Annotated in this window: 382 protein-coding genes, 1 tRNA gene, 2 pseudogenes and 1 riboswitch (2 of these 386 running past the window's edge); of the genes and pseudogenes, 130 read left to right on the forward strand and 255 right to left on the reverse strand. The window is 47.1% G+C overall.

Annotated elements, in window-relative coordinates:
• The 15 genes from FSB84_RS27035 to FSB84_RS27100 all read right to left on the reverse strand — a co-directional run.
• Positions 1 to 1,860 carry the 5' portion of an alpha/beta hydrolase family protein gene (locus tag FSB84_RS27035; RefSeq protein WP_130544099.1) on the reverse strand. Its footprint begins 942 nt before the window's first position, so only the first 1,860 of its 2,802 coding nucleotides appear in the window; the start codon lies at positions 1,858 to 1,860; the stop codon falls past the left edge of the window.
• A gap of 24 nt (positions 1,861 to 1,884) precedes the next feature.
• Positions 1,885 to 4,605, reverse strand: a complete 2,721-nt coding sequence (locus FSB84_RS27040; protein ID WP_130544100.1) for an alpha/beta hydrolase family protein — start codon at positions 4,603 to 4,605, stop codon at positions 1,885 to 1,887.
• Positions 4,606 to 4,755: 150 nt separating this feature from the next.
• Positions 4,756 to 6,174: a RagB/SusD family nutrient uptake outer membrane protein gene (locus tag FSB84_RS27045; RefSeq protein WP_130544101.1), complete on the reverse strand. Its 1,419-nt coding sequence runs from the start codon at positions 6,172 to 6,174 to the stop codon at positions 4,756 to 4,758.
• Between the two features lie 40 nt (positions 6,175 to 6,214).
• Complete coding sequence (locus FSB84_RS27050; protein ID WP_158644147.1) at positions 6,215 to 9,481, reverse strand: SusC/RagA family TonB-linked outer membrane protein; 3,267 nt, start codon at positions 9,479 to 9,481, stop codon at positions 6,215 to 6,217.
• A complete protein-coding gene (locus tag FSB84_RS30750) occupies positions 9,475 to 9,711 on the reverse strand; it encodes a hypothetical protein (protein WP_158644148.1) in 237 nt (78 codons plus the stop codon). Before FSB84_RS30750 ends, FSB84_RS27050 begins: the two co-directional genes overlap by 7 nt.
• Positions 9,712 to 9,926: 215 nt before the next feature.
• Entirely contained in the window at positions 9,927 to 11,159 is a 1,233-nt protein-coding gene (locus FSB84_RS27055; protein ID WP_130544103.1) for a FecR family protein, read from the reverse strand.
• Between the two features lie 69 nt (positions 11,160 to 11,228).
• Complete coding sequence (locus tag FSB84_RS27060; protein WP_130544104.1) at positions 11,229 to 11,828, reverse strand: RNA polymerase sigma factor; 600 nt, start codon at positions 11,826 to 11,828, stop codon at positions 11,229 to 11,231.
• A 246-nt stretch (positions 11,829 to 12,074) separates the two neighbouring features.
• Positions 12,075 to 13,784: a sodium:solute symporter family transporter gene (locus FSB84_RS27065; RefSeq protein ID WP_130544105.1), complete on the reverse strand. Its 1,710-nt coding sequence runs from the start codon at positions 13,782 to 13,784 to the stop codon at positions 12,075 to 12,077.
• Between the two features lie 34 nt (positions 13,785 to 13,818).
• On the reverse strand, positions 13,819 to 15,315 hold the full coding sequence (gene araA / locus FSB84_RS27070; RefSeq protein ID WP_130544106.1) for an L-arabinose isomerase: 1,497 nt from the start codon (positions 15,313 to 15,315) through the stop codon (positions 13,819 to 13,821).
• Entirely contained in the window at positions 15,312 to 16,409 is a 1,098-nt protein-coding gene (locus FSB84_RS27075) for an aldose epimerase family protein (protein WP_130544260.1), read from the reverse strand. Before FSB84_RS27075 ends, araA begins: the two co-directional genes overlap by 4 nt.
• 21 nt (positions 16,410 to 16,430) lie before the next feature.
• The gene (locus FSB84_RS27080; protein WP_130544107.1) at positions 16,431 to 18,734 is read right to left on the reverse strand and encodes a ribulokinase; all 2,304 of its coding nucleotides are present in this window, start codon (positions 18,732 to 18,734) and stop codon (positions 16,431 to 16,433) included.
• A 35-nt stretch (positions 18,735 to 18,769) separates the two neighbouring features.
• Positions 18,770 to 19,477: an NUDIX hydrolase gene (locus FSB84_RS27085; RefSeq protein WP_130544108.1), complete on the reverse strand. Its 708-nt coding sequence runs from the start codon at positions 19,475 to 19,477 to the stop codon at positions 18,770 to 18,772.
• A 189-nt stretch (positions 19,478 to 19,666) separates the two neighbouring features.
• Positions 19,667 to 21,067, reverse strand: coding sequence for a glycoside hydrolase family 43 protein (locus FSB84_RS27090; protein WP_130544109.1), 1,401 nt, complete (start codon positions 21,065 to 21,067; stop codon positions 19,667 to 19,669).
• A 58-nt stretch (positions 21,068 to 21,125) separates the two neighbouring features.
• Complete coding sequence (locus FSB84_RS27095) at positions 21,126 to 22,871, reverse strand: glycoside hydrolase family 43 protein (RefSeq protein WP_130544110.1); 1,746 nt, start codon at positions 22,869 to 22,871, stop codon at positions 21,126 to 21,128.
• Positions 22,872 to 22,939: 68 nt separating this feature from the next.
• Positions 22,940 to 23,806, reverse strand: a complete 867-nt coding sequence (locus FSB84_RS27100) for a sialate O-acetylesterase (protein WP_130544111.1) — start codon at positions 23,804 to 23,806, stop codon at positions 22,940 to 22,942.
• Positions 23,807 to 24,159: 353 nt separating this feature from the next.
• On the opposite strand from FSB84_RS27100, the gene FSB84_RS27105 reads away from it, so the two are divergent.
• From FSB84_RS27105 to FSB84_RS27115, 3 genes are all read left to right on the forward strand, one after another.
• Positions 24,160 to 25,782 (forward strand): glycoside hydrolase family 43 protein, encoded by a 1,623-nt coding sequence (locus FSB84_RS27105; protein WP_225979898.1) that lies wholly within the window; start codon positions 24,160 to 24,162, stop codon positions 25,780 to 25,782.
• Positions 25,783 to 25,905: 123 nt separating this feature from the next.
• Positions 25,906 to 26,919, forward strand: coding sequence for an aldo/keto reductase (locus FSB84_RS27110; protein ID WP_130544112.1), 1,014 nt, complete (start codon positions 25,906 to 25,908; stop codon positions 26,917 to 26,919).
• A gap of 32 nt (positions 26,920 to 26,951) precedes the next feature.
• Positions 26,952 to 27,968 carry a zinc-binding alcohol dehydrogenase family protein gene (locus FSB84_RS27115; RefSeq protein ID WP_130544113.1) on the forward strand — a complete coding sequence of 339 codons (1,017 nt, stop codon included), beginning with the start codon at positions 26,952 to 26,954 and terminating at the stop codon, positions 27,966 to 27,968.
• Between the two features lie 54 nt (positions 27,969 to 28,022).
• On the opposite strand, the gene FSB84_RS27120 is transcribed toward FSB84_RS27115, so the two are convergent.
• From FSB84_RS27120 to xyl3A, 12 genes are all read right to left on the reverse strand, one after another.
• Entirely contained in the window at positions 28,023 to 30,491 is a 2,469-nt protein-coding gene (locus FSB84_RS27120) for a glycoside hydrolase family 95 protein (RefSeq protein WP_130544114.1), read from the reverse strand.
• A 27-nt stretch (positions 30,492 to 30,518) separates the two neighbouring features.
• Positions 30,519 to 32,435, reverse strand: a complete 1,917-nt coding sequence (locus FSB84_RS27125; RefSeq protein ID WP_130544115.1) for an alpha/beta hydrolase-fold protein — start codon at positions 32,433 to 32,435, stop codon at positions 30,519 to 30,521.
• 25 nt (positions 32,436 to 32,460) lie between these two features.
• Positions 32,461 to 33,501 carry a DUF5627 domain-containing protein gene (locus FSB84_RS27130; protein ID WP_130544116.1) on the reverse strand — a complete coding sequence of 347 codons (1,041 nt, stop codon included), beginning with the start codon at positions 33,499 to 33,501 and terminating at the stop codon, positions 32,461 to 32,463.
• Positions 33,502 to 33,532: 31 nt separating this feature from the next.
• The gene (locus FSB84_RS27135) at positions 33,533 to 35,287 is read right to left on the reverse strand and encodes a RagB/SusD family nutrient uptake outer membrane protein (RefSeq protein WP_130544117.1); all 1,755 of its coding nucleotides are present in this window, start codon (positions 35,285 to 35,287) and stop codon (positions 33,533 to 33,535) included.
• A gap of 23 nt (positions 35,288 to 35,310) precedes the next feature.
• Positions 35,311 to 38,127 carry a SusC/RagA family TonB-linked outer membrane protein gene (locus FSB84_RS27140; protein ID WP_130544118.1) on the reverse strand — a complete coding sequence of 939 codons (2,817 nt, stop codon included), beginning with the start codon at positions 38,125 to 38,127 and terminating at the stop codon, positions 35,311 to 35,313.
• A gap of 33 nt (positions 38,128 to 38,160) precedes the next feature.
• Positions 38,161 to 39,978: a RagB/SusD family nutrient uptake outer membrane protein gene (locus tag FSB84_RS27145; protein ID WP_130544119.1), complete on the reverse strand. Its 1,818-nt coding sequence runs from the start codon at positions 39,976 to 39,978 to the stop codon at positions 38,161 to 38,163.
• Between the two features lie 11 nt (positions 39,979 to 39,989).
• On the reverse strand, positions 39,990 to 43,172 hold the full coding sequence (locus FSB84_RS27150) for a SusC/RagA family TonB-linked outer membrane protein (RefSeq protein ID WP_225979899.1): 3,183 nt from the start codon (positions 43,170 to 43,172) through the stop codon (positions 39,990 to 39,992).
• 319 nt (positions 43,173 to 43,491) lie between these two features.
• A complete protein-coding gene (locus tag FSB84_RS27155; protein WP_130544120.1) occupies positions 43,492 to 44,856 on the reverse strand; it encodes a family 43 glycosylhydrolase in 1,365 nt (454 codons plus the stop codon).
• Entirely contained in the window at positions 44,853 to 47,444 is a 2,592-nt protein-coding gene (locus FSB84_RS27160) for a glycoside hydrolase family 31 protein (RefSeq protein WP_130544121.1), read from the reverse strand. Before FSB84_RS27160 ends, FSB84_RS27155 begins: the two co-directional genes overlap by 4 nt.
• 32 nt (positions 47,445 to 47,476) lie before the next feature.
• Positions 47,477 to 49,408, reverse strand: a complete 1,932-nt coding sequence (locus FSB84_RS27165; protein ID WP_207234344.1) for a glycoside hydrolase family 97 protein — start codon at positions 49,406 to 49,408, stop codon at positions 47,477 to 47,479.
• A 27-nt stretch (positions 49,409 to 49,435) separates the two neighbouring features.
• Positions 49,436 to 51,856: a glycoside hydrolase family 31 protein gene (locus FSB84_RS27170; protein ID WP_130544122.1), complete on the reverse strand. Its 2,421-nt coding sequence runs from the start codon at positions 51,854 to 51,856 to the stop codon at positions 49,436 to 49,438.
• Between the two features lie 36 nt (positions 51,857 to 51,892).
• On the reverse strand, positions 51,893 to 54,649 hold the full coding sequence (gene xyl3A / locus FSB84_RS27175) for a xylan 1,4-beta-xylosidase (RefSeq protein WP_225979900.1): 2,757 nt from the start codon (positions 54,647 to 54,649) through the stop codon (positions 51,893 to 51,895).
• 176 nt (positions 54,650 to 54,825) lie between these two features.
• Here xyl3A and FSB84_RS27180 point away from each other — a divergent pair, with 176 nt between their 5' ends.
• On the forward strand, positions 54,826 to 58,917 hold the full coding sequence (locus FSB84_RS27180; RefSeq protein WP_130544123.1) for a hybrid sensor histidine kinase/response regulator transcription factor: 4,092 nt from the start codon (positions 54,826 to 54,828) through the stop codon (positions 58,915 to 58,917).
• A gap of 101 nt (positions 58,918 to 59,018) precedes the next feature.
• Complete coding sequence (locus FSB84_RS27185; protein WP_130544124.1) at positions 59,019 to 60,131, forward strand: alpha/beta hydrolase-fold protein; 1,113 nt, start codon at positions 59,019 to 59,021, stop codon at positions 60,129 to 60,131.
• Between the two features lie 19 nt (positions 60,132 to 60,150).
• Here the strand turns inward: FSB84_RS27185 and FSB84_RS27190 are convergent, their stop codons facing one another.
• From FSB84_RS27190 to FSB84_RS27215, 6 genes are read right to left on the reverse strand one after another with little or no spacing between them, the layout of a single operon-like run.
• A complete protein-coding gene (locus tag FSB84_RS27190; protein ID WP_130544125.1) occupies positions 60,151 to 61,146 on the reverse strand; it encodes an SMP-30/gluconolactonase/LRE family protein in 996 nt (331 codons plus the stop codon).
• Positions 61,147 to 61,201: 55 nt separating this feature from the next.
• Positions 61,202 to 62,476: a mandelate racemase/muconate lactonizing enzyme family protein gene (locus FSB84_RS27195; RefSeq protein ID WP_130544126.1), complete on the reverse strand. Its 1,275-nt coding sequence runs from the start codon at positions 62,474 to 62,476 to the stop codon at positions 61,202 to 61,204.
• 47 nt (positions 62,477 to 62,523) lie between these two features.
• Entirely contained in the window at positions 62,524 to 63,474 is a 951-nt protein-coding gene (locus tag FSB84_RS27200; RefSeq protein WP_130544127.1) for an RraA family protein, read from the reverse strand.
• A gap of 15 nt (positions 63,475 to 63,489) precedes the next feature.
• Positions 63,490 to 64,602, reverse strand: a complete 1,113-nt coding sequence (locus FSB84_RS27205) for a bile acid:sodium symporter family protein (protein WP_130544128.1) — start codon at positions 64,600 to 64,602, stop codon at positions 63,490 to 63,492.
• Positions 64,603 to 64,622: 20 nt separating this feature from the next.
• Positions 64,623 to 66,146 carry a gluconokinase gene (locus tag FSB84_RS27210; RefSeq protein ID WP_130544129.1) on the reverse strand — a complete coding sequence of 508 codons (1,524 nt, stop codon included), beginning with the start codon at positions 66,144 to 66,146 and terminating at the stop codon, positions 64,623 to 64,625.
• Between the two features lie 10 nt (positions 66,147 to 66,156).
• Positions 66,157 to 67,038, reverse strand: coding sequence for a helix-turn-helix domain-containing protein (locus FSB84_RS27215; protein WP_130544130.1), 882 nt, complete (start codon positions 67,036 to 67,038; stop codon positions 66,157 to 66,159).
• 180 nt (positions 67,039 to 67,218) lie between these two features.
• Between FSB84_RS27215 and FSB84_RS27220 the strand changes: the two genes are divergently transcribed.
• Genes FSB84_RS27220 through FSB84_RS27245 form a run of 6 tightly spaced genes read left to right on the forward strand, consistent with a single transcriptional unit; the run spans position 67,219 to position 77,684 of the window.
• The gene (locus FSB84_RS27220) at positions 67,219 to 70,458 is read left to right on the forward strand and encodes a SusC/RagA family TonB-linked outer membrane protein (RefSeq protein ID WP_130544131.1); all 3,240 of its coding nucleotides are present in this window, start codon (positions 67,219 to 67,221) and stop codon (positions 70,456 to 70,458) included.
• A gap of 4 nt (positions 70,459 to 70,462) precedes the next feature.
• Positions 70,463 to 72,070: a SusD/RagB family nutrient-binding outer membrane lipoprotein gene (locus tag FSB84_RS27225; RefSeq protein ID WP_130544132.1), complete on the forward strand. Its 1,608-nt coding sequence runs from the start codon at positions 70,463 to 70,465 to the stop codon at positions 72,068 to 72,070.
• 47 nt (positions 72,071 to 72,117) lie between these two features.
• The gene (locus FSB84_RS27230) at positions 72,118 to 73,713 is read left to right on the forward strand and encodes an aldehyde dehydrogenase (NADP(+)) (RefSeq protein ID WP_130544133.1); all 1,596 of its coding nucleotides are present in this window, start codon (positions 72,118 to 72,120) and stop codon (positions 73,711 to 73,713) included.
• A 24-nt stretch (positions 73,714 to 73,737) separates the two neighbouring features.
• Positions 73,738 to 75,453, forward strand: a complete 1,716-nt coding sequence (locus FSB84_RS27235) for an IlvD/Edd family dehydratase (RefSeq protein ID WP_130544134.1) — start codon at positions 73,738 to 73,740, stop codon at positions 75,451 to 75,453.
• 44 nt (positions 75,454 to 75,497) lie between these two features.
• Complete coding sequence (locus FSB84_RS27240) at positions 75,498 to 76,331, forward strand: fumarylacetoacetate hydrolase family protein (protein WP_130544135.1); 834 nt, start codon at positions 75,498 to 75,500, stop codon at positions 76,329 to 76,331.
• 42 nt (positions 76,332 to 76,373) lie between these two features.
• Positions 76,374 to 77,684: a gluconate:H+ symporter gene (locus FSB84_RS27245; RefSeq protein ID WP_130544136.1), complete on the forward strand. Its 1,311-nt coding sequence runs from the start codon at positions 76,374 to 76,376 to the stop codon at positions 77,682 to 77,684.
• 142 nt (positions 77,685 to 77,826) lie between these two features.
• Here the strand turns inward: FSB84_RS27245 and FSB84_RS27250 are convergent, their stop codons facing one another.
• Positions 77,827 to 80,217: a glycoside hydrolase family 127 protein gene (locus FSB84_RS27250; RefSeq protein WP_130544137.1), complete on the reverse strand. Its 2,391-nt coding sequence runs from the start codon at positions 80,215 to 80,217 to the stop codon at positions 77,827 to 77,829.
• Positions 80,218 to 80,525: 308 nt separating this feature from the next.
• Between FSB84_RS27250 and FSB84_RS27255 the strand changes: the two genes are divergently transcribed.
• The gene (locus tag FSB84_RS27255; RefSeq protein ID WP_225979901.1) at positions 80,526 to 82,406 is read left to right on the forward strand and encodes a glycoside hydrolase family 97 protein; all 1,881 of its coding nucleotides are present in this window, start codon (positions 80,526 to 80,528) and stop codon (positions 82,404 to 82,406) included.
• Here the strand turns inward: FSB84_RS27255 and FSB84_RS27260 are convergent.
• From FSB84_RS27260 to FSB84_RS27340, 17 genes are all read right to left on the reverse strand, one after another.
• Positions 82,390 to 82,833 carry a helix-turn-helix domain-containing protein gene (locus FSB84_RS27260; RefSeq protein ID WP_130544139.1) on the reverse strand — a complete coding sequence of 148 codons (444 nt, stop codon included), beginning with the start codon at positions 82,831 to 82,833 and terminating at the stop codon, positions 82,390 to 82,392. The genes FSB84_RS27255 and FSB84_RS27260 overlap by 17 nt on opposite strands.
• A gap of 167 nt (positions 82,834 to 83,000) precedes the next feature.
• Positions 83,001 to 84,371 carry a MutS-related protein gene (locus FSB84_RS27265; protein WP_225979902.1) on the reverse strand — a complete coding sequence of 457 codons (1,371 nt, stop codon included), beginning with the start codon at positions 84,369 to 84,371 and terminating at the stop codon, positions 83,001 to 83,003.
• Complete coding sequence (locus FSB84_RS27270) at positions 84,313 to 85,653, reverse strand: MutS-related protein (RefSeq protein ID WP_130544141.1); 1,341 nt, start codon at positions 85,651 to 85,653, stop codon at positions 84,313 to 84,315. Before FSB84_RS27270 ends, FSB84_RS27265 begins: the two co-directional genes overlap by 59 nt.
• A 22-nt stretch (positions 85,654 to 85,675) precedes the next feature.
• The gene (locus tag FSB84_RS27275; RefSeq protein ID WP_158644150.1) at positions 85,676 to 87,982 is read right to left on the reverse strand and encodes a Gldg family protein; all 2,307 of its coding nucleotides are present in this window, start codon (positions 87,980 to 87,982) and stop codon (positions 85,676 to 85,678) included.
• Between the two features lie 80 nt (positions 87,983 to 88,062).
• Positions 88,063 to 90,441: a Gldg family protein gene (locus FSB84_RS27280; protein ID WP_130544143.1), complete on the reverse strand. Its 2,379-nt coding sequence runs from the start codon at positions 90,439 to 90,441 to the stop codon at positions 88,063 to 88,065.
• Positions 90,442 to 90,567: 126 nt separating this feature from the next.
• Positions 90,568 to 91,488 (reverse strand): ABC transporter ATP-binding protein, encoded by a 921-nt coding sequence (locus FSB84_RS27285; protein WP_130544144.1) that lies wholly within the window; start codon positions 91,486 to 91,488, stop codon positions 90,568 to 90,570.
• 114 nt (positions 91,489 to 91,602) lie between these two features.
• Complete coding sequence (locus FSB84_RS27290; protein WP_158644151.1) at positions 91,603 to 92,313, reverse strand: RNA polymerase sigma factor; 711 nt, start codon at positions 92,311 to 92,313, stop codon at positions 91,603 to 91,605.
• Between the two features lie 41 nt (positions 92,314 to 92,354).
• Positions 92,355 to 93,293, reverse strand: coding sequence for a hypothetical protein (locus FSB84_RS27295; protein ID WP_130544146.1), 939 nt, complete (start codon positions 93,291 to 93,293; stop codon positions 92,355 to 92,357).
• Between the two features lie 52 nt (positions 93,294 to 93,345).
• Complete coding sequence (locus FSB84_RS27300) at positions 93,346 to 94,830, reverse strand: RagB/SusD family nutrient uptake outer membrane protein (RefSeq protein ID WP_147122396.1); 1,485 nt, start codon at positions 94,828 to 94,830, stop codon at positions 93,346 to 93,348.
• Between the two features lie 14 nt (positions 94,831 to 94,844).
• Complete coding sequence (locus FSB84_RS27305) at positions 94,845 to 97,061, reverse strand: SusC/RagA family TonB-linked outer membrane protein (RefSeq protein ID WP_147122398.1); 2,217 nt, start codon at positions 97,059 to 97,061, stop codon at positions 94,845 to 94,847.
• Positions 97,058 to 97,789, reverse strand: coding sequence for a TonB-dependent receptor plug domain-containing protein (locus FSB84_RS27310; protein ID WP_158644152.1), 732 nt, complete (start codon positions 97,787 to 97,789; stop codon positions 97,058 to 97,060). Before FSB84_RS27310 ends, FSB84_RS27305 begins: the two co-directional genes overlap by 4 nt.
• Positions 97,790 to 97,824: 35 nt before the next feature.
• A complete protein-coding gene (locus FSB84_RS27315) occupies positions 97,825 to 98,460 on the reverse strand; it encodes an STN and carboxypeptidase regulatory-like domain-containing protein (RefSeq protein ID WP_147122402.1) in 636 nt (211 codons plus the stop codon).
• 92 nt (positions 98,461 to 98,552) lie between these two features.
• Positions 98,553 to 99,752, reverse strand: a complete 1,200-nt coding sequence (locus FSB84_RS27320) for a FecR family protein (RefSeq protein ID WP_130544149.1) — start codon at positions 99,750 to 99,752, stop codon at positions 98,553 to 98,555.
• 52 nt (positions 99,753 to 99,804) lie between these two features.
• A complete protein-coding gene (locus tag FSB84_RS27325; RefSeq protein WP_158644153.1) occupies positions 99,805 to 100,401 on the reverse strand; it encodes an RNA polymerase sigma factor in 597 nt (198 codons plus the stop codon).
• 472 nt (positions 100,402 to 100,873) lie between these two features.
• Positions 100,874 to 100,958: transfer RNA gene (locus tag FSB84_RS27330), tRNA-Ser, on the reverse strand.
• Positions 100,959 to 101,167: 209 nt separating this feature from the next.
• Positions 101,168 to 101,959 (reverse strand): helix-turn-helix transcriptional regulator, encoded by a 792-nt coding sequence (locus FSB84_RS27335; RefSeq protein ID WP_130544151.1) that lies wholly within the window; start codon positions 101,957 to 101,959, stop codon positions 101,168 to 101,170.
• Positions 101,960 to 101,984: 25 nt separating this feature from the next.
• A complete protein-coding gene (locus FSB84_RS27340; protein ID WP_130544152.1) occupies positions 101,985 to 102,959 on the reverse strand; it encodes an SDR family oxidoreductase in 975 nt (324 codons plus the stop codon).
• A gap of 208 nt (positions 102,960 to 103,167) precedes the next feature.
• On the opposite strand from FSB84_RS27340, the gene FSB84_RS27345 reads away from it, so the two are divergent.
• The 6 genes from FSB84_RS27345 (at position 103,168) to FSB84_RS27370 (ending at position 112,686) form a co-directional block, all read left to right on the forward strand.
• A complete protein-coding gene (locus FSB84_RS27345) occupies positions 103,168 to 103,713 on the forward strand; it encodes an RNA polymerase sigma factor (protein WP_130544153.1) in 546 nt (181 codons plus the stop codon).
• A 104-nt stretch (positions 103,714 to 103,817) separates the two neighbouring features.
• Positions 103,818 to 104,774 (forward strand): FecR family protein, encoded by a 957-nt coding sequence (locus FSB84_RS27350; RefSeq protein ID WP_130544154.1) that lies wholly within the window; start codon positions 103,818 to 103,820, stop codon positions 104,772 to 104,774.
• A 126-nt stretch (positions 104,775 to 104,900) separates the two neighbouring features.
• Positions 104,901 to 108,200, forward strand: a complete 3,300-nt coding sequence (locus tag FSB84_RS27355; protein ID WP_207234346.1) for a TonB-dependent receptor — start codon at positions 104,901 to 104,903, stop codon at positions 108,198 to 108,200.
• Positions 108,201 to 108,214: 14 nt separating this feature from the next.
• Positions 108,215 to 109,054 (forward strand): hypothetical protein, encoded by an 840-nt coding sequence (locus FSB84_RS27360; RefSeq protein ID WP_130544156.1) that lies wholly within the window; start codon positions 108,215 to 108,217, stop codon positions 109,052 to 109,054.
• 269 nt (positions 109,055 to 109,323) lie between these two features.
• The gene (locus tag FSB84_RS27365; RefSeq protein ID WP_130544157.1) at positions 109,324 to 110,481 is read left to right on the forward strand and encodes a zinc-dependent alcohol dehydrogenase; all 1,158 of its coding nucleotides are present in this window, start codon (positions 109,324 to 109,326) and stop codon (positions 110,479 to 110,481) included.
• 12 nt (positions 110,482 to 110,493) lie between these two features.
• The gene (locus tag FSB84_RS27370) at positions 110,494 to 112,686 is read left to right on the forward strand and encodes a catalase (RefSeq protein WP_130544158.1); all 2,193 of its coding nucleotides are present in this window, start codon (positions 110,494 to 110,496) and stop codon (positions 112,684 to 112,686) included.
• A gap of 60 nt (positions 112,687 to 112,746) precedes the next feature.
• Here FSB84_RS27370 and FSB84_RS27375 read toward each other — a convergent pair whose 3' ends face one another.
• From FSB84_RS27375 to FSB84_RS27390, 4 genes are all read right to left on the reverse strand, one after another.
• The gene (locus FSB84_RS27375) at positions 112,747 to 113,538 is read right to left on the reverse strand and encodes a TerC family protein (protein ID WP_130544159.1); all 792 of its coding nucleotides are present in this window, start codon (positions 113,536 to 113,538) and stop codon (positions 112,747 to 112,749) included.
• Between the two features lie 4 nt (positions 113,539 to 113,542).
• Entirely contained in the window at positions 113,543 to 114,211 is a 669-nt protein-coding gene (locus tag FSB84_RS27380; protein WP_127132520.1) for a DedA family protein, read from the reverse strand.
• 38 nt (positions 114,212 to 114,249) lie between these two features.
• Entirely contained in the window at positions 114,250 to 114,558 is a 309-nt protein-coding gene (locus FSB84_RS27385) for a TFIIB-type zinc ribbon-containing protein (RefSeq protein WP_130544160.1), read from the reverse strand.
• 97 nt (positions 114,559 to 114,655) lie between these two features.
• Positions 114,656 to 114,982: a hypothetical protein gene (locus FSB84_RS27390; protein ID WP_130544161.1), complete on the reverse strand. Its 327-nt coding sequence runs from the start codon at positions 114,980 to 114,982 to the stop codon at positions 114,656 to 114,658.
• 185 nt (positions 114,983 to 115,167) lie between these two features.
• Here FSB84_RS27390 and FSB84_RS27395 point away from each other — a divergent pair, with 185 nt between their 5' ends.
• On the forward strand, positions 115,168 to 115,683 hold the full coding sequence (locus tag FSB84_RS27395) for an O-acetyl-ADP-ribose deacetylase (protein WP_130544162.1): 516 nt from the start codon (positions 115,168 to 115,170) through the stop codon (positions 115,681 to 115,683).
• Between the two features lie 69 nt (positions 115,684 to 115,752).
• On the opposite strand, the gene FSB84_RS27400 is transcribed toward FSB84_RS27395, so the two are convergent.
• The 6 genes from FSB84_RS27400 to FSB84_RS27425 all read right to left on the reverse strand — a co-directional run bounded on the left by FSB84_RS27400 (position 115,753) and on the right by FSB84_RS27425 (position 124,440).
• Entirely contained in the window at positions 115,753 to 116,985 is a 1,233-nt protein-coding gene (locus FSB84_RS27400) for a hypothetical protein (RefSeq protein ID WP_130544163.1), read from the reverse strand.
• Positions 116,986 to 116,995: 10 nt separating this feature from the next.
• Positions 116,996 to 118,321 (reverse strand): OmpA family protein, encoded by a 1,326-nt coding sequence (locus tag FSB84_RS27405; RefSeq protein WP_130544164.1) that lies wholly within the window; start codon positions 118,319 to 118,321, stop codon positions 116,996 to 116,998.
• Between the two features lie 62 nt (positions 118,322 to 118,383).
• A complete protein-coding gene (locus FSB84_RS27410) occupies positions 118,384 to 118,980 on the reverse strand; it encodes a hypothetical protein (protein WP_130544165.1) in 597 nt (198 codons plus the stop codon).
• A gap of 116 nt (positions 118,981 to 119,096) precedes the next feature.
• The gene (locus FSB84_RS27415) at positions 119,097 to 119,732 is read right to left on the reverse strand and encodes a response regulator transcription factor (RefSeq protein ID WP_130544166.1); all 636 of its coding nucleotides are present in this window, start codon (positions 119,730 to 119,732) and stop codon (positions 119,097 to 119,099) included.
• A gap of 42 nt (positions 119,733 to 119,774) precedes the next feature.
• Complete coding sequence (locus FSB84_RS27420; protein ID WP_130544167.1) at positions 119,775 to 121,985, reverse strand: ATP-binding protein; 2,211 nt, start codon at positions 121,983 to 121,985, stop codon at positions 119,775 to 119,777.
• Positions 121,986 to 122,061: 76 nt separating this feature from the next.
• A complete protein-coding gene (locus FSB84_RS27425; RefSeq protein ID WP_130544168.1) occupies positions 122,062 to 124,440 on the reverse strand; it encodes an ABC transporter permease in 2,379 nt (792 codons plus the stop codon).
• Between the two features lie 255 nt (positions 124,441 to 124,695).
• Here FSB84_RS27425 and FSB84_RS27430 point away from each other — a divergent pair, with 255 nt between their 5' ends.
• A complete protein-coding gene (locus tag FSB84_RS27430; RefSeq protein ID WP_130544169.1) occupies positions 124,696 to 125,433 on the forward strand; it encodes a hypothetical protein in 738 nt (245 codons plus the stop codon).
• A 52-nt stretch (positions 125,434 to 125,485) separates the two neighbouring features.
• Here the strand turns inward: FSB84_RS27430 and FSB84_RS30755 are convergent, their stop codons facing one another.
• From FSB84_RS30755 to FSB84_RS31540, 19 genes and pseudogenes are all read right to left on the reverse strand, one after another.
• Positions 125,486 to 125,650, reverse strand: a complete 165-nt coding sequence (locus FSB84_RS30755) for a hypothetical protein (RefSeq protein ID WP_158644154.1) — start codon at positions 125,648 to 125,650, stop codon at positions 125,486 to 125,488.
• Positions 125,651 to 125,694: 44 nt separating this feature from the next.
• Positions 125,695 to 126,273 carry a DUF6934 family protein gene (locus tag FSB84_RS27435; protein WP_130544170.1) on the reverse strand — a complete coding sequence of 193 codons (579 nt, stop codon included), beginning with the start codon at positions 126,271 to 126,273 and terminating at the stop codon, positions 125,695 to 125,697.
• Positions 126,274 to 126,327: 54 nt separating this feature from the next.
• A complete protein-coding gene (locus FSB84_RS27440; RefSeq protein WP_130544171.1) occupies positions 126,328 to 126,702 on the reverse strand; it encodes a DUF1634 domain-containing protein in 375 nt (124 codons plus the stop codon).
• Between the two features lies 1 nt (position 126,703).
• Positions 126,704 to 127,540 (reverse strand): sulfite exporter TauE/SafE family protein, encoded by an 837-nt coding sequence (locus tag FSB84_RS27445; RefSeq protein ID WP_130544172.1) that lies wholly within the window; start codon positions 127,538 to 127,540, stop codon positions 126,704 to 126,706.
• Positions 127,541 to 127,589: 49 nt separating this feature from the next.
• Positions 127,590 to 128,432 carry a hypothetical protein gene (locus FSB84_RS27450; protein ID WP_130544173.1) on the reverse strand — a complete coding sequence of 281 codons (843 nt, stop codon included), beginning with the start codon at positions 128,430 to 128,432 and terminating at the stop codon, positions 127,590 to 127,592.
• 96 nt (positions 128,433 to 128,528) lie between these two features.
• Positions 128,529 to 130,013, reverse strand: coding sequence for a sodium:solute symporter (locus FSB84_RS31825; RefSeq protein ID WP_455430519.1), 1,485 nt, complete (start codon positions 130,011 to 130,013; stop codon positions 128,529 to 128,531).
• A 6-nt stretch (positions 130,014 to 130,019) separates the two neighbouring features.
• A pseudogene (locus tag FSB84_RS31830) lies at positions 130,020 to 131,123 on the reverse strand (hypothetical protein); the annotation flags it as partial.
• 18 nt (positions 131,124 to 131,141) lie between these two features.
• Positions 131,142 to 132,626: a PKD domain-containing protein gene (locus FSB84_RS27460; protein WP_130544175.1), complete on the reverse strand. Its 1,485-nt coding sequence runs from the start codon at positions 132,624 to 132,626 to the stop codon at positions 131,142 to 131,144.
• A 35-nt stretch (positions 132,627 to 132,661) separates the two neighbouring features.
• The gene (locus FSB84_RS27465; RefSeq protein WP_130544176.1) at positions 132,662 to 133,600 is read right to left on the reverse strand and encodes a dihydrodipicolinate synthase family protein; all 939 of its coding nucleotides are present in this window, start codon (positions 133,598 to 133,600) and stop codon (positions 132,662 to 132,664) included.
• 10 nt (positions 133,601 to 133,610) lie between these two features.
• Positions 133,611 to 134,780, reverse strand: a complete 1,170-nt coding sequence (locus tag FSB84_RS27470; RefSeq protein ID WP_130544177.1) for a sialidase family protein — start codon at positions 134,778 to 134,780, stop codon at positions 133,611 to 133,613.
• Between the two features lie 2 nt (positions 134,781 to 134,782).
• Entirely contained in the window at positions 134,783 to 135,967 is a 1,185-nt protein-coding gene (locus tag FSB84_RS27475) for a sialidase family protein (RefSeq protein WP_158644155.1), read from the reverse strand.
• 22 nt (positions 135,968 to 135,989) lie between these two features.
• Complete coding sequence (locus tag FSB84_RS27480; protein ID WP_130544179.1) at positions 135,990 to 137,426, reverse strand: RagB/SusD family nutrient uptake outer membrane protein; 1,437 nt, start codon at positions 137,424 to 137,426, stop codon at positions 135,990 to 135,992.
• A gap of 30 nt (positions 137,427 to 137,456) precedes the next feature.
• Positions 137,457 to 140,696 carry a SusC/RagA family TonB-linked outer membrane protein gene (locus FSB84_RS27485; RefSeq protein WP_130544180.1) on the reverse strand — a complete coding sequence of 1,080 codons (3,240 nt, stop codon included), beginning with the start codon at positions 140,694 to 140,696 and terminating at the stop codon, positions 137,457 to 137,459.
• A gap of 106 nt (positions 140,697 to 140,802) precedes the next feature.
• A complete protein-coding gene (locus FSB84_RS27490) occupies positions 140,803 to 141,228 on the reverse strand; it encodes a hypothetical protein (protein ID WP_130544181.1) in 426 nt (141 codons plus the stop codon).
• Positions 141,225 to 141,920: a FadR/GntR family transcriptional regulator gene (locus tag FSB84_RS27495; RefSeq protein WP_130544182.1), complete on the reverse strand. Its 696-nt coding sequence runs from the start codon at positions 141,918 to 141,920 to the stop codon at positions 141,225 to 141,227. Before FSB84_RS27495 ends, FSB84_RS27490 begins: the two co-directional genes overlap by 4 nt.
• Before the next feature lie 48 nt (positions 141,921 to 141,968).
• Positions 141,969 to 142,121 (reverse strand): hypothetical protein, encoded by a 153-nt coding sequence (locus tag FSB84_RS30760; RefSeq protein WP_158644156.1) that lies wholly within the window; start codon positions 142,119 to 142,121, stop codon positions 141,969 to 141,971.
• Between the two features lie 31 nt (positions 142,122 to 142,152).
• Positions 142,153 to 142,860, reverse strand: coding sequence for a hypothetical protein (locus FSB84_RS27500; protein ID WP_130544183.1), 708 nt, complete (start codon positions 142,858 to 142,860; stop codon positions 142,153 to 142,155).
• Between the two features lie 79 nt (positions 142,861 to 142,939).
• A complete protein-coding gene (locus FSB84_RS27505; protein ID WP_225979903.1) occupies positions 142,940 to 143,545 on the reverse strand; it encodes a DUF4199 domain-containing protein in 606 nt (201 codons plus the stop codon).
• 54 nt (positions 143,546 to 143,599) lie between these two features.
• Positions 143,600 to 144,070, reverse strand: a complete 471-nt coding sequence (locus tag FSB84_RS31540) for a response regulator transcription factor (protein WP_130544184.1) — start codon at positions 144,068 to 144,070, stop codon at positions 143,600 to 143,602.
• 246 nt (positions 144,071 to 144,316) lie between these two features.
• Between FSB84_RS31540 and FSB84_RS27515 the strand changes: the two genes are divergently transcribed.
• Positions 144,317 to 146,152, forward strand: coding sequence for an ATP-binding response regulator (locus FSB84_RS27515; RefSeq protein WP_130544185.1), 1,836 nt, complete (start codon positions 144,317 to 144,319; stop codon positions 146,150 to 146,152).
• Here FSB84_RS27515 and FSB84_RS27520 read toward each other — a convergent pair.
• On the reverse strand, positions 146,139 to 147,272 hold the full coding sequence (locus FSB84_RS27520; protein ID WP_130544186.1) for a terpene synthase family protein: 1,134 nt from the start codon (positions 147,270 to 147,272) through the stop codon (positions 146,139 to 146,141). The two genes, FSB84_RS27515 and FSB84_RS27520, sit on opposite strands and share 14 nt — an antisense overlap.
• Before the next feature lie 388 nt (positions 147,273 to 147,660).
• Between FSB84_RS27520 and FSB84_RS27525 the strand changes: the two genes are divergently transcribed.
• Positions 147,661 to 149,193 carry a S10 family peptidase gene (locus tag FSB84_RS27525; RefSeq protein WP_130544187.1) on the forward strand — a complete coding sequence of 511 codons (1,533 nt, stop codon included), beginning with the start codon at positions 147,661 to 147,663 and terminating at the stop codon, positions 149,191 to 149,193.
• 79 nt (positions 149,194 to 149,272) lie between these two features.
• Here the strand turns inward: FSB84_RS27525 and FSB84_RS27530 are convergent, their stop codons facing one another.
• The gene (locus FSB84_RS27530; RefSeq protein ID WP_130544188.1) at positions 149,273 to 150,109 is read right to left on the reverse strand and encodes a hypothetical protein; all 837 of its coding nucleotides are present in this window, start codon (positions 150,107 to 150,109) and stop codon (positions 149,273 to 149,275) included.
• A 133-nt stretch (positions 150,110 to 150,242) separates the two neighbouring features.
• On the opposite strand from FSB84_RS27530, the gene FSB84_RS27535 reads away from it, so the two are divergent.
• The gene (locus FSB84_RS27535; RefSeq protein ID WP_130544189.1) at positions 150,243 to 150,932 is read left to right on the forward strand and encodes a hypothetical protein; all 690 of its coding nucleotides are present in this window, start codon (positions 150,243 to 150,245) and stop codon (positions 150,930 to 150,932) included.
• Between the two features lie 74 nt (positions 150,933 to 151,006).
• Here FSB84_RS27535 and FSB84_RS27540 read toward each other — a convergent pair whose 3' ends face one another.
• Positions 151,007 to 151,708, reverse strand: coding sequence for a response regulator transcription factor (locus FSB84_RS27540; RefSeq protein ID WP_130544190.1), 702 nt, complete (start codon positions 151,706 to 151,708; stop codon positions 151,007 to 151,009).
• A gap of 409 nt (positions 151,709 to 152,117) precedes the next feature.
• Here FSB84_RS27540 and FSB84_RS27545 point away from each other — a divergent pair, with 409 nt between their 5' ends.
• From FSB84_RS27545 to FSB84_RS27560, 4 genes are all read left to right on the forward strand, one after another.
• Positions 152,118 to 152,882: an SDR family NAD(P)-dependent oxidoreductase gene (locus FSB84_RS27545; RefSeq protein WP_130544191.1), complete on the forward strand. Its 765-nt coding sequence runs from the start codon at positions 152,118 to 152,120 to the stop codon at positions 152,880 to 152,882.
• Positions 152,883 to 152,963: 81 nt separating this feature from the next.
• A complete protein-coding gene (locus FSB84_RS27550; RefSeq protein WP_130544192.1) occupies positions 152,964 to 153,812 on the forward strand; it encodes a DNA alkylation repair protein in 849 nt (282 codons plus the stop codon).
• A 108-nt stretch (positions 153,813 to 153,920) separates the two neighbouring features.
• Positions 153,921 to 154,805 (forward strand): helix-turn-helix domain-containing protein, encoded by an 885-nt coding sequence (locus FSB84_RS27555; protein ID WP_158644157.1) that lies wholly within the window; start codon positions 153,921 to 153,923, stop codon positions 154,803 to 154,805.
• 54 nt (positions 154,806 to 154,859) lie between these two features.
• A complete protein-coding gene (locus FSB84_RS27560; protein WP_130544194.1) occupies positions 154,860 to 155,549 on the forward strand; it encodes an SIP domain-containing protein in 690 nt (229 codons plus the stop codon).
• Between the two features lie 27 nt (positions 155,550 to 155,576).
• Here FSB84_RS27560 and FSB84_RS27565 read toward each other — a convergent pair whose 3' ends face one another.
• Positions 155,577 to 157,601: a T9SS type B sorting domain-containing protein gene (locus FSB84_RS27565; RefSeq protein WP_225979904.1), complete on the reverse strand. Its 2,025-nt coding sequence runs from the start codon at positions 157,599 to 157,601 to the stop codon at positions 155,577 to 155,579.
• 71 nt (positions 157,602 to 157,672) lie between these two features.
• Positions 157,673 to 158,470: a nucleotidyltransferase domain-containing protein gene (locus tag FSB84_RS27570; protein WP_130544196.1), complete on the reverse strand. Its 798-nt coding sequence runs from the start codon at positions 158,468 to 158,470 to the stop codon at positions 157,673 to 157,675.
• 144 nt (positions 158,471 to 158,614) lie between these two features.
• Between FSB84_RS27570 and FSB84_RS27575 the strand changes: the two genes are divergently transcribed.
• Both FSB84_RS27575 and FSB84_RS27580 read left to right on the forward strand, forming a co-directional pair.
• Positions 158,615 to 159,226: a CGNR zinc finger domain-containing protein gene (locus FSB84_RS27575; protein ID WP_130544197.1), complete on the forward strand. Its 612-nt coding sequence runs from the start codon at positions 158,615 to 158,617 to the stop codon at positions 159,224 to 159,226.
• 10 nt (positions 159,227 to 159,236) lie between these two features.
• A complete protein-coding gene (locus FSB84_RS27580; RefSeq protein ID WP_207234348.1) occupies positions 159,237 to 159,671 on the forward strand; it encodes a RidA family protein in 435 nt (144 codons plus the stop codon).
• 17 nt (positions 159,672 to 159,688) lie between these two features.
• Here the strand turns inward: FSB84_RS27580 and FSB84_RS27585 are convergent, their stop codons facing one another.
• Genes FSB84_RS27585 through FSB84_RS27595 form a run of 4 tightly spaced genes read right to left on the reverse strand, consistent with a single transcriptional unit; the run spans position 159,689 to position 161,942 of the window.
• Entirely contained in the window at positions 159,689 to 160,327 is a 639-nt protein-coding gene (locus FSB84_RS27585; RefSeq protein WP_130544198.1) for a hypothetical protein, read from the reverse strand.
• 42 nt (positions 160,328 to 160,369) lie between these two features.
• Positions 160,370 to 160,987 carry an alpha/beta hydrolase gene (locus FSB84_RS27590; protein ID WP_130544199.1) on the reverse strand — a complete coding sequence of 206 codons (618 nt, stop codon included), beginning with the start codon at positions 160,985 to 160,987 and terminating at the stop codon, positions 160,370 to 160,372.
• A 2-nt stretch (positions 160,988 to 160,989) separates the two neighbouring features.
• Positions 160,990 to 161,229: a VOC family protein gene (locus FSB84_RS31310; RefSeq protein WP_225979905.1), complete on the reverse strand. Its 240-nt coding sequence runs from the start codon at positions 161,227 to 161,229 to the stop codon at positions 160,990 to 160,992.
• Positions 161,229 to 161,942 carry a VOC family protein gene (locus tag FSB84_RS27595; RefSeq protein ID WP_225979906.1) on the reverse strand — a complete coding sequence of 238 codons (714 nt, stop codon included), beginning with the start codon at positions 161,940 to 161,942 and terminating at the stop codon, positions 161,229 to 161,231. The genes FSB84_RS31310 and FSB84_RS27595 overlap by 1 nt, the downstream gene beginning before the upstream one ends.
• A gap of 85 nt (positions 161,943 to 162,027) precedes the next feature.
• On the opposite strand from FSB84_RS27595, the gene FSB84_RS27600 reads away from it, so the two are divergent.
• Positions 162,028 to 162,510: a patatin-like phospholipase family protein gene (locus FSB84_RS27600; RefSeq protein WP_158644158.1), complete on the forward strand. Its 483-nt coding sequence runs from the start codon at positions 162,028 to 162,030 to the stop codon at positions 162,508 to 162,510.
• Positions 162,492 to 163,829 carry a hypothetical protein gene (locus FSB84_RS27605; RefSeq protein ID WP_147122406.1) on the forward strand — a complete coding sequence of 446 codons (1,338 nt, stop codon included), beginning with the start codon at positions 162,492 to 162,494 and terminating at the stop codon, positions 163,827 to 163,829. Before FSB84_RS27600 ends, FSB84_RS27605 begins: the two co-directional genes overlap by 19 nt.
• Here FSB84_RS27605 and FSB84_RS27610 read toward each other — a convergent pair.
• From FSB84_RS27610 to FSB84_RS27640, 7 genes are all read right to left on the reverse strand, one after another.
• The gene (locus FSB84_RS27610; RefSeq protein ID WP_130544202.1) at positions 163,819 to 166,122 is read right to left on the reverse strand and encodes an aminotransferase class III-fold pyridoxal phosphate-dependent enzyme; all 2,304 of its coding nucleotides are present in this window, start codon (positions 166,120 to 166,122) and stop codon (positions 163,819 to 163,821) included. The two genes, FSB84_RS27605 and FSB84_RS27610, sit on opposite strands and share 11 nt — an antisense overlap.
• 3 nt (positions 166,123 to 166,125) lie before the next feature.
• A complete protein-coding gene (locus tag FSB84_RS27615; protein WP_130544203.1) occupies positions 166,126 to 168,078 on the reverse strand; it encodes an MGH1-like glycoside hydrolase domain-containing protein in 1,953 nt (650 codons plus the stop codon).
• Positions 168,078 to 171,197: a glycoside hydrolase family 2 TIM barrel-domain containing protein gene (locus FSB84_RS27620; protein ID WP_130544204.1), complete on the reverse strand. Its 3,120-nt coding sequence runs from the start codon at positions 171,195 to 171,197 to the stop codon at positions 168,078 to 168,080. The genes FSB84_RS27615 and FSB84_RS27620 overlap by 1 nt, the downstream gene beginning before the upstream one ends.
• 84 nt (positions 171,198 to 171,281) lie before the next feature.
• Positions 171,282 to 172,817, reverse strand: a complete 1,536-nt coding sequence (locus tag FSB84_RS27625; RefSeq protein ID WP_130544205.1) for a RagB/SusD family nutrient uptake outer membrane protein — start codon at positions 172,815 to 172,817, stop codon at positions 171,282 to 171,284.
• 24 nt (positions 172,818 to 172,841) lie between these two features.
• Positions 172,842 to 175,928, reverse strand: coding sequence for a SusC/RagA family TonB-linked outer membrane protein (locus FSB84_RS27630; RefSeq protein ID WP_130544206.1), 3,087 nt, complete (start codon positions 175,926 to 175,928; stop codon positions 172,842 to 172,844).
• A gap of 173 nt (positions 175,929 to 176,101) precedes the next feature.
• Positions 176,102 to 177,838: a tetratricopeptide repeat protein gene (locus tag FSB84_RS27635; RefSeq protein WP_130544207.1), complete on the reverse strand. Its 1,737-nt coding sequence runs from the start codon at positions 177,836 to 177,838 to the stop codon at positions 176,102 to 176,104.
• Positions 177,839 to 178,109: 271 nt separating this feature from the next.
• The gene (locus tag FSB84_RS27640) at positions 178,110 to 178,385 is read right to left on the reverse strand and encodes a hypothetical protein (RefSeq protein WP_130544208.1); all 276 of its coding nucleotides are present in this window, start codon (positions 178,383 to 178,385) and stop codon (positions 178,110 to 178,112) included.
• A 374-nt stretch (positions 178,386 to 178,759) separates the two neighbouring features.
• Here FSB84_RS27640 and FSB84_RS27645 point away from each other — a divergent pair, with 374 nt between their 5' ends.
• The 3 genes from FSB84_RS27645 to FSB84_RS27655 all read left to right on the forward strand — a co-directional run bounded on the left by FSB84_RS27645 (position 178,760) and on the right by FSB84_RS27655 (position 181,540).
• On the forward strand, positions 178,760 to 179,248 hold the full coding sequence (locus tag FSB84_RS27645) for an asparaginase domain-containing protein (protein ID WP_127132568.1): 489 nt from the start codon (positions 178,760 to 178,762) through the stop codon (positions 179,246 to 179,248).
• A 326-nt stretch (positions 179,249 to 179,574) separates the two neighbouring features.
• Positions 179,575 to 181,134 (forward strand): FMN-binding glutamate synthase family protein, encoded by a 1,560-nt coding sequence (locus tag FSB84_RS27650; protein WP_130544209.1) that lies wholly within the window; start codon positions 179,575 to 179,577, stop codon positions 181,132 to 181,134.
• A gap of 13 nt (positions 181,135 to 181,147) precedes the next feature.
• Positions 181,148 to 181,540: a GreA/GreB family elongation factor gene (locus FSB84_RS27655; protein ID WP_130544210.1), complete on the forward strand. Its 393-nt coding sequence runs from the start codon at positions 181,148 to 181,150 to the stop codon at positions 181,538 to 181,540.
• A 51-nt stretch (positions 181,541 to 181,591) separates the two neighbouring features.
• Here the strand turns inward: FSB84_RS27655 and FSB84_RS27660 are convergent, their stop codons facing one another.
• From FSB84_RS27660 to FSB84_RS27670, 3 genes are all read right to left on the reverse strand, one after another.
• The gene (locus FSB84_RS27660) at positions 181,592 to 184,336 is read right to left on the reverse strand and encodes a CHAT domain-containing protein (RefSeq protein WP_130544211.1); all 2,745 of its coding nucleotides are present in this window, start codon (positions 184,334 to 184,336) and stop codon (positions 181,592 to 181,594) included.
• A 36-nt stretch (positions 184,337 to 184,372) separates the two neighbouring features.
• A complete protein-coding gene (locus FSB84_RS27665) occupies positions 184,373 to 186,370 on the reverse strand; it encodes a PKD domain-containing protein (protein ID WP_158644159.1) in 1,998 nt (665 codons plus the stop codon).
• Between the two features lie 118 nt (positions 186,371 to 186,488).
• Positions 186,489 to 187,436 carry a hypothetical protein gene (locus FSB84_RS27670; RefSeq protein WP_130544213.1) on the reverse strand — a complete coding sequence of 316 codons (948 nt, stop codon included), beginning with the start codon at positions 187,434 to 187,436 and terminating at the stop codon, positions 186,489 to 186,491.
• Between the two features lie 117 nt (positions 187,437 to 187,553).
• Here FSB84_RS27670 and FSB84_RS27675 point away from each other — a divergent pair, with 117 nt between their 5' ends.
• The 7 genes from FSB84_RS27675 (at position 187,554) to FSB84_RS27705 (ending at position 192,870) form a co-directional block, all read left to right on the forward strand.
• A complete protein-coding gene (locus FSB84_RS27675; protein ID WP_130544214.1) occupies positions 187,554 to 188,114 on the forward strand; it encodes an RNA polymerase sigma factor in 561 nt (186 codons plus the stop codon).
• A 1-nt stretch (position 188,115) separates the two neighbouring features.
• Positions 188,116 to 188,874, forward strand: coding sequence for a hypothetical protein (locus FSB84_RS27680; protein WP_130544215.1), 759 nt, complete (start codon positions 188,116 to 188,118; stop codon positions 188,872 to 188,874).
• A gap of 181 nt (positions 188,875 to 189,055) precedes the next feature.
• Positions 189,056 to 189,493, forward strand: coding sequence for a CBS domain-containing protein (locus FSB84_RS27685; RefSeq protein WP_130544216.1), 438 nt, complete (start codon positions 189,056 to 189,058; stop codon positions 189,491 to 189,493).
• Positions 189,494 to 189,590: 97 nt separating this feature from the next.
• The gene (locus FSB84_RS27690) at positions 189,591 to 189,830 is read left to right on the forward strand and encodes a hypothetical protein (RefSeq protein WP_130544217.1); all 240 of its coding nucleotides are present in this window, start codon (positions 189,591 to 189,593) and stop codon (positions 189,828 to 189,830) included.
• 147 nt (positions 189,831 to 189,977) lie between these two features.
• Positions 189,978 to 190,460 (forward strand): hypothetical protein, encoded by a 483-nt coding sequence (locus FSB84_RS27695; protein WP_147122408.1) that lies wholly within the window; start codon positions 189,978 to 189,980, stop codon positions 190,458 to 190,460.
• Between the two features lie 11 nt (positions 190,461 to 190,471).
• The gene (locus FSB84_RS27700) at positions 190,472 to 191,002 is read left to right on the forward strand and encodes a glycosyl hydrolase family 28-related protein (RefSeq protein ID WP_147122410.1); all 531 of its coding nucleotides are present in this window, start codon (positions 190,472 to 190,474) and stop codon (positions 191,000 to 191,002) included.
• Positions 191,003 to 191,088: 86 nt separating this feature from the next.
• Positions 191,089 to 192,870: a glycosyl hydrolase family 28-related protein gene (locus tag FSB84_RS27705; RefSeq protein WP_225980126.1), complete on the forward strand. Its 1,782-nt coding sequence runs from the start codon at positions 191,089 to 191,091 to the stop codon at positions 192,868 to 192,870.
• Positions 192,871 to 192,922: 52 nt separating this feature from the next.
• Here the strand turns inward: FSB84_RS27705 and FSB84_RS27710 are convergent, their stop codons facing one another.
• Together FSB84_RS27710 and FSB84_RS27715 are read right to left on the reverse strand one after the other, a co-directional pair.
• A complete protein-coding gene (locus FSB84_RS27710) occupies positions 192,923 to 194,029 on the reverse strand; it encodes a TlpA family protein disulfide reductase (protein WP_130544219.1) in 1,107 nt (368 codons plus the stop codon).
• A gap of 163 nt (positions 194,030 to 194,192) precedes the next feature.
• Entirely contained in the window at positions 194,193 to 196,325 is a 2,133-nt protein-coding gene (locus tag FSB84_RS27715; RefSeq protein ID WP_130544220.1) for an endonuclease MutS2, read from the reverse strand.
• 293 nt (positions 196,326 to 196,618) lie between these two features.
• Here FSB84_RS27715 and msrA point away from each other — a divergent pair, with 293 nt between their 5' ends.
• A complete protein-coding gene (gene msrA, locus FSB84_RS27720; RefSeq protein ID WP_130544221.1) occupies positions 196,619 to 197,284 on the forward strand; it encodes a peptide-methionine (S)-S-oxide reductase MsrA in 666 nt (221 codons plus the stop codon).
• 3 nt (positions 197,285 to 197,287) lie between these two features.
• Here msrA and FSB84_RS27725 read toward each other — a convergent pair whose 3' ends face one another.
• The gene (locus FSB84_RS27725) at positions 197,288 to 197,722 is read right to left on the reverse strand and encodes an FKBP-type peptidyl-prolyl cis-trans isomerase (protein ID WP_130544222.1); all 435 of its coding nucleotides are present in this window, start codon (positions 197,720 to 197,722) and stop codon (positions 197,288 to 197,290) included.
• A 33-nt stretch (positions 197,723 to 197,755) separates the two neighbouring features.
• On the reverse strand, positions 197,756 to 199,381 hold the full coding sequence (locus FSB84_RS27730) for an ABC transporter substrate-binding protein (protein WP_130544223.1): 1,626 nt from the start codon (positions 199,379 to 199,381) through the stop codon (positions 197,756 to 197,758).
• Positions 199,382 to 199,436: 55 nt separating this feature from the next.
• Between FSB84_RS27730 and FSB84_RS27735 the strand changes: the two genes are divergently transcribed.
• Together FSB84_RS27735 and FSB84_RS27740 are read left to right on the forward strand one after the other, a co-directional pair.
• Complete coding sequence (locus FSB84_RS27735; RefSeq protein ID WP_147122414.1) at positions 199,437 to 201,116, forward strand: M1 family metallopeptidase; 1,680 nt, start codon at positions 199,437 to 199,439, stop codon at positions 201,114 to 201,116.
• A gap of 78 nt (positions 201,117 to 201,194) precedes the next feature.
• Positions 201,195 to 202,364: a DmpA family aminopeptidase gene (locus tag FSB84_RS27740; RefSeq protein ID WP_130544225.1), complete on the forward strand. Its 1,170-nt coding sequence runs from the start codon at positions 201,195 to 201,197 to the stop codon at positions 202,362 to 202,364.
• Positions 202,365 to 202,379: 15 nt separating this feature from the next.
• On the opposite strand, the gene FSB84_RS27745 is transcribed toward FSB84_RS27740, so the two are convergent.
• The 5 genes and pseudogenes from FSB84_RS27745 to FSB84_RS27760 form a co-directional block, all read right to left on the reverse strand.
• Positions 202,380 to 203,495 (reverse strand): hypothetical protein, encoded by a 1,116-nt coding sequence (locus FSB84_RS27745; protein WP_130544226.1) that lies wholly within the window; start codon positions 203,493 to 203,495, stop codon positions 202,380 to 202,382.
• Positions 203,496 to 203,720: 225 nt separating this feature from the next.
• A complete protein-coding gene (locus FSB84_RS27750) occupies positions 203,721 to 204,161 on the reverse strand; it encodes a hypothetical protein (protein ID WP_130544227.1) in 441 nt (146 codons plus the stop codon).
• 3 nt (positions 204,162 to 204,164) lie between these two features.
• Positions 204,165 to 204,371: pseudogene (locus FSB84_RS31770) on the reverse strand (endonuclease toxin domain-containing protein); the annotation flags it as partial.
• Positions 204,372 to 204,424: 53 nt separating this feature from the next.
• Complete coding sequence (locus FSB84_RS27755; protein WP_130544228.1) at positions 204,425 to 204,865, reverse strand: discoidin domain-containing protein; 441 nt, start codon at positions 204,863 to 204,865, stop codon at positions 204,425 to 204,427.
• A gap of 326 nt (positions 204,866 to 205,191) precedes the next feature.
• Positions 205,192 to 205,863 (reverse strand): C40 family peptidase, encoded by a 672-nt coding sequence (locus tag FSB84_RS27760; RefSeq protein WP_130544229.1) that lies wholly within the window; start codon positions 205,861 to 205,863, stop codon positions 205,192 to 205,194.
• A gap of 193 nt (positions 205,864 to 206,056) precedes the next feature.
• Here FSB84_RS27760 and dnaE point away from each other — a divergent pair, with 193 nt between their 5' ends.
• The 4 genes from dnaE to mqnE all read left to right on the forward strand — a co-directional run bounded on the left by dnaE (position 206,057) and on the right by mqnE (position 212,916).
• Positions 206,057 to 209,722 (forward strand): DNA polymerase III subunit alpha, encoded by a 3,666-nt coding sequence (dnaE, locus tag FSB84_RS27765; RefSeq protein WP_130544230.1) that lies wholly within the window; start codon positions 206,057 to 206,059, stop codon positions 209,720 to 209,722.
• A 182-nt stretch (positions 209,723 to 209,904) separates the two neighbouring features.
• The gene (gene trxA, locus FSB84_RS27770) at positions 209,905 to 210,222 is read left to right on the forward strand and encodes a thioredoxin (RefSeq protein ID WP_130544231.1); all 318 of its coding nucleotides are present in this window, start codon (positions 209,905 to 209,907) and stop codon (positions 210,220 to 210,222) included.
• A 115-nt stretch (positions 210,223 to 210,337) separates the two neighbouring features.
• Positions 210,338 to 211,633: a NupC/NupG family nucleoside CNT transporter gene (locus FSB84_RS27775; RefSeq protein WP_130544232.1), complete on the forward strand. Its 1,296-nt coding sequence runs from the start codon at positions 210,338 to 210,340 to the stop codon at positions 211,631 to 211,633.
• A gap of 113 nt (positions 211,634 to 211,746) precedes the next feature.
• Positions 211,747 to 212,916: an aminofutalosine synthase MqnE gene (mqnE, locus tag FSB84_RS27780; RefSeq protein WP_130544233.1), complete on the forward strand. Its 1,170-nt coding sequence runs from the start codon at positions 211,747 to 211,749 to the stop codon at positions 212,914 to 212,916.
• Positions 212,917 to 213,188: 272 nt separating this feature from the next.
• Here the strand turns inward: mqnE and FSB84_RS27785 are convergent, their stop codons facing one another.
• From FSB84_RS27785 to FSB84_RS27805, 5 genes are all read right to left on the reverse strand, one after another.
• Positions 213,189 to 213,755, reverse strand: a complete 567-nt coding sequence (locus FSB84_RS27785; RefSeq protein ID WP_130544234.1) for a dihydrofolate reductase family protein — start codon at positions 213,753 to 213,755, stop codon at positions 213,189 to 213,191.
• Between the two features lie 401 nt (positions 213,756 to 214,156).
• Positions 214,157 to 215,029 (reverse strand): hypothetical protein, encoded by an 873-nt coding sequence (locus FSB84_RS27790; RefSeq protein WP_130544235.1) that lies wholly within the window; start codon positions 215,027 to 215,029, stop codon positions 214,157 to 214,159.
• Positions 215,030 to 215,143: 114 nt separating this feature from the next.
• Complete coding sequence (locus tag FSB84_RS27795; protein ID WP_130544236.1) at positions 215,144 to 216,571, reverse strand: L-serine ammonia-lyase; 1,428 nt, start codon at positions 216,569 to 216,571, stop codon at positions 215,144 to 215,146.
• Between the two features lie 45 nt (positions 216,572 to 216,616).
• Positions 216,617 to 217,108 (reverse strand): FKBP-type peptidyl-prolyl cis-trans isomerase, encoded by a 492-nt coding sequence (locus tag FSB84_RS27800; RefSeq protein WP_130544237.1) that lies wholly within the window; start codon positions 217,106 to 217,108, stop codon positions 216,617 to 216,619.
• Positions 217,109 to 217,154: 46 nt separating this feature from the next.
• Positions 217,155 to 217,508: a hypothetical protein gene (locus tag FSB84_RS27805; RefSeq protein ID WP_130544238.1), complete on the reverse strand. Its 354-nt coding sequence runs from the start codon at positions 217,506 to 217,508 to the stop codon at positions 217,155 to 217,157.
• 85 nt (positions 217,509 to 217,593) lie between these two features.
• Here FSB84_RS27805 and FSB84_RS27810 point away from each other — a divergent pair, with 85 nt between their 5' ends.
• Positions 217,594 to 218,505, forward strand: coding sequence for a hypothetical protein (locus tag FSB84_RS27810; RefSeq protein WP_130544239.1), 912 nt, complete (start codon positions 217,594 to 217,596; stop codon positions 218,503 to 218,505).
• Here the strand turns inward: FSB84_RS27810 and FSB84_RS27815 are convergent.
• Positions 218,483 to 219,922 carry an APC family permease gene (locus tag FSB84_RS27815; RefSeq protein ID WP_130544240.1) on the reverse strand — a complete coding sequence of 480 codons (1,440 nt, stop codon included), beginning with the start codon at positions 219,920 to 219,922 and terminating at the stop codon, positions 218,483 to 218,485. The genes FSB84_RS27810 and FSB84_RS27815 overlap by 23 nt on opposite strands.
• Before the next feature lie 12 nt (positions 219,923 to 219,934).
• Complete coding sequence (locus tag FSB84_RS27820; protein ID WP_130544241.1) at positions 219,935 to 221,020, reverse strand: aromatic ring-hydroxylating oxygenase subunit alpha; 1,086 nt, start codon at positions 221,018 to 221,020, stop codon at positions 219,935 to 219,937.
• A 54-nt stretch (positions 221,021 to 221,074) separates the two neighbouring features.
• Between FSB84_RS27820 and FSB84_RS27825 the strand changes: the two genes are divergently transcribed.
• Positions 221,075 to 221,674: a 3-keto-disaccharide hydrolase gene (locus FSB84_RS27825; protein WP_225979907.1), complete on the forward strand. Its 600-nt coding sequence runs from the start codon at positions 221,075 to 221,077 to the stop codon at positions 221,672 to 221,674.
• 5 nt (positions 221,675 to 221,679) lie between these two features.
• Here FSB84_RS27825 and FSB84_RS27830 read toward each other — a convergent pair whose 3' ends face one another.
• The 12 genes from FSB84_RS27830 to FSB84_RS27885 all read right to left on the reverse strand — a co-directional run bounded on the left by FSB84_RS27830 (position 221,680) and on the right by FSB84_RS27885 (position 238,468).
• Positions 221,680 to 222,327, reverse strand: a complete 648-nt coding sequence (locus FSB84_RS27830) for a hypothetical protein (protein WP_130544242.1) — start codon at positions 222,325 to 222,327, stop codon at positions 221,680 to 221,682.
• Between the two features lie 298 nt (positions 222,328 to 222,625).
• Complete coding sequence (locus FSB84_RS27835; protein WP_130544243.1) at positions 222,626 to 223,954, reverse strand: MutS-related protein; 1,329 nt, start codon at positions 223,952 to 223,954, stop codon at positions 222,626 to 222,628.
• 11 nt (positions 223,955 to 223,965) lie between these two features.
• The gene (locus FSB84_RS27840; RefSeq protein WP_130544244.1) at positions 223,966 to 225,297 is read right to left on the reverse strand and encodes a MutS-related protein; all 1,332 of its coding nucleotides are present in this window, start codon (positions 225,295 to 225,297) and stop codon (positions 223,966 to 223,968) included.
• 2 nt (positions 225,298 to 225,299) lie between these two features.
• Complete coding sequence (locus FSB84_RS27845; RefSeq protein ID WP_130544245.1) at positions 225,300 to 227,627, reverse strand: ABC transporter permease subunit; 2,328 nt, start codon at positions 227,625 to 227,627, stop codon at positions 225,300 to 225,302.
• A 95-nt stretch (positions 227,628 to 227,722) separates the two neighbouring features.
• On the reverse strand, positions 227,723 to 228,649 hold the full coding sequence (locus FSB84_RS27850; protein WP_130544246.1) for an ABC transporter ATP-binding protein: 927 nt from the start codon (positions 228,647 to 228,649) through the stop codon (positions 227,723 to 227,725).
• A gap of 54 nt (positions 228,650 to 228,703) precedes the next feature.
• Positions 228,704 to 229,453, reverse strand: a complete 750-nt coding sequence (locus FSB84_RS27855; protein WP_130544247.1) for a DUF4397 domain-containing protein — start codon at positions 229,451 to 229,453, stop codon at positions 228,704 to 228,706.
• Positions 229,454 to 229,489: 36 nt separating this feature from the next.
• Positions 229,490 to 230,977, reverse strand: a complete 1,488-nt coding sequence (locus FSB84_RS27860) for a RagB/SusD family nutrient uptake outer membrane protein (protein ID WP_130544248.1) — start codon at positions 230,975 to 230,977, stop codon at positions 229,490 to 229,492.
• An 11-nt stretch (positions 230,978 to 230,988) separates the two neighbouring features.
• Positions 230,989 to 234,219 (reverse strand): SusC/RagA family TonB-linked outer membrane protein, encoded by a 3,231-nt coding sequence (locus tag FSB84_RS27865; protein WP_158644162.1) that lies wholly within the window; start codon positions 234,217 to 234,219, stop codon positions 230,989 to 230,991.
• A 281-nt stretch (positions 234,220 to 234,500) separates the two neighbouring features.
• On the reverse strand, positions 234,501 to 235,676 hold the full coding sequence (locus FSB84_RS27870) for a FecR family protein (RefSeq protein ID WP_130544250.1): 1,176 nt from the start codon (positions 235,674 to 235,676) through the stop codon (positions 234,501 to 234,503).
• 77 nt (positions 235,677 to 235,753) lie between these two features.
• Positions 235,754 to 236,335 carry an RNA polymerase sigma factor gene (locus FSB84_RS27875; protein WP_130544251.1) on the reverse strand — a complete coding sequence of 194 codons (582 nt, stop codon included), beginning with the start codon at positions 236,333 to 236,335 and terminating at the stop codon, positions 235,754 to 235,756.
• Between the two features lie 167 nt (positions 236,336 to 236,502).
• The gene (groL, locus tag FSB84_RS27880; protein WP_130544252.1) at positions 236,503 to 238,137 is read right to left on the reverse strand and encodes a chaperonin GroEL; all 1,635 of its coding nucleotides are present in this window, start codon (positions 238,135 to 238,137) and stop codon (positions 236,503 to 236,505) included.
• Positions 238,138 to 238,186: 49 nt separating this feature from the next.
• Positions 238,187 to 238,468, reverse strand: coding sequence for a co-chaperone GroES (locus tag FSB84_RS27885; RefSeq protein ID WP_127132239.1), 282 nt, complete (start codon positions 238,466 to 238,468; stop codon positions 238,187 to 238,189).
• A gap of 279 nt (positions 238,469 to 238,747) precedes the next feature.
• Here FSB84_RS27885 and nusB point away from each other — a divergent pair, with 279 nt between their 5' ends.
• The 9 genes from nusB to FSB84_RS27930 all read left to right on the forward strand — a co-directional run bounded on the left by nusB (position 238,748) and on the right by FSB84_RS27930 (position 248,001).
• Entirely contained in the window at positions 238,748 to 239,710 is a 963-nt protein-coding gene (nusB, locus tag FSB84_RS27890; RefSeq protein ID WP_130544253.1) for a transcription antitermination factor NusB, read from the forward strand.
• A 42-nt stretch (positions 239,711 to 239,752) separates the two neighbouring features.
• Positions 239,753 to 240,178: a DUF1573 domain-containing protein gene (locus FSB84_RS27895; RefSeq protein WP_158644163.1), complete on the forward strand. Its 426-nt coding sequence runs from the start codon at positions 239,753 to 239,755 to the stop codon at positions 240,176 to 240,178.
• Positions 240,179 to 240,217: 39 nt separating this feature from the next.
• Positions 240,218 to 240,550: a preprotein translocase subunit YajC gene (yajC, locus tag FSB84_RS27900; protein ID WP_130544255.1), complete on the forward strand. Its 333-nt coding sequence runs from the start codon at positions 240,218 to 240,220 to the stop codon at positions 240,548 to 240,550.
• 110 nt (positions 240,551 to 240,660) lie between these two features.
• Positions 240,661 to 242,007: a hypothetical protein gene (locus FSB84_RS27905; protein ID WP_130544256.1), complete on the forward strand. Its 1,347-nt coding sequence runs from the start codon at positions 240,661 to 240,663 to the stop codon at positions 242,005 to 242,007.
• 4 nt (positions 242,008 to 242,011) lie between these two features.
• Complete coding sequence (gene coaE, locus FSB84_RS27910) at positions 242,012 to 242,650, forward strand: dephospho-CoA kinase (RefSeq protein ID WP_225979908.1); 639 nt, start codon at positions 242,012 to 242,014, stop codon at positions 242,648 to 242,650.
• Positions 242,651 to 242,718: 68 nt separating this feature from the next.
• Positions 242,719 to 244,359 carry a M14 family metallopeptidase gene (locus FSB84_RS27915; RefSeq protein ID WP_130544257.1) on the forward strand — a complete coding sequence of 547 codons (1,641 nt, stop codon included), beginning with the start codon at positions 242,719 to 242,721 and terminating at the stop codon, positions 244,357 to 244,359.
• A gap of 23 nt (positions 244,360 to 244,382) precedes the next feature.
• Positions 244,383 to 246,128: a M14 family metallopeptidase gene (locus FSB84_RS27920; protein WP_130544258.1), complete on the forward strand. Its 1,746-nt coding sequence runs from the start codon at positions 244,383 to 244,385 to the stop codon at positions 246,126 to 246,128.
• Positions 246,129 to 246,137: 9 nt separating this feature from the next.
• Positions 246,138 to 246,728 carry a hypothetical protein gene (locus tag FSB84_RS27925; protein ID WP_130544259.1) on the forward strand — a complete coding sequence of 197 codons (591 nt, stop codon included), beginning with the start codon at positions 246,138 to 246,140 and terminating at the stop codon, positions 246,726 to 246,728.
• A 58-nt stretch (positions 246,729 to 246,786) separates the two neighbouring features.
• Positions 246,787 to 248,001: an IS256 family transposase gene (locus FSB84_RS27930; protein WP_130544592.1), complete on the forward strand. Its 1,215-nt coding sequence runs from the start codon at positions 246,787 to 246,789 to the stop codon at positions 247,999 to 248,001.
• Positions 248,002 to 248,103: 102 nt separating this feature from the next.
• Here the strand turns inward: FSB84_RS27930 and FSB84_RS27935 are convergent, their stop codons facing one another.
• Together FSB84_RS27935 and FSB84_RS27940 are read right to left on the reverse strand one after the other, a co-directional pair.
• Entirely contained in the window at positions 248,104 to 249,294 is a 1,191-nt protein-coding gene (locus FSB84_RS27935; RefSeq protein ID WP_130543756.1) for a pyridoxal phosphate-dependent aminotransferase, read from the reverse strand.
• A gap of 73 nt (positions 249,295 to 249,367) precedes the next feature.
• Positions 249,368 to 250,702, reverse strand: a complete 1,335-nt coding sequence (locus tag FSB84_RS27940) for a serine hydrolase (protein ID WP_207234334.1) — start codon at positions 250,700 to 250,702, stop codon at positions 249,368 to 249,370.
• A 189-nt stretch (positions 250,703 to 250,891) separates the two neighbouring features.
• On the opposite strand from FSB84_RS27940, the gene secDF reads away from it, so the two are divergent.
• A complete protein-coding gene (gene secDF, locus FSB84_RS27945; RefSeq protein WP_130543757.1) occupies positions 250,892 to 253,957 on the forward strand; it encodes a protein translocase subunit SecDF in 3,066 nt (1,021 codons plus the stop codon).
• A 957-nt stretch (positions 253,958 to 254,914) separates the two neighbouring features.
• Here the strand turns inward: secDF and FSB84_RS27950 are convergent.
• Positions 254,915 to 255,100, reverse strand: a complete 186-nt coding sequence (locus FSB84_RS27950) for a hypothetical protein (RefSeq protein ID WP_130543758.1) — start codon at positions 255,098 to 255,100, stop codon at positions 254,915 to 254,917.
• 174 nt (positions 255,101 to 255,274) lie between these two features.
• Here FSB84_RS27950 and FSB84_RS27955 point away from each other — a divergent pair, with 174 nt between their 5' ends.
• Positions 255,275 to 255,880, forward strand: coding sequence for a DUF1003 domain-containing protein (locus tag FSB84_RS27955; RefSeq protein WP_130543759.1), 606 nt, complete (start codon positions 255,275 to 255,277; stop codon positions 255,878 to 255,880).
• 18 nt (positions 255,881 to 255,898) lie between these two features.
• Here the strand turns inward: FSB84_RS27955 and FSB84_RS27960 are convergent, their stop codons facing one another.
• Positions 255,899 to 256,078 carry a hypothetical protein gene (locus FSB84_RS27960; RefSeq protein WP_130543760.1) on the reverse strand — a complete coding sequence of 60 codons (180 nt, stop codon included), beginning with the start codon at positions 256,076 to 256,078 and terminating at the stop codon, positions 255,899 to 255,901.
• Positions 256,079 to 256,307: 229 nt separating this feature from the next.
• On the opposite strand from FSB84_RS27960, the gene FSB84_RS27965 reads away from it, so the two are divergent.
• The 3 genes from FSB84_RS27965 (at position 256,308) to FSB84_RS27975 (ending at position 259,100) form a co-directional block, all read left to right on the forward strand.
• A complete protein-coding gene (locus FSB84_RS27965; protein WP_130543761.1) occupies positions 256,308 to 257,612 on the forward strand; it encodes a sensor histidine kinase in 1,305 nt (434 codons plus the stop codon).
• An 11-nt stretch (positions 257,613 to 257,623) separates the two neighbouring features.
• On the forward strand, positions 257,624 to 258,322 hold the full coding sequence (locus FSB84_RS27970) for a response regulator transcription factor (RefSeq protein ID WP_130543762.1): 699 nt from the start codon (positions 257,624 to 257,626) through the stop codon (positions 258,320 to 258,322).
• 67 nt (positions 258,323 to 258,389) lie between these two features.
• Entirely contained in the window at positions 258,390 to 259,100 is a 711-nt protein-coding gene (locus FSB84_RS27975) for a DNA alkylation repair protein (protein ID WP_130543763.1), read from the forward strand.
• 6 nt (positions 259,101 to 259,106) lie between these two features.
• On the opposite strand, the gene FSB84_RS27980 is transcribed toward FSB84_RS27975, so the two are convergent.
• Positions 259,107 to 259,451 carry a HesB/IscA family protein gene (locus tag FSB84_RS27980; RefSeq protein ID WP_130543764.1) on the reverse strand — a complete coding sequence of 115 codons (345 nt, stop codon included), beginning with the start codon at positions 259,449 to 259,451 and terminating at the stop codon, positions 259,107 to 259,109.
• A gap of 62 nt (positions 259,452 to 259,513) precedes the next feature.
• Between FSB84_RS27980 and FSB84_RS27985 the strand changes: the two genes are divergently transcribed.
• The 5 genes from FSB84_RS27985 (at position 259,514) to FSB84_RS28005 (ending at position 264,453) form a co-directional block, all read left to right on the forward strand.
• Complete coding sequence (locus FSB84_RS27985) at positions 259,514 to 260,059, forward strand: DUF7935 family protein (RefSeq protein WP_130543765.1); 546 nt, start codon at positions 259,514 to 259,516, stop codon at positions 260,057 to 260,059.
• Between the two features lie 22 nt (positions 260,060 to 260,081).
• Positions 260,082 to 261,638: an acyl-CoA mutase large subunit family protein gene (locus tag FSB84_RS27990; RefSeq protein ID WP_130543766.1), complete on the forward strand. Its 1,557-nt coding sequence runs from the start codon at positions 260,082 to 260,084 to the stop codon at positions 261,636 to 261,638.
• Positions 261,639 to 261,739: 101 nt separating this feature from the next.
• A complete protein-coding gene (locus tag FSB84_RS27995) occupies positions 261,740 to 262,294 on the forward strand; it encodes a GNAT family N-acetyltransferase (RefSeq protein ID WP_130543767.1) in 555 nt (184 codons plus the stop codon).
• A 44-nt stretch (positions 262,295 to 262,338) separates the two neighbouring features.
• On the forward strand, positions 262,339 to 263,655 hold the full coding sequence (locus tag FSB84_RS28000) for an amidohydrolase (RefSeq protein WP_130543768.1): 1,317 nt from the start codon (positions 262,339 to 262,341) through the stop codon (positions 263,653 to 263,655).
• 57 nt (positions 263,656 to 263,712) lie between these two features.
• Positions 263,713 to 264,453 (forward strand): glycine-rich domain-containing protein, encoded by a 741-nt coding sequence (locus tag FSB84_RS28005; RefSeq protein WP_192909891.1) that lies wholly within the window; start codon positions 263,713 to 263,715, stop codon positions 264,451 to 264,453.
• A gap of 76 nt (positions 264,454 to 264,529) precedes the next feature.
• Here FSB84_RS28005 and FSB84_RS28010 read toward each other — a convergent pair whose 3' ends face one another.
• The 3 genes from FSB84_RS28010 to FSB84_RS28020 all read right to left on the reverse strand — a co-directional run bounded on the left by FSB84_RS28010 (position 264,530) and on the right by FSB84_RS28020 (position 268,400).
• Positions 264,530 to 266,209: a glutamine--tRNA ligase/YqeY domain fusion protein gene (locus FSB84_RS28010; protein ID WP_130543769.1), complete on the reverse strand. Its 1,680-nt coding sequence runs from the start codon at positions 266,207 to 266,209 to the stop codon at positions 264,530 to 264,532.
• Between the two features lie 245 nt (positions 266,210 to 266,454).
• Positions 266,455 to 267,120 carry a YggS family pyridoxal phosphate-dependent enzyme gene (locus tag FSB84_RS28015; RefSeq protein ID WP_130543770.1) on the reverse strand — a complete coding sequence of 222 codons (666 nt, stop codon included), beginning with the start codon at positions 267,118 to 267,120 and terminating at the stop codon, positions 266,455 to 266,457.
• A 125-nt stretch (positions 267,121 to 267,245) separates the two neighbouring features.
• A complete protein-coding gene (locus FSB84_RS28020) occupies positions 267,246 to 268,400 on the reverse strand; it encodes an acyl-CoA dehydrogenase (protein WP_130543771.1) in 1,155 nt (384 codons plus the stop codon).
• Between the two features lie 277 nt (positions 268,401 to 268,677).
• Here FSB84_RS28020 and FSB84_RS28025 point away from each other — a divergent pair, with 277 nt between their 5' ends.
• Positions 268,678 to 269,625, forward strand: coding sequence for an arginase (locus tag FSB84_RS28025; RefSeq protein WP_130543772.1), 948 nt, complete (start codon positions 268,678 to 268,680; stop codon positions 269,623 to 269,625).
• 1 nt (position 269,626) lies between these two features.
• Here the strand turns inward: FSB84_RS28025 and FSB84_RS28030 are convergent, their stop codons facing one another.
• From FSB84_RS28030 to hisG, 22 genes are all read right to left on the reverse strand, one after another.
• Positions 269,627 to 270,325: a hypothetical protein gene (locus FSB84_RS28030; protein WP_130543773.1), complete on the reverse strand. Its 699-nt coding sequence runs from the start codon at positions 270,323 to 270,325 to the stop codon at positions 269,627 to 269,629.
• A 412-nt stretch (positions 270,326 to 270,737) separates the two neighbouring features.
• Positions 270,738 to 271,640: an SDR family oxidoreductase gene (locus tag FSB84_RS28035; protein WP_130543774.1), complete on the reverse strand. Its 903-nt coding sequence runs from the start codon at positions 271,638 to 271,640 to the stop codon at positions 270,738 to 270,740.
• A 5-nt stretch (positions 271,641 to 271,645) separates the two neighbouring features.
• Positions 271,646 to 272,734 (reverse strand): TlpA disulfide reductase family protein, encoded by a 1,089-nt coding sequence (locus tag FSB84_RS28040; RefSeq protein WP_225979909.1) that lies wholly within the window; start codon positions 272,732 to 272,734, stop codon positions 271,646 to 271,648.
• A 4-nt stretch (positions 272,735 to 272,738) separates the two neighbouring features.
• Positions 272,739 to 273,335 (reverse strand): bifunctional phosphoribosyl-AMP cyclohydrolase/phosphoribosyl-ATP diphosphatase HisIE, encoded by a 597-nt coding sequence (hisIE, locus tag FSB84_RS28045; protein WP_130543775.1) that lies wholly within the window; start codon positions 273,333 to 273,335, stop codon positions 272,739 to 272,741.
• Positions 273,336 to 273,527: 192 nt separating this feature from the next.
• Positions 273,528 to 274,289, reverse strand: coding sequence for an imidazole glycerol phosphate synthase subunit HisF (gene hisF / locus FSB84_RS28050; RefSeq protein WP_130543776.1), 762 nt, complete (start codon positions 274,287 to 274,289; stop codon positions 273,528 to 273,530).
• Between the two features lie 52 nt (positions 274,290 to 274,341).
• On the reverse strand, positions 274,342 to 275,067 hold the full coding sequence (hisA, locus tag FSB84_RS28055) for a 1-(5-phosphoribosyl)-5-[(5-phosphoribosylamino)methylideneamino]imidazole-4-carboxamide isomerase (protein ID WP_130543777.1): 726 nt from the start codon (positions 275,065 to 275,067) through the stop codon (positions 274,342 to 274,344).
• Between the two features lie 8 nt (positions 275,068 to 275,075).
• A complete protein-coding gene (gene hisH, locus FSB84_RS28060) occupies positions 275,076 to 275,675 on the reverse strand; it encodes an imidazole glycerol phosphate synthase subunit HisH (RefSeq protein ID WP_130543778.1) in 600 nt (199 codons plus the stop codon).
• A 34-nt stretch (positions 275,676 to 275,709) separates the two neighbouring features.
• On the reverse strand, positions 275,710 to 276,477 hold the full coding sequence (gene trpA / locus FSB84_RS28065) for a tryptophan synthase subunit alpha (protein WP_130543779.1): 768 nt from the start codon (positions 276,475 to 276,477) through the stop codon (positions 275,710 to 275,712).
• Positions 276,478 to 276,510: 33 nt separating this feature from the next.
• Positions 276,511 to 277,704, reverse strand: a complete 1,194-nt coding sequence (gene trpB, locus FSB84_RS28070; RefSeq protein WP_130543780.1) for a tryptophan synthase subunit beta — start codon at positions 277,702 to 277,704, stop codon at positions 276,511 to 276,513.
• A gap of 28 nt (positions 277,705 to 277,732) precedes the next feature.
• Positions 277,733 to 278,362, reverse strand: coding sequence for a phosphoribosylanthranilate isomerase (locus tag FSB84_RS28075; RefSeq protein WP_130543781.1), 630 nt, complete (start codon positions 278,360 to 278,362; stop codon positions 277,733 to 277,735).
• Positions 278,363 to 278,411: 49 nt separating this feature from the next.
• The gene (gene trpC, locus FSB84_RS28080) at positions 278,412 to 279,203 is read right to left on the reverse strand and encodes an indole-3-glycerol phosphate synthase TrpC (protein ID WP_130543782.1); all 792 of its coding nucleotides are present in this window, start codon (positions 279,201 to 279,203) and stop codon (positions 278,412 to 278,414) included.
• Between the two features lie 9 nt (positions 279,204 to 279,212).
• Positions 279,213 to 280,205: an anthranilate phosphoribosyltransferase gene (trpD, locus tag FSB84_RS28085; protein WP_130543783.1), complete on the reverse strand. Its 993-nt coding sequence runs from the start codon at positions 280,203 to 280,205 to the stop codon at positions 279,213 to 279,215.
• Positions 280,206 to 280,246: 41 nt separating this feature from the next.
• Positions 280,247 to 280,819: an anthranilate synthase component II gene (locus FSB84_RS28090; RefSeq protein WP_130543784.1), complete on the reverse strand. Its 573-nt coding sequence runs from the start codon at positions 280,817 to 280,819 to the stop codon at positions 280,247 to 280,249.
• A 21-nt stretch (positions 280,820 to 280,840) separates the two neighbouring features.
• A complete protein-coding gene (locus tag FSB84_RS28095; protein ID WP_130543785.1) occupies positions 280,841 to 282,259 on the reverse strand; it encodes an anthranilate synthase component I family protein in 1,419 nt (472 codons plus the stop codon).
• Between the two features lie 229 nt (positions 282,260 to 282,488).
• Positions 282,489 to 283,085: a DUF4145 domain-containing protein gene (locus tag FSB84_RS28100; RefSeq protein WP_130543786.1), complete on the reverse strand. Its 597-nt coding sequence runs from the start codon at positions 283,083 to 283,085 to the stop codon at positions 282,489 to 282,491.
• A 27-nt stretch (positions 283,086 to 283,112) separates the two neighbouring features.
• Positions 283,113 to 284,252, reverse strand: coding sequence for a bifunctional histidinol-phosphatase/imidazoleglycerol-phosphate dehydratase HisB (hisB, locus tag FSB84_RS28105; protein ID WP_130543787.1), 1,140 nt, complete (start codon positions 284,250 to 284,252; stop codon positions 283,113 to 283,115).
• Between the two features lie 17 nt (positions 284,253 to 284,269).
• On the reverse strand, positions 284,270 to 284,734 hold the full coding sequence (locus tag FSB84_RS28110; RefSeq protein WP_130543788.1) for a c-type cytochrome: 465 nt from the start codon (positions 284,732 to 284,734) through the stop codon (positions 284,270 to 284,272).
• 10 nt (positions 284,735 to 284,744) lie between these two features.
• On the reverse strand, positions 284,745 to 286,022 hold the full coding sequence (locus tag FSB84_RS28115) for a PQQ-dependent sugar dehydrogenase (RefSeq protein WP_130543789.1): 1,278 nt from the start codon (positions 286,020 to 286,022) through the stop codon (positions 284,745 to 284,747).
• Between the two features lie 61 nt (positions 286,023 to 286,083).
• Positions 286,084 to 287,136: a histidinol-phosphate transaminase gene (gene hisC, locus FSB84_RS28120; protein WP_130543790.1), complete on the reverse strand. Its 1,053-nt coding sequence runs from the start codon at positions 287,134 to 287,136 to the stop codon at positions 286,084 to 286,086.
• Positions 287,137 to 287,160: 24 nt separating this feature from the next.
• A complete protein-coding gene (gene hisD / locus FSB84_RS28125) occupies positions 287,161 to 288,303 on the reverse strand; it encodes a histidinol dehydrogenase (protein WP_225979910.1) in 1,143 nt (380 codons plus the stop codon).
• Positions 288,201 to 288,434, reverse strand: a complete 234-nt coding sequence (locus FSB84_RS31315) for a hypothetical protein (protein ID WP_225979911.1) — start codon at positions 288,432 to 288,434, stop codon at positions 288,201 to 288,203. Before FSB84_RS31315 ends, hisD begins: the two co-directional genes overlap by 103 nt.
• A 12-nt stretch (positions 288,435 to 288,446) precedes the next feature.
• The gene (gene hisG, locus FSB84_RS28130; RefSeq protein WP_130543792.1) at positions 288,447 to 289,310 is read right to left on the reverse strand and encodes an ATP phosphoribosyltransferase; all 864 of its coding nucleotides are present in this window, start codon (positions 289,308 to 289,310) and stop codon (positions 288,447 to 288,449) included.
• Between the two features lie 274 nt (positions 289,311 to 289,584).
• Here hisG and FSB84_RS28135 point away from each other — a divergent pair, with 274 nt between their 5' ends.
• Positions 289,585 to 290,373, forward strand: coding sequence for a glycoside hydrolase family 16 protein (locus FSB84_RS28135; protein WP_225979912.1), 789 nt, complete (start codon positions 289,585 to 289,587; stop codon positions 290,371 to 290,373).
• A 186-nt stretch (positions 290,374 to 290,559) separates the two neighbouring features.
• Here FSB84_RS28135 and FSB84_RS28140 read toward each other — a convergent pair whose 3' ends face one another.
• On the reverse strand, positions 290,560 to 292,470 hold the full coding sequence (locus FSB84_RS28140; RefSeq protein ID WP_130543794.1) for a beta-N-acetylhexosaminidase: 1,911 nt from the start codon (positions 292,468 to 292,470) through the stop codon (positions 290,560 to 290,562).
• A gap of 150 nt (positions 292,471 to 292,620) precedes the next feature.
• On the opposite strand from FSB84_RS28140, the gene FSB84_RS28145 reads away from it, so the two are divergent.
• From FSB84_RS28145 to FSB84_RS31775, 8 genes are all read left to right on the forward strand, one after another.
• The gene (locus FSB84_RS28145) at positions 292,621 to 293,451 is read left to right on the forward strand and encodes a universal stress protein (protein ID WP_130543795.1); all 831 of its coding nucleotides are present in this window, start codon (positions 292,621 to 292,623) and stop codon (positions 293,449 to 293,451) included.
• Between the two features lie 67 nt (positions 293,452 to 293,518).
• Positions 293,519 to 293,914, forward strand: coding sequence for a hypothetical protein (locus FSB84_RS28150; RefSeq protein WP_130543796.1), 396 nt, complete (start codon positions 293,519 to 293,521; stop codon positions 293,912 to 293,914).
• 59 nt (positions 293,915 to 293,973) lie between these two features.
• Positions 293,974 to 294,879 (forward strand): LysR substrate-binding domain-containing protein, encoded by a 906-nt coding sequence (locus tag FSB84_RS28155; protein ID WP_130543797.1) that lies wholly within the window; start codon positions 293,974 to 293,976, stop codon positions 294,877 to 294,879.
• A gap of 77 nt (positions 294,880 to 294,956) precedes the next feature.
• A complete protein-coding gene (locus FSB84_RS28160) occupies positions 294,957 to 296,126 on the forward strand; it encodes a threonine synthase (RefSeq protein ID WP_130543798.1) in 1,170 nt (389 codons plus the stop codon).
• 37 nt (positions 296,127 to 296,163) lie between these two features.
• On the forward strand, positions 296,164 to 296,559 hold the full coding sequence (locus tag FSB84_RS28165; RefSeq protein WP_130543799.1) for a hypothetical protein: 396 nt from the start codon (positions 296,164 to 296,166) through the stop codon (positions 296,557 to 296,559).
• A 10-nt stretch (positions 296,560 to 296,569) separates the two neighbouring features.
• Positions 296,570 to 297,163, forward strand: a complete 594-nt coding sequence (locus tag FSB84_RS28170) for a methyltransferase domain-containing protein (RefSeq protein ID WP_207234336.1) — start codon at positions 296,570 to 296,572, stop codon at positions 297,161 to 297,163.
• Positions 297,164 to 297,222: 59 nt separating this feature from the next.
• On the forward strand, positions 297,223 to 297,588 hold the full coding sequence (locus FSB84_RS28175; protein ID WP_130543800.1) for a nucleotidyltransferase family protein: 366 nt from the start codon (positions 297,223 to 297,225) through the stop codon (positions 297,586 to 297,588).
• Positions 297,573 to 297,653 carry a ribonuclease HepT family protein gene (locus FSB84_RS31775; protein WP_394367104.1) on the forward strand — a complete coding sequence of 27 codons (81 nt, stop codon included), beginning with the start codon at positions 297,573 to 297,575 and terminating at the stop codon, positions 297,651 to 297,653. Before FSB84_RS28175 ends, FSB84_RS31775 begins: the two co-directional genes overlap by 16 nt.
• A 4-nt stretch (positions 297,654 to 297,657) precedes the next feature.
• On the opposite strand, the gene FSB84_RS28185 is transcribed toward FSB84_RS31775, so the two are convergent.
• The 5 genes from FSB84_RS28185 to FSB84_RS28205 all read right to left on the reverse strand — a co-directional run bounded on the left by FSB84_RS28185 (position 297,658) and on the right by FSB84_RS28205 (position 302,754).
• Entirely contained in the window at positions 297,658 to 298,704 is a 1,047-nt protein-coding gene (locus FSB84_RS28185; protein ID WP_130543801.1) for an agmatine deiminase family protein, read from the reverse strand.
• A gap of 30 nt (positions 298,705 to 298,734) precedes the next feature.
• Positions 298,735 to 299,610 (reverse strand): carbon-nitrogen hydrolase, encoded by an 876-nt coding sequence (locus tag FSB84_RS28190; protein ID WP_130543802.1) that lies wholly within the window; start codon positions 299,608 to 299,610, stop codon positions 298,735 to 298,737.
• 75 nt (positions 299,611 to 299,685) lie between these two features.
• A complete protein-coding gene (locus FSB84_RS28195; protein WP_130543803.1) occupies positions 299,686 to 300,756 on the reverse strand; it encodes a fatty acid desaturase family protein in 1,071 nt (356 codons plus the stop codon).
• A 79-nt stretch (positions 300,757 to 300,835) separates the two neighbouring features.
• Entirely contained in the window at positions 300,836 to 301,573 is a 738-nt protein-coding gene (gene bshB1, locus FSB84_RS28200) for a bacillithiol biosynthesis deacetylase BshB1 (protein WP_130543804.1), read from the reverse strand.
• A 41-nt stretch (positions 301,574 to 301,614) separates the two neighbouring features.
• Positions 301,615 to 302,754: a serine hydrolase domain-containing protein gene (locus FSB84_RS28205; RefSeq protein WP_130543805.1), complete on the reverse strand. Its 1,140-nt coding sequence runs from the start codon at positions 302,752 to 302,754 to the stop codon at positions 301,615 to 301,617.
• Positions 302,755 to 303,035: 281 nt separating this feature from the next.
• Here FSB84_RS28205 and lpdA point away from each other — a divergent pair, with 281 nt between their 5' ends.
• The 6 genes from lpdA to FSB84_RS28235 all read left to right on the forward strand — a co-directional run bounded on the left by lpdA (position 303,036) and on the right by FSB84_RS28235 (position 312,685).
• The gene (gene lpdA / locus FSB84_RS28210; protein ID WP_130543806.1) at positions 303,036 to 304,439 is read left to right on the forward strand and encodes a dihydrolipoyl dehydrogenase; all 1,404 of its coding nucleotides are present in this window, start codon (positions 303,036 to 303,038) and stop codon (positions 304,437 to 304,439) included.
• 216 nt (positions 304,440 to 304,655) lie between these two features.
• Positions 304,656 to 305,135: a hypothetical protein gene (locus FSB84_RS28215; RefSeq protein WP_130543807.1), complete on the forward strand. Its 480-nt coding sequence runs from the start codon at positions 304,656 to 304,658 to the stop codon at positions 305,133 to 305,135.
• A gap of 44 nt (positions 305,136 to 305,179) precedes the next feature.
• A complete protein-coding gene (locus tag FSB84_RS28220) occupies positions 305,180 to 305,617 on the forward strand; it encodes a hypothetical protein (protein ID WP_130543808.1) in 438 nt (145 codons plus the stop codon).
• Positions 305,618 to 305,832: 215 nt separating this feature from the next.
• Positions 305,833 to 305,939: riboswitch (SAM riboswitch) on the forward strand.
• A gap of 309 nt (positions 305,940 to 306,248) precedes the next feature.
• Entirely contained in the window at positions 306,249 to 309,335 is a 3,087-nt protein-coding gene (locus FSB84_RS28225; protein WP_130543809.1) for a SusC/RagA family TonB-linked outer membrane protein, read from the forward strand.
• A gap of 22 nt (positions 309,336 to 309,357) precedes the next feature.
• Positions 309,358 to 310,860 (forward strand): RagB/SusD family nutrient uptake outer membrane protein, encoded by a 1,503-nt coding sequence (locus FSB84_RS28230; protein WP_130543810.1) that lies wholly within the window; start codon positions 309,358 to 309,360, stop codon positions 310,858 to 310,860.
• 394 nt (positions 310,861 to 311,254) lie between these two features.
• A complete protein-coding gene (locus FSB84_RS28235; RefSeq protein WP_158644164.1) occupies positions 311,255 to 312,685 on the forward strand; it encodes a T9SS type A sorting domain-containing protein in 1,431 nt (476 codons plus the stop codon).
• An 80-nt stretch (positions 312,686 to 312,765) separates the two neighbouring features.
• On the opposite strand, the gene FSB84_RS28240 is transcribed toward FSB84_RS28235, so the two are convergent.
• Positions 312,766 to 313,506, reverse strand: coding sequence for a DUF4197 domain-containing protein (locus FSB84_RS28240; RefSeq protein WP_130543812.1), 741 nt, complete (start codon positions 313,504 to 313,506; stop codon positions 312,766 to 312,768).
• A 77-nt stretch (positions 313,507 to 313,583) separates the two neighbouring features.
• Here FSB84_RS28240 and FSB84_RS28245 point away from each other — a divergent pair, with 77 nt between their 5' ends.
• Positions 313,584 to 314,738 carry an NAD(P)/FAD-dependent oxidoreductase gene (locus FSB84_RS28245; protein WP_130543813.1) on the forward strand — a complete coding sequence of 385 codons (1,155 nt, stop codon included), beginning with the start codon at positions 313,584 to 313,586 and terminating at the stop codon, positions 314,736 to 314,738.
• A 716-nt stretch (positions 314,739 to 315,454) separates the two neighbouring features.
• Here the strand turns inward: FSB84_RS28245 and FSB84_RS28250 are convergent.
• The gene (locus tag FSB84_RS28250; RefSeq protein ID WP_130543814.1) at positions 315,455 to 316,684 is read right to left on the reverse strand and encodes a M43 family zinc metalloprotease; all 1,230 of its coding nucleotides are present in this window, start codon (positions 316,682 to 316,684) and stop codon (positions 315,455 to 315,457) included.
• A gap of 321 nt (positions 316,685 to 317,005) precedes the next feature.
• Here FSB84_RS28250 and FSB84_RS28255 point away from each other — a divergent pair, with 321 nt between their 5' ends.
• Both FSB84_RS28255 and FSB84_RS28260 read left to right on the forward strand, forming a co-directional pair.
• Positions 317,006 to 317,824 (forward strand): glutaminyl-peptide cyclotransferase, encoded by an 819-nt coding sequence (locus FSB84_RS28255; RefSeq protein ID WP_130543815.1) that lies wholly within the window; start codon positions 317,006 to 317,008, stop codon positions 317,822 to 317,824.
• A gap of 6 nt (positions 317,825 to 317,830) precedes the next feature.
• Positions 317,831 to 318,679: a glutaminyl-peptide cyclotransferase gene (locus FSB84_RS28260; protein WP_130543816.1), complete on the forward strand. Its 849-nt coding sequence runs from the start codon at positions 317,831 to 317,833 to the stop codon at positions 318,677 to 318,679.
• Between the two features lie 3 nt (positions 318,680 to 318,682).
• Here FSB84_RS28260 and FSB84_RS28265 read toward each other — a convergent pair whose 3' ends face one another.
• The 4 genes from FSB84_RS28265 to FSB84_RS28280 are packed head-to-tail and all read right to left on the reverse strand — an operon-like array spanning position 318,683 to position 325,007.
• Entirely contained in the window at positions 318,683 to 319,603 is a 921-nt protein-coding gene (locus tag FSB84_RS28265) for a class I SAM-dependent methyltransferase (RefSeq protein ID WP_225979913.1), read from the reverse strand.
• A 23-nt stretch (positions 319,604 to 319,626) separates the two neighbouring features.
• Positions 319,627 to 320,259 (reverse strand): hypothetical protein, encoded by a 633-nt coding sequence (locus FSB84_RS28270; protein WP_130543817.1) that lies wholly within the window; start codon positions 320,257 to 320,259, stop codon positions 319,627 to 319,629.
• A gap of 51 nt (positions 320,260 to 320,310) precedes the next feature.
• Positions 320,311 to 321,975, reverse strand: coding sequence for a TonB-dependent receptor (locus FSB84_RS28275; protein ID WP_130543818.1), 1,665 nt, complete (start codon positions 321,973 to 321,975; stop codon positions 320,311 to 320,313).
• Positions 321,976 to 321,980: 5 nt separating this feature from the next.
• The gene (locus tag FSB84_RS28280; RefSeq protein ID WP_130543819.1) at positions 321,981 to 325,007 is read right to left on the reverse strand and encodes a tetratricopeptide repeat protein; all 3,027 of its coding nucleotides are present in this window, start codon (positions 325,005 to 325,007) and stop codon (positions 321,981 to 321,983) included.
• A 192-nt stretch (positions 325,008 to 325,199) separates the two neighbouring features.
• Here FSB84_RS28280 and FSB84_RS28285 point away from each other — a divergent pair, with 192 nt between their 5' ends.
• Together FSB84_RS28285 and FSB84_RS28290 are read left to right on the forward strand one after the other, a co-directional pair.
• Complete coding sequence (locus tag FSB84_RS28285) at positions 325,200 to 325,607, forward strand: DoxX family protein (RefSeq protein WP_130543820.1); 408 nt, start codon at positions 325,200 to 325,202, stop codon at positions 325,605 to 325,607.
• Between the two features lie 9 nt (positions 325,608 to 325,616).
• Positions 325,617 to 326,036, forward strand: coding sequence for an acyl-CoA thioesterase (locus FSB84_RS28290; RefSeq protein WP_130543821.1), 420 nt, complete (start codon positions 325,617 to 325,619; stop codon positions 326,034 to 326,036).
• 231 nt (positions 326,037 to 326,267) lie between these two features.
• Here FSB84_RS28290 and dacB read toward each other — a convergent pair whose 3' ends face one another.
• The gene (gene dacB / locus FSB84_RS28295; protein WP_130543822.1) at positions 326,268 to 327,680 is read right to left on the reverse strand and encodes a D-alanyl-D-alanine carboxypeptidase/D-alanyl-D-alanine endopeptidase; all 1,413 of its coding nucleotides are present in this window, start codon (positions 327,678 to 327,680) and stop codon (positions 326,268 to 326,270) included.
• A 66-nt stretch (positions 327,681 to 327,746) separates the two neighbouring features.
• Between dacB and FSB84_RS28300 the strand changes: the two genes are divergently transcribed.
• Positions 327,747 to 329,000: a CinA family nicotinamide mononucleotide deamidase-related protein gene (locus FSB84_RS28300; protein WP_130543823.1), complete on the forward strand. Its 1,254-nt coding sequence runs from the start codon at positions 327,747 to 327,749 to the stop codon at positions 328,998 to 329,000.
• Positions 329,001 to 329,090: 90 nt separating this feature from the next.
• On the forward strand, positions 329,091 to 330,452 hold the full coding sequence (locus FSB84_RS28305; RefSeq protein ID WP_130543824.1) for a dihydrolipoamide acetyltransferase family protein: 1,362 nt from the start codon (positions 329,091 to 329,093) through the stop codon (positions 330,450 to 330,452).
• 149 nt (positions 330,453 to 330,601) lie between these two features.
• Here FSB84_RS28305 and FSB84_RS28310 read toward each other — a convergent pair whose 3' ends face one another.
• The 3 genes from FSB84_RS28310 to FSB84_RS28320 form a co-directional block, all read right to left on the reverse strand.
• Positions 330,602 to 330,781: a hypothetical protein gene (locus tag FSB84_RS28310; protein ID WP_130543825.1), complete on the reverse strand. Its 180-nt coding sequence runs from the start codon at positions 330,779 to 330,781 to the stop codon at positions 330,602 to 330,604.
• A gap of 30 nt (positions 330,782 to 330,811) precedes the next feature.
• Positions 330,812 to 331,261: a DUF6934 family protein gene (locus FSB84_RS28315; RefSeq protein ID WP_130543826.1), complete on the reverse strand. Its 450-nt coding sequence runs from the start codon at positions 331,259 to 331,261 to the stop codon at positions 330,812 to 330,814.
• A gap of 277 nt (positions 331,262 to 331,538) precedes the next feature.
• On the reverse strand, positions 331,539 to 332,039 hold the full coding sequence (locus tag FSB84_RS28320; RefSeq protein ID WP_130543827.1) for a SixA phosphatase family protein: 501 nt from the start codon (positions 332,037 to 332,039) through the stop codon (positions 331,539 to 331,541).
• Positions 332,040 to 332,201: 162 nt separating this feature from the next.
• Between FSB84_RS28320 and FSB84_RS28325 the strand changes: the two genes are divergently transcribed.
• The gene (locus FSB84_RS28325) at positions 332,202 to 332,918 is read left to right on the forward strand and encodes a hypothetical protein (protein WP_130543828.1); all 717 of its coding nucleotides are present in this window, start codon (positions 332,202 to 332,204) and stop codon (positions 332,916 to 332,918) included.
• 72 nt (positions 332,919 to 332,990) lie between these two features.
• Here the strand turns inward: FSB84_RS28325 and FSB84_RS28330 are convergent, their stop codons facing one another.
• From FSB84_RS28330 to FSB84_RS28360, 7 genes are all read right to left on the reverse strand, one after another.
• On the reverse strand, positions 332,991 to 335,957 hold the full coding sequence (locus tag FSB84_RS28330) for an alpha/beta hydrolase family protein (RefSeq protein ID WP_130543829.1): 2,967 nt from the start codon (positions 335,955 to 335,957) through the stop codon (positions 332,991 to 332,993).
• A 114-nt stretch (positions 335,958 to 336,071) separates the two neighbouring features.
• A complete protein-coding gene (locus FSB84_RS28335; RefSeq protein ID WP_130543830.1) occupies positions 336,072 to 336,713 on the reverse strand; it encodes a porin family protein in 642 nt (213 codons plus the stop codon).
• 33 nt (positions 336,714 to 336,746) lie between these two features.
• Positions 336,747 to 337,445, reverse strand: a complete 699-nt coding sequence (locus FSB84_RS28340; protein WP_130543831.1) for a porin family protein — start codon at positions 337,443 to 337,445, stop codon at positions 336,747 to 336,749.
• A gap of 69 nt (positions 337,446 to 337,514) precedes the next feature.
• Positions 337,515 to 338,414 (reverse strand): DMT family transporter, encoded by a 900-nt coding sequence (locus FSB84_RS28345; RefSeq protein WP_130543832.1) that lies wholly within the window; start codon positions 338,412 to 338,414, stop codon positions 337,515 to 337,517.
• 69 nt (positions 338,415 to 338,483) lie between these two features.
• A complete protein-coding gene (locus FSB84_RS28350) occupies positions 338,484 to 339,281 on the reverse strand; it encodes a polyprenol monophosphomannose synthase (RefSeq protein ID WP_130543833.1) in 798 nt (265 codons plus the stop codon).
• Between the two features lie 75 nt (positions 339,282 to 339,356).
• Positions 339,357 to 340,124: a 3'-5' exonuclease gene (locus tag FSB84_RS28355; protein WP_130543834.1), complete on the reverse strand. Its 768-nt coding sequence runs from the start codon at positions 340,122 to 340,124 to the stop codon at positions 339,357 to 339,359.
• Positions 340,125 to 340,139: 15 nt separating this feature from the next.
• Positions 340,140 to 341,504, reverse strand: a complete 1,365-nt coding sequence (locus tag FSB84_RS28360) for a UDP-N-acetylmuramate--L-alanine ligase (RefSeq protein WP_130543835.1) — start codon at positions 341,502 to 341,504, stop codon at positions 340,140 to 340,142.
• Positions 341,505 to 341,755: 251 nt separating this feature from the next.
• On the opposite strand from FSB84_RS28360, the gene FSB84_RS31545 reads away from it, so the two are divergent.
• The gene (locus FSB84_RS31545) at positions 341,756 to 341,884 is read left to right on the forward strand and encodes a hypothetical protein (protein ID WP_262713775.1); all 129 of its coding nucleotides are present in this window, start codon (positions 341,756 to 341,758) and stop codon (positions 341,882 to 341,884) included.
• 205 nt (positions 341,885 to 342,089) lie between these two features.
• Here FSB84_RS31545 and FSB84_RS28365 read toward each other — a convergent pair whose 3' ends face one another.
• On the reverse strand, positions 342,090 to 342,293 hold the full coding sequence (locus FSB84_RS28365) for a hypothetical protein (RefSeq protein WP_130543836.1): 204 nt from the start codon (positions 342,291 to 342,293) through the stop codon (positions 342,090 to 342,092).
• Positions 342,294 to 342,491: 198 nt separating this feature from the next.
• Here FSB84_RS28365 and FSB84_RS28370 point away from each other — a divergent pair, with 198 nt between their 5' ends.
• Both FSB84_RS28370 and FSB84_RS28375 read left to right on the forward strand, forming a co-directional pair.
• Positions 342,492 to 343,064: an RNA polymerase sigma factor gene (locus FSB84_RS28370; protein WP_130543837.1), complete on the forward strand. Its 573-nt coding sequence runs from the start codon at positions 342,492 to 342,494 to the stop codon at positions 343,062 to 343,064.
• Complete coding sequence (locus FSB84_RS28375; protein ID WP_130543838.1) at positions 343,064 to 344,161, forward strand: S1C family serine protease; 1,098 nt, start codon at positions 343,064 to 343,066, stop codon at positions 344,159 to 344,161. The genes FSB84_RS28370 and FSB84_RS28375 overlap by 1 nt, the downstream gene beginning before the upstream one ends.
• Before the next feature lie 105 nt (positions 344,162 to 344,266).
• Here the strand turns inward: FSB84_RS28375 and FSB84_RS28380 are convergent, their stop codons facing one another.
• Positions 344,267 to 345,139 (reverse strand): nucleotidyltransferase family protein, encoded by an 873-nt coding sequence (locus tag FSB84_RS28380; RefSeq protein WP_130543839.1) that lies wholly within the window; start codon positions 345,137 to 345,139, stop codon positions 344,267 to 344,269.
• Between the two features lie 61 nt (positions 345,140 to 345,200).
• Here FSB84_RS28380 and FSB84_RS28385 point away from each other — a divergent pair, with 61 nt between their 5' ends.
• Both FSB84_RS28385 and FSB84_RS28390 read left to right on the forward strand, forming a co-directional pair.
• Entirely contained in the window at positions 345,201 to 346,118 is a 918-nt protein-coding gene (locus tag FSB84_RS28385) for a 1-aminocyclopropane-1-carboxylate deaminase/D-cysteine desulfhydrase (protein WP_158644165.1), read from the forward strand.
• 81 nt (positions 346,119 to 346,199) lie between these two features.
• Complete coding sequence (locus FSB84_RS28390; protein ID WP_130543841.1) at positions 346,200 to 347,156, forward strand: superantigen-like protein SSL4; 957 nt, start codon at positions 346,200 to 346,202, stop codon at positions 347,154 to 347,156.
• 31 nt (positions 347,157 to 347,187) lie between these two features.
• On the opposite strand, the gene lipB is transcribed toward FSB84_RS28390, so the two are convergent.
• The 4 genes from lipB to FSB84_RS28410 form a co-directional block, all read right to left on the reverse strand.
• The gene (lipB, locus tag FSB84_RS28395) at positions 347,188 to 347,898 is read right to left on the reverse strand and encodes a lipoyl(octanoyl) transferase LipB (protein WP_130543842.1); all 711 of its coding nucleotides are present in this window, start codon (positions 347,896 to 347,898) and stop codon (positions 347,188 to 347,190) included.
• Between the two features lie 66 nt (positions 347,899 to 347,964).
• On the reverse strand, positions 347,965 to 348,507 hold the full coding sequence (locus FSB84_RS28400; protein ID WP_130543843.1) for a hypothetical protein: 543 nt from the start codon (positions 348,505 to 348,507) through the stop codon (positions 347,965 to 347,967).
• A gap of 73 nt (positions 348,508 to 348,580) precedes the next feature.
• The gene (locus FSB84_RS28405) at positions 348,581 to 350,290 is read right to left on the reverse strand and encodes a glycosyl hydrolase family 28-related protein (RefSeq protein WP_130543844.1); all 1,710 of its coding nucleotides are present in this window, start codon (positions 350,288 to 350,290) and stop codon (positions 348,581 to 348,583) included.
• Positions 350,291 to 350,299: 9 nt separating this feature from the next.
• A complete protein-coding gene (locus tag FSB84_RS28410) occupies positions 350,300 to 354,121 on the reverse strand; it encodes an MBG domain-containing protein (RefSeq protein ID WP_130543845.1) in 3,822 nt (1,273 codons plus the stop codon).
• A 188-nt stretch (positions 354,122 to 354,309) separates the two neighbouring features.
• On the opposite strand from FSB84_RS28410, the gene FSB84_RS28415 reads away from it, so the two are divergent.
• Positions 354,310 to 355,380, forward strand: a complete 1,071-nt coding sequence (locus FSB84_RS28415; protein ID WP_130543846.1) for an RluA family pseudouridine synthase — start codon at positions 354,310 to 354,312, stop codon at positions 355,378 to 355,380.
• On the opposite strand, the gene FSB84_RS28420 is transcribed toward FSB84_RS28415, so the two are convergent.
• From FSB84_RS28420 to FSB84_RS28440, 5 genes are all read right to left on the reverse strand, one after another.
• Positions 355,377 to 356,336: a hypothetical protein gene (locus FSB84_RS28420; protein WP_130543847.1), complete on the reverse strand. Its 960-nt coding sequence runs from the start codon at positions 356,334 to 356,336 to the stop codon at positions 355,377 to 355,379. The genes FSB84_RS28415 and FSB84_RS28420 overlap by 4 nt on opposite strands.
• A gap of 12 nt (positions 356,337 to 356,348) precedes the next feature.
• A complete protein-coding gene (def, locus tag FSB84_RS28425) occupies positions 356,349 to 356,930 on the reverse strand; it encodes a peptide deformylase (RefSeq protein WP_130543848.1) in 582 nt (193 codons plus the stop codon).
• A 214-nt stretch (positions 356,931 to 357,144) separates the two neighbouring features.
• Positions 357,145 to 357,558, reverse strand: coding sequence for a Holliday junction resolvase RuvX (gene ruvX, locus FSB84_RS28430; RefSeq protein WP_130543849.1), 414 nt, complete (start codon positions 357,556 to 357,558; stop codon positions 357,145 to 357,147).
• Between the two features lies 1 nt (position 357,559).
• Complete coding sequence (locus tag FSB84_RS28435; RefSeq protein ID WP_130543850.1) at positions 357,560 to 358,456, reverse strand: 4-hydroxybenzoate octaprenyltransferase; 897 nt, start codon at positions 358,454 to 358,456, stop codon at positions 357,560 to 357,562.
• Between the two features lie 4 nt (positions 358,457 to 358,460).
• On the reverse strand, positions 358,461 to 358,997 hold the full coding sequence (locus FSB84_RS28440) for an RNA methyltransferase (protein WP_130543851.1): 537 nt from the start codon (positions 358,995 to 358,997) through the stop codon (positions 358,461 to 358,463).
• A gap of 95 nt (positions 358,998 to 359,092) precedes the next feature.
• On the opposite strand from FSB84_RS28440, the gene mutS reads away from it, so the two are divergent.
• The gene (gene mutS, locus FSB84_RS28445; protein ID WP_130543852.1) at positions 359,093 to 361,705 is read left to right on the forward strand and encodes a DNA mismatch repair protein MutS; all 2,613 of its coding nucleotides are present in this window, start codon (positions 359,093 to 359,095) and stop codon (positions 361,703 to 361,705) included.
• Between the two features lie 419 nt (positions 361,706 to 362,124).
• Positions 362,125 to 363,681 carry a PA14 domain-containing protein gene (locus FSB84_RS28450; RefSeq protein WP_130543853.1) on the forward strand — a complete coding sequence of 519 codons (1,557 nt, stop codon included), beginning with the start codon at positions 362,125 to 362,127 and terminating at the stop codon, positions 363,679 to 363,681.
• A gap of 242 nt (positions 363,682 to 363,923) precedes the next feature.
• On the opposite strand, the gene FSB84_RS28455 is transcribed toward FSB84_RS28450, so the two are convergent.
• The 4 genes from FSB84_RS28455 to glmM form a co-directional block, all read right to left on the reverse strand.
• Entirely contained in the window at positions 363,924 to 365,441 is a 1,518-nt protein-coding gene (locus FSB84_RS28455) for a gluconokinase (protein ID WP_130543854.1), read from the reverse strand.
• 19 nt (positions 365,442 to 365,460) lie between these two features.
• Positions 365,461 to 366,855, reverse strand: coding sequence for an alpha-amylase family glycosyl hydrolase (locus FSB84_RS28460; RefSeq protein ID WP_130543855.1), 1,395 nt, complete (start codon positions 366,853 to 366,855; stop codon positions 365,461 to 365,463).
• A 24-nt stretch (positions 366,856 to 366,879) separates the two neighbouring features.
• Entirely contained in the window at positions 366,880 to 368,010 is a 1,131-nt protein-coding gene (locus FSB84_RS28465; protein ID WP_130543856.1) for a cysteine desulfurase family protein, read from the reverse strand.
• A gap of 156 nt (positions 368,011 to 368,166) precedes the next feature.
• Positions 368,167 to 369,549: a phosphoglucosamine mutase gene (gene glmM, locus FSB84_RS28470; protein ID WP_130543857.1), complete on the reverse strand. Its 1,383-nt coding sequence runs from the start codon at positions 369,547 to 369,549 to the stop codon at positions 368,167 to 368,169.
• Positions 369,550 to 369,673: 124 nt separating this feature from the next.
• Here glmM and FSB84_RS28475 point away from each other — a divergent pair, with 124 nt between their 5' ends.
• Positions 369,674 to 370,429, forward strand: a complete 756-nt coding sequence (locus tag FSB84_RS28475; protein ID WP_130543858.1) for a class I SAM-dependent methyltransferase — start codon at positions 369,674 to 369,676, stop codon at positions 370,427 to 370,429.
• On the opposite strand, the gene FSB84_RS28480 is transcribed toward FSB84_RS28475, so the two are convergent.
• Positions 370,430 to 372,508 carry a hypothetical protein gene (locus FSB84_RS28480; RefSeq protein WP_130543859.1) on the reverse strand — a complete coding sequence of 693 codons (2,079 nt, stop codon included), beginning with the start codon at positions 372,506 to 372,508 and terminating at the stop codon, positions 370,430 to 370,432.
• Positions 372,509 to 372,564: 56 nt separating this feature from the next.
• Entirely contained in the window at positions 372,565 to 374,571 is a 2,007-nt protein-coding gene (locus tag FSB84_RS28485; RefSeq protein ID WP_130543860.1) for an LTA synthase family protein, read from the reverse strand.
• A gap of 45 nt (positions 374,572 to 374,616) precedes the next feature.
• Between FSB84_RS28485 and FSB84_RS28490 the strand changes: the two genes are divergently transcribed.
• The gene (locus FSB84_RS28490) at positions 374,617 to 375,228 is read left to right on the forward strand and encodes a phosphatase PAP2 family protein (protein WP_130543861.1); all 612 of its coding nucleotides are present in this window, start codon (positions 374,617 to 374,619) and stop codon (positions 375,226 to 375,228) included.
• A gap of 8 nt (positions 375,229 to 375,236) precedes the next feature.
• Positions 375,237 to 376,544, forward strand: a complete 1,308-nt coding sequence (locus tag FSB84_RS28495; RefSeq protein WP_130543862.1) for a hemolysin family protein — start codon at positions 375,237 to 375,239, stop codon at positions 376,542 to 376,544.
• Here the strand turns inward: FSB84_RS28495 and FSB84_RS28500 are convergent.
• A complete protein-coding gene (locus FSB84_RS28500) occupies positions 376,541 to 377,068 on the reverse strand; it encodes a DUF6702 family protein (RefSeq protein WP_130543863.1) in 528 nt (175 codons plus the stop codon). The genes FSB84_RS28495 and FSB84_RS28500 overlap by 4 nt on opposite strands.
• 60 nt (positions 377,069 to 377,128) lie before the next feature.
• Here FSB84_RS28500 and FSB84_RS28505 point away from each other — a divergent pair, with 60 nt between their 5' ends.
• Together FSB84_RS28505 and FSB84_RS28510 are read left to right on the forward strand one after the other, a co-directional pair.
• Positions 377,129 to 377,773, forward strand: a complete 645-nt coding sequence (locus tag FSB84_RS28505) for a HupE/UreJ family protein (protein ID WP_130543864.1) — start codon at positions 377,129 to 377,131, stop codon at positions 377,771 to 377,773.
• Positions 377,718 to 380,111: a M1 family metallopeptidase gene (locus FSB84_RS28510; RefSeq protein WP_225979914.1), complete on the forward strand. Its 2,394-nt coding sequence runs from the start codon at positions 377,718 to 377,720 to the stop codon at positions 380,109 to 380,111. The genes FSB84_RS28505 and FSB84_RS28510 overlap by 56 nt, the downstream gene beginning before the upstream one ends.
• A gap of 258 nt (positions 380,112 to 380,369) precedes the next feature.
• On the opposite strand, the gene FSB84_RS28515 is transcribed toward FSB84_RS28510, so the two are convergent.
• The 3 genes from FSB84_RS28515 to FSB84_RS28525 are packed head-to-tail and all read right to left on the reverse strand — an operon-like array spanning position 380,370 to position 381,966.
• The gene (locus FSB84_RS28515) at positions 380,370 to 380,555 is read right to left on the reverse strand and encodes a ribbon-helix-helix domain-containing protein (protein WP_130543865.1); all 186 of its coding nucleotides are present in this window, start codon (positions 380,553 to 380,555) and stop codon (positions 380,370 to 380,372) included.
• The gene (locus FSB84_RS28520; RefSeq protein ID WP_130543866.1) at positions 380,552 to 381,091 is read right to left on the reverse strand and encodes a hypothetical protein; all 540 of its coding nucleotides are present in this window, start codon (positions 381,089 to 381,091) and stop codon (positions 380,552 to 380,554) included. Before FSB84_RS28520 ends, FSB84_RS28515 begins: the two co-directional genes overlap by 4 nt.
• Before the next feature lie 11 nt (positions 381,092 to 381,102).
• Positions 381,103 to 381,966 (reverse strand): SPFH domain-containing protein, encoded by an 864-nt coding sequence (locus tag FSB84_RS28525; RefSeq protein WP_130543867.1) that lies wholly within the window; start codon positions 381,964 to 381,966, stop codon positions 381,103 to 381,105.
• 97 nt (positions 381,967 to 382,063) lie between these two features.
• On the opposite strand from FSB84_RS28525, the gene FSB84_RS28530 reads away from it, so the two are divergent.
• Positions 382,064 to 382,900, forward strand: coding sequence for an alpha/beta hydrolase (locus tag FSB84_RS28530; RefSeq protein ID WP_130543868.1), 837 nt, complete (start codon positions 382,064 to 382,066; stop codon positions 382,898 to 382,900).
• Between the two features lie 232 nt (positions 382,901 to 383,132).
• Here FSB84_RS28530 and FSB84_RS28535 read toward each other — a convergent pair whose 3' ends face one another.
• Positions 383,133 to 383,516, reverse strand: coding sequence for a hypothetical protein (locus tag FSB84_RS28535; protein WP_147122417.1), 384 nt, complete (start codon positions 383,514 to 383,516; stop codon positions 383,133 to 383,135).
• Positions 383,513 to 383,845 carry a hypothetical protein gene (locus FSB84_RS28540; protein WP_158644166.1) on the reverse strand — a complete coding sequence of 111 codons (333 nt, stop codon included), beginning with the start codon at positions 383,843 to 383,845 and terminating at the stop codon, positions 383,513 to 383,515. Before FSB84_RS28540 ends, FSB84_RS28535 begins: the two co-directional genes overlap by 4 nt.
• A gap of 136 nt (positions 383,846 to 383,981) precedes the next feature.
• Here FSB84_RS28540 and FSB84_RS28545 point away from each other — a divergent pair, with 136 nt between their 5' ends.
• A complete protein-coding gene (locus FSB84_RS28545) occupies positions 383,982 to 384,665 on the forward strand; it encodes a peptidylprolyl isomerase (protein ID WP_130543870.1) in 684 nt (227 codons plus the stop codon).
• A gap of 9 nt (positions 384,666 to 384,674) precedes the next feature.
• Positions 384,675 to 384,929 carry a hypothetical protein gene (locus FSB84_RS28550; RefSeq protein WP_130543871.1) on the forward strand — a complete coding sequence of 85 codons (255 nt, stop codon included), beginning with the start codon at positions 384,675 to 384,677 and terminating at the stop codon, positions 384,927 to 384,929.
• A gap of 73 nt (positions 384,930 to 385,002) precedes the next feature.
• Here the strand turns inward: FSB84_RS28550 and aroQ are convergent, their stop codons facing one another.
• The 23 genes from aroQ to FSB84_RS28660 form a co-directional block, all read right to left on the reverse strand.
• On the reverse strand, positions 385,003 to 385,425 hold the full coding sequence (aroQ, locus tag FSB84_RS28555) for a type II 3-dehydroquinate dehydratase (RefSeq protein ID WP_130543872.1): 423 nt from the start codon (positions 385,423 to 385,425) through the stop codon (positions 385,003 to 385,005).
• Between the two features lie 33 nt (positions 385,426 to 385,458).
• Entirely contained in the window at positions 385,459 to 386,283 is an 825-nt protein-coding gene (locus FSB84_RS28560) for a hypothetical protein (RefSeq protein ID WP_130543873.1), read from the reverse strand.
• 116 nt (positions 386,284 to 386,399) lie between these two features.
• Positions 386,400 to 387,506, reverse strand: coding sequence for a glutamine-hydrolyzing carbamoyl-phosphate synthase small subunit (carA, locus tag FSB84_RS28565; protein ID WP_130543874.1), 1,107 nt, complete (start codon positions 387,504 to 387,506; stop codon positions 386,400 to 386,402).
• A 147-nt stretch (positions 387,507 to 387,653) separates the two neighbouring features.
• Positions 387,654 to 388,136: a 50S ribosomal protein L17 gene (gene rplQ / locus FSB84_RS28570; RefSeq protein ID WP_130543875.1), complete on the reverse strand. Its 483-nt coding sequence runs from the start codon at positions 388,134 to 388,136 to the stop codon at positions 387,654 to 387,656.
• A 64-nt stretch (positions 388,137 to 388,200) separates the two neighbouring features.
• Positions 388,201 to 389,202 (reverse strand): DNA-directed RNA polymerase subunit alpha, encoded by a 1,002-nt coding sequence (locus FSB84_RS28575; protein ID WP_130543876.1) that lies wholly within the window; start codon positions 389,200 to 389,202, stop codon positions 388,201 to 388,203.
• Positions 389,203 to 389,225: 23 nt separating this feature from the next.
• On the reverse strand, positions 389,226 to 389,831 hold the full coding sequence (gene rpsD, locus FSB84_RS28580) for a 30S ribosomal protein S4 (protein WP_130543877.1): 606 nt from the start codon (positions 389,829 to 389,831) through the stop codon (positions 389,226 to 389,228).
• 137 nt (positions 389,832 to 389,968) lie between these two features.
• A complete protein-coding gene (gene rpsK / locus FSB84_RS28585) occupies positions 389,969 to 390,382 on the reverse strand; it encodes a 30S ribosomal protein S11 (protein WP_130543878.1) in 414 nt (137 codons plus the stop codon).
• A 169-nt stretch (positions 390,383 to 390,551) separates the two neighbouring features.
• Positions 390,552 to 390,932, reverse strand: coding sequence for a 30S ribosomal protein S13 (gene rpsM, locus FSB84_RS28590; RefSeq protein WP_130543879.1), 381 nt, complete (start codon positions 390,930 to 390,932; stop codon positions 390,552 to 390,554).
• Between the two features lie 42 nt (positions 390,933 to 390,974).
• A complete protein-coding gene (gene ykgO, locus FSB84_RS28595; RefSeq protein WP_010519235.1) occupies positions 390,975 to 391,091 on the reverse strand; it encodes a type B 50S ribosomal protein L36 in 117 nt (38 codons plus the stop codon).
• 37 nt (positions 391,092 to 391,128) lie between these two features.
• Positions 391,129 to 391,347 carry a translation initiation factor IF-1 gene (gene infA / locus FSB84_RS28600; protein WP_127131982.1) on the reverse strand — a complete coding sequence of 73 codons (219 nt, stop codon included), beginning with the start codon at positions 391,345 to 391,347 and terminating at the stop codon, positions 391,129 to 391,131.
• A gap of 129 nt (positions 391,348 to 391,476) precedes the next feature.
• Positions 391,477 to 391,875 carry a hypothetical protein gene (locus FSB84_RS28605; RefSeq protein ID WP_130543880.1) on the reverse strand — a complete coding sequence of 133 codons (399 nt, stop codon included), beginning with the start codon at positions 391,873 to 391,875 and terminating at the stop codon, positions 391,477 to 391,479.
• An 89-nt stretch (positions 391,876 to 391,964) separates the two neighbouring features.
• A complete protein-coding gene (locus FSB84_RS28610; RefSeq protein ID WP_130543881.1) occupies positions 391,965 to 392,954 on the reverse strand; it encodes an aldo/keto reductase in 990 nt (329 codons plus the stop codon).
• A gap of 59 nt (positions 392,955 to 393,013) precedes the next feature.
• Positions 393,014 to 394,132, reverse strand: coding sequence for an ABC transporter permease (locus tag FSB84_RS28615; RefSeq protein WP_130543882.1), 1,119 nt, complete (start codon positions 394,130 to 394,132; stop codon positions 393,014 to 393,016).
• 16 nt (positions 394,133 to 394,148) lie between these two features.
• Positions 394,149 to 395,255 (reverse strand): ABC transporter permease, encoded by a 1,107-nt coding sequence (locus FSB84_RS28620; protein ID WP_130543883.1) that lies wholly within the window; start codon positions 395,253 to 395,255, stop codon positions 394,149 to 394,151.
• Between the two features lie 17 nt (positions 395,256 to 395,272).
• Positions 395,273 to 396,019, reverse strand: coding sequence for an ABC transporter ATP-binding protein (locus FSB84_RS28625; RefSeq protein ID WP_130543884.1), 747 nt, complete (start codon positions 396,017 to 396,019; stop codon positions 395,273 to 395,275).
• A 4-nt stretch (positions 396,020 to 396,023) separates the two neighbouring features.
• Entirely contained in the window at positions 396,024 to 396,941 is a 918-nt protein-coding gene (locus tag FSB84_RS28630) for an ABC transporter ATP-binding protein (protein ID WP_130543885.1), read from the reverse strand.
• A gap of 10 nt (positions 396,942 to 396,951) precedes the next feature.
• Positions 396,952 to 397,890 (reverse strand): HlyD family secretion protein, encoded by a 939-nt coding sequence (locus tag FSB84_RS28635; RefSeq protein WP_130543886.1) that lies wholly within the window; start codon positions 397,888 to 397,890, stop codon positions 396,952 to 396,954.
• A gap of 13 nt (positions 397,891 to 397,903) precedes the next feature.
• Positions 397,904 to 399,202: a TolC family protein gene (locus FSB84_RS28640; RefSeq protein WP_130543887.1), complete on the reverse strand. Its 1,299-nt coding sequence runs from the start codon at positions 399,200 to 399,202 to the stop codon at positions 397,904 to 397,906.
• Between the two features lie 6 nt (positions 399,203 to 399,208).
• Positions 399,209 to 399,829: a TetR/AcrR family transcriptional regulator gene (locus FSB84_RS28645; RefSeq protein ID WP_130543888.1), complete on the reverse strand. Its 621-nt coding sequence runs from the start codon at positions 399,827 to 399,829 to the stop codon at positions 399,209 to 399,211.
• 160 nt (positions 399,830 to 399,989) lie between these two features.
• The gene (locus FSB84_RS28650) at positions 399,990 to 400,409 is read right to left on the reverse strand and encodes a hypothetical protein (protein WP_130543889.1); all 420 of its coding nucleotides are present in this window, start codon (positions 400,407 to 400,409) and stop codon (positions 399,990 to 399,992) included.
• A 35-nt stretch (positions 400,410 to 400,444) separates the two neighbouring features.
• The gene (locus FSB84_RS28655; protein ID WP_225979915.1) at positions 400,445 to 401,593 is read right to left on the reverse strand and encodes a metal-dependent hydrolase family protein; all 1,149 of its coding nucleotides are present in this window, start codon (positions 401,591 to 401,593) and stop codon (positions 400,445 to 400,447) included.
• On the reverse strand, positions 401,590 to 401,769 hold the full coding sequence (locus tag FSB84_RS31320) for a hypothetical protein (protein ID WP_225979916.1): 180 nt from the start codon (positions 401,767 to 401,769) through the stop codon (positions 401,590 to 401,592). The genes FSB84_RS28655 and FSB84_RS31320 overlap by 4 nt, the downstream gene beginning before the upstream one ends.
• 196 nt (positions 401,770 to 401,965) lie before the next feature.
• Positions 401,966 to 403,123 (reverse strand): homogentisate 1,2-dioxygenase, encoded by a 1,158-nt coding sequence (locus FSB84_RS28660; RefSeq protein ID WP_130543891.1) that lies wholly within the window; start codon positions 403,121 to 403,123, stop codon positions 401,966 to 401,968.
• 267 nt (positions 403,124 to 403,390) lie between these two features.
• On the opposite strand from FSB84_RS28660, the gene FSB84_RS28665 reads away from it, so the two are divergent.
• Entirely contained in the window at positions 403,391 to 403,885 is a 495-nt protein-coding gene (locus FSB84_RS28665; RefSeq protein ID WP_130543892.1) for a metallophosphoesterase family protein, read from the forward strand.
• 171 nt (positions 403,886 to 404,056) lie between these two features.
• A complete protein-coding gene (locus tag FSB84_RS28670; protein ID WP_130543893.1) occupies positions 404,057 to 406,660 on the forward strand; it encodes a T9SS type B sorting domain-containing protein in 2,604 nt (867 codons plus the stop codon).
• A 17-nt stretch (positions 406,661 to 406,677) separates the two neighbouring features.
• Here the strand turns inward: FSB84_RS28670 and FSB84_RS28675 are convergent, their stop codons facing one another.
• From FSB84_RS28675 to FSB84_RS28690, 4 genes are read right to left on the reverse strand one after another with little or no spacing between them, the layout of a single operon-like run.
• Positions 406,678 to 407,460 (reverse strand): class I SAM-dependent methyltransferase, encoded by a 783-nt coding sequence (locus FSB84_RS28675; RefSeq protein WP_130543894.1) that lies wholly within the window; start codon positions 407,458 to 407,460, stop codon positions 406,678 to 406,680.
• A gap of 31 nt (positions 407,461 to 407,491) precedes the next feature.
• Complete coding sequence (locus FSB84_RS28680) at positions 407,492 to 408,199, reverse strand: LytR/AlgR family response regulator transcription factor (protein ID WP_130543895.1); 708 nt, start codon at positions 408,197 to 408,199, stop codon at positions 407,492 to 407,494.
• The gene (locus FSB84_RS28685; protein WP_147122421.1) at positions 408,196 to 408,780 is read right to left on the reverse strand and encodes a sensor histidine kinase; all 585 of its coding nucleotides are present in this window, start codon (positions 408,778 to 408,780) and stop codon (positions 408,196 to 408,198) included. Before FSB84_RS28685 ends, FSB84_RS28680 begins: the two co-directional genes overlap by 4 nt.
• A 44-nt stretch (positions 408,781 to 408,824) precedes the next feature.
• The gene (locus FSB84_RS28690; protein WP_147122423.1) at positions 408,825 to 409,205 is read right to left on the reverse strand and encodes a hypothetical protein; all 381 of its coding nucleotides are present in this window, start codon (positions 409,203 to 409,205) and stop codon (positions 408,825 to 408,827) included.
• Between the two features lie 224 nt (positions 409,206 to 409,429).
• Here FSB84_RS28690 and FSB84_RS28695 point away from each other — a divergent pair, with 224 nt between their 5' ends.
• Positions 409,430 to 409,852, forward strand: a complete 423-nt coding sequence (locus tag FSB84_RS28695) for a nuclear transport factor 2 family protein (RefSeq protein ID WP_130543897.1) — start codon at positions 409,430 to 409,432, stop codon at positions 409,850 to 409,852.
• Positions 409,853 to 409,890: 38 nt separating this feature from the next.
• Here the strand turns inward: FSB84_RS28695 and FSB84_RS28700 are convergent, their stop codons facing one another.
• Both FSB84_RS28700 and FSB84_RS28705 read right to left on the reverse strand, forming a co-directional pair.
• Positions 409,891 to 410,400 (reverse strand): hypothetical protein, encoded by a 510-nt coding sequence (locus FSB84_RS28700; RefSeq protein WP_192909892.1) that lies wholly within the window; start codon positions 410,398 to 410,400, stop codon positions 409,891 to 409,893.
• A 60-nt stretch (positions 410,401 to 410,460) separates the two neighbouring features.
• Positions 410,461 to 411,567, reverse strand: a complete 1,107-nt coding sequence (locus tag FSB84_RS28705) for a TolB family protein (RefSeq protein WP_130543899.1) — start codon at positions 411,565 to 411,567, stop codon at positions 410,461 to 410,463.
• A gap of 154 nt (positions 411,568 to 411,721) precedes the next feature.
• Here FSB84_RS28705 and FSB84_RS28710 point away from each other — a divergent pair, with 154 nt between their 5' ends.
• The 5 genes from FSB84_RS28710 (at position 411,722) to FSB84_RS28730 (ending at position 418,451) form a co-directional block, all read left to right on the forward strand.
• On the forward strand, positions 411,722 to 412,720 hold the full coding sequence (locus tag FSB84_RS28710; RefSeq protein ID WP_158644167.1) for a tetratricopeptide repeat protein: 999 nt from the start codon (positions 411,722 to 411,724) through the stop codon (positions 412,718 to 412,720).
• A 10-nt stretch (positions 412,721 to 412,730) separates the two neighbouring features.
• Complete coding sequence (gene rpe / locus FSB84_RS28715) at positions 412,731 to 413,381, forward strand: ribulose-phosphate 3-epimerase (RefSeq protein ID WP_130543901.1); 651 nt, start codon at positions 412,731 to 412,733, stop codon at positions 413,379 to 413,381.
• 44 nt (positions 413,382 to 413,425) lie between these two features.
• Positions 413,426 to 415,909: a TonB-dependent receptor gene (locus FSB84_RS28720; protein WP_225979917.1), complete on the forward strand. Its 2,484-nt coding sequence runs from the start codon at positions 413,426 to 413,428 to the stop codon at positions 415,907 to 415,909.
• A gap of 1,193 nt (positions 415,910 to 417,102) precedes the next feature.
• Complete coding sequence (locus FSB84_RS28725) at positions 417,103 to 417,393, forward strand: hypothetical protein (RefSeq protein ID WP_130543902.1); 291 nt, start codon at positions 417,103 to 417,105, stop codon at positions 417,391 to 417,393.
• A gap of 332 nt (positions 417,394 to 417,725) precedes the next feature.
• Positions 417,726 to 418,451, forward strand: coding sequence for a pyridoxine 5'-phosphate synthase (locus tag FSB84_RS28730; RefSeq protein ID WP_130543903.1), 726 nt, complete (start codon positions 417,726 to 417,728; stop codon positions 418,449 to 418,451).
• Between the two features lie 81 nt (positions 418,452 to 418,532).
• On the opposite strand, the gene FSB84_RS28735 is transcribed toward FSB84_RS28730, so the two are convergent.
• From FSB84_RS28735 to FSB84_RS28745, 3 genes are all read right to left on the reverse strand, one after another.
• Positions 418,533 to 419,870 (reverse strand): OmpA family protein, encoded by a 1,338-nt coding sequence (locus FSB84_RS28735; RefSeq protein ID WP_130543904.1) that lies wholly within the window; start codon positions 419,868 to 419,870, stop codon positions 418,533 to 418,535.
• A gap of 131 nt (positions 419,871 to 420,001) precedes the next feature.
• The gene (locus tag FSB84_RS28740; protein WP_130543905.1) at positions 420,002 to 420,424 is read right to left on the reverse strand and encodes a septal ring lytic transglycosylase RlpA family protein; all 423 of its coding nucleotides are present in this window, start codon (positions 420,422 to 420,424) and stop codon (positions 420,002 to 420,004) included.
• 12 nt (positions 420,425 to 420,436) lie between these two features.
• Positions 420,437 to 422,125 carry a L,D-transpeptidase family protein gene (locus tag FSB84_RS28745; RefSeq protein ID WP_130543906.1) on the reverse strand — a complete coding sequence of 563 codons (1,689 nt, stop codon included), beginning with the start codon at positions 422,123 to 422,125 and terminating at the stop codon, positions 420,437 to 420,439.
• A 74-nt stretch (positions 422,126 to 422,199) separates the two neighbouring features.
• Here FSB84_RS28745 and FSB84_RS28750 point away from each other — a divergent pair, with 74 nt between their 5' ends.
• Complete coding sequence (locus FSB84_RS28750) at positions 422,200 to 422,925, forward strand: M15 family metallopeptidase (RefSeq protein WP_130543907.1); 726 nt, start codon at positions 422,200 to 422,202, stop codon at positions 422,923 to 422,925.
• Between the two features lie 2 nt (positions 422,926 to 422,927).
• On the opposite strand, the gene FSB84_RS28755 is transcribed toward FSB84_RS28750, so the two are convergent.
• The 14 genes from FSB84_RS28755 to FSB84_RS28820 form a co-directional block, all read right to left on the reverse strand.
• Positions 422,928 to 423,227 (reverse strand): DUF952 domain-containing protein, encoded by a 300-nt coding sequence (locus FSB84_RS28755; RefSeq protein ID WP_130543908.1) that lies wholly within the window; start codon positions 423,225 to 423,227, stop codon positions 422,928 to 422,930.
• Between the two features lie 4 nt (positions 423,228 to 423,231).
• On the reverse strand, positions 423,232 to 424,230 hold the full coding sequence (locus FSB84_RS28760) for a chorismate synthase (protein WP_130543909.1): 999 nt from the start codon (positions 424,228 to 424,230) through the stop codon (positions 423,232 to 423,234).
• A gap of 15 nt (positions 424,231 to 424,245) precedes the next feature.
• Positions 424,246 to 425,520 (reverse strand): 3-phosphoshikimate 1-carboxyvinyltransferase, encoded by a 1,275-nt coding sequence (aroA, locus tag FSB84_RS28765; protein WP_130543910.1) that lies wholly within the window; start codon positions 425,518 to 425,520, stop codon positions 424,246 to 424,248.
• Entirely contained in the window at positions 425,517 to 426,542 is a 1,026-nt protein-coding gene (gene aroB / locus FSB84_RS28770) for a 3-dehydroquinate synthase (protein WP_130543911.1), read from the reverse strand. Before aroB ends, aroA begins: the two co-directional genes overlap by 4 nt.
• Position 426,543: 1 nt before the next feature.
• Positions 426,544 to 426,972 carry a transposase gene (locus FSB84_RS28775; protein ID WP_130543912.1) on the reverse strand — a complete coding sequence of 143 codons (429 nt, stop codon included), beginning with the start codon at positions 426,970 to 426,972 and terminating at the stop codon, positions 426,544 to 426,546.
• Positions 426,973 to 428,061 carry a chorismate mutase gene (locus tag FSB84_RS28780; protein WP_225979918.1) on the reverse strand — a complete coding sequence of 363 codons (1,089 nt, stop codon included), beginning with the start codon at positions 428,059 to 428,061 and terminating at the stop codon, positions 426,973 to 426,975.
• Between the two features lie 91 nt (positions 428,062 to 428,152).
• Positions 428,153 to 429,838, reverse strand: coding sequence for a DEAD/DEAH box helicase (locus FSB84_RS28785; protein ID WP_130543913.1), 1,686 nt, complete (start codon positions 429,836 to 429,838; stop codon positions 428,153 to 428,155).
• A 79-nt stretch (positions 429,839 to 429,917) separates the two neighbouring features.
• Positions 429,918 to 430,124 (reverse strand): hypothetical protein, encoded by a 207-nt coding sequence (locus FSB84_RS28790; RefSeq protein WP_130543914.1) that lies wholly within the window; start codon positions 430,122 to 430,124, stop codon positions 429,918 to 429,920.
• On the reverse strand, positions 430,121 to 430,969 hold the full coding sequence (locus FSB84_RS28795) for a prephenate dehydrogenase (RefSeq protein ID WP_130543915.1): 849 nt from the start codon (positions 430,967 to 430,969) through the stop codon (positions 430,121 to 430,123). Before FSB84_RS28795 ends, FSB84_RS28790 begins: the two co-directional genes overlap by 4 nt.
• A gap of 1 nt (position 430,970) precedes the next feature.
• Positions 430,971 to 432,170 (reverse strand): pyridoxal phosphate-dependent aminotransferase, encoded by a 1,200-nt coding sequence (locus FSB84_RS28800; RefSeq protein WP_165434954.1) that lies wholly within the window; start codon positions 432,168 to 432,170, stop codon positions 430,971 to 430,973.
• A complete protein-coding gene (locus tag FSB84_RS28805) occupies positions 432,167 to 433,000 on the reverse strand; it encodes a prephenate dehydratase (protein WP_130543916.1) in 834 nt (277 codons plus the stop codon). The genes FSB84_RS28800 and FSB84_RS28805 overlap by 4 nt, the downstream gene beginning before the upstream one ends.
• A gap of 269 nt (positions 433,001 to 433,269) precedes the next feature.
• Positions 433,270 to 433,833 carry a hypothetical protein gene (locus tag FSB84_RS28810; RefSeq protein ID WP_130543917.1) on the reverse strand — a complete coding sequence of 188 codons (564 nt, stop codon included), beginning with the start codon at positions 433,831 to 433,833 and terminating at the stop codon, positions 433,270 to 433,272.
• Between the two features lie 71 nt (positions 433,834 to 433,904).
• Positions 433,905 to 434,723, reverse strand: coding sequence for an N-acetylmuramic acid 6-phosphate etherase (gene murQ / locus FSB84_RS28815; RefSeq protein ID WP_130543918.1), 819 nt, complete (start codon positions 434,721 to 434,723; stop codon positions 433,905 to 433,907).
• Between the two features lie 43 nt (positions 434,724 to 434,766).
• Positions 434,767 to 435,621: an N-acetylglucosamine kinase gene (locus FSB84_RS28820; protein WP_130543919.1), complete on the reverse strand. Its 855-nt coding sequence runs from the start codon at positions 435,619 to 435,621 to the stop codon at positions 434,767 to 434,769.
• Between the two features lie 141 nt (positions 435,622 to 435,762).
• Here FSB84_RS28820 and FSB84_RS28825 point away from each other — a divergent pair, with 141 nt between their 5' ends.
• The 3 genes from FSB84_RS28825 to FSB84_RS28835 are packed head-to-tail and all read left to right on the forward strand — an operon-like array spanning position 435,763 to position 438,845.
• Positions 435,763 to 437,349 carry a S41 family peptidase gene (locus FSB84_RS28825; RefSeq protein ID WP_130543920.1) on the forward strand — a complete coding sequence of 529 codons (1,587 nt, stop codon included), beginning with the start codon at positions 435,763 to 435,765 and terminating at the stop codon, positions 437,347 to 437,349.
• A 5-nt stretch (positions 437,350 to 437,354) separates the two neighbouring features.
• Positions 437,355 to 438,002, forward strand: coding sequence for a YdcF family protein (locus FSB84_RS28830; protein ID WP_130543921.1), 648 nt, complete (start codon positions 437,355 to 437,357; stop codon positions 438,000 to 438,002).
• 18 nt (positions 438,003 to 438,020) lie between these two features.
• A complete protein-coding gene (locus tag FSB84_RS28835; RefSeq protein ID WP_130543922.1) occupies positions 438,021 to 438,845 on the forward strand; it encodes a hypothetical protein in 825 nt (274 codons plus the stop codon).
• 87 nt (positions 438,846 to 438,932) lie between these two features.
• Here FSB84_RS28835 and FSB84_RS28840 read toward each other — a convergent pair whose 3' ends face one another.
• Positions 438,933 to 439,289 (reverse strand): DUF6249 domain-containing protein, encoded by a 357-nt coding sequence (locus FSB84_RS28840; RefSeq protein WP_130543923.1) that lies wholly within the window; start codon positions 439,287 to 439,289, stop codon positions 438,933 to 438,935.
• A gap of 214 nt (positions 439,290 to 439,503) precedes the next feature.
• Between FSB84_RS28840 and FSB84_RS28845 the strand changes: the two genes are divergently transcribed.
• Entirely contained in the window at positions 439,504 to 440,088 is a 585-nt protein-coding gene (locus FSB84_RS28845; protein WP_130543924.1) for an RNA polymerase sigma factor, read from the forward strand.
• A 31-nt stretch (positions 440,089 to 440,119) separates the two neighbouring features.
• Positions 440,120 to 440,638: an anti-sigma factor gene (locus tag FSB84_RS28850; RefSeq protein WP_130543925.1), complete on the forward strand. Its 519-nt coding sequence runs from the start codon at positions 440,120 to 440,122 to the stop codon at positions 440,636 to 440,638.
• A 78-nt stretch (positions 440,639 to 440,716) separates the two neighbouring features.
• Here the strand turns inward: FSB84_RS28850 and FSB84_RS28855 are convergent, their stop codons facing one another.
• Both FSB84_RS28855 and FSB84_RS28860 read right to left on the reverse strand, forming a co-directional pair.
• Entirely contained in the window at positions 440,717 to 443,002 is a 2,286-nt protein-coding gene (locus FSB84_RS28855) for a Tex family protein (protein WP_130543926.1), read from the reverse strand.
• Between the two features lie 89 nt (positions 443,003 to 443,091).
• The gene (locus tag FSB84_RS28860) at positions 443,092 to 443,745 is read right to left on the reverse strand and encodes an alpha/beta fold hydrolase (protein ID WP_130543927.1); all 654 of its coding nucleotides are present in this window, start codon (positions 443,743 to 443,745) and stop codon (positions 443,092 to 443,094) included.
• Positions 443,746 to 443,829: 84 nt separating this feature from the next.
• Here FSB84_RS28860 and FSB84_RS28865 point away from each other — a divergent pair, with 84 nt between their 5' ends.
• From FSB84_RS28865 to FSB84_RS28890, 6 genes are all read left to right on the forward strand, one after another.
• Positions 443,830 to 445,191 (forward strand): pyridoxal-phosphate dependent enzyme, encoded by a 1,362-nt coding sequence (locus FSB84_RS28865; protein WP_130543928.1) that lies wholly within the window; start codon positions 443,830 to 443,832, stop codon positions 445,189 to 445,191.
• Between the two features lie 915 nt (positions 445,192 to 446,106).
• On the forward strand, positions 446,107 to 449,682 hold the full coding sequence (locus FSB84_RS28870; protein ID WP_130543929.1) for a T9SS type A sorting domain-containing protein: 3,576 nt from the start codon (positions 446,107 to 446,109) through the stop codon (positions 449,680 to 449,682).
• Between the two features lie 1,117 nt (positions 449,683 to 450,799).
• Positions 450,800 to 451,603, forward strand: a complete 804-nt coding sequence (locus FSB84_RS28875; protein WP_130543930.1) for a helical backbone metal receptor — start codon at positions 450,800 to 450,802, stop codon at positions 451,601 to 451,603.
• A 9-nt stretch (positions 451,604 to 451,612) separates the two neighbouring features.
• On the forward strand, positions 451,613 to 452,716 hold the full coding sequence (locus tag FSB84_RS28880; RefSeq protein WP_130543931.1) for a hypothetical protein: 1,104 nt from the start codon (positions 451,613 to 451,615) through the stop codon (positions 452,714 to 452,716).
• Positions 452,717 to 452,951: 235 nt separating this feature from the next.
• Complete coding sequence (fbaA, locus tag FSB84_RS28885; RefSeq protein WP_130543932.1) at positions 452,952 to 454,019, forward strand: class II fructose-bisphosphate aldolase; 1,068 nt, start codon at positions 452,952 to 452,954, stop codon at positions 454,017 to 454,019.
• Between the two features lie 145 nt (positions 454,020 to 454,164).
• Positions 454,165 to 455,223, forward strand: a complete 1,059-nt coding sequence (locus FSB84_RS28890) for a class I fructose-bisphosphate aldolase (protein ID WP_130543933.1) — start codon at positions 454,165 to 454,167, stop codon at positions 455,221 to 455,223.
• 141 nt (positions 455,224 to 455,364) lie between these two features.
• On the opposite strand, the gene FSB84_RS28895 is transcribed toward FSB84_RS28890, so the two are convergent.
• The 3 genes from FSB84_RS28895 to pafA all read right to left on the reverse strand — a co-directional run bounded on the left by FSB84_RS28895 (position 455,365) and on the right by pafA (position 461,107).
• The gene (locus FSB84_RS28895; protein ID WP_207234337.1) at positions 455,365 to 456,162 is read right to left on the reverse strand and encodes a M57 family metalloprotease; all 798 of its coding nucleotides are present in this window, start codon (positions 456,160 to 456,162) and stop codon (positions 455,365 to 455,367) included.
• Between the two features lie 344 nt (positions 456,163 to 456,506).
• Entirely contained in the window at positions 456,507 to 459,344 is a 2,838-nt protein-coding gene (locus FSB84_RS28900) for a M16 family metallopeptidase (RefSeq protein WP_130543935.1), read from the reverse strand.
• A 119-nt stretch (positions 459,345 to 459,463) separates the two neighbouring features.
• Entirely contained in the window at positions 459,464 to 461,107 is a 1,644-nt protein-coding gene (gene pafA, locus FSB84_RS28905) for an alkaline phosphatase PafA (protein ID WP_130543936.1), read from the reverse strand.
• A gap of 132 nt (positions 461,108 to 461,239) precedes the next feature.
• Here pafA and FSB84_RS28910 point away from each other — a divergent pair, with 132 nt between their 5' ends.
• On the forward strand, positions 461,240 to 461,373 hold the 5' end (the start) of the coding sequence (locus tag FSB84_RS28910) for an aminotransferase class I/II-fold pyridoxal phosphate-dependent enzyme (RefSeq protein ID WP_130543937.1). 1,129 nt of this gene lie beyond the right edge of the window; 134 of the gene's 1,263 nt are visible here — the first part of the coding sequence; its start codon is at positions 461,240 to 461,242; the stop codon falls past the right edge of the window.

Here is a 461,373-nt window from a genome sequence, read left to right on the forward strand (position 1 = left end):
CACCATATTGTATCCTGCAGGTGCGCTGAACCGGCTCACCTGCTGAAAGGATTTGAAATCCGAAGTACAGAAAAGATTAGCCGGTTCACCGGAGCTCATGCGTCTCACCAGGAAGCGCTGCGCTTTCTTTGCTTTCACGGGCCTGCAGGAAGTGGCGTCCACGCCGCTGTTCTCAGGAACGATGGGCGCAGTAGGCATGAAATACCAGGCATGATCGTCCATTATTTTCTTTTCCGGATTGCCCTGCACATTGGGCCTGATAGCCCAGAACCCGTTCTGCTTGGTCCTCCTGTTGAAAGCATAGGCCAGCCAATGCCCGCCCAGGGTCATCAGTTCATTGTCTTCTGTTTTCAGCAGGCGGAAGCGGATATCATTCGCTTTACCATATCCGTTAGTTATGTTCACCGGGCTGTATTTGCCAAGGGGATCCAGTTGCCAGATATCGTCACAGCTATACACGAGTAAAGCCTCGTCGTTCTTCATCCAGGAAGCGATCCCGTACGCTGCCTTGTCTCTCAGCTTATCCGCTTCTCCCCTTCCCGACAATACCAATGGCTCCTCCACCTGTGCAGAGATCAGCCTTGTCTGGCCTGTGCTCAGCTCATAACTGCAATAGCTTCTCTGGTGATAATCGTACCATATTATGAAACGTCCGCCCGGTGAAAAGCTAAGCTCGAAAGCCGGATAGCGCAAAGCGCATAGCTCTTTCCGGTAGCCATTGGTCATATCGAGCAGTACACTCCTTTTTATCTGCTTATTCCAATAGAACTCTCCCTGATTGATCACCGAAGACAGAATGATGTAACGCCCTTTATTGACCTCACCAAATTCGATCCGGTATTGTTCATCTTCCAGTTGCAATACCTTTTTTGTAGCAGGAAATACAACTGCAGTAAAATTATTAACGGGTTCATGCTGGGCAGGCAGCAGCACACTGTCTTTGTACGACCAGATATTTACTGCTTTTGAAATGATATCTCCTGCTGCCGGTGAATTTGCATTTTTGTATTGTAATGAAAAGAAGATGCCGCTGTCATCTTCAGTGAACCCCGGCATCATTGATCCACCTATCCGCATATTGGCCGGGAAGCCATCACTATTGGAAGCGCAGGCTATCTGTGGCGCCGAACCCGCAACAGTGGCGTATTTCAGCACTTGTTCTTCCTGCGGACCGGAGAGATAACAAAACGTATCTCCCTTACCGGAAAAAGCAAGCATGCTTACACTTCCGGGCTCGGCCATTCTCCGCTCTGCGCCATCCAGCAGGTTGATCAGCAACAAGCCCTCCGCATCCTTCACTACCAGGTAAGATGCCTGGCTGTTCACCCAGTATTGTTCAACCCCGGTATAACGTTGTTCCTTACGCGTTTTCAGGTTCATCAACTTCATTACATTTTCCTGCTTGCCGGACCTGCACAACAGGAAACTGTTCTTTTCATTTTCAGCAAGGGACCATGACCTCACATCTTGCAGGTATTCAACCGTGTTGGTTGCGAGGCGTACCATTGCCAGGCTATCGCCGCCGGCAGAGTCCATGAAAAACCGGCTGTCTCCGGTAAAATGGGGATTATTGCCCAGGAACTCCCATTGGCGGCCGGTTTTGAGATCAGAGAGCACTGTCCAATCTCTCCGATCCCGGGACCTTGTGCAGGACCAGGCGCAGTATTGTCCGTTATTACTGATCACGCCCGCCTGGCCGCTCATATCCTTGTAAGAGTGCCATCGGTCTACAGCTTCCAGATCGATGGGCTTTTTTTGTGCGAAGAGGTACTGGCTGCCTGCCAGCGCCAATAGGGTTAGCAGGTATTTGATCCGGTCGTATAGGCTATCCCGTGAGCGGATCATCCTGGTTGGTTTCATGGTGTATTATTTTTATTGAGTTTGTCAGGGTTGTTTAGAAAGATCCGCTTCCAATGCAAGTCCGGATACCCATCCTTTCTCTTTTGCCGGAATGCCTCTCGTCATCCAGACGGGTGGCGGAGCACCTTTCAGGTAATGGTCAAAGAACTGTTGCATGCGGATGGTATAATCCAGCTTGTTCATGGAGTCTTCCACGGAATGACCTTCCTCATCATATTCCAGCATCCATACGGGTTTCCCGATCCTTCTCATGCCCAGGTACATTTCGATGGCATGAGAAAAATTAACAGCCCCATCGTCTTTGTTGTGCATGATCAGCAAGGGCGTTGTCATTTTACCGATATGGAAAACGGGAGAATTGGCAACAAAAACTTCCGGCTTCTCCCAGGGAAATACCGCCAGGTTACGTTGATCGATATCCGAAGCCCGCTGGTTGTTCATGCCACCAGGGCGGAGGCTGCCGTATTCCGAGATCACGTTGGAATAACCTGATCCCTCGCAGGCAGCTTTGAAATAATGACAGCCGGTTGCTATGATATTGGTCTCATAGCCACCATGACTATGGCCCTGAACGCCCATCCTGGCCGTATCCACAAAAGGGATCTTTGCCAGTTGACGCACCGCCCCATCGATGGAGACCAGCACACTCTCCGATGTTTTGCCGGTGGTGAAATAAAAATCCGGTTCAAATACGAGATAGCCCCTGCTCAGGTACCAGGGTATATTCAATGGAGCCCGCGATACTTCAGGGAACCTGTAAGCATTCTTTACTTCGCTATGCCGTTCATAGTAAGTGAAAATGACCGGGTATTTTTGGGTGGAATCGAAGTGCACCGGTGTATGCAGCACACCATCGCAAATGGAACCGTCCGGAAGCGGGTAAGATACCAGCCGGGTATTGGAACCATCATAGCGGCCTGTTGCGCCTCCGTTGCTGACCTGGCTGATGGGCGTGAAATTCCTGAAATCGCGGGTGGCAAAAATATTGGGTTCTTCGCTGCTGCTCATCCTTCTGACCATATAGAGCTCCGCCTGCTTTGCGCGAACAGGCTTGAATTTGTCGGGCTCGGCGATATGCCCGCTATTGTTGGCTATTCTTGGTTGAAAATACCAGGCATGATCATCCATCACCAGCTTTTCCTGGCTGCCGGCCTTGCCGGGCCTCACTGCCCAGAAGCCGTTCTGTTTGGTGATCTCGCTGAAAGCGTAGAGCAACACACGATTATTGCCAAACCTTTGTACAGCATGGCTTTCATCGAAGTATTCGGCATCCAGCACCCGGAAACGGACCTGGTTGTTGTTTCCATAACCACCGGTCAGGTTCAGGGGGGCTTGCTTACCGGAAAGACCGATCTGCCAGAGATCATAACGGGCCTGTATCAACGCATTTTCATTATCCAGCCAGGATACAGGGCCAAGGCCATAATGCCAATGGATACTCTTTGCCGGGCTGCCTCTCCAGAGGTAACCGGAAAACGCATCTTTCACTCCAGCTGTGATCGCCCGGCGAACGCCTGTTTCGATATGATAACAGTTATATTGTTGACTCACGGCATCGAACCAAACCAGTTTGTCTTCCGATGGAGAGAAGGAGAATTCATTGTATGCCCAGAGTGCGGGATCATTCCCTTCATACAATACTGTTTCCTTTCCGCTTTCCAACCATAGCAGCGATACTTTCTGGGTCTCACCGTTCCAATAGAGCTCGCCTTGCGAAACAGGCCGGTTACACACCAATACCAGCTTATTCCCCTTACCGCTGAAATTCAGGATACGGTTCTCATCTTCCAGCTGTATGATCTTTCCGCTGGCAATATGCAATGAGGCCGCATACATCCTGGTGAATTCTTCATCCTTTCTGTGCAGTTGACTGGGCTGCACTTCGGTGTCGCGATAACTCCAGACATTCACCTTGTCGGTGATCACATCTTTACCGGGCTGCAGTACCGGCCTTTCCTTTCCGAGATAGAAAAAAAGCGAACTGCCATCAGGCGTAAAACTGATTTGCCCTTCCCTTACATGAAATTCTTTTTTCACACCGGGAGCGCCTTCTTCAGCAAACCGGCGCAGGGATGATTGCCCCCATTGCGCATAGAACAGTCGGCAACCAGTGTCAGCCCTCGTGATCAGCGCAAGCTGCCGGCCAGTTCTATCGAAAGACAAATCGGCAACGGTTCCCTCTACGGGCAACCGGTATTCTCGCTGGCTGCCTGGTTCAACCCAGAGTATCTCATTCTTACGTATAAGCACAACCGTTTTTCCCTGCGGATCAAAAAGGCAACGGCTCACTTCATCATAGCTCTTTTCTTTCCCGGTGAACAGATCTCTCAGTATCAATTTACCGGCATCCAAACGGGTGTATGCCATCCACTGTCCGTTGCCGTTCTCCGGCAGCAATCCGTTGCCTGCACCGGCAATGGAATCTGTTTTCCTGGTTTTGAGATCTATGACCACCAGCTTGCGCTGGTCTGCAAAGACGAATTTGCCGCTGTTGGCTGAAAAGCAGTCCGGTTGGATAGTGCCGGGGAATTTCACAGACCATGAACGGTCTGTAGCCTGCAACTGAACCGAATCGGGGGATCGTTTGGAGCCAGTTGTATAGGCGATGTATTTTCCATCGGCGCTCAGGGCAGTCTCCCGCAGGAACACCCACTGTTCGGGAATATCTTTATCCACCGGTTTTTGTTGTGCGGCGGCAGTCATCACCAGGCATAGCATGCCCGGCAGGAATAAGGAACCTTGCATAAATTGGCTTTATCGTGAAGAAAAATTATTGAAGCGGCCCATTGACTGGCAGGGCATGCCAGTGGCAGCACCGGTTCCTGCCGGCTGTTACCAGGCATTCACCGGCCTCACCCGGACCAGTTGAGCAAAGAGGGGTTTTAATGAACGATATTACGGGGATGGATAACCGGTATTCTGTTTCAATTGACCGTTTGCACTCAGATCGGCATAAGGAATGGCAAATACCGCCTTGTTGACATTCCAGCTCGTGCCTTTCACCGGAGCGGCCTGGTTCATCACTTCATCGATAAGGCCGAGGCGTTTCAGATCGAACCAACGATGTCCCCATTCGCTGAAAAGCTCGGTCCTTCTTTCTTTGAGCAGGGCCGCTGCAAAGGCAGTGGGATCGGTCAGATCGAGATCATCCAGTCCGGCGCGCCCGCGAACGGCATTGAGGCTTTCCAGCGCATGGGTGAAATCGCCACGGGCAGCCAGTGCTTCGGCTTGTATGAGATATTGTTCCGACAGGCGCAGCATCACCAGGTATTCCTTCGATGGAGCATTCACAGCATACTGTTTGTATTTGTAAGGGAAGCGGTCAGCTACGGTGTCGATCCCTTCTCCTACCCAGTAGGTACGGCGAAGATCTCCGGACTCGAAACTGTTCAGCAGTGCATCACTCAACCATACCCTGCCGGCGATATGACTGGTAGCGCCATCCCAGTAATAGCCCAGAAAAGTGATGGCATCCTTTACATGGGGTTGATTGGACCTGGGATCGGTGGGTTGCAACTGCAGGATGGCTTCCCTGCTTTCTTTCAGGAATACCGAATCCAGCTCAGCATGCAGTTTGTATTGCTGCGTGCGGGCAATCACTTCAGCGGATTCTTTTTCCGCGTCTGCATATTTTTTCTGGTAGAGATACACGCGGGCCAGCAGGGCGGCTGCAGCCGATTTGTTGGGCCTGGATCTTTCATTGGTTTTTGTTTTGGCATCCCAGGAAAGGTATTGGTCATCCAGGTCGGCTTTTGCTTCCAGGAGATCTTTGGTCACCTGGTCATACACTTTTGCCACCGGCGTCCTGGGTAATTGTGCATTCTCGAAATACCTGCTATGTGTGATCAGGGGCACATCGCCATACAAATTCACCAGGTAGAAATAACACCAGGCGCGCAGGAATTTACATTCGGCTGTCAATTCTTTTTTGACGTTGGCAGTCAGCATCACACTGGTGGCCTCCTGTAATTTCTCGATGGTATTGCTGGTGATGTAAATGGTTTTGTAGAGATCAGTCCAGAACTGATCTCCCAGCGCATTGTTCAGAAAGAAATCATCTTTCACCGGGTACTTGAATTCATCGGCGCTCAATCCGCAATTCCTGGAAATAGAGCCGTCCCCCTGCATAAAACCAGCATTGGCCAACTGAACATAGATCCCGGCCATCACGGAAGCGGCAGATTCGTTGCTGCCGAAAGCATCGCTGGCCACAATCTGGTTTGGAGGGTTCTCCACTTCCAAAAACTTTTTGCAGGAAGTGATGCCGGCAAGAGCAATAATGGCCAGCATCGGTATATATCTGTATCTTTTCATTTCTTTTCGTTTAGTTGTTCCTGTTATACAATCTATTTTTCTAAAGAGATAACTGGATGCCTCCTGTATAGATCCTGAGTGGCGGCAGGTTATTATAGCTCAGGGTTTCGGGATCCGAGCCTTTGTATTGAGTAATGGTAAAAGCATTATGCACCTGTATATAGAGGCGGCATCTTTTGAGCCAGACCTTATTGGTCCAGTTGTCCGGCAGTTCCCATGACAATGAGATATTCTTACAACGGATATAGGAGGCATCTGTATAAGCGCCATCGCTGTTGAAGAAAATAGAGTTATCATAGTTCAGGCTCCCGTTCTGGCTGTATCGCGGACGTTTGGCGATATCACCGGGCTTGTGCCAACGGTCTTCCGCCAGGTAGGTCCATTGATTGAATATTCCGCCGGGACTATAAGCAGGATCGCCCATCGAAGCATCAGGTCCTTTTTGTTTGGTGTACTGGAAGAAAACAGAGGCGGTGAATCTTTTATAGGTGAAGGTATTTTCCAATCCTCCGAAGAAACGTGGCGCCAGATCGATGGCAACGGCCCTTGGATCCACAGCCCCATCAGCATAAACAGGTTTGCCTTCGGCATCGGCAAACAGGAACCTGCCCTGTGCAGGATCCACACCGAGGTAATGACTCAGGTAAACGATGGAAAGCGATTTGCCCACCATTTGCTGGAACCTGCTGTCGGTACCGGTATATTCCAACAAGCGGTTCTGCTGGAATGAAATATTGAAGGTGGATCTCCAGTTGAAATCTTTGGAGTGTACATTATCCGTTGAGAGCATGATCTCCAGTCCTTTGTTCTGGATGGTGGCAGGGATATTGCCAGACACTGTTGTAGCGCCCACCATGCCGGGCAGTGTAAGGCTCTGCAATTGGTTGGATGATTTGTTGATATAATGACTGAAATTTACAAGCAGACGGTCTTTGAAGAAACCCGCTTCCAGTCCGAACTCCAGCTTGGTGGTCTTCTCCCATTCATAATTGGGATTGAAGAGACTCACTTGTGCCAGACCGATAGCCCCCTGGTATATCGACCCTCCGCCATTCCAGCTATCGATGATCTGATAGCGGTCGAGGTAACCATAATCTCCTATCTGATCATTTCCGGTAATACCGTAGCTGGCGCGCAGCTTGCCATAGCTAAGCACCGGCAGTGCATCCCTGATGGCTCTCTCTTCCGAAAAGATCCAGCCGGCGCCCGCTGCCCAGAAATTGGAGAATTTGCGATCATCCCCGAAACGGCTGCTGCCATCCCTTCTGAGAGAGATATTCAAAAGATACTTACCAGCCAGTTCATAGTTGATCTTGCTGAAAGCGGCAGTGTACCTGTATTCGGAACTGCTGCCATACACCGAGGATACGCCCCCGGAAAGGTTTCTTATCATCAGGTCACTGGTGATATTGTGAATACCTGTATGCTGGGCGCTTTGCTTTAGAACCTGGAACGAAGACCCGAGCAGGAACAGCAATTTGCCATTCCCTATTTGTTTGGTATAGCTCAGTTGTGGCTCTACGATCCAGGAATCACCGATACCATTGCCATAGGAAGCATCCGCGGAATGAGGGCCATCGGCAGGGTCCCAAATATATGAGTACACAAATACGGAAGGCGTACTGGTTTGCTTGTTATATCCCATGGTTGTCTTCACTACCAGGCCCGGCAGTATCGTATAGTTGAGATCGAGGCTGGCCACCAGGTTATTGGACCTGGCAGGGTTCTCCCTTCCACCGATCATCTGTGCGTATTGATGCGGAGAACGGGTAGTGGTCCTGCCCGTGATGGGGTTCGGTGCAAAATTCAAAGTGCCATCCGGGTTCAGGAAAGGAGGGAAATTTGGCGGTGTGCGCATAGCTATCATCGTTAGATCCAGGTTTGGCAGGTTCTGATCGATGAAATTGTAACTGCCAGACAAAGAAGTCCTGAATTTCTTATTCAGGCTCACCCCGCTCAAAGCAAAACGGATCGTAGCATTCTGCTGGTAATGATTGCCGGGGAAGGAAGTAGTTTGCCTGTTGTAAGTGGCGCCCAGTAAGTATTGCACTTGTTCATTGCCTCCTGAAATGGAGAGACTGGCATTGGTGGTACTGGCATTGTTGCCGATGGCAATTTTCTTCAGGTCCATCTGGTAAGCAGTATCCCAAAACACCAGGTCCGGTGCATTGTCGATAGTAGGTTTGATATTTGCAGCAGGTGCAGCCATCGAATCCTGGTAGAAAGCTTCCCTGCGCATCGCAAGATATTGGCTGTTATTCATCAGCCTGATCTTCTTCAATGGGATGGATTGAACACCGTGATACACGTTCAGATCCACCCTCATATCGCCCGCCTTCGCTTTTTTAGTGGTGATCAGCACCACTCCATTGGCTCCCCTGGACCCATAAATGGCCGTTGCGTCTGCATCTTTCAAAACAGAGATACTTTCAATGTCAGCAGGATTAATAAAATTAAGCGCAGAAGCTCCCTGCTGTGCGCCATAACCAACAGTGTTCACCACGTTCTGCGAATAAGGAACGCCATCTACGATGAACAGTGGGTTTGAACCGGCTGTGAGGCTATTGAGGCCGCGGATATTCACTTTCACTTCGGAGCCCGGCACTCCGGTCACCTGGTTGATGGTCATACCGGGAACGCGGCCCTGCAGCGCCAGCAATGGATCCGTAACCGGGCTTTTGGCAATGTCTTTGGCAGTTACGGTGGTCACATTGCCCACATTGTAACGCTGGGTATTGGTGCCATAGGCTATCACCACCATTTCATCGAGTTTGGAACTGAACTTTGGAAGGGTAATGGTAAAACTATTGGAACGAAGCGGAATGGTCTGCCCGATAACCGGTACGCTGGTTTTGGTTTTTCCCTCCTCCTCATCCAGCTGCAGGTCTGTGGCCACAACGATGATGCTGGAAGCTGAAACAAGTTTGAGCTCAACACTGCCGCGGCCCACAAAGGAGATATGGATCAGTTGCCCGATCTCCGCCTGAACTGTGAACATCCCTTCAGCATCGGTAATGGTGGCGCTCTTACCGCCTTTGATCAGGATGGTAGCGCCCGTCAATGGCTTGCCTTCTTCATCCAGTATACGGCCTCGAACAGGAATGAAATTATCCGTCGCAACCTTGCTGATGCGCTCCGGCGCCGGCTTTTCAGGAGGCGATGATACTGTCCTTTCCTTTAGATTGATGAAGATACTCCGGCCATCGATCCGGTAATCCAGTGGTTGTGATGCAAAGACCCTTTCGAGGAATTGGTCCAATGGAAAATTACTGACGGAAACGGAAACAGGATTTGATAACCTCAGCACATCTTCCGTGTACAAAAAACATAGCCCGACTGTTTTTTCACAGCGTTGAACACCTCTTTCAGCGGCACATCTTTGCCGGAAAAGCTGATATTCTGGGAGAAACTTTTGGCGCTGACATTTACCATTGCAGCCAGCAGCAGCACGGTTGTTAGTTTCATCACTAACAGAGTTTTGGTGATGCGGCGGTAGCCCCCACGGGCGGCGCCACCGCAAAAAGCAGTTTTTTGCATAATTTCGCATTGTTTTGGTGATACAAGAAAAGTCTGCCAGACTTCATTTTATTGCCCGGACATCGGCCGGCAGTGTTACAACCACAGCCGGTCATTTTTTTGTCAGAGCAGGTATTGATTACAGTTAGGTGCAGGCATGCCACTGCCATTACCGTTCCGGTGTATTCATTTTACAATAAGTATTTTTTGAAACTTCCGGCGCCCGCGTCCGGTGATTATTCCACGATCAGCGTTTTTCCCTCCAGCCGCACATGCAGGCCATTCCCTTTAAAAAACTCGATCATGGTAGACAGGTTTACGTTTCTGTACATCTCTCCCTTGAAAACCATATCAGGGACTTTACCTTGATACTTCACTTCTATATCGTACCATCTTTCCAGTTGATGCATGATGGTATGTATATCGGCATTCTCGAAATCGAACATCCCGTTCTTCCAGGCTACTACCCTGTTGAGATCCACGCCTGACAATACTGAAATACTTTTAGAAGAAGTCTGTTTATTGCCAGTATTGGCCATTACAGCCTGTTGACCGGGTTTCAGGATCTCATTGTCACTACCGGCTCCGGTTACGCGAATACTGCCGGTCAGCAGGGTGGTACGGATCGCAGGTTCATTCGAATAGGCATTGACGTTGAAAAATGTGCCGAGTACTTCCACGGTAGACTTTCCATCGATATCCACCACAAAGGATTGCCCCGGACGTTTGGCCACTTCAAAATACACTTCACCTGTGATCCTTACATTCCTTTCATTCCCTGCAAAGGCAACAGGATAGGAAATGGACGAAGCGGCGTTGAGCCAAACCTTTGTTCCATCGGGCAACACAAACTGGTATTGCCCTCTTCTTGGAGTAGACATGGTATTCAGTAGCGCCATATTATTACTGGCGCCCCCGGGTTGGTAAACGATCTGTCCATCGGTCAGTTTTACAATGGAAACATTGCCCTGTTGTGCAAGTTGTCCATCGACGGCGCTGTCCACCGGAATGATGCTGCCATCCGCCAGAGTCAATATTGCTTTATCGCTTCCCGGCAGAATATCTGTTTTGCCAGGGATGTTTACCAGCGGTTGCCGGGTATCAGTCTGATTGCGTTGTATCGCAAACCAGGTAACGCCCACCGCCACCAGCAGTAGGATGGCCGCTGCATAGCGAAGGAATCTGTTGCGCCGCAAAGGAACAATACGCCCCGGCGTATCACTTGTTACCGCTGTTTGCTCCAACTGGCCTGTCATCTGTTCTTCAATGCCCGCGTACAACTGATCCCAGTTCACTTGTTGCAGCGTTGCTTCGGGTTGTTCAATCAGGGCTTGCAAGTGGCTGTGGAGCGGTGCATCATCCTCCCGTTGGGCCAACCAAACAGTCAATTCCTGCAACTCCGGTACCGTGGCGGTCCTGTCTGTATAGCGTTCCAATAAATAAGTGATCCGTTCGTTGGATAAAGTCATAGTGGAAAGTATCTATAATAGTATGATAGCACGATAACAAGATTGTACCAGGGTTGGGATTAATTTTTTTTACTTTTTTACCGCAATAAAAAACTGGATGGCTGTCAACCACAGGCCGATGCCTGTTTTAGCGAGTTTTTTCAGTGTTTTGATGGCTTCTGCCAGGTGATTGCGCACGGTATTGGGAGAGAGATCGAGCTGCCGGGCCACTTCTTCCCTGCTCAGTCCTTTTTCTTTGATCAGTTGAAATACCCTTGCCTGTTGTGGCGCTAACTGATCGATGGCCTTTTGGAGTTGTTGATATCTGGTTTCCAGAGCCCGCAACTCTTCTCCGCTCAGCTCATCGGAATAGGGCATATCTATTACGCCTCCACGCCGCAGGCGTTCTGCTGCGTCTTTCTGATATTGCTGGCTCAACAGCCGGTAAAATAAAGTATGGAGATAACCTAGCGGGTTGTCGGCTTCGCGCAGATACGATCTTTTCTGCCAGACGCGGATAAAAGTTTCCTGCACCATTTCTTCGGCAAAAAAATGGGAGCCGCTCATTTTATAGGCGGCGCTGTAAAACTTCTTTTTGAATCGCTCGAATAGTACCCGGAAGGCCTGCGCATCGCCATCGGCTATGCGGGAGAATAAATCTTTATCGATATGCCAATCAGAGTCAACCAAATATTGTCAACATTTGAAACGTAAAATAGAAAAAAATTGATAAAAGGAACAGGAAAAATCAGGATGATAAAAAGTCTCCAAAAAAGAATAGGCTCCCACAGCCTGATTTAAGATCATACTTTATTTGTAAGAGAAAACGGGCCGCCTCACATTTTTGAGACGGCCCGTTTGTATAACTGAATCAGGAATTGGCAACAATCGGGAAGGTACTTCAATAAGACAAAACCCACTATTTCCCAAATAGCATTACCAGAACCGGACATATAAAAGCGTCAGCAAGATAATTGTGATCACGATCATCAACGCAGTGCGGTTGTTGATCCTGAACATGCTGCGATCAAGCATGAATGCTTTGGGATTAATTGCTGGACCGGCAAAGCTCATACAGATCATCAGTAACATGGTAAAGAAGAACGACCATCCCATATTGATGAGAAAAGGAATTCTCCAGACAGTCTTGATGATATCGCCGGACTTTTCCTGTGTTTCAAAAGCTGTATACAGCCAGGTTTCATGTCCTAATACTGCCGGAGCATAGTTATTGAAAAATACAGACAGCAGGAAGCCAGTGATCACGCCGGCAATTGCAGCAGCGCCTGTGGTCCGCTTCCAGAACATACCCAGCAGGAACATAGCAAATACACCAGGGCTAATAAATCCCGTGTATTTCTGTATGAAAGTGAAACCACCTTCACCTCCAATCCCCAAAAGATCTTTCCAGGTGAATAACAAAGCAACTACCATCGCCACCAGTACCGTTACTCTTCCGATCCAAACCTGTTGTTTCTCTGTTGAATCACGTGAGAAGTATTTTTTGTGGATATCGAGGGTATAGATCGTGGAGATACTATTGAGTTTTCCTGCAAGCGATGCAACGATGGCCGCAGTTAATGCGGCAACCGACAATCCTTTCAGACCTGCAGGCAAAAAACTCAGTATGGCTGCATACGCACCATCCTTGCTTCCGCCTTCCAGCTGCGGCAATTGTCCATTCTTATACAGAACGTAGGCAGCGATACCTGGCAGCATTACAATCACAGGCATTAGCAATTTCAGGAAACCTGCAAACAGGATGCCGGTACGCGCAGTCTGTAGATCAGCTCCCAGTGCGCGTTGCGTAATATATTGATTACATCCCCAGTAATTGAGGTTCACGATCCACTGCCCTGCGAAGTACATGGTAATGCCTGGCAACACCAGATATTTGTCCACTTCAACTTGTGGTGCATCCTGCGCAGGTTTGGAAAAGATCATATGGAAATGGTCAGGCGCATCCTGCATCAATATCTTAAAACCACTCCATGCACCAGCCCCTGCTCCGGATCTTTCAGAAACAATGCTAAGTGCAAGATATGTGGTGGCCAATCCACCTACTATCAAAACGGCCACCTGGATCACATCTGTATAACCGATCACTTTCATACCTCCCAGGGTAATGAGCAGAGCAAAAACAGCCAGGCCGATCATGATCAGATGCAAAGCACCGCCTCCCATCAAGCCATCGATGGCAACAGCTCCCAGGTACAGGATAGATGTGAGATTCACAAATACATACAGGAAAAGCCAGAATACCGCCATGATCACAGCTACCGTTTCATTATAACGTCTGGTCAGGAATTGAGGCATGGTGTATATCTTATTCTTCAGATATACCGGAATGAACCAAACGGCAATAATGATCAATGCAATAGCTGCGATCCACTCATAAGCAGCCACTGCAATCCCTGCAAAAAAACCTTCACCGCTCATTCCGATGAATTGCTCCGCAGAAATATTCGAAGCAATCAGTGATGCTCCGATGGCCCACCAGGTCAACGAGCCTTCAGCCAGGAAGAAATCCTTTGTATCGGCAACCGGTTTTTTCTTTTTCCGGTAAATCCAGTATCCATATCCGGCAACTATCAAAAAATAGACAAGGAATACACAATAATCAATTGGCTGCAATCTTGAATTCATGTTAGTATAAGCTTAATAGTTTTGGAAAATGGCATCAGGATAGTTTATTGTAAGCGCAGTCATTCCATCGTAACTCATTCCTGAACCACCTGAGGTTAGTTCCTTTATCGATCAGAATCAACTCCATTCCAGCAATCAGGGAAAGATCTTCCAGATGCTGAACCGTAAGGTTCTGACTGAAACATGTATGGTGTGCCCCTCCGGCGAGTATCCAGGCAGTGCAAGCAGTGTTGATATCCGGATAAGGCTCCCATAACACTCTTGCCACGGGTAACTTCGGAAGATCATTTTCAGGAGCCACGGCCCTTACTTCATTCACAAGCAAACGGAACCGGTTTCCCATATCAATGACAGACGCATTCAATGCATCTCCGCCTCCTGCATTGAACACCAGCCGAACAGGGTCTGCTTTTCCTCCAATACCCAATGGATGTATTTCACAGGCTGGCTGCCCGGCTGCAATGGAAGGACAGATCTCAAGCATATGCGCACCCAGCACCAGTGGCCGGCCCGGCGTCTTCGCAAAGTGATAGGTATAGTCTTCCATGAAAGAATTACCTCCCTTCAATCCTGTAGCCATCGTTTTCATTAAGCGAACAAGTGCTGCTGTTTTCCAATCCCCTTCGGCCCCAAAACCATAGCCATCTTTCATCAGTCTTTGTACTGCCAGTCCCGGCAATTGCTTCAGGCCATGCAGATCTTCGAAGGTGGTGGTGAATCCTTTGAAGTTTCCCTCTTCCAGGAATCTTCGTAATCCAATCTCGATCTTTGCTGCTTCCTGCAGAGAATTATTATTTTTCAGTGTAGCTGCCAGCTTGTATTCGTCTGCATACTGCTGACACAATAGATCGGTTTCAATTTGGTCAACAGCATTCACGTATTGCACAAGATCACCTACCCCATGCGTATTCACCGAATAACCGAATTTCATTTCCGCTTCCACTTTATCGCCTTCGGTTACGGCCACATAACGCATATTATCACCGAACCGGACAAACTTCGCACCCTGCCAGTCGTGCCAGCCAGCTGCAGCCCTCAGCCAGGTATCGAGCTGAGTCAGCACAATCTCATCCTGCCAAAACCCGGTCACAACTTTTCTTTCCAGCCGCATCCGGCTCATGATAAAACCAAACTCCCTGTCGCCATGCGCCGACTGATTCAGGTTCATGAAGTCCATATCGATGTCATTCCACGGGATCTCCCGGTTGAACTGGGTATGCAAATGCAGCAACGGCTTTTGCAGCATTTTCAATCCCTGGATCCACATTTTGGCAGGAGAGAAAGTATGCATCCAGGTGATCAGCCCAATGCAATTCTTTGTGGAATTGGCATCGATACAGAGTTGAGAGATCTCTTCCGGCGTTTTGACAACAGGTTTATAAATTATCGTTACTGGTATTTTTTCATTGGAACCAAGAAAGCCGGCGATTTGCTGTGCATGCTCCGCAACCTGCTTCAGTGTTGCTTCCCCATATAAATGCTGGCTGCCGGTTACGAACCAGCATTCCAGTTGCTGAAATGGTTTACTCATTGTATGTTGATGAATTTGTAGATGGTAGTTTGTGTATACACCTGTCCGGGACGAAGAATGGTACCGGGAAAAGAAGGTTGATTGGGACTATCAGGAAAATGTTGTGCTTCCAGGCATAGCGCAGCATGTTGGATGTATGGTTTTCCATTTTTTGTATGGCTCAGTGTTCCATCCAGGAAATTACCCGAGTAGAATTGCAAGCCGGGCTCTGTGGTCCAAACTTCCATTCCTCTTCCACTTGCAGCATGCGATAGAATGGCCACTTTCCGAAGGGAGGCATCATGCTTGTTCAACACCCAGTTGTGATCATAACCGCCGGCCACCTGAGCAATATCCCGGCCAACCGGTTTGGCATTGCGGAAATCCAAAGCCGCGGTAACACCATCAACTCTTCCTATGGGGATCAACAGGGAATCAACAGGAGTATATTTTTCTGCATCGATCTGAAGATTGTGATTCAGGATGGTTGGTTCACTTCCTGCAGACAAATTGAAATAGGCATGTTGCGTGAGATTCACTGGTGTAGGCTTGTCAGTAGTGGCTTTGTAATCTATCCTCCATGAATTGTCGCTGCCAAGTGTATACATTACTTCAATATCCAGGTTACCCGGATATCCTCCCTCTCCGTCCTTGCTTTTATAGGTCAGTTTAAGGCTGCTGTCGCCCGGCAGCTTCGTGATCTGCCAGTATACCTTATCATAGCCTTTATTGCCTCCATGCAAAGAGTTGCCATGATCATTGGCATCCAACTGATACGGATGATCATCCAATGTGAAACCTGCTTTATCTATCCTGTTGCCGTAGCGGCCAATCAGTGCTCCAAAATAAGGGTTGCCTTTTTGCAGGTATCCTGCCAGGCTATCAAACCCGGCCACCACATCTCCCTGTTCACCATTCTTATCAGGAACGAGTAAACGCGTAACAGCACCACCATAGTTGATCACGCTCAATTCCATTCCCTGCTGATTAATGAGGGTATATTCCGTTACAGCTTGCGATTCAAAATTGCCAAACGGTTTCGTCATGATCAGTCTGTCTTTTTTGGGAGCCTGTGTGCAGGCTGTAAGTAATAAGAAAACAGGTAAATACTTCATAGGCTTCATCGTTGAGTGTGTTTATTGCCCGTAATAGGAACCGGGGCCGTGTTTACGTTCAAAATGTTTTTGGATCAATGCATCTTTCATACGGAGGGCCTTGGGATCGATCTGCAAAGTGAGCAGGGCCATTTTCGCCATTTGTTCCAGCACCACGCTATTATACACAGCTTTGGCTGCATCCCTTCCCCAGGTGAATGGGGCATGATTGCCTACCAGCATCATTTCAACGTTCCGGTGATCGAGGTCTCTTTCCAACAGGCATTCCATGATCTGAAAGCCGGTAGCGTATTCATAATCGCCTTTGATCAGTTCATCGCGCATTGGAGCTGCGCAAGGAATACTGGTAGTGCAGTGATCTGCGTGTGTGGTACCAAACAAGGGTATATCTTTCAGGGATTGCGCCCATGCCGTTGCATAAGTAGAATGGGTATGACAAATGCCGGCCACCTGTGACCAGTGTTTATATAATACAGCATGGGTAAGGGTATCAGAGGAAGGCCTGAGTGAACCTTCTATAACCCGGCCTTCAAAATCCACGATCACCATTTTTGCAGGAGTGAGTTGCTCATAGGGAACGCCACTGGGCTTGATGGCAAATACGCCACCAGCCTGATCTGCAGCGCTCACATTTCCAAAAGTTGCCACAACCAGTCCTGCAGCAGGTAATTGCATATTGGCCTGCCAGGCTTGCTCCCGGATAAACTCGTAACGGCTACGGCTATTCGTAATTTTTCTTCTGGTGGTGTGCTCTCCCAACCACTGATAGCGTTGGTATCTTCTGGAATAGTATTGCGTTAATGAAGTGCGGGGATGATACGTATGCTTAAATCCCTGCCCCATGGCCTTCATCGCATCTTCAACTGCAGGATAGATCCCGGCGGCAACTGCTGCAAACATGGCGGCGCCGGCGGCACAGGTTTGCCCGGACCGATGTATTCGTATAGGCATGCCAGTTACATCTGACATCAATTGCATTACATAGGGAGATTTATGTGCCACACCACCCAGACCGATCAGCCCTTTGATAGGTACTCCTTCAGAAACAAATCTTTCCACTATCGCTCTCGCGCCAAAACAGGTTGCTTCCACCAGGGCTTTGAAGATCCTTGCAGCATCGCTGCCCAGATCGATATTACTGATAGTGGCTTTCAATTCCTGGTTGGCATCCGGCGTACGTCTTCCATTCAGCCAGTCCACTGCAATCTCATCCTCTTCCTCTAGTGGCAAAGCTGCGGCAGCTTCGGATAGTTCGGGAATGGAGCGGTTTACCAGTTTACTGAACCACGCATAGATATCTCCGAAAGCAGATTGGCCGGCTTCGAGTCCTATCATCCCGGGAATTACCGAATCAGGTACCTGACCGCAGATACCTTTCACAACGATATCCTTCATTTCATCCCGGGGTATCGCCAGCATATCGCAGGTAGAAGTGCCCATCACCTTACTGAGGTAATAAGGTTCTATTTGTCCGCCAACAGCTCCCATATGCGCATCGAAAGCTCCTACTCCAATGATAACATCAGTGCTGAGCCCTAATTTTTCAGCCCACTCTGCACACAATGTACCGGCAGGAACATTGGAAGCATAAGTTTCGGTAAACAGTCTATCTGCACATCCATCCAGTAAGGGATCGATCTGCGCAAAAAAACTGTTGGGAGGAAGGCCACCAAATGACTCCGCCCACAAGGCTTTATGTCCTGCCGCACAAATGCTCCGTTTTAAATTATGTACATCCTTTCCACCAGTCAACAGAAAAGGCATCCAGTCGCAATGCTCCACACATGAATATGCTTCTGTACGAATGCGTTCATCATTTCTAAGCAGGTATAACCATTTAGCCCAGAACCATTCTGAAGAATAGATCCCTCCGCAGTAGCGCAGATATTTTTCAGCCTCTGGTTGCTGGTTGATATCAGCCGCTTCACGAATAGCGGTATGATCCTTCCATAATACGAACATGGCATTGGGATTGTCTTCAAATCCGGGAAGTAAGGCCAGAGGTACTCCTTCCCGGTTCACCAATACAGGTGTAGAACCTGTTGTATCGATCGAGATTGCTTTCACCTGTTCCGCAGCACCCTCCCCTGCCTGCTTCAGGCAGTCCTGTACAACATACCCGATCCCTTCCATATAATCGAGAGGATGTTGCCTGTACTGCTGTTTGGAAGCATTACAGTAGAGCTGCTTATTCCAACGCGGGTAAGTGAATACTGAAGACGCCAGTTCTGACCCGTCGCCGGCATTAACCAGTACTGCCCGAACAGAGTCTGTTCCGTAATCCACCCCTATGACATAATTATTGCTATCTTTTTTAAGTGTCATATTAACATTTATAATTTGAGGCAAAAAAAATTTCCCTATTGGAAAATCTCTTTGGTTGGTAAGAAACTGATGAAAGACCTCAGACTGGACGAATATTTACGTTTATCCAGTTTAAAATAAAAAGCGCCTTTCTTTGATGATCCTTTTTCTTTTTCTTTTTGTCTTATGATGAGGCCAGAGCTCTGCAATTTCCGAATGAAATTTCGCTTATCCAGTTCTTTACCATAAACAGATTCGTAGAGGTCCAATAATTGCCGGATGGTGAAACGGCCTGGTAACAACTCGAACAATATAGGATGAAGCGCAGCCTTGTATTGCAATCTTTCCCGCGCCGTTCCCACCATCTGATCATGATCGAAAATAAGAAGTGGTAACTCTGACAGCGGGAACCATTCAGCATGAAAATCTTCACTCAGTTGTTTTTTATATTGTCCTATATCCACCAGCGCATAGTATACAACAGAGATCGTTCTTTCCATGGGATCCCGTGCCGGGTCGCCAAATGCAAAGAGCTGTTCCATAAACACACCTTTGAGACCGGTAAGTTGTTCCAGGATGCGGCTTGCTGCATTATCGAGGCTTTCCTTTGGCTGCACGAAACCGCCCATTAAACTCCATTTGCTTTTCTGAGGCTCAAATCCCCTTTTGATCAGCAGCAGTTTCAGTGCTTCTCCATCAAACCCAAAGATCACACAATCAACTGCTACAAGCATTTTATCAGCGCGATAATGTTTTACAGCCATTTCTGAACGGGTCTCCGGATACATATCTTCAGTGAATCTAGGATGATATTTTCAGGTATACAAATTTTAAATGTCTTTTTTACACTTATTTTCTCCAGTCTAAACAATGGATTAATATGTGATTCACCGGACGGGAAAGAAAGACATCGGTTGGAGATCTTCCGACCGGCATCAGAGCGGATGTAATTGTTATTTTTCAAATTTCCAGTGATCGAAGTTGAAGAGTTCACGGCCCGCCGTGATGTTTTGACCCTTAAATGAAAAGTAGAGATCATGGATGCCGGTAACAGGTGTGAGCACCGGCTCCGTGAAGGTTTTCCATTTGTTCCACCCTCCTGTTCGGGGAATATGGAGAGTGGCCAGTTTCACCCCACCTACACTGTCTGCAAACACTTCCAGTATTCCGCCGCCCAGCCCTGTGGCCAGACTTGCTGAAAATTTTTTGGGAGAGATCTTCCCGAAATCAACCGCACGCACTTTTATCCATCCTTTTGAGCGGATATCAGTAACAAATACACCGGTACGCGGATCCTGATCCGTTGTACAGTTCTCTGCCCAGGCGATTGTTTCCGCTTCAACACGGCGATAAGGATCGATGGAACCAACTGGTTCTGGTCCCGTGGCAGAAATGGAAATGGCGGGAATTGTACCGTCCTCATTGTATTTGAAAGACTCTACAGAAGTGGAGCGTCCATAACTTCCGCCTCCTTTAAGCAATCCGGTATGATAGAACAGATAGGACTTCCCTTTGAAGTCGATGATACCGCCATGATTGGTGAAGCTATTGGTTGGCTGTTTGGACATGATCTTTCCCTGATAGGTCCAGGGGCCTTCAGGGCCACTGCTCATTGAATAGGAAAGACATTCTGTTCCATTTTCCATTCCTGCAAACATCTGATAATAATGACCATTCCGTTTGTAGAACCAGGGGCCTTCCACAAACATATCTTTATTGGGCTCTGTGTGGCTGCCCTCGCTTGCTTGTTCTTTGGGCGACCTTCTCACTCCACCAAATGTGGCCACGGTCAAGGGTACTTCATTTATCTTCCCTGCATAAGAGATCATATCGGGATTGAGCTTCACGTAATAAAGCTGTCCATTTCCCCAATACAGGTATGCCTGACCGTTATCATCAATGAAAACTGTCGGATCTATATTGGACCAGCTGCCTGTTGTGATCAAAGGCTTCCCGATAGCATCCCTGAATGGTCCCCTGGGATTATCACTTACCGCAACTCCTACAGACATATTGTTCTTGTCTGTTTGCATACAAACATACCAGTAAAATTTTCCGTTCCGCTGTATGCATTGGGCTGCCCAGGCCCTATCTACTGCCCAGGAAAAACTCTCAAGCGATATGGGAGCTCCATGATCGGTCCAGTTGACCATATCTCCAGAAGAGAATACCCTCCATTTGGTCATATAGTAAAAACCATAACCCGGAATATCGTCTCCCGTATATACATAAACGCTGTCTTTGTATATCATGGGCGCTGGATCAGGAGTATAGTGAGTTTGGATAACGGGATTTTGGGCATGCGATGCAACACCTGTAACCAGGGCCGTTATCAGGAAGATCAATGATCTCATAATTACAATTATTTTCAGTTATCGATGACAGGCTTTTCTTCAGGCAACATCAGACAGATCAAGGTATTACAATATCATTGGCTGAAGTGGCATACAGGCCGATGAGGGCTCCTGTAAAACCTCCTGCCACATCAGTGGACAAAATATCGCCCGAAACTGTTCCTCCAATATTTTTGAATGGCTGACCTTCAGCAGCAAAACTGAAAGTATAGTCATCCCCCTCTGCTGCCACTCTTAAGCGGATGCCGTTGCCCGGGGCGATCTTTTCACTTCCCAGGATCGTGGACTTTCCATTACCTGTTCTTTCCAGTACCACATAAAGATCATTCCCTTTCCGGGTGATGCCGAATACATAATTGAAAGTCTCCTTTTGATAGCAAACGATCCCTGCAAGATCCTTTTCAGTTTGTGGATCGTACCTGATCTTCACAGTAGCTTCAAAGCTGGCATGCTGTTGCCTGCAAAACAATGTGGAAGTAGGCTCTGTAGCCTTGATGGTCACCGGCAGCGGAGTTATCTTCACTCCTTCCTTCGACGTACTGATAAAATTTTCACGGGCTCCCCTCACTCCGATCCATCTGTAATTGAGTGGAGAAATTGAAAGATCATCCGTGTAGGTAAAGTTGCCATTGGGCAGGAATCCATTTTGGCCTGCCTGATTGGTAACGCCTGCAGGCATTTTTGTTCTGGGCCTAAGGGGCACCAGGCCATTATCGAAAACCGGGAATTCACCACTCCAGTCAACAGGCAGAATAAAGGTTTCCCTTCCGGTATTCACCCTGTTCTTTTCATTTGGTCTAACGGCAAGGAATACACCATAATATTTTCCATCAGGTCCTTCCACCAGGTCTGCATGGCCGGCCCAATCCACTTTATTAGTCCTGTCTCTCGGAAAATAGCGCTGGGTGAGGATCGGATTTCCCGGAGCAGGCTTGAACGGTCCTTTAGGATCATCGCTCACAAAGATCACTTCGCTATGCCAGCCGCCTGTTCCGCCTTCAGCACACATGAGATAATATTTCCCATTCTTTTTATAAAGATGCGGTCCTTCGATCCAGATAGGTTTCTGCGAAATATCCACGCCACCATCCACGATGATCCTGTCTGTTCCTTCTATCACTGCATCTTTTTCGAGGTCATACTCCCACAGCTTGATCACCCTGTGTCCATTGTAGAGTTCCTTACCTCTCGGCGGTGCATCATTATGTACAACATAGGCCTTTCCATTATCATCAAAGAACAATGCAGGATCTATTCCATCGAATTTAAGTTTTATGGGATCACTCCATCCTTTTGCAGGGTCCTGAGTTTTCACCACCATATTTCCGATACCTCCTGCAATCTGGGTAGTGATCATATAGAATGTGTTGTTGTGCGGATTGTATTTGATATCCGGCGCATAGATACCTGCCGAGATCCCGGCTTTCTCCACTTTCAACTGAGAGGGCCTGTCCAGCACATGACCGATCTGTTTCCAGTTCACCAGGTCTTTCGAATGAAAGATAGGAACGCCAGGCACCATGGAAAAGGAAGAGTTGATCAGGTAATAATCATTTCCCTTTCGTGTAATGCTGGGATCCGGGTAACATCCCTGCAGGATCGGACTGTAGAATTCTCCCTCATTCAAAGGATTGTTGCGATAGATCCGGTCATTACCCTGGTAAGTGAATTGTGTGAACACGGGTTGATTGCCTTTACCTGCTGCCTTCTGTGAGAACGCTGGAATACCTGACAGAACGGTCATCAATATCCCAGACATTGTCACCCATGTTCCGGATTTGAGCTTATCGAAGATCTTCTTCATTATTGAATTGCTTATTTATACTTTGTTTATTAGAGGTTGAGGTCTTTATGTTTGGCTCCGCCCAATTGTCAATGAGGATTTTTGTATCCGAGCAAAGCCAGCATCTTGTCTGCATAACGGGCTCCCAGGATCCTGTATCCCTCTGCATTGAAGTGTAAATTATCGGGAGCATCCGGACATCCGTCCGACGGTATGATCGAAGCCGTTGGAATCAGTTGGGGAAGTGTGGCAATGGTTTTGTTCATGCCTGCACACACACCGCCCTGGTCTGCATGAACCAGCTCTCCGGCCAGCAGTGGCAGGCTACCGGGTGGCAGTCCCAGGTCTGTGAGAAGATTGTCGTATACCTTTTTTACTTTCGAAGGCCATAATGTATCGTTTGTATTGGATTCCCCCTGATGCAGCAGGATGCCTTTGATAACACCATCACGCTGCGCCAGTCTGGCCATTTCCACCAAACGTGCATAGGGATTACCGCCATACTCGTTCGCCATATTCTTTAACCAATCCGGGGCAGTAGCTATATAGGAAAGACAGATATCCTTATCGAACAATTCTATCTTACAGCCACCGACAGATACATTGATCACACCAACGCGGATATCAGCAGGCAGGCTGGCCACCAGTTTCCTTCCGAAATAATCAGCCGGGGTGAGGCCGGTATGGCAACGGCATAAAGGGGGCCTGGCAGTATACCATTTTCCCATGGACCTGCCCAGATCAGGACAATCCACTGCCTCCATTACCTGGAAGCGCTCATCCACAGTTGTATCCTGCGGCCCGAACCTGGCATATCCTTCCATGTTCGATTGTCCCAGACATAAATAAATATGGAACTTTTTGTCCTGAGCGTGAGAAACCGTATTAAGCAGAGCAGTAAGAACGAAGAAGCAACACAATGATCTTATCTGGCAAACAAGCAATTCTTTTTTCATAAAGCGTTCATATGGCATTCGGATCAAAAATAAAAAGGTCGTATTCCCTTTGTTGGGAGAAATGGAGAAAACACTAGCACAAATGTTCATCAATGGGATGCACTGTACCTTAACAAACAAATCCCTTGCTCCGGAATGTCAAAAGAAGTGATCCTGTATCAACGGTAGACTGTTCAACCAGTCAGGGCAGAGCGCCGGACATTCAACATTTGTACTATGATTTTTGACATCAAAACCATTATCTCCTTTGCTCTTCAGCTACATTTGTTCAGGAGCAAGTTCTGCTCTATCCCACCAAATCCCGATCTTATGCGCAAGGCAAGCGAGGGCATTTACCCAAAATCATAAGGAGAATGAAAAAGTTCCGTAGAGCATTGGTTACTTTCCTGTCATTATCGCCTTTTGTTCAAACACAGGCCCAGGATGCGATCATTGATCATTTGCCTGCAACCGGTCCGGCGTCAGTAGTCCAAAAGCATATGGAGCAGGCAAAGAATCCCATCATATTTGCAGATGTTCCGGATATGTGCATCATCCGCGTAGATGATACCTACTACATGAGCAGTACCACCATGCATATGAGCCCGGGCGTTCCGGTGATGAGGTCCAAAGACCTGGTGAACTGGACCACAGTTTCCTATGCTTATGATATCCTCGATGATACAGAATCCCTCAACCTTGATAATGGGAATAACAGTTATGGTCGGGGATCCTGGGCCAGCAGTCTTCGTTATCATAATGGCATTTTTTATGTAAGCACTTTTTCAGGCACAACCGGTAAAACCTATATCTACACTACCAGGGATATTGAGAAAGGGCCCTGGAAGAAGATCAGCTTCGCACCTTCACTTCACGACCACTCTCTATATTTTGCTGAAGATGGCAGGACCTTTATGGTGTATGGGAATGGCAGGATCATGATTGCAGAACTGGCCGATGACCTGTCTGGCATCAAAAAGGGAACTACCCCAAGAGTGCTGATCGGGAATGCCAGTGCTCCTGCCGGCAACAATATAGGACTGCAGGCGGAAGGCTCACAATTATTCCGGGTCAATGGTAAATTCTATCTGTTCAATATCTGCTGGCCAAGAGGCGGTATGCGTACGGTAACAATACATCGCGCAGATTCACTGGAAGGTCCCTGGGAAGGGCGGGTGGCGCTGCAGGACCAGGGAGTGGCGCAGGGTGGCCTGATCAGTACACCCGAAGGTAACTGGTATGCCTACCTGTTCAGGGATTATGGAGCAGTAGGACGCATCCCGTATTGGGTGCCTGTTACCTGGGAAAACGACTGGCCGGTGCTGGGCAGAGGTGGCAAAGTCCCTGAACAACTGAACCTGCCCGCCAGCAAAGGGTTGAATCCCGGCATTGTAGAGTCTGATGATTTCAAGCGCAAGAAAGGTGAGCCACTCCTGCCCCTCGCATGGCAATGGAATCATAACCCGGATAATAAGAACTGGTCGCTTACCATTCGCCCCGGATTTCTCCGACTCACTACGGGCAGAACAGACTCTTCCATATCACAGGCACGCAACACACTCACACAGCGCACTTTCGGTCCACAATCTTCAGGAGCTACAGCCATTGATGTATCGAAAATGAAGGATGGCGATTGTGCTGGACTGCTGTTGCTTCAAAAGAAATATGGCTGGGTAGGTGTTAAGATGGAGAATGGTGAAAAGAATATTGTGATGGTAAGTGCAGAATCCGGTTCGCCGGTTGAAATGCAAAGGTTGCCACTGAAGGGGAAAATGATACATCTCAGGGCTGACTGCAATTTCACGAACCTGACAGATAAAGCAAATTTCTATTATAGTTTGGATGGGAAAAGCTGGGTGAAGATCGGAGGCACACTAAAGATGTCGTACAGCATGCCTCATTTCATGGGTTATAGGTTTGGACTGTTCAATTATGCTACACTGTCAGCCGGTGGCTATGCAGACTTTGATTATTTCCGCATCGGCAATTCTTTATAATGTAAGAGACCACTTAGAAATGGTAGTTTCATATAGCAATGAGCCCGATTGTTTCCACATCGGGCATTTTTTCCTATATAACTGTTCCGGATATACGCATTTTCAATTTCAAAGTCAAAAATCATGTTACAACTCCCTCCGGTGATAGCAGGAACCAGTTCACTTGGTAATCTTTATGTAGTGCTGCCTCCTGAAAAGAAGAAAATGATCGTGGCAGCATATCTGGAGGCAGTTGACAGGCCTGCCGTCTTCGATTGTGCAGGGAAATACGGCGCCGGCCTGGCACTGGAAACCCTCGGTCAATGTCTGAAAGAGCTGGGTGTTCCTCCGGAAGATGTAATGATCAGTAATAAGCTCGGATGGATCAGAACGCCGCTTTTATCCGCAGAACCAGGTTTTGAACGCGATGTATGGAAAGACCTCAGGCATGATGCCAGGCAACAGATCGGTTATGATGAAATAATGGAATGTTATGAACAGGGCAATGAATTGCTGGGAGATTATAACGCCAGGATGGTTTCAATACATGATCCGGATGAATACCTTTTTGCTGCAAGAAGTGAACAGGATGCAAATGCGCGGTATAGAAACATCCTGGATGGATACCGCGCCCTTGCAGACCTGAAGGAAAAGGGAATGGTGGATTCCATTGGCATAGGTTCAAAAGACTGGAAAACGATACAAAGGATCAGCAGGGATATCACACTGGACTGGGTAATGTTTGCCAATAGCATAACAATTTACAGTCACCCACAAGAATTACTGAACTTTGTGAATGAGCTTTCGGACAAAGGCATTGCAGTGATCAATTCTGCCGTGTTCCATGGAGGCTTCCTAACGGGCAGCGATTACTTCAATTATCAGCGGGTATCCAGAAATAATGAAGCATATCAGGAACTGTTCCTTTGGAGAGACCGTTTTCATGTCATCTGTAAAGAGTTTGGGATCAGTCCTGCTACTGCTGCCATCAGGTTTGCACTCGAAATACCCGGCGTGTGCAGTATCGCACTTAGCAGCAGCTCGCCAGTGCGCACCAGTGAAAACCTGTTGATGGCTGACGCAGTTATCCCCGGGGAATTTTGGGAAGAAATGAAGGCGCGGGGGCTTCTGCCTGCCAGGGATAGCAGCCAGGCATGATCGTTAACCAGCAATCAACACAATAATAGAAAATGAAAATACTCAGTTGTCAGGAACCCGGCAAACTTGAATATGGAACAGCGCCTGACCCAATTCCAGAGGAAGGCAATGTGATCATCAAAGTGAGTAATATCGGCGTTTGCGGAACTGACCTGCACGCTTATGAAGGCACTCAGCCTTATTTCACCTATCCAAGGATCCTCGGCCATGAAATAGCCGGCGAGCTGGTACACACCAATGGCAGTAAGGGTTTCAACGCCGGTGACGCAGTTACCCTGGTGCCATATTTTTCCTGCGGACATTGCATTGCCTGCCGCAGCGGAGCCTTCAACTGCTGTGTATCCATCAAAGTATTTGGTGTACATGTGGATGGTGGGATGCAGGAATACATCTCTGTTCCTGCACACAGTCTGGTAAACGGAGAAGGCTTGTCTTTGCAGGAGCTTGCTCTTGTAGAGCCGCTGGCCATTGGCGCACATGCTGTACAAAAGGCTGGAATCTTTCCCGGGGATACAGCCGTAGTTTGTGGTGCAGGCGCTATTGGCCTCGGTATCATGGAAATGGCCAGGTTGAGTGGAGCCAGGATTATTGCCATCGATGTAAATGAACAAAGGCTTGAGTTCTGCCGAAACAAATTAGCTGTGCCATATACCATTCATACGGGCAGAACCGATGCAGTGGACGCAGTACGTGACATCACAAATGGCGATATGTCTAGCGTGGTATTTGATGCAACCGGTAATCTGCGCGCGATCGAGAACGGCCTGCAATACCTCGCGCACAGCGGGAAATATATTCTTGTAGGACTACAGAAGCAGGCGTTCAGCTTCTCACATCCCGAGTTCCACAAAAGAGAAACAACATTGATGAGTAGCCGAAATGCACTGCGAAAGGATTTTGAAGAAGTTATTACGGCCATTCGCAATAAGAAGATCGATCCTGCATCCTTTATTACGCATACTGTATCATTCGGCGAAGCAGCAGACAGCTTTGGCAGCTGGCTGAAACCTGAAAGCGGGGTGATCAAACCGATGATCCGGTTTGACTGAACGGCGATAGCTTCCGGCCATTTGATTCTATAAAACATTCTCTTCTGAACGGGATCAATTGGCCACGAAACTGTATATGCCACCTTTTTTTGTGGGGAGATCATATTCCATTGTTTCCCTGATCCGGGGAGCAGTGATGGTTGCTTTAGGTGAAACAACCGGCGCAGCTGTTTCCATGATCCGGAAGAAAGGATTATCATTGATGTCTTTCGCCGGAGCGAATGAGAAATTGCCGGCAGGCCTTAGTGTATTGGGAATACGCAGCCGCAGATTACCTCCAAGCGTTGAACGAATGACCAGTTTTTCGATCTTTCCATCTTTCCATTTCAATTGCACAATTTCAAAACCTCCCCAGGCCCGCAATCCCGAGATTGTTCCCGAGGGCCACGCATCCGGTAAGGCCGGCAAGAGATCAACTGCACCATCTGCACACTGCATCAGCATCTCGGATATCCCCGATGTACAACCGAAATTCCCATCTATCTGAAATGGAGGGTGGGCATCGAACAGGTTATTGTAGGTTCCTCCTCCGTCACGATTCACACCTACCGGCGTAAGCTGGCTCCTGATCAGCTGGTAAGCATGATTGCCATCACGCATGCGTGCCCACCAGTTCACTTTCCAGCCCATGCTCCAACCGGTTGAAACATCTGAACGCTGGAGCAGGGTATTCCTGGCGGCGCTGTACAAGGCAGGAGTTCTGAATACAGAGATCTGATTGGAGGGGAAGAGACCATACAGGTGGGAAATATGCCTGTGATGATCATTGGGATCATCGATGTCATCGAGCCACTCCTGCAATTGCCCATGCTGCCCCACCTGCATGGGCGGCAGGCGATCCCTCATCTTTTTGATAGTATCACAGAGAAGTTGATCTTTTTCAAGAATCGCTGCTGCACGGATCACAGTATTGAATACATCGAAGACGATCTGATTATCCATCGTAACACCTGCATCCAGTGAAGAGCCCTGATGCGCTGCAGGTGCATTTTCCGGCGACATACCAGGATTGACAACCAACCAGTGATGCTGAGGATGCTCCACCAGGAAATCCACATAGAATAAAGCGGCATCGCGTAACACAGGGTAAACCGAGGAAAGGAATTTCTTATCGCCGCTATACAGGTAATGTTCCCAGAGATGCTGTATCAACCATCCTCCACCGCCAGTCCATGCACCCCAGAACGCGCCATCAACGGCTCCGGTAGCGCGCCAGATATCAGTATTGTGATGGGCCATCCATCCTCTTGCACCATACATTACTCGCGCTGTTTCGCGTCCTGTAACAGCCAGCTCCCTGATCATACGGAGGAAGGGCTCATGCAATTCCGAAAGATTGGTGCGCTCAGCCGGCCAGTAATTCATCTCAGCATTTATATTGATGGTATACTTGCTGTCCCATGGCGGACGCATCAACTGATTCCAGATCCCCTGCAGGTTGGCAGGCTGGCCGCCAGGCTGCGAAGAAGAGATCAGCAGGTAACGGCCGAACTGATAATAGAGCGCCACAAGATGAGGATCGTTCCCGCTGTTGAAAAGTTTCAATCTTTGATCGGTGGGCAATTTCACTGCATCCGAATAGCCAAGATCCAGTTTCACCCTGTTGAAATAACGTCGATAAGCAGCTATATGCGCCGTCCTGATGGCGTCATAAGATAAAACAGAAGCCTTCTTCAAAGCTGCTGCTGCCTTCTCATTTTCATTCCCACTCAGATCCTGGTAATTGATAAAATTGGATGCGATCGAAATATAGATGGTAGCGGAATTGGCTCCCTGTACTATCAATGCAGAATCATTCGCCAATTGCTTACCTCCCTCCTGTTTCACACGAACAAGTCCTTTGAATTTTATCTTACCTGTTATTCCTTCATGATCGATGGTAGTGCCTGCGATCTCAAGCTCTTTGCCAACCGATACGCGCCGTGTTGCCCTGGGTTGGGGCGTAGTAAAGAAGGCTTTGAAAGACAGGCTGCCAGGTTGAGAGGCAGTCAGTCTCACTACAATAACGGGATGCGCCAATGATGCCAGCACTTCCCTTGTATACAAAACCTCCCCAACTTTGTAGGAAGTTTTGGCTACGGCATTTTCAAGATCCAGGTCCCGATAATAATCTGCGTACGAATCATGCCCTTCAAACACCAGCTGCAAGCTACCTGCAGGCTCAAACATCTGACCATGGGAGCCCCTGCTTATGATAACCTGGTTAGCAAGTTTTTCCGCTTCTTTTTGTTTGCCTTCAAAGATCAGTCTTCTGATCTCCGGCAATGCTGCAAATGCTGCCGGATTATCATTCCTGTAGGGGCTGCCACTCCACACCGTGTGCTCATTCAGTTGGATGGTCTCCCGGGGTATGTTGCCATACACCATGGCTCCCTGCCGGCCATTGCCTACTGGTAATGCATTTTCCCAGGTTTGACCTGCTGGTTGATTGTACCACAATTTCAATCCGGGCTCCTGGGAATACCCTTTTTCATGGAGCAATACCAGGGCAAAACAAAAAAAGCATAGTATGGATCTTGACATCGGGTCCGGAACTTAGGTAAAAGAATTTCATTTAAAAAGTAACGGCGTAAAGGAGAAAAGATTATTCCTCCATACCGGCCATGTATGACCGCCTGGATATTCATTATAAGAATATTTCAGTGAAAGGTCGTCGAATTTCGAAAGCATGTTTTTGCAGTTATTGTAGGCAATATCTTCCTTACCGCCCATCGCGATCCAAAGCAATTTAAGATTGCTTTGGATGCCAGGAAGATTATTCTTGATATAACTGTATTGTGCATCCGAAATACTTTGCTGGGCAGGTAACCAGCCGGAACTGAATACACCCAGGTATCCAAACAGATCTGTGTTCTTTATTCCAGCGTACAGGGTTTGGATCCCTCCCATCGAAAGGCCTGCCAGTGCTCTGTTTGCGGGACCTTTGGCTAAGCGGAAATTATTTTCCACGAAAGGTATCACCGCCAGTTTCAGTTCATTTTCAAAAGCGCGCAGTACCTGCTCTGTAAAGCCGCCACCCATTCCCATATTGCCGTCCATCATTACCACCAGCATTGGCTTTGCCTTCCCTGCTGCGATAAGATTATCCATGATCAGGTCGGTCCTCCCCTGGCTGGCCCAGCCCCGTTCATCCTCTCCGCCACCATGCAAAAGGTATAAGGCGGGGTAAGCATCTGCACTCTTATCATAACCAGGTGGCGTATAGATATAGAAACGGCGCCAGGAATTGGTGACTGCAGAAAAATATCTTTTCATCCGGATATCGCCATGTGGTACATCCCGGACTGCATAATAACTGCCATCACGGAAAGGGATCTCTATTCCACTTGCCATACGGCCCATTCCATAAAATGTTTCACTGGCGGGATCAGCCAATGCTACTCCATCGATGAGTAAGGAATAATAATGAAACCCTTCCCCCATGGAATCGGTAACAACATTCCAGAATCCCTCCGCATCTTTCACCATATCATATTTACGGCCCAGATCTACCTGTACCTGCCGGGCATCGGGGGCTTTAACGCGGAAGACTACCCGATTATCCGGGAATACCTGTGGATAGTTTGCGGAGCGTACGTTGGTAGTGGCCGGAGTGCCGAGTATCGTGTAACCCGGAAAGGAGCTGGCGTCTACCGGTTTGAAAAGGAATTGACTGAACATGAAGAGCCCATTCTTCCAGACCTTGAAATCATGCACACCCGGCTCGATATAATAGATATGGGGCACTTCTTTTTCAAAGAGATAGTCGTGGGTCCTTTTACTGAATGAGATAAGATTGTCTTTATCGCCACAAGAGATCCAGAGTAGTTTGAGCTTTGCCTTAGCTGCTTCCGGATCGGGCAGCAATTGTTGAGGGCTTTTGGTATTGGGAGCGGAGGAAAAACCTCCCACCCAGGCAAATTTGTCAAGGTTTCCAAGGCCAAAGTTCAATGACTGACCGCCTCCCATTGAAAGCCCTGCAATAGCGCGGTGCTCTCTGTCTTGCAGAACCGGGAATTTCTTTTCTATGAACGGCATGAGATCATTCAACAGGTCTTGTTCGAACGTAGCAAAAGCCTGCACTTTATCCTGAGCCATGATATTTCCTGTAGCCCGGTCATCTTTCATGGCCCGGCCATTGGGCATTACTACGATCATTGGCGCCAGTTTACCTTCTGCATAAAGGTTGTCCAAAATGATCTGTGGTTTACCATTGTAAAACCACTCCTTTTCATCGCCACCAATTCCATGCAGGAGATACAGTACAGAATACTTATTCCTGGAAGAAAATCCCGGCGGTGTATATACGAGCGCCTTGCGAACAGTACCTACAGTTTTGGAGCTATAACTGACCGTATCGATCTTTCCATGCGGGATCCCGCTTTTTTCAATATCAAAACCTGCGGGAGCTTCTTTCACAGAAGGCTGAGCAAAAGAATGGAATCGAAACAGAAGGCATACGAATAGGAAGGGTATCCTGTTTTTCATAATAGCAATTATTTCAGTAGGTTCATCAATTAACAATGAAAGGATTGAAGGTCTCCATCTTAACGCCCCTGTCGCGCAATACGATTGTATCTTTAAATGCATGAGTGGTAGTGCCGAAATCCGCCTGGTACTGCAGATACAGCACATCTCTTTTTTCATTTCCCCACATATCGCCTTTCTTTACGAGTTCCCCGGTTCCGGTAATGGTATAGGAAGCAGCGGCAGGATTAGCAATGCTGCATTTTCCCTGGTTGTCGAAGTGCAGGATGAGCTGAAAAGGAACATTCACATTTCCGCGGTTCTTCGCATTCAGGGATACTGACACATCGTTGAGAGAAGTGGTGACCATATTGCAAAGCTCATCTTTTTCTACAAACGGGGCATGGTAGGCCACCGTTGTATCCAGTGCAGTGTTACCTCCTGCTCCTTTTACATTATCGATCCCCCTTCGCAAATAAGTTCCATGGTAGGGATTAATATACTTTACAGCAAAAAGCACATAATCTTTTGGCACTGTAACCCAATCTCCGGGATTCCTCCTGTCGGGATTCGGAAGATTGGTCTTACCACTGAGCACAGAATCTGCATTCGCTACTCCTGTGATGCGCATCGGAATAACGAAAGTATTTTTGATGGAGCGCGGGTCCTGGAAAAAAGCATCTTTCAATTGCACTTCAAGACCGCCCATAAATTTACCTGAGGGGATCAGAATTGTCTGGTCTTTGGTTGAAGGCAATGAGTAATAGCTCTCCGGCATCATCACCACATCCTCGCCGGCAACAGATTCGAACTTCAGATCCTGCGCCAGCGAAGGATCTGCAACAACAGTCAAAGTAATATTCTTCTTATTTTCATAGACGCCCCCCATGGTTGCCATGATCAGGCATTTATGCTGGTTATCCAGTGTATTGTCGTAGATATCCTCTCCCAACACCAGCGTTTTGACAGGTGATTGATAAGGGAAATAAACAGTGGAATATTTATAGTCGGGAAATACAGAATCCTTATTGGAGCATGAATAACAGACCACCAGAAGTATGCAAGACAGCAATATCATTTTTTTCATTTGTCTATTTTTTATGGTTAAACAGCCAGCTTTACCATCCCTTATTTTGTAACAGGTTTAGTTTTAGAACATCATTGTAAGGCAAAGGACCGTAATACATATAGTCAGCATATTGCCTGTTCTCGATATTGCTGATCGTGTATACATTATTGTTAATACTTACTCCTTTGGCCGGTTCCGTAAGGTTCTTTTGCCATCTGCGCAGATCCCAGAACCTGAAGCCTTCGAAACACAGTTCAATCCTTCTTTCGTTATGGATCAGTGTTCTCATATCATCTTTGCTGGTTATGGAAGCAAGATAAGTGTCAGGCTGGGCTATTCCTGCCCTGTTACGGATTGCGGCAATCACCTCCCTGGCGGAATAGCTATGTGCACCTTTACCATCAGGGCCCCAGGCTTCATTGGCAGCTTCTGCATATGCGAGGAACAATTCCGTATACCGGATATAAGGCACGTAATGCCTTTGTGTGTTGGTACTGGCCGGATTGAGATTCACATCTTCTCGAAGCAGCTTGCGCATGTAATAGCCTGTACGGGTGGAAGTGGAAATAGCATTTAGACCATCATCGGAAGTGCCGATCCTGGTATAGATGGTGGCTCCGCCAGGACCCATCTTGCTTCCATTCACTACTATGTACAGCGCGAGGCGTGGATCTCTGTTTGTATAGGGATTGCCGGCATCATAGCCGCTGGATGGATCCGTAACAGGATAACCGTTGATCATGGGAAATGCATCCACCAGGTTCTGTGTTGGATTCACCCGTCCATTCCCGTAGAGGGTTGGAGGATAATTATCCCTTTCCAGATTATTGCCATCTCCCACATTACCTCTCCAAAGCACTTCCCGTGGATTATTGCCTGCCGACAAGCCATTGATCTCACCGGAATTCCGGCTCGCATACCAATACACCCCATTATATGCAATGCCAGACAAGCCGCCGATGAGGTCAAGTACTGCTGCTGCATCATCAGCAGCTTTTACCCAAGTGATGGTTGTTCCCTGAGCGTAGGCAGGACTGGCAGCCAGTAAAGATATTTTTGCACGTATCCCTCTCACAATACGCGTTGTCATGCGCTGTGCATTATAGGCGCCAAATACACGGTTATAATCCGATACTGTTGTTTTGCCCGTATACTTTGATGGTATTTCGTTGGCAGATCCAATATTCACGAAATCAAGAGGCAGAAAACTTTCCGCCATTTCCAGGTCTTTGTAAATCTGCTGAACACATTCTTCAAAGGTATTTCGAGGTACCCTGAATTCAGATTTACTATCCAGTGGTTCCGTGAGAATGGGTACTCCCAGTAACTTATTATCTGTTCCCCAGCCGCCGTGTGCCTGTAATAAATAGTACATGAATAATGCCCTCAGGCCATATGCCTCTCCTTTTACCCTGTCGTTGAACATCTCTTTCGTGTACTCGCCGGTCAGTGCCCAATTCACTTTGTCAGCTTCCGCCAGTATCAAATTCAAATACTGGATGGCAGCAAAAGATCCGGTCCACTGATCCATCGGGTTGTTTATCGATGACCAGTTACCGGTGGCCATCAAACGAAAATTATTGTTGGGGTTGTTAGATACGGCATCATCGGTAGCCACATCGTTGAGAGAATAACTACCAAGCGGTAGCCGTACATATCCATTCAGCAAAAGCCCTTCTGCAAATGCCGCATCATTATAGATATCACTGAGCCCACGATTGTTTTCATCGGCAGGGTTCAATATCTTTTTGCAGCCACAAAAGGCCATGCCCAAAGCAAATATGAAAATATAACTAGCTTTCATAAAATTAAATGTTTCGAGATTACCTAAAATTCACCTTTCACGCCAAAATTGTAGGACCGTGTTTGTGGTATGGAACCAATATTCAGTTCCATGATATCCCTGTTTTTGGCAATGGTAAGCAGATCAAATCCACTAACGTAGATGTTCACCCCTTTTACGAAGGATCCCTTCAGGATCTTTTTTGGCAAAGACCAGGTAAGCTGCACTTTTGAAATATTGAACCGGTCAGTACTGTAGGTCCAGTAATCAGAATTGCGAAAATTGTTTCCGCTGCCAAGTGTGGACAAAGCCGGATAGCTGGCATTGTTCTTTGTTTCTTCCGTCCAGCTGTTCCGCACTACTCCTGAATATTTAGCAGCGCCTGTTACCCAGAAATAATCACCGTTCCTGATAGCGGTTCCGCCAAATGATCCGGTTCCCAGTACAAAAAGAGTGAAGTCTTTCCACTGCGCAGTAATATTCAAACCTCCGGTAAAGGGACTGCCCCAGCGTCCTAACATCACTTCATCCCTTTCGTCAATCACTTTATCTCCATTTTGATCTACATACCTGATATCACCCGGTTTTACAGTACCGAACCTTTGGGTTGCATGCTGATCAATTTCACCCTGGTCTCCAAAAAGGCCCTGGCTTTGCAGTCCGAAAATCGCATCTACCGGTTTACCAGCACGATTGCGGTATGCATCGGTGAATAATTCATCGCGCTTCAGGGCTTTTGTAGTAACATAAGTGCCTGCTGCACCAATGGTGAGTTTGACTGCACCTACCCTTTCATGAAAATTCAAACTGAAATCGAATCCCTGGTAACGGTTTGCCCCAAAGTTGGCATAAGGCACGAAGGATGTTTCAGGATAACCGGTAAAAAAGAAATCGGGATACAGGCTATAGTTCTGCACAGGCATTCCATCTTTTTTGATATGGAACAAACTGGCCATGAAACCGATCTTTCCTTTGTACAATGCACCCTCGATGGTAAGATTGAATTCCTTTCTTTTGGCATAAGTAAGACCCAGATTCTGACCGCGGGAAATGGTGGTGGTGCGGTTGACGAAGGTTCCATCTGCCCAGGAGTAATAAGCAGTGGGAGAATAAACAGCATCATAGAGGTAGTAATTATTGATGCCAAAGTCCAGGTCTGTATTCACAATACCGGCAGAAGCGGTCAGTTTCAGGCGATCCACTACAGAGGACCCTTTCAGAAAACCTTCTTCACTCAGCACCCATCCCAGGCTGGCGGTAGGCGAAAAAGCAACACGTTTGCCAGCTGGCAGCCTGGTGCTGTTCACAGCCGTTCCGCTGAATTCTGCATAATATCTCTGATCGAAATTATACCCCAGGTGCAGGCCCGCATTTGCGTTTGTGCGGTACTGGTAGTCGCCCGTCTGCCTCCTGCGCATGCCATCAGCCAAAAACATTACGGATACATTATGCTTTTCCTGGAATGTATTTTTATAATCGATATGAAAATTGAAATCTATCAGTTGATCACTCCAGGTATTGCTGAGATTCTGTGTACCTGGCTTGGCATCCTTGTTATACATGGTAAGATCCGTGATGGAATCTTTTCCGTTGATCTTATTCCAGGAAGGAACATAAATTGCATAAGTATTATTCACAGATTCATTATACCTGTTTGAATAATCCACACTCACTTCTCCGTGAAAAGACAAACCGCTCAATAAATTCCTGAGATCCACATCAATACCGCTTGTATACTGAAACTGTCTGCTGGTGAAAATATTATAGCCTGCACCATACACATCAGAGATAGGATTGGTGAGAAACTGCTGGGTCCCACCCAGCAAATACTTTCCGTCAATCAAATTCCGGCGGCCACCCGCCAGCGCCTGCGACCCCTTCGATCCTGCTGCTATATAACTGATAGGGATAAGCGGCGCAAAGCGATGTGGCTGTAAACTATCGGCCCTTTGCCAGTAGTTACCCAATGCATTCCTGCTGGTAAAAAAAACGGTAGATACATTTACGTATGTGCTGATGTAATCATTCAATTTAAGATCGATATTACCACGAAGGTTCAACCGGGTAACATGCTCATTTTTCCCTTCACCAAAATTCAGCAGTGAATTCTGGTTATGAAAGCCAGCCAGCGCGTAGAACCTGGCACGTTCAGTACCGCTTGAAAATTCTGCATTGGCAGTATGAACGTTAAAAAATTTGCGCAAATAATCTGAAGAGAAATAATCAATATCAGGATATTGGTACGGGTTTGAGTGTGCGGCATATTTAGCGATAGTGGTGTCTGCATATAAAGCAGGCAATCCGTCGTTTTTCAAAGCCTTGTTGTAATAAGTCATATAATCTGCAGCTCCCAGATAATCAGGATATGATTTCGGCTTGCTCACCTGGGTATTGAGGCGCACATTGATAACCGGAGCTCCTGCCTTACCCCGCTTGGTGGTGATCAACATTACTCCGTTAGCTGCACGGCTACCATACAACACAACAGCATTTGCACCTTTCAGAAAAGTGATCTGTTCAATTTCGTTTGTAGTTATATCGCCAATGGACCGGGGCACTCCATCAATGAGAACGAGGGCTGTGCCTATATTCCACAGATTGGTCCCTCCGGCAAATGCTTCTACGCCTTCAAGAGGATAGGTTCCAAAATGTTTATCGAGATATTGCGGAGGATTCAATATGGAAATGGCGCCAGGAATATCTTTCCTGTTTACAGTCCTGTATGCGATGCGCACCAGTGAATCACTGCCAGGGGTTTGCAGATCTGTTGAGCTGGCAGCAGCCTGTCCCAGGGCTTCCGAACTATTCCCCGCACACAATCCACAGGACAGTATCACGCCAACTAATATATTTTTTTTCATTTAATTCCTTTTAATCTTTATGAACTAACGCAATTAATAGCCGGGGTTCTGGGGAAAGGAGAGATACAGGTTCACATCGTTTATCTTCAATGGCAACCAGTAATTCTTATCCTCGAACTTGCGGGTCACCAACACTGTTTCCCTAATATTTATCGGTTTCCCGTTAACATCACGATCAAAGTCAATGGCAGTTTTTTCCCTGTACTTCAATTGTTCAGCAAGCAGCCACCTGCGCAGGTCGTTGTAACGGAACTCTTCTTCAAATCCAAGTTCCATCGCGCGTTCACGAATGATCTCACTCATGAATTTATCTTTGTCCGCTACAAATCTTGCATCAACCCTTCCTGCACCGCAACGGTCCCTTACTTTGTTGAGGGCCGCTTCAGGAGTGATATAATTCGGTCCTGCATTTGATGCTGAACCATATCCCTGCAATACAGCTTCAGCATACATCAGGTATACATCGGCGAGACGCATATAAGCGAGCTGCATATGGTTATTGGGGAAGTTGTCGATATTGTTGGCTGTCATCGGAGTGAGTTTCCGGAGCAGATACCCTGTGCGTCCTATTGCGGAGTTATCGCGACTGAATCCATTAATGGACAGATTGGCGTAACGGAATTTTTCTTTATCGGCGGGTGCAGACCCTTTGATGATCTGGTCCCTGTCTATAACGATATCGTGGTAAAAGCGCGGATCACGGTTCTCCCAGGGATTGGCAGGATCATAACCTGACAGGGGATCATCTATCGGAAGGCCATTGGCCATGCCATAATTCTGCACAAATCTTGCATTGGGGGAAGCATAGCCTCCGCCGATATTTCCTTCGGCGAATATGGAACTCGGTCCCCACGGACAACCGGTGAACCAGGAGCTGTAAACGGGATTCTGGAAGATAGCCTCAGGATATCCGGGGATGAAACTTCCACCATTGGTATAGAAAAGGTTACTGTATTGACTAAAGTCCGCCAGTTTCACCCAGGTTTCACCATTGTCAACCAACTTCAGCAACTCAGCAAATGCATCTGCCGCTTTCTTGCAATAGTTAACATCAAAACCAGCATTTCCGGTAGTTGAACGATTCATCAGTGGGCTTCCCGCATACAGATAATTCTTGCCGAGATAACCCAGTGCAGCAATTTTGGTAAGACGAAGCTGATTCTTACCCAGCGTTGCCTTACCTGCTTCAGTGTTATCCCAGTTAACCGGTAACAGATCTGCTGCTGTTCTGAAGTCTGCTGCCACGCGGTCTGCCATGGCCTGGTAAGTCAGACGCGGCAGTTCCAGTTTTGCACTGGGCGATAACACCGTATCGATGAATGGAAGTCCACCCCAATAGGTCATCAATTCAAAATGATACCAGCCTCTGAAAAACAATAATTGTCCTTTGATCAGGTCCTTCTCTTCCTGCGTACCGGCAAGTTTGTCCATATTGGCCAATCCTAAATTGGCCTTATGGATCCCATACCAGGAATTCGGCCACAAGCCTTTGCCATGTCCGGTTGTGGGGTCAGAAACATATCGGGGAGCATCCAGCCATGAGATCCATTCACCGGTGGTCCAGGACCAGGAATCACCATTGTCCAGTTGCTCATTCAACCAGGTAACGCCGGTCTTGTGAATGATCTCATCGCCCAGGATCCAGTCACAGGCCCAGGTCTTGCTTGTATATTCAGGGACCAGGGAATAGAGCTCTTCAGTGAAACCCTGGAAATTTGTAAAATTCATGAATGCATCGGTTGGAGATACATCTGCTGCAGGGGCCCTGTCAAGATAACGAGTACAACCAGCCAGCCCCGTTAGTGCCAATAAGATAAAACTGGCAATGATAATATTTGGATACCTTTTCATATAACAGGCTTTTAAAAGGTTATGTTGCAACCCAGGTTGATGCGTCTGATGGTTGGATAAGCAGTAGCTGCCCCCATACTCACTTCGCGATCATCTGGCATTTTTGTCCATAAGAGGAGATTATCCCCGTTGATATAAACACGGAATGCATTGACTCCGATATTCTTCAGCTGTGCTAACTTGAATGTATAAGCGATTTCTGCATTTTTCAATCGCAGGTAAGAACCATCATACAGGTAAGTGGTGCCGTAGTATGGCATTACACTGGCATACCTGGGCATAGGAACATCCGCATTGGGATTGTCCTTCGTCCAGTAAGCGCCTTGTTTATATACATTGTCGTAATGGTACTGCCCGGAGAAACTCACTAATTGCAGGAAACGATTGATATTGTTCACTCCGTAGAACTGAACAAAAGCGCTGAACCCTTTCCACTCAATACCCAAAGTAGCATTGTAAGTGTTCTGCGGTCTTTCAGGATATCCGGTGGGTACAACATCTTTATTATCGATCACTCCATCACCGTTATAATCGATCATATTAAGATTACCTGGCAGTTTCTGATTGTCGTAGGTATTCAGGCGTGTACTTCCATACACTTCGTTCCAGTTGTTGTAATAGCCGCTGCTAACATATGAATATGCCTGATTGATTGGCTTTCCTGCTCTTTTCTGGTAATCATCCAGCAGTTGAGCATCTTCCCCTTCAATGATCTTGTCTTTTGCATGGGTCATCGCGAAATTTGCCCATACCCTCAGATCCCTGGATAAGGATTTATTCAGACGAAGTTCGATCTCATACCCTTTATTCCTCACTTTTCCCAAATTGGCAGTGGCCGGCTGAACACCGAAATAGGAAGGCACTGAACGGGAAGATCCGGCCAACAGGATGTCCGTACGATAATCATTGAACACCTCAACTGTTCCAGACACGAGGCCATTCCATAATGTATAATCCAACCCGAAATTGGCCTTGGTCACTTTCTCCCAATGGATATCAGGATTACCAACACTGGCCTGCGCTTCAGACCACCAGGTATAAGGACTGTTCTGACCTGCAGAGGAGCCCAATGGCGTACTGCCGCCATAGGTCCAGTTTGTCATATACAGCCAACGTCCATTCACGTTATCATTTCCAACCTGGCCGTAGGACGCGCGCAGTTTCAGTGAATTCAGGAATACCAGGCCCTGCATGAATTTCTCATTACTGATCATCCAGCCTACCGCAGCAGAGGGAAAGAAAGCAAACCGGTAATCCGGTCCAAATTTTTCAGAACCGTTGTAGGCACCATTGAATTCCGCAAAATATCTTTGATCATAATTATAAGTGACCCTGCTCACCCAGTCTTCCCTGAAATGTTCAAACTCACTACCGGTTGCATATTTATCACGACTGAACAATCCCATGGCAGTAACGTCGTGCATACCAAATTTCCTTGCATAGTCTACCTGCAGCTGGTAAAACAGTTTGCGGTAGGAAGATCCGTTCAACACTGCATCCGGATTGGGATTCCAACGCGGCGGGATCCAATCGAACTGATTTGTTCCCAGGTACCGGCTGTACTTTTTTTCACCGGTCACAGGGTCGATATATTCTTCCTGAATATTCCCATTATCATAAATACCTCCCTGTGATACAAACGAATTGTCGAATGAAAGTGTTCCCTTTGCGGCCAGTCCTTTCAGGATCGAACCAAGATCTTGTCTGAGCGTAAAATCAGTAGTGATACGGGTTGTGGTAGTTTTCCGTATTCCATTATTCCCCATTACTGCGAGAGAGTTTATGGTAGATACCGTTTCCAGCGGAAAGTATCCCCATCCGCCGTCTGAATAACGTGGATAATAAAGATTGGGAGCATTATTATAGATACTTTGCCAGATCCGGTATTCCCAACTGTCCTGCCCATACGCATCTTGCTTAACACCATAAGAGCCGGAGAGATTGGCCGAGAGTAAAGTGGTTTTGGTAAGATTGAAATCCAGGTTGGTGCGTGCATTCACACGATCAAACCCATAACCCGGCTTATAGGTTTTTCCATTATCGATCTTTTTGATGATATCACCTTCATGCAGCAGGTCGATAGATGAGAAGTATTTTACATTCGGAGAACCACCTGCAATATTCAGGCTGCCATTGTAAGACATCACATGATTTTTGATCAATTGGTCCTGCCAATCGATATTCGGATACCGTTCAGCTTCCGCCTGGTTTGCCGGATTCCTGTATTTTTCAAGCTCGGCATATGGCACATAGCTAAACCAGGAGGATGGAGAGATGCCCAATTCCCTTTCAATGGCCTGATCACGGATCTTGATGGCATCATAAGCGTCGTGTTTGCTTGCCAGTTTAGAAGGGATCTTCATTGTCATATTGCCGGTAAATCGAATTTCAGCCTTGCCTTCCCTTCCTCGTTTTGTAGTGATCAGGATAACGCCATTGGCGCCTTTCACACCAAACACCGCTGTGGCAGAAGCATCTTTCAGAACAGAAATCGTTTCTACAGAACCGATGTCCACACTGTTCATCGGACGTTCGATCCCATCTACCAATACCAGCGGATCACTATTATTCCAGGTACTCTGTCCCCTGATATAGATCTTCGGATCTTCCGCACCCGGTGTTCCCTGCGTTGCTACAGTGATCACACCTGGCAGGTTTCCCGTCAGCGCAGCGCCCAGGCTCGAAACACCTCCGGCCCTTTGCAGTGTTTCACCTTTTACCTGTGATATGGCTCCCACCAGGCTCTGCTTTTTTTGTTTACCATAGCCCACCACAATAGTACTGTCCATCGCTGATGAAATAGGAACCATACTAACCAGGATATACCGCTTGCCATCAACAACGATCTCCTGGCGTGAATAACTTACAAGCGTGAACACCAGCACCGATTTTTCATTTGCAACGGTGATAGAGAAGCTGCCATCACCCTTTGATACTGTACTATTATTGGTCCCTTTTTCATAAATAGTTACCTCTCCTACCGGAGCACCTTTCTCATCTGTTACTTTCCCTGTTATGATCAGCTGGAAGCGATCATTTACAGCTTCATTATCAGGTCCTGCATTATTAAACCTGTTTTTCGGACCACCCGCCATTGAGGCCAGCGATATCAGGCAGAAAATCAGCATGCCCAACAGACTGTTGAGTGTAAAGCAAGACCTGCGCAACAAAAGGTCTCGTCGAAAATTTTTCATATCGTAGTTTAAAAAATTAAATAGGGTTCCTGCTGGCCGGGGAGAATTGTCCTGGCCGCCAGGGAATGTCTTGAGGCTTCGCAATAAATGTGAAGTGGTGATTTAAAAACGACGTGAAGTGATAATCAGGTAATTTTTTTCATATGGCAGTAGTTAATTGGTTTAATGAAGTTTTGGCTTTGATATCGTTAGCAGCTGATACCATGGAAATCGAGAAACTGGTATCGTCGACCCTTATAAAATTAATCCGGGAATAAAGGAAAGGAGCGCTTATTTGTGTTTACTTATGATACAAATGTTCAATCAAGGCGGATTCAGGCTATTCAAATCCAATCCAGTCCACTGCTACCTGTCTGTTATCCTTTGCTGTCACAAATAAATGTTGAATTCCCGGCTTCCATTGAAACAAAGGCAGCTTTACAAGTTGCCAATCCTTATCAGCACCAAGCGGTAACGCTGCCAGCACGGGACCTGCTGCGTCCTGTATACGTATTTGCAGTGCCCCGCCTTCCGGAGCCAGGGCCCGGACCCGGACCCACCTCAATGGCTGTTTCCCAAAATCAACGCTATTATATTGTACCCAGGCATCTTCCCCTTCGAACACGGATTTCCATCCAAGGAACCTGTTAGCTGTATCAATAAAATCGATGGACACACCGCTATTACTGATCCTGGAGTAACGATCGATCTGGATCTTTGAATGGGCCCCGGTAATCCCAATACCTCTAAAACCAGGATTCACTTTTTGTATGGTGCCGTCAGGATTGAAAAAGAGGCTGTCGGCCCTTACCGATCTTGCCTTGTCGAATGCCGGAGAATAATCGTTATGATGGTAGAACAGATACCATTGCTCTTTGAAGCAGATGATCGAATGGTGATTGGTCCAGCAGCCGGTGGCTGACTCGTCCATTATAACGCCTGTTTTTCTGAATGGCCCCAGCGGATTATCCCCTATCGCATATTCCAATCTTTCGGTCTTATTTTCCACATGCGGATAGGTCATATAATAGATCCCCTTCCTTTCAAAAAGGTAGGGCCCTTCTTTCAACCCTTTGTCCGGCAAATGCTGCAATATCACTGGCGTGGAACTGAGCTCTACCATATTATCCTTCAGCCTGGCACCATAAATGTTTCCCTGCGACCAATAGAGATAGGCTTGTCCGTCCTTATCGATAAATACATTCGGATCAATGCCCCGTACATTTTTGACAGGTTCGGATAATGGTAAATAAGGCCCCTCCGGTTTATCAGCAATGGCCACACCAATTGTGAATCCACGGCCATTACTGGTATCCCGCGGAATGGAAGGAAAATAAAAGTAGTATTTCCCATTCCTGAAAATGCAATCAGGCGCCCACATACTGTAACTGTCCGGCTTCACCCAGGGCACTTTATTTTGTTCAACGATCACTCCATGATCTGTCCAGTCTGTAAGGTTTTCCGAAGAGAACACATGATAATCCTCCATACAAAACCAGCCAATCCTTCCACGGCCTTCATTCGCCATAATATCATGCGAAGGGAACAGGTAAACCCTGTTGCCAAATACCCGGGCGGAAGGATCCGCGCTAAACTGATCACGGATCAATGGATTCTGTGCTTTCGATCGGATCCCGGCAATGATAAGTAGTACACAAAACGATACCGGTACAAAATATTTCCACATAGCTGCTGTTGATTTCATTTGAGATAAGTTGTTATCATCTTTCCATTGTACACAACACTTTTTTTCATTTCCGGCTTTTCTGCTGCACAAACAATATTGAAAACTCTTTTTTTCAGATAACCCGGGAAAGTACCTTGCAACGCGCCAATAGTAAGCAGTTGCTTTTTATCATCCCACCCGATTGGAATGACCGTATATTTCCCTTTTTCATAATTATAGCCATCGCCCTCATCTTCATACAAATTGAACACGCCATCTGCGCCTTTGTAAATGCGCAGCTCCAAAGTATCACCCGCCTTTTCAGAAGTATATTGCATAACTTCTGACATGGGAATAATGGAGCCGGCTTTCACAAATACCGGGATGATATGTTGCGGGGCATCTGCCAATACTGTTTGCCCTCCGCTATAGTGCTTGCCGGTATGGAAGTTGTACCATCCGTTCGACTCAGGCAGGTATACATTCCATTGAGTAATGCCAGGTTCTGTTACAGGTGCTATCAGCATGGACCTGCCAAACATATATTGAAAAGGCTGCCGGATGGCAAGTGTATCATCATTGAAGTCCATCAGCATAGGGCGCATAATGGTAGAGCCATTTTTTGTTACCTGCCATGCTTCAGAATAAATATAGGGGATCAAGCGATATCGAAGGTTCATGATGCTTCGCATATTCTCTTCAACGATTTCTCCATACTTCCATGGCTCTGTTTCCGTTTGATAACCGTGGATACGGAATACAGGATTGAATGCCCCATACTGGAACCAACGGGTAAGGATATCATGATATTTTGTATCGGTATACTGGCCTGGGCCCGGGCGGAAGAAGCCTCCGATATCTGTTGTCCAGTAAGGCATTCCGGTTATTGAAAAATTCAGGCCGGCCACGATCTGTCTCTTAAAGGTGTCCCAGTCCCACCCAATATCACCAGACCAATTGATGGTCCCATATCGTTGCTGTCCCGGAAATGCTGACCTGGTAAGGATCGTAACCCGTTTATCAGGATTGGCTAAACGCTGTCCTTCATAAACAGATTTGCTGACGAAAAGAGGATATGTGAGCCGGTAAAAATTGCCCAACCCAAAATAAGTTTGCTTGCCGGCCAAAGCATCGTTCTCAGGTTCTGTGGCATCCATCCACCAGCTATCCACACCAAGGCTGAAGAGGTTCCTGTTCAACACCTGCCAGTGTGTTTGCTGTGTTTCCGGTTTATAAATATCTATCCAGGGACTGTTGGGGATATAGAGGTCTTTTTGAATGTACTCTTTTGCTATTTCAGATCTTTTGTCGATGTTCTCCCAAACAGAAATGGAGAACCGCGCATTGAGGTCATGCAATTGCTGAATAAACTTTCCGGGATCAGGATAGCTTGTCTCATCAAATTTAGGCACACCCCAACCATACTTTCCCCAGTACTGCCAATCCTGTACGATCACATCCAGGGGTAATTTTCTTTTTCTGAATTCTTTTACTGTTCTTACCAAATGCTCTCCGGAAGTATATCTTTCCCTGCATTGCCAGAATCCGTAGGCCCATAAAGGAAGCATCGGTACATTTCCGGACAGGTTCCTGTAATCCGCAATTATTTCATCGGTACTGTTTCCATGGAACACCACATAGTCCAGCATTTTGGCTTCAGGTGAACGGAAAGTTGTTTCGTTTGCTACCGCTCGCCATGAAAGAACAGGAGTATTGGACAATTTGCAAACCACCTGTACGGTATGTTCTCCTGCCTTCAGCATTACTTTCTTACTCACAGATGGAGGAAGCCATAGATTCGACTGATCGATCAGAGGTTTTCCATCGATCAGTAATAAATGACGATTGTCCATATTTCCCAGATCCAGCATAACAACATACTCCCCGTCTTTATCAACTTTGAATTTCCCTTCATGTACAGATTGTTGCTGATCTATGCGCTGCGTTCCAGAAGTGGTGGTTACTTCAGCATCCGGTTTTGCGCCCGCAGCAGTCATTTTTTTAGCAAGCGGGACCAACCGGTCTGCAGGATTAAAATAAGTGAGACCATATTGATGCCAGAGGATGCCATACCCTTTACTTGAAACCAGGAAGGGAATAGCGATCTGGGAGTTCACCTGGGTCAGCTTCCGGGAGATATTGTGCAGATCATAATGACCATCCTGGAACTGCCCCAGGCCAAACAGGTATTCATCCTCCGGGGATATGAAACTTTGTTCTGCCAGAAAACAAGGTTGCTCCATAATTTGGGAGGGATCCATTTTCCTGCTTCCGGGTTTTTCACTCAGGAATGTATTTCCGGAAGCGTCGTTAAAGTGGATATTACCTGATTGCTTATTGATGATTACTGTTACAAAACTGGTTGTCATTTTCAACTCTGCATCAGTCTCTGAACACTTCATTGCAGGGACCGGCTGTTTGTTTACAAACACAAGTTCATTTGCTTCTTTAAGCGTATCTTTTTGCCATTGCACCCTGATGGCTTTATCGGATAATGGGATTATATTCATTATTCCTTCTGAAAGCTGAATGGAAAGACGATCTTTCTGCTTTGTATACTTTTTCACTACCTGCGTATAGGTAACAGCCGGCAGCGAAACGATCAGCAAAAGAAATAGTATTCTCATAAATATTTATTGAAAAGCAATTTCATGTTCTCTCACTTCAACGGATATACGCAGGCAGCAAATCCGCCTCTGCGCAGCAGTTTCAGATCAATGGAAGAGGCGCTATCCACCACCTGGTAGCTGGTGGAAAGCTCTTTATCGTGGCTTCCATCAGCAATCAATGTGAGTTTGTACTGTACGCCAGGTGTCAAGAAATCAAAGCTTATCTTATTTTTCTTTTCTCTTGATTCTGCATTGATACCACCAATAAACCAGGCATCCGCTTTACGGCGTGCGATAACAACATCCTTTCCCGGAAATCCACTCAGCAAATTTGTGTCATCCCAGGCTGCCGGTAATTGTTTGAGGAATGATCTTGCTGCATCCGGCAATGAATAATACCCTTCCGGCCTGTCTGCCAAATGCTGCAGTCCTGATTCAAACAATACTCCCAGCGCCAATTCATGACCACAGGAAGTGATATGCGGGAATTGCGAATTGGTGAACGTAACTGGTGTATAATCCATGGCGCCTACAACATTCCGTGTAAAGGGCAGTATACAATTATGCTCAGGAGCTGCCGTGGTAAAATCAGGACCATTGTTATACCATTCTGCACCCCGAACGGCCTCATATGTCATCAGGTTGGGGTAAGTACGCGCCCATCCACGCGGCACGATACAGCCATGGAAGTAGACCATCAAATTGAACTGCGCCGCATCTTCCAGGATATCCAGGTAATATTTTATCATATCCTGTTTTTCACTTTCGAAGAAGTCAACTTTAATACCCGCAAATCCCAACTTCTTCAATTTGGTAAACTCCGCCACACGGTTTTCATGCGTCAGCATTCTGTCTTTCGGCGTTGAAGAGACCCAGGTATGGTCGCCTCCCGAGTTGTACCAGATGAGCGGCTTCACACCTTTGGATAGAATATATTTTGCAGCATCTTCAACATTGCCGCCATTACGCATTACATCCCATTCCCAATCGAGTAATGTATATGGCCAGTTCATCCTGGCCGCCAGGTCTGCAAAAGCACAAACTGTTTTATAATCCCGGGTACCGTGATTGTCTGACCAATAATTCCATGATACCAGGCCGGGTTTGATCCAGTCCGTGTTCTTTATGACAGACGGAGCAGATACATCATCAACCAGGGTTGACGCAACTACATCCTGTAAGCTCCCCATGATCCCTACCCGCCACGGTGATCTCCAGGGAAGTGTGATGGAAGGAGTTCTTGATCCCTGCCCTCTCCCATCTCCGGCATCAGGGAACGAAAGCTTATATTTCGAACTATCGATGGAGTTGCTGAGCTTTGTACCGCAGTAGTTGCGGTCCAGATCCGCTTCATGCAAAAGGAACCAGCATGAGCTGTCGCTTGTCATGAAAAGCGCAGGGTAGCACCATTCCTGCTTCTTAACCTTGTCTCCGCTCATGGCAGCATAGTATCCCTCATTCGCCGGATTCCATTTTTCCATCCAGCGCAAAGTTTTCATTGGGATAGTATAAGCCGTTAGTTCTTCCTTTATCTGAAAGGTTCCGATCTTTTCCGGGAATTCATATCTGAAGGCAAATCCGTCGTTATAGGCACGGATGATCAAATTGATCCTTGCCTTTCCCTGGTTTGCGAAAAACAGGATTACTTCGTTGGCAGTATTGTTGCAAGCCGATCTTTTACCATGCACTGCGTTGTATTGCTCATTGATGAGAACTGGCTTTCCGGCCTTGACAAACTGCATCTCTTTTGAAAATTCCTGATCACTTCGCACCAAACCCAGATCTATCCGTGGAACCGCTTCAGTAATTTTTCCCTGATCATAATAGGATACAGTAAGATACCATCCGCTATTCCCGGTAGCCTGTCCGTTGTAAACACCAACCACTACTTTTCCATTGGGAGACTGCAGCTTTACCTGTTGAGCAAAAACTGACTGTATATTTAGTACGATAACCAGAAAAGCTAAGGAGATCCTCTCCACAATATTATGTTTAGAATAATTCACCACTTATAATTTTACTGATAATTTCTTACCTGAATATTCTATTCTTTTCCCTGCTTTTGTGGTCAGCTCATTTTCACTCATTGGGGATCGATCCATCAGCACCAACCTGAATATTCTTATCTCAGGCATTCCGGGAAAAGAACCATTCCTGTCGCCGATAGTGAAGGTCTTTTTCCTGTCATCCCAATTGAGATCAATGGTAGAATGGATCCCTTTCTCATAATTGTAATTGTCGTTCTCATCTTCATACAGCGCAAATTTTCCGTCGGTTCCCGGATAAATCCGAATTTCAAGATCATCCCATTTCTTTTCTTCCGCGTATTGAACGGAAGGCCCAATTGGCAGGATGCTACCTGACCTAACATACACCGGTATGATATCGATGGGTGTTTCCTTAATTACTTTCTTTCCGCCTGAAAATCTTTCATTGGTCCAGAGATCATACCAGTAGCAGCCTGCAGGCAAATAGGTTTCTTTCGTCTTGATTGTATTGAAATCTTCCACCATCAGGCTATCCTTTCCAATAACAGTTTTTTTCACATACATTGGCCGTGTAACCGGGCTTATCAGTAATGATTTTCCGAACATAAACTGATCATTGATATCGAGTGCATTCTTATCCCTGGCAAAATCCATTACCAGGGCGCGCATCATGCTTGAGTTGTTAGCCGTTACATCCCATGAGGAGGAATAGATGTATGGCAATAAACTATAACGCAGTTTGATGAATTTGTGGATGGCATCAAACGCTTTGTCTCCTTTATTACCAAACTGATAGATTTCGCGGGGAGCATCAGCTCCGTGAGATCGCATCATTGGGCAGAAAGTACCAAACTCCAACCATCGCACATACAACTCCCTGTATTCAGGATCTTTCAGTTTACCCGGATACGCGTTCAGGAAGAATCCGCCGATATCACTGTTCCAGTAAGGGATGCCGCAAAGCGAAAAATTCAGTCCTGCCGATATCTGGTTTCTCAATGTATTCCAGGAAGCGAACACATCTCCCGACCAGGTATTGGCCCCATACCGTTGCTGACCTGCAAATGCAGAACGGGTAAGGATAAATACGCGCTTACCGGAAGACAGGGCCCGCTGATGCTGGTATACTCCTCCTACGGTCATCAATGGAAATGCGTTGCGGACTTTCCGGAAAGATCCCAGAAAGGTCTTGTTGTTAAGATCAGAGGGTTTGGCTTGTAAATGATCAGGCTCAGATGAATCCATCCACCAACCATCGATGCCAATGGAAAAGAGCCCGGCATTGAGGTATTTCCAATAGATATCGCGTGCTGCCGGATGATATGGATCATAAACTTTCACACCGGATGGATAATCCTGATTGGGCGGCCATTTTTCAGAACCGGATTCAGGCCATGTTCTGAAATCCATCAGAGCCCCAATTTTTTCCAGTTCATTGTATTGCTTCGTGTGAGGGCCAAAAGAGTTCCAGATGGAAATGATCATATGTGCATTCTGGTTATGAACATCATTCACCATCTTTTTAGGATCGTAAAATTCAGGGTTAAGGAATTCCATGGCATTCCAGAGATAATTATTACCCCAGTATTGCCAGTCCTGAATAATGCCATCCAGGGGAACGCCGAGTTCACGATACTTCTTTACCACGCCCACCAATTCATCCTGACTTTTATACCTCTCTTTGCTTTGCCAGAAACCGAATGTCCATAAAGGAAACATGGGTGCTTGTCCTGTAAGTTCACGCATACAGGAGATCACCCCATCAGCATTGCCTCCGTACATAAAATAATATTCGATACCATCTCCCACTTCTGATCTGAAAAAAGTGCTGTCCGGATTATCAGCAAATTGTGTAGGCGAATAATTGTCCCAGAACAACCCGTATCCTTTTACCGATTGGAAAAATGGAATATAATCATCAGTATTGCCCTGAACCATATGCAACCTGAGATTTCGTTGGATCATCTTACCACGCTGCTGCTGCCCTAAACCATAGATCGCTTCATCACTGTCGAGGACGAAGGACTGCTGAACGTTGAAAGTACCATTACCTGCATCATCAAACGGAGTAAATACGGCCCCTTCATCTTTCTCCTTCAGCAGCGGAGCTCCTTCTCTGGTATAGTAGGAAATCGCCCCGGAGCTCAGGTTTAACTGTACACGAATTTTCGCGTTTCTGATATTCAGGAATTGCCCTTCCTTTTTTACTGTCATTACAGTTTTTTGAGGCGTCCCGGTTACTGACAGACTTTCTTTATCAAATTTTTTTCCAGCCGGTAACTTAATTACTCTTACTACTGAGTGGCTGTAAAACTGAATTTCGATGGTCTGATCCGCAACGGATGTTCTGATACCATAGTCAGTTGATTGCCAGCTTTGGGCCTTTGAGACAATGAAGGAGAACAGGATCGCTATCAATGCAAAGGCTGGTCTTAATTTCATTTTAGATTGTTTTATCATTTTATACTTCTGCCTTTATTACCGGATCCGGACTCCTGCCTTCTTCAGATCCTTATCAGCCGAACTGGTGCCATACAACAATTCATAATCTCCGGGCATTACAGCCATTTTTCCCTTTACCTCGTCAAAGAATTCAAATGCTGAGGAAGGAATTGTGATCATGGCGGTTACAGTTTTCCCTGCGGCAACCGGCACTCTCTTAAATCCCCGCAATGTTTTCAGCGGGCCATCACTATCTCCTACTTTCCGTACATACACCTGAATAATTTCTGTACCGTTCCGCTTACCTGTATTACTAACAGGGATGAACATCCCAATACTTTCTTCCCTGCCGACCTCTGCCTTACTGATGGTTGCATTTCCCACCAGGAACCTGGTATAACTCAATCCAAATCCAAACTGGAAAAGAGGATCAGACATAAAACGATAGGTTCTGCCTTTCATGGAATAATCTTCAAAATCCGCCAATTGTGTACTGTCTTTATAGAAGGTGACCGGCAATTTTCCTGAAGGATTGTAATCACCGAACAATACGTCTGCAACTGCCTGTCCGCCCGATTCCCCACCATACCAGGCCTGCAGGATAGCATCGCAGCTTTGAGTTTCATGCACCAACCCGATGGCGGAACCGGAACAATTAATAAAGATCACTTGCTTACCCGCGGCCTTCAATGCTTTCAGGCAATTTCGTTGAACTTCGGGTAATTGAATATCAGTTCGATCACCACCTTTGAATCCCGGGTAAGAAACCGGCATTTCCTCCCCTTCCAGTAAAGTGGAAAGACCGCCAACAAACACTACGGTTTCTATGCCTTTGAGCTTACTGATCAGGCCGTCAAAATCGATATCCACTTCCCTGCCAAAATCAAACTCCAGATCAGCCTGCCAGTTGTTCAACTGTGCGTACTGTATTTCTATTTTATATTTTTTATCTTTTTCAACTTTGAAAGGGAACCTCGACAATAATGTTCGCCAATTGTTGGTGGATGTGATCAGCGTTCCGTTCACATAGATCTTCATGGATCCGGTAGCTCCGCATTTAAAAATTATTTCTTCGGTGGCTGGCGCTACGAATTCTGTTTCATACAAAGCGGAAAAATTCTCAAGCTGAACTCCGGAAGCAAATTCATGCTGACCTGCTGTAGTGAGTTTCAACGGATGCGTAATCTGTTCGGTTATGACAGACCCACCCTCCATATTTCGGTTATTCCAGTACGTTGCTTTGAAACCTTTTTTATCAGTCAATGAACAATGCGTAAAAAAACTTTGTGTCACTTTATTTTCAACCAGGTCACAGGCTTTATCATACAACACACTGTTTCCAGGCATTTTGGAGCGGATGCCGTCAAGGATATTGATCGTTCTGACAGGCTTGCCATTGTAATTACCCCAAAGCATCGGATCATTGTCTGCATTGGGTCCGATGACAGCGATCTTTTTTGCAGATCTTTGCAATGGAAGTGCCTCATTTTTATTTTGCAGCAGGGTCATGGATTCGCGGGCCATCTGCAACGCTATCTCCCTATGCTGCGGGTTATTCACTACAGACATGGGTATCCCTGCCCAGGGTACCAGATCGTCCTGATCCATATCACCGAGCTCAAAGCGTCCGGTCAAAACACGCAGAAGGCTCTTATCGATCTCTTCTTCGTTTATCAATCCCCGTGAAACAGCATCAGGAAGATTCTTATAAGCATAGCCCTCCCACACACATTCCACATCCGTTCCGGCCAAAACGCCTTTTGCAGCAGCATGGGTAGCATCAGAAGACACTTTATGGCTGGTATAAAAATCGGTGATGGCACCACAATCAGATACCACAATATGCTTAAAGCCCCAGTCCTGTCGAAGAATAGTTTGCAAAAGCCGATTGTTGCCGCAACAAGGCTCATCATCCAACCGCTGATATGCACACATCACCTGTCGCACATCAGCATCCATCACCAATGATTTAAATGCCGGCAGGTATGTTTCATGCAAGTCCCGGGGTTTCACCTGAAATAGGTTCAGGGTATGCCTGCTCCACTCGGGGCCCGAGTGCACGGCAAAATGTTTGGCGCAGGCAAGTAATTTCCTGTATCTGGCATCAGCAGGCCCCTGTAACCCTTTTACTACCGCAATGCCCATCCGGGAAGTCAGGTAAGGATCTTCTCCATAGGTTTCCTGGCCACGGCCCCAGCGGGGATCCCGGAAAATATTGATATTGGGAGTCCAGACTGAAAGACTGAGGAATCGCCGGTTCTCCTTTCCATTTCTGATGGCTTCATGATATTTTGCACGTACTTCATCTGAGGTAGCGTTAAATACCTCGTACGCCAGCGAATCATTGAAAGATGCTGCCATGCCAATAGGTTCAGGAAAAACAGTAACATTATCATTGTTCGCCAGTCCATGCAATGCTTCGCTCCACCAGTTGAATTTCTTTATGCCCAGCCGGGGTATAGCGGGTGACTGATCAAATAGCAGGGATACTTTCTCTTCGAGCGTCAATCCCGATATCAGATCCTTTGCTCTTTCCTCTGACCGCAGATGGGAGTTCTGCCAGGGATGCTGCTGCGCAAAACTCAGGCCTGGAGAAAAAATCACCGCCACCACCGCCAAACCGGCGACAGTTAATTTAATGATCACATTATTGTAATTAAGTTGTTTTCGATTTATTTTTAGCGGATGCAGCACACGATCACGGGCTACTGATGAAGCGTATCGGGAAGGACCAGGTAGCAGTTCCTTTCTGGTTTGTTCCTTACCTGTAATCAAGAGGTTATCATTCCACATGGAAGCAGCGTTTTAAGCAATCAAAAATTTATAGAGAAATAATAAATGTCATTCGTACATTTATTAAATGAAATTAAAAATAAAAAAGCGATAATTGAGGAAATTGACCATTTGTTCAGGATTGTAGCAATTTTGTTCATTACGCTACAATCCAGCCACACCAAAACGATTGCAACATGCGAAAAATTATCTATATATTTTTTTGCTCTGTTTTTGCCTTTTGCTCCAACTCCCTGGCACAAACCGGGCATATAAGATTCACCTCTCTCTCTACCAGGGACGGGCTCCTGTCCAACTCAGTGAACGCTATATTGAAAGACAGGTATGGGATCATGTGGTTCGGTACCGATGACGGGTTGAATAAATTTGATGGAACTAATTTCACTGTGTACAGATATTTGCCTGGCGATTCCACCAGTTTACGCACCAACGAAGTTTTGGCATTGCATGAAGACAGCTCAGGCAATCTCTGGATTGGCACCAGTGGCGGTGGGCTCAGCCTGTACGACCGGAAAAGAGACCATTTCCTGCATTACCCGGTACAATCCGGCACCAACACACTCACAGGCAGTGATGTGATCAGGAGTATTTGCAGCGATTACCAGGGTAAGATATGGATTGCACAGTTTGAAGGGCTATACGTAATGGACCCGAAATCCCAGTTGATATCTAAGCATACATTACACGACGCATACGGCAAACCTATAATAACGACTCTTACCTCTGTGTATGCAGACAGCAAACAACGGTTGTGGATCGCTTCAGACAATGGCCTTTTACTGTATGATATCAAAACAAACTCCCTGAAAGTATATGAAAACAAAAAAACAGATCCGGCCAGTTTAACGGATAATAGAACAAGAGCAGTAACAGAGGACAAATGGGGCAATATCTGGGTAGGTACAGCAGCAGGATTATGCAAGCTGAAATCAGATGGCTCCGGATTTATCCGTACCATCCTGAACAATTCCGAGATCACCAGCATCGCAGCAGATGGTCAGGGTCTTTTGTGGGTAGGCTGTTCCAATGGATTATACGTTTACAATATTGAAAGTGCTACTTATTCCATTTTCACCCAGGATTATCGAAATCATCAGAGCTTATGCAGTAAAGGCGTACGTTGCGTATACATCGATCAACAAGGCATTTACTGGCTGGGAACCTATCAGGGAGGTATTTGCAAGTACGATAAAAACCTGAACCTCTTCAACCTTTCACTGAACAGCAGTTTCCAGGAAAACAGGGACCATGTAGCTGTTATCACCGCACTTGCCGAAAACAAGAATGGGAATGTTTTGCTGGGCACCGACGGCAATGGCCTCTATGAGCTCAACCGGAAAAAAGATCAGGTGCAACCGGTAAATCTTTCACTTAAAAATGTTCAGGGGAATTCCCTTTCCATTCTCGCATTGCTGCGCAGCGCAAACGATAAACTTTATATTGGCACTTATTCCAGGGGATTGATCATCCTGGACCAGAGAACAGGAGAATGCACACAGCTGGTGAAAGGAGATGGAGTGAATACGCTTACCAATAACGATATCTTTTGTTTGTTTGAAGACAGTAAAGGGAATATCTGGATCGGCACAAATGGAGGCGGGATCATTGTTGTACAAGGCACCCGCGTGATTGCCCGCTACTCTCCCCTGCCTCAAAACGGCGTAAGCCTCATGCCGATCAATGGCTATATACGCGCAATCGAAGAAGATGCCGAAGGCAATATATGGATCGGTACGCATGGTGGCGGGATTGCTATATTTGAGACAGCTTCAGGCAAATGGGAAATATATACACAAGAGAACAGCCTTTTGCCAAGTAATAAAATACAGAGCATTCACCGCGACAAAAATGGAAAAATGTGGATCGGCACTTTCAGCGGACTGGCTGCTTTTATTCCGGACAAGCACCAGTTCAAACTTTACTCAGAAAAGGACGGCCTTCAAAACGCCATGATCTATCAGATAGTGGAAGATGGTACCGGTAAACTCTGGGTATCTACCAATACCGGCATAAGCAGGCTAGACACAGCTTCTGAAACCTTCTGGAACTTCACGCATATGAATGGACTGCAGAACTCGAACTTCGTACGTGCGGCAGGGTTACGGCTCTCAGATGGTGAGTTGTTTTTTGGTGGGCTGGAGGGTTTCAATCATTTCTATCCGGATCAGTTGAAGGTGAACCGGAATGTACCCCAGGTTATTCTCACCGATCTCAGAATATCCAATAAATCTGTTCCGGCAGGCAACGATGCTCCCATCAAAGAACATATTTCCACAGCCAGCGAAATACGGTTGAATTACAAACAAAATTTTGCCCTCAGTTTTGTTGCCCTGAATTATACTATCCCCAGGCAGAACCGGTATGCCTATAAACTGGATGGCTTCGAAAAAGACTGGAACTATATCGGTTCCGGAAACATGGCCTCCTATACCAACCTGGATCCGGGAGAGTATACATTCCGGGTGAAAGCTGCTAATAACGACGGGATCTGGAGCACGAACGACACTATCATAAAAGTGTTTGTCAAGCCCCCTTTCTGGCGAACCACCTATGCTTACATCTTTTACATTTTAGCCATTGGAGGAACACTTTTGTACAGCCGCCATAAAGGTATTTCCAAATTAAGGAAGAAGTTTGCACAGGAGCAGGAACAGCAGGAAATTGAGAGGGTCAGACAATTGGAACAGATGAAACTCAAATTCCTCACCAACCTTAGTCATGATTTCCGCACCCCCATTTCCCTGATCATGGGACCAGTAGACCAATTGATAGACGGAGAAGACCGGCCTGAAAAACAGGAGAAACTAAATATGGTAAGGCGGAATGCAAGAAGACTGCTCAATCTCGTCAACCAATTGCTCGACTTCAGAAAACTGGAAGAACAGGAATTGAAACTCCAGTTATCAAAGGGTGAGTTCATTTCATTTTTGAAGGAGGTGACAGACTCATTCAGGGATATGTCTGAAAGGAAAAATATCCAGTTCACCCTCAAAACCTGTATAGACCGGTTGGACGCGTATTTCGACAGGGATAAAATGGAAAGGATATTTTTCAATTTATTGTCCAATGCATTCAAATTCACTTTAGCCGGTGGACATATCACCGTTGATCTGCAAAGGACCGAAAGCGCTGATGATCCCGAATACACCTGGGTATCGATCAATGTAACTGATACTGGTATTGGTATCCCGGAAGACAAGAAAGAGTTGATCTTCGATCGTTTTTTCCAGAATGAGAGCAGTGCTTCAGTTCTTAACCAGGGATCTGGCATCGGGCTGTCCATCACTAAAGAGTTCATTGAATTACACAATGGTAAGATCCACGTTGAAAGTGAACCAGGAAAGGGATGTTCCTTTACCATTCAAATACCGCTTAAACGCGCTTATGAAACAGTAACCGCGGTAACCACAACTCAACCTGAACTGCCCGCAGAGGACGAACCTGTGAATGGTCCTGCATTGGTTCGGGAAGACAATATCAACTCCAATGAGTTGTCGTTATTGCTGGTTGAAGACAATGATGATTTCAGATACTATCTTAAAGACAATCTCCGCAATCATTATAAAATACTGGAAGCAACCAATGGCAGGGAAGGCTGGCAAAAAACGCTATCCAATCATCCGCAGCTGATCCTGACTGATATCAGCATGCCTGAAATGGATGGAATCGAATTGGTCAATAAACTAAAATCTGATAAAAGGACCTGCCATATCCCTGTAATACTGCTCACTGCCATGACAGGCCAGGAACAGCAGTTAAAAGGACTTGAAACAGGGGCTAATGATTATATCACCAAGCCATTCAACCTGGAAGTGTTAAATGCCAAGATCAGGAATCTGTTGCATTTAAAGAATACTATGAAAACTACTTATTCAAAGCAGATAAGCGTTGCCACGCCAGAACTGGAAATGGAATCGCCGGATGCAAAACTATTGACAGAGATCGTTAATTATATCGAGAACAACCTCACCAATCCGCAATTATCCGTTGAGAACTTAAGCAAACAGATCGGCATGAGCAGGGGCACTCTTTATGCCAGGCTGCTTGAGCTGACCGGAGAGACGCCGGTTGAGTACATCCGTTCGTTCCGTCTCAACAAGGCAGTCTCCCTGATGGAAAAACGAAATATGACGATCTCTGAAACCGCCTATGAGGTTGGGTTTACAACACCCAATTATTTTACAAGGTCTTTCAAAGAAAAATTCAACATGCTTCCTTCTGAATATATTGCGAAGATGAAAAAAGTAAATGCAGACAGTAAGAAATAGCTTCCCAACTAAAATAAAACCTGGATGGACACTTGTGATTATTAATAATTAGTTTTAAATTTATTAATAAATGTCCAAATGACATTTATTAATACGCCATTATGAAATCACTGATAATTGCCTTCGCTGCTGCACTGGTAAGCATTACGGGCTTTGCACAAACCAACCCAACTCAGATAATAGAAGATTTCAAGCCTTCTGTTTTAAATCAGCCCGGACAGGAATATCCACAGGTCAATTCACAAGGCTATGCCCGTTTCAAAATAATTGCTCCTCATGCAGATAGTGTAAGCGTTAGCCTGGGGCTTGGCGGCAGAGGCGGAACGCGCCTCAAACAAATGCCCGACTCTTCCTGGATGGGTACTACAGAAGGCCCCATGGATGAAGGCTTTCATTATTATGACATAAAGATCGATGGCGGAAAATTCAATGATCCGGGCGCTTTGAACTATTACGGTTCTGTTCGTTGGGAAAGCGGGATAGAAATCCCTGCTCATGACCAGGATTTCTATTCACTGAAAAATGTGCCGCACGGAAATGTGGTACAGGTTCTCTTCCCTTCTCCCAGCACCAATACGTCGCGCAGGGCCTTTGTATATACACCGCCGGGATACGATGGCAAATCAAAAAAGAATTATCCCGTATTGTACCTCCAGCATGGATGGGGCGAGGATGAAACTGCCTGGAGTAACCAGGGGCGCGCAAACCTGATTATGGACAATATGATCGCTGAAGGAAAAATCGAAGCATTCATAATTGTAATGACGTATGGCATGACCAACGATGTCAAATTTGGAGGGATCAGAAGTTTTAAAATAGAGCCATTTCAAACAGTACTTATTGATGAGTTGATCCCCTATATCGACGCAAACTTTCGCACTATTGCCAAATCTTCACATCGTGCAATGGCCGGCCTTTCCATGGGAGGCATGGAAACGCACACTATCACACTCAATAAACCGGATGTATTTTCTTACTACGCATTACTGAGCGGCGGCATCTACACACCTGCTGAAATTAAAGACAAATCAAAAGTGAAACTGATATTCCTGAGTTGTGGAAGCAAAGAACGCCCGGATGGTGTTAAGAATGCAGCCCTTGCCCTTAAGGAAGCAGGCTTTAATGCAGTATCCTATGTTTCTGAAAATACAGCACATGAGTTCCTGACCTGGCGACGCAGCCTGCGTGAACTGGCGCCACTGTTATTTAAATGATAGCGCAGGCACTCTGTTATCATCTCATTTTCACTCTCAGCAAATATTTTGTTGCAGTGAGATAAACTGTTTTACCATCCGGAGTCAAGGCACAGTTGGCGACGATCGATCCATTTATTTTTATTTTGCCGATCAGTGTTCCTGTTTTGGTGAATATCCAGATGCCACCCGGCCCTGTTGCAAATACATTTCCCTGGCTATCTATCTTCAAACCATCACATCCGCCGGATTCCTTTTCATTGCTTGCATCATAAAAGATGCGTTCGTTGATTAGTGAGCCATCTTGAGCAATGGTATAAGCATACCATCTTTTATTCCGATTGCCTGAATTGGATACCAGTAGCGTATTGCCGTCTGGAAAAACGGCAATACCATTGGGGGCTTCTATCGAATCAATGAGAAGCGTGACCCTCCCTGTTCTATCCAACTTATATACACCCTGATAAGTTATTTCCCTTCCCGGATCCTTTGGGCCTTTTTCCAGACCATACCACGGATCAGTAAAATACAAATCACCATTTGCTGCAAAACACAGATCATTCGGGCTGTTGAATCTTTTTCCATTGTACTGGTCGGCTACCGTACTGAACTTCCCTTGCGGGTCATTGAGTGGTGCATCCATCATAACAATCCTTCTGTCGCCATGCTGACAAATCATCAATTTTCCATCATTGGAAATGATCAATCCATTAGGTCCCATAAATCCGCCGCGTTTTACAGAATCAGTATAGCCCGCCTGTGGCAGGTAAAGTTCCTTACCAACTGCTGCTGTCCATTTGTAGATGGTATTGCCTGGCACATCGGAAAATAAAAGCATCTGGTCTTTCTCCACCCACACCGGGCCTTCAGTAAACTGAAATCCTTCTGCTAAGACTTCAACCTTTGCCTCTTTATTGATCAGCTTGTATAATTCAGGAGAGATAAAGTCGATAGTGCCAGAAACTGCTTTATTTTCCTGTGCATAGACTGAGTAAAACAGGAAAATCAACAAATGGAGAATCGTTATTTTTTTCATACCCCATGTTTGAAAATTATCAAAATCGGGATGAGCTTAATCGCTCAATAGTGCGCTACTCAAAAAACGGTACGCCGGGATGTGCATATTTCTTTAAGCCTTCCAGGTTCAAGTCAACGCCAATGCCTGGTTTATCTGATACTGCAAGAAATCCTTTTTCGATAAAAGGTTTATCATACGTAACAATATCTTTCCATTTTTGCTCTGTATCGAACTGACTTTGCCATTCGAGGATATGGAAATTAGGTACGGCAGCACAAACATGCGCCGCTGCCATGGCTCCAAGGAAAGAGCCAACCATATGCGGCGAAAATGGTACATAATAGGCATTCGCCAGGCTTGCTATTCTTTGCCCCTCGCCAAGTCCTCCACATTTTTGAAGATCGGGCATGATGATATCTACGGCTCCTTCTGACAATAAGCGGGTGAAACCATAGGTGAGATAAAAATTCTCTCCCCCACAAATGGGAGTGCTGGTTTCTTGTGTGATTGTTTTATAAACATCCACGTTATCGGCGGGAACAGGTTCTTCCAACCACATCAGGTTTAGCGGCTCCATCACTTTCGCCACCTTTCTTCCTGTTGGCGCATCATAGCGTCCGTGCATATCACAACAGATATCGATATGCGGACCTACTTCTTTTCGAACAGCGGCGATTGAATTGTACATCCTTTCTATTTCAGCAAGACTTGCAGTCCAGTTCCACCTGTCATATTTGTTGGGGTCGTTAACTTCGTCAAGATCAAATTTTATGGCAGTATAGCCTTTGTCAACTGCGGTCCGTGCAACTTTCGCAAACTCCTCCGGTTTGGGATTACGAACGGAATACAACTGCGTGTCGCAGTAAACTCTTATGTTATCACGAAATTTCCCGCCCAATAACTGATAAACGGGCAGGCCTAATGCCTTTCCGCACAAATCCCAAAGTGCAGCATCAAAAGCACTCAATACTGCTATGTACATGCCGGATTGTCCCCCTCCAAAAAAGGCGCCTTTCCGGAATTGTTCAAAGATCAGGTTGGGATTCAAAGGGCTCCTTCCAATTAGTTGCCTTCCCAGCCTTTGCACCAAATGATAAGTACCACCCACAGCATCCACTCCTTCACCATATCCCACAATATCCTGATTGGTAGAGATCTTAATAAACAGCCCGCCACCGGAATAACCACATTTCACATCGGTGATCTTCAGATCAGAAGGAGCTGATGATCCGGGTGTTTTATCAATTGCTTCTGTAAGTCCATTTCCGAAAGAGGACAATGCTGCAAAGGGCGTGATAGCCGCTGTTGCCGCAGCCTTTGCTATAAATGATCTTCTTGATTTTGACATTGTAATAATTTATAGGTATTAAGAGTTTAATGAAGCCTCAAACATTTCTACCATGTCCTTTCCTTTAGAAATTCCTGGATCTGTTCTTTTCCAACGGGTAATTCATTAATATGATCATTGAGCCATTTTGAAAAATCCTTTTCAATTTCATCCGACCAGCGTGTATCAATTTGCCCTGCGGTGTATTTCCCTTCTTTCAATCGCTGATGACCAAACAGATCTCTCAATCGTACAATTTCAGAAGTGGTAACAACACGCTCAGCTAATTGCGGCGGAATAAATACCACTACGCCAAGTTTCCCCAACACCACATCACCCGGCATTACAGTAACTGTACGGATACGGGTAGGCTTATTGATACCAACAATCATAGTAGTCAGATCCCTGTTTGGCCCTGTTCCCGGATTATGGTAGGATGGATCATAACTGGAATAAAAAGAAGTGAACCCGCCAATCTCTTTCAATCCTTCCACATCTCTCAATGCGCCGTCATATACAATTCCATTTCCCGTTTTTGCATAGATAGCATTGCCCACATTATCACCAATGGTTGGTCCGTTTCTCTTTGCACCAAATTGATCAGCTACATATACATCGCCTTTTTGCAATATTTCCACACCCCAGACATTTTGTGCTCTTCTTCCTTCTTTCTTACCCAACGAATCAATTGCTTTCCAAACATCCGGGCGGCCAGGCATAAACGTTACTGTTACTGCCCGTCCTACCAATACACTATCAGGATTGATCAGTTGCCAGCCCTCTGCGATCTGGTACCGGTAGCCGGCATTGCTCATGGTGGCCCATGCCTCTTCCACACTGACCGATCTCATTCTTCGAATAATATCGTCCGGAACTTTTGGCCGCCCGTCAGGAAATCTTTCACCCTTCCACTCCTGAGTAAGGGTGATCAATTCGTCTTTGCTTATCTGTACCTGCTGACTGAATGATTGCAGGCTGGTGCTGACAGCTATCGAAAAGAGAAATAAATATTTGATCATAGTAATAAGTTTTTATCAGGACAATTCTTTTTCAGTTGTTCCATCCTGAGGAGAGCGGTTGTGCCACCAGCTTGCCAGGGATGAGCCGGTTACGTTCATCATCGTTCCAAATATTACAGATGCTAATCCTACAGTTGCTAATTTACCCATGCCCCTCGCAAGTGCAGAAGCAAGACCGGCATTTTGCATACCTACTTCCAGCGCAATGGTGCGACAATCTTTTTCGGGGAATTTGAAGAAACGGGCAGACCAGTAACCTAAAAAATACCCTGAGATATTATGAATGAATGTAGCAACAATCAGTAGTCCCCCGATCTTCAGCAGATTATCCCGCCCCGCAGCAGTAATAACCAGTAGCACCAGGGCGATCCCTACCATTGATATGACTGGCATTATCTTATCAATCCATTTCACTTTTCCCCGCACCAAATAATGAAATGCAAGCCCTGCTGCAATAGGTATGATCACGATTTTTGTAATTTCCCATACCATCGCCCATAGATCGATCTCAACATATCTTCCACCGAGCAATTTCATTAGCAACGGAGTTAAGAATGGCGCCAGCAAGGTTGATATGGTGGTAACGGAAACAGACAATGCAAGATTTGCCCTGGCCAGATAGCACATTACGTTGGAAGCAAGTCCGCTTGGACAACAACCTATCAAAATAATGCCTGCTGCTATTTCATTCGGAAAACTAAACAAATGAGCCACTGCAAATCCGACCAATGGCATGATGATGTAATGACATGCGGTACCTATAAATACGCCCTTAGGCATGCGCATGACCTGTGCAAAATCTTTCAGGCTTAATTCGGTCCCCATTCCAAACATGATCACCTGTAAAAGAACCGGAATGAAGAAAGAAGCATTCCTTCCACCCACAGAGATAAAATGTTGCGGATAGTACATGGCAATGGTAGCCACGGCAAAGATCACAATGCTATACCAATAGCCTCTGAAGAGCCGGCTCCCGCGGAATGCCAGGGCGATACTTACAAAAAACAAAGCCAGCAAAACTCCTGCCCAATTATGATAATGATGTAATGTAGTATACACAAAGGCCAGCAGGAAAAGCAAAGCAGCGGTATAACAAAAATTATAAACCGATTTATTCAAGACTGCCATAGATAAGGTTAATTTGAGGTTTATTGCAGGCTTACGACATTCTCAAAATCAGGCTTCAACCTTGTGCTTAGCGTTTCAAAAATTTCAAAATGCTTCATATAAACGCCGTGAATATTCTTTTTGGGGAAATATTGCTCTGTCAGCACAATGCTTCTTGCTGCTTCATCCAGATCTTTAAAGATCCCCATCTCTGTAGCACTTAGTAAATATGCGCCTGCACCCACACTATAATTATGCTGGCTGATACTTACCGGTTTATTGAAAACATCAGCAATGATCTGCGCACAGAGGGGAATGGAGGCGAAGCTTCCATTGATGGATAAGCTTTTGATAGTGCTATGCTCTTCGAGTATCTTACCGATGCTGTATATTTCAAACAAGATCCCTTCAATAACAGCCCTTACAAAATGATTACGCTCATGTTTGATATTGATCCCAAAAAAAACGCCTCTGGCATTGGCATCCCAGATAGGCGCTCTTTCTCCCAGGAGATAAGGAAGGAAAAGTAATCCGTCAGCGCCAGCTTCCACCTTCGCTGCAACCGAAATAAGATCTTCGATAGTATGTTCCAGGTCAAATGGATTTTTAAAATCGCCGAATTGTTTGGCAAACCATTCGAAAATGATCCCACCACTATTGGTAGGACCGCCGGATACATAACAATTTTCAGTGAGCAGGTAATTGAAAAAACGTTGCTGTTTATCATTCAATACTTTTTGTCCGATAACCCTTACCGCACCACTGTCTTCAATGGTAATGGTAGCCTTTTGTCCACCCCAGACACCGGCCCCGAGGGTGGCAAGGCATCCATCACTGGAACCTACAATGAGTTGGGTGGCTGCAGTGAGTCCCAGGGAATTCTGATAAGCTTTTTTCAATTTTCCACAAGAAGTAAAAATTGGTACCGGATCAGCAAGCATCCCCTTATTGATCCCTGCATAGGCCAATGCTTCTTCCTCCCATTCAATAGTATGGATATTCAATAATCCTGTTGCCGAAGCGAGGCTGTAATCAATCAGGTATTCACCCGTCAGCTGCTGGATGATATAGGTTTTCAGTTGGATAAACTTACTCGTGTTGCTGAATCTTTCCTTATCATTATTCTTAAGCCAGGCGATTTTGAATAATGGAGACATAGGATGCATAGGAGTTCCGGTGGCAGTATAAATACTGTTGCAGGCGGGAGAATTTTTCAATTGCTGCACTTCTTTCTGGGCCCGGTTATCTGCCCAGGTTATCGCATTGCCCAAAGGGATCCCACTTTTGTCGATGGCCAGCACACTATGCATAGACGCACTGAAACATATACTGAGCACCTGAGTCCTGGAGGGATGTATATATTCATTCAGAAGGTTTTTCAAAACATACAGCAATGTGATAAAGATCTGCTCCGGATCCTGCTCACTGAAATCGGGCTGGGAATGAAAAGTTGGGTAGGATCCTTTCATGGAAGCAATTGTTTTTCCTGAAAGATCAAATGCAACTACTCTTACAGCATTTGTTCCGATCTCGATGGTGATGATGCATTTTTTTGTGGAAGGCATGGCAAACAGTTTAAATATTGTTTTTCCGGAACTGGCTGGGTGTAAGTCCGGTAAGTTTTTTAAATGTGGTGGCAAAATGCTGTGAAGAATAAAACCCGGTATCGAGGGCTATATCAGTAACCTGCACTGAAGGCTTCTTCAATAACCGTATAGCTTCCGAGATCCTGATATTGATCAGGTAATTCATGGGGGAAAATCCTGTGAATTTTTTCACTTTATCACTGAAGGCCGTTGTGCCCAAACCCACCAGGGCAGCCATTTCTTCTACCGTCCAGTGATGGGATAGATCTTTCCTCAGCGTTTCTTCCAGTTTTAAAAAAGTTTGGGGGAAATCCCGTTGCAGATTTTGTTGCTGTGAAAACTTTCTCGTTAGCAGGATCAATAGTTCATCCAGTAGCTGATTGACCCTGGTAACATAACCGATCTCCTGGTTGAATAATTCATTTCGCAGGGAAGAAAAGATTGAACCTGCGTCGGGTATCCTGGTAAGCACAGGCGTGGAATCCAGGAATAATATCTTCTTAACAGAAACCAGTTCCTGCGACGAGATCTGGCTCCATCCGTCAGGGGATTGCTTGTTTGTTTTTTCCGGCAGGGGTAACTGGAGATGCAACCAGTACAATGATCCTATATCCAGGTAGCCTTTTTCTGCGCACAGATGCTGGCCGGGTAATATAACTCCAAGATCGTTAGGATAAAGCGTATATGATTTGTTGTTGATAACCCAATCAAACTTGCCTTCAAGTATATAATAGATGCGCAGGTAACTTGAACAGGCATCAGTAAACGAATTCAGATTAATTGAATTATTTTTCTTTTGCGCAAATTCAAGAATATGCACAAAAGGCTCCAGCTCAGGGGAATGATCATTTCGTAATAGAAATTGACTCATCAGCAATCGTTGGCTATTAAATATACACTCATCGGGTAATAAATATCAGCCAAATCAGCAAGCATTTTGTACAAAATCCAACATCGGAGAATTTTGGAAGTTTTTGAGGCGCTTATGTAACAATATTGTAATGCCAAAGCCTCGTTTTAGGCTCCTTTATTTACGAAACAACTTGCTTTTATGAAGAAAAAAACCTTACCGGCATTCCCGCCAGGCGCTCCCCGCTTAATATATCTTTTTTTACTCTTGTTTTTGATCACAGCAGGTGCCAATGCACAGACTGTGACGGGAAAAGTATTGGATAATGAAAACAAGCCTGTTGACGGAGCTACCATTACAGTAAAAGGCACATCGAAAGTTACGTCAACAAATGCATCAGGAAGCTTTACCATTAATGCCGGAACCAATGATATTCTCGTGGTAACCTATGTGGGATTTGCCACGCTGGAAGTGCCGGTAAGCGGCAGAAACAACATTGCTGTGAGTTTGTTCAAGGGTGATGGCTCGGATCTTAACGAAGTAATAGTAACCGCTCTTGGTGTCAGAAAAGCATCTAAAAAACTTGGTTACTCAACCACAAGTGTCAGCCCCGATGAATTGGTTAAGAACAGGACTGCCAACCTCGGTGAATCTCTGGAAGGAAGAGTGGCGGGCCTCAATATTACTCCACCGGCTGCAGGTGCAGGAGCCAGTAACCAAATACGCATTCGTGGACAAGTAGGTTTTGCCGGAGCAGATAACTCACCCCTCCTGGTTATTAACGGACTTCCAATTGATCAGGGAGCCAGATTTGCAGAAGGCCGCGATCAGCCACGTGACCGCGGAGATAATCTTGCAAATATCAATCCGGATGATATCGAAAGCATGACCGTATTGAAAGGCGCTGCTGCAGCAGCGATCTACGGTTCAAGAGCAGCCCGCGGAGCGATCATTATCACTACCAAGTCCGGTCAGAAAAATCAGGGGATCGGAGTTGACTTTACTTCCAGTTATACTACTTCCCAGGCGTTGAATTTCATGGATGAGATCGTTCAAACTGAATATGGACAAGGACAGGGAGGCAACAAGTTTACTACTGCTGCGCAGATCCAGGGCAATGGTCAGTTTGGTTGGGGCGCGAAATTGGATGGTGAGCCTGCCATCAATTATGATGGAGTTACAAGACCTTATTCAGCCTATCCTCACCAGCTTTTTGACTTCCTGCAAACGGGAACAAATCTGACCAATACACTGGGCTTATCGGGTGGCGGGCCCAATGGAAGTTTCAGGGCATCCATCTCAACTACAAATTCAAAAGGTATTGTACCCTCCAACGAATATAAGAGGAGGATCTTCAACGTGGGCATCAATCAAACCATAGCTGAAAAACTCAAGCTGCTGTTGAACATCAACTACGCAGATGAAGATTATATAAATCCACCACAAATAGGCACACAGGGCGATGGCGCTGTAAATTTCTTTAACAGGATGCCTATTTCTACTCCGATCGAAGCTTACAGAGAACACGCAAAGGATCCTGCTACAGGAGCCGAGTGGAAAACCAGCGGCTTCCAGGGCACAGTTAATAACCCCTACTTTGCCTTGCAAAACGGCCAGACATATAAAGAAGACAGGAACCGTCTGCTCGGAACAGCTACATTACGTTATGATATTAAAGACTGGCTCTATATACAAGGCAGGTTCAACTATGATCGTGGTGATAATTTCGCCGAGTGGAATACACTGAATGGCACAGGAGCCAATACTATTATTGCTACCAGCACACCCACTATTACATACAGGGGTAGTTACAATTTAAATCATACTACTACAACTGATATTAATGCTGATTTCCTGCTTGGTACCAGCAATCAGTTCGGAAAATTCTCTGTTGAAGCCAGCTTCGGTGGAAATACGTTGAGATCGGAATGGAAGAATATAGTGCAGACTTCCACCAATTTTACTGTTCCTGATCTTTACTCATACAGAAATGGCACAGTAAAGGGAGTAAACGATGGCTTTAACTATAGCCAGCAACGTGTCAACTCACTTTATGGCACAGCCGAAATCGGATATAACAATCTTTTATACATCAGTGGAACAGGAAGGAATGATTGGTTTTCTATTTTGGACCCCAGTAAAAACAGCAAATTTTATTCATCCGTATCCGGAAGTTTTGTGTTCTCTGAACTATTGAAGAATCAGCAATGGCTTTCATACGGAAAACTCAGAGCTTCCTGGGCGCAGGTAGGTAGTGTTGCCTTAGTAAACCCTTATGACGGCGCACTGATCTATGCGCTTGGTGCAAATTTATTCAATGGCCAGACTACGGCAAGCATTAATGGAACTGCCGCCCCTAATCCATATTTGCAGCCATTTACAGTAACAGAAAAAGAAATAGGTCTTGAAACGAGATTGTTTAAAAACAAGTTATTACTGGACATTGCTGTATTTGATAAAGTAACCACCGATCAAATAATAGATGTCAACCTTTCCGGTGCATCCGGATATCTTACTTCAAAACAAAATGCAGCCTCATTAAAGAACAGTGGACTGGAAACCCTGGTTGAATTAAAAGCTGTACAAAAAAAGGATTTCAGCTGGACTACCTCCTGGAATAATGCCTGGCTCAAAACAAAAGTTTTGGATGCAGGCAATCCCAGCGGAACCATCCTGCTACTTTATTTTAATGGCACAGGTAATGAGTTTCTCGGCGAGATCAGGTATACAGAAGGCTTAGCCATGAATCAGCTGTATACAAAAACATATAAGAGAAACGACAAAGGCGAGATCCTCGTAAGTGGCGCTGGTGCTACAATTGGTCGCCCACTGGCATCAACTACAAATCCACCGGGCATTACTCCTGGTTTTCAACCGGTAGGAAGTTCCATCCCTAAATTCACCGGCGGATGGAATAACAATTTCACCTATAAGAACCTGAGTGTTGGAATACATATTGACTATAAATTTGGAGGCACCGTATTATCTTCTACACTGCTGAACATGACAAGACAGGGACTCAGCAAAATGTCATTACAGGGTCGCGAAAATGGTTATGTTTTCCCCGGTATTGATGAAGTCACCGGCACTGCCAATACCAATGTGATTACTGTTGCGAATAACGGCTTGCAGAATTTCTGGACAGACTACAGAAACAACCAGATAGGTGATCCTTTTACATTCAAATCTGATTTCATAAAGCTTAGAAACATTTCTTTGGCATACAATTTTTCAAACCTTATCAAGAAGGTAGATGTACTAAAATTCGTCAAGGGTTTATCATTGTCAGCCTCCTGCCGGAATGTGGCAATTCTCTACAAAGACTTGCCTGGTCTCGACCCCGAAGCCATTCAGTCTTCCGGAGACATCAGAGCGGGTTATGAAAATTCTTCATTACCCACTACACGTAATTACAATCTAACCTTAAATGTCAAATTCTAACGATATGCTGAAAATAATAAATCGACTGGTCCTTCTCAGCTGCTTCGCTTCTCTTGCAGCATGCGACAAGGATTTCGAAAAAATAAACAAGAACCCTTATGGGGTAATATCTATTGATCCTGCCCTCCTGTTTGCAGGAGCTCAACGAAATCATATCGGAACCTGGAATGCAGAACATATCATTGTCCAGCAATTTATTGTTCCTTACAATACAGGGGCGAATGCCGGTTTTAGTTTCTATGTGGATATTGACGGGAATAGCTTAACCAAATGGGATCAATCATATGCCAACGCAGGCAATGCCACCCTGACTAATGGAAACGCGCCGCCAGTCAAAAACCTTACCCAGGCATTGAATCTGCTGGGCCCCAATACTCCCCGTATCAATCTACAGAGCATAATCCGGATCTGGAAAGCACAGCTCTTCATGGGCCTGGTGGATAACTATGGAGATGTTCCTTACTCAGAAGCAGGTAAAGCAGTCTCAGACGGCAAGTTCTTTCCCAAATATGATGATGATGCAGCCATCTATGATGATCTGTATAAAGAACTCAAAGAATCGATAGCTGCATTAAATCCCAGTGGAGAATTTGTTTCTGCTGATCTTTTTTATGGCGCCAATGCGCAGCCATCTACCAAAACTTCCAATGCAGCAGATCATGTGGCAAAATGGAAAAAATTAGGTAACTCTTTATTGTTACGATTGGGAATGCGTTATTCCAAACTCAATCCAACAAAAGCTGCGGACATTGTAGCGGAAGCTTTTGCCGGCGGCGTAATGACTTCGAACGCAGACAATGCCTTCGTCAAAAATGATGGAACTGTGTTTGCCCAGCAGGATAATCTTGCATTGCGTAATTTCTCTCAGTTTCACTATGCGGCAGAGCCTTTTGTTAATCAATTAAAATCAACCTCCGATCCGCGTGCCAGGTTCATGATAGCGCAATATGCCGATCCGGGCGCTATTGCCAGTAATCTTACGCCCGATATTACATTAGCCAATCAATATGGTGTTCCCATTGGTGTTACCAGCGACCAGATCTTAGCGCCCGGCAGTCCTTACCGCGGCGCCCGGGGATCGGGTCTCAATTATTCCCAGTTCAACGTAAATATTATTGCTGCACCCGGTGTCCCTGAATTTTGGGTCACTTATGCACAAACATCTTTATTGCTGGCAGAAGCAGCCAAGAGAGGATGGATTGCAGGTGGTGATGCGCAGGCCAAAATATATTACGATAATGCGATCACTGCAGATATGGAGGCATATTCATTATACACAGGCACCACGCCAATTTCAGCCGGAGAAATAGCCGCCTACCTGACACATCCAAATGTGATTTACACACCTGCAAATGCGCTTAACCTCATCAACACCCAATACTGGATCGTCAATATCAGGAACGGAACTGAAGCCTTTGCCAACTTTAGAAGGACCGGCTTACCGGCTTTAACTCCCAATCCTGTTCCTGGTGCGCTTGGCAGTGTCGGATTTGCAAGAAGGCTTTCGTATCCTGATTTGGAAGCTTCCGCAAACACCGCCAATTATAATGAAGCGGCTGCAGCTATCGGTGGCGATAAATTAAGCTCAAGAGTATTTTGGGATACTCCTTGATGAATAACCGAAACAGGAAAGCATTGTAAATAAAAGAAAGAACACTCATGATAGCAGGTCAGCAAATTATCGGGTTTGATTATTCAGCAGAGGGAAGCGAAACCTTTTATTCATACAATCCTGCGGAACAGCATAACACAAATTACCTTTTTCACAAGGCCACCACGGGAGAAATAAACCTGGCGGTCCAAAAGGCTGCTGCGGCATTTCAGGTATATAGAAAAAACAGTGGTGCCGAAAAAGCTCATTTCTTAAATGTTCTGGCAGAAGACCTGTTGTATACAGGAGATGAGCTCATAAAGGTTTGCAACGAAGAAACCGGCCTGCCTCCCGTCAGAATTGAAGGAGAAAGGATGCGAACGGTTAACCAGATAAAAATGTTCGCAACATTATTATCAGAGGGGTCCTGGGTGGATGCAAGAATTGATACAGGGAATCCGGAAAGAACACCGTTGCCAAAACCAGATTTACGATTCATGCATATTCCTATCGGACCGGTAGTGGTTTTTGGAGCAAGCAACTTCCCTTTGGCTTTTTCAGTTGCCGGAGGAGATACCATTTCTGCATTTGCAGCAGGTTGCTCTGTAGTGGTGAAAGCGCATCCTGCCCATCCTGCCACTTCAGCTATCATCGGAAAACTGGTACAAACTGCTGCGAAAAAAACCAATATGCCTGATGGTCTTTTTTCTTTGCTCTTCGATGATGGTATTGATGTGGGCATTCAACTGGTAAAACATCCACTAGTAAAAGCGGTCGGGTTCACCGGCTCATACAAAGCCGGTAAAGCGCTGTTTGATATTGCCGTCAGCAGGCCTGAACCAATTCCCGTATATGCAGAGATGGGGAGCACAAATCCTGTTTTTATTTTACCTGACGCAGCAAAAGAACGTGGACAGGAAATAGCTGCTGCCTATGCAGCATCAGTAACAATGGGCATCGGGCAATTTTGTACCAACCCCGGATTGATGATCTTTCAAAACCAGGACAATAATTTCCTGCAGCTCCTCAAAACTGCATTTGAAAAAACGACCGGCGGCGTAATGCTCACGCCAAACATATTAGACTCCTATAACTCAGGTGTGCACCAACACCTCACAACTGAAGGTGTTGAACAACTGGCTATTTCCGGAACGTCTGCCGTTGATGTTGCAAACCTGGCCGTACCAGTATTACTGAAGACGAGTGGTAAGGTATTAGATAATAATCCTGCATTAAGCGAAGAGATCTTTGGCCCGACCGGAATGGTAGTGTCGGCCAGCTCGAAAAAAGAAATGCTCGCCATAGCTGAGAACCTTTCAGGTCATCTGACTGCTACTGTTCATGGTACAGAAGACGAGTTGATCGGGTACAGGCAATTGCTGGAGGTATTAGAGCAGAAGGCAGGACGGGTAGTTATCAATGGCTTTCCTACCGGTGTGGAAGTGGGCAATGCGATGGTGCATGGCGGACCATTTCCTTCCACTACAGACAGCAGAACAACATCTGTTGGTACAGCCGCCATTTACCGTTTTACAAGACCTGTCTGCTACCAGAATATGCCACAGCAGTTATTGCCGCCAGCATTACGAGATAAAAATGTCTTGAATATCTACCGCTTGATAAATGGAGATTGGTCAACTAAAGACATTGCCCGGATGACTTAAATGAATCCATAAAAAATAATTACGATGAGCAGAAAACTAAGAAGCCTCGATTGGTTTGGCAAAGATGATAAGATGGGATTCGTACACCGCTCATGGTTGCGTAACCAGGGATATCCGGATGACTATTTTCGTGGCCGCCCGGTAATTGGTATTTGTAATACATGGAGTGAACTGACCCCCTGCAATGGTCATCTCAGGGATTTCGCGGAAATAGTGAAGCGCGGTGTAATTGAAGCAGGCGGATTCCCGCTTGAATTTCCTGTTACTTCATTAGGTGAAACGATCATGAAACCCACCACCATGCTATTTCGCAATCTGGCGAGCATGGATACCGAAGAAAGCATCCGGGCCAATCCATTGGATGGCGTGGTATTGCTTACAGGTTGTGATAAAACAACCCCCAGTACAGTAATGGGAGCCTGTAGTGTTGATTTACCAACAATAGTGGTTCCCGGAGGCCCAATGCTGAATGGAAGGTTCAAAGGAGAATGCCTGGGATCGGGATCCTTTAACTGGATGGTGAAAGAAAAAAAACTGAATGAAAATTATACAGCAGAAGATATTTTGGAGGCAGAAACAGGAACCGCCAGGAGTCAGGGTCATTGCATGAGTATGGGAACTGCTTCCACCATGGCTTGTATGGTAGAAGCACTGGGGCTGACACTGCCAGGCGCTGCTACCATTCCAGCAGTGGATGCAAGAAAAAAAGTAATGGCACAGCTAAGTGGAAGAAGAATAGTAGAAATGGTGAAAGAGGATCTGAAGCTTTCGACTATCCTTACCCGTAAGGCATTTGAAAATTCAATCGTCATAAATGCGGCAATAGGCGGGTCAACCAATTTCCTTATTCATCTGCAGGCAATCGCAGGAAGAATTGGAGTAGAGTTGAAGCTGGAAGATTTTGACCATATTGGCAGTAAGATCCCATTGCTGGTCAATCTCAAACCATCCGGTGAATTTTTGATGGAAGATTTCTATTATGCCGGAGGGCTGCCTGTTGTAATAAATGAAATGAAAGAATATCTTCACAATGAGACCATAACCGTAAATGGAAAAACCATCGGTGAAAATTACAGCAAAACAGTTTGTTATAACCGGAATGTTATTGCTTCTGTTGATCACCCCCTGCAACACAATGCGGGGATTGCTGTATTGAAAGGAAATCTATGTGTGGATGGAGCTATCATCAAACCATCCGCCGCATCCAGGGAATTGATCAAACACCGTGGTCGTGCCGTGGTATTTGAATCCATGGAAGATTATCATGCCCGTATTGATGACCCCGATCTGGATATCGACGAAAATTGTGTCATTGTCTTAAAAACTGTCGGCCCGGTTGGTTATCCGGGTATGCCGGAAGTAGGCAATGTTGACTTGCCTGAAAAAATATTACGTAAAGGTATCAGGGATATGATCCGGATCTCCGACGGCAGAATGAGTGGCACTGCTGCCGGAACCGTGGTGCTGCACGTGTCGCCGGAGTCTGCTATCGGCGGAACATTGGCCTTCGTAAAGGATGGGGATATGATTGAACTCGATGTTGAGCAAAGAAAATTGCACCTTGACGTCAGCGATGAGGAATTACAGAAAAGAAAGGCAGCCTGGATACCGCCGGCGCCTATGGCAGCCCGGGGTTATGTAAAAATATATATTGATCATGTGCAGCAAGCCCACCTGGGCGCCGACCTGGATATCTTAAAAGGAGGATCTGGTGATACCGTGACAAGGGATTTGCATTAATGCCAGCCCGGATTCACCAGCGGCAATCATTTAAAAAACTAAAAATGAAACTATACAAAACGAAAAACGGGGTCATCATCGAGAATGACGAAAGCCTTTTCGAAGTTCAGGTTCAGGACTGGGATAATTTCATTAACGATGACAATCTTTTTAAAACAATTAATTCGCTGTTGAGCTCCGGCCATGGTACTAAAAAAGATTCCCTGGCCGGATCATTTATTGTGGCGCCTGTTGGCAAACAGGAACTGTGGGCTTGCGGCGTTACTTACCTGCGTAGCAAAGTGGGTCGGCAGGAAGAATCAAAATTGTCTGGCGGCGCAGATTTTTACGCGAAAGTGTATGAAGCCGAAAGGCCTGAAATTTTTTTCAAGGCTACAGCCAACCGCATTGTCGGGCCCGGTGAAAAAGTGAAAATCAGAAAAGATTCCAGCTGGGATGTGCCGGAGCCGGAACTGACACTGGTAGTTACCTCATCCGGAAAGATTATTGGCTACACAATTGGAAATGACATGAGCAGCAGAAGTATTGAAGGAGAAAACCCACTCTACCTGCCACAGGCAAAAACATATGATGCATGCGCAGCCATCGGCCCTTGCATTTATATTACCGAGGAACCACTGAACAGCGATACTATGATCAGGCTTGAAATCAACAGGAACAACACCAATGAATTCAGCGATAAGATTTCCATCAGCCAGATGAAACGCACACTGCAGGAGCTGGTGGGATATGTATTTCGTGAATGTTCATTTCCTTATGGTTGCTTAATTATGACCGGCACCGGCATTGTGCCAGGCAATGATTTCACATTAAGGTCCGGTGATGAGATCAAAATAACAATCGATAATATTGGGACGCTTGTAAATACAGTGAGCTGATGGTAAATTAGTCAACTATTATCCTGGAGCTAAAAGCACTATATGGAACTACTTGTTATCTTTTGTGCCATTTGCCTTCAAATCTTTCTAACTTATAAAAAAGTCAGTCCCTTCCTCTCCCTGCTTTTTGTGGCCATACTATCCGGTCTCTTTTTAGGTATGACGCCAATGATGATCATTGAATCGATGGAGAAAGGCGTTGGTAATACATTAGGCGGATTGGCCTTAATTATTTGTCTTGGTGCAATTTTGGGAAAGACACTGGAGATCAGCGGCGCCGCAGAACGAATATCAATAACACTTATCAGGGGTTTCGGTCAAAAGAACATTCAGTGGGCAGTTTTGCTCACTGGTTTTTTAATTGGACTTCCATTGTACTATAATGCAGGTTTTGTAATTCTGGTGCCATTGGTTTTTTCTATTGCGAAGAAAGCAAAACTGCCATTATTGTATGTTGCCATTCCGATGGCTGCATCCTTATCCACAACACATTGTTTTTTACCTCCCCACCCCAGTCCGGTATTCCTGGTTAGATCTTTTCACGCTGATATTGGAAAAACATTGATATACGGACTGATCATAACCATTCCTGTCGTCATTATTGCGGGCCCATTGCTGGGACGTTTCATGCAAAGGATAAAAGTGAATATCCAATCATTTTTTTTATCGGAGGAAAAGGGTTTGAACAGAAAATTACCGGCAACGTTTCCCAGCTTTTTGATTGGACTATTGCCTGTAATACTGATCACCACTGCTGTAATATCAGGGAGCTTTATGCCTGAAAATGCTCTGCGGACAATCCTTTTGTTTATTGGAGATCCCACAATAGCGCTTTTATTGACCTCATCTCTGGCAATCTGGTATTTTGGATTAAGGGCCGGTAAAACAATGGAAACAACCATGAAGTGGTTGAGCGATGCCATTTCCGGGATCTCAGTCATTTTACTGATCATTACTGCCGGAGGGATCTTTAAACAGGTACTGCAGGATAGTGGTACTGATCAATACATATCCTCTTTCAGTGAAAGATGGGATATGCCGCCGTTGATTTTCGGATGGGCCATTACTGCATTATTGAGAGTAGCAATAGGTTCTGCAACAGTTGCTGGTATTACGGCGGCGGGCGTGGTTACGCCGCTGGTAGCTGCCGGAGGAGTATCGCCAGAGCTCATGGTGCTGGCAGTGGGCTCTGGAAGCGTGTTTGGTTCACATATCAATGACTCAGGCTTTTGGATGTTCAAGGAATTTTTCCAGCTCTCACTCAAGCAAACTTTTTTATCGTGGACTGTGATGGAGACAACCATCTCGGTCATTGGATTGCTGGGAGTCCTGTTGCTGGATAAGATAGTTTAAGGAACCAATCGATCAATTGGCTGTGCTGGCTTTCAGGGATATGGTCCGCTTATTGGTTACATCCTCCGCTTTGAAGTCTACCCGCGGCTATCGGTGTCGGGCACCGTAAACTACCTCAGCTGTCAGAAACGAATAAAGAATCTTACCGTTTCAATAACCTTATATAATATATCCTGCCAGCAGTTGTACCCGGCAATGATTGAAATTTCACCCGTACATACTCCTTGTCTTTCACCATTCCGGCAGGGATAGGATACTCAATATCGAAGAATGCTGATTGATTCCATCTGTTTGTATTGTTTTCGATCACCAATCGCTGATCGTCGATCAATATCTCAAAGTTCCTGTTACCCCATTCACTACCCCAGTAACGGACCCTCAAAATCAACTCCTCTTCATTTTTTGTGCTCATCTGATAGCTGAAATATCCTCCATTGGAGGCCTCACGCCAGAAAGCATCCATCGTATTATCCGAACGGGAACCTTCCTGCAGGAGCTTATGATCGATTTCCGGTTGCTGTTCACCGGGAGCTATAAAGTCTATTGTACGTTTTTCCAGGACCATCCGCTCTTTTTCGAAAACTGCCAGTGAATCGAGATATCCCTTGTATTGTCCATTGCTCAACGCCATCCAGTAGATCATATACCGCGCATCGTGTATCCCATAAAAAGGTTCCAGTTCTATTTTTACAGGATTGATCGTTTTCAGATCCGGAAAAGTAAAATGCAGGGGCCGCCCTTTTACCGGTTGCAATTTGTGTATCACCTGATCAAATGTATCTGATACAAGGATCGGTGCTTTATCTACCGGTAATTTTTCACCTCCGGCAATATGCGCCCAACGTCCGTCATTGGCTATAAGGCCGTTCAGGTTTTCTGTTCCTGTTTTAGCTCCCAGTAATATGGGGCCATGCATTATGGCTATATAAGCGGGAACATTTGGCAGATGCTCAATGGAATTTTGCATGGGCAGGAAGACCTGAACAATATCGCCTTTTTTCCAGGTCCTGTCAATGGCTACATAAGAAGCAGGATGCTGATCATATTTTACATTTTTCCCGTTTACGAGTATTTTCAAGGAACCTTGCTTCATCCATCCCGGATAGCGGACCATCAATGTAAACCGGGACAAGCCCGAAGTGATCAATAGTTTGGTATGTTCTTCCTCCGGAAAATTCGTTTCCTGCCTGATCACGATCTTCTTTTCCTGCCAGTCAAGTTCCGAGGCTGCAAAAAGATTTACAAAAAGGGAATCCTGCCTGTGTGTATAAATAAGCCTGTTGTATTGTCCATGATTTTCCATGCCTGTGCCTACACAACACCACATCGCCTGATTGGGAGCGGAATACACCCTGTAATGCCTGGGACGAAGCGGTGTAAAATAAACATAGCCGCCGTGAGTGGGATGTTGTGTGGAGAGAATATGATTATACAATGTCCGTTCGTAATAATCCATATAGGTAGCCGAGGGCACTACGCGAAACAGGTCTTCGGTCAGTTTGAGCATATTGTTTGAATTGCAGGATTCCGGCCCTTCCACGTCGGTAACCATATCCATACAGGCTGCTTTTGCAGGAAAGAACTCCCGTCTGCTATTCCCACCGAATGCAACGCTTCGGTTATTGGTGACCGTTTCCCAAAAGAAACTGCCTGCTTTTTTGAAAGTACTGTCCTGGCATAATTCACTTATTCGTTGAAATCCAACTGCCTTTGGTACCTGGGTGTTGGCGTGTTTGTTATCCAGGTTGTCTATCCCTTTCGCCATTGGATCAAGCAGCATTCTATGCGAAAATCGTTTGGCTGCCACCAGGTATTTTTCCTTACCAGTCATTTGAAAGGCATCAGCCATCACTTCGTTCATTCCTCCATGTTCTGTATCCAGCATCGATTGCATTTGGGCTTCCGTCAATCCTGCAACGATATCGATGCCCCAATCGCAAAAGGAGAGGAATAATGCTTTGGCTTCCTGGTTGCCAGTGTATAGCCATACATCTCTAAGCCCGGCATAGAGCTTATGCAAATTGTACCATGGTACCCAGGCCGCCCTGTACGCCTTGAAGTTGCCCTGCCTGAACGCAGACCAGATGGTATCGCTATTGGGTACGCCACCCAAATAACCATTACCCCATGCCGGATAACGCCTGGCATTTTCCTGCTGGCATGCTTTCAGTTCCGCAATCATATAATCCATCCGCCTCTTACATTCTGTATTTTGCGTAGCAGCATAATGCATGGCAAGAGCCGATAAATAATGCCCTCCCACATGCCCATCCAATCCTTCCCAGTTAGGATAACCGGAAGCCCTGGCCGGCAAGCCCGCTTCTTTCCTGAATGGCGCCAGCAGCCTGTCTGCATCATATGCCAACAATACACGGATATTGAGGTCCCTGGCTCGTTTAAAAGCCCCCCCGAGCAACCGGACATCTTTTAACGGAAAACTATTATGATACAAGCTATCCTGTGCATGGGTTGCAGATCCCACCAGCATGGGCAAGACCAAAAAAAATATCTTCAAACTATTTCTGATATTCATCCTCTTCTATTAAATGGAGTTGGAGAAACCTGATCAAAAGCAATATAGGTTCACAAAGAATACTATGCTTACAAATGTCAAATTTTGAGACGACAGGAACAATCCAAATTCTATGAAACTCTATTAAGACTGTCATCCAATCCTGTACAAAATTTTCCTTTTGAGAATAATTGAGACATTTCAGCTATTGCAAAAAGTTCCAGTCAGCCAAATGAATGATGGAACAACTTATTTTTGATCCCATGCAACACAATTACTTGTATAGAACCCTGGTCTCTATCCGGCTTCGGTTAACCAGCATTGTAATTTTGCTGGCAACAATTGCATCCAATGCACAATCCTCCGGCATTTCCAGCCCCGATAATAAAATATCAGTCGTAGTTCAAACCTCCGATGGTAAAATAACCTGGCAGGTTTCTCATAACAACAGGTTAGTGATCCGTCCTTCACTGCTTGGTCTGGCTACCACTGAAGGACCTGCGGGTCCATGGCGGTTCGACAGCAGCTCAGCAGTGACGGCGGTTAGCGAAAACTATGAGTTGTTTACCGGTAAGAAAAGTCAGATATCATATAAGGCAAATAGAAGGACATTCTATTACAGCGATGCCTCAGGCAAACCACTTCACATCATTTATCAGGTATCCAATGACGGTATTGGATTCCGTTATTTTGTGCCTGCCCACGATACAGTACGGGTTTTCGATGAGCAGACAACTTTCAATTTCGATACTGCAACACGTGCATTCCTGCAGCCCATGCAGGCAGCCAAGACCGGCTTTGAAAGCACCAACCCCGCATATGAAGAAAATTACCGTCAAAATATTCCTGTAACCAGCGCATCACCAACGGGATGGGCCTACCCTGCTCTCTTCAAACAAAAGGAAGATATATGGATCTTGATTTCCGAAGCCGGGTTGGATGGGAAGTATTGCGCCACACGCCTTAAGAACGAGCAGCAGTCCCCTGCTTTCAAAATAGCATTCCCGGATCCCAGAGAAATCATGGAAATTGATGGATTACTGCCACGCTCTGCCGGATCCCTCTTCTCTCCCTGGCGCGTGATCACTATTGGCAGTCTTAAGAACATCATGGAGTCAACACTCGGAACAGATCTGTCGCCTGCATCTGTGCTTAGTGATCACCGGTTTGTTGAACCAGGAAAAGCATCCTGGAGCTGGATAATGTCAAAGGATGACTCGATCGTTTACTCCGAGCAAAAAAGATATATTGATTTTGCTGCCAACATGAAATGGAAATACTGCCTGATCGATGCCAACTGGGACAAGAATATCGGTTATGACCGTATCAGGGAACTTGCTGCTTACGCTGGTACAAAAAAAGTGGGACTGCTATTATGGTACAATTCTGCGGGTAGCTGGAATACAGTGAAGATGACACCCAAAGACAAATTATTGACTCCGCAAAGCAGGCGTGAAGAATTTACGCTTTTGAAGGGCATGGGAATTAAAGGTATAAAAGTTGATTTCTTCGGAGGTGATGGTCGTTCCGTGATCCAATACTACATAGATATTCTGAATGATGCTGCAGAAGCAGGACTGCTGGTGAATTTTCACGGCGCCACCCTGCCACGCGGATGGAGCCGGACCTACCCGCACTTGTTGACAACAGAGGCGGTCAAGGGGTTTGAAATGATCACCTTTAACCAACGCGACGCAGACAATGAGGCCAATCATGCCACCATGCTACCATATACCAGGAACGTTTTCGATCCAATGGACTTTACGCCTACCAATCTGTACAAGATCCAATCTCATGTTCAACGGAAAACCACTGGGGCATTCGAACTGGCAACGTCAATCATCTATTTGTCCGGTATTCAGCATATCGCAGAGTCGCCCGACGGTATGAGCCAGGTACCATTATTTGTAAAACAATGTATGCAGCAGCTACCTGACCGCTGGGATGAGGTCCGGTTCATGGAAGGCTATCCGGGTAAATACATCGTTATTGCACGGAGGGCCGGAAAGAAATGGTATATCGCCGGCATCAATGGAGAAAATGTTCCGCGAAAGGTGCAGATCGATCTCTCTGCTTTTAAATCGGGAAAAGCAACTTGCATCAAAGATGGCAGAACAAAATTGGATTTCACCGCCGAAACACTAAGCCCGGCTTCTCCTGCAACAGTGGAAATGCAAGCCGCGGGAGGTTTTGTTATTGCTCTGGAGTAGTCTCCAACGCCGGGGCGTATGATTGATTGGCCATTACTTCCATCCGCTGGTAAGTGGCAGGCGTTACTTTATATTGTTTCAGGAACATCTTTCCAAAACTGCTTTGAGAAGTAAATCCCAACATGCGCGCCACCTGAAAAGCCCTGTATCGTCCTTCGGCCAATAATTCGGCTGCTCTTTTCATCTTAGCCTCGTTGATCCATTCGCTGGGAGTGAGATCGGTTACGCTTTTCAATTTTCTGTAAAGCGTTGCACGGCTCATATGCATAAGCGCAGCCAATTGTTTGACGTCGATCTTCTTATAGTGGAACATAGAAGACCTGCATTCGTTCAGTTTCAGCAGCAGTTCCCGCTGTTCAGAACTGGCCATTATCCCCTGCCGCAATTTGCTGCGGGAGGGAGAAATGATCATTACATGAATACCCATGTGAAAAATCGTTTTGAGAGCCCCGCAGGGATTGTTCTTTACTAAAAGGTCCGGGCTCAAAACTAGTGGCTTCCCCACAGCAGGTATGCTTCATTTGTAGGAATTACTGTCAAAAATGTTATGTAAGGCTGGAAAATAAATGTAATTATGGGGTGACCAGCAGGTTCTTAATTCTCTTCATCCAGCAATTCCAGTATCCCTTCATTGTTAATGATGAGCATCCCTTGCCGGTCTTCCGTAATACCTTGCGCAAGTTTGTAGGGATAGCGGGGAATACTGCCTTCCATGATGGTAGGCATGAACACAAACTGGATGTTTTTCTTACCCTGTAATGCATCTCCTACTTCAATGATATGAGTGGATACGATGAAGAGGCAATTGCTGTAATCAGCAAAACCTTCTGTTACTGCCAGGGTGCCATCATAGGCATCCTTCACGTTGGTTCCTTTGAAGAGCTCATCAAACATAAGCAGCAGCCGCCTGCCACTGGCTGCAGCCACTGCTGCCTGTTTCACGCGCACTACTTCTGCATAAAAATGGCTATATCCTAAACCGATATTGTCGGCAACATTGATGCTGGAATACAAACCTTCCCTTACTGAGAACTCCATCGCACTGGCAGCTACCGGGAAACCCATATGAGCGAGGTAGAAGTTGATACCGATGGCCTTCATCAGAGTGGATTTACCGGCCATATTCGCGCCAGTTAAGAATAATACGTTGGAAGTGCCGTTCATGGTCAGGTCATTGCCGATGGCTTTGTCTACACAGGGATGGAACAGGTTCTTCGCTTCAAGTTTGTTCATCTCCGGCGTGAGTGCCGTGGCATAATGGAAGTTCCTGATGGCGGCTGTTTTGCCTACAGCAATGTTCACATCCAGCTCACTGATGAACTCCAGCACTTCTGCCAGTTTTTCTTTCAGGCGGCTTTTGAGCAGGTATTCATATCCGGCGAGGGTGTTCACTGAGAGTGCCTGGTAGATATCCACCATTCGTAACTGTTCCAGCTCCGGAATGACCAGAATGTTTTTGATAAAACGGAAGCGGTTCTGATACGGTCCTGGTTTGTCAGTCAGTGGTTCTACGAACTGGTAGCATTTGTTCAGGATCACGATGGTGGCCTGTAATCCCTGCATCATCTTTTTATACCGTTCATCGCGGGTGATACTCGCTAATATTTTTTTTATCAGCGTGGCTGCAAATACGAGTGCTTTGTTTTTGCTGGTCCCGGTATCCATGAACTCGCGCATCAGCGTCAGCTGCGAGGTATCAAACGGGAACACCAGTTGTGCCTGCTGGAAGAACTGGAATACGCTGCTGCGCTGATTAATGGCCACAGCATCCTGCAGGGGATTGCGGAACATATGATCGAGCAGCTGCTCGCCGCCACGGGTTTTGACCTGGCAGAATAATCCATATACAGAGCCCTGGCGAAACTTGCCAAGGATATTGAGTTCTTCTATCGTTTGTTTGTCGTTGTTAAACATGGTGCAGGGAAATTTGAGCGTTGGCGGAAGTGTTGCTTTCTTTTTTTCCATTTTCCAGAATATCGAGAATGCCTTCATTACGGATGATGATCATGCCATGGCGGTCATCAGTAATACCCTGTTCGAGGTGGTAGGTGTACCCGGGTACATGGCCATTCATTCGGGTGGGCAGGAACTGGAAATCTACATTGATGCTGTCTTTTAACTGTTCACCTGCTTCTACAATGTGGGAAGAAACGATGAACAGGCTGTTCTTCTTTCGGGTAAATCCTTTGATCACAGCCACGGTGGCTTCATGCGCATCTTTTACGTTTGTTCCGCGAAAGAGTTCATCGAAGAGAATAAAAAAGGAACCGCCTCCGCTGAGCTCCTGTGCCATTTTCTTCACGCGTAATACTTCCACATAAAAATGGCTGGCACCGATGCCGAGGTTATCCGGAAGGTTCACTGTGGTGTAGATCCCATCCAATACAGAGAACTCCATACTTGCCGCCGCCACGGGAAAACCCATGTGCGCGATGTAGAGTGCCGTGCTCAGTGATCGAAGGAAGGTGGATTTGCCAGCCATGTTAGCGCCGGTAAGGAACAGCACATTCTTGCCACCATTCATCTGCAGATCATTGGCCACCGGCTTTTTTAACGAGGGATGATAGACGCCTTTTACGTTCAACACGGCCTGTCCTTTTTCCAACGCCTTCGGAAAAATGAATTTCCGCTCAAGGGCTGTCATCGCAACAGACATATAAACATCGAGATGATAGATTGCTGTGAAGAGTTTCAGTATTTTCTCTCTTTCGGCTATGCGAAAGAGAGAGTCAAAAGCTGTGATGGCGCTATAGGACAGCCGGCTATTGTCTGATACTTTCAGCACAGGTTCAAATGCAGGATTGGAGATCAATTGAGCAATCGCTTCCCGTTCATTGGCATAACCAACAATGTTGATGATCTCGTGCCTGTCAATAAAGCTGGAAGTAGTATTGAAGATATCGATCACTGCGTGCACACCATTCTGTATTTCTTTTTCGCCCAGGGCTACCCGGTTGCCTTTAGCCTTCATCTCTTCTTCTGAATGACTCAGGTATTTTTCAGCTGTATCAAACAGCGCTCCTTCATAGGGGAACCGGACCTTTACCCGCGCAAAGTTTTCTATAATGCTGCTCCGCCGGTTAATAGCCTGCTTATCGGAAAGCGGGTTGCGGAACAGATCACTCAGCAGGGCTGCACCGCCTCTGGTGTTTGCATTATTGTAAAGATCGATGATGCCCTCTCCACTTTTTTTAGAAAAAATCCCCAGATCCCCGATGGTCTGTTCATCTGTTCTCAATAAGTTCATAACATGTATGTTTACCAGATTTCTATTTTCTTTTTCTTCTGATCAATAAGATGGTTCCTCCTAACAGGAGTGCGCCAGGTAGAATCCATATGAACAAAATCTTTTGTACATAGGCTCCCCTTTCGGATACAGTCAGCAAAATATCTACAGGAAGTATCCTTGTTAATGCTACAGGAAAATGATTATAGGTAAGCCAGCTATGGGCACCTTCGATAAAGTCAAGATTCGGCGCAATTCTTAGGTTGCTGATAAAATCTGCGCCTCCAAAAACAATGATCCGCTGTTCTTTTTTCCCAATACTTCTGGTTAGTTGTAACGATGTGGCAAAAGTTTCCCGCTGCATATCACCTGCCAGTGCATTGAAATCTGGCAAGGTAGAATCAATGATCAGTTCACCCGCTTTCAGCCAGGTCTTTTTGGGCACGGTGTACAACAAAAGATTAGCCGAAAAACTGCTACCCCCTATGGAATCAACACCTGTAGTGAAGGGCATTCCAACAGCATACAATCCTTCTGTTCTCCATGAAAGCGAATCAACAGCCGGGGCAGCAAGGGCAATCACTTTCTCGGGTGTTTCGTCATAGGAAGGTTGCACAATCTGTCCATTCAACAGTTGTACGCCCAGATGCTGCAGCAGTGGATTGAGCACATATTGCTTACCGGGTTTTCCGAGGATCATCATGTTACCGCCAGTGTCTATATACCTTTTTATTTTCGTCTGTACTCCGGTACTTACATCCATGATCGGATCAGCCAGTACAAGGGTGGCCATATCACCCGGAACATCCTGGGTGTTCAGGTTCAGGGTATCTATATCAAAACCCATATTCGCTAAAGATGACCTGATACTCTTATCTGTATGATCATAATATCCCCGGTCGCCTCTCTTGCGGATATCACGTTCCAAATTCCCTGTAAGGAAATAAATGGTTGAGATCTTATCCGGCTCCAGCAGCCGTTTCAATACCGATGCCATATTATCCCGGTCAGGCCAGCCCTCGGTATCATTCATGGTACGGGCAACTTCTGTTCGACCTTTATATTTCAATAACATCACCATCCGGTTGCCTTCCTTTTTCAGGTCCACTATCTTTCGGATTTCCTCCGGAGTTTTGAATTGACTGATATCCCACTCATGCCGTTCTGCCACTTTAAGCGCGATCTGACTTATGGTCTTGCCGGGATAAATATCAAACCAGGCACTGTCTGAAGTTTGCGGATCTATATCATAGAAGTATTCGTATTTGAATTTGATATCAGGCTTGAATCGGAGGTACTGATCCCAAAAATGTGTCAGGTAACTGGGGTTACGCTTCTCCGGCATGCCAAGAGCGAAGGTGGATGTTCTGCTCAGGATATTTACATACAGTGTTACTTCTAAACTGCTGTCTCCGATTGTCCTGAGCATCTGTTGTAATTCCGGGGGGATCGTATTGCCTTTGTTAGCTGTTGAATCCCAGTATTTCGTCAGCACAGGTCTTGCAGTTAAATAGCCGGTCAGCAATGCCACAACCACAACAAGTACGTAACGGCCGGTCTTGATATACCATGACCTTGATTCCCTCCCCGACTGCAGCCTGATGATGGTAAAGCTCACGAAGATGAATGTAATCAGGAGAAAGTAAAAGATATCCCTGGTAACCACTAAGCCAAAGATCATTTTCTGTGTTCTGTTCTGTAGAGAAAGGAACCAGGTGATATCCCTGATGAAATCGTATTGCTGCCAGAGCATCCCCACTCTGTCCAGCACAAATATGATCATAAAAGTGCTGATGGCTGAGATCACCGGATGAATAGAAATTGCTGACATGAACATCCCGATAGCTGAATAGGCACAGCACAATAAATAAAATCCAATCAGGCCTGAAATGAACAAACCATAATCTTCCTTCCGGATATCCATCACTCCCATTATCATCACAATGCCAACGATGGTCACCAACATCAGCAGATATAACATGATCCCCAGGTATTTTCCAAACACTATCTGTCGAAGGCCTGCAGGGGATGAATACAACAATTTGATAGTACCTGCATTCTTTTCACGGCTGATCAACCCCATGGTGAGCAAGGGAATAAAGAGATACAGGTAGGATACGGCGGTTTGATACACCCTACCGAACAGCATGCCGGTAACAGATCGCGGCAACCAAGTCCAATTCGGGTTGCTGTTTTTTACCATGATCTCCTGCACATTGGCCATATCATGCAGCTGATTGAAATAATCCAATGCGATCAGCACCCAAAACGCGAGCAACACAATCCAGGCTATGGGGGAGTAAAACAGGTAACGCATTTCATTTTTAGCTATTCTGATGATTAATCGCATCTGCGTTATATTTTTTTTGAAACAGTTAGATTTTAGTCGGAACATTTTGTGCAGGCTTTCCCGGCCTGGTGTCAAAACGTTTATCTTCTTTTCCTTCTTACCAGGATGACGATGCCCAAAAGCATCAGCAGTGATGGCATGATCCATAAATAGATCAGCCTTTCCAGTTTTACCCAGGATGGAGTCATTTTTAGCCAGTTGTCTTCAGCGAATGGGAATAAGGTGTAGGCTGGATAACGGTTGTAATTCAGCCAGCTGAATATGGCGCGAACGCGATCCTGTCTACCGTTTTGCCCAAGGCGCAAACCGCTCACAAAATCTGCATCGCCGGCAATAACAATGCGTTGCTCTTTTCCATTCCTTTTTCTGGTTAGTTGCAAGGCAGTGTTGTAAGCATTTTCTTTCTGGTCGCCTTCCTGTTCATTAAATACAGGCGGTACCGAATCCTGCACCAGCTTTCCCATCTTTAGCCAGGTTCTTTCCGGTATTGTAGGAAATAATGGGGTTGCTGTAAAGTCACTGTCTTTATTGTATGAAAGCCCGGTTGCACCAAACAACAAAGCGGCCTGTGTATCACTGGAAGGAATCTGGTGGCCGGTGAATTTCATCAACCTCCGGAATGCTGCAAGGTTGTACTCTTCTCCAAGATCATATACGGCGGGAGATTCATAATAAGGTACAGCATCGGGGGTTTGATGAAAAGAGGGACGAACCAGTTGACCCGGCATCAGGTTTACGCCTAATTTCTGTAACAGCGGGTTCAGCACATATTGTTTACCCGGCTCACCCAGTATGAACATATTCCCCCCTTCATCGATGTAGCTGTGCAGTTTGTTCACCACTTCCTCACTTAATTCCCGTTTGGGATCGGCCAGCACCAATATATTCATATCCGCTGGTACGTTCTCTGTAGCCAGGTTCAGGGTATCGATATCAAAACCCAAAGGACGCAAGCTGTTCAGCCAGCTATATTCGCGCTCGCCTGTTTTGACAATACTACGTTCCAGCTCACCGGTAATAAATCCTATATGCGGCATTTTTTCACCGGCCAGCCGTTTAAAAGCTGCGTTAAATGCAGGTTCGCTGGTTAACTGCACATTGGTAAATACGGAGCTTCCGGTAGAGCTGGGAAAGAAGTTGATAAAAACAGTGCTGTCTTTCCAGGAAATTTTGGAGCCTCTTACATAACCGAAAATTCCGGGGTCGATTATTTTCCGGACCTCTTCCGGTCCGATAAACAACGATGAGTCAATTTTCATGGCCCTTGAAACAAGCCCTGCAATTTGTTTCAGGGATTTTCCCGGAAAGGCCTTGTACTGCGAACTATCACCCGGAGGCACTGCATAATAATAAACGTGTTTGAATTGAATATCTGATTTAAACCTGCGGTACGGCTCCCACATGCCTAAATAAGTGTTGATGTTTGCAGGCAGACCAATAAAAGCAAAACGATCATTTGGTTCGGGTGTCAGCAGGTTTGTATAGAGCGTTACTTCCATGGGCGCCCCATCAAATAATTTCAGATTCTGTTGTGTTTTGGGATGCAGGGTATTGGTTTTTCCTGCAGATACATCCAGGTACCCTATGGCGTTTTGCCGTGATGAAATGTAACCGGCAGTAAGACTCAGCACAAAAACAGTAAGAAATCTCCCTGTTTTAAAATACCAGGGGGATTGCTTCACTTTGTCTTTCAATACAAACAAGGCAAAGGAAACAAACATCAAAATAATTACTAGAAAATAGATAATGTCTTTGGTAGTGATAAGGCCCTTCAGCATTCTGCCTGTTCGACTTTTCAAACTAAGAAACGAAGTAAGGTCCCTTACAAAATCATACTGCTGCCATAGGGTGTCGATACTACCCAGAATAATAAGGAAGGAGAAACTGATCACTGCCGCCACTATCGGATACCGGGTCAGACTGGAGGCGAAAAAACCAATGGCGGCATAAGCAGAAAGCAGCAGGAACACACCTAAACTTGCCGATAGCAACAACGGGTATTCAATAGACTTGATATCGAAGGCGGCCGTAATCATAAATGCCCCCAGCACCAGGATAAATAACAGGTTGAAAACAGTTACTCCCAGGAATTTGCCTGCCACCAGTTCTCGCATGCGCAATGGAGACGAGTACAACAATCTATGCGTACCTGCATTGAATTCCCGGCTGATAGTGTTCATCGTAAGCAATGGGATGAAGAGATAGAGGTATTGCAGCACATTTGCCAACATACCTCCGCCAGGATTTGTTATGAGCCCTTCTGTTAAAGCCCCCGGATTGAAGAAGGGAAGATATGGATACTCCAGCGCCGCATGGTACATCCGCGGACCAATGCGGGCCAAACGCATCGTATAGAATAACGCACACATCCACCAGAATACAATCAGTGTAAACCAGGCTACCGGTGTATAGAAGAGATTCCTTAATTCATTCTTTGCTATTGTAAGTATCCGTTTCATTCTTTGATCGGTTATTGGTTTCGATGCAACTCATTATTGAGAACAGAGCAAAAACCTGCCTTGTCAACTTTTGCAATAAAGCCGTTGACAGGTATTTATGAAAATGAATTGTTTGATGGGGGAATATTATCCTCCGGTATTCGACAATTGTTTGAATACTTCGTCGAGCACTCCTTTTTCTAGATTGATCTCTTTGAGGCCCCATCCACCGGCCACACTGGCAGCCACCAGCCTGGCGGTAATTTCATCTTCATTGCCTTCAAAAAAGACCCTGGCCTGCTTGTCTGAAAGGAAATTCACTTCCGTTACGCCGTTGACCTTGAGAATGTCCGCAGTTGCCGGAGGGTTGACCATTCGTATGATTACAGCATTTGATTGGGCATAGCTGTTGAATGCGTCCATAGAATCGGAAAAAACAATTCTGCCACCTTCAATCATGATCACTTCCCTGCAAAGCAGGTTTACTTCTGATAATACATGTGATGAAAAAAGAACGGTATGTTCTTCTGCGATTTCCCTGATGAGTTTTCTGGCCTCGATCATTTGGTTGGGGTCGAGTCCATTGGTGGGCTCATCCATCACTACCAGTTTGGGTTTATGAAGAATGGCCTGTGCAATGCCAACCCTTTGCCGGTATCCTCCTGAAAGGTTATTGATCAACCGGGAACTGAAATGAGCAATGCCACAACGCTCTTTCACTTCTGCAACCGCAGCTTTTATTTTTGTTTTATCCATTAATCTCAGCTCTGCGCAATACACCAGGTATTCATCGATGGTGAGATCGGTGTACAGCGGAGGGGTCTGCGGCAAAAAACCAATCTGCTTCTTTGCTTCCATCGGATGTTTTCTGACATCGATATCATTGATGAAAACATTTCCCTCAGTCTGGTTCAATGTTCCGCAAATGATGTTCATAGTAGTACTCTTGCCAGCGCCATTGGATCCCAGCAATCCGATAATCCCCGCTTCCGCAATTTCAATATTGATATCCCGGATGGCCCAGTTGCTGCTATACTTGTGAGACAGGTTTTCGGTTTTAAGTATCATGCTTTTTGTTGTAAATATTGAACAATACAATCCTGATCTGCGGGATGTTACCCATCAGTCATAAATAAGATCAAGACTTCTGTTGAAAAATATGCAGGGTCAGCTGCCAGTTGTTTACGCTATATCAGTAATCATAAAAAGCGCTGGTTTGTTAGTGTTATGCTGAGCGTATTTATTTTCGCCAGATGGCATCTTGTAAATTTCCTCTGTATTGTATATATCCTCCCAACCGCTTTTGGTATTACCTGTACCAAAACAAAAAATGTTAAACCCTGCAAAAAATAAAAAGACCCCAACGGCACTCAACTGTTCTTTGAAGAAACGTTGAGCCCTGGTGAGATGTACTTTAACGGTATTGTGAGAGATATTCAATGTGCTGGCAATTTCATCTCTGCTCATTCCTGCTTCACGGCTCAGCCAGAACACTTTTTTCTGCATTTGCGGAAGGCGGGTGAAAATATCTTTCAGCTGGTGCTGTTGTTCTTTTCTGAGCAAGCAGTTCTCTGCAGTGAATCCATCGGGGTCACTGAAACTGTTGAATTCATTCAGCAGCTTTCTTTTTCTGCTTTCTTTTTTCAGGTGTTTGTAGGCAGCATGTATGGCTACCCGGTAGAGCCACCCACCGGGGTTTTCATCAGTGATTGTTTGCCGCTTTGCCCACAATTTCAGGAAGGTGTCCTGCAATATATCAGCAGCGCTATGCCTGCATTTGATGATTGCAACTATATCTGCGAAGAGATATGGTGCGTATGTTTCAATCAGTTGATTGAACAATCGCTCATCGCCCTGGTCTTTTGAGTGTTGCGGGAAATACGGGCATATCATTTTCAATCTTTTTATTGTACGGTTAGGTTTTGCGCGGGGCATTAGTCTGAAATACTGAAACCAATTCCCTGTAAGATTTTCTTTGTCAACCTGAACTTTTTTATCATCGGCGGGTATGCAGCATACTCTGTTTCGAAATCGGCCGAGGGGTTCTTGTTATAATAGAACACAGCCTCCAGATATGCCAGAAAATCCATTTCCGGCGTAGGTGTAAGGCCTTCCAACAATACCAATTGGGGTACAAAACGCAGAGGCAGAAAGCTGAAGTCTTCCAGTGTTCCGTTACCATCCGGAGATAATGTTGACAGTTCCACGTTAAAAACAACAGGAGCAGCAGTAGTACTTTGACTAATCTTATTGAATTCGGCTGTCAATCCATTTGCATAGGCTGGCCTAAACTTCATGTAAGCAATGATCGCCAGCGCAGCTCCTATATATCTTCTTTGAGCGGAATCAGACAATTCTGCGGGATTTACATAATTTATCATTAGTGTATTAAACCCCAGAAAAGGTTTGTTGGCTCTACCGGTTAAGCCTGCGTATAATCTTTGCGTCGAGCTTTTTACCACAAACAGGCTTTGCAGGGTAAATACATTTTCCAGCTGTGGCAACAACTTATCCTTCAGGAAGGGCAGCATAGACAGCATCACTGTTTTATCGGGAAGCAATACCCTCGAAACGCTTACCTGCGTACCTAAAGGAGAATATCCTATCGCCAGCCTGTGGTATTTATAAAGTGGTACTCCGGCGGTATCGCCCACCTTTTCACGCGCAATGGTATCATTATAATAAACTGGAATGCCAGTAGCCTGGTAAAACTGGTATATGGCATGATCTACCGGGTCTGAAGGATTGTCTTTTATTGTAAGCTGATATTCCTCTTTATTGCCTGGTTGCAGCGCTGCTTCTTTTTTGCAGGCAATCAAGGTGAGCAACAACAGAAACATCAGGAAACCATTGGCATTTTTTATTGCAGTCATATAGTCATTTTTGGATTTGAAAGATGTATACCTGGTTATCCAAACTATTGTATCAGGGGCCGGTTGGGGCGGGCCTCATTGGTAATGACTCCCTGGCCAAATTCAATTTCTGCGGTTGGTATAGAGAGTACATAAGCTGATGGCTCTTCTGTATAGGGCTTAAGCTCATAATAACCCAGCACATAACTCCCCCCATCCCATCTGTGCCAATAGAGGGGTGACGGATGATTTTACCAAAAGGATGCTTGCTGTTCACGCCATATCGTCTCAGATCAAACCAACGATGAAATTCAAAACAAAGCTCTCTGCGGCGTTCGTTTCTTACAAAATCAATCAATGGTGCTCCGCTTAGATCGATAGCAGTAAGATCTTGTGGCTTAAACCGGTATTTGCGTAATTCCTGCATGGTGGCAATAGCTTCTTCATTCCGGTTCAGCATCGCGAGGGCTTCTGCTTTATTCAGGTATAATTCCGGCAGGCGGAATGAGCCCAGATCTGCAAGATCAGTTTGAGTCTGTTCACCCGTTTTTCTTGCCAGGAAATCGCCGTTACCCGCTTTCTTAAAATAGACTGACCATCTCAGGTCTTTTTGAGAAAATATTCCCAGCAAATCTTCGGAAACCTTGTAAGTTTCTATGTCATAAACAAAAGAAAAAAGTTCTTTCATTTTATCGGTAATATTATCTCTGGCCTCGCCTATAGTAAAAATCAGCTCCGGAGATACGCGTGTCAGAAATGGCTTGCCGGATACCCAGGCATTCATATCGCTGAGCCTGTATTGTTTTGCAATAACCTTATCTGCATAGGTCACCACTTTTTCATATTTTTCCTGGTGTAGGTATACCCTGCTTAATAAAGTTTGGGCCAGTGCCTGGTTGCCTCTTACTACTGATGTTTCATTAAACCCGTTAAGCTCTTTTTCGGCATCGAGCAGGTCAGTTTCAATCTGGTCATAAACCTGTTGAACACTGGCTCTTTGAAAGGGGGTGTATTGTATCTCAGAGCTAATTTTCAATGGGACGCCATAATCTGAAGCAGCGGTGGCAGCACGATAAGGTTTTCCATAAATATTCACCAATAAGAAATAGTAGTAAGCTCTTAATACATGGGCTTCTCCTGATAGTTGCCGTAGTTTTTCTTCCGGAGCATTTTTTTCTCTCAAAAGAGGGATATTAAACAATACGGTGTTGAGGGCTGCAATCTTTTTATAAGCCATGACATACGTATCCGCATAATAACTATATAATTTCCCTTCACTTGTCACTTCCGGAACTTGTTGCCAAAAGTGAATGCCAAATGGTTCAAATAGCCGGCTGGTGCTATAGGGTGACGGATTGTGTACTGCGTCATCATCCATGAAAGCCAGGTTACCCCAAAACTGACCCCTGGCAGCATATCCTTCCCCCAATAGTACTTCTTTCAGGTCGTCAACAGATTGTAAAAATGTTTGGTTTTGCGAATAGGTCGCCAGAAATTTTTTGCAGGACGAGCCTGTTAAAATAAGCGCAGCAATAACCAATGTAGTAACTGTTCTCATTTCTATATTATTTATTAAAAGCTCACATTGATTGAAAATGTATACACAGGCCGGATACTCAGATTGATATTGGGACTTGAGCCTGATTGAGTGGGATCCTGCCCACGTAAATCCTTACTGGCCCAGGTGAATAGATTGGAACCGGATAAACTAAGTCTGGCTGCTTTAAGATGCATATGCCGGCACAATTCTGGCGCGCAGGTATAGTTCAGTATAACCGATTGCAATTTGATGTAATCGCCACTTACAACCCGGATGTCTGAATTATCATACATCTGGTAATAATCGGTCGCAAATGAAGTAAATGACTTTGTAGCTGTTGACCACCAGTTTACCGGGAGGCCGCGCGGGTAAAGGCCAGGAATGGTTGTTTTTAATTCATCACCGGGATAGCGCCAGCGATCGACAAACTCTTTGCGTAAGTTTTGCTGGGAACTGGGTGCATAGGCACCATAATTACCTGAAGCTATCTGCAGCAATCGTATTTTATTGCCTATGCTGTAAGTGACATTGAAGTTCAGCGACCAGCTTCCGTAAGCAATATAATTCGCAATACCTCCCTGCAGCACGGGTTCTCGTTTGCCTGATTCTACCAGTACCGCACCCAATAATTCCTGATTGCTCATTTTATTATAGCGATTGATCAGTTCTTCAGCATTTTCAGGCTCGGCGCCATAAAACACAGGTTGCCCTTTTTGATTCAACCCTTTAAAACGGTAGGAGTAAAAGGTGTTGACTGCTTTGCCATCCAGTATAACCTGACCTGCGAGATAGTTCGCATAGGTATCCCTGGTAGCAGCATCTGCCAATGATCCTTTTCCTTCAATCTTTATTGCCTTGTTCAGTAATGTGTTGAAAACCTGACCAAGCTGAGGATCGATACGCCAGATGAATTTTTGATTGCTGCTTCCCAATGTTTGATTGATGGGGGTAAAGTTGAAAAGCAGTTCAATTCCTTTGTTCTCTATATTCCCTCCATTTACCACATAAGAATTCCGGCCATTTACTTCTGAAATGGTTCTGGTCAAAAATGCGTTGCTTGTTCTTTTGTAGAATACAGTAACTGAACCATTGATCTTAGCATTAAAAAGAGTAAAGTCCAACGCGGCATTATAAGCATCTGTTTTTTCCCATTTAAGATTGGGATTTGGATAGTTTACAATGAGGGAAGTAAAATCCTGAAAATATGTTTCAAGGGGTCCTTTTTGAATGATGGTATAGGGTGTTTGTCCCGGCAACATCGAGCCCTGCGTGCCATAAGAAACACGTAATGATGCCTGATTCACCCATCTTATATGTTTCAACAGATCTCTGTCTATATTCCATCTGCCCGAAAGCCCCCAGGTTGGAAGAAATCTTTCGTTGCTGCGGGTGCCAAACGCGTTTGAAAAGTCACTGCGGGTATTGGCGCTCAGCACATACCGGTCATCATAAATGTAACTGGCCGTAAGATACATGGAAGCCAGGTTATTCAGCCCTTCCGTAATAACAGGCGCCCATTCGCTACTGGTCAATAATTGGGCATAGGCAGGAAACCTGTCCCCAACGTTATCGACACTGACGAAAGTATATCCTCTTTCAGGATAGTAGCCAGGCGCTGATTGAACTATACCACTATTTTTTGTAGAAGACAATTCGCTACCAAATGTTGCCGTGATAAGGTGTTTTTTATCCTTGTCAACAAAACGGCTGTAGTTTGCCTGTCCGCGTATAGTGTAAGCGCTTTGCCGGTTATGCTGCGTTTGCAATATGCCTCCGAAAGGATATCGATTTTTTGTTGGATCATTTGGATCCTCGCCTCTCAACAGATCCATATGATTGGTTTGCTCTTCATACCAGGAACGTTGTTCCGTGTTAGTTGCCGAGTAAGAAAGAATAGCCTCCAGTTGCAGCCCCTGCATCAATTCATAATTGAAATTGGCTGTAGCAGTATAACCGCTGCCATTAATGGTTTGGCCACTACGGTTCATTTCGTTTACGATATTGAAGCTGGGCCTTGGGGCAATCTGTCCGTTCTTGCTGTTGGCAAAATAATACAGGCTGTCGTTTTGATTGTATAACGGAATGGCCCGGCTGGTGGCATAGGCGTAGTTCATAACGCCTACTTCGGTAGGCGTATACTGCCGGTCAATCTTATTGGCCATAATACTGAACTGAGCCTTCAGCTTTCTGTAATTGAGATCGAAATTTACCTGGCCGGTATACCGTTTGTTATATTCACCTTTGATCACCCCCGCTCGTTGGTATACCCGACGGATGCATAATACCGGCTGAGTTGATTTCCACCGGAAAGGCCCAGAGAATGATTGGAAGACACTACATCCTGTGTTACTGCACCCAGCCAATCGGTGTTCATTTGTTCAGCCCTTCTGATGCGTTCAATATAAGTGTCATAGTCAATCCTGCCGCCAAAATAATCTATCACTGCTTTTTCGTAGCCCTCAGGAGTGCCTACGAAGGGAATCTGTTTTTCAAACATTTCCCTGGACACATCTATCCTTTCCTCTGAGTTCATCATGTACACATCATTATCTGTATACCGCGGACGGCGGGTGTAACTGATACTGCTGTTGTAATTGACGGAAGGTGGGCCCGGTGTTCCTCTTTTGGTGGTGACCACAATCACTCCGTTGGCGGCCCTTACTCCGTATAATGCGGTGGCGGCTGCATCTTTCAACACATCAATGCTTTCAATATCATTTGGATTTATACCTGATATAGCGTTGCCAACAAGGTTTACAAAATCGAGATCATTGATCTGGCTGGCAGAAATAGGTACCGGATCAACCCGTACTATGCCATCAACCACCCATAATGGTTCCCTTGTACCCAGTATAGTGGAGGTACCGCGGATGCGTAATTTCGGAGCGGCACCTGCCTGTCCGGAATTCTGCAACATGATCATGCCTGGCACACGCCCCTCCAGCATCTTATCAACTGTAGTAAGACCGGGTTGCATGATGGAATCCATTTTTAATCTTGTAACAGATCCCGTCAGGTATTTTGTTCAATCTTTTGATAACCGGTAGAAATGGTTACTTCACTCATTGAAGCCTGAACGAGCTCCATCGTCAGATCTATATTATTCCGGCCTTTTATTGAAACAACTTCCTTTTTGTAGCTGATATGCGTAAAAACAAGTACATCCTTCGGATCAACTTCAATGAGATATTTACCATTCTGGTCAGTTTGCACTGCAGTATTCTTCTTTTCTGCACGTACCGTTACACCAGGAACAGGCGTACGGTTCCGATCAGTAATCACTCCGGTAATAATGGGATTTTTGTCTGGATCTTTATTCCCGGAATTGCTGTTGTTCTTTGGGTCCTTCTTCTTAATGATGATGGTTCCTTCATAAATGGTAAATGTCAGATCAGTTCCCTTTAAGCACAATTCAAGCGCTTCTGACAACGGCATATCCTTTACATCAATGGAAACCTTTTTAGTGCCTGCCAGCATTTTTTCCGTGATCATGATATTCAGGCTGGTTTGTGCCTGTATCATCTTGAAGATTCCATCGAGGGGTTGATCCTTCACGGAGAGTGAAACCCTGGGCTCATTTTCCTGCGCCTGGCTTCGCATTGGTACATAGCATAGAAATAGCAGTAAGATTGGCATTAGTTTTCTCATACTAATAAGTCTTTAAAAGCATTACTTGAAATGGGATGATGTGCAGCATGTAAGCAATGCATGCTGCAGATAGGATTGGTTATTTGATCTGATTATCCAGCGGATCTGATAATCAGTTTTCTGCCCTCCATGGCAAAATCAATATTATTGATCTGTAAAGCGCCCAGTACCGATTGCAGGCTACTGCTCCGCTTTAAGATGATAAGGAGTTTTTCATCAGGAATGGCACCTTCATATACCACATCAAGGTTATACCACCTCGCAAATTCACGGAGAATAATGGGCAGTTCTACTTTATCGAAATAAAAATAGCCGTTCTTCCAGGCGATCGTTTCTTCTGTATTAACTGATCTCTTTATAACAAGATCTTCGTTCAGCTTCATCTGGGATTGCTGGTTCACCAAGAGCAGTACAGCTCCTTTTTTGTTGCTCACTTTCACTGATCCTTCCAGCAATGTTGTTTTCACCAGTGGTTCATTGTCATAAGCATTCACATTAAAGCTGGTACCAAGTACATCGATCAGCATTTCACCCACTTTTACGCGAAACGGTTTCTTTGGATCCTTTGCCACTTCAAAAAAAGCTTCGCCTGTTACCGACACCACGCGTTCCTCTCCTGTAAAAGCCACCGGATATTTTACAGAAGAAGAAGCATTCAGCCAAACCCTGGAGCCATCAGGCAGCGTCAATTTGTATTGACTGCCAGTTGATGTGGCTATTTCATTCAACAGGTTGCTTTTCACGGCTAAACCTGGTTCATATTTTACCTGACCATCTCCCAGCTTTACAATTTTGGATTCACCATCTTTTGCAATCACTCCGATGCCGGCACTGTCAAGTTGAACAACAGAACCATCAGAGAGTGTGAGTCTTGCCTTATCATAGACAGGCTCTGGTTCATTATTAGATACCATAGCCGGCTTTACCACTGCCCGGTTGATATTGTAAACATATGTTCCCACACTAATCAATAGTATTGCGGCTGCAGCGTATCTGATCCATTTTCTTCTGAAGATCGCTATGCGCCCATCACGTGTATCAGGCCCTACAGTCACATTGATTGGAATATTGGCATTGAGTAATGCCTGGTCTACTTTATGCCTGTTATCCAATAGCGTTCTTAATTCCTGCTGCCATAGATCAGCACGCTGAAATTCTTCATATATGCTGTTATTCTCTGAAGAAGCATTGCGCCATTCATTCAGTTGCTTTCTCTCAGTCGCATCCAGCTGATTGGTCATCGACCTGAAAAGCAGTTGACTTATAGAATAGATATCGTCGGAATCAGACATATCTTAATTACGGGAGTATGAAGAAATTGTTACCGGATATTTCCCAACTTTTTTAATTGAAGTAGTGCGGGGAGATTACCGCCAAAAGCAGGGCAAACTCCAAACCAGAAAGTTTTTTGCGCAGCATGTCAAGCGCCTGAGACTTTTTGGTACGAACTGTAGCATCTTTCAGGTTCAAACGTTCTCCGATTTGTTCATTGTTTAGTCCTTCCACATAGGCAAGCCTGAAAACATCCCTTAAATATTCAGGGAGTTTGTCGATCTCCTCAAGGATTAACCCATACACGCGTGCCCTGATCAGTTCCTGTTGATAACTGTCAGTGGTCTCCTGTTCTTCCAGCTTTTTGAGCTGTTCATAATGCTTATCCTCGGTTTTCCGAAGGCGTAAATGATCTATGGATAAATTTCTGGTTGTTATTTGTATAGAGGAGCGCAGATGTCGTAATGATTCAAAGTGTTTGGTCTGATTCCACAACCGGATAAATACTTCGGCAGTTATATCCGGGGCTAGTTCTTCTCCCACATATTTTTTGGCCAGGATAAATACAATAGGGTAAAACTGCTGATAAACGTTGCAATATGCTTCGCTTTCTCCAGCATTCAGACGCCTTATGAGTTCTTCCTCGTTATTGAATGGACCGCCATCCACCGGAATAGTAATTAAAGGTTAGCACCGATATACGTATCAGCATCAAATACAGTCAAATGTAGTTAAGGCGAATATACACAAGTTGATTGTAAAAGATGTAGGACTATTATATTCTACCTTTTTCCCGTACAGCTAAATAAATAGGCTTAAAGATCTTAGCCTCTGTATAAAGGACCTTGTGCATCTGAACTCCATTTACTGTTATCGATTAACCTGTGGATACAGTGATCAGGACGCAGGCCATTTACAGTAATACGAACATAGATCGGAGTTAGTTTCTCTTTGTTCTTTCTGGATTTCAGGCATAGAAAAGAATACTGATACGGTGTGCCATAAATTCAGAGAGAGAAACCCAATGGCACCGAATTGCCACCTTTTTACTTGTTATCAGATGTTCCTGGGAGAAGTGAAGAAAGGGCTCACAAAACCAGCGTTTTATGAGCCCTTTAATACGATTTGATAAGTTATCCAGCGGAGAGAGAGGGATTCGAACCCCCGGACCTGTGACAGTCAACGGTTTTCAAGACCGCCGCATTCGACCGCTCTGCCATCTCTCCGGCGCAAATGTAGGGGCATTGTTGAAAATGACAAAATCTCTTGCAAACATTTTGAAAAAAAATTCATCATTAATAGCAGAGGCTGAGGCATTAAGCTCAATTATGAAGGCATAAAAAACAGTCTGGATGCGGCTTCCAGGGGATCATTCCCACCCCGTTTGGAAATAATTCTTCCAGGGAACTCTTTTCAACAACCACATATCATTCGCCTAACGCTCCTTCACCAGCGCCTGCGGAGACTTCCCGAATTGCTTTTTGAAGGCAAAAGAAAAATGCGACAAATTCTCAAACCCCACATCCAGGTAAACATCGCTGGGGCTCCGGTTGGCATGTCTGATCTGGAAATGGGCCTCTTCCAGTCGCCTTCTCGTTAACCAGGCGCCGGGCGTTTTATGAAAAAGATGCCGGAACTCACGCTTGAAAGCAGACAAACTCCTGCCACTCAAAAATGCAAACCGTTCCAGCGGAATATTGAACCTGAAATTACGATTCATGAATGCCTGCATGTCCACTTTTTCAGGGTCACTGAAATTGAAAAACACATCTGCAAGCCGGGGATCCTCCTCCAAAAGAATTTGCAGAAGCTCCGCCCTTTTCAGCTGTGCAACACCGTTATCAACCATTTGATCGCCCTCATAATATGGCTGCAACGACTGGAGAAAATCTTCAATCCTCCCACTGCTTCGAACAGTCAAAAGCGAATCTTCCTGATCAGAAACACCAGAGGCATAGGGATTCCTCTCCAGAAAAGAACGAAGGAACGTCTCATCAAATGCGATCACGATCCTGTTGAATACTTCCTTTTTCCTGATCTTCGTATACCGGATCAGGTGATTTTTCCGGGCAATGAAGGTATCACCTGCTTCATACCGGTATTGCCTGCCTCCATCATATCCAACTATTGTCCCTTCAAGGATATGCATGAAAAAATGCTCAGATATCAATTGCTCGGGGGAAATATCCATGCCCAGGTAACAGGAATGCACAACCGGATGTTCCATTTCGCATTAATTGATTATTCGAATGCTATGCGGACAGTGAATCCACTGTAGCCAGTAATGTTTCCTTAGCTGATCGCGGATGCCAGCCCAGCACTGATCTTGCCTTTTCATTCGACAGGTGCAGGTACAGGGCTCCATCGATCTGCTGAAGGGAATCCGCAATAGATCCGGCCTTCTCAGGACGTTCGTTCCTGATCAGTTGGGCTGCATCATAGAAACTGAAGGACTCTCCGGAGCTAGCCAGGAAACGTTCGCCTTTCGCAGCAGGATGCGTCATGGCGCGAAGATGAATATCGGCCGTGTCCCGCACATCCACCACACTGAATGTGAACGGAGGCGTATCCCGGATCGTTCCGTTCAGTATTCCTTTCAGCACATACTCTACAGAGGCAGAATAATTACCCGCCAGAACCGGTCCAAAGATCGCAACTGGATTGATCACCGTCAACTCCAGGCCTTCGCCCTCCCGGGAAATGAAGTCCCATGCTGCTTTTTCTGCAATGGTCTTCGATTTAATATAAGCGCGTAAACCAGGCGTGTTTGGATCAGTCCAGTCATTTTCAGTATATACATGGTCCTTCGGATCGATGCTATAACCGATAGCAGCAAATGAAGAAGTAAGTACCAGCCTCTTTACGCCGGCATCTCGTGAAGCTTTCAATACCCGGAGCGCTCCATCCCTGGCAGGAATAATGATCTCGTTCTCATCTTCGGGATCGACGGCTAAAAAAGGAGAAGCAACATGCAAAACATAGGTACAACCCTGTACTGCATTTTCCCAGTTGGTATCCGCCGTAAGATCAGCCTCTATGAAATGCAAGCCACTGATATCAGTGATGCCGCCTGCAGCAAGAGAATCAATCACGTTCTGTTTTTTCGAAAGTGAACGGACTGTCGTTTTCACTGTATATCCCTGTTCCAGTAAACCAATGATACACTGAACACCCAAATAACCAGACCCACCGGTCACCAGCACTGTAGTATTAATATTCGTCTGCATTGTATTTTTTTACAAAAGTAGCCCCGCCCCACTATTGGCTGGTTTGTTTAAAAGTCCAGATTTATTTGCGCGAAAGTCCAGATTTCTCATATTACTGGGGTGTGGTCAAAGACTAACCGATAGTAGAATATTTTGCCAATGGGCAGGCTCATACAGCATAACATTAACTTAACACCCGAAAGCTACTTTTGCCACACAAGTAAAATGTATGCTTTCCAGTACTTCTGCGGACAAAGAATATTTCACCAGGCTGTATAAGCAGCACCACCGCAGCTTGTATGCATATGCCTACAAGAAATCAAAGGACCAGTTCATTGCCGAAGAGATCACACAAACAACTTTCATCAAATTCTGGAACCATTACCAGAAAACCTGCATTCAACCCGAAACTCCGGAAAGATTATTATTCTTTATAACGAAAGCATTGCTGGTAGATCATTTCAGAAAAAGATCAACCGCCATCTCCATCGAAGAAGCACTTTCTGAAGTGGAAAGCCTTCCAGACAACAATTCTAACCATTCCGAACAGTTATTGCGTTTCGAAGAACTGGTAAGATCGGCAGCGGCATCACTTCCTGAAAGGCAAAAGCAGATCTTCGAAATGAAGTATTTCCGGCAATCGAAACACGAAGAGATCGCTGCCGAACTGAAGATCTCCCGCCAAACCGTTAAGAACCTTTTGGGAAAGGCTGTGAAAAAAGTCCGGAAGATCGCTGCACAACAATTCCTCCACTCTTTCACCAGTCTTCTGTAATTCCAGTTTTCCATTTTATTGTTACCAAATTGTAAACTCATTTCCTGCCGTGGTACCATCGCAGGTCTGCTACGGTGTTATTATAAAGAGTGCATTCCATTCCAATGAATCATATTCATAAACTTATCGACCGTTTCCTTGCAGGCACAGCAACTCCTGAAGAAAAAGAGGAAATGCAACAATACTTCCTCCGGCATGGTCTGCAGGAAGAATTACCCGAGACTGGAATTGAATTCCATCCCGGAAAAGAACAGTCGAAAAAAATGTACAGAAATCTTATTCAGCAATTACAACCAGGCAGTGCCGACAAAATTTACCGGATGCACAATAGGTGGTTGCTCCGGATAGCAGCTGTGCTAATACCTGTAATTCTTATTGGCGCAGGTATTTACCTGTTGCTGAAACCAGTTTCTATCATCAACACCTCACATACCATTGCAGAAATAAGGAACAACAGCGAATCCATTCGTTACCTGAAACTGAAAGATGGCAGTGAGATCTGGCTTAACAAACACGCGATATTGAAACTGGATACCTCAAACTTCATTCAAAACAGGAAACTGGTCCTGGAAGGTGAAGCATATTTTGATGTATCGCATGATCCGGCGCATCCTTTTGAAGTGAGTACCGGACAACTCAACACTGTGGTTCTGGGTACTTCCTTTTCCATCAACAGCAACAGTTCCTGCACCAATGTTACTTTGCTCACGGGAAAGGTTTCGCTTCAGTCAAACGGTATGCCTTCACAAATATTGAGTCCCGGGCAATCCGGGGAATATGACCTGAAAACCGGTACACTCCGGACTACACCTGTTTCTGCATATGCCATCGCATGGAAGACAAAGGAGATAAACTGTAAAAACGAAAAACTGGAATCCATTATTCACTACCTGCAGGATCATTACAGGACCAATATAAGGATCAGCAAACGCATCGCCGGAAAAGAATTCTCGGGAACACTTTCCCTGCAGGGAAATATATCATCTGTACTGAACAGGCTGTTATTCGTTCATCAATTGAAGCACAGAAAAAACCAGGATGGCAGCATAGTCATTTATTAAAGCAACTACCTGACGATATTGAAACTGCCTCACAGAGTGCGGTACAGGAAAACTATTTACATCACTTAGCATAAACTAAAATCAACCTAACCAATGCGCATCAAAAGAACGCAGCAACTAATCAGCTTGGGATTTCGATTCCTGATTATCTGTTGCCTGAGCCTCGCCCCTACCCTTCGCGGACTGGCACAGACAGCCGATAAAGGCAATCTGGGAACCATCGTCCGGGAACTGGAAAAGAAATGGACCGATTACAAATTCCTCTACGATTTTGAAGCTTTGCAAACAAGATCGGTAATATCCAAACCTGATATCAGCAAATTGTCTGTAGAGCAGGCGCTGAACATTCTGCGCAAAGACGGATTCCTTACCTACCGCATCGAATCGAAATCGATTTCCATCGCTGTACTCCCTTTCATCCCTTTGAAAAAAGAACCGGGACGTGTAACCGGCAAAGTGATCGACGAAGAAAATGGACAAGCTGTATCAGCAGTCAGTATTCGTTTCGGCAACAAAGGCACTACCAGTCTTGCTGACGGTACCTTTTCCATTTCCTTACCCAAAGGCAAATACGAAGCTGAGGTTTCTTCCGTCGGTTATGGGAAAAAGATCATTTCCGGAGTGGAAGTGAAAGAAGGTCAACTTACCAATCTCAGTATAACCCTGAAAAGGAATAAAGGACAACTCGCTGCCGTAGTAGTGAAATCATCCGCCAGGAAAGAAGGTGTGAATGCGCACTATGCCAGGCAAAAGAATGCAGCTACGGTAACAGACGGTATCAGTTCCGAACAGATCGCCCGTACGCCTGATAACGATATGGGACAGGTGCTGAAAAGGGTTTCCGGATTGACTACTGTAGACAATAAGAATGTTATCGTTCGCGGCATGTCTGACAGGTACAACCAGGCAATGCTCGATGGTGTGGTGATCCCCAGTACATCCATGAACAGAAGGAATTTTTCATTTGACATCATACCTGTTGAAATGGTGAGCAATGTTGTAGTGAACAAAACCGCCACACCGGATATGAGCTCGGAATTTTCGGGTGGGCAGGTATCCATCAATACCCTGGATATCCCTTCACAGAATTTCACCACCATCACCATCGGCACCGGCGGCAACAGCCAAACCACCGGGAAGGATTTTTACCAGCTGGGAGAACGCAAGAGCAGCGAGTATTTCGGCTTCTTCGATAAATCCTCCCAAAAACCAGAAGGATTGATACCCTGGTACTGGAACAATGATGCCGTCAGGCTCGATGCACCTCCGGGCGTAAGCAATGATCCTGTACTCGATGATTGGTCCCTCAACTTCGAAAGCCCCAACCTGAAATACAACGATCTGGACGCGATTGCGCAATCGGGAAAACTGAGCGCAGATCCACTGAAACTACAAAAATATAAAGGCTCACCCAATCAGAATTATCGTATTGCAATGGGCCGCGTGTACAAGCTGAAAAATAATTTGCAATTCGGCTTCTCCACCAGCACCAACCTGAGGAACGAACAAAACATTATCCACTTCAATAATGTACGTGGACAGAGTTTTGAAAGGGATTATATAGACAGCCCGAAATACGGACAAAACGGCGCCGGAACTTCTTACCGTTTCAACAGCAGCAGCGGATTGGTAGGCAATCTCGGTCTGCAGGGTGAGAAATTCAAAATTGCCCTGAAGAATATGTATGCCCGTACTTACAGCAATAATTACAATGAAGCGGTGCGACTGGATTACCGGGATGAAACGCATAAGATGCGCAAAGAAGTGTATCAGCTGCCCGAGGCCATGTCTCTTCAGCAACACCAGCTTATTGGTGAATACCAGCTTCCCGGAGGGATCAAATTTGAAGGCCAATTTGCTTACAATAAGATCAGTCAGCAGATCCTGGACGAAAGAAAATTCCAGTACAGGCTCACTGCTCAACTGGGCGACAAATATTATTTCCAAAATCCCAACCTGCTGCAGCACTCAGGATGGTCTAACAACACAGTGGCGCTGGACTCCAGAATGTGGACGCAGATCGAAGAACAGGATTTCAACTGGGCTGCTAATTTTTCCAGATCATTCGGAAAAGGAAACAAGATGAAGACCATCCTGAAAATGGGTTACCAGGGCTGGAGAAAACAACGCGCTCTGGAAGTGTTCCGTATGTTACCCATGACCAGGTCTGCCAAAGGAGGAGAGCTGCTGCCCCAAATCGAGATGCCTTATGAAGTACTGCTCGATCCCGCCAATGTGGGCGCAGGTACGGGACAAGCGTACTACTATGCAGAGAATATCGGTGGAAATATATTCGACGGCGATATGAACAATCACTCCATGTATCTCATGGCCGACCAAAAGCTCTTTGGCAAACTCAGACTGGTATACGGAGCAAGACTTGAATATTACGATATCAGTAACAGACAGACTGAATTATTGCGAAAAAAATTTGGCAACGAAATCCCTGATTACCTCAAATTCCAGGAAGAAGCAAAAGAGCAGGACTGGCAATTGTTGCCCTCGATCAATGCCACATACAGTTTCACCAATACATTGAACCTGCGGGCCAGCTATTCAAAAACCGCTATCCGTCCGGATTTCAGGGAAACTTCCTTTTTCGGCTTTTATGATTATGAACTGGATGCGAATGTATCCGGACAGGATGTTGTGTCTACGATGGTAGACAATATCGATCTCCGGCTGGAATGGTATCCCAGTCCTGGTGAGATCATTTCCTTAACCGGGTATTACAAGTATCTCGACAAACCAATTGAGCTGGTGAACCACCCTTCTTTCCAGGATGGCAGCTATTATGTTTTCGCCAATATGGCTTCCGCCAAAAACTACGGACTGGAAATGGAAGTGCGCAAGAACCTTTCTTTCGTAGCCGACAGATCCTGGTTATCTGACCTGTTCGTATATGCGAATGGTACACTGCTGAAATCGACTGTCAACTATGAAGGTCCCTGGGAATTCAGAACCGTTGATGGCAAGATCGAAAGGTTCAAGGACCGGATACCAGGAATGGACCGCCCGCTGTTGGGGCAATCACCCTGGTTATTGAATCTTGGTCTTGGTTACTGGGGAGAACTTTTCGGCGCAACCGTAAGCTACAATCATCGTGGTTACCGTTCCAACCTGATCATGAAAGATCCTTCTGCCATTGAATACGAGCTGGCGCCCAAACTACTGGACTTCCAGTTATATGGCCGTTTCCTGAAGAAAAAAATGGAAGTGAAAGTAAATGTTGCCAACCTGCTGAATGAGTGGACCCGCTATTACGTGAATGCACAGGGCTATCTGCCTGCCAATGATGGCAGCGGCGTATTGAAATATGATCGAGTAAAAGGTAACAACGGATACAGTAAATCTGATGGCGACATCATCATGTACCGCAGGCAGGAAGGTCAGCGATTCAGCATCACCGCCACTTACAAATTCTAGTAAAAAATAAAATCATGTACAAAATAAAACAGCTCAGTTACTGGATTCTGCTGCTTACTGTAATGTTGGGATCCTGCCAGAAAGCAGAACAGGTGGAAACTTTCAAAGACTTTGTTGAAGTAAGTTTCGATGCTACCAAAGTAGCGTTAGCTAATAATGGACAGGGAATCTTCATTGCTGCGAAATACAACGGGTATCCGATTGAATGGGACGTGTTCCTTAAGAAGATCAAAGTAGTGGAAGGTGAGGGAAAATTTGAATTCTACGATATCCGCACCGGAAAAACAGTACTGGAAAAAACGATCGATGTCAAAGCAGGTTCCGAAGAAACCCATACTTTGTTCCAACCCACACTTGAATCACCCGTAACCTTCATCGATTCCAAATCACAGGAAAAGGAAGAAGCTGCTCCGGAAGGTCATATAAAACTGAAAATAGCTAATTATGTACAGTATCTTATTCCATTCAGCAAAGTGGATGTAAAAATGTATATCACTTATTTTGATGAAGACTGGAATGAAGTGAGAGAAGAAATTGGTATGATATACGATATTGCCAACGACGTGAATGGTGGCGAATACCAGCTACTGCCCGATGGCGTTCCGGAAGGTTTGACCGACTACTCGTACTTATTTGAATTCTTCGATCATGAAACAGGCCAACCACTCCTTAATTATGGTGGTACTACGTATTCAACTTATGCCTTTGCGCCGGCTGGCATCGATCCGCTTCCCGTGAAGAAAGTATTTACAGTTTACCTCGCTCCCATGAAAGCATGGGGCGAAACGCCCTTCTTCCTCAAAAAAGATGAAGATTTCTGGGAAGTATCATGCAATGTACTTTTCGCAAACTAGATCCACCCTATATTTCAAACTGTACAGGGAGCGTCTCATCCATTGAGGCGCTCCTTTTTATTTGAATTATTTTCCGGTCAGAACCTGGTAAGCTTCAGGAATTTGAACGCCTGATACCAGTTTCAAGCAACTGCCTGCTTTTGTAGATTTCCTTGCTCACCGATTCCCTGTACAGTATCCTTCCTCCATTATCCGCCCCCATAGCTAATTTGAGGCCAACCATTTTTTTAAATGGACGGTTTTTGCTGCTGTTCCCCAAATTGATCTTCATGAAAGCTGCAGTATTCCACAAACCTGGCGATATCAGCGTTGATACCGTTCAGGACCCAATCATTGAACATCCTACTGACATCATACTCAAAGTTACTTCCACCGCAATTTGCGGCTCTGACCTGCATATCTATGACGGCTTCTTTCCACAAACGAAAGACCTGGTAATGGGTCACGAATTCATGGGGATCGTACAGGAAACCGGAAAGGGTGTTAAGAACTTCAAACGCGGCGACCGCATTGTTGTGCCCTTTCCCATCGCCTGCGGCCATTGCTTCTTTTGTTCCCATCACCTGCCAACTGCCTGCGAAAACTCCAATCCCGACCATTACGGGCCGCAGGGCGATATGATGAAAGGAAAAGGCGGAGGCCTTTTCGGTTATACGGCCCTGTATGGTGGCTACTCTGGCGGACAGGCAGAATATGTACGTGTTCCTTATGCAGATTTTAGTCCACGTAAAGTACCCGACCACCTCTCCGATGAACAGGTGCTTTTCCTTACAGACATATTTCCTACCGGTTGGGCAGCAATCGACTGGGCGCGGCTCAAAGGCGGCGAAACCGTTGCCATCTTCGGCTCCGGCCCGGTTGGGCTGATGGCACAGAAAGCAGCCTGGCTTCAGGGTGCAGGAAAAGTGATTGCCATTGATCCGCTGGAATACAGACTGGAAAGGGCCAGAACTTTGAATAAGGTGGAGACGATCAATCCAAATGAAGTGGATCCCATCGATGCCATCCGCAGCATGACTGAAGGCCGTGGTGCAGATGTTTGCGTAGACGCCGTAGGCACCGAAGCAGATCGTTCCTTTTTCGAAAAAGCAAAAGCTGTACTGAATTTCGAAAAAGGCACCGTTAAAGTAATGGAACAATGTTTTGAAGCCGTCCGCCGAGGAGGCATTGTAACAGTAGTTGGCGTTTATGGTAGTCCGTATGACAATTTCCCCGTTCACCGAATCTTCGATAAAGGCATTACCATCCAACTTGGACAAGCGCCTGTACAGAATTACATCGATCAGCTCCTTCAATTGGTGACCGAAGAAAAAGTAGTACTGGAAGATATTGTCAGTCATCAGCTCCCTCTTACTGAAGCATCCTACGCTTATGATATTTTCAAGAAAAAAGAAGACAACTGCGTAAAAGTGATTCTCAAACCATAATATTTTTCTGCCATGGCAAAAAAGAAAGTCAACCCTTCATCAAAGGAGAACAGCAATCCAAAAACAGTAAATCTTCAGCCGCACACAGAAGACAGTACCGGTCAAATGATGACCACCAACCAGGGGGTGAAGATCAACGATGATCAGAACTCGCTCAAAGCTGGTGACCGCGGTCCTACACTCATGGAAGATTTCATCTTCCGTGAAAAGATGACACACTTCGACCATGAGCGCATTCCTGAACGCATCGTGCATGCACGTGGATCGGGCGCACATGGCATTTTTGAATTGTATGAATCCATGAGGCGATACACGAAAGCAGACTTCCTGCAAACGACCGGACAGCAAACTCCCGTGTTTGTACGTTTTTCCACTGTTGCCGGCTCTCGAGGCTCCACCGACCTGGCCCGGGATGTGCGTGGCTTTGCTGTGAAATTCTATACACAACAGGGTAACTTCGATCTTGTAGGAAACAATATGCCCGTATTCTTTATCCAGGACGCACATAAATTTCCCGATGTAGTACATGCCGTAAAACCTGAACCTCACAACGAAATGCCGCAGGCAGCTTCAGCGCATGATACTTTCTGGGATTTCATTGCTCTTATGCCGGAGTCCACACATATGATCATGTGGCTGATGAGCGACCGCGCTATTCCACGCAGTTACCGGATGATGGAAGGATTTGGTGTACATACTTTCCGGTTCGTGAACGATCAGAATGAATCCCATTTTGTGAAGTTCCACTGGAAACCTTTACTGGGTGTACATTCCGTGGCCTGGGACGAAGCGCAGAAGATTTCCGGCAAAGATCCGGATTTCCATCGCCGCGATCTCTGGGAGTCTATCGAAAAAGGAATATATCCCGAATATGAACTGGGGGTGCAGATCATTCCGGAGAAAGATGAACACAATTTCGATTTCGATCTGCTCGATCCCACGAAGTTGATACCTGAAGAATTAGTACCCGTTCAACGCATCGGTAAGCTTACATTGAACAGGAACCCCGATAACTTTTTTGCAGAAACAGAACAGGTGGCATTCCATATCGGGCATGTAGTGCCTGGCATCGATTTCACCAATGATCCGCTTTTGCAGGGCAGGCTTTTCTCGTATACAGATACGCAACTGATCCGGCTGGGAGGTCCCAATTTCCATGAGATCCCCATCAACAGGCCCATCGTCCCCATTCACAATAACCAGCGTGATGGCTTCATGCGGCAGCAGATCAATAAAGGACGTGTTAGCTATAATCCCAACTCACTGGGAGGCGGTTGCCCATTCCAGGCGAAAATGACGGAAGGAGGATTCACTTCTTTTTCAGAAAAAATAGACGCTCACAAAGTACGTCAGCGCAGTTCAAGCTTCTTTGATCATTTCAGCCAGGCGAAGCTATTCTACAATAGCCAGTCCAATCCTGAGAAGGCCCATATGATTGATGCTTTTTCATTTGAATTGGGCAAAGTGGAAACGGTTGCCATTCGACAAAGGATGCTGCGCATTCTTGCAAAAGTGGACAAAGGCCTGGCCGCCAAAGTGGCCTGGAACCTGGGTTTACATGTTCCTTCCGATAAAGATATTGCGGAGCCGCTCAACCAGAGTATTCCTGCTGATGGTAAGCCGGAGGATTTTCAACCCGTTATCAAAGAACCTTCACTGAAAGCATCAGCCGCACTGAGCATGGCCAATACCTTAAAGGATTCCATCAAAGGCAGGAAGATCGCTATCCTGGTGGCAGATGGCGTAGATAATGCATCCGTGGAAAGTATGCTATCCGCGTTGAGTAATGAAGGAGCCGTTGGAGAATTGATAGCACCAAGGTTTGGTTTGGTGGAGAGTTCCGGTGATGCCCAACTGGTGGCCGATAAAAGCCTGCTGACTACCGCTTCTGTTTTTTACGACGCAGTATTTGTGCCGGGAGGCGCCAACAGTGTTGCTTTCCTGGAAGCAGACGCAGATGCAGTGCATTTCCTGGATGAGGCATACCGTCATTGTAAAGTGATTGCCGCAGACCCGGATGCAATGCAGGTGTTAAGAGCAACACGATTTGGTAGAAAATTCCCGGAAGTTGTAACGGCTGATACGCCTGTTGAAGCAGGTATCATCGTGAATAGCAACCGGCCACAACTTGAACAAGAATTCATAACTGCCGTGTCCCAACACCGTGTATGGGAACGTGAAGACGAAAGAAAAGTGCCAGCCTAGAAATAAAAAAGTCCCTGCGAAATACAGGGACTTTTTTATTATGGAACTTATCAGGCAGGCCTAATTGATCATTGGTCTGTCTGAATCGTTCAGTTTCACTTTGGGTTCTCTGCCACGCAGTTTGATGTTCAGCATTTCCACCGCCAGTGAGAAGAAGAGGCAGGAGTAGATGATGCTCTTGCTCACTTCCTGATGGAATCCGCTTGCCACCAGTACAACGCCGATCACAACCAGGAAGCTGAGTGCCAGCATCTGGAGGGTGGGTTGTTTGTTGATGATGCGGGTAACAGGTCCTGCAAACAGCATCATAACGCCAATGGACACCATCACGGCAATGATCATGATGATCACATTCTCTACCAGTCCAACCGCAGTGAGAATGGAGTCGAAAGAGAACACTGCATCCACCAGGATGATCTGGCCGAGTACGGACGCAACAGAAGTTCCGATTTTTGCGGATCCGGTTTTCTGTTCTTCTTTCTTCACCAGTTTGTGGTGAATTTCCAGGGTGCTTTTGACGATGAGGAAGATACCGCCTGCAATGAGGATGAGATCCTTCCAGCTAAGGCCGATGGGGCCATCCGTGAGGTTCTTTACATGCGGCAGGGTGAATACCGGGTCTTTGAGCCCGATGATCCAGTTGATGCAGAGCAGCAAAAGTACACGGAACACCATGGCGAGCAGAAGGCCAGTGTTGCGGGCTTTTCGCTGTTGCGCTGCCGGTAGTTTACCTGCAACGATGGAAATGAAAATGATATTATCGATCCCCAGGACTATTTCCAGGAAACAGAGTGTGAGTAAGCTGATCCATACCGCCGGATCTCCAAAATCCGGCATAATAAATTCGGTCATTTTTTTAAGAGTTTAATTGATCGGCCGGGAGGGGTTCTTTTTTCTTTCGGCTGGCGATCATTTTGATCAGCACCGGGGCGGTGGTTACAACCACGATACCGATGATGATTTTGTCGAGGTTATTTTTTACCCAGTCATAGTTACCGAGCAGGAAACCTGCAGTTACAATACTTCCGGCCCATGCAACGGCGCCGAGGATATTGTACAGCGTGAACTTCTTGCGGTCCATGTTCACCATTCCGGCCACTATGGGGGCAAAGGTACGGACCACGGGCAGGAAGCGTGCAATCATTATCGCCCCCCCGCCTTTCTTTTCGTAAAAGTCCTTTGCCTGTATAAGATACTTCTTTTTGAACAGCCAACTGTCTTTTCGTTTCATCAATACTTCACCCGACTTTTTGCCGAACCAGTAGCCAACATAGTTTCCGATGATGGCTGATGCCGAGATCAGGGTTACCCAATAAAGCAGGCTCAGTGCGGGAGCCACATCGGGACTTACTGATTGGGCAATGATCATTCCGGCGATGAACAGCAGGGAATCTCCGGGGAGAAAGAACCCGGCAAATAGTCCGGTTTCAGCAAAAACAATAAACACTACAATATAAAGGCCACCATGGGCCATGATCCACTTAGCGTCTGTGAGATTGTGAAACAAATCCAGCAATGCCTGCATTTTCTATCTTTTTAATTATCCAATGGGTTTAAGAATGCCTAATCAAAATCGAAGAGATCTCCGAGGAAACCTTTCTTTTTGTAGGGTTTTTGATAAGGATTGTGTTTATGATGGTCTTTGTAATGATCGTTATCGTATTTCTTATAAGGCTGTTGATACTGCTGGTGTTGTTGCTGCTGCTGTTCCTGCCCCTGTTCGGAGGACCTGTACTTCTGTTCAGCGTATTCCAGCATTTTGTCGAGCTCCCCTTTATCGAGCCAGATGCCACGGCAGGAAGGGCAATAATCGATCTCGATATTGTTCCTTTCGGTCATGAGCAGGGTCTCATTGCAATTCGGACATTTCATACTGTTAATTTTTCGATTGGGATGAAAATGGAAAACGAGAATTTCGGGCCTCCAACAGGAGGTCGGTAAACGGAAAACATCCGTATGAAATGAGGGATCAAAAAAGAGTATACCTGAAGAGGAAAACGTAATAAGCAGGTCTTTTCACAGTATCGAAACCTGCCGATGGAGAACTTGAAATATGTAAAGTTTCAACAGACTTTTCCGCAACCTCGGAACCTGGCTGCAGCTTTTTTACACATTTTACCTTGGTCTGTTTTCTTATTGAAAGGTGAAGATCGGAATTGGGACCACTGGCATCCTTGAACTCGGCCAGCCTTTCCATACCGGTGGTGCTGGGGAGCAGCCAGCCTGCTTTCACATGCTGCTGCTGTTGTACCCTGGGGGTAACGAAACTGCTGAACAGTACCAAAAGCAGCCCCATTGAGAGTATCAGGGTGCGGATGGAAGCCTGTCGGCAATTAAAATATGATAAAAATTCACTAATTGGTATCATAATCCCGGCCCGCGAATTTATAGAAAAAAAGTCTTTGAAACTGTTAAAGCGGGGATTGGGGCTGAGCTGGCAGGGGGAAAGTTGTATAGATTGCGTTACAATTTGATTGTCCAATGCTTGAACTGAACCAAGGAGATATCACGAAAATACATGCAGACGCCATAGTGAATGCAGCCAATTCTTCGTTGCTGGGCGGTGGTGGTGTGGATGGCGCCATTCATCGCGCCGGCGGTCCTGCTATTCTGGAAGCCTGTATCCGTATCAGGAACAAACAAGGCAATTGTAAAACTGGCGGGGCGGTGATTACAACTGGCGGAAATTTACCTGCTAAATTTGTGATCCATACCGTTGGGCCCGTCTGGAATGGCGGAAAAAATAATGAAGAAGTGTTATTGGCTTCGGCTTACCTGAACAGTTTGAAGCTGGCAATGGAAAATGGAATAAAGAGCATTGCATTTCCGAATATCAGTACGGGTATCTATCATTTCCCGAAAGCCAAGGCTGCGGAGATTGCGGTGAAAACCGTAAAAGATTTTTTGAAAGAGAATAATGGAATTGAGAAAGTGATCTTTGTTTGTTTTGACAGGGAAAATTATGAGTTGTATGAAGTGTTGATAGGGAATGGTTAAGAGCATTTATCATAGCTTACAAAAAGGATTGACTTTACGTCAATCCTTCTGAACATACTAATTCTTTTCTCATCCGCATTTCATCGGCTTTTTCTGCAGATACAACTTGCTTTTCTCAGCATACGCCTTTCCCGGCTCATTTACGTATCGTGCATCCAGCGCTTTCATCTGCACTTCCAGTTGCGTCAGCTCACTCAGCTGGTTGGTCAGGCAATTCAATTTCTCTTCCCTTTTGGAACTATTGGAATGCATCGCCCTGCAAATACTCAGTTTGGTAGACAGGATCCCTTCCTGAACCGTGGTCAGGGGATCCATCATTGCCTGAAGGCTTCGCTGTACATTCACATCCTGGTAAGTATTTCCGGTCTTCGCCTGCCTCAGCGCTTCTTCCCGTTTTCTGGCCAGTTCCTGCTTGAAACCGATCAGTGCAGATTGCTCATTGGAACAGTTACCGCTGACACCCGCAGCATCCCTTTCCAGCTTTTGCTTTTGTTTCTGAACCGCTTCTGTCTGCTTTTGGATAAATTCATTTTCCATTAATTTGAATTCAGTGGTATGCAGGCAGGTATTGGTGACCTGAATATCGGTTACCCGGCAGGTATAGGAGGAAGTCCTGAATTCTGTAATAATGTACAGTCCCTCATCTGTCTGCAAATAGCCCACTCCAAAATTCCCGAGGAATTTCCTGGGGTGTAATTTCTCAGGAAAGCGGTCCCCGTACAGGTACCAGGTCATATTGGGGGCGTTACTGAAGCGATAGGCCATTGCCGTTAGACTGCCATTGCAATAGGGCGCTGTCACATTCTTCCTTTGCAGATCGGCTTCGCCGGTAAAATGGCTACCCGTCATTTGATACTGATGTGTTTCGGTATTGCCGGTGGAAACCCATTTTTCGATGATATTATTTTTCCCTTTCCTGGTGGAATAATGATACATATTCCCTTTCAGGCCCATCACCCAAAAGGAAAAATCTGCCAGTTCTGGAAAGAGAAAATTTACCAAACCATCGGAATGCGGCGGCAAATAACCGATCACGCCGGTATTGGCATTGATGAACATTGCCTGCTCCACAATTTTCCCGGGAATATTTATTTTAAGATCGAATTCTGTCGGGAAACAGAGTGGTTGCTCATGTGGCACAATATTGCGCGGCTCTGATCTGCCGGTCAATACAGGAGCCTGTTTAATGGCATTTCGCCAGGGGATCACGCCAATGCTATCCCTGCTGCTTCTCCTACCCTGCGCCAGCCCCTGTTCTGCAATAAGCAAACTGATCAGTACAACCAGGAGAATATTTCTCATTACTGAAGGATTAAAGTTTTAGAAATTCAACTCTGCGGTTCTTTGCTTTTCCATCGGCAGTGGTATTGCTGGCAACCGGCTGTGATTCTCCTTTTCCATCCGTCTGGATCCGGGAGCCGGTCACTGCAAAATTTTCCGTGATATAGTTCTTCACGGCTGCAGCCCTTTTCTGCGACAAAGCCAGGTTAGCGGCATCCGCTCCATCATTATCCGTGTGGCCTGTGATCTTTATTTTCAAAGACGGGTTCTTCTGCATGGCTTCGCCGAACTGGTTGATAACGGAAAAAGATGCAGCCCTGATCTTATCGCCGTTCACATCAAACAGGATATCATTGGTCACCGCTTTTCCTTCTTCCATCAATTGTTTGATCAACAGGCTGCGGGCATCAGTTTCGGCAGAAGCGATACGAACATTGCTGATATACATACCGGTTTCAGAAGCGGGGATCACGGCATTATTGTTCAGAAAAAAATATCGCATATTATCGGTTAGTGCGCGGGGCAGATCGATGATCTTATTATCATCCAGGTAAAGCCTGATGCGTGATTTGTTTACTGCGATAGCCACATGCAGCACTTTGTTCACATAAGATGTAAGCGGGAAATTGCTTTTGTTGCCGATCACATCATTCTTCAAACCATACTCGAGTGTTTTACCATCTTCCTCTGTATAGCGGTGCAGGTTGATGAAAAAACGATCTTTATAAAACATGTCCTCCCGCAAAATATCGCGCACCTGTGTAAGTCCGAATTGAATGAACGGCGTGCTGCGCTCTCCTTCAGACCTGAGGAAAAGATCGAATTCGATGGTACTGTTTTCAGGAAGCGGCTTATTCAATACCGGGGTAATAATGCAATTATGAACAACATCAAGCCAGCGTCCTTCCAGTCCGTCAATAGTAACGATCTTCCCGCTACCATTGGTATTCCACTGTGCAGGGAAGTCGCCCATTGCATCTTTCTCAAAATTGTCCGCAAACAAAACGGTTCCTCCGGGTACGAAGTCCGTTGCACTGTTCACATTCTTTGCGGTTCCGCTGTTATTGGTGGTGCCTGTACTTCCCTTCCTTTCAGCCGTTGCCTCGATGTTTCTGCCAGTCCCCTGCTCTTCCTCAGTGGTAGATTTCTTGTTGTTTTTGTCCTTTTTTTTGAACAGGTTTCCGATCGCCCTTCCGGTTTTTGAAAAGGCAGAGTCGATCCCTTTGTCCACTGATTCATCCACCTTGTATCCGGTTTTATCTTTAGCCCTTTGCTCAGCCCTTTTGGGGAGGTTCACCTGTGCATGTATGGTAGATACAGCTGCCAAAAGAATGGAAAGGATAAGAAAACGTTTCATGATTATAGATTTTTGAAAAGGCTGTCATGTTGGGCAGGACAGCCTCTCCGGTTGAGAACTTTCTATTTGCAGATCCAGTTGCTGTTTACTTCAGCAGATGATTTGGTGAGCCTGTTATTGCTGTAATTACTGTCATCATTATTATCGTTGCCATCGATATAGATATCAGGATCGAAACCGATCACGAGTACATATTTGGGAGGGAATTCACCTTCAGCGGGAGATGATCTGTTCCAGGTTCTGGTATACGACACTTTGACTACAGCGCCGGGAGCCAGGTTCTGGAACGACTGTGAAGCCACCAGCTGGAGTCTGCCGCCATTATCTTCATACAACAAAGCCGACTGCTGGTTGGCGCCGGAGGTCCAGGCCAGTCCACCAGTATTCTTTACCACACCTTCAACAATTACAGAGCCATTGAAGCGGTCTTTGCATTTGACAATGGTAAAATTGATGCTGCTGGCAGTGAGATCGATCTTCTTGATCATGATCTTCTTCATCTGTGCATCGGTCAGCTGGATATGCGCGGGGATCTTATTACTGACAATCGATTTGCGCATGTTGGCAGGAATGGAAATCTGTGCGATGGCAGCGGCTGAAAACACGATCAGCATCAACAGCAGGCTGCTTCTTTTGTGAATAGAGGAATACTTTTTCATAATTGTATTTTCCGGGTTATAAAAGGATAATTCTACAACCCAAACCTACAATCACAACAAAAGGCAATCAACTACATATCCATGTAGCCGCAATACGGAAGACTGTAATAATGGAATTACACAAGCTTATCCCTGATAGCGCGGGAAACCGCTTCAGTAGCGGAATGGACGTGAAGTTTATCGTAGATCTTCTTGATATGGAAGCGAACAGTGTCTATACTGATGCGCAGTTCCGTGGCGATCATTTTGTAACTGAATCCCTTCACCAATAACTGGAGAATGGCAGTTTCCTTTTCTGAAAGATTGCTTTTTTCCTGTTCTGTATTGACGGCTTTGGGCACCATCTGCAATACTTTCCTGGCAACGGACCCCGTCATGGGTGCGCCTCCGGCCATCACCGTCCGGATAGCGCCGGGAATTTCGCTGGTTGCATTTTGTTTGAGGAGATAACCGGAAGCGCCGGCGCAGATCGCTTTGAAGATATTATCATTATCATCAAAAACAGTCAGCATGATCACAGGCAATTGCTGGTTGAACTGCCTGATCCTTTGAACGGCCATCACCCCATTTATTACCGGCATATCAATGTCCATCAGCACTACATCTGGCTGCAACTCCTTTACATCAGTTTCCACTGTTTCAGCATTCGGCATTACAGCCAGCAGCAAAAAATCATCTTCTGCCATTATCAACGCTTCAATGCTGGTCCGCAGCGCCTCATTGTCATCGTATACCAGTACTTTAATTGCCATATTTTAAAAGTAAACAGCTTATGTTTTATGTCAACTACATGATCATGTAATGGGGATCTGCAGATCTATTTTTGTACCAGCACCCGGAGCTGAATCAATCGTCAGCACCCCATTCAAAGCCTGGGCACGGGCTTTCATATTATGCAGGCCATTGCTGCTGCGTGTAATGCCAGTGTTGAAGCCTGTTCCATTATCGCGGACCATCAGACTGATCTGCTGATCATTTCTTTCGATGACCACCTCCACTTCCGTTGCCTCCGCATATTTCGCAATATTATTGATCGCTTCTTTATAGATCAGGAAGAAGTCGCGGCGCTGCTGCATGTCCAGACTGATATCCAGCAACATTTCATCCACACTGATTGCAGTTTGGATATTCCTGCATTCCAGTGTCTGGGCTGCATATTCCCTCATCCGGACGACCATATTTTCCATTTTATCGTTTTCCGGTTTCACGGCCCACACGATATCGCTGATGCCCTGCTGGGCTGCGGCGGACTGTTCTGTGATCTTTTGAATGAAGGCAGAAGCTTTCGTATTGTCTTTCTGCAGGTTCTTACCGGAAACTTCGGAAAGGATCCTGATGCTGGTAAGCGTGGACCCGATCTCATCGTGCAGGTCTTTGGCGATATTGTTACGCACTGCCAATAATGCTTCCTGTTCCTGTATCTTCCGTTTCAACTGGTAACGGTTAAAAAGAAAATATCCAATGATGGAAAGCAGCACAAGCCCCGACAGCAGCAGGTTGCGCACCGTGCGTGAACTTTTCAATTGCTTTTCCTGCAACAATTTTTCTTTGGCGGCCAGCTCCAGTTGCTGCTGGTTGTAATTGGCCAGCAATAATTGTTTTTCCAGTTGTTCATCCTGCCGGCTGATCTCTAATTCCTGTACTTCCTTTTCTTTAGACAGCAGATCGATCTCATTTTGTTTTTTCTCAGCCTCCAGCAGGTTGCCTGCCAACAATGCATTTTGTTTTTCTATTTGCAGCGTTTTGATCTCCTGTGCTGCATTGAGGCGAGCGATAAGGTTGTCCTTTTTTTCACTTTCGTATTTCGCTTCCAGGCCGGCAATGGCAGATGCGGTATTTGATTTTATGATGCTATCCCGGTAAAGGATATGGCTATTGAAATTATTATAGGCTTCTTCAAAGTTACCGTGCTGTTTATACAGGAGCGCGCGTTGCAGGTAGAGATCACGCAGATTGAATTTATCGTTCAGGGAGCCTGCCAGTTGCTGTGCCTTGTTGAAATAAGCTATAGCCTGTGTGGAATCTTTTTTTGAGAAAGCCATGCCTGCAGCTATGTATCGGCGTGCAAGCATATGAGGGTCTTTCTTGCTTTTTTCCAGCAAAGCGATTGTTTTCAGCTCATATTCCACCGCCTTGTTGCTGTCTTTCTGCTCACTGGCAATGAGAGAGCTGGTGATATAGGAATGGAGAATGCGGGATTCATCCCCTGATTGTTCAGCATATTTCACACAAAGTTGCTGGTACCTGATCGCTTCCTGGTTGTTCACACCAAGATAGAACTGGCTGAGATTGCAACAACCGAGCGACAAGCGGGCTATATCACCGGCCTTTTCGCGGAGGGCAAGCGATCGTTTTGCGTATTCAATGGTTTTGTTGCGTTGCTTCAGTTCATAATAAACTGTGGCGAGATTATTATAGGCAGCTGCTTTTTCGCCATCGTAGCCTTCTCCCAGCGATTCATAGATATCGATGGACCTGATCAGACAATTGGCCTTCTTATCCAATTCTCCTTTTATCCCGTATGTATAACCGAAATCATTGTATGCAAGCGCTGCATAGCGGGAAGGATGGTTACTGAAATAATGAATGCATTTCTCAAAAAAAGGAATGGCTTCATCGTATTTGTTTCCATACATATTCACCTGCGCCATTTGCATGGCTGTGATTGCAATGATCAGGGAATCTTTCAATTGCAATCCGATGGCGTGTGAACCGGAAGCCTGTTGCGCTGCAGCATCCAGCTCTCCCTTGTCCATAAGAATATCCGTTCTCTCGATGATCGAAAAAGCGATTCCTTTTTTATAGTTTTTTTGTCTGCTGTAATTTTCAGCGATAGTGCAATAATGGAGAGCCGAATCGTACCCGGAAGATGAGAAGAATTCCTCTGCTTTGGCAATTAGATCGAAAACGCGAACAGAATCCCTAACATGCAATTGCGCCCTGGAAGCAGTTCCAGTCAACAAGATGGCAGGTATCAGCCAATACAGATGCTGCCTGAATTTCATGAGGCGAGGGTGTTTACGGGCAAAAAGTACAACTAAAATCCGTGATTAGCCAATCCCCGCTTCAAAATAAAAAGTACTATTCCGATTTCAGGCTTCTGGCCGGATTGGCTATTGCAGCCCTGAGCGACTGAAAGCTAACTGTAACCAAAGTGATCAATAATGTACCCAGTCCTGCCAATAAGAATATCCACCAGGATACAGGAGCCTGATAATGATAATTCTGCAACCATGTTTTGGTAAAGAAATAAGCCGATGGCATGGCAATGAGCAGTGCAATAAATACCAGCACAATGAATTCCTTCGACAATAATTGCCAGAGACTGTATACAGATGCGCCCAGCACTTTTCTTACACCTATTTCCTTAGTTCTTTGTTCAGCCATGAAGGATGCCATTCCAAAAATACCAAGGCAGGAGATAAAGATGGCCAGTATCGCAAAACAGGTAGCCAATTGACCAATCCGTTTTTCATCCGCAAACTTATTCCCGAATTCCTCATCTGCGAATTTGTATTCAAAAAGTTCCTGCGGTGCATATTTTTTACTTGCCGCCTGAATGGAAGCGATCGATTCCGCAGTAGTTTTGGCAGGATTCAATCTTATATTGATAATACCTCCCACTTCGGATTGCAGGTTGAAAATGGTTGGTTTCACAGGTTCATAGGGTGATTCCATCACCATATTCCTGATCACACCAATGATATGATATGTATTACCATACTGTTGAATGGTTTTTCCCACTGGTTTTTGAAAACCCATATAGGCAGCTGCGGCTTCATTAATGATAATGGCGGCAGAGTCTGTTGCAAACTGGTTGCTGAAATCCCTTCCATCTGCAAATTCAAATCCAACTGTTCTCCCATACTCCGCTGTTGCGCTCACTGTATTGAACCTGGCGCTGACACTTGCGTCCATCCCTTCCCAGGTATAGCCATTATTGAAATGATTATTCTCGGTTACGGGCGTGTTGGATTCCGCCATTTCCAGGATCGTTCCCTGCTGCAGCAGTTCATTTCGCATTACAGAAAAGTTATTGTGGTAATCCATTGTCTTCATCAGGATGGTGATCAGCCCCTGCTTGCTATATCCGGTGGGGCGGGACCTCGCAAACTGGATCTGCCTGAAAACGATCACTGTTCCAATAATTAGAATAATGGAAACAGTAAACTGGACCACTACCAAAACCCTTCTTGATGTTGTGGCGGAACGGCCTGCTTTGAAACTTCCTTTCAAAACCTTTATCGGCCTGAACGAAGAAAGATAGATCGCAGGATAGATACCAGCCAGCAAGCCGGTAAGCAAGGTAAAAGCAATACCTGCCAGCCAGAAATAAAGATTGCCGGATGGAAGAATGATCTGTTTTCCTGAAATATCATTGAAGAATGGCAGCGCAACGATAACTATTATCTGGGCAACTACAAAAGCAAGTACTGCCATTAGCACAGACTCGCTGAAGAACTGCCTGATCAGTTGTGAACGCATCGAACCAATTGTTTTTCTGATCCCCACTTCCTTTGCACGCTTCTCGCTCCTGGCTGTGCTCAGGTTCATGAAATTGATACAAGCCAGCAACAACACAAATCCTCCGATAATGGCAAACATCCAGACATATTGTATACTCCCTCCGGCACTGATGCCATTCTCGAACTTTGAATACAGATGCCACCGGCTCATGGGATGGAGCAGCATTTCCGGTCTTTCAATTTTTGCCGTTTGCGCATCGATATGGGACAGCTTAACATTCCTGATCTTGTCAGACACCTGTTGCATGTCTGCATGCGCAGCCAACTGTACAAATACCTGGAATGATTTATTGTACCAGTTGTTCTCATTGCCATTCACCCAGGTGGTAAGGTCGCGGAATGGTGCAATGAACGCAACATCCCTGAAAGAGGAATTTGCAGGAAAATCTTCGTAAACACCCACCACCTGCTGGTTCCGGTTAGCATCGATCGATATTGTTTTTCCAATGGGATCTTCATTTCCATACAGTGCTTTGGCAACAGAATTCGACAGCAGCACAGTTGAATATTCTTCAAATCCTTTGAAACTACCTGCAAGCATTCGCAAACTGAGTATGGCAGGCGCATCTTTCTCCATATAATTTCCCTGTGTATTGATCTTTTTCTCACCTGCAGTCACCATGCTGTTCATGGTCCAGGAAGACAATACCACATGAGTGAAATCCTCTTTGTATTTTGTCCGCAGCTCTGCCGCCAATGGTATCACATTGCCCTTATCCGTACTGACCTGGCCGTTCAGGGTTTCAGTTTGCATCACCTGGGCAATGCTGTTATAGTTGCTGAAGGATTTGTTGAAACTCAATTCATTCCAGATCCATAATCCGATCAACATCGAAATGGCCATTCCTACCGACAATCCGGCAATATTGATGAAGGAGTTTGTCTTGTTGACAATAATGTTTCTCCAGGCAGTTTTGAAAAAGTTCCGGTACATAGGTTGAAGTTTAGCATTCCACTTTTCTCAAAGAGGAAAACGGAAAAAGAAACACCAGTAACGTGCCAGAGATATAAGTGGCTATCATTTAAACTTTTGCGGATAAAGCTGCAAAAATGGACTGTCCGCTTGTGATACAGGAAGAGTTCAGTTTTGCATTTCCATAATCCCATTAATTATCCACAGAAAGAATCAGCATTTCAATAAAACGTAATTTAGTTTTTATTCGTACCATTAAATCTGCACACCTAATTTATGGGATTCTTCAAGAAAATCTTCGGCAAATCAGCACCTGAAACAGCTCCGATCGAAAAAGACAAAGTGCCGGTTTATCCCATGATCAAAGATGCACGCTGGCAGGGAATTTCATTGGCTGTGCATTTACCCTTCGTAAAATTGGGAGATAACCTTGACCTGGCTATTGTTTTTCCCCAGGATGCAGGCGACAGATTCGAATACATCACTCCCCATGACCTGCAAATTGAAGCCATAAAAAACAACTTTGAAAAATGGCAATCGAATATCGATGAGTATCCTTATGAGATTGAAATTTCAGAACAACTCAACAGGCGGGTAATTTTTGCATCAGGCTCAGACCACTCTTCAGAAAAGATCCTTTCTTCTGCATTCCTTGCCGAAGCCTGCCGCGTACTGAATACAGATAAACTGATCATCTCTGCACCACGCAGAAGATGTCTGATGATCACCAGCTATTATGAAAACTTTCAAATGCTGGAAACATTTTTCCATTTACATTTTATCGCTTACCGGGAAGATGATTATGGAAACGAAGTGATTACGGAAATGGTGTTTGTTTCAGATAATAACAAGGTACAGTATGCGGTACCGTTAGGTTTCCGGATCAACATGTATGAGAAAGATGGGCAAAGAAAACTGGTATACTCCACAATGGATGATCTGTTTGACGAGAATGGTCAGATCAATTTTCAAAATATCATCGAAAGAAATAAGATACCTGTTAGCTATCCATAAAAAAAGACCCGCCATCAGGCGGGCCCTTAGTCAAAATATTATGGAAAAGTTATCAGGCTTCTTTCAATAGCTTCATAAACAATGCAGCCTGCTCCTTGGTTTTAATTACCTGGTGGAGTGATGAATGCGCTACAACGGCTTTGGGCTCAGATTTCTTACCCTCCTGCTTTGCTTTTTTTGTCAGCGCGGCTACCTTACGAGCTATTGTTTGTTTCATACCAAAAATTATGTGGGTTGATTCAAATGTACGGCTTTTTTCAATTATTGTGTATTTCCGCCTCTTTGTTTCAGGTTAAAGATGAAGTAATTGTACATATGGTCCTGGCTCACCTGTTCCCCCTTCCTGATCCGGAAAGGATAAGGCATAATATCCTCAAAATCAAAGGGATTATCATATTGGGTCTTACCAAAACGAGTGATCCGGACATAATATTTCACGCCAAACATCCTGAAATACTTGTCCAGAAAGTTAAAGTTCCTTTGCAGCGCCCGGAAATAGAAATAGGCCCTGGCATTGTCTGAGCCATCGATGCCCAGGTAATGATCGGGATTGTTCTTAAGGTATGCGTAAGCTGAAAATAGAATAGTGGAAAAAACTTTCGAATAATCGGAGTGGGTAAGTTCAGCTTTGTCGTTGATCTTACCTCTTGCATTCAGCGGGCCGAAACTGATATTGTAAACGTTCGGCAGCAGCACATGACATTGGTTGCTGATCTTCACGCTGAGTGAAATATCCCTTCCATTATCCAGTTTGGAATTGAAATAACTGTATCGCAGGTCCTCAGAGATATTCTCTATTTCGTACAGCTCATCAAAATCAATCTTCGGTGAAACAGCCATTGGTTTTGTCCTTTTCAGTAAAAATAAAAATAATCGGCGGACCTGTCTAATTACTTATAGCAGGCTTGCAATGATCACCCCTAACACAAACAACGTAATCCCTGTATATAGTACATCTTTTTCTTTGATGAATCCGATAATGGAAAAAACGATCCGCGCAATGGGGGTTGCTATCAATACCAGAACACCCACCTGGATAATAGCCCTGCCACTTCCCTTGCCGGCATATTCGAAGATCATGGCCAGGTTGGTGAATTGTTTTGGCTCGCCGCTGAAGCTCCGGAAAGCCGGCTGTTCATGACCGTGACGAGCCAGGTAGATGCCGCCGCCCACCAATACGATGGCTGCACTGAGCAGCACACCATAACGTAACAGGTTGCCCATGGCAGTTTCTATGTTCCTGTCTGAATAATTATCCAATGCTTTCATATTACAGACGGTTGGTGATGCCATTGCAGATCATCTGGAAGGCCAGAAAAAGAACTACGATAGCAAAGAATATTTTCAACCATTTCGTTTTTGCTTTCACCAGGAGTTTCGATCCTGCAAATGCGCCTGCCAGCACACCGAGTAATACGGGCATGCTCAGGCCGGGATCGATATAACCCCTGCGAAGATAGATGCCGGCGCTGGCCGCTGCCGTTACGCCGATCATGAAATTACTGGTAGTGGTACTTACTTTGAAAGGTATCTTCATGATCCTGTCCATGGCAATTACCTTCAACGCTCCGGAACCAATTCCCAGCAATCCCGAGATCACACCTGCTATATTCATCATAAAAAACCCTCCGGCCACATTGCGGACAGTGTAAGGTTGCGGCCCTCCTGCAGTTGGGAAAGTATTATTGAGCCTTAGGGCTGCAGCATATTTTCCGGAAGGCGCTGTATCTATTTGTTCATGGTGTTTCGAAAAAGATGTAATGGCGGAGAAGATAAGGATACCGCCAAAAACGATCGCGATCCAATGAGTAGGTACATAGGTAGCGAGAAATGCACCGATAATGGCGCCAATAGTAGTAGCTACTTCCAGGAACATGCCGAGCCTGATATTGGTGATGCCTTCCTTCACGTAAGCCGCTGCCGCGCCGGAAGAAGTGGCGATCACGCTGACCAATGATGTACCAATTGCATAATGAATATCCACTTTGAAAACAAGTGTGAGCAGGGGAATCAATACCACACCACCTCCCAGGCCGGTAAGCGATCCTACCAGTCCGGCTGCCATAGAGCAGGCAAATAGAATAATGGAAAAAAGAATTATCGTCACGGGTAACCGGGAAAGGTTCAAATATAGGAAATATCTGACCTGTGATCCCTCACTTCATTTGCACATGAATATGATCATCATGGCGGATGGCGCGGCATCCATGGAAACGGATCTTTTTGCTGGTGATTCCGAGCCTTGTTTTCAGATGAGGCTCTATAAGGATCCTGTCGATGGTTTTACTTGCAGCGAATTTATTTACCAGCAATGCAGTGCGTGTACTGTCGAATATGAAATTTTTATGATTGCCCTGCGGGATGATCTCGTCAAGGATATTGTATTGCCAGTGCCCATCTGTGCCGCAGATCAATGGAAAATCAGATTCACCCGGACGTGGCTTCTCACTGATGCCATAACCGAGAAAGGAAGGCGCATCCACTACCGGCTTTTTTGTTTTTACATCCAGATAGTGAAAGGCAATGTCCAGTTTTTTTCCATCACCATGACTGCGATGCGGCCATAAGGGAAAATGATTGATGAGCGGAAATGCTCCATCCAGATATTGGATCACCACGCCTGGTGATTCTTTCTGCATACGTTCCGCGGTTTCAATCACAGCAGCACGAACCTCCGGTCTTACATAATGGCGATTGAAAATACAACCGGGCAAACGCAAGGGTTTCACATGCGGCTCCGAGAATACCGGCATCGGCACCCTGTTGAATGCCCTCGCAGCAAAAGGCAATAAGGCAATATTTACAAAAAAATATAAAACGAGAAAAGCAGAGGTTTTCCAGAATCCCCGCCAAAACACGGACTCAGTCCGGTTATTGATAAACTTATGTGAAAGGAAAGAGAGCAATAAGATCAAGCCTCCCACCTGCGTGAAAAAAGTAAGCAGGGCCAGCAAAATGATCAGCAATAATATTTTCAGAGCAACAAGAAAGATTCGCATATGGATCAGGGATTGCTCCAAAATAATCAGAATTTTCTCAATCCGGAATATTGAGGTCAATCCCTGGTCCTAATTATTTCTTAAAGCGGCAATTCTCTATACAGCACGCAGCGGCTGCTTCTTATCCGGCGCGATCAGGCTAACGATATATGCAGTGGTCACGCAAAGCAATACAGCTGCTGCAGGATACAGGAAGAAATTGATCGCACCTGAATCCTGGATGAAATACAAAGCTATTGCACTCACAACAAAACCTGCCATCACTCCCCTGCTGTTGATCTTCGGGAAGAAAATACCAGCCAGGAACATCCCTGCCAGACAGCCGCCAAACAGTCCGATGATCTTCAGGTACTGGTCCCAGATACTGGTATTGTTCAGGAACACCATATAGATGGCGATCAGGCAACCCAATGCCCCCAATACTACTGTTGTGTATCGTGCAAAAATGAATTGTTGTTTATCGGTGCTCGATGGTTTGAAATGTTTGTAGAAATCGGTAGTAACAACAGTGGCGATCGAGTTCATGCTGCTGCTGATGGTGCTCATGGTGGCTGCAAACAATCCGGCGATCACCAGTCCTGCAAGGCCCGTAGGCAGTTCCTGCGAAATATACCAGGGGAACACATCGTCCACCCGTCCGTTTGGATTCAGGGATGCAGGGTTATGCCTGAAATACACCCAGAGCGCAGTACCTACCATGAAGAAGATCAGAGAAGCGGGGATCACCAGCACAGCATTGGTGTAGATAGATTTTCTTGCTTCCTTTTCCGATGATGTAGTGAGATATCGTTGCACCACCACCTGGTCTGAAGAATAGGTGACCAGTTGCGTGAGGAAACCGCCTACAAGCACCACCCAAAGTACAGGTTGTGTAATATCGGATTCCAGGATCGCCATGCGGAATTTGTTTTCGGAAGCAGCTTCACTGAAGAGTTGACCGAATCCGCCATCGAGTGAATTGGCAATGAAGACCAGACAGCAGAATGCTCCGCCAAGCAGAACGCCCACCTGCATCACTTCGGTCCAAACCACAGCCTCGATGCCGCCAGCCACACTGTAAGCGGTAGTGATGAGGCTCACGCCAATGATACAGGCGAAAATATTGATGCCGGTCACTGCGCTCAATACCAGTGCTGGCAGGTAGATCACGATACCGAGCCTGCTGATCTGGAAGATCACGAAAGTGAGGCTACCGGTGATCTTCACTGCCGGACTGAAACGAACCTGCAGGTACTCGTATACACTGGTTAGTTTGAGTTTTCTGAAATAAGGTAAATAGAAATATACAACGATGGGCGCCACTGCAACGATCATCAGATTGTTCAGAAGATAAACCCAATCAGTAGCGTATGCTTTTGCCGGGATGGCGATAAAGGTCAGCGCACTCAGTTTGGAACCGAAGATGCTGAGACCGGCAGCCCACCAGGGGATCTTGCCGCCGCCGAGAAAGAAATCGCTTGTATTGCTTTCCATTTTTCTCGATACAAAAACACTAATTCCGATTACCAGCATAAAGTAGATGGCCACCACTCCCCAATCGATCCAACTGAATTTTCCTGGTGGATGAACAGGTGTTCCCATCAATACTTTGGGAGTGCGCACTGCGGGCCTCACTTCTCCGGAAGGCAGTACCAGGCTGCCATTCCAGACCACCGCCGGAGTGGTCACGGGCGCCCAGGTACTGCTGTTCGGATCCGCCGCTGCGGTTGATCTCTTTTCTGTTAATACGGTATCAGCCTGTGCCCAGGTATTAGTGATGGTATTATAACTCCAAACAATATCCGAAAAGCCGGGGTGATTGTCTTTCAACTCTGCATTCTTATCTGCCAGCTTGCCGTGATCACCACCTGCAATGAGCAGGTGGGATTGTCCGAATGCAAATGCAGGGCTGGGTGCAGCCACTGCAGGCTCGGGCAGATCGGCCAGTTGTTGCCAGCCTTTTTCAGGATTGTATTTCCAGGCATCTTTCAGGTATTTGCGTTTTAACTGCTGATCAGCATTGTCCTTGTACAAATGTGCGCCGCTGAATACATAGAGCTCATTGTTGAGTGTGCCGGTTACTGCCAGTATACGGGATGGACCGGGAAATGATTTTTCGGTTATCCATTTCTGTTGATCCTTCGGTGCACTGAGATCAAGGCTCAGGCATACGTTTGAAGCTTCGGTAGATTGAGGGGTTTCAGTTCCTCCGATCACATAAGCTTTATTACCGATGAGCACACCGCTGCCATTGGCCAGTGGATGCGGCAGTGATGGAAGTTTCTCAGTTTCTATTTTTCCATTATTATATCTGACCAGGAAGGATTTCGCATGATGGCCTGCGGCGTCGCTGCCACCGATGCAGACCATTGCATCTTTCCAGGTGAGCGATACGCCATAGCCGAGCGGCATGGGCAGTTTGCCGGCCTCTTTCCATTGTCCTCCGGGCTTGTCCAGCGCAAACACTTTATCGTACCAGACTTTTGTAGAACCGGTCCAGGGAGCGCCGCCGTCGGGAAAATTGGCGCCTCCGGCTACCAGCAGTACATTATTGCTCACTCCGGCAAATGCGCCGGCAAAACCAAAACTATCGGGTAAGGATGGGAGCAGTTTCCAATCCATATATGATGCGCCCTGTTCCTGCGCTTTAGTAGTTTTCATCAGCATTCCTAACATCAATACAATTACAAGAAACTGTTTCATCCGCGTGAGGGTATTACCGGTCCGGGTTTATAAATTGAACAATGCCGATACTTCAGCATCCGTGAAAGCTCTTTTGTAAATGATCAGGTCATCGATCATTCCAGTATAAAAATTGCTCATGCTCGTCAATCCTTCCTGGGCGCCGATCTTGAACAACTGACCTGCACCGGTAACTGTTTTCACTGCACTGGTGGTCATTTCTTTTACTTTCACTCCATCAATATACACTTTTGTAAGCAGCCCATCGCGTACACAAACGATATGGTGCCATACATCGTCGTTCACTTTTCCTTCAGTGGCCATACTGATAATGGCAGAACCTGGATTCTCTGTATTGAAGCGGAGGAACTGGGTGGTGGCATTGTCATTCATCCGCAACCAGCTCTGATTGTCGCCGGAGCCATTCTTTCCACTCTCCTGCCAGATCATCATCCTGGCTGTGCCTCCTGATTTCATCCAAACACTGATGGAAAAATTATTGGCGCCGAGATCGAAATTGGAGCTGGGGGTACTCAACCATGCAGATCCGTTGAAGTAACCGGCATTGCCTGTAACGCCTTTCCTGTCTGCATTTGCGAAGCCTACTGCACCAGTTTGAGTAATAGCTGCATTGCCGGGGCCCACTTCTGCGTAACTGTTATTGAATGGAAAGAAGCCGATCAGGTCCGTTCCGGGAACTACCAGGATGTACGCTTCCTTTTCCGCGGTGGAGTTTTTGCTGGTATTATTGGCCACCAGTTTCACCTTGTACCTGCCGGGTGTATTGTATTTTATTTTCGGATGTTGATCGGTTGAGCTTGCAGGTGTTCCTCCATCGAAGGTCCAGGTCCAGCCGGTAACGGTGCCAAGACTTTCATCTTCGAATTGTATTTCGCCGCCTGCCCAGGTAGCAGTGTTCACTGCTCCAAACTCAGCAGTAACAGCTGTGATATCGATGATGGTGATCATCTTCTCCACTGTTTTCTCGCCACTGTATTCAGGATTGGTAGTTGCCAGCTTTACTGTGTAGATGCCAGGTACATCAAATTTGATACCCGGGCTCTGTTCTGAGGATGTGATGGGTGTTCCTGTTTCCGGCGTGAAGGTCCAGCTCCAGGTGGAAGGAATGCCGGTGGTCTTATCTGTGAAAGTAATGGTCTCACCCTGCAGCGCAGTTGTTTTGCTGGCAGTGAAATCCACTACCAGCTGATTATACCCTACTTTGATGAATCCAGTTTTTTTGGTAGTGGCGGAGTTGGCTGTATTGCTGATCTCGAGTGTTACCTCGTATGTACCGGGCTGCATGTATTTTACAGCAGGGCCGCTGAGGTCGGAGGTAGCTGGATCACCGCCCTGGAATGTCCATTTCCATCTGGAAGCAGGACCTGCAGAGAGATCGGAGAAATTGACTGTTTCCCCGGCCAGCACTTCCTGCTTGTCTGAAGTGAAATCAGGCGTGATACTCATATCCTTGTCCTTTTTACAGGAACCGAGAACAGCGGTGATGGCAATCAGTACCAAAATTCTTTTCATACAGGTAATCGTTTTGGTTTATTTGGCGGCAGTGATCAATGCACTGCCGGTTGCGGGTTGTTGATTGTACATTTTTCGAGTGTATCGAAGAATCGAATTTCATTCAGCATTTCCTGCAGGTGCGCGTACTCTTTTTCAGTGAGGCTCACCAGTGGCAGCCTGCATGAACCCAGATCATAACCGAGCATTTTTGTGATGGCGCGCTGCGCGGGAATGGGTGAATACTTCACAAAACGGCGGATCATTTCAACCGACTGCAATTGCAGGTCCCTGGCCTCTTCCAGCTTTTTCTCCTTAAACGCTTCCATCATGCGGAGATAAAGCGGCGCGGCAAAAGTGTAGGTACTTCCGATGGCTCCCTTTGCTCCCACCATCAGGGCGCCGAGCAACATTTCATCGTATCCATACAGCACATCGAATTTTCCATTTTTATAGTTCAGACAGGCCTGGAATTCATGTTGTGTATGGGCAGTGTACTTGATGCCTGCAAGATTCGGAATGGCATCTTCTCCCAAACGGAGGAATTCCACCATGTCCATAGCCACGCCCGTGAGCACAGGCAGGTGATAATAATAGAATGGAAGCGATGGCGCTGCAGAAGCGATGGCGGCCATGCTGTTGACGAGTTGCTGCACATTGGCAGGTTTGAAGTAAAATGCAGCTACTGATGAAATAGCATCCGCACCTGCCTGAGCCGCATGTGCAGCCAGTTTCCGGCATTCGGAGATGGATGTATGTCCTACATGCACCCAAACTTTGATCCGTTTGTCGGCCGCTGCAATGTAGGCTTCCGCCACCTGCATTCTTTCTTCCACTGTGAGGTTTGGCCCTTCTCCGTTGGTGCCGCACACAAATACGCCACTGATACCTTCACGCACCAGCTTATCCACCAGCTCAGGAATGACCTGGAGATTCAGTGATCCGTCTTCTCTGAATGTGCCGAATGTGGCTGCAATTAATCCCTCTGTTTTCATCGAGTGTATTTTATTTTTTTAACCTGTCTTTTCCGTTGGTGAGCCAATCGATATTGAAGCTCTGTAACACCAGGGTGTATTTAAAATCCTTTCCTGGTGAATTATTGGTTTCGTATAAACAGTAAATGGTTCCGTCTGCTCCTACAGCCAGGTCCGAGTATCCGGATGCACCGGGATTGAGCACGCGTTTGACGGGAAATGTTTTTCCTTCATCGTAGCTGAGTTTGGCAGTGAGGTTGCGGCGCGGTGTTTTTTCGATATGTTCACTATCGGGGTTCACAAACACGATCCTGTTTTTCCCTTTTCCATCTTTTTCCTCCGATACGCGTACAATGCTTGCCATGCAGGGGATTTCGAAGAGATCCTGGTTGTATACCGGCCTGCTCCAGTTGCTGCTGCCATCTTCACTGCAGGAAATGGATTTGCGATGGGGGTTTCCGGGATTCCGCATCATCAGCATCACTCGTCCATCATTGAGTTGAACGGCCATGGATTCGTTGGGATTCTTCACGTCTCCGGAACTGTCGGCCACCATAGCGCCGCGTTGCCATGTAATTCCATTATCATCGCTGAACACAGTTACCACAGCGCTGGGATGATGCACACGTTTGGGTGTGGTAGCGGATTTCGCCAGCCATACGGGCGCAAGCAATCTTCCATTTTTCAACTGGATACCATGACCAGGTCCCGGCGCCACCACATTCCAGTTGTAGGAGGGTTTGTAACCATCGAATACTTCGGTGATGTCTGTGGGTTCAGTCCAGGTAAGACCATCATCGGTTGACCTGGTATAGTAAGCGCGCGCATAATCGCGCGCAAACAGTAAGTGTACAGTTCCATCCTCTCCAACAATGGGCGTTGGATTATTGGTGGGCTGTCCTTTCTTTCTTGGCGCGATCACCTGGATGGGTTGCCAGGTCTTTCCATTATCGGTACTACGGCGCAGCAGCAGGTCCATATCGGCCCAGTCGCTGCTGGTTCCGATACGTGCCTCAGTGAAGGCCATGAGGGTTCCTTTCTTACTCATCACCAGGGCCGGAATGCGCATGGATGCATATTCACCGCCAGGTTCAAATACAGGTACGGGTTTGTTGTTTTCGGTTGCACCTATCTGTGATCCATGCCTGCAACCGGCTAAAACAACTATCAGTAAAAAAGGAATAACGAACTTTTTCAACATGCTTATTGTTTTACGAATTCATCAAATGCTACCTGCCGGAAGGCAATGCCCTGGTAGGGCGTACTGGTTCCTCCTTCATACAAGATACCGATATGCGAATCGCTGAGCATCACCAGGTCTGAATAAGCGCTGGGGCCTGCATGCACGCGATAATATTTAGTCCAGGTGGCGCCATTGTCTGCGCTCCATTTGATAGTCATGTTCACACGGGTGGTGCTGGCAGGGTTGGAAAAGAAAACGCTGAATGCATTGTTCACTTTTCCTGAAGTGAGACTTCCCTGGCAAACGGGCTCCACAAGCGCATAATCTGTTTTCATATCTGTAAAGGTTTCGCCGCCATCACTTGAAACGGCTATCCAGCGGGCTGTTCCACCGGAGGCGCGCATATTGAGCTGAAGTCTTCCGTCAGAAAGTTCTGTAACGGTGCTTTCATTTGCTTTGTCTTTTGGGCTGATGCCGCCGATCCTCCAGGTAGCTCCTTTATCATCGGAGAGGAGAACATGGGAATAACCTCGTCCACCGTTGGCCTTTTTCTCTATGAAATCGCAGGGTATCACCATCCTTCCGGCATAGGCTCCGGACTGGATCTGGATACCATGACAAGGTCCTGTTGCATACCAGCCCCATTCAGGGCGTTTAACCGTGCTGGTTATTTCCTGGGCATTAGTCCAGGTAGCTCCGTTATCATCTGACTGTGTAAGATAAACCCTCCGTGTATCTATTGAAGTGCCATCTCCGATCTCTCCGATATGATCATCGCCGTGGTTCCAGGTCATCAGCATCACAATACGTCCTGTTGCCTGATCCACTACGGGAGCGGGATTGCCGCAGGTGTTGCCACCATCGTCCCATACCTTGATGAGCGGCCCCCAGGTCTTTCCCCCATCGGTTGAGCGTTTCAGCACCAGGTCGATATCACCTTCATCAGCACACGAATTCTTCCTCGCTTCTGCAAATGCCAGTACAGTACCATCTTTGGCTTTAATGATGGCCGGAATACGGTAGCAGCGGTAACCATCGGAACGCTCTTTGAAAATATAAAGAGAGTCGGTGGGCAACGAGTTACCGGGTTTGGGAGCCGTTACATCCGGGCCAAGATTATTCTCTTTAGCGGTGCAACTGAATATGCTTATCATAATGGCAACAATGCCTTGTAATCGTAAGATGGAAGAGAATGCTTTTTTCATTCTTTCTGTTTTTGATGGAGGATCAGTTATTGTAACCCTCGGTTTGTTCGAGAAGCGGGTTGAGGTCGATCTGCGTTTTGCGGATCGGAAAGAAAAGTGGAATGGTTTTTCCAACAAGCTTGGGAACTTCCGTGTAGGCATCGATGGTGCCTGCATAATGGAAACGAACAATATCATGCCAGCGTTTCAACTCGAAGAACAGTTCACGGAAACGTTCATTGAAGATCTCTTTTTCCACAGCATCTTTTCCTCTCCCTCCCGGGTACACTCCTGTACCTGCGCGGTTCCTGATCTTCTCAAGTTCGGTAATGGCTTCTTCCGGACGATTCAGTGCGGCCAGGATCTCTGCTTTGGTGAGCAGGAGATCACCGAGACGGTACATGATGATATCGTTATCGTAATAGCGATCATCTGTATGCAATGTGCCGCGGAATTTGTTGTCGAATACCCCGATGGTGGCGCCGCCGTTATCTACAGCGCGGATCACAGACCATGCTTTTCTTTTATCGTTGGCAGCATAGGCTGCTTCAATTTTAGGACTGGGAGAATATACGCTTCTGGCGCCGTTCTTCGCGAAAGCCAGCAGGTCCTTGTTGGCTGCGCTGCTCACAAAGATATCGCGGGGTTTGAGGCGACTTCCATATTGATCTGAGCGCTCATCGCGCTGGAAATGCAGGGCCCAGCTTATTTCTGAATTCTTCTTTTTATCAGTTGCGAATATGTCCTGGAAATTCGTTTGCAGTGAGAGGCCGGCCATCGCTGCATCTACAGCGCCGAGGGCGGCATTGAGATCTGCCTCTCCCCCGTTATGCACTTTTGCCTTCCAGAGCAGAACATCCGCCTTGATGGCTTGCGCCACATTCTTTGAGATGCGATTCTTGTTAGGAAAGCTGGCATCGGGGAATAAAGCGATGGCTTTTTCGAGATCGTCGAGGATCTGGCTCAGTACTGCTGCTTCCGCATCGCGAGCAGGGAATGGAACATTATCAGATTCCGTGGGCAGTAATACGATGGGCACTTTACCCCAGTTCTTCGTCAGCAAAAAATAAATATATGCACGAAGCGTGTAGGCTTCCGCGATAGTTCTGTCTTTTTTAGCCTGGTCTCCGAAAGGTATACCAGGTCCATATTTCAACACCAGGTTGGTATGATGCACCAGGTTATAATGATTGGTCCAGAGTGGTGCGTTCAGGTTGGTGAGGTTTTGTTCGTAAGCCTCGGTGGCAGAACCTTCCAGGCCGGGTATGAAAGCATCGCCACGGTCTTCAAAAAAATATGTACTGTTCATGAGGCCACGGAAATCTGAGTAGATGCCCGTGAGATAACCGGTCACATCACCTTCGGCCTTCCAGTAGATGGCATTGGTGATCTCGGAAACTGGTGTCACTTCCAGTTGTTTGGTACAACCCGTGATGAGCGATGAAGTGATGATGGCGGCAATCAGCAATTTTATTTTCATAATGAACCGATGATAAGTTTTGACAATCGATTAAAGTCCCAGTTTGGCTCCGAAGCTGAACTGCCTCGGTCTCGGATAAGAGCCCTGATCGGCGCCGATGTAGATCTCTGGCATCAGGCCGGTATAGGTAGTGAGATAACCGATATTGTAAACACCGGCAAAGATGTCGATGCTGTTGATGTAGGCTTTGCGCAGTGCAGGCAGCCTGAGTGAATAATTGAAACTTACTTCGCGGAAAGCGAGGAAATCGCCCTTTGAAAAATACAATGAGTTGTTGGTGGAGTAACCGGAGCTGGTGCCGAGACTATTCCCACCACGGAGGTGGTTCCTGTAATTGTAGTCGGCATCACTTTGTACGGTATAGCGGGGGATATCGGCGATATCTCCCTGTTTCTGCCAGACCTTACTGCCAAGCACATCCGATAATGCCATATTGTTGTTGCGGGCACTGGCCATCAACCTGCCGCGGAAAGAGTTGTCGATCACATGTCCGATGGCAAAGTCCATTACAAAACGCATGGAAAGCTTCTTGTACGTGAGCGTATTCACCATACCGCCTGTTTTATCCGGACGGATATATCCCATGAACACCATATCGTTATTATCGATCCTTCCGTTCCCATCAACATCCTGCCAGACAGCATCACCACCAACTTTCAGCCTGCCTGCAGCTTCCACATCGTAAGGCGCATTCTTGGCGTCTTCGTCCGTAGCATATACACCAATGAGGTGATATGCCCAGCGGCCGCCGAAACGCTCTCCTTCCGCCAGTCCGCCCACACGCACATACTGGCCGGAAACGGGATCGTAAATGGTGTTGCCACCGATCCTGTTCTTGTCTTCCGCAGTAGCAGGGAGTTTCAGCACAGTAGAACGGATGAAGGAATAATTCGCATTGAGCGTCCAGCTGAAATTACGTGTACGGATCGGCGTTGCTTCGATCTCGATATCGATACCACGGTTGCGGATGGACCCGTAATTGCTCTTGATGGTAGCAAAACCGGTAGATCCATCCAGCGGTTTATCGAAGATCCGGTCACTGGTAACTTTATTGTAAAAATCGATATTGATACCAAGGCGATTATTGAATAATCCGATCTCCACGCCAGCATCAAAAGAAGTAGTGGTTTCCCAAACCAGCGTATTGTTGGCAAGAATGGTATTGAGGATCCCTACTTCACCTCCGTAAGTATAACCAGCCGCGTAGCCGCCCTGGGAATCCAGTGGATCGATCTCATTATTGCCAGTTTGTCCCCAGCTGCTGCGCAGTTTGAATTTCTGAACAAAGGGTTCGATGGCCGCCCAGAATTTCTCATTGTGCATATTCCATCCTGCAGACACACCGGGATAGAGGCCCCATTTGTTTTCCTGGGAGAATTTGCTGCTGCCATCGCGACGCAGGCTTGCGGCAATCATGTAACGTTTATTGTAATCATAGGTAGCCCTGCCGAAATAACTCATCATGATGTCCGTTCTTTCACGGGAGGTGATGCGTTGTGTTTCCGGTGCAGTAGCATTCAAGGTTTTGATATAATCAGTGGGCGCACCTCTACCGCTGCCGCTCATACGATATTCGTAGCGATTGATGTAACTGGCGCCGAATACGGCATTCAGGTTATGCTTGCCAATTGATTTATCGTAGTTCAGCAATCCATCCAGCTGGCTCTGCCGGTCGTAGTTATGAGCGGCTGTTACTTCCCTGTTAGGATTCACTTCATTGAAGGCTTCGAATCTTCCTTCAATACCTTCTGTAGTGAACCAATAGAAAGATGGCATGAAAGAAAGTCCTGGTATGATATTCACGGTAGCTCCGAGATTGTAGGTGGCGCGGTTCACCTGGTTCTTGTTGTATTGATCGCGATAATACACTTCGTGATTCCTGTTGCGGAAAGAGGCCACGCCCTCACCGGGAGCGGGTTTGCCATCTTCATACGTCAGGCGGTAAGTGAAAGGCATGGTAACAGAACGGCTGAGTACATTCTGGTAATTGCCGATGCCGTTGGACAAACGGAGCTGGTAATTGAAATTGGCATTCAAGGTAACCGCTTCGCTGAGCTTGTAAGTACCGTTAAAGAGCGCGCTGTAATTCTTGTACCAGGTGCCGAGCACGATCCCTTTCTGATCGAGATGACCGAGACCAAGATAGTAAGTGGCTTTGTCCGTACCCCCTCCGATATTGAAATCGAACTCGCGCCTGTAAGTATTCTGGAATGTGACGTCCTGGTAATTGGTTTCTTTGAAGAGAAGCTTTTTCCCGGTAACAGGATCATCCATTGTTTCCCATCCCTGGTTATCGATAAGGTCTGAAACATAGTCTGCGCCATAGTTCTGGATGTATGTATCAAGGAACTCAAGCGTGCCTTTCGAATTGCGCGCATTGCCGGTAGACATACCATAACGGCCACCGGTAAGGAAGAATTCCGGATTCGTTTTGTTGAACTGCTGGATATTCCGGCGGGTTACATACACGTAATCGCGTGCACTGGTGAAATCATATTCCTTACCCTGGGTTTCGATACCGTTGGTGTATTTGAAATTGATGACAGGTTTACCCCGACGGCCTGATTTTGTTTTGATGATGATCACGCCATTGGCGGCTCTTGCGCCATAGATAGCAGTGCTGGCCGCATCTTTGAGAACCTGCACTGATTCAATGTCATCAGGATTTATATCGCTGATATTCCTCATTTGTCCAACTATTCCATCCACAATGAAAAGTGGCGCATCGCTTTCGGGAGAAGTGGAGCTACCGCCGCGGATGAAGATCTGGGGATTGGAGCCGGGCTGGCCGTCTGAAATCTGCAAAGAGAGACCAGCCACTTTGCCCTGTAATTGAAGTAAAGGGTTTTGTCCGGGAGCATTCTCGAATTCCTCCTTGCCCACTTTGGTAACGGAAGTGGTTACAGTAGCGCGGTTCTGGCGGCCATAGCCGATGATCACCACTTCATCCATACTGTTTTGTGAAGGCTCCATGGAGATTTGCACAATGGCATTGCCATTGAGCGTATGCTCCATTTTTTTGTAACCGGCGGAGCTGAGGAGCAGCGTGGCTTTGAGATCGGGAACTGAAATGGTGAACTGACCATTGGCATCGGTGCTGGTCATTTTATTGGAACCTTTCACGGTGATGGTTACACCGGGAAGCGGTTCAACATCTTTGGAGGAGATGACTGTGCCTTTTACAACAGGTTGCTGGTTTTGGGCTAAAAGCACCTGTGATGTGCACAGGCTGCAAAGCAGCAGTACAAAGGAAAGGGAAAGCAGTTTCATATATGGCAACTTTCGTTTATTAGTAGTTATGTACTACATATTACTAAACCAAAGTAAGGGAAATTTTTATGTAGGACAAATTAAATTTTGATGAAGTGGAAGGATTTTAGCGGGCAGATTCAATAATTGTGAATTGCCTGCGGAGGGAATCTGTGAGCGGGATTCCATGGTTTGCCCAATCCTCTCTCATGATCAATAGTTTATTGATTTCAGGATGCAGGCTATCATAGATCAAAGGAAACCGGAAATCCCTGTAATTGAAAATCATAAAATTCCGTTCTCCAAAAGACTCAAGGTCTTCTACCAGGATTTGTCCTGTAAAATTATTCTGATTGACTGAATAAGAATAAAAAAGACGAATCTGTCGGCCTCCTATCAGATTTTCTGAAGCGGAAGTGATGTTTGCAGCAGTAAGCTTCTTATGTTTTGCGAGTGATTTTTTTTCTTTCCAGGCATTGAAAGCAAGGACTGCCAGCAGGAGCAGCAGCGCAGTAAGGACAACCCCAAATCTCTGTTGCGCTTTTTTCCTCATTCCAGTTCTTTCAGCCTGTCGAAATGTGGTTTGAGGTGTTCATACATCCCCTTCTTGAAATCATCCTTTGTTCCTTTTTTCAGGATCTGAACCAGATCAAGGTGATTCACTTTTCCGGCAATCTTTTTCTTCTCTAACGTAACTACATAACCGAATATAGGAAGCAGCATACTCTGGAACCGTTTTAAGGTATTGTTGCCGGTCATTTCATAGAGCTTGCCGTGGAATTCGATCTCGGATTTGATACGGAACTGTTTGCCGGAATCGTATTTCTCGGCCTTCGCGATGGCTTCCAGCTCTGCTACATCCTTATCTGTTTTACGCAGGAAAAGCAGATCAGCGAGTCCCATTTCCAGCACAAGGCGAAGCTCAAAAATATCCTGCAATGTGTCTTTATCGATGATAAGTGGATCCAGTACTTTCTCGAAGGCGCCAAGTATATCGGGTTTGGTGAGCACCATTCCCCGCTTCTTTTTGGATTCGATCATTCCCAGCATACGCAGGCGGCTCAGCGCCTCACGAAGCACATTACGGCTCACGCCCAGCGCTTCAGCCAGTTCAGCTTCCGTAGGCAATGCATCACCGGGAAGAAAAGGCTTGTTCTTCAGGTACTCACGTAATTTCACTTCCACCACATCAGCCATGGTTGCAGGAACGATCTTTTCTAATCCATTATATACATTGGATGCCATTCAAGTAGGAGTTTGGTGGCGAATTTAGTCTTTTTGTCCCACATAACATTATTGAGCCCGGATGATGGCCAGCATCTGCGCTATCCAGTTCTGGTCAGGCTTCAACTTTATGTCCTGCGAAGAACTGCCGCCGGAAACAGGTTGTGCATTTGCTCCAGACAGGATCAGTTCACCAGGGATAAAGGCCGGGAGTTTTCTCATGTTCGGCTTGTTACTGTGATCAAAAAGCCAATCAATTCATTTTGAGAAAATCCAGCATTTGCCTGCTGCTTTCATCGATGGTCAACAAGACAGCCTCGTGTTGGACCCTGGCAGCAGCCTGTGCATTATCCAGTTCTGATTTTGTTTTTTTCGACAGTTGATCTTTTGTAACGATCGTGGAAAAGGGCACCATACCCGTTCTTACGTCCAGGAGAATAAGCTGGGTAGTGGCAAAGGCCTTGAGGTCCGGATTGGAGAAGGGCTTGTACCTTGAATAGATATCGCTGGCGATGCTGTACACCACCACCAGGTCAGATTGAAGGCGTACGGCGGCTTCGCGTAGCTGCGTGAAGGAAGGGGATTTCGATACAACGATCTCGGGGATAACAGACACTTTTTGTACGCGCGGGCTCTGGCGGAGCTTGGCTGTAAAACTGTCGAGGTAGCTTTGTTGCGTTTTCAGATAATCCTCATCGTTCCAGAAATAGCGGCGGCTGGCGCTGGTGTTATTGTCCAACCGGACGATCGCCACCCGCAACTGCTGCGGCAGTTTGTAATTGCCGTCGAGCAGGCGCTGGATATTCTCTTCGGATATAGAAGCGCTTTTATCGTTGAACAGTGATTGAGTGATCAGCGTATCAGCGGCACCGTAAGTATCTTCCATCCCGGAAGCATTGTAGCGGGCGGTTCCGCAGGAAAAAATAAAAAAAAGGACGGGAACTGTAATGATGAATTTCATGGTGGAAAAGTTTAGCCCGCAATATATACAGTGCGTTATATAATTGCGGGCTAAGAAATTCTCAATTAACATTCCTTTGTTACGATCGGGCTACAGCCGGTTTCGCTTTCCGTTTCAGTATCAGGGCGCTGATCAACGCCACCACCAGTCCAACAGGCACAATTTCACTGTAAGTGAGCAGTATCACAAAGAGGGGGTTCTTGTACCATTCTGAATACCGGGCCATACTCCTGGCCTGCTCCTGCAATTGTGCCGCCGTAGCTCCGCTGTCGGCTGCCCTTTTCATGGCGCATTTTGTATAGACCTCCATGAAATCAGGCACAAACAAATAATATTCTATCAGCCATACGGCAACATAAATGGTGGACGCCACCAGGGTTATGTACAATCCTATTTTGAATGCTTTCCCGAAACTGATCACCCCTCCATTGTATTTATCGCGATAGCTTTTCACGCCCACGAAAATAAAAGCGAAGGCGATCAGCATAGTGGCGTAGCCCACCAGGTCATTGCCTTTGAACTCCGGATTGGAGTACATCATAGTGGTTGCCACTATCATCATGGCAGTAACGATAGCACCGGCTATCAATCCGAAACTGAGCACAATTTTCTTCATGCGGAAGTCGATTTTTGATTGTTGGAAATGTGAAACGAAATTGGAGGATTCCATTTTTCCATCGTTCATACTTTCGGGTGATTTTCAGTACAGACGCGGAATTACTACCAAATAGCGAAGCCTTCAGGATATCATCTGTAAACGTTTTGCCTTTTCAACGGCCTGTGTTCTCCTTTTCACATCCAGTTTTTCAAACAGACGGGAATTATGTGTTTTGATGGTATTGAGAGAAACAAATAACCGGTCTGCGATCTCCTGGTTGCTGAGCCCTTCAGCCATGCCCTGTAATACTTCCAGCTCCCGCTTGCTCAATCCGAGGGCATTGATCGCGGACTGGTTCAGGGGGGAAGCGGCAATCAGCGGCGACGCCGCAGAAATAATTTCAGGCCCTTTTTTCCTGGGTGATGAAAGCTTTCCGGCCAGCCAGATGCCGAGTAATGTGAACAGGATGGCAATGGCGCCGATATAGATTTCCAGTGAATTATTGAGTATAAGCAGTTTTAATTCAAGCCATTTCAACAGGAAGAGCAGTACGGCCAGTGAAGCGCCATACAAGAAGGTGAGTTTGTTTTGTTTCAAAAGACGAAGTAACATCCTGGATTGAATTGGCCTCTTCGGGCAGGATAAAATTAAAGATTTTTCCTGCTGTAGCCGCAGGATAGTATTGTATCAGGAAATACCTATATTTGGTTGCTCAGAAAGTAAAGAATACCGTTATGCCTGGCAAACCAAAATCCACCAGGTATAAATCTAAAGCAAAGGCTCCTCTGATTAAATAGCAACTGAAGAATGCCTTCTAATGGCATAGGTTTACTATTTATTAACCATTAACTTAACGGTATGCTTACATCTCTCATTAACCCTGTCATTTCCTTTTTCCATAAGGTAAGAATGGCTTTCGACGGTCGCTGGAGATGGTGGCTGCGTGTCTGCTCCAGTGGAGGCTCCCATATTATCGACGAACAGCAGAAAGAAAGATATACAAAGATCAACCAGTTTGGGATACTGATGACTGTCATACTCGGCGCTTTCATTCCCGTATTCCACTATTTCGCACTTCCCAAACCAGATTTCCGCATCACCATTGGTATCGCTGTTTATGCAGCGTTGAATTTTGTTGCCTGGAGGCTCAATAGAAAATGGCAGAAGCCCCTCCATGCAGCCTGGTTGTTGTACCTCACCACCTGTGTGGCCGTAGGTTATTTCGGATTGATGATGGGGCATTATATCAATTTGCAGTTCATGGTCTTCTTTATGCTCGCCATCGCCTTTCAGATCTTCCCGAATGGAAAATCACGCTATGGAGCTATCGCCATTGCTGTTCTGGTACTGGCGGTTCTGCAATGGGGCTATTTGAATTTCCCCCCATTCGTTTACCTGGACCCGATAGCAGATGCAACTTATATCAAAGTCATCCACCTCCTGGCAATGTACAGCGTACTGGCTGTTGTGCTGCTCACTTCCTGGACCTATGTGGTTAGTAAAGACAAGAGCCATAAACTGCAGAAGTCCAACCGGCATATCAAGACTTATATGGCGCATGTAACGCATGAAGTTCGTTCACCCATCAATGCCATCGGGCTGCTCACCAAAAGGATGCACCGGGAGATCATGAACAACCCGAAGTATGCAGAGCTGGAAGCGTATGCACAGATGCTGAACATGGCCAGCCTCAACGCACAACAGGTGATCTCCAATGTACTTACACTTTCAGAGATCGAGGCCGGCAAGCCAGAGCCCATTATCATTGAAACGTTCAACGTAAAACAATTCTTTACCAAACTGATCAGCGTTAGCAGTGTGCTTGGACAGAAAAAACAGATCCGCATCAACCTGCTCTTCGATCAGGTTCCTTCGCTGATCTCTTCTGATCCGCATAAGATCAGTCATATCGTGAATAACCTGCTCTCCAACGCCATCAAATTCGGCAACAGGAAAAGCACCGTCACCATTACCGTCAATTGTGATGAATACAGTGGCAAATGGACCATCGATGTGAAGAACCAGGGCAAGCCTATCCCCCCCGATAAAATGAGTTCGCTGTACGATCCATTTGTGCGTGGCCTGAATGGCACACTGGTGCCTGAAAGCAGCGGGCTGGGGCTCTTCATCACGCGCAATAAAGTGAATGCACTGGGCGGTGAGATCATTGCAGATTGCAAAGACGGTTTCACAATTTTTACTGTAACACTTCCGATGCAGTTGGGTAAACTGCGTGAAGTAGATAATAAGGAAGAGGAAGAAATGATCCAGACCAATTTCAAAGGCGCGCGCGTACTGGTAGCTGAAGATGATGCCCTCAATGCAAGGGCGCTCTCCATCAGTCTTGAAGCATTGGGTTGCCGCGTGGAAATTGCTGAAAATGGAAAAGAATTGCTTGACAAGGCCCAATCCATGCCGGACCTCATCATCATGGATTATCATATGCCGCTGATGAACGGCGAAACTGCTATCCGCTTACTCAAAGGCAATGAGCACCTGCGTTCCATTCCGGTAGTGGTTACAACCGGTGATGTGTTCACAGATTCGCTCGACAAGCTCATGGCCGCCGGCGCTGAAGATTATATTCTCAAACCAATAGAAAGCCTGCCGCTGGCCAAAGTCCTGAGCAGGTACCTCGGCGCGGCCAGGATCTTTTCTATCAATCCACCACAGGAAAATATCAACTTAGGCTAACAGGCTTACCAACTTCGTGCAAGCGGGTTTCAGTCCAGATAGACTGTTCCCGCTTGTATCTTTTTGTATATACCTGCCACATCCAGGAGGCCTGCACAATCTTTTCCAAAGTTCCCATATGGGTGGTAATCGTGTCTGTTTCTTCAGATGCAGGCAGGCTTTGAATCCTGCTGTGTATACGGTCTGTAAGTGCAAGGAAGTCAGTTAATACATTCTTCACAATGGAAGCCGCATAATGAATGATCTCCGTAAAGCTCATTTCGGGATTGTTCATAGCCACAGCCATTACCAGGTTGGGATCGGCATTGCGATCTATCACTTCCTTCTCGAAAGAAAAAAGATCATTGGTGAGGCAACCGAACAAGGCAACTGCCCTGTGGATCCTGCGCAGGTGCGCATCCAGCTTCACTTCCGCCAGCCAGTTCCAGTTGAGGAATTTATTATCGCTGTATTCAGCCAGGGAAATGATATGCGGCATACCACTGGTATGCTTGCGCATGCTGATATATTCCTCTACCGTTGGCATATAACCGAGAGCTGCAGCCGAATTATCTCGGTGTGTTACTTCAATATGATACAGATAGAGCTTGAGGAATTCCATGAACCAGGGCAGCGGGGAAATATCCCTTATTTCAGACAGCATTTCCACATTGGCCAGCTCAACACCCTGCGCTTCCGGTATTGTTTGTAATTCCTCGTCCAGCGATGTAATCCGGGCAATCAGTTCGCGGGCTTCCCGCTGCTGTTCTTTAGAGAGATACTTATAGATCTCGCGCCCCATAGTGTCGTTGAGATAATAATCAGTAGCGAGATTCTTCACCAGGGCAGTAGCTCGCTGAAAATCGGCATCGGGAAAAAGGAAGAGGGCGCTTGTAACATAGTGCCTGGCATTGGGCAACCAGATACTGAATCGTTCGCCGAATTCTTTCACCACATCCACCAGCTCCTCCGTTTGTGGATGAGGGTTATACTGCCGGCAGTAATCTGATAAATTGAAATCATCCGGATTGAAGAGTTCACGGAGTGAGAATGCATCGGACTTAACCATCTCGGCATAGTCTCGCTGCACTCTGATCAGGGCAATACGGGTTGCTACCTGAACGGAATGTTCATGTTTCATAAAACAAGGTTTAATGATTAATAGTATGTATCAGTCAATACAATCATTGCATCGCAATGCGAAGCAATATGCATACATAGGAAACATAGCTATTGATGGATCAGGAACTGTTCTACAGGGAATGGATTGCAAAAGTTGCAGAGGGAGAGAGTAGGCTATCCTGACAAATTTCATCATAAAACGGGAAAAATGAACAGTAGCCGCTGAGTTTATATTTTTTTCTACAGAGTTGTCTTTTACCATAAACGAAGTGTCTGGCATGGCATGATCAAATCGCTTTCAGCAACCGTAAATACCTGAATCGAACCGCTGAACGGTGCCCCTTTGCGAGTTTTACCTTTATTCATTAGATTGCTGGATTCCAGAACCAACCAAACGGAGAATACATATGAAAAGATCTGCTCTGTTCCTGATTTCCATTTTTGCCATTGCGCAGGGGTATGCACAAAACAAACCCATACCCAAAGAAGTACCAGCAGCGAAAGAGGAAAAACAAGCCGCCTCTGCGCGCATACTCAATCCCGATCAATTTGTTGTTACGGAAAACGCTGTTACAGTAAAGGGCACACGAATCCCCTATCGCACCACTGCTGGGACCATTCCCGTTTGGGACGATGATGGCAAAGTGATCGCAGGCGTTTTCTACACTTATTATGAACGAAGCGATGTAAAGGATAAAACTGCAAGACCGCTGGTGATCTCATTCAATGGCGGCCCCGGCTCCGCTTCAGTATGGATGCATATTGCGTATACTGGTCCCCGTTTGCTCAATATCGATGATGAAGGATACCCTGTTCAGCCTTATGGCTACAAGGAGAACCCCTACTCCATCCTGGACGTTGCAGATATCGTATACGTAGATCCCGTGAATACAGGATTTTCGAGAATAGTGGACAAGAATACACCAGTCAGTAAGTTCTTCGGCACCCGCGCAGACATCAAGTACCTCGGCGAATGGATCAATACATTTGTAAATCGCAGCAACCGCTGGGCCAGTCCAAAATACCTGATCGGTGAAAGCTATGGAACTACAAGGGTATCCGGACTTGCCCTGGAACTGCAGAATACACACTGGATGTACCTCAATGGTGTGATCCTGGTATCTCCCACTGAACTCGATATCGAGCGTTCAGGCCCCGTCAGCGGCGCCAACAGGCTGCCCTACTTCGCCGCCACCGCCTGGTATCATAAAAAACTGGAACCATCCCTTCAGCAGAAAGACCTTACAGACATGCTTCCGGAAGTGGAAGAATTCACTGTGAACGAACTGCTCCCCGCACTCTCCAAAGGTGGATTTTTGGAAGAAGCGAAAAAGAAAGAACTGGCTAAAAAGATCGCCCGCTATTCCGGCATCTCCGAAAACGTGATCTACCGCAATAACCTGGTACTGCCTGTGAACCAGTTCTGGAAAGAGCTGCTGCGCGATAAAGGCTACACTGTAGGCCGGCTGGACAGTCGCTATCTCGGCGTAGACCGTAGCGATGGCAATGAATCACCTGACTTCAATGCAGAGCTCACCAGCTGGCTCCACTCCTTCACTCCTCCCATCAATATGTACCTGAGAGATGAACTGAGATACAAGACAGATCTCAAATACAATATGTTCGGACCGGTTCATCCCTGGGACAGAACGCAGGACCGTACCGGCGAAAACCTCCGCCAGGCAATGGCACAGAACCCCTGGCTCAAAGTGATGATCCAGAGCGGTTATTACGATGGCGCCTGTGATTATTTCAACGCCAAATACAGCATGTGGAATATCGATCCCAGCGGTAAACTGAAAGACAGGCTCAGCTTTGTTGGCTATCGCAGCGGACATATGATGTACCTCCGCAAGGCAGACCTGGAAACTTCGAATGAGGATATACGTAAGTTCATCAGGGCCTCGCTTCCAAAACCCGGTGAGCCGGCAAAATATTAACAGACTGCAAACTCAAAGAGAAAGGGTGTCTCCGCATTTTGCCGGGACACCCTTTCTCTTTATGATCAGGTACCGAAGTCTAGTAATATGTGTACAGGTAATCAGGATCAGTGAATACTGGGAAACCGAGAACAGTCATCAGGCTGCTCTCCGGGTAACAGTTTGTATTGTAAGTGTATTTCAGTCCTGATGTGATGTCTGCACCAAGACCTGTATGGTCCTGCCAGCGCTGGTCCGTATAGTTATTGTTGCCCCAGTAGCGGAAGATGCCATAGGCATCATCCAGGTAGAACATGTAAGGAGCAAGGTCTTTGAAAGGGTTCTTACGATCATCCCTTTTATAGGTATAGGTTGATTCTTTTTTGAAAGCGCTGCCATCGTACCAGTATTCTTCACCTCCTGTGATATTGTTGCCGGCATCGGTTTGCAGGTCCCAGTAGAAGTAAATTTCCGTTGGAGTATTGTAGCGTTCCAGTTTTACCAGTTTATCGTTATTGTACCGGAGTCTGATGCCAAAGCCGTCGTCGTTCTTCAGGTGCATGGAATCAACGCGCCCTGCCGCATCGTAACGGAACACAACTGTATCATATACATCTCCTGTTTCATTGAAAAGCAGTTCGCCTTCAACGATCTTTCCTCCGGAGTAGATCATATTGATGGTCCTGTATTCAGTGAGCGGTTCGTTGATCTTGATGGAATTGATGGAGCCATCGGTATTCCAGGTGGCTTCCACGTAAGAATCTGATTCGGCGGTGAACTGTATTCTTTTGATCTTCTGTACAATATCGTTGCAATTGCCATTGACGCCGCCGGAACCGGGATTGCCGGTACCATCGGTGGTATCGATACTTTTTTCTTTTGAACAGGAAGATAAGGCAACCAGGGCGGATAAGACCAATACGGAGAGGGATCGCATAATGATGGGGTTTATAATCGGGCTGTAAAATAGAGAAAAAATAGAAAAGGAGACTCTCTATTGTTAAGCAAGATGTAAAAAGGACTAACGCCTTCCGGGCTGCTCCGGCCCTTCTTACCTTTAAAATAAAAATATGAAAGCCCTGATCTTACTCGCCTTCATGCTTCCTGTGATTGGTTATGCCCAAAGCAGGAGCCTTGCACAGTTCGTGACCTGGCAGCCGAAGCCAGGCTTGGAAAAGCAGTTCGAAGAAGGATACAAGCGGCACCTGGACTGGCATGCAAAGGCCGGTGATACCTGGAACTGGTACGGATGGTTCTTCGTTTCCGGACCACGGGCAGGGCAGTTCATGGATGCCACCATCGATCATGCCTGGGGAGATTTCGATAATCCGGTGGATCCTGCCGGAGACCATGCAGACAATGAGCAGAACACCGTTCCCTATGCCAATTTCATTGGAGCCGCCAAACTCAATGCAGTAACATCCCTCAGCCGTCCCGGCCAATACGGCCTGCGGTCGAAATACATGAAGATGATCACCCTGCAGGTGCTGAATGAATACTCAGCCACCTGGCGCATCCGTAACCTGCGCAACAGGGTGGAAGATAAAAAAGGGATCAATTTTTTCGTCACCTATAAAACGATCGACGGCGGAAGGATGGACCATTGGTATATACTGATCGGGGCAGATAACTGGGCAGACTTTGAAGCCTGTGCGGATGCAGGTGATAAACTCCTGGATTCCGGCGTATTCAAATCCATTACTTCGGAAACCCTTCTCTACCGCCACGACCTCAGCCGTTTCCCTGCAGAGAAACAATGATCCGATTCATGTGCAAATAAAAAAAGCCTGTAAAGCGTAAGCTCTACAGGCTTTATGCTGATGAAAGACAATCCCTACAGAAAGGCGGAAGCCATATGGTGATTCGCATCTTCTTCGGGTGAATGAAGACGGATGATCTTACGCGAAATAGCGTATTTCAACAATCCCACAGTGCTGCGAACACCCAGTTTCTCCTTCATATCCTGGCGGATCTTTTCGATACTCCGCACACTCAGGAAAAGATGGTCTGCAATTTCTTTATTGCTCTTTTCTTCCCAGAGCAGTTGCAGCACTTCCCGCTCACGATCGTTCAAGGGAATTTCCGCGACCCCGCTCTTTTTGAAATTGTTCTGCTTGTTCCAGTACATCGCTTCGGTGAACAGCCGGCTGCGGAAGATCCGCTGCTCGGAAAGGGCAACAATGGCCTGGATCAGTTCTTCAGGCTCATCCGTTTTACTGAGGATGCCTGCAACGCCTGCATCCAGGAGGCCACTCAGCAGCTCCATATCGGTACACATACTCAGTACCAGGATCCTGATCTCGGGATACTCGGACTGGATGATCTTCACGGCATCGTTGCCGAAAAGTTTTGGCATGAACAAGTCCATGATGAGGATATCAACATGCTCCTGTTTCAGCTTTTCCAATAAATCCGGGATGTCTGGTGATTGTACTACTACCTGAACGTTTTCCTGGGAGGATAAAAAATTGTTGAGCGTTTTCCGGAATAAGGTGTGATCATCAACAATAGCAACATTTGTTAACTTGGATAGCATAAGGTTATAGTTATAAGGTTTTACAGCCGCAATAATTCTTCGGTTACACAAGGCAGTTTTAAAACCTGTCAGTAACGAGAAATAAATTTAAGGAAAAATTCAGCATGAAATTCAGGGGAAAAAGCCCTTCCAATGGGGTTTTTACACTGTTCGTTGTAAATAAACGCTTTAGTGCATGCGAGATTTTTTATTAAGTTAAAATCCTATTAATCTATCCTAAGTGTTCCTGCTTATTTACGCCAGCTCTTTCATCTGAAGCGGCCGGCCAAAAATAATTTCGTACCTTTGTGGTCCTTCCACAAACAGCTAACAGTACCTACTCTCAATTTTCTACCTTATCCGCAGCTCCGGAGCCGGTCAGCGAAACAAACGACAGGAAATGTATTGATAACATCTAAATTTCAGGACTATGAAAAGACTGGAAAACAAGGTTGCCGTCATTACCGGCGGAGCCGGCAGCATCGGAAAGATCACAGCTCAGTTATTTTTGAACGAAGGGGCCAAAGTGTTTCTCGTAGACATCAGTGAGGACGCACTGAAAAAAACAGCCGATGAGCTTGGCGGAGGAAAAAACCTCGCCTATGCCGCAGCAGACGTGACCAAATCAGCCGATGTGGAAAGATATGCCGCAGAAGCGGAAAAGAAATTCGGAAAGATCGATGTATTCTTCAACAACGCAGGTATTGAAGGCGTAGTAAAACCCATTACCGATTACCCTGAAGACGTATTTGATAAAGTGATAGCCGTGAATGTGAAAGGCGCCTGGCTGGGTATCAAGTATGTACTTCCCCGTATGAAAGATGGTGGCAGCATCATCAACACTTCTTCTGTGGCCGGTATCAACGGCAGCCCGGACGTAAGCGCGTATATCACCAGCAAACACGCTGTGGTAGGCATCATGAGGGCGATTGCAGTGGAAGCCGCTCCCCGTCGGATCCGCGTGAACTCCGTTCACCCTTCACCTGTAGACAACAGGATGATGCGTTCCCTCGAAGAAGGCTTTGCACCAGGCCATGGAGAGGAAGCCAAAAAGAACCTCGAAAAAACAATCCCGCTCGGCCGTTACGCCCAGCCTAAGGAAATTGCAGAACTGGTACTCTTCCTGGCAAGCGATGAAAGCAAATTCATCACCGGCACCACGCAGGTGATAGATGGCGGGCTCAGCGTATTGTAATATTTGTAAATGTTCATTTTCATCGTAGCCCCTGGCTTTTGCCGGGGGCTTTTCGTATCTTTTGGTTACCAAAACAACTACATGGCGAAAACTGTAAAAGTGAAAAAGGCAACAACTGTAAAAAAAACTGTTGCAAAGAAAACGCCGGCAAAAAGCCTCACTAAAAAAACAAAACCGAAAGCCACGGCCGAAAAATCCTCCACCAGCAATAATGAATTCACCGCAAAAGCTTTCGTGAGCGAACTCAACAAACTACAATCGGACGAAGAACTGCGTAAGATCCAACGCTATTTCAAATCCGGCGAAGGAGAATATGGCGAAGGCGACCAGTTCATGGGCGTGAAAATGGGCAACCTGTTCAGTCTCGCCAAAACCTTTATCGATATGCCACCGGACCAGCTGGAAATCCTCATGGAAAGCCCCATCCATGAGCACAGGGCCGGCGCCATGAGCATCATGGACAAACAGGGCCGCTCCAACAAGACCAGCCCACGGCGACGTAAGGAACTGTACCAGCTCTATCTCCGGCGCCACGACCGTATCAACAACTGGGACCTGGTAGATCTTGCCGCTCAATATGTAGTAGGTCGTTACCTCGATGATCAACCGAAAAATGTCCTCTATAAACTCGCCGTCTCGAAAAATATCTGGGAACGAAGAACAGCCATTGTGGCCAGCGTTTACTTTCTCCGGAAAAAACAAACAGACGATACATTCAGGATCGCGGAGATGATGGTGAACGATAAGGAAGATCTTATCCAAAAGGCCGCCGGTGGCTGGATCCGCGAAGCAGGCAAGCAGGACCCAAAAAGACTGATCGCTTTTCTCGACAAACACGCCGCTACCCTCCCCCGCACTTTCCTGCGTTACGCCATTGAAAAACTGCCCGCCAAACAAAAAGAATACTACATGAAGCTGGGCAAGAAATAAGAGCGGCGCGGGAATTACTGTTTGCGAAGACCTTGTTCCGCAATTCGTAACGCAAATCCAAACAGACTGCTGAATTTTGCAGAACTTGCACCCGCGTCAATGAATGTTATGGGAAGAAGAAAGAAGAAACAGGAAAATATTCCCCTGCATACTGCCGAGCTCGCTGATTCTGCCGGTTTCCGACTGGAGTATTTCGACCTGAGCTCCGAGTTCGATTCCTCCGCCGCACTGGAAGCGCACCGGGATGATCACTATGTGTTCTATGTGCAGACCCAGGGGCATACCGAAGTGATACTCGACTTTGAAACCCTCCGCCTGGAAGGCATTGTAGCGGGTTATATCAGGCCCGGGCAGATCCATCATTATATTGGAAGGTACAGTGCCGGTTATTTCCTGGCTGCCGATCCTTCCGTGCTCGACCAGCATTCCCGCACTGTTCTCGAATACGAACCAGCCTGTCGTCAGATTGTGAGCCTCCGTGAAAATGATCCCATCCTCCAGTGCATGCACCTCTTGCTCGCCACCTGCCGGGAACCTGTGGTCCACCCGGTTCAATTGAATGCACAACTGGCCCTGGTAAAGGCTTTCACCAGCCTGATGGCTGCAACACTAACGCAGCAGTATAGCCGAAACAGTAAACCACAGAGCCGGGCAGACAATATCCTGGTGGAATTCAGAAAACTGGTGAAGCAACATTTCCTCATGGCCAAAAGCGCCGGCCAATACGCGCTGATGCTGAACATCTCCACCTCCTACCTCAATGAAGTTGTGAAACAACAGACCGGCTTCACCGCCAGTTACTGGATCCAGCAGGAAATATTGCTGGAAGCCAAGCGCCTGCTGGTACATACAGACCTCAGCGCAAAAGAGATCGCCTACAGAACAGGTTACGATGATCCCACTTATTTCAGCAGGCTCTTCAAAAAAGTATCCGGCTGCTCTCCGCTGGACTTCCGTGCAAGGCACCACGAATTGTCCAATCAAAACCCATGATCGTCTATTCCCCGGGGCCGCCATTGTTTGTTGCTTTGCATAAACAATAAACAAGTGGAACAGGCAACAGGAATAAAATACAAACTCAGCGGACTGCTGGAATCCGCTCTGGCAAAGCGCGGAACGGTACTGTACGTACTGCGCCATTATGCAGGCATGTACGAAGTGAGAGTACATCTTCCCGAAACGAAGATGGAAAGCTGGAACAAACCCCAACATATCAAATGCAAGGTGGCTGCGGGCCGTTACCGGGATTATACGCCGGCAGTCTGGGACCCCATCACCAAAAGCTGCTCGCTCTTCATAGATACTTCGCATGAAGGCCCGGGCAGCGAGTGGGCAAGATCATTGAGGTCTGGTGATCCGCTGGTCTATCTCGGCATCGATTCCTATGGCAAAGCGCCGCTGGATACAGCAGAACAGGTCTACTTCGGAGATCCCAGCGCCATCGGTCATTTCTTTGCGCTGATGCAACTCACCAATGGCCTGGGAAAGATATCCGGGAGTATCATCGTGCAACACGAGCAACACCGGGAAGCATTCGAAGCCTCCTTCCCCAGCCTGAGCATCGATACCGTTTGCAGCACGGAAGCACTTGCGGCCAGCTCACCGCTGATCTCTGATGCGCCCGACAGGCAATTCTACCTGGCAGGAAATTCCATGATGGTGCATTCACTCCGTAAACTGCTGAAGCAGCAGGGCGTTGCCGCACATAAGATACATGCACAGGGATTCTGGAAATAATAGAAAAATGAAAACCGGAAAAAATGCTTACCGGATCAGCACGGTGGTGCCTTTTTTGAAAACCTGCTGGCCGCTGTCCTTATCGATATATTTCAGCGTCCACACGTAAGCCCCGGACGGCTGCGGTGTTCCGCGGAGCGTTCCGTCCCATTTCTTTGTCCAGTCCGTGGTACGGAAGATCAGCTGGCCGTAACGGTTATATACGCTGAATTCAAGATTGCCGGCCTTCCAGGCATTGAGCGGGTAGAGATAATCGTTATTGAAATCATTGTTCGGTGTGAAAGCATTGGGTACAGCGATATAACAGGTATAAACAACCTGTAATTTTTTCGCAAGCGTATCTTTGCAGCCTAAATCATTCGTCACTATCAGTTGCACAATATGGAATTTCGACCTGCCGATGGTGACCTTTGGATAGCGCTGCGGCAGCGGGCTGGGCGAGCTGCTGCGAAAACCATTATCGAAATCCCATTCCCAGCTCTGTATCTTCCCGATACTGGCATCCTTGAATTCGGCGGCATCTTCCGGACAAAGCACGTCCGGCATATTGAAGCGGGCGTCCAGCTCATTATCCAGGTTAATGATGGTATCTTTCGCTGCCGTGCAGAATCCGTTAGACACCATTAGATTGATCTTCTTCCGGCCGAAGGTCTTGAAAATATACCTTGGATTTTGTTGATCGCTGATATCCCTGTCATCGAAATTCCATCGCCATGCTTTCACATCATTTCTGGATGTATAGGAAAAATCCACCGTATCTGCTTTGCAGCCCCAGCGGATGGCGTAATTGAAATCTGCATTCACTGTGTCCCTGAGGATGAAGTCTACGCGGGAACCTGCCGGAGTGGCCTGCCGGCATTCATCTTCGAGAGTGTTGCCATCAGTGCCCTGTACTAACTCCAACGTATAGGTGCCTCCTGTCTGAATGGGTCCTGCAAATTCCACTTTGATGGTGGAACTGACGCCATTCACGCAATTGCCGGATGCCTTAACCACATTCACCGCTGTAGGGCCTGTAACACGGAAATCACTGCCATTGGCAGCAATGGAGCCGCACCACATCGGCTTCTGGAATACCAGTTCCACAAACCCGGGAGCACAGGCGGAAGGCCGGATACTGTCCATCGGCGTGTAAGGAACGGGCAATACATTGAATGGGATATTGGCGCCCACGGGCACAGCCTTATTACATTCATCCAGGAGCGTATTATTGTCAGTTCCTGTTTTCACGTTCACGGTATAGGTACCGGGAGGCAGTGCACCGCTCATATTGAGCATCACGGTATCCATATCGAAATTGTTATTGCAGCGTGAGCTAACGGCAGAGAGTATCCGTAATCCCGGAGGCAAGGGAGAAATGGTGAAATCGGATCCGTCGCCGGCAAGGCTGCTGCACAATAATTTTTTGTCGAGCCTGATGGTAACAGTGATGCCACCACAGCCAGCCCATGCTTTATCAGGTTTTGGAGGATTGGGATCTGTGATAACAGCAGTACCATCTTTGAACTCGAGATCATAGCCACTTTGTGAATCGGTAAAATGGCTTACCATCAAAAGATATTGTCTGCCTGCCACCAGGCTGGGCATGGCAGTGAAAGTGGGTTTTCCATCATTGCCCCGGGAGCCGCAAACCATGAAAGGTGCGCCGCCATTGCGGGTACCGGTATTTCCGCTGGTGCCTGACCAGTTACCGGCCACTACCAGGCTTTTGTCTGTGAATACATCGCCGGGGTCACGGCCGGTAATATCGAACAGTTGCCAATCGTAATCATCGCTGGCATTATTGGGCCGGATCTCGAATCCCAGCGTGCCGCTCACATAACACGTGAATTTATACCAGAAAGGATTTTTATCGGAATAGCCGAGACCATCATTTTCGCAATTGGGAACGGGGATCGGGCGGGTTTCGCAGATGGGGACAGTTGATTGTTTAAACACCATGCTGCCGCAGACAGGAAATGCGGTGGAAGGAAGTTGCCCCCTGGTGGTACAGTTCTGTGCCTGCAGGTGGATGGTTGTTAGCAAAGTCAATACCAGCGCCAGTATTCTCATATGCATAGTTGCTTGACTTCCCGGGAAGTAAAATCGTTGCAGAAGCTGCCAACTTAAATTACAGGGAATAATCAGTTATTGACCTTTTGAGGCAGTTCGGCAATTTCATCATAGTATTCAAGTACTTTTTTTTCCGTTCCGGTCTGCAATTGAATATCGCTGTCGAACAGATTGCTCCGGAGATCGCGGTACATTTCAATACATGTATGGATGGCTTTGAGGATCGACGCCCTGTCGTGCGTTGCCAGCGTTCCTTTGAGCTGTTGCAGGATGGATCCCGGCAGATGCTTTTCCAGTTTGCGCACACCACGTGGCAATTGTCCCTGGCTGACGAGGAGCAGTGGCCCCAGCACCATATTGCGGATAGCCGACAGGAAATCGATGGCTTCGAAGTATTCTCCACGGCCCAGTTTGGTAAGTCCATAATGGATCCAAACCCAAAACCTGTCTTCGATCCACTGATAACCCGGGCCTGGCCATTCGGCAGTGGTAACCCGAAGGCTTTGATCCAATTGTCCAAATACATCCGATAAGATCACGGGATCTTCCACCCGGAAAGCAAATTCTTCCAGTGTGAGGAATTTTATATCAACATGTAATAAAGGATCATCATACAAACAGATCAGCAGCCGGGGCTCGCCTACGTGCTCACCGGTGAAGGCAGACAGCAGTGCACCGAACTTCTGCGCCCAGGCCATCATTCGTTGTTTATCGCCACCCACTTTGTGTTTGGTTACCAGAACCAGGTCCAGGTCAGAAAATTCATCCAGCTCATTGCTCAGCCAGGAACCGGCAGCCGCCAGGCCGATAGCGCCGGGATCTTCTGCTACAATGGCCGCAGCACGTTCCGCAAACAGGCGTTGTATCATAACGGATGCATTTGGTCTGTATCTAAGGTACCCAATTATCACGGGAAGTGGCTCAAAAAATAAACGGACGAGTTATCACCGGTATTTTAGTTTTTACTGGTAAAATACTATTTTTACTACATAATATCACTTTACCGGTAACATATGGAAAACATCGATGTAACCAATATGTCTGTTTGCGGCGGGATCCTCTGCCTGGATTTCATCAATACTGTAAGTGAATGGCTCCCGGAAACAGGAAAAGAATATATCACTCATCATGAGGCATTGATCAAATGGACAAAAAGAATGGACTTCCTGAGCCCGAAAGCATTCAGGGCTTATGAGATCGCAGCACGCAGACTGGAGCCACAACAACAGGTATCTGCATTGAAATATTTCCGGCAGGTGCGCCAGTGTATGTATGAGGTGATGAATGAAGTGGCGAAGAAGAAAAAAGTGGCTGGCCCTTTTGACCAGCTCGGTGATCATATCCGTTCAAGCAACCGTCACCTCATATACAAAAAAGATGCTGCAGGAACCGTCAGCGCCTCCTTCGATGAACAGTACCCTGCAATGATCCCCGTATGGCATGCACTGCAATCTGCAGCTTCCCTCCTGCTGGACGCTGCCCAATGGAACAGGGTAAGGAGCTGCCCTTCCTGTGGCTGGCTGTTCCTGGACAGCAGCAAAGGCGGAAAAAGGAAATGGTGCGATATGACGCTTTGTGGCAGCCGGGACAAAGCATCTCGCTATTATTACAATCACAAGCAATAAACCTTCCTGTATGCTAAAACCTATCCTGGTAACATTTATCGTTTCAACCTTTCTATCCTGTAAAACTTCTTCCATCATGCAAACCAAAACCATCGACCCTACCGGCTACGGCTATTCGCAGGCGTATGAAGTAAGCAACGCCAGAAAACTATTATTCGTCAGCGGACAGGTGCCGGAGGACGAGAAAGGGAATGTGCCGCCTGATTTTCCCTCGCAATGTGCGCTGGCATGGAAAAATATTGAAGACAAACTGAAGAAGGCCGGTATGACACTGGAGAATATCGTGAAAGTGAATGTATATCTCTCAGATCGAAAATATCGTGGCAAATGCAGTGATGGCAGGCCGGCTATCCTGCAAAAGACGCAACCGGCCATGACCATCATCATTACCGGGATCTATGACGAGATATGGCTGTTGGAAATTGAAGTGGTGGCTGCTGCCTGAAATTTTGCAGCCCCTTCTTATCTGAAAGCGAAATATAGAAAGATCAAAGTTCTCACCAAACCAATATTGAACACGATCCATCCCTGGTTCACCGTCCAGTTATCATACAAGGGCATTTTGGAGCCATCTTTCATTGTACGTTTGGCGGTGATCATCAGCGCTCCAATCAGCATGCCAACGATGGCGAAAATAATCGCCAGCAGATAGGTAATTACCAATGTGGTTGTACTGATCCTTTCCTTGCCATTGATTTCTTCTTCGTTGAAAACAGCAAGAACAGCCAGGCCATCCGTTCTCACATTCCTTTGCTGCAGTAATCTTTTTGCCAGTGTCTGGTCCAGATGGTTCCAGTCTTCCGACTTTTGCAAAACTTCCAGCAACTCTTCATTGGAGAATTGAAAAAGATAATAATCCGCCGGAAGTTCATCCACCTGTTTCTCCATTTCCTTCTTTACCAGTGATTCCACTTTTCCAAAATCCTCCTGCATTACTTTCACGATGTACTTCGGCTCTGAATCTTCGCCCAGATAAATATTATCAAGCGGGGTTCTCAATCGCTCCGCATCAAAAAGAATATTGTTCGCGTCCAGCAATGCTGCAAATTCTTCGGCCTCTTCTTTCGTGTAAAACCTGGAATAGGTAAGGAATGTAGACATGGGATCGGTTTTGTACAAGCTTAATTTACATTTTCCCTTCGATTATGCGAACATCAGTTTTTTCACCTGCTGTATTTCATCTTCACTGATGGTATGCCCCATCCCTTTGTAGATCTTGTCGGTTACGGCAGCATTCATGGAACGCAGAATGGCTGCGGAAGCAAGCACCCGGCTGGCAGGTACATGGGGATCGGGATCGCTGCTACCAATGAAAATGGGTGTTTGATTGAAATCGCCACCGTAATTGCTTGTATCGATATCGGCTCCGATCAGCCCTCCCGTAAAAGCGATCACACCTCCGTAACGATTGGCGCGGCGTGCGGTATACTCCAGGGTAAGACAGGCGCCCTGCGAGAAACCGAGAAAATAAAGATTCTCTTTTTTAATGCCGGCGCTCACCACATCGTTCACCACTTCATCCAGCACCTGGATGGCGGAACTGAGCCAGGGCTCATTCTCCTCCACTGGAACAAGGAACGAATAAGGATACCAGGTATGATTGGTAGCCTGCGGCGCCAGTTGCGCAAATTCTTTAACAGGAAGATATTCTGCCATCGACAGGATACCGGCTGCATCCGCCCCCCTGCCATGGATCATGATGATGGCGGAATCCGCTTCAGACAAAGGTTTGCCGGCGGCCACCACTTGTTTTATATGCATAATTATTTGTATTGATCGATATGAAGGGAAACAGGAGGCAATTCATTTTCCAATTTGCTGCGACGTGCCTCATATTGCGGTGGTAGTTTCAGCAACTCTCCGAGATGTGCGAAGTCTTCGTCCACATCGAAGCCGGGGCCTGAAGTGGCCACTTCAAAGAGAACGCCGCCTGGCTCACGGAAATAGATACTCGTAAAATAATTGCGGTCAAGGATCGGCGTTGGATTGAGAGACCGGTCCATTAATTTTTCTGAACAGCTGTTTGAGATTCTCTGTCGGGCGTTGCAAATGCGATATGATGCACAGTACCACTGCCGCCAAGACCCCGCAGGCTGTCGGGCGTACAGAGTATGTCTACATAATTACCGGGAGCATTGGTGGCGGCGAATCGAAAACGATTGCCTCTTTCACCGATCAGCTGATGGTCCATTTGCTCAGTGAGCAATCCCGCCGTCCGCTCATATCCTTCCTCCCAGATCTCCACACTGTAAAAGCCCTTGATGGCATGTTCCGGTGGGATCTGTCCATATGAGAAACCTGGCCTCTTATCTGCATCGTTGAACACTAACTCAAGTCCCAGGCCATCACTGTCTTCAAAATAGATCACAGTCTCCATATTGAACCGGTCCTCGGCAGGCTTGTACCTAACATTGAATTTCTTCAGCCTCTCTTCCCAGTAACCAATAGACGAAACGGGCAGGGAGAAGGTGGTTGTATTGAGCATTCCCTTGCCATGACGGCCTCTCACCAATCCAGTATAGGGAAAGAAAGTGAGGATGCTGCCGGGGTTGCCGGCTTCGTCGCCATAATAGAAATGATACACATCAGGGGCATCGAAATTGATCGTTTTCTTTACCAGTCGCAGGCCAAGTATACCTGTATAGAAGTCCACATTTTTCTGGGAGTCCGCAGCGATAGCTGTGACGTGATGAATGCCTGTGATCAGTTGTGACATATCTGTGAATTTGAAGTATTCAAATATCCTTGTTTTTAAGCAAATAATTTCTGTAACTTTTCGGACTGAATCCAAACCATTTTCTATGAATCCCTCCACGAGTCAGCCCCTGGAGCTGAGGGTCATCGACGGATGCACAACCGTTGAACCTGAAACACCGCTTCAATCCATTGCGCTCACCTTTTCAGGTGGCGGGTTCCGCGCAGCCAGCTTTTCACTGGGTGTACTCTCCTATCTTCACCGGATACCATTTCAAAACAAATCTTTACTTCAAAAGGTTCGCTTCATCACCAGCACCTCGGGTGGCTCCATCACCAATGCCGGATATGTAAGCAGCCTGTACACCAATCCCAGGCACAGTTTTCCATCTTTCTACCAGGAGCTTCGTGAAAAAATGGAAGGTGAACAACTGCTGCAGGAGGCTTCGGAATATTGCGGGACAAGAAAAGCTGGACTGAATCCGGTGAATATCTGGACGAAAAAGGCAACAAGACCGTCATCAAAAAGAAACGAAATCTCATCAATGCCTTCGCAAAAGCATACGATAAAATGCTTTTCGATCATGTAACACTGGGTGAGATAGCCGATGCCAACCACGAAAAAGTAAAACCACACCTGGAAAAAGTCTGTTTCAATACCACGGAGTTCAATAACGGGATCAATTTCTATTTCCAGATCAATGCGCACCGCCACCATGTTCTGCGTAACGGTAACGGATACCTGAAATTCTCCAATAATCATACAGCAGCCCGCCTCAAGCTCAGCGATGTGGTGGCTGCTTCCAGCTGCTTTCCCAGCGGCTTCGAGCCCATCCTGTATCCCAATGATTTTGTGCACGAAAGGAATACCAGCGTAAATGAGATGCTGGAAGGTCTGGAATACGAACATAATAACCCACTGGACATAAACAAAGTGAAAAACAAAACCTTTGCGCTGATGGATGGCGGCATCTGCGACAATATGGGATTGCGGGCCGTTCAGATGGAAGACAGCCGGCGCCTCAATGGAAAAGCAGGAAACAAAAAAACAGAACAACATCCATTCGACCTGATACTCTCCTGCGATGTGAGCAGTTATTTCAATGATCCTTACCAGGAACACAACAACGGTACCGGGAAAGCATTGAGATTCCTCACCATCCAGCGACTGATCAATATCTGCAAGTATTCCAATATCCTGCTGCTGGCCTGCATTGCATCCATCCTGCTGAACATTGCACCCATCGCAGGTTACCTGCTGTTGATCCCTTCTTTTACATTATCATTTCTCTACTGGACAGGTTACACCAAACTCAAAAAAGCAAAAAAGAAAAATAAAGGATCGATGGCAGTGGCTTTCCGCTACCTGGATTATTTTCTGCGGCTGCCCCTGAACAAACTGGTGCCGATGGTGAACGAAAGATTGAAAAGCTCACTGATGCTGGTGAGCGACCTCTTCCTGAAACAGATCAGGAGAGGTCAATATGAACATCTTCTATCCAAGCCGATCATGAAGAACCGTGCATTGGTTTGCCTGATCTATGAATTCAGCAGTGCCCATGAAGTAAGAAGACTGAAGAACCTGGAAGATGTAGACTCCGTTTGGTGGGATAGCATGAAGCCTGACCTGATGCCTTCAAAGGCTGTTCAACAATTGGTGGATGAAGCCAGAACGATGGGCACCACTCTCTGGTTTGATGAGGAACAAAAAGAGAAGAAAGATAAAGTGATCGCAGCTGGTCAGCTCACAGCCTGCTACAATCTGATCAAACATATCTGTCGCCTGGAAAGCCTGCATGAACGCTACAAACAAGATGCAGACCTGCAGGAACTGAAACAGGGGCTGCTGACCGACTGGAAACGTTTTCAGCAAAACCCCTGCTTTATGATCGATAACCTTACTGCATAGCAGACAATACAGCATCGAGTTGCTGCACCATCTGCAGGGCATTGTCACGGGTGAATACCAGTGGTGGTTTTATTTTCAGCACATTGTGTAAAGGGCCATCTGTACTCAGCAGGAAACCTCTTGCTTTCATGGCCTGGACTATCTGGTGGATCTCGGGAACAGCAGGTTCTTTGGTTGCCCTGTTCTTCACCAGCTCTGCCCCCACGAACAATCCATGTCCACGCACATCCCCGATGATCGCGTGTTTGGCCATCAGGTCTTTCAGTAACTGCAACAGGTAATCGCCGGTATCCCTGGCATGGCGCTGCATCTCTTCATCCTGTATCACATCCAGTACTGCAGCGCCGGTGACCATGCTTACCGGATTGCCGCCGAAAGTATTGAAGTATTCCATTCCATTATTGAAGGCATTGGCGATCTCTTCCGTAACCACAACAGCCGCCAGCGGATGTCCATTACCGATAGGTTTTCCTAATACCACAATATCAGGCTCCACTTCCTGTAACTGGAAGCCCCAGAATTTCTCACCTACCCTTCCGAATCCCACCTGTACTTCGTCTGCAATACAAACGCCACCTGCCGCTTTCACATGTGCGTATACAGATTGCAGGTAGTTGTCCGGCAAAGGGATCTGTCCGCCTACTCCCAGCAGGGTTTCGCAGATGAATGCTGCCGGCGCTTTCTGTTGCTGCTTCAATTCAGCAATGATGCGTTGTACATCGGCTGCATATTTTTCACCGGCCATTGCATCTCCGTACTGATATTGTCCGCGGTAGAGATCAGGTGAGATGGCTTTATGCACCCAGGGCTGCTGCCCGAATCCGCCTTTGCCATCGAATTTATAGGGACTGATCTGGATAGCCACGGTGGAAGTACCATGGTAGGCATGATCCAGCACAATCACATCCTCCTGCTTTGTGAAATGACGGCTCATGCGAATGGCCAGGTCATTGGCTTCACTGCCTGAGTTGGTAAAATAACAGACCTTCAGCCTGGGAGGCAATGTAGCTGTGAGTGCAGCGGCAAACTCTTCCAGACCATCATGCAGGTAACGCGTATTGGTGTTGAGCCTCGCGATCTGCTGCTGCATACGACGCACAACTACAGGATGGCAGTGGCCTACATGGCTCACATTGTTTACACAATCGATATATGTACCGCCCTTGTCGTCGTACAGATATTGCAATGCACCGCGCGTGATCTTCAGCGGTTGATCATAACTGATACTAAGATTGCGACCTATATATTTTTTCCGTTCTGCAAGGAGTTCTGCATATTCATCTTTGGTAATAATGGAAGCAAATCCACAGGCTTTCCTGAAGGCATCCTGCGCTTTTACCGGATTGCATTGGATCAGGTATTCCAGTAATTCCCAGGCGGATTTTTCCGTAACGAAATGATGTTCATTGGTGCTGCCATTAGCTGTATTCATGGCAGATTCAGCAACGCTGATGCATAACCGAGCTGCGATAAGCCAGTACAACAGATCTGTTTCCTGTTCCGTAAGCGGATAAGCGCTGTGGTAACCGCCCACTACCAGGGATGCTGCATACAAAGGATCTTTCGCATCGAACATAGCATAGGTGCAGGCCACCGCCAGGTTGTTGATCAGCGCTGTATACACCATATCGCCAAAATCGATCAGGCCGGAAATCTTTCCATTGGTCACCAGGAGATTGTAATCATTGGCATCATTATGTACATAGGCATGTCGCAGAGAACTCAGTACAGGCTGCACTTCTGTATCGAATTGCAGGAGGAAATAACCTGCAATCCGCCTTTGATGCGGATCAGTGATGTATTTCAATTTCCTGTTGGCATCGGGCGCTGTACTGATATCCCAGGTATAACGCCTGTGCATAGCCGGATGGGAAAAGGTGCTGAGATGACGGTCCATGGTTCCCAGGAAATTCCCGAGATCAGCGTAGAGGCTGCCCGGACGAACGGTTGAGGCTGCCCAGAAATTACCTTCCAGGAAATTGAGCAGGCGAAGATAGTATCGTTTTCCATCTATCAGTACCGGCACCATTTTCAACTGGTCATCAATTGCGGGATAATGCTGCTGTAATCTCGATCCCACAGAGGTAAATGCAAGATGCTCCGTGATCTTCACCTGTGCCCGCAGGAATGCTGCACCATGCTGATCAGTTCCCACTTTGAATACGTACCGTTTTCCATCACTGGCGGTGATGAGATAATTCCATTCATCATATCCACTCAGATCAGTTGCCTTCCCGGCAATCCCGAAATACTGTTTAACGAGCAGGTTCACTGCTTCTGTAGAAAATCTCATGTGTTATCTGGACTTTAGTAAGAGTAAAAGATGTGCGGCCGACCAGCTGAAATTCTTTGCATTGAGCCCTTTCCCGGTCAGCGGGTGATAGTTCTCGCAAATGGGGGCGTCCGACAGGATCCCTTCTCCGTTCTTCAATAATTTATTCACCAGTTGACTGGCAAGATCATGATAGCCGTACCGTTTCAATCCATCGATCCCGTAATTGAACTGATCCAGCCATACAGGCCCACGCCAGTATCCCTTCATCGGATCGAAAGCGGGATGGCTGGCGCTCAGCGTAGGCAATGGAACAAGTGTATTGAAGATCGTTCCGTTTTGCATTTTCTTTTGCACGGCAGCAGCCTGTTGTTTGTTGCTGATGCCCGCCCAAAGCGGGATCCAGCCTTCCGGTCCATCAACGGAAATATAACCGGGACGGTCCATTCTTTTATCGTAGTAGAAGCCACTTGCAGCATCATAGAAGGCTTTATTGATAACAGGTTTCAGGGCAGCCGCTTCGCGCTTCCATTGCTTTGCCGCAGTTTTATTACCGAGTTCGGTGGCAATGTCTGCGAGGTATAATTTTTCACGATAGAGATAAGCATTGAGGTCAACACTTTCCTGATCGAGGCTCCAGGCTGTTGGGTTGTTTTTCAACATCACGGCGCTGTCGAAACGGACGGCATTGTCCATCCCGCTTTCCCAGGCTGCCGCAATGCGCGTACCATCGGTAGAACCGTATTCGCAAAGTCCATTTTTATTGTGATCGCGATTGGCATACCACCAGCGATGATAATGAACCAGTTTATCATACATCTCCTGAAGAAAGGCTTTGTCGGGAGCTTGTTTGTATACTTCGTATACGCCCCAGGCGGCGAGCGGAGGCTTGGTGTCCCGGAGATTGTTTTCCGATTTGTCGCTGTAAATGCAATCGGGCACCATACCGTTATCGTCCTGATAATCGAACATACAACGGATATTATCCCTTGCTATCTGCGGATCTATCAAAGCCAGTCCCACAGCCTGTTTCCAGCTATCCCAGCTCCACACGCCGTAGAAGCCCTGGTAATTGACGGAAGGGAAAACACCGTCGTGCAACAGGTCTTTAGAAGCACTTCTCCAGTTAGTGATCAGGGTAACGATGGCTTTTACAGCCAGTCTTTTTTCCTGTTCGTTAAGGCCGGGACTACTGGTAAAATAGTTGTTGAGATAAGTATTCCAGCGTTGTCTATTTTTCTCGAAAGCTGTTTCAAAGCCAGTAGCTGCAGACTCCGGCACGTGATTTTCGGATGGATAAAAAGCTTCTACCCTGTTCCAGGAAATGGTGGCGCCCTTCCCGATAGTTATCGGTTGGGCGATAGCGGTATAGCTGCTGTCCCGACGGATAATATTGCATTGCAATTTTTCCGGCAAATGCAGGCGAAATATTTGTTGCGCCTTTGTAAACCTGACCTGCACAGTATTTCCTTCGCCTCCCAGTTCAATCCCTTTACCAAATGCCAATCCTTCATACACCGGTGTGATGCTGCGTTGTTGATCCGCCAGATTGGTGATACTTGTATTGATCATCGCTTCACGATTGGAAACGAAGATGAGCTGCATCCTGATTTTCAGATTTTCACTTTCCAGTATTTGCTCCAGCATGCCGGGATAATAATGCAGAATGGCTTTTGCTGAAGAGAGGTCCAATTGCTTCGCTCCTTCCAGCAATAACAGCTTTGCAAAACCATTACCCAGCCATTTGCCATCCATATCCATCAGCAGCGGGCCTGTGAAGCCACCGTGATCAGCTTTATCAGCGGGCAATGCATAGGCATGCCAGGCGCCGAGATCACTGAATACGGAAGGCTCGATAGCCCGTGGTTTCAGCACGGTATTACGCAGATCAAGCACATCCGGGAACTGGTCCCGTTGTGCCTGAGCCTGCGTGCTGATCGTTGTTATCAGTAAAAAACTTATTACGCTTCTGTACATTATTTTGCTTTTTCATTCAATTTATCAGAGGGCCGGATGGGACGTAACGTGAACGTATAATTGTAGTCCATGTACGGTAACATGTAAGCTGCATGTGTTCTGGCGCCCCAGCTGTTATCGCCTCCAACACCCATTTGTTTGTAATCGATATTCCACCAGATCAGCGGATCGTTGCTCATGCTGCCACCATGATTGTTCTCTTTTGCATGTCTGTCGAATTCCAGTTTTTTCATATCGAAATGCAATACACCGGTACTGATGGTGGGTGCTCCAATGGCCATCAGTCCGATCCCGCTTTTGTTCTGCATCCCCATCCAGCGTACATCAGTTCTGTAGCCACTTTCCTGTGCGCGGGGATAAGGATGAAAAAGCGAATCTGCCGGCATACTGTACAGATCGATGGCCGCAGCGGTCTTGCGATCATCATAGTTATCAAAAGGCCCGCGGCCAAACCAGGTCACTTTATTGAAATCGGGCTGCAACAAAACACGCATACCAAATCTCGGCATTTCCGGGAAATTGTTATTGCCTGCTTTCATCAGCACATTCACCTGAACGTTTCCGTTGGCGTTTACCAGGTATTGCACTTTATAATTTGCCTCAATAGCAGGCAAATAATGTACAGTAGTGATGCTGCTTTCGTATTCATTCACCTTTACTGCATTGAAAGAATCCAGTCTCGCTCCCTTCAGGGGATCCTGCCATACCGCGCAGCGGATCTGCATGCTGTTACCGATATCTGTATCAGTTGGAGCACGCCAGAAATGCGGTACCAATGCATCTTTCAAGATATTTGTACCAGCAATCCGGTACTGTTTCAGCCAGCCTGTCCGTTGATCAAAACCAACATTGAATATTCCATTACCCATTTGTAACAGACCATTGGCCTCTTGCTGAACCAGTGGTTCTGTATAATTTTTTTCCTGTTTTGCAGCAACAAATCCGGGCAGCCCGAATTGTTCCCAGGCGGCAATATGTCCGGCTGGAAGCATTGCAGAAGCTGTATTTGTTCTGGCTTCCACGGTCAGGAAATACTCAGTGTTGGGTTGACGTGTATAGTTTGGTATTGCCAGTTCCATATCTCCTGAGGTATGCGGTTGGATACTTTGCACAGGAGCAGAACCGGAAGCCACCACCTGTCCCTCAGCCTTGACAGACCAAAACAGCGTATAGGCATCCAGGTTGGTAAAGTCTGTACGATTGATTAGCCGGATGGTATTGGCGCTTAAACCAACTGTGCTGAAACTGATGGGTTGGTATACTTTTTTCAATTCATATGCCTGGGGATGCGGCTTACGCGCTGCATCGAACAAACCATCGGCACAGAAACTTGTATCGCTGGTGGCGCCTACATTTCCCATATCGCGGCCATAAGCCCAGAAGCTGCGACCAGCCGCATCCTTCTTTTCAAAAGTCTGATCGGAGAAATCCCAGATGAATCCTCCCTGCAGTTGCTGGTTACTGTAGATCAGGTCCCAGTAGGCTTTCAGGTTGCCACCGCCATTTCCCATCATATGCGCATACTCACAGAGGATGAAGGGCCGGCTTCTCCACTCCTTCACATATTCCTGCAACACATGGATGCCGCGGTACATGGGAGTGATGATATCGGTGTAGGGATTATCGCGGGCCTCATCGTATTCAACAGGACGGGTATCGTCGTTCGCTTTCAGGAACTGGTAGGTAGCGATGAAATTATCTCCGAAACGGCTTTCATTGCCGAGGCTCCAGGTTATTATGCTGGTGAAATTTTTATCGCGCTCGAACATACGGCGGGTCCTGTCGAGATATGCGGCCTTCCATTCCGGTTTATCGGAGAGCGTTTTCAATTCGTGGAAGTCCATGCCATCGCATTCGATATTGGCTTCATCCACCAGGTAGATGCCGTATTGATCACAGAGCTGGTACCATTCTTCCCGGTTAGGATAATGGCTGTTGCGGACGGCATTGATGTTGAAAGCCTTCATCACTTTGATATCCCGCACCATGCTTTCTTTGCTGATCACTTTGGCAGTGAACATATCGTGCTCATGCCGGTTCACTCCTTTGACCTTTACGGGAACGCCATTGATGAGGAAGAGTCCATGCTTCACTTCGGCTGTGCGGAATCCGATGCGATGTGCAAAGCTCTCGATCAGTTTTCCATTTTTATCGAAACTGTTCACCACCATCGTATAGAGTGATGGTGTTTCGGCGGTCCATCTTTTTACATTTTTCAATTCTGACCTGAACCGGTAGTTGCGGCCTGTATCGGAAGATTGCTTTTGCTGGAAAACCAGGTCGCCCTTTTCATCCAGGATCTTCACCTGCAAGGCAATTTGTTTTTGTGTAACTGGTTTACGGTTGAGGGTAAGGGTACAATCAAAAATACCATTCGTATAACCTGCATCCAGACCGGCTTTGGCGAAAAAATCATAGACAGCCAGCCTGGGTCTGGCGATCAGTTCCACGGAACGCTCGATGCCACTGAGCTTCCACATGTCCTGCCCTTCCAGGTAAGTACCGTCGCTGAAGCGGAAGACCTGCACAGACACTGTGTTGGAGCCTGATCTCAAATAAGGTGTAATATCAAATTCAGCAGGGGTTTTGCTGTCTTTGCTGAAGCCAACATAGTGATCATTGATCCAGCAATAGAAAAATGAATTGACGGCGCCGAATCGAAGGAACACATCGCGTCCCTTCCAACCGGCGGGAAGCTGGAAACTGCGTTTGTAGGAGCCAACAGGATTGAAGTCTTCCGGTACAAAAGGCGGATTCACTTTGATGGGATACTCTACATCTGTGAAAATGTAACTGTCCTTTCCCTGGGTTTGCCAGTTGGCAGGTACAGGGATCTCAGACCATTTGCTTACATCAAAATTTTTTTTGTAGAAATCAGTGGGCCTGTCGGATGGTTTGTTGACGATATTGAATTTCCATATTCCATCCAGCGAAAGGATACTGGTGGAGGATTGCTGCTGAATTGCAGCGGGCTCATTGCTGTAGGGAATGAACCAGGCGTGTGGAGTAACTGTGTTGAGAGAAGGAACGGTGGGATTTTCCCAGTCATTGTTCGTTGATTGCGCAATCGCCATCCATGGCATTGCAGCCAGCACGAGAGATAATACCTTTTTTTGCATGATCGTCTTAATCAGTTTTCACATGTAATGCGGGAAAAGAAGCGCGCGACCTGTTTGCCGGGCCACGCGCTTTCAGAAGACTGCCTAGTAACCAAAGTTCTGATCCAGTAAAGGATTGGCGTTTCGCTCCGATTGAGGGATTGCGAAACGCACATGCTTTTTGTCATCAAAATTATTGGCGAAAGGCTTGTTATGATTGCTGAGTGTTGTTTTCACGGATTCTTTGGCAATATTGCCACGGCCCCAGCGAACGAGGTCGAACCAGCGGATGCCCCATTCCATGCTGAGTTCTACGGGACGCTCATGGTGACGGATCTGCGTACGCAGCTGGTCTTTGTTGAAGGTGCCGGTTTCAAGCTCTTTGGCATGACTACGGGTGCGCACTTCATTGATCAGTCCGATGGCATCATCTGTTTTGTTGTTCTCGTTCATCGCTTCGGCCAGCATCAACAGTACATCTGCATAGCGGATCACGTTGATGTTGATACCAGTGTAGTTCCCTCCCCTGTCTGTGGGATAAGTGTACTTGGTGAAATAGTAAGGCATGCGCAGATCATCCTTCACTACGGAATAGGGAACCAGGTTAGCAGGAACACTGAGATCGTACATGGAAGAATTGGGATCATCGAAGAAGATGCTGCCATATACGCGGTCACTGTAGCCGCCGCCAGGTTTCTGATCTTTTTTAAATTCTTCGAAGAGCCAGTCGGAAGGCGTCATTTCATCCCAGCCATCGAGGGCGGCAGGACGGAGCTCGAAATTGAAAGGGTGACGTTCATCAGTAACCGTACGATCGCCGCTGAATTGAATTTCGAAAATAGATTCAGGGCCATTCTCGGATTTGCCATTGAAATTATCAACATAATTGGGCAGCAGGCTGAACTTATTGTACAGTTCGTTGAGCTTGGTTTCGGCATCGGCCCATTTTTCCTGGAAGAGATAAGCCTTGCCCAGCAGGGCTTTGGCAGCGTAACGGGTAGCTCGGCCCTGCATGTCGTTATCGTTATAATCCAGTGGCAGTACAGCTTCTGCGTCTTTCAGATCTTTTTCGATCTGAGCCCAGATCTCTGCTGGTTTCACCTGCGGAACACGCAGTTTGGTGATATCCTTTTCAAAAGTGAGTACAAGGGGAATGTTCTCGAATCCGTTCACGAGCGTGAAATAATTCAGTGCACGCAGGAATTTTGCTTCACCGATCACCTGTGCTTTTTCTTCATCGGTCATGTCTCCGATGCGCGGCACATTTTCGATCACCTGGTTTGCGCGGCCGATACCTGCATAGCAGGTTGCCCAGATATTCCAGGTAGAGCTTTCTTCTGGTCCGTTGATGAATGCTGCGAGCTCTTTTCCGTAGGGTTCATTTTTATTGTTGTCCACTTCATCGCTCTTGTAAGTGAGACCAACATATACCTGTTCGAAGAATGTCCACATGGAACCATCATGTCCCTGCAGGGCAGCATAGGCAGCAGTGATACCCCATCTGGCATGATCGCGTGTTGACCAGAAAGTATTTTCGTTGAGGCTTTGTTTATCCTGAAGGTCCAGGTATTTATCGGAGCAGGCATTGAGGCTCATTGCGCTGATACCGATGCCCAGCAATACCATTTTATATTTTTTCATTTTTCTCTTTTTTGAAGGTTAGCATTAGAATCCGAGGTTGATACCTGCCACAAAGGAGCGGCTGAGAGGATAATAACCCCTGTCTACCCCGCGGCTGAAAATGCCTGTGCTGGTAAGATCCGGATCAAAACCTGTGTAATTGGTGATGGTGAACAGGTTGTAGGCGCCTACATAGATGCGGAGCTTGCTGAGGTATGCTCGTTTCAGCAGGTCTGACGGCACCGTATAACCGATCTGGATATTGCGAAGGCGAACGAAAGACGCATCTTCCAGGAAGTAATTGCTCACGCGCTGGTTGAGGTTCACATCGGAGTTGGAGACGCGGAACACATCGGTATTGGGATTATCCGGCGTCCAGGCATTGCTGAGGTCGGCAGAACGGAAAAAGCGATAGAGGAACATCTTTGCTCCATTGTACATCTTCAGTCCTTTTTTGCCGTTGAAGAACATGCTCAGATCCCAATTCTTATAGGAAGCATTGAAGTTGATGCCAAAGTCGAGATCAGGAAGTGAACTTCCCATCAGCACTTTGTCTCCATCATCCAGGGTTCCATCATCATTCACATCCACAAATTTCAGGTCGCCGGGTTTGGCATTGGGCTGTAGCAGTTCACCATCCTTGTTTTTGTAAGCTGCGATCTCTTCCTGTTTCTGAAAGATGCCGGCTGTCTGGTAGAGATAGAAACTTCCGAGAGGAATTCCTTTTTTGGTGATGGTAGTGGTGCGGTTGGTGTAATCAACAGAGCCATCCTGGATCACGCCTTCATCGTACCCGAGACGGATGATCTTGTTCTGGCTGTGCGAAACGTTACCGGTAACATCGAAAGAAAATCCTGAAGCATTGGATTGACGGTAGGTGAGCGACAGTTCCCAACCTTTATTCTCCATGGTGGCGATATTGGTGAGCGGGAACTGTGTAATACCGGATGAAGACGGGATGGGTGTTTCAGCCAGCATGTCTTCCGTGCGGGATTTGAAATAATCGAAACTACCGCTCAGCCTGTTCTTCAGCAGGCTGAAGTTCAGACCGGCATTGAAAGTTCCGGTTTGTTCCCACTTGATATTGTTATTGGCGAAGGCATTGGAGATAGCGCCGATGTATACCTGCTGACTGGCCTTGGGCCCGAAAGGATAATTCAGCACATTGCTGCTGCCCAGCAGGTAGATCCTGGCCAGGTACTGGAAGTTGGAGATATTCTGATTGCCCACGATACCATAGCTCACGCGTGGTTTCAGCTCATCGATCCAGGAAACCCTGAACCAGTTTTCCTTGTGCATATTCCATCCGGCAGAGGCAGACCAGAAAGTTCCGTAACGATGTTCTGGTGCAAAGCGTGATGATCCGTCGCGGCGGATGCTTCCCTGCAAAAGATATTTATCGTTGTAGCTGTAGTTGAGCCTGCCGAAGAAGGATTGCAGCGTGTTGCTGAAATTCCATCCATTAGCGCGGATATAATCGCCGGAACCCTCGATGATGAGGCCACTCAGCGCTTCTATCAGCGGGCTGCTCAGGTGATTGCCCGCACCGCTTGTGCCGGTGCTCACTTTTTTCTCACGAGAGAATCCATACATGGCTTTGAGGGTGTGATCGCCAAAGCTCTTCTCATAGTTGAGTAAATGCGTGAATACGGAATATTCTATACGTCCCCTGGATTCGGAACGGCTCGGGAACTGGTTGAATGCCTGAGCCCCGAAATCATATGCCTGTGTTTGCGAATACTCATACTGGTTAGTAAAGTTCTTTCCTACATTGAGGGTGTAAGACAATCCTTTCCACAATTTGAGATCTGCGCTCACGTTGATCTGGAGATAATCATCATTGCTCCGGTTGTCTGACAGCATGCGCTCACCAACAGGGTTGCCGGAACCAAGCTCTGCTTCAGGTTTCGCATAACCATTAGGGGAAGCGGGATCGTAGATGCGGATATGCGGCAGGGCTTCGTAGAGATACATGATCTCAGAATAGCCGGCATTGCCATCGGTATTGGCGTCTCCGAAATTCTTGTTGTTGAATTTGGTATAGCTGAGGATCGGCGAGATCTTCAGGCGGTTGTTGAGCAATTTGATATCGCTGTTGAGGCGGACGTTATCGCGTTTTGCGCCGGAATTGATCACGGTGCCATTATGCTCCCAGTGGCCATAGCTCAGGCGGTAGCTGATCTTGTCGGAACTTCCGGAAAGGTCCACATCATATTTCTGTTCAGTACCTGTTTTAAAGAATGCATCCTGCCAGTTGGTATTGCCGTATTTGTTATCATCCATTACATACACGGGAGGCGTTCCATTATCGTTGGCATATGCCTGCCTCACCACTTTGTTCATGGATACTTTATCCAGCAGATCGATATTGTTATTGAGTTTGTGCTGCGCGAAGAAGCCGCTGAAGTTCACTCTGGGCTCGCCGCCTTTTCCTTTTTTGGTGGTGATGATGATCACACCACCGGCAGCGCGTGCACCGTAAATAGTGGATGCGGAAGCATCTTTCAGGATATTGACACTTTCAATATCATTAGGATTTAGGTCGTATGAATCATCCTGGGGGATACCATCCACCACGTAGAGTGGTTTATCGTTATTGATACTGTTCATGCCGCGGATAACGATAGAGGGATTACCGGCAGGGTTACCCGAACCGGAGGAGACGATCACACCGGCGGCCTGTCCCTGCAACATCGTACCCAGGTTGGCAGTAGGTTGTTTTTCCAGGTTTTTGGCGTTCACAGTGGAAATAGCTGCGGTAAGGTCGCCTTTTTTCTGGGTGCCATATCCTACCACAACCACTTCGTTGAGGTTACTGGCGGAAGCTTCGAGACTTACTTTGATCTCTTTTTCTTCGGTGATCTTTATTTCCGTGGATGCATATCCAACGGCGGTGATCACCAGGGTGGCATTTTCAGGAACGCTGAGCTGGAATTTTCCGAGCGCATCTGTCTTCGTTCCGCGGGTGTCTCCTTTCACGGAAACGGAAGCCGCTTCTACGGGATTACCATTTTTGTCGGTCACCACACCTTTGATGGTCCAGTCGCGGGGCATAGCGGAAGCGAATAGCCAGCCTGCCAGCAGAAGGCATATTAGCGTCAATTTCTGTAGCAATCGTTTTAGCATTTGCATGTTGCTTTTTTTGAAGTTTAATTGTCTCAAAAGAGAGTCCTTAGGGGATTTGAATTGGTGCAATGAAAATACCCCGGACTGTTCTGAAACCCTTCAAAACAGCATCTACACAAGCCTTCAGAGTACCTCTATTTGACCTCTACAAGGCAGAACAGCATTTGATAATCAGCTACTTAAAATTGCTTAAGGAATTCATTGAGGTTATCGCCATGTTCCAGGCTGAACTGTTTGCGCAGGCGGTAACGGGCCATTTCGGCGGACTTTACGGAAATATTATTGAGTGAAGCGATGTCTTTGATGGAAAGATTCAGCCGGATCTGTGCGCAAAGTCTTCTTTCATTTTCGGTTAGCTCGGGATATTTCTTCAGGAGGTTAAAGAAAAAGTCTTTGTGGATTTCGTCTACCGATAAATTGAAATCCTGCGCGTCTTTGTTGATGTCGAGATCGTGCTGGAATTTCTGGATCATCTTATTGAAGCGGGTCAGGCTTTCCTTCTTCCCCTCCCCTTCCAGTTTCAGATCGGACAGATCTTCGATGAAGCTACGCACCATTTCATTCCTTTGTGAAATGAACAGGGCGTAATTCTTCAGTTCTGCATCCTTGTACTTAAGCTTATCCTGGAGCGCGGCTTTTTCCAGGAGGGTATTATCGAGGTCTTTACGGATCAGCGCCTGTTTGATCTCTTCCAGCTCTTTTTCCTTTTTCTGTTTTTGCCTGAGCTTCGAGTAGAAAAGGAGACCGATGATAATGATCAGCACAATGCAAAGGGCCAGTACATTCCGCTGAAAGGAACGCAATTGTTTTTCGGCAGCCAGTTCCCTGATCTCTGTTTCTTTTTCCTGTGTTTCCTTTTTGGTTTTGAGTGCTGCGATAGCATCGCTTTTACTCCTGGTCAGGATCTGGTTGCGCACGCTGGTGTATTCCTGCAGGTCCGTGAAAGCCTGGCGGTAATTGCCCAGGGCCTGGTATAATTGCGAGGAAATGCTGAGGTTATCGAGGATCTTTTCTTTTTTGGTATTGGAAGTGGCGCTCTCGATCATGGTTCTGGACCTTTTCAACATGGCTTCGGCTTCCGGATAATTTTTCAGCATCAGCAGGGAGTAGGCCAGCTGGTTGAGCGTTTCGGCCTGGCTGAGCGGTGTATGGTTCCGGGAGGAATCGATCTCCAGTGCTTTCTGGAAAAAACTTACGGCTTCTTTGTAGCGCCCCCTGGCATTTTCACAGATACCTATATTATTATAAGCAGCGCTGATGGTGCCGGGAATATTTTCTGCGCGGGCCATTTGAAGGCTCTGATCGAAATATTTCCGGGCAGAATCGTATTCGTTCTTCAATTGAAAAACGAGGCCGATGGCGTTGAGCGATGTTGCTTCCTTGCTTCTATTGCCCAGTTTCTGATGGAGGGCCAGGGCATCCCTGTGATATTGGAGCGCGAAGTTGCCGTTCTCGGTATCGTAGAAGATCCAGCCGAGATTGGTATACGCGTTGGCGATATCGGGATCGCTTTTGAGATTTTTGCTGATGTCGAGGGCTGCGAAGCCGTATTCAAGTGCCTGTTCATAGCTATCGTTGTACAGATAACCTTCGGAGAGGTTAAGCAGGGACGCGATCTGTGCAGGCTGATTATTTGTTTTGAGAGATAGCAGGTAAGCTTCATTGGAGTAGACCAGTGCTTCATTGGTGGAATCGCGGTTGAGCCAGAATGCGAGCTGATTGAGGTTTCTGATCTTCTGAGAGTCCGGCAGTCCGGAGATTTTCAAAATTTCCCGCAGGCTGTCAACGCGCCGGGCCTGGGGATAAGCAATGGACAGGAGCGCCATGCATCCGGTGATGAGTGCGATGGCACAGCGGGCATAGCGCCGCAATTGCAGGGACCGGAGATCCGATATGGCAGTCAGACTATTCAGCATTCAGTTGAGGGGTAAGTTGCACACAATGAATTATGCATGTCTACCGGCTGCAATATTAATGAATTCCCGGAACTGAATGAGGATGTGGCAGTCACTCGCCGGGAGGCGAGCGACTGCCACATCCTGTAAAAACAAAACAGGGGCCGGTAACCGACCCCTGTATCTTTTTTGTAAGGCTACTAATCGTTCGCGTTTGCCGGCGCTTCCGGTCGCCGGAGGATTTGGTCAATGGTTAAGATTGGTGCGAATAGTTCTTTGTACTAACGGTGATCTATATGCTCTTTTGCTTTTTTTGCTGCAGGTATTGCTTGTACGCAAGTTCAAAGATCTTGCGTTCATCCAGTTCGAAGAACTTGCCCAGCAGGAACAGGTCCTTCAGAGTAAACCTTTCAATACGGTTCATGAGCATGGTGAAGCGGATGTTCTGTTTGCCTAAATCCGCTGCCACTACACTTTTTGGGATGATACGGAACATTTCATTGAATAAAGTTATCTGTCCGCTTTCCACCATCAGTTTAACTGCTTTGTACCTTGGATCTCTTTCCATAGTCTGTTGAGAAATGTAAAGAAAGCCATTAGTATGAAAAAGCAACTGCATTATGACCTTTAGTACTTTATTTCGGTACCGATCGAACCAGTGAATGTTCATTTTTATACTTTTTTTGGAATAAAAAAGTGGAAATTCTGTTTCTGCCCCTCATTTCGCATTTGAGAACCCGGCGCTGACTGCTTTCGATTTATCCGCCCCCTTTCCTGAATTTTCTTCGGCAACAACCCCAGTTTATTACAGTTTTTCAAACGAAGGGGCCTTTTGATTATACAGGGGGGCCTAACTCCATGGCTATCAGCAGGGAGTTGTCAAAATCGACTGGACTTTATTATTTCAGTACTTTAATTTTGCCCACCACAAACACCTTGCTCATGTCTATCAGAATCTTCATTACCGGCGGAACCTTCGACAAGGAATACAATGAATTGAACGGAGAATTGTTTTTCAAGGAAACCCATCTTCCTGAAATGCTTCAGCGTGCACGCAGCACGCTGGATACCACGGTACGCACCCTTATGATGATAGACAGTTTACTGATGACGGATGAAGACCGTGAACTCATCGCCCACCAGGTGCGCAACTCTCCCGAAGAGAAGATCGTGATCACGCACGGCACGGATACCATGACCGTTACAGCCAAAGTGCTGGCGGAAAAAGTGAAGGACAAGACCATCGTGATCACCGGCGCCATGATCCCTTATAAATTCGGTTCATCCGACGGGTTCTTCAATCTCGGCGGCGCTATGGCATTTGCCCAAACCTTGCCGCATGGAGTTTATATCTGCATGAACGGAAGATATTTCAACTGGGACAATGTGCGCAAGAACAAACGCACTGGCGTATTCGAAGAATTGCAGTGATCCTTTCCATACAGAAGGTTAAAATCTCCTTAGTAAACAGCCATTCTCTTGGAAGAATGGCTTTAAGGGCTATATTTGTACTACTTGAACAATCCATTCACCATATCATGCAGGCATTCTGTGGCAGTGCGCGTATCACGAAGTACGCAGGCGCATCACTATTGCATCCATGCAAGTGTGAAGAGTCCACGATTTGCACAGAAACTGTATTATTTCTCCTCTTTTAAAGACTTTAATACTTAACCCCCGGCCTGATCTGTTGCAGACCAGCGGACCCGGGGAGCTTTCCTGTACAACATATTTACTTCAGTCAAAATGGTATTGCTATGCCGCGAAATCAATCAAGGATTTCGGCGAGCAGCGGTATTATTGCGCTATTGGCAATTGCGAATGTGGTCCTGCTGCAGGAGGTTTACCTCAGCGGTGAATCCTGGCTCGTATTGCTGGTAGCCCTTCCTTTATTGTTGCTTGCCATTTATAATCGAATTCAGAAGAAGCACGCCGTGCTTCGCAACTACCCGGTGATCGGGTATTTCCGTTACCTCTCGGAAAAAGTGAGGCCGGAACTCAGACAATATTTTTTTGAATCGGACCTGGACGGAAGGCCTTTCAACCGCCGTCAGCGTTCCATTGTGTACCAGCGCGCCAAAAATGAAAAACAGACGGTAGCCTTTGGTATGCAGGCGGATCCCGGTCAACCCGGATTCGAATGGCTGGCGCATTCGCTCTATCCCGTTACTGTACAGGACAAGGATCTCCGCGTTTGGATCGGTAATCACCAGTGTTCGCAACCTTATCATGCCAGTATCCTCAATATCGGCGCCATGAGCTATGGCGCATTGAGCAAAACTGCCGTGGAATCACTGAATGAAGGCGCACGCATCGGCGGCTTCGCTCATAACACCGGCGAAGGCGGCATCAGTAATTATCATCTGATGGGCGGCGACCTGATCTGGCAGATCGGTACAGGTTATTTCGGATGCCGCGACCTGGAGGGTAATTTCTCGGATGATCTTTTCCGTGAGAATGCACAGAAACCGCAGGTAAAGATGATCGAATTAAAACTCAGCCAGGGCGCCAAGCCGGGCCATGGTGGACTGCTGCCCGCATCCAAGAATACGGAGGAGATCGCTGCTATCAGGAACGTGCAACCGAATACCACGGTAGCGTCCCCTCCTGCACACAGCGCATTCAGCAACCCGCAGGAATTGCTTTGGTTCATCGCCCGTCTGCGAAAATTATCGGATGGTAAACCTGTCGGTTTCAAGCTCTGTATCGGCAATACGAAAGAATTCAGGGAGATCTGCCGCGCCATGATCACTACCGGCATCCTGCCTGACTTCATCACTATCGATGGAGCCGAAGGCGGTACCGGCGCAGCACCGCTGGAATTCACAGACCATCTCGGCATGCCGCTGCACGATGCACTGGCATTTGCCAGCCGCACACTGGAAGAATTCGACCTGAAAGATGGGATCCGTCTGCTGGCATCCGGAAGATTGATCACCGGTTTCGATATACTCAAAACATTATCGCTGGGAGCGGATGCCGTGTACAGCGCCAGGGGCATGATGTTCGCACTGGGCTGTGTTCAGGCCCTTCAATGCGACAGCGGCAAATGCCCGGCAGGCGTTGCCACGCAGGACCCGAAACTGTACAAAGGCATCGATATAACGGATAAGAAACAACGCGTTGCCAATTTCCATGGCAACACCATCAAGGCAGTGGTTGAACTGATGGAGGCCTGCGGTTTCAAAACCATCAGCGAAATAACGGCAGACAAGTTCTTCCGAAAAACCGATGCGCTTACCACTCGCAGTTTTGCCGATATCTACAAGCTGCACGAGTCAGCTATTGCCAACAGCAAACATTCATTATTAAACTAAAAATATTACAGCAATGAAAGAATTGATCTTACTGAAAGAAGACGTGCAGTTGCTGAGTTCCTATATCAAGGGAAGCGGGCACCTCAATCTCTTCGATCAAAAAAACGCAGACAAACTGAAAGAGGAACTGAACAAGGGAACAGTATTGAATAAAGAAGAATTCCCTACAGATGTAATTCGCTTAAACTCCACCGTTACCATACAGGACAACCGCACCGGCAAAGTGATAGAACTGATGCTGGTGCTGCCCGAGAAAGCTGCCATCAATGACGGGAAGGTTTCCATTCTCGCTCCTATCGGCACAGCACTACTCGGTTATCGCAAGGGACAGCTTGTAACCTGGAAAATGCCTGCGGGTGAAAAACTGTACAAAGTGATGGATGTGGTGAACGAAGGTTTCGCATGATAGGTGTTTTGTTCATTGTCCGGCCGGTATTGTTTGCAATGCCGGCCTTTTTTATTTGTAGATCTTTTTGAAGAACACCCAGAAGAATATGAACAATGTAAGCAAACATATACCCGCCAGCACCCAGGCAAAAGCCGGCATTTTCGACGGCAGTACAACAGGCTGCAGGTGCCCGCTGTACGTGAATCCTGCCCAATAGTAAGGCAGTTGCAGTATCTGATTGCTGCGATGATTGTGCAGGTATTCCTCTTTTGCTTTGTGCAATGCAGTAGCGGCATTCTCACCATTACCAAGTTGTGTGTAGAACAGCTGCATGATCTCGGCTGAGGCATTGTCGTTCACATTCCACATACCGGCTACCACGCCCCCTGCGCCGGCAGCGGCAAAAGCACGGCTCAGGCTGTTCATCCCCTCTCCTTCCACCAGGTTACCATCACCAGTTCTGCAGGCGCCCAGCCATACCAGTGAAGGTGCGAAATGTTTATACTGAAGGTCGAAAAGATAGAAAGGCTGATCATACAATTGCAAATAGGGAAATGCATTACCGGTTGCAGCAACTGCATGTGCGCCGATATGCAGTACGGCCGCACTGTCCACCTCCTGCTGAAATGCGCTCCAGGTGGCACTTTCATTGGAGTAATATTTTCCTGGGATCTGGTCCTGCAACCATTGCAATTCCTTTTCAACAGACAACACCGGTAATGACAGATTATTGCTTTTACCCACAAACCAGCCGGCAAAATGACCGGCCGGATATTTTGTTTGTTGCTGATCGTACCAGGTTTGAAGACTCCAGGCCTGCGACAATATGGTTTGCCTGAAAAAGAATGGCCAGTTGCCGGCTGATTTACCGGTACAGGATCCTGTTATCATCGCATCGAATGGCAGGTAGCTGAAAATTCCATCGGGAAGCAAGATGCATCGGTCAATAGCTTTCATTTCCAGTTTTCCGAAAATGGTCTGATATAACTGAAAGCTCTCTTTGCAATATTGATCAGGCTGATTGATCATTTCATTGGGGCCGTTGCCAAACCATTTCGAAACGAAATTCAGTACCGGTTTACGGAGACTGTCTGATCCTGCAACCGGCAGTACATCTTTCACGCCTTCATTATCGAAACGGATCAGGTAACTGGTTTGCCGGCCATTGAAAAAACTGATCATCGTCAATCCATCGGGAAGATATTTGTATAATTGCTGCAATGCAGGAACGGTGAGCATTTCAGGAGACGGCGCATTTGTTCTGCCGGTACGTTTGCCCAGCAGTGCCAGTTCATATTCGGCAGTTTGCAACAGCGATTTGATATTGGCCTTATTGTCCTTCCCGGCATCCATCAGCTCGTGCTGATAATAGATCACGGCTTCCTGCAATCTTTTCTGTTGCAGTAAAAGAGAATCGTTTGGCCTGATATTGCTGCGCATTTGCCATCTCATCATTCTTTCATCCTGCAATACCTGTGCTTTGCTCAGTTCGGTGATCAGTAACAACCGGTCTTTATACAGTGAAGAAGAGCTTGTTCCCAAATGCAGTTCCCAGGCAATGGCCATTGCCGCTTCGGAGCGTTCGCGCAATATCTGCATATCCCTGATGCGTGAACTGGTGTAGGAAAATGCTTCGCGTAATTTCCTGGCTGCGCGGAAGACGGCGAAATAATGTTCCAGTGCAATGTCTTTGTATTTCATAACAGCCATCACAGCGGCTTTGCCGGCCAGTGCGTCAGTGAATGTATTCTCGGAGTAGAGCAATGAATCGGGAGGAAGCTGATCGGCGCCGGCGGGCTTCCAGGAAGGCAATAATAATTGAAGCGCCTGCTGATAGCTGTCCAGCGCGGGTTGTGGCTGATTGTAGTGCAGGAGGATATCGCCTGACAACACAGCGAGTTTCGCTTTTTCGCGTTGTTTGGTATCAGGGAAATAGCGGTTCTGCAATTCCATCGCTTCTTTGCAGCGCAGCAGGGCCTGGTCCGGTTGTTTTGTAGCCAGCAGTAATCTTGCATTGAGTTGCAGTGCTGCGGCATACCAGCCGGGCGCCTGTGAGTTGGATTTGTATACTTTACTCCAGTCTTTCAGGTGTTGAATAGCGCGCTCACTGTAGTGCAGGGCGCTGTCAGTTTTGTTTTCCTGCAACATGATATCCGCATAGGTATTCAGGAGCAATCCATAGAGCGCCGTTTGTTCATAGGCGTTATCCAGGCCCAGTCTGCAATACACAGCGGCGTCAGGCAGTTCATTTTTCCATCTTGCACAAGTGGCGAGATTGGCGTATACCCCGGCCATTTCAGCTTCGTTCCCCTCCTTCTTCAGTATCTGTAATGTTTTCAGGTGGATGAAGGTAGCAGCATCATAATCTGCCAGTCTTGTATAATTATTACCAAGCGGCTTGAGCACATATTCCACATATTCATCTGTATCGGCAATGGGATAGGCATCATAGAACTCCATGGCTTTTTCATAAGCCTGGATGCTGGCCAGCATATTACCGGTTTGAAGGAGATTGTAGCCTTGAAGGATGAGCAGGTTGAACCAGGCCTGCCGTTCAGGTAAATTGCGATAACTGCGCCAGGCTTCTTTCTGAGTATTCATCAGAAAGCTGATCCGTGCTGCGGGAGCGGCTTCTGCATAGTCGATTCGCGCATACAACCAGGAGGTGAGATCATCTTTTTGCCGGCTGAGATTTAATTCTGCCTGCACATTTTCAGGTAGCGATGTACTGTCTGCCGTTGCAGCGGCCCTTCCATGAACGGAGAGGCACAGGAGCAGTAATATGAAAGGCAATACGCTCTGGCAGCGGAGCATCAGCGGTGTTTGCCTAAAGATAGGGAGAAAAGCCCATCAGAGCCGCCAGGTGGCAAAAAAGTAAACCCGTTGCTGAGAAGGGTTTATATAATGAAGGAAACGTACGCCCAGCGCAGGTCCCACACGCACCATCCCCAGTTGCAGGTCTGCAAACAACGCTCCTCGCCATTCGGAAAAAGATTCAGTTTTGCTGTTTTTTTCCCCGGACACCAGGAAACTGCTTTGTCCGTTCGGCGGCAATAAAGACGCTTCTTCATAATCGGAGGTCTTGCGGCTCAGTTCTCCCGACACCAGTAATCCGGCGCCGGTTCCGATCCAGGATTTCCAGTTGTACCGGACCTGTATGGGCACAGCTTCGATGCCAAACACCTGTACCCTTTTGTAGAGATCCTTGTAGTCCACTTTATGACCCACCCCATTGTACATCGTGTCCCTGCCAAGGCTTCTCGAAATAAAAGTCTGTTGCTTTCGCGAAGGTTGCAGGTACAGTTCCCATTGCAGGTAAGGCTTCCAGGGAGAATATTCGGAAAGGGTAAAACCAATTGTGTAATTCTCTTTGGGGATGTCTGAAATATTATCACCCAGCGCCATATTGTATCCGACCATGATCCCTGGCGACAATCCCTTCCGGAACCTGCCGACGGAGCGATTGGTAATGATGGGCTCGTTCTTATCAAACACAATGGAAGCGCGGCTTACGAAGGGCAGCTTCTTCATCCCCTTGTTGAAATTGAGCACATATTTTATATATCCCATAGTGGAATCAGGATCGTTTACACCATCCTGTTGTGTTCCGGGCAGGTAAATATTTTTGAAGATGAACTGGATACTGTCCTTCGTCACTAGTGTATCGATGCAGCTTTGGTTGGGATAGGCAGTGGCGCACCAGACACAGGCGGGTTTCATGTCCACCACCTGGAGGGTGGCTGCATTGAGCATACCTGGCAATGTAACAGTAACGGCTATTCGTTTTGCCGGGCCTTTTCCTGTGTTCTGGAAACGGACCTTATACGTGTTATCGCGGTTGCGGGTGGTGAAGCGGTAATTCAGTCTTCTTTTCTTCAATTGCAGTTTATTGGGATCATGCGAGGCCACGATCTGCAATTCCAGGTTGAAGCGTTCGGGTTCCATCGAAGGATCATCGGGAATGAAGAGCCCTGCGATGGTGACCACCGCGTTGGTGTCTTTGATCATCTCCGGGAGTGTGTTGATGGTCACGAACATGAACTTCTCTTCTCCCGGTTTTACATCCTGGATGCGCCAGATCTTGTTCTGGCGGAATTCTGCAGACTCCTGTTTCAGCCAGGCGATCAGTTCCTTTTTCCCTGCAAGCGGATCATACGCATCTCCACTGACGCTGAAAAGTCCTGCCCCGTCTGCATCTCCTGCCATAAAGGTAGAGGGGTCCTGAGGCGCCATGGCGATGAGGGAATCGAAACCGATGGTGGATTCATTGTGATAGGTGCGTGTATCGGCAATATCGAATCCGCTTTGAGTGAATTGTTTTTCGTTGTAGAGCAGCATCACGGAGCCGCTGACGGAACTTACTGGTGCGCCTGGTTTGTTGCGGTACCCAAGCAGCAGCACCATATCCTCTCCGGGCTTCGGTTGTTGATTGGCGCGGATCTCGAGGGAACCATTGCCGGAAAAAAAGGATGGCAGGTTGTTCATGGCCAGCATCGATTTCTTTTTTTCCACTTTTACACGACGGAGTCTTGTGGGCGGCTTCTTGCCATCATCATAATTATTGGTGGCAAAGAGGCGAATGGCATAATCGCCGGTGTCCTTATAATGATGTACAGGATTTTTCTCGAAGGAGTAAGTACCATCTCCGAATTCCCAGAAATAAGTGTAAAAAGCTGCGGGTGCGCCTGCGATCTGGCGGAGCGGACGAAGCACAGCATTCAGTTTTACCTGGTTGCTGTCTATGGCCGGTTCAATTTCCGGGGGGATTGTATCGCTCACCTGCGCAGCCAGTCCTTTCACTATACAGAGCAATACGATCAATACTATTAAGGGTTTGTATGGGATCATATAGTGAATGATTGTAAATGTAATGAAAGAATTGGTATTGCTGTTACAAAGTATCCCGGGCCTGCAGAAGCGGGCCCGGGGAATTTGCGATCGGTGTGTGATTTCAGAGTAAGTTTTCTTAGTTGACAGTGGCCAGGAAGGCGTCCACTTCAGATTGTGTTGCACGATGAATGCTTGCATTGATGTGCTGGTTGGCGCTGATGGTGATCAGTTGTGTTCCGAACTGGAGGTAACCGTCGCTGTCTTTTCCGATGATCACCAGGTCTGCCTGAAGGCCCACCGGCAGGCTGTTCCAATAGCTTTCAAACTTGTTGAGAGAAGTGCTGAAGGGTAAGGTGATCACGGTTTGAATATCCCTGAACACGAGCATCACCTGGAGGTCGTTCACCTGGTTGTTATCCGCAAACACAGGAGAAACGGTAATGGTTGTTTTGGGTCCGGGATCGCTGTAGAAACGGTCGCAGTTCACCCATGTGAAAGCTGGCAGGTTGAAAGAGTAACTGTTGGGACCGTTGCCGAAAGGTGCATAGGGTGCGGGTAACCAGGTGTTGGGATTCTGGAGCGGTTGCTGGTCGCCGCCGTTTTGATCGCGCTTTCTTTCACCCAGAACAAACAGGCCCATATCCTGATCATTCATCACTTTTGGTACTTCAACTTTGATGGCGCTGTCAGGCATGATTCCCAGATCTTTCCCGTCTTTTTGCGCTTTCACCAGCAACTCGCCACCAGACTCCAGTATTGAGCCGTTGGATTCGGTCATAACACCCGAAAACATGACGTCCTTCTTGCTCAATACTTCTTTCAATGTAATGGTAACAGTTCCGCTGACCGGTTGTCCATCGCCGCCCTGTAAGGCTTTGGGAGGAAATACTATTTTAGTTCCCTTTTCACCTACAATGGTAAAGCCCGCTGTGGCGTCACCAGTAAAGGTTTGGGTAGGGATGGCATTTTTTGCGAGGATCTCTTCAGCCCTTACGAAAGCAGGTTTATCATTGTTCTTCTTGCAGGCTGAAAGGGCAATAAGCGCTGCAGCTACGATTGCTGCTGGTTTCAAGGAAGTTTTCATACAATTGATGTTTGATTCACAGGTATATCACCAGGCAGATCTTTTTGTTACCCCCTTTCCCGCAGATTTTTTTATTTTTATTCCTTCATACCATTAATTCATTCGTTTTCATAGCAAATGACCCATCCAGACCAGCGCTATGTGGAAGCGTTACTCCATAATGATACACTTATTGTAAAGGAGATCTACCAGAAATTCTCTGGCAATATCCGCCGCTATATCGTTGCCAACAGCGGCTCGGAAGACGATGCAGCCGATATCATGCAGGAAGCCATGATCGATATCTATAAACAGGCCAGCACACAGGGGCTCACACTCACCTGCCCATTCGAACCCTACCTATTGCTGATCTGCAAACGCAAATGGCTCAATCAACTGAAAAAATCCGGCCGTAACCCGGTAACAAAAGAGCTGGACGATGTATCTATGGGTGAAGATGTTTTTGCATTGGCGGAGCAAATGAAATTGCAGGACAGCCGGATGCAGGTATTCCTGGATTGTTTCAAAACCCTGGGTGACAGCTGCCGGGAGATCCTGCGCAGATGCCTCGGTGGCGGCGACCAGGAGACCATCGCAGCAGAACTCAAAATAAGTTATGGCTATCTGCGCAAGAAAAAAACAGAATGCATGAGCACCCTCACCAAAAACATCCAATCACAATTATCCAAATGGCATTGACATGAAGAGTAAGTACACCATAGAAGATATAGCCCGTTATGCCGAAGGGCTGATGGAGGCCGATGAGCTGCCGGACTTTGAAGCAGCGCTGGCCGGTGATGCTGAACTGCAGCAGCAGTACCAGCTATACCTTGAAGCTGAAAGCAAGCTGCATAAACATTTCGCTTCACAGGAAGGAGAAGAAAAGCTGAAGCTAACGTTGCAGAATATGCGACAAGAATTCTTCTCAGCAGAAGCTCCGGTGAAATCCATCTCTCCCGTACGGAACAAGGTAGTGAAAATGATGTGGCGGAAAGTAGCGGTGGTGGCAGCAGCAGCTGTGCTGGTGGCAGTGTTCCTTTGGCAGCCCTGGAACAGGGACCTGTACACGAAGTTTGCAGATACGGAAATGGTCAGCTCTGTGGAAAGAGGAACACATACAGACAGTCTCCTGGCAAAAGCCACAACGGCTTTCAATGCAAAAGAGTTCTCTTCCGCAGCAGTCTATTTGTTTGAAATTGTTCAGACAGATTCTACCAACAGTTTTGCACAATTCTATTATGGAGTAAGCTTATTGCAATCTGGTAAAACAGAGATCGCACGCGAAACACTCACAAAACTCGCAGCGGGAAGTTCCGCATTCAAATACGAAGCCATGTTCTACATGGCTCTCAGTTACCTCAAAGAAAAGGACGAAACGAATTGCAAAAAATGGTTGCAGCAGATCCCGGCCGAATCGGGCAATTATGGAAAGGCAAAGGAACTGTTGCAGGCCCTGTGAGAAAGATAATGATGAAAAACGGGGTGGCGGCAAAACTGCCGCCTCTTCGTTTTTTTAGTCTTGTAACTACCTGAATCACAAATGGTTCCCGGGGCCGCAAATTGCGGCCTTTTCATTTGTCCATTAGTCTCCTTTTTTGTAATTTACGAGTAACGATTCTTCACCAAAACATCAATGCTGTATGAACAAAAAAGTAACCGACATCTTACTCAGGAAGGGCAGTAACATCACAACCGTTAACCCCGGTACTTCTGTGTTGGAAGCATTGCAGATCATGGCAGACCAGAACATCGGTTCTGTGCTGGTAATGGATAATGGACAATACCTTGGCATCATGACAGAACGTGACTATTCCCGTAAGATCATTCTGAAAGGAAAGTCATCTACCGATACCACTGTGAAAGATATTATGTCATCCGATTTTCCCAGGGTGACCGCTGCTGATTCCATCGATTATTGCATGCAGTTGATGTCCGACAAAAATATCCGGTACCTTCCTGTGTTCGAGCTTGAACAGGTAATCGGTATTATTTCCATCAATGATGTGGTGAAAGAAACCATCCTTTCACATGAGGAGACGATCACACAATTGAAAGATTACCTGCACAGCAGCCGATAAAGATATTATCATCTGCCGCACCCGGGCAGGGAGCCCTCTTGCTACAAGAGGGCTTTTTTATCTCCTTAAACCTTATTCCTAACATAAACTGTTCTCAATGGAACACTACCTGAACAAAAGTGGCAATTCGCCGATCACCCGATTCCTTATCGAAGATGAAAAGGTGACGGTTTGGTACAACGACGACACTTCCTATTCCTATTCTTACCCGCGCGCCGGACAACCCATTGTAGACAAGATCAAAGAACTGGCTGTACTGGGCGAAGGTTTGGCAACCTTTATATCGCAGCAGGCCAAATTCCTGTACGATCATAAAATAGATAAACCGGGTACATGACCCGGTTATTAATTGGCTTCATGTACCAGTTTAGTTAATGAAAGTATAACAATATTGTACAACCGATTTTACGATAAGTACAATTACTTATCAAAACTAAAAAATACCCGAAAAAATAAAACAGATTCCTCTCTCCTCATTTTTTTGATGGCAGATCCTATTAGTTTTAAAATAAAAAATGTCAACAACTTATTATGGAACTTTAGACAATCCCACCCAGGAATATCAGTACAGCCTGGTCAGGTTTTCCCTACAGACAGACAGGGTACATTGGTGGAAATTGACGCTCTTCCTGCGGGCGCATCAGTAGACAATATTTTTTATTTCAACTCTCCAACTGCAGGAAAATTTCTGCAGAGAGTGATCGATGGGGTAATCCGGGCAACTCAATGCGGCGTTTATCCGGGTTCTGATCAAACTTCAAAATTACAGACAGCATTCAATAATGCAGGCATCAAGTTGATTGTGTTGGATAATCCGGAAGGGTCAGCTATTACTATCAACGGTACACTAACAATTCCATCAGGAAAAGTACTTGCTTTTAAGAATGGGAACAAATTGGAAGGCACCGGCACTATCAAAGGAAAATCTCCGCGGATGAATGTGCCAATATTCTATCTCCTACACTAAATCTGAATGAAGTGGAAAGCGAACTTGGTTACCTTCCAGCAGCCTGGTTTGGCGTAGCAGGTGATGGCATTACCGAGAATACCGCGGCATTCAACAAGATCAAGGCTAATGTCAAACATAATCTCGTTCAATTTAGTTTCCCAAAAGGTTCGGACATACTCTTTAATGGTTCGATCGATTTTTTATATGCAAAGACTTTCCGGGTCATGCCGGGAGTTAGATTTACCGGAGACGGCAATCTGATACAGGTAATCTTTGATGCAGGATATACACAGGAAATTTTTGGCCCCGTAATGGATGTATTGTATCCAAGATCTGTAACCGGCATGGTTTCAGTAAAATGGTATGGCTGTAAGGGCGATGGAGTAACAAACGACAACAGTGCAATGGTAAGGGCAATCGGAGTAGCTAATTCCCGATTCATGGATATTTTCGTTCCTGCCGGCAGTTACCTCTTAACAGGGTCTGATATTAATGTATATGGGGCCTACTCCAAAAATTTATTTTTGAAAGCGGTGCAAAATTTACTGGCACGGTTCTGATAAAGCAAGTAATTATTCAGGCGGACTATAATGCTCAAATCGCTGATACGTCTGTATATTTTTCCGATCCAAAACCTTATGCCGGTCTGTTCTCTGTTAGATGGTATGGAGCATTGGGAAATGACTCCAACAACGATACAGAGGCTGTAAACAAAGCAAATCTTGTTCTGGCAGAAAGAGGAAAGCTTTATTTTCCCAGAGGTATATACAGGCTCGATGGAGCATTGATCAACAATGAAGTAGTGGGAGATGGAAGAACAACCACGCTGAAAGCCTGGGACTCCAACACGCAGGTGGTTTTTAAAGTAGGACGACATATAGTAAGTACAGACACGGGCCTTAGAAGCATCGAAAATTTTGTTGTAGATGGAAGCAACGTTGCAATAGGCCTGCAGTTTAATAATGGCGGAGTCAATGATATGTACGCAGGCAGGTGGAGATTCAGAGATATTGTATTTTCACAATGTATACGGTCAATAGACAAGCCTACAGGCAATAGTATGAACATTTTCGATGGCTGTGCTTTCATAGGTTCTGCTTCCACAGATTATCACTACTATGCCCAGGACCTACCGGCCATGCATGCAGGCCTTGACAAATTCTTCAACTGCCGCTTTTTTGGTTCAAGGAAAGCCGCTGCATACATTAATGATACTGAGGGAGGCGGCACCCGATTCCAGGATTGTGTATTTGAATACAATTATGGATTTACCATTTTCATTAAGAAAGGAGGAGTCAAGCACCATGTATTACCTGTGGTGATAGATAATTGCTGGATGGAAGGTAATGCCTCAGGAAGTGTCAACGGCTTTCCTGTAGATATTAACGGAGAAATTTTCACCACCCCCTTCGATTATTATTTTGAAGAATGTAATGCAGTGAAATTACAGAACACTACAATGTGCCGGATTAAACTGGTAAAGAGCGCCGTGTTTGCAGATACTGTTTCATATGGTTATCAACCTGGCAAAGTTGTTGAAAAAGATGCAGACAGTCTCTTTGTTGAAAAAACAAAATTTGGCTGGAACATGACAGATAGCGGAGCTTATCTTGAAGACAAGATCGCTTATGCCTCAGAAACGGGAGGGGCAAGGTTTCGAAGTACATTCCCTGCCGGATTCACTGGAAAAAATATACCGGGAGTACTATTTGCACATAAGCTGGACACTCTAAGCGGCTTCACTCATGGAGGAGCTTTCGACATGAGTCTGCAACAGGATGGCGAGTTGACAAATTCCTGTATAGAGATATCAAATGTTACAGCCAGTGGATACATCACTCCAACTGCCTATACACCAACAGTAGGGAAATATATTGTTGCAGCCATTGGCATGAAACTTATTTCCGGCCCACAAGCATATATGATAGATAATAATTCCAGCATACTACTGGCTCAAACCAGCACAATCGGGCAATGGGAGTATTTTTATACAATTCTCAAACTACAGGGAGCAGGGACCAGAACACTGTATGTTGACGCCGCGAGAAATGCTGGCAGCACATTTCGTATTTCATGTCTGATGTATGTGGAGTTCAACACACACCAGGCAGCAGTCGAGTTTGTGAAGAAAAACATTTTTCCAGGACCTCTTACTTTCCAAAACAGTATACGAACAGTCACTGCCAATTATAGTCCTGTCCCGGATGACGAAACAATACTGGTTAACACCAATTCAGGCAATGTAACTATTAGCTATAATACCACGATGAACACCAAGATTCGAAATATAGTAAATATCGGTACATCTGGTAATCAGGTAACAGTCCTGCCTTCATCCGGTACTATCAATGGCAGCCCCAGTGCTGTTATTGCAGATGGCTTATCACTTAGATTGCAAAGCAATCTCACCGATATCTATTCCTTTTGATTATTTTTAAAAATGGCGCCTTTGTTCAGAAGGCGCCATTTCATATAATGTACTACTTCAATAACCCTTCCAGCGTTGTGATCAAACCTTTCTGCCAGATCGGAGGTCCGAAAGGCTCTGAAGCTTTCGATCCATTGGCTATGAATGCAATCACTTTCCCTTCCTGATCTATCAATGTATAAGCAGGAATGCTGTTCAACCTGAACACTCTGTGCATAGCATCATCCACCTCATCCGCGCCATGCTGCCAGTTGATGCCATGGTTATCGATGGCCTTGCGCCAGCCCTGCTCCTGCTCATTTTGAGTAATTCCAAGAATGCTGAAACCTTTGTCTTTGAATTTCGCATATACTTCCCTGAGAAAAGGGAATTCGCCAACACATGGACCACACCAGGTTCCCCAGTAATCGATCAGTGTCAGTTTGTTCTTTTTTGCAATTTCCCTGATGGAAACAGTATCGCCATCCAGCATCCTTATCCTGAACTCGGGGATCAAAGCCCCTTCACGCAAAGGCTCGGAAAGTTTTTTATTATAGATGGCATTGGAAAGCAGCTGACCATAATAACCCTCACGTGCAACCGGAGACAGTTTCTCAAATGCGATCTTCTTTTCCTCACTGGTCATGCTGGCGCTCTGCAACAGGATCAGCGGGAGATAAAGATTATCAGGATGTGCGGTGGCATATTTGGTAATGCCGGTGCTGATGGCAGCCCCTTTTTGATTCATGATTTTGTTTGAAAGATAGGTTTGAAAATCCGTCATCTGCACAGTGCCCCTGGAGCCGCTCACTTTTACTTTGGGCCATTCCTCCATGGCGCCACGAACACTGATCTTTTCCTTGTTGCAGATCAGGAGCGAAGCTGAGCTATTTTTTCCTTCGATAGTGAGAATGAATAATTTCCCTTCGTAGACGATCGCCTTGCTGAAGCTTGCTTTTTCACCACTGGCGGTTGTTACGGCAATTGTATCCCTGTATTTTGATCCCGGTTTTTCCAGGTCTGCATCTTTTTTGGCAATCAGGTATAATCTTGTTCCATCCGGAAGACCTTTCAGGTTGATGGAAACAGTAAACCCATCCGCCTGCGGAGAAAGCGGGGTATTTGCGGATGCCGCATTCACCAGGAAAGGAATGCAAAAGGCCAAATGAAATGCTTTCATGACTTTTGATTGATTGGGAATAAAAAATAGTTACAACAATAATTTGCTGTAATGATCAAAAGAAGCACTGAAAGAAAAAAAAGATTTTCGATTCACCCTGTCAAAAAAATGCCCTCCGGAATCCGGAGGGCATCGATATACTGAACTAATTTTTAATTCTTTATCACTTTTTTGTTTTCAATTCTTCACTCCCTTCTTTTTCTGCAACAACTACCAGATCACTCAGGTCGACCGTGATTGGCATCAACCCTAATTGCACTACGGCTTTCTTTCCGCGGATCTCCTTCACTTCACCCACCTGGTGGTTCTTCTTCATCAGTACTTTGTTACCAACTACAATTTCGCCTCCCACCTGATCGTATTTGGAACCGATCTTCTTTTTCACTTTTTCATTGGCGTGTTGCTGGTTCTGTTTGAAGAGCAGGATCTGTAATTGTTTGATCAGTTCTTTCCTGTCTTCAGTTACTTCCGTCTTGCGCCAGTCCAGTACGATCTGTTTGAGCTTGCGCTCCATGTCTTTCAGATAAGCGATCCTGTCTTCCGTGATCTTGTTCTGATGCTTCAGCAATTCCACCTGCTGATGGTGTCGTTCCTTATTCATCAGGGCTTCCATTTCCTTGCGCATGCGTTCATTTTCTCTCAGCGCCTTATTGAGCTCTTTCTCTTTCTTTTCCACTTCGCGGAGGTCCTGTTCCGTTCTGTTGAGCAGTTTATCCAGCCTGAAATGATCTTCATCCACCAGTTTGCGCGCCCGCGCGATCAGTTCAGGTGAAAGCCCGATCCTTTCCGCGATAGAGAAAGTATAGGAACTACCGGGTTTACCGATAATGAGTTTATACAAAGGCAGAAGGTTCACTTCATCAAAGGCCATTGCGCCGTTGACGATGCCGGGTGTTTTATTGCCCATCACCTTCAGGTTGAGATAATGCGTGGTAACGATGCCCAGTGCATGTTTCTTCACCAGTTCCTCCATGATCACTTCCGCGAAAGAGCCGCCGAGATTGGGATCCGAGCCGCTTCCCAGCTCATCGATGAAGAACAGGGTTCTCCCATTCGCATTCTCGATCATATGCTTCATATGCTTGAGATGCGAGCTGTAAGTACTCAATTCGAATTCCAGGCTCTGCGTATCCCCGATATGGATCATCATCTGTTTGAAGATGCCGAACTCGGAAGTTGGATGAACCGGCACCAGCAGGCCTGCCTGTATCATGATCTGCAGCAGCCCTGCAGTTTTCATGGTAACAGTCTTACCACCGGCGTTTGGACCGGAGATCACCAGGATCCTGTCTTTTTCGTTAAGATAGATATTGGTGGGGATAGTAGGTTTCTGCGCGCGGATATTGTACAGGTAGAGCAAAGGGTGGTAAGCGTCTACCAGTTTGATCACGCTCTTGTCTGACAGCAGCGGGAAATTCCCGTTCACATCTACTGCCAGCCTGGCTTTGGCGCGAATGAAATCGTATTCGCCAAGGATATCGTGATAGGTACGTAACAGTGCCGCATATACGGAAACGCGGGCGGTGAGCTCGCGGAGGATGCGGTATACTTCACGACTTTCTTCATTTTCGAGTGCGAAAATATCGTTGTTGAGCTCGATGGTTTCTTCGGGCTCGATGAAAGCTGTTTTTCGGGTATCGCTTTCACCATGAAGGATACCTTTCACTTGTCTTTTCTGTTCTGCAAATACAGCCACTACCCTTCTTCCGTTGAGGAAAGCTTCTTCGATATCGGCTACATATCCCTGTTTGCCGAGATTCTTGACGATACGATCGAACATGCGGCGCAGCTCATTGCGGCGCCTGTAGAGGCTGAGACGGATATTGGCAAGCTCTTCGGAGGCATCGTCCTTCACCACACCGGATTCGTCCAGCACTTCATCGATCATGGTGAGGATGGTCTTCTCGAAATAGGTTTCGGCAATCACTTTACTGAGGGCCGGGTATGCCAGGCGGCGATCATTATCGAACCAGCGAAAAATGGATTGCATGCTGTCTGCCAGCTTGCGTACCTGCATAAACTGGTCGCCCGTGAGCACAGCGCCGGGAATGCCCAGCAACTTGAGATCGCGGTTCAGGTTCAGTACATGATCGTTGGGAAAATATTGTCCGTGTTGAACAATCAGTTTGTATTCATGACTCTGCCGGAGTTCCAGCTCTATAAATTCTTTTCGGGTATGTATGCGGAGTTCCTCTGCTTTCTCTTTGGCATACACACTCTTGCAATGTTCTACCAGCAAAGCCTTCACTTTATCGAACTCCAGCTGCACCAGGGCGGACCCGGGGAAAAACTTCATAATGCTAATATAATTCTTTTACGGTCTGCAAAGGTAACACAAGTTTGGGGATCAGCGCTTGCGGACTGCCGCTATCCGGTTTGTCCGTAAACCGCTGCAATTGAACCATTCATTTGCTGAATTTGTTTTTACTCCGTATTATTGAGGTTTCACAAACGTTGACATCCACCCTTTAAAAGCAATGCATGCATTTTTGTTAACCTAATGGTAATTGGCATTCCATAGCCTTGATCCATGGGTAACTTGCACTTAATTTTGATTCTGGCATGAACGTTCTATTAAACCGAAGTGGTATGAAACTGATGTTTACACAGGCTCTCGTGTCTATTACGCTCTGGTCCTGTGCGTTAAAAGAAAATCCACAAAAGAATATGAGTAACGACCTGACAGGTAATTCCCTGACCAGTAGCACCACTACAACCAGGGATACCGACACGGCCACCCTGGGCACGGGTTGTTTCTGGTGTACAGAAGCTGTTTTTCAACAGCTCAAAGGTGTGCTGAAAGTGACTTCCGGTTATAGCGGAGGCAATGAAGTGAACCCAACCTATAAAGATGTTTCTACCGGAACTACCGGTCATGCAGAAGTGATCCAGGTCGTGTACGATCCTGCTGAGATCACATTCGATGAGCTCCTGGAAGTTTTCTGGCAAACCCATGATCCCACTACCCTGAACCGCCAGGGTAACGATGTTGGCCCGCAGTACCGTAGTGCGATCTTCTATCACAATGCAGAACAGAAAGCAAAAGCGGAGAAATACAAAAAAGAATTAGGAGAAAGCGGTGCATTCGAAAAACCGATCGTAACCGAGATCTCGCCCTACACCGCTTTCTATAAAGCGGAAGATTATCACCAGGATTATTACAATAACAATGGCTCACAGCCTTATTGCTACTATGTGATCCGTCCGAAACTGGAAAAATTCCAAAAAGTTTTCAAGAACAAGATCAGACACTGATCCTTATTTGATCCCCAGTAATTCCACCTCGAAGATCAGGGTACTGTTGGGCCCGATCTGTGCGCTCACTTGCCTGTCGCCATATCCAAGATGTGGCGGAATGAAGAAGCGCCATTTGCTGCCCAGCGGCATCAGGGCCACGCCTTCCGTCCAGCCCTTGATCACCGCGCTGAGCGGGAAAGATGCGGGCTGACCGCGTTTCACTGAACTATCAAAAACAGTTCCGTCGATCAGTGTGCCATGATAATGGCAGGTAACAGTATTGGCGGCAGTGGGTTTGGCGCCGTCCCCTTCTGTGATCACTTCATATTGCAATCCGCTAGCCAGCTCCACCACACCGGGTTTTGTTTTGTTGGCGGCCAGGAAATCCTGTCCGGCTTTCAGGTTTGCCTCAGATTTTTCTTTCTTCATCTGGAATAATTTATCTGCAATGCCCATAGCTAAAAATTTGCTGCGAAATTACGGATTTGCTCATTGCTGGATATAAGTACGCCTTAACTCCAAAAGATTGAGCCCATTGGCGATAAAATCCTTCACATGTAACTGCTCCAGGTGGATCACTTCATCGTACCAAAGCGGCACCACAGGTGCATCTTCCACTATCAGCCTGTCCATCTGCTGGTACAATCCGTATCTGATGGAATCGTTCTCTGTGATCAGCGCTTTTTCATATAAGCGATCGAAAGCAGGATTTTTGTATTGTGTGTAATTCGGAGGTGCGGGATTCTTCCCGTAAAAAACACTGAGGTAGTTTTCAGCTTCGGGATAATCCGCTATCCAGCTTCCACGAAAGAACAGGGCTTCCGATTTGGCTGTCTGCTCCAGCAGCAGGGCTTTCTGTACTACTTCCACCTGTATTTTGATGCCCAGCTCTTCCAGTTGCCGCGCAATGAAACTTCCCAGGTCTGCATAGATGGGAACGGTGAGCAGCTTGATCACCGGCAATCCTCTTCCATCCGGAAAACCTGCATCAGACAAGAGTTTGCGCGCTTTCACCGGATCATAGCTGTACCCTTTTACAATATTTGGATCGAAACTGGGAAATCCTGCAGGAATGAATCCGCTCTCGGCCGGCGTACCGATGGAATTGCGCAGGTACATCATCATCTTCCTTCTGTCGAACCCGTAGTTGATAGCTTGTCTGATGGCTTTGAAACGAAGCGGGCTCTGCTTCACGATGGCCTTGCTGCTGTCTACCAGGATGCCGAGATATTCTGTATTGAGATAAGGATGTTTGCTCAGGCGGATCTTTCCTTCCCAGTCTTTTCGCAATATGCCTTTCTTGGTAAGCACTTCATCTTTGAAACTGGGATCGATATCATTGATGAAATCCAGTTTTCCCTGGCGGAAGAGCAGGAATTCCGTGGCGCGGCTATCGTAAAAGGATATCTTGATACCATCCAATCGGGGTAAAGGTTTTCCGGCGCTGTCCTTTTCAAAATACCGGGTATTACGGCGAAGTATAAGCGCTTGCCCTTCTTCCCAGGCTTTGAACACGAATGGACCTGTACCGCAGGGATGGTTCCTGAAATCCTGTCCATATTTTTCCACCGCTTCGCGGGGCACAACGGAACAATATTTCATGCTGAGCAGTCCGAGTACAGGTGTAAAAGGACGGATCAGCGTCAATTGAAAAGTGGAATCATCAAGGGCTTTGAAGCTATTGTTGGGATCGATGCGGTCATTGAAGATCCAGGCGCCACTGCTGGCTGTAGCGGGATCGATGATGCGGTGAAAACTGTATACCACATCATGAGCCGTCATCTTTCTTCCCTTTCCTCCCGGGAATACTTCGTTATCGTGGAAAAAAACATCCTGTCGGAGATGGAAAATGTATTGTTTTCGATCTTCTGAAACATCCCATCTGTATGCGAGTGAAGGAACTATCCGCAGGGCATCATCGGTTTCCACCAAAGTATTGTACAATTGGTGAATGGGCCAGATAACGGACTGGTTCTTGGCAAAAGCCGGGTCCAGCGTAGCGATGCCGGTAGCCTCGTTATAATGGAATACCTGGTCATCACTGCTGTGTTTGCCGGAGCAGGAGCTCAGCAACAAGACAATAGAACAGGAAAAGAAGAAAACGGGAATTCGCATATCTGGACCTAATTTAATGAAACAACCTATATTAGAGCTTTAAAATTTTTACCTGATGGTTCCTCAACCTCGCTTACGCAGTCTTTCTGCAGCCTTAAGCCTTATCTGTGCCGGATTGCTGGCCACTTCAACCAGTTGTACCGCGCAACCGTTGAGCTCAAAGAAAGTATTCACACACCAGGACACGCTCCGCGGCAGCATCACGCCCGAACGCGCCTGGTGGAATGTGCTGAAATACGCCATCACGGTAGAACCTGATTACAATACAAAGACTATCAAGGGGACCAATACGATCAGCTTTGCCGTGCTCCAAAGCAGCAGCAAAATGCAGATCGATCTGCAGCAACCGATGGAGCTGCTCTCCGCAAAATGGAACAATACCGATATTCCTTTCAAGCGTGATGGAAATGTTTTTTACCTGAGCTTTCCCAATGCGCTTCCTGCCGGCACAACTCAGCAGATAACAATTGAGTTCGGAGGCAAACCGCGTGAAGCAGTGCGTCCGCCCTGGGATGGCGGCTGGATCTGGCGTAAAGACGCCAAAGGCAATCCCTGGATGAGTGTGGCCTGTCAGGGTCTCGGCGCCAGTGTTTGGTATCCCTGCAAAGATCACCAGAGTGATGAGCCCGATCAGGGCGCTGCTTTGTCCATTATTGTACCGGATGATCTGGTGGCTGTCGGCAATGGAAAGCTGGCTTCCAAAGGAGCTACCGGTAACGGTAAAACGAAATATGACTGGGTGGTCACCAATCCCATCAATAGCTACAATATCGTTCCTTATATCGGTAAGTATACTTATTTCGGAGAAGTGTATGACGGAGAGAAAGGCAAGCTGCAATGCGATTATTGGGTGATCGATGCCAATCTCGAAAAAGCCAAAGAGCAGTTCAAACAGGTTCCTAAAATGATGAAATGCTTCGAGCACTGGTTTGGCCCTTATCCTTTTTATGAAGACAGCTATAAATTAGTGGAGTCGCCACATTTGGGTATGGAGCATCAGAGTGCCGTGGCATATGGGAACAAATACCAGAACGGTTATCTCGGCAATGATCTTTCCGGTTCCGGATGGGGCAGCAAATGGGATTTTATTATCATTCATGAAAGCGGTCACGAATGGTTTGCGAATAATATCACCACCAATGATATTGCAGACATGTGGGTACATGAAGGCTTCACCAATTATTCGGAATCACTTTTCACAGAATGCGAATACGGCAAACAGGCCGGCAGCGAATATGTGATCGGACTGAGAAAGAACATCTCGAATGATATTCCCGTGGAAGGCCCGTACGGCGTGAACCAGGAAGGCAGCGGCGATATGTATTACAAGGGCGCGAACATGATCCACACTATCCGCCAGATCATCGATAACGATGAATTGTTCAGGGATATTCTTCGCGGTCTGAATAAGGAATTCTATCACAAGACCGTTACTGCCAGGCAGGTGGAGGAATACATCAATAAGAGATCAGGAAAGGATTTCAGTAAAGTGTATGAGCAGTATCTGCGAACTACAAAAATCCCTGTGCTGGAATACAAAAGCAAAAAAGGAATTATCGAATATAAATGGACCAATGTGGTGGATGGTTTCAACATGCCTGTGAAAGTTGATCTCGGCGGAAGAACGCAGTTCATTCAACCCACTACAAAATGGGAATCATTGAAACTGGCCGACTGGCATACAGGAGAAGCCTTCAAAGTGGACAGCAATTTCTATGTGACTGCTAAAAAGTGAAATAGTGGAACAGTACCTGTAGAAGCCGTGCAGAAGGCCGGCGACCATGGAATCAGAAACCTATAACGAAACATATCCATGAGAAAGATCTATTCCGCCGCCGGCCTCTGCTGCCTGCTCCTCAACAGCATTGCTGCCATTGCACAACCATCATCTCCGCTCAAAAGGGCCAGGGATTACGGCCTGATCAATGGCATACTCCCCACCGGCCAATGGAATGCCATCACCGATGTCAACGGTGTAAAGATTGGACATACCACTGTATTGAAAGGCGACAGTATTCGTACAGGCGTTACCGTTATCATGCCGCATACCGGCAATATTTTCCAGGAGAAAGTGCCTGCTGCTGTATTCGTGGGCAATGGCTTTGGCAAAAGCATAGGTACCACGCAGATCGTGGAGCTGGGCAATATCGAAACGCCAATTGCACTCACCAATACATTGAATGCTCCCATTGTTGCCAATGCCATCATCGATTATACACTTCAACAAAAAGGAAATGAAGAAGTGAGATCCGTAAATGCGGTGGTGGGAGAAACCAATGATGGTTATCTGAATGATATCCGAGGCAGACATGTAACGGCAACCGATGTTCGAAAAGCCATCGACAGCGCTGCTTCTGGTCCGGTTGCAGAAGGATGTATCGGAGCTGGCACCGGTACTATCTGCATGGGTTTCAAAGGCGGTATCGGCACATCTTCACGCAAGCTCGGACCTCAGCAGGGAGCTTATACTGTTGGCGTATTGGTACAAACGAATTTTGGCGGCATACTCACCATTAATGGCGCACCCATCGGCCGGGAACTCAATAACTATTACATGCAGAAAACGAAGCGTCATGAAGCAGATGGTTCCTGTATGATCATCATTGCCACTGATGCGCCGCTGAGTGCGCGTAACCTGGAAAGACTGGCCAGACGTTCTTTTCTGGCTTTTGGCAAAGTAGGATCCTTCTCCTCGAATGGCAGTGGCGATTATTCCATCGCATTTTCAACGCATCCGCAATTGCGAATTCCCTTTTCAAAAAAAGATAAATCAGTAAGAGAAATCCCTGACCTGGAGAATGATGATATGTCGCCGCTTTTCCTGGCTGTAGTGGAAGCCACGGAAGAAGCGATTTACAATTCACTGTTTATGGCCACTGACACAAAAGGATATCATGGCAATACTGTAAAAGCCATGCCAGTTGAGAAAGTGGTGGAATTGTTGAAGAAGTATGGAGCTTTAAACCAGGATAAGCTGCCATAAGCCAACGGAGCGTGCTTATTTATTCGTTGGCTGTTTAAGCCGCTCTATTTCCTGTTGAAGGTATTCCAGCTTATTATTGAGCTTCTCAATCATTTGCATTTGTTTCTCCTGAACTTTATTTTGTTCAATTGTGTACAACATCAGTTCTTCTATCTTCTTCAATAATACAGCCTGATTATCGCCCAAGTCAAGCCCATTTGTTTGTACTTCTACCGCGGAAGGAACATCAGGTAAATGTTGATGCTTTTTGATATAAGCTTCTACCTCCTGTAATGTTGGAAGATGATAGGAAGGGTGAAACACATGATCTGCCCAGGAGCTTTGATCTACTCTTACTTTTCGGGTGCGGATACTTCCTTCAACATACAATTTATAGGTATTGTCGCTGATATTGGTAGTACCAATGCCTACGTTGCCATTGGCATCGATGCGCACACGCTCAATACTGTTGGTCCCAAACTTGATCGGACCATTCTCGTAATTCCAGAAACTAAACTGGTTAGGCGCACTATGTGTACTGCTCGACAGCCATATGCTGGCCCCATGTGTACCCAGGGTTGCACCTGTATTATTAAATAAATGAATGCGGGTAGAAGCTACATTCCCTGCATTTTGATTCCTGACAGTCAAAACCGGATTAGTGCTATTCGCATTTTCAAGTACTGCCAGCTTTCCATCCGGGCTCGTCATACCAATGCCAACTCTTCCATTATTTCTTATACTAAAAAGTGTACTGTTATTATCATGATATCCCATTGCAAAGAAAGCGCCCCTGTTAGCAATATTGAACCTGTTGGCGCCTCCTGAAGTAAAGGCAATAAAACCAGGATACCCATCAGGTGTGCTTACCATCAAACTGCCAGCCTCGGCGGAGCCTGTGTTTAAGGTCCAATGCTGGCCTCCGCCCGCAAAAATATGAGTTCGTGCCGTGCCATCTGCATCAAGTATCTTGAAAGCAGGTGTTGTAACAGCAGTTCCCGGAGCCGGAACATTGATTTGAAGCGGAACGCCAGGGCTTGCTGTACCTATACCGATGTTCCCCGTAGCAGGCCAGGGATAAGTATTCTGTGCACAAAGTTGAGTAGAGGCAAGACTTCCGAAGAAAAAAGAAACCAGCATCAGGCGTTTCATTCAAATAGATTAAGGGGTTTATCAATAAGGGAAAACAAAAAGCATATACCTGGGCTGGTACATGCTAAGCTAACTTATCTGGTTCAATTTATTGTTAACCAGGCTTTTAAATTTTGGAAAATAAGAAGTTCTCTGTAGATGAACTACCTTACTCTTCCACAGACTGCAAAGCCCCTCACATAATAACTATCGTCCAGATCATTGATGATCTAGTCCTACTGCTAATTATTCGCACCTACTTATAGCAAGTTGTATAGCTTCGCTAATTTCTTTATCATCGGCTTGCTTACTAACAGATACGGGATCATTTGAGCTGTGAACATAGCCTTTATCAGGAGCAACAGCATGCTTTGTTGGTATGAATGTAATAATGTTATCTTTTAATTGAATGGCACAATGTTTAATGGTTGGCTTTTCCAAATCACTAGCTGATTTTATTCCTAATCCATCAGTTATCAGTTTTCTTAATACCGAAAAATCAGGATTGGGAAGCCCTTCTCTGGAATTTTCCAAAACTTTTCGAATCGCACTCACCCATTTGGAAGAATCCGCATTTGATTCCAACCGAATAAATGGCGCCGATGCCATCAAAAAACCGGCTTTAGCTTTAGAGTTAGAATAAAGATAAATTGCTTTCTTGCTAACAAAAATGGCTGCTGATTGCATATTCTATTTAAAAAATCTAAGTGAAAAATCTATGCTATTGCTCTTTGCATATTTGTATGCTTTGGCGATTTCGATCCATTGATTCAATGACGTCTTCACAGGATTAATCGCTACCTGTAATACACTTTTAGATATTTCATTCTGAGTAATTGTAACACTACTTAATGAACCGTACTCAAAATTCGCCAGCTTATTCACATATCCTTTGAGTGTACTTAGGACGAGGGCCTGGTATTACCTGCCAATGAATTATAAATCTCAAGTTAAGACATCTCGATGCTCGCCCAATTGTTGACACGTGTAGCAATGAGAATCCTTACATACCGGCCATTTCCGTTCACAGCAAAGGAATCAGTACTGGCGTTATTATTGGTCCGGGAGAATATATCCGTCCAGTTGGTGGCGTCAGTAGAAACCTGCGCTTTGTAATCCTTACCTCTTCCATCTGTTTGCCAGATAATTTTGATTTTGCAGATATTGTAGGATTGGCCAAGGTCAACATAAATATAATTATTGTCTCCTGGTGCGAACCAACCGGAGGAAACGTTTCCATCCACAGCATCTGCTCCAACATGATACTGTTGCTCCGCAGAAACTGTCACAGGTTTTCCCAGGGCAATATTGTTGATACCGCAGGTTTGAGCTTTCACAAAAAATGGCAGGAGTACAATAAAGACTACAACATATAAGGTTTTACAAGACATACTAGCTGAAATTCGGTTAGGGGAAATGGGTATACTGGTTATAATGATAGACTGATCCGGAGAGTCAAAACAATTCCGACGAATCTTCTATTACTGAAGACAATCAATTGCAGCACTATTCTATATTGAATGAATAATCCAGCGTTTGCTGGTAGCGAAGACTAAAGTCAGCGGAAAATGCTATGGAATTTAGATACGAAAACGGAATAAGGTAAAACATAACTTAGGGGTATTAACATGAACCGGGCTAAGTTAGACTATAACTCAATCTGTCTAATTACTCAAATCGATACTTTTTCAGAAATACATGATTCTATGTAGTAGAACTACTTCACCCTCCCGCATCCCGCAAACGTTCTCGCATAATAACTATCACCAAGATCATTGATGATCACGCCTGATGACGTGCTCGCATGAACGAACTTATTATTACGCAGATAAACGCCCACATGCGAGATCGCTTTTTTCTTTCCTGAAGTGCGGAAGAAAACCAGGTCCCCTTCCTGCAGATCGCCTTTATTGATGCGCCTGCTGTTTTCGTATTGAGATGCTGAAGTGCGGGGAACGCCCACATTATAAAGAGAAGAAATGAATGTTTGGGAAAAAGCTGAGCAATCGATACCTGTGCGGTCGTTGCCTCCGTAACGGTATTTGGTGCCGTACCAGCTCTCGATGAAGTCGAACAATTTGCCGTCAGTGATACTTTCAACCGGAACATCCAGCAAAATAGCGTATTTGAAAGCCATCGGCGCCACTCCTTCCATATTGGAGGCCGGAGCTATCAGGGTAGGCATATAACCACTCCCGCTGCTGCCTTTGAAATCATTGCTGTTGATGGAAATATTCTCTATGAACTTAGGCGGATGGGCCGTTTTGGCATTCGCCGCCGTTGATCCGCCTGCCGGGGAACTGGTAGTGGATCGCTTGAAAGTGTTGCAACTGGTGGCTCCCAGCGCGATCGTCGCCGCCAATAATGCATTCTTCACAATGTAGGACATCGTTCAAACCGGGTTAGTAATCCGGCAAATATAACAAATACATTGCCAAATGCAATCCCCTCCTGCCCGGCAGCTGCCTCCGCTTTTTCGCACATACCCTGTGGATTAAAATTGTGCTCTTTTTTGCTCCCATTCAGGAACTTTGTAACGTTATTTGCTGTTTGATTGTTGTTACAGATAGAACCAGAAGATTATGTCGAAATTCTCACACCTGCACGTCCATACCCAGTTCTCATTGCTCGATGGAGCCGCCTCCATCCAAAGCCTTTACAAAAAAGCCATCAAGGATGGGCAGCCCGCTATTGCCATTACGGACCACGGTAATATGTTCGGGGCTTTTGAATTTGTATCGGAAGCTTACAAGCACAAGAACGACGATGGCTCGCTCAAAGTAAAACCCGTGGTGGGCTGCGAGTTCTATGTGGTGGAAGACCGTACACGTAAAACCTTCTCCAAGGAACAAAAAGACGAACGCTACCACCAGGTACTGCTCGCAAAAAATGCAAAAGGATACCAGAACCTCATCAAGCTCACTTCCCTCGGTTATATCGAAGGTATGTACAGCAAGTATCCGCGCATCGATAAAAAACTGATCGAACAATACCACGAAGGACTTATCGCCACCACCTGCTGTATCGGCGCCTATGTACCCCAGACCATCCTGCACGATGGCGAAGAAAAAGCAGAAACGGAATTCAAATGGTGGCTGGATCTCTTCGGCGAAGATTATTTCATCGAACTGCAGCGCCATAATCTCAAAGAGCAGATCCAGATCAATGAAGTGCTGCTTAAATTCTCGCTGAAATACAATGTGCCTGTAATTGCCACCAACGACAGTCATTATACAGACCAGGACGATTACAACGCCCACGATATCCTCCTTTGTATCAACACCGGCGAAAAGAAAGCCACACCGGGCTTTGACGATTTTGTGAACGATGATGCCATAGTGAAGGAACGCCGTTTCAAATTCCCGAACGACCAGTTCTATTTCAAGACGCAGGATGAAATGAAGAAACTCTTCGCAGACATCCCACAGGCCATCGACAATACCAATATGATCGTGGACCGCGTGGAAGTACTGAACCTGAAGAAAGATATTCTTCTCCCGGCGTTCCCGCTACCCAAAGAATTCCAGCTCACAGACGACAGTAACCTGAACCAGTGGGAATTCCTGAAGCATATCACCTACGAAGGAGCAAAGATGCGCTACGTGGAGATCACCGATGATATCCGCGAAAGGCTCGACTTTGAGCTCTTCACCATCAAAACGATGGGATTCGCCGGTTACTTTTTGATCGTGAGTGATTTCATCAAAGCCGGAAGGGACCTCGGCGTATTCATCGGACCGGGCCGTGGATCGGCCGCCGGTAGCGCTGTGGCCTATTGTATCGGTATCACCAATATCGACCCCATCAAATACAACCTGCTGTTCGAGAGGTTCCTCAACCCGGATCGTAAGAGCATGCCGGATATCGATACGGACTTCGACGATGAAGGCCGCCAAAAAGTAATTGATTACGTTGTTGATAAATATGGCAAGAACCAGGTAGCGCAGATCATCACCTATGGTACCATGGCCGCCAAGATGAGTATCAAGGACGTGGCCCGCGCACTCGACCTGCCGCTTCCCGAAGCCAATGCTCTCGCAAAACTGGTTCCCGATAAACCAGGTATCGAACTGGGCCGCGTGCTGAAAGCGCCCATAACAGCAAAGGAAGGTGAGAAATCGCTGGAAGAAAAAGATCAGCTCGGACCTGATGATCTAGAAAATGTGAAACGCATCCGTGAAATATACCGGGGTACTAACCTCAATGCACAGGTGCTGCACGAAGCTGAACGTCTCGAAGGCTCCGTACGCAATACAGGTATCCATGCAGCGGGTATCATCATCGCCCCCAAAGACCTTACTGAACTGATCCCCGTGTGTACCGCCAAGGACTCCAGTCTCTGGGTTACACAGATCGAAGGCAGCATCATCGAAGATGCAGGCGTTATCAAGATGGACTTCCTGGGTCTGAAGACCCTCACCATCATCAAGAATGCCCTGCGCATGATCAAGGAGAACCACGGGATCGATATCGTGATCGACGATATCCCGCTTGATGATCAGAAAACCTACGAGATCTACCAGCGCGCTGATACCATCGGCACATTCCAGTTCGAGAGCCCCGGTATGCAGAAATACCTGCGCGACCTCAAACCTGACCAGTTCGCGGATCTGATTGCGATGAACGCCCTTTATCGCCCCGGTCCGCTCGCGTACATCCCATTGTTTATCGACCGTAAGCATGGCCGTGAGCCCATCACCTACGATCTTCCCGAAATGGAAGAATACCTCGCCGAGTCCTACGGGATCACGGTTTACCAGGAACAGGTGATGTTGCTGGCGCAAAGTCTCGCCGGCTTCTCCAAAGGTGATGCGGACGTACTGCGTAAGGCGATGGGTAAAAAGCAGAAATCGGTACTGGATAAAATGAAGACCCAGTTCATCAATGGCGCCACAGCCAAGGGCCATCCGGCCGATAAACTGGAGAAGATCTGGACAGACTGGGAAGCCTTCGCCCAATACGCGTTCAACAAATCGCACTCTACCTGTTACGCCTTCGTGGCCTACCAGACAGCCTATCTCAAAGCGCACTATCCTTCCGAATACATGGCCGCCGTTTTGAACAACGCCGGTAATATCGAAAAGATCACCTTCTTCATGGAGGAATGTAAGCGCATGGGACTGAAAGTACTCGGTCCGGACATCAATGAATCCAAAAAAGGTTTTGCCGTTAACAAGGCCGGCGATATCCGTTTCGGCCTGGGTGGGCTGAAAGGCGTGGGTGAAGCTGCGGTAGACAGCATCATTGCCGAGCGCACAGAAAAAGGTCCTTACTCTTCCATCTTCGATATGGCCAAACGCGTGAACCAGCGCACGGTGAACAAGAAAACACTTGAAAGTCTCGTATACGCTGGCGCTTTCGATTGCTTCCCCGAACTGCACCGCGCTCAATATTTCACCATCCCGCCAAACGATACCAGCTCCGGTCTGGAGAAGATCATCAAATACGGGAATATCTTACAGGCAGAGAGCCAGAATGCTTCCAACAGTCTTTTCGGCAATCTCTCCACCAATATCGAGATCGCACCACCGAAGATCGCGCCCTGCGAGCCCTGGACGCTCACAGACCTGCTCAATAAAGAAAAGGAAGTAACGGGCATCTTCATGAGCGGTCACCCGCTGGACCATTTCAAATTCGAACTGCATCATTACGGCATCAAACCACTGGTTGAATACAACGAGATCCAGAACACCGAATTGCTGATGGCTCAGTACGCCGGTAAAACACTCCGCATCGCCGGTTTAGTGACGGATGCACAGCATCGCGTGACGAAGACGGGTAAAAACTTTGCGAAAGTGGTGATCGAAGATTATACCGGTAATGCAGAGCTCCTTTTCTGGAGTAACGATTACCCGCGTTTCAGTTCATTTTTCCAGAACGGACTGAACCTTCTGGTTACAGGAACCTTTTCACAAAAACGCAGCTTCAATCCCGATCCCAACAAGCCACCTGAATACGAGTTCAAGGCATCCGAGATCACTTTGCTGGAAACTGTCAAAGGCAAATACACCAAGCAACTGATCCTCGATATCCAGGCCAGGCACCTGACGCCGGAACTGATCGATTTCCTTGAAGATAATGTTAAAAAAAATCCGGGCGGGGCAGGCCTTCGCTTCAATATCATCGAGCCAAAAGCGCAGTTGAAGATCAGCATGTACAGTCTGGAAGCGAAGTTCCAGATGAATGACGAAATGACGGCCTGGCTCAGGGAAAAGCCTGAGGTAGAGGTGGCTGTAGTGACTAGCTAGCAGATGTGGATATGTGGAAATGTCACCGTTTCAGTAAAATGAAAATGGTTATATATTTGCTCTCTTTACCCCATGGAACAAAGACTGGAAGCGATGGTAAAGGTGAGATGAACAAAACGGTTCCCTCGCCTGTTTTAATCAGATACAGTCTTCATTCAAATAATATTTATAAAAACATTTTTATGGCTTTAGAATTTACTGATGCGAACTTCCAGGAAAAGGTACTTTCTTCCGATAAACTGTCTGTAGTGGATTGCTGGGCTGAGTGGTGCGGACCCTGTCGTGCAATTGGACCCGTTATCGACGATTTATCCAAAGAATATGAAGGACGTGTGAATGTAGGTAAAGTGAATGTTGACCATAATCCTGAGATCAGCATCAACTACGGAATCACTTCTATCCCTGCGATCCTCTTCTTCAAAGGTGGAAAGATCGTAGACAAGCTGGTAGGTGCACAACCTAAAGCAAACTTCGTTAAGAAGATCGAACAGCACATGTAGTATTCGCGATATAAAAGCAGTTTACTGCTGACATTGAAGACCGGTTATTATAACCGGTCTTTTTTATTATTAATAATGCTTATATTGAAAGGTCTTTTCATCCAAACTGACCTACATGAGTCCTGTACTGGAAAATATTCTCCGCGGCATGCTTGGCATGTTCTTCCTCATTTTCGTATGCTTCCTTCTCAGTAACAATCGCAGGGCTATCAACTGGAAACTGGTATTGATAGGTGTTGTAGCACAGGTCTGTTTTGCACTGGGCATCCAGAAAGTGCATTTCATTAAGATCATCTTCCAGTGGCTCTCAGAGAAATTTGTTGAAGTGATCAATATCGGTCACAAGGGAATTGAATTCCTCTTCGGAAACCTCGCCAATGCAGAAGGTTCCTGGGCCTATATTTTCGCGGTGCAGGTATTGCCCAATATCATTTTCTTCTCCGCGCTCTCCGCCATGTTCTACTATCTCGGCATCCTTCAGAAAGTAGTATATGTATTTGCGTGGATGCTGAAGAAACTGGGTATTTCCGGTCCGGAAAGCGTGAGCACAGCCGCCAATATTTTTCTCGGTCAAACCGAAGCGCCGCTGATGATCCGTCCCTTCCTCGACAAACTCACACGCTCTGAAATACTTTGTATCATGGTGGGCGGTATGGCCAATACTGCCGGCAGTGTTCTGGCAGCTTATGTAGGCTTCCTTGGCGGCAATGATCCCGATCAGCAGAAATTTTTCGCATTGCATATGCTCGGACAAAGCATCATGAGCGCTCCGGCCGCCATCGTGGTATCCAAGATCTTGTTCCCTCAAACGGAGCCGTATATGCGAGAACTGAAAGTGCCGCGCGAAAAACTCGGCGACAATTTCCTGGACGCCATCTCCCTCGGCACTACAGACGGTATGAAACTGGCCGTGAATGTAGGTGCCATGCTCATCGTATTTACCGCGCTGATGTATTTCGCCAACTGGATACTGGGCAGTATCGGCTCCTGGACCAATCTCAACAGCACCATCGCGGCCGCTACCAATGGCCGTTATGAATCGCTTTCACTGCAAATGCTGCTCGGTTATATCTTCTCCCCCGTTGCCTGGCTCATTGGCGTTGACTCGCGGGAAATGATCCCCGTAGGACAACTACTGGGGGAAAAGACCATCCTCAACGAATTTGTGGCTTATATTTCATTCGGACAGATGAAAACCGCCGGCGTCATCTCTGATCCAAAGTCGATACTGATCACTACTTATGCCCTCTGCGGCTTCGCGAATTTTGCCAGTATCGGTATCCAGATCGGAGGTATCAGCCAGCTGGCGCCCAACCAGCGCAGGAACCTCACGGAGCTGGGAGTGAAAGCCCTGATCGGCGGCACCATCGCCTGCCTGATGTGCGGCTGTATCGCCGGCGCACTGATGTAAGCGACCGAACAATAAGTTTAACCGGCTTTTCATTCCTGTAAACATTATTGCCTGCGAACTGTTATGGGACTATTGTACCTTTGCGGCATTGAATCAAAGGCAGTTTTACAACCATGAATACTTCTATCGAGAAACTAATAGCCGCCGAAACGGACGCCACCCTTCGCAGTATCGCAGAAAAGGTTGTTCGTAAGGAACGCATCACCCCGGAAGACGGCCTCTACCTTTTTGAACATGCAAGCCTCCCCTACGTTGGCGCCCTCGCCAATTTCGTAAGAGAAAGACTGCACGGAAACACTACTTATTTCAATCGCAACTTCCATATCGAACCCACCAACGTATGTGTGTTCGCCTGCAAATTCTGCTCGTACTCACGCCTCTACGCCCACCGCGAAGAAGGATGGGAACTCAGCACCGAACAAATGCTGGACATCGTAAAGAAATACGATGGTAAACCTGTTACCGAAGTTCATATCGTTGGCGGTGTTCACCCGAAAATGAACCTCGAATTCTTTGCTGACCTCATCCGCAAGATACGCGCTCATCGTCCCGATCTCCATATCAAAGGATTCACTGCCGTGGAACTGGACTATATGTTCCGCAAAGCAAAGAAGACCATCGATGAAGGCATGGCCTATCTTCATGAAGCAGGACTTCAATCGCTGCCCGGCGGTGGCGCCGAGATCTTCGATCAGGAAATCCGCGAACAGATCTGTGCCGATAAGATCGATGGCGAAGGATGGCTCGCCATTCACAAAGCTGCACACAAACTGGGCATGCACAGCAACGCTACCATGCTCTACGGTCATATCGAAACCTATGCGCATCGCATCGATCATATGGAACGCCTCCGCAAACTGCAGGACGAAACCGGCGGCTTCAACACTTTCATCCCGCTGAAATTCCGCAATGGCGACAATGAAATGAGCCATGTGAATGAACTCAGCATCATTGAAGACATGCGTCTTTACGCCATCGCACGTTTGTATATGGACAATTTCCCGCATCTCAAAGCCTACTGGCCGATGCTGGGCCGCAACAATGCGCAGCTTTCACTCAGCTTTGGTGTGAATGATATCGATGGCACCATTGATGACTCCACGAAGATCTATTCCATGGCCGGCTCTGAAGAACAAACTCCTGCCATGAGTACTGCACAACTGGTAACACTGATCAAGCAGGTGAAACGAAAACCAGTGGAGCGCGATACATTGTATAACGAGATCCGTGATTATTCTGAAATAGATATAAAGGAAATTGAAACGAATCCGTTGCTGAATTGATTGCAGCGTTTAAAGTTTTGAAGCATCAGGTTTTTCGCCTGGTGCTTTTTTATTTGTTGGTGGCAAAGGGGTATGCGCAACGCGGCTGATGAAACAAACCGGTGCGGGAGGATTTTTGATGAACTTTTTGTTGGCAGGATTGAGCTGTGGGATATGGGCCGGGCTTTATCGCTTATGTTTCAAAGGCCGCTTATGCGCATACCCGCTTTGCCATGGGCTGCGTGGAGGTGTAGCAGTGATGAGTGCTGCTTTTATTTTTTTTCAATTGGTTTCTAGGCAGGCAGGTATTTGTGTAGCACTTTTCCATTTTTATAGGAAGTGGCGCTTTCCAGTTTCAGAATTTTTTGTTCCCTGAAAATGGGCATGCCTTCTCCGATAGCAACAGGGTTTATGAAGATATAGTATTCATCAATGAGGTTGAGGCTGATGAGAGCGCTTACAAAAGTTGCGCCGCCATAGACCATGATATTTTTTCCGGATTTTTGTTTCAGTGTATTTACAACAGTAGCCAGATCGCCGTTCTCCACTGTCACGTTGCGGCCTTTGATCTCTTTCTGTGTACGGCTGAAAATGATCTTGTGATGGTTCACCATCAGCTGCGCCAATGTATTCATGGGGCTTTGCGGCTGGTTGTCTACCACATCTTCCCAATAGTCTAAGAATTCCCTGCTCATCTTTCTTCCCATCAGAATAGTGTCGCAGCTTTCAGCCAGTTCAATTACACGCTTGAACCCTTCTTCATCCCTTTCGCCGGATAACCACATCCAGTCTGTTTTACCATCCGGTCTGGCTACATAACCATCGAGGGTCATATTCACCTGCATTAATAACTTACGCATAGTATCGGTTTTAATTTTATGATGTTTCAATTCCATTCCAAATATCCGACGGCTTCACAAATCAAAGCGGGTATGAACACGACAGAATAGAGGTGAATTGTGCAAGAACCTGATCAGTGGAAGATTTTTATCACAACAAAGTGCTGAAGCCTAAAAGAAGCAATAGATGGATGGATGGTTGATGTATGATGGATGAAAGCGTGTCCTGATGAACTATAACTACTGAACCTCCACACTGCCCGTCTGAGATGAGGGTATATGAAATAACGGCCTATGAAATGTAAGCGAAGAAGCCCGGCCCCACTACCACAGTCCCATCCAATCGATCCAAACCCCAATATATATTCTCCCGCGCCGGTTCATTTCATCAGCCGGATTTCATATACCCCATCGAAGCCCTCCTACTCCGCATCCAACACCCATGTCTGCCGGTATTTCAACCAATCATCCACCATTTCATTCCTGATCGGTGTTGTGAAATAACTCAATCCACTAAGCGTCTTATGCATTGTTGCCGCTTTATGCACAACCCGGAATCCGCAGCTGTTGAAGAATGCCTCTGCATCATTGTAAGTTTGGAATTTATTATCATTCACATTATGCTCGGCAAGGAATTCTTTCCATTTATTGTCTTCATGCGTTTGCTTGCCGTTGCCAGGCTCATGGTCAGGATTCTTCAGGTATACGTCACCGGTAATCCAATGGCCGCCGCGACGCTTGAGGATATTGCGGATGGTGGTACAGAGTGCTCGTTTTTCTTCATCATCCAGGTATACGAGCAACCCTTCGTTCACGATGGTGATGGGACCAGGCGGAAAGTATTGTAATGCATTTTCAAACTGCACTTCATCCATGGCGTTGAGCGGATGCACATAGAGCTTGCCTTTGCGGTGGACATGATGGATGCGGATGAGATCGGTGATAAGACTTTTCTTGTTGCTGGCCGACTCCGGCAGGTCTGTATCGAGATACACTACCGGTTTGTACTGCGCCATTGCAAGACCGCGGCAACTGAAGCCTGATGAGAGTTCCAGCACATTGGTGGGATGGAGTATATCCAGGCTTTGGTCGATGGTCTTGTAGCGGTTCTCGAAATGGAGAACGCGTACGAGGAATGTTTCGGAATGCTGTTGCTGCAAAAGCCGGTCGAATGCTTCCGGATCGAGTATCAGTGCAGCGGTTTCCCGGGCAAAGGGAATGTCTGTCAATGCCTTCATCAGCAGCAGTACGCGTGCTGATGGACTAATGGTGTTGAAGTTACGTTCTGTAGTCATACCAGTTGTTTTTTAAGAATGAACAACAGGGACCAGGGCGTCTGGAACGCAACGAAGAATTGGTTGATGTCTGAGAAGGTCAATGGCCAGGAGGCAAACAAACGGCAAGTTCCGTTAGCATTCACTCAGGCTGATCGGTATATGAACAGCCAGTCCGCCTTCAGCGGTCTCCTTGTATTTGAAACTCATATCCCTTGCTGTATCCCACATGGTTCTGATCACACCGTCGAGAGACACGCGTGCGAAGTCCGGCGTGCTCTGCAAAGCCAGTTGAGAAGCAGTGATAGCTTTGATAGCGCCCATGGTATTGCGCTCGATGCAGGGGATCTGTACCAGTCCGGCAATAGGATCGCAGGTGAGGCCAAGGTGGTGCTCCATAGCGATCTCTGCCGCCATCATGGCCTGTCGCTGGCTTCCGCCCTGCGCTTCCGTTAAGCCGGCAGCAGCCATGGCGGAGGACACACCGATCTCGGCCTGACAGCCACCCATAGCCGCAGAAATGGTAGCCCCTTTCTTGAAGATGCTGCCGATCTCCGCTGCAGTGAGCATGAACTGTAAGATCCTGTCTTCCTTATATCCGTCGCAGAAGGTCACGAAATATTGTAACACGGCCGGGATCACGCCGGCAGCGCCATTGGTGGGGGCTGTTACTACCCTGCCGAAAGAAGCGTTCTCTTCATTCACGGCAAGTGCAAAGCAGCTCACCCAGTCAAGTATGTACTGGAATTGTTGTCCACCATCACGGATGGCCTGTAACCAGGAATCGTAATCGTGGTAAGTTCTTCCGTTGAGCAGTTTCTTATTGAGGTCTGCCGCACGGCGCTTTACATTCAGTCCGCCGGGAAGCGTACCCTGTGTATGACAACCGCGGTAGATGCAATCTTTCATCACCTGCCAGATATTGAGCATGCCTGCTTTCGTTTCCGATTCACTGCGCCAGCTATTCTCGTTTTCCATCACTACTTCGTGAATGGCAAGACCGGTCTTGCGGCACCAATGCAGCAGGTCATCGGCAGTATCCACCGGGAAAGGAAGCTGAACGGCTGCAGCGCCACCGGCTTCTTCTCCTTCCTGTACAACAAATCCGCCGCCAACAGAATAATAAGTTTCCGCGATCTGTTCTCCATTTTCAAAAGTGGCGAGACAGGTCATTGCATTGGGATGGAAAGGCAGGCTTTCCGTCATGAGCAATTCTATATCTTCGGCGGGATCGAAATCAATTTCATGGCGTCCGTTCAGCACCAGCTTTTTCATGGCTGCAATGTCTTTGATCTTGGGTTGGATCTGGTGAACATCGAAGGTTACCGGGTCATCTCCGCAGAGACCCAGTTGAACGGCGATATCGGTACCGTGGCCCTTGCCTGTTTTGGCGAGGGAACCATACAGCAATACGCGAACGGATACTACATTGAAAATGGACTGACGGGATTCAAGTGCGCTGAGAAATCGTTGAGCGGCACGCCAGGGGCCCAGTGTATGCGAGCTTGAAGGCCCTACACCGATCTTGAACATATCAAATACTGAGATAGCTTCGTGTGGCAAGTGATCATCTATTTACTACAAAGATAGCTGAAAAGCGATTCATTCCTAACTCACTTCCAGGAGTGTTACTTCGTAGATAATCACGGGAGTATGCGGGGCAACAAGTACGATGTTCGTGTTCTTGTCTTTCTTCCCTTCCGCGCCGTAGCCAAGTGTGGGAGGTACATAAAAACGGATCCTTCCACCGGGTTTGATCAGCGGCAATGCGATCCTCCAGCTTTCCAGCATTAATTTAAGATTAAGAACTACATCATTGCTGCTTTCAAATTCAACGCCGTTCACCAGCTTTCCGGAGAACCGGACACGGATGCTGGAACAGATCTGGGGAGTCATGCCCATGCCTTCAGAAAGGATTTGATAAAAGAGCCCGCTTGCATGTTCGGTGGCAACGATATTGGCCCCACCCAGATAATCCTTCACTGCCTGTTTCTCCGATGCCGGCGCCGTGATATTCCGGGGAGCACAATCATTTTCCTTCTTGAAACATTGGGAAAACACCAGCAGTATGGCGCAACAAAGCAGTGCAGTTTTTCGCATCGGTTATATTTGGCTGTTGATGAACATATAGACAGTGATTCAAATATTAGTGCTGCACCGGGCCATTGACGGAATCCTTCTCTTTATTTTCTCTTTCTTCCCTTGCCTTCAGCTCTCTGTATTGCTGCTCCTTCATGTCCCATTGGTGGCGCTTGTAAAAGATGGCTACAAAGATGGCGATGATCACTACGCAGATGATCAGCAGGGTGGGACTTAAACTGGCGTTTGCTTCCATATCGGCCCGTACATACCAGTAGCGGCCGGTGAAAACGATGATGATGATAGGTAACGAAAAAAGCAGTCCGATTGGTATTCCAACCATCAACTGATATTGCCATTTTTTTTCCCTCAACCGGTTGGCCTCCCAGTATTCAATGAATTGGAGCTCTCTTTCTGTCATATCGCAAAATTACGGCCTGCCTTGCTTCTTTGTTTGCATACCAACAATTTATGTTTAACTTGTGCCAAATAAAATCCATCATATCTTGAAATTTGCCGTTCTACTAGCGAAATACTTCTACACTAAAAAACACCTGGCCCTGCCCGGCATCGGTGTACTCCACCTGGACGCCGCAGTAACCGTTCCTGATTTCAGCGACAAAAATTTCAGGGAAGTATTGAAGTACATACAGTTCACACAGAAGAATATTGCAAAAGCAGATGATGAACTGATCGACTTTATCCGCACACAAACAGGAAAGATCAGGCCACTCGCGGAATCCGACCTGGAATCCTACCTGGCAGACGGCAAACTGTTACTGAACATCGGCAAACCTTTCACTATTGAAGGCATCGGGTCTCTGCAGAAAATGAAATCCGGCGACCTGATCTTCACTCCCGGTGAGCCCACCATCGAGAAACTGGATTTCCATACAGAAGATAAAACACCCGATAAATCCGTCAGGCATATTCCTGGCTATGATGAGAGCCAGTCCAGGCACACAGTCCATAATAACCAGCGCCGCGTACTGCTGGTAGGCACGCTCGTTGTGATCGGACTGATCGTGATCCTCTGGGGTGGTTACAGCCTGTACAACAAAGCCGATAACCAGCCTGCACAGGTATCATCCGAGGTGAATACGCCTATCACCAATCCTGACTCCACCACCATCCGGCAACCCGACAGCAATATAACTGAACAGCCTGCTGTAGCGGCAACTCCTCCCGGAACCTATAAATTCATTTTCGAGAAAACAGACAGGAAAGCAAGAGCCCTCAGAAGGTTTGCTTTTGTGCACGATCTCAGCCCGCGCATACAGATGGAGACAAGCGATTCCCTCAACTTCACCATCTTCGTGCGCCTCTCTGCCATGTCAACCGATACCGGCAGGCTGAAAGATTCACTGAATGCCTGGTACTACGGCACCAAGCCTGTTAAAGTGATGATCGAGCCTTAGTTTTCGATTTCCTGAAATACAGGTATAGCGGTGCTCCCAGCGCAGTGATCACCAGCCCCAGCAATGAATTGATAACGGGTGTTTGACCCGCATTGTATTTGTTTATATCGTTCATGATGGTGCTGATCACATAGAAAGCGGCAAAGCCGATGAACAGCAATGGCACCAACGGGTATCCCCAAACCCTGTAGGGACGAGGATGATCGGGCATCTTCCTTCTCAATACAAATACGCCGATCGCTCCGAAAGTATATGCCACCCAGGCTACGAACACGAACATATCCGCCAGCATATCGAAACTGCCGCTCACTACTAACACCGATGCCCATACGCAGTGCAGCCATAATGCATTGCCCGGCGTTCCATACTTCGTATGTTCCTTACCGGTAAAAGCGAAAAAGAGACGGTCCTTTCCCATTGCATAGGTTACCCTCGCTTCTGTCATCGTATTTCCATTGATAGCCCCGAATGTGCAGATCACGATCATGGCCGCCACAATGGCGCCACTGGTTTCACCGAGTGCAATGGCGATAGCATCAGCCGCCACCAGTGAAGAGGCGGACATCCGGTCTACCGGCAACACATAGAGATAGGCCTGATTCACCAGGAGATAAATGATAACGCAGGACAACAAACCCATCAGCAAACTCCGGGGAATATTGCGTTGTGGATCTTTGATCTCCCCTCCTACAAATGTTACATTCACCCAGCCATCATAGGCCATGAAAGCACCTGTGAGCGCAGCTACCAGTCCTCCTGCCAGTTGCCATCCCTCTTTCGGATTGGCGGAAGGCTGAACAAAATGTTGTACGCTTCCATTACCGCTCAGGAAGATGCCGAACACCAGCAGGATGATCACACCTACTTTGATCATTGTACTCACCACCTGCACGATGCCGCCCGCTTTCACGCTACGGTAATTGAGCCAGGTAAGCCCCACTATCAATGCAATGGCCAGAGATTTCACGCCGGCATTTTCCAAAGGATATAAATTGCCAAGCAAGGGGATATGCCAGACCACGGCTTTCTCTGTGGCTTCAGCAAATTGCGGTAACTGTAAAAAGAAATCGGCATATTGCGCACACACGAATGAGATAGCCGAAACAGCAGCCGTATTGATCACGGCAAAACCTGCCCAGCCATACATGAAGGCAAAGAAATCGCCGAACATTTTCTGGAAATAGATATAGAGCCCGCCGGTTTGCGGGAACATCGCTCCCACTTCCGCATAGATGAGCCCACCTATCAGCGAGAGCAGTCCTGCCACTACCCAGACCAGTGCCAGCCAAACCGGCGAAGCCGTCTGTGCGGCCATGGTAGCCGGTTTCATGAATACGCCCGAACCGATGATACTGCCCACCACAATACTGGTGGCTGACCAGAACCCAAGCATCCGGCGCGCTGAAGGAATAGCCATAGCTGTATCGGTTTAAGGGTTGAGCAGACTGGAAATAATGCGATGGAAATGATGCGTACCCTGCTCCCTGGTAACGGAATATCTTCCATGCCCGTAGAATCTGCTGCGAACACCCAGCTGCACCGCTTCCACCACTGCCTCATCTTCCATCTCCACTGTATTGAGGTCCGATCCAGCTCCTGTATTGAACTTATCTTCTTTCCAAACATAGGTAAGGAAAGACACTTTGCACCGGTCTATCGCCAATGGTTGAACGATATTGATACTTAGCCCCCAGGGATAGAAATTGAACATCATATTCGGGAAAACGAAAAAATAATAAGCAGCCACTTTCTTCCCGAAATCCGGTGAAGAAGAAGGCAGATCGAAAACATCATCATCATCCTTTGCAATCCCCAACTGGAGATTGGAATATTTGAAAAGTTCTGTTGTATAATTCCCGTAATCGATCACAGCATTCAGTCCTGCATGAACAAATGGAATATGGAACCCTTCCAGGTAGTTCTCGCAATAAAGTGCCCAGTGCGCATTTACGATGTAATCCTTACTCAGGTCTGGCCTGGGCTTAAGTTCATCCACAGGCAGCCATCCCACCCTGTCTGTCATATCTTTCAGGTAAGGCGATGGATCTGCATTGTTTTGCAGCGAAGCAAACAACCAGGGCCCCCACTGATGCACCGGCAATTGTGTGAGATCATCTGAAGGAGCAGGAAAACCCATTACTTCTTTGAACTCGGGCATGGATTTGAATTTGCCATCGAGCGAAAACAACCTTCCATGATAACGGCAACGCAGGTTCGCAGCTTTGCAGGGTTCGTGAACTACAATAGTGCCCCTGTGCGTGCAAACATTACTGAGGCAATGCAGTTTTCCGGTATTGTCTTTAGTGAGTACAAGCGGCTCATTCAGGTAGCCATCCAGGTAAGTAAAAGGATAACAATCCCCGGGAGCCTTTACAGCATGTTGATCTCCGATTAACTGCCAGGATGGAGTAAAGATCTTTTCTTTGGCCAGTTCATACATCGCCGGATCTGTATAGAAATCGGTGTGTAATGTTCTGGCCACGGAAATATCCGGATCAACATAAAATCGGTTCATAAGGGGAAGGTTGTAAATGAAATATACTACCTTAATACGATAAAACCATTGGCTTTGAAACAAGTTATTTTAGCATGCTGCTGTATGCTCACGCTGGCAGCTTCCGCACAGAAAAATATCCGCCTCTTCAATGGCAAAGACCTCAGTGGCTGGACCATCCACGGAACTGAAAAATGGTATGTGGAGAAAGGCGGGCTGGTCTGCGAAAGCGGTCCGGACAAACAGTATGGTTACCTGAGTACAGACAGCAATTACAATAATTTCGAATTCACCTGCAAATTCAAACAGGAAGCCAATGGCAATAGCGGCGTGTTCTTCCGCTCAGGCATCGAAGGCGTGAAGATCAGTGGCTGGCAGGTGGAAGTAGCGCCTCCCGATAAACATACCGGCGGCATTTACGAATCCTATGGCCGCGGCTGGTTGATCCAACCGAAAAAAGAAGATGAGCAATGGCTGAAAGCCGGCGAATGGAATACACTGAAGATCGTGGCGAACGGCAACAAGGTCACCACCTGGCTGAATGGCCATCAGATGGTGCAGATTGATGATGAGAAGATCGGCACGGGCCGCGGATTCATTGCGCTTCAGATCCACGATGGCGGCGGCATCAAAGTGAGATGGAAAGAACTGAAAATAAAAAAACTGCCTGACTGAGCCTTCTACGGATTCAATTCATTGTATTTCGCTGTAAACTTTATAAAATCTTCCGCTGATCTCATTTTCAACTCTTCATCATTCATGAATTTCAGCAGCGATGCCTGCTGAGCAGGGAATTGTGCTGCCAGTTTCTCGCGATCATTTTTGATCAGTTTGGTGATGGCGCCATTGCTGAACAGGAAGAACTCGTCCTCATCTTCGAAAAAACGTTTGGTTGAACTTGGCAGGATATCTTTACTCTCCACAATGATCTTGGCCAGAACATAGAGCAGAACTGCCTTTCCCGTGGTCAATACCTGGTAGAAAGTTTCAGCATTGTATGTGCCGGAAGGCGGATATCCTTTGCGGAAGATCATCGAGTCCCTTGAGTTTTTGGGATAGAGCACAAAGGAAGTGATGCTGGCAGTTTGCGGAGAGAAGGTTTGTCCCTTGAATTCCATCTGCAGGTAATTGCGCGGACAATCGAAACGTAGCTTGAACTGGGTCACCACTCTACCGTTCTTATAATAAACAGTACCATTCACCCAATCTTTGAGGAGGTAAGGGGAACCGGCCACGCCATCGTATTCGCTGCCTGGTTTATTGGGCTCTTTGGTTTGAGAAAAGCAGGAGCCTGATACAAACAGCAGGCACCAGAGGATTTGTTTCATAGCAAGGGTTTCTTAGAGGATCATAAGTTACATATTTCTTTGGGAAAAGGGTAAATAAAAAACGCATCGTTGGAAACGATGCGTAGTAATCAACTGATCAGTTGCATTTATTTGGCCAGTTTGTTGGTGGTTAATTCTTTAATGCTGACCACAATGGGTGTTTCTACTTCCTCCTGATGAAGAGTGATCTGTTGGGCGGCGGCATCGCAGGTGTAAGTATCGTTCTCCGCTTCAGCGTCTTCATCTTCGTTGCATTTCTGCTTACCATGATTGTATGTTACAGATCAGTCAACTTTGACTAAAGCTCCGGTGATTCCCTGATCAATTCCAGGATCCCTTCATTCCTGATGATCATCATACCCTGCCGATCCTCCGTTATGCCTTCTTCCAGTTTATAAGTATACCTGGGCCTGGCGCCTTCCATGATGGTAGGCATAAAGGCAAACTGAATATTCTTCGCTTCTTTCAGCGCCTCTCCCACTTCAATGATATGTGTGGATACGATGAACAAGCAATCCTGGTATTCTGCAAAAGCTTCAGTAACAGCCAGTGTACCATCGTAAGCATCCTTCACATTCGTTCCCTTGAACAATTCATCGAACATAAGCAGGAGCCGTTTACCGCTGGCAGCCGCTTCTGCGGCCTGTTTCACACGCACCACTTCCGCATAGAAATGGCTGTAGCCAAGTCCGATATTGTCCGCCACATTGATACTCGAATACATGCCCTCGCGTACGGAGAATTCAAACTTGCCGGCAGCAACGGGAAAGCCCATATGCGCCAGGTACATGCCGATGCCGATGGATTTCATGAGTGTTGATTTACCAGCCATATTGGCCCCTGTAAGAAAGACAACATTGCTGGATTCTGCCATGAAGATATTATTGCCAATAGCTCGATCGATACAGGGATGGCCAAGATTCGCGGCCTGTAGCAGGTTCTTTTCCGGCGCAAGTGCTTTGGCGTAGGTAAAGCCCCTGGCGCGAGCCACATCACTAACGGCAATGTACAGGTCAAGTTCATGAATGAAATTCAGCACTTCTTCCATTTCACGCACAAATCTTGTTTTCAGAAGATGGTCATAAAAGGAAAGTGTTTTTACAGGAAGCGCTTTATAGATATCTGTTGTACGCAGCATTTCCAGCCGCCTGTCTGAGAGGAGATCCAACAGCTCCTTCACTCTTTCCGCATAAGGCCCCATCATTGGTTGCAGCAATTCCAGGAAAGTATGACACCGGTTGAGGGTTACGATAGTGGCCTGCAACCCCTGCACTTTTTTCTTGTACCGCTCATCGCGGGTTAGACTGCTCAGCAACTTCAGCGTAACGGTATTGAGTAATACAGACACCGGGTTTTTTCCGGCGCCTGTATCGAGGTATTCCCTCATCAGATTCAGTTGCTGTACATCGAAGGGGAAACTCAGCCTCGCCTGCTGGAAGAAGAGGAAGAGACTGCTTCGGCTGTTGATCTCCGTTACCTGCTGAAGCGGATTTCGGAACATCTCGTCGAGCAGCCGCTCACCTCCCCGCGTTTTTACATGATTGAACAGGTGGTAAACAGAGCCCTGGCGGAACTTGCCGAGCAGGTTGAGCTCATCCACCGTTTGTTTGTCTGTATTGAAACTCATAATTTTTATATTTAATCAGCGTATGACCCGATAGTTCTGCGGACTGCGCGTTTGCGGCCATGCTGCAATATCTCCAGTATACCTTCATTACGGATAATGATCATGCCATGACGATCAGCCGTGATCCCATTCTCCAGTGTATAGGTGTATTCAGGCATATGTCCGTTCATGCGTGTAGGCAGGTACTGGAAACCGATAGAAGGCACCTGCTGCAGCCGTTCTCCCGCTTCCACAATATGGGAAGAGATGATGAACAAACTGTTCTTCTTTGCAGCAAAGGCAATGGAGATCTCCACGGTAGCTTCATGCGCATCTTTCACATTGGTGCCGCGGAACATTTCATCGAAGATGATGAAGAGCGATTTCCCTGCATTCAGTTCTGTTGCCACTTTCTTTACCCGCAATACTTCAGCATAGAAATGGCTTGCACCGATACCTAGATTATCCGGCAGGTTGATAGTGGTATAAATGCCATCAAATACAGAGAACTCCATCAGCTTTGCAGCAACAGGAAAGCCCATATGCGCCACATACACCGCAGTGCTCACAGCTCGCAGGAAAGTGGATTTACCGGCCATATTGGCGCCGGTAAGGAAGAGCAGGTTCCGCTCCGGATGCATAGCGAAATCATTGCTGACAGGGTTGGACAATTCGGGATGGTAAACGCCCTCAATGCGTAAATGGCATTTCCCTTTTTCCATCGCTTTGGGAAAAACGAATTTCCTTTCTTTCGCTACTTTGGCTACAGACATATACACATCCAGAAAATAGATATGCCCCAGCAGTTTTTCCACCTTGCTGCGCTCCCTGTGACGGAAGAGCAGATCATAAGCAGTAACAGCGGCATAGGCAATCTTCCCCTTTCCCTGTTCTCTCATTACGGGCTCGAAAGCAGTATCCTGCAGCAATAAGATGATTGACTCACGTTCCGGCGTAAGCGCAGATATCCCGGTTACCTCTTTTCGATCCACGAATTCCCTGATACGCTGTATCAGTTCGATCACCGCCATTACGCCATTGGCAATCTCCTTTTCACTCAGCACAGCATGCTGAGTTCCCTGCTTTTTCTGTTCATCCGCGGCTGTCAGGTATTTCTCTGCCATATCGAACAAAGCAGCTTCGAAGGGAAATGACAGGCCCATGCCAGCAAAATGTTCGATGATACTACTTCTCCTGTTGATCTCTCCCTGGTCCGCCAGCGGCTTTGTGAACATCTCTTTCAGCACCGTTTCCGCACCGCGGGTATGCGTGCTGTTGTAGAGATCGTACATACCGCTGCTATCACGCTGACCGAAGATCCGCAGGTCACCGATCGTTTGCTCGTCTGTCAATAGGTACTTCATTTTTATTTTCGTTTACGTCTGATCAATAGAACTGTGCCAAGCACCATTACGGCAGCGGGCAGGATCCAGATAAAGATGCTTTTTTGTACATCAGCCGTTTCCGGACTGATGGTCAGCAATACGTCTTTGGGCTTTGGCCTCACCAGTTTTATAGGATATTTCTCATAGTGCAGCCAGGACCAGTATAGCATTGAAAAGGAAAGCGATCCTCCTCTCAGTGTACTTAGAAAGTCGGCATCACCGCTGACCACAATGCGTTGCTCTTTGTTGCCAAGCTGACGGGACAAAGCCAGGGTGATATCGAAGGAATCCCTTTTATAATCGCCTTCAAGTGCAGTGAATACCGGTGCAGCAGAATCTGTAACCAGCACACCTGTTTTCACCCAGGCATTCCTGCCACGGGTCACCTCGAGATGTTTTATTTTGAAAGCGCTGTCAGCATACCCAACCGGGGCTGTTCCTGCATGGAGAAACCTGGATGTATCGCCATCTTTCAGGTTCTTTAAAAGAGGCTTTTCAAGTTCCGCGGATTTGACAAGTGATCCAAAATCATGATTGACATATGGCATTACCATATGCGGCATTTCATCTTTGGTTACTTCCACAACAGTGCCGGGCAACAGGCTGGCGCCTGCATATTGAAGCATAGGATTGATCACATGTTGTTTTCCCGGCTCTCCAACAATCATCATGTTCCCGCCGCGGTCAAGGTAATTTTTGAAATGCGCCACTGCTTTTTCATTCCAGATCACTTTCGGATCGGCAACCAGCAATTCCGTGGCATCTGCCGGTACTTCCCGCTCCTGGATATTCACTGTATCCAGCTCGAAGCCATGATTGATCAACGAGAAGCGGTTAGATTTCCTGGTAGCGAAGAAATCATATTCACGTTCACCCTTTTTGTAGATATCGCGTTCAAGGCTTCCGGTTGCAGCATATAATTTCGGTATTTCCGTTTCCAGCAATCGCCTGAAAACAGCACAGTAGTGCTCTTCATCCGGCCATACTTTAGGATCGGTATAGGTGCGGAGGAACATCGATTTCCCTTTGTATTTCACCTGCATCACCAATTGCATGTTCTCATCATTCAGGTTGATGATCTTGCGTATATCCTGTGGCGGCATGAACCAGTTCAGTTTCACCTGCTGGAACTTCGTGTACTCTTTGGCGATCTCATGAATATTCTTTCCCGGCATCATTTTATAAAGACCGCTATCGCCATCCACGGCATCATAATACATCACATATTTCAGCTGGATATTCGGATTGAACCTGATATAGGGTTCCCATACTTTCGAGATGTACTGGTTCCTTGCCTCGGGCATTCCATGAGGGCCGTTCGCACCCAGCAGGTTGGTATAGAGGGTCACTTCAATGGGTTCATCACCCATCGCTTTCAACAGCTCCTGTGTTTTTTTGGTAACGGTATTGCTCTTGGTTTCTGTGGCATCCAGGTAACCGATATAACCCGGCCTTGAAGTAAGATAACCTGTTACCAGCACCACCACAATCACAGTGAGGTATCGGACAGATTTTTTATACCAGGGAACGGACTCGCGCGCGCCTTTCAGTTTCAATATCGTGAAGGATACGAACATGGAAGCGATCAGGATAAAATAGATAAGGTCCTTTGTAGTGATCAACCCGGCCATCATCTTATCTGTTCTTCCATTGATAGCGAGGAAATAGGTAAGGTCCCTTACAAAATCAAATTGCTGCCAGAGTGTTCCGATACGGCCCAGTATAAAGAAGAGCACAAAAGTGGCGATAGCTGAAACGATCTGGTAAGTGCTCAGGCTGCTCATGAACATACCGATGGCTGCATAGGCACACATGAGCAGAAAGAAACCCAGCATGGCCGAAAGCAGCAGCCCGTAATCCACCGCAACGATGTTGAATGCTCCCATGATGGAGAACATAGCAATGATCAGCAAGAGGAGAAAATTGTATGCCATGATGGCCAGGAATTTTCCCAGTACGATCTGCCGCATGCTTACCGGAGAAGAGTACAGGAGGTTCACTGTGCCGTTATTGATCTCGCGGCTGATCAATCCCATTGTCAGCAAGGGAACAAAGAGAAAGAGATTTTTCAGAACGTTCACGAAGATCCCATCCGGGTTGAGGAAGATCGAGTTGGTGAGCGTCATACCGAAATCTGTGAACTTCGGCATATTCTTCACGGCCGTGTCCTGGAACAGGGCGATGGTATGCACCGGCGTGGTATAGAAATACCCGCAAAAGATCAGGAACACCACGGTAAGGAACCAGGCAACAGGCGAGTAGAACAGATTGCGTAGTTCGGTGCGCGCAATTTTGAATATCATTTTCATCCGTTAATTTTTAATTGATTATTTGGCCGCATGGAACTCCGCAAATAAATCCCCGTGTTTCGGAGATTTATTATGCTTCGTTTCATGGCTATACTTTATTGCAGGGATTGAGAGGATAATTGTTTGAAGATATCGTCGAGCAAACCTTTTTCAGGATTGATCTCGCGGATGCGCCATTCCTGCGAAACGCCGGCGGCAATCACTCTTTCGGCGATCTCTTCATCGCCATCGAAGAAAATGCGCGCCTGTTTGTCTGTAAGGAATTCAGCTTTGGTGATCCCTTTCACCTGCATCAGGTCTGTTATTGATGGCGGGTTGCCGAATTTCACCAGCAGGCTGTGAGGTTGCAGATAATTGTTGAATGCGTCCATGGTATCGGAGAAGATGATCCTGCCGGATTCGATCATGATCACCTCTCTGCAAAGCAGGTGGATCTCTGAAAGGATATGGGAAGATAAGAGCACGGTCCTTTCCTGTGAGATCTCCCTGATCAGTTTTCTCGCTTCGATGAGCTGGTTGGGATCGAGGCCATTGGTTGGCTCATCCATTACAACCAGTTTGGGTTTGTGGATGATGGCCTGTGCAATGCCTACACGCTGACGATAGCCGCCAGACAGGTTTTTGATGAGGCGTGAGCTGAAATGCGCGATACCTGTTTTTTCTTTCGCTTCTTCTACCGCGGCTTTGATCTTACCGCCCTCGATCATACGCAGCTCGGCTGTGTAAGTGAGGTATTCATTCACGGTAAGGTCTGTATACAATGGCGGGTTTTGCGGAAGAAATCCAATATGTTGTTTGGCCAGCTCAGATTCTTTTCGTGTATCCGCGCCATTGATGGTCACCTGGCCTTCCGTTTGGTTGAGCACGCCGCAAACGATATTCATGATAGTGGATTTGCCCGCCCCGTTGGAACCAAGCAATCCGATCACTCCGTTCTGTTGGATCTCCAGATTAATGTCACGGACCGCCCAGTTGGTCGCATAGCGATGCGATAGCTTTTCGATTTTCAGAATGCTACTCATAAAAGTTGAATGGATGGTAAATGAAAAAGTTACATGGCCTCTTACCCGGCTTGATCAGAACCCGGTAAGATGCGACAGCCGGAATGTCCGGTGGGCCAGCTGCCCTGATTCTCCAGGCAGACCTCCGAACACCACGGTGTAAAAGTTTCGACGGTACCTGAGGTTGCCCGCCGTTTTCGTGAACGTATATGATGTGATCAGGTTCCCACTCAGGGCATCCCTGATCTCAAAAACATAATCTGCTGTTGTTGCCAGCACAACATATTTCCTGAAATCTGTAACCTGCCTGTACGCCAGACCACTTACGATCTTCTCACTACTCCCCTGCAAATTCACGGTAACCGCTTCACTGCCTGGCGACAGGTGAATGAAACGCACCGCCATGGCACTGTCTTTCCAGGGGATCTCAGGAAAGGATTCATTCAGCCTTACAGACTCCGGAGCGGCAGTTGTACCGGTAAGGAATAATGTTTGCATGGAGCCCGGAGGAATTTCGAAACGCATATCAAAAAGCGGTTGATCCTTAACGGTAGTATCAGGATATTGATAGAGCTTTAAATGCTGCTCTCCTTTATAACCCAGGTAAAAGTTGCTGTTGGTGCTCACATCTCCGTAGGAAATAGACCTTGAGTAAATGAACAATGGATTCTTCCCATCGGTGAAATCGGCTTTCAATGGTTTACTTCCCGGAATGGCATTCACGATCACCAGTGAGGTTGATCCTTCCGGGAATGTGTTGCTCTTTTTGCAGGATGCCAGTAAAAAGAAGAACAGCAAATAATATATATGATTAGAGTATTTCATTTTATTCTGCGCCATATTGAACAGCATTAAAGATGATTAGAATAGATAGCCCGGATTCTGCAGCAGGTTATTATTGTATTCGATCTCTTTTTCGGGTATCGGGTACAGTAACTGGTAATCTCCCTGCCAGGGTTGTTTCATGGAGATGGAAGAAAGCACGGTAGTAGCCCGGTTGGTCCGTTTCAGATCAAACCATCTGTGTCCCCATTCTGCAAACAGTTCCACCTGTCTTTCCTTTTCGATGGCCAGCAGCAGATCCTCTTTTCCCATCTCTTCCGGAAGATCATCCAGTCCTGCACGATGCCTGATCACATTGATATCGGCTACACCTGCGGCTGGTCCTCCTTCCGCGCCGTTGGCTCTGGCCTCACTCCTGATGAGATACATTTCCGCCAGCCTGAGCAGAACATAATATTCCCTGGGAGAGCTTACCGTATTGTTGAACTGACCGATCCTATATTTTAAGGGATAGTAAGATTTTACTGGTGGACGATTATCAGAAGAATTATCGGTGCTGTCTATCCAGGCCCGGCGTTTGTCGCCTGGCTCGAAAGCATCCAGCAGGTGTGGCATCAAATTGAATTGCGGAGTAAGTGTATGTTGGGAAGAATTGAGCAGATACCCTTCAGGTGTAGCATACATCAGACCATTCGTAACATTGGACTTCAGTTGCCAGATCGCTTCCCTGCTGGTAGCAATGAATGTTTTGGTAAGATCGGTCTCTAGGCCAAACGATCCGGTTTCATTGATCACTTCAGTGGCCATTGCAGCAGCATTCGGATAATCGCCGGTATAGAGATAAACTCTGGCCAGCAAAGCAGAGGCGGCAAATTTATTGGGTCTTACCCTTTCTCCAGCAGCCTGTGAGAAATCTGTTTTCAATCCTTCCCTGGCATCTTTCAGGTCCTGGATGATCTGACGGTAAATATCCTGCACCGGCGTTTTCCTCATGCGCTTCGTTTGGTTGTGATCAACAGTGAGCGCCAGAGGTACATCACCATAGATATTGATGAGATAGAAATAGGCCAGTGCTCTTACCAGTTTTGCTTCGGCGGAGAACTGCTTTCTTGCTTCAGCAGAAAATGCGCCCGACTCCGAGTCTGCAATGCCTTCAATGATGCCGTTAGCCAGATAAATGGATTTGTATATAGTAGTCCAGATATTATTGGTGACGGCTCCTGTAATAAGTGTAAGCCTGTTGGTAGTGAGTGCGTAATAAGCAGCGTTATCGGTCCCGTCCGGATTGACGAACTCACCGGCAGACATTCCTGTCATCAGTGTTATCATGCCGGCAGACCAGAGCTCTTTTGCAAGGTTCCGTTCTGTTGCCACAGATCCGCTATTGATCATCAGCGTATACATTCCTGCAACTGCACCCTCAGCCTGAACATCATTCCCGAAAACCTGTGAAGTTGTGATCGTATTTCGTGGAGGCGGAACAGTTATGAGCTTTTCACAACCGGCAAACAGCACTAAACCTGTCAGCAGCATCGATACTTTGAATATATTTTGAAGTGGGTTCATTTTTCAGTGCATTAAAAAGTGAGGTTAATACCGGTATTGATCACACGCTGGATCGGAGTATCTATCCCTGTGACCGGATCCACTCCCTTGTACTTTGTAAATACAAAGAAGTTGGAACTGTTAAGATTGATTGTACAGGAGGAAAACCTGAGCTTTCTCAAAATACCCGGCGCCAGGCTATAGGAAAGCGCTACATTGTTGAGGCGGAGATAAAAGGTTTTCGAATACCCAAAATCTGACTGATTCAGAGAACCCATATCAGCACCGGTATTACTGAGCTTTGGATATTTTGCAAGATCCCCCGGTTTTCTCCAGGTGTTTTTCAGCACATCATCCGGAACGAATCTCACACTTCTTGTACCTGGACGCAGCATTGAGAAAGGATCCCGCATCCACTGGTAAGCATATGATCCCGTTAAGGATAATGAGAATCCTTTGTAAGAAAGATTAGAACTGATGCCACCGCTTACAAAGGGGTCCATCACGATCTTTATATACCTGTCATTTCCCGGAGCGCCCGGCGCCAATGATCCTGAATAGATCACACCATCTTTTGAATGATCTTCAAACGTTGGAATCCCGGTAAGTGGATCCACACCTGTGTAATGCAGGAAATAGTATGTACTCAGCGATTGTCCTATAACGTATGTATTTGCCCAGGGCGACTCTTTTAGATTGGGGAATGACTTGATCAGGTTCCTGTTCCTGGATCCATTGATGCTGGCAGTCCAGGTGAAGGTTCCCCGCGACAGGATGGTCCCATTGATCGCAAGTTCAATTCCTTCGTTCAACATGGTGGCTGGAGAATTTCCTTTCACATAAGGGAAACCGGTATATTCAGGCGTAGGTATATTCATGATCTGGTTATCTGTCAGCTTCCTGTATACAGTAGCGCGGATATTCAGTTTATTTCTGAAGAAGCCGAAATCAAAAGATCCGTTGAACTGCCTTGTTCTCTCCCATTGATATTTCTGATTTACCGGAATCACCGGAACAAATGGCACCATTCCGTTATAGTCGGGATACCTTGTACCTATAGAATTGAGGTCGAATCCACCCCATTGTGATAAATACTGGTAATCGCCCACATTATTATTGCCGATCACTCCATAGTTGGCGGAGAGCTTGAAAAAGCTGAACCATTCAGGCAGTAACTGCTTCGCCCATTTTTCTTCATTTACATTCCAGGCAAGCCCGAAGGAGCCGAAACTTCCAAACTGGTTTTGTGTACCGAACTGTGAAGATCCATCACGATTACCAGTAAGCGATAATATGTATTTGTTTTCCCAGTTGTAGGTCACTCTGGTTCGGAAACCCAGCATACGCTGTTGAGCAAAAGCATCCAATGTCTGGTAAAAAGAAGCATTCATGAGACTGCGAAGCAGGTTATCATTGGTATAGCCAGCAGCCAGAATGGTAATGGCATTGGTCATGGTGGCATTGTATTCAAAACCCAGCCCCACAGAAAGGTTCCCCCTGCTGATACGGGCGTTGTAATCGATGCCTGATCCTATGGTTATGGAATTGCTTTTTGTAGTTCCAAAAATTGTGGAGCCCAATTGCTTCATGATTGGATCCTGCGCCCTGATGGGTGTAAAATTATCGTTGTCGTTATAGTTGAAATTGTAGCCAATACTTGCTTTGTACTCAAGGTTCCTCAGGAACTTGTAATTGAAAGTAAGGTTGCTGCTGATCGTATTGGATTTAGTTTCATTTGGCATGAACAATCGCGTAAAAGGATATTCTTCATTGCCATCTGGTCCCCGCCAGCCCTCAAAGTTGGGATTTCCTTTACTGTCCAGCACATCCGGAGAGCTGGGCGCTATATTGAATGGTATGGCTCCCATGAACAGGGCATTCGTATATGTATAAACGTAAGAAACATCGCCGGAGATCGTCATCTTCTTATCATTGCTCTTAAGCTCAGATCTCAGGTTGATGCTGAAGGCCTGGTTCTTGCCACTCCAGCTGTTCATGCCTTTGGTATCGGTGAATTGCGTAGACAAACCAAACACAGCGCGTTCATCACCTCCGGAAATTCCGAATCCCAGTGTGGTAACAGCGCCTTTATTGTAAAAGATCTTCCTGAAATCCGTATTCCGCGTAGTATCCCAGAACATGAGATCAGGAGCAGATGAAGGCGTGGGTTCCTGTCCATCATTGGCGAAAGCTTCACGCCTGAGCTGGTAATAAGTGGATGGACTGATCAGTTTAGGATATGCCGGTATATCTGTAACAGCGCGGTTGAGAGACAATGTAACGGCTGTTTTTCCGGGTTTCGGTTTCCTGGTGGTGATAATGATCACTCCATTGGCGCCTCTGGAACCATAGATAGCTGTTGCATCCGCGTCCATCAATACTTCAATACTTTCTATATCGTTCATGTTCATCCCAAACAAGGGGCTTTGTCCGCCTGTGAGTGAAAAGCCTCCCTGCACTGCTCCGGATGAAACGCCTGCGCGCTGCGTGAATGCATTGCCGGTTTGCAGATAATTGATCGGCCTTCCATCGATCACGTACAGTGGATCTCCGGGGAACTGAGGGTTCAAAGAATTCCTTCCCCTGATCTCCACACCTATCGGAGCATGTGCATAATTGGTCCAGGGTGTTATGGTAAGTCCGGGTACTTTACCCATCAGGGCCATCAGAGGATTTTGCACGGGTTGTTTCCGGATCTCATCGCCACTGACCTTAACGATGGTGCCTGTACTCAAACGTCTGCTGGTAGTGCCATAGGCCTGAACGATGGCCTCATCCAGTTCATTCACGGCCATTTTCAGTGCAACATTCATAACGGCTTCGGCAGGAAGTACGCGCAGCTGGTAACCTACAATCGAAAATTCAACACTATCACCCGGAGTGAAATCCTTCAGCATGAAAAGTCCTGATGCATCAGATTGTGTGCCTTTGCCGGAACGTTTCAGTACTATACTTACACCATACAATGGCGATCCCCGTTCATCCTGCACAAACCCTTTCAATGTGTTCTCCTTCTTTACTTCAATCTCTACATTCATCCCAATAACTTTTGGTTGAACGATGATCAGGTTACGAACAATGGTATGGTGCAGCGACAATTTCCCCAATACCTGTCTGAGAAAGGATTCCAGCGGTTCCTTCTTTGCATTCACCGATACTTTCACATTCACATCCACTTCATTGGCATTATAGATCACATCATAATTCGTCTGTTTCTTGATCTCGTTGAAGATGATGAGCAGGCTGGTTTTACTATTCGCCATTGTGATGAAAGAATTTGCTGGTGGCGATTGAGCATGCAATGTTGCAGGCGGAAGAAAGACCATTGCAAGCAACCATACGCTGAGCAATATGCGCTTACGCTGATGTTTTGGAATGAACGGCAGTTTTGTTGGTGCATGGAACCGCCGCCCCGGTGGGATTGGTAGCATAGTTAGCAGTTTTCCTGTTGTTTTGGTTACAGTTATTGGTTAATGATGGTCCGGTTCAGGCAAGCCAATGCCTGTTGCCTTCCGGCAAGAAATGCATCCTGTATGTTTGAAGCCTATTTTAAAACCGTCAGTTTCTTATCCACGATCCTGTAGCGAAGTCCTATTTTTTCGAGTGTGATCAATGCTTCCGTCAAAGTGAAGTCGCGCCTGATACCACCACTGAGTGCGAAATCCGGTATCCCATTTTCGTAAACCACTTCTATATCATACCATCTTGCAAACTGGCGTAGTATCTCGTCCAATGGTGTATGATCGAATATGAAATAGCCATCTTTCCAGGCCATCACCATTTTCAGGTCAGGCAACTGTATCAGTTGAAGTTCCTGTGCTTTCAGCTTTGCCTGCTGACCCGGGCTGAGCAATATGGGGCTGCCTGCCGCTCCGTCTTTCAGTACTTTCACAGCACCATCGATAAGCGTTGTATTGATGGATGGTCCGTCCGCATAGGCATTCACGTTAAAACTGGTTCCCAGCACCTGAACTTCCATCTTTCCGTCAACATCCACCAGGAATGGTTGCTGAGGATTCTTAGCCACGTCTATAAATACTTCACCGGTCACAGTCACTTTTCTATCCTTACCTGTGAAAGCGGCGGGATAGCGGATGGAGGAAGCAGCATTCAACCATACATGCGTTCCGTCTGGTAGTTGTACATGGAATTGTCTTCCCCTGGGTGTGCTCAAAGTATTGTAAACGACCTCAGGCGTTGCGGAAGCTCGCGGCGTATAGGCGATGGCGTTATTATTCAAAATCACTTCCGATCCGTTCTCAGTTGCGATCACTCCGTTGGTGCGATCGTCCAGCACTACTCTTGCGCCATCAGACAATGTGAGGATGGCGCCATCCTTGCCGGGAGGAATATCATGCGGCACTATTGCCTGTCTTACCGGTTGTTTTACATTATCTCCGGAGATGTACCAAAAGTATGCGCCTCCTGAAAGCAGCAGCAGTACAGAAGCTGCTGCCCACGATATCTTTCTTCTCTTCATTGGTACAACAGGCGCCTGCTCTTTGTTATGATGCAGGATGGATTCAAGCACCAGTTGTTGTTGCAATGGCGAAGCCAGTTCTTCATATCCGCCGTCGCTGAGCAAATCATCCATCTGCTGTTCCCATTGCGCAAGGTATTCCTGTTGAGAAAGGGTTTGCCATAAAGCAAGGAATTCCTCTCTGCTCAGCTCTTCCGAGATATATCGATCCAATAATTGCTGTATGGCTTCTGGTGTCATTGACCGGTATGATTTGTTAGGGCCTATAGTATGAAGACAGGCAACTTTGAAATGAGGGGGGTATGCCTGAAAAAAAATTATCCGAAAATGATCCCGAACAGGATCACATACATGGAAGAATAGCCATGGGCCTTCAGATGCTGACGTAAGGTTGCCAGCGCTTTCACGATATGCTCTTTCACGGTGGCGCGACTGATCTGCATTTCAGCAGCGATCTGTTCATGTGTGAGCCCGTCCAGCCTGCTGAGGCGAAAGGCCCGTTGCTGTTGCGGCGATAACTGCTGTACTCCTTCCTGCACCAACTTGTCCAGCTCCTGGTAAGTCACCTGGTCTGTTTTGCCGGATTCTTTGTGGAGTATATAATTCCTGTAAGCCGTTTCCACGTCCATTCTCGACAAACTGTTCAAGACTTTATTGCGGGCCGCAATGAATAAATAAGCGGAGAGGTCCCTGATGGCTGTGGCTTTCTCCCTGTCTTTCCACAGTCGTGCAAAGATCTCCTGTGCTATATCTTCTGCTATGGAGGGAGATTTACTGATCACCAGCATGGAGGAAAAGATCCGGGGCCAGTAATGATTGAAGATGATGGTAAATGCATCGGGGTCACCTGAAGCCAGGCGATCCAGTAGTTCCTGTTCGTTATGTAGAGCATTAACCAATCAGTGATGAATAAATATGATCAATGAAACGAGTAACAGGATAAGGTTCGGCTGAACACAATATAATATTTTTTGTGAAAACAACTAAGGGTTGAAAAAAGAGAGCATGCATAAACGAAAAAGGCGCATCGGAATGATGCGCCTCTTTTCTATTAGATCGAATGAGATTAATAATCCATTCCACCCATGCCTGGAGCACCAGGATGAGCATGAGCCTCTTCTTTCTTAGGCTTGTCGGCAATCACGCACTCAGTAGTGAGTACCATACCGGCAATAGAAGAAGCGTTCTCGAGAGCGATACGGGTTACTTTGGTAGGATCGATAACACCAGCTTTGAACAGGTTCTCATAAACCTCGGTGCGGGCGTTGAAACCGTAATCCTTTGTACCTTCTTTCACTTTCTGAACCACGATGCTTCCTTCGATACCGCTGTTGGCCACGATCTGACGGATAGGCTCTTCGAGCGCTCTCTTCACGATCTGGATACCAGTGGTCTCGTCTTCGTTGGCGCCTTTAGCTTTTTCCAGCGCTTCGATAGCACGGATATAAGCTACACCACCACCGGGAACGATACCTTCTTCAACAGCAGCGCGTGTTGCGTGCAGGGCGTCGTCTACGCGGTCTTTCTTTTCTTTCATTTCAACTTCTGTAGCAGCACCAACATAGAGAACTGCAACACCACCGCTCAGTTTAGCGAGGCGCTCCTGTAATTTCTCTTTATCGTAATCGGAAGTAGTTACTTCGATCTGTGCTTTGATCTGGTTAACGCGGGCATTGATATCATCTTTTTTGCCTTTGCCACCAACAACAACAGTGTTGTCTTTGTCGATAGTGATGCTGGCAGCCTGTCCGAGGTAGCTCAGGTCAGCATTCTCCAGTTTGTATCCTTGCTCTTCAGAGATCACGATACCTTTGGTGAGGATCGCAATGTCCTGCAGCATTTCCTTACGACGGTCGCCAAAGCCAGGAGCTTTAACAGCAGCCACTTTCAGGGTACCGCGGAGTTTGTTCACTACGAGTGTGGCGAGTGCTTCACCTTCGAGGTCTTCTGCGATGATCACGAGGGGACGGCCGCTTTGAGCAACTTTCTCCAGGATGTGGAGGATATCTTTCATAGCGCTGATCTTCTTGTCGTAGATCAGGATGTAAGGGCTTTGCAGCTCAGCTTCCATCTTTTCGCTGTTGGTAACGAAATAAGGAGAGATATAGCCACGGTCGAATTGCATACCTTCTACTACGTCAACGGTAGTTTCAGTGTTCTTTGCTTCTTCAACAGTGATAACGCCTTCTTTGCCTACTTTACCGAAAGCTTCAGCGATGAGTTTGCCGATGGTGTCGTCGTTGTTGGCAGAGATAGAAGCCACTTGCTGGATCTTCTTGCTGTCTGTACCTACGGTTTGAGACTGGGCGCGGAGGTTATCGATAACTTTGATAACAGCTTTGTCGATACCGCGTTTCAGGTCCATTGGGTTAGCGCCGGCGGCTACGTTCTTCAGACCTTCGCTGATGATCGCTTGTGCCAGAACGGTAGCAGTGGTAGTACCATCACCTGCAATGTCAGCAGTTTTGGAAGCTACTTCTTTTACCATTTGAGCGCCCATATTTTCGATGGGATCTTCCAGTTCGATTTCTTTGGCAACACTAACACCGTCTTTAGTAACGGCAGGTGCACCGAATTTTTTCTCGATAACCACATTACGGCCTTTGGGACCCAGTGTCACTTTCACTGCATTGGCCAGGGTATCTACCCCTTTCTTCATTTTATTACGTGCTTCGATGTCGAAGAACAGTTGCTTTGCCATATACTGTTAATTTGAAAATTTTTGAATTAGAAGGAACGAACGTCCTTAATTATACGATTGCTAAGATGTCGCTTTCTCTCATGATCAGGAGGTCTTCACCTTCGATCTGGATCTCAGTACCGGCATACTTGCCATACAGTACAGTGTCCCCAACTTTAACGGTAACGGGCTCATCTTTTTTGCCGGGGCCGGCAGCTACGATGGTTCCGCGCTGGGGTTTCTCCTTGGCAGTATCAGGAATGATGATACCTCCGGCAGTTTTCTCTTCCGCTTTAGCAGGTTTCACAATTACCCTGTCGTGCAGTGGGGTAACATTTAACTTCTTAGCCATTTTTATAGGTTTTTAAAATTTAAGATTGAATTCAGCCTGTAAAAGACTGAGGTTGGCAAAGGTAAACGAATTTCATACCAATCGGCCCGAACTCCTGCCGGAAAGTCATTTTTTCCGGATTGAGCAGGCCTCCTGACAAAAAATGCCCAATTATCGGACCTATCTCATTCATTCCCAATGTCAAATTTTCAGACGGGCCCGATATTGCACCCCAATCCTAATTTTGGGGGGTAGACCTAAATGATTTAGCTTTGCCCGCTCTAAAACAGTTCTTAGAAAATGATCAGCAGAAGAAATATTCGTGTGAAAGTAATGCAGACCTTGTATGCTGTGGAAACCCAGTTCGCAGAGTCAGGCGAAGATAAGAAATTGACCACCGCAGAACAGGTGAAGATCTTACAGAAACAATTCGATCAGTCGCAGCAACTGTTTGTGTTCATGGTTCATTTTCTTACAGAATTGGCCCGCTACGCAGAAACCGATGCACGCAACCGCGCCGCCAAACACCTTCCCTCAGCCCAGGACCTCAGTGTGAATACCAAGCTCGCAGGCAATGAAGTACTCTGGAAAATACTGGAATCACCTTCCTGGCTGCAAGCGAAGAAAGAAGCAAAACCGTCTTCCATCACTGATCAGGATATGGTAAAGAAGATCTACCTGGAATTAGTGGAGAAGCCCGAATACAAAGAATATATCGCTGTTCAGGGCAGGGATAAAAAACAGGAAAAAGAGATCCTGGAATTCATCTTTACACAACTGATGCTGAGCAACGAACGTTTCGACAGCTATGTGGAAGAATATTTCAGCAACTGGGACGATGATGGAGACATGCTCAGCCAGCTGCTCATGACCTTCCTGTCAAAGCCTGCCAATTTCAATTTCCAGGAACTCCTGGGAAATGAAAAATGGTACTTCGCCAAAAGCCTGCTGGAGACCACTGTAGAGAAGAAAGAGCTCACCATGGAATATATCCGTCCCAAACTGAAGAACTGGGATGCAGACAGGATCGCGGTACTGGATATGCTGCTGATGCGCATGGGCGTTTGCGAATTCCTTTTCTTTGAAACCATTCCCCCCAAGGTGACCATCAATGAATACATCGATCTGGCCAAAGAATACAGCACTCCGCAAAGCGGCCAGTTCGTAAATGGAATACTGGACAATATTCATAAGGACCTGGTGCGCGACAATAAAATGCGCAAAGTGGCATTTTCACCGAATCCTAATAACAAACAAAGCTGATCAAACCCATCATTCATTAGATTTGCAAAAATGGCTGGCCTGATGAAAATAGCATTCTCACTCATTATAGTAGCAGCACTGGCAACAGCCTGCGGCAACAGCGAGCAGACCTACAAACAACCGGAGCTGATCAATTCGAAAGAACTGACAGATATCCAGTGGATCAATCCCAATGTAGATCTGGGCAAGATCAATGAAGGACAAATGGTGGAAGTAGTGTTCCGTTTCAAGAACACAGGCAAGAAACCACTGGTGATCCGCGGCGTTCATCCCGGTTGCGGATGCACGGTAGCCAATCCTCCGGCAGAGCCCATCGCTCCCGGTGCAGAAGGCGAGATCAAAGCCACATTCGACAGCAAGGGCAGAGCCGGCGTGAACCACAAGAGCATCTCCGTGGATGCCAATACCAACGGTTCTCAGACCCATGAAGTATCTTTCAACGTTGAAGTAGTTCCCACGAAAAAATAACAAACCTCATTACAAACACAAATTCTCAAATTCAATACAATGACACAGTTAGTGATTTTCTTACAGGCACAAGGCGGCGGCGCAGGTTGGATGAACATGGTTTTACTGGGTGGAATGATCCTGGTATTCTGGTTGTTCATGATCCGTCCGCAAGCCAAAAAAGCCAAGCTGGCAAAACAATTCCAGGAGAACCTGCAAAAAGGTGACAAGATCGTTACCATCGCTGGTATCCACGGTGTGGTTAACAAAATGAACGAAGATGGCACCATCCAACTGGAAACCAGCCCCGGCAGCTATATCAAGATCGAAAAGAGCGCCATCTCCATGGAGTGGACCAATAATATCAATAAGGCAGCTACTCCCGCTAAGTAGTTTTGCTTAGAAATAAAAAAATCATTCTAAAAAAATCCCGGTTGAAATTTCAACCGGGATTTTTTTTCTAGTTTTGATCCAACCAGCCCCTCATCTATAACTCCTTATTTATGTTTAGATCACTTAGCCTTACCCTGGCATTTTTGTTTAGTATATCCATTTCTGTTATTTCTCAGTCGTACATCCCTTATAACAGTTATGTAACTTCAAACGGAATTCACGGACAACCTAACCTCCGCCATCAGTACATAGACAACCTACTGTACGTTGCAACAAGTCGCTACGCAGTTACGCTGGATGCTCCGGTGACGGCTACACTCGCCGGACTTTTCAATGGTCACTATGATACTCCACAACCTTTCATCCTTGAAGCTGGCCAAACAGGGAAAATAACCATTGAGTTCGGCACTAAAGGATCAAGCAATATTACATATCCGGGCGGCAAGGTATATCTGCATTTTTATTACACCAGCATCCCGCTTTCAGTTTCCGGGCGCGTTCAGAGGACCGATGATACTTGGTTCGATATTTCCGACTGGATCAATATTTCAAGTTCATCCATTTCTGCCATATGGCAGGGAACTGTTACCAATGCCTGGACAGGCATGAAAAAAATGGAAGTCACCATCAATGCCAGGACCACCGGCCCTGCCAGTCTGATTGAATTTGAATATGTACCGGATAGACGAAGCATTGAGTCGGGCGTGGTCACCAAATTTGCGCCAAATACTTTATACAGGAACTTATATTGGAGAAATACAGACAATACACTTGTAGCTCAGATATCGGAAACGGGCGATGCTTATTTCAAGGGGAACGTAGGGGTGAATCTGACTAACCCTACAGCAAACCTCCATGTTACCGGCACAACCATCATTACCGGCAATACCAAAGTAGGTTCGCTTTCTATATCAACAGGCGCCGGACTCGGCAAAGTGCTCACCAGCGATGCATCAGGTAACGCCACCTGGCAAACTCCTTCAGCCAGCGGCCCCGGCAATTCCTGGGGCTTCGGAGGTTCGCCGGTACCGGCAGAACAAACTATTGGTACTACCAGCAACTATGATCTTCCGTTTATAAGCAATAATTTAGAAAGAATGCGCATCAGCAAAAATGGAAGCATAGGAATTGGTACCACCAATATCGGTACAGACTATAAACTGTATGTAGAAGGTAATATCAGAACAAGGAAAGTGAGGGTAGATCAAAGCAGCTGGCCTGATTATGTTTTCCATCCAACTTACCAGCTCATGCCCCTGAATGAACTGCAGCAATTCATTCATAAGAACCAGCACCTTCCCGGAGTTCCTGCTGCACAGGAAGTTTCCAGGACCGGGATCGATTTGGGTGATAACCAGGCCATCCTCCTGAAAAAGATCGAAGAACTTACCCTGTATATCCTGGAGCAGAACAAAAGAATTGAAGAGCTCGAGCGTACCGTAAAATCCTGCAAATAGTTGTTTGCAGGATTTATTATTAAGTGGCTTCCGTATCTTAGCTGCCATGATCAGCGTTGGCATTACCGGCGGTATCGGCTCAGGCAAAAGTACTGTTGCCCGCATCTTTGAAGTGCTCGGCATTCCTGTTTATTATGCAGACGATGCCGCCAAGCGCATCATGAATACAGACCCCGAGCTCCGCCAGGCCATCATCGATACATTCGGCCCGGAAACCTATACTAACGGTGTGCTTAACCGAAGCGTTCTCTCCTCCCTCGTTTTCAACAATCAGGAAAAACTGGAACAGCTCAACTCACTGGTACATCCCGCCACCATTCGCGACGGAGAAAAATGGATGCAGGCCCAAACCACGCCCTACGCCATCAAGGAGGCCGCCCTCTTCTTCGAATCCGGATCAGCAGCATCCCTGGATTATATCATCGGCGTGTATGCGCCTGCCAGCCTCCGCATCCACCGCGCCATGCAGCGCGACAATATCACACGCGAAGCTGTAATTGCCCGCATGAGCAAACAAATAGACGAGAATATCAAAATGCGGTTGTGCAACTTCGTTATAGTGAATGATGAGCAGCAACCCGTACTACCGCAGGTACTCGCTCTCCACAAGGAACTCTTAGCCCTTTCAGCTCAGAAACGCTGATTACCTTCTATCATTTCCATTTGACTTTTGGAGCTTTAACTGCTATATTTATTTCCAAATAAATCTGCATGAGAAAAGCCCTGACAGCCCTTGCGCTGTGCAGCCTGCCCATATTACTGGCAGCGCAGTCCCCGGCCGATTACAGCAATCATCAACAACAATCCCGGCGTATCCAGGCACTTGCCTCCGGCTATCCTTCACTGGTAAGCGTTCAATCGCTCACCAAAACTGCAGGCGGAAAAGATATCTGGATGATCACCATCGGCACACAGCCGGCCGATGCAAAACCCGCCATTGCCATTGTTGGAGGAGTGGAAGGTCAACATCTGCTCGGCGCGGAACTGGCGCTGGGATTTGCGGAAAACCTTCTGGCAGCAAGTCAATCCGATTCCATCCGCCAATTGCTCAACCGCACTACATTTTACGTTTTTCCGAATATGAGCCCGGACGCATCGGAGCAATATTTCGCAAAACTTAAATATGAACGTCAGGCAAATGCCGGTAAAACAGATGACGACCGCGATGGCAAACTCAATGAAGATGATTTTGATGATCTCGACAATAATGGAAAGATCACTTTCATGCGCGTGGAATCCCCCATCGGTCAATACAAACTCCATCCTGACGATCCCCGTGTACTGATCAAAGCTGATCCTGCAAAAGGTGAAAAAGGACAATACCTTCTCTATTCCGAAGGCATCGACAATGATAAAGATGATCGCTTCAATGAAGACGGGGAAGGCGGGGTACACTTCAACAAAAACCTTACACATAATTATCCGCCCTTCATTCCCGGCTCCGGCGAATTTGCCGTGTCTGAACCGGAAACAAGAGCCCTGCTGGACAAACTCTATGAACTCTTCAACGTGTTTGCAGTAGCGAGCTTCAGCAGCAATAACAACCTGAGCACACCCCTCTCCTACAATGCAGCAGCAGCATCGCAGAAACTCGTGAATGGCTGGCTGGAAGCCGATGTGAGAGCCAATGCCGCTGTATCAGATCTCTACAATAAAACAGTAACATTCAAAGACGCGCCCAGAACCAATGCCGCCGGCGGGGATCTTCTCTCCTGGGCTTATTATCATTATGCCCGCTACAGTTTCAGTACACCCGGCTGGGCCGTCCCCAAAACAAAACCAGACACAACAAAAAAAGAAAAAGCATTCACTGTTGAAGATCCCACTGCCAGCTATCTGCGCTGGGCTTCGCAACAAGGGATCAGTAATACATTCACCGATTGGAAACCCATATCCCACCCGGATTTCCCTGGTCAGAAAGTGGAAGTGGGCGGCATAGACCCGTTTGTGCTGATCAATCCTCCGTATAAAATGGTGCCTGCTATCGTGCAGCAACATACGAATTTCCTGGTTAAGCTGGCAGGCTACCAGCCATCGCTTGAGATCCTTAACATCAAAACTGAGAAAGTATCGGCAGGTCTCACCCGCGTTACCCTTGAGATCACCAACAAAGGTTTGCTGGCCTCCCATACCAAAATCGGAGAGCGGAATTATTTCACAAAGCGCATACTGGTCAAGGTAAGCACTACCGGCAACCAACAGGTGATCAGTGGCCGGAAAAGCCAGTTGCTGGGATCGCTGGAAGCCAATAGCAGCCAGCAACTCAGCTGGCTGATCAAAGGAACAGGTAAACTATCCATTGAAGCTGCTTGCCCAACCACCGGCAATGCCAGCGCTTCTGTAAACCTGTAACGTTCATCAACAAATTCAGCATTATGTCATTCAACATAAAAAAAATTCTACTGCCTGCCGCATTGATCCTCGGTATCAGCACACAGGCACAGCAACCCAACCAGGTATTCAAAGCTGTTGGCACACCGGTAAATCCCAAAGTACCGATCAGCTGGAACCGTTACAACGATTATGCAGCCATCACGGAGATCTGCAAAAAGCTGGCGACAGCATATCCTGATCTCTGCAAACTGGAATCGCTTGGTAAATCCTTCAAGGGCAAAGAACTCTGGTGCCTCACGATCTCAAATCTTAAAAAGGGTGACCCTCACCGTAAGCCTGCAATGTATATCGATGGGAATATCCATTCCAACGAAGTACAGGGCAGCGAGTTTGCCATGTACACCGCCTGGTACCTGCTGGAATCCTTTGCAGATAATACCTTTATCAGGGAACTGCTGGAAGACAAAACATTTTACATCGTTCCCACCATCAACCCCGACGCAAGGGATTATTTCTTCCATGAGCCCAATACGGCGCACTCGCCGCGATCAGGACTGATCCCCATCGACAATGACCGCGACGGATCCATAGATGAAGACCCTTACGATGATCTCGATGGGGACGGCAGCATCACGATGATGCGCAGACGAAATCCCAATGGCCGCTGGAAGCAGGACCCCGTAGATCCACGAAAAATGGTGCAGGCAGGACCTGAAGAAAAAGGTGAATACGATGTACTCGGCGCAGAAGGCATCGACAATGATGGTGACGGACTGGTGAACGAAGATGCGCCTACCCATCAATATGATCCCAACCGCGACTGGGGCTGGAACTGGCAGCCCAATACCATTCAGGGAGGCGCCTACAAATATCCATTCTCATTGCCCGAGAACCGCGCCGTGATGGAGTTTGTGATGAAGCATCCGAATATCGCAGCGGCACAATCTTACCACAATGCAGGCGGTATGATCCTTCGCGGCCCCGGCGCCATCGAAGATATCAGCACCTACAACCAGGCTGATATTGCCATTTACGATTACCTCGCTAAAAAAGGCGAAAGCCTGATGCCCGGATACCGCTACCTGGTGGTGTATAAAGATATGTATTCCGTATACGGCGGAGAACTCGACTGGTTCTATGGCGGCCGTGGCATCTACACTTTCTCCAACGAACTCTGGACAGGTTACCTGATGTTCAACAAGGGGAACGATGATGAACCACCTGCCGCCGATCCTTCGTATACATTCGACCGTTATCTCCTGTTCAAAGATGCATTCGTGGAATGGAAACCCTTCGATCATCCCCAATATGGAAAGATCGAGATCGGCGGTTTCAAGAAGAATTTCGGACGAATGCACCCGGGCTTCCTGCTGGAAGCAGATGCACATCGTAATATGAGCTTCAGCGTATTTCATTGCTATCAGACACCGAAGCTCAGTATCGACTCCATCATGGAAAAAGAGCTGGGAGATGGATTGAAAGAAGTGACAGCCATCATCAGCAACCAGCGCGTGATCCCTACGCATGCAAGCCAGGACCTGAAATACAAAATTGAGCAACCCGATAAGATCAGCATTAACGGCGCCAAAGTACTGGCCGGCATGCTGGTGGAGAACCGCGATCTGAATATCACGAAAGAACAGAAAAATGATCCCGCAGTAATTGAAGTAGCAAATATTCCGGGAACAGGTACAGTAACTGTGCGATGGATAGTACAAGGAAATAACACTTATTCGATTACGGTAGACAGTAAAAAGGGTGGCATTACAAGCAGGAAAAAAATCTAAGAAAATCAGATGGGAATCTTCGATAAACTTAAGAAGCTGCTGGAACCGAAGTACGAATTCGATAATGCTCCGAAAGTGATCCCTGATGCAGTATACAAGCAACAGTTCTTCAACAGGAAAGAGTGGATGGGGCAATTCGAATTAAATGGAAAGACTTTTTTCCGTATCTCGTATTATGGGCAGCTGCATGAAAAACATAACAACCTGATCACCGGAACTTCATTTGCTCCTGCGTTGGTGCTGGCTACAGAGCCGGAATCGGCAACCAGCTTTGTACTATTTGACGGCTGCCGGCATGGATATGATGCTATGTTCAGCGATGAATACATGGAAGAACAAATCAACAACAGACCAGCAGATAATATCTATACCGATAGTTCCGGCAATGAGCTCTTCGAATTGCAAATGCGGTTAAAATATAATTATGATTTCGATGATGAATTCGGCCATGAAGTAGACGAAAATGGGATGTTAGAATTACCCGGAGGAATAAAACGTCCATTTGAAACCGTTAAATGGAATGGCTTTGATTCCATCATTGTACTTGCAAAGAACCGAGAAGGCAAGATCATACCCATCTTAATTGAAGAAACCGGTTAACTCGAGAGTATTACAAAAAGTGTGTCAGTAAAAAGTTTAATAACTTTAAACTGGCAACATGGAAAAGAAAAACTTTGATTTCGAGAGCTTCAAGAAGCAGGCAACAAGTCGTTTGAAGAACGGCGAAAGCCTTTTAGGTAAGGATGGAGTACTCACCCCATTGCTGAAAGAGTTCCTGGAAGGGGCTCTGGATGGGGAACTGGAAGCTCATTTAGAGGAAGATCCTGCAGAGAACAATCGTAAGAATGGCAAAGGCCGCAAACAGGTAAAGACTTCGATTGGTACTGTAGACATCAACCCACCGCGTGATCGCAATGGCAGCTTCGAGCCGGAGCTGATTCCCAAAAGACATAAGACGTTAGGAGTAGATCTGGACCGCCAGATTATAGCCTTATATGCTCGTGGAGCAAGCTATAGTGATATTCGGGACCATCTGATGGATATGTATGGCCTGGAAGCCTCCACAGCAACCATCAGCCGTGTTACTGATAAAATTCTTCCCCTGATCCAGGAGTGGCGCAGTCGTCCATTGGAGCGGGTCTATCCGTTTGTATGGCTGGATGCCATTCATTACAAGGTTCGTCATGAAGGTCGTGTGGTAAGTCGTGCTGTCTATTGCATTATCGGCCTCACTCAGGAAGGGTACAAGGAACTGCTGGGTATGTACATCGGAGAAAATGAAGGTGCAAAATTCTGGCTGCAGGTACTTACTGATCTGCAAAACCGAGGTCTGGAAGATATTTTCATTGCCTGTATTGATAACCTGACTGGCTTTGCCGATGCTATCGAGAGTGTGTTTCCGAAAACAGAAGTCCAGTTATGTATTGTGCACCAGGTCCGCAATTCTCAAAAATATCTCTCTTACAAAGACCTCAAGCCTTTTATGAAAGACTTGCAAAACGTCTACAAAGCAACTACCATAGAACTGGCGGAACGCAGCCTTGATCAGCTGGAATCCAACTGGGGAGAGCGTTATCCGAAGGTTATCGAATCCTGGAGAAAGAACTGGCCCAGACTGAGCAACTACTTCCAGTATAACAAAGATGTTCGAAGGATCATGTACACCACTAACATCATTGAAGGCTTCCATCGTCAACTAAGAGCTGTCACCAAATCAAAAGGCGCCTTCCAATCGGAAGACGCCCTAATGAAGCTTTTATTCCTGGTGCAGGAAAATATATGTGCCAGGTGGAATAAGCCTGTCCACAACTGGAACCAGACATTGGCTCAATTATCCATTATCTTTAGTGATAGATTAAAACTCAATCTTTAAAAAGTGACACACTTAATGTAACACTACCGTTAACTCGTTACAAACAAAAAAACTCCGGCAGCGCTTACGCATTGCCGGAGTTTTATCTTTATAAAAAGTCTCTTACTTCAATTTAGCCAGCGCTGCGCTGATCCTCTTCCACCCTTCTTCGATCTTCTCCATGCTGTTCGCAAAAGAGATCCGGATACAGGTTGGCTCACCAAATGCACGGCCGGTAACTGTAGATACATGTGCATTGTTGAGAATATACATACAAAGATCATCGGCATCCTTGATAGTTTCGTTGCCATCGGATTTACCGAAATAGCTGCTCACGATCGGGAATACGTAGAAAGCACCATCGGGCTCAGCCAGTTCCAGACCAGGAATTGCGGCGATGATCTCCAGTACACGCTTCTTTCTTCTTGCGAACTCTTCCACCATAATCTCCGTGGGACGCAGATCAGAAGTGAGCGCCACGATAGCAGCACGCTGCGTAATGCTGTTGGTGCCGCTGGTGAATTGTCCCTGGAGTTTTTCGCATGCTTTCACCACATCAGGGTGTGCAGCTACATATCCGAGACGGTAGCCGGTCATGGCGAAACCTTTGCTCAGACCATTGAGAACGATCACACGATCTTTCAGGTCTTCGAACTGTGCGATGCTCTCGTGTTTACCCACGAAGTTGATGTATTCATAGATCTCATCGGAGAGGATGAATACATTGGGGAATTTGCGGAATACTTCTGCCAGTCCTTCCAGTTCGGCTTTGCTGTACACTGAACCGCTGGGGTTACAGGGAGAAGAAAAGATGAACAGTCTTGTTTTATCGGTGATCGCTGCTTCGAGTTGAGCAGGCGTGATCTTGTATTTATTTTCAACGGAAGTGGAAACGAGTTTGCAAACACCTTCGCCCAGCTTCACAATTTCAGAGTAGGTAACCCAGTAAGGAGTTGGGATCACCACTTCATCCCCTTTGCTCACAGTAGCGAGTACCACGTTGGCCAGGCTTTGCTTGGCGCCGGTAGAAACGATGATGTTCTCAGGTTTGTAATCCAGGTTATTGTCGCGCTTCAGCTTGAAACAAACCGCTTCACGCAGATCGGGGTAACCTGCTACAGGCGTGTAGTGGCTGTAGTTGTCGTCAATAGCTTTCTTCGCTGCCTCTTTGATGTGTTCAGGGGTATCGAAATCGGGTTCGCCCAAACTCAGGTCAATTACATCGAAGCCTTTGGCGCGCAGTTCGCGGCCGAGCTTTGCCATTTTCAACGTCTCTGGCTCGTTGAAAAGGTTCAATCGGGATGATAGTTGCATAATGTTTGTCTGTTGCTTGCTTTACGTGAGACGCAAAAGTAAGGCATAACGTTCAATCGGACTTTCGGATTTCTTACTTATCGTACAACAATTTGAACTCATTCAAATCAGGGGCGTTTTTCCTGCTTCTTTTTAATTCATATTCATAAATCACGCGTCCGAGCTGCTTCATGAAAGGAAATCCGATGGTCTCATAATCATATTGACTATCGTTGAACACACCATCTTTATTGGCAAGGATGGTGGCGGAGAGCATGAATTCGATATTCCTGTCGAAGTCTGCGAAGTAGGCTGCATCTACCAGGAAGCCATAAGCGTCGCCAATCTTATTGAAGATGCGGAACTGTTTGGGCAGGCTGCCTTTTTCCGCTCCGTAATAAAGGTATTTGGCGTAAGCGTCCTGGAAGCTGGTATCGTAGGGCGGGTACACGCTTTCCTGCGGGTACTGGCTCATGTATTTCCACACGAAACGATAATCATCGGCATCGATATTGAATCGTTGCTGTTCGCTCACGGCCTGCGGGAACAGGATGGCTTTGAGAATGCCGGTAAGGTCTTCGAGGCTGATGCGGTTCTTTCTTGAAAAATCGAAGGGCTGCTTCACCAGTTGTCCGTTGCGCTCGAATCCGGTGCCGAGGAAATCATGACGGGCCAGTGGCGCGAGGGCGCTTACCTGCATGGGTTGATGGAAGAGCGTGTCGCCGGCGGGACCGAAAAAGGTAACAGGATTGGTATGACGATTTTCATCCTGCGACATCACCACTTCAAGGTGATGGATGATCTCGGTGGAACTGTATCCCTTCTTTCGAAGTTCTTCATTGAGGTATTGTTGTCCAAGGAATTCATACAGACGATTATACGCATCATTATCACTTACCATAAAGATCTTCCGGATGTATTGGGCGATATTGGGTTTGCCGTCCGGTGTGGTGGGATCATTGAACACAGGCGTTTGCCGGCTGTAAGCGCTATCGGTCACCATGGTGGTGAACTTGTTCACTCCCGGCAGTTTCATTTCGTGTAGCTTTTGCAGTGCGAGCAATGCCGTTGGCATTTTGACCGTACTGGCCGGGTAAAAGTACCGGTTGGGGTCCACCTGGTAATAATATGGAGTGAAAACCGGCATGTTGTTGGGGCCGCGATCGATCTGCGTATAGATGATCTGCACCCGGTAATCATCGGGTTTACGCAGAATGGAATCGAAATACTGCGGGTATTGCTGTAAAATGGACAGGAGCAGGGAGTCCGTCTTCCCGCTTGGTATTTCAGCCGGTAATACAGGCGGGGGCTGGGTTGCAGCGGCTTCTTCAATGCGTTTTTCGGACAGCTTCTGTATCTCTTTCTGTTGTTTGCATGACAAAAAAAGATAAGAGGATAAGCAAATCAGAGCCAGAACACGTATTTTCATTGCCGAAAATTACAAAATCCACGCAAAGTTTGATAACAGTTGCAGGTCATATTGAAATTGGTTCAGAAATGCCCGGAATCCCCGTCCGGACAGGAGTTAGAAACCCCTCTGGCAGCCTGATTTTCGTATTTCCGATTCTGCCTGAAAACCCTATCTTTGCCAACTCCTAAAAAAATAAACAACACTGAAATGAGAGCACTGGTTAGCATTTTTACTGCCCTTTTAATAGGCATCTCGCTGTACCAGCTTTCTTTTACCTGGTTCGTGAACAAGCACGAAAAGGCCATGGGTGAGAAAGCCTTGCAGCAGATCAAAAGAGCCTACCCTACAGCCGCTACGAAGTTCCCGGGCGACAAAGAAGCTGCTGCCCTTTACCAGGACACTCTGGACCAACTGCTGAGAAAACGCAAGCAGGAACTGCTTGACAGCACTGCCGACACCAAGATCACATGGTGGGGACAGACTTACCAGAAAGCTAAAGAAAGCGAACTGAGACTTGGTCTCGACCTTCAGGGTGGTATCAACGTAACACTCGATATCGCACTGGATGGACTGATCAAAGGCCTTGCCAACAATCCCAAAGATCCTCAGATCGTAAAAGCTATTGAAAGAGCTAACCAGTTAAAGCTGAATAGTGACCAGAACTATATCGCTCTCTTCGCCACTGCTTTCAAGGAAGTGAATGCCGGTGCCCGCATGGCTCCTCATTTCGCCAATCCAAATAACAAACTCGCCAATACTGCATCCGATAACCAGGTTACCACCTTTATCAATGAGCAGGCGAACAACGCAATGGCTCAGACCTACGAGGTACTGAGAAAGCGTATCGATAAATTCGGTGTAGCTCAACCTACCATTTCACTGGATGAGACCAAAGGTATCATCACTGTGGAACTGGCCGGCGCCAGCGATCCCGAGCGTGTAAGGAAATACCTGCAATCAACTGCCAACCTGCAATTCTGGGAAGTATACACCCTGGAACAGATCGCAGGCTCACTGCAGGCTGCCGACAAAACACTCGAAGGCTACCTCGCCGGTGGCAATAAAGTGGACTCACTCGGCAATATCATACCTGATACTACCAGCTCTGCAAAAGTGGACTCATCCAAAATGAATCCTCTCTTCCAGAAACTGTTCCCTGCACAACCACAACAGGACCCAACATCTGGCCGCGTTGTATATTCCAACTTCATCGGAACATCCCGTCTGCAGGATACAGGTGCCGTGAACAGCTACCTGGCCATCCCTGCGGTACGCAATAACTTCCCCGGCAATATCAAATTCCTCTGGGGCAAACAGGAAAGGAATGCCAATGGCACCCTGATCCCCGCCCTCAACCTCTACGCTATCAAAACCATCCCTGGTAAAGAAGGCGCAGAACTGGAAGGCGAAGCCATCGAAGATGCCAAACAGGAATTCGACCCCGTTACCAACGAGGTTCTGGTTACCATGACCATGACCCCTGCGGGCGCCAGCACCTGGGCGCGTATGACTGAAAAGAATATCGGTAAGTCGATTGCCATCGTACTGGACGATATCGTTTATACAGCACCGAATGTTCAGCAAAAGATCGATGGTGGCAGCTCACGCATCACCATGGGCCGCGGCACTCAAAATCGTCAGCTCGTGATCGAAGAAGCACAGGACATCTCCAGTATCCTGAAATCAGGTAAACTGGAAGCTCCTGCCAAGATCGTTCAGGAACAAGTGGTAGGACCTACCCTCGGTCAGGCTGCCGTTAAAGGTGGTATACTTTCTTTCGCCATCTCTTTCGCAGTGATCTTCCTGCTGATGATCGTTTATTACAACACCGGCGGCTGGGTGGCTAATATCGCCCTCATCCTCAACCTGCTCTTCACTGTGGGTGTGCTCAGTGCCATGGGCGCTACGCTCACTGCTCCGGGTATCGCAGGTCTGGTACTCACCATCGGTATCGCGGTAGACACCAACGTACTGATCTTCGAACGTATCAAGGAGGAACTTACCAAAGGCAAGAGCTACCAGCAGGCTGTGATCGATGGCTACAAGCGCTCCATGGCGCCTGTGTTCGACGCCCACATCACCAACCTGTTGACCGCTATCATCCTTTTCTACTTCGGTCTCGGTCCTGTACTCGGTTTCGCTACCACTCAGATCATCGGTATCATCCTGTCGCTCTTCTGCGGTATCCTGGTATCAAGACTGATCAGCGATTTCTGGACAAGAAAGAACCGTCACTTCAACTATTTCACTCCGCTGAGCCGTAAAGTGTTCAAGCATGCTGCTTACAAGTTCATCGAACTGCGTAAGAAAACCTATATGGTATCCTTCGTGATCCTCGCATTGGGTATCGGCGCGCTGATCAACGGTTTCAAATATGGTGTAGAATTCTCCGGTGGCCGCAGCTACGTGGTGAAATTCGATAAACCCACCAACCCCGAGCAGGTACGCGTTGCCCTCGAGCACGCCTTCCAGGCAACTCCGGTTGTTAAGACTTATGGTGCTACCAACCAGCTGGACATCACTACCGACTATATGATCGAGCAGGCTGGAACTGCCGGCGACTCTGTAGTGCTGAACAAACTGTACGACGGCCTGAAGCCCTTCCTGAAAGAAGGAGCCACTCATGAAGACTTCAACACCAAATATGTTCAGGGCTTCAAACGCGTTGACGCCACCATCTCCGATGACCTGAAAAAAGGCGCTCAGTGGGCCACCTTCTGGAGCTTGTTCATCATCGCAGCGTATATCCTTCTCCGTTTCCGCGACTGGAGGTATTCACTCGGAACCATCGTAGGTCTGTTGCACGACGTACTGGTTACCCTGGCAGTATTCTCCTTCCTGAAAGACGTGATGCCATTCTCACTGGAAGTTGACCAGCACTTCATTGCTGCGATCCTGACGGTGATCGGCTTCTCGATGAACGACAAGGTGATCGTGTTCGACCGGATCCGCGAATACAGCCGCGAAATGATCGGTGCCGACAAGACCACCATCATCAACAAAGCGATCAACGATACCCTGAGCCGTACCATTATGACATCCTTCACTGTGTTCCTGACCATCCTGATCCTCTTCCTGGTAGGTGGTGAGGTAACCAAAGGTTTCGCATTCGCGATGCTGATCGGTGTACTGACTGGTGTGTATTCTTCTATCTTTGTATCTGCTCCGATCCTGGTTGACTTTGGAAAAGACAAACCACTGGGTGAAGTTCCCAAAGCAAATACAGCATCAACTCCGGTAAAACCGAAAGCGCCTGTTGCCAGGAAAGCATAATATCATATCACTTGTTGATTATATTTTAGAGCCCCGGTTTTGCCGGGGCTTTTTTTTGTGGTGTTGCAGGCCGGGATCGGGGGATGGTGAAGTCGGGCTGATGAAACAAACCGGCGCATTTGTTGGTTATCTGAGCTATGGATTGGAAGGGTTGGGCTGTAGTAATGCTATGATCTTCTTCGCTTATGTTTCATAGGCCCTTTTCCCCATCCCCGCGCTCCCGGCCCCTTCCGCATAGGCATCATTGTTAGCCCGGCATTTTTTTGAAATACTAAGAGCTGCTCTCTTCTTATCAGTAACATATCAGCAATCAAAAAGCAACCGGCAGCAATAAGCCTGCTTTCAACCAACATTTAACCAACAATCAACAAGCAATTAATTGGCAACGCATCAGCTACATTTTCACCAATCAGTCTTCAATAAGCCTGCTAACAATCAGCAACACATCAAACATTAACCAACCAATCAATCAATCAACCAATCAATCAACCACTATCCTCCTCAGGCACCCAATGCAACATTTACTTCGGGTGATGCACTTTTCCCCATCCCCCCTCTCCTTTTTTATTGAGTGAGTGGAAGAATGGGGACAATTGGTGTTACACGTCCGGGGAGGTGGGCGCAAAGTGATATGCAGTGGCGGTCCAGGAAACATAAGCGTAAAAGCCCGGCCGGGCACCACAGCCCAACCCCACCAATCAAAAGCTCAACCAACATTCTCCCGCGCCGGTTTGTTTCCCAACCGCCCCTGCATATCCTTTGCGCCCCTCCCGCCACAATAAAAAAACATCCCTCAAAAAACGCCCCAGGAACGAAATAAAAAAACGCCGTACTTATCCCTGTACGACGTTCATAAAAACCCCTAATACAAACCTAGTTTATGCTATTGCTTAGTTTCTTAATGTTGCTTCGAAGTAGATTGTTTATTTGTAACTGTTGAATATGATGTGATGCCGGTTACTTTGAGGGCTTCGCTGCATGATGTTTTTTGGCATGATGAGCGTGTTTGGCTGTGGAGCCTTTGGCAGGTGCGGATTTTTCTGTCTTCTCAGTTTTTGCCTGAGTTTTGGCAGGTGTGGTCTGCGCGGTGGCCAATCCTGTCATAGCTAATACGAATCCCGCAACGATCAATAACTTTTTCATCTTCTGTATGATTTTAAATGAGAGAATTGATTACGACATAAAGCTATCCATTATTATTTTCCATCAGCTTTTTTGAAGTCTGCTTAACCGCGGTTTAACGAGTGTTAACGGTTGGCTAAGCGGGTTGTTCAGGTGTGCATCCGAAACAGTAACTTCATAGTAAAATGAATTGCTATGAATCCCGAAAAGGCAAAATATATCCATAACCTGCTGGACACCGAGAATGATCATCTCAGGAAACTTCATGATATCGTTTGCCAGGCAGTAGAGCAGGAAAAACTGATCTTACAGAAGATTGAAGAGCCTTCGTTAGAGAAGCTCAGTACCGGCCAACGCGTTGCAGACAGGGTAGCCAGGTTTGGAGGCAGTTGGAAATTCATTCTTTCATTTATGGGCATCCTCATTATCTGGATCATTTTCAACCTGCAGTTACCACAGGAAAAAAGATTCGATCCCTATCCTTTCATCCTGCTGAACCTGGTGCTGAGCTGCCTGGCGGCAGTGCAGGCGCCGGTGATCATGATGAGCCAGAACAGACAGGAGGAAAAAGACCGGAAGCGTAATGAAAATGATTATATCGTGAACCTGAAAGCAGAGATCGAGATCAGGACCCTGCATCAGAAAATGGACCTGCTCCTGGAAGAACAGTTCAAGAAACTGATGGAAGCACAGGCTGACCAGATCCGGTTGCTGCAATCACTGATCAAAGAAGAATACAGGAAGAGTACCGGAACGGACGATGCAAAAAAAACGCCGCCCACAAAGGACGGCGCAGCATAGACGCAAATAAAACCAACCTTAGCTCTTTTTCTTATTTTTTTTGTAACGCTGATCGGGCGTCCCATCTTTTTTACGATGCACTACCACAGTAGTGTCTTTGTTGGCCTTGTAAATTCTGTCTGGAGTGCCATCTTTCTTTGCCGGACCTGCTCCTTTGGAAGCATAAACCGGACGGGCCTTCCTGGCAGTATCGCTCACGGCTTTCCATTTCTTTACAACAGGGCGTGCTTTTTGGGTGGTGCCGGCTACAGCTTTTTCTTTTTTGACAACAGGAGGTTTTTCATAACAGGGGATTTTGATTGAACAATTAACTTACCTAAATCTAAATCATTAAACTGACCATCGATATACATACTAACGCTTTAACCGGCAGTTAACTTGTGTTAAGCAGATGTTGTTTGACCAGTAAAAAAAATTATTGTCCATAATGAGAAGCAAATTTGCCATTGGTACTTATATAGACGGTATGCGTTCCAAAACCCTCAAATGGATTGTGCTCACAGCCACCCTGCTCATTATCGTAATTGTTGGGGTGCAGTTGTACTGGCTCAATAAGATATACTCCCTCGAGCAAAAGACCTTCAACATGAACGTGGTGAAGAGTATCCGGGGACTTTATGAAGACGTGAAACTGGTGGACTCACCGGTGAATCATCTGCAGGATTATATTGAACATCCTTCACCTGATTATTTCCTGTTCAGAACAGGCTCTAATTACAACAAAGACTCCCTCATCTGGTATCTCAAAGATGAGCTCAACGATTTCGACGTTCTCACCGATGCACATATCAGTTTCTATAATTCAGGAAAACAAAAATACATTTCACGCGAATATATAACCGCAGCAGCAGCCCGTTATGATCCGGTGGTGTTCCCTTTTCCTGTTTATGAAAGGCAGCATGATTATGTACTCATCTATTTCCCTCACCGCAACAAATACGTGCTAAGCCAGATGAATTTCTGGTTCATCAGCAGCGCCGTCCTCTTTATTGTATTGATCGGCCTGGCCGTCAGTCTGTTTTATTTCTACCGGCAGAAATTCCTGGCCGAGATACAAAAAGACTTCGTGAACAATTTCACCCATGAATTCAAAACGCCGCTGGCTGTAATGAAGATCTCCTCCGATGTGCTGCTGCAGGAAAAGATCATACAGCAACCTGAACGCCTGCACCAGTATGCCATGATCATCCAGAATCAAACCATGCACCTGCAAAAACAGGTGGAACGCCTGTTACAGGTGGCAGCCACGGAAAGAAAAGAATTACCGATCCAGAAAAACCATGTATCCGTAAACGATCTGCTGGACGAAGCCATTACCAAGATCCAGCCTCTGGCCGTGGAGAAGAAAGCCAGTCTTGATTTACAATTACCTGAAACAGAAAATCTGGAATTGCAGGCAGACCGCGCGCATCTTGAACTCGCCATCGTGAACCTCCTGGAGAATGCCCTGAAATATGCGCCTGATCCCAAAATAATTGTAAGCGCCGGTAAAGAAAATGATCATATATTTATTTCGATAAAAGACAACGGGATAGGGATCGACAAGAAATACCACAAAAGATTGTTCGAGAAATTCTATCGCGTTCCTACCGGCGATGTCCACAATGTAAAAGGCTTCGGATTAGGGCTGAGCTTCGTCAAACGCATCATCGACGCTCATCATGGCGTGATCACCATCAACAGTATTCCAGGCATCGGAACTGAATTCAAAATGCTATTGCCCGGCAATTAAACAACTGACCTATGGCATCCAAAAAATTAAAAGTGCTGCTGGCCGAAGATGATCTTTCACTTGGTTATGTGATAAAAGACAATCTCACGGAAGCGGGTTATGAAGTGAACCTGTATGCAGATGGACAGGCAGCCATCGATAATTTCGATAAAACACAAACAGATATTTGTCTGCTTGACGTGATGATGCCTTTCAAGGATGGCTTCACTGTTGCCAAAAAGATCCGTCAGCAAAGTGATGTGGTGCCCATCCTGTTCATTACTGCCAAATCCATGGAAGAGGACCGCATCAAGGGCTTCCTCACCGGAGCAGACGACTATATTGTGAAACCATTCAGCATGCAGGAACTGCTGCTGCGCATGGATGTATTCATCCGCCGCACACGCAAGCTCCATGCAGACCAGGTACAGGAATACGCCATCGGCGAGTTGCGCTTTTCTTATACAGACCTCAGGCTTTATGCAAAAAGCGAAACGCATACACTCACGCAAAAAGAGGCCGACCTGCTCAAGTTCCTTTGCGAACATGCCAATCGCATCCTCAAACGCGAAGAGGTACTGCTCAATGTCTGGGGAAAAGACGATTATTTCCTCGGCCGTAGTATGGATGTATTCATGACCAAGCTCCGCAAATATTTCAAAGCTGATCCCTCAGTAGTGCTGGAAACCATCCACGGCGTTGGTTTCCGCTTCAATGCCAGCGTGAACTGAGTGAACCATAATATTTCGTAACTTGAATCAGGCAGCTCACCAGGCTGCCTTTTTCAACTCAGCAATCATGACCACTCAACAAATCCTCTCCCGCCTCGAAGAGCTGGGAACGCCGCAGATCAAAAAGATCCTCTTGAAGCATGGCGCCAAAGAACCGCTGTTTGGCGTGAAAGTGGAAGACATCAAAAAACTGCAAAAAGAAATAAAGGGAGATACGCAGTCCATCGCCATGGAGTTGTACAATACCGGCAACGCAGACGCCATGTACCTCGCCGGCCTCATGGCCAATGGCGCCCAAATGAGCGAAAAGGAATTACAGCACTGGATGGACAATGCCAATTCTCCCGCCCTCAGCGAATACATCGTTCCCTGGGTCGCTTCTGAACATCCGAAAGCCTGGAACCTGGGCCTGAAATGGATCGCCTCCAAAAAAGAACTTATCGCAGCTGCAGGCTGGAACACCCTGGCAGGTATATTATCTCTTAAGCCTGATGCAGAACTTGATATTGCCGCTATCCGAGATCTGATGGAACAGGTAAAAGAGGAAATCCAGACAGCCCCTAATCGTGTACGTTATACCATGAACGGTTTCATCATCGCCGCAGGTAGTTTCGTTCCCGCATTAACGGCAGAAGCCATCCAGCTGGGCAGAAAGATCGGCGTGGTAAGTGTGGATATGAACGGGACAGCCTGCAAAGTGCCCTTTTCACCCGACTATATCCTGAAAGTAAAAGACAGGGGGACTATCGGCAAAAAGAAGAAAACGATAAAGTGTTAGCGAGACCTACACAGAAAAAGAAGTCCCGCATCCGCAGGTCTTGCTCGCATTTGGATTTTCAAACGTAAACCCTCTTGCATTCAATCCATTCTCATAATCGATCTGCATACCAGTCAGGTAGAGCCCGTGTGACGGGTTCATGATAAAGCTCAGCCCTTCGTATTCATACACTGCATCGCTGTCCATTTTCTGATCGAAGCCCAGCAAATAGCTGAATCCTGAGCAACCGCCACCCTTCACGCCCACCCGGAGCATGAGGCTGGTATCGAATCCCGGTTCACCCATCAGTCTTTTGATTTCTGCAATGGCGCCGGGCGTGAACAACAGAGGAGATGCATTTTTCGTTTCCATAAATACAAAAATACGACTACCCGTTATTTTATTACATTTGTCCCACTTAAAAACGACCCTTAATGACTTTAACGACCACGGAATTGGTGCTTTCCCTCGCCATCGCCCTGAGCCTTGGCGGAACCCTGGCATATATGTTCTGGAAGCAAAGAAAGGAAGTGAAAACCCTGATCGAGAAGAAAAAAGCCGGTATTGCGGAAAACGACAAACAGGCTGCCAATATCCAGGGCCTCCAGCTGGGAGCCTATGAGCGCCTGATCCTGCTCACAGACCGCATCGCTCTCCCCAACCTGATCAGCCGCGTGAACCAGCCTGGTCTCAGCGCAAGGGAAATGCAATCCCTGCTCACTATGAATATCAAACAGGAATTTGAACATAATGTTACCCAGCAGATCTATGTTTCAGCAGAATCATGGGATGCAGTGCGTAACCTCAAAGACCAGAATATTCTCATCATCAACCAGGTGGCCAGCTTCCTTCCCGCAGAAGCTAGCGGGCAGGATCTCAATCATGCCCTCCTGGAAATGCTTGTGCAGAATCCCAAAGCAACACTGCACACTGTTGTATCAGATGTGCTGAGCTTTGAAGCGAAGAAACTGATGAAATAAAGAGTGCTAAATTTTGCTTGCTATGTCAGAAGAAAAGAAAGTATTTACCGATAGTGGAATCGAGATAAAACGATTGTATACCGATCCCGTGCCGATGAGCGAACAACCCGGAGAATTCCCTTTCACCAGGGGCGTTCAGCCGGACATGTATCGCGGCAAACTCTGGACCATGCGCCAGTACGCCGGCTTCAGCACCGCGGAAGAAAGTAACAAACGATATCACTACCTCCTTTCACAGGGTGTGATGGGCCTCAGCGTTGCCTTCGATCTGCCTACACAGATCGGGTACGACAGCGACCATGCCCTTGCAGAAGGTGAAGTAGGAAAAGTAGGTGTGGCCATCGATAGCCTGGAGGATATGCAAACCCTCTTCAAAGGCATCAGGCTCGAAGATGTGTCAACCTCCATGACCATTAACGCTACTGGTTTTATTTTGCTGGCCTTCTACACAGCACTCGCCAAACAACAGGGCGCCGATCTCAAAAAGATCTCAGGCACCATCCAGAACGATATCCTCAAAGAATACGCAGCACGCGGCACCTACATCTATCCACCCAAACCGAGCATGCGCATCATCACAGATATATTTGAATGGTGCAGCATGGAAGTCCCAAAATGGAATACCATTTCCATTTCGGGTTACCATATCCGTGAGGCAGGCAGTACAGCGGTGCAGGAGATCGCTTTTACTTTGAGTAACGGTCGTGCTTATGTGAAAGCTGCGCTGGAAAAAGGACTGGATATTAATGTTTTTGGAAAGAGACTTTCTTTCTTCTTCAATGCGCATAACAATCTCTTTGAGGAAGTGGCCAAGTTCCGTGCTGCGCGTCGCATGTGGGCGCAGATGATGAAGGAGCTCGGCGCTACCGATCCGAAAGCGCAGATGCTTCGCTTCCATACACAAACCGGCGGCAGCACCCTCACGGCGCAACAACCGCTCAACAATATTGCCCGCGTTACGGTTCAGACCATGTCGGCCGTACTGGGCGGCACGCAATCGCTTCACACCAATGGCTATGACGAAGCATTGAGCCTGCCTACAGAAGAGGCCGCACGTATCGCGCTTCGCACACAGCAGATCGTGGCTTACGAAAGCGGCCTGGCCGATACCGTAGACCCGCTGGCCGGCTCCTACTATGTGGAAGCCCTCACCAATGAGGTGGAAGCACAGGCCTGGAAACTGATCCATAGCATCGATGCCATGGGCGGCAGTGTATCTGCCATTGAACAGGGATTCATCCAGGACGAGATCGCGCGCAGCGCTTACAATTACCAGCGCGAGATCGAAACCGGCGAAAAGATCATCGTTGGCGTGAACAAATTCCAGGTGAATGAAACTGATTCCATCCCCCTTTTCAAAATAGATGATTCCATCCGTCAGCTGCAATCCGAAAAGCTGGCTTCCCTGCGCAACCGGCGTGATCCCGCCCGTGTTGACCAGATGCTGCAATTGCTGAGCGACCGCGCCACCAATGGCGAGAACATCATGCCGGCAGTGCTGGAAGCAGTGGAGAACCTTTGCACGCTGGGAGAGATCGCAGATACGTTGCGCGAAGTGTTTGGAGAATACAAGGGATAACAATAAAAGCCGCGTATGCCAGGCGGCTCGCGTTGCCGCGGTTAACTTCTGTTCGTTTGTCTCCGGCGAACATTCTACCCGCATTTTCTGTAATTTACCGTATGGCTTACCATACCACCACCGTCAGTACAGACGCAGAACTGCAACAGATCCTGCAACTGCAGGCGGAAAATCTGCGCACCAACATTTCCGCTGAAACCCAGCAACAACAAGGCTTCGTCTCCCTTCAGCACACTCTTCCGGTGTTGAAACAAATGCACGATATAGCACCCAGCATCATTGCTGTAGACGGAGATCAACTGGCCGGTTATGCACTCACCATGCCCCGCGAATGCAGCCATATCGTTCCGGACCTGGCACCCATGTTCAGTTCCTTCGATCAAACACCCTGGAATGGACGTCTGTTGAGCGAATACAGATTTTATGTAATGGGACAGATCTGTGTAGCCGAAGCCTGGCGCGGACAAGGCGTTTTTGATGCGCTTTACCAACAACACAAAACCAGTTACAGCAAGGGTTTCGACTGCATCGTTACCGAGATCGCTACCCGAAACCTCCGCTCCATACGGGCGCATGAGCGTGTTGGTTTCAAAACCATCCATGTCCACCAGGATGAACTGGACGAATGGGCTGTTGTACTATGGGATTGGAGCTGATACATTTTTTGATTATTTTCAGCGTACCAAAAATTGGAATGCTCATGCAGAAACTCCTGGCAATCGCCTCTACCCTCCTATTTCTCGTCACCAGTTTAACTAACGTTGTAGCGCAACCGAGCACTGCCGCCATACACGCAAAAGCGGAATCACTCAAACCCAAACTGATCGAATGGAGAAGACATATCCATCAGCATCCCGAACTTAGCAACCGTGAAGTGAATACTGCCGCTTATGTGGCCGAGCTGCTCCGCTCCTTCGGACTGGAAGTGCAGACAGGCATCGCCAAAACCGGCGTAGTGGCGATACTAAAAGGTGGCAAACCTGGTCCTGTTGTGGCTTTGCGTGCAGACATGGATGCGCTTCCTGTAAAAGAAAGAGTAGACCTCCCCTTCAAATCAACTGTCACAGCAGATTACCTGGGACAAACGGTTCCCGTAATGCATGCCTGCGGACATGACACCCATATTTCCATGTTACTCGGCACAGCACAGCTACTATCGTCGATAAAGAAAGATGTTCCCGGCACCGTTAAATTCATCTTCCAGCCCGCTGAGGAAGGCCCTCCAGGTGATGAAGAAGGCGGCGCGGCGCTGATGGTGAAAGAAGGAGTAATGGACAATCCGAAAGTGGACGCCATCTTTGGTATGCACATTCAATCCGAAATTGAAGTAGGAAAAATTCAATACAAATCCGGGGCCTTTATGGCCTCATCCGATTGGTTCACCATCCAGGTGAAAGGAAAGCAATCACATGGATCACAGCCCTGGAAAGGCGTAGATCCTATAGTGGCAGCTACCGCCATCATCAATGGTTTGCAAACCATCGTAAGCCGTCAATCAGAATTACCCAAAGCACCGGTGGTGATCACTGTAGGGAAATTCAACAGCGGCGTTCGTCCGAATATCATGCCCGAGGAAGCGATGCTCGAAGGCACAATCCGGACCCTCGACAGCAAAATGCAACAGGAAACGCATGAGCGGATCAAAAAAATGGCTACCGGCATCGCCAGCACTTATGGCGCCACCGCGGATGTGCATATCGATACAAAAACACTCGTCACCTACAATGACCCCGCTTTGGTGAAACTGATGACGCCATCACTGGAAACAGCTGCAGGAAAAGAGAATGTCTCCGAACGTGCATGGGTAACCGGAGCAGAAGATTTTTCGTACTACGGTACGAAAGCACCTTCCTTCTTTTTTTACATTGGCGGCATGCCCAAAGGAACAGATAATTCCAAAGCGCCGGGACACCATACCCCTGATTTTTATGTGGATGACAGTCAGTTGGATATAGGCGTGAAAGCCTTTTGCCAGCTGGTATTTGATTATGCGAAACTCAAAGCGCAGGGGAAATAGATCATCCGCTTAACATTGAGGTAATATTTGCGCTCTATTTTTGAAAAAGAGTTCTTTATGCAATTCAATGAAAACCCTATCTGGAGAAAATTGGAAATATTTTCAATTGATCCACCCGATGTGTCATTATCGTTTGAACAAAGACTGGCACGGGAAAACAGCTGGTCAGTTCAATTTGCTTCGCAGGTATTACTAGAGTACAAAAAATTCCTTTTTCTCTGCGCTTCACAAGATCATCCCTGCACTCCCTCCGACGCTGTTGATCAGGCCTGGCACCTTCACCTGGCTTACACAAAATCCTACTGGAACGATCTCTGCGAAAACGTGCTCGGCAAAAAAATTCACCACAACCCCACGGAAGGCGGAACCACAGAACAGGAAAAATTCGAAGACTACTACGAACGCACACTCTCCCTCTACAGAAACACTTTCAACACAGAACCTCCCGAAGACATCTGGCCTTCTTCACAACAAAGATTCAGCGACATTCACTTTACCCGGGTCAACCGGCAACAATTCTGGGTAGTTCCCAAAAGGTCATGGATACAGGCAATCTTCATACTGAGCATTGCAGGTGTTGCAGCCTTCATCTCGCAGAACTTCGTGTTCCTGCTGATCGGAGGCTTGGTTGCACTGGTGATTGCAAGCCCATCATCAAAAAAAGGGAATACTGGTTCAGGATGCTCTTCCACAGGCTGTGGTGGCGGATGTTCAACTGATGGACATTCAGGATGCAGCGGAGACGGAGGATGCAGCAGCGGCTGCTCCGGTTGCGGTGGCGGATGCGGAGGAGATTAGATCAGGGATTATTCAAGAAAACAAAAAAAGCCGCTCCCTCAGGAAGCGGCCATTATATTTTTACACTATTCTATTTTTATCCTTTCTTCTGTTCTTTCGCCCAGCCGTCTTTCAACGTCACTGTTCTGTTGAAGATCATCTTGTCTTCGCTGGTGTCTTTATCCAGGCAGAAATATCCTTTACGAAGGAACTGGTAGCGGTCATTGAACTTTGAAGTTCTCAACGCAGGCTCTGCATAAGCGCTGGTGACAGTTACAAGCGATTCTGGATTGATGCATTCCGTATAAGGCCTGTCGTCATTCAGCATGTCTTCCACTTTGAATAAACGGTCGTACAAACGGAGCTCACAGCTGATAGCCGTTGGAACGCTTACCCAGTGCAGGGTTCCCTTCACGTTGATGCCGGAGGTATCGGAGCCACTCTTGCTCTCGGGAATATAGGAGCAACGGAGCTCAGTGATATTACCTGCATCGTCCTTGATCACCTCATCACATTTGATGATGTAGGCGCTTTTCAGACGAACCATTTGTCCTGGTGCGAGACGGAAGAATTTCTTCGGAGCCACTTCCATGAAGTCTTCCTTCTCGATATACACTTCCCTGCTAAAAGGAATTTCGCGACTGCCGGCGTTCGGGTCTTCCGGATTGTCTTCACTGTGTACTATTTCTGATTGTCCTTCCGGATAATTGGTGATCACCACTTTCAGCGGATCGAACACCACCATGCGGCGAAGCGCGATCTTGTTGAGGTGCTCACGGATACAGAATTCCAGCAGGCTCATTTCGATCAGGCTATCACGTTTTACCACACCGATCTTCTCGCAGAGCTCGCGGATAGACTCCGGCGTATAGCCCCTGCGGCGAAGGCCGGCGATTGTGATCATGCGGGGATCGTCCCAGCCTGTTACATATTTTTCAGCCACCAGTTGTTTGAGCTTACGTTTGCTCATCACATTGTAGGTGAGGTTGAGACGTGCGAACTCATACTGATGGGATGGGAAGATGCCAAGTTTCTCGATGAACCAGTCGTACAGCGGACGATGAGGAATGAACTCCAGCGTGCAGATCGAATGTGTGATCTTCTCGATGGAATCACTCTGACCATGCGCGAAATCGTACATCGGGTAGATGCACCATTTATCACCGGTACGGTGGTGATGCGCATGTTTGATACGATACATGATCGGATCACGGAAATGCATATTCGAAGAGCCCATATCGATCTTTGCGCGCAATACCTTCTCTCCGTCCTTGTATTTTCCTGCTTTCATCTCTTCGAACAATTGCAGGTTATCTTCGATACTGCGTTCGGAGAATTTATTGCGAATGCCGGGCTCTGTGGGCGTACCTTTCTGCGCAGCGATCTCTTCTGCAGTGGAATCGTCTACATACGCCAGGCCAGCCTTGATCAGCTGAACGGCGAATTCGTAAAATTTATCGAAATAATCAGAGGCATACAATTCATTGGCCCATTGGAATCCCAGCCATTGCACGTCTTCCTTGATACTGTCTACATACTCTGTATCCTCTGTAACAGGATTGGTATCATCGAAACGGAGATTGGTCTTACCGCCATATTTAAGGGCGAGACCGAAATTCAGGCAGATGCTCTTGGCATGCCCGATGTGCAGGTAGCCATTGGGTTCCGGCGGAAACCGGGTGGTGATGGAAGTGTATTTACCTGATTTCAGGTCTTCTTCAACGATCTCTTCCAGGAAATTACGGCTCTTTTCAGCTTCTTTTAATGGTTCTGTCATTGTGCCTTTACTTTAAGTGCTATGCCGCGAATTTACTATTTCCCGGCGGGCTGACCAAAGCCGGAACTGGCTGATCCTCAAAAGCAAAAAGAGCTGTAGAAACAGCTCCTTACCATTAATCAATAACCTATGAAAAACACTATTTAATTACAGGAGTAAAAGTAATAACCGGCTATCAGGAGGCATAACTTATTCGACGTTTGAACCCAAAACGGGGTTGAATGGATTTTTTTGAACGATGATTATCAGTTCCGTGCGCCGAAAAGCAGGCTGCCAATCCTCACCATATTAGAGCCTTCCTCTATGGCGATGGTATAATCGCCGCTCATGCCGAAGGAGAGTGTTTTCAATTGAATGTTTTCTGTGATATGTGAAGCCCAGCGCTCGGCCAGGCCTTTCAATGTGTTGAATTCTGCGCGCACAGCGTCTGTATTGCTGGTGAAAGAAGCCATTCCCATCAGTCCTTCTATTCGGATATTTCTGAAGCCGGCAGTTTCTTCAGCAGTCAGCAGCGCTTCCAGTTCAGCGGCATCCAAACCGAACTTGGATTCTTCCCGTGCGATATACACCTGCAGCAGTACGGGGATCACCCGGTCCAGCTTCACTGCCTGTTTGTTGATCTCCTTCAGTAATTTCTGGCTGTCTACCCCATGGATCAAATGCACGAATGGCGCGATATATTTTACTTTGTTGGATTGAAGATGGCCGATGAAATGCCAACGCATATCGGAAGGCAGCTGCGGTTGTTTTTCCACCAGCTCCTGCACATAGTTCTCGCCAAAGTCGCGCTGACCAAGATCATAGAGTTTTTGAATATCCGATACAGGTTTGATCTTTGAAACGGCAACCAGGGTAACGCCTTTCTGGTCCAGCTCTTCTTTCAGATTCTTATATGCTTCAGTATTCACCATGTTTAGCAATTGAAGGGGCAAAGCTAGTGCAAAAATCGGGGAGCCGGGAGGCTGGTTAGGGCAAGCGCCAAAACAAAGGACTGCCCTCCGGTATGGAAGACAGCCCTTGTATCTTTTCAAAAAACCTATTTGAGGATAGAACGTCCGATCACGATGCGTTGTACTTCGGAAGTACCTTCATAGATCTGTGTGATCTTGGCATCGCGCATAAGGCGCTCTACGTGGTATTCTTTCACATATCCGTATCCGCCGTGGATCTGAACGGCTTCAACGGTAGTCCACATGGCGGTTTCGCTGGCAAATACTTTGGCCATCGAAGAGCTCAGAGCATAATCGTTGTGCTGGTCTTTATCCCATGCAGCGCGGAGACAGAGCAGGCGGGCTGCTTCGATGCGTGTAGCCATATCCGCGAGTTTGAACTGGATGGCCTGGTGATGCATGATCTCTTTGCCGAAAGCTTTTCTTTCTTTGGCATATTTCAGGCTCAGCTCATAAGCGCCGCTGGCGATACCGAGGGCCTGGGATGCAATACCGATGCGGCCTCCGGACAATGTCTTCATCGCAAAAGTGAAACCGAATCCATCTTCTCCGATACGGTTCTCTTTAGGCACTTTCACATCATTGAACATAATGGTATGTGTGTCGCTGCCGCGGATACCGAGTTTGTTCTCTTTGGCTGCCACAACAACGCCGGGCCAGTTCTTTTCAACAATGAAACAGTTGATGCCCTTGCTTCCTTTTGCAACATCAGTCTGCGCCATTACCAGGTAAACCGATGCGGAAGAACCGTTGGTGATCCAGTTCTTGGTGCCGTTGAGAAGATAATGGTCTCCCATATCTTCGGCTGTAGTACGCTGTGAGGTGGCATCACTGCCGGCTTCGGGCTCACTCAGGAGGAAGGCGCCGATGTACAGTTTTCCATCTTTTCTTCCCTGCGCCAGTGGTGTTAAATATTTTTCTTTTTGCGCTTCATTACCATAAGCTTCAAGTCCCCAGCTTACCAGGCTATTGTTCACGCTCATGCACACACTCACGCTGGCATCGATCTTACTGATCTCTTCCATTGCAAGTACATAGCTGACAGTGTCCAAACCGGAACCTCCATATTTGGGGTCAACCATCATTCCCATAAAACCGAGTTCTGCCAGTTTATACACCTGGTCATAGGGGAATTTCTGCTGTTCATCACGTTCGATAACGCCTGGTAAACATTCCTGCTGCGCAAAGTCGCGCGCAGCCTGACGGATCATGAGTTGCTCTTCTGATAATTGAAACTGCATATTCTCGCTTTGTTTTTTTACGGAGCACAAATATAATAGAGATGCGCGATCCAACTAACAATTGTTCGTTTATTTTTGGTAAACTCTTACTATCTTTAGGCTCTATACGCTATTGTCATGTCAACCCGCACCAGGAAACCCCAGGTTATTCTTCCATTTGCCCAGCTTCTGCTGCCGGTTAACTATGCCCTTCCAGGTTATTAGCGTCACATCCTCTCAATTTACTGAATTCCTGATTTAGCCAGTCAACCCGATTGTGTAATAAACGTTCGCTGTTATGAAAAATATTAAGCTGATTGAAGTGCCATCTGAAATTGGAGCCGGAACAAGAGGGGCCAGTTTAGGAATTGACGCCATCAAGATCGCAGCCCTGGATTTCATGAGTAATTTTTTCATCCACTTCCCTTCCGAAAAAGTACCGCACGAAAATAAATTACTGCACGAGCCCATTGAATCGCCATACGCCAAAAGGATCAAAGGTATCGCCACCATGTATGATCGTGTGAGCAAGGCCGTGCATGATACCCTCAAGAATAATTTCTTTCCCGTAGTGATCAGCGGAGACCATAGCATGGCTGGCGCCACCATCGCGGGTATCCGCATGGCCAAGCCAAAATCCAGGCTGGGTGTGATCTGGATCGATGCTCACGCGGACCTGCATACGCCATACACTACTCCTTCGGGTAATCTTCACGGTATGCCGCTGGCATTGAGCATCAATGAAGACAATGAGGATATGGCCGTACATGAGCTGGACGATGAAACGAAAAAGCAATGGAACGGTCTCAAAACACTCGGTAAGATCGCACCGAAAGTATTGCCGGAAGATGTAGTGTTCATCTCGCTCCGCGATTTTGAAAAAGAAGAAAAATACCTGATCGATAAATACGGAATGAAAGTGATCTCCACCAACGAAGTCCGCCGCAAAGGCCCGGAGAACGTGGTGCGCAGCGTGATCCGTTATCTCTCCGACTGCACGGATATCTATATCAGTTTCGATGTAGACAGTCTGGATTCCTCCATTTCCAAAGGCACAGGAACCCCTGTAAGCAATGGCCTCCGCGAGCGCGAAGCGGAAGACCTGATCAGCAAATTCATGCAGAACCGCAAAATATGCTGCTTCGAGATCACGGAAGTGAACCCGACGCTCGATAAAGAGAACCTCATGAGTGAGATCGCATTCAATATCCTTCAAAGGAGTGTGAATGTACTGATGATGAACTGAATCACTTCTTGTGATTCAGCGCCGTTACCAGCATGATCAGATCGTTCTCGTTTTTCATTTTTATTTTGGACTTCCCCATGATGCCGGCCACTGAATCGGCCTGGGATCCCAATGCTGCCGACATATCAGTGAAATTGTCGAGCCGCGTGATCTTCTTGTCTTCAGTATTGTAAAGATAGAGCTGGGTCTTGTCCTCAAATTTATTGTACTCATCTTTCCTTACATAATCCCCTTTCACTTTCACCAATGTTTTGTAACGATGGTTCAGTAACTGGTATTTTCCATCCGCCAGCACTTCGTAAAAACTTCGTTCCGTATTTTTTCCGATGGCTGGAAATCCACTCCGGTAAAGGGCTGTAGCGGAATCATTTCCTTTCAGAAAACGGAACGTGAATTGGCGGACAGGATCTGTGAACTCACACATCTCCTTATCTCTTTTGAAGTATAGGATATCGTCGTAAAGATTGTATAAGAGCGATACACCGTAGAAATTCCTTCCATCGGCCATCATAACCGCGCCTTCGGCCCAATCGTTCTGCAATAATGGCGATCCCTGAACGGAAGGGTGCATCCGTTCGTGAACAGGTCGATCTTCAAGTACAAAAGAAACAGTGCCCGGAGGCAGTGGAAGCTGGTTATTGATCTGCGCGGAAGCAGCCAATGAAATGCTGCAGAGCAGAATGGTGTAGATTTTTCTCATAAGTGACAGGTTGTGACTAAGGGGAAGTTACTCATTTTCCGGGGGAAAAACTTTGCTGGCTATTGCTGTGGTTTTCTGGGGTGATGGACGGTGTGGGATCGGGGGTGTATGCAATGGGGCTGACGAAACAAACCGACGCTTTTTATTAAGAAATGAGCTGGGGTTGGAGGGATGGGCGGTGGAGCTGGGGTGAGCTTCAGGGCTTTTGTTTCGAAGGCCCGTTTGCATACACCCGCCGATCCCAGTGAGCATCTCGAAAGTACAGCAATGCAGGCACTGTTTTTCCCGGAAAATGAGTTGGGGATGGGGAATGGGGAAATGTGCATCAGCACAAGTAATGGCAGACGGGTAGATAGGCGGATGGTGGGTGAAACGCCGCGCCGATTGGTTGAGTATATGGCTACTTTGCGAACTAGGCGATGCCAGTTTCCCCCATTTGCTGGAGGCCTTCTTCGAAGGTCATGGGTTTGTAGTCCAGGTCTTTTTCCGCTTTGGAGATGTCGAAGCCCGTACGGGGCGGACGTTTGGCGGGTTGAGTGAAGGTGTCGGCGGTTACTTCGGTGATGAGACTTTTGTCGAGACTGAAGTGATCTGCAGTTTTCAGCGCCATCTGATAGGGCGTCAGCTGCTCTTTGCCGGAGAGATGGTAAATGCCGGTGGACCTGCGTTTGATCATTTCAACAAGACCTTTGGCAAGATCGCCTACATAGGTGGGCGTGCGCATCTGGTCGGAAACCACTTTGATGGACTCCCCTTCCTGGAGGCTCTCGCGAACCCAGTTCACGATATTGCTGCGGGTTCCCTGCAATGGATTGCCGTACACCAGGCAGGTGCGGACAATGGCCCAGGGGATCTCACTGGTATGCATAATGGCTTCAGCCTGCATTTTGGTGAAGCCGTAGAAATTGACCGGACGAAGATCATCGTCTTCACGATAAAGGCCGTTGAGACCATCGAAAACGAAATCTGTTGATACGTAGATGATGTATTTGCTGAAAGCTTCAGCATCCACCAGTAATTGCGTGGTGCCGTAGACGTTAACTTTTTCACAGAGCTCGGTATTCTTCTCGCACTCATCCACCTGCGTCATGGAAGCAGCATGAACAATCACATCGGGACGCTCCTCTTCCATCACTTTTTCGAGATTCAGTTCGTCGGTGATGTCCAGGCTACGGTATCTGAATTGTTCGGATGGCTCAAAAGGCAGACGGTTCGGCCCTTTGCTGGTAGCCAACACAGTGAACTGCTGGTGCAGCAGCTCTTGTACAAGATGCTGTCCCAGCAGTCCATTTGCTCCGGTGATCAATATTTTCATGCCAATTAATTGCTTCCGAGTAATTCTCTGAGTTTTGCTTTAAGTCCTTCCCCACGCAGATTCCTTGCCACTACTTTTCCATTTGGATCGATCAGCAGATTGGCAGGGATCCCTTCTATGCCGTACAAACGCGCTACGGCATTATTCCAGAACTGGAGATCGCTAACATGCGTCCAGTCGAGTTTGTCTTCTTTGATGGCAGCGAGCCAGGATTCTTTTTCACGATCGAGCGAAACACCCAGTACTGTGAAATTTTTTCCTTTGAATTCATTGTAGTTTTCCACCACATTGGGATTTTCCATGCGGCATGGTTTGCACCAGCTTGCCCAGAAATCAACGAGAACATATTTGCCACGGAAAGAAGAAAGGGCTACATCTTTGCCATCAACATCCGCCTGCGTGAATTCGAGTGCCTGTGATCCGATCTGTCCGATCTTGCTCTTATCGATGCGCTCTTTGATGATCTTTCCATAGAAACCTTCCTGTGCAGCGGGTTTCAGCTTGGCAAACCTCCTTTCAGTGCTGGCCATGTCCTGGTCCAGCTGCGCTGTAACCACCATCAGGAATGGCGCTACAGGTGAAGCATTATGAGCATCAACATAAGAATCTATCTTGCCGATGATAAGATCGATCAGGGCCTGGTGCTGCAGCAGCAGGCTGTCGCCGGGCTGAATATTAGGCGTTCCGTTGATCTTTTGCGTGAGCGCTCCAAGCTGCTCGAACAAAGGATTGAATTGTTTGGCGTAATTGCTGTAATCATCATGAATGGAAGAACCTTTCACCTGGAGGTTGGTCATCTCGGCCACATCACCACTCAGGGTCACATTTTCATTGCCGATGAATACAAAGGATTTCTTCTGCGGTCCATGCAGGTTGAGGAAGAATACATTCGGTTCCTGTACGGTGCCTTTCAACACAAATTGATTCTTTGTCACCACCGCTCTGGCAAGCGTATCCTGTACGTTATTGGCATCACTGAGCGTTACTTCAGATCCTTCTGGTAAGCCTTTAAGTGAGCCAGTAACAACAAAACCTTTCTGCTGTGCAAAAAGGCCTGCCGGAATGATCAGCAACAGGGCGAAAAATCTTTTCATAATCTTATTTTGAATGCCGCGATTTTAAGATATCCACGACATCCTGCAATTTATGCCCTTTTGCGTTAAGTAAAATCAAATAATGAAATATGAGATCGGCAGCCTCATTGAGGAAAAGATCATCGTTATTGTCCTTCGCTTCGATCACCAGTTCCACGGCTTCCTCCCCTACTTTCTGGGCTATCTTGTTGATTCCCCGTCCGAACAGGTCCCGTACATAGGATTTCGCATCGGTACTCTGTTTGCGGAGATTGATAATATCTTCGAGATAATAGAGGAATTCATCGGAATGATTGCGTTCACTCCAGCAGGTGTCTGCGCCGGTATGACAGGTAGGCCCGAGCGGATGGGCCTTGATCAGGAGGGTATCATTATCGCAGTCGGATAACATTTCTTTCACCATCAGGTGATTGCCGCTCTCCTCGCCTTTGGTCCAGAGACGCTGTTTGCTGCGGCTGTAAAAAGTGACCTTGCCTTCCTCCATGGTTTTCTTCACAGCTTCTTCATTCATGAAGCCGAGCATGAGCACTTTGTGTGTGTTGAAATCCTGCACAATGGCGGGCACAAGACCATCTGCATATTTGGAGTAATCGATTTTCATGGTGCTTTATTTACTCTTGAACGTTCTCACGCTCATTGTTTTTGTTTTTTCCTTTGCGAAGTAATTCTATCAGATTTTCTTGTTTATCCTTGTACCGCTCCCTGCGATGGCGACTTTTATCAGATTGTTTGTTCTTGAAATACACAAACAATGTGATGGCTATAGCAAGAAGTGGAATAGGAATATAAATATTCATACAGGTCTGATATGAATTTTCTTATCCTGCAAATATCCTTTTAATTCCGGTATACTGATCTCCTTGAAATGGAAAATACTGGCAGCCAGCGCCGCATCGGCTTTGGCCTTATTGAACACATCCACAAAATGCTCCATCGTTCCTCCGCCACCGCTCGCAATCACAGGAACAGGAAGGGTTGTAGCCAGCTCTTTGGTAATGTCCAATGCAAAGCCTGCCTTGGTTCCATCGTGGTTCATAGACGTCAGCAAGATCTCACCTGCACCGAGATCAACTGCCTGTTTCGCCCAATCCTTACACTTCACATCGGTTTTTACACGACCACCATTCAGGTACACATACCATTCACCATCTTCTTCTTTCCTGGTATCGATGGCCAGTACCACACACTGACTGCCGAATTCCTTCGCCAGTTCATTCACCAGTGCAGGATTCCTGAATGCTGCCGTATTCACAGAGATCTTGTCAGCGCCGTTCTGCAACAATGCATATACATCTTCTACACTGCTGATACCACCACCAACGGTGAAGGGAATATTGATATGATGCGAGATCCGGTTCACCAGCTCGCGTAGTGTTTTCCTTTTTTCAACGGTAGCGGTAATATCGAGGAATACCAGTTCATCCGCCCCTTCCCTGGCATATAGAGCGCCTAATTCAACAGGATCACCGGCATCGCGGAGGTCCACAAAATTGGTGCCCTTTACTGTGCGGCCATCTTTGATATCCAGACAGGGAACGATTCTTTTACAAAGCATGACTGAAATTATTGAGACCGGTACAACGCCGTACCGGTGTATGTTTTTACATTTATTTTCCTTCGTTGAACCTTACCAGTTCATCCAGAGAGATCCTTCCTTCATAAAAAGCTTTTCCCACAATTACGCCACTGCATCCAATCTCGCGAAGCGCATCCAGATCTGCCACAGAACTCACGCCGCCACTGGCAATAAAATGCAATGATGAAAATTTGGAAAGGATATTCTTATACAATTCTGTTGAGGGCCCTTGCAACAATCCGTCCTTGCTCACATCGGTACAGAACAATTGCGTTACGCCGTGTGCTGTATATTTTTCTATAAAATCATAGATCCAGATATCGGTGGTTTCCAGCCATCCGGCCACTGCGATCTTCTCATCCTTCACATCGGCGCCGAGCAGGAATTTATCTGCGCCGTATTCCCTGAGCCATTGTACAAAGAGATTTTCATCTTTCACGGCCAGGCTGCCAATGGTAGCCAGCGCTGCCCCAGAATTGAAAACGATATTCACGTCCTCTTTCTTCTTGATGCCCCCGCCAAAATCTACAACCAGACTGGTTTTACCGGCAATGCTTTCCAGCACTTTCCAGTTCTTCACCGTGCCTGCCTTCGCGCCGTCCAGGTCTACCAGGTGGAGACGCTGCAATCCTGCATCTTCAAATTGCTTTGCTACTTCGAGCGGGTTTTCATTGTAGATCTTTTTTTGTTGGTAATCGCCCTGGGTAAGTCTTACGCATTTCCCATCGATAATATCTATTGCCGGAATGATCTGCATGTATCTGATTATATGTTCAGGAAATTCTTGAGAATGGATTCGCCGGTAGCAGCGCTCTTTTCAGGATGGAACTGCACGCCGTAGAAATTGTTCTTGTGCAATGCGGAACTGTAAGGCAGTCCGTATTCCGTAGTGGCGATGGTATGCTCTCCAAGGGCCGCATAGTAGCCATGTACAAAATAGCAGTAACTGTTCTCAGGCACGCCTTTGAACAGTTCCGATTTCAACGAATAGATATTGTTCCAGCCGATCTGCGGGATCTTGATCGGACCATCGGCAGTAGAGCCCGGAGAAAAAAGTTTTACATTTTCCTCGAAGATGCCCAGACAATCCGTATCATTCTCTTCGCTGTAAGCACACATTAGCTGCATGCCCAAACAGATGCCAAGTACTGGTTGCTGAAGCTCGCGCAATACCTTGTCCAGCCCACGCTCAGAAAGATAACGCATGGCGCTGCTGGCTTCGCCCACGCCGGGGAAGATCACTTTGTCTGCCTTACGCAATTGTTCGTGATCATCGGTTACGGTTGCTGTGGCTCCGATCCTTTCCAGTGCGTAGAGTACCGACTGGATATTTCCTGCATTGTATTTTACGATGGCTAATTCCACTTTTGTTCTTTTTGCTAAAAACGCGAAAGATAAATCATTTCACTGTTCTGATGAATTGTTCTGTTGCGGCAGCTACATCGGAAGCACCCTCCAGTGCTTTGATGAAAGCAGTGCCGATGATGGCGCCATTGGCAAATTCAGATGCCGCTTCAAAGCTGGCCTTGTCCTTGATGCCAAAGCCTACCAACACCGGGTTTTTCAATTTCATCTCCTGTAACCTTTGCAGGTAAGCGCTTACACCACTCATATTCTGATCTTTTCCTGTAGTGGAGCTGCTGCTCACGGCATAGAGAAAGCCTGTGCTCAGAGCATCCAGTCTTTTGATGCGTTCCGTTGTTGTTTCCGGAGTTACTAAAAAGATGAAATCCAGTTTGTATTTTTTGATGATGGAGCCGTATTCGTTTTCGAACTCAAACTCAGGAAGATCAGGCAGGATCAATCCATCCACTCCCACTGCTGCCGCATCTGCACAGAACTTATCGAAGCCATATTGAAGGATGGGGTTCATGTATCCCATGAGGATCACAGGCACCTGCACAGATGCGCGCATCTCTTTCAATTGTTCAAAGAGTTTTTTGATGGTCATGCCATTCTGCAGCGCGATGGTACTGCTGGCCTGGATTACGGGACCGTCTGCCAATGGATCACTGTAGGGCATGCCCAGCTCAATGAGGTCGGCGCTACTTTTCTCCAGGGCCTGCATCACGGGTACTGTGCTGTTTAGTTGCGGATAACCGGCTGTCACGTACACGTTGAGGACCTGTTTATTTTTCTTTTTAAATAATTCCTGTATTCTGCTCATGATTGTTGATTCAAAATAGTGTATTGATCCTCGTTATACGCCCATTGCCTGCATGTAGGTAGCCATATCCTTATCACCTCTTCCACTTAAGCAAAGCACTACCACATCATCTTTTTTAAAATCCACCTGGTGCAGTCCTGCCAGTGCGTGTGAGCTTTCCAATGCAGGAATGATGCCTTCCAGCTGCGTCAGATTGAAAGCTGCACGAACAGCTTCTTCATCTGTTGCACTGAGAAAAGTTCCGCGGCCGCTCGCGAACAGATTCGCATGCATGGGACCGATACCAGGATAATCCAGTCCGGCTGAAATGCTGTGCGGTTCTACCACCTGTCCATCTTCGGTTTGCATCACCAGGCTCTTGCTGCCATGCAGTACACCTGGTTTACCAAGTCTGGTTGTGGCTGCGCTCAGCCCGCTTTCCACCCCATGACCTGCCGCTTCCACTGCTACCAGTTTCACTGTCTGCTCTTCGGTGAAATGATAGAAAGCACCTGCAGCATTGCTGCCGCCGCCTACGCAGGCGAATACATGCGTGGGTAATTCACTGCCGGTTTTTTCTTTGAGTTGCTTACGGATCTCTTCACTGATCACACTCTGGAAAGTTGCAACCATATCGGGATATGGATGCGGGCCTACCACGGAGCCGATGATATAATGTGTGTCATTGGGATTGTTGATCCAGTCCCTGATCGCTTCATTGGTAGCGTCTTTCAGGGTTTTGCTGCCACTGGTGGCGGGGATCACGGTAGCGCCGAGCATTTTCATGCGGGCCACATTGGGCGCCTGGCGCTGAATATCTTTCTCTCCCATGTACACGATGCACTCTATGCCTTTGAGTGCGCAAACAGTGGCTGTGGCCACGCCATGCTGACCGGCGCCTGTTTCCGCGATGATGCGCTTCTTGCCCAGGCGTTGCGCCAGCAGGATCTGTCCGAGTGCATTGTTGAGCTTATGAGAACCGGTATGACAAAGGTCTTCCCGCTTCAGGTAAATATTGGTATTGAACTGTGCGCTCAGCCTGGCAGCAGGATAGAGCGGCGTGGGCCTTCCTACATAATCGCGGAGCAGGCTCTGGTATTCATCACGGAAATCTTTGCTGGTGATGATGCTCCTGTACTGATTGCGCAGCTCTTCCACGTTGCGGTGCAGCATCTCGGGGATGTAAGCACCGCCGAACTGTCCGTAATATCCCTGTGCATCTGGCTGCTGGTAAATGGTTGTTGACATAAAACCAATATTTTGTCCGTTAGGTATCTTATTTCATATTGTTCACAAACCCGCGCACCTTCTCCATGTCTTTGTAACCCGGATTGGTTTCGAATTTGCTGTTGATATCGATGGCAAAGAGGGCTTTGGCAGCGGGCTCTTTCTCGAATTCCCGCAATTGCGCTTCATCGCCCGGCTCGATGCCACCACTGAGAAAAAATGGTTTACCGATGATGGTATCTTTTAATACGCTCCAGTCGAATTTTTTTCCTGTTCCTCCATATCCGGCGCCCATGGTGTCGAACATGAACATGTCGCAGCAATCCATATAGGGCCTGATCATCCACTCCACACTATCGTTGTCGCTCAGTCGAAATGCTTTTACCACCGATACATAGTCTGCGATCTTCTCACAGTATTTTGGATTTTCGTCGCCGTGCAGTTGCACCAGGTGCAGCCTGCATTCGTCCACCATATGGAGTACTTCTTCAATAGGGGCATTTACAAACACGCCCACTTTGTTGATATTGTTCTCCTTCCTGATCTGTGTGGTGGTCATGTGTTTGAATACGTACCGGGGACTTTTGGGATAGAAAATGAATCCTGCAAAAGATACACCCATGTCTGCCAGTTGTGCCACCTGTTCTGGCTGGGTCATGCCGCATACTTTTACTCGCATATTGTTCAGATTTTAAGTGTTAAGGTTGTATCCGGCAAGCGATCTGTTTTCACGGGGCCTTTGCTGCTTTCAGCTCCTGTACAAAATCTTCAAAGGCTTTGGCAGGGTCGGCAGCTTTCATGAAATTCTCACCTATCAGAAAGCCTCTGAATCCATTGTTCCTGAACAACAGGATATTTTCCACGGCGCTGATCCCGCTCTCGGCAATTTTGATCCTGTTATCCGGGATGCGCCGGGCCATGGCCAGGCTCCTTTCGATATCCACTTTGAAAGTCTTCAGGTTGCGGTTATTGATCCCAACCAGGATGGTTTCATCGCAGATATGCGCCAGTTCTTCTTCGTCGTGCAGTTCCAGTAGCACTTCGAGGCCGAGCTGCGTTGCAAAGGTAGCCAACCGTTTCACTTCTTCAGGGGTTAAACAGGCGGCAATGAGCAAAATCACATCGGCGCCCATGGCGCGGGCTTCCAGGATCTGGTACTCATCCACGATGAAATCCTTGCGCAGTATAGGAATCTGGTTCACGCGTGCCGCGATCAGATCAGCAGTACTGCCGCCAAAAAAATTTTCATCGGTGAGCACGCTGAGGCCGGATGCATGCTTCGCATAGGCAGATGTTACTTCCACCACGTCCGCTGTTCCATTGATCAGTCCTTTTGAAGGCGACTTCCTTTTGAATTCCGCGATGATGCCCGTACGTGCATCATTGAGCAGGAATTCTTTCAGACTTAAAACCTTCCTGTTGAACCCGTCCTGTTTTTCCAGCGCTGAAGCAGGCGTCCCTGCTTTTCGCGCCGCCACTTCTGTTCTTTTGTGTGCGATGATGGTATCGAGAATATTCATGACTATTGCTTATTGAAGAGCGATCAGTTTTTTGAAAGTATTGTATGCTTTTCCACTTTCCAGGCTGTCTACTGCGGACGCATAGGCCTGCTCGTAAGTGGCATGATTGCCGGTGCAATGCAACGCCATAGCGGCATTGGCCAGTACAACAGCATTCTGCGCCCAGCTGCCTTCGCCTTTCAGGATCTTTGTAAAGAGTTTGGCCGCTTCTTCCACGCTGCTGCCGCCATAGATATCGGCAGGCGTTACGGCGCGTTTGCCCAGTTGTTCCGGCGTCATGATCTGCTCACCTTTATTGGTGATCACTTTGGTATCGTTGGTGAGGGAGATCTCATCATAACCATCCAGGCCATGAATGATGGTGAAAGCGCTGCTGCCCTGTTGCAAAAGATAATTGTACACGCGCGCCATTTCCAGGCTGTAAACGCCCACCAGCTGGAATTTCGGAGAAGCAGGATTCACCATCGGCCCCAGCATATTGAAGAATGTGCGCATGCCGAGGTTCTTGCGGATGGGCCCTACGGTCTTCAATGCAGGATGGAACATCGGCGCATGCAGGAAACAGATATTGGTTTCCTCCACTTCCCTTTTCAGACTGTCTTTATCGTTCTTGAATTTGTAACCAAGTTGCTCCATCACGTTGCTGGCGCCACTGATGCTGCTGGCTCCGTAATTGCCATGCTTGGCCACTTTCTGTCCGGTGCCTGCAACAATAAAACAACTCAAAGTGGAAATATTGAAAGTGTTCTTTCCATCACCACCAGTACCTACGATATCGATGGTTTCATGGCCATTGAGATCAACAGGAACACAAAGCTCCAGCAGCGCATCGCGAAAGCCCTGTAACTCTTCGATGGTGATACTGCGCATAAGGTAAACCGTCATGAAGGCAGTAACCTCATGCTCATTGTACATTCCCTTTCCGATGCCTACCAGCGCTTCTTTGGCAGCAGCACGAGTCAGGGATTTATGTGCGAATAATTGTTCTAAGATCTTTTTCATAATTATCTTTTCACTGATTCAAAAATTGGTTGATGACGCTGTTATTGCTTCAACCAGTTTCTCAGGATGGTCTCGCCCAGCGGCGTGAGCACACTTTCCGGATGGAATTGTACTCCCTGTACATCGTACATGTTATGCTGCAGTCCCATGATATAATTGTTCTCATCACGCGCTGTGATAGTGATATCTTTTGGAAATCCTTCCTCACTGATCACCCAGCTATGGTAGCGGCCCACTTCAAAAGTATCCGGCAAACCTTCATATAGATCCTTTTTACTTCTTTTCAGAATATTCACCGGCGTTGCCACTCCGTGATACACTGTACTTAAGTTCACCAGCTTCCCGCCGAAAGCCTCACCGATGGCCTGATGCCCCAAACATACGCCCAGTATGGATTTGCTGGAAGCGTATTCTTTGATCAGCGGTAACAACATTCCTGCTTCTTCCGGAATACCAGGACCAGGACTAAGAATGATCTTATCATATTCTTTCACGCGTTCCAGCGGCAGCTGATCGTTGCGCACCACGTCAACACGCTGGTGCAGGATCTTCTCTACCAGGTGGACCAGGTTATAAGTGAATGAGTCGTAATTATCGAAAACTAATATTTTCACAAGGAATGTTTTACTGGTTAATTATTGAGCGATCTCTTCTGCAAACAGGATGGCTTTTTTCAGCGCTCCCAGTTTGTTGTTCACTTCCTGCAATTCGCTTTCAGGTTTGCTGGCAGCAACAACGCCTGCTCCGGCCTGATAGTACAGCGTATTATTTCTGCTAAAGAATGTACGGATCATGATGGCGTGGATGCAGGTGCCGTCGAAGCCCATGAAACCGATGGCGCCGCCGTAATAGCTGCGGCTGGTGGGTTCCAGCCCATCGATCAGTTCGATGGCCTTGAACTTGGGCGCACCGCTGAGCGTGCCTGCCGGAAATGTTTTTGCCATCAGTTCGAAAGGATTGGCATCAGTTCTCGTTTTACCACTCACTTCACTCACAAGATGGATAACATGACTGTAGTATTGTACCTGACGGTAATGTACCACCGAAACATCATCACATACCCTGCTGAGATCATTGCGCGCCAGGTCAACCAGCATTACATGTTCTGCATTTTCCTTGGCATCTTTGAGGAGTTCCTGTGCAGCACGCTGATCGGTTTCATCATCGCCGGTGCGTTTGAAAGTGCCGGCAATGGGATGAACGATGGCTTTGCCGTTTTGAATAAGTATCTGTGATTCGGGACTAGAGCCGAGTAGTTTGTAATCGCCGTAGTCGAAGAAGAAGAGATAGGGAGATGGGTTGATGGAGCGAAGGGCGCGATATACATTGAATTCATCGCCGGTGAACTGTTGCTCGAAGCGGCGGCTGAGCACTATCTGGAACACATCGCCGCGGTAGCAGTGCTGAATGCCTTCCTTCACCATATTGCGGTAGGTTTCGTCTTCCATATTGCTGGTTTCCTCACCTACTGCCTTGAAAGGATACACGGGCACATCCTTGCTGCGGATCAATGATTCTACTGCATTGGTATCGCTCTCGAGTCCATCTATCAGGTTCTCACAGAGAAAGAGCTCGTCTTTATAATGATTGATTACGATCACGTACTGGTACAAACGATAACGCATGAAAGGGATGGCAGGCATTTCTTTTGCTGATTTCAGCTGCAGTGTATCGAAGAACTGCACAGCATCGAAAGTGGTATAACCATACAAACCCTGGGCATATTTCGCTTCCTTCACTTCAGAAGGCGCCATGGTAAAACGCTTCATGAAATCCCAGAGGATATTGGGCACATCCTGTACATTCTTGATTGCCTGCTTTTCAGGAGCCTGTCCGGGCCATTTCAATTCCAGCTGTTTGGTGGAACTGATCTCCATGCCTGCGATGGCGTTGATACAGATGAAGGAGTAGCTGTTCTCTGAGCTGTGGTGATCCGTGCTTTCCAGGAGCACGGTATCCCGGAACCTGTCTCTCAGCCTGAGGTAGATCCCTACTGGCGTGAACACGTCCGCCAGCATCTTCTTGCATTTCGTTTGAACTGTGATTTGTTTCATATCGAGATTCAGGTATTGAAAAAAAAGAAAAGGGCCCCGATTAAAAATCGAGGCCCTTGAGTATTGTTATAAATATACAATAGTAGTGTTACAAGCCCCGATTAGAGTTTGTATGCCACCACCACTGAATATTTTGAATTTGTTTGATCATGAGCTACAAAAGTAATTATTGATTTGGAATGTGCAAATTATTTTTGAATTTCCTCAATATTACACTATTTCAGCACTTTTACCGATTTATCCGGTTTTTAAAATTTGAAAATTTATCCTTGAAAGAATAACTGAAATCAAGTATTGCAATGGTAAACTCAACAATATTTTTTGCATCCTCAGCGGTAAAGACACTATCAATGTTATGAGCCGCTTCATTGCCGGTCAGCCTCAGTTGATCTGCCCATTCATACAACTGATCATTGATCTCTCCATTCTCTTTCAACTTTTGGAGCCCTTTTAATAAATTACTTTCATTTATATCTTTTTCCCTGCAAAAACCTTCTAAAGTCCTTCTACACATTACTGCAGTTCCCGTAAATGACTTTCCTCTATAGCATTTAAGGCTTTCCAATAAGGCATCCCTTAGCTTTTGAGGTATTGCAGGATTTACATGGAACTCCTCCTGAGGGAATATTTGTGAACGCCTCCAATCATAATCACCGTCCCGCTGTAATTCTCCTTCTGATTTTACGATTGCCGGTCCAAAACATTGTGGGCATTTCAGAATAGTGTATTTAGTTTTTTCAAAAAAAATATCGTCCAGAGAATACGAATATTCTGCTACCAATTCTCCTTTTACGGTTAAATCGCATTTTACACATTCAAAAACCATGATCAAAAATTTGGAAACAAAACTTATTTACAGTACTCCCTTCGTGCTCGGCAGATGATTGCTCATCGGATCGCGTTTCACGGCCATCCGGATGGCTTTCGCAAATGCCTTGAAAATAGCTTCTATTTTGTGATGCTCATTGTCTCCATGACATTCGATCTGCAAATTACAGCGCGCCGCATCGGAGAATGATTTGAAGAAATGGAAGAACATTTCCGTTGGCATTTCACCAATGCGCTCGCGTTTGAATTCTGCATTCCAAACTATCCAGGCGCGTCCTCCGAAATCGATCAGCACTTTAGCTTCGGCATCATCCATTGGCAAAGCAAATCCATAACGCTCCATGCCACGCTTGTCTGCCAGCGCCAGCGCAAAAGCCTCGCCCAGCGCAATGCCCGTATCCTCGATGGTATGATGCTCATCGATATGCAGATCACCATTGGCCCGCACAGTCAAATCCATTTTCCCATGTCGTGCGATCTGGTCCAGCATATGATCGAAGAAACCAAGACCTGTAAAGATCTGCGCCTTGCCTCTTCCATCGAGGTTGAGCTCTATCTTGATCTGCGTTTCATTGGTATTGCGTTCGTGCACTACCTGGCGCAGTCCGAGTTTGAGAAAAGAATAGATCTCCGCCCAATCAACAGACTCCAACGCGATCACTGGTTGCAACGCAGCCACCTGGTCACTGATCTCGGCGGCGCCAAGACTGGCATCGCCATTCAGCCAGATGGCCCTGCAGCCAAGGTTCTTGGCCAGTTGCACATCGGTGATGCGGTCTCCGATCACGAAAGAATTTTCGATATCGTAATTGGGATTGTTTAGGTACTGCGTGAGCATACCGGTACCGGGCTTGCGGGTAGGCAGGTTATCTGCCGGAAATGATTTATCGATATGCACAGCGCTGAAGTGAATCCCCTCACCTTCCAGGCTTTTCATCACCAGGTTGTGCAGCGGCCAGAAAGTGTCTTCAGGAAAACTGTCAGTACCCAGACCATCCTGGTTGGTTACCATTACCAGTTCATAATCCAGTTCCCTGGCGATCTTCCCCATGTACTCAAACATTTTGGGATAGAAAGTCAGCTTATCGAATGAGTCCAGTTGATAGGTGGGCGGCGCTTCATTGATGAGCGTGCCATCACGGTCTATAAATAAAATCCTTTTCATATCGAATTCAAAAATACTTACTTCAGCTTACTCCGCACTGTTTTTACTTCTGCTGGAGTTACCGCGCTGGCCTTATTGGTAAAGCTGTTGCGGACATAGGTCAGCACATCGGCTACCTGCTGATCGGTAAGGAAATTGTGAGCCGACATATTATTGTCGTACACTTCCCCATCGATCTCGATCTCTTCATTCATTCCTTTCAACACAATTTCGATCAGTCTTTTTTTATCACCCAGCACAAAACTGGTGCGTTGCAATGGCGGATTCAGTCTTGGTACGCCACCTCCGTCTGCCTGGTGGCAGGCAAGACAGTAAGTATCGTACACTTTCTTTCCATCGGTCATTGTCTTTTTTGCTATGGCGGCGGGCTTTGTCTGCCCGGGTATTGTCTGTGTTGGTTTGGTTTGCGCGGGCTTTGTCTGTGCGGCCATCAGTATTACCAGTCCGATCCCCGCGATTGCTGCGAATACTACTTTCTTCATGGGAACGGTTTTAGTTGTTACTGTAAGTCACTTTCCAGATCCTGCCTTTCTTGTCATCCGAAATAAAGAGCGAGCCATCGGGCCCCTGCGCCAGTCCGCAAGGACGGAAGCGCGCATTTTTCGGATCGATCTTTTCACCGGCAAATCCATCGGCAAAGATCTCGTAATCGCCACTGGGCATTCCATCTTTCATGGGAAGGAACACCACAAAGTAGCCTGTCTGCGGCCTCGGAGCCCTGTTCCATGAACCGTGGAAGGCTACGAATGCTCCATTTTTATATTTTTCCGGAAACTGGTTACCGGTGTAAAACAGTAATGCATTGGGCGCCCAGTGACCGGGAAATGCATAGATGGGTTTGTTCATGCCTGCACACCTGTCCTGTTTTTTCCCATCGCCGCCATATTCAGGGGCCAGTACTTTTTTCTGCTGGAACTGGTCGTAATAACAATAGGGCCAGCCATAATTATCGCCCTTGCTGATGCGCAGCAATTCTTCCGCAGGCAGCTCTGCGCTTTGCTCTTCGTTGTACATGGATGGAAAGAGCGTGTTCAGCATATCGCGGCCATGCTGCATGGCGTAAAGCTGATTGGTGGTCTGATTCCAATCGAGGCCAACCACGTTGCGGATTCCGGTAGCATACTTCACGCCATTGTGATAGGACTGACCCGTCTGATCGGCTTTGAACTGCCAGATACCGCCGGTGGAATCCAACAAAGGACAAGGATCCATTGCAGGCGAACCAACTGTGCGGTCTGTGATCTGGCAGGCGTTGGATGGCGAACCGATATTCACATAGATATTTCCATCATTATCCAGCACGATGGATTTGGTATTGTGCGTTCTTCGGTTGATCAATGCCGTTATGATATTCTCGGCTTTGCCGGTATCGATCACATCACCTTTTTCATTGAGTTTGTAACGGTACACATCAGTGTTGGATGATGCATACAGGTATCCGTTCTTGATAGTAATTCCGGTACCGCTGTAATTGCCCCATCCGGAGATCTCATCAGCCACGCCATCTTTATTGGTGTCGCGGAGACGAAGGATACCTTTTCCATTTTTCACCCGGTCCAGCTTTGCATAGATATCGCCATTGGATTGCGCAACGATATGCCGCACAGTACCGAGATTATCGGCCACCACCAGGGCCTTGAAGCCTTTGGGCAGCGTGATGCCGCCATTCTCTTCTTTCGGTTTTCCTTTTTTCACACGAGTTGAATCACTGGCAAAAACCTGCGCGGAAAGCAGCATGGCAAACGGCAGTATTTTTAAGATCGCATTCATTTTTTTACAGACTTTTTGATTGAATGTCTTAAAATTAAATGTTTTGGCCAGAATCCACTATTTATGCCAAGTAGCTTTGCAAGTATGCCAATAGAGCTTTATTTTCTGCCTCTGTTCCTACCGTGATGCGCAGGCAACCTTCGCAAAGGGTAACGGAACTTCTGTCTCGCACCACCACTCCCTTATCGGCCAGGTATTTGTAAATCCCTTTCGCATCCGTTACGCGCACCAGCAGGAAATTGGCATCGGAAGGATAGATCTTTTGTACAACAGGCAGTTTGGCTAATTCAGTTTCCAATACGCCGCGCTGTGTTACGATCTCGCGGATCATATCGTTCACCATTCCCACTTCTTCCAGCGCTTTGAGGGTCAGTTCCTGCGATGCCTGGTTGATATTGTAGGGAGGTTTCACCTTGTTCATCACGTTGATAATAGGCTCTGAAGCGAAAGCCAGTCCAACACGCAGCGCCGCCAGTCCCCAGGCTTTGCTCAACGTTTGCATCACCACCAGGTTGGGATAATCTTCCAGCTCCTGCGTGAAGCTCCGGAAACGTGAGAAATTTATATAGGCCTCATCCAGCGCTATGATGCCCCAGTAATTGTTGAGGATCACTTCCAGGTCTTCACGGTTGAGCGAATTCCCTGTAGGGTTATTGGGAGAGCAAAGAAAGATGATCTTGGTATTGTCGTCCACCGCTTCTTCGATAGCAGGAAGATCGAGCTGAAAATCAGCCGTGAGCGGCACTTTCTTGATGTATACATCATTGATATTGGCGCTCACTTCGTACATTCCGTAGGTAGGTGGACAAATAATGATATTGTCTTTACCCGGTTCGCAGAATGCACGGATGAGGATATCGATACATTCGTCGCTGCCATTGCCGATGAAGATATTGCCGGCTGGTACACCTTTCACTTCGCTGAGTTTATCTTTCACTTTCAGTTGCAGCGGATCGGGATAGCGGTTATACCACTTCGTGAGTGGGCTGCCGTAAGCGTTTTCATTGGCATCGAGAAAGATGCTGGCTTCGCCTTTGAATTCATCGCGGGCAGAAGAATATGGAACGAGATTCTTGATATTCGGTCTTAACAGATCATCGAGATTAAAGCTCATGATATGGGAATTGTGGATCAGAAATTATTTTAATCGAACACGCACGGCGTTAGCATGGGCCTGTAAACCTTCGGCTTCCGCCATTTCAATAACGGTCTGGCCGATGCGCTGCAGTCCATCATTGCTCAATTGCTGGAAAGTGATCTTGCGCACGAAACTGTCTACACTCACACCGCTGTACGCTCTTGCATATCCGTTAGTAGGGAGGGTATGATTGGTGCCACTGGCATAATCCCCCACACTTTCAGGAGAATAATTACCGATGAAAACAGAACCGGCATTGATCACTTTTTCGGCCAGCGCTTCGGCATTGCTGCAACTCAGTATCAGGTGCTCGGCAGCGTAGGCGTTGAGGAGACCCATGGCCTCTTCTTCCGTTCGAACAACTATCAGCTTACTATTCTCTAAAGCCTTTGCAGCGATCTCTTTGCGCGGCAATGCGCTCAGTTGTTCATTCACTGCCTGTTCTACCTGCTTTACCAGTTTTTCGGAGCATGTCACCAGCAATACCTGGCTGTCTGCCCCGTGTTCAGCCTGGCTGAGCAGGTCTGCCGCAATATAGGCTGGTGGCGCCGTTTCATCAGCATACACAGCCACTTCACTCGGGCCGGCAGGCATATCGATGGCAAGTCCTTCCTGCTGCACCAGTTGTTTGGCGCAGGTCACGTATTGGTTACCTGGGCCAAATATTTTGTATACCTGCGGAACAGATCCTGTACCATAAGCCATTGCGCCAATAGCCTGCACCCCGCCAATACGGAATACTTTTGTTACTCCAACAGTTTTTGCAGCAAACAAAATTGCAGGGTGCAGTTTTCCATTCTGATCAGGAGGAGAACAAAGAACGATCTCACGGCAACCTGCAATCGAAGCAGGAACGCCAAGCATCAGGATGGTGGAGAACAGCGGTGCAGATCCGCCGGGAATGTACAGTCCCACGCGTTCTATGCCCACGCTTTTGCGCCAGCATTTAATGCCGGGCATGGTCTCGATGATCTCAGGAGCGGAAACCTGTTTGCTATGGAAAATGGAGATATTGTCTTTCGCGGTGAGGATGGCCTGTTTCAGTTCAGCGGACAATAATTGTTCAGCCTCCTCAAAATCTGCAGCAGGAACCTGTAAAGAATCCAGCTGCGCTTTATCGAACTGAAAAGTGTAGTGCACCACGGCTGCATCGCCGTTCTTTTTACATCGTCCAGCACCCTGCGCACAGTAGCTTCCAGCGATGCGGCATCGGCCACGGGCCTTTGCAGTAGAGACGGGTATTGAGCCAGATCCGGGTATTGATAGATTTTCATGATTACAGTTTTTTAATTCACCATTTTTTCGATGGGAACTACCAAAATGCCTTCGGCTCCGGCGGCTTTCAGTTCTTCGATGATATCCCAGAACCTGTCTTCGCTCAGTACGCTGTGAACACTGCTCCATCCTTCTTCAGCAAGTGGAAGCACAGTTGGGCTGCGCATTCCCGGGAGCAGGCTGATGATCGCTTTCAGTTTATCATTCGGCGCATTCATCAATACGTATTTGTTGCGTTTTGCTTTTTTTACCGCGCGAATACGGAAAAGTAAACGCTCCAGCAATTGCTCCTGCTCTTTGCCCAGTCCATTATTTTTGATCAGTACAGACTGCGATTGCAGAATGGATTCCACTTCTTTCAATCCGTTCATGAAAAGTGTTGATCCGCTGCTCACCAGATCGGCCACTACATCGGCCAGGCCAATACCGGGAGCTATCTCCACCGAACCACTGATCTCGTGGATCTCCGCCTGCACCAGGTTTTCATTAAGCCATTTGTTCACCAGGAAAGGATAGCTGGTAGCGATGCGTTTTCCCTGGAGAGAGGCCACGCCTTCGTATTCCATGGCGCGGGGAATGGCAACAGAAAGACGGCATTTACCAAATCCCAGTTTTTCCACCACGGCTGCCTGCTTGTTCTTTTCCAGGAGCACATTCTCGCCCACGATACCAATATCAGCCACACCATCTTCCACATATTGGGGAATATCATCATCACGAAGAAAGAACACTTCAAGCGGAAAATTGTCTGATTCCGTCTTCAGCCTGTCTTTTACATTGCGCAGGTCGATACCGCATTCCTTCAGCAGCTGCACTGAGTCTTCATACAGCCTGCCTGATTTCTGAATTGCGATGCGGAGTTTAGTCTGATCCATTTTGATTGGTTTGGATAATGAGCAAAAAAATAGGGCTTACCAGTGGTAAGCCCTTTGAATATTGTTTGGCATATGCACAACACCATCGGCCTACCTGCGCAGGTAAGTATGATGATGATGGATATGTGTAGTGCTGAATTTCATAATTGCGAGGCAAAAATACAGGAATCATGTTAACCGCAAAATATTTTTTTTGCGATGATTTTAACAACCGTTCATAAGCAGGCCCGATAGAATTTATTAATATTACTGACGTCAAGCGAAAAATATTATCATGAACCCCAGGCAATTTTTCTTATCCCTGATGGCTGCAATAGCTATTTCCACGGTATCCAGCGCACAGACTGTTCCTACAGTACCCTCCGGTCCACAGCCCGTTTGGGCCGATGAATTCAATTATACCGGCCTGCCGGATTCCAGCAAATGGAGCTACGATGTAGGCGGCCATGGCTGGGGCAACGATGAATGGCAGTTCTATACCAAAGGCAGGAAAGAAAATGTATGGGTCGAAAATGGAAAACTCGTGATCGAAGCGCGCAAGGAAAATTTTGAAGGCAGGAATTTCACTTCCACACGACTTATATCGAAAGGAAAAGGCGACTGGCAATACGGAAGGATCGAAGTACGCGCAAAATTACCCAGGGGCAGGGGCACCTGGCCTGCCATCTGGATGCTTGCCAGTACGGATACCGCCAGGTGGCCTGATGATGGTGAGATCGATATCATGGAACATGTTGGCTATAACCAGGGCATTATTCACGGTACCGTACATACGAAGAAATATTATCATAGTATCGGCACACAAAAAGGCGATACCATTCCCGTTCCCGATGCATCAGAGAAATTCCACGTGTATGCAGTGGACTGGAATGCAGATTCAATTCGTATAAGTGTAGACAATAAAACCTATTTCACTTTCCATAATGAACATACGGGCAATGATGCCTGGCCCTTCGATAAGAAATTCCATTTGCTGCTCAATATCGCTGTGGGCGGCTCCTGGGCGGACAAAAAGGAGTGGATGAAACTGTATTCCCTGCCAGGATGGAAATTGACTATGTAAGAGTGTACAAATAAAAAAAGGGCCTTCCAAAAAAGACGGATGGAAGACCCTGCGTAGACATAATTGGTAATAACCCCTAAGCAAAATACCAATGAACGCTCTCCTTGCGTTCAGCAGTTTTGACACTGCATGAAAACACATCGTTGCATTTCCATTTTATATTTTTTTGCAAAAGGATCACTAGTATTATTTTTTGGCGCCGCGTTTCTGCAGATCAGCAACAGGAATCACCATCATACGGCCGATTTCCTGCTTTCCGCGATAAGTAATTATTTTCAATGTTGAAGCATCTTTAGGTGCTACCAGCGTTTGTGTATACCTGGGATAATAACGGTCCGGGAAAGAATTGTCCCAGCTGTAATAAATATCCAGTCCTTCCACTTCTGTACTCAGATCAACCTTCAGCACTTTGGAAGTTGTATCGTATACTGGTTTCACAATGGCATCGTACATGCTCGGAGCATATTTGATCTGCGCTTCATCGAAACGATCAAAATGTGATTCAGTACGGGATACGAAATTATTCCAGTTCCTTTTTTCTTTCGGGCTCCACAAACATTCAGCAATGGCAAATGCGCGGGGCCAAACCATGTATTGCATATGGCGGGTGTTGTACACCTGTTCTGTCCATAGATTTGCCTGTCCGCCTTTCACCAGCTTTGGATCAGCGCCGGGTGGAACCGGTTCCATTTCGTAAGCAGTCTTCAGTCTGAGCGAACTGTATACCGGAGGCTCAATGCTGGCATCGCCCTGCATGAAATCGATATACGCATTGGTATTGGGGCTCATCACCACTTCATGACCAAGCTTGATGGCTTCCAGTCCGCCTTTCACACCACGCCAGCTCATCACAGCTGCATTCGGCGCCAGGCCGCCTTCCAGGATCTCATCCCAACCGATCATCTTCTTACCCTTAGCACTGATGATCTTCGATACACGTTTTACAAAATAGCTTTGTACTTCATGCATGTCTTTCAGATTCTCTTTCTGCATGAGTTGTTTCACTGCATCGCTCTGCTCCCAGAAATTTTTCGCGCACTCGTCTCCTCCCATATGTATGTATTCGAAGGGAAAGAGCGCCGCTACTTCAGTGAACACTTTGTCCAGGAATTCGTAAGTGAACTCTCCTGCCGGGTTCAGACTGTTATCATAGATGGCAGTGAATTTTCCGCCACCGAGCCAGTTCATCAGTTTCTCACCAGAGTTCACGCGTGTGTTCTCAGGGAAGTTGGCAAGCTGAGGATAACTCTCGATAGCAGCGCTGCTGTGACCAGGTACATCCACTTCGGGAAGGATATTCACGAAACGGTCGGCGGCATACTGCACGATCTCTTTGATATCTTCCTGCGTATAGAAACCGCCATAAGTTTTGGGCTCATTCGGTTCGGGCCTGCTGAAAGTGCCCCATGTACCGGTCTTGTCTACACGCCATGCGCCTACGGTAGTAAGTTTGGGCAATGATTTTATTTCGATCCTCCAGCCCTGGTCGTCTGTGAGATGCCAGTGCAGAAGATTGTATTTGTACTTCACCATATTGTCGATGAATTCCTTCACTTCAGCCTTGGTGAAAAAGTGACGGCTCACATCCAGCATCAGTCCGCGCCAGCCGAATCTTGGTTTGTCGGAAATGCTGAGGGCCGGCAGGCTCCAGCTGGCTTTTTTGACGAGGCTCTTACCAGCGATCTCTTTAGGGAATAATTGCAGGAGCGTTTGCACGCCATAAAAAAGACCGGCAGGCTGATTGGCCTTGATGAATACGCCTTTGTTGTTCACCTGTAATGAATAGCCTTCCTTACCCAATGCAGCATCTTCTTTTGAATTGAGCTCAAGAGCAATGAGATTTGTTTTGATGGTTTTGGTAAGGCCATTGGCGAGCGGCAGTCCATACCCCGTAACAGGGCGCAGTTGTGCTGCCAGCAGTTCAGCCACGCGGAAAGCTTCTTTACCGGTAGCTTCGATACGACTCTGTGCATTCAGTTCCCAGGAACCCGTTTGAAGGGTATACGTTTCAGGCTGCGGAATGATCGCAGGCATCGTCTGGGCTATAGCTGCAAATGAGCAGACAAACAACGCAAACGCAATAGTGATTTTTTTCATATAACTTATTTGGATCGGAGTTTGGTGCGACTAAAATTAGGCATTTTATTTATTGGCATTCATTGAATACTGCAAATCATCGTATTCATTTAAAATGGGGCTGGTTTTTTATTCGTGTTTATGTATCTTTCAAAAAAAACCAACTGAACAATGAAAAAATTCCTCGTACCAACGGATTTTTCTGACACCTCTAAAAACGCTGCCAGGTTTGCCGTTCAGGCCGTAGCCAATGATCAGGACGCCACGATTATTCTGTACAATCTGCATGACTTAGTTGCTGCGGGCTCAGATGGTTCTTTGCTGACTGAAACAGAGAATGACCGGATGATTGTGCTGACCGAAGCACTTAACAACCTGAAAGCCGAACTCATTGCGCTGGCTCCTCAGGCAAAAATCGAAATCGTAGCTGAAGCAGGTTCATCCCTGGTGGATAACCTTGACCGATATGTGAGACATCATGGTATCGACCTGGTGGTGATGGGCATCACCGGCGCTACCCGTCTCGAACAGATCTTCATGGGAAGCAATACCCTCAACCTGGTTGATAAAGGTATCTGCCCGGTAATGATCATCCCTCCCGATGCCACTTACCACCCCATCAAGAACATCGCACTGGCTTCCGACCTCAAGGAAGTGGAAACCACAACGCCTGTAGCACCTATCAAGGCCGTGCTGAAACTCTTCAATGCCTCCCTGCACGTGGTGAATGTAGACAGTGAGCATTATGTGGACATCACCGATGAATACAAGGCAGAAAGGGTAAAACTGGAAAAAATGTTTAGCGGATACAACCCTGAGTTCTATTTTATCCGTCAATATGATTTTCAGGAAGCGATCAGCCAGTTCTCTATCGACAGGGCAATCGACGCCATTGTGATCGTTCCGAAACGCAACAGCTTCCTCAGCGGACTGTTCAAAACCAGTCATACGAAGAGACTGGCTTATCATAGCCATATTCCCATTGTGGCTATTCACGAATAATTCAGCGCTAATTGCTTATACGAGGTTGTACCTTTGCGGTGCAACCTTCTTTTTTATCTGAGAATTTATGATGATCCTGAAAAAAGTGGCTTACGCATTCGCTCTCTGCGCAGGCCTCACCTATATCGGACTGAAGTTCACCTGGCCGGATACCGGTTGGTATACCATTTTTATGGCCCTTCAGTTTGCAGCTTTTGTTGTTTTGCTTCTGTTTCTGCTCTTGTTCAGTAAACTGATCAAAATGCAGCCCCTGAAGGCTTACCTGCTGGCTACTATTTGCGCTTATATCGGCTACCTGTTTGCGTTGAAGGCTATCAATAATCCGGGAGACAGTATCGGGGTTGCCCTGACGAAACTCCATACCGGTAAGGATTTTGTACCTACCCTGCTCAGCTTCCTGCTGGCGAATACAGCGATACTGATTTACACTTTTTTTGAAGAGCGGGCTAAGAAAACGGCTTAGCTGTCTGAATACCCGGGCGGGTGGCTGAATTTTCTCTAACTTCATACAAACGCCGGGCTATGATCAGTTTCAGTCATGAAGTGTTTTTTGAAGTGGCCTCCCAACTCAGCTTTTCCCGTGCAGCGGAGGCTATGTTCATCTCTCAGCCTGCAATTACCCGGCATATTCAAACCCTTGAAAAGAATTACGGCGCCAGTTTGTTTGAAAGAAAAGGGAATGCCATCTCTCTCACTACTGAAGGGAAATTGCTGTTGGATTATGTAACCAAAGCAAGAGAACTGCAGCGGCAATTATCGTTCGATATGAGCCGGCAGGAAGATATCCATCAGGCCAAAGGCTCGCTCACATTGGGCACCAGCACTACCATCACACTGTACGTGATCCCTCCCGTATTCTCTGCATTCCATCAGCAATATCCGAACATCGATCTTACACTCGTTAACCGCAACTCGGAAAATATTCTTAAAGCACTGCTGGATCACGAGATCGATCTTGGCGTTACCGAAGGAAAGAAACAACTTACTTCCGTGAAGTACCAGTTCTTTATCTCCGATGAAGTAGTGCCCATCTGCAGTGCAAGAAGTCCACTCACAAAGAAGAAAAGTATACAACCTGAAGAGCTCAAACAGATCCCTGTGGCACTGCGCGAAAGGGGATCCGGCACTCTGCAGGCCGTTACAGAAGCCCTGCAAAAAAACAAAATGAGTATTGCAGACATCCGTCATAAGATTGTGCTGGGTGGTACGGAAGCCCTCAAAAATTTCCTCCTGGATGACACTTGCGTTGGCTTCCTTCCGCTCCGTTCAGTAGTGAAGCAACTCAAAAACGGAGAGCTGGTCCGGCTCAATATCCCTGGAATGAGTATCCAGCGCGACTTCTACTTTGTACAAAGGCGTGACTCCGAAGCAGACAGGATCAACCAGTTATTCATCAAACTGGCCCTTCGTTATAACAAAAAGTTATAGCGTATAATTAAACGGCATTAGCGGCTGTGCAGCGTCTTCCTACATTTACAGGGTCATTAGCGAGTAATAGTGAGTTTATGAAAGTAGCACAACAACACAGCACATTAGCCCGGCTGGTATGCTCATCCTGCGGAAATGCGTTCTCCATCTTTGAGCCACAAACATTTTCCTCCTGCTGCCAGCAGCCGCTGATCGCGGAATACGATCTTCCCCGGATTTCTCCATCAGTATTGCAACAACGTCCATCAACAATGTGGCGGTATGCTGAAATGCTGCCGGTACTGGACCCGGAAAATATCGTGAGCCTGGGAGAAGGCATGACGCCCGTGATCTATCCCAAACGTCTAACCGAAAAATTCGATCTTCCTTTTTTCCATATCAAAGATGAATCCGGCAATCCGACAGGTTCATTCAAGGCGCGTGGAATCAGTGCCGCCGTGAGCAAGGCCAAGGAGTTTGGGTTTGAAGGTTGCATTGTTCCCACTGCCGGTAATGCAGGCGGCGCTTTGGCCGCATATTGCGCTGCAGCAGGAATGAAGGCCGTAGTAGTGATGCCATCGCATACACCGGATGTGTTCAAGGAAGAATGCAGGCTGTTCGGTGCAGACCTGGTGCTGGTGGATGGATTGATCAGCGACTGCGCCAGACGGGTTGCCACACTGAAACAGAGCCTTCCCTTTTTCGATATTTCCACAATGAAGGAACCTTACCGCCTGGAAGGAAAGAAAACTATGGGATACGAAATTGCAGAGCAATTCAATTTCGATCTTCCCGATGTGATCCTCTACCCCACCGGCGGCGGTACAGGATTGCTCGGTATGTGGAAGGCATTTGATGAAATGGAAACAATGGGCTGGATCGGTTCCAAACGCCCGCGTATGATCGCTGTACAGGCAGCCAATTGCCAGCCAATTGCAGAAAGATTTGCAGGAAATATTAATTCTGTGAAAGAGTATGTGGGACGGGCATCGCTCGCCTATGGCCTTGCAGTTCCGCATCCCTTTGCAGAGAACATGATCATGCGCGTGCTGCATGGATCCGGAGGACTTCCCATTGCCATCAGTGATGAAGCCATGATAGACGCAGTAAAGCTGATCGCAAGGGAAGAAGGAATGCTGATAGCTCCAGAAGGCGCAGCACTATGGGTGGCATTGCAGCAATTGATCAAAGAAGGCTTGATCCGTAATGATGAAAATATTCTCATGTTGAATACCGGCAGCGGATACAAGTATTTGCAAAACCTGTGAGCAAAGCTGTATCTTGTAATGAGAAATCATTCATCTCATGACAAGCAGCGCTAAAACTCCGGGCAGATCCAACAGATCGTCTTCCAAAGAGAACAGGCCCATCCGCGTCTATGCAGCCATCCTTATGCTGGCAATATTGATCGCCGGTATCCTGTATTTCACCCGCGATCAACCTATCCCCAAAGAGATCAGAGAAGCCGTCTCTTCCGGCGGTAAACGAGACTCTGTGTGGACTTACAGTTCTTCATCTCCCGATATCATCGCATTGAAAATGCCCAACGGCAATAAGTTCGAGTTGGAGAAGAATAGTTCTGGCATTGCTTCGTTCAAAGTCAATGGCAGAACCCTGACCAATCCTGAAGAAATGGAACAATACCAACGGGAACTGGCCGCCATGCTCAACGAATTGAACAATAGAAAGCAGTCGCAATAATTTTCACATTATGCAGGAAAACATGTTCGATGCGGCTTACTGGGACGATCAGTACCTCCATTACAAACCAGGCTGGGATATCGGTTCCCCATCAACGCCACTGAAAGAATATATCGATCAACTAACTGATAAGAATACCCGTATCCTCATTCCCGGCTGCGGCAATGGCTACGAAGCTGAATACCTGTTACAGCAAGGGTTTCAGCATGTTACTGTAATAGATCTGTCCCCGGTACTCACTAAAAGCTTCACAGAGAAATTACAGTCGTACGCTGGCAAACAACTAACAGTGATCACCGGAGATTTCTTTGATCATACCGGCCAATACGATCTCATACTCGAGCAGACTTTCTTTTGTGTGTTTCCGCCGCAATACAGGGAGAAATATGTGCAGCATGTACAGGAATTGCTGGCTCCAGGCGGTATCATCGCAGGAGTTCTGTTCAACAGGGAATTCGATAGCGCCCCTCCTTTCGGTGGAAAAATGGAATCCTACATTCCTGTTTTCCAGAAATACCTTGATCTGATGAAGATGGAGCCCTGCTACAATTCCATCAAACCAAGGCAGGGAGCGGAAGTATTTTTTATAGCGCGGAAAAACTAAGAGAAACAGGCATATTACCTTCAATTTGTTATTAGTAGCGAATTGCTTAAATTTACAATATGCAGCTTTCAATACAAGATCGATTATTACTCCAACAATTCTTTGCAGGTATCCCTGTTAAAAGAGCCTATTTGTTTGGATCGATGGCTCGCGGCGAAGCTGATTCCAAAAGCGATATCGATATTCTGGTAGAGCTTGATCATTCCCAACCTATTGGTATGAAATTCTTCATTTACCAATCCGATCTTGAAGAATTGTTACATAAAAAAGTAGACCTTGTTACAACCGAAGGACTTTCTCACCTGGTAAAACCTTATATCGACAAGGACAAGATACTTATCTATGAAAGGACAGCTCACCGGGATTCAGAAATATATCTATTCATGAATATTTCTCAGTCAATCCCCACCTGGTATGGGAAATAGCTCAAAAAGATCTTCCAGTCTTGAAACAACAATTTCAGGAAACATTATCAGATCTCCCCGAATAATAGCCTACACCGCAGGCTCCTGCTGGCTCAAACAATGGAAGCTTCCTAATCCCCAGATGATCTCCGTACTATCGATCCCCACCACTTTCCTATCCGGGAAACTTTGCTGGATGATCTGCAGTGCCATATCATCAGCCGCACAACGATAAGTAGGAACGATCACTGATTTATTGGCGATGTAAAAATTGGCGTAAGAAGCCGGCAGGCGCTGCTCGTCAAAATCAACAGCCTCAGGCATGGGCAGTTCGATAATATTGAGTTGTTTACCATTGATCAGTCGCATCTGTTTCAATTGTCGCAGGTTATGCTGCAGGAGCTCGTAGTTCTCGTCCTGCTTATTGGTTTCAACAACAGTGAGCACAGTATCTTCATTCACGAAACGGATGGTGTCATCGATATGTCCATCGGTATCATCTCCCACAATTCCTTCATCCACCCAGAGGATCTGCTCTACTCCGTAATAATTGCGGAGGTAGTTTTCAATCTGGCCCTGGTTCAGGTGAGGGTTACGGTTAGGATTGAGCAGGCAGGCTGTAGAAGTAAGCAATGTTCCTTTTCCGTTGAACTCAACAGAGCCGCCTTCCATTACGATACCCGGATTGTAAACAGGAAGATTAAAATGTTTGGCGATCAAAGTTGGGATCACATCATCCAGATCAAATGGAGGATATTTTCCACCCCAGGCATTGTAGCCCCAGTCCACCACCACTTTCTTTTGCTCAGCAGCAGGATTGATGAGGAAGGCCGGACCGTGATCGCGGCACCAGGCATCATTGGTGGGATGGAGGAAGAATTCCACCTGGCCCATATCTACCTGTGCATCCTGCAGATGCTTTGTTGCAAAGGCTTTCATGGCTTCATCCACTACATTGATCCGTACTTTTTCACTGAGTGCAAGTTCTCTTACAAACTGGCTGTAGAAAGGATAGATGGTGTGGATCTTTCCGGGCCAGCTTGCTTCTTTATGCGGCCAGCTGAGCCAGGTTGCGGTATGTGGCGCAAATTCAGCCGGGAACACATAGCCGAGCTGTCCGGGAGTGGTTGATTCCATGAAGGTTGATTTTATACTGCGATGAACAGGTTAATCTTCGTCGATAAATCTTTTGGTGATCGGTTGGTAAGAGTCGATGCGTCTGTCGCGCAGGAAAGGCCAGTGCGTACGGTAGCGATCGCTCAGCGCAATGTCCAGTTCCTGTACATGGATCTCTTCTTTATCGTGGGAAGCCAGGTACAGCAGGTTGCCGAATGGATTGGCCACAAAAGAACCGCCCCAGAACTTCATGGCGCCGTTCTGTTCCAGTCCAACCCTGTTCACGCTCACCACATGTACACCGTTGGCAACAGCATGACTGCGCTGGATGGTCTGCCATGCATTGTATTGCTCGCTGTTGGTGGCTTCGTCCTGTGAAGTGGCCCAGCCGATGGCGGTGGGATAGAACAGGATCTCTGCGCCCATAAGCGCAGTGATGCGTGATGCTTCAGGATACCATTGATCCCAGCAGATCAGCACACCGATGGTGGCGAATTTTGTTTTGAACACTTTATACCCGAGGTCGCCGGGAGTGAAGTAGAATTTTTCGTAATAAGCCGGATCATCCGGGATATGCATTTTGCGGTACTTGCCGAGGTAAGCGCCATCTGCATCGATCACGGCTGTGGTATTGTGATAGATACCCTGCGTTCTCTTTTCAAACAGGGAAGCAATGATCACCACGCCTTTTTCCCTGGCTACGGACTGCAGCGTTTCGGTGGAAGGTCCGGGGATAGGCTCTGCCAGTTTGAAGTTTTCATAATCCTCCACATCGCAGAAGTACAGTGAAGTGAAAAGCTCCTGAAGGCATACGATCTGTGCGCCCTTATCAGCAGCCTCTTTGACTTTGGCCACCGCTTTCTGAAGATTCTCTTCTTTACTGGCTGTGCAGGTCATTTGCACCAGCCCAACTTTTACTTTAGACATAGACGATTTTATCTTTGACTTTTGAGGGTGCAAAGTTATAAAAATGGAAGGATTTCCGTTGTTAAAATGCTGTGACTACGCGGCAGATCCCATCTGCTTCAGGAAAGCTACGTGAGAGGCCACCGCATAACGCACACGGGGATACTCGATGTAGTTGATACCATACTCCTGGCAGGTTTTCCGGATGATCTTGCTGATAGCCGGATAATGCACGTGAGAGATCTTGGGGAAAAGATGGTGCTCGATCTGGAAATTCAGTCCACCTACCAGCCAGCTCACCAATTTGTTGTTGGTAGCGAAATTGGCAGTGGTCTTGATCTGGTGAACAGCCCATTCATCTTCCAGTTTACCGGTATTCTCGTCGGGCACAGGGAAAGCTGTATGCTCAACCGTGTGCGCCAGTTGGAACACGAGGCTCAGCACCAGGCCGGCCACCAGGGTGAAGATGAGGAAACTGATAGCCCAGCTGGAGAATCCAACCATCATGATGGGCAATACCACAAACATGAAAAGGTGCAGTACTTTGAAGCCCCAGAACACGAGATGATCGGAAAGCTTCATTCTCTTCAGTGGCATGTTGCCGATCTTGCTCTTGAAGTATTTTTGATAATCCAGCACGAAGATCCAGAAGATGTACAGCAATGAGTACAGGAACCAGAAATAGATATGCTGGTATTTGTGGAGTTTGTATTTTTTCTGAGTGGTGCTCATGCGCATCCAGGGCTGGATATCGATATCGTCATCCACGCCATCCACATTGGTGTACGCATGATGGATAACGTTATGCTTCACATTCCACATGAAGCTGTTGCCACCGAGGATATTGAGTGAGAAAGAGGCGAAGGTATTCAGCCATTTGTATTTGCTGAAGCTTCCGTGAGCGCCGTCGTGCATCACGTTGAAGCCGATAGCGGCAACCAGTCCCCCAAGGATGATGCTTTCAAGGATCTGAAAGAAAAGATTGGGAGTGAAGAAAACGAGGTGAATATACACAGCCAGGAAACTAACGCCGAGGATCACTGCTTTAGTGAACAGGCTGGAGTTCCCGGTCTGAGATTTACCTACTTCGAGGAAGTACTCACTGATCCTGCGCTTCAATTCAGAGTGAAAAGAGTGAGGAACATTCGCAAATTTAGGTGTCGCCATTTTAAAATTATACAGGGACTAAGAACATTAATTAAAGGCGCAAAGTTACGGTTCAAAACCCATAAAACCTTGCTAATTATCAGGTTTCTACTGTCACCAGCGCGTCAAGATTACGTATACCGATCTTTTTCTCGCTGGTAAACCCTTCTGCATATTTCACGCCAATTCTTTTGCCGAGCATCCGGGCACGGGCGATCACGCTGTCCAGGAAATCGGGGGTGGAAATATAGGTTTGAGGACCTTCCTCTCCACTGGCATTGGTATGGAATTGGGTTGAATAAGCTGCTATTGCATTCATTCTCTGCTCAAATACATCGCTTATATCAATCAGGAGCATCGGTTCATGGTACCAGTCCTGCATATAGTGCAACACGTATTTCGGGCGCCATTTGGGTTGGATATTACCTTTTTCGTCCCTGGTCTCGATCTTTACCAGCCCGCTGAGAAAGCAGGCATCGGAAATAAGGTGACCTGCCCTTCCATGGTCCGGATGGCGGTCGTCCAGTGCATTGGCCAGGATAATATCGGGTTGGTATTTGCGGATGGCGGAGATGAGCTGTAGTTTGTGCTCTTCATCATTCCGGAAGAAACCGTCGCGCATTTTGAGGTTTTCCCTCACATGAACACCCATGATGGCAGCGGCTTTTGCAGCTTCTGCATAACGGGTTTCAACGGTTCCTCTTGTTCCCAGTTCACCTTGCGTGAGGTCCAGGATGCCTGCCTTTTTACCAAGTTTGATTTCGTTGATGAGTGTACCGGAACATCCGAGTTCCACATCATCGGGGTGAACGCCGATGGCGAGTATATCTAATTTCATAATCGTTGATGATGCAACAACAAAGGTAATCAGGGATTTGTTCACAATTTCATGCCCCAGCGGACCAGTCCGGCCACTTCCTCAAGACTGTGCGTGGCAGGTTCCCTCTCTCCCCTTTTCTTGCCCAGCCTCACCAGTACAAGGTCTTTCGAAGGAATAACGATAATGTACTGTCCCAGGATACCCCGGGCATAAAATATTTTTTCCTGTCCCGGATAGATCCACCACTGATAACCGTAATAATCGCAGGGTTTGCCCGAATCATCCGGGATCATACAGGGTTCGACGGATTTGGCATAGTAATCCGGATTGATGATCTCCTGCCCTTTCCAGCGGCCACTGTCCAGCATCAACTGTCCGATCCTCGCAAAATCACGTGCATTTGTATTGAAGCAGCAATAGGCTTTGATATGTCCGCCTGTATGATCGGTACTCCAGAGCGCGGGATGCTCAGCACCGATGGGATGCCAGAGTTTTTCAGCAGCGTAGGCGCTGAGTGATTTTTTGGTGGCCTTCTCGATCAGCAGTCCCAGCAGTTGGGTATCGCCGGATTTGTAACGATGTAGTGTACCGGGCTGATTGGACATATTCACTCCAGTAGCAGTTTTATATGCGTCGGAACCATAATATAATTCAGTTGTGATCGATAAAGGATCTGCATATGCTTCATTGAAATCTGTTCCGCTGCTCATGGTGAGGAGATCGATGATCTTCACTTTTGCTTTTTCTCCCTGGCTGAATTCTGGCAGGTATTTACCTACAGGGTCCTGCAAAGATGCAACGGAGCTATCTTTCAGTGCAGCGCCCATCAGCAGGCTGGTGATACTCTTGGCAACAGAGAAAGAACCTGACCAGGATGAATCGGAATAACCATCCCAATATTCTTCATACAACAAGGAATCATGCTTGATAGCCACCACCGCAACGGACTGGATCTTTTCCAGCAACTGATGAAGATCGGCAGGCATCACAACTTTATTGTACGATGCAGACAATGGCCAGGGCTGATGCTCACCGGTAGTGATGGTGTTATTGGCGAACACTTCATAATCGTCTATGTCTGCAAAATTGTGGTACACTGCTTTGAACAGGTAGGTCTTCCCACTCACCAGCGCATAGCCGGAAAAAACAATCAGCACCAACAGGATGAGATAGAGTAAATAACGAAGGATTCTTTTCATATTACCTTAACTTGATTGAACAAGTTAACAAATAACAATGACAAGATTATCCTGGTATGGTTCAGTATGAATCCGGCAGTTGAGCAGGGTCGGCATTCTGAACAGAATTATATTGATTTTTTTTGTGCAGATCGAAACAAATCGGGGCTATCCTTCGTTTTTTGGGTTTTTTGGCTTTTTGGACTAGTTTCGCGGGTCGTAAGAAAACCTTGCTGCCCAATGAGGAACAGGTGCTTATCGAACAGAACTGAAATCATCATTATAAAAATCTCGAACCGAATATGGCATACGACGTAATAGTTATCGGTAGCGGCCCTGGTGGATATGTGGCGGCTATCCGTGCATCTCAGCTTGGATTAAAGACCGCTATCATTGAAAGGGAAAGCCTGGGTGGCATCTGCCTCAACTGGGGTTGTATCCCAACCAAGGCCCTCCTGAAGAGCGCATCGGTAATGGAATATATCAATCATGCAAAGGATTTTGGTATTGAAGCTTCCGGTAAGCACGATTTCGCTGCTGTTATCAAGCGTAGCCGCGGTGTGGCTGATAAGATGAGCAAGGGCGTTCAGTTCCTCATGAAGAAGAACAAGATCGATGTGATCCCGGGCAATGGCGTACTGAAAGCAAAAGGCCAGGTGGAAGTTACTGCTGCCGATGGTAAGAAACAGATCGTTGAAGGAAAACATGTAATCATAGCAACCGGCGGCCGCAGCCGCGAACTGCCTGCCCTGAAACAGGATGGCAAAAAGATCATCGGCTATCGTGAAGCCATGACATTGCCCACACAACCAAAGAGCATCATCGTGGTTGGATCAGGCGCTATCGGTGTTGAGTTCGGTTATTTTTACAATGCCCTCGGAACAAAAGTTACCATCGTGGAATTCCTCCCGCGCATCGTTCCTGTTGAAGACGAAGACGTATCGAAAGAACTGGAAAAGAATTTCAAGAAACAAGGCATCGAAGTAATGACCAATGCTGAAGTAACTTCTGTAGATACTTCAGGCAATGGCGTGAAAGCGAAAGTGAAAACTGCCAATGGTGAAGTGGTGCTCGAAGCAGACGTACTGCTCAGCGCAGTTGGTGTTGCCGCCAATATCGAAGGCATCGGACTGGAAACTCTCGGCATCAAAACCGATAAAGGCCGCGTTGCTGTAGATAAATATTATCAAACCAATGTTCCCGGTTTCTATGCGATCGGCGACTGCGCCCCCGGCCAGGCTCTCGCACATGTTGCCAGCAAAGAAGGCATCATCTGTGTGGAGAACATTGCCTACAACGAGAAAAAATACAACCACCAGCCTGAAGCGCTCGACTATGGTAACGTACCAGGATGTACTTATTGCACACCTGAGATCGCTTCTGTTGGCTTCACAGAGAAACAGGCGAAAGAAGCCGGCTACGAGATCAAAGTGGGCAAATTCCCGCTCAGCGCATCCGGTAAAGCTTCTGCAGCAGGCCATACCGAAGGTTTCGTAAAAGTGATCTTCGACGCCAAATACGGCGAATGGCTCGGTACTCATATGATCGGTTACAATGTAACGGAGATGATCATCGAAACAGTGGTAGGCCGCAAACTGGAAACCACCTACCATGAAGTGCTGAACAGCATCCACCCACACCCCACCATCAGCGAAAGTGTGAAAGACGCTATCGAAGTGGCGTATGGCGAAGCTATCCACCTCTAATCGTTTTATACAGCATATTGAAGCCGTTCCCGATGGGAGCGGCTTTTTTTTGCGTACAGGCCGGCCAACTGTTAAATCTGTCTGAAAGGCTGGTTTATGATTCTTTCACGCATACTGATCACGCTATCCTGCCGTTATTCGAAAAGCAGGTACGGAGCGGCACTTGCGTGTCTGCCCGATATTTCATATTTTAAAACCGAAAGCAACCTTCAGCAAATGAGCATCTTAAAAGCATTGGGGGCTAGCTTTATCCTTGCACTGACAACTCCGGTTGGAATGGCGCAATCGTCCCCCAACCCAACAGCAGACAGCATCAGATATTTTCTGGTGAACGCAGTGGAAAGACCAGCAATTGTAAACCCTAACGGATGTCGTGAACCGAAAATGATCGGGATCGGTTTGCAATCGCAGTCGGCAAATGTGTACTGCCCCGGTAAGGCAACAGTGATCACCACTTTCGAGATAGAAGGAACATATGCCGTAATGTTTAAAACCGACTCCACCACTTTTTGGGTAGTGAGCGATCTGAAAGATGTACAATTGAAAAAAGGAGAAACAGTTGAAAGAGGCGCTTTCATAGGTGAAGCCGCATGGAATGAAGACACTCAAAACTACGAATGTGATCTCTTACTGAACCTTAAAAAAACAAATGCGAATCGTGAAAAGATGGAAGAATACCTGAACAGGATGAAATAGCATGATCAAATCCAAACAGACCGAACCCTGATAAGCCTATAACCATGATCAACAAGCGCTTTTCCATTATTGCAGCAATGGCTATCATCTGCCTGATTGCCTGCAACAAGATCAAATCCGGCAAAGAGATGCCTGGCCAGGAAACAAGCTATATTAAGAAACTTGGTCTGCTGGATAAGAATGAACAGATCATAAAATTCTACTCCAATTACAAGTTTAAGAATGCAGGGAATTTCTTCACGGAGAAACGGATCGCGAAGTATTGGATAGACGAACATGATAGCAGCAAAACTCAGATCGAGTATGCCTTTTATGAAGATATCAAATCGATAGACAGTATCACGAATGTACCTTCCACCTATTGCCCGTATTTACTTGTAACCAGGAAAAATGGAAGCACTTTCAAAGTGTTTGTCAATGGAAAGAAGCGGGATGTGATCGTTTTCTTTGAAGATGCAATGAGAATGATTGCAAAGAGATAGAAAGATCAGGGGCCCCATGCCGAGCAGGTCTCATTGCAAAAGACACTGTGAGGACTCGAAAGCGACAAACAATTTCACTCCAACCATTTTTCCTGAACAGTTATTCCTTGAATATGACCATTCAAATATCTTTTCGGCAATCATTACCCTACTTTTTTGGTGGACTAACAATTGCATTTTATATTTGCACCCTCAAACATCAGTTCTTTCACAACAACTTATCCAGAATAGACCGAGGGAAGGGCCCTGAGACGTCTTGGCAACCTGTACCAACCAGGTATAAGGTGCTAATTCCTGCTCCTGATCAGGAGAAAGATGAGGTAGTTGAAAACTTCCTGCAAATCTGTTTTACTTCCGTTGCATCACTTTCTGGTAGATTGTTGTCTAAATAAAAGTCACATTGAAATGAAAACTGTATTGTCCACTCTGCCACTTTTATGCACTTCACATAACCGCATGCAACTTAGTTGTTGTTGCTGCTGTATGCGGTAGATACTACCACCCATCACAACTTGAACACAAAGTAAGAAACTGAAACGGGACTAACTGTCCTGTACAACCGATGTTTTGCCATAAACCGGACATTGCACCGGAACGGGAATTTCATGTCTACTATTAATATAAATAAGTTATGCTTAAGAAAAATGTAACCCTTCTGCTGACATTGCTCATCAGCATCGGGCTATACGCACAAAAAAGAACCCTGCAGGGTGTTGTGCTGACTGCCGAAAGCAAGCAACCCCTCGAAGGGGCCACTATCACAGTGAACAGATCATCCCTTATCACCACTACAGATCAACAGGGAAAATTCAAATTGGAACTGCCCGACGGAAAAGCAGTGCTTTCCATCTCCTTTGTAGGAAGGGAAACCATTGAAGTGGATGCGAAATCAGATAACAATATCACCATCCTGCTGAAGGCATCCAATTCCACACTCGAAGAAGTGGTAGCCGTTGCCTACACAACTGTAAAACGCTCCGGCTATCCCGGCGCAGTAAGTGTTATCGGATCAGACAAGATCAATAACCGCCTTACGCCCAACCTCACCAATGCATTGCAGGGACTGGCGCCGGGCATTCAAACCACTTCCGCAAATGGTCAACCAGGAAATAACTCTGCTATCCGCATCCGCGGTGTGGGCTCTATCAATGCCAGCAGCGCTCCCCTCTTCGTGATCGATGGCGCTCCGTATGATGGAGACATCAATGCAATTGATCCGGCGGATATTGCATCGGTCAATATCCTGAAAGATGCCGCTGCAGCCAACCTCTACGGATCCCGCGCCGCCAATGGCGTGATCATCATCACCACCAAACAGGGAAAGAAAGGTGAGGACATTGCCGTGAACGCCACCCTCAACCAGGGATGGAGCAGCCGCGCCGTTAAGGACTACGACAAGATCGGCACCAATCAGTACTTTGAATATTTCTGGGAAGCGCTGCGCAATAAAGCCATCACCAACGGACAAAGCGCAGAACAGGCTGCTCAAACAGCAACCAACAATCTTGTATCAGAACTCGCTATCAATCCTTATGGCGCAAACTATCCAACTCCTGTTGGATTGAACGGCAAGATCGTGGCAGGCGCAACGCCACTCTGGAACGACGATTGGGAAGACGCCATGCTTCAACCAGCCAAATACACACAGGCACAGGTGAATGTAAGCGGGGGATCGGACAAGACCACTTACTATATCGGTACCGGATATACGAATAATGAAGGCGCCTTTCTCGGCTCCGGTTTCAAACGCTATAATTTCAGAAGCAATCTCACCATCCAGGCTAAGAAATGGCTGAAGGTTGGATTGAACCTGAATGGTAGCTCCACTTCGCAGGACTATCCGGTTTCTGCAGACAGCCGTCAGGCCAACGTGGTATTGTTTGGCAGGACCATCCCCAGCTTCTACCCCATCTACCAGCGCAATCCTGATGGCAGCTACAAGCTGGATGCAAAAGGTCAGCAACAATTCGATTACGGCACTTACAGGCCCAATGGCGCATTGCCACGTTACAACCTGATCGGATCACAACCATTGAATAAATCAAGGTACACGCGCGAGAACATTTCTGCCAGGACCTTCCTGGAAGCAGCCATCCTCGCCAACCTGAAAGTAAAGACCAGCTTCAACCTGGATTATATCAACGCCAATTCGCATTTCTATACCAATCCCCTGGTGGGTGAGGATGCAGGCATCGGAGGCTCTGTGAGCAAAAGCAATAGCCGCTTCCTCAGCTATACGTTCAACAATATCATTACTTATGATCTGGACTTCCAGTCGGGCCACCACCTCAACCTGCTGGCCGGCCAGGAATTCTACCAGCTCAATACCGGCGACCTCAGCGGCAGCCGTCAGAAATTCACGCTGGCCGACCTCTATGAACCAAACGCTGCTTCACAGCTGAATGATTTCACTGGTAACTCTGATGAATATGCGAAACTCAGTTTCTTCGGGCAGGGCCAATACAATTATCTCGGAAAATATTTTGCTACCGCATCGATCCGCCGCGATGGCAGCAGCCGCTTTTCTCCCGATTCCCGCTGGGGTACTTTCTGGTCTGCCGGTGCAAGCTGGAGATTGTCTGAAGAAGAATTCCTCAAATCCGTGAACTGGCTCAGCTCGCTCACGCTCAAAGCCAGCTATGGCGCTTCCGGTAACGACGCGCTCACAGGTTATTACAACTACCTGGCACTTTACGCCATCAAGAACAATCTCGGTAATGGCGGTATCATCACATCGAGGCTCCCCACACCCGACCTTCGCTGGGAAAGCAACCTGGTACTCAACCTGGGGACCGATTTCGGATTCTTTAAGAATCGCTTGTACGGGACCGTTAACTATTATATCAGAACCAGCAAGGACCTGCTATACGGAAGGCCCATGGCAGGTTCCACGGGGTTTACTTCCATCAGCGCCAATATCGGCAAGCTGCGCAACAGCGGTGTTGAAGTGGAGCTGAATGCTGTTCCTGTCAGCAATAAGGACTGGAGATGGCAGGTGGGCGTCAACTTCGCTCACAACAAAAATGAAATACTGGAACTTCCCCAGAAAGAGATCATCAGTGGCACCAAAAGGCTGGCCGTGGGTGGTTCTATCTACGATTTCTTTATCCGCGAATGGGCCGGCGTAGATCCAAACACCGGAAACCCGCTCTGGTACAAAACTACAGCGGACGGCAAAAAAGAAACAACCGGCACCTACAGCTCAGGAACACTCTACAATGTGGGCACGGCCCTTCCTGATCTCACCGGTGGCTTTACCAGCTCACTCAGCTATAAGGATTTTGAGCTCAGCTTCGTACTCGCCTACAGCCTCGGAGGTAAAGTGCTTGACCTTGATTATGTACAGCTGATGTCAGGCGGATTGAATCCCGGCCGCAACTGGAGCACAGAACTGCTTAACCGCTGGACGCCCGATAATAAGGCAACCAATGTGCCCCGCGCCACCACAGACGATCTCAGCTTTACACAAACTTCCAGCCGCTGGCTTTATGACGCCACTTATGCAAGGCTGAAGACCGCACAGCTCGGTTATAACCTGCCTGACAATCTTGTTCGCAGGGCCGGATTGAAAAATGTAAAAGTGTATGCACTTGCGGAGAACCTGCTCACCTTCTATGGGCATAAGGGAATGGATCCTGAACAGTCCATCGAAGGAACTACCTATTACCAGTATCCGCAGATGAAAACCATTTCTGTTGGCTTGCAGGTAGGATTATAATGTAAACAGTAAAAATTGAATCATGAAAAAGAATAATCACTTTCTATATATCGCAGCACTGGTAATCGGGCTGGCCAGTTGCAACAAGCAGCTGGAAACCGCTCCTTCCAATGCTGTGGAAGAAGAAATAGCATTGAAGAATGTAACCAATCTCACCGCCATCTATGAAGGCGCATGGGCATCCAAGATGGATGATTTCTACGGAGGTATATTCGGTAATCCCGGATTCAAAACCATCGCACTGGTGAGCGATGCAATGGCCAATGACGTGAACCTCATCGTTACCAAATACAGTTACGCTCCTATTTACCGGTTCACACAGATCAATGATAAAACACAGAGCCGTGTAAGCGCCATCTGGAACCAGTTGTACAAGCTGATCAACAACCAGAATGTGATCCTCGCCAATGTTGACAGGGCGGAAGGGGACGCCACTGCAAAGAAAGTATTGAAAGGACAGGCCCTGGCGTTGCGTGCGCATCTATATACCACCATCGCTTCTTTCTACCAGTATTCGTATCAGAAAGATTCGCTCACCAAAACAGCGCCAATCTACCTGGAGCCCAGCAACAATTCCACTGTCGGAAACCCAAAGTCCACACTGAAAGAGATCTATACACAGATCTACAAGGATCTCAATGAAGCGTTGCCCCTGTTGGAAGGTTATCAACGCAACGCCAAATACAAGATCAACACCAATGTAGTGTATGGCCTGCTGGCACGTGCCTATCTTTATTCAGGCCGCTGGCAACTCGCTGCCGATGCAGCCACGGAAGCAGTGAAAGGCTTTCCTTTCATGGCTCCTGCCGATTACACTACCGGTTTCAATAACGTGAACAATTCCGAATGGATCTGGGGTCATCCTGAAATTCCCAGCCAGAGCGATGGCAGCTACAGCTTCCACTTCCTGGATGTAACATCGGCCTCTTCCTATTATTATAGTTTCATGGCCGATCCTTTCTTCAGGGAATTGTTCAACGATGGCGATATCCGTAAGACATTGTTCAACTGGGATGGCACAGCAGGCCGTGAAGGTTATCTTCAATACAAGAAGTTCAGGTTCAGGGATGATCAAACCGGGGATCTTGTATTGCTCCGCTCAGCAGAAGCACAACTGATCAAAGCGGAAGGACTGGCAAGGGCCGACAAATTCGGAGAAGCTGCCGATGCGCTCAATGAACTGCGTACTGCCCGTGGCGCAACACCTTTCCTGGGATCCGATAAAGAAGAGCTGATCAAAGAGATCCTCATCGAAAGAAGAAAAGAATTATGGGGCGAAGGATTCGGACTGTCAGATATCATCCGCACACAACAGGCTGTAGTTCGTAAACCTTATGTGGATGGTTCGGGCAATGCCATCAAAGTAACCGTTACACTTTCAGATGGCAGCACTAAATTGGTGCCTGCAAAATATCACTCCGCACTTAAATTTTCTGATGGCAGTAGCTTCGTACCCAATAGCCCTAATTACATTTTTGTAGTTCCGCAATCTGAAGAACAGAACAATCCGAATTTGAACAAATAGAATTGTGAAGGTTCAATAAAACCCAGGGCGTTCCGGTATTATGGAGCGCCCTTTTTTATTGATAAAAATCACCCTCTTTTGTTGACTAAATTCAAACTATTTGTATTTCCATTTCGTAAATTTGAATTGGATACCGAACCATCTACCTCCTCTATTTACACGTATCGCCGACTCAAGGCGAATCATGCCGTTCCACACCTTTCCGCTCCAAATCATCCTTTGTAAAGCTTCTCAGGCAATTCACAAATATCCTTACTGACAAACTTGTATTCCGGTTGTAAGTACCGGTACAGGCAAGCTTTTGAATCAACGGGAATATCCCTACGCATATTCATTGGTGTTATAACCGATGCGGGAACTCTTTTCTCCATTCTGTCACCACAAAGCAACAATTATGAAAGCAACTCTACCCCTGTATATTGCTGTACTCAGCATTATACTCTTCGCAAATCAGAAAGCCCATGCGCAAGCCTGCAGCGTATCCAACATCACCATCAAACTCAACAGTTCCAACAGCAGCGGCGGCAATTGCCAGGTAAATGTGGATATCAGCTGGGACCAGTCGAATAATAACGGAAATAAGTACACGAATGTGCATGTATGGACATCGGCCAATTACCCCAATCCGGCAATCACCTATGCTGCACCTCCAACCCTGGCGCAGTTATCCGGTGCACTGGGCACCATCGTTGTTACCAATCCTACACTCGCATCTCCCACACTGGGCGCCAATTATCCGCCGGCAACTGGTGCAACCATTCTTCCTGCAACAGCTATTGTCAAAACATATGTCAGTGGCACTGGCATAAATACTATCAACCGGTTCACTATCCAGGGTATCAACCTCACCATACCCGGCGCCTGTACCAATGCCACACAGATCATTGCTGATATCTGGAGCAGCAATTCCAACAGCGACAATGGTGTTCAATGTTCCAAACCCACCAATTCATTTTACGTGAATGATCCGCTTGTTAGTGGAAATATAGTTTGCAACCCGCGTACATTCTCTGTCACTATCAGTTCGCAGTCTGTAGCCAAAACGGCTACCTATGAAGTGTATGCAGATGAACCTGTCAACGGTGTGCTGGAAGCCAGTGACCCGCTGGTATTCGCCTCAGGCAGTATCAATATTCCTGCTGCCGGCAATGGCTCGTATACATCTGCCCCTATGGCATTTCCCAATTACGAGAATAAGAACCTGTGGGTTAAAGTGCAGGTGACCGGAGCAACATTTTCCACATCCGCACTGATCGTGAATACTTGCCCGATCCTGCCGGTAACCCTTGCCGGATTTGAAGGAGAGAGACTTTCCGCTAACAAAGTGCTGCTGAAATGGAAGACAGCTACCGAACTGAACAATAAAGGTTTCCATATTCAACGGAAAGCAGCTGGCAATAATTTCGAGACCATTGGATTTATTGCTTCGGCTGCCAAAGACGGTAATAGCAATAACTTACTACAATACCAGTTCACAGACAATAGTCCTTCATCCGCATCCGTACAATACAGATTGATGCAGGAAGATATCGATGGAAGGCAAAGTTTCAGTAAACTGATCATAATCAATGGCAGCAATAGCTCCGGGTTATCTGTTGTGATCTATCCCAATCCCTCAACCGATGGCAATCTCCATATCACATTCAGTGATGCAAGTCCCAAAGACCTGCTTTTGACAGATAATAGTGGCAAAGCAATCAGGTCGGTGAGAAGTCTGACCGGCAGCCAGTACAGTCTGCAAAATCTTAGAACGGGTCTTTATTTTCTCTCTATCAAACACCCATCGTCAGGTGAAACCATCACCCGGAAAATTGTAGTGAAATAGTGGTGTATCAGAAAAGGTGATGGTCAAAAAAATGCCGCATCTGCAAGGATGCGGCATTTCTCAATGAATAATATTGTGGATCAACTGTTCTTGCCAAACACTTTTTTCAGAATATCTGTAGTGCGGGCAACAGGATCTTTACGGATAGCTTTTTCTTCCTGACCAACCTGGTAGAAGATACCGCTCAGCGCTCTTTCAGTCACAAACGCGGAAAGATCGGTATTCACCTTGTTTGTTGCGAATTTATTGTACGTAGTGAACAGATCGCCCCAGTATTTGGTGGCATTCACTTTTGCGAGTGATTTTTCGATCACTGGTTTGAAGGCATTGGTAAGAGCAACAGTGGTTTTGCTTTTGAGATAGGAAGTGGCTGCAGTATCGCTGCCTTTCAGGATGCCGAGTGCGTCGTTGATGGTCATGCTTTTTACAGCATTCACAAAAATTGGCGCAGCGGATTTGGCGGCATCTTCTGCTGCACGGTTAACGCTGAGCACCGCTTTATCCACGAGGCTGCCCATGCCGAGATCGCGCAGTGTTTTTTCCACTTTCTGCGCTTCCTGGGGAAGAAGGATCTTGACGGCTGCATCCTTGAAGAATCCATCCATTGCGGAAAGCTTGGAGGAAGAACGTTCTGCACCCAGGGCCAGCGCTTCCTTCAATCCTGCAATGATGTCGTTGGTAGAGAGCCCGCCAGTGGTACTGCCCGTACTGGTGCCGGTTCCTGTACCGGTCTGGCCCAGGTCTTTCAGGATCTGCTGGGTAGACTCACAGCCTGAAAACAACAGTAAACAGAGAGGTAACACGTAAACATACTTTTTCATCTGGTAGTGATTTGAGTTATCGATTGGACGCCAAAGTTCTACTTTTCCGGCTGCATAATATCAAATAACTTTATTTCATGCAAATATCCGTCTGGGAAAAGGAAAGCTTTTTTGCACCCACCGATGTGACTATCATCGGAAGTGGGCTCGTTGGGCTCTGGTGCGCATGGCATCTCAAGAAAAAAAGACCTGAAAGCCGGATCACCGTGCTGGACCGTGGCGTCATTCCAACGGGAGCCAGTACCCGCAATGCCGGCTTCGCCTGCTTCGGGAGCGTAACAGAACTGATGGCCGATAAAGAAAAAGCCGGTGAAGACGCCATGCTGCAACTGGTTGATATGCGTTTTCGCGGTCTGCAACGAACCAGGAAAATACTCGGAGAAAAAGCCATCGGCTTCCAGTGGAGCAAAGGATATGAACTGATCGCAACTCACAAAGATCCGGGCAAAGCCCTGCTACAGGATCAGATCGATTGGCTCAATGAAAAGATCTCCCCCATCGTCCGCTCCTCTCCCACTTATAAATTCGCCAACCGTAAGATCAAACAATTCGGATTCGGCGCCACCGCACATCTCATCGAAAACAAATTTGAAGGCACCCTGCATACCGGACAACTCTGCCAGCAACTGCTACAGCGCGTTCAGGCATTGGGTGTCACTGTACTTAATTCCATCTCTGTAGATCATTTTGAGAAAGGTCCTGAAGGCGTCAGGATCCATGCATCCTGGCCCGTCGGAAATACAACACAGGATTATACATTCCATTCCAAACAACTCCTCCTCTGCACCAACGCCTTTGCCAGGCAATTACTGCCACAACTCGATGTTCAGCCCGCACGCGGACAGATCCTCGTTACTGCCCCTCTCGAAAATCTCCGCTTCAAAGGCAGCTTCCATTACGATGAAGGCTTCTATTATTTCCGCGACCTCGGCGATCGTATCCTCCTTGGAGGCGCACGCAACAAAGCCTTCCAAGAAGAGACCACCAGTGAAATGGACATCACAGACACCATCCAAAAAGAACTGGAACATTTCCTCACCAACTACCTGCTGCCAGGGCAGACCGTTACCATCGAAGATCGCTGGAGCGGTATCATGGGAATGGGAAGCGAGAAAATGCCAATCATCAGAGAAGTAGAGCCGGGGGTGTGGTGCGCAGTGCGCATGAGCGGCATGGGTGTTGCACTCTCTGCGGTGGTAGGAGAAGATATCTCATCCAAATTATTGAGTTGATTTTTTTGTGAGGGCAAATATTGGGGGTAGGTGAACCGGGCTGTAAAACAAACCAACGCAGTTGGGTTTTCATTGGGCTTTTGTGGTGAGGACGAGCAATGGGAATGCTATGAGGCTTTAACGCTTTTGTTTTGAAGGCCCCGCTCACCTACCCCCAACATTTGCTAAGCCCTATGAATGTGCAACAATAATTTACTATGATGAGTGGAGCTTCTCCTATTTATAGCAGGAAATAGTGCAGCAGACCTGCATGTCTTCATGCGAGCTGCGCACTGAGTGAAAAAGAAGGGGAAAGAGTGCGTCACGCTGAGTAATTGAAACAGGGATGCCTAGGGAAATTTATGAAAATGATAATGATGATGCATTCTACCGAAAAAAGAAATGGTAAAATGCAAAAAGTGAACAATTGCCAATTCAGAAAATAGTAGATAAGAAAAGTCGAAAACGAAAGAGAAAAGACGGATCTAAAGAATAAAGAAATAGAAAGATGCATGCAAACAATAAAATATGCTGAAACCAGCTCTACCACAGCTCCGGGGCCATAGCCCTGAAAGTGATATGAAAAACGGGCCTTGCAAACAAAAGCGATAAAGTTCCATAGCATTACAATCGCCCAATCTTTCCAATCCAAAGCCGATAAGATATCCTCCCGCGGTGGTTTGTTTCACAGCCCGGTTTCATATCCTTTCACGGCGGGAAAATACTTTAAGAATCGGTTACTGAGCGCTGTTAGATACAAATAGTTTCGTCACTTTCGATTTTCCAACTGTGAGGAAATACATTCCGCTTTTCAGTCCGTTCAGCATGATCTTCCCGCCCCTGCTCACTGAGGTTTGCATCACCAGCTGACCGGCATAGTTGCGGATCACAACAGCTTGCCCGTCCAGTTGATGCCCGGTATCGATCTGAACAAAACCATAAGCCGGATTCGGGAACAAGCGCAAACCTGAAGGCAAAGGCAGATGTTCCTCCGGTAAAGCCGGGTACATGGGTGCTGATAATCCTCCTGATTGCAGGAGGGAATGCCTGCTTCCGCTTTCATCAAACAGACTGCGCATCACCGCTGACTGACCTGCCGTGAACATGCTGATACAGGCATCATCCGTGAAATCCATGAAGTTCATATACATATTACCGTTAGGTCCATTGTTGCAGGTGGAAACAATCCCGGATGGACATCCATTGGTACTGCCGCTTTGCGGAGGTGTATCTTCTATGTAGTCGTTCCCACAATCGGCATCGCCCCAGATATGACGAAGGCCCAGCCAGTGCCCGATCTCATGTGTGGCCGTGCGTCCCTTGTTGCAGGGCGGTTGTGCAGTACCGGTAGTACCGAATGCATTGAACGCGATCACCACCCCATCCAGATCTTTACGGATACCGGGGGGACTGCTATATCCTACCAGCCCGCGGGACAGCGGCGCCACCCAGATATTCAGGTAACTGGCAGCATCCCAGGGATCACTGCCGCCACTGGCGGTTGACATGATGCCAGGATCGATGCTGAAAGCACGAACGCCTGTGGCACAACGTACAATGCCCTTTGTAGCCCGGCCCGCAGGATCGGAGCTGGCCAGTTGGAATTCGATCCGGCAATCGGTCGACAATGAACGGAAAGCAGGTGGAATAAAAGATGTGTCGGCATTGAGTTTGCGAAAGTCTTTATTGAGCACTTCAATCTGCGAACGTATTTGCGCTTCGGAAATATTTTGCTGCTCATTATTGAAGAGTACATGCACCACAACAGGAATGCGGATCAGAGGAACTTCGCCGGGCACATCGGAATCGGTCTTCAATGCAGACTGGCGCGGTATGATGGGATTGACAAGTGAAGGATTGGCCCTGCTTGCTTCAAGCAGCAAATCATGGGCGCCACAGGCACGTTGGGCGTGGCCTTGAGGCAACAGCAATAGCAAGCAACAGGAAGCAAGTAAAAAATGTTTCATGGCATCAGCTTTCTTGTGAGGCGGCTGATCCTGTCAACAGGTAAGGAAAAAGCACATTTGAACTTTGGTACGAACCTGCCGGCAGGAAAAACTACCAGGTAAGGATTACAGATGCTGCTCAGCAAATTACCGGCCCGCATCTGCCTGGTTCATACACAGGAGTGAATTTTAGGGGAGATATGCTGATGTAAAGCAAATAAAAGTTTCCGGATAATGCAAGTACCACAATGTGGGTACGGCTTCCCACCCTTCACTGCCTCTGATTTTTCACTTTTTACTTGATCCCAAAACACTATTTTTGACAATACAGATCAGAATCATATGATGAAAAAAATTGTTTATAGCTCACTGTTGATCACAGCAATTGCCAGCAGCTGCAATAATAACGATACCCAATCGGGATCAGAAGGCACCAACGTGGAAGCAGGAACTCCCCGTTTGCAGTACACAGTAGTGAACGCATATCCGCATGATACCAATAGTTTCACACAGGGATTGACCATTTACAATGGACAACTTTATGAGTCCACCGGTAGCCCGGACCCCGCTATTCCCAATAACGGCTCCTGGATCGGCACAGTTGATATCACTACCGGCAAAGCAGATCATAAAGCAACACTTGCCAGGGAACATTTCGGCGAAGGCATGACCATCCTGAACGATAAAGCTTATTATATCACCTGGCAATCCAAAACTGGTTTCGTTTACCAGTTGCCCGACTTCAAAAAGATCAGGGAATTCAGTTACAACAGCGATGGATGGGGACTCACCAACAACGGCACCAGCCTGATCATGAGCGATGGCACCAACAGGATCTACTTCTACAGTCCTGATTCCATGAAACTGCAGAACATCATCAGTGTAAACGACCACAACGGCCCTGTGCCCAATATCAATGAGCTGGAATTCATCAACGGCTTCATATATGCGAACCAGTGGGAAACACCGTATATACTGAAGATCGATCCGGCAAGTGGCAAAGTGGTTGGGCAACTCGACTTCACCAACCTCGTGAACGAAGCACGGGCGGCTTATCCCAATGCAGACGTATTGAATGGCATTGCATTCGACAGTACCAATGGTAAGATCTTCATCACCGGTAAAAAATGGCCGAAGCTGTACGAGATCAAACTACAATAACTGTCAATGAAACACCTTATCCCTGTAATGATTCCCGTACTGTTTATTATCGCAGGTTGTTTCAATCCGGAATCAGCCGGGCATCAGGGCAAGAAGGATAGTAGCAGTCCGGCAGAGCCCGTAAAAATCACTTATACTATAACGGTCACCCTTCCACACGATACCAGCTATTTCACGGAAGGACTGGAATATTACGATGGTAAGCTCTGGGAATCTTCAGGCGGCAATATGACGGAAAGCCCCTACCCGTCTGTAATTGGAGTAGTAAATACCAAAACAGGGAAAAACGATCCGCATGCAGTGCTGGATCGTAGAAAATATTTCGCAGAAGGTATTACCTTCTTCAATAATAAAATGTACTGGCTCACGCTGGACAATGGCCTCGGTTTCGTGTACGATGCCACTACTTTCAAACAACTCAAAAGTTTCAAACTTCCCTCTCTGGAAAAAAAAGGCTGGGGACTGACGCACGATGCACATCACCTCATCATGAGCGACGGCACAGACCGGCTGTACTTCCTCCATCCCGATTCACTGAACCTGGTGAAATATATCAAAGTGTCCGATCATAACGGCCCCATCAACAACCTGAATGAACTGGAATTCATCAACGGTTATGTCTACGCCAATCAATGGCTCACTACCTGGATACTCGTTATCGATCCGGCAACAGGTATTGTAAAAGCGAAGATCGATCTGGAGGAATTGCAAAAAGAGGCCGATCAAAAAACGGCGGAGAGACGGGAACTCAATGGTATTGCCTACAACCCGGCTACAGATCGTTTGATGATCACCGGTAAGAAATGGCCCATGATGTATGAGATCACATTGAACAGCTGGTTCAGGGAACCCTGATCATCAGGGTCTGATCACATAGATCAGGGAACTGCAACGGGAATGATTGCCCTTTCCGGCCTTGAGGTTGGAGCGCAGCCCATTGATGAATCCTTTCATCAGGCTGGCTTTTCCATTTTTATATTTTTCGCTGAGCATACTTACATAGAAACTGTCGAACCACATGGGCCGGAGGCTGTCCAGTCGCAGATCATGATTCTTCAGGAGTGTTCGCATGGAAGCGGGAGAGAAATGATAGAGATGTCTCGGCACATCGTAAGCGGCCCAGAAGCGGCCATAGAGTTGTGCATCGAAGCTGGTATAGTTCGGCACTGCCACCAGCAGTACGCCGCCTGGCTTCAGTAATTTTTTCAATTGCGCCATGTAATCCTGCAGGCGGTGCACATGTTCCAGTACATGCCACATGGTGATCACATCAAAATGTTCCTGGGGAAGATCGAAGAGCTCACTGGTATCCAGGAGCGCAATACCATTTTGTTCTTTTGCCACCTGTCTCGCTCCCGGATCGGGTTCCAGACCGATCACCTGCCAGCCGCTTTTTTTCATGAAAGCCGCGAATGTACCCGTACCTGCGCCGATCTCCAGCAATTGACCGGTAGTCCGGTTGGTGGTGGTCTGCAGCAATTTTCGTTTACTGCGCAACGTGATATTCCGGACCATCTTATACAATCTGTTCACCAAACCCTTACTGGTATTGGTATGCGAAATATAGCTGTCTGCCTTGTAAAAAGGCCCGATATGGGCTTCGTCAGGTACCTGCTGTGTGAAGCGGAGCGTACAGGAAGCACATTCCCAGATACTGAAACTGTTTCCGGAAACTGTATAATCTTTGGCGGTCAGCGCTTCGCGGATAGCGGTGGCGCCACAAATTGGGCAGTTGGTATAATTGATAACGGAATCCATTTTTATAAAACCAGGGTGCAAAGAAAGAGTTTTTCTTTACTTTATTACTTTTTGATTTCTATACGTTGCTGGTTGCCCAGTGAGGAGATATTGAACCCTTTTTTGTAAAAATGGAAAAAGGCTGCGCTCAATGCAATGGCGCCGATGATGAGGGCGTAGATCCACCAGCTATCCTTTTCGCGGTGGACAGTTTCTTCGGCATAAATCTCTCCTTCCTGGTGAATGATCTCTTTCGTCACTTCACGATCACCAACCAGCATGGTAGCATGCGTATGCGTACGTACGATCCTCACTGCGGGTGCAGGCTCTTCGTAAGTGGGAATAGCGCCGGCAGACTGAAAGGAGATCTCTCCGGAGGGGTCTTTCCTGAAAGAACCAACCCCGGGCCACAGTTCCTCATTATCATTGCGAAGACGGCTGCGGAGATCATAAGCCCATTCGTTGTACCACTTGATGGCCTCATAATCGGCTATGTCTTTCTGCTGCGCCAGGTAAGTGAAGAAGTCCTTATCAGGTGCATCGAAGTATTTGTCGAAACGAAAATGATAACCGGGAGGCAGGATCCTTTTGTTCACAAAATCGGTCTGTGCCGGGATACGCTCAATGTAAATGGTACCCAGACCAGGGATGGACAGGCTCTTGTTCTGCAATAAATAACTGGTCAGCACTTCCGTCATGTGACGTTGTTTAAAGTTGCGAAACAACAGTATTTTGTTGTGAAATCAAAATCATTTCTGGTTGAAAGAATAAGTAATCCCTCCCAACAGGTTAAACCCAAAGACCTCGTACTGATTCCAGCGCTGGTACTTATTGTTCAGGATATTATTGAACTGCACCCAGAGATTAAGATTCCTGGTAATACGAAATTCTGCTCCTGCATTGAGATCGAACCCGGCCTTGTTCTTATAATCATCTCCTCCCCTCAGGTACCTGGCGCCATCCCAGAGCCAGAACTCGGTACGGAGCATCAGGTCTTTCATCGCCTGCCAGTGCAGGCCTGCATTGAGCTCAACCGGGATCATGCCCCAGGCTTTCTTTTCCACTTTCATATTGTAGTAATTGGAAAAAGTGAAACCGGCCTTTGCCCCAAACTGCTCGCCTACATTGTAAGCAGCTTCGGTATGCAAACGGATGGCATTGAACTTGGGCTCATAGTGGATGAGGAAGGTCTTACCATCGATATCATCATTCACAAACAGGGGCTGATTGCGCAGCGTCAGCAAACTGAATTTTGCAGAGTAGCTGAAATGGTTGCCCACAGAGCCTTTCAAACCAGCAAATCTTTCCTCGATACGGGTATTGTACATGCTGTCTGGTTGCGCCAGCCAGGGATTGATACTGGCAAAGCGCTGGTAGCTTCCTTTCTCATAATAACCTAGCCATCCGAGTTGCAGGGTGAACTGCTTGTCGTTGGTAGTGATATCGGCCATGATATTGGGCAGCATATGGAAATTCTTCTGGTCCCAGCTGGGAATGATCCCGCCCTGGATGAAGAGATTATCTGATTTATACTGAAGCGCGGCATTCACCATATAAAGGTTATTGCTTTGCTTGAGTGATGGCATGGAAAGCGCAGTATTCTCTTCCCTTTCATAACGGGTCAGGTCAGCAGTGGCGCCGAGCTGGAAGGCGAAATCTTCCCCGAAAGTCTTTTCCAACGGCAGATTCAATACAGTATTGGTTTCCTTTCCTTTTACGGAATGATTATCGCCGAAGGAACTGATTTTTAGATTCGGATGATAATTCAGTCCGAATTCCGTGGGCTCGATATTACGGAGATCAACTCTTCCTTCGATGGTTTGAAAACGCTGACGGAGGTCCTTCTTGTCGAACACCAGTGTTTTGGGTTCGTAGCCGTAGAGATAATAATCATCGCTCTTGAAACCCAGGCGGGCATTAACTTCCAGGTTGTTATTGGTTTTGTAGGTCATTGCTGCGCCTACACTGGTCATGCTGTTCTTTTGAAAATCCAGGCTGCCCTTGCTGGTATAATGATCTGCAAAAACATTGAAGAATGTATTCTTGAAATCACCAAAACTGAAACCTGCCTTCACATAGGGCTGGTGCACGTTGCCGATGCCAACCTTGATGAAATTGCTGTACTGCCAGGCAGTGATGGAATCCATCTCCAGCGCCATGGGCTTCAGTTCAGCCGGCTGATAGGTGAAGAAAAGATTTTGCACCGGAATGGAATAGCTCATCCTGGGTTTGGATGTGTCCACTGCCGGAGGGGCTGCATTGAAATTGATCTTGGCAGCCTCGCGCAGTACCGGTTTGAAAGTACTGGTGATATCGATGGACTTGCGTTTGGTGGTGTCCTGCGCCTTTGAAAGCACCGGCATTACCGAACAGCATACGATGAATGATAAGAGGGCTATATTGGTTCTTTTCATTGTAATCAGTTGTTGATCTTACTGTTTTTCTTCTCCTCGATGATGGTTTCATCCAGTTTGCGTTGCGCTTCCTTTCGGAGTTCCTCGATGCGCGCATTCTCTACAACACTCTGGAAAGTGGCTTTGGCATTGAAGTAATCCTGTTGGTTGAAGTAAATATCCCCTAACAGGATATAGGCTTTCGTAACCCAGTTTTCGTAAGAACCGGATTTGTTGATCACTTCAAAAGCGGCTTTCTCGGCATCTTTCATCCTGCCTTCGCTGAACATGCAACTGGCGATCTCATAACGGGCTTCTGCACCATAGGCAGATTTGCTGAGCGATACCACTGTACGGAATTGCGTAATGGCCTGATCACACTGGTTATTGTTCTGGAAAGATTTGGCAATGGCCATATTCGCCATCGTTTTATCATCGGTACCGATACCTTTCTGACTGAGAAGATCACGCGCATTCTCCACGGCATCGCTCCATTTCTTCAACTGGTACTGGCTGCGAAGCAGGCCACGCATGGCTTCCAGCTTATTCTCCTGTGAAGTGGCGAAATCCTTGAGACGGGTGAAATACTTCTCGGCCTTTTCGTAATTTTTGAGATCGAAGAAATTCAGACGGGCTGCATTCAGCAGGGATTTCTCACCGTACTTGTGCGGAACGCGGTCCGCCAGTATTTCGTAACCGGCAACTGCTTTTGCCCAGTCTTTTTGGTTGAAATAGATCTCACTCTTATAGTACAATGCTTCCAGAGAATGTTTTCCTTCAGGGAACCTGGTTACATAATCTTCAAATGCTTTGGCGGCGGCGGAGAAATTACCGTTATTGAATTGCACTTCTGCTGCCTGGTATGCAAGTTCTTCTTCCTGGCTGCCGCTTACTTCCTTGCCCATGCTGCGGGCAAAGTTCACGTACTCGTTGGTCTTACCCTGTTCCACGTAGATGGTGCGTGCATTTTCCAGCGCCGCATCAGATTCCACGGAATTGGGGAACTGTTTGATCACAGCCGTATACTGGTTCAGCGCTTCTGTATTGTTATCGAGATTGTAATAGGCGATACCCAGCTTCAGATAAGCCTTGGGCTTGAGCGAAGAATTGGGATCGGACACAACATTTTTCAAATAAGGGATCGCTTCGCGGAATTGTTCGCCAGCCAAATAAGTGGTGGCGATCTCCATATTCGCATCACTCACCAGCGATGATGCTGGATATTTCCTGCTGATGCCGCTGAGCAGGTTGATCTTCTCTTTACCACTGTTCACCCCGGCGATCATAGCTTTCTGAAAAGTGGCGTAATCGCTTTGAGGCCAGGAATAGTCGAGTACCTTGTTGTACATGTCCTGCGCTTTTTTGTAATCGCGGCTCATGTAATAGCAATCGGCTGTGCGCACGTAGGCGTCCTGTTCCAGTGGTGATGAATTGAGCCTTGGTGTTGATACCACCTGCTCGAAGAATCCCTGCGCCTGTTTATAATTCTCTTTTCTCAGGTAGGCATAACCGAGATTGTATTTTGCATTCAGCGGACTGGCTTCTCCTTCCACTGCGCCGGACTTGAGATAGTTGAAATAGTACTGGATGGCATCGTCCGTTTTATTGAGACGATAAGCGATCTCTCCTTTCCAGAACTGTACGTAAGGCAGTACGCTGCTGTTTTCCGGCAGGGCTTCTGCGCGGGTGAGCAGTTCATTGGCAGTTACGAGCATTCCATCATTGATGAGCTCGGTTGCGCGGCCGTAAAGTATTTTCGGATAGAGTCTCCTGGCATTGGGCGAAGGGTTCTTTACTCCTTCCAGCAGCGCCAGGGCATCTTTGTAATTGTTGGTATTGGCCAGCACATTGATCAGCAGTTCGCGGGCTTCCGCATTGTATTCAGACTGCGGATAGGCAGCCAGGAATTTCTGCAGTTCGGTAAGGGCCACATCCTGGTAGCCGAGCTCGAAGGAGAGCTTGGCGTAATTGAAGGTGGAGATCTCTTTTTGTTTCGCATTGCTGCTGTTGGTGGCGCAGATGAAGAAGGCATTGCGCGCATTGGCCTTCTGACCGGTTTTCAGGTATGCATCACCGAGAAGGTACATTGCGTTCTGCGCCAGTGAGTCCTGGTTACCGCTGATCTGTTTGAAACCATCGATGGCTTTATTGAGGTTGTTGGCCTGGTAGTAGCAGTAGCTGAGCTCATACACATCTTCTCTCCTCACCTTATCGGATTTGGTGACGTAGGTCTCGAGATAAGGAAGGGCTTTGGCATATTCCTTTTTCTCGAAATAAGCATGCCCTACTATCTGGCGCATTTCGAGATCATAGTAGAGATTGCCTCTTTTGAGTTTGTTCTCTGCATATTCCAGCGCTTTGTCTTTTTGACCGAGCGCATAGTAGATATTGGCGATATAGTAAGGCACTACCTGTCCGTATTGCGGATGGTCTTCCACAATCCCGAATGCGTCCAGCGCCTTGCGATATTCCTTATCGTTGAAAGCGAGGAAGCCGTAGTAATAGTTTGCATCGATGTAATTGGGATCGTCCTTCATTTGCCGGATGGCATCGAATAAGGGTTTTGCCTTATCGAATTGTTTGGCATTGAAGTAGGCATAGCCCTGGTGGAATTTGAGATCGGCAATTTCACGGTTGCTGAGGTTCTCGATATTGGTGGCTTCGTACTGTTCGAGCGCTTTTGCATAATCGCCCTGCCGGAAATAATATTCGGCCAGATGAAAGCTCATCATTTGTACGCGGGAGTTATTATCTTCCAGATCAATGAAGTCCCGGGCTTTTTCTACCGCGCCGCGCTCATTCTGTTTGAGGGCGCAAACGGTTGTATAGTATTTTATTTCCTGGGCAGTGATTGCCTGATCAGTGCGGTCGTGATCGCGCAATTGTAACTGAAGATCTTTCAGTATGGGATAGGCAAGGCTGTATTGTTCGCGCTGGAAAAATTCTTTTGCCTGCTTGAATGTACCCTGAGGGTCATTGATAAATCTCGTTTGCTGGGCAATAGAACCTTGAATGGAAAGAGCCAGGACGCAAAAGGCTGTGATTTTTTTCATTCCAATATCCGTTTGAAATAGAGGACAACAGTGTAAATACTATTGTAACGTGGTAAAGATTCTAAATATTTTATCTTCAACCAAACATCGTTCCAAACACCTGTGGATAAGTGTCAGGATTAACATTTCTTTTTCATTATGTATTACAAAAACAAAACCACTACTTTTGGAAACTGAAAAATTTTCAATCTTATGAGCAAACTGATGTCTACCAGTTACACAACTGGTTCCTTTAACCTCGCCACTTTATTGATGCGCCTCAGCTTCGGCGCACTGATGATCAACCACGGTCTGCAGAAATTCAAGGCCTTCGATGCCATTAAACCAAAATTCATGAGCCTTTTCGGATTGGGCCAGGGCTTCACATTGGGTCTGGTGATATTTGCCGAAGTGATCTGCGCTGGTCTGGTGCTGATCGGATTGTTCACACGTTTTGCTACCATCCCTGTGATCATCGTAATGTGCGTTGCCCTCTTTATGGCGCATAAAGGTTTGATCTTCGGCGAAGGTGAAATGGCAGCACTCTTTCTTTCCGGTTACCTGGCCCTCCTGATTGTTGGTCCCGGTAAGATCAGTGTTGATGGAATGGCAGGCAAATAAGAGATATCTATGTACATCACTTCAACTCCCATCCGTGTACGTTATGCCGAAACTGATCAGATGGATGTAGTCTATCACGGCAACTATGCCCAGTACTTTGAAGTAGCCAGGGCAGAATCCATCCGTTCATTGGGCTTTACATATAAAGACATGGAAGCGGCGGGCGTGATCATGCCCATTGTAGAACTGCAATGCAAGTTCTTGCGCCCCGCCCATTATGACGACCTGCTCAGTGTAAAAACAACCTTGAGAGAACTGCCGGTGAACCATCGTATAGAATTTCACCAGGAAGTATTCAATGAAGCAGGTAAATTGCTCACCGTTGGTCATGTGGTATTGTATTTCCTGAATGCAACCACCCGTGAGAAAACGGTGATGCCGGAGCAGCTTCGTCAAAGACTGGAGCCTTTTTTCAACGGCAATGCCTGATCGAAGGTTGTATGATGGGAGGAATGAATTAATATTTACTTAATCGATGCAGGCTTGCATTCATACGCGAAATCTTTTTTCTTTGCACCATCCAATACCTGAAAGACCTGTCCAAATCCAGAAAAACCGATCCAGATCCTGAAAAACCAACAGAGAAAACCGGACCTCGGAAAACCCATTTCCAAAACGTCCTTTGAAAAACATCCCACGGATGTTTTTCTTTTTTTATCCCTACTTCAATACATCCAGCACTTTATAGATCTTCTTCACGGTCTCACCCGATCCTCCATTGTAATTGTTGATGATGATAGCAAAAGAATATTTCGTTCCATCCTTTGCAGTATGATAACCCGCAAAAGCGCGGCTGCCTCCGATGGAACCACTCTTCATCTTCATGCCGTTGTATAACGGTAATGAATAGTAGAAACTGTTGTACCAGGGGCGGCCTTTTGCAAATTGCAAAACGCGCACCAGGGCATCGGTAGTAACGCGGTTCTGTGGAGAGAGACCACTGCCATCCATGATATTGATGGCTCCTTTTTCGATGCCTCTCTCCTGCCAGAAATTGCGCAGCAGGCTGGCGCCGTCATCGGTATTGCCGTTTCCATTTTTTTCGAAAGCGATCCTTTTCAGCAACGCTTCGCCAAACAGGTTCACGCTTTTCTGCAGGAACCAGTAATTGATGCTGTCAAATGTTGGCGAAGCAATGGAATCCAGAACTGCTGTAGGTTTCCGGAGAGGCTGCCCGGAAAGGTAAGCCCCGGATGCAGTCTGTACTTTACCGCTGAATTTGATGCCACCCTGTACCATTTTCGATTTGAGTGTTTCACCAAAAACGAGTCCGGGATGCGGCATGGAACCGGAGATAGTGAAACTCTTTTCATTGGCAGGAATGGTGCCTGAAGTAAATGCCCTGCTGCTGTAGGGGGCTGCGAAAATATATCCGTTATCGCCACTACCCTGTTTGCCCACACGAATATCATTGATGAGTTGAAGATTCGGGATGGAGGGTGAGATATTTTTTACCGTGGTGAGGCCGCCGCAGCAGTCGCCGGCTGATAATGTGAGATCGTATTGGTTCTCGTGCCAGTTGATACCCCAGCATCCTGCGCCATAATAGTTTCCCATATCTGTCCAGATCCAGCCACCGGGCAGCGGGTCCTGCGTATAGGAATGATCATCGATCCAGATATTGCCTTTGATGGTATGGATCTTATGTTTATGAAGAATGGAAATGATCTCGTCCATTATTGCTTTTTCTTTGGTGGCAGCCCATCGCCAGCTGCCTGCAGTGGGATCGCCTCCGCCCACAACAAACAGATCGCCATTTAATACGCCCTGTTGCACTGGCTGATCACGCGCTATCCGGGTATAGAACCTGAATTGTTGTCCTAATAATTCATAAGCAGCAGCACTGGTGAAAAGCTTTTGCGTACTGGCCGGCGCAAGGCCCGTCTGTTCCTGCCTGCCGAATACCTGCTCACCTGTTGTGGTGTTCACTACACAGAGACTGATGATGGCATGCTTGAATGCAGGATCTGCTTCCAGCTGAACAATGGTTTCTTCGAGTTTCTGAGCAACGGACTGGGCATTCACCTGCACACACAAATTCAACAGGAATGCTACATAGAGGATCTTCTTCATGCGATGTTCGATTACAACATGAAAATACAGATTTGTGACTACCTTTGAACCCAATTATTCAAATCTATGCAGCAGGTATTTGCCTCTATCATCACCATCGGAGATGAACTACTGATTGGACAGGTAACGGATACGAATAGTCCATGGATGGCACAGGAACTCAACAAGACCGGCATTTGGCTCAAAAGAAGAGTGGCTGTGGGTGACCTGAAAGAAGAGATCGTACATGCGCTGGACGAGCAGAGCAAGGATTGCCAGATCATCATCATGACCGGCGGCCTCGGCCCTACTGCAGATGATATCACCAAGCAGGTACTCAACGATTATTTCGGTGGGAATATGGTCACAGACCAGCGGACCCTGGAGCATATCAGATATCTTTTTGAAAAAGTATACAGGCGGCCCATCATCCAGCGCAACCTGGAACAGGCCGATGTGCCCGATGTTTGTACCGTACTGTTCAATGAACGCGGTTCCGCACCCGGTATGTGGTTTGAACGGGATGGAAGGGTGTTTGTATCGCTTCCCGGTGTGCCGCATGAAATGAAAGGACTGATGCTCAAAGAAGTGTTGCCCCGCCTGCAACAGCATTTCACCATGCCCTTCATCAGCCATCGCACCCTCCTCACTGCCGGCGTAGGCGAATCTTTCCTGGCAGAGATGATCAAAGATTGGGAAGCACAACTACCTCCGCATATAAAACTGGCGTATCTTCCACATTATAGTATGGTGCGCCTCCGCATCACCGGCTCCGGAGCATCGAAAGAAAAACTGGAAAATGATCTGGACCAGCAGTTCGCTCAACTGAAACAACTGGTGGCAGAACATATGGTGGTGGATGAAGACAAACCGCTGCAACAGGTAGTGGGCGATCTGCTGAAACAACGCCATAAAACGATGGCAACCGCTGAAAGCTGTACTGGTGGCTATATTGCGCACCTGATCACCAGCATTGCCGGAAGCAGCGACTATTTCAAAGGCACTGTTGTGAGTTATGCAAATGAAGTGAAAGAAAATGTGCTGAAAGTATCGCATGATACACTGATACAGGATGGCGCAGTAAGTGAATCCACCGTGCGCCAGATGGTGCAGGGAGCATTGATCACACTCAACACCGATTTTGCCGTGGCCACCAGCGGCATCATGGGGCCAGGAGGCGGATCAGAGACCAAACCTGTGGGAACTGTATGGATCGCCGCAGGAAATAAGGATGAGATCGTTACGCAATTGTTTCATTTCCGGTTCGACAGGGCCAGGAATATTGAAATGGCGGCCATCAACGCCCTCAACCTCTTGAGAAAGTTCATAGCAAGCCATTAGAGTGCGAACAGTTGTTAGCAAAATCATTACCTTTGGCCCGACAATTGATCAAACCAAGAATCATCAAAACAATAAAACCTCCGATCAACTATGGCAGTTGTTGACTTAATAATGCCTAAACTGGGTGAAAGTATCATGGAAGCCACCATTCTGAAGTGGCATAAACAACCCGGTGACCCGGTGAAAATGGATGAAACCGTATTGGAGATCGCCACCGATAAGGTAGACAGTGAAGTGCCATCCACTGCGGAAGGTGTGATTGAAGAGATCCTGTTCAATGTAAATGATGTGGTGCCCATCGGTACTGCCATTGCGCGTATCCGCGTTGGCGCTGCCGAACCTGCCCAGGCTTCTGCTGCTCCTTCTGCGCCTGCTGCCGGCGATGCACCTGCCGCTGCTGCAGTGGAAACAGCCCCCGCCGTAGCCGTGCAAACACAAACCGCCACTGCTGCTGCAAGACCAGCCTCCAACGGAACTGCCAACAGATTCTATTCACCGCTCGTGCTCAATATCGCCGCCAGCGAAGGCGTTAGCATGGTTGATCTTGAAAATATTCCAGGCACCGGCAATGAAGGCCGTGTGACCAAGAAAGATATCCTGGCATTTGTGGAAGCCAGAAAATCCGGCAAGACCATTTCTACGCCGGTAACAGTTACGGACAACCGGAATGCTGTAGCTCAGCCTGCCAGCAAAGCAGATGTGATTGCCACTTCTACGGATAACCATGTGGTTTCTTATTCCGGCAATGCAGAGATCATCGAGATGGACCGCATGCGCAAACTCATTGCAGAGCATATGGTGCGCAGCGTTCATACCAGCCCACACGTGACCAGCTTCACCGAAGCCGATGTTACCAATATGGTTCTCTGGAGAGATCGCGTCAAGAAAGAATTTGAAAAGAGAGAAGGAGAGAAACTCACTTTCACTCCGCTTTTCATTGAGGCGATCGTTCGCTGCCTGAAAAAATACCCCTGGCTCAACAGCAGCCTGGATGGCAACAAGATCATCGTGAAGAAAGATATCAATATCGGAATGGCCGCTGCCCTTCCTTCCGGCAATCTGATCGTTCCTGTGATCAAGAACGCTGATCAGCTGAACCTGGTTGGACTGAGCAAACAGGTGAACGGTCTGGCGAATGCCGCACGCAATAACAAGCTGAAACCAGACGATACACAGGGAGGCACATTCACCCTCACCAATGTGGGCACATTCGGCAGCCTGATGGGAACCCCCATCATCAACCAGCCGCAGGTAGCCATCCTGGCTGTAGGCGCTATCAAGAAACGTCCGATGGTGATTGAGACAGCGCAGGGCGACAGCATTGCCATCAGGCATATGATGTACCTGAGCATGAGCTATGACCACCGTATCATCGACGGAGCACTCGGCGCCACTTTCCTCAACGCCGTTGCCAAAGAACTGGAACAGTTCGATCCGGCGAGAACCATCTAGATTTGTTTGTGTTACTTGCTATACAAGCTGCCTCCGCACAGGGGCAGCTTTTTTTGGCGCTCACCTTTTTTGAAAGCATATTCTGTTGTACGAAAAAAGAGCCTCTGCCAGAGGCTCAATATTTGACTCACCTGCATACGAAGAAAAGATCAATCACAGAGCGTGCCTCCCATTTGAACAATGATTTTCTTCGCCTCTTCCAGGTTTCGAATATACCAGGAGAACTTACTGATATCCGGAATTGAATTATCCCGCTCTACATGCTTTTGGTATAAAGGATATTTTTTGTAATCCTCATTGGTATGTTCTTTTGCTTCAGGGAAATTCATAAGCTATTTATTTTTTGATGTGATACAGATCTATTTTTTTACTGCAATAAATGCCTGATAGTTGATACCAGCTTGAATTGGCCCCGATACTCCATCATTGATTCCATAAACATGAAAATGCTCTTCAATCTCATTCAGATTAGCATTGATGCCCATCTGGTACAGCCTGGTCCGCACCGGAGTAGCGCCTTTTGCAAAAACAACGAACTTTTTGTGGTCCTCGTTGAATGCAAGGACCGTAGCAGCAACCGTTGCTAAAACCTTATCACGGTCCCCGTTATTGGAAACAGACAAATGATTAGGGTTACTGGCCCCATCACAATTATCTCCAAAATCAAGGTTATAAATATCGAATCCGTTGAAAAAGCCCACTTTAATATACCTGACTACTTTTCTGATGATCCCGTTGGGACCATTACTTTCAAATGCAAAAACCTCATTGTTCTCATCGGCCCGGAAGGCATATTTTTCCAGATGCATTCAATCAAATTTTGGGTAAGGCAAATCAATAGCGTAATGCCTGCTGCATGCATATATGAATAAGCTTAGACTTAAGCATAAATACAAGCAAATGCATTCATTGCTGAACTGGTTTTGAACGTCTGGTTTTGTGTGATGTGTGAATCCTGAAGTGGTAATTGGCGTAGCGTGTCAGAAAATGTACAATCAAATGTACAACAATTTCCCAAAAAAATACATCACCAAAAAAAAATTTCCAGGTGATGTATTAAGATCGGTTGTTGATTACTGTTAGTTGTCAATAACTCACTCTCTCAAACAGTATCTTCTTTCCTCCCTTCCTGTAATGAATAATGAAGATCTGATCATACACGGTCTCAGGCAGATCGCCATCTACTTTTGTTTCTCCCGCCAGTCCATTGGCAATATCATCGATGGTATTGCTATGACCAACTATCAGCGTGTTCCTCTTCAGCAGTTTCATTTGCTGAATGAAAGCTGAATCAGGCCTGGGGCCATAAATTTGCACAGGAATATTCATGAGTTTACTGAGTGGCTCCGCGGTAGACCTCGTGCGGATGGTATTGGTGGAATAGATATGGCGAATATTCTTGTCGTGCAAAACCTTTTTCAATGCATCGGCCCGCTGCAATCCCATTGTACTGAGCGGCGGATCATTAGGAGTGTTCATCACAGGGCCATCCCCGGGAACGGCTTTCTCGGCATGCCTGACCACATAATAGGTATGGGAGCAGCCTGTCAGCATCATGAACAGGAACACAGTTGGTAAGCATTTCATGTAGGTTGTTTTGATTAAGTACTTCCTGAAATTAATAATCTCCGGAACATTCCAGTATTAATTTTTCATCGTCTGCCTGAGGCCGGCAGCTCTTTTCCAACAGCTTGAAAATCTCGCATTTTTTCCGTAAATTCAGGTTAGTACTCCCTAAATGGCTCGATTATGAAAACACTCTCCGAAACCTGGTTCGCCGAAGGATACGTGGATTTTGAGCTGAAAAAATACACCCTGCTCGCCTATCTTCAGGAAGTGAACAAGTATTTCAATGAGAATAAGCTCTACCCGCAGCTTTCTGATGTGATCTTCCATTATGAAAACCTGGTAGCCCTCCGCAACAACAAGAAATACCTGCAGGAACAATTTCCCAAACGACTGACAGGCGTACAACTCCAGCAACTGCAACTGCTTTACGAACAGATCATCGAAGATGATGAACTGATGCAGGAACTGGAAGACATCATCAATTACTCCGCCACGGAAATCCAAACCACCATCAGCAGCGGCACTGCCATCTACGAGTTCGTGGAGGAAAAGCTCACCATCTTCCCCGTAGGATTGGTGCCACTCGACAGCAATGAAGGCTATTTCTTCCTCAGCGAAGGGAGGCGTCGCAATACCCGTGTATATCAGTATAAGCTCAGCATCTTCGAGAAGCACGATGAAAAATTCAGGTCCATCAAAACAGAATACCTCGATGAATGGTCCCGGAGCATCGCCAACTCTTATGAGAACATCAAATCTGAGCTTCTGCGCCTGCGCAAAGGACTTCCTAACCCTGCCGTATATTCGATCGAAACAGATCTCAGTTTCCCGGTGGATGAAACCCTTCTGCCTGTTGCCAAAAGAAGTTTGGTAAGATACCTGTCCACCGCAGCATAACGTCCATCAACATCTGTCAATAAAAAAGGGATGCAGTCAATGCTGCATCCCTTTCACATATCATAAAAGCAATCAGAAGCCTGCTTTTGTACTATTGCTGGTTTCAGTGCCAGTACCCCAGTCGATACCCTTCTCTGTGGCCGGAACACCTTCTGTCATCCATTTGGGTGCGGGGGCTCCTTTCAGGTAATGATCAAAGAACTGGCCCAGGCGGATACTCAAATCCTTGCGGTTCCTTCTTTCCACCAGGTTATGATCTTCACCGTTGTACTGCAGCATCCATACTTTCTTGCCCAGCCTGCGCAAGGCAGTAAAATATTCGATGCCCTGGTACCAGGGAACTGCACCATCCATATCATTGTGCATGATCAGCAGCGGCGTATTCACTTTGTTGGCGGTGAACAACGGAGAGTTCTTGATATAAAGATCCTGTCTCTGCCACAAGGTAGCGCCAATACGGCTTTGCGTGCGTTCATACTGGAATTGCCTGTTCAGTCCGCTTCCCCAGCGGATGCCACCATATGCGCTTGTCATATTCGCTACAGGAGCGCCGGCGCCGGCAGCAGCAAACATATTGGTGCGTGTAACAAGATAGGCCACCTGGTAGCCGCCCCAGCTTTGACCCTGGATAGCCATTTTGGTAGAGTCCACAAATGGCAGCCTGGCGAGCATCTTCGCGGCAGACACTACAGAGTTGTAAGCGCTTTCACCTGGCTGACCATTCTTGTACCAGATATTCGGATCAAACACCAGGTAGCCATTACTCACGAAATAAGGAATATTCACAACCGAAGCGCTCGGAGCCGGTGCACGATAATTGTACAGGTTATCCGCATTGCGTTCGTAGAAATAGAAGATCACGGGGTACTTCTTTTTGGGATCGAAGTTCTCCGGCTTGAAGAGCAGTCCTTCAGATTCCTTTCCATCGAACATTTTCCATTTCATCAGTTCAACAGTCAGCCAGTTGTAATCTTTCTGTTGCGGGTTGATATCGCTGAGTTTGGTGAAGTTCTGCAGATCGGACGACACATTCAAATTCATTGGCTCCCTGATGTCCATCATACCGAGCATATATATTTCCGCATCTTTTGCTTTCGCGCTAAATACCATGCCATAAGGTCCCATATAGAGTTTTACAGGATCTCCGTGCACATCCAGTTTCTTTGTGAAATAACCACCATACTTGCTGGTGTGGTCAAAGGCCTCGAAGAGCAGTTGCTCGTTTAGTTTCACAAAGCGGGCTTCCCTATCGGTAGTGAGTATGCGCAATTCGATCTTGTTCTTTTTACCAAAACCATTCGTGATATTGACAGGTGCTGCCTTGCCGGTAGGGTCGATCTGCCAGATATCATAGCGGTCATAGATCAGTACAGCCTCATCATTCTCCAGCCATTTGGCGAAGCCGAAATTACCGGGATCATCGGGGTGATCATCTTCATCGTCCCAGAAACGGGTGGTGGTTATTTTGGAAGTGAGGTCACGGGTCTGGCCGGTAGCCACTTCGTAAGCAAAATAGTTCTTCTTTTCAGGATCATACCATGCTACAAATCTTGCGGACGGTGATGTACTAAAGCCGCCGCGTTTTTTCTCTTTCACCAGTTTGCGTGAAGCATCCGCAGTTGAAATGAGAAAGGCATTATTGTACGAAAAGCCCTGCCATTGTGAAGCCACCCGATTCCCTTTGGAACTGAAGGCCAGCACAAAATCAGCATTGCCTTCATTGGCTGTGAATACATTCTCAGCATCATCGGCGCCCAGCTGCACTGCATTTTTTGCATCAGGATTATTGAATACAGCCAGATAACTTCTGCGGAGATCCGATTGCAGGTTCAGCAGTTGCTGCGGCTGCAGGTAATCGTCCTTATAATTCCAGATATCGAGGCGGGCTGTTTCAAAGTCCACCAGCGATGTGTCTTTAGGCTTACGGATGGGCAGCAATCCGAAGTAGAGTTTTTGTCCATCCTTACTGAACTGCGGCGTGTAGGAATCGCTAACCGTAAGTCCTTTGGCAATGCCTGGTGTATTCCTGTCTGCGCGCATATGCGCACTGTCGTCACCCGCTTTGTAATACCAGAGCCTGTGGAATTTCACCAGGGCTTTGGCAACACTATCGCGTTCGGCTGTGAATGCCAGCTGTGTTCCTTCCTTATCGAAAGAAAAATTACGGGCATCATTGAATTTACGCATGACCGTATCCGTTTTACCGGAAGGTAATGAGGTCCAGAGTATGAGCGATTGCGTGAGGGAATCATTGTTCTTGCGGGTGGTTTCCACCAGCAGCACATTTCCCTTTTCGCTGAAATCATAATCGGAGACGAGTGTATATTTTCTTTCTTCGCCTGTATAGAGATTCTTCAGCACCAGCTCTGTTCCTTCTTCCACCGGATCATCATTCTTTGGGCCGGGCTTTCCCTCTTTTTTGGCCGGCTGGAGAATGGACAATCCTTTGGTGCGTGCTTCCACCGCTTTTTTACGGAGACTGTCAGATACGCGGATAAGGCTATCGGCCATTTTCTCCAGGTTGGAGAGTTGTGTAAGCGAGTCCGGTTTGGCCGGCACTTTGGGAGGGCCAGGTAATGCTTTCTCCATGAGATAAGCCACCCATTGTCCTGTTCCTTTTTCCGGAGTTTTGAAACCTTTCACGCGGGGTACGCGGAAAATGCTGTCTTTTCCGAATTCAAAGATCACGAGTGTGTCTTTGGGCATTTCGTCCGGCTTTTTCTTTTTGATACGCGCTTCGCGCAGATCTTTGAAGAAAGGTTTCAGACGGAAGATAACAAACCGGTTATCCGGCGTGATCACTGCATTGGCGCCACGGGCGAATTCTTTTTTGAAACTGTTGTCGGTTGCCTGGATCACCAGGGTACCGTCGCCTTCCTGCGGATTGATGGTATAGGCCACATATTTTCCATTGTTGCTGATGGATCTTTCTCCAATGGCTTGCCAGCCATCATACACCGAATGATCCAGAGGTTTTTTCTGGGCCTGCGCCATCGTAGCCAGAAGCAGGGCCGATAATAACAGGGGGGTTGTCTTCATACCGGAAAATGTTTACTAGTAGACGTTAAATTAACAGAAATTACTGCAATGTTGCACAAAAAAGGAAGGGCGGAAAAATTCCGCCCTCCGGGTGTTGAATATTATTGGTAAAGCTTATTGCAGCAGGTAGCCGATACTAACATTGAAGGATGAGCTCCGCATCTTGATATCGTAAGGATTGTATTGGGGATTTTCCTCATACACATTCAGCAAACCAGTATTGGCACTCAGGCTGAAGGTCAGGCCATTAGGCAGATCGAAACCGAATATCCAGCCAAGGCCCAGATCAAATCTTTTGAGGCCACCTGGATTGAAAACATCCACTTTCGTATCGCCCACAGTGGTCTTGCCACCGATCCCGTAGCTGAAAACCGGCCCGCCTCCAAGATAGATGGCGGCGCCTGAACGGGGGAATGTTTTGTGGAAAAGGAAATTGACAGGCAGCTCCAGGTAATAGGGCCTGAATTTCACTTTTGCAGTATAACCGTTTTCATCAACATCTTCAATGGTGCTTCCTTTGGAAACGATCAGCAGTTCCGGTCTGATGTGAAAGTTCCTGCCGGCAGGCATATCTGCGATCATGCCGATATGAAAACCGGCAGCACTGTTACCACTTTCGCTTTCCATATCTCCATTAACGGTGCCGGTCATACGCAGATTGCTTAGAGTGAAGCCGCCTTTGACGCCGAGGCGCGTTTGACTCCAGGCAACTGAGAAAGCGAACAGTAATGCAAAGAGGGTAATTGTTTTTTTCATCGGTTAATATGGGGGTTAAAGATTTTCAGTTTTTCAGCTTCGCTTCCTGCCAAGCAGGTATCCTACCGATACAGCATAATTGAAATTGATCACCTTTGTATTGGTGTTCACCAAATGCGAATTGTTCACGTCATTGAATGCACGATGAACGCTCAGCTCTCCCGTTAATCCAAAAGGCAGATCGATACCAGCCGCCAGCACAGCGCCGAAGCTGGTTTTCTTATACCAGTCTTCTTCCTGAGATGCGTAAACGGAAATTTGCTCTCCCAGATCAGTACCTGTCCGCGATCCCCCATAGTTCTTCGCTTTTCCGGACAACGCAAATCCAATATAAGGGCCTCCTCCCAGGTATAAAGCAAGATGCTTCATCTGATGATAATACACAAAATGCACAGGAATCTCTAAAAAATCGGCCTTCAGGGTTTCTTCATAAAAACGATAAACCGAACCTTCAGTAGAGCTCGTTCCATATTTGGCCATTCTCCGGGAAAAGAGCAGGTCCGGTCTGATATGGAATTTCTGAGTTACGGGGATATCGGCCGTTAATCCGGCATGAAAGTCAGTGTGGAGATCATACCTGTCTATATGTTTTCCGGTACCGGAACCATTCTTCTCTTTACCTACAGGTTGATTGAAGTTCAATCCTCCCTTCACTCCTACCCGGAGCTGGGCATTGAGGAAAATGGATAACAAAAGGCATAAGCAGGTGGCAAGGCAATATTTTTTGTGCATAAGAAAAGGTTGATAAACCCTGATAAAATACTCAGGGTTTATCAACCTTCCAAACAAATATCTCAGCTTTTACTCAGCTTTAACCTTTTGGGCTGCCAGCTTCTTTCCTGATCTGTACACAAGGAAAGTTTGCAACAGCACGGAACATACGATTAATCCCAGGCCTGCATAGAAAGCATCTGTCAGCATCTTATCTTCCCGGAAGAGCAGGAATGCGAGCGTGATGCCGTAGAGCGGCTCCAGGTTATACGTCAGGTTCACGGTAAATGCAGAGATCTTTTTCAGTGCGTGCATAGACAACTGGAATGCCCACACCGTGCAAACCCATGCCAGGATCAGCAGCCAGATGATATCAGACCAGCCCGGCACCAGGTTCTCTGTAGGGAAGATATGCAGGTAAAGCGGCAGCACCAGCGTCAGGAAAAAGAATCCTCCCGTGAGCTCATACAGTGTAACGGTTTCAGTGGAATGGTTTCGGAGCAATCCCCTGTTCATGATCGGGAATACACTACCAAGCATGGCGGAAATGATCCCGATGATGATGCCAACCTTGTAAGTAGGATCGAAATGGAAGATCAGGGAAATGCCGAGCACCGCTATCAGTCCAAGTAACAATTCAATATAATTGAACCTGTTCCTCGTAATGAGCGGTTCCATGATGGCGGTAAAGAATCCGATTGATGAGAAACATACCAGCGCAACCGATACGTTGGAATATTTGATACTGGCGTAAAACGTGATCCAGTGAAGCGTGGCAATAATACCAACACCTGTGATCTTCATCATTTCCCTGGCGGAGATGCGCTGCAGTTTTTTCTGGAACGCGAACAGGGCCCACATGGTAACGATGGTAAAGAGCAGGCGGTACCAGACCAGCAATGCTTCATTAAGAGTGATCAGTTTACCCAATATAGCTGTGAAGCCGGCTATGAAAACGGCTGTGTGTAGTTGAATGAATGCTTTTCGCATGGAATAAAATATTCAAAGATGATATGCCATGTTGGATGGCAATTAAATGATTACCACGTCCTATGGTAATTACAGATTTACAACCTCGTCTTTTTTGAAGGATGAGCGAAAAGCAGGCGGAGGAAGATTGTTCTTCACTTTATTGCGGTAATCTTTGAATAAGCTGTACCAACGGAGTTTCAGCACACCCAGGATACCTTCTTTTACGATGCCTTTATGCATTTTCGAAGCGCCATACTTCCGGTCTTTGAAAATGATCGGCACTTCGCGGATATTGAATCCGAGTTTCCAGGTGGCGAATTTCATTTCTATCTGGAATGCATAACCGAGAAAATGGATCTGATCGAGATTGATGGTTTCGAGTACTTCTGCGCGGTAGCAAACGAAACCGGCAGTAGTATCCTTCACGGGCATCCAGGTGATGAGGCGGGTATAGAGCGAGCCGCCTTTAGATAAGAAGATACGGTCCCAGGGCCAGTTGACAGTGCCTCCGCCTTTCACGTAGCGGCTACCGATAGCCATATCGGCGCCTCCATGTTTACAGGCTTCGTAGAGCCGTTCCAGGTCCTGCGGATTATGGGAGAAATCAGCATCCATTTCAAAGATGAAACGGTATCCTCTCTGCAGGGCCCATTTGAAACCATGGATATAGGCAGTGCCCAACCCGAGTTTGCCGGTCCTTTGTTCGAGGAAAAGTTGTGATGGAAATTTTTGCTGATAATCTTTGACAATATTCGCGGTTCCATCGGGAGAACCATCGTCGATAACAAGAACATGATAGCCCTGATGCAGAGAAAAAATTGCTTCGATGATATTGGCAATATTCTCGCGTTCGTTATAAGTAGGTATGATAACTATCTTTTCCAATCAGGGCTCCCTTGAATAAGCGAATTTACGTTTTTTCAGCCTGTTGTGCTTCCACAATTTCTGCACACATTATATTTATCCCTTCTTTAACAGGGTCCTGTTGAATATCTCCGTGAGTTTCTGTTTGGTATGAAGCGGAAAATCCCCTTTCATCATCCAATCATAATATTGAGGTTCAGACTTCAGTACCTGCGCCACTGATCTTCCCTTGTGTTTACCGAAATTGAATATTTCCACGCCGTTCTCGAAGATCATGCGACGTGCGAAATCCACTACAGGCTCTTCTCCGATCACTTTGAGAACGCTGTCCACCGTAGTTCCCAACTGAGGGTATTTTTCAATTTGCGCCTGCAATACTTCCCAGGTGGCGCTGGCATCAGCTTCTGCACTGTGCGCATCCTCCAGGTTCTTGTTGCAGTAGAACTTATATGCAGCGCTGAGGGTACGTTGTTCCATCAAATGGTACACTTTCTGCACGTCCACCAGTTTCCTTCCCTTGAAATCGAAATCCAGTCCTACACGCAGGAATTCTTCTGCAAGCATCGGGATATCGAAGCGGTTGGAATTATAACCAGCCAGGTCGCAATGCTCAAGGAATTGTTTGATCTCGTTGGCGGCCTGCTTGAAAGTAGGCGCATCCTTCACCATTTCATTGGTGATGCCATGAATATCCGCAGATATAGCTGAGATGGGCATTTCGGGGTTCAGTAATTTGCGTTTCACCTGTCTTGTTCCGTCGGGAGAGATCCTAACAATGGCGATTTCTACAATCCGGTCAACTCCGAGGTTCACACCGGTAGTTTCCAGGTCAAGGATTGCTAATGGCTTAGATAACTGTAACATCAATGTTGAGATTGATTATATTTTTTCAACTACGTTCTTTGCAAATGTAAGCATATCTGCTCCATCATAATTGCCGGAGCTCATCAAAAGCAGATTGCTGTGCTGGTATTCCTGTTCTTCCATCCATTTCATCAGATCATTCCTGTTGTTCATCACTACCAATCCTTCTTTTCCAAATCCTTCGCGGATCCTTGCAGGGTCCAGCGGCGGCAGGCGTTTCAGTTCCAGTGCGTGATTGGAATAATATACAACGGCTTTGTCCGCCTTGTCCATGGCGCCATGGTATTGGTCCATGAATTTTTCATTGAGACTGCTGAAGGTATGCAGTTCCAGCACGGCGATCAATGTTCTGTGGGGATACTGTTGCTTAACGGCGTCGATGGTGGCTTTCACCTTCGAAGGCGCATGTGCAAAATCCCTGTATACCGCTGTCTGCTCATTCTTCGCCATCAGTTCCAGCCTCTTCGACGCTCCGGTGAAACTGGCAATTGCTTTGGTGAAAGCATCGGCATCCACTCCCAGTTCGTCGCAGGCATACCATGCGGCATGCATGTTCAGGAGATTATGATCTCCGAATACCTGCAGGATGGTGGAAACACCATCGATGGTAACGGTGGTGGCGCCATCATGGATGGTGTGGGGAGGAATACCGTATGGCTGATAACGGATATCCTTACGCGCATGTTTCTCCACCAGCTCTTTCAGCACAGGATCGGATTCATTGTAGATGAGTATACCGCCCTTCTCAATTTTATCAATATAAATGGTGAATTGTTCCAGGTATATTTCGAAGGTGGGGAACACATTGATATGGTCCCAGGCAATGCCGGTGATGATTGCGATCTGGGGAAAGAGAAAATGGAATTTGGGCCTTTTCTCGATCACACTGGCAGGATATTCATCGCCTTCGGCCACCAGGATCGGCGCATCGGTGATACGGACAGATTGTTCAAATCCTTCCAGCCTGGCGCCCACCAGATAATCGAAATCTTTCCCGGTTTTGTTCAGCACATGCATGATCATGGCCGTTGTGGTGGTTTTACCATGACTACCGCCCACCACTACACGCGTTTTTTCAATGCTTTCCTGGTAAATATATTCAGGGAAGGAATAGATGGTGAGGTCCAGTTCTTTTGCGCGAAGAAGCTCAGGGTTGTCGGGTTTGGCATGCATGCCGAGGATCACAGCGTCCAGACCAGGCTGGATCTTTTCGGGAAACCATCCCATGGCATCGGGGAGAATGCCTGCCAGACGCAGGTTGCCGAGGGCGGGCTCAAATATCTCATCATCACTACCGGTTACGCGGTATCCTTTCTTGTGCAGGGCCAGTGCAAGCTGGTGCATTACACTGCCGCCGATGGCTATAAAATGTACGTTCATACTCGAAATAAGCCCCGAAAATAGTCATTTTCAATTGTAAAACGATGCAGTTTTACCCGGATCAGTTTTTTTGCAGGAAGGGTATTGCATATGCCGGAAATATGTTGTTAATTTGATGCATCGAACCGTCCAATCCTCTAAAAATCTCCCTTTTACCTTTTACCGCAATCCGTTACCTCTGAATTACCTGCAGATCGAAAAACCATACTCGTATCTCAGGCAATTTTGTAATCATCTAAATACCACAAAAAATGAAAAGGACACTGGTAATCCTGGCCGTTGTATTATTGGCCGGAGTAATGATCACCTCTTGTACAGCTTCCAAAGGCGGATGTGCCTCCTCCAGGAATCTTGTAGGCTACGGTAACGGCATGCGCTAATCGAAAACATCTGTCCACAGATAAACGTATTGAGTCTTCCCCAGGGAAGACTTTTTTGCTCTCAGCCGGAGCCAAACAAAAAAGAGGTCGTTTCAGCTATTGAAACGACCTCTTCACTCAAAAATGGCGAGTCAAGGAAAAAAGCCCTCCTGTGAACAGGACGGCCTCTAACGATTGCTTGCCATATGAATAAAAAACATAATTCTTAGTGAGCAGGAGCAGCAGCTGGCTTAGTAGTGTCAGCAACAACAGTAGAATCTACTTTCTGAGCAGCAGAGTCAGTAGTTGCAGGTGCAGCTTCCGGAGCAGTCTGGATGGCGCTAGAGTCAGTCTTAGGTGCTTCAGTAGTTGCAGAGTCATTACAAGCAGCGAAAGCGGCTACAGCGAATACAAACAGGAGCTTTTTCATTGTTTCTTTTTGTTTTGTTATCGAATGATTTAAGGATTAATACCCGGATCAGGAAAAGGTAACCTCGACATTTAAAAAATTTCGTAATTTTTTTTCCTGGCCCGGAATTCGCGATCTTGCGAAGCTGGATTCTCCATGTTAAAATATGGAGGCCGTGGGTTACTTCTCTCTAATTTGGGTATTAATAAAAGGTTACGCGTGAAAACAGACCCCAGGGAAATAGCATTATTGGAAGGACTGGCAAAGAACGACAGACAGGCCATTGAAACCATTTATAAACAGCATTATAATATGGTTCAGTCGCTGATAATCAACAATAACGGCTCAGTAGACGACGCAAGGGATATTTTCCAGGAAGCCATGATCGTACTCTACGAAAAGGCTAAATCAGGCACTTTCGAGCTCAACTGTCTTTTGAAAACCTACCTGTACTCTGTGTGCAGACGCCTTTGGCTCAAAAAATTGCAACAGCAGCAGAAGATGGTGCCCGATATCAACGGTCTGGAAGAAATGATCCCGGTGGAAGAAGAAATCGACCAGCATGGTCAGCGCAGTGCGGCTTACCAGATGATGGAAAAAGCCATGATGAATCTCGGAGAACCCTGCCGCAGCCTGATTGACGCTTTCTACCTGCAGAAAAAGAGCATGACCGATATTGCCAGCTTTTTCGGCTATACCAATGCCGATAATGCCAAGAACCAGAAATACAAATGTTTGATGCGACTGAAAAAACTTTTTTTCAGCGCCTACAAAAACAATAATAACCTGTGATGGAAGATGTACAATTGATGGATGCCATTGAACGCTACCTCCGCAATGAAATGCCCCAGGAGGAAAGGGCGCACTTTGAGCAGCTGCGTAAATCAAATCCTGACATTGACCAGCTGGTGGTGGAGCATACCATGTTCCTTCAGCAAATGGACCAGTTCAGTGAGTGGAAAGATTTCAAAGCCACTCTCCAGGATGTTCATCATCAACTGGCGGATGCCGGTGAGATCAGGGAAGGCCAGCCTAAAGCCACCGTAGTTTCCCTTCTTCGCAAATACAAGAAAGTAATGGCTGTGGCCGCGTCCATCGCCGGTATCACCACTGTACTCATTGCAGGTGGTGTAAGCTGGTACACACGCCAGGCCAGCAATGCAGAACTGCAACAACTGCGCCGCGAATTCAAAATAGAAGTAGCCAATAAAAAGAACGAGGTGCTGGACGAAGTGAACGCCAAAATGTCCAAAGCCCCTCAAAATGCCGAATTGATCTCCGGTGGTACTGGTTTCCTCATCGATGGAAAAGGTTACCTGGTCACCAATGCCCACGTGATCAAAGGCGGCAGCACCTTTGTAGTGCAATCGAACAAAGGCCAGGAATTCCGCGCAAAAACAGCTTACGTAAATTATAATTCAGATATCGCCATCCTCAAGATCAGCGATGAAGACTGGAAAACGCATAGCGTTCTCCCCTACTCCTTCCGCAAAGGAAATTCCGACCTTGGTGAGCCCCTGTTCACACTGGGCTTCCCGCGTGAAGAGATCGTATACAACGAAGGATACATGAGCGCCAAAACAGGTTATAACGGCGATACCCTCACCTGCCAGATCGGAGTACCTGCCAACCCTGGTAACTCAGGCGGCCCTGTGTTCAACAAGAACGGTGAAGTGATCGGTATCATCAACACAAGACTCAGACAGGCTGAAGGCGTAGTATTTGCCCTCACCGCTAAAAATATTATTCGTACGCTGGAGACAATTAAAAAGGAAGACAGCACGTTTAAAAACCTGAAGCTTCCTCAGAATACACAGATCAAGGGAATGGACCGTGTGCAACAGATCAAGAAGATCGAAGACTGTGTATTCATGGTTAAAAGCTACTGATCAAACTTCTTGTTTGCATTTTGTAAAGTTTCCAATTTAGCTCTGATAGTAAAAAGCCCCGTTGCATTACTGCACGGGGCTTATTCGTTCTATGATCATTGATGATTATTTCCACAATGCGGGAGGATACTCACCTGCAGCCACAAGCGCTTCCAGTGCGGCTTTCACTTCAGGAGCATCTTCCTTGTACGTTACACCGAACCATTTGGAAGAAGTAGGGATCACCCTGATTACACCGGCCTTGTCTTTGATGAACTGATCAGCCACCAGCGGAATGAAGAACTCCGCTTTCGGATTGGTTCTGTTGGCAGCTTCGAATTCCCTGAACATATTTTCAGTGTATGTGAACACCGCAGGATCGAAACACCAGAAGTTCATGCTCACTTTGGAATCCAGCGCCAGTTCTTTAGGCTCCTGGTTATCGTCTGTGAGGATCTTACCGTCTTGCTGCTGGATGTTCAGTCTTTCTGCGATAGCGCTCAGGTTGCCTTCTGCATCCACCTGGCAAACGCCCCGGTTTACGGTACCATTGTCTGACAATGTTTTCAACAGTTCATATCCGATGATGGAATACACATCGGGCTTCACATCGGTAGTGAGGAATTTATATGATTTCTCGAAAGCATCGCGGCCATAAAAATCATCTGCATTGATCACAGCAAATGGTTCTTTGATGGTGTCTTTACCGCAGAGGATGGCTTGTGCGGTTCCCCAGGGCTTTGTTCTTCCTTCGGCCACTTCCTGGTATACATAATCGATCTCCACTTTTCCTTCGAGCCTGGGCTCGAAAATAGCGGCAAAATCCTGTTTGAATTCCTTCCTGATGATGAATACCACCTTCTTGTAACCGGCGCGGATAGCATCATAGATCGAGTAATCCATAATGGTTTCGCCTCCGGGTCCAAATGATTGTATCTGTTTCATACTGCCATAGCGCGAAGCCATTCCGGCCGCCAGTATTAAAAGAGTTGGTTGCATGTTTGTCTGTTTGTTTTATAAATTCACGCACGAAAATATAAAAATATGCGATATTAGAAATTTGTTCCGCCCATCAACATATCATCAATCGATTGATCTGCATAAAGCCATCATTCAACCACTGCCATTGGCGGCAGGCATTACTGCCAGCATACTCCGCCTGGATCTTATACACCCTGTGATCTCGGGAAACAAATGGTTCAAACTGAAGTATCACCTGCAAGCCGCTATGGAAGCGGGTTCCAAAGGCTTACTAACATTCGGTGGCGCCTGGAGCAATCATCTTGTTGCCACTGCTGCTGCAGCAGCGGAATTGTCTCTTCCAGCTGTGGGTATTGTGCGCGGAGAGCGGCCGGCACAACTCAGCGCTGCATTGCAGGATGCAACAGATGCAGGCATGTTATTGCATTTCGTCAGCAGATCAGCGTATGCCGATGAATCTGTTCTGCATACTGCGATGCAGGAACAGTTCCCGGGTTATTACCTGGTGCCACAGGGAGGCCAGAGCGAAGCCGGTGTGTGTGGGGCTGCAGATATAATGCAACTGGTCCCCGATGCCGCACAATACACGCATATCGCCTGTGCGGCAGGTACAGGAACCATGATGGCGGGCCTGGTTGAGGCGAGTAATCCACAACAACAAGTGTTAGGTTTCAGCAGTCTCAAACTCAGCAACACTGATGATAACAGCCTTGCCAGTTTCCTGGAAGCCCGGACTACCAAACACAATTACCAGTTCATCTGGCAATACCATTTCGGTGGCTATGCGCGGAAAACCACAGTACTCACGGGTTTCATGAACAACCTGTTTCAGCAAACCGCTATTCCCACGGATATCGTATATACCGGAAAACTCTTATATGGGTTGAATGATCTGGCTGCAGGAAATTTTTTTCCGGCCAATAGCAGGTTGCTGGTGATACATAGTGGTGGGTTACAGGGGAATCGGTCGCTCCCGGCGGGTTTACTGGACTATTAATGGCAGGGATTTTGACAATGAATCGATCGTTATATTTGCACCTTCAATAATACAGTACTAAAATCACACGTTATAGCAATCATGAGCAAGCTGTGGGTCGCGTTTTTGATGTTGGTTTCTTTCTCATCCTTTGCACAGGATACCTTGCCCCGGTTCACCGTAACCACCAGGGGGTACAATAAAGCTATCATCAGCTGGACGAATAATTACACCAGCGTTACACAGATCAACGTTCAGCGGTCATTCGACAGCTCCAAAGGTTTCCGCACCATCCTCAATGTTCCCGACCCCACCGTTCCGCAAAATGGTTTCGTAGATACCAAGGCACCCGCACAAAATATGTTCTACAGGCTTTTCATTGTGCTGGAAGATGGCAACTATATTTTCAGTCCGGCCCAGAGGCCTTACTGGGATACTCTTGGCGCCATCCGTCCGGATTCCAAAGAATTCTCGCTCACAGGAGAGAACAATAACAGGCGCATCGTTGCAGCAGACAATATGAGCCAGCGTGAAGTGGAACAACTCAAGGCTGAGCTCCGCGAAGCCACAAAGAAAGCTACGGCAAAACCCAATACATCCGTACCAACCCCCAATGCCACCGCAGCTCCCAAAGCGCCCGAACGCTATTTCATTGTAAAGAAAAAAGATTCCATCCTTTTCAATATTCCTGAAAAAGGGTTCAAGAAATTCAGAGACTCTATCGTCTACCGCACAAAAGATACAATGGCCTTCAAGAATCTGGACACCATCGTACTGCGCCCCTTCATTCCGCGCGAGATCTACAAACCTTCACGTTTTGTGTATACAGACAAAGACGGGAATGTTGTGATCGACCTTTACGATGCACTGAAGAAAGATTATGAGGTGAAATTCTTCGATGAGAAACAAACGCCCATCTTCGATATCCATAAAGTAAAGGACCCTATGCTGATCATAGACAAAGTGACTTTCCTCCGTTCGGGCTGGTACAGGTTTGAATTATATGAAGAAGGGAAGCTGAAAGAAACACATAAGGTGTTTATTCCAAAAGATTTTTAAGATCACTTAGCGTATAGCCAGCAACGTAAGTTTATTGTAACACCGCACCAAAAACTTTCTCGAAATTCCTTTTCACTTTTTCTTTTACCTCTTCCATCGGTAAGGGATAACCGAGCTCTTTTTCGAGTGAGGTCACAGTTTTGTTCTCAATGCCGCAAGGCACTATATAGTTGAAGTAATTCAGATCGGTATTTACGTTGAAAGCAAATCCGTGCATCGTTACCCAGCGGCTGCAGCGGATGCCCATAGCGCAGATCTTGCGTGCGCGGGTGATATCATCGGGGTCGAGCCATACGCCTGTTTCTCCGGGAGAGCGATCCCCTTTCAGGCCGTATTCAGCCATGGTAAGAATGATCACTTCCTCCAGGTTGCGAAGATATTTTCCGATATCTGTATAGAATTGTTCGAGATCGATGATAGGATAGCCAACGATCTGTTGCGGCCCATGGAAAGTGATATCGCCGCCCCGGTTGATCTTGAAGAATTCAATTCCCTTTGCATTGCGGTCTTCCTCACTGATCAGCACATGTTCCATCTTTCCACTCTTGCCAAGCGTGTAAACAGGAGGATGCTCCACCAGCAAAAAATGATGTGCAATGGGCTCCGGATCGGGTTCCACCTCTGATGAAACAGCGAAAGCCTTTGATTTCTTCTCTACTTTTTGTTTCAACAGTTGCTCCTGGTAATCCCAGGCAGCCTGGTAAGACATATTGCCGAGGTCTTCAAAAATGACGGGAATCATCCTGCAAAGATACTGCTTTGCAGGCTTTGGGGAACAGGAGACAACTGCCCTGCATATTTATGAGGATCAATTGATTGACGCGGCATTATATTTTTTCACCAGGGCAAGTACGGTTTTATACTTGAGCCCTTTGGTCTTTTCCAGTTCGCTGAGTACTTCCGGGTTATCGTCAATAAGCCCTTTCAGTTCTTCCTTTTTTTGTTCTTTATTGGCGCCAAGTCCTTCCGTAAATACCTGCACAACAGTTCTGCCCTTCACGGCATAGATCTGGCGCGTGGTCATATTCTGACCATGACTCATGAGGTAGGAAAATAACTGGATCCGTCCATTTTCGATCCGCTCACACCATTGGTCATTCGCCACTCCGCGAATACGCATCGATCTGAAAAAAGCTGAATCTTCACGAACGAATACAAACTTGTAATCGGTGGCTTTCAGGGTCACTTTGCCGCTGTCTGTTTCCAGGATATGACTTCTTAAAAGATTGGATCTATGCCTACCCCAAACTGTATCTCCCTGGTTAGAAACAGCATAATCAAGTTCCTCTTTCTGTGCAAAGAGAGCAGGGATCGATCCCAGTAAGCAGATCATCAATAACGGTACTTTCATGATTTGTGAATTCTATTACATGTAAGGTATGTCAGCCTGAGGAAATTTGCAAAGAGTTAACGCATCGGAGACCTTAATGAAGGATACTGAAGTTGCCCTCCTCAGGCACCGATACCGGCAGACCAGCCTTTATCAGTCTGAGAGATCCGCTGGCTCCTGGCACAACCAGCAGTCCATTTTTCTCTTTTTTTCCTTCTGTGCTGATATTGATCAGTTCTGCCTCTTTCAGTATTCCTTTTTTATCGTTTGTATTTTTTGAGATGATGCGGATGGCATTTGAAAGGCTTTCTTTGATGACGATGTTTTTGATCACCAAACCGGCAATGGTTCTTTTATCCGTACAAATCTCGATAGCACCCCGCCAATCCCACTCATGATCAAACCCTCCGCTGCTCTCAATTACACAGGAGTCCAGCATTGTTGTTCCGGAAAAATTATTGTTTATGCCCCTGCTTTGATTTTCTGTTGGAAATGTAGTACTGATCAAGATCCCCGCCCCCTGCGTTATATCCGTGAACAGGCAATGACGGATGCTATTGCTTTCTCCACCATATACTGCCGCACCATTGGCCAGAAAAGGCAATTGTGCCGTGCAATGTATAATGAGATTATTACCGGGTTTATATTGTTGTTTACCAAACGAAGCAGGCCAGATGGCAAAGCCATCATCGCCCGTGCCACGCGTTGTACAGTTTTCCATGATCGAATTCGCCATGCCTACACAAAAGTTGATCCCATCGGCAATAGTGTTGCGAAACCGGCAACCGGAAACTTTCAGTGCTGTTGAGTTTTCCACCCAAATCCCCACTTTCGTATGTTCGATCCAGATATTGCTGATGGATGAATTTTCGCCGAATGATCCTACGATACCATCATTGTCCTCTTTATCGCTTCTGTAATTCAGTGCGCCATCGATACTGAAATCCGACAGATGGATATTACTGCCTTTTCCTTTCAGCCGCACTCTCCTGCTGGCCTGTGCATAAAGGTTCTTGTCTCCCTTGAGGATCGTATGCCAGATACCCGCACCCTGCATTTTTATGTTGGAGGGAAAAATAAGATCACCGGAGATCTTGTATTCACCGGGTGGTATCCAGATTGTTTGTTTCGTTGTTGCCGCTTGTTCTATACATTTCCTGAATACAAGTGTATAGTCATCCTGTTGGAGATATTTTTTGAATACAGGATCGGTTACCCAAATTATATTTTCCGGAGCCTCCAATACCGGAGGGGCTTCTTCGAAATCGATGAGATCGATGATACAATACGCAGCTTTATCATCCTGTTCATTGCCGCGCCTGATCTGAACAATATCTCCTTTGCTGATATTAATATCTTTGATGCGGACCTCATCATAGAAATGCCTGGGCTTGCCGGTGTCAGGAACATTCGAAAATGGATAATGACCATACAGCCAGTTATTGTAAGATGAGATGCCGCAATTTTTTACAGTTTTTCCATTCACTAAAATATCCAGCGAAGAACTCAGGCCTTTTCCGATTGCATTATCGGGCAGACTATACCGGATCACTAATGTATTGGAAAAAACGGGTGCAATGGTTTCAATAAAATGTGCTTTCGTTTCAAGCCGTACTGCCATTCTTCCTGAGGATTCTGTTTCCACCAAATGCGGGTCTGTGCTTTGCTGAAGCAGGATACCATTAGTGTGCATATCCTCCGCTTCGATGGTGGTCCAGCTCATCACAGCACCAGGTCTCACCTGGGCTGATGGCTGGAAACAGAACAAGAAGGATATAACGCCAATAAGTAACCGCTTTCCCATTTTTACAATTTATCGCATCAGCAAAAAGCTGCCTTTTCTTTCGATCAGTCCACAAGGGGCCATGCATTTGATGTAGTACACAAAGCTGCCGGTAGCCTGCGGCACACCGTTGATTGTACCATCCCAGCATTTGCTCACATCGGTAGTGTGGAAGATCCTTGCACCATAACGGTTGTAAATACTGAGACTGAAATCCGTCACCTTCTGCCAGTGCCGTACACCGAAGCAATCGTTCTTACCATCATTGTTCGGGGTGAAAGCATTGGGCACATTGTATTCAGATGGAGTATAAGTTACAGTAATTCTGTCGGAGCCCTTACATCCATTTCCATCGGTGCCGGTCACCAGGTAAGTAGTGGTCCTGTCTGGCGTGGCAATGGGATTGGGACTATTGGCATTATCGAGGCCTCCGGCGGGCGTCCACTGGTAGCTCACACCACCACTTGCGCCCAACCTGGCGCTGTTGAATGCACAATCGATATCGTTCGACTTCGCTGCCCTGATCCCCGGCAGCGGGAACATCGTCAACTCCGCAGGCTGTGAATAGAAATCAGTACCCGGCACAGTGAACTTACAACGATAAAACCCTGAAGGTGTATTGGCCTTCGTTTGAAAACTGGCGGTACTGGCCTGTGAAAGATCCGACCAGCCGGTACTTCCATCCGCACTGTACTGCCATTGATAGGTCACAGGTGCAATGGAAGGTGTAACCGTTACAGCAGTATTGAAAGTGGCCCTTGCATCTGCGCAGATCATGCTACCGGATGGTTGTTCGTGGATGTTCAGCAAAATGGCTTCCACCGTGAGTTTACCCGGTACAAATGTAAAAGTGTAATTAGCTGAAGTTCCTCCGGCAATGGTTATCGGGTAATCGCCGGGCCAGCTGGTGGGCACTGCAAATGTACTGGCAACCGGAGCTGTTGTAAGCACAGATGGATCATCGGTGAAGGCAAAACCGGAGTAAGTCAAAGTAAGCGGAGGGTTGGCCACACCGTATTGCCGGGTCTTATCATCAGCGGTAACAGTAAGATCTTTGGGCGTGATGGTGAGGATATTGCTGTTGAATGTGATATTGTAATTCGGTCCTGCCGTGAGCGTATTCTGCAGTATCTGGTACATACCCGTGTTTTCACCGGGATCACGGTCAAGTGCACCTGTAAATACATCACCACCAAGCAGCGGTGTATTGACTGTATAGGTGAATGAAGGATCGCTATCGCCATAGATCTTTGTGAGTGATCCGGCATTAACTGTTATTTCCTTCGGTTGCACCGTAACTGTAAAACTGATATTGGTGGCGGGAAGATATACTGCATCCCCGGCCTGTGATACCGTGATGGTAGTGGAGCCTGCACCAATGATAGTGACCTGCCCGGTTGCATTCACATCCACTACGGCAGCATTACCGGAGGTATAAGTGGCCGCCAATCCTGATGAAGCACTGGCTGCTCCGTTGATCACCGGATCGCCATAGGTAACAGTAACTGTTCCTCCATTGGTCTGCGTTGCAAAATTCAATGTTTGCGCAAGCTGGTTCACCGTAAGCGTAGCGGCGTTGCTGGTTACCGATCCGCAGGCGGTTACCCGGCAACGGTATTGGTAACCATTCATGGCAACAGTGGCGCCCGTAATAGTAAGCGTGGCAGTATTCACCGTGCTGTACACACCGGTATTGGCGAGGTCAGCAAAGCCCCCGCCATCATCCACCTGCCATTGATACGTGAAAGGCCCGGAACCTGTATTGGTAACAGTGAAACTTGCGTTATCGAGATGTGAGATGGTGGCATCCGCAGGATCAGCGCTGATGGCAACCGGCGTTCCAACTGTAAGAACCGCGGGGTCGGAATTCACCGGATTACAACCGGTCCCTGCTGTTACAACGCATCGATAAACAAATCCATTGTTGGCAACCGGAACATTGGTGAGCGTCAGCGAATTGGTGGTAGCGCCGGCATACAAAGCGGAATTGGCGATATCAACAAAACCGCTGCCATCATCTGCCTGCCATTGATAAGTTAGTGCATTGGTTGCCGTTATACCAAAACTGGTATTGTCAGTGGCGCAAATATTAACAGGTTGCGGTTGAGTATTGACGGTAATTACAGGACAAGGAATGAACTCATCCGCGCCGGGATCAGGCGTGGCGGCATTCCTGGCCTCTCCGTCGATATCTGTACCGATACCTCCTATTGGTGTAGCCTTCCCATCGATGGCTGTATTCAGATCCCTGTTCAGGTGCAGATCATTCGCACCAACAAATACAGGTTGAATGTTCAATGAATTCGCATTGCCTCCCAGTGAAGTTTGCAATTGCGCCAGTGTATTGGTAATACTGGCATTGGTGCCGGTACTGCTCAGGTTGGTGCTGGTGCTGAAGTATACGTTGCGATCGATGGCGCTGAAAACGCCTGAACCGGCAGTTGACAGGTTGGAAATGGCCAGCCTGCTGTTGGCATTGCCCACCGTTTGCAGGTTGGCAAAAATATTATTGCGCAGGCCCAAAGCTCCCGCTGCTGTTACATTTTGGGTGACCAACAGACAGGATGCCCGGTGACCGCCGGCAAGAGTCTGATTCGTATTCAATACAACGGTATTGAAATTGATATTATACCCACCGCCACCATCGATCACTATCCCATTGCCGTTATCATTTGCATCATATCCATTGGAGCCATAACCGGCAATATCCCAAACAAAATTGTTTTGCACTCTTACGTCTGCCGCATTAGTACTGGTCTGTAACAGAATGCCCGCTGCGCCATATCCGGCAGTGTTCGTATTTTTCAGGTTACTGATCTTATTATTGTTGATGATAGCACTGGACATGGCGCTGTACAGGAAAATGCCTGTTGGCAAATATGTTCCGCTGCTGGAAAGATTGCTGATCGTATTGCCGGTTATATCGATATTGCTATTAGTCACCCCGGGAGAAATATTGATACCGATAGGAGCATAAGAACTGGTACCGCTATAGCTCAATCCTGTTATTGTATTGTTGGTGATGGTGGCATTGGTGGTAGCAGTGGCCAGCCAGATGGCCCTGTCGAATTCAGCGCTGGTGCTTTCGAAATTGCCGATATAATTGTTCCGGATCACAAATCCGTTCACGCCTTGCCCGTATACTCCTACCAGACGGATAGCATCAGCTCCGCCGGAATTCATATAATTCCCGTCTACCAACACATTACCATTGGCGGCAGCCACCACTGCATACACGTAAATCCCGATATAAGCTTTCCTGATACTGTTGTTCTGAAATGTGATATAATTGAAATAGCCCGGACTTCCTACTACAGCGGCATCTCCAACCAATATAGCTGTGCTGTTATTACTACCGTTGACAACTATCGTATTCTTAACAATTACATCGTGAATGGGCGTAGTGCCGGCTGATCCGATCTGCAGCACATTGGCAGAAACGGTACTCGTGTTGGTAATGGTCAGGTTCCTGGTAGTGCTGAAATTATTGGAACCATTGATGGTTACGTTATTAGACCCATTCAATTTAATCACTGGACCGCTGTTGATATTACCGGAGACCACTGCGTTCACACCAATGCCGGGACCAATAAACACATTGCTATAACTGGCGCCACCCGATCCGCTTGCATTCAGCGTGGCAGTAGCAGTTTCAGTGGTATTGCCTCCAATGGTGATTACAATAGCCCCCTGGTGCGTACCGGCATTCACTTCATCGAATGCCGCTTTCAGGGTAGCATAAGCAGCAGCGGTTGTTCCGCCGGTGGCAGAAACATCCACCTGGGCTTTCAGGGAGGGGATAAAAAACAAAATAGCTGTCAATACAAGTAGAGGGTGTAGCGTTCGGAACATTCAGTTTGGGTTTGTCAGGTATTGAGATACGTATTCCGTAAAAATAATCCTGATAACCAATAATCCAACAATTTATTGCTTTGATCCCCGGACAAAAATGCGGACAATTGGAAATTGTATGTAATTAACCAGATTTTGTATATGAGCAGCATGGGTGTACCTTTGCGGAAATTTGCCTATTTCCCGTTATGACTACTCAACTCAACGAAGACGCACTGAACGAAATGGAAGAAAGCCAGGATGGCTCAGAAGAGCTGTACGAGCGCATGAGCCTGGTGATTGACCGTGGACAGGAGCCCATGCGCCTCGACAAGTTCCTCGTGGCCCGTATCGAGAACGCCTCCCGCAACAAAGTGCAGCAGGCCATCGAAAGCGGTCGTGTACTCATCAACGGTAAACAGGTGCAGAGCAACCACAAGATCAAACCAGGTGAAGAAATTGTAGTGTATTCCGATAAGGAAGTACAGGGAGAAGACATAGTGCCGGAACAAATGCCGCTCAGGATCGAATATGAAGATGATGATATCCTTATTATCAACAAACCTGTAGGTCTGGTTGTACACCCCGCCAGCGGCAACCCCAATGGCACCCTCATCAACGGGGTGGCATACCATCTTCTGCAACAGAATAAAGACCTCAATACCGATGAACTGCCCCGCTTCGGACTGGTTCACCGGATCGATAAGAATACTTCAGGCCTCATGGTGCTGGCCAAAACAGGCAAGGCCGCCAGCAGTCTCGCCAAACAATTCTTCGACCACAGCATCCACCGCCAATACGTAGCGCTGGTCTGGGGCGATGTAGCGGAAGACAGCGGCACGGTGAATGCCCATATCGGACGTCACCAGCGTTTCCGCAAGATCTTTGATGCCTACCCTGACGGTGAATACGGCAAGGAAGCCATCACCCATTACAAAGTGCTCGAACGCATGGGCTACGTAACTATGGTGCAATGCGAACTGGAGACAGGCCGCACCCACCAGATCCGTGTGCACATGAAACATATCGGCCATCCCCTCTTCAGCGATGAATTATACGGCGGCGACCGCATCGTAAAAGGAACCGTATTCAGCAAATACAAACAGTTTGTAGATAACTGCTTCGCTATTTGCCCGCGTCATGCACTGCATGCAAAAACTATCGGCTTCGTACACCCGCGCACGCGCCAGCATATCCAGTTCGAAAGCGAGATCCCCTCCGATATGCAACAGCTTATCGACAAATGGAGGAATTATGTAAAAGTGAAAAATATTATCTAGCGCCTGTTGAAATCGAACAGGGTGGCGGTAAATACGCCCTGTTCGCGCTTCTTGAAGATCACATTCCAGGAGCCGTTGTAGCGAAGCACTTTGGGAACCACCAGGTCTTCGAATTTCGTCATCTCCACTTCCATATGTACATCGAAGGAATAAACGCCCGCACCATAGCTTAGATCATAATTGCGGGCCACGATATCCCAGGTTTCGATATTGAACCAGGTGGTCATTTCATTGATCACGATATTGTCTTTCTCTGATCTTGTAAGATCCTCGCGGGGCGTTACTTTGAAGATATAACACATTTCGCCTTTGAACTGGTCCATATCGATGGAAAAATCATATCGCTCTGCAGCGCCTTCTTCAAAAATAGCGATCTTATTCCCGATGAAGGGAATGCCGGGTATTTTCTTGCCGGGATTGAAGAACAGCATCTTCAATTGCTCCTTGTGCTTCTCGATGCCCGACTTGCCTTCCATGGTAAAACTGGTGCCTTTCACGATATTGCTCTCGCCACAGATAGTGTCTTTCGCAAAGAAAAGACCCGCATACATTTCAGCTGTGTAGTAATTGAAATTGTGTTTCTTATCGAACATATCACCAGTGGATTGCTCACTCTCGGTGATCATCCAGCGGCAGCCATTACGGGTTTCCTGTTTTGTTTTACTGTTCAGTGTGGCTTTTACGTTACCAGACTTGTCCTGCATACGGATATCATTAAGCGCAGAATAGCCCAGTACTTTCAGATTGCGGAAAGCCTTGTAGAAACTGGTGTCTTCTTTGATACGATCGATGAATGCAGGTACATTGAGATTGCTGCGCACTACCACTTCCTTGAGTGTGACGGCTTTTTTTCCGATCACCACGGGCAGGGTATCTCTTTTTCCAACAGCAGTATCCTTCTGTGCAAAGGCCACAGAACTGATACAGAGTAAGGATATTATCGCCGGTAACTTCATGCCTGAACGCCGTTACCTGGGGAATGTCATTTTATAATCAACTCGTACTTTCCCTTTGGAAATATCGTCGAGCTTGCCTTTCAACATACGCTTCTTCAGTGGCTTCAGATAATCGATGAAGAGCTTTCCTTCGATATGATCATATTCGTGCAGGATCACGCGGGCGGTGATACCATTGAAGGTCTTTGTTTGAGGAACGAAATTTTCGTCTGTATATTCCAGTGTTACTTCAGCTGCACGATACACATCTTCACGGATCTTGGGGATGCTGAGGCAGCCTTCGTTATAAGCCCATTCTTCTCCATCGAGGGATTTGATATGTGCGTTGATGAACACCTGCTTAATGCCGGGTGCATCGGGATGTTTCCTGTCGTCATCATCTGAATCCATGTTCTCGAAGATCTGTGCACTGTCAACAACAAACAAACGGATATCGCGGTTGATCTGCGGAGCGGCCAGCCCTACTCCATTGGATGCGTACATCGTTTCCCACATATCCTCTATCAGCTTCGCCAGGCCCGGGTAATCAGGGTTGATATCTTTTGCAACAGTCCTGAGAATGGGCGCGCCATAAGCAACAATTGGAAGAATCATTTTATTACTTGCTTGATTACTTGATTATTAGTGAATTCGGCAAATTTAATCCAAAAAACAGTAACAGCAAGGGGCTGAGGGCCGGAGTGGATCGCCTCCCGGCGAGTGATCCGTGTTTGTTGGCCGCTGGCGAACGCCGCGTCGCCGGAGGAACTAAATAAAAGTAACCCGCCAGGAGGCGAGTGACTGTACACAGCTTGTATAAATTTGAAAATCAGCTATTTTGTTGCATGTATTCCTGCAACATGATGGTAGCGGCGATCTCATCCACCAGGGCTTTGTTCTGCCTTTCCTTCTTTTTCATGCCCATCTGCAGCATGGCCTGTTTGGCCATTTTGCTGGTGTAGCGTTCATCAACGGTCTTGACGGGGATCTGCGGGAATTCTTTGTGCAGCCGCTCGATGGCTTTCCGCACCAGCGGAGTGGCATGTGTATCGGAATCATCCCAGTTGGTGGGCATTCCTATGAGGATCAGCTCCACAGGTTCCTTACTGAAATACTCCTTGAGATATTTGAATAACTGAGGTGTATCGATAGTGGTAAGTCCTGTTGCCACGATCTGCAGCGGATCAGTAACGGCAAGGCCTGTACGCTTTCCACCATAATCTATTGCGATGATCCTAGGCATATCAGTGACCGTGTAATGTTGGATTAACAATCAGATCAGCGATCACGAAAACCGCAAACACCACACTGGCAATGCCATTGGCCGTCATGAAAGCCAGGTTCACCCTTCGAAGGTCGTTTGGTTTTACAACGGAATGCTGATACAGCAGCATGCCTGCAAATACAACCACACCGATCCAGTAGAGCCAATGGAAATGTCCATACACTCCGGCGGCCACCACGCAGGCAGTGCTCACCAGGTGCAGCAGCTCCGAAACGCGGAGCGCTTTGGCCCCACCGAGCGCAGCAGGAATGGAATGTAATTTATTGGCCTTGTCGAATGCTTCATCCTGCAAAGCATAGATGATATCGAAACCACTTACCCAGCAAACCACTGCCACAGAGAAGAAGATGGGCAGCAGGGCGAACTCACCTGTTACTGCCAGGTAAGCTCCGATGGGCGCCAGGCTGAGGCCGAGCCCGAGGATCAAATGACAAAGCGGAGTGAATCGTTTGGTATAACTATAGCCCAGCACCACCAGAAGTGCAATGGGAGAAAGATTGAAACAGATCTGATTGATGAATTTGGTGCAAATAATGAACAGGACGCTGCATACAATGGTGAACCAAAGCACACTGTCTGCTTTCAGTATTCCCGCCGGTATCTCACGGATAGCTGTTCTGGGATTGAGCTTATCGAATTTTGCATCCAGCCAGCGGTTGAAGGCCATGGCCGCGCTGCGGGCAAACACCATGCAGAGTACAACCAGGATGAACAGTTTCCACACGGGAGCAGGCTCAGCCATATGATAATATTTTCGGGAATCAAATCCCAGCACCAGGCCGATCATAGCAAAGGGCATCGCAAATATCGTATGCGAGAATTTTACGAGCGAGAGATACTTATTTACGGTTGTCATCTTTCTAAAATAGTTTTTCGCGGTCACGCACCAGTTCCCAGAGTACAATTCCTGCGGCCACCGAAATATTGAGTGAATGTTTCATGCCCAGCTGCGGGATCTCGATACTGCCATCGCAGGCCTTCACCACACTGGCATCCACTCCTGTTACCTCATTTCCGAATACAACAGCCAGCGGCGCCTGATGATTGCATTTGAAGCGATGCAGCGGCACACTGTTCTCCACCTGCTCGATAGCCCAGATACCGTAACCTTCCTGCTTCAGTTGCTCCACAGCTTCCAGGGTTGATGGGAAATATTTCCAGGCAACGGTTTCAGTAGCTCCCAGCGCCGTTTTATGGATATCGCGGTGCGGGGGCTGCGGCGTATAACCACAAAGATACACGGCCTGCAACAGAAAAGCATCGCAGGTACGGAACACACTGCCCACATTGTGCATACTGCGGATATTATCAAGCACCACCACTACAGGTACTTTATCACTCTGTTTGAATTCATCCACAGAGAGGCGGTTGAGCTCATCCATTTCCAGTTTACGCATACGCAAAGATATTGGTTACCAGAAACAATCCACGTTTTCTCCACACCCCTGCCGCGGATTTTTTGGAGGGCGTCAAAGCCCTTATTTTTGCCGCTATGGCTAAAGCAGGTACCGTTTCCCCGATGATGCAACAGCATAAGGCAATCAAACAAAAATATCCTGATGCTGTATTGCTGTTCCGTGTAGGCGATTTCTACGAAACATTTGGCGGCGATGCCATCGTGGCCGCACAGGTGCTCGGCATCACGCTCACCAAAAGGAATAATGGCGATGCCGGTTCTTCAGAACTGGCGGGCTTCCCGCATCATTCACTGGATACCTACCTGCATAAACTCGTGAAGGCCGGACATCGCGTTGCCATCTGCGATCAGCTCGAAGATCCCAAACTGGCCAAAGGCATCGTGAAACGCGGCGTAACGGAACTGGTTACCCCCGGTATCGCCACCAACGACAAAATGCTGGAGCATAACAGCAATAATTTCCTGGCCGGCATCCACTATTCCGAAGACCAGAGTGGCATCGCCTTCCTCGATATCTCCACCGGAGAATTCTTTGTGGCCGAAGGCAACCAGGAATATATCGACAAACTACTGCAAACCCTCAGGCCCGCGGAAGTGATCTTTCAGCGCAGCTACCAGAAAATGTTCAAGGAGCAGTTCGGCAACCGCTTCTATACCTATACCATGGAGAGCTGGATCTTCGATGAAGCCTATGCCACTGAAAGCCTGCTCAAACATTTCCAGACGCATTCACTGAAAGGATTCGGCGTGGATGGGATGCGCGAAGGTCTGATCGCTGCCGGCGCTGTATTGCATTATCTCAAAGACACGGAACATCCGAATCTTCAGCATATCACAGGCGTGCAGCGGATAGACAGGGAGGATTATCTCTGGATGGACCGCTTTACCATCCGCAACCTGGAACTCACCGGCGGTCCTGAACTGGGCAACAGCCTGCACAAGGTGCTGGACAATACCGTCAGCCCCATGGGCGCGCGCCTGCTGAAAAGATGGATACTCCTGCCACTGAAAGATATCAACCGCATCAATGAACGACTCAACCTGGTGGAATACTTTATCCGCGAAGTGGAGCTGCGCAATAAGATCACACACCATATCAAACAAACAGGTGATGTGGAAAGACTGGTAAGTAAGATCCCCACCAAAAAGATCGGTCCCCGCGAAGTATTGCAACTGGCCAGAGGCCTGCAACATATCGAAGAGCTGAAAGCGCTTACTGCAAACAGTGAGAATGCCTACCTCGTGAAGCTCAGTAATACACTTGATGCCTGTGCAGACATCCGCGAACGCATCCACCGCACCATCTGCGATACCCCTCCCGCTGTAGCCGCCAAGGGCGGCGTGATCAGCGAAGGCATTCATCCAGAACTGGACCAGCTGCGCCAGATCGCCAATGGCGGAAAGGATTACCTCAATGCGCTGCAACAGAAAGAAGCGGATAAAACCGGCATCAGCTCACTCAAGATCGGTTTCAATAATGTATTCGGTTATTTCCTGGAGGTAACGCATACGCATAAAGACAAAGTGCCTGCCGACTGGATCCGCAAACAAACGCTGACCAGTGCAGAAAGATATATCACGCCCGAACTGAAAGAATATGAAGAAAAGATAGTAGGCGCTGAAGAAAAGATACTCGGCATCGAAGCAGCCCTGTACGATGAGCTGCTTACAGCCCTGCAACCTTTCCTCGCAGCGATGCAACTGAATGGCAGTGTACTGGCTGTAATGGATTGCCTTATCTGTTTTGCCGGCAATGCCCTTCAGTATAATTATAAGAAGCCGCAAATGCATGAGGGCTATTCACTCAGTATGAAGGAAAGCCGTCACCCCGTTATTGAAAGGAACCTGCCGATTGGCGAACCTTATATCGCCAACGATATCGATCTGGACCCTGAAACCAAACAGATCATCATCCTTACCGGCCCCAACATGAGTGGTAAGAGCGCCATCCTGCGGCAAACCGCACTCATCACCCTGATGGCGCATATGGGAAGTTTTGTTCCTGCCGACAGTGCACAGATCCCGCTGACCGATAAGATCTTCACACGGGTAGGCGCATCCGACAATCTCAGCGGAGGCGAATCAACCTTCATGGTGGAGATGAATGAAACTGCCAGCATCATCAATAATATCACACCCAGAAGTTTAATATTGCTGGATGAGATCGGAAGAGGCACGTCCACCTACGATGGTATCTCCATCGCCTGGAGTATTGCCGAGTATCTGCATCAGTCCGATTTCAGGCCACGCACTTTATTTGCCACACACTATCATGAGTTGAATGAGCTGGAAAATAAAATGCCACGAATAAAGAATTATCATATCACCAATAAAGAAGTAGGCAATAAAGTGATCTTCCTGCGCAAACTGGCGCCAGGCGGCACTACGCACAGCTTCGGTATCCATGTTGCGAAAATGGCTGGCATGCCCCCTTCCCTCATCAATCGCGCCAATGAAATATTGCACCAGCTGGAAGAAAAACATGTTGACGGAAATGGTCCCACAGTAACGGCCACGAATGACCGTGTAAAAAATATCGCCACGGAAAAATTTCAACTCTCCATTTTCGATGCACACAGCGAAACGTTTGATGATATACGTCAAATGCTCAATGGTATCGACATCAATAGATTAACTCCGGTTGAAGCATTACTTAAATTGCAGGAGATAAAATCAAAAGTGAATTGATCTTAATATTCTTGCGATATCTCAAGAAATGAAAATGTTGCTCACGCAGAAATACTAAACTTAAAATTTCCTGCGTTACATTCGTGTTTCCAACCGTACACAAATATCCAGGGCTTGGATAACTGCCATTATCTGCAAAAAGCTCCCCTGTAAAAACATTTGCCACTTACCCGGCAACTATGTAACCACAATAACCTTTCAGCGTTCCCAGGAAATACAGTTCCACCATGGGTTGTAACTGTACAGGTACTGTCATGCCTTTCCCGTAAACGCTACCTGATCAAAAAAACCTTGTAAACAAATCATTAAAAATACGCTGGTGCGTAAACGTTAGTTCCTGCCCTGAACTGACCCAATGCGCCAGACTGGATTGTTATGCCCTTTTGTTAAACCCTTGCGCCCTTAAACGCCAAACCGTTATGAAAAGTAAACTACTACTGGTTTTTATCAGTGGATTGATGCTGTATGCAGTAATGCCGGCATCTGCACAGACATGTGCCCGGCCAACTGAAAGTCAAACTGCTTATTATACCGCGCAGAACTATTGGTATGCCTACTTTTATCGCAATACCAATTTTACCGATTATCATGGCCGCGTAAGGTATGGAGCTGCCGGCTCACCCAATTTCAATACCAATATCAACAGCAACAATTATAATCCCGGAGGCGGCGTATCCACATTCAACTGTGCGCTCAATTCGGACGATTTCAGTGTTCGCGCCTACATGTACAGGACCCAGGCAACTGCTGCCACCTACACTTTTACTGTGTCAACAGAAGGCGGTGTTCGGTTATACATAGACGGTAACCTGGTAATAGATGAATGGTATGAACAGGATTACACAAGCTATGATATCACCTACAGGCTATCTGCTGGAACCCACACATTCGTTCTTGAATATTATGAGAGTGCAGATGATGCCAGATTTGCTTTCACTATCGCCAACGCATCCTGTACCAATACACCAGCCGCACCAACCTACGGAACAAACAACAGGTGGAATGCTTATTTCTATGACGGAAAGAATTTTGAAACGCATAGAAGATCAACCACCAATGCCTACGGAACAACGGCATCTCCCACGTTCAATACCACATTCGGAGGTAATGAAGCAACCCTGTCCGGAGGCACCAATAACTGCAATTTGCTTACGGAAACCTTCAGTGCAAGGCTCATGCTAACACAATATTTTCCGGCAGGCTATTACCTCTTTACTGTGGGCGGAGATGATGGTTTTCGGTTAAGCCTCGACGGTGGAGCCACCTGGGTGATCGACCGCTGGGTAGACCAGGTCTATACCATTGCCACGCAGGTAGTGCGAATAACCACTGCCGGTAACAGAAACATGGTGCTGGAATTTTACGAGAACCATGGCGACAACCAGCTCTCTTTCGATTATGGAGTGACGCTTCCTGTATCAATTATAAAATTTGATGGCACACAAAGCAACGGCGACTCAAGGCTTAGTTGGCAGACGACGCCGGAAAGTACCGAAGACCGTTTTGTGGTAGAGAGAAGCACCAATGGAAGGAATTTCGATGCTGTGGGTGAGGTGAAAGCCAGTGCGGCAGTGGCAGCTCCCAATGGTAACCGCCAATATCAGTTCACAGATCGGAATGCCCCCGTTGGTTCATCATGGTATCGTTTGAAGATCATCGACAGGAACGGGCCGGAAAAATATTCAAGCATTGTAAGCATCAACACCAAAGCACAGGCTATTACAAAAATTTACCCTACACTCATAGACCAAACCAAACAACTGTTTATTCAAACAGACAGAAGCACCGCTAACCTGGAAATTGTTATCAGGAATATTTCCGGGCAGGCGGTGCTTGTAAAAAAGCTGGGTCAGATGGCCCGTGGACAGATAGCAACCCTGCCGCTACAAGACGCTCCCTTGTCTAAGGGATCGTATGTGGTACAAGTGCTCACTGACGGTGCAATCCTGCACAAACAGATGATCATTGTACCATAAAAAAAAGATGCAGGATAATGGTACAGCAGCAGGAGGGTGCAAGCCCTTCTGCTGTTTTTATATGTACTCAAAAAAACTGCCAGGCCAAAGCCCGGCAGTCATGGTCACGTTGCGCAGTGACCTATTCAAACTTAACCACAGACATGTTTATTGCGGAAGAATCCGCTCATGTTCATCACACCAGTTTCAATCACCACGCCAGTTATGAATTGCTTAACAGAAAAAACTGTTAAAGGAAATTATTAAGAAGGATCGCGGAGCCGGCCCAGTTTTTCAAAGCTGTATTGCAACTGTTTATATAATCCATTATAGACTTCGTAATAAGCCTGAAGTGTTTGATGATTTTGCGCATCAGGCTCATAGGTTTGCAGCGGCTGAAAAAATTGCCGCGCTGCTGACAGATCGGGAAAGAGTCCCGCCGCTTTCCAACCCATAATGGCAGCCCCCATGGCGCTGGCATCGGCGGCAGCGGTGATCACCAACCGTTGTCCCAACAGATCTGCCAGCCATTGCACCCATTGAGGTGATTTGAGAAATCCGCCACTCACGAAAATATTTTTCGGTGCACCGATTGTTTCTTTCACAGCCTTTGCAATATCCTGCACTGCATAATTGATGCCTTCGATCACCGCCCTGATAGCGTGTGCCTGTGTATGCCGGTGATCAAGTCCCACAAAGGCGCCTCTTGCTCCTGCATCCCAGACCGGTGCTCTTTCTCCGCGTACATAAGGAAGGAACAACAAGCCCTCCGCTCCTGCCGGCACAGTTGCTGCCTGCGCAATCAGCGCTTCCATCACGCCTGATAAGCGGATATCTTTTTGCAGGAAATGATCCGCATACCACTCCACCAATGCGCCTCCATTATTGAGAGGTCCCCCGCATACATAATGCGTTTCATCCAGGATATAATTGAATACGCGCGAGTACTTATCTGTGGCCGGTTGATCGGTCAGCATTCGCACAGCGCCGGATGTTCCGATAGTGATATTGCAATCACCCGTCTCCAGCGCATTGCTGCCGATATTGGCGAGGCATCCATCGCTGGCGCCGATCACCAGCGGTACTTTTGCATCAACACCTGTGAGTCTGGTGAGTTCATTCTTTCTGCCTTCAATGATATACGTGGTACTAACTATGTTGGACAACCGATTTTCCTCCACCCCGGCCAGCTCCAATGCCGGAGCATACCAATCCCTTGTCTGAATATCGAGCAGGCCCGTTGCCGAGGCAATACTTTGATCGATAAAATATGAACCTGTCAGCTTATGTATCACATATTCCTTGATGCCGACGAACTTCGCAGCCTGATTGAAAATCCCGGGCCTTTCTTCGCGAAGCCAGATCAGTTTGCAGAGTGGCGACATAGGATGAACAGGCGTACCTGTACGACGATAGATCTCATTGGCTAAACCTGATGATCTGATTTTCTCCGCCTGAGGAAGGCTGCGCAGATCTGCCCAGGTGATGCAGTTGGTGAGCGGCCTTCCGGCATCATCCACCGCTATAATACTGTGCATGGCGCTGGAGAATGCGATGCCTTCAGGTTGCCCCAATCGCAGTTCTCTTGTACGCCTCATGAGGTCTCTCAAAGTTGCCAGCACTGCACCCAATAACTGGTCAGGATAAAGTTCATGTTGTCCCGGAACATTAGTCAACGGTTCATAACCCGCAACAGATGTTGCTGCAACAAAGCCATCGCTTTGCAGGGCGATGGCTTTGGTATGGGTTGTGCCGATATCAATTCCTATAAAAAATCGCATGTACGATAACGTTAGTTGATCAATATTCACAAACGATATAAGCCCAGGGTTCGATATTGAAGCTATGCCCGGGTTTGAAAGGTTCTTTTGTACCGAGGAAGAGATTCATCGGTTCGCCGGTCAAAGCTTCATCTTTGATTGTGATCGTTTGTTCTTTGGCGGAGAGGTTCAGTATCACCAGTACTTTCTTTCCATCTTTCTCGCGCAGGTAAGCGTAGAGCGCTTTATCATCGCCCACAGAAACCTTTCGGAAGCCCGCATCTGTTGCCAGCGCAGCATTGCGTTTGCGAAGCTCCAGCAATGTTTTATAGAAAGCAGCACGTTTGAATTGCTTCATGTTCATATTGTCTTTCTTAAAGAAAGGCAGTGCGCGGAGCACAGGCTCTTCCTGACCACCATAGATCAGCGGAAGACTGCCACGCATGGTTTGTGTGAGAACGGCAAATGCGCCGTGTTTCAGTCCGGGGAATGTACCGAAATCACTCTTGTTCCAACTGTTCTCATCGTGGTTGCTGGTGAAGTAGAGTCGGGCATCATTGGTAGAAAACATACTGTCTTCCCTCGCCATTACAGAATCCAGCGATAATGCGTTGGTTTGTCCGGCTGCCACTTTCTTCATATGCTGGAACAGATCCCATCCATAGGTAGCGGCAAAGCCGGCTTCATGCAGATTACCTTTTTCCCCTTCGGCCAGCATGAAAAGACTTTTATCTTTCTGTAACCTGGCGATGCATTGTTTCCAGAAATCCGTAGGTACTTCTGAAGCCACATCACAGCGGAAACCATCGATATCTGCTTCCCGCACCCAATAGCGCATGCTTTCGATCATACTGTCGCGGAGCTCCCTGTTATCGTAATTGAGATCGCGTGTGTCCGTCCAGTCGAAGGCCGAGAGGGCTTTGCCGGTACTGTCGCGATTGTAGAAATCAGGATGTGATTTAAGCCATGGATGGTCTGCACTGGTATGATTGGCTACCCAGTCGATGATCACTTTGAATCCCTGAGCATGTGCATCACTCACCAGCTTTTTGAAATCCGTAATGGTGCCGAATTCCGGGTTCACTGCTTTATAATCGGCCACTGCATAGTAACTGCCGAGTGTACCTTTACGATCAGTAATGCCGATAGGTGTAACAGGCATGAACCAGAGGATCTCAACGCCCATCGCTTTCAGTCTTGGAAGTGATTGTGCAAAGGCGGCGAATGTTCCTTCTTTGGTATATTGACGAAGGTTTACTTCGTATACATTGGACTGTTTGATCCAGGAAGGTGGCGGAGGAATAGTGAGGGTATCTACTGCAGCAACAGTTTCTTCTTCAGTCTTTTTATCTTTCTCAGGTCCGGAAACGCAAGCTGGCAGAAGGCTGATGATAACAGCAGCTCCTGCCAGCAATTTGTAAATAGTAGATGTCATAGGTTGCTCTGTTTGAGCAACAAGTTAGATCATCTCCTTCAATTTCGATACAACCATATCGATCTCTTCCTTCGTGTTCTGTTTGCTGAAAGAGAAGCGAACGGTCACCTGGTTGGGATTGTTGTTGATAGCGCGGATAACGTGTGAACCGGCATCGGCCCCGCTGGTGCAGGCGCTGCCGCCACTGGCGCAGATATTGTTGATGTCGAGGTTGAAGAGGATCATCTCGGACTTCTCCGTTTTAGGGAAGGAAGCGCTCACTACAGTGTAGAGGCTTCTGCCGAGCGGATCGCCATTGAAACTAACACCCTTGATGTGTTTTTTCAGCTCTTCCATCATGTATGATTTCAGTTCCCTGATATGGGCGCTGTCTTTCTCATAATTCTCAGTCGCCATTTCCAGCGCTTTGGCAAAGCCAACCACACCATAAAGGTTCTCGGTACCGGCGCGCATATTGCGTTCCTGGCCACCGCCCTGGATAAAGGGCTTGATCTTCACGTTCTCATTGATGTAGAGAATGCCTACACCTTTGGGTCCGTGGAACTTATGACCTGCTCCTGTGATAAAATGTACAGGCGTATTGCGCAGATCGAAGGGGAAATGCCCAACGGTCTGAACAGTATCGGAATGGAAGATGGCATTGTATTTTTTGCAGAGCTCGCCAACAGCATGGATATCCATCATATTGCCGATCTCGTTATTGGCGTGCATGAGGGTAACAACGGATTTTTCTTCGCAGGAAGCGAGCAGTTGCTCCAGGTCTTCCATATCGATATGTCCGTCCGGCAGCATCTTCACATAGCTGAGGGCCGCTTCACCGCGATGGTACAGGTTTTCCACTGTATGCAAAGTGGCATGGTGCTCAACAGGGGATGTAATGATATGTTTGCATCCGAGATCGCGCACAGCGGCGCAGATAGCGGTATTGGAGCTTTCTGTTCCACCTGAAGTGAAGAAGATCTCTGCGGGATGCGCGTTGAGGATTTTCGCCACGGATTTACGGGCATTCTCGATAGCGAGCCTGCTCTCCCTTCCATATGAATAAATAGAAGACGGATTACCGAATTTCTCGGTCAGATAAGGCATCATTGCTTCCAGCACAGTGGCATCCAGGGGTGTGGTTGCCGCATTATCGAAATAAATACGTTGATTCATGACAAGAGATTTATTGAAAATGTCCCTGCAAACTGCATTTGGACATTTCCGGCGCAAATTTCCGGAAAAAAATCATATCAACGCTTATTCGGGGCAAGGACATGACGAACAGGAAAAACCCCGGTATAAAACAGTGTAACAGCTACATTAAAATGCTTAAATCGACTCCCTTATGTCCTGCATCAGGCGCAAAGCGATATTATTTGCCGTGGTTTCGAAGTTACTTTCGGCATAGATGCGGATGATGGGCTCCGTATTGGAGGAACGAAGGTGCACCCAATCGGAATCGAATTCGATCTTCAGTCCGTCTTCTGTATTGATCGGCTGGTTCTTGTATTTCTTTTTGATATGCTCGAAGATGGCTTTGAGATCGATACCATTGGTGAGCTCGATCTTATTCTTGGAGATGAAATAATCGGGATATTTCGCACGGAAAGATTTGATGCCATTCTTATGGGCAGCCAGTGCACTCAGGAACAGTCCGATACCGATGAGGGCATCCCTTCCATAATGAAGGTCAGGCACAATGATACCACCATTACCTTCACCACCGATCACTGCATTCTTCTCTTTCATTTTCTTCACCACATTCACTTCACCTACTGCAGAAGGGAAATACTCTCCTCCCCTGCTGATGGTGATCTCTTTCAGCGCCTTGGTGCTGCTCATATTGCTCACAGTGTTGCCGGGCCTTTTACTCAGCACATAATCAGCCACAGCCACCAGCGTATACTCTTCGCCGAACATGCTGCCATCTTCACAAACGAAGCAGAGCCTGTCAACATCCGGATCAACAGCAATACCCATATCGGCACGATGATGTCTTACAGCATTTGCCAGCTCAGTCAGGTTTTCCGGAAGCGGTTCAGGATTGTGAGCGAACTTACCGGTTACTTCACCATTCAGCAGGATCACTTCTGCTACGCCCAGCGCTTTGAGCAATCCGGGTAACACGAGCGCGCCTGTGGAATTGATCACATCCACCACTACCTTGTACCCTTTCTCTTTGATGGCTTTTACATCCACCAGAGGATAATCAACGATAGTATCGATATGTCTCTGCAGCGTGGTATCGTTAACGGTATATTCACCGAGCTTATCAACATTCGCAAATTTGAAATCCTCTTTGGCGGCAGTCTCCAGGATGATGGCTCCATCTTCGCCACTGATGAACTCTCCAATATTATTGAGGAGCTTCAGTGCATTCCATTCTTTGGGATTATGACTGGCAGTGATAATGATTCCACCACCTGCATTCTCCCATACAACTGCCATCTCAACTGTGGGTGTGGTAGACAATCCGGTGTCCACAACATCGATTCCCATACCGATCAGTGTATTCACAATAAGCTGCTGCACCATGGCGCCGCTGATACGGCCATCACGGCCGATCACGATCTTCCTGGGCAATTCCTCTTTACTGAGGATCCAACTGCCATAGGCTGCAGTGAATTTTACAATGTCGAGGGGAGTTAGGTTGTCGCCGGGGGTTCCTCCAATGGTTCCGCGGATTCCTGATATACTTTTTATCAATGCCACCGTTTCAAAGTTTAACGGCTACAAAAGTAAGTGTTTAGGCGGATGGAAGAATAACCAGTTTCGGGTATTTTACCCACAAACGGCCACCACTAATTGGTAATGCTTCCCTATTTTTGCGGCCATTATGCTGAGCTTCACCCCTGTAAAACCAAATTGGTTCAAGGATTGGTTCAATTCGCCCTATTATCACCAATTGTATTTCCAGCGCGATCACACGGAGGCCGCGCAGTTTATCAATCGTTTGCTCGATTTTTTACAACCTGCCGCCCATGCCCGGATGCTGGATGCAGCCTGCGGCCGTGGAAGGCATTCCCTTCAACTCGCCGGCAAAGGCTATGATGTGACCGGTACAGATCTCGCAGCGGAAAGTATCGATGCCGCCAGCCGTCATGAACTGAAGAATCTTCATTTCTTCCGTCACGATATGCGTGATCCCTTCCGTGTGAACTATTTCGACTATGTTTTCAATTTCTTCACCAGCTTCGGTTATTTCAACACCGAAAGGGAACATGATAATGCCATCAGCAGTTTTGCACAGTCGCTCCGCCCCGGTGGTATATTGGTGATGGACTATCTGAATGTACAGTTTGCAGAATCACAGCTCGTTCATCAGCAGGAGATCGAACTTGGCAATGTGAACTATTTCATTACGCGCTGGTTCGACGACTCACATTTTTACAAGAAGATTGAAGTGCATGATCCCACACAGCAGGAGCCACTCATCTTTGGGGAGAAAGTAGCCAAATTCACACTGGAGCATTTCAAAGAAATGTTTGCCCGCCATCAATTAGAGATCGGGCAGGTGTTCGGGGATTATCATTTCAACCAGTATGATCTGCAAAATTCTCCGCGTTTGATCATGGTGGCGAAGAAGCTGTAACTACTTTTCTTTTACAAATACCAGTTTCGGTGCTTCGCCTACATCCAGGCGAACAGTTCCGTTTTGCACAGCCACAGGCTTCATTACACCTTCAGCAAGCTGGTCCTTGAATGAAAGTACAGAAGCTCCCACTCCACCGGTATGCAATGTATAATCGTTCACTTTTTTTCCGCTGCGTGTTGGACAATAAATGAAATAAGCAGCCGAATCAGGAGCGATCTTATTACGGTATTTGTAGATCCACACATCACCTTTTTCCTGTACGATCTTCTCGGGAACATAATTGCCTAAATGATGCACCAGGCTGTTGATATAATACCAGGCGGGGTATGGAAAGAAAATGAAATCTCCCTTTTGGCGAAGAAGTCCGCTGGTGATGAAAAGTCCCGGATCGTTTTCATCCGTATCATCTTTGATCCAGTAAATGATATAGCGGTCGAACCCTGAGAAGGCGATGAGATTGATGGCGCGGAGCAGCATGAGGCCCTGGCTTTCAGATTGGCTGTAACCGGGAACGAGTGGCGCAGATACTTTGCTGGTGCGACTCTTATCATAACCATATTCTCCCAGGATGCATTCCACATTGGGTTGCAGGCGATAGGTCTCATTGCGGGCCTTTGCCATTTTCTGGCGAAGCGAATCTTCTTCCGGAGTGATGCCTGCAGTAGCGCTGGTGAAAACATCTGTGGGGTGATCGCCTTTTCCATTGCTGGAATAGTAGTGGTATTGAATGCCGCCATTCCAGAGGAACTGTTTATCGTTGCGCATTGTTTTGCAGAGGAATTGCAATACGCGCAGCCTGTCAACATCAAAAGAAGTGAAGCCTGCGAGCATGAGGTTGCTGTTGGGATCGGCATTCTTGATGCCGAATGTTTTTCCCATCTTTCCTTCATTGCCATCGTAATCAGCTGTGCTTTGCGCGAAGTAGGAAACGGGATTGCAGTATTTGTTGCCGCCCCAGGCAGCGTCGGTTTCATTGCCGTTCTCGTAGATGGTCATGAGATTACGACCGGAAAAACGATGCGGTTCTACCGATTGAATGAGGTTGGTATCCACTTTGGTGGTGCCATAGCATGCGGCCATCGTCCACATCAGATTGGCGTGGCGCTCGTAGCTCATGGGATCTTCGGGGTTCATACCTATTTTGGTAACGGGCCTGTCTTCGTTCCACATGCCTTTTAGTTCCATCCACTTCGGAACGCCGAGATAAGCGTACCAGATCTTGTTGCCAACATCCCGGGTGATGCTGTCTGCATACATCACGTAATCTCCGGAACCATTGTTCCACCAGCCGTTTGGTGTGATGTAGTACTTTATATTGGGCCAGTTATCGACTGTATCTACATCGATCCGGCTGATACTGGTATACATGCGTGAATAGTAGAATGGTTTCATCCAGCGGATATCTGTGCCCTGGTAGCAATTGACACCGAGGAATTCCTTCATCATTTTCGGTTCCAGGCGCGGGCCTGTGTATTCAGCGGGAGGCAAAGGTTCCAGCGCTGCTAACGGGCATCCATATACGGCCGCTTCGGTGATCACGGCATCAGGACTGCTGAAGCGGAACATCAGGTACTGTGTACTGTCTGCAATTCTAAAATTGCGCCAGCCCCAGAAACCGGAATTGCCCTTGGTGGTGAAAGCGGCTTGCAGTTTCCAGTTGCGCATGGTGCCGGTATAGATCCAAACGCTGTCTGACAAATGTGAACGATCATAGAGATAAATCTCCGATACTTTGTGTGGTGCGCGGAGGTCCACCACAATCCTGCTGCCGCCATCCTTGAAATATAAATTCACTCCCTTGGTGGGATGGGGAGATGTTTTCGGAAATTCTGTCCCGAATTTTTCTTTCGGATCGGAGATAGCTGCTTCATCAAAAAGATTGAAAGGGCTCACCCGGGAAATATGCGCATAACCGGAAAGGTCATATACATCTTCTTTCGTGATGGTGGTGATCCTGCTGGATGAATTGCAGGGTGCAGGCTTATTATCAGCAAGCAAAGCCCCGGCAGGTTTGTCCGGGCCATTGCAGGCTGCAAACAATATCAGTAAAATCAATCCGGTTATTCCTGTTCTCATATAAGGTTTGTTTAGGGCGGTACACAGGATTGGATCGTCTTTCAAAGAAACCGGATTTATGGCTGCTGCTGTTGCGGCAACTTCTTCTTGTTGTTCAGCAACAAATATTTTGCAGATTCATAGATCGCCTGGCTGAGCAATCGCATCTGCTCTTTTGCGGCAACAACAGATGAATCGTTACCAGGTTTATCATTGTTCACAACAGACACGAACTCTTCTTTTTTCGTTTTCAGCTGTGTGCGGTAAAAATAATCTCCTTTCACCACACCTGCCATACTATTGTCCGGGTCAAAGATAAACGCGAAATGTTTTGAAGTGGTATCCAGCAGGTCTTTTCCCAGCGAACTGTTGATATAAGTGGTATTGGTAAGGCCCGCGATGGTAGGCAGCACATCCATTTGAGAACAGATATTATTGACACGGCGTGGCTGGATCAGTTTGGGCGCATAGAACAGCAAAGGCACATGCTCTGCAGTCAAACGCTGTTCTGTCCAGGCATCGGGGAACATCGCTCCTGCGTTGCCGGGAATGCCGTGATCTCCGATAAAAACAAAAATGGTATTGTCGAAATATTTTTCTTTCGAAGCCGCCTCCATGAATTTCTGGAAACAGTAATCCGTATAACGGAATGCATTTACTTCCGGCAATGTTTCGAATCCGTATTTGCGGAGCGAATCCAGTGGCACATCGATCTTTTTGAATTCATGCTGGTCTTCTTCCGGGATCGTGTAAGGGCGATGGTTATCTGCGGTCTGGATCACGGCGAAGAAAGGCTTTGTCTGTTTTGCCAGCAGTTTGTTGGATTCAAGGAAGAGATTCTTATCGCTGATGCCCCATACGTCGATCTTGGGTGCGTCCCAGTCATCCTGCTCATGCAATTGCAGGTTATTGATATTGTTGGTGAGCAGTCCGCGCAGGTTGGCCCAGCTGGTGCTGCCGCCGATGAGATAGAATTTTTCGTAATTGGTGAAATCGTTGATGATGATATGCTGGTCAACTGCTGCCGGGTTGCGGCTGGCGGTTTTCGGCATCTCCACATCGGGCATACCGGTGAGTGTGGCCCAAACGCCGCGGGCAGTGCCATAAGTGGGCGTGAAGCAATGGTCGAAAAAGATGCCATTCCTGCTGATGCTGTCGAAGAACGGTGTTGTATTGAGCGGGTTACCCCACATAGAGCTCTTGTAACCACTGAACGATTCGCAGATCACCAGCACGATATTCGGTTGCGTATTGATGGCGCCTGCACGCGGAGCCACTACCCTTTCAAAATTCAGGGATGCAGTATTGGGATCGAGATTGTAATACTGTTTGATCACCGGGAACAGTTCTTCCACTTTTTTCTTGTCGAACTTATTGCCCCGGAATTTGAGCGTATTGAAAAATGATTCGAAGGGATTGAGTGAAACATTGGCCTTGTAATCACTGCCCAGCGCAAATGCATCGCTCCAGCGAAGCGGATACTGACTGAGCTTGCCGAACAGGAAGAAGCCGAAAACCAGGAAGCAAACCACAAAACTGGTAATGCGCAGGCGCTTGCCCACCGGTTGCTGACTGGCCTGTATCCTGCGCCAGGAGCGGCGGATCAGCCATACGATGAACCAGGTGCCGATAGCCAGTCCAAGTACCAGCCTGATCACCGGGTAACTCTGCCAGACCATACTGGTGCTGATACCGGCATCTTCCAGGTAATTGAGCACACTGGCATTGAGGCGCTGCACCAGGTAAGCATAATGCGCAAAATCTACCACAAAAAAGAATAATATGATCAGGGTAACGATGCTCAAAATCACATTCCACCATTTCTTTCCGAAACTGCTTTTGAAAGGATGTAACCAGGGTGTACTGCCCAGTACCAGCAGGATCAGCAGTACCAGGGAGATGATCCGGAGATCGTAACGGGCGCCCAGGAAGAAGGCATCTGCGAGCTGGCCGAGGCCATAGCCCTGCTTATTGAAGAAGAGGTACAGTCCCAGGCGCATCACCGTGAACAGTACAAAATAGATAAGCCCGATACTCAATATCCAGCGGATCAGGGCCGGTAACCGGCTGATTAATTGTTTCATAGAAAGAAAATAGGCGCTAAAATTATAGTTTTTATTTTTGTAGCTATGATTTTCGATCCCGGCAAGCTAACGTTAACATTCTGGCAACTCATTCAACCGGTAGATACCTGGCTGATAACACATATCAACCAGAACTGGGGAAATAAGTTCCTGGACACGGTTCTCCCCTATATGCGCGAGACATTTTTTTGGATCCCGCTCTATCTTTTCCTTTTGCTGTTCGTAACCATGAACTTCAAAGTGAAAGGCTGGTGGTGGTTTGCAGGCGCCATCATCACGGCGGCACTGGCGGATCTTCTGAGCAGCCAGATCATCAAACAGACCGTGATGCGTACCCGCCCCTGCCAGGATATGGAAGTGGCTCCCCTATTAAGATTTTTTATCAGCTATTGCCCCAGGAGCTCCAGTTTCACCTCCTCCCATGCTACCAGCCACTTTGCCCAGGCTATGTTCTTTTTCTTAACATTACGACCGGTCATTGGAAAAATCGCCTGGTTTTTCTTCTTTTGGGCCTCTATCATCGGGTATACCCAAATATATGTGGGCGTACATTATCCTTTTGATGTATTTTGTGGGTCATTATTAGGTTGCGGAATCGGATATATGACAGGCAAAATGTACAACAAACAGATAGGTCCGCTTAGTTTAGACAAATAAAGCCAGCAATGGGAGAAATATTTATAATACTGGGATTGATTTTATTGAACGGATTATTTTCAATGGCAGAGATCGCCCTGGTATCGGCCCGGAAGGCAAGACTGGAAGCGCAGGCTAATAAAGGCGACAGCAGGGCAAAGGAAGCGCTGAAGCTGGCTAATCATCCCGACACATTCCTGAGCACTGTTCAGATCGGTATAACGCTCATCGGTATCCTCACCGGTATCTTTTCCGGAGAAAAACTGAAATCCGGATTGGTTGAATTCCTGCAGCAATACGAACTCACAAGAATATATGCAAGCGGTCTCGCCACTGCCATTATCGTTGTGGCCGTTACCTATTTTTCACTGGTACTGGGCGAACTGCTGCCCAAACGCATCGGCCTCTCCAGGCCCGAAACCATTGCCAAAACAGTGGCCGGCCCCATGCGCATCATCAGCATCGCCACCTATCCCTTCATCTGGTTGCTCACTAAAAGCACCTACGTGCTGGTGAAACTTTTCGGCATCAAAGCAAAAGACAACCAGGTTACGGAAGAAGAGATCAAGGCCATCATCAGTGAAGGCACTGAACAGGGTACCATCGAAGAAGCCGAACAGGAGATCATTGAACGTGTGTTCCACCTGGGCGACCGCAATATCACCAGCATCATGACGCACCGCAGCGATATCATCTGGTTCGATGCGGCCGATAATGAACAGAACATCAGGGAAAAGATCCTTCGCGAACCACATTCCGTTTATCCTATCTGCGAAGGCAGCCTTGACAATCTCAAAGGTGTGGTATCGCTCAAAGATCTTTACGTCACCAACGATATGACCGTTTTTGCCGCCATCATGAAACCAGCCCTCTTCGTTCCTGAAAACATCACAGCCTATACCGTGCTGGAGAAATTCAAGAAACAGAAGATCCATGCCTGCTTCATCGTGGATGAATACGGCACACTCCAGGGAATGATCACACTCAATGATATCCTGGAAGCGATTGTGGGCGACCTGCCACAAATGGATATCGAGGATTATGAGATCCGTGAACGGGAAGACGGCTCCTATCTGGTAGACGGACAAATACCTTTCTATGATTTCCTCACGCATTTCGAGAAAACAGAATGGATGAACGAAGGCGAACAGGAATTCGATACACTCGCCGGCTTCATCCTGCACAAACTCGAACGCATCCCGCATACCGGCGATACCCTCGACTGGCAGGGCTTCCGCTTTGAAGTGGTAGACATGGACGCTCAGCGTATAGACAAACTGCTGGTGTACATCTCAGACGAGATCAAAGACAATATGGATGATGAAGATGATGACTAGAATTCAAACACCATATCAGCCTGAGGATTGCTGACCTTATAACTTTTTCGCTTACCCCCCACAGTTACATGCATCATGTTGATCTGCGATTCGTAAGTTTCGTAGAGGATATTATTCTTTACAGCCAGTTTTTTCGGTGGATCGGGCAGATTACTTACCTGGAAATAACTCCAGATCACATCACGCTCATGCTCGAAGCCTACAAATTCCAGCTTCAACGGCTTGCCGTCTGCAGTTATATTCAAATGCTTTACAATATATTCGTTCACCAACCTGTTTGCTTCCTCCTGGTTGGCAGGCTTGATCAGGTCCACACGCTTTTTCAGCGTTTCGGCAATGCCTTTTTCGAAATCATCGGTAAAAATTTTACAGCTGATCTCGATGGTTTTATCCGTAACATTGTGGTTGACATCTGTAACGCTCACATAAACAGGATGCAGTGTGGAAGCGGTTTCCGCAGATGAATTGGGAACGATGAGCATCGCAGCGATGGTCCAGAGCCATTTATACAGTAAGATTGCCATTAAACCTTCCGATTTTTTCATTACAAATCTCTTGATTATTTTGTACCCTTTACCGCTTGTATGCAGGATTTTTCATTATATTTTCAATTAGGCGTAGGGCATATCCTCTCTCTGGACGCGATGGACCATATCCTTTTCGTTACAGCCCTCTGTTTACGCTATCTGTGGGCCGACTGGAAGAAAGTGGTGATCCTGGTCACAGCTTTTACCATCGGACATTCCATCACACTGGGCATGAGCGCTCTGGGCTATGTGGACTTCGACCGTAGCTGGATCGAATTCCTGATCCCCCTCACCATTGCCGCTACCTGTGTGAACAATATCTTCCAGAAACCTAAAAAAGAAAACAGCAAACTGCCGCTGATCTATTTCTTTGCGCTCTTCTTCGGTCTGATACATGGGCTGGCATTTGCCGGCGAATTCATGGCACTGGAAGGGAAAGAAGGACTGGCAGGGCATCTGCTCGCTTTCAATATCGGCATCGAAGTGGCGCAACTGGTAGTAGTGGTAGCCGTACTGCTCCTCTCTTACCTGGTGGTACAGTTGGTGAAATTGCCCAGGCAATGGTGGCTTCGCAGCGCTTCGTTCATAATCTTAGTCTTTTCACTGGTCTGGGCATTCCAGCGCATTCCAAATAAACAAACATCGAATGATGAAACAGTTGTCATTTCCGGCGGCTCTGATGCTATTGTTATGTTGCGGTAGTATCAAAGCGCAGAACATCCAAAACAATCCTGGCTCCAACCACGGCAACCGGTTCGAGCAACTGGGAACTATCCTGCCTACCCCCAACGAATACCGTACCGCCAGCGGCGCTCCCGGTCCCAGGTACTGGCAGCAGCGTTGCGATTACGATATCAAATGTGAGTTGGACGAAGAAAAACAAACACTCACCGGCAGTGAAACGGTCACTTATTTCAACAATTCCCCCAACACACTCACGTATCTCTGGCTGCAGCTGGATGAAAACCAGCACAGCTCCGTGAACAATGCCGACTATCAGAACAGTAGTACTGTTCCGTCTCAACTCGACGTTAAGGCGATCGACAGAATGGAAGAACAGAAAAAAGATAATGGCTACGGCTTCCAGATCCGTCTGCTGACCGATGCTACGGGTAAGCCACTCCGTTATACCATCAATAAGACCATGATGCGCGTTGAACTGCCTGCACCACTGAAGGCCGGACAACAATTCGTGTTCAAGCTCAACTGGGATTACAAGATCGCGGACCGCATGACCTATGGAGGTCGTGGTGGTTATGAATATTTCCCCGAAGAAGGTAACTACCTCTTCACCATGGCCCAGTGGTATCCCCGTCTCTGCGTGTACAGCGATTTCCAGGGATGGCAGAACCACCAGTTCACCGGCCGCGGTGAATTTGCCCTCACTTTCGGCAACTTCAAAGTACAGATGACCGTTCCCGCTGACCACGTAGTTGGTTCAACCGGCGAATGTATCAACTATACCGCCAACCTCAGCGTTAATCAGAAAGCACGCTGGGCAAAGGCTCAGACCTCCAAAGAGCCAGTGGAGATCGTTACCCTCGCTGAAGCCAAAGCAGCAGAAGGCAAAAAAACGAAAACGAAAAAGACCTGGATCTACAAGGCGGACAATGTGCGCGACTTCGCCTGGACGTCCAGCCGCAAATATGTTTGGGATGCCATGCCCGCTTATGTTGAAGGCAAGAAAGTGATGTGCATGAGCTTCTACCCCAAGGAATCCTACAATCTCTACAGCAGGTATTCCACCAAGGCAGTAGCCCATACCATCAAAACCTATTCTCATTTCTCCATTCCTTATCCCTATCCTGTTGCACAGAGTGTGGAAGCCTCTAACGGTATGGAATACCCGATGATCTGTTTCAACTACGGACGTACGGAAAAAGATGGCTCCTATTCAGAAGCCACCAAATACGGTATGCTCGGTGTGATCATACATGAAGTAGGTCATAACTTCTTCCCCATGATCATCAACAGCGATGAAAGACAATGGAGCTGGATGGATGAAGGCCTCAACTCCTTTGTGGAATACCTCACCGAAGAGCTCTGGGATAATAAATTCCCTGTTCGCGGCAAAGGACCAGCCTGGGCTATCGTTGATTACATGAAACTTCCCAAGGACCAGCTGGAGCCGATCATGAGCAATTCTGAGAACATTGTTCGCTTTGGTCCGAATGCTTATACCAAACCCGCTACAGGCCTGAATATCCTGCGCGAGACCATCATGGGCCGCGAGCTTTTCGATTATGCATTCAAGGAATATGCACGCCGCTGGGCTTTCAAACATCCCGAGCCTGCCGATCTCTTCCGCACCATGGAAGATGCTTCCGGTGAGGACCTCGACTGGTTCTGGAGAGGCTGGTTCTACACCACCGAGCCCTGTGATCAGAGCCTGGACAGTGTGAAATATTACAAGACAGACGCCAATGCGCCACTCCAGGGCGATAAAGATTTTGCAGAGAACAGGAAACTGCAACCCCCGATGGGATCCAACAATCCCGATGTAAGCAAGGAACGCAACAGGAACGATAAGAATATCAGCTTCCCCGTAGAAAAAGATACTGCCCTGCAGGACTTCTATTATCGCTATGCACGCGGCAAAGAGGCTTACGACAGCTCCACTTACAAAGTGAACCTGCCTGCACAGATCGTGGTGGCTGATGAAGCCGCACAGGCACGCGCTGCCGGAAAACATTTCTATGAAGTGTATGTGAGCAATAAAGGCGGACTGGTGATGCCCGTCATCATCGAATGGACTTTCAAAGATGGCACCAAAGAAGTGGACCGCATCCCTGCACAGGTTTGGAGACTGGATGAAGAACGCGTGGTGAAGGCATTCATGAAAGACAAGGAAGTGGCTTCCGTAAAACTGGACCCTTACAAGGAAACAGCCGATATCGACGAAAGCAATAACAACTGGAACACGATGCCTGCGCCTTCAAGATTTGCATTGTACAAGATGAAGAACCAGGCTGCTCCAAGAAGTGCAGCGCCCGGTATCAACCCGATGCAAAAAGCAGAAGAAAAGAAGAAAGGATTCTAAAAGATCCGCTTAATAATAAAACCTGTCAGTTTTCCGGCTTGATGCCTTATAACTGACAGGTTTTTTATTTTACGGAAAATCTTTGGCAGGAAAGACGGGCCTACGCGCAGGCGCGTAAACAGAGGCCGGCCAAAGCAACAATAAAGGGGATCCAAAAGAAGATGAATGAATTTCTCATATAGACTCGTTTTAACGGTTAACAGGGCGTAAAGTTACTTACGCATTATTGGAACATCCATACCACTTACCGGTATTTAATTATTTTTTATCATTCGGGCCGGAAGGCTTTTCAGTTTTTTTCCTGCGGCCGCTATCTTTCAAAGCCTTATCGATCAACCACTCGATCTGGCCGTTCACACTACGAAACTCGTCACCTGCCCATTTCTCCAGGGCCTTGTACACGTCTTCATCAATTCGTAATACAAAACTTTTCTTACTGCTCACAAGTTTGTTTTTTGTTTCATTTGACCATCGGGAACATAATCGATACCGGCCTTTTCCAATGCGTGCAGGAGTGCGTCCATTCGCTGTGTGCCCAGCCAAACACGGCTTCCACCAGCTTCGATCTCCACTCCTTTCTTCCCGCTTACCTGGTGCGTCCATCCGTATCCCAACTGGTATTTGGCGCCCAGCCCTTTCATGAACCTGTCTTTTACAGCAACCCGGAGCAGGTTGTTCCATTTGATCTCTTTATATTTTTTTCTGAAAGGCCTCCAGCGGTAATAGATGCCTTCATCTGTGATCACCGTTTGAAAACTGTAAATATAGAAAAACAGCAGGTTGAGCAAGGGGATGATCGTTGCAAAGATCACGATCTCACGTTCGAACTTCGGATAATTGCGCTCCCTGGCCATAAGGATCGAATAATTTCCCGCCACCACCATTACAAAAACACCAATTATGATCAGCCAGAGCCACCATTGCCTGAACTGCTGGTCTTCAGAAAAGAGCTTTTTGCCCAGGGGTTTTTCTACTCGCATAACCCGAAATTTTATTGATACAAAGTACCTGTGTTAAGGATCGGTTGCGCGCCTTTCTCGCCACATAACACAACCATCAGGTTGCTCACCATGGCGGCTTTCTTTTCTTCATCCAGTTTCACGATCTCTTTTTTCGACAATTGTTCCAAAGCCAGCTCCACCATTCCCACAGCGCCTTCCACGATCTTATAACGGGCAGCAACAATCGCAGTTGCCTGTTGCCTTTGCAGCATCGCCCCGGCGATCTCTGCAGCATAGGCCAGGTGGCTGATACGCGCTTCGCGGATGATAATTCCGGCTGGGGCAAGCCGGTCGTTCAGCTCCTTCTCGAGCATATCATTCACTTTCTCGCCGCCATCCCGCAGTGTAATAGTGGCATTCTCATCTTCAAACTGGTCATATGGATATGTGGTTGCCAGGTGCCTGATAGCCGCTTCACTCTGCACTTTCACATAGTGATCATAATCCTCTACCTCAAACGCCGCCTTGTATGTATCCTGCACCTGCCATACGATCACAGCAGCAATCTCGATGGGATTGCCGAGTTTATCGTTCACTTTCAGCTTGGAGCTTTCCAGGTTCTCAGAGCGCAACGAGATCTTCAGCGTGCTGTACAATGGGTTCACCCATAAAAGACCGTTCTCTTTCACACTACCGATATATTTTCCGAAGAACACGCAAACGCGGCTGTGATTGGGATTCACCACCATAATGCCTTTGAAAACAAAGATGCTGGCAATGATCAGGATAATGCCCGGGAGTACAAATCCGGAATGCCCGGATGAATTGATCAGCATCACAATGCCACCCACAAGTCCTAGCGTGGCAATGATCAGGGCGAGATAACCAGAAACGGGTTTGAAGATCTTTTCCATATTGGGGAGATTTAGTTTAATATCATTTTGATATCAAATATACATCATGTGCCGGAAAGTTCAAAGCCCTATCTTTACCACCGGAAAACTTACTTATATGAAAGGCTCACTAACCCTCATTCTCGGCGTATTGATCGCCCTCTGTACCCATGCAGGCACTGTAGACACCATCTCCGTTTACAGCAATGCGATGAAAAAAGACATCAGGACAGTTATCATTCTCCCATCCAAATACAAGAAGCTCAGCAATCTTCCGGTGGTATATCTTCTCCACGGCTGGAGCGGCAAGTATTCCGGCTGGATCAAAGAGTCGCCACAACTGGCAAAGACAGTGGATGAGATGCAGATCATGATCGTTTGTCCGGATGCCGGCTTCAACAGCTGGTACTTCGATAGTCCGGTGGATTCCTCTGTACGCTACGAAACCTTTATCACCGGCGAACTGGTGCCCTATATCGATCAGCATTACAAAAGCAGTAAACACCGTGCTTTCCGCGCCATTGCCGGACTGAGTATGGGCGGCCATGGCGCGATGTTTCTCTCCATCCGCCACAAAGATCTCTTTGGCAATGCAGGCAGCATGGCCGGTGGCGTTGATATCCGTCCCTTTCCGAAGAACTGGGACCTCTCCAAAAAACTGGGCGACTCCGCCACGCATCCGCAGAACTGGGAAAACTATACCGTGATCAATGTAGTTGACCAACTGAAGCCCGGCGAGCTCAACCTGATCATCGATTGTGGCATCGGCGATTTCTTCCTTCCCGTGAACCGCGCATTTCACAGGAAATTACTGGAGATGAAGATCGAGCATGATTATACAGAAAGACCAGGTGCGCATAACAGTAAGTACTGGGGCAGTGCAGTGGATTTCCAGTTGCTGTTCTTTAAGAAAGCATTTGACAAAGCGAAGGCTGCGGTAGTAGCTGCGAAATAAGCCGTCGGCAAGGCTTGAGACGTTCCCCTCCGCGCAATCACATATCGTTTCGCCTCCGGTGGATTCCATGATGCGGCAACAGGTTAAGTAGCCAGAGGCTACCGGAATATAAATCACCCGCCGGGAGACGAATTTCCATTGAGACCACCTGGCACAACGCCACACACATATATGAACGAAACCGGGCTGCCCCTGAGGCCAGCCCGGTTTCGTTTATATATTCAGGTTAGTTTTACTGTCTTGTACTTCCGTCCCTGACTTTGATCTTCTTTTTTCCTGCATTCTTCTTCTCGAAATCCATCACCTCCTGAGGTTTGGCGCCTGTAGGTTTCTTTTCCTGTGCCACTGCATTATTGGAAGGCTCTCCTTCCAGCTTGCCGAGCACATAATTCTCGGTTCTCATGATGGTGCCGGATTCAGTATTGTAGTACTTCCAGATTCCATGACGAAGGGCTGCTCCTTCATTCTTGACAATCACTGTGCGATAGCTATCCAGTTTGTCGAGGTCTTCAATCTCCAGAGTATCATATTCCTTATCAGGGTTCATCGCTTTCCAGCTCTGCTCAAGTTTCAATTGTCCGAACTTGGTGTAGTAACGGCAGATGCCGTCTTTCATGCCCCATTTGTAATTTTCCACGCCCACAAGATCCCCTCGAGGCTGAAGAGGCGCCACTCTCCTTCTTTACGGTTGTACTTGTACCAGCCTTCTTCCTCATAACCAGGCTCCCCGCGTACGCTCTCGTAACGATGGATCCAGGGCCCCTGTTTGCGGTCCTTCTGATCAATACGGTTTAACGTATCGTTGTTCGCATTCAGCTTGTAATCTTTCCACAACTGTGCCTGCGTATCGAACGCGATCAACAGGCAGAGAATAGCTATCCAGCGCATGGTATCAGGTTTTATCAATAGCAATGTACAATAATAACGCCAGACAGGCCGGTTCATTGCCTTGCGGCTTACTCAGGGCAGAATACGTATTCCAAATATTTGCAATTGTTATATTGATATTAGCGTGGAGCTTATTACCTTGAGGTCCTTAAAATTTCCCGGCTTGAAAGCAGGTATTCCATTTTTTCTGTTTTTGATCATAGGATCAGTTGTGCTGGGGCAACAGAAACCACCGGCGTCCAAAGCTGGTCAGCAAAAAGCCGGAGCCCGTGTTGACCCGGTGATGGGCATCCCCCCTTCCAAAATGACCATGGCGCAGATGAAGACCGCCATCGAGCAATCCGGTAATGGTCCGCTTTATGTGAAAGATGTGCTGAAGAAAAAGTTCAAACTGGATACCATCATCGTACGCAGGACCTGGGGATTCCTGGGGCTGGCAGACAGCCTGGCCTTCCACGGAAAGGTGAATAAAGTGTACGGTCCATACGATAAAGGAAAGTTCCTCGTTCAGATACTGGCTAAAAACCCGAATATGTTCAATCATATCGGTCAGATCTTTATAGACACCAGTGTGTTTGCACCAAAGGTTGCCGACTCGCTGGGAAACGTGATCATGGATAAGATCAGGAATGGCAGCACCACATTTGAAGAAATGGCTGTTATCTGGAGCATGGGCGGAGAAGCCGCCACCCGCGGCGATATCGGCTGGGTAGCCATTGGCGCCATGATCCCCGAAATAGAAAAGGAATTAAGGAAAAAGAAAAAAGGGGACATCTTCAGTGTATGGACGAAAGCCGGATTACATATCATCCGCAAAACAGATGATCCGGAGGAGAAAGATGGATATGCCTTGATGATGCGCATATTTCTTAATTAAACATCCAATATGAAAAAGCAAGTTACAATGTTACTGATCGCAGCAAGTTCCATTTTTGCCGTTTCCTGTGGCATGAACCAACGCGCCAAGGAAATGGAGGAAGCAGCAAAGTCGATGGACAGCGCCGCTAAAAGTCTCGACAGCCTCAGCAAAACTCTCCAGGCATCCGGTGATTCCCTTCAGAAATCCCTGGATTCTTCCATGAAAGAGTTAAACAAGGAAATGGAAAAAGCTAATAAGGAACTGGAAAAGGCAGGACAATAATGAAATGCTTTCTTACAATAAAAGCCGGATAGTGATGCTATCCGGCTTTGCTATTTTAAGGCGATCAGTTTGATTATCCTTTGTCTGTAAGATACAACAACGCCAGTTCATAGCCTTTAAGTCCCAGGCCGATGATGCTGCCCGCCGCTTTGGCACTCACATGTGAGATCTTCCTGAATTCTTCACGGGCATGCACATTCGAAATATGCACTTCCACTACAGGAGTGGTGATGGCGGCAATGGCATCGCCAATGGCTACTGAAGTATGTGTGTAGGCGGCAGGGTTCATGATGATGCCATCATACTCATACCCTACGCGTTGCAGCTCATTCACCAGTTCACCTTCGATATTGCTCTGAAAATAATGGAAATCGATATGCCTGTATTTCTCTTTCAGGAAAGCGAAATAATCCTCGAAAGACATATTCCCGTAAATGCCTTTTTCGCGTTTGCCGAGCAGGTTGAGATTGGGACCGTTGATGATGGCGATCTTCATTGAAGTGGTTTTAAGAGACACTAATTTACGCAGTTATTGCGGATCGCAATCATATTCGAAATTCCAGGTCAGAACAGCGCCCGGAACACTATTATTATATCTGACTACTGCTTTCGTCAGGTTTTGAGCCGCATCTTTTTCAAAAGTATAACTCACAGTAGTTCCACTGGGTTCATTCTTCGCATTCAGGAAAGCCAGGGATTTGGCAAGGTATTTTGCAGGCAAGGGCAAAACATTACTGCCAGGAAAAAGTGGGTGCATCCCCAGGTGATTGCTCAGATTCAAAACACTCAAACCTGCGATTGTATTTTCAGTATCGGAATATTCCGCCTTGAAGCCATCATTGAGATGCTCATTGGCAGGGAATTTTCTATAGAACTCAATGAGATTACCCTTGCTGTCAAAAACAGTTTCATAATGATATTCCTGTGCATTGCCCCATCGTTTAACATCAACCCTGTTTATTTCTCCTTTCTCATTGTATTGGTAGGCAAATTCATGACCAACAAAAGTTTTTGCTTTTACTGGCTTGCCCTGGGCATTGTATTCAAATTGGAAAAGTGCAAGATCTTCACCATATTCTTCCTGCCAAACTTTTTCTACCAAGTGAGTTCCGGATTTATACGAAATATCCTGCCAGTTAAATATTAAATCGGGAGGAAATTCAAAACTTACGCTGACAGGCAGACCGTTTTGATCGTATTTGAACATATAAATCGAATCCATATCCGGATCAAGCCCCTGCGTTACCTTAACTAGCCTGCAATCAGGCTTCGGTTCCTCTTTAACGTTATCCTCTTTCTTGCAGGAACTGAATGCAAAAAGACTGAAGATGGCGCAAAGGAAAAATAATTTCATAAGAAATACTGATAAGTGGTTAATGATAATAGGTAAAAAAACAGCCACCTCAACACAATCAAATTGTGCTACGAGGTGGCTGGTTCATTAATAAAATTCCTGAAAGCTTTTCCGGCTTACTTGTGCTTTTTGATCAGCTCAATGAAGTCGTCGAACAGGTAGCGGCTGTCATGCGGTCCTGGTGTGCTTTCGGGGTGATATTGTACAGAGAAGGCGGGTCTGTCTTTCAGACGGATACCTTCAATTGAATCGTCGTTCAAATTCACGTGTGTGATCTCTACGTTAGTGGCTTTAGACACTTCTTTGGGATCCACACCAAAACCGTGGTTCTGGGTAGTTACTTCACATTTACCTGTGATCAGGTTCTTCACCGGGTGGTTGAGGCCGCGGTGACCGTGATGCATTTTGAAAGTGTTGATCCCACTTGCGAGGGCCAGCAACTGATGGCCGAGACAGATACCGAAAGTAGGCTTGCTTTCATTCAGCACATCCTTCACGGTTGCGATGGCATAATCCATGGCAGCGGGATCGCCGGGGCCATTGGAGATGAAATAACCGTTAGGGCTAAACGCTTTCAGGTCTGCCAGTTTGGATTTGGCAGGGAACACTTTCAGGTGTGCGCCCCTGTCTACCATGCACTGGAGGATATGTTGTTTGGTACCATAGTCCAATACAGCGATGCGTACTTCGGAATTGGGATCGCCCATGGTATAAGCTTCGTTGGTGCTCACTTTGCTGGCGAGCTCGAGGCCGTCCATACTGGGTACTTTGGCGAGTTCTTTTTTCAGTTCTTCCACATCCAGGATCTCAGAAGAGATGATGCAGTTCATGGCTCCTTTCTGACGTACATGAATTACCAGGTCGCGCGTGTCTACACCTTCGATACAAACGATATTGTTCATTTGCAGATAGGTGTCCAGCGAAGCGTTGGCCAGTTTGCGGGAGTATTGCTCTTCGAGGTTGCGTCCGATAAGTCCACGGATCTTAACGCTGTCAGACTCCACTTCATCATCCTTTATGCCGTAGTTACCTACGTGCACATTGTTCATGATTATGATCTGTCCATAATAACTGGGATCGGTAAAAACTTCCTGATATCCGGTCATACCTGTATTGAAACAGATCTCGCCGGTGGTTGTACCGATCTTACCAAATGCTTTACCATAATGAACCGTACCATCTTCCAGAAGGAGTATGGCCTGTTTTTGAAGAGGTGTTGACATGTTTTTCAAAAAAAGTTTTGCAAAGAAACACAATAATTGAATGCGATGGCCAGCAAAATTGTACACAGTTTGTTCTCATTGCAGGCCGTAAAAAAGCCCTGCTCTTTTGCAAGCAGGGCTTTGATATGTAATGCGCTAATCATCTGATTATTCGGCTGCGGGAGCTTCAGGTGCTGCTGCTTCAGTGCTGTCAGCTTTTTTAGAAGTGGAGCGGCTACGACGTGTTTTCTTAGCTGCTTCTTTAACTTCTCCTTTACCCTTACCGTAGATCTCGTTGAAGTCAACCAGTTCGATCATTGCCCTTTCAGCGTTGTCACCCTGACGGATGCCCAACTTAATGATGCGGGTATAACCACCGGGACGGCCGCCGATCTTTTCTGCGATAGGTCCGAACAGTTCAGTTACAGCCTCTTTGTCCTGCAGGTAGCTGAACACTACACGACGTTGGTGAGTGGTGTTCTCTTTACCTTTATTGATCAGGGGCTCAGCATATTTACGCAGTGCCTTGGCTTTAGCCAGGGTGGTAACGATACGCTTGTGCATGATCAGCTGGCTGGTCATATTGCTGAGCATTGCTGCTCTGTGACTGGCTGTTCTGCCGAGATTGTTGATCTTGTCTCCGTGACGCATGACGATTTGATTTTAGATTCAGTTGCACCGTGTCAGGAATTGCAACCTACAAGTGAATATTTAACTAGAGTTCTTCTTTGTCTAAGCCCAGCTTGCTGAGGTCCATACCGAAGTGGAGGCCTCTTTCTGCCAGTACCTGCTCGATCTCAGCCAGAGATTTCTGACCGAAGTTGCGGAACTTCATCAGGTCTTCCTGCTCGTACTGAACCAGCTCAGAAAGTGAGTTGATCTTGGCGGCTTTCAGACAGTTGAAGGCGCGAACAGAGAGATCCAGATCTTCCAGCGGAGTTTTCAGGATCTTGCGGAGCTGCAGCATTTGCTCATCCACCACATCTTCTTTCTTGTCTTCCTTGTTGTCGAAAGTGATGTTCTCATCAGTGATGATCATCAGGTGCTGGATCAGGATGCGGCTCGCTTGTTTCACCGCTTCTTCCGGGTGGATAGTGCCGTCTGTAGAAACATCCATGATGAGTTTCTCATAGTCGGTACGTTGTTCCACACGCGTATTTTCGATAGCGTATTTTACATTCTTGATCGGAGTGTAAATGGCGTCAGTTGGGATATAACCGAACGGAGCGTCTTTTACTTTGTTATCCTCAGCAGGAACATAACCACGGCCCTTGGACACAGACAGTTCAATGTCCAGCTTGGCAGAGCTATCGAGTGTGCAGATCAGCAGCTCAGGGTTCATGATCTCGAAGCTTTGAGTGGCTTCACCGATCATACCGGCAGTGAATTCTGTTTTATTTTTGATGCTCAGGGTGATCTTTTCCTGGGCCACTTCATGCTCCACTTTCTTCTTGAAGCGAACCTGTTTCAGGTTCAGAATGATTTCCAGAACGTCCTCAGTGATACCCTTGATGGTAGCGAACTCGTGATCTACACCTTCGATGCGGATGCCAGTGATCGCAAAACCTTCCAGTGAGCTCAGCAATACCCTGCGGAGAGCATTACCGATCGTTACACCGAATCCGGGTTCCAACGGACGAAACTCGAACTGAGCTTCAAACTCCGTTGCTTTCTGCAGAACGATTTTGTCTGGTTTTTGGAAATTTAAAATGGCCATATTTTAAAATTTCAGTTTAATGATTACTTAGAATACAATTCAACAATCAACTGCTCCTTAATGTTCTCAGGAATGCTTTCACGCTCTGGATAAGCTACGAAAGTACCCTGCATTTCGGACTCACTCCAATCCATCCAGGTGAATTTTGCATTCTTTCCGCGGAAAGTTCCGGTAATAGAAGCATTGGCCCTGTCTTTCTCACGAACGCCGATCACATCTCCTGGCTTCAGTTGGAAAGAAGGAATATTCACCACTTCACCATTCACAGTTACGTGTTTGTGGCTAACGAGCTGACGGGCACCTGGACGGCTTGCAGCCATGCCAAGGCGGTATACAGCGTTATCGAGACGTGCTTCGAGAAGCTTCATCAGGTTCTCACCTGTTGCACCTTTACGGCGTGCAGCCTCATCGAATGTTCTGCGGAATTGTTTTTCCAGTACACCGTAAGTGTATTTGGCTTTTTGCTTTTCTTTCAGCTGCAGCGCATACTCACCAGGTGCTTTACGCTTCTTGGTAGGACCATGTTGTCCGGGAGGATTGCTGTTCTTGCTGAGATATTTGCCGTTGCCTAAGATAGGCTCGCCGAAAATGCGGCAGATTCTTGTTTTTGGACCAGTATAACGTGCCATAATTATTAGATTGATTTTTTGATGACGGTCTCGCGATCAGTAAAAATCAATAAAAATGAATCGCAGACCCGGTTATAAAATAAACTTTCAGCAATGGCAGAAATATCCTGTCCGATTGCTGAAAGCCGGTATAAATACTAAACCCTTCTTTTCTTGGGAGGACGGCAACCGTTGTGTGGTAACGGAGTAACGTCTTTGATCATCACCACTTCGATGCCGCTTTGAGCGAGAGAGCGGATAGCTCCTTCACGACCAGCGCCCGGGCCCTGAACGTAAACATCAACTTTCTTCACGCCTGCATCGATAGCAGTTTTAGACGCATCAGCAGAAGCCATCTGAGCTGCATACGGAGTATTCTTCTTGGAACCTCTGAAGCCCATTTTACCGGCGCTGCTCCAGGAAATAACCTGGCCTTGTTTGTTAGTGATGCTGATGATCAGGTTGTTGAAAGTGGCGGAGATATGTGCATCGCCATAAGAATCAACCCTAACCACTCTCTTCTTGGCAGCAGCTTTTGCGCCGCCTTTCTGATTTCCTTGTGCTTTAGCCATAAACTTAAAAAGGTAGTCTGTAAATTATTTAAATGAACTCACCGAAATGAGCGGGACCAATCCTCCTGCCGACCCTTGCGATCCGGTACTGATCCTCGTTTACGCTGCCCGTAAGAACAACAGGTCTGAATATGATGAAAGACGCAACTGATAGCTGCGTCTCGTCAATCTATTTCTTAGCGGCCTTCTTCTTACCGGCAACTGTTTTACGCTTACCTTTTCTCGTACGGCTGTTTGTGCGTGTGCGTTGACCACGAACAGGCAGACCTTTACGATGGCGCAGTCCACGGTAGCAGGCGATATCAAGCAGACGCTTGATGCTCATCTGTACTTCAGAACGCAGTTGTCCTTCTACTTTGAACTCATTCGTAATGATGTTACGAATAGCATTCAGCTCATCATCATTCCACTGATGAACTTTTTTGCTTAAGTCGATCCCTGCTTTCTCAAGGATGTACTGGGAAGTAGAACGACCGATACCATAGATATAGGTAAGACCGATTTCTCCACGCTTATTTTTAGGTAAGTCTACACCGGCAATACGAGCCATATTAACTGTTTATTGTTTGTTGATAGTTTGATTCAATGCTGATTATCCCTGACGTTGCTTGAATCGGGGATTCTTTTTGTTGATCACGTACAGGCGACCTTTCCTTCTCACGATCTTGCAATCAGCGCTGCGTTTTTTAATTGATGCTCTAACTTTCATAACGTTTGTTTTTGATGCAACGGCTTTACAGCGTTACTTATTTATACCTGAAAATTATCCTTCCTCTTGACAGATCATACGGGCTCATTTCCACCCCTACTTTGTCGCCCGGAAGAATACGGATATAATTCATGCGCATCTTGCCGGAGATGGTGGCCAGGATCTCGTGGCCGTTTTCCAGTTTCACTTTGAACATAGCGTTCGACAGTGCCTCTGTAATTTGTCCATCTTGTTTGATTAAAGGTTGTTTGCCCATACACTTTTAAGGAGGCGCAAAGATAGGAATTTCAGCCAGAAATATGAAAAAAATAACAGAGCATTTTTTTCAGGCATTCTGTAACACCGGCTGAACAAGCCTTTGGGCCCCATTTTTATTGGAAAAAACCTAGGCAGGAGTCAGGTCTACCTTGGTCATTTGGTGATAATGGTTCTGTAATTCATGCACATTGATCGGCTCCCTCAGGCTCCGCCTGTCTTCCCTCCACCAGATCTCCATCGTGTTGAAATTCCCCTCTTTAGGGATCATCACCCGGAAACTGTTCTTCATGTACTTCACGGCCCCATCATCCAGGTTATGCCGGGTGAATCCCAGCTTAAACAGTTGATTCTCATCCAATGGTACCGGATACAAATGGTCTGGTGTAAACCAGAATTCCTGAACATCGGTCTCCACTCCTACTTCCTTGTCTTCCCTGTTCAGTTCTGTAACAGTTCCTTCAATCATCTGGCCTTCGTATTCGGCCCTAACGATGTCTCCTGGTCTGAGCTCTGAAAGTTTGATCATAATGGCAGCAGTTTAAAGTGAAACCTAATTTACAAAACGCTGGTAATATAAAAAATTATCTTTCTGCGTTTTATAATCAGGGTTTCCACTTAAAAACCGGAATCTGCCAGTTTTTTATTGATGAAAAGCACCTCCTCATGGCTCAGCTTTACAGCTGCCGCCCTGGCATTTTGCACAGCCTGTTCCTCATTCCTTGCCCCTGCCAGCGCTATGGTGATCCCCGGCTGCCGGATGGTCCAGGCCAGTACCAATTGTCCCAGTGTGGCGCTCTTCGCCTCGGCCAGGGGCCTGATCTCGTCCAGGAACTTATTGGTCTTTATAATATTTGCCTCGGTATAGAAACGGTTTCCCTCGCGGGTATCGCCTTCGCCGAACTGGTGGCCGGGTTTGATCTTGCCGGTGAGTAAGCCCCTTTGCAGCGGACTATAAGCGATGATCGATTTTTTATTGTCGATGCAATAAGGCACCAGCTCCTTTTCAATATCGCGGTAGATCATACTGTAGCTCACCTGGTCGGAAGCCAGCCTGATGGTCTGCTCCGCTTCTTTCATCTGGTTGGCATCATAGTTGCAAACTCCTGCAGCCCTGATCTTCCCCTGTTTCACCAGAGTGCCAAGCGCTTCCATCGTCTCCGCAATTGGTGTGGTTACATCAGGCCAGTGCAACTGGAACAGATCGATATAATCCGTTTTCAGTCTGCGCAGGCATTGCTCCACTTCATGGATCACACTTTCTTTCGATGCCAGTTTATAGATATCGATCTCTTTTCCGTAATTGTCTTTGGAATGCATCACAAAATCTCCCTGCTTCACATCCCAGCGCATGCCGAATTTTGTAAGGATCTGCACTTTGTCGCGGGGAATACCGTCGATGGCTTCGGCCACGATCTCCTCGCTCACACCCATTCCGTAAATTGGCGCAGTATCGATACTGGTAACGCCTTCATTGTAGGCAGCACGGATGGCCTTCACGGCGTCCTGCCTGTCTGCCCCACCCCACATCCATCCACCGATGGCCCATGCTCCAAAAGTGATCACCGATGCTTCAACCTCTGTTTCGCCTAGTTTTCTATATTCCATATGCTTCCGGATTTTGAAACGCAAAGGTAGGCAATCGGCAAATCCGGTAGCATGAATTTTTATGCCCGCTTCCTGTAACTCAATACAGCCCAGCTGTTCAGAACTATGGCGAAAGCCAGCATCACCAGCATATGGTAACGGATATCGTACAGACTGCTACCTTTTAATATTACCATCCGCATCACTTCAATGAAATAGGCAACCGGATTGATCTTTACAATGAATTGCGCCCAAACCGGCATGCTGTCGGTAGAGGTGAACAGTCCTCCCAGCAAAATAAAGATCATCATCAGGAAGAAAGCCAGCAGCATGGCCTGTTGCTGCGTGGTGGTATAGGTGCTCACCAACAATCCCAGCCCCAGCACTGCCAGCAAATACAAAGCGGCAAAAACAAAAATGGTAAGGAAACTCCCTGCCGGCACAATACCATAAATGAAGTAGGCAAGCGTCAGGCCGATCCCCAAAACAAAAAGCCCGAGGATCCAGAAAGGGATCAGCTTGCCAAGCATGAAATGATACTTGTGGATCGGCGTTACATTGATCTGTTCAATAGTACCGATCTCTTTTTCTTTCACAATATTCAGTGCCGACAAAAAAGCGCCCACCATCGTTACCAGTATCACCAGGATTCCTGGCACCATAAAGAATTTGTAATTGAGATGAGGATTGAACCAGTTGGAGGATGGCACTTCTATTTGTAACTCAGGACTAAAACGCGGGAACTGTATCCATCGCAATCGAACTTCGCGGTTGAAGTCCTGGATAATGCTGCGCAGGTAAGCTGACCCCAGATTGGCCTTTACGCCATTCACTGCATTCACGTTCAGCATCAGTGAGGCCTCATCCTCTTTCACCAGGTCTTTCGCGAACCGGCCGGGGATCTCGAGGATGATATCCACTTTGTCCTGCTCCATCAGCTCCATGGCGCCGGCATGACTGCTGCCAAAATCCACCAGCTTGAAGTAGCCCGAGCTCGTGATCTTCGAAACCAGCTGACATGAATAGTCTGACCGGTCATTGTCCACTACAGCCAGTTCGATACGCTTCACTTCATAGTCAGCAGCCCAGGGCAGTATCAGTAATTGTATGATCGGAACGATCAGGATGATGCGGATGATCTCCGGATCGCGGAAGATCTGCCTGAATTCCTTTTGCAGTAAGAATATTAGTGTACGCATATGCGTTATATTATTTTTAAGCGAGCCTGATCTTGAATTTCTTAATGGCCAGTGTCAGCAACAGGAGCATCATACCGGTAAGGATCAGTGTTTCTTTCCAGATGGCTTTGATGCCAAGTCCTTTGATCATCACAGAGCTCACGATCTTATAGAACCATTTCGCAGGCACGGCATTGGATACTATCTGCAATGGCAATGGCATGTTCTCGATGGGGAACATGAAACCACTAAGCATCATCGTAGGCAGGAACAATCCCACCAGGGAAATGAACATGGCAGTTTGCTGGGAGTTGGTGGCTGAAGAGATCAGCAGGCCCAGCGACAAACAGGTGAGCGTAAACAAGATACTACCAAACACAAGCAGGGCAAGGCTTCCACGCAATGGTACATCCAGCACGAAGATGCTCAGCAAAAGGATACTGGCAATATTCACCATCGATAAAAGCAAATAAGGCACTGCCTTCGCCGCAATGATCATGATTGGCCGCATGGGCGACACCAGCATTATTTCCATCGTACCACTCTCCTTTTCCCGTACAATTGTAATGGCCGTCATCATGGTACAAACCAGCATCAGCACCAGCGCCATCACACCAGGCACGAAAGTATAAGCGCCTTTCAGCTGCGGGTTGTACAACATCCTGAGCTCCGTGTTGATGGCATAAGGAAGCTTGCGTTCCTGCGTGATCCTGTCCTGGTAATCCATGATGATTGCCGTGGCATAATTTGTAAGTGTGGTGGCCACATTCGGATCAGAAGCATCCGCTATCACCTGAACCTGTGCTTTATTGAAATGCTGCAGGTCCTGGCCGAAATTTTGCGGCAGCACCATTACCATCTTGATCACTCCTTCTTTGAACGCTTTATCGATATCTCCCTGTGAATGGAGGTCCCGTACAATATCGAAATACCTGCTGGCTTCGATCTGAGTGGTGAGCGAAATAGAACTGGCATCCTTCGAGTGATCCAGCACCGCGATCTTTGCATTCTTCACTTCATTGGTGAGCGCAAAACCGAAGATCAGGATCTGCGTTACGGGCAAACCCAGCAAAATGAAGAGCGTGCGCTTGTCGCGCAGGATATGATAAAGCTCTTTTTTAACGAAAGAAAGAAATTGTTTCATGCTGCAATTTTTTTGGTTCAGTCGCCGCTCCTGACGGCCTTCCTGGCCAGTTTCAGGAACACTTCATCCATCGAAGCAGCCTGTAGCGATTGCTTCAGTCCTGCCGGTGTATCCAGCGCTTCGATCTTTCCATCCACCATGATGCTGACCCGGTTGCAATACTCAGCTTCATCCATGTAATGGGTGGTCACAAAAACGGTGATACCCTCGCCGGCAGCGGCATAGATCATGTTCCAGAATTCTCTGCGTGTAACGGGGTCCACGCCTCCTGTGGGCTCATCCAGGAATACGATACGGGGCTCGTGAAAGATGGCCACGGAAAATGCCAGCTTCTGCTTCCATCCTAACGGTAAGGAGCGTACGAGTTTATCCGCTTCCTGTTCCAGGTGCAATTGCTTCAATAACCTGGCAGTCTTTTCTTTGATAAAAGCATTGCTCTTCCCATAGATACCCGCATAAAAGCGGATATTCTCCCGGATGGTAAGATCTTCATACAAAGAGAATTTCTGGCTCATGTAACCGATGCTGCGTTTGATCTTCTCAGGTTCCTTGTAAACGTCAAAACCGGCTACGGTAGCGTTTCCAGAAGAAGGCATACTCAACCCGCACAGCATGCGCATGGCCGTTGTTTTACCTGCGCCATTGGCTCCGAGGAAACCGAATATTTCCCCGGGATGCACATCGAAGGAAATCCCATCCACAGCCCGGAATGCTCCGAAGATTTTGGTGAGGTTGCTGGCGGTTATGATATTGTCTGTTGACATACAATTAGTTTTTCATGAGGTCCATGAAACAGTCTTCAATATTGGGCTGCGCAGGTTTCACATCCACCTGCTGATGTCCATTTTCCTGCAGGTATCCACTCAGTTGCTGCATTGTTACGCCAGGTTTGGTGACCACATGTGAATATTCCCCGCATAGATAACAGTCCTCCACATCCGGTAACTGCAGCAGATCCCGCTGCATCTCCAGCATCCTGCTGGTGCGGGCTGCATACAAAGGTTTTTGGAACGAACCGATGATACCCTGCGGAGAATCGATGCTCATGATCTTACCGTTCTGTATAAGCGCTACACGATCACAGAGACTGGCTTCATCCATATAAGGTGTAGATACCAGGATAGTGATGCCTCTCGATTTCAGTCCTTTCAGCATCTCCCAGAATTCCTTGCGAGAAACGGCATCAACACCGGTAGTGGGCTCATCCAGGAAAAGCACGGAAGGCTCATGGATCAGCGCGCAGCAAAGCGCCAGCTTCTGCTTCATACCTCCGGATAATTTGCCGGCACGACGCTCTTTGAACGGCTCGATCTGCACATAGATATCTTTCACCAGGTCATAATGTTCCTCGATGCTGGTATTGAAAATAGTAGCGAAGAATTCAAGATTCTCTGCAACAGTAAGATCCTGGTACAGCGAGAACCTTCCTGGCATATATCCCACCTGTTGACGGATGGCTTTATAATCTTTCACTACATCCAGCCCATTTACTGTAGCCTTTCCTTCTTCGGGGATCAGGAGGGTTGTGAGTATGCGAAAAAGCGAGGTCTTGCCGGCTCCGTCCGGGCCAATGATACCGAACAGCTCGCCTTTTTCCACCGAAAAGGAAATTCCGTGTAATGCTGTTACAGTATCTTTTTTTGAGCCGTATCGCTTCACGATATTATCTGCCTGTATCGCTGGCATACAATTGTTTTTAGAATTTGATTTCGCCGTACATCCCGATCTTCAGGTAGCCGTCATTCTTCACTTTTACCTTGATGGCATATACGAGATTAGCGCGTTCTTCTTTTGTCTGGATGGTCTTGGGTGTGAATTCAGCTTTATCTGATATCCAGGTGATGGTTCCCGTTAGTTCACGGTATTTTTTGGCGCCGTCATCGATCAGCACTTTCACGGATTGCCCGAGCTTGATCTGCGGCAGCTGTATGCCTGTAACGTAGGCTCGAAGCGTCATTACGGAGAGATCGGCTATTTTGTACAGGGCCTTTCCGGTAGCGGTCATCTCCCCTTCTTCGGCATATTTTTCTATTACTGTACCCTGTACCGGATTGGTGATGTTTGCTCGTTTCAACTGATCATCCAGCTGTGCCACTCTTTTGGCGAGCGGCTTTTTTTCGCTGAGGATGCTCCTGTTCTGTGTTCCGATATTGCTGCGCTGCACCTGGATCTGCTGACGCGTTACCTGCATTTGTTTTTTCACCACATCGATCTGTGCGTTCATATCGTCCATCTGCTTGGCGGTAGCCGCATCTGCCTTGATGAGATTTTCCAGTCTTGCTTTTTCATGCAGCAGATTTTCCATTTGCGACTCCTGCACTTTCAGCTGGTCTTCCAGTAATTTCACCTGTGGCGCCAGGTCTGCTGTTCTTTGACTGAGGGCTTCGATGCTGGCCTGCACCTGTTCTTTCTGCAGGTTGATATTTTCAGCATCCACCACTCCTACTACTTTGTCTTTGGAAATGGAATCGCCTTCCTGCACATTGAAGGAAAGGATCTTTCCGGTAAGCTCAGATGATACTATCACTTCGTCCACTTCAAAAGTGCCGGTGGCGTCGGAAATGGAGTCTTTCCCATTGCAGGCAGCGAAAAGGCCGGCAATCAGTATCCAGACAGGTAAGAGAAATTGTTTCATGTTTGTGATTATTTTATTGATTGCCTGAAATGGTTCTGTAGTTGATCTGTGCCTGCAGCATTTGCAGTTTGTGGGAAATGAGCAGCAGGCGCGCCTGGTCTTCCGCATTCACTTCACGCAGGAAATCGCTGGCAGTGATCACGCCGTTTTCGAGTTGTGCATTGGAAGCGATCTTCACTTTTTCCCTGAGATCGATGATGGCCTGGTCTGTGCCGATCAGTTGCTGTAATTTCTTCAGCTCTGCCTCCTGCTGTTTGAGCTGTGTATTGGTATTGAGCAGGAACAGGTCTTTCTGAACACCCACCATCTGCTGGTTCATACTGAGTATCTGTTTCTCTTTTTTCGAAGTGTACAGTCCTCCAAGATTCCAGCTCAGCCGGAGGCCACCGATATAGAAGAAATCGAACTCATTCACCAGCATGTTCAGTCCCGGCCGGCCATACCCTCCCTGGATGAAAGCGCTGGCGCGTGGACGATTCTTCACGCTCACCATTTTTTCCTGCACTTTGAACAGGCTGTCCTGGTATGTGAAAAGCGTTAGCTCAGGTCGTTTGACTGTTTCCGTTAGTGACACCTCATTGGTCGCAGGTTGTTCAAGTACGGTACTTTCCGGAAGGTCCTGTCCGAGGAATAAGGAAAGCACATCCAGCAGTCCTTTCCTGTTGGCTGTCAGTTCGATCTTTCTTTGTTCATTTTTCAGCAGTTCCGCTTCCAGCACCTGCTGGTTGCTGCGGAGGGCAGTGCCATTGCGGACCTGCGCTGAGATCTTGTCGATACCTAGCTGAATATCTTTTTGCAGTAAAGCGGTTTGTTTCAGTTGTTCGTCCAGTAACAGTGTACCGAGGTAGAGTGTATTGATGCGTTCTTTTACCTTGTACATGTCTACCGTTACTTTCTGATCTTCCACCAGCTCATTCACCTGTTGCAGTTTTTTCTGGTTGGAGATATTGCCGCCATCGTACAGAATCTGGCTCAGTTCTGCTGTGAGCTTGTACTGGTCTTTGTTTGGTGCTTCGATATTGATGCCGGGGATACGCACCGGAACAGCGGTTACATCTGACTGATAGGTCGCCTGTCCGTTCACACTGAGTTGAGGCAGATATCCCTTGCCGATATTTTCGATGGTGAGGCCGGAAGTACGTTTCACCAGGTCCCGTTGCCGGATCAGTGGGTAATGCTGTTCTGCAAGCTGATAGGCGCGCTCAAGCGTGAGCGTTAGTCCATCCTGTGCCGCAGCAGGGACTGCGAACAAGACCCCGGCCATCAACTGCCAGCGGACTGCACATTTGAACCGTTTGATATGAGCGTTCATGCTGTTTTATTTTCGGATTGAATCAAGTATGAATTGAACTACTACTTTTTTGCGTTCTTCCATCAATTCCTTGAACTGCGGATCATCCACTTCCCATACCAGTTTTACGATGGGCCTTGCCACAAAGGGGAAAATGCTCATGGATACAATGTTCAGCAGCAGATGAAAAGGCTTGATAGGTTTGATAGTGCCCTTTTTGATTTCCTCTTCCACCTGTGTGGCCATTGCCTTCAATGCAGGTTGTTTCCCCTGCCAGATGAATTCCATGAATTCATCTCCGTCCACTTTTTGCATTTCGTTCAAAACAAATAATGGGAGATGTGGATTCTGCTGAAGCATATCGATGTAGAAATGGACAAACTTTTCGATCTTCTCCAGCAAGGGCATATCTGAAGCGAAGAGCTCTCCGAGCTTAGGCAGGAACCGGGCGGCCGCTTCGCGGAAGATCACATCGAAGAGCCTGTCTTTACTCCTGAAATAATAATGTAAAAGGGCTTTATTGATACCAGCCTTATCGGCGATATCCTGCATCCGGGCCCCGTCCAGACCGCGTTCCAGGAAAACTTCCTTGGCGGCTTCCAGGATCTTCTGCTCGGTGTTCTGGTCTTTATCTTTTTCGTCAACCATAAAGTTTAACCAAATAGTTAAACCAAAGGTATAACGGAATTCCGATACCGTCCAACTGAATTTTCAGGAAAACTGGAATACAGGAAAAGAAAACTGCCTCCGGACAGAGGCAGCCATTTGAAAATCAATAATCAATTAGCGGAAAAAATTTCTGAAGGATTTAATGAACACCTGAGATCCGGATGGAGTTTGTGATGGCGCTCAATTGATGCTGATCTGCTGCCGCATCCTGGTAATTGCCATTCCAGGTGATCAGCAGCAGTACACTTTTCTCGAACATCATCCGGTATTCGCGATATGCTTCAGCATCTATCAGGCGGATAAAAGCAACAGAGCCGTTCACGACGATATCTTTCTCCACATCTTCTATCCTCTTTGTGATCTTTTCTGTCATGTACTCGGCCAGCTCCTGGCGCAGGTCCATTTCGTAATCTTTGGAAACTGCAAAACTGGAAATCTGTAATGCTTCAGAAGCATCATTCTCCCGGAATACGGAAATGATATTCCCTTCCTGTTCAAAAGTCCATTCATCGGGAATCATCAACTCATAATATCCCGCTTTGGAAATGATTTTTTTCATACCTGTTTGTCCGGGGAACTGTACTTCCCCATTGATTAATTGCCTAACAGATTCTTGTACACTATTCCACTCTTCATGATCAATATAAAATTCTTGTCCGGATCGGCTATCAGCTTGATATCCTGTATTGGATTGCCTTCTACCAGTAATAAATCGGCGTAAGCGCCTTCCCTGATCACGCCCAACGGCTTCGGATAAGGATTGCGCGGACCACAAAACGCCAATAATTCTGCATTGACGCTTGTAGCCATTTTCAGTATTTCAAAATTGGAGTACCAGGGTGTGAGTGTGGTCAGCAACGCATTCTGGTTCTTCGTTGATTTCGGATCAAAGAGCAGATCTGTACCCCAGGCGGTTTTGATCTTGTATTTCTTTGCCAGTCTGAAGGCATTCTCAGTTCCTGACTGTACCATTTTTTGTTTGGCCCTTCCTTCAGCCGTGGATTGCGGATTGGCAAATTCATTATCGAGGAAGGCCTGCAGTGAGAGCCAGGCGCCTTTCTCAGCAATCATTTTTGCAGTAGGCTCATCCAGCAGTTGTGCATGATCGATACATTTCACACCGGCGCGAAGTGCAGTCTGAATGGCGCGTGGCGTATAGGCATGCACGGTAACATAAGTACCCCAGTTCTCTGCCGCTTCCACCGCTGCATGGAATTCCTCTTCCGTATACTGGCTCACATCAATAGGATCATAGCTCGAAGCCACGCCACCACCAGCCGCCAGCTTCAATTGCGTGGCGCCCATCATCAATTGTTCGCGTGAACGTTTCAGTACAGCTTCCACGCCATCTGCAATGGCTCCTCCGCCAATTGCATCGCCATGACTGAGCGGCGCATTCGGCGCAGCAGGCACTTCATACGGAAGCCTGAAATCACCGTGGCCCCCGGATTGCGAGATCATCGCACCACTGGGATAGATACGCGGGCCGGGCGTCAATCCCTGATCGATGGCGCGCTTTAGCCCAAAACTAGGGCCCGCCAGATCACGCACGGAAGTGAAGCCACGTAACAAGGTCTTGTTCGCTTCATGTGCGGCCACCAGGTTGAGATAGCCAACGTCGGCTGTAAGCAGCACGGTCATTGGTACGGCGCACATCATGGTATGCCAGTGGGCATCGATCAAACCAGGCATCAGGAATTTTCCTTTACCATCGATGATCTGCGTGGCTGCGCTCCTGTTCACCGGTATGGGGAAGATGAGATCCTGGCAACGGTATCGCCCTGGATCAGCACATTTCCCGTAACAAGCTTCTCACTCACGCCATCGAAGATCTGCACGTTGTTGATGAGAACGGCTGTTTGCCCACTCAGTACCCTGCTGATGAAAACACAAAAGACAATTACGACTATCTTTTTCATACCTGCATAAATTTTGATGCTGAAAAAAGATGAGCCAGAATATCAGGAGCTATTGCGGAAAGAATGAAAGGACTATACCTGAAAAATACCGAATATTCCCAACACCAACAACTAATGAATGACGTGAGCAATATTCATAGCAAAGAAAAAACCGCTGCAGGTGCAACGGTTTCAAATAAATATATTGAGAAGATAATTACTCGGCCCAGCTCATGGTATAGCCTTCATTCTCGATGTCCAGCGCTTCCACAGTCAGTTGCAAAGGATGGAAAGTATCAACCATTACGGCCAGCTCCTTCGTTTCTTTTGCCCCGATGCTTTTCTGAACGGCTCCGGGATGCGGACCGTGCGGAATGCCTGCCGGGTGCAGGGTGATCATGCCCCGGGTCACATTCTTGCGGCTCATGAAATCCCCGTCTACATAATACAGCACTTCATCACTGTCGATATTGCTGTGATTGTAAGGAGCAGGAATGGCCTGGGGATGATAATCGAAAAGACGCGGACAGAAGGAGCATACCACAAAATTATGTGCTTCGAATGTCTGATGCACTGGTGGCGGCTGGTGTACGCGCCCGGTGATCGGTTCAAAATCGTGGATACTGAATGCAAAGGGATAGCAGTAACCATCCCAACCCACAACATCGAATGGATGTGTGGCATAATGCAGACCGTACAGCACCCCTTTCTTTTTGGTCTTGATGAGGAAATCACCTTTCTCATTAAATGTAGGCAGGTTCTGCGGTGCGCGGATATCACGCTCGCAGAATGGAGAATGCTCCAGCAATTGACCGTATTTGCTCAGGTACCTTTTCGGGAAACGGATGGGACTGAAGGATTCCACAATGAAGAGCCTGTTGTGATCGTCCTTGAAATGGATCTGATAAATAGTGCCACGCGGGATCACGAGATAATCGCCATATCCGAAAGGCAATTCTCCATACATGGTGCGCAATACGCCGGAGCCTTCATGTATAAAGAGCATTTCATCGGCATCGGCATTCTTGAAAAAATAATCCTGTGAGCCGGCTTTCGGAGCAGCCAGTGAAATATGGAGATCGCTGTTCACCAATACCGGTTTGCGGCTCTTGAGATAATCGGCAACGGGAGCTACCTTGAAGCCTTCGAAGCTGCGATGCTTCAGCATTTTTTCCTCGGCCACAGTGGGCATCATATTCACGGGTTCATCAGTGGAAATGATCTGTGTGGGCGGATGTACATGATAGAGCAGCGAATAATCGTTACTGAATCCTTCTGTGGAAAAAAGTTGTTCTGAATACAGTCCGCCGTCTGGTTTGCGGAACTGGGTATGGCGCTTGTGCGGAATATTTCCGAGTTTATGATAGAATGGCATAAAAAACGAATAATGTAATGATGATGAATCAATGAAAGCCCCGGGAACGCGGGTCAATTGCAGTCTGTAAGCATTAGCGGGAACTGTCCATTTCCAGTGATACCATCAGGAAATAATATTTCCAGCGGCGCTTGTCGATCCAGTAAGTGAAATTGCGGAATAATGGCATAGCGATTCAATCGTCCCATAAAGATACAACCTTTTGATCCCGGTGTGTTGGTTCTGCCCAATTTATTCCGACTTTTGCGGCTCACTTTCTTCCCTGTTATGACCAGAATCGGATTGATCTCAGATACGCATAACTACCTGGACGACGCTGTTTTCCGCCATTTTGAAAAGGTGGACGAGATCTGGCATGCCGGTGATTTCGGCAACCCGGAGATCGCCGAAAAGCTGGGCTCCTTCAAACCCATCAGGGGTGTGTACGGAAATATCGATGGAGAATACATCCGGAAGATCTTCCCCGAAAAGTTGCGCTTCCAGTGTGAAGGCGTATCCGTTTACATGAAACATATCGGCGGTTATCCCCCCCGTTATAATCCCGCCACCATCAAAGAGCTCTGGGCAAAAACACCCAAACTCTTCATCGCAGGCCATTCCCATATCCTCAAAATAATATATGACGAAAAACTGGAATGTCTGCATATGAACCCCGGCGCTGCCGGCAAAGAGGGTTGGCATAAAGTAAGGACCCTGATCACCTTTGCCATCGATGGAGAGAACATGAAGGACTGCAATATCATCGAGCTGGGCAAACGTTGATTATTATCATTTGATGTTGAGCCAACCTTTTGGCTAAATAGTCGTAAATTATAGAAAGACATTCGCCAGGATTGTCGTCTATTCAACTATCAAACCAACTGTACGCTCACCGGGACATTACAACTGAACGCTGCTGGTAAAGGGCGCTGCAAGCACATTCTCGCACTCATTTTGCTGCTTACAGCCTTTCTTTATGTCCGCGCCGACCATATTACCGGCGGAGAAGTGTTTTATACTTATACATCACTCGGAAACAACAAATTCCTTTATCATATCACGGTGAAGCTCTTTATGGATTGCCGCAGCCCGCGCCAGTTCAACAGTCCGGCTACCATTTCCATATTCAGCAGGGCAAACGGGCAAAGAGTTGCCGATATTACCGCCTACCTCAGCAGCGATACACAGATAGAGCTTCCCAATAACAATCCCTGTATCACGGACCCTCCCGATGTTTGCTACCGGGTAGGCACATATGAATTCCCGAAAGAGCTGGATGGTAATGTGGAAGGCTATGTGATCACAGCCCAGATCAATTTCAGGATCTATACCCTTACCAATCTCAGTCCCGGCTATGGTAATGTAGGCGCCACTTACACCGCTGAGATTCCCGGCACTGCCCAGGTAGCTGATGGCCCGGCCAATAACAGCGCCCAGTTCACCGGGAACGACCTGGTAGTAGTTTGCGCCGGCAACGATATGAAATACAGTTTCGCAGCCACCGATCCCGATGGAGATCAACTCCGCTATTCTTTCTGCAATGCATATATGACCACTTCCGGCGGCGGACCGGGTGGACCAGGTGGCGGCGGTAGTAACGTATATCCACAACCGCCCCCATATGTTTCTGTTCCCTATGGCAATGGCTTCGATGCAGGCATACCGCTCGGCAACAGTGTACAGATAGATATCAATACAGGGCTGATCACCGGCATTGCGCCGCCCAGTGGCGTGTATGTTGTTACGGTCTGCGTGGAAGAGATCCGCAACGGGCGCGTCATAGCCCGACAACGGAAAGACCTGCAGATCAAGATCACGGCCTGTACCATTGCAGCAGCCTCTCTCCCATCTGCGCTTATGCTTTGCCGTAATACATTCACCATTCAGCTTGAGAACCGCTCACAAAGCCCGTTGATACAAACGTATTATTGGGAGATAAAAGACAATAACGATATTATTGTCTTCCAGTCAACTACCAAAAGTCCCGGTTATACTTTTGCCGGCATCGGAACTTACAGTGTTAAACTGGTGGTGAACCGCGGCGATCAATGTGCTGATTCCGTCACAGTGCCCGCCTATGTGTATCCTGGTATGGTGCCGGATTTCAGCGCCAGCGGCTTCTGCGTCAACAAGCCCACCCTCTTCACCAATCAGTCCATCACAAGGTACGGCGCAATAACATCCTGGGACTGGGACTTCGGGGAAACCCAAAGCAGCGGGGCTTCCTCACAGCTCCGCGATCCGCAGCACACTTATCTGTTCACAGGAGATAAACTCGTACGTCTTCTCATCTTCAACAGCAATGGCTGTGTAGATACCGCCTTTCAAAGTATCACCATCATAGACAGACCGCCGATCGCACTGGCTTTCCGCGATACGCTCATCTGTACGCCGGACAATGTGCAACTCCTTGCAGGAGGCAATGGCATTTTCACCTGGTCCCCCAACCAGCGCATCAACGATCCCACTACCAGCAATCCTGTAGTGAATCCGGTTACCACTACCAAATATTATGTTGACCTGAATGAGAACGGTTGCGTGAACCGAGATTCCGTAATGGTTCGTGTAGTGGACCACGTTAGTTTGAACATGATGCCAGATACCACTATTTGTCTCGGTGATACCATCCGGCTCCGGCTGGTTTCAGATGGACTGCAATATTCCTGGTCGCCGGGACCGAATGTGCTGGACCCCGGTTCTCCCGGCCCACGCGTGGCTGCACCGGGCAATGAGCGCTACCAGGTGATCGCAAGGATCGGCAGTTGCTCTGCTCAGGGAATAGTGGATGTTAATTCAATTCCCTATCCGCTTGCTTCTGCGGGAGCAGACATCACTATCTGTTACCAGGCCATGGGACAGCTAAACGGATCAACGGATGGCAGCAGATTTTCCTGGTCCCCGGCCGGTTCGCTGATCAATCCCGGCTCTTTGAATCCAATTGCAAGACCAGTTGCCACCACACCTTTCATCCTCACGGCTTATGACGATAAGGGATGCCCGAAACCATCTTATGATACAGTATTGCTCACCGTATTGCCCAGGATCATTCCTTATGCAGGCAACGACACCAACGTTGTGATAGGTCAGCCATTGCAGCTGAAGGCCCGCGGCGGCGTCAAATATATCTGGTCGCCTCCCATAGGATTGTCAGACGGTAACATGCCCGATCCCATTGCATTTTATACTGCGCCCTCACCGGGCATCCGCTACAAAGTGAAAGTGTATGATATCGGTAATTGTGTGGACTCCGCCTATGTTACAGTGAAAGTATTCAGTACCCGTCCATCCGTATTTGTTCCGAATGCGTTTACACCCAACGGTGATGGAAGGAACGATGCATTCCGCTTTGTAGCAGCCGGAATCAAAAATGTGGAATTCTTCAGGGTATACAATCGCTGGGGTCAGCTGGTGTACAGCAATCCTTCACCCAGTCCCGGCTGGGATGGACGGGTGGCGGGAAAATTACAGGATGCCGGCACTTATGTTTGGATGATCCGCGCCATTGATTTCAATGGCGGAATTGTACAGGAAAAAGGGCAAATGATCCTGATCAGATAACAGAGATGAACATACGATTATTTCCTGCACCTGAAATGCATGAAATAGGCAAATGACTGTGCATCGCGTAATAAAGGATATTTCTTCACAGCTTCATCAGTAGCCTTCGGCTCGTTGATCATCTCGATGGCAAACCCTGCAGCCATGATGGCATTCACCCATTCAGTAAGAGTCTTATTGAAATACGGCACTTTGAATTTCTGGTACCTGTGTTTCCATTCTTCGGTAAGATCATTGAATGTCCACTCGAACAATTCTCCATTCACCGTTTGAAAATAAGGTCCCAGTTGAATGGCATGGATCATCCCATGCTCATCCCTGAGGCTTTTCCTGGCGATATTATCGAAACAGGGATGCGTGATGGAAAACTGCAAAAAGCCACCGGGCTTCAGCACCCGGAAAGCCTCGAGAAGCGCCAGTTCCGGATCGGGCATATCCATCAGGCACATGAAAGAAGTGGCAAAATCGAATTGCTCTTCACCGAAGGGCAATGCAGTGGCGCTGGCCACCTGGTACTGTATTCCCAGCGGACTTGCCATCTCCGTTGCTTTGGCATGGCTGATGAAGATTTCTGAAATATCGATAGCCTGCAGCTGTGCGCCTTTTTCAGCGAGAAGCCTGGTATTATGCCCTTCACCACATCCGATATCTGCACCTTTCAATCCACGCAGGTCCGGAATTGTTGAAAAGAAGGCTGGTGTGTTGAGACCATCCCTGAACACATCAAATCCTGCACGCGTGAGTGCAGTCCATGCTTCTGCCACATCATTCCAGTAACGGCCGGCTTCCCTGTTATCCATAGTGTAAAAATGTAAAAGGCAAAGATAATGCTCAGAGCAGGTCTTTGTTGATCCTGATTAAAAACTGCTCGCGGTACTTCTCTCCTACCGGGATCCTTTCCTGGTTGATGAAGATATGATTGTCTTCGATCCTTTTGATATGATCGCGGTTAATGATCCACGAAAGATGGATACGCGAGAAATTGGCGGGCAAAGTTTCTTCCAGCTCTTTCATGCGTTTGTACACGATATGTTTTCCACTGCTTGTATGAAACACAACATAATCTTTCAAGCCTTCGATGATGTAAACATCCTGGTATTCCAGCTGTACAATGGCCCGTCCTGTTTTGAGGAATAACTTCTGAGGCGCAATAGTTGTGGGTTGCTGCTGTTCAGTGCTCATAGATAACTGGTTGCCGGCCTTCATCACAGCTTTCAGGAATCGGTCAAAAGTGATGGGTTTCACCAGGTAGTCCAGTGCATTTTTCTCGTAACTCTCTGCAGCAAATTCGGAATAGGCGGTAGTGAAAATGAAAAGCTGTTTGGGTGGAAGAAGGCTGGCCAGCTGCATTCCGGAGAGATGCGGCATATTGATATCGAGAAAAATGAGATCCGGTCTGCTGCCTTTGAGGATTTCCAGCGCTTCCAGTGCATGATAGCATTTGTGCTGCAATTCCAGGTAAGGAACCTGCAGGATGTATTCCTCCAGCAGGTTCACTGCATAAGGCTCATCATCTATCAGCATGCATTGGATCTTCATACAGGAAAAATAAGTGCTACTTTATAATGATTACCGTCTTGTTCCGATGTCAAAGTAAAATCATTTCCAAACAAAAGCTGTAACCGCTTGCGTAAATTATCCAGCCCAACCCCGCTTCCACCAGCCTTTTCAACAGGATGCACGGTATTGCGGGTATTGAAATTCAGTTTACCGTTTTCCATTTTCAGATTAATACAGATCTCGTTTTCAGGAACGGATTTATCTACTCCGTGTTTGTAAATATTCTCCACCAGCGGGATCAGCAGCATCGGTGGGATACGGACCATTTCATCCACTCCTTCATGATCAAAACTGAGTGTAGCAGCATGCAGCATCCTGATCTGTTCCAGTTCGATATAATTCTTAAGGAAGCTGATCTCGGTAGACAGCGGCACTTTCTCTTTCGGAGCCTCGTCCACAAAATAGCGCATGATACTGGAGAGCCTTGCGATCACCGTTGCAGCAAGATCACTTTTTGTATACGCGAGATAATAGATATTGTTGAGTGTATTGAAAAGAAAATGCGGTTGTACCTGGGCTTTCAGCAGATTCAGCTCTGCAGCGGCCTGCTGCAGCTGCATGGATTCCTGTTTTCGTTGAAGATGGAAATAATCGTCCAGGATATTCAATATGGCGCCCAGGAAGAATGCCAGGCTGATAGTGATGGTGCTGAACAGGAATTGGGCCAGGCTGAATTTATAGAACCCTGTTGCGGATGATATGGGAAGAGCAGATAATATTCAAGGGCCATACGAAGGAAGATCAATGGCAGGAGAAAGAGAATAGAATAAATAAAGAATTCTGTTTTCCTGTTCCTCCTCCAGTATTTCGGCATCAACCACAGAGCATTGGTATAAACACAAATGATGTAAGAGCCCACACCAATGCCACAGGACGTTACCGCCAGGTAAACCGTTTCCCATTTCTGTACACTATACAGTAATAGAAAAAGGAAAAAGAAGATCCAGGTTATGCATTGCAGCCATATCAGTTTCCGGGTAAACACTACAAATCGTTTTAGGGCTTAACAAATTACACAAATTAACGGTCTGATCCACAAACAGTGTTTTTCCTTCGACCCATTCCCTGTTTTTTTCGATCCATTGCCGGAAAGGGTTTCGGTCGAAAAAAAACGGGAAGGCAACGAAGCAGCTTCCACACACACCGTCAGGTGTTTAATATTGCTTCACAAACCTTATACCTGCAAACTCACCTTAAAAAACAAGACAAATGAAAAAACTGGGATCTATTTTGTTCACTGCAACACTGGCCACTGCTCTGGTTGGTCAGGCAAATGCACAAACGAATGACGAAGAAACTGCTGTACGGGCCTGCCTGCTGCTGTACCTGAGCTTCGATGCTGCGCAGATGGAAAAAGCCTTCCATCAAAGCGGTACAGTGAAACATATCGATAACAAGACCGGGGAATATAAAGATGAGACCGTGGCAGCATTCCTCACCCGCGTAAGAGCAATCACCACAAAGCCTGAAAGAAAATCAGAGATCGTTTCTCTGAATATCGAAGGAACAGCTGCGCAGGCTAAGATCAGGATCGAACAGAAGGATCTGACCTTTACAGATTATATGAACCTGCTGAAGATAGATGGGACCTGGAGAATTGTGAGCAAGATCTTCCAGCGCACGGATAAATGATATGGATGCAAGGGTGTAAGATGCCCTTACTTTGTGTTTTAAAAAAACGGTCGTCCTTTCCAGGACGACCTAATTCTTTTTAGAGGGTATGCATTCTTATTGCATGCCGGGGAACAGCGGCCTTGACCAGGGATAGTTGCCAGCATCACCATCAGCGCAATGAGGAAACACCAGAAAGCTTTCTTGTGAACAGCAGGGCTGGTGGCTCTTTTTACAGCGCCACGGCCAACGGTGATCAGCACGATGGCGATGATCATTCCAACCGGATGCTCGATAGCCAGCTTACGGACTGCTCCGTTTTTCATCACTTCTCCCATACCTGCAGCCTGGATCATTTTCAATCCAAAGTCACCGGCAAACCACTGGTACAATCCGATCAGCAAAGTGATATGCGCAGCAATCATCAGGAAGAGATCGATCTTTTTGTCACCCGCATTCACTGGTCGTTTACTGTTCATACCAGCCAGATGTCTGAAAATGGCAATGATGATCAGCACCAGGATCACCCAGCGCAGCAGGTTGTGTAGATGAAGAAGACCATTATACATAGCAAGAAATTTGCGTGAAGGTACAGCGCAAATCCTAATTAGACCAGTTTTCAGGGAATCTTAATCTTCCCAGTCAGCAATGAAAATATTGGTATCCCTGGTACCGCCATTGTTGCGGTTACTGCAGAAAACGATCTGCCTTCCGGAATAGCTGAACATGGGGAATGCGTCGAAGCCTTTGTCCCTGCTCACTTTCTGCAGGTTGCTTCCGTCGCCGTTCATCGTATACATATTGAAGGGAAATCCTCTTTTGTATTCATGATTGGATGCAAAAATGATGCGCTTGCTGTCAGGCATGAACGAAGGTGCCCAGTTTGCCTGTCCCAGTTTGGTAACCTGTTGTACATTATTCCCGTCTGCATCTGCCACAAATACTTCCATATTGGTGGGAGCAACCAGCCCTTCTGCCAGCAACGCTTTGTATTCAGCCAGCTCTGTTTCATTCCCTGGACGTGATGCGCGCCAGATCAGTTTCTTTCCATCGGGGCTGAACCAGGCGCCGCCATCATAACCTGGCGTATGAGTGATCCTTTTCTCTTTTCCTGTTTTTAAGTCCATCACATACAATTCAAGATCACCATCTTTCACACTGGTGTACACCATCTTTTTTCCATCGGGCGATAAAGTGGCTTCAGCATCATAACCCGCACTATTGGTGAGTTGCTTCACGATCTTTCCATCGAGGTCCGCCATGAAAATATCATAGCTGCCGTATAACGGCCAGATGTATTTATTGCCGTATTTGGATCGATCGGGAACAGGTGGACATTCATCGCCTCCCAAATGCGTGGAAGCATAGATGATATGTTTGCCGTCTTTGGTGAAGAAGCCGCAGGTTGTGCGTCCTTTGCCGGTGCTGATCAATTTGTATTCGAAAGGTTTTCCGGGCTCCGGAATCCGGCCTGCAAAGATCTGATCACAGCTCAAACCGTCTTTCGCACTGGTCCGCTGGAATACCAGCCATTTCCCATCAAAACTGAAATAAGCCTCCGCATTGTCGCCACCAAATGTGAGCTGACGGATATTCCTGAAATGTGATTCACCCGGAAACTGAATGGTGTCCCTGGTTCCGGCCCATTCCGGGATCAATTGAAAAGGTTTGCTGAATGCACTGAAAATGCAGACGGCAAAGAGGATGGCCGCCGGTAACAAAAGAAGCTTTCTCATGATTCACAAAGTTTAAATTGCGGGGTGCGAAGGCGGGGCAAAGGTATTTTTGTAAACCACTATTTTTGTCAGAATATTGTCATAACACACTTGCATAAAAACGGTTAGCTTTGCTGGCCTGCTGTTTGTTTGCAGGATCGATTCAATGAGCATTATGATCAACACCAGGAACAGTTTCATTTTCGGCCTCTGCCTGATCTTGCTTGCAGCCTGCGGAGGCGCAGACCAGTCGGCGAGCGGCCTGTTGAACAAAGCGCCCTACAAGGGATTGACAGATTCCATCGCCCGTTTCCCACAGGACGCGGACTTATATAAGAAGAGAGCCGTGCTGCTTTCGCTCAATAACAAACATGAGCTGGCCACTGCTGATTACCAACAAGCCTGGAAAATGGCGCCCGATGAAAATACAGGTCAGGAATTTGTTGCCAACCTCCTGCTCGTGAACCAGCCACTGGAAGCCGTTGCACTCCTGAAAGAATGCACCGTTAAGTTCCCGGAAAACCCTGAATTCAGGCGCAGGCTCAGTGAAGTGCTGATCCAGACCGGCAATAATTCCGCCGCGCTGAAAGAATACGATGAGATCATCGGGATCGATTCCGCCAATTTCGAAGCCTGGTATGAAAAAGGCGTGCTCTTGGCCAGAACAGGCGATACCACTGCTGCTATCACCTCACTGCAACGTGCATACGAATTACAACCGATCTATTTCATCGGCAATACACTTGCAGACATCTATGCAGCCAGCATGGACCCACGTACAGTCCCCTTCTGCGATACACTTATCGCCAGGGATTCACTCAAGATCCAGGTAGAGCCACATTTTATCAAAGGAAGATATTACGCTGATTCAAAACTTTACCAGGAAGCCTTACAGGAGTTTGAAGCCTGCATCCGCCTCGACTGGAAGTTCACCGATGCACATCTTGAAAAAGGACTCGTGTATTTCGAAATGAAGGATTACAAAAAAGCATTGGAGACTTTCACCTTCACCACCACCGTCTCCAACAGCAATGCCGATGCATGGTACTGGATGGGACGCTGCTATGAAGCGATGGGTGATAAAGAGAATGCCATCGCCAACTACCGCAAAGCCTATGCGCTCGATAAAGGCTTCATCGAAGCCAGGGAAAGAGCCAAACAACTGAACAAATAAACAAATCATTATGCCCATTATTGCCCCCTCTTTGCTCGCCGCTGATTTTCTACATCTGCAGGAAGAATGCGATATGCTGAATAAAAGTGAAGCCGACTGGTTCCACCTGGATGTAATGGATGGCAGATTTGTTCCCAATATCAGTTATGGCCTGCCCGTAATAGAACAGATCCGCAAAACCACTAAAAAGGTTTGCGATGTGCACCTCATGATCCTCGAACCGGAGAAATATGCGGAAGCATTCAAAAATGCAGGCGCCGATATTCTCACCGTTCATATCGAAGCCTGTGTACACCTGCACCGCAACCTGCAACAGATCAGGAGCCTCGGTATGAAGACCGGCGTTGCCCTCAACCCGCATACACCTGTGAGCCTGTTGCAGGACGTGATCCAGGACATCGATATGGTATTGATCATGAGCGTGAACCCGGGTTTTGGTGGGCAAACATTCATCCCCCATACACTCGAAAAGCTCAAACAACTGCGCCGCATGGTGGATGAAAAGAAACTGCCCACCATCATTGAAGTGGATGGAGGCGTAACCCTGGATAATGCCGCTTCCATCGTACAGGCCGGCGCCACAGCACTGGTGGCAGGCAGTAGCGTGTTCAAATCACCCGATCCCATTGCCACTATCGCCCAATTGAAACGGGTTGGGTGATCCGGAAATTTCTACTAATTTCGACAGCACAAAAAATACTGCCGGTGAGAGCTATCCTGCTTACGTTGGTTTACCTGATGCTTATCCTTCCCCAGGCTGCCCTTGCCCAGAAAAAACCTGCGACGCTTTCAGGGAAAGTGGTGGATGAAAATGAAAATCCACTGGCCAGGGTTTCTGTAACCATATTGGGTAAACGAAATGGCGTATCCACTTCCGATTCCGGCACATTCACCATACAAGCGCCTTCAGACAAAGCATTCGCACTGGTATTCTCCTTCACCGGTTACAAATCCGTTCAGCGTAATTTCCTGCTCAGCGAGAACGAAGCTGAATATGTGGTAGTGCGAATGGAACGCGGCACAGGTATGCTGGACTCTGTAGTGGTAACCGATCAACGTCAAAGACGCGAAGCAGGCCTCGTGCTCATCAATCCAAAGAACGCCATCAATATCCCCGCACCCGGCGGCGGCATCGAAAGCCTCATCAAAGTATTTGTTGGATCGAATAACGAACTCACTTCACAATATTCCGTACGCGGTGGCAACTATGATGAGAACCTCGTGTACGTAAATGATTTCGAGATCTTCCGTCCTTACCTCGTCCGGAGCGGACAACAGGAAGGTCTCAGCTTCATCAATCCCGAGCTTGCCCGCAATGTGAGTTTCTACAATGGAGGCTTCCAGGCCCGCTATGGCGATAAGATGAGCTCTGTACTGGATATCCAGTACAAGAAACCCAAAACTTTCGGCGGCTCTGCCTACATCGGATTACTGGAACAGGGCCTGCACCTGGAAGGTGCATCGAAGAACGGCAAATTCACTTATCTCGTTGGCGTCCGTAACAGGAGCAACCGAAACCTGCTCAGCAGCCAGGAAACAAAAGGCAACTATGTTCCCTCTTCCGCCGATCTGCAGGCGCAACTCACGTATCAGATCAATCAACGCAATTCACTTGAACTGCTTGGCAATATCTCCCAGACAAAATTCACGCTGATGCCTGAATACAGCCAGCTGACCAGCAGTGTGTTCTCGCCGCTTTTCAGCGCCAACCTGGGCCTCGACATTTTCTTCGAAGGAAGGGAGGAAGATCGATATCGCACCAATATGATCGGCCTAGCCTGGATCCAGCAGCTCAACAAAAAACTTCGCCTCAAATGGATGGCCAGCCGATTCGAGAACGATGAAAAAGAATCCATCGACATCATGGGCGCCTATCTCTTCGGAGACCGCTCTTTCGATAAAGGCAAGCCGGAATTCGGCATGATCACCAATCCGCTGGGCGCCGGCGTGTACCAGAATTTCGCCCGCAACAAACTCAATATCGCCCTCTACAATTTCTCACACAAAGGAAGCTACGACCAGGGCAAACATTTTATCCAGTGGGGACAAACAGTAGAACGTCAAAGCATAACCGATAAGCTCAATGAATGGGAATACCAGGATTCTGCCGGCTACAATATTCCCTACAATCCCAATATGTTCGAGCTCAGCAAAGTGCTGAAAGCAAAAGCTGATATCGATGTGCTGCGCTTGTCTGGCTACATTCAGGACAATATCATTTTCCACGATTCGTCCGACTTCACATTACAGGCCGGTGTACGTTACAATTACAATGACCTCAACAAAGAGTTCCTGCTCTCGCCCCGTATCGGTTTCAGCTGGAAACCCGGCAACTGGGAACGCGATATCATTTTCCGCGGCGCCGCAGGTCTCTATCATCAACCGCCGTTTTACCGTGAGCTTCGCCGTTATGACGGCACCATCAACAAAGACCTGAAAGCACAAAAAAGCTGGCAGATCGCAGGTGGCATGGATTACAATTTCAGATCCGGCAACCGCCCCTTCCGCTTCACCGCAGAAGCGTACTACAAGAACATGTGGGATGTTGTTCCCTACGATATAGACAATGTGCGGATCCGTTACTTCGGTGAGAACCGCGCCAAAGCCTACGCCACCGGCCTGGAGCTCCGCCTCTTCGGCGAACTGGTGAAGGATGCAGAAAGCTGGGTCAGCCTCGGATTCATGCGTACACGCGAAGACCTCGATAAAGACACTTACTACGATTACACACTCGACGATAACAATAATCCTACCGACAGCACCCTCAAAGAAGGAGGCTGGTTTCGCCGCCCTTCCGACAGACTGGTCACTTTCGGCATGTTCCTGCAGGATTATCTCGCCACCAACAAGAATTTCAAAGTATACCTTAACTTTCTCTACGGCAGCAACCTTCCTTACAATATTCCCAACAGCGTGAAATACCGCAATGCCCTGGAGATCGATCCGTATATCCGAATAGACATCGGCTTCAGCGCCCTCCTGCTCGACAGCGAGAAGAGCAACCGCCGCAGTCATAACCCCTTCCGCAACTTCGAAAATATCTGGGCCACCCTGGAAGTGTTCAATCTCATCGACCGCGACAATACCATTTCCTACATGCTGATCAAGGATTTTTCCAACACAGTATTTGCCATGCCCAACAGGCTTACGCCACGCTTACTTAACCTGAAACTGATCGCCCGTTTTTAGATCAGCCTGATATTAAATTCCATTTCTCACCTATGCATTATCGTTATTCAGCAATTCATTGCTGCCGGCATCAGATTTTCTAAAGGTGACCGATAACCGCTTTGATCGTCCATTTTTCTTCCCAATTCCCACGCTGTTCCCGTTCCGGGACTGGCAGTGCTTGTGCCAAAATCATATGTAGTTGAAAATCAGCTATCCTATACTCTGGCACCAGTTTGGCATTTTGATAAACATCAACCGAACCGGAATATGTCACATCAAAATATTGAATAGAGGATAAGGTAAGGTTGAGGACTCTGGTTGTAGCATTGCTGTCTCGGGTTTGTTCGATTGAGGTGAGGAAACAAACCAACGCGGGAGATTAATTATTGAGCTTTTGTAGCAGAGATGGATCGGTGGAATATTATTAAACTTCTTCGCTTATGTTTCCAAGACCTCAATCGAACATACCCTCGTCAGCATTTCTCCGAATGTGCAACATTCAATGATGATAATTTAGGCAATAACAAATTATTTCAGATTATTTGAACACCAGATCAGTGTTCATTTTTTTTATTTTATGATTCTCCCCAACAGTTGAGTAGTCATAAGTTATTACACTATCCTGTAACCTGCTACAGTACTTCATTTCAGACACTCGTATTCCTGGTCAATATCAAATGATTGATAACAATTATTAGATTACAGTTAATCATTAACGTTACTTCGACAGAGATTCAACCTCATTGAATTGGAAGGTATTTCAAAATAAGTTGCTGCAATGGTCACTGCTATTGATTCATTGCGTTTTATCATGTACAAGATCAATTCCTGTATGCTCAATTGAAATCAACTATTTAATTGCCTTGAATATTTACAAGTTCTATTTCCTCAATCTTCCGGAAAGAAAAATTGCCGCACCTCCAGCTTATGGAGCAAAGGGATAATGAAAAGCTGGCCTTGAAAATGTAAGCGAAGCAGTCCGGCCATATTCCCCTGCCCCATCTTTCCCCACCAGCGCCCAAAAAAGATCCTCCCGCGCCGGTTCATTTTCCAGCCGGCGTTCATTTCCCTTTGCGACCCCAGTTTCCCAGGCTTTTCCAGTTCCGGGAATAAACAAAAGGCCAGCAAACCCATAATCAATTAAAAATCAAACGATTAAGAATCTGGCATTCCCTTAGCATCTCTCTGATCAGAATAACAAATCAAAACTTATGATCAATGAAATGCTGGTAAATCCTGATCCGTTTGCCAGATCGTTTACACTAGAAATCAGTTGCGATCAGAATTTACACGCCATTGTCCGGTTAATTAATTCAGAGGATCGAATTATCAAATTATTCTCCTGGTACCTGCTCAAGGGAGCGAACATCACAAACATCGATGATATCTTATTCACCAGTAGCGGCAAGTGCAGACTGGATGTGATCAATCAGCATGGTGAATTGTTACACAGCATCGATGTGACCCAATCAAATCAGGATGATAGCAACCCCAACCCCTAAATCCTTCAACTGCAGGTCACATTGTTCATAGTTTGATTCATAGGTTAATGGTTAAATGGTTAAATGGTTAATTGGTTATTGGCTCTTGTTTAGTTTTTTCATGTTTTGGTTTTATCAGGTGGTTTTTCATTTTTTCATGTTGGTTTTTAGGTTAAAGGAATGCCCTCTCCCCGTCCCTTTTTTAACCCCAAACCCTAAACCGTAAGTGGCTTTTTGTTTTTCATGGCAAGCACTACCCCCCTTGCCCTAAACCGTAACAGTATTTTTGCTTGATCCCTACCCATGTCCGCTGCCTTGCATCCGAAGGCAGCTTTTTTTTTATAATTTTGGGCATGGCAAAACTTAGTGTCAATATCAATAAATTCGCAACCCTGCGCAATAGCCGTGGCGGCAACAATCCGGATGTAGTGAAAGCCGCTGTGGATGCACAGCTGTTCGGAGCAGACGGAGTAACCGTTCACCCTCGTCCGGACGAAAGGCATATCCGCTACCAGGATGTACGCGATATCAAAAAGATCATTACCACAGAATTCAATATTGAAGGCAATTGCCGCGAGCAAAAATTCATCGATCTGGTGCTGGAAACAAAACCGCACCAGGTGACACTCGTTCCGGATGCTGAAGGACAGCTCACCTCCGATCATGGATGGGATACCATCAGGTACAGGGATTACCTGAAAGAAGTGATTCCTGTTTTCCAGAAAGCTGGTATCAGGGTTTCCATCTTTGTTGATCCTGTGATCGAAATGGTGAACAGCGCAGCAGAAACAGGAACCGACAGGATCGAACTATACACTGAGGGATATGCGAAATCATTCCACGCAGGAAAAGAACAGGCCATTGCTCCTTATGTGGCGGCAGCCAAACGCGCCGCTGAGCTGAAGCTCGGTATCAATGCAGGTCATGACCTGGACCTTGAAAATCTGGCATGGTTTGCGCAGCAGATACCGGCACTGGATGAAGTGAGTATCGGACATGCACTGGTTTGTGATGCATTGTACCTGGGATATGAGAATGCCGTGCAGTTGTATAAAAGACAATTGATGGCAAAAAAATAACACAGAGAACAACTGATAACAACAATAAACAAGAAACCCCGGCCATTGCTGTGCCGGGGTTTTGCATTGTCATTATGGGTATCAGTTATAATGCAGTTTGAGTTCCACGCGCCTGTTCTTCGCACGGCCGGCAGTTGTTTTATTGTCGGCTACGGGGCGTTCCTGGCCATAGCCCGCAGCGTTGATACGATCATCGCTCACGCCCTTTTTCACTAAATAATCATGAACAGCCTGCGCACGTTTTTCGCTCAGTGTAAGGTTCTTATCGGCTTTGCCGGTATTGTCCGTATGACCTTCCACATCCAGTTTGAGATTGGGATCTTCGTTCAGCAGTTTCACCACATCATCCAGTGATTTATGGGATTTTGCCAGCAGTTGATAGCTGCCTGTTGCAAAGAAGATATTCTTCGCAGCCACATCGATCCTTTTCTTTATTTCTTCCTTTACTTCAGGACAGCCCTGGTTGGAAACAGGTCCGGGAAGATCAGGACATTTATCTTCTTCATCATTCACGCCATCTTTATCGCGGTCGGGAACCGGGCAGCCGTCGTAGCGGGCAACGCCTTTCTCGTTGGGGCATTTATCCACTTCATCATTGATGCCATCGCCATCCGTATCAGGAATGGGGCATCCCTGGTAGCGCGCAAGCCCGGGCACATCAGGACATTTATCTTCAGGATCAGGGATACCGTCTCCATCCCTGTCCGGACAACCCTTGAACTGCGCCAGGCCGGGAATATCCGGGCAGGCATCCAGGCTGTCTACGATACCATCACCATCTGTATCTTTTGGTGGCGGCGGAGGAATGGGAACAGGAACGGGTGCTGCCGCTCTTTTCTTTTTACCGATCACACCGGCCAGGCCGATGCTGTGATAGAAATGATAATTGGCAGATTCGGTTACTGGTATACGGTATTGTGAGTTCACCACCAGGAAAGCTTCATTCAGGATGTTGAACTGAACGCCCACACCTGCGGGAATGAATGCACCGAATGTGCCTTTGTACATAGACGCACCTAAACCTGCCTGCAGATAAGGCGATACCACGTACTTGTTGGAGAACATCTTGCCACGTACAGACACATCGCCTTCCAGGAGGAAATTATCTTTTCCGTAAGTAGATCCGTCCCTGCGGATATAATCCAGGAAAGAACCGGCGAGTGTGGTGGTAAAATCAAAATGCCTGTTGAGCCCCTCCATATAATTGATAGCAAGGCCAGGGCTCATGTCTTTGATCTTGCCAAACTTTTTGTCTCTTAATGCAGTTCCCAGGGAAGTGTTCCTTATATTCTGAGCCGACTTGAAGTCGTTAAAGAAAAAGTGGACGCCTAAAGTGGGATTCTGAATATCATCATCCTGGCCAAAAGCAATCTGAGTTAGGGTGAGAAGAAAGAAAAGGTGTAGTAGGATTCTCTTCATAACGAAACAGTTTTGTAATCGTATTGAGCAAAAATAGCGGGGTACCTATTAAAATGAAAAATAATTTATTAACCGCGGTTAATAAGTTAAGGGCTGGTAAAGATTTGCTCACGGATACAACAAAACGAGTGTTACGGGGTGGTGGGCTTGTTCTTGCCTAGATATTCCACTTTCACGCGCGTTAGCCCGTGACCGGTATACCCGAGTGTTTTAGCCGCAATATGACTTAGGTCGATCAGACGTTTGTTCAGGTGATGCATGCGGTCTGTGATCCTGAGGATCACGCTTCGGTTATTCCGGATATTGGTTACACGCACCCAGCAATTGAGCGGAAGCGTATTGCAGGCGGCTGTTAATTTTTTCTGGCTGAAAATCTCGCCATTGGCGGTTTTGCGGCCTTCGAACTTATTGTGATAGAAACTGGCAACTCCATATTGTACTTTGGGGACCTTTCTCTTTTTGGTCATGTGAACACTGTCTTCAACTGCTGACTGGGCTTTTACTACAGCAGGGGTCATGATCGATAAGACAGCATAAAGGGCCCATTTTTTCATAGATAGGGGATTTTATTGGATGGCCTTGTCGGCGAAGTACCTTTCCTTCAGGATCTTGTCTTCTCCATAAATATCTTCATAAATTCTCAATTTTCCATCTTTTCCCTCGCAGGAAAAGTAACGGATATAGATAGGTACTCTTTTGAATCCTGAAACCACATGCTTTTCTTCGCGCCTGATCCAGTTCCTCAATGTATCGGGATGGAAGCGGGCCGTATCGTTCCTTACCAGGAAATCCGCCAGCTTCATGAATTCCTTCACTCTCACACATCCATGGCTCATGGCGCGGTTGCCGCGGCTGAACAACCAGCGTGCATTGGTATCGTGCAGGTATACATCATGTTTATTCGGAAAATTGAACTTCAGTACACCCAGCGAATTATCATCACCCTGACGCTGCTTCAGGAGATAGGGGAAATTCCCCTTGCCAAGCACCGCCCAGTTGATCGTATAAGGATCGATGATACTATCGTTGCGGTCCACTACCATCAGGTTCTCTTTATTGAGATAGTTCACATCCTTTTTGATCTTCGGCAGCATCTCCTTGTAGATGATGCTGTATGGCACGGTCCATTGCGGATAAGTGATGAAATTACTCACGGCAGACGTCAGCAATGGCGTTCGTGTGCGCGCTTGCCCCACAATAACGCGGGATTCCATCGCAATAGTATCTGCATCGTGCACACGCAGATAATAACTGGGCAGATTCACCCAGATATATGTTTCCGGGAAACTGTCCGTTGCCATCTTATAACGGTCAAGCGTAATGGCTACGCGCTTGAACTTTTCCCAGTCGGTATAATTGAGCGCCGCAACGGTATTCTCATTGGGGCGACCGGTTGGTTTCAATCCTTTTTTGGTTTGATAATCTTTCAGCACAGCTCTCCAGGTTGCAGTGTCAACCGGTTCTGTTGCAGAAGGAAGGAGATCCTCTTCGAACAATCTTCTTTGTAATGATCTGTAAAAAGCTGCACTGTCTTTCAGCGGGTAGCTGTAACTGAGTATTGTATATCTTTTGAACGAACCGATGGAATCGAGATAAGCTTTCAGTCCCTGCTTGAGATCGGCATACCCCTGGTAAGTTGGCTCCAGCGCTTGCAGGGTGCCGCTCACATTGCGGGTCTGACGCACCTGGTCCAGTACACCGGGATAATAACCGGGGCCGAGAATGGAATCAGTGCGGATATAAAGACTGTCTTTATAGAAATGTCCCTGTTTCAGATGGCGGGCCACCTGCAGGAAAGCATCAGTCATCATCAGTTCCGCGCGGCTCCAGAGAGCAGCATTCTTGCGTGCAGAGGAATCGCGAACGATCTGATCGCGCATGCTGTTCAATGCGCGGTAATGATAGTCTGAAGGGAATAATCCGTATTCTTTTGAATTGGCGATGAAGCGGAAGAAGTTTTCACCGATGGCATTCCATTGCTCCTGTGTGCACCAGATGGGCTGATGATTGCTGCGCACATAGGCTTCGTTCACCAACCTGTCATCTGCAAGCACCACAGTGTCGTTGAGCCTGCCTTTATTGTCGAGCATGTAAGACAATGCAGATTTGATGTTATCGCTTACGCGGACCTCAAATTTTTCGGGCTGTTCCACAATGTCTTTGTCCTTTGGCTTCTCCCCTCCGCCACAGGCGGTGAGGATCAGCAAAAAAAAGAACGTGCAACCAGTTACTCCTGCATTCAAGTGCTTATTCATGTATTATCCTTATTGTTCCGGTATAAATTTATTGTACCTTACTTCATGATGTAATTCATCGTCACCCAGTTGCAATGCTGTACAAAATACTATTTCACCCCAATATTCCCAAAGTCCTCGTGTTATTTCTTGCCTTACATCATGCAGCTCCGGCTCAGCAGACTGTCACCAGTACTTACGGAGTTCCGGTTGTAGTGCAGAAATCGCAGTATGAAACGGGTGTTGAAAAAGATTCCCTGCATAGGATGGTTGAACTGCGTACGATAATTCCAGGCATTGTATATGATCTCCGGTACGCTACCAAAAACAACTTCATGCACCGGCGAATGTATCCCAAAAATACAAATTCTACTTTTCTCCGCCTGCCAGCCGCCCTGGCGCTGCAGGAAATACAATACGAATTGAATGCCAAAGGTTACGGATTGAAAATATTTGACGCTTATCGTCCCTATTCCGTAACCGTGAGTTTCTGGGAACTGGTAAAGGATCCGCGCTACGTTGCAGAGCCAACAAAGGGTTCAGGCCATAACAGGGGGTTGGCAGTGGATTGCACCATCCTGAATTTAACAGATTCCAGGGAATTGGACATGGGCACAGGATTCGACAATTTCACCGATTCTGCCCATCATGATTTTACCCGGTTACCGCAGACTGTGCTTGATAACCGTCAACTACTCAGGGCGCTCATGGAAAAGTACGGATTCAGGGCCTTCGATACGGAGTGGTGGCATTACTACTGGCCCAATGACAGGGAATACCAGGTGCTGGATATTCCCTTCCGGCAATTAAGATCGAAATAACACTACAGTTTACCGGTCTCAATCACAGCATCGAGATTGATGGGGCCATATATATGCGGATAAGTGGCCGCATTGGATGGGCTCCACTCATAGATCAGCTGGCTTTTCAGTTTCGAAGTATCGATGCTCAGCTTCAGCAATTTCTTTTTTCCTTCGAAATAACGGTGTAGCACATCCGAGATCTGATCTTCCTGACAGCAATGGATGTATCCCTCCTCTTTCAGACTCGGGGTTTCGTAATGGCCTGCCTTCTTTGCAGCAGTCCATTCCGGCTCTGTAGTGATATGAAATATTACAGGCATAGGTTTATAATACTCTTTTGATATGTTGTTCCATCAGCAAAAGGTCTGCCAGCACAATAGCTGCCACGGCTTCCAGCACCACGGGCACACGGAGTGCAATGCAAAGATCATGACGTCCCTTCACTGAAAAAGTTTCTGTTTGCTGCGTTTCCCAGTTCAGGGTCTGTTGTTCTTTCGGCGTACTGCTGGTAGGTTTGATAGCGATGCGGAATACCAGCTCATTGCCATTGGTGATACCGCCTACGATGCCGCCTGCATGGTTGGTAGCTGTTTGTCCTTCCATATTGAGGATAGCATCATTGTGATCACTTCCGAACATACGCGCTGCTGCAAAACCAGTCCCGAATTCGATCCCGCGAACAGCAGGAATGGCAAACACAGCATGACTAAGCAATGATTCTGCAGAATCGAAGAATGGCTCTCCCAATCCTGCCGGCAATCCACTTACACGGCACTCAACTATGCCACCGATACTATCTTTGGCATCGATCGCTTTTTGCAGGCCCTTATCCAGATCAGCTTCGCCCCCTATTTCCAGGATCTTCGCTTCTATATTAACGTTAGCCGTGGCTGCCAGTTTTTTGGCGATCACACCGGCTGCTACCAGGCAGACAGTAAGTCTTCCACTGAAATGTCCGCCGCCCCTGAAGTCTTCGAAGCCGCCGAATTTCTGATGCGCTACAAAATCAGCATGACCGGGACGCGGCACAGAACGCTGTTTTTCATAATCACCGCTTCTTGTATTCTTGTTATCGAAGAGGATGGTCATGGGTGCGCCGGTAGACTGGCCATTGAAGATACCGGTTTTGAAGATGGGCAGATCATCTTCCTTGCGTGGCGTAGTGCCCTTCTGCATGCCGCCTTTCCTGCGTTCGATATCCGTTACGAAATCTTCTGCAGTGAGGGAAAGTCCGGCCGGACAACCATCGATATTCACGCCCACACTTTCTCCATGTGATTCACCAAAGATGGTTACCCTGAATAATCTTCCAAATGCGTTCATAATATTGTCAGTTCATTATTGTAAAGATACGGTAGCGCCCAATTGTTGCAGGTGCGCATAGAAATCGGGGTAGGATTTATTGATGGCATCCGCTGCTTCAATAGTTACAGCTGATGATGCTTTCAATCCTGCTACTGCACAAGCCATCGCAATACGATGATCGTGGTGCGAATAGGTTGTGGCGCCATTCAAAACTTTGCCTCCGTGAATGATCATGAGGTCATCCTGCAGATCTATCTGCACTCCCAATTTACCAAACTCTTCCCGTAATGTAAGGGCGCGATTGCTTTCCTTATGTGTGAGGCGTTGCGCACCTTCGATCACAGTCTTCCCTTCACAGTAAGCGGCTAATGCCACCAGCGGAGGGAAGAGATCAGGACATTCGGTTGCATTGAAATGGAATGCTTTCAAACGAGCAGGACCTATTTCAATCTTATCTGTCTGCACACTAATTTTTGCCCCGCTGCTCATCAACGCCTGCAAAACCGCGCGGTCTGCCTGCGTGGAGAAAACATCCAATCCGCGTACGGTGATATCTCCTGCGATGGCGCCTGCCACCAGCAGGAATGCGGCTCCGCTCCAATCCCCTTCCACAGTATATTCCAGCTCACCGCTCTTTGGTGCTGAAGCATTGGCAGGAAAATAGAAAGATCCATAATTCCTGTTTTCCACTTTCCATCCGAAATCTTCCATCACCTTTAAAGTAAGGTCGATATATGGTTTGGATTTGAGATCAGTAACGGTGAGGGCTACGTCGGAAGCGCCTGCTGCTGCATAAGACATCAGCAATCCTGTGAGGAATTGAGAGCTAAGCGATCCATCCACAGTGATGGGCGCTGGTTTCAGCGGCCCTTTGATGATCAAAGGGAGCCTGCCTTTGTTGGATTGAATATCTACACTTAACTGCGGCAACACTGTGTCAAAAAAATCCATTGGTCTTGTTGTAAGACTTCCGGTTCCGTTGATGGTAATGGTTCTGTCTGCCAGTGAGATGATGGGCGTGAACATGCGTATGCCCAATCCGCTCTCGCCGCAATTCACTTCATCCTTTACAGGCTGAACGCCGTTGCTGGTTACACGTAATGTTCCATCCGCCTGCTTTTCAGCGATTGCACCCAATGCAGTGACCACGCCGATGGCGGCCTGATCATCATTGGAATGACCAGGATTATGAATGATGGTGATGCCCTTTCTCAATAAAGCGGCTGCGCATGCCCGTTGCATCGAGCTTTTACTCGCAGGCGCTACAATATCCCCTTCAATACCCGATGGTTGTACTATTGCGATCATGCCGGTAATTCCTGGATTAATGTTTGCAATTGATTCATCGGGATCTGTTGTACGATCCCTTTTCCGATCTTTTCCAACAACACATAATTCATGCTCGTTCTTTCCTTCTTCTTATCTTTCTTCAACACTTCGAATGCTGCATTGTGATCATATTCGGCATAAGTAGGCAGGCCATACTGGCTCAATACTTTCACTACTCTTTCCGTTTCTTTGAAACCCGCCAGGGCAGCCGATAAATGACAGGCAGCCGTCATTCCGATGGAAATAGCCTGGCCATGTGACAGTTCATACATATTCTCGATTGCATGCCCAAGTGTATGTCCAAAGTTCAGCAGGCGGCGGTCGCCCTGTTCAAACTCATCCTTTTCCACCACTTTCGATTTGAGCATGGCATTGCGGAGAATGAGTTTGCCCAATGCAGATTTATCTTTTTTGTAGAAGTTCAGTTTTTTGCTTTCCAGCTCTTTGAACATGGCAAGATCCCTGATACAACTGTGTTTGATGATCTCGGCAAAGCCGTTGATCCATTCAGCGTCCGGTAAGGTTTTCAGCAGGCTGTAATCGTAAAGCAGGAAATCCGGTTGACGGATAGTCCCTACAAGATTCTTGTAGATTCCAACATCTACGCCGTTCTTGCCGCCGATACTGGCATCCACCATCGCGAGTATGGTGGAAGGGACGAAGCCGCAACGGATCCCACGCATATAGATAGCCGCTACATAACCGGTGATATCTGTTACAACACCACCGCCAACGCCAACCAGAGTTGTCTTGCGGTCGGCACCGGATTCGATGAGTTGTTCTATCACACTGTCTACCGTTGCCTGCACTTTGAATGCTTCACCGGGTTTGAGTACGATGCAGTTCCAGCCTTTGAACTTTTTTGCCTGGGCCTGAAATATATTCTCATCGGTGATGATCACTGTATGCTCCTTCCCTGCCAGTTTTTCCAGCATGGTGAAGTCAGCATCGAAGTAGTAATCAACCTTCTTTGATGAGAACTGACATGATTTTTTTTGCATGCTATAGTTGTACTTTATCGAAAACTTCCAGTTCGCTTTCGAGCGATTTGGTCTTATGGTATTCTTCCTGCTTGCCGATGAAATCCGCTACCTGCTTCACTCCTGAAGGACTTACCGTGTAGGCGGCAAAGTTCTCCTCCCATTCAAACGGTTCTGTCAGCAGATTGGAATTGTTGATCCAGCCGGACGCTTCCGTTTTGAGGGCTTTCATTACCTGCAGGAGATTCTGCGCAGGATGCAATTGTATCAGCAAATGCAGATGGTCTTCCACGCCGTTCACTGCCGTTACTTTGGTTCCCTTTGCAGACGCGTCTTGCTGCAGGTGCGCAAACAATACGGTACGGATGGGTTTCTTCAGTAATGGCCTGCGTTCATGAACGGTTACGATCACATGAACAAAGAGCCAGATCTTATGGTTTTGATTCGCCACTTAATCGTTCATGATCTTGTTCTGGTGGTTGATACTTTCCATGTGCACAGCGTCGAAATACTTTGTGATGAATTCTTTGCTCAGGCCGAGCTTATCACCCTGTTTGAAGGCGCGCTCCAGGATCTCGTTCCAGCGGTTGGTTTGCAGGATGGTGATCTCGTTGTTCTTTTTGTACAAGCCGATCTGTTCTGCCACTTTCATACGCTGTCCGAGGATCTGCATCAGTTCATCATCCAGGTGGTTGATCTGCTGGCGGAGCTTTTCGAGGGCTGCATGGAATTCTTCGGAGGCGGAATCTTCTTTTCTCCAAACGATCTCGTCGAGCATTTCAGCGAGGCGCTCGGGCGTTACCTGTTGTTTGGCATCGCTCCAGGCTTTGTCGGGGTCGATATGAGATTCGATGATGAATCCGTCGTAGTCGAGGTTCACAGCTTTCTGCATTACGTCCAGGAGGATATCTCTTCTTCCACAGATATGCGAAGGGTCATTGATGAAGGGAAGCTCGGGATTGCGGCGTTTCATTTCGATGGCGAGGTGCCACATGGGGGCATTGCGGTATTCGGAGTTACCGTATGCGCTGAATCCGCGGTGGATCAGACCGATCTGGTCGATCCCTGCCTTAGCTACGCGTTCAACAGCGCCGGTCCACAATTCGAGGTCGGGGTTGATGGGATTCTTGATCAGTACAGGCAGTTTCACACCTTTGAGTGCATCAGCCACTTCCTGTACGCTGAAGGGGTTAACAGTGGTGCGGGCGCCGATCCAGAGCACGTCTACATCAAAGTGAAGCGCATCTTCCACCTGTTTGGCGGTGGCCACTTCCACGGTGATGGGGAGACCGGTAAGTTTCTTTGCCTGTTGCATCCAGGGAAGTCCCTTGGTGCCGATGCCTTCGAAGGAACCGGGACGTGTACGGGGTTTCCAGATACCGGCGCGGAGCATGTTCACTTTTCCGGTTTTTGCGAGACGCTGCGCTGTTTCCAGCACCTGCTCTTCGGTTTCTGCGCTACAGGGGCCTGAAATGATCAGGGGACGTTTCTTCCAGGTTGCCTGCACTGTTTCCTTCATGGTTGTTTCACTAACTGTCATACAATGAATTTGAAAATTTGAATATGTCTGTGTCTTGATTTCTTGTTTTCCAGCCGGCAGACGTATTCAAATTTTCAAATCCTGTTTTGAATTATCGTCTGCTGTCTGCGTCGTTCATTCTGATCCTTCTACCCTTGTAGTTCTTGCCATCGATGGCGCGGATCATTTGTTGTGCTGCACGTTTATCGATCTCGATCCAGCTGTTCATTTCTTTCATATCGATCCTGCCGAGCACATCTTTTCTGAGATCGCTCATATCCAGGATGAACTGGAGGAAACTGGCCTTATAGAAGCCGTCCTTGGTGCCGAGGTTCACAAAAAGGCGGGCATAATCTCCACCACCGCCGAACTCACGGCCACGTGTATCCCGGCGGGCATTCCTGTCGCCATTGCGCTCGAAACGTCCGCGGTCCTGTCCACGGTCCAAGGTTCTTTCCCTGCGTGCATCCGGACGAACATTGAGGTCTTCTGCGTTCTCATAGTATTTGAGGAAGCGGTCGAACTCCATGGCTGCCACGCGCTTCAGCACTTCTTCCTTGGTCATGTCTGCGAACTTCTCTTCCAGCATGGGAACATAGGTTTCATAGTCGCCATGGCTGATATCGGTCTGCAGCAGTTTGTCCATGAAATGGTAGAACTGCTTGCGGCAAACATCCTTTCCGCTGGGGATCTCCAGCTTGTGGAATGGCGCCTGAACGATGGATTGGATCTGGCGCATCTTGCCGGTTTCACGTACATGCACAATCGACATACAGATACCGGTATTACCAGCGCGTCCTGTACGGCCACTGCGGTGCGTATACACTTCCACATCATCCGGTAACTCGTAATTGATCACATGCGTGATATCTTTTACGTCGATACCCCTTGCGGCCACATCCGTTGCAATTAAGAGCTGTAAGGTCTTTTCACGGAATTCGCCCATTACCTTATCGCGTTGCTGCTGTGTCAGATCTCCATGCAGTGCATCGATATCGTAGCCTTCGCGGGTAAGTTTTTCGGCAATCTCCTGTGCGTCTGCCTTGGTACGGGTAAAGATGATCCCATAGATACCCGGGTTGAAATCGATCAGTCTTTTCAGCGCCTGGTACCTGTGCTGTGCAGAGGTAACATAGTACTGGTGATCGATATTCTTGTTGGCGGTGTTCACCTTTCCTACCGTGATCTCGAATGGTTCCTTCATGTAGCGTTTGCTAACACGTTTGATCTCCGGTGGCATGGTAGCGCTGAAGAGCCAGGTGGCCTCACGGTTAGGGGTATTCTGAAGGATGAATTCGATATCATCCTTGAAACCCATGTTCAGCATTTCATCAGCCTCATCCAGCACCACATATTTGATCTCTTCGAGATTGATCGCTTTGCGTTCGATCAGGTCAATCAGGCGGCCGGGTGTTGCCACCACTATCTGCACGCCTCTTTTCAGTTCCCTGATCTGTTGCCCGATGGATGCTCCGCCGTACACTGCGGCCACATACATCTGGGGCAGGAATTTCTTGAAACCTTCCAGTTCGGTAACGATCTGGAGGCACAATTCTCTTGTAGGGCAAACTACCAGCGCCTGGGGGTGTCTCTGTTTCTCTTCTACAAGGTGCAGTAAAGGCAATCCGAATGCGGCTGTTTTCCCCGTACCGGTCTGTGCCAGCCCCACCAGGTCTTTGGTGCCGCTGAGCAACACAGGAATCGCTTGTTCCTGAATAGGTGTCGGGTTTTTATAGCCAAGTGCATCGGTAGCCTGTACCAACCTGGCGTCTAAACCCAACGCGTCGAAAGTCGTCATAAAGTAAAAAATTTGCGCAAAGGTACTGCTTACGGCGGCGATGGCCTAAATTATCCTTCCAAAGAGCTGAAAAGCAATGCTAGCGCAGCAAAAAGAACGCAGCAATGCCCAGGCATAAGAGCCCTGCTGCGAGATTCACCCACAGCTTATAGTTTTTCCCCAGAGCCAGCTCCATCCTTTCGGACTTTGCGCTACCCCAGAATAACCATTTTGATCTTGAAATGGCCAGATACAGGCAGATGATGCCGAACCCGGCAAAGAACAGGGTATCGAAATTCCAGTTCATTTGATGATCCTCCTGATTTTATTGGCCTGCTCTATCAGTTCCTGCAGGTACTCGAAGTTCTCCTTTTCCAGGCAGGATTTGAATTTCCGGAGCTGACTGATATGCTCGTTCAATACATCCAGCACATGCTCTTTGTTCTGCATGAAGATCGGCACCCACATAGCAGGGTTACTCTTGGCCAGCCTCACAGTGCTTTCGAAACCACCGCCTGCCAGTTCGAAGATGGCATCTTCCTCCTTCTCTTTTTCCAGCACCGTATTGGCCAGGGCAAAAGAAGTGATATGGGAGATATGGCTCACATAGGCTGCGTGCATATCATGACTGTCTGCATCCATATAGCTCAGGCGCATACCCAGCTGACGGTACACGTTCTCGATGATATCCACGATCACGGGATCGCTTTTTTCTTTCTCACAGATCACGCAGGTCCTGCCGGTGAACGCGTCCTGTACCGCTGCTTCCGGACCGCTGTACTCGGTACCCCACATCGGGTGAGTGGCTACAAAACGATGACGCATCGGATGATCTTTCAGTGATGCACAGAGTACAGATTTTGTAGAGCCCGCATCCACCACTATTTGTTTATCGGTCACCAGGTCCATGATCTGTTTCATCACAGGGATGGTAGTATCTACCGGGATGGCAACGTAGATGAGATCGCTGTTGCGGACTGCGTCTTCGAGGCTCATGGCTTCATCGATCAATCCGAGCCCGAGCGCTTTATCGGCGCTGGATTTGGTGCGGCTGACGCCGATCACTTTTTTGGTGAGGCCGAGATTCTTCAACGCCAGGCTGAAGGATCCGCCGATCAGGCCCACACCTACTATGGTAACTGCATTGAACATGCTATGCTGTAACTTTTGCTGTTGTTAAGAAATGCTGCACGCGATCGATGCTCTGTTGCAGTTTTTCTTCACTGCTGCAGAGGCTCACGCGCACATATGGATTGCCGGCATTGCCGAAGATGCCGCCGGGCGTGATGAATACATTGGCATTGTACAATACTTCATCACTCAAAGCAAATCCATCTTTATATCCTGCCGGGATCTTCGCCCAAACGAACATGCCTGCCTGGCTTTCATCGTACACGCAATTCAGCAGCGTGAGTAACTCAAACACTTTTGTTCTGCGCGCGCGATAAATGCTGTTCACCTGATCGTACCATTCTTTCGGAAGACCTAGCGCAGTAGCTGCCGCCAGTTGCAAAGGCAGGAACATGCCGCTGTCCATATTGCTTTTGAAGCGCAGCACTTCATCGATGCGCTCTTTGGCGCCGCAGAGTGTGCCTACTCTCCAGCCTGCCATGTTCTGACTTTTGCTCAGGCTGTTCAGTTCCACCACGCAATCCTTCGCGCCTTCCACACTGAGCAAACTGGTTGGTTCATCATTCAAAATGAAGCTGTATGGATTATCATGACAGATCAAAATATTATGTTGTTTGCCGAAAGCCACCAGTTGTTTGAAAAGAGATGCTTCAGGCAATTTGCCGGTTGGCATCTGCGGATAGTTCACCCACATCAGTTTCACTGTGCCCTTACTCTGTTGGTTAAGCGCAGTTACTTCCTTTCCGAGTTGCTCCAGGTCAGGGAACCAGTTATTTTCCTCTGTAAGCTCGTAGGGAACAGTAGTTCCGCCTGCGAGCTTCACAGCGCTGCTGTAGGTAGGATAACCGGGATTGGGAATGAGGGCCATATCGCCTGCATCCAGGTAGGTCATGCAGATATGCATAATGCCTTCCTTGCTGCCGATCAGCGGCAGGATCTCGGTATCAGGGTTCAGTTCTACTTTGTACCATGTTGCATACCAGTCTGCCACTGCCTTGCGCAGCACGGGAGATCCCTTGTAAGATTGATAGGCATGCACGTTAGGCTTGGCGCTTTCCTCCTGCAGGGTCTTGATCACATCAGGATGCGGCGGCAGATCAGGAGAACCGATGCCAAGATTGATGATCTGTTTGCCCTGCTGATTGAGGCCGTCTATTTCCCTGAGCTTTTGTGAGAAATAGTATTCACCAATTCCTTCTAATCTTTTGGAGGTAGTTATCATACGATCGCTTTGCCTTTTTTGTAAACACCGTAAACTTTGAGTTCGGTGGTGATGGGTTTGATCTGGCTGATCACGGTTTCGAACTGGTCAAGGGTATCGAATTCCATGTCAGCATGAAAGCTGTACTGCCAGTCGCTTCCCGGAATAGGGAAACTTTGCAGTTTGCTGAGGTTGATGCCTCCGTCTGCGATGCGGGTGAGCACGCGTGCGAGGCTTCCCCTGCTGTGGTCTGTATTGAAATTCACAGATGCTTTATTGGCGTCTGCTACAGTTTCGGCTATATCTTCCCGTTGGATCACCAGGAAGCGCGTGTAATTGCTTTTCATGGTGTGGATATTGGGAGTAATCACATCCAGTTCGAAGAGGTCGGCCGCCAGTTTGCTGGCGATGGCCGCAATATGTTTGCTTTTGTGCTGGTGTAGTTTTTTTGCACTGAGTGCAGTGTCTTCTGTTTCCACCAGCTTCCAGTCGTATTTGTCCAGGTATTCCAGGCATTGCTGAATGGCCATATGGTGACTGTGAACTTCGCGTATATCTTCCAGTTGTACGCCGGGGTTCACTAAAAGATGTTGTTTGATGGGGAGGTAAACTTCTCCTACGATGCGGAGACTGCTTTTCTGCAATAAGCTGTAGTTGGGGAGGATGCTGCCGGCAATGGAATTTTCGATGGCCATTACGCCGCCATCCGATTCCTTTTTATTGCCCGCGATCTTCACCACTTCGCGGAATGTGGCGCAGGGTATCACTTCAACATCCTTTCCGAAGTATTGCTGGGCGGCTACCTGGTGAAAACTGCCTTCGTATCCTTGTATCGAGACTTTTGTTGACATAATGGACTGATCTGAAACGATTAGTAAAAACAAAAGTCCCGGCGTTTGGCCGGGACTTCTTATGTTGATTTTTTTATCTCCTAATTTGTTTTCAACAAAAGCATTCCCGGCCTCGTACTAAAATAGTAAAAGCTAAAATAAAAGAAACCGTATGCCTTGTTGATGTTCATTGAATCAAAAGTAATCACAAAACGTGAAATGCAAAATAAATTTTTGGAGAATTGCAGAAAATTATAGTGAACAAATGTTCGTTGAATCCGCGCAAATGCTTACTCAAGGCGCTTCTGCATCTGTTCATCAATTTTTTTGAAAAGATGGAATGGCTTGTAGGTTCGCCAGTTATCCAGTTCCATCAGTTCGAAGTAGCGGTGTAGTTTAGCCCTTTTGAAATCGTACTGTGTTTGTTCTGGCATATTAAGGATCACTACCCAGCCGTTCTCATCGGTGACTTCATCGAACCATTCTTCGTAGTATTCTTTATCGGAACTATGGAAGTTGAGTACATTCTCTGCAATGAGGATGAACTTGTTGATGCCTTCATAGATAAAGGGATCGGCCACTTCGCGTTTGAGTTCCATGATATCGTTCTCGATGGCATCGTTCCACTCTCCTATCAGTTCTATTACCGCATAATGCTCTTCATAATCCGCCATCAGCACTTTCAGGTACATGGTGCGGCTTCCGAAATCATCCCATTGCGGATGGATATAATAATTGTAAATGGTTTGAGTGAACTCAAACTCCGAATATACGCGCCCATAGAACGGAGATCGTTCATCCTGCTCACTTGTATAGATGTGACGCCAATTGTAAAATGGTTCTATATCATGCATAACTGTATACAATTTACGGTCATGCGGGCGCCCTTTCCAAATATTTTTTTGTGAAAAAATGGAAGGAGAAGTTATTGCAGGGAGTCTATCGCTTTCTTTACGCTGCCATATTTGAGCAGCAATTGTTTTGCCTGCTCGTAATCAGTGATGCCAGCCTGTTCCATCAGCATTTTGGTGCCGCGGTCAACCAGTTTGGCATTGGTAAGCTGCATGTTCACCATCTTGTTATCTTCTACCCTTCCGATCTGGATCATCACGGATGTGGAGATCATATTGAGAACGAGTTTCTGAGCGGTGCCACTCTTCATGCGGGTGCTTCCTGTAACGAATTCGGGACCTACCACTACTTCGATAGGATAATCCGCAGCAGCTGCCAGTGGTGTGCCTGCATTGTTGGTGATACAACCGGTGATGATTCCACGCTTTCGCGCTTCATTCAATGCGCCGATCACATAGGGCGTAGTGCCGCTGGCTGCAATGCCCACCACAACATCCTTATCGCTGATCTGGTGTTTTTCCAGGTCGAGCCAGCCCTGTTCCCAGCTGTCTTCCGCATATTCGATGGGTTTCTGGATCGCCTCCTGTCCGCCGGCAATGATGCCCACTACCAGCCCCTGCGGGAGGCCATATGTGGGCGGGATCTCGCTGGCATCCAATACACCGAGACGGCCGCTGGTGCCTGCCCCGATATAAAAAAGCCGGCCACCGGCCAGCATTTTATCACTAATGATGGTCACCAGCTGTTCAATCTGGGGAATGGCATTGGCCACTACCAGCGGAACCTGCTGGTCTTCTGAATTGATGTTGGTGAGCAGCTCACGGATGCTCATTTTTTCCAGGTGCCTGTACGGACCTGATTGCTCCGTGACCTTATTGAAAGCCGCTGACATGTTAGAAGGTTTCTTTTCTAAAAACGGGCCGGTTCTCAAAAAATTATCCGATATGATACTTGATAAGGCCTGGCATCGGTGTCTTCAGTACTTTGCCCAGCTCGAATTCATAAGCATGACAAAGTTCTTCCAACACTTCTTTGAAAGCAAAACCCACGCTGCCTACAAAGTGGATCGGCATCTTCCAGCTTTCTCCCAGTTTGCAGAGATGGGTAAAAAAGAAATCATTGAGTCCGTCTTCGATGATGTTCTCGATCATGTAATGGTCGCGGTTCTCAGAAAGGAACATGGAGAAGGAAGCCAGGTACCTGTTGGGGAAAGGCTTTTTGTACACGTTATCGAGGATCTCCGGAGCGGATGTATTGTATTTTTGTTCGAACCGGTATTTCAGGTCTTCATCGAAAGTGCCGTAGAGATAATATTGGATCACTTTCTTGCCGAGATAGGCGCCACTGCCTTCATCGCCCAGGGCATAACCCAGGCCCGGGCTTATTTTCACGATCTTCTTACCATTGTAATAGCAGGTATTGCTGCCCGTTCCCAGGATACAGGCGATTCCTTTCTGGTCCTGGCAGGACGCCCGGGCAATGCCCATGAGATCGTGGTCCACTTCAATCGGCTTCACGCCCTTAAATATTCGTGTCAGCGCTGTTTTCACCGACTTCGCATTGACGGGACTGCTGCAACCGGTGCCGTAATAATAGATAGCGGTGATGGATTCCAGTTCCGCTTTTTTGAAACCGGGCAATAATTCCTTCCTGATCACATCCTCGATCTGATCGGTATTCAGAAAATAAGGGCTGATACCCTGGGTGAATACCGTTTTCGTTTTTTTACCTTTTCCGGCCAGGGCCCATTCCGCCTTGGTAGATCCACTATCTGCTATCAATATTGCCATAAAACTTCATTTAATCTTCGGCCCGGGAGCTATCACTCCTACCATTTAACAACCGTTCAACGAAGGTAAAGCGCGGAATTGAGAATTAATTATGAACTTCGCCCCGAAATTTGGAAAATTTAATATTTAAGTGACCCTTGCATGAAGAAATTACAGGTATGGCTCCCATTGCTCTTTTCGATTGTGCTGATCGTTGGAATGTGGATCGGATCGGGGCTCAGGAAGAATATTCCCTTCTCACGCGGACTGTTTGAATCCGCCCGTCCTTCCACCATCCAGGAAGTGATGGACCTGATCAACCTGCGCTATGTTGATTCAGTCAGTACAGACTCCCTGAGCGATGATGCCGTGATGGCAATGCTCGGCCATCTGGACCCGCACTCCATCTATATCCCGGCCAACCGCCTCGCAGAAGTGAATGAAGACCTCCAGGGTAATTTCGAAGGCATCGGCGTGGAATACTTCATCCTAAGCGATACCGTTTACGCCAGCAATGTACTGGCAGACGGCCCCAGCGATAAAGCAGGCATCAAAACCGGAGACCGCTTCCTCAAAGTGGGCGACTCTGTAGTTACCGGCAAAGACATCAATGGCGACAAGATCCGCAAACTCCTCCGCGGCCCTTCCGGCTCCAAAGTGAATATCACTTTGCTCCGCGACGGAAAGCAAGTCACTACCACCGTTACCCGCGGCATGATCCCCCTGTATTCCGTTGATGCATCCTATATGCTCGACAGCACTACCGGTTATATCCACGTGAATAAATTCTCCGGCACTACCTACGAAGAATTCATGGCAGCCATGGAAGAGCTCCAGAAAAAAGGATTGAAAAAACTCATGCTCGATCTCCGCGATAATGGCGGCGGCATCCTCGGCGAAGCTATCGATATGGCCGATGAATTCCTGGATGATGATAAACTCATTGTATATACGCAGGGCAGTCACTCCAAAAAGACTGAATACCGCTGCAAACGCCCGGGCCTCTTTGAAAAAGGAGAACTGGTGGTACTGATAGATGAGAACTCCGCTTCCGCCAGTGAAGTACTGGCAGGTGCATTACAGGACTGGGACCGCGCCACCATCGTGGGCCGCCGCTCCTTTGGTAAAGGACTGGTACAGGAACAATATGAGCTGAACAATGGCTCTGCCCTGCGCCTCACCGTTGCACGTTACTATACACCGCTCGGGCGCAATATCCAGAAACCATATGGTAATGGCAGGGCCGCTTACCGCGAAGAACTGGACCACCGTTTCGAGAATGGAGAAATGCTCCATGGCGATACCGCTACCACACATGCAGGACCTCAATACAAAACGAAAAAAGGAAAGATCGTGTACGGCGGCGGTGGCATCACACCCGATGTATTCGTTCCCTACGATACCACTTCGTTGTCGAGGGAAACCTACCAACTGTTGAGCACACCCGCTTTCAGCAGGTTCATCTTTACCTATTTCATCCAGCACAGGGATTATTTCAAACAATTCAAATCCCCGCTGGAACTGGCAAAAGGATTCAAGCCCGAAAACGGCGCTTATGCCAGCCTGGTAGACTATGCTGCAAAGAACAATATCAACCTGCAAAATATCCCGGCAAGGGATAAAGAGGAACTGAACAGACGTATTCAAACCTGGATGGCCAGACAGATCTGGAGAATGGAAGGATATTTTGAAGTGAACAACTACTTCGATAATGAAGTGAAGAAAGGACAGGAGATCCTGATACAATAACGTTTATGATCACCCCGGAAATCATTTCGCTGGCCAGGAAGCTCTGGGATTATCACCGGATGGGACAACCGCTTTCCAAAGCGGACTGCATCCTCGCGCTCGGCACGCAGGATACGCGCGTGGCGGAACGGGCTGCTGAGCTCTTCCACCAGGGATATGCTCCACTGATCGTTTTCTCGGGTGGACTGGGTAAGATCACCGCTTCCATCTGGACACAATCTGAAGCAGAACGTTTCGCTGAAATAGCTATCAGCAAAGGCGTTCCTGCAGACGCTATTCTCATAGAGAATAAAAGCACCAATACAGGTGAGAATATTCTCTTCACGCAAAAATTGCTTCTGGAGAAACAGATCGAAGCGAACAGTTTTATCGTTGTGCAGAAACCATATATGGAAAGGCGCAGCTTCGCTACATTCAAAAAACACTGGCCGGAGAAAGTACTGTATGTTACTTCACCGGACTTAACTTTCGAACAATATATTGTACCCGAATTGCCCATGGAACTGCTCATCAACTCTATGGTAGGCGATCTTCAACGGATCAAACTGTATCCTGAAAAGGGTTTCCAGATCCACCAGGATATTCCGGAAGATGTGTGGGCCGCTTTTGAAGAATTAGCTGCAATGGGCTTCGACAGGTTCCTGATCAAATAATTTTCTTATCTTATTACTATGAAACATTTACTCGTGTTCTCGCTGCCATTCCTGTTGTCTGCCTGCTTTTCAATACCGGACAAAAAGGAAATAGAAGAAAAGCTGGAGGAACTGAAGAAGATCGCCTTTGATGACGCTTACATTTATATCGATTCAAGGGATACGCTGAATGTTATTCGCACCAACCTGGATTCAGGCAGGCTGGAAGAAAAAAATTCTGTGGTCCTTTCTGCACATGGCAGGTCTCCCTACTCCATCACAGGCAAGTATGAAAATTACCTGAAAAAAGGTGAATGGCGTTATCAAACAGGTAATATCGGAGCTACCACCATCACCTACTCTCCTTATGCCATCGGTAATTTCATCAAGACCAACCTGCCGGAACGCGGCACCACCACTGTTATCGATGCCAATACAGAAAAATACCATCTCACAGTCAAAGAGGATTCCATCACCATCCTCTTCCACGCAGATACATTATCAGCACGCGTAAAACGCAGACCTTATGAAGATCTGATAGCAGAGCAAATGCTGAACAAAGGCTATAAGCTGAGTACAACTGAAAACAAACTGTTGCAGGACAGCAGCAATATCGTGAGCATAACCAGTATGAAATTTGTAAAAGGAACCGAAAGGATATTTTACAAAACAGCTTATGCAGTGATGAAGAACGGATACCTCGCTTATGCCATGCAGTATGGTTTCAATGAACAGTCGGCAGCAGAATTCCTGTTCGATGGAGTGCTGACCAATCTCTTCCTGAATGGAGAACGTTTTTATTATCCATTCAGGAAAAATGAAACGTCTGAATCAATGGAATCAGATTCTACCTACTCAGAATAATCAGTTATCATAAGATCGAAAGCCCGGAATAGAAATTCCGGGCTTTTTGTTGTAACGATTAACTAATTGACGATTGCTGTATATAGATCAATTGTTGCTTCTGTTGTCAAGCGTTTCCTTTTTCTCGATCCTGTAACTGATCACCAGTCCGAGACCCCCGAAGATGCCGATGAGCGCAAAGTATAATGGCACATATTCATCTTCATATGCATTCAGTTTGAACATACCTGAATGTTGCAGCAGGAAAGCAAGGAATAATCCTAAACCTGCTCCTACCAATAACAATCCCCACTTCAGATTTTTATAAGGTGCGGGGCGATAATCCTTGGGGTTCAGCCCCTTTTCTATCATGGCCAGGTTCTCTTTCCTCCACATGTATACGATGCCAAACAAGCATCCGAACATTGAAAGGAACAAAACGACGGGAACTAATGTACTTTCCATAAAACTGTCTTTATAATTTGAGGTTGATTGTTTCCTGAATGATCTGACGCCGCTTTTGTTTCCCGGGTTACAGCGCATTGAAAGTTTTTTTCCGGCGGCGCTCATTCTGTAACTATGACTCCCCCGTCTGCTCCTGGTTACAGGTTTTTCTTTTTTTATTTATTTGTACCTTACCTGTAACATGAGAAAAACTTCTGTAGTCTAATACCTTGCGATGAATATTGCACAGCTTGATACTGAGATCATTAGCAGGGTTCTTCAGGGAGAAAAGACTTTATTTGCCGAACTGGTGAAGAAGTACCAGAACTTCGTTTTCACCATCGCCGGCCGGTATGCCTCCAACCGTGAGGACGCGGAAGAGATTGCCCAGGACGTATTCGTAAAAGCTTACAAGAACCTGGCAGACTTCCGGGGAGATGCAAAATTCAGCACCTGGTTGTACACCATTACCTCAACCACCTGCATCTCCTTCCTCCGTAAAAAGAAACTGGCTGTGCATTCACTGGACCAGGAACATGTATTTGAACTGGCAGACAGGCAGGATTCCGGTTTCCGGGCCAACCAGGTGGAACAGAAATCACGCAGCAATATGGTGAACCAGGCCATCCAACTGCTCAGCCCGGACGATGCAAAGATCATTACGTTGTTCTATAAAGGAGAGCAAAGCCTGGAAGAGATCGGTTCCATCATGGGCATCGATCCCAATACGGTGAAAGTGAAACTGCACCGCGCCAGGCAAAGGCTCAGGAATAAAATGGAAGAACATTTTGCAGAAGAAGTGAAGAACATCACAGACTGATAACAATATTGATCAATCATAAAAGGCAGTTATGAACAAGCCTGAAAACATGGAAACGAGATTGTGGGATTATATCGATGGGCTCAGCAATGAGCAGGAACGCTCCTTTGTTGCAAAGCTGATCGAAGAGAACAGTGAATGGCGCAACAAATACCATGAGCTCCTCGATGTTCACCAGCTGATGCAGCAGAACATAGAACTGGAAGAACCATCCATGCGCTTCTCACAAAATGTGATGGACGCCATCGCCCACGAAAAGATCGCACCGGCTGCCAGCAGCTATATAAAAAAATCAGTGATCCGCGTGATCAGTGCCTTCTTTTTGCTCAGCATCGGCGCATTACTGGTATACATGATCGCGAAGATGGACTGGAATGCGGTGAGCCATGAGGCTTCGCCCATTCAATTGCCTGATCTCAATCCGGGCAAATACCTGAACAATTCTGTGTTGTATGGAATGGCCATCGTTACAGTAGTTCTATGCCTGGCGATGTTGGACAATACGCTCAGGAAAAAGCAAAAAAGGAACAAGGAAATGATGGGACGATAATTCAGACCCAGATATCATTCAATAAAAAAGGAGCAGGTGATTCAAACCTGCTCCTTCGTTTTTATAAAGTTTTCTTTCTTAGTCGTTGAACTTCTTTTTCAGCTCAGCCAGCTTGGCCTGGAAAGGATTCAGCGGCTCCGATTTCTTTGGCTGACTTTTTTGGGAACCACCGCCAACTGTGTTGCTTCTTCTCTCACCGCCACCTGATCCGGATGGCCTGCTACTGCCCTTACTGCTGTCTTTCATGCTCAGGCTGATCCGCTTGCGCGCTACATCCACTTCGGTTACAGTCACCGTTACTTTCTGGTTCAGCTTCACCACTTCATTGGGATCGCTGATATAGGTATTGCTCATCTGTGAGATGTGCACCAATCCATCCTGCTTTACACCGATATCAACGAAGGCTCCAAAATTGGTGATATTCGTAACGATACCGGGCACTACCATACCGGGTTTCACGTCTTCGATCGCCTTGATGGTATCTTCAAAACGGAACTCTTCAATTTGTGCACGGGGATCACGGCCAGGTTTCTCCAGCTCTTTCAGGATATCCTCGATAGTGAACTCACCGATCTTTTCAGAAATATATTTTTTACGATCGATCTTTTTACGAAGATCGGCCTGCTTGATCAGGTCTTCCAGCGTTGAGCCCAGATCTTTACTCATCTGCTCCACCACGAAATAACTCTCAGGGTGAACCGAAGAATTGTCCAGCACATTCTCTGCACCGGGGATACGCAAAAAGCCTGCGCACTGCTCGAATGTTTTTGGTCCCATCAGAGAAACCTTCTTCAGTTCTTCACGGCTTTTGAAAGCGCCATTCTTTGCGCGGTATTCAACTATGTTCTTTGCGAGTGTACCGCTAAGACCTGAAACATATACCAGCAGGTGTTTGGAAGCTGTGTTCACATCAACGCCTACATAGTTCACGGCGCTCTCCACTACCCTGTCAAGCGCATCTTTCAGTTTGGTCTGGTTCACATCGTGCTGGTACTGGCCCACACCGATTGATTTCGGATCGATCTTCACCAATTCGCTCAGCGGGTCCAGCAGCCTTCTGCCGATGCTCACAGCACCACGAACCGTTACATCCTGATCAGGGAATTCTTCACGCGCCACTTCGGATGCGGAGTAGATCGACGCACCGCTTTCATTTACCTGGAACACGCTCACGGGTTTACCAAAATCGATGCTGCGCACCAGTTGTTCTGTTTCGCGGCCAGCGGTTCCGTTACCGATACCGATAGCTTCGATATCATATTTATCCACCAGGAATTTCAATTCAGCAGATGCTTTACTCCACTCGTTCTGAGGGGGATGCGGGTAGATAGTGCTATTGTAAACGAAGTTACCCTGCGCATCCAGGCAAACCAGTTTGCAGCCGGTACGGAAGCCAGGATCCAGCGCCAGTACACGTTTGCTGCCGAGTGGAGAAGCCAGTAACAACTGACGAAGGTTCTCCGTGAACACCTGTATGGCTTCATCATCGGCTTTGTTCTTGCTGATGAGCCGGAATTCGTTTTCGATAGAAGGTTTCAACAGGCGGTCGAAAGAATCTTCCACTGCTTTCTTCACTTCGCCGGCCAGCGGGCTGGAGCCTTTCACAAAGATCCTGTTGAGATCATCCACTGCAGTCTGTTGGTCAATATTGATATCCATCACCAGGAAGCCTTCTTTCTCTGCACGGCGTATAGCCAGGATGCGGTGAGAGGGGCTGTCGGCCAGTGGTTCATTGAACTCAAAGTAATCGCGGTATTTCTGCGCTTCTTCTTCATCTTTCTTACTGGTGAGTACTTTGGATGAGAAGCTGGCAGTTTCAGTGAACAGCTGACGCACTTTGTTGCGCGCCTGTTCGTGTTCAGATACCCATTCTGCAATGATATCGCGTGCGCCCTGCAATGCTTCCTTGGAATCCTTCACCTGCTCATTGAGATATTTCTCAGCTTCTGCAGAGAGGTCTTCATTGCCTTGTTCGAAGATGAGTTTGGCGAGTGGTTCCAATCCTTTTTCGATGGCCTGCGTAGCGCGTGTTTTGCGCTTGGGTTTATAAGGAAGATAGAGGTCTTCAAGTTCAGTAGCGTCAAAGCAATCATCGATCCGTTGTTTCAGTTCCGGCGTCAGCTTACCCAACCCTTCGATGGTTTTGATCACTGTATCCTTGCGCTTGTCCAGCTCATTGAAATAGTTGATCTGTTCCACCACATTCCCGATGGCTACTTCATCCATATTATTGGTAGCTTCCTTACGGTAGCGCGCCATGAATGGAATGGTTGCGCCCTCGGCATTGAGGTCGAAAACGTTGTTGATCTGTTTGAGGGTAAGATTCAGTTTCTCCGCGATCTTTTGACTGTACTTAGGTTCCATGGTATATGTTGATTTAACGAACGGCCGGGGTCCCTTGATTCGGGGGAGCAAATGTAAGGTTTGGCAAGAAAGAAAAAAGTTTGTTTTATTTAGTTACCGACCACTTCCGCCAATAAGTTATTCACCTTTTTCGGTTCCGTCATTACCAGCAGGTGACCGGCCTTCGGGATCATATGCGTGGGAGTGGTCAGGCGGCCCGGAAGCACTTCATCACGGGTTCCGTGGATATGCATCAGTTGTTCGGGCAGTTCTTCATTTTTCCAGGTAAGGATTGCATGCATGGCCCATCGGATGAAATGGGTATCGCTGTCCTGGATGATCTGCAAGATCAGCTTTTTATCTTCTCCCGTTTCCCTGGTGAAGAACCGCTTGCTTCTTGCCATCATCTTCACAAATCCGATCGGGATCACTTTGTGTAAACGGATGGCGGCCGCTGCGCGAAAATATTTTGGCAGGTGCGCACTCAGTGGAATGCTGCTGATCAGAACGGTCTGAACAGGACGAAATCGTTTAGCGATCTCCGTTGCCAGCATACCTCCAAACGACAATCCCACCAATGCAAAAGGTTCACTGGCATCGATCTTTTCGGAAAGCCGCATTGCATAATCGGGCAATGATTCATCCTTTTTAGGTGTGATCCAGTTAAGGTGCACCATCTCAACTCCTTCCGGCAAACGGATATGCCTGAACACACGCTCATCCGCCGCCAGTCCACTGATAAAATATACTCTCCGGCATTTCATGGCATAAATTTAATGAATCCTGAAGCTCCGCGCTCCATCCGGCCCGGAGCAATACCTTACCTTTGCCCGAGAATCTACATTATTATGGATATCAAACAGAATATTCTCGAAACGATTGGCAATACGCCATTGATCAAACTCAACAAGATCACAAAGCAGCTCCCCGGAACCATCCTGGCAAAAGTGGACTACTTCAATCCCGGTAACTCCATCAAGGACCGTATGGCCCTCAAAATGGTGGAAGTGGCCGAAAAGGAAGGCAAGCTCAAGCCCGGCGGCACCATCATCGAATGCACCAGCGGCAATACCGGAATGGGCCTGGCGCTGGCAGCCTGTGTGAAAGGATACAAATGTATTTTCACTACTACCGATAAACAGTCGAAAGAAAAAATGGACATCCTCAAGGCCGTAGGCGCCGAAGTGATCGTTTGTCCAACCAACGTGGAACCCGACGATCCGCGCTCCTACTACTCCGTAGCGCGCCGCCTCGCCGCCGAGATCCCCAATTCTTTTCACTGTAATCAATACGATAACCTGGCCAACCGCCTCGCGCACTACGAAACCACCGGCCCGGAGATCTGGGAACAGACGGGCGGAAAGATCACACACCTCGTATGCACCGCCGGTACCGGAGGCACCGTTACCGGAACTGCCATGTACCTCAAAGAAAAGAATCCCAATATCAAAATATGGGCTATCGATGTATATGGTTCACTGCTCACCAAATATTTCAATACCGGTGAGATCGATATGAACGAAGTACATCCTTATATCTCCGAAGGTTTCGGTGAAGATTTCGTTCCCGGGAATTATGATATGAGCGTGATCGATCACTTCGAACAGGTGACGGATAAAGATGGTGCAGTGATGGCGCGCCGCCTCGCCAAAGAAGAAGGTCTCTTCTGCGGATACAGCGCCGGCAGCTGTCTTCAGGGCCTCCTGCAACTCGGCAGCCAGCTCACCAAAGATGATGTGGTGGTCTGCATCTTCCACGATCACGGTAGCAGGTATGTTGCCAAGATTTACAACGATCAGTGGATGATGGAACGCGGTTTCCTCGATGTGAAAACTTTCCGCGACATCGTGAATGGCCGCAGCGTAAAACAAAAACTCGTAACCATTCAGCCCGCCGGCACAGTTTCAGATGCCGTTGAACTGATGAAGAAATATGATATCGAACATATCCCCGTCATGAATGGCAATGGCATCATCGGCGCCATCAGCGAAAGCGGTCTGTTCAATAAAGTGTTCAGCAATCCCGATATCAAAACAGCCACTATTGAAAGCGTGATGGAACAGCCATTCCCGGTGGTCGATTTCAATACGCCGCTGGAAAAGCTTCGCAGCCTGATCAACAAAGACAATGGCGCAGTGTTGGGGAAGGATGATGCCGGCAATTATCACATCGTTACCAAGTATGATGTGATACAGGCGCTGGGAAGTTAAAACTCTTAATATTTTTGGTCGAACCCTGCCGGTGTGAATTGGCAGGGTTTGTTGTTTTTATATGGCCGGGGCCGGGGAGGGATATGGATGACGGGCGGAAGAAACAAACCACAGCATTTGTGGGGATATTGGGCATTGGTTGGTTGGATTGGGCAGTGGCGCCAGGCCGGGCTTTTGAGCTTTTGTTTCTTAGGCCCTTTATCCATATCACCTCCCCGGCCCGGGCACTATGAAAGTGCAACAAATGATTTTTTTACCCCGCCGGCAGCGGGTAAAATAAAACATTAAGTTTATTCTTCCCGCGTGTATTGCATCAGGAGATGGTGCTAGGTGATAATTCCGGCATCGGGGGGGAGGGATGGGGGAAAGAATGCATCACCCTAAGTAAAGGTAGCAGTGATAGGTAACCGATTTTTTGAGGGGCCTATGTGATTTCACAATTATTTCCATTAAGTTTCCTGATACCACCATTTTGAGCTGAGGTATTTGTCAGTCCATCTGCTTCAAATAACATTACACAATTGCTCCCTTCAATTAGTCTGATGCACGCAAAACACTTATCTGCCCCCATTTCACATTGTGATGAGCCCGCGGAGCCATGGAGCGAAGGGAATATGAAAAGACGGTCCTGGAAACATAAGCGATAAAGCCCGGCTGAGCCCACTGCCCAATCCGACCAACCCACAGCTCAAAAATCATCCTCCCGCGGTGGTTTGTTTCCCAACCGTCGTTCATATCCCTGAGCGACCCCAGGAAAATATTTCGGGGTGTTATACAGACTAATTTTAATACCACAGCGTTAGCACAGAGTACCAGCGTGAAAATACGCATCAGGACAAATTCCAGGTGTGTACCGAAGACGAATTAAAATCAATGCTAATCTGAATCCATAGAAAAACTTTACCTCTGACCCTTATGAATATCCTCAGAACTGTTTTTACATCCGTACTCACAGCGGCCATGCTGTGCGTTACGGGCAGCGCTGTTTATGCGCAGGCAGTGGTCAAAAAAGTAGTTCCGGCCTCCACCACCTACTCTTCTTCCCTGACTGGTCCTAACGGAACTGCCAATCACCGATATCTCAGGTCGCATTTTTTGTTGCTGGCATCGGAGATCGGTCTGCCCGCAGGCACCGTTATCCATTCTATCGGTTTCAGGTATGCGGGAGGATCCGATGCTCCGGCTGCAGGCTCCATCAAGCTTTACCTGGAGAACTCATCCCACCTCGTGAATGCCAGGTCAACCTTATGGTCCACCGCTATTACAGGAATGACGAATGCCTATACAGGAACTTTCAATCCACCGGTTGGAGTTATGGATGAGGCTGTAGTTTCTTTGGAACTTCAAACGCCGTTCACGTATAACGGAGGTTCCCTGTATATCGGTTATGATTATACGGGAACTGGCTTTGCCACTATCGATGCAAGGATGCATGTGAACGATGATCAGGGCAGCAGCACTGCTGTGCGATATTCCTATTCTGCCAGCGCAGTTCCTGCTACACTGGATGCCTCCTTCAACTGGCGGCCACAGATGGAACTGGGATATGCCAACGCGGAGTTGAACGACCTCGAAGTAAGACAGATCAAAATGCAAAGCATACTGGGCAAATTCTGGGCAACACAGAACCCTGTTACTGTAATAGTGAGGAACAATAGCAATCAGACCAGGAACAATATCAATGTAACCATGAATGTGAGCGGCATCAATTCCACTACCGCCACAGACCTGATCGCTGCTATAGCGGCGGGAGACTCTGCAGAAGTGACGTTTGAAGCCCCTGTTGCCAACCAGGGCTCACAGACCATCACCATCAGCATTCCCGGCGATAACGACAATACCAATAATACCTGCTCACGGATACAGACACTCGATTGCAGCAGCTTCCAATACGCATCCAATGAGAATGATAGCGATAGCATGGGCCTCCCCTCAACAGGCGGTATCATGGCCGTTAAGATCACTGTTCCGTCGATCTCCATCAAAATAGATGCAATCAATTTCAGGGTATCGCGAGATCCTAACATGAATGGACACACGGTATCTGCCGTTATCCTGGATGATTATGGAAACATCGTTGCCAATTCAGATCCTTTCACACTCACGGATGCCATGATGGGAACGGATCAGGTCATTCCCCTTCTCGCTCCTGCATATTTCAATCCCGGTGAAAATTTCTATGCCGGCATATTGCAGGAAAGCGGCGCCATCTATCCTGTTGCAACGGCCCGGCCCGCAGGCTCTCCATCCGGTATCAATTATATTTTCGATGCGTCAGGCGGCATCGGTACGGAAGATACTGACAGAGGAATTTACCTGATCGGTATCAAAACCAGTAGCTTCCTCGAATTCACTTCTTCCGTGTATGAGCGGATCATGGATGGTACACTCGCTATGTTTGTGGCTACGCCTGGATTCTCGCATTACAATTTCAAAGTGAATGGCGAATCGAAATATGCAGGTACCGATAACTATTTTACTTACTTCCCTGCCAATGGGGATGTAGTAACCCTGGATGTTGAGATCAACGGTTGCACGGAAACTGCCGGTGAGGTCTATACTATCGATGTGGTTCCCATCACACCCGGCTCCGGTAATATCCTCTATGTGAACCAGCATTCAGTGAGTACCGGTGATGGCAGCAGCTGGTCAACCCCGATGGCCGATCTTTCCGATGCACTTCGCTGGGCTAAAGCCAGGCAAAGCAATTTCACCAGCGCCAACCCGCTGAAGATCTTTGTTGCCGGGGGCACCTACAAACCAATGTACAGTGCCGTGGATGAAACTTTCGGAATGGACGGCGGCCCCAGCAATGCTTTCCTGATGGTAAAGAACGTACAGATCTACGGAGGCTTTGCAGGATACGAAAGCTCACCTGATCAACGGGACCTTTCATTGACTGCCAACAAGACCATCCTCAGTGGCGATTACAGCGATGATGATTATATTTCCGGCGATGGCCTTTCGCTCACCATGAACAATATGATGGAGAACGCCTTTCACATTGTAGTGGCAGCTGGAGATGTAGGTAATGCAGTACTGGACGGCTTCACCATCAGGGGTGGTGGCGGCGAATTGTATGGTATGCCCTGGGAAGTGATCAATGGCAATCAACTGATGGTCCAATATGGAGGCGGTATTTACATTCATGCATCTTCTCCGCGTATCAATAATGTAATAATAGCAGGCAACAAAGCCGATATGTTCGGCGGAGGCATCTATCTCAGTCACTCGTCAGCAGCCATCACCAATACGCTGATCTATAAGAACTATGCAGGCATCAGTGGTGGCGGAATTTACAACGATATCAACTCTGACGTTTATCATACCAACCTTACCATTACCAATAACCGCGCGCTGACTTCCGGCAGCGCTATGGCCAATTCAGCCGCTACTGTACATTTGCGCAACAGCATCCTTTACGGAAATGGCTCGGGAATCGACAATCACAACAGCACACTGGATGCAAGCTACAGCCTGGTGCAGGGAATGCCTGCAGATGCTGCCAAACATATTCTGTCAGGCAGTACTGATCCTCTGTTCAATGATGTATCGGGCGATGATTATACACTCAGATCCGTGAGCGGCCTGATCAACAAAGGCAATAACCTGTATTTCCAGGCAGGCCAGTCTCCCGACCTCTCTGCCATCACAAAAGACCTGAATGGCAAAACGCGTATCGGTGAAGGTGTTATCGACATTGGCGCTTATGAAGCCAAACCAACACTCGAAATACTGCAGCATCCGGGCAGCGTAACCAGTTGCCAGGAAACCGAGGTGAACTTTTTTGTAATCGTCAATTCTTCAGGATCTACCAACCCATCCTATCAATGGCAGCAAAGTACAGATGGCAATAACTGGACGGATATCAACAATGCCACCCAATCCAGCTACCTGGTGAAAGCCACCTCCAATAAGCAATTCCGTTGTATAGTGGGCATTCCGGGTTTTTCGGTTACCTCCAATGCAGCAACGCTCACCACCACTGTATTTGAGCGGCCGGTGATCAATATACCCGATGAGATCTGCCTAAGTGAAAATGCAGTTGAATTGAAAGCAAGCCCTGCAGGTGGTGTGTTCGAAGGCAGCGGCGTAACGGAGAACAGCTGGAACCTGCTCGGGTTCAAGTCTGGCAAACAAACTATCAGTTACACCTATACGAGCGATAATGGTTGTATAGGTCATGTTGAAAAGACCATCAACCTGATATCATGTAAATCCGATGGTCCTGTCAAGCTGTTCCAGAGCAATCCGAATCCTGCCACCAGCATCATCACGGTTAAGGTGGATGTGGGAAGAGAGATCAGGGATGCAGAGCTGATCATCAGCAGTTTGAACGGTCAATGGGTGGTACGCAAGCCGGTAACGCTCTATCGGGGGATGAATGTGCACGAGTTCAATATCAGCGGGCTTGGCGCGGGAATGTACTTTATCAGTATTTATAATGAAAGTAAGAAGCCGTTGGCAACGATAAGGCTGATCAGGAAATAAATGGAATACCAGAAATACCAGGTATTCACACATAAAAGAACGCAGGGAGCAAAAGCTTCCTGCGTTTTTTGTGAAGGGAAAGGTCTGAAAAAGTTAGAGACCACCTTGGGGGCAGTCTCTCCTGTAAAACCGGCCTGTAATATCATCTTGCCTTAGGGTACTCTCTTACGGATCCAGGGTTACGGACTAAAAAGGGTTGCACATGCCGTTCAGGCAATTACAAGATGTAAAAGCCCTATGACCAATAGAAGTTTATTCGATCAACAGGCGGAAATAGCCGTTCAATACACCCAAAACCCGGACAGGTAAAAACGCGTTTTCCCGTTGCGTAACCTTGTGTTAATAACTAAAACGAATAGGCGAAAACACCAATTCGTTTGATACAAATCAACGAAAACCCGCTAAAACAGGGCATTCCAGGTAGATTTACGATAGTCAAATAATAAGTTTACTAGACAAACAGATGAAACACTACGAATTCAGAAGTAAATCCCGAACATTTAATATCGAGAAGTTCTGCTCTTGCGAAGGAAGGCGTCCGGCAGTACTTTTGTTTCAGAAGTTGATTGATAACTAAATCAATCAGTCCAATATCCGAAAATAACCTGTGTTCTGATCCAATATCCAGAAAATCCAAAAAATCCAGTATCAATCAACTTCCTTTTTCTTTTTAAATCCAAGATCCGATCCATATCCGAAGAAAGACCAAGATCCTAAATCCAATGATCAACCAGGTCCAATTGTCCGTAGAAAAACCAAGAGTCCAATCGTCCGAAGAAAAACCAGGGTCCAATCATCCGTAGAAAAACCAATCCAAATCCGGTGAAAAACGCACAATGATCCTTGATTAACCGTCCGAAGTAAAATCCAACGTCCGAAAGAAACCAAGTAGTTCCAAATCCTGTGTGTTAAGAACCGTCTGCTTTAACTCCAATACCCTCCTGCAAAAAGATCAATCTTTTGCAGGAGGACAGCAGCGGTACCTTCATCATCCTTTAACCCTGTTGCTCCCCTCCAACACAGGTGAGGCTTCACACTCAACAGGCTTATAATCCAACCTAACATAGTTTATTACCGCTTTCCTGGCCGCTTTCTTTATTTTGCAGGAAATTTGCCGATGCCATTATTCACTGACCAGACAGGCAGAACAGTCTCCATTCCTTCACATCCCAAGAGGATTATCTCACTGGTTCCTTCACAGACCGAATTACTGTATGATCTCGGGCTGGAAGAACAGGTAGCAGGCATCACCAAATTCTGTGTACATCCGGAAAAATGGTTCCGTTCCAAAACACGTATCGGCGGCACAAAAAATGTAAAACCGGAAATGGTTCATCAGCTGCAGCCGGATCTCATCATCGCCAATAAAGAAGAAAACGTAAAAGAGCAGGTTGAAGAACTGGCCGCTCACTATCCTGTATGGGTAAGCGATATCCATGATCTTAACAGCGCCCTGGAGATGGTCCGCCAGGTTGCAATAATCACAAACCGGGAAGAGAAGGGACAAATACTGGCAGAAAAGATCGAAACTGATTTCCGGCAGCTTACCTACCGGTTACCTCACCACGAAAACATACCGGTTGCTTACCTGATCTGGCGCCATCCATGGATGACAATCGGCCAGGATACATTCATCAATGATATGCTCATCCGCTGCGGGCTCACCAACGTGTTCGGTCACCTGAAAAGATATCCGGAAATCACCATCCAGGATCTGAAAGATTCCGGATGCCGCCGGCTCCTGCTTTCCTCCGAACCCTACCCTTTCAAACAACAGCATATCGATGAATTGCAAAAAGAACTGCCAAACACGAAGATCATCCTCGTGGATGGCGAACTGTTCAGCTGGTACGGCAGCCGCCTTCAATATGCGCCAGCCTATTTCCTGTCTCTTTTTACATCCGATATTTCTGTAATTTAGTTGCGCAGCATGTCAGCTATCGACGATAATGACCAGGCGCTTACAGAGCCCAACAAGCCCTCCCGCAAGAAACCCATGTTTCCTGTGCAGGAAAGCCTGCGCAGCTATCTCAAACAACATGGCCGCGAAGTGAAATTGCCCGTTTCGTATAAAGACCTCCTTCATTTCACCTACTCCGTTCCCCTGCTGGACAAGAACGGACGCGATACTTATTGGGAGACGGTCCTGTACGATATCCGCGAATTCGAATTCATCCGCGAAGGTCTGGTGAAGATGTACGCCATCCTCAAAACAGAAGGCGATCTCACTTTTACCAAACACCTGGATGTTGCCCGCATCGATTACTGCAGCTTCGGTAATTCAAATCCCTTCCGCATCCGCATCGTGAACAAGTTCAACGACAACTACGATCACTACTATATCAAGATCGCCGATGCATCACGGATTTACGGACTTGAACTGGAACACCTGCTTTCGCCCAACCGCATCACTTATCTCACTCATCACAATACACTGGTGGAAGAACATATTCCCGGTATCCCCGGCGATGTATTCATCTCAAAACACCTGAACGAACCCAGCACCAACAAGATCAGGCTGGCAAAGGAATTTGTGAAGTTCAACGAAAGATGCTTTGTACGACTGCTTGGCGATATGCGCTCCTACAATTTTGTGGTAGACATCACGCCGGACATCGAAGATTTCCAGTACCGCATCCGCGCAATCGACTTCGACCAGCAATCCTACGAAGGCAGGAAGAATTTGTATCTGCCGCAATTCTTCAAAGAAAACAAAGAACTGGTTTCGCTTTGCACCAAACACCTCAACCAGGATTCTGTGGAGCAGTATCAGATGGAGGAAAGAACCATGATGGCCTTCCGCGTGGCCAGCACCCGATTCCGGCTGATGGAACTGCTCAATATCATGGCCCGAGACAAAATCTCTACTGAAGAAAAGCTTAATCAACTGCGATCTGAACTCAGTGAATATTTCAAAAGCTCCGCCTTCCTCAAATGCACCTCCATGGGGCAACTGGTGAAACGTCAACTGAAACAGACACTGCAAAAGAACCTTGCATTGATCTCCAAGAACCTGGGAAAGTTCGAAGATTAGTTTTGCAGGGACCCAGTGACCATTTCGCTTCCTTTTCTGCTTTCAAATCTCTCTTTCATTTTCTTCCCATTCTATTTTTCTTCTTTCACTTTTCTACAAAACGAAAGATTTGTGTTTAATAAACGCGACCACCTACGTATCTTAGCGCGGCATTTAAAAAAAGACCGAAATCCTTAAAATCTATTCAACAGGAGCAATTCTTTCTTAATAATTACCATAGAAAAATTATCAAATCATGAAGAAATACAAAGCCGGTGTACTTTTCGGAGAAGAACTGGAAGCCCTGTATAAGGACGCCAAGGAAAACCAGTTTGCACTCCCTGCCGTGAACACAATTGGTAGCGACAGTATCAATGCCACGCTGGAAGCGGCAGCGAAAGTGAATTCACCGGTCATCATCCAGTTTTCAAACGGAGGTGCCCAATTCATTGCAGGCAAGGGAATGCCCAACGATCAGCTCCAGGGCAATATCCAGGGAGCTATTTCAGGCGCCCTGCACGTTCACAACGTAGCAAAATACTACGGTGTGCCTGTGGTACTGCACACAGACCATGCCGCTAAGAAATGGCTGCCATGGATCAGCGGACTGATCGATGCAGGCGAACAATATTTCAAAGAGAAAGGCCAGCCGCTTTTCAGTTCACATATGCTCGACCTTTCTGAAGAGCCCATCGAAGAAAATATCGAAACCTCCGTTGAGTTCTTCAAGCGTATGGCCCCACTTGGTATGGGAATCGAGATCGAACTGGGTGTTACCGGCGGTGAAGAAGATGGTGTTGACAACAGCGGCATCGAGAATGATAAACTCTATACGCAGCCCCAGCACGTTGCCTACGCATACAAAGAACTGGGCAAGGTTGGAAGCCTGTTCAGTGTAGCAGCTGCATTCGGCAACGTTCACGGTGTGTACAGCCCCGGCAATGTGGAGCTCCGTCCTGAGATCCTGCGTAACAGCCAGGAATATATCCAGCAGGAATTCAAAACAGGCCCCAAGCCCGTATACTTTGTATTCCACGGTGGCAGCGGCTCTCCACAGCACCAGATCCGCGAGGCTATTGGCTATGGAGCCATCAAGATGAATATCGATACCGATCTTCAATGGGCTTTCTGGGAAGGCGTACTTCAATACTACAAGAAGAATGAAGCTTATCTGCAGGGCCAGCTGGGCAATCCTGAAGGCGCAGACAAGCCCAACAAGAAGTTTTACGATCCACGCGTATGGCTCCGCAAAGGCGAGGAAAGTTTTATAAAACGTTTAGAAATTGCGTTTACTGATTTGAACTGCATTAACAGAAACGCATAAAAGTTAGAATTCCTCTGATCAAGCGGCTTTACCGCTGAAGGAAAGTCAATTTACAGTAGGCACCGGGCTCATCATGGGACTGGGAATGGTGAACGCATGCCCCTATCTTTGCCGGGCGATTGCATCACCAAACACAGAAATTATCATGCCTTCTAAAAAGATTGTTGACCTCCTCGGCGATAAAGCCGCTTATTTGCTGGAACACAAGTGCGAGACGATTGATCAATCGATGATCCATCTCCCTTCTCCTGATCATGTAGAAAGAACATGGATCAACAGCAACCGTAACAACCAGGTATTACGCAGCATGCAAACCCTGTTGGGCCACGGACGTTTGGGAAATACCGGTTACTGCAGCATTTTCCCCGTAGATCAGGGTATCGAGCACAGCGGCGGTTCCGCATTCGCTCCCAATCCCATCTATTTCGATCCTGAGAATATCATCAAACTCGCTATGGAAGGCGGTTGCAACGGCGTTGCTTCCACTTATGGCGTACTCGGTATCATGAGCCGCAAATACGCACACCGCATTCCCTTTGTTGTGAAGATCAATCACAATGAATTCCTCAGCCTTCCCAACAAATTCGATCAAACCATGTTCGGCACCGTTAAGAGCGCCTGGAATATGGGAGCAATCGCTGTTGGCGCTACCATCTACTGGGGCAGCAATGAAAGTGCACGTCAGCTGAAAGAAGTGGCTGAAGCATTCGAATATGCGCACGAACTGGGCATGGCCACTATCCTCTGGTGCTATACCCGTAACAACGGATTCAAAGTGGATGGCGTGGACTATCACACTTCTGCCGATCTTACCGGCCAGGCAAACCACCTCGGCGTAACATTGCAGGCAGACATCATCAAACAAAAATTACCTACCAACAACGGCGGTTACCTCGCTACAAAACATGGCAAGACCTCTCCGTTGGTATACGACAAGCTCACTACTGATCACCCGATCGACCTCAACCGTTACCAGGTACTGAACTGCTACAGCGGACGTGTTGGCCTCATCAACAGTGGTGGCGAAAGCAAAGGCGCAAGCGATCTCGCCGATGCTGTTTACACAGCTGTGATCAACAAACGCGCAGGCGGTATGGGACTGATCCTCGGAAGAAAAGCATTCCAGCGTCCTTTCAATGAAGGCGTACAACTGCTGCACACCACGCAGGATGTTTACCTGGATAAAGATATCACTATCGCATAACCGAATTTTTCGGAAAGTGAATGGCCGCCTGAGTTTCAGGCGGTCTTTTTTGTTTTTGTAATTGGTTCGGCTGCGTCAGACCAATTACAAAAAAACCGGCGCTGGAGCTGCGCCGGTTTTCTGTAGTAACCCTGGTCTTTTTTAATACACGTAATTCAACGCGATGATGTCATTGGCATTGAAAGGACGGTTCACTCCATTGCCAATACAAGCCAGCATCCATGAATTAGGATCAGGCCCTGTAGGCGTTCCGGGAATATGTACAGCACCAACAGTGCTGGCGCCTTCATTCACCGGAGAACCACCGCAGCTGTAAGACCTGTTCATGTAATCGGTATGACGGAAGCCGATACAATGCCCCACTTCATGAGCAATGATACTGGTTACGGTATTGATGTTCCAGGTATCCAGGTAAGACCTGTTCACCAGCACAGAACTATAAGGATTTCCACTGCTGGTGGGGAATCCTGCAGATGCCAGGTAACCTGAACCTGAAGGAGCAGGGTTGATAACGATATTTCCTCCTGAGGTTACGCGTGAAAATGTGATGCGAAGCCCCAGTGCATTGTAACGCGAAATGGCGCTGTTCACTGCTGTAACATACCTGGCAGGCAAAGAGGAATTCACACGGATAGTGATATTCCTCGGCAGTGCTGTCACCAGGTTGTAAGTGCGATACTGCTCTTCATCTGCAATACGCATCAGCATGTTCTCAGACTTGCTGTTGAGATGGTCTTTGGTAATAACAATGTCTCCCTCTACCAGGTATCCCTCACTGTGAGGTTGTACATTCTTGTTGCTGAAGCCAAGCTCAGCAATCTTTGCCAGTACATCCTGGCCGATAGGTTCAACATTTGTTTCTTTGGAATTTTTCTTACAGGAGAGTAAAACAAAGCATACTAACACAGGAAGACCTGCGATCTTGATTAGCTTTCTCATGTGCATGTTTTTTGTTAATTAGAAAAATGGTATTCCACTTAATGCAGGGTTACTACATATCAGTGGAGCGCTGTCTACGTAAAAAACAAGAAAAACGGGAAGGAGAATAGTAGAATATCTGTAATTGTAAGTTAGCGCATATACATTAAGTCTATAGGAAAGGTATACTGTTTTTTATTGTAACAAAGTTGCAACTTTCAATCAAAAAACAAACAACACATGATCCTTAGCAACTTAGGCGCAGTGCAGGTTTCAGCGGATTTCCGCGAACTTCGTTCGCAATACTGCAAATGAAAAGAGGGCGCCATACAGACGCCCTCTTTTATCATTAAAATTATCGTATTCTATTTCGATGCTGCATATCCTTCCGGCATCAGGATAGCGAAGAATTCATTCTTACCACCAAAGATGAGTTTGGCTGCTTCCTGCACATCGGCAGTGGTGAGCGCATTTACATTTTTCTCATAATTGAGGAATCTTTCCATATTGCCTCCATTGAGTTTGGCATCCATCAGCTGATTGAGCCAGGTGCCATTGTCTTTGTAGCTGGCTTTATATCCTTCGATCCAGGTCTTCTTCACTTTTTCCAGGTAGCTATTGTCTACTCCTTTCTCCTTTATCAGTGCGATCTCATGCTTCAGTGCTTTCACCAGTGTATCTGCTTTCTCAGGGCCGCAGGGCAACTGCACCATGAAGCTGTAAGCATTGTAAGGATATTTTTCCAGGCCACCACCGCTTTGTCCGCCATAGATACCCTGGATCTTTTCACGCAGCTCCTCGATGATACGAAGGTTGAGTACTTCACTGAGCGCATTCACTTTAAGATTCATCTCAGGACTATATGGCGTTTCACCTGTATAGAATGCCAGGATCAGGCTCTTCTGTTCTGCACCCTTGTTCATTTTGAATTCATGCGCCCCGGGAATCACACGAACTTTGGTATCCACCACTTCCATCGATTTTCCACTCACCGGCAAAGACGCGATGTATTGTTCGATGAAAGGAATGAGATCAGCTTCCTTGAAACTACCGGTGAACACGAAGTGCATACCGGCAGCATTGCCGAACATCTCTTTGTAGATGCCGATGCAACGGTCCGGGTTGATCTTATCGAAGTATTCAACATGGGGCACACGGATAGGCGCCAGCGGATTATTCTGGAAGATCACTTTGTACATGGAATCAGCAAAAGCTGCTTCAGGATTGGCAGCCAGGTTAGCGAACTGCGACTGGTTGCGTTGCACAAATGATTTGAATAGCTCGGCATCTTTCCTGGGTGCAGTCATCTGCAGGTAGAGTAACTGGAACAGGGTTTCCAGATCTTTCACGGTAGAGCTTCCTCCAACACCATGCGTATAGCCGGTGACAGAAATTTTCATTCCGGCAGATTTTCCGGCAAGCACCTTACGGAGATCAGTAGGCGAATAGTCGCCAAGCCCCATCGTTGGAACTACTGAAGCAAAATATTCTGCATTGTATTTATCAGCGAGGCCGTAATTGTTCTTGCCACCGAAGGCTGTACCGGCCACCAGGATCTGATCATTTTTATAATCAGTTGGCTTGAGGGTAACCGTGAGGCCATTGCTCAGTGTGAGATCAGTAGTTCCGAGCGTTGCATTGGTGGTCTTATTGGTAACCTTGCCTGCCCTGGGCAGTTCGGCCATCAGGCTGTTGCCAAGCGTTTTTTCTTCGTAAGGTTTAACATCGGCTTTACCCGCTGCATCCACCATCGCCAGCAGCTGATCTGCATTGGGCAGGTTGGTGGCTCCGCTTTCAGGGCCTGTTACATACACAAAATGCTTATCGTTCTTCATCACTTCCTTCTGAAAAGCATTCACTTCATCAACAGTGATACCAGGCAGAACGGATTTGATGTACTCGAATTCTTTGGCAATACCGGGGCTGGGAGACTGCTCCAGGAAGAGGTTCACATATTCGTCCACGAAGCTGCCGGACTCGGCCTTATCGCGGTCGTTGTAGGCTCTTTCGTAAGAAGCCAGGATATTCTTCTTGGTCCTTTCCATTTCTGCGGCCGTGAAACCATAACGTTTGATGCGTTCCAGTTCCTCCATCATGGCAGTGAGCGCTTTCTTTACGTCGCCGGTACCAGCGGCTGCGTATGCGCTGAATGCAGCGTATCCTCTCGCGTAAGAACCAAAGCTGGCCTGCGCTCCGAGATAAGGAGGATTCTCTTTCTGTGTGAGCTCTCCCAAACGTTGATTCACCATGCTTTCAAACAGTCCCTTGATCTGTGCCTTGCGGAAATCGGCAACTGTTAACATCGGATTTGTTTTGAAAGCGGAATAGTTCACAGCTACGGAATAAGTAGTGGCTTCAGGATCTGTAACCACAATCGCTTTGTTGGTAGTGTAAGGAGGCATTACAGCGCTTTCGCGTTTGCGTTCCTTTGCTGGGTTCACCAGCCTGGTGAAATGCTTTTTTACCATGGCTTCCGCTTTCACAGGATCAACATCACCCACAACAACAACAGCCATCAGGTTAGGACGATACCATTCTTTGTAGAAACGACGGATGGCATCGGGCGGGAAAGTCTTGATCAACTCTTCCTTACCAATCGGCAGCCTGTTGGCATACCTTGAACCGGCCAGCAGATCAGGGAGGATCTTTTTGAACATACGTTCATCAGCGCTCTTCCCCTGACGGCCTTCTTCGATAATGATGTTGCGTTCGTTGTTGATGTCATCAGTCAGATAAGATACATTGTGCGCCCAGTCTTCAAGGATCTGGAAACCACTTTCGAGGTTACCGGGTTTGTCTGTAGGGATGGGCAGGATGTACACGGTCTGATCGAAACTCGTATAGGCATTCAGGTCAGACCCGAATCCAACACCAATGTTTTGCAGGAAAGAAACGATCTCATTCTTCTTGAAATTCTTCGTTCCGTTGAAAGCCATATGCTCTCCCATATGCGCCAGCCCCTGCTGATCATCATCTTCCTGAATGGAACCGGCATTCACTACCAGTCGCAGTTCCACTTTTTGTTCAGGTTTCTTGTTTTGTCTGATGTAATACACGAGACCATTGGGCAGTTTGCCGGTCTTCACTTTAGGATCCAGCGGGATCTTGTCGGTCAACTTTACTTGAGCGAGCACGCTTGCAGAACACAGGACCATCAACATCATGAAGGCCCAGCGCTGAAGCGTGGTAACAGGTTTGTTCATAAACGAAAATTTTGTTGTGCAAATGTAGGGTAACCAAACATATGTTAGTTTCCACTGGTGGAATAAAAAAGCGGCAGGCACTATTGAATGCCTGCCGCTTCATATTATCGGGAAAAATATTACTCAGCTACTTCTGAAATAACATGGCCCACGTTACCGCTGGGCATCTGAATGCGCAACATGGCTGCGATGGTAGGCGCAATATCTGTCATATATGTTTCGCGGTTGGTCTTTCCGGGCTTAACACCCCAGCCGTACCAAACGAGGGGAATATGGGAATCATAAGGATTCCAGAGACCGTGCGTAGTGCCGGTGCTGCCTCCGTCGAAATAAGCGGGCTGAAGAACGAACTGGATATCTCCACAACGGCGGGGATAATAACCGTTGTTGATCCTCGCTCTGATGGTTTCATTTAATGGAATTGTATTAAGGTCGTCGAGTGCAAATGCGCGTGAAACGCCAGGCTGGTGACTGAGATAATCAACAATCAGTTTCTTAACAGCTCTCTCATCCAGTTTCAGCGAATCGATCAGGCCATGATTGAGGGTTACCATATTGTTCCAGGAACCGGTGATCAGTTTGGATGATCCGAAAGCAGCCTGCAGCTTTGGTTCCAGCTCTTTCAACCATTTGCCGTCATCTACTGTTCCGCCCGGCAGCCTGTTCTCATTGTTGAAACCGGGCACATGGGATACACCGTGGTCGGCGCTGATGAAGAGCAGGTATTGCCCCTTCCCTACTTTGTTATCGAGAAAATCGAAGAGAGAACCGAGCTCTTTGTCGAGACGCAGGAAACCATCTTCTGCTTCCATGGAGTTGGGACCGAAAGCATGACCAATATAATCGGGAGAAGAGAAGCTCACAGCGAGGAAGTCTGTGATCTCATCGGCGCCGAGTTGTTCGTTGATCACGGCAGCTTTGGCCATTTCAGCAGTGAGGGTATTGCCATAAGGCGTGCTGGAAACGGAACCGTAGCTTTTACCGATGAAACGTTTCAGATCGTAAGGGAAACCTTTCTGATCGGAGCCGAATGGTTTGGCTTCATAAGGTTTTTCGTCTGCTGTGCTCTGCACGTAAGTGTTGGCAGGATACAGCAGGTTCCATCCCTGCTCGTAATATTTGTCTACAAGTCTTTGACTGTTGAAATCTTTCACCCATTGAGGGAGATCATTCATATAAAAAGTGGAAGTGATGAAGTCCCCGGTTTTACTATCGTACCAGTAAGCGCCATTGGCTGAATGACCAGCGGGAAGAATAGCGCCACGGTCTTTGATGGCAACGCCTACCACCTTGCTTCTGAAATTGGTAGCGAGGCGCAGCTCGTCGGCCACTGTGGTAGCCAGCATATTCTTAGGGCTCATCACACCTGCATCAGTGGTAGTACCAACAGACTTAACAGATTTGTCTTCAGCACAATAAACAGTACGCTTCAATTCGTTATCATACCAGTTGTTCCCGGTGATACCGTGAATGGCTGGCACACTTCCTGTATATACACAAGTGTGTCCGCAGGCAGTATAAGTAGGTGTGTAAGGGATGAAAGTGTTCTCGCAGGTAAATCCATTGTGAAGGAGGCGTTTGAAGCCGCCATCAGCAGAATAACGGTCATAATACCTGTAGAGATAATCCCATCGCATCTGATCAACAACAATTCCGACTACTAATTTAGGGCGGTTGGGTACGTTGTGCTGGCCTTTTTTGGACTGTGCAAATGATTGGCTTACAATCAGAACCAGGGCCAGGAAGGCAAAAATTTTTCGCATTTGCAAGTGATTTGCGACAAATGTAATGATTAAACCATTAAACGTAATTCGTGACCTGTCAATTCAAAAATTGTTATTTTTGCGGCATTGACCAGGCTTAAAAAACATTCTATTTTTTAATAATTCAATAATATGGCAGACATTTTTGACAGATTGCTGAAAAACTCCGGTGGACCCATCGGCCAGCACCGCGAAAGAGCGCATGGATATTTTGCTTTTCCAAAACTGGAAGGCGAGATTGGAAACAGAATGAAATTCCGCGGGAA

It is taken from the genome of Pseudobacter ginsenosidimutans (genome assembly GCF_007970185.1).
In the GTDB taxonomy this organism is placed as follows: domain Bacteria; phylum Bacteroidota; class Bacteroidia; order Chitinophagales; family Chitinophagaceae; genus Pseudobacter; species Pseudobacter ginsenosidimutans.

Bases quoted from the DNA above. Each gene is read 5' to 3' on its own strand.
- FSB84_RS27040 (WP_130544100.1), bottom strand. From the start codon at position 4,605: ATGCAAGGTTCCTTATTCCTGCCGGGCATGCTATGCCTGGTGATGACT.
- FSB84_RS27045 (WP_130544101.1), bottom strand. From the start codon at position 6,174: ATGAAAAGATACAGATATATACCGATGCTGGCCATTATTGCTCTTGCC.
- FSB84_RS30750 (WP_158644148.1), bottom strand. From the start codon at position 9,711: ATGCAAAAAACTGCTTTTTGCGGTGGCGCCGCCCGTGGGGGCTACCGC.
- FSB84_RS27055 (WP_130544103.1), bottom strand. From the start codon at position 11,159: ATGACTTTATCCAACGAACGGATCACTTATTTATTGGAACGCTATACA.
- FSB84_RS27065 (WP_130544105.1), bottom strand. From the start codon at position 13,784: ATGAATTCAAGATTGCAGCCAATTGATTATTGTGTATTCCTTGTCTAT.
- araA (WP_130544106.1), bottom strand. From the start codon at position 15,315: ATGAGTAAACCATTTCAGCAACTGGAATGCTGGTTCGTAACCGGCAGC.
- FSB84_RS27075 (WP_130544260.1), bottom strand. From the start codon at position 16,409: ATGAAGTATTTACCTGTTTTCTTATTACTTACAGCCTGCACACAGGCT.
- FSB84_RS27080 (WP_130544107.1), bottom strand. From the start codon at position 18,734: ATGACACTTAAAAAAGATAGCAATAATTATGTCATAGGGGTGGATTAC.
- FSB84_RS27085 (WP_130544108.1), bottom strand. From the start codon at position 19,477: ATGGCTGTAAAACATTATCGCGCTGATAAAATGCTTGTAGCAGTTGAT.
- FSB84_RS27090 (WP_130544109.1), bottom strand. From the start codon at position 21,067: ATGAGATCATTGATCTTCCTGATAACGGCCCTGGTTACAGGTGTTGCA.
- FSB84_RS27095 (WP_130544110.1), bottom strand. From the start codon at position 22,871: ATGAAGAAGATCTTCGATAAGCTCAAATCCGGAACATGGGTGACAATG.
- FSB84_RS27100 (WP_130544111.1), bottom strand. From the start codon at position 23,806: ATGAAAAAAGAATTGCTTGTTTGCCAGATAAGATCATTGTGTTGCTTC.
- FSB84_RS27105 (WP_225979898.1), top strand. From the start codon at position 24,160: ATGAAAAAGTTCCGTAGAGCATTGGTTACTTTCCTGTCATTATCGCCT.
- FSB84_RS27110 (WP_130544112.1), top strand. From the start codon at position 25,906: ATGTTACAACTCCCTCCGGTGATAGCAGGAACCAGTTCACTTGGTAAT.
- FSB84_RS27115 (WP_130544113.1), top strand. From the start codon at position 26,952: ATGAAAATACTCAGTTGTCAGGAACCCGGCAAACTTGAATATGGAACA.
- FSB84_RS27120 (WP_130544114.1), bottom strand. From the start codon at position 30,491: ATGTCAAGATCCATACTATGCTTTTTTTGTTTTGCCCTGGTATTGCTC.
- FSB84_RS27125 (WP_130544115.1), bottom strand. From the start codon at position 32,435: ATGAAAAACAGGATACCCTTCCTATTCGTATGCCTTCTGTTTCGATTC.
- FSB84_RS27130 (WP_130544116.1), bottom strand. From the start codon at position 33,501: ATGAAAAAAATGATATTGCTGTCTTGCATACTTCTGGTGGTCTGTTAT.
- FSB84_RS27135 (WP_130544117.1), bottom strand. From the start codon at position 35,287: ATGAAAGCTAGTTATATTTTCATATTTGCTTTGGGCATGGCCTTTTGT.
- FSB84_RS27140 (WP_130544118.1), bottom strand. From the start codon at position 38,127: ATGAAAAAAAATATATTAGTTGGCGTGATACTGTCCTGTGGATTGTGT.
- FSB84_RS27145 (WP_130544119.1), bottom strand. From the start codon at position 39,978: ATGAAAAGGTATCCAAATATTATCATTGCCAGTTTTATCTTATTGGCA.
- FSB84_RS27150 (WP_225979899.1), bottom strand. From the start codon at position 43,172: ATGAAAAATTTTCGACGAGACCTTTTGTTGCGCAGGTCTTGCTTTACA.
- FSB84_RS27155 (WP_130544120.1), bottom strand. From the start codon at position 44,856: ATGAAATCAACAGCAGCTATGTGGAAATATTTTGTACCGGTATCGTTT.
- FSB84_RS27160 (WP_130544121.1), bottom strand. From the start codon at position 47,444: ATGAGAATACTATTTCTTTTGCTGATCGTTTCGCTGCCGGCTGTTACC.
- FSB84_RS27170 (WP_130544122.1), bottom strand. From the start codon at position 51,856: ATGAAATTAAGACCAGCCTTTGCATTGATAGCGATCCTGTTCTCCTTC.
- xyl3A (WP_225979900.1), bottom strand. From the start codon at position 54,649: ATGTGGAATGATAACCTCTTGATTACAGGTAAGGAACAAACCAGAAAG.
- FSB84_RS27180 (WP_130544123.1), top strand. From the start codon at position 54,826: ATGCGAAAAATTATCTATATATTTTTTTGCTCTGTTTTTGCCTTTTGC.
- FSB84_RS27185 (WP_130544124.1), top strand. From the start codon at position 59,019: ATGAAATCACTGATAATTGCCTTCGCTGCTGCACTGGTAAGCATTACG.
- FSB84_RS27190 (WP_130544125.1), bottom strand. From the start codon at position 61,146: ATGAAAAAAATAACGATTCTCCATTTGTTGATTTTCCTGTTTTACTCA.
- FSB84_RS27195 (WP_130544126.1), bottom strand. From the start codon at position 62,476: ATGTCAAAATCAAGAAGATCATTTATAGCAAAGGCTGCGGCAACAGCG.
- FSB84_RS27200 (WP_130544127.1), bottom strand. From the start codon at position 63,474: ATGATCAAATATTTATTTCTCTTTTCGATAGCTGTCAGCACCAGCCTG.
- FSB84_RS27205 (WP_130544128.1), bottom strand. From the start codon at position 64,602: ATGGCAGTCTTGAATAAATCGGTTTATAATTTTTGTTATACCGCTGCT.
- FSB84_RS27210 (WP_130544129.1), bottom strand. From the start codon at position 66,146: ATGCCTTCCACAAAAAAATGCATCATCACCATCGAGATCGGAACAAAT.
- FSB84_RS27215 (WP_130544130.1), bottom strand. From the start codon at position 67,038: ATGAGTCAATTTCTATTACGAAATGATCATTCCCCTGAGCTGGAGCCT.
- FSB84_RS27220 (WP_130544131.1), top strand. From the start codon at position 67,219: ATGAAGAAAAAAACCTTACCGGCATTCCCGCCAGGCGCTCCCCGCTTA.
- FSB84_RS27225 (WP_130544132.1), top strand. From the start codon at position 70,463: ATGCTGAAAATAATAAATCGACTGGTCCTTCTCAGCTGCTTCGCTTCT.
- FSB84_RS27230 (WP_130544133.1), top strand. From the start codon at position 72,118: ATGATAGCAGGTCAGCAAATTATCGGGTTTGATTATTCAGCAGAGGGA.
- FSB84_RS27235 (WP_130544134.1), top strand. From the start codon at position 73,738: ATGAGCAGAAAACTAAGAAGCCTCGATTGGTTTGGCAAAGATGATAAG.
- FSB84_RS27240 (WP_130544135.1), top strand. From the start codon at position 75,498: ATGAAACTATACAAAACGAAAAACGGGGTCATCATCGAGAATGACGAA.
- FSB84_RS27245 (WP_130544136.1), top strand. From the start codon at position 76,374: ATGGAACTACTTGTTATCTTTTGTGCCATTTGCCTTCAAATCTTTCTA.
- FSB84_RS27250 (WP_130544137.1), bottom strand. From the start codon at position 80,217: ATGAATATCAGAAATAGTTTGAAGATATTTTTTTTGGTCTTGCCCATG.
- FSB84_RS27260 (WP_130544139.1), bottom strand. From the start codon at position 82,833: ATGGGTATTCATGTAATGATCATTTCTCCCTCCCGCAGCAAATTGCGG.
- FSB84_RS27265 (WP_225979902.1), bottom strand. From the start codon at position 84,371: ATGGAAAAAAAGAAAGCAACACTTCCGCCAACGCTCAAATTTCCCTGC.
- FSB84_RS27270 (WP_130544141.1), bottom strand. From the start codon at position 85,653: ATGAACTTATTGAGAACAGATGAACAGACCATCGGGGATCTGGGGATT.
- FSB84_RS27275 (WP_158644150.1), bottom strand. From the start codon at position 87,982: ATGCGATTAATCATCAGAATAGCTAAAAATGAAATGCGTTACCTGTTT.
- FSB84_RS27280 (WP_130544143.1), bottom strand. From the start codon at position 90,441: ATGAAACGGATACTTACAATAGCAAAGAATGAATTAAGGAATCTCTTC.
- FSB84_RS27285 (WP_130544144.1), bottom strand. From the start codon at position 91,488: ATGATACTTAAAACCGAAAACCTGTCTCACAAGTATAGCAGCAACTGG.
- FSB84_RS27290 (WP_158644151.1), bottom strand. From the start codon at position 92,313: ATGATATGCCCGTATTTCCCGCAACACTCAAAAGACCAGGGCGATGAG.
- FSB84_RS27295 (WP_130544146.1), bottom strand. From the start codon at position 93,293: ATGACTGCAATAAAAAATGCCAATGGTTTCCTGATGTTTCTGTTGTTG.
- FSB84_RS27300 (WP_147122396.1), bottom strand. From the start codon at position 94,830: ATGAGAACAGTTACTACATTGGTTATTGCTGCGCTTATTTTAACAGGC.
- FSB84_RS27310 (WP_158644152.1), bottom strand. From the start codon at position 97,789: ATGCAACCCGGTCTTACTACAGTTGATAAGATGCTGGAGGGGCGTGTG.
- FSB84_RS27315 (WP_147122402.1), bottom strand. From the start codon at position 98,460: ATGAGAAAACTAATGCCAATCTTACTGCTATTTCTATGCTATGTACCA.
- FSB84_RS27320 (WP_130544149.1), bottom strand. From the start codon at position 99,752: ATGTCTGATTCCGACGATATCTATTCTATAAGTCAACTGCTTTTCAGG.
- FSB84_RS27335 (WP_130544151.1), bottom strand. From the start codon at position 101,959: ATGGAACATCCGGTTGTGCATTCCTGTTACCTGGGCATGGATATTTCC.
- FSB84_RS27340 (WP_130544152.1), bottom strand. From the start codon at position 102,959: ATGCAGACGAATATTAATACTACAGTGCTGGTGACCGGTGGGTCTGGT.
- FSB84_RS27345 (WP_130544153.1), top strand. From the start codon at position 103,168: ATGCTTTCCAGTACTTCTGCGGACAAAGAATATTTCACCAGGCTGTAT.
- FSB84_RS27350 (WP_130544154.1), top strand. From the start codon at position 103,818: ATGAATCATATTCATAAACTTATCGACCGTTTCCTTGCAGGCACAGCA.
- FSB84_RS27360 (WP_130544156.1), top strand. From the start codon at position 108,215: ATGTACAAAATAAAACAGCTCAGTTACTGGATTCTGCTGCTTACTGTA.
- FSB84_RS27365 (WP_130544157.1), top strand. From the start codon at position 109,324: ATGAAAGCTGCAGTATTCCACAAACCTGGCGATATCAGCGTTGATACC.
- FSB84_RS27370 (WP_130544158.1), top strand. From the start codon at position 110,494: ATGGCAAAAAAGAAAGTCAACCCTTCATCAAAGGAGAACAGCAATCCA.
- FSB84_RS27375 (WP_130544159.1), bottom strand. From the start codon at position 113,538: ATGACCGAATTTATTATGCCGGATTTTGGAGATCCGGCGGTATGGATC.
- FSB84_RS27380 (WP_127132520.1), bottom strand. From the start codon at position 114,211: ATGCAGGCATTGCTGGATTTGTTTCACAATCTCACAGACGCTAAGTGG.
- FSB84_RS27385 (WP_130544160.1), bottom strand. From the start codon at position 114,558: ATGAAATGTCCGAATTGCAATGAGACCCTGCTCATGACCGAAAGGAAC.
- FSB84_RS27390 (WP_130544161.1), bottom strand. From the start codon at position 114,982: ATGGGGCTGCTTTTGGTACTGTTCAGCAGTTTCGTTACCCCCAGGGTA.
- FSB84_RS27395 (WP_130544162.1), top strand. From the start codon at position 115,168: ATGCTTGAACTGAACCAAGGAGATATCACGAAAATACATGCAGACGCC.
- FSB84_RS27400 (WP_130544163.1), bottom strand. From the start codon at position 116,985: ATGAGAAATATTCTCCTGGTTGTACTGATCAGTTTGCTTATTGCAGAA.
- FSB84_RS27405 (WP_130544164.1), bottom strand. From the start codon at position 118,321: ATGAAACGTTTTCTTATCCTTTCCATTCTTTTGGCAGCTGTATCTACC.
- FSB84_RS27410 (WP_130544165.1), bottom strand. From the start codon at position 118,980: ATGAAAAAGTATTCCTCTATTCACAAAAGAAGCAGCCTGCTGTTGATG.
- FSB84_RS27415 (WP_130544166.1), bottom strand. From the start codon at position 119,732: ATGGCAATTAAAGTACTGGTATACGATGACAATGAGGCGCTGCGGACC.
- FSB84_RS27420 (WP_130544167.1), bottom strand. From the start codon at position 121,985: ATGAAATTCAGGCAGCATCTGTATTGGCTGATACCTGCCATCTTGTTG.
- FSB84_RS27425 (WP_130544168.1), bottom strand. From the start codon at position 124,440: ATGTACCGGAACTTTTTCAAAACTGCCTGGAGAAACATTATTGTCAAC.
- FSB84_RS27430 (WP_130544169.1), top strand. From the start codon at position 124,696: ATGGGATTCTTCAAGAAAATCTTCGGCAAATCAGCACCTGAAACAGCT.
- FSB84_RS30755 (WP_158644154.1), bottom strand. From the start codon at position 125,650: ATGAAACAAACAATAGCTCGTAAGGTAGCCGCGCTGACAAAAAAAGCA.
- FSB84_RS27435 (WP_130544170.1), bottom strand. From the start codon at position 126,273: ATGGCTGTTTCACCGAAGATTGATTTTGATGAGCTGTACGAAATAGAG.
- FSB84_RS27440 (WP_130544171.1), bottom strand. From the start codon at position 126,702: ATGAAAGCATTGGATAATTATTCAGACAGGAACATAGAAACTGCCATG.
- FSB84_RS27450 (WP_130544173.1), bottom strand. From the start codon at position 128,432: ATGCGAATCTTTCTTGTTGCTCTGAAAATATTATTGCTGATCATTTTG.
- FSB84_RS31825 (WP_455430519.1), bottom strand. From the start codon at position 130,013: ATGGGAACACCTGTTCATCCACCAGGAAAATTCAGTTGGATCGATTGG.
- FSB84_RS27460 (WP_130544175.1), bottom strand. From the start codon at position 132,626: ATGAAAAGAATTTTGGTACTGATTGCCATCACCGCTGTTCTCGGTTCC.
- FSB84_RS27465 (WP_130544176.1), bottom strand. From the start codon at position 133,600: ATGAAAACAGAGGGATTAATTGCAGCCACATTCGGCACATTCAGAGAA.
- FSB84_RS27470 (WP_130544177.1), bottom strand. From the start codon at position 134,780: ATGTTGAAAAAGTTCGTTATTCCTTTTTTACTGATAGTTGTTTTAGCC.
- FSB84_RS27475 (WP_158644155.1), bottom strand. From the start codon at position 135,967: ATGAAAAAAGCATTCTCTTCCATCTTACGATTACAAGGCATTGTTGCC.
- FSB84_RS27480 (WP_130544179.1), bottom strand. From the start codon at position 137,426: ATGAAAATAAAATTGCTGATTGCCGCCATCATCACTTCATCGCTCATC.
- FSB84_RS27485 (WP_130544180.1), bottom strand. From the start codon at position 140,696: ATGAAACTGCTTTCCCTTTCCTTTGTACTGCTGCTTTGCAGCCTGTGC.
- FSB84_RS27490 (WP_130544181.1), bottom strand. From the start codon at position 141,228: ATGAGGAAAAAAGCGCAACAGAGATTTGGGGTTGTCCTTACTGCGCTG.
- FSB84_RS27495 (WP_130544182.1), bottom strand. From the start codon at position 141,920: ATGGCATCCAATGTATATAATGGATTAGAAAAGATCGTTCCTGCAACC.
- FSB84_RS30760 (WP_158644156.1), bottom strand. From the start codon at position 142,121: ATGAGAAAACTCCCGGCCTTTATCCCTGGTGAACTGATCCTGTCTGGA.
- FSB84_RS27500 (WP_130544183.1), bottom strand. From the start codon at position 142,860: ATGAAATTCATCATTACAGTTCCCGTCCTTTTTTTTATTTTTTCCTGC.
- FSB84_RS27505 (WP_225979903.1), bottom strand. From the start codon at position 143,545: ATGAACGATGGAAAAATGGAATCCTCCAATTTCGTTTCACATTTCCAA.
- FSB84_RS31540 (WP_130544184.1), bottom strand. From the start codon at position 144,070: ATGTTACTTCGTCTTTTGAAACAAAACAAACTCACCTTCTTGTATGGC.
- FSB84_RS27515 (WP_130544185.1), top strand. From the start codon at position 144,317: ATGCTTACATCTCTCATTAACCCTGTCATTTCCTTTTTCCATAAGGTA.
- FSB84_RS27520 (WP_130544186.1), bottom strand. From the start codon at position 147,272: ATGAAACATGAACATTCCGTTCAGGTAGCAACCCGTATTGCCCTGATC.
- FSB84_RS27525 (WP_130544187.1), top strand. From the start codon at position 147,661: ATGAAAAGATCTGCTCTGTTCCTGATTTCCATTTTTGCCATTGCGCAG.
- FSB84_RS27530 (WP_130544188.1), bottom strand. From the start codon at position 150,109: ATGCGATCCCTCTCCGTATTGGTCTTATCCGCCCTGGTTGCCTTATCT.
- FSB84_RS27535 (WP_130544189.1), top strand. From the start codon at position 150,243: ATGAAAGCCCTGATCTTACTCGCCTTCATGCTTCCTGTGATTGGTTAT.
- FSB84_RS27540 (WP_130544190.1), bottom strand. From the start codon at position 151,708: ATGCTATCCAAGTTAACAAATGTTGCTATTGTTGATGATCACACCTTA.
- FSB84_RS27545 (WP_130544191.1), top strand. From the start codon at position 152,118: ATGAAAAGACTGGAAAACAAGGTTGCCGTCATTACCGGCGGAGCCGGC.
- FSB84_RS27550 (WP_130544192.1), top strand. From the start codon at position 152,964: ATGGCGAAAACTGTAAAAGTGAAAAAGGCAACAACTGTAAAAAAAACT.
- FSB84_RS27555 (WP_158644157.1), top strand. From the start codon at position 153,921: ATGGGAAGAAGAAAGAAGAAACAGGAAAATATTCCCCTGCATACTGCC.
- FSB84_RS27565 (WP_225979904.1), bottom strand. From the start codon at position 157,601: ATGAGAATACTGGCGCTGGTATTGACTTTGCTAACAACCATCCACCTG.
- FSB84_RS27570 (WP_130544196.1), bottom strand. From the start codon at position 158,470: ATGATACAACGCCTGTTTGCGGAACGTGCTGCGGCCATTGTAGCAGAA.
- FSB84_RS27575 (WP_130544197.1), top strand. From the start codon at position 158,615: ATGGAAAACATCGATGTAACCAATATGTCTGTTTGCGGCGGGATCCTC.
- FSB84_RS27580 (WP_207234348.1), top strand. From the start codon at position 159,237: ATGCTAAAACCTATCCTGGTAACATTTATCGTTTCAACCTTTCTATCC.
- FSB84_RS27585 (WP_130544198.1), bottom strand. From the start codon at position 160,327: ATGTCTACATTCCTTACCTATTCCAGGTTTTACACGAAAGAAGAGGCC.
- FSB84_RS27590 (WP_130544199.1), bottom strand. From the start codon at position 160,987: ATGCATATAAAACAAGTGGTGGCCGCCGGCAAACCTTTGTCTGAAGCG.
- FSB84_RS31310 (WP_225979905.1), bottom strand. From the start codon at position 161,229: ATGGACCGGTCTCTCAATCCAACGCCGATCCTTGACCGCAATTATTTT.
- FSB84_RS27595 (WP_225979906.1), bottom strand. From the start codon at position 161,942: ATGTCACAACTGATCACAGGCATTCATCACGTCACAGCTATCGCTGCG.
- FSB84_RS27600 (WP_158644158.1), top strand. From the start codon at position 162,028: ATGAATCCCTCCACGAGTCAGCCCCTGGAGCTGAGGGTCATCGACGGA.
- FSB84_RS27605 (WP_147122406.1), top strand. From the start codon at position 162,492: ATGCTTTTCGATCATGTAACACTGGGTGAGATAGCCGATGCCAACCAC.
- FSB84_RS27610 (WP_130544202.1), bottom strand. From the start codon at position 166,122: ATGAGATTTTCTACAGAAGCAGTGAACCTGCTCGTTAAACAGTATTTC.
- FSB84_RS27615 (WP_130544203.1), bottom strand. From the start codon at position 168,078: ATGTACAGAAGCGTAATAAGTTTTTTACTGATAACAACGATCAGCACG.
- FSB84_RS27620 (WP_130544204.1), bottom strand. From the start codon at position 171,197: ATGCAAAAAAAGGTATTATCTCTCGTGCTGGCTGCAATGCCATGGATG.
- FSB84_RS27625 (WP_130544205.1), bottom strand. From the start codon at position 172,817: ATGAAAAAATATAAAATGGTATTGCTGGGCATCGGTATCAGCGCAATG.
- FSB84_RS27630 (WP_130544206.1), bottom strand. From the start codon at position 175,928: ATGCAAATGCTAAAACGATTGCTACAGAAATTGACGCTAATATGCCTT.
- FSB84_RS27635 (WP_130544207.1), bottom strand. From the start codon at position 177,838: ATGCTGAATAGTCTGACTGCCATATCGGATCTCCGGTCCCTGCAATTG.
- FSB84_RS27640 (WP_130544208.1), bottom strand. From the start codon at position 178,385: ATGGAAAGAGATCCAAGGTACAAAGCAGTTAAACTGATGGTGGAAAGC.
- FSB84_RS27645 (WP_127132568.1), top strand. From the start codon at position 178,760: ATGTCTATCAGAATCTTCATTACCGGCGGAACCTTCGACAAGGAATAC.
- FSB84_RS27650 (WP_130544209.1), top strand. From the start codon at position 179,575: ATGCCGCGAAATCAATCAAGGATTTCGGCGAGCAGCGGTATTATTGCG.
- FSB84_RS27655 (WP_130544210.1), top strand. From the start codon at position 181,148: ATGAAAGAATTGATCTTACTGAAAGAAGACGTGCAGTTGCTGAGTTCC.
- FSB84_RS27660 (WP_130544211.1), bottom strand. From the start codon at position 184,336: ATGCTCCGCTGCCAGAGCGTATTGCCTTTCATATTACTGCTCCTGTGC.
- FSB84_RS27665 (WP_158644159.1), bottom strand. From the start codon at position 186,370: ATGATCCCATACAAACCCTTAATAGTATTGATCGTATTGCTCTGTATA.
- FSB84_RS27670 (WP_130544213.1), bottom strand. From the start codon at position 187,436: ATGAAAACTTCCTTGAAACCAGCAGCAATCGTAGCTGCAGCGCTTATT.
- FSB84_RS27675 (WP_130544214.1), top strand. From the start codon at position 187,554: ATGACCCATCCAGACCAGCGCTATGTGGAAGCGTTACTCCATAATGAT.
- FSB84_RS27680 (WP_130544215.1), top strand. From the start codon at position 188,116: ATGAAGAGTAAGTACACCATAGAAGATATAGCCCGTTATGCCGAAGGG.
- FSB84_RS27685 (WP_130544216.1), top strand. From the start codon at position 189,056: ATGAACAAAAAAGTAACCGACATCTTACTCAGGAAGGGCAGTAACATC.
- FSB84_RS27690 (WP_130544217.1), top strand. From the start codon at position 189,591: ATGGAACACTACCTGAACAAAAGTGGCAATTCGCCGATCACCCGATTC.
- FSB84_RS27695 (WP_147122408.1), top strand. From the start codon at position 189,978: ATGGCAGATCCTATTAGTTTTAAAATAAAAAATGTCAACAACTTATTA.
- FSB84_RS27710 (WP_130544219.1), bottom strand. From the start codon at position 194,029: ATGAAAGCATTTCATTTGGCCTTTTGCATTCCTTTCCTGGTGAATGCG.
- FSB84_RS27715 (WP_130544220.1), bottom strand. From the start codon at position 196,325: ATGAAGTTTTTCCCCGGGTCCGCCCTGGTGCAGCTGGAGTTCGATAAA.
- msrA (WP_130544221.1), top strand. From the start codon at position 196,619: ATGAAACTGATGTTTACACAGGCTCTCGTGTCTATTACGCTCTGGTCC.
- FSB84_RS27725 (WP_130544222.1), bottom strand. From the start codon at position 197,722: ATGGGCATTGCAGATAAATTATTCCAGATGAAGAAAGAAAAATCTGAG.
- FSB84_RS27730 (WP_130544223.1), bottom strand. From the start codon at position 199,381: ATGCGAATTCCCGTTTTCTTCTTTTCCTGTTCTATTGTCTTGTTGCTG.
- FSB84_RS27735 (WP_147122414.1), top strand. From the start codon at position 199,437: ATGGTTCCTCAACCTCGCTTACGCAGTCTTTCTGCAGCCTTAAGCCTT.
- FSB84_RS27740 (WP_130544225.1), top strand. From the start codon at position 201,195: ATGAGAAAGATCTATTCCGCCGCCGGCCTCTGCTGCCTGCTCCTCAAC.
- FSB84_RS27745 (WP_130544226.1), bottom strand. From the start codon at position 203,495: ATGAAACGCCTGATGCTGGTTTCTTTTTTCTTCGGAAGTCTTGCCTCT.
- FSB84_RS27750 (WP_130544227.1), bottom strand. From the start codon at position 204,161: ATGCAATCAGCAGCCATTTTTGTTAGCAAGAAAGCAATTTATCTTTAT.
- FSB84_RS27755 (WP_130544228.1), bottom strand. From the start codon at position 204,865: ATGTCTTGTAAAACCTTATATGTTGTAGTCTTTATTGTACTCCTGCCA.
- FSB84_RS27760 (WP_130544229.1), bottom strand. From the start codon at position 205,863: ATGTCCTACATTGTGAAGAATGCATTATTGGCGGCGACGATCGCGCTG.
- dnaE (WP_130544230.1), top strand. From the start codon at position 206,057: ATGTCGAAATTCTCACACCTGCACGTCCATACCCAGTTCTCATTGCTC.
- trxA (WP_130544231.1), top strand. From the start codon at position 209,905: ATGGCTTTAGAATTTACTGATGCGAACTTCCAGGAAAAGGTACTTTCT.
- FSB84_RS27775 (WP_130544232.1), top strand. From the start codon at position 210,338: ATGAGTCCTGTACTGGAAAATATTCTCCGCGGCATGCTTGGCATGTTC.
- mqnE (WP_130544233.1), top strand. From the start codon at position 211,747: ATGAATACTTCTATCGAGAAACTAATAGCCGCCGAAACGGACGCCACC.
- FSB84_RS27785 (WP_130544234.1), bottom strand. From the start codon at position 213,755: ATGCGTAAGTTATTAATGCAGGTGAATATGACCCTCGATGGTTATGTA.
- FSB84_RS27790 (WP_130544235.1), bottom strand. From the start codon at position 215,029: ATGACTACAGAACGTAACTTCAACACCATTAGTCCATCAGCACGCGTA.
- FSB84_RS27800 (WP_130544237.1), bottom strand. From the start codon at position 217,108: ATGCGAAAAACTGCACTGCTTTGTTGCGCCATACTGCTGGTGTTTTCC.
- FSB84_RS27805 (WP_130544238.1), bottom strand. From the start codon at position 217,508: ATGACAGAAAGAGAGCTCCAATTCATTGAATACTGGGAGGCCAACCGG.
- FSB84_RS27815 (WP_130544240.1), bottom strand. From the start codon at position 219,922: ATGGCTATTCCTTCAGCGCGCCGGATGCTTGGGTTCTGGTCAGCCACC.
- FSB84_RS27820 (WP_130544241.1), bottom strand. From the start codon at position 221,020: ATGAACCGATTTTATGTTGATCCGGATATTTCCGTGGCCAGAACATTA.
- FSB84_RS27830 (WP_130544242.1), bottom strand. From the start codon at position 222,327: ATGAAACAAATCCTCTGGTGCCTGCTGTTTGTATCAGGCTCCTGCTTT.
- FSB84_RS27835 (WP_130544243.1), bottom strand. From the start codon at position 223,954: ATGAGTTTCAATACAGACAAACAAACGGTGGATGAGCTCAACCTGCTC.
- FSB84_RS27840 (WP_130544244.1), bottom strand. From the start codon at position 225,297: ATGAAGTACCTATTGACAGACGAGCAAACGATCGGTGACCTGCGGATC.
- FSB84_RS27845 (WP_130544245.1), bottom strand. From the start codon at position 227,627: ATGAAAATGATATTCAAAATTGCGCGCACCGAACTACGCAATCTGTTC.
- FSB84_RS27850 (WP_130544246.1), bottom strand. From the start codon at position 228,649: ATGAGTAGCATTCTGAAAATCGAAAAGCTATCGCATCGCTATGCGACC.
- FSB84_RS27855 (WP_130544247.1), bottom strand. From the start codon at position 229,453: ATGAAATACTCTAATCATATATATTATTTGCTGTTCTTCTTTTTACTG.
- FSB84_RS27860 (WP_130544248.1), bottom strand. From the start codon at position 230,977: ATGAACCCACTTCAAAATATATTCAAAGTATCGATGCTGCTGACAGGT.
- FSB84_RS27865 (WP_158644162.1), bottom strand. From the start codon at position 234,219: ATGGCGAATAGTAAAACCAGCCTGCTCATCATCTTCAACGAGATCAAG.
- FSB84_RS27870 (WP_130544250.1), bottom strand. From the start codon at position 235,676: ATGACACCAGAAGCCATACAGCAATTATTGGATCGATATATCTCGGAA.
- groL (WP_130544252.1), bottom strand. From the start codon at position 238,137: ATGGCAAAGCAACTGTTCTTCGACATCGAAGCACGTAATAAAATGAAG.
- FSB84_RS27885 (WP_127132239.1), bottom strand. From the start codon at position 238,468: ATGGCTAAGAAGTTAAATGTTACCCCACTGCACGACAGGGTAATTGTG.
- nusB (WP_130544253.1), top strand. From the start codon at position 238,748: ATGATCAGCAGAAGAAATATTCGTGTGAAAGTAATGCAGACCTTGTAT.
- FSB84_RS27895 (WP_158644163.1), top strand. From the start codon at position 239,753: ATGAAAATAGCATTCTCACTCATTATAGTAGCAGCACTGGCAACAGCC.
- yajC (WP_130544255.1), top strand. From the start codon at position 240,218: ATGACACAGTTAGTGATTTTCTTACAGGCACAAGGCGGCGGCGCAGGT.
- FSB84_RS27905 (WP_130544256.1), top strand. From the start codon at position 240,661: ATGTTTAGATCACTTAGCCTTACCCTGGCATTTTTGTTTAGTATATCC.
- FSB84_RS27915 (WP_130544257.1), top strand. From the start codon at position 242,719: ATGAGAAAAGCCCTGACAGCCCTTGCGCTGTGCAGCCTGCCCATATTA.
- FSB84_RS27920 (WP_130544258.1), top strand. From the start codon at position 244,383: ATGTCATTCAACATAAAAAAAATTCTACTGCCTGCCGCATTGATCCTC.
- FSB84_RS27925 (WP_130544259.1), top strand. From the start codon at position 246,138: ATGGGAATCTTCGATAAACTTAAGAAGCTGCTGGAACCGAAGTACGAA.
- FSB84_RS27930 (WP_130544592.1), top strand. From the start codon at position 246,787: ATGGAAAAGAAAAACTTTGATTTCGAGAGCTTCAAGAAGCAGGCAACA.
- FSB84_RS27935 (WP_130543756.1), bottom strand. From the start codon at position 249,294: ATGCAACTATCATCCCGATTGAACCTTTTCAACGAGCCAGAGACGTTG.
- FSB84_RS27940 (WP_207234334.1), bottom strand. From the start codon at position 250,702: ATGAAAATACGTGTTCTGGCTCTGATTTGCTTATCCTCTTATCTTTTT.
- secDF (WP_130543757.1), top strand. From the start codon at position 250,892: ATGAGAGCACTGGTTAGCATTTTTACTGCCCTTTTAATAGGCATCTCG.
- FSB84_RS27950 (WP_130543758.1), bottom strand. From the start codon at position 255,100: ATGAAAAAGTTATTGATCGTTGCGGGATTCGTATTAGCTATGACAGGA.
- FSB84_RS27955 (WP_130543759.1), top strand. From the start codon at position 255,275: ATGAATCCCGAAAAGGCAAAATATATCCATAACCTGCTGGACACCGAG.
- FSB84_RS27965 (WP_130543761.1), top strand. From the start codon at position 256,308: ATGAGAAGCAAATTTGCCATTGGTACTTATATAGACGGTATGCGTTCC.
- FSB84_RS27970 (WP_130543762.1), top strand. From the start codon at position 257,624: ATGGCATCCAAAAAATTAAAAGTGCTGCTGGCCGAAGATGATCTTTCA.
- FSB84_RS27975 (WP_130543763.1), top strand. From the start codon at position 258,390: ATGACCACTCAACAAATCCTCTCCCGCCTCGAAGAGCTGGGAACGCCG.
- FSB84_RS27980 (WP_130543764.1), bottom strand. From the start codon at position 259,451: ATGGAAACGAAAAATGCATCTCCTCTGTTGTTCACGCCCGGCGCCATT.
- FSB84_RS27985 (WP_130543765.1), top strand. From the start codon at position 259,514: ATGACTTTAACGACCACGGAATTGGTGCTTTCCCTCGCCATCGCCCTG.
- FSB84_RS27990 (WP_130543766.1), top strand. From the start codon at position 260,082: ATGTCAGAAGAAAAGAAAGTATTTACCGATAGTGGAATCGAGATAAAA.
- FSB84_RS27995 (WP_130543767.1), top strand. From the start codon at position 261,740: ATGGCTTACCATACCACCACCGTCAGTACAGACGCAGAACTGCAACAG.
- FSB84_RS28000 (WP_130543768.1), top strand. From the start codon at position 262,339: ATGCAGAAACTCCTGGCAATCGCCTCTACCCTCCTATTTCTCGTCACC.
- FSB84_RS28005 (WP_192909891.1), top strand. From the start codon at position 263,713: ATGCAATTCAATGAAAACCCTATCTGGAGAAAATTGGAAATATTTTCA.
- FSB84_RS28010 (WP_130543769.1), bottom strand. From the start codon at position 266,209: ATGACAGAACCATTAAAAGAAGCTGAAAAGAGCCGTAATTTCCTGGAA.
- FSB84_RS28015 (WP_130543770.1), bottom strand. From the start codon at position 267,120: ATGGTGAATACTGAAGCATATAAGAATCTGAAAGAAGAGCTGGACCAG.
- FSB84_RS28020 (WP_130543771.1), bottom strand. From the start codon at position 268,400: ATGCAGTTTCAATTATCAGAAGAGCAACTCATGATCCGTCAGGCTGCG.
- FSB84_RS28025 (WP_130543772.1), top strand. From the start codon at position 268,678: ATGAAAAATATTAAGCTGATTGAAGTGCCATCTGAAATTGGAGCCGGA.
- FSB84_RS28030 (WP_130543773.1), bottom strand. From the start codon at position 270,325: ATGAGAAAAATCTACACCATTCTGCTCTGCAGCATTTCATTGGCTGCT.
- FSB84_RS28035 (WP_130543774.1), bottom strand. From the start codon at position 271,640: ATGAAAATATTGATCACCGGAGCAAATGGACTGCTGGGACAGCATCTT.
- FSB84_RS28040 (WP_225979909.1), bottom strand. From the start codon at position 272,734: ATGAAAAGATTTTTCGCCCTGTTGCTGATCATTCCGGCAGGCCTTTTT.
- hisIE (WP_130543775.1), bottom strand. From the start codon at position 273,335: ATGAAAATCGATTACTCCAAATATGCAGATGGTCTTGTGCCCGCCATT.
- hisF (WP_130543776.1), bottom strand. From the start codon at position 274,289: ATGCTTTGTAAAAGAATCGTTCCCTGTCTGGATATCAAAGATGGCCGC.
- hisA (WP_130543777.1), bottom strand. From the start codon at position 275,067: ATGCAGATCATTCCGGCAATAGATATTATCGATGGGAAATGCGTAAGA.
- trpA (WP_130543779.1), bottom strand. From the start codon at position 276,477: ATGAGCAGAATACAGGAATTATTTAAAAAGAAAAATAAACAGGTCCTC.
- trpB (WP_130543780.1), bottom strand. From the start codon at position 277,704: ATGTCAACAACCATTTACCAGCAGCCAGATGCACAGGGATATTACGGA.
- FSB84_RS28075 (WP_130543781.1), bottom strand. From the start codon at position 278,362: ATGCGAGTAAAAGTATGCGGCATGACCCAGCCAGAACAGGTGGCACAA.
- trpC (WP_130543782.1), bottom strand. From the start codon at position 279,203: ATGAATATTCTCGATACCATCATCGCACACAAAAGAACAGAAGTGGCG.
- trpD (WP_130543783.1), bottom strand. From the start codon at position 280,205: ATGAAAAAGATCTTAGAACAATTATTCGCACATAAATCCCTGACTCGT.
- FSB84_RS28095 (WP_130543785.1), bottom strand. From the start codon at position 282,259: ATGAAACAAATCACAGTTCAAACGAAATGCAAGAAGATGCTGGCGGAC.
- FSB84_RS28100 (WP_130543786.1), bottom strand. From the start codon at position 283,085: ATGGTTTTTGAATGTGTAAAATGCGATTTAACCGTAAAAGGAGAATTG.
- hisB (WP_130543787.1), bottom strand. From the start codon at position 284,252: ATGAAAAGGATTTTATTTATAGACCGTGATGGCACGCTCATCAATGAA.
- FSB84_RS28110 (WP_130543788.1), bottom strand. From the start codon at position 284,734: ATGAAGAAAGTAGTATTCGCAGCAATCGCGGGGATCGGACTGGTAATA.
- FSB84_RS28115 (WP_130543789.1), bottom strand. From the start codon at position 286,022: ATGAATGCGATCTTAAAAATACTGCCGTTTGCCATGCTGCTTTCCGCG.
- hisC (WP_130543790.1), bottom strand. From the start codon at position 287,136: ATGAGCTTTAATCTCGATGATCTGTTAAGACCGAATATCAAGAATCTC.
- FSB84_RS31315 (WP_225979911.1), bottom strand. From the start codon at position 288,434: ATGAAAATCTATCAATACCCGGATCTGGCTCAATACCCGTCTCTACTG.
- hisG (WP_130543792.1), bottom strand. From the start codon at position 289,310: ATGGATCAGACTAAACTCCGCATCGCAATTCAGAAATCAGGCAGGCTG.
- FSB84_RS28135 (WP_225979912.1), top strand. From the start codon at position 289,585: ATGAACCCCAGGCAATTTTTCTTATCCCTGATGGCTGCAATAGCTATT.
- FSB84_RS28140 (WP_130543794.1), bottom strand. From the start codon at position 292,470: ATGAAAAAAATCACTATTGCGTTTGCGTTGTTTGTCTGCTCATTTGCA.
- FSB84_RS28145 (WP_130543795.1), top strand. From the start codon at position 292,621: ATGAAAAAATTCCTCGTACCAACGGATTTTTCTGACACCTCTAAAAAC.
- FSB84_RS28150 (WP_130543796.1), top strand. From the start codon at position 293,519: ATGATGATCCTGAAAAAAGTGGCTTACGCATTCGCTCTCTGCGCAGGC.
- FSB84_RS28155 (WP_130543797.1), top strand. From the start codon at position 293,974: ATGATCAGTTTCAGTCATGAAGTGTTTTTTGAAGTGGCCTCCCAACTC.
- FSB84_RS28160 (WP_130543798.1), top strand. From the start codon at position 294,957: ATGAAAGTAGCACAACAACACAGCACATTAGCCCGGCTGGTATGCTCA.
- FSB84_RS28165 (WP_130543799.1), top strand. From the start codon at position 296,164: ATGACAAGCAGCGCTAAAACTCCGGGCAGATCCAACAGATCGTCTTCC.
- FSB84_RS28170 (WP_207234336.1), top strand. From the start codon at position 296,570: ATGCAGGAAAACATGTTCGATGCGGCTTACTGGGACGATCAGTACCTC.
- FSB84_RS28175 (WP_130543800.1), top strand. From the start codon at position 297,223: ATGCAGCTTTCAATACAAGATCGATTATTACTCCAACAATTCTTTGCA.
- FSB84_RS28185 (WP_130543801.1), bottom strand. From the start codon at position 298,704: ATGGAATCAACCACTCCCGGACAGCTCGGCTATGTGTTCCCGGCTGAA.
- FSB84_RS28190 (WP_130543802.1), bottom strand. From the start codon at position 299,610: ATGTCTAAAGTAAAAGTTGGGCTGGTGCAAATGACCTGCACAGCCAGT.
- FSB84_RS28195 (WP_130543803.1), bottom strand. From the start codon at position 300,756: ATGGCGACACCTAAATTTGCGAATGTTCCTCACTCTTTTCACTCTGAA.
- bshB1 (WP_130543804.1), bottom strand. From the start codon at position 301,573: ATGAAATTAGATATACTCGCCATCGGCGTTCACCCCGATGATGTGGAA.
- FSB84_RS28205 (WP_130543805.1), bottom strand. From the start codon at position 302,754: ATGAAAAGAATCCTTCGTTATTTACTCTATCTCATCCTGTTGGTGCTG.
- lpdA (WP_130543806.1), top strand. From the start codon at position 303,036: ATGGCATACGACGTAATAGTTATCGGTAGCGGCCCTGGTGGATATGTG.
- FSB84_RS28215 (WP_130543807.1), top strand. From the start codon at position 304,656: ATGAGCATCTTAAAAGCATTGGGGGCTAGCTTTATCCTTGCACTGACA.
- FSB84_RS28220 (WP_130543808.1), top strand. From the start codon at position 305,180: ATGATCAACAAGCGCTTTTCCATTATTGCAGCAATGGCTATCATCTGC.
- FSB84_RS28225 (WP_130543809.1), top strand. From the start codon at position 306,249: ATGCTTAAGAAAAATGTAACCCTTCTGCTGACATTGCTCATCAGCATC.
- FSB84_RS28230 (WP_130543810.1), top strand. From the start codon at position 309,358: ATGAAAAAGAATAATCACTTTCTATATATCGCAGCACTGGTAATCGGG.
- FSB84_RS28235 (WP_158644164.1), top strand. From the start codon at position 311,255: ATGAAAGCAACTCTACCCCTGTATATTGCTGTACTCAGCATTATACTC.
- FSB84_RS28240 (WP_130543812.1), bottom strand. From the start codon at position 313,506: ATGAAAAAGTATGTTTACGTGTTACCTCTCTGTTTACTGTTGTTTTCA.
- FSB84_RS28245 (WP_130543813.1), top strand. From the start codon at position 313,584: ATGCAAATATCCGTCTGGGAAAAGGAAAGCTTTTTTGCACCCACCGAT.
- FSB84_RS28250 (WP_130543814.1), bottom strand. From the start codon at position 316,684: ATGAAACATTTTTTACTTGCTTCCTGTTGCTTGCTATTGCTGTTGCCT.
- FSB84_RS28255 (WP_130543815.1), top strand. From the start codon at position 317,006: ATGATGAAAAAAATTGTTTATAGCTCACTGTTGATCACAGCAATTGCC.
- FSB84_RS28260 (WP_130543816.1), top strand. From the start codon at position 317,831: ATGAAACACCTTATCCCTGTAATGATTCCCGTACTGTTTATTATCGCA.
- FSB84_RS28270 (WP_130543817.1), bottom strand. From the start codon at position 320,259: ATGACGGAAGTGCTGACCAGTTATTTATTGCAGAACAAGAGCCTGTCC.
- FSB84_RS28275 (WP_130543818.1), bottom strand. From the start codon at position 321,975: ATGAAAAGAACCAATATAGCCCTCTTATCATTCATCGTATGCTGTTCG.
- FSB84_RS28280 (WP_130543819.1), bottom strand. From the start codon at position 325,007: ATGAAAAAAATCACAGCCTTTTGCGTCCTGGCTCTTTCCATTCAAGGT.
- FSB84_RS28285 (WP_130543820.1), top strand. From the start codon at position 325,200: ATGAGCAAACTGATGTCTACCAGTTACACAACTGGTTCCTTTAACCTC.
- FSB84_RS28290 (WP_130543821.1), top strand. From the start codon at position 325,617: ATGTACATCACTTCAACTCCCATCCGTGTACGTTATGCCGAAACTGAT.
- dacB (WP_130543822.1), bottom strand. From the start codon at position 327,680: ATGAAGAAGATCCTCTATGTAGCATTCCTGTTGAATTTGTGTGTGCAG.
- FSB84_RS28300 (WP_130543823.1), top strand. From the start codon at position 327,747: ATGCAGCAGGTATTTGCCTCTATCATCACCATCGGAGATGAACTACTG.
- FSB84_RS28305 (WP_130543824.1), top strand. From the start codon at position 329,091: ATGGCAGTTGTTGACTTAATAATGCCTAAACTGGGTGAAAGTATCATG.
- FSB84_RS28310 (WP_130543825.1), bottom strand. From the start codon at position 330,781: ATGAATTTCCCTGAAGCAAAAGAACATACCAATGAGGATTACAAAAAA.
- FSB84_RS28315 (WP_130543826.1), bottom strand. From the start codon at position 331,261: ATGCATCTGGAAAAATATGCCTTCCGGGCCGATGAGAACAATGAGGTT.
- FSB84_RS28320 (WP_130543827.1), bottom strand. From the start codon at position 332,039: ATGAAATGCTTACCAACTGTGTTCCTGTTCATGATGCTGACAGGCTGC.
- FSB84_RS28325 (WP_130543828.1), top strand. From the start codon at position 332,202: ATGAAAACACTCTCCGAAACCTGGTTCGCCGAAGGATACGTGGATTTT.
- FSB84_RS28330 (WP_130543829.1), bottom strand. From the start codon at position 335,957: ATGAAGACAACCCCCCTGTTATTATCGGCCCTGCTTCTGGCTACGATG.
- FSB84_RS28335 (WP_130543830.1), bottom strand. From the start codon at position 336,713: ATGAAAAAAACAATTACCCTCTTTGCATTACTGTTCGCTTTCTCAGTT.
- FSB84_RS28340 (WP_130543831.1), bottom strand. From the start codon at position 337,445: ATGCACAAAAAATATTGCCTTGCCACCTGCTTATGCCTTTTGTTATCC.
- FSB84_RS28345 (WP_130543832.1), bottom strand. From the start codon at position 338,414: ATGCGAAAAGCATTCATTCAACTACACACAGCCGTTTTCATAGCCGGC.
- FSB84_RS28355 (WP_130543834.1), bottom strand. From the start codon at position 340,124: ATGTTACAGTTATCTAAGCCATTAGCAATCCTTGACCTGGAAACTACC.
- FSB84_RS28360 (WP_130543835.1), bottom strand. From the start codon at position 341,504: ATGAACGTACATTTTATAGCCATCGGCGGCAGTGTAATGCACCAGCTT.
- FSB84_RS31545 (WP_262713775.1), top strand. From the start codon at position 341,756: ATGAAAAGGACACTGGTAATCCTGGCCGTTGTATTATTGGCCGGAGTA.
- FSB84_RS28365 (WP_130543836.1), bottom strand. From the start codon at position 342,293: ATGAAAAAGCTCCTGTTTGTATTCGCTGTAGCCGCTTTCGCTGCTTGT.
- FSB84_RS28375 (WP_130543838.1), top strand. From the start codon at position 343,064: ATGGAAGATGTACAATTGATGGATGCCATTGAACGCTACCTCCGCAAT.
- FSB84_RS28380 (WP_130543839.1), bottom strand. From the start codon at position 345,139: ATGCAACCAACTCTTTTAATACTGGCGGCCGGAATGGCTTCGCGCTAT.
- FSB84_RS28390 (WP_130543841.1), top strand. From the start codon at position 346,200: ATGAGCAAGCTGTGGGTCGCGTTTTTGATGTTGGTTTCTTTCTCATCC.
- lipB (WP_130543842.1), bottom strand. From the start codon at position 347,898: ATGATTCCCGTCATTTTTGAAGACCTCGGCAATATGTCTTACCAGGCT.
- FSB84_RS28400 (WP_130543843.1), bottom strand. From the start codon at position 348,507: ATGAAAGTACCGTTATTGATGATCTGCTTACTGGGATCGATCCCTGCT.
- FSB84_RS28405 (WP_130543844.1), bottom strand. From the start codon at position 350,290: ATGGGAAAGCGGTTACTTATTGGCGTTATATCCTTCTTGTTCTGTTTC.
- FSB84_RS28410 (WP_130543845.1), bottom strand. From the start codon at position 354,121: ATGTTCCGAACGCTACACCCTCTACTTGTATTGACAGCTATTTTGTTT.
- FSB84_RS28415 (WP_130543846.1), top strand. From the start codon at position 354,310: ATGACTACTCAACTCAACGAAGACGCACTGAACGAAATGGAAGAAAGC.
- FSB84_RS28420 (WP_130543847.1), bottom strand. From the start codon at position 356,336: ATGAAGTTACCGGCGATAATATCCTTACTCTGTATCAGTTCTGTGGCC.
- def (WP_130543848.1), bottom strand. From the start codon at position 356,930: ATGATTCTTCCAATTGTTGCTTATGGCGCGCCCATTCTCAGGACTGTT.
- ruvX (WP_130543849.1), bottom strand. From the start codon at position 357,558: ATGCCTAGGATCATCGCAATAGATTATGGTGGAAAGCGTACAGGCCTT.
- FSB84_RS28435 (WP_130543850.1), bottom strand. From the start codon at position 358,456: ATGACAACCGTAAATAAGTATCTCTCGCTCGTAAAATTCTCGCATACG.
- FSB84_RS28440 (WP_130543851.1), bottom strand. From the start codon at position 358,997: ATGCGTAAACTGGAAATGGATGAGCTCAACCGCCTCTCTGTGGATGAA.
- mutS (WP_130543852.1), top strand. From the start codon at position 359,093: ATGGCTAAAGCAGGTACCGTTTCCCCGATGATGCAACAGCATAAGGCA.
- FSB84_RS28450 (WP_130543853.1), top strand. From the start codon at position 362,125: ATGAAAAGTAAACTACTACTGGTTTTTATCAGTGGATTGATGCTGTAT.
- FSB84_RS28455 (WP_130543854.1), bottom strand. From the start codon at position 365,441: ATGCGATTTTTTATAGGAATTGATATCGGCACAACCCATACCAAAGCC.
- FSB84_RS28460 (WP_130543855.1), bottom strand. From the start codon at position 366,855: ATGACATCTACTATTTACAAATTGCTGGCAGGAGCTGCTGTTATCATC.
- FSB84_RS28465 (WP_130543856.1), bottom strand. From the start codon at position 368,010: ATGAATCAACGTATTTATTTCGATAATGCGGCAACCACACCCCTGGAT.
- FSB84_RS28475 (WP_130543858.1), top strand. From the start codon at position 369,674: ATGCTGAGCTTCACCCCTGTAAAACCAAATTGGTTCAAGGATTGGTTC.
- FSB84_RS28480 (WP_130543859.1), bottom strand. From the start codon at position 372,508: ATGAGAACAGGAATAACCGGATTGATTTTACTGATATTGTTTGCAGCC.
- FSB84_RS28485 (WP_130543860.1), bottom strand. From the start codon at position 374,571: ATGAAACAATTAATCAGCCGGTTACCGGCCCTGATCCGCTGGATATTG.
- FSB84_RS28490 (WP_130543861.1), top strand. From the start codon at position 374,617: ATGATTTTCGATCCCGGCAAGCTAACGTTAACATTCTGGCAACTCATT.
- FSB84_RS28495 (WP_130543862.1), top strand. From the start codon at position 375,237: ATGGGAGAAATATTTATAATACTGGGATTGATTTTATTGAACGGATTA.
- FSB84_RS28500 (WP_130543863.1), bottom strand. From the start codon at position 377,068: ATGGCAATCTTACTGTATAAATGGCTCTGGACCATCGCTGCGATGCTC.
- FSB84_RS28505 (WP_130543864.1), top strand. From the start codon at position 377,129: ATGCAGGATTTTTCATTATATTTTCAATTAGGCGTAGGGCATATCCTC.
- FSB84_RS28510 (WP_225979914.1), top strand. From the start codon at position 377,718: ATGATGAAACAGTTGTCATTTCCGGCGGCTCTGATGCTATTGTTATGT.
- FSB84_RS28520 (WP_130543866.1), bottom strand. From the start codon at position 381,091: ATGCGAGTAGAAAAACCCCTGGGCAAAAAGCTCTTTTCTGAAGACCAG.
- FSB84_RS28525 (WP_130543867.1), bottom strand. From the start codon at position 381,966: ATGGAAAAGATCTTCAAACCCGTTTCTGGTTATCTCGCCCTGATCATT.
- FSB84_RS28530 (WP_130543868.1), top strand. From the start codon at position 382,064: ATGAAAGGCTCACTAACCCTCATTCTCGGCGTATTGATCGCCCTCTGT.
- FSB84_RS28535 (WP_147122417.1), bottom strand. From the start codon at position 383,516: ATGAAAGACGGCATCTGCCGTTACTACACCAAGTTCGGACAATTGAAA.
- FSB84_RS28540 (WP_158644166.1), bottom strand. From the start codon at position 383,845: ATGAACCGGCCTGTCTGGCGTTATTATTGTACATTGCTATTGATAAAA.
- FSB84_RS28550 (WP_130543871.1), top strand. From the start codon at position 384,675: ATGAAAAAGCAAGTTACAATGTTACTGATCGCAGCAAGTTCCATTTTT.
- aroQ (WP_130543872.1), bottom strand. From the start codon at position 385,425: ATGAAGATCGCCATCATCAACGGTCCCAATCTCAACCTGCTCGGCAAA.
- FSB84_RS28560 (WP_130543873.1), bottom strand. From the start codon at position 386,283: ATGAAATTATTTTTCCTTTGCGCCATCTTCAGTCTTTTTGCATTCAGT.
- carA (WP_130543874.1), bottom strand. From the start codon at position 387,506: ATGTCAACACCTCTTCAAAAACAGGCCATACTCCTTCTGGAAGATGGT.
- rplQ (WP_130543875.1), bottom strand. From the start codon at position 388,136: ATGCGTCACGGAGACAAGATCAACAATCTCGGCAGAACAGCCAGTCAC.
- FSB84_RS28575 (WP_130543876.1), bottom strand. From the start codon at position 389,202: ATGGCCATTTTAAATTTCCAAAAACCAGACAAAATCGTTCTGCAGAAA.
- rpsD (WP_130543877.1), bottom strand. From the start codon at position 389,831: ATGGCACGTTATACTGGTCCAAAAACAAGAATCTGCCGCATTTTCGGC.
- rpsK (WP_130543878.1), bottom strand. From the start codon at position 390,382: ATGGCTAAAGCACAAGGAAATCAGAAAGGCGGCGCAAAAGCTGCTGCC.
- rpsM (WP_130543879.1), bottom strand. From the start codon at position 390,932: ATGGCTCGTATTGCCGGTGTAGACTTACCTAAAAATAAGCGTGGAGAA.
- ykgO (WP_010519235.1), bottom strand. From the start codon at position 391,091: ATGAAAGTTAGAGCATCAATTAAAAAACGCAGCGCTGATTGCAAGATC.
- infA (WP_127131982.1), bottom strand. From the start codon at position 391,347: ATGGGCAAACAACCTTTAATCAAACAAGATGGACAAATTACAGAGGCA.
- FSB84_RS28605 (WP_130543880.1), bottom strand. From the start codon at position 391,875: ATGATCAAACTTTCAGAGCTCAGACCAGGAGACATCGTTAGGGCCGAA.
- FSB84_RS28610 (WP_130543881.1), bottom strand. From the start codon at position 392,954: ATGGAATATAGAAAACTAGGCGAAACAGAGGTTGAAGCATCGGTGATC.
- FSB84_RS28615 (WP_130543882.1), bottom strand. From the start codon at position 394,132: ATGCGTACACTAATATTCTTACTGCAAAAGGAATTCAGGCAGATCTTC.
- FSB84_RS28620 (WP_130543883.1), bottom strand. From the start codon at position 395,255: ATGAAACAATTTCTTTCTTTCGTTAAAAAAGAGCTTTATCATATCCTG.
- FSB84_RS28625 (WP_130543884.1), bottom strand. From the start codon at position 396,019: ATGTCAACAGACAATATCATAACCGCCAGCAACCTCACCAAAATCTTC.
- FSB84_RS28630 (WP_130543885.1), bottom strand. From the start codon at position 396,941: ATGCCAGCGATACAGGCAGATAATATCGTGAAGCGATACGGCTCAAAA.
- FSB84_RS28635 (WP_130543886.1), bottom strand. From the start codon at position 397,890: ATGAAACAATTTCTCTTACCTGTCTGGATACTGATTGCCGGCCTTTTC.
- FSB84_RS28640 (WP_130543887.1), bottom strand. From the start codon at position 399,202: ATGAACGCTCATATCAAACGGTTCAAATGTGCAGTCCGCTGGCAGTTG.
- FSB84_RS28645 (WP_130543888.1), bottom strand. From the start codon at position 399,829: ATGGTTGACGAAAAAGATAAAGACCAGAACACCGAGCAGAAGATCCTG.
- FSB84_RS28650 (WP_130543889.1), bottom strand. From the start codon at position 400,409: ATGAAAAAAATCATTTCCAAAGCGGGATATTATGAGTTGATGATTCCC.
- FSB84_RS31320 (WP_225979916.1), bottom strand. From the start codon at position 401,769: ATGAAAAAGATAGTCGTAATTGTCTTTTGTGTTTTCATCAGCAGGGTA.
- FSB84_RS28660 (WP_130543891.1), bottom strand. From the start codon at position 403,123: ATGCCATTCTATCATAAACTCGGAAATATTCCGCACAAGCGCCATACC.
- FSB84_RS28665 (WP_130543892.1), top strand. From the start codon at position 403,391: ATGACCAGAATCGGATTGATCTCAGATACGCATAACTACCTGGACGAC.
- FSB84_RS28675 (WP_130543894.1), bottom strand. From the start codon at position 407,460: ATGGATAACAGGGAAGCCGGCCGTTACTGGAATGATGTGGCAGAAGCA.
- FSB84_RS28680 (WP_130543895.1), bottom strand. From the start codon at position 408,199: ATGAAGATCCAATGCATGCTGATAGATGATGAGCCTTATGCAGTGAAC.
- FSB84_RS28685 (WP_147122421.1), bottom strand. From the start codon at position 408,780: ATGCAGCTGCAGCAGGCCGCTGCAGAGCTGAATCTGCTGAAAGCCCAG.
- FSB84_RS28695 (WP_130543897.1), top strand. From the start codon at position 409,430: ATGAAAAAACTGGGATCTATTTTGTTCACTGCAACACTGGCCACTGCT.
- FSB84_RS28700 (WP_192909892.1), bottom strand. From the start codon at position 410,400: ATGTATAATGGTCTTCTTCATCTACACAACCTGCTGCGCTGGGTGATC.
- FSB84_RS28705 (WP_130543899.1), bottom strand. From the start codon at position 411,567: ATGAGAAAGCTTCTTTTGTTACCGGCGGCCATCCTCTTTGCCGTCTGC.
- FSB84_RS28710 (WP_158644167.1), top strand. From the start codon at position 411,722: ATGATCAACACCAGGAACAGTTTCATTTTCGGCCTCTGCCTGATCTTG.
- rpe (WP_130543901.1), top strand. From the start codon at position 412,731: ATGCCCATTATTGCCCCCTCTTTGCTCGCCGCTGATTTTCTACATCTG.
- FSB84_RS28725 (WP_130543902.1), top strand. From the start codon at position 417,103: ATGATCAATGAAATGCTGGTAAATCCTGATCCGTTTGCCAGATCGTTT.
- FSB84_RS28730 (WP_130543903.1), top strand. From the start codon at position 417,726: ATGGCAAAACTTAGTGTCAATATCAATAAATTCGCAACCCTGCGCAAT.
- FSB84_RS28735 (WP_130543904.1), bottom strand. From the start codon at position 419,870: ATGAAGAGAATCCTACTACACCTTTTCTTTCTTCTCACCCTAACTCAG.
- FSB84_RS28740 (WP_130543905.1), bottom strand. From the start codon at position 420,424: ATGAAAAAATGGGCCCTTTATGCTGTCTTATCGATCATGACCCCTGCT.
- FSB84_RS28745 (WP_130543906.1), bottom strand. From the start codon at position 422,125: ATGAATAAGCACTTGAATGCAGGAGTAACTGGTTGCACGTTCTTTTTT.
- FSB84_RS28750 (WP_130543907.1), top strand. From the start codon at position 422,200: ATGCTGTACAAAATACTATTTCACCCCAATATTCCCAAAGTCCTCGTG.
- FSB84_RS28755 (WP_130543908.1), bottom strand. From the start codon at position 423,227: ATGCCTGTAATATTTCATATCACTACAGAGCCGGAATGGACTGCTGCA.
- FSB84_RS28760 (WP_130543909.1), bottom strand. From the start codon at position 424,230: ATGAACGCATTTGGAAGATTATTCAGGGTAACCATCTTTGGTGAATCA.
- aroA (WP_130543910.1), bottom strand. From the start codon at position 425,520: ATGATCGCAATAGTACAACCATCGGGTATTGAAGGGGATATTGTAGCG.
- aroB (WP_130543911.1), bottom strand. From the start codon at position 426,542: ATGCAAAAAAAATCATGTCAGTTCTCATCAAAGAAGGTTGATTACTAC.
- FSB84_RS28780 (WP_225979918.1), bottom strand. From the start codon at position 428,061: ATGACAGTTAGTGAAACAACCATGAAGGAAACAGTGCAGGCAACCTGG.
- FSB84_RS28785 (WP_130543913.1), bottom strand. From the start codon at position 429,838: ATGACGACTTTCGACGCGTTGGGTTTAGACGCCAGGTTGGTACAGGCT.
- FSB84_RS28790 (WP_130543914.1), bottom strand. From the start codon at position 430,124: ATGAACTGGAATTTCGATACCCTGTTCTTTGCCGGGTTCGGCATCATC.
- FSB84_RS28795 (WP_130543915.1), bottom strand. From the start codon at position 430,969: ATGTTCAATGCAGTTACCATAGTAGGTGTGGGCCTGATCGGCGGATCC.
- FSB84_RS28800 (WP_165434954.1), bottom strand. From the start codon at position 432,170: ATGATAACTACCTCCAAAAGATTAGAAGGAATTGGTGAATACTATTTC.
- FSB84_RS28805 (WP_130543916.1), bottom strand. From the start codon at position 433,000: ATGTCAACAAAAGTCTCGATACAAGGATACGAAGGCAGTTTTCACCAG.
- FSB84_RS28810 (WP_130543917.1), bottom strand. From the start codon at position 433,833: ATGCATGATATAGAACCATTTTACAATTGGCGTCACATCTATACAAGT.
- murQ (WP_130543918.1), bottom strand. From the start codon at position 434,723: ATGTCAGCGGCTTTCAATAAGGTCACGGAGCAATCAGGTCCGTACAGG.
- FSB84_RS28820 (WP_130543919.1), bottom strand. From the start codon at position 435,621: ATGGCAATATTGATAGCAGATAGTGGATCTACCAAGGCGGAATGGGCC.
- FSB84_RS28825 (WP_130543920.1), top strand. From the start codon at position 435,763: ATGAAGAAATTACAGGTATGGCTCCCATTGCTCTTTTCGATTGTGCTG.
- FSB84_RS28830 (WP_130543921.1), top strand. From the start codon at position 437,355: ATGATCACCCCGGAAATCATTTCGCTGGCCAGGAAGCTCTGGGATTAT.
- FSB84_RS28835 (WP_130543922.1), top strand. From the start codon at position 438,021: ATGAAACATTTACTCGTGTTCTCGCTGCCATTCCTGTTGTCTGCCTGC.
- FSB84_RS28840 (WP_130543923.1), bottom strand. From the start codon at position 439,289: ATGGAAAGTACATTAGTTCCCGTCGTTTTGTTCCTTTCAATGTTCGGA.
- FSB84_RS28845 (WP_130543924.1), top strand. From the start codon at position 439,504: ATGAATATTGCACAGCTTGATACTGAGATCATTAGCAGGGTTCTTCAG.
- FSB84_RS28850 (WP_130543925.1), top strand. From the start codon at position 440,120: ATGAACAAGCCTGAAAACATGGAAACGAGATTGTGGGATTATATCGAT.
- FSB84_RS28855 (WP_130543926.1), bottom strand. From the start codon at position 443,002: ATGGAACCTAAGTACAGTCAAAAGATCGCGGAGAAACTGAATCTTACC.
- FSB84_RS28860 (WP_130543927.1), bottom strand. From the start codon at position 443,745: ATGAAATGCCGGAGAGTATATTTTATCAGTGGACTGGCGGCGGATGAG.
- FSB84_RS28865 (WP_130543928.1), top strand. From the start codon at position 443,830: ATGGATATCAAACAGAATATTCTCGAAACGATTGGCAATACGCCATTG.
- FSB84_RS28870 (WP_130543929.1), top strand. From the start codon at position 446,107: ATGAATATCCTCAGAACTGTTTTTACATCCGTACTCACAGCGGCCATG.
- FSB84_RS28875 (WP_130543930.1), top strand. From the start codon at position 450,800: ATGCCATTATTCACTGACCAGACAGGCAGAACAGTCTCCATTCCTTCA.
- FSB84_RS28880 (WP_130543931.1), top strand. From the start codon at position 451,613: ATGTCAGCTATCGACGATAATGACCAGGCGCTTACAGAGCCCAACAAG.
- fbaA (WP_130543932.1), top strand. From the start codon at position 452,952: ATGAAGAAATACAAAGCCGGTGTACTTTTCGGAGAAGAACTGGAAGCC.
- FSB84_RS28890 (WP_130543933.1), top strand. From the start codon at position 454,165: ATGCCTTCTAAAAAGATTGTTGACCTCCTCGGCGATAAAGCCGCTTAT.
- FSB84_RS28895 (WP_207234337.1), bottom strand. From the start codon at position 456,162: ATGAGAAAGCTAATCAAGATCGCAGGTCTTCCTGTGTTAGTATGCTTT.
- FSB84_RS28900 (WP_130543935.1), bottom strand. From the start codon at position 459,344: ATGAACAAACCTGTTACCACGCTTCAGCGCTGGGCCTTCATGATGTTG.
- pafA (WP_130543936.1), bottom strand. From the start codon at position 461,107: ATGCGAAAAATTTTTGCCTTCCTGGCCCTGGTTCTGATTGTAAGCCAA.